Below are 458,218 nucleotides of genomic sequence, written 5' to 3'. Positions count from 1 at the left end.
TCCAGATAGGGGTCGACCTTCAGCGTCGCCTCATTGCTGTAGATGGTTTCGGTGGCGGACATCGACACGCCGGCCGAATTGAAACCGGCTTCTTCATAAGACTGGCTCTTGCCGTCAAAGTCGGGCAGACCGGTGTAGCTCATCAGATGATCCGGCATCTGATAGGTGAATTGGGATTGTACCGACTTGAACAGGAAGCCCTTCTTCAGTGCTTCGTGCTTGATGAAGTGGATAGGGTGGTTACCCGCGCCGGAATCCACGTTGCGCCCGATCAGGATCGAACCATCGGCAGAGGCATTCTTGCCGACAATGATCGTGGTACAAGCAAAGGTCGAAGCGCAGGACAGACCGATAACGGCCAGGGCAATTTTCTTCAACATCATGACAAATTCGCTCCCAAACGATTGGACGATCAAGCATAATCCCGTCCGGCCGACAATCATTAACAAATAAGCAGATACTTAATTTAAGTCATGAAACTTGAACGAAATGATGGCTGTTCGCGTCTGTCAGTCCTAGAATCGAAGCCCCTGGCGTCTTGCTGAAGCACGATTTGATCGAATCCTGTTCGCGAGACAAAAAAAATGGCGTCCGTGCGGACGCCAGTACAAGAATGAGGAACATCTCTGGGTAGGGTAAGTCCACCGGGAATCACCCTAGCCGAACTAGACAGGAAACCTGGGAGCGAAACGGCGGTTCCTGCGTCATTCAGGCCAGTCAGACGTACCCATGATGCCGGATGCCCCCTGTCCCGACACCTGTCCTTTCAGACAGGCGCCGAACAGCAGGCCAGATTACTTCGAATTGTTCACCATGTATTCGATGGCCGAACGGAACTCGGCATCGCTGCCGGTATAGCCCCCCTTCGGCGGCATGGCATTCAGACCCTTGGTGGCGATCTTCTGCACTTCATCCAGACCCGGCTTCAGACGAACCGCCCAGGCAGCCTTGTCGCCGAACTTCGGTGCACCGGAGACCCCGGCCTGATGACAGGCGATACAAACCGACTCATAGATTTTCTTGCCGGTCACATTCGGATCGATGGCGGCCGTCGCTGCGGCGCCACTGGCATCCGACTTCGGCTCGGCAAACTTGGCACCGCCGGCATTGGCCATATAAGCCACGGCACGGCCCACCTCGTCATCGGTCAGCGTGGTGTTGCCGCCCTTGGCCGGCATGGCATTAAACCCTCCCAGCGCATGCTTCAGCAGGGTGTCATAGCCCTTGGCGATACGCGCCCCCCAGGCCCCGGCATCCCCAAACTTCGGCGAGCCAAGCAAACCAGCGCCGTGACAACTGATACAGACGGCCTGATAAACCTGCTGTCCGCTGCGGCTGCCCGGCTGGCCATCACTGGCCACCGAGTCCCCTACCGGCTTCAGGCGAGCGGCAACGGCCTCATTGGTCATGACCTCGGCGTCCACGTTGAAACCGCTGGTGGCCAACTTGGCCAGCAGAGTGATTGCTACGACAAGGAATACGACGACGCCGACCAGGACTTTGACGATCTGCCCCGTGGCCATTCCGTTTTCATTGCTCATTCGCGCCTCGCCTGAAAAATAATGACATTTAATAATTAGCCGATTATACGAGAAGCATTTCCGCAAGGCAAAACCCCTACTGGACTTGTGGGCGCGCTTTGCGATATGATCCGCCTGCTTCACGATCAGCGCACCCGTAGCTCAGTTGGATAGAGTGTCGGTTTCCGAAGCCGAAGGTCACAGGTTCGATCCCTGTCGGGTGCGCCAGTCACTGCAACGCCACGCCATACCCTCTTTTCCGGCCTCTGCGCCGACACTTCGCCCTCCCCTCACCAACTCACCATCCAGGCCCAAACTGCCAGGCCGTGCCCGCACGTCAGCGATGGGATGAAAGCGAAGAAAAGCCAGGTGCCTGGGAACCAATACAAAAGGGAGAGTCGCCTGAGTGCAGGCGAAAGAAAATCAGTCCGGAGAACCGATGGTCTCGATCACGCGCTTTTGGTGGGTCCGCAGATCGATCACTTGATAAATCTCGACTTTCACCTTGCCGCGATAGAGACGCAGCATGACTTGTGCCGCGGCGCGCGCGGCCTCTACCGTCGGGTAGATCGGGCTCTTGTCATCGATACCGAATGTGTTGGAGATCAATTTCAGACGAAACACTGCAAAAACCTCGCGGCGAAACCACAAAAACAGCAATCATGCCTACAGCATATCAAATGCTGATGATACCAGCGTTATAAAGTATTCTGAATGTCTGGCTGGCACCATTCGGGTAAATGCGTAAGCCACGGGATCCGGGATGTAGAAGCCGTGATTCAGTTTAGGCACTGACGGAGAAAATAGCTGCAGAGACTGAAGTGATTCCCCGCCCGGCGCGGACGAGAAACAAAACGGCGTTGCCAGATCAGGCAACGCCGACGTGCAGAATCAGGGCCGGGCCTGCAAGGCCTCCAGGACATGCCGACTTTCCGGCCCCCAATACCCCAGACGCCCCAGGCATTCCGCCGCCACCAGTGCGGCATCAATCATGAAGCGCTCTTCGATCAGCAGGGACTCAACCTCGGACAGCGACAGCAGCACGTGCTCGGCCACCTCGCCATCCTGATTACAGGGCTGAATTTCCGGCGGCAGCCAGATATCGAAAACATGCAGCCACTCACGATGCAGCCCGCGCTGCACCGGCCTTTCTGCCAGCAGCAGGGAATGTCGCGGCACATCACGCAAGCGCTCGGCCGACAGCCCAGCCTCCTCCCAGCCCTCACGCTCTCTTGCCAGCTCGATCGACTCACCGGCCGCAACCCCGCCGCCGACCATATTATCCATGCGGTTCGGGTCGACCGCCTTGTGCGGGCTGCGTCGTCCCAGCCACATGCGTACTTCGCCATCAGGCATGCGACACAATCCGTTGAGATGTACCGCATGGCTGGTCAGGCCGAGAGGGCGAAAGGCCGCACGTTCCAGCTCGAACAGCGGCGTGCCGTCCGGCAGACAGGCCTGGAAATTTTCGTTGCGCCAGCCATTGAGCCAGCCAGCGGCATGCCAGCGCTCCGCCGCCTCTGCCAGCTGGGCGCTGACGGCCTGGTAGTCGCCCGTCGCCAGACAGACCATGCCCGCCTCCCCGACGGCAAAAAGCGGCGTCGCCTCATTGAGCAATCGCTGGCGCCAGTCGGCATTCACCCAGCCCAGGCGGGTGGCGCCAAAGTACAGAGGGGTAAAAGCGGACAAATCAACCCGCGTCACGCGCGCGAGATAGTCAAGGACACGGTGCAAAGGCATTAGCGCTCCAGACAACCCAAAAATGATCGACAAACCAGCATCTTACGGTGAAGTACCTGACTTTGACTATGTTGAGCGGATTTTATCCGCCAAACCACAATGACGTTGCAGGGTATTACCCATGGCAGCGCACAACATCGCCACCGAGCCCACAAGCCGGAAGCGTTCGCGCGCCCGGGTAATGGCGGTATACACCAGCGCCCGGTCAGGCAGATTGGTCGTGTCCTCCGGCAACACCAGCCAGACCTCGGCAAACTCGGAGCCCTGGCTCTTGTGCACGGTCATGGCATAGACCGTGTCATGCTCCGGCAGCCGCGCCGGCGCCAACTCACGCCAACTGCCATCCGCAGAAGGAAAGGCCACCCGCAACCCTTCCGGCCGCGCGATGGTAAAGCCGATATCACCATTGAACAGCCCGACCCCATAATCATTGCTGCTGATCATGACCGGCCGCCCCGGATACCAGACCTGACCGGGGCTCTTGCGCCCCTCGGCCTCCAGCCGGGCTTCGACCAGCTGATTGATCTGAGCCACCTGGCGTCGCTCGGCGGCCAGTGGCATAAACGCGACAAAGCCTGCCTGTAAAACATCCAGATCCGCCTGCTGATCCAGCGCCTGCCAGTAAGCCGTCCGTCCGGCCTGCAGCCGGTCGACATCCAGCGCCGGCAGACAGCCCAGCACATCCTGCCGTTCATCCAGCAGCAGGGCACTGGCCGCATCGGGCTGATTATCATTGACCAGACGGCTCAGTGCCCCGATCCCCCCGTCAGCCGAAAAACGATGGCTGTGGGTCAACAGCACCACGGCATCGGCCATCGGCGCCGCATCCGTCACCGCCCTGGGCAACTCGGTGGATGGGAAGCCCAATTGAGCCAGCCAATTCAAGGTGTCCTCGCGATAGCCGATATCGCGACACAGCTCGGCCAGCACCGCCCCGGCCTCGACCGAGGCCAACTGATCGCGATCCCCCAGCAGGATGACCCGCGCATGCGGCGGCAAGGCATCGAATGTCCGCGCCATCAAATCCAGATCGATCATCGACGCCTCATCAATCACCAGCACGTCGAGCGGCAAAGTGTGCTCAGCATGATGTCGCGGACGATGCCCTCCCGGCCGCAGACCCAACAGGCGATGCAGGGTCTGGGCACTTTTCGGCAGCCCATCCTTGACGGCCTGTGCCAGCGGCAGACGATCAATGGCCGAGCGGATGGCATCGGACAAACGCGCCGCCGCCTTGCCGGTCGGCGCGGCCAGAGCCATCACCAGCGGGCGGTCGGACAAGACCGCCAGCAGTGCCAGCAGACGGATGACCGTGGTGGTCTTGCCGGTTCCCGGCCCCCCGGATATCACCAGCAGCTGTTGGCGCAGGGCCAGGGCAGCGGCCAGCTTTTGCCGATCAAGGCCCGGGGAGGTCGCAGGAAACAAGGTCGCCAGCCAATGTGCGGCCCGGTCCGGATCGGCGACAGGCAAGCGCGCGGCCCGGGCACGGATGGCCGCCGCCAGCCGGACCTCATCAAACCACTGGCGCGCGAAGTACAAATTGCCGCCGGGCTCCAGGATCAGAGGCACATACTGCCCGGGCGAACCGACCAGCGGACTGGCGGCAAGACGGCGGCGCCCGCCCGGAACGTGAACGGGCAGGCACACATGCCCCTGGCTCTGTGCCTGGATCAGGGCCAGCAACCATTCGGCACACACCTCATCCCATTGCGGGTCCAGTCGGCGGAACAAATCATTCAGGGCAGGATAAAGCGGGGTATCCATAGTGATCCGTCAGTTCTTCAGGCTGGCAGACTGTCGCACCAATTTCGGGGCAAGGCAAGCGCGTCTGCCGACAGAAGACGCCAGCACATTCAGCGTGGAAAACCCTGAAATGACGGCCTGTCGCTTTGGATTTCACAAGCAATGACCACAACAGCAGCGCAAAGCACTGCACTGCAATCAAACTAAGAACCATCCGAAACCAGAGAATGTCCCAAAATGGGTGATTACTTGTCATATATGAGCAATTTTTGGCGTTAACAGCCCTGATTGGCGACATTTTTTGGCAGCAATCCATGCCATAGGCATTTCGGTAGAATATATATTGTATCCAGTGGTTTGACGCTATCGCCGGTCAATGGTCTGATGGTCTGCGAAAAGTCTTACTTGCATACCTGACAGCAATTCCCGAAAGGAGTCCCCGATGAGTCATGCCACTCAAGGCGGCGAGCTCAAACGAGAGCTCAAAAATCGTCATATTCAACTGATTGCGCTGGGCGGCGCGGTCGGTACCGGTCTGTTCCTCGGCTCGGCCAGCGTCCTCAAGGCCGCCGGTCCGTCGATGATTCTCGGCTATGCCATTGCCGGCTTCATCGCCTTCCTGATCATGCGCCAACTGGGAGAAATGATTGCCGAAGAACCGGTCGCCGGCTCCTTCAGCCATTTCGCCTTCAAATACTGGGGGCCGTTTCCGGCCATGGTCGCCGGCTGGACCTACTGGCTGCTGTATGTGCTGGCCGGCATGGCCGAACTGACCGCAGTGGGGGCCTATGTGCAGTACTGGTGGCCGCACGTGCCGACCTGGCTGACTGCCCTGGTCTGCTTCCTTGCCATCAACGGCCTCAATCTGGCGAGCGTCAAGTCTTACGGTGAAACCGAATTCTGGTTTGGCCTGATCAAGATCGTCGCCGTGATCGCCATGATCCTGTTCGGTGGCTACCTGCTGGCGACCGGCAGCGGCGGCCCGCAGGCCGGGGTACATAATCTGTGGAGCCACGGCGGTTTCTTCCCGCATGGCTTTACCGGTCTGTTCATGATGATGGCCCCGATCATGTTCTCCTTCGGCGGTCTGGAGCTGATCGGCATGACGGCAGGCGAAGCGGCCAACCCGCAGAAAGTCATCCCGCGCGCCGTCAACCAGATCATCGTCCGCATCCTGGTGTTCTACATTGGCTCGCTGACCGTCCTGCTGTCCCTCTACCCGTGGAGCGAGGTGGCCAGTGGCGGCAGCCCCTTCGTGATGATCTTCCAGCAGATTGGCGCCGGCGCCACCGCACATGTACTGAACTTCGTGGTCATGACGGCGGCACTGTCGGTCTACAACAGCGGCGTCTATGCCAACAGCCGCATGCTCTACAGCCTGGCCGAACAAGGCAATGCCCCGCGTGCGCTGAAGGATCTCGACCGTCGCGGCGTGCCGGTCAAGGCCACCCTGTTCTCGGCTGCCTGCACCTTCCTCGGCGTGGTACTGAACTATGTCCTGCCGGAAGAGGCCTTCGGCATCCTGATGTCGATGGTGGTCATGACCATCGTCACCAACTGGGCCATGATCAGCCTGGCACACCTCAAGTTCCGCCGCGCCAAGGCCGGCCAGCAACTGGTGTTCCCCTCGATCTGGTTCCCGGCCGCCAATTACCTGTGTCTGGCCTTCATGGTGATGATCCTCGGCATCCTGCTCTTTACGCCGGGTGGCGCCATCTCGGTCTATCTGCTGCCAGTCTGGGTCGGTGTTCTGTGGCTTGGTTTCCGCATGCGCAAGACCGACAGCGCCGCGGAACTGGCCAGCCAGCAGGTTTGAGTTTCTTTACCGCCAGGCGCCATCCGGCCCTGGCGGCACTCGCACAAGGAATCGTCACGTGAGTACCCATCGTCCCCAAACCGAACTGAAACGCGAGCTGAAAAACCGCCATATCCAGCTGATCGCCCTCGGTGGCGCAGTCGGTACCGGCCTGTTTCTCGGCTCGGCCAGCGTGCTCAAGGCCGCCGGCCCGTCGATGATCCTCGGCTATGCCATTGCCGGTTTCATTGCCTTTCTGATCATGCGCCAGCTGGGCGACATGGTGGCCGAAGAGCCGGTCGCCGGCTCATTCAGCCACTTTGCCTATCGCTACTGGGGCAACTTCGCCGGCTTTCTGTCCGGCTGGTCCTACTGGTTGCTGTATGTCCTAGTGAGCATGGCCGAACTGACGGCGGTCGGGGCCTATGTGCAGTTCTGGTGGCCACAATTCCCGACCTGGGCCACCACCCTGCTGTGCTTCGTGGCGATCAACGGCATCAATCTGGCCAGCGTGAAATCCTACGGTGAAACCGAGTTCTGGTTTGCGCTGATCAAGGTGGTCGCCGTGCTGGCCATGATCTGCTTCGGCGGCTATCTGCTGGTTTCCGGCGCCGGCGGCCCGCAGGCCACAGTGCATAACCTCTGGGCAGATGGCGGCTTCTTCCCGCACGGCGGCAGCGGCCTGTTCATGATGATGGCCATCATCATGTTCTCCTTTGGCGGGCTGGAGCTGATCGGCATGACCGCGGCGGAAGCCGACAATCCGCAGAAAGCCATCCCGCGCGCCGTCAATCAGGTGATCGTGCGTATTCTGGTGTTCTACATCGGCTCGCTGACCGTCCTGCTGTCGCTCTACCCGTGGAGCAAGGTCGCCGCAGGTGGCAGCCCCTTCGTGATGATTTTCGAGCAGATCGGCGCCAATGCAACGGCCCAGGTACTGAACTTCGTGGTACTGACCGCGGCACTCTCGGTCTACAACAGCTGTGTCTATGCCACCAGCCGCATGTTGTTCGGCCTGGCCCAGCAAGGCAACGCCCCGCGCGCCTTCCAGCAGACCGACCGTCGCGGCGTACCGGTCAAGGCGACACTGTTCTCGGCTGCCGCCACCTTCGCCTGCGTCATCCTCAACTATGTCCTGCCAGGAGAAGCCCTGGGCATTCTGATGTCGCTGGTGGTGGCCACCCTGGTCATCAACTGGGCAATGATCAGCCTGACCCACCTGAAGTTCCGCCAGGCCAAGCAAGGACAGCAGCGCGTATTCCCGTCCCTGTGGTCGCCATTCTCCAACTATCTGTGTCTGGCCTTCATGCTGATGATTCTCGGCATCCTGCTGATGACCCCGGGCATGGCGATCAGTGCCTATGCCATGCCAGTGTGGATTGCCCTCATGTGGCTGGTCCACCGTCTGCGCAGCCGGGGCGAAAGCGCCACCCTGGCACGCCAGAACAGCTGATCCGACAACAAAAAAAAGCCCGCATGGTCATTCCATGCGGGCTTTTTACTGGCCGGCGCTAGTCGGCGTGCAAGCGGGCTTCCAGCGTTTCGCAGATCGTCTGCAAGATCTTCAGTCGTGCGTAGTACTTATTGTTGGCTTCGACCAGTACCCAGGGAATACGCGTCGTGCTGGTGCGATCCACCATATCGCTCACCGCCAGGCGGTAGTCATCCCACTTGTCGCGATTGCGCCAGTCCTCATCGGTAATCTTGAAGCGCTTGAACCCGGTCTCTTCGCGCGCCTTGAAACGGGTGTACTGCTCCTCCTTGCTGATCGCCAGCCAGAACTTGATGACGATGATGCCGTTCTCGCTCAACTGATGCTCGAAATCATTGATCTCGTAATAGGCCCGCATCCAGTCGGCCTCGCAGGCGAAGCCCTCCACCCGCTCCACCAGCACCCGGCCATACCAGGTCCGGTCAAAAATGCTCACCCGCCCCTTGGCCGGCACATAACGCCAGAAGCGCCACAGCCAGGGCTGGGCGCGCTCCTCTTCCGTCGGCGCAGCAATCGGCACCACATGATAGGTCCGGGCATCCAGCGCCTGGGTGATACGGCGGATGGCGCCGCCCTTGCCGGCGGCATCATTACCTTCAAACGCCAGCACCAGCGCATGCTCGGCAAAGCGCGGATGGCGGGTCAGGTGATACAGCCGCCCCTGCAGCTTGTCGATCTGTGCGCGGTATGCGTCACGCGTGGTCGGCTGATCCAGCACCAGCGCATCCAGAATCAGCTTGTTGTCGATCGGCGCCATCAGCGGCGGCGCATTGGGCTTGCGCTTGTCGCGGGCCGCTTCTTCGGACAGGCGCCCGCGCAGCGCATTCAGAATGGTATTGCCGACCGTCAGGCTGCGGTAATTGGCATCCTCGCCATCGACAATCACCCAGGGCGCATCGGCAGTATTGGTCAGCCGGATCATGTGCTCGGCGTACTTGCGGATCACCTCGTACTGCTCGAAGTGCTCCCAGTCGGTCTTGGTCACCCGCCAGCGGGTGGCCGGGTCCTTCTCCAGCGTCTTGAGGCGTTTCTTCTGCTTCTCGCGCGACAGGTGGAACCAAAACTTGATCACCAGTGCACCGTCCTGCGCCAGCATGTGCTCGAAATGCTGGATCTCCTGGATCTGCAGATCGAAGGCATCCCAGTCACTCTGCCCCTTCACCCGGTCGAACAGCGTGTCCGAATAGTAGGAACCGAAGAACATCCCGAGCCGCCCCTTGCCGGGCAATTCGCGCCAGAAACGCCACATCCACGGACGGGCACGCGCCTCGTCGTTGGGGGCGTCGAAGGCCACGGTGCGGATCAGGCGCGGATCCATCCACTCGTTAATCAGATTCATGGTTTCGCCACGTCCGGCACCATCAAAACCGTGAATCAGGATCAGCACCGGAAAGTCCGGCTTCTCTTTCAGATCATATTGCGCATCCAGCAAGGCCTTGCGCAGCAGCGGTGCCTGCTCTCGGAAGGTTTCCTTGTCGACACGGTGTTCGATTTCGGCTGATTCAAACATCAGGCTCCCCTTGGATAATCAGGCGGCAAACAGGGCATCCAGCGCATCAAGCAGGCCCTCTGCAGGCCGGTCGCACCAGACGCCATGACCTTGCAAATCGACGCCCCTCATATAGAGATAGCGCACACCGGCAAAGCGTGCGGCAAAGTCGATACCGCGGCTGCGTAAATATCTTCGTATGGCAACGCAATAAAACAGGTACTGAAGATAATAGTGCTCGCGTGCAATCGATTGCGCCAGCCGCTCAGCGTGATAATCCGCAAGCTGTGGCCCCAGATCATTCGACTTGTAATCGATCAGATAAAAACGGCCGTCGATTTCGCAGACCAGATCAATAAACCCCTTGAGAAACCCGCGTACCTGACCGAAGTCGAGCGTAGCCGCAGCGGCACGCAGGGCAGGATGCAAACCATGACGGGCATCGCCGAGCAAAGCCTGCAGTGTCTCGGGACGCAGGCGACCGACCGGCAGGGTGAACTCCAGCTCGATCAGGCGCCGCCCAGGCTCAACCTGCGCCAGCGACACCCCCGGATCCAGTGGCGCGGCCAGGGTACGACACACCAGCGCATGCGCTGCTTCGGCATACTCGGCAGTAAAACCATGCGCCAGCACGATCTCGCGCACCTGTTCCAGCGCGGGCGCGGCGAAGTCGATCTGCTCCAGTACCGCATGCAGGCACGTCCCGGCGCGAGCACCGCGCGGGAAGATCAGTTGCGGGCTTTCTGCCTCCAGCCCGAGCTGCAATTCTCCCCGGTCATGATCGGGACGCTCCCGCTCCGCCCCGCCATGGTGCTGCACCAGCCCACTGAAACTGGCCACCCGCCAGGGGGTGTAGATCGGCCGCTCAATACGGGCCGCGTGATAATCCCCTGTCGCCTCGTCCGGGCGGCGCGGCAAGGCGGGCACCAGTTCGACGCCCTGCAGGGCCATGCGTGGAGACTGGCAGGCCGTCCAGCGCTGCAAATCCCCCCATACCTGAGCCCCGCTCAGGGCAGGCAACTGCTCAAGCGCAGTCTCCGCAGACGCATGCAGCAGCCAGGCCAGCGCCGAGGTTTCCATCTGCTGCACCCAGCCCCAACTGATGTACTGCCGGTGTTCGGCCCGGGTCAGCGCCACATAGGCCAATCGCAACTTCTCAGCCAGCAACTCGCGCCGGGCCGCGGCGCGCGTGGCATCGTCCAGCAGCACTTCCGGCGTCAGACGGCTGCCCTGCTCGCCATGACTACGCCAGAACGGCATGTCGCGCCGCTCCAGCGTGCCATCCCACAGGAAGGGACAAAACACCACCGGATACTGCAGGCCCTTGGCACTGTGAACAGTGGCGATCTTGACCAGCGAAGCATCACTTTCCAGCCGCAGCAATGCCGCCTCGCCCCCCTGAGCCTGATGGACCTGCAGCTCGAACCAGTCCAGCAGCGGCAACATGCCCTGCTGGGTGTCGCTGGCGTTTTGCAGCAACTCGATCAGATGCGACAGATTGGTCAGGCGCCGCTCGCCATCCGGCAAGGGCAACAACCGCTCGGCCAGAGAACAGCGGGCAAAGAAGTGGCGCCATGCCGCCATCAGACCGTGCTGCAGCCAGCGCTGATGATCCGCGGCATGCAAGGCCAGCAGGGCCTCCCAGCGACTTTCATCCTGCAGGCAGGCCGCCAGGTCGGCGGCATTGAAACCGACCAGCTCGGTCGCCAGTGCATGGCGCAGGCGCGGCTCATCGGCCGGATGCGCCCAGGCAGACAGCAACACCAGCAACTCGCGTGCCTCATGACTGGCATACACGCTCTGCTGGGTCAGCGCCACGCTGGGAATATTCAGTTCGGCCAGTGCGCTGCGCATCATTTCACCCTGACGATGGGTACTGACCAGCACGGCAATATCCCCGCCGGACAAGGGACGTTCGCCACGCTCACCACACAGCCGGGCACGCCCCTCGGCCGCCAGGGACAACAGGTGGGCGATTTCCGCGGCAGCCCCCTGTGCCGCCTGGGCTGCCGCCTGGGTCTTGCTGGCTCCCTTGGTGGTTTCGCTGAAGTCCAGCCATTGCCACTGGCACGGCGCACGGCCATCGTCGATGACCAGCCGGGTAGCCGGCCCGGCCGCCGCCACAGGCTGATAGCCGATCTCGGACAGCACAAAGGGAGCAGGCCGGGAAAACAGGGCATTGACCGCAGCCACCAGATCGCCCTGCGAACGGCGGTTCACATCCAGCGTGTAGCGGTTGGCCGGCAGGGTATCGTTGCGGGCCTGCAGATAGGCAAAGACATCCGCGCCGCGAAAACTGTAGATCGCCTGCTTCGGATCCCCCACCAGGAACACCGGGCGACCGGCATCGATAAAGCAGTGTTTGAAAATGTGGTACTGCACCGGATCGGTATCCTGAAACTCATCGATCAGTGCCACCCGGAAGCTGCCGGCCAGCTGAGCCGCCAGCGTCGCACCGCGTGCCGGATCGCGCAGCGCGTCATATAAATCCGTCAGCAAATCATCAAAGCTGCGCGTGCGTTCCTCCCGGCGCCGTTGCGCCAATTCCTCGGCCAGCCAGTCAATCAGATCCAGCTTGAGCCGGGTCACCTCCAGCACGGCCGCCTGCTGGTAACGATCCCAGGCGTCCAGCCAGACGCCAATGGCATCGAACGCTGCATGCGAGGGGGGAACATGCCCCTTGTTAGCCGCCTTGGCCAGGGCTGCCGGCGTCAGCTTGTCAAGCAACTTGCGCTCGGCGCTGCCAAGTAGTGGCGGCACACCGTCCACCGCCAGCCAGCGCGTCATCCATTCACTAAGCTGAGCGCGTACGGCAGCACTGTAGCTGCGTCCATTCAGCCCTTCGGCCTGCTGCAGCAAGGCCAGGGCCGCCATGCAAGCCTCGCGCTGCTGCAACAGGGCCTGCCAGCCGGCATCCAGTTCCGCGCGCGCGGTCGCCAGCCCCGAGCCAGGCGGCCGGTCCATGACCAGGTAGGGCTTGGCCAGGTAGGGCCGGATCGCCGCCAGCCAGCGCTCCGGCGACTCGCCGCCATCGGCCAGCAAGCCGGCCAGCAGAGGGTCATGCAGCACATGTCGGCGCCAGAAGTCATCCACCGCTTCCAGTAAGCGCTGGCTGTCATCCTGAATCAGTTCGGCACGAAAGCTCTGGCCGGAGGCAAAGGCGGCATCGGTCAGCGCACGCTGGCAAAACCCGTGAATGGTATAGATCGCCGCGGTATCAAAACCGACAATCGCAGCATTAAGGCGCGACAGGGCCTGCTGGCGGGCGGGTCCGGGCGGATGGCGCTCGGCCATGGCCAGCAGGAAGGGATCCTCACTGTGGCCACCGGCCAGCAAATCAGCCAGGGCGTGCAAGCGGGCGCGCAGACGGCTGCGCAGCTCGGCGGTCGCAGCCTTGGTATAGGTCACCACCAGCAGCTGTTCGATGGCAGGCACCTGACCTTCGGCGTCCGCTTCCAGCAACAGACGCGTGTACAGCGCGGCAATGGTCCAGGTCTTGCCGGTACCGGCCGACGCTTCAATCAGATTGACGCCACTGAGCGGGCAGTCCAGCGCATTGAGCGGATTCATGCCGTCTCCTCCCCGGCCGACATGGCCTGCAACATCGGCAATAGCAACACTTCGGCCAACTGGATGAACAAGGGATCGGCCAAGGGGTCCTGATGTCGGAAAGCCAGTGCCACGGCGGGGTCATCCTTCTGGGCAAATTTGTCTTCAAAGGCCGGCGCCCACTCGCCGAGGGCCCTGACCATCGCCCCGGCAAGATCATCCGGTTTGTCATGGCGATGCCGGGCATAGGCCAGGCTGGTGCGGGCAAAGAACGGCAGCGGCGAGCGTTGGCCGGCCTGCCAGAAGGCCAGCCAGGGGCGCAGCTGTTCGACAGCATCCTCCTGCGGCCCGAGTATCCGGGTACCGTCCACGGCAAACAGCATCGATACCGGCGCCACACCCTGCGGCCGGGCAGCGCACAGCAACAGATGCCCCAGCCACAGATCGAGCAGCTCGGTGGCAAAGGCAGGGCGTGCGCACATCAGCAGCCGCCCCTGTGGCCGCAGGCCGGACAGCGTCCCGACCAGCGTCAGCGCATCGATCTGCAAATTCAGCACCACCGGCGGAAGCGGCGGATCCGCCAGTTCGGGCGGCAAAGCCGCCGCAAAGCGTCGTCCCTGACCAATCTGGCGCGACAGAACCGCCTCTCCCAGTGCCCCGGGTGGCAACCAGCCACTGCCACGTGCCAGCTCGCCGACCCGCGCCAGCGGCCGCCCCTGCATGCTGGCCTCCACCACCCGCTCCACGACCGACTGCGCATACTCCCGTTCCAGCACAAAAGGTTCACGGACCGCCGGCGCCTCCTGCGCCGACGCCACGCGGATGCCAAGACACTCCGACAGCCAGGCCCGGCAGGGCATGCGCCAGAAGCGCAGCCAGGACGCCACCTCCAGCACCGTGGAGGCGGGCACGTCGAGTGGCGCCGCAAAGGGTTGCGGCTGCGCAGGGGGCGCAATCAGGGCCTGGGCAAAGGCCGGCTCGAAGCTGCGCAGGCGCTCATCCCGGCCGTCATAGCAAGTCGGCGAGAAAGGCTGCAGCGGGTGGGCCACACACAGCATCTGCGGCGTCGCCCCCATGGCCAGCAGCGTATCCAGCAGTTCGGATACCAGGGCAGAGGGAGGGAGTGCTTCGTTGCTGCGAGCCGACAAACCGACATAAGACAGGTACAGCGTTTCCCTGGCCGACAGCAGGGCCTCCAGGAACAGATAGCGGTCATCAAAGCGCCGTGATCGGTCTCCACGCCGCGGATGCTGGGCGATCAGGTCAAAACTCACCGGCCGCTCATCGCGCGGATAGGCGCCGTCATTCATCCCGATCAGGCACAGCACACGGAAAGGAATGGAACGCATCGGCACCATGGCGCAGAAGGTCACTCCGCCGGTCAGAAAGCCCCCCGCCGAAGGCTGGCTCAAGCGGCGCGACAGCCAGTCGCGCAGTACCGCCAGGCCAAATGGCCGGGCAAAATCGGCGGCCAGCGCCTCCTGCACCAGGGCGGTCAGTGCTTCGCGCCAGATCTGCAGGGCGTCTTCTTCTGTTTCATCGACCAGCAACAGATCCGCCGCCAAGGCCTGAAGGCGCTGTTGCCAGCCCTCGGCATCCGCAGGCTCGGCACATTGTCGCGCCCAACCATCCAGCGTGTCGTACAGGGCGGAGAAGCGTGCCAGTACCTCGCTGTCGCCACCGCTCGCCAGGGGCAGTGGCAGCAGGTCCTGCCAGAGGGGACTCTCCCTGCCGGCCATGGCGGGCGGCAGAGCACAGCCCAGCAGCAGACGATCCAGCCCCCAGCGCCAGGTAAACAGCGGATCGGCCGGCAAACCCAGCTCGGCCTTGTGATTCGCATCGCGCCCCCAGCGAATGGCAGCCTGCTCGACCCAGCCCTGGATCAGGGGTACATCGGCCGGCGTCAGCCCGAAGCGGCGCAGCAAGGCGGGACAATCCAGCAACGCCATGACCCGATCGGCCGGGAAACGGCTGTCCAGCAAGGTCAGCACCCCCGACAGGGTCGACAGCAGCGGCACATCACGCTCGATACGCCGGTCGGCAATGCTGTAGGGAATCCCCGGGGCATCGGGACGGGCCCCGAACACTGCATCGATATAGGGGGCGTACTGATTGATATCCGGCGTCAGAACGGCGACATCCGCCGGCGTAAGGGTCGGATCGGCAGCAAAACGCGCCAGCAGGCGGTCTTTCAGCACTTCCAGTTCGCGCATGGCGCCATGGGTGGCATGAATCTCGATGGAGTCATCCGCAGCCACGGCCTCGGGCGCCGGCATCTGCAAGGTCAGCATGTCGCGCTGCAGGCGATTGAGCAGACGATTGCCTTGCGGTGCCGCGAATGCCGGCAACGACTCATGCATGCTCTCCGACACCAGATCGAAGAAATCCCGGCCCTGCTTACCCAGCGAAGCCAGCAGCGGATGGTCCGGTGCCACATCCAGCCCCTGACCGCTCAGGCGCAGCTGGCCGCGGGCATCGACAATATTGCCCCAGTACTCCTGACAGGGATTGAGCAGGAACAGGCAGACATCGGTCAGCTCGGCCAGTCGCCGCACCAGTGCCAGATACATCGGCGCCAGACTGGCAATGCCGAACAGGGTGATGCGCTCCGGCAGCATGTCGGATGTCAGCGCGGCCAGAAAGGCATCGCTCATGCGCACCCGGTGCATGCCCGGCACTTCGTCAGCCAGCCGGCGCCACAAAGCCGCCTGCCATGCCTCGTCCGGCCCCAGCCCCTGCAATTCTCCCCGTTCCCAGGCGCGAATCCAGTCCGGACGAAACACCAGGTATTGGTCAAAAATATCGGCCACGCAGCCGGCCAACTCAAACACCGCCCGCTCCCCCCCCTGCAGATAGTGCTGGACCGGAGCAAAGACCGGCTCCTGCAACTGGGGCAGCAAGGCTGTCAGCCGCCAGGTCAGCACCTCTGGCGCAAAGGCAGATTGCTCGGGCAAATCCCCCAGAGCCTGGCGCATCAGACGCCAGGCATAGCCCGCCGGCAGCACGAACTGCAGATGCGCGGCAATGCCGCTGGCGCTGGCTGTCGCCAGCGTCAGCCAGCGCCCCATGCCGCGACTTTGCACCATCACCACCTCGGGTTGAAACGGATCGGACAAAGGCACCGCCTGCACCATCCCGGTAAACAGGGTACCGAGATGCTCCAGACGGTTGGACTGATAGAGATGCAGCATGAGCAAGCGTTCAGGGTGATTTGAATGGCATCAGTTTAGCAGCAGGGCCGGGGTTGGCGGAGAAAGACCCACGTCCCCGGGCGAGCGCTTGATGCAACGCAAAAGCCGGTACGCCCGCCTCTGCTAGGCTTGGGCGGTTTCCCACAAGATCCGTTACTCCCGTCATGACGACCCCTCGCCCTTTGCCGGAACTGGTATGTCCGGCCGGCAGCCTGCCGGCCATGAAAGCCGCTGTCGACCATGGCGCCGATACCGTGTATTTCGGCCTGAAAAATGGCACCAATGCCCGCAATTTTGCCGGCCTCAATTTTGATGACAAAACGGCGCGTGAAGGCATTCGCTATGCCCATGACCGCAAGCGCAAGGTGCTGATGGCCATCAACACCTACGCCCAGGGCGCCGACATCAGCCAATGGAAACGGGCCATTGACGAAGCCGCTTCCCTCGGCGTGGATGCGGTCATCCTGGCCGACCCGGGCCTGATGGATTACGCCGTACGCACCCACCCGGATCTGCGCCTGCACCTGTCAGTACAGGGCTCAGCCACTAATTACGAAGCCATTAATCTGGCGCGCGACCTGTTCGGCATCCGGCGTGCAGTCCTGCCGCGCGTGCTGACACTCGATCAGGTGCGTCAGGTCATCGACAAGACCGATGTAGAAATCGAAGTTTTCGGCTTCGGCAGTCTGTGTGTCATGGTCGAAGGGCGCTGCCTGCTGTCCTCCTATGCCACTGGCGAATCCCCCAATACCCACGGCGTCTGCTCGCCGGCCCGTTTCGTGCGCTGGGAACATGGTCCGGAACACCTGAATGCCAGACTGAACGAGATTCTGATCGACCAGTACGGCAAGACCGACCCGGCCGGCTATCCCACCCTGTGCAAAGGTCGTTTTGACGTCAATGGCGATACTTATTACGCCCTGGAAGAGCCCACCAGCCTCAACGTACTGCCGATGTTGCCCGAACTGATCGACATCGGCGTGGCCGCCATCAAGGTGGAGGGACGCCAGCGCAGCCCGGCCTATGTGGCGCAGGTGACGCGTACACTGCGCGAAGCCCTCGATGCCGCACGCGACAGCCAGCGTTTCAGCGTCAAGCCTGCCTGGCAACAGGCCTTGGGCAAGGTCTCGGAAGGTCATCAGCAAACACTGGGCGCCTATAGCCGCCCGTGGAAGTGAGAAGCACACCGCCATGAACAATCAAGCAATGCAACTGACCCTCGGCCCGATCCTGTTCTTCTGGCCGCGCGATACCGTCATGTCGTTTTATGCCGAAGCGGCACAATGGCCGGTCGATACCATTTATCTGGGTGAAGTCGTGTGCAGCCGCCGCCAGCAACTGCGCTCGGACGACTGGATTGGCCTGGCACAAGACCTGCAGGCTGCCGGCAAGCGCTGTGTGCTGTCCTGCCTGGCCCTGATCGAAAGCGAATCTGATCTCAAACGGGTGCGCAAGCTGGTCGAACAAGGCGACCTGGCCATCGAGGCCAATGACATGGGCGCAGCGCGACTGGCGCACCAGGCCGGACTGCCCTTCGTCGCCGGCCCGCACATGAACATCTACAACGCCGAGACGCTCGCACTCTATCACCGCCTCGGCGCCACCCGCTGGGTACCGCCGGTGGAAATGGACCGTGACACCCTGGCGGCCATTCTGGCCACACAGCCCGAAGTGGAAACCGAGCTGTTTGCCTGGGGCAAGCTGCCGCTGGCCTTGTCTTCGCGCTGCTTCACAGCCCGGCATTACAACCTGAAGAAAGACAGCTGCGAATTCCGCTGTCTGGAACACCCGCAGGGACTGACCCTCGCCACCCGCGAAAGCCAGGACTTCCTGACGATCAATGGCATTCAGACCATGTCTGCCGGTTGTCAGTCGCTCTGGCCGTATCTGGACGATATCCGCAGCATCGGCGTTGATGCCGTGCGACTAAGCCCTCAGGCGGAGGGCTGCGCCGAGCTGGTGACCCATGTGGCTGCCCTGCTGCAAGGCGCCCCCGCCGACACCGCCCTGCTGACGCAAGCGGCATCGCAGGCCGGGGGAATACGTGTCGATGGCTACTGGCGAGGCACCGCCGGGATTGCCCAGCAAGGAGAAGCTCATGCATGTGCCTGATTTCGTCCTGCCCAGCCGACTGGGCAAACTGCTGACCCGGCTGCCGGCCACGCCGCCGGCCTTTGTCCTGGCGGCCGGTCTGAACCAGCTGGTCAAGCGCGGGGTACTGCCCGCCGACATGAGTCTGCTGGCCGGACGCCGCTTTGAGGTCCAGGTACTGGATGCCGGCATCAGCCTGCGCTTTTGTGCCGATGAGCAAGGCTTCAAGGTCGACAAGTCCGGCGAGGCCGCAGATCTGCGCTTTGCTGCCAATGCCGCCGACTTTGCCCGCATGATGCTGCGCGAAGAAGACCCGGACACCTTGTTCTTCAATCGCAAACTGGTGATTGAAGGCGATACCGAGCTGGGACTGATCGTCAAAAACCTGCTCGACAGTGTCGACTGGAGCAGTACCCCGCTCGGCCGCTTCATGGCCGCCTGAGTCTCGGCAGGGCCCTGGCCCTGCCCGGACGGTCAAATCCCCAGACGGTCGCGCCAGCCGTAATACCAGGCCCCCAGTGTCAGCATCGGCACGCGCAACAGGCGTCCTCCCGGGAAGTTGTGATGAGGCAGCGCGGCAAAGGCATCCAGTCGCTGACTTTGCCCCTGTATCGCCTCGGCCAGCAGACACCCAGCCAGATGGGTGTAGGTCACGCCGTGTCCGCTGCACCCCTGTGAGAAATAAAGATTACTGCCCAGGCGACCGGCTTGCGGCAGACGCGACAGGGTCAGCAGGAAATTGCCGGTCCAGCTATAAGCGATGCGCACATCGGACAGATGCGGGAAGGTCTTGCTCAAATTGTGCCGGATCTGTGCCTCAATGCGCGCACTGTCCCTGGCCCCGTAGACCGTGCCGCCACCATACAGCAGGCGCCGGTCCGCACTGAGCCGGAAGTAGTCCAGCATGAAGTTGCAATCCTCCACACAGTGATCGGTGGGCAACAGGCGCGCGGCCTCAGCCGCCGACAAAGGCTCGGTGGCAATGACCTGGGTACCGCAGGGCAGGCTTTTTTCCGCCAGGGCCGGAATCAGATCTCCCAGATAGGCATTGCCGGCCACAATGACAAAGCGGGCCGTCACCTGCCCCCGGGCGGTATGCACGATCGCCGGATCACCCTGCTGCAGTCGCGTCACGGCACTTTGCTCAAAAATCCGCCCACCGAGTGACTCGAACGCCGCCGCCTCGCCCAGCGCCAGATTCAGCGGATGGAGATGCCCACCCCAGTCATCCAGCAGACCGCCGACATAACGCTCACTGCCGATATGCTCGCGAATGCCGTCAGCCTGCAACAAATGCAGTCCGCGATGACCATAGCGCTCCCACAGCGCCTTCTTGGCAGCCAGCTCATCCAGCTGCTTGCTGGTCAGCGCGGCAAAAATATTGCCCGGTTTCAGATCACACTGAATGTTGTAGCGCGCCACCCGCTCGCGAATGATGCGCCCGCCCTCAAAAGCCATCGCTCCCAGTGCCTGGGCCTGGGCCCGGCCATAGCGGCGCTCGATCACATCCAGATCGCGGCTGTAGCTGTTGACGATCTGCCCTCCGTTGCGTCCGGAGGCACCATAACCAACCCGCGCAGCCTCGAGCACAATGACACGGTAACCGGCCTCAGCCAGTGCCAGCCCGGCCGACAGGCCGGTATAGCCTGCCCCAATGATGCAGACATCCGCCTGCTCGCTCCCCTGCAACTCGGCACGAGCAGGTGACGGATTGGCCGAGGCAGCGTAGTAAGAAGCCGGATGGTTGACGGCTGAGCGCATAAGAAGTCCCCTGTGGCGGCGATTAAAATATTATCCTCATGTTTAATATGTTTAACGCATGACACGCCATCTGCCCAGCGGCATCGCCTTCAGAAGGGAAAAGTGAGTACAAAATCTGACAGTGTCAAACAGGAGAAGGGATCAAAAACAAGGGGTCAGGTCTTGTATTTTGCATCCGGATGCAAAATACAAGACCTGACCCCGTCGGTACTGCAGTATCGGAGGTCGGGCGCGCCGCGCCCTCAGTGCCCGCGAATCACAGGTCGACCTGCTGGCGCAGGGCCGAACGCTTGGCCGTCAGGTCCAGTCCGGGCAGATCGGCAATGATGTCCGGATGATCCGCCAGTTTCTCCACGACGAAATCGACAAAGACCCGCGTGCGCGGGGCAATGTGATCGCGGTGCGGGAAACAGATATAGATCGAGCGCTCCAGTGAGACCATGTCGGTCAAAACGGCTTCCAGTTCGCCGGTGCGGATGTAATGCACCACCTCATGACCCGGCAGTTGCGCCACACCCATACCGAGGCGGGCCAGTTCGCATACGGCCTCCATCTCATTCAGGGTATAGGTACCGGTGACTTCCAGCGGGATGCGCTCGCCGGAGCGATCAAACTCCCACTTGAACAGCCGTCCCGACGTCGGGAACTGGAAGTTGATGCAGTCGTGATTGGCGAGATCTTCCGGCTTTTCAGGGCGACCGAATCGCTTCCAGTAGGAAGGCGAGGCTACGACATAGAGCGGCATCTGCGCCAGGTTGCGCGCCACCATGCGCGAGTCAGGCATCATGCCGGTACGTACGCCGACATCGTAACCGTCTTCGACCAGATCGCTGAAGTTATCGTCCAGACCGAAAAACACCTTGATCTTCGGATACAGATCGCAGAACTCTTCCATCAGCGGCAGGATGAAGCGACGGCCAAACGAATTGGGCATGCTGACACGCAGGTGTCCGGCCGGCTCATCACGGCTCGCCTTGAGCTGGTTGATCGCCGAGTCCAGATTGTTGACCGGGCCGCGACATTGCGCATAAAAGCGCCGGCCATCTTCGGTCAGGGTCAGTTGACGCGTGGTGCGGTTAAACAGCCGGACTTCCAGCTCCTGCTCCAGTCGGGCGATGCTCTGACTGATGGCGGCCGGCGACACGCCCAGCTTGCGGGCGGCGTCGGAAAAGCTGCCGTTTTCGGCAGTGGTCATGAAGACCATTAGGGCTTTCAGGGTATCCATAACTCAGCGATGGTCCGTGTTTCAGCAAAGCCCCTGACATGCGACGTCGATCGCATGACATAAGCATTGCCAAAGTCATTATTAAATGTATATTCTTAAAAAAGGTTACACCAATATTTGTAGTTATTAAAGTAAAAAGTTAATAGCAAAAATACGTAGTTTCTGACAATTTTCCCGCATTTTGGCTTGCAACTGCAGGGATGCCAGCGCCCTCGGCATGCATCGGAAATAAATGTCGAAGACATGAAGCTTGCCAGATCTGCTTGCCATATGAATTCAGCCAGTCTCGCTTACCCCACGACGCACCTGCCCGGGCGGCCAGCCCGATCCTGCCTCTGCGGCCAGCAGCCAAGGCAAAGCAATCGTGTTAGCCAAGGCCAAAACTGGTCTAAAAGCCGGGAGAATCATCGTCTTAGGCGACCGATAGACCCTGCGTCCGACAGACGGCTCTGCTATGATTTTTGAACATACTCATTACCAGTGCTTACACCGCCCATGACATCTGTTCATACACTCAATACCAGACCGTTGCCTGCAGATCTGCCGGCTTCCCGGCAATGGATGCTACTGGAGTGGATTCATGCTCTTGGACACATCGAGGAAGAGCAGGGCCTGAAGGATTTCCTCGACCGACTGCAAAGTCAGCTGCCGGCGGAACACATGGTGCTGGCCCTGGGCAGACTGAATGCCCAGCAGCACATGCAGAAAGTCGAAAAACTGATTGATGTCAGCTACCCGCTGGGCTGGCTGGACCATTACATGCAGGAGAACCTCGCCAGCTGCGACCCCATCCTGCACAACCCGATGGGCAGCAATCCGATCTTCTGGCAGGACTCCTTTTCCAGCGCGCGCAGCCCGCTGGCCAAGCGCTTCATCGCCGAAGCCGCCTCGGTCGGTCTTGGCACCGGCGTCACCTTCAGCGCCGCCTCCACCCGGCAGAACATGGCCTGCGTGATCTCGGTGACCGGCGAGGACATTACCCGCGATACCCAGCTGATCGAGATGCTCAACTGCCTGGTGCCCCATCTGCACCAGGCCATGAGCCGAGTCACCGACCTGGCGCCGATGTCTGCCTCGGCGATGCTGCTGTCCAATCGCGAGTACGACATCTTCCACTGGATGAGCCGGGGCAAGACCAACTGGGAAATCGCGACCATCCTGGATATCAGCGAGCGCACGGTCAAATTTCATGTCGCCAACATTATCCGCAAGCTCAATGCCAATAACCGGACACATGCGATTGTGCTGGGGCTGCAGCAGGGGATTCGACCGCCTGTCGCAGCCAACGGATGAACGCCGGCTCGGCGGCCTGCCAGTCGAAATAGGCCGCTTGCGACACCACCCCGCCATCAAGCGGCCGCGCCGGGCCGATGGGCCGGATGGGAAAGCCCAGCCGGTCCAGACGCCGGTAAAATGCCGGCTCGACCACAAAGTACATCCAGCGCACCTGGTGTAGCTCGGCCCAGCGGAACAGACAGTAGTAAAGCAGCATGGCGGCGGGCTCAATGCGCCGGCCCTGCGCATCCGTCTCCACGGCAAAACGGGTAATCTCGGCGCTGGCGGCACCTTTGTGCAGACACCAGCCGTCAGGCAGCAGCGCCGAGAATTCCTTTTCCAGCATGAAAGGCTGATGCCCCGGGGTCATGCGTACCGACCCCACCACCCGTTGCTGGATGAACACGCCGAGATTGTCAGAAAAATCATCGTATTCATCCCGATCCAGACCATCCACCGACAAAGGCACCCAGCGCAGCTGCTCGCGGAAAATCCGGTGCCGGAACCGCAACAACTCGGTTTCCTTGCGCCCGCCACGCACCCGCTCCAGACGAAAACCCTCGCGGGAAGCCAATACGGTCATGCTGTTCATCATGTCCTCTCTCCTGTCGGTGATTGCAGAAAGCCGCACTGTAAGAGAGGGGAAAAAATCTGATAATCTGTCCTTTAGGACAGCCATATACGGGCATCTTTTTCAGAAAAAACACGTTATCATCAAGGATTTAGCCAATACCCTACTTCCTTCCTCTGGAACGAAGCCAAAGGTTCCCTGCCCGCCCGTTTTCCCAACTTCTCCTTGAGATTCATCAATTTGACACGGCAGAAATACCGACGTGCCGGAATTTTCCTGTAAACTAGTGTTTTTGCTCGACACAGGGTCATCCCTATGAAACATGCTTTCCCCCCCCTCGTCATCCGCGGTCGCTCCTTGCTGCCTATCGTTCAGGGCGGCATGGGCGTCGGCATCTCCGCGCAGCGGCTTGCCGGCAGCGTGGCACATGAGGGCGGTGTCGGCACGGTCGCCAGTGTCGACCTGCGCCATCTGCACGAAGACCTGATGGCACGTTCGGCCACGGCCCAGGGCCAGGCCGAACTGGATGCACTGAACCTCATCGCGCTGGATCGCGAGGTCAAAGGCGCGCTGAGCCGCTCGGAAGGTCATGGCATGGTGGCGGTCAACGTCATGAAGGCCGTGGATTCGCACGCCGCCTATGTTCGCCAGGCCTGCGAGTCGGGCGCCCATGCCGTGGTGATGGGGGCCGGTCTGCCGCTGGACCTGCCGGAAATGACAGCCGATCACCCGGACGTCGCCCTGATTCCGATCCTGTCCGAATCGCGCGGCATCAGCATCGTGCTCAAGCGCTGGATGAAAAAGAACTGCCTGCCGGACGCCATCGTGATCGAACATCCGAAACATGCCGGTGGTCACCTGGGCGCGGCCCAGATCCAGGATCTCGGCCAGGAGCGTTTCGATTTCCGCCGTGTACTGGAAGAAACCTTCGAAACCTTCCGTTCACTGGGGCTGGAGCGCGAGAAGATTCCGCTGATCGTTGCCGGTGGCATCAACAGTTTTGACAAGGTACGCACCTTCATCTCCGAACTGGGCGCCACGGCCGTACAGGTCGGCACCGCCTTTGCCGTCACCCGTGAGGGGGATGCGCACGACAACTTCAAGCGCACCCTGGCCGAAGCCCGGCCGGAAGACATCGCCGAGTTCATGAGCGTGGCCGGCCTGCCGGCACGTGGCGTGCTGACGCCGTTCCTGAAGAGCTACCTGAACCGCGAAGCCAAGCTGCAGGCCAATGCCAAGGCCGATCCGCGCCGCTGCACCCAGGGCCTCAACTGCCTGTCGGTATGTGGTTTGCGCGATGGTCTGTCGAAGGTCGGGCAGTTCTGCATCGATCTCAAGCTGGCAGCCGCCTTCCGCGGCGAAGTCAGCAAGGGCCTGTTCTTCCGCGGCTCGGAACCGCTGCCATTCGGTTCCGCCATGCGCAGCGTGCGTGAAACCATCGATTACCTGCTGACCGGCACCATGCCGCAGGAACTGAATTTCAAGCCCGCTGTTTGAGCTTTTCCCGTCTCTGATCAAGCCTCGCTGCTGTCCGGCAGCGGGGCTTTTTGTTAAAGTGCTCTATTACTTCCAACTAATAAAGCCAATCTGGCTATGACAGCATTTACTTCCTGCAATCCGGCCACGGGCGAGGTGGTCTTTACCCGGGCCGCCTGGCCGCACGATCAACTTCCCGGCTGCCTGGCCCGACTGCGCCAGGCGCAGGCCGAATGGGCCCGGCTCGACATCGAGGAGCGTGCCGGGCGCATGATGCGCCTGGCGGATCAATTGATGCAGCACCGCCAGGCACTGGCCGACCTGGTCACCCTGGAGGTCGGCAAGCGCACCGCGGAATGCCTGGCCGAAATCGACAAATCGGAAAAGCTGATTCGCTATTACGCCAGTCTGGCGCCCAGCCTGCTGCAACCGCTGATGATTCCCACCAATGGCAGTCGCAGTGGTGTTGCTTTCGAACCGCTGGGCACCGTCCTGGCAGTGATGCCGTGGAATTATCCGATCTGGCAGGTACTGCGATTTGCCGTGCCGGCACTGATGGCCGGCAACGCCTGTCTGGTCAAACCGGCGCCCGTGGTACCGCAGTCCACCCAGTTGCTGCTGGACTGTGTCCATCAGGCCGGACTGGCCGTACTGGATATTGCCTGGATCGACCATGATCAGGTCGAGCAGGCCATCCGCCTGTCCGATGCGGTCGCCTTCACCGGTTCGACAGCCACCGGCCGACATCTGGCCTCACTGGCCGGCCGACATCTGAAGAAGACCGTCCTGGAGCTGGGCGGCAGCAACCCCTTCATCGTGCTGGCCGATGCCGATGTCGATGCGGCCGCGCGCGAAGCCGTACACTCGCGCTTCCGCGACGCCGGGCAGTCCTGTAATGCCGCCAAGCGCATGATCGTGGTACCCGAGGTGGCCGAACGCTTCATGACCACCTTTGTGGCCGAGGCGGCCGCCCTCCGGGCAGGCGCCCCCACCGACCCGGACACGACACTGTCGCCGCTGACCCGCAGCGATTTACGCGCCGGCCTGCACGCCCAGGTGCTGGATGCGCTGGCCAACGGCGCCACCTTGCGCCTGGGCGGCGAGATGCCGGCGGGGCCCGGCTTCTTCTACCCGGCCACGGTACTCGATCATGTCAATCCGGGCTGCCGGGTCTATCGTGAAGAGGTATTTGGTCCGGTCGCCAGCATTCTGCGCGCACGCGACGAACAGGATGCCGTCCGACTGGCGAATGACACCCCCTTTGGTCTGGGGGCGTCCATCTACAGCAACGATACGGCCCGGGCCTGGGAACTGGCACGTCAGCTGCAGGCGGGTAGTGTCTTCATCAATCGACACACCAGCTCCGACCTGCGTCTGCCGTTTGGTGGCGTCAAGGATTCCGGTTACGGTCGTGAATTGTCCGAATTCGGCCTGTACGAATTCGTCAACGTCAAAACCTATTGGCAAAAGTGAGTCCATGAAGTCATTGCTGTTACTGCTGCTCCTGCCAATCGCCGCCTTTTACGGGGCGATTGCCTTTTTTCCGGCGCTGCTGGCCATACCCTGCGGCCGCTTGCCGCTGTCCATGCTACTGGCACTGGGACTGATCTGGCTGGGTGTGATCGTGAGTCTGCTGTACGTGCGCCAGGCCAACCGGCGTGAGGATCGCACATGAATCTGGCCCAGTTCTGTGTTCTCCTGCTGTTGGTCATCAGCCTGTCGCTGACGCTCTGGGCCTCGCGGCGCACCCATACACGTGCCGAGTTTTATACCGCCGGCGGCCGGATCCGTGCCTGGCAGAATGGCCTCGCGCTGGCCGGCGACTACCTTTCTGCCGCCGCCTTTCTGGGCGCGGCAGGGCTGTTCATGAGCCAGGGCTACGACTCGCTGATCTATGCAGTCGGCACACTGGCCGGCTGGCCGCTGTTGTTGCTGCTGTTTGCGGAAAAACTGCGCGAGCGCGCCCGTTTCACCCTCGGTGATGTGCTGGCCGAGCGCTTTGGCGGCCGGCCGGTGCGAGCCATGGCCGCCTTCAGCACCTTGCTGATCGTGCTGTTCTATCTGGTGGTACAACTGGTCGGTGCCGGCAAGTTGCTCGGTCTGCTGTTCGGCCTGGCCTACCTGCCTGCCGTACTGACCGTGGCGGCCCTGACCATGCTCTATGTTGCACTCGGCGGCATGCTGGCCACTACCTGGGTACAGATCGTCAAAGCCTGCCTGCTGCTGGCCTGCGGGCTCACGCTGGCATTGGGCGTACTGATCAAGAGCGGGTTCAGTACCGACTGGCTGATCACGCAGGCAGAGGCCATCCACCCGGCAGGCCACGGCATCTGGCTGCCCAGCCAGGCTATGCACAACCCGTGGGAAGTCTTGTCGCTCGGTCTCGGGCTGGTACTCGGCCTGCTCGGACTGCCGCATGTGCTGATGCGCTTCTTTACCGTCCCCGATGCCCGCGCCGCACGTGCCTCGGCCTGCTGGGCGACCGCCATCGTCGCCTTGTTCTTTACCCTGAATGTGCTGATCGGCGTTGGCAGCATTGTCTTCGTCAGCAAGACCCCGGCCTTCCTTGATGCGCACGGCAAACTGCTCGGCGGCGGCAATATGGCCGTCTTGCACCTGGCACAGGCGCTGGGCGGTGCTGCGCTGCGTGACGTGGTGGCCGCCGTGGTGTTTGCCACCATCATGGCCGTGGTGGCCGGCCTGACCGTCGCCGGCTCCAGTGCGCTGAGCCACGACATTTACGGCGGCCTGCTGTGTCGCGGCAAACCGGATGAACGGCGTGAATTGCAGGTCTCGCGCGGCTCGGTGCTGCTGCTGGTCCTGTTGGCCGTGCTGCTGTCCTGCGGCTTCCAGAACCAGAACATTGCCATTCTGTTTGGCCTGGCCTTCGGCATGGCGGCCAGCGGCCCGTTCCCGATTCTGCTGTTGACCCTGTTCTGGCCCGGGCTGACGGCCCGCGGCGCGATTGCCGGCGGACTGGTCGGACTGCTCAGCGCCACCCTGCTGATCATTGCCGGCCCGGCAGTCTGGGTCGCAGTACTCGGCCATGCCCGCCCCTTGTTTCCGCTGGCCAGCCCGGCGCTGTGCTCGGTACCGCTGGCCTTCCTGACCGCCTGGCTGGTCTCGCGCCTGCCCGGCACCCCGGAGTGACTGTCTGATGCAAACTGCCGAATTCCTGACTGCGCTGAGCCAATTGATCGGCCCCAGCCATGTCCTGCAAGCCCCGATCGATATCGAGCCATTCTGCCTGGACCTGCGCCAGCGCTATCATGGCCGGCCTCTGGCAGTGGCCTTGCCCGGCAGCCGGCAAGAGGTGGCGGCACTGGTCCGTCTGGCCAGCCAGGCCGGCATCGCCCTGCTGCCGCAAGGGGGCAATACCTCCACCTGCGGCGCCGCCACACCGGATGACAGCGGTCGGACACTGGTAGTGGGGCTGCGCCGGCTGGATCGGGTGATTGAGGTGGACGCCGCCAACAACAGCATGACCCTGGAAGCCGGTGTCACGCTGGCGCGCGCCCAGCAGATCGCCGCCGAAGCTGATCGGCTGTTTCCGCTGTCTCTGGCCAGTGAAGGCAGTTGTCAGATCGGCGGCAATCTGGCGACCAATGCCGGCGGGCTAGCGGTCTTGCGTTACGGCACCATGCGCGATCTGGCACTGGGGCTGGAAGTCGTGTTGCCGGATGGCCGGGTACTCAACCAGCTCTCCGGCCTGCGCAAGGACACCAGCGGTCTGGATCTCAAGCAACTGTTCATCGGCTCGGAAGGCCAGCTGGGTCTGATCACCGCGGCCACGCTCAAAGTTTTCCCCATGCCCCGCGCTCGGGCGACGGCCATGGTGGGCGTCGCCGATGCCCAGACCGCCATCGACTGGCTGGCGGCCTTGCGCGACCGTTTTGCCGACAGGCTGACCACCTTTGAAATGATGTCCGGCGACTGCATGGCGCTGTTGCAGCAGTACCAGGGCGACAAGGTGCCATTCATCGCACCGTGGACCCTGCTGATCGAACTCTCCGACAGCGAGGGGCAGCAGGCGCTGGAAGATCAGCTGGTGCAATGGCTGTCTGAACGGGACATGCTGGATGGGGTAATTGCCCAGAGCGAAACCGAGCGTCTGGCGCTGTGGCAGCTACGTGAAGACATGTCGGAAACCCAGAAACGGCGCGGCCCGAGTATCAAGCATGATATCGGTCTGCCAAGCAGCGCCATTCCGGCCTTTCTGACGCAGTGCGGCGAGGCACTGCAACGCGCTTATCCGGGCTGCAGCATCATGGCATTCGGTCACGCGGGCGATGGCAACCTGCACTACAACGTGTCCTACACCCGGCCAGACAATGCCGAGCTGTTTGCCGACGAAGAAAACGTCAACCGGATTGTCTACGATACGGTATACCGGCTGAACGGCACCCTGGCTGCAGAGCATGGCATCGGGCAGCTGAAAACCCACTGGCTGGAGACTTACAAGGATCCGCTGGCCTTGTCGCTGATGCGCTCGGTCAAGAAGCTGCTGGATCCTGAGAATCGGATGAATCCGGGAAAATGGCTTTCTGACTGAGGTCTGACCTGCCAGCGCCGCAGCGCTCAACCCGGCCATTGGAAGGACCTGCTATGCGCAAGCCCCTCTTGTTGCTGTTTGCCGCTCTGATGGCCTCGGGGGCTGTCGCGGCCGATCTGTCGGTGCGCATGGCCTATGCCGATGTCGCCTCCCCGCCGTATTTCTGGGGCAATGGCAGCCTGATTCCCGAGCATCCCGGCGCAGCCGTCGACCTGATGCGCGAAGCGGCTGCCGCCTGCCACCTCAAGCCGCAGCTGTCGCGCTGGCCGAACAAGCGGCTATTCGCCATGCTGCAGGCGGACCAGATCGACATTTCCTTCATGTATTCCTTTCACGAAGATCGCATGGCGCTGTTCGCCTACCCGATGAGCGGCACGCAACCGGACCGGCGTTATCGCATCACGAGTCTGGTCTACTCGCTCTATGTGCTGCGCAACAGTCCGGTGCAATTCGATGGCCAGCAGATCCTGAACCTGAATAACGGCCTGATCGGCGCCAATACCGGCTGGTCGATTGTCGAAGACTTGCGCAATCGCGGACAAAACGTCGAAGAAGCCCCCACCACCGAAATCAACTTCCGCAAGCTGCAGGCAGGCCGCATCGCCGCCTATGCCACCCAGGACAATGTCGCCGACCATTATCTGAATGCCAGCAAGCTCACCACCTTTGTCAAACTGCAACCTCCGCTTTTACGCAAAGACTACTTTGCCGTCATCAGTCATGGCTGGCTGAAACAGCATCCGCAGGAGTCGAATTGCCTGTGGCAGCAAATCGCCCTGCTGCGGGAACAGCGATTGCCCGCCCTGCTGAACGCAGCGGAACTGTTTTCCCCGTAGGTACGCCAGCCCGGAGAACAGGCATAAAAAAACGGCTCGTGCATGGCACGAGCCGTTGGTTTTTCCTACCGCCGTCGTTACAGCTTGAAGCGGCCGAAGGCATCCTGCATCTGCTTGGCAGCCGCAGACAGGCGCTGCAGCTCTTCGCTGACACTTTGCAGCCGGTCGTCGTTTTCCAGGATGCGACCGTTGATGCTCTCGGTACTCTGGGCAATCAGCGTGGTGGCATTGTGCTGTTCATTGGTCGAGTGGGAAATCTCGCTCATTTTTTCCACCACCACATCCATCGACTGACGGATGCTGCCAATACTGTCGACGGCGACTCGCGTCAATTGCACGCCTTCGTCGACCGAACCGACCGTCTGGTTCATGTCACCCACCGCGCGGCTGGTCTCCTGCCGGATGGCATCCACCATGCTGCTGATACCCAGTGTCGCCTGGGCGGTACGTTCGGCCAGCTTGCGCACTTCGTCGGCCACCACGGCAAAGCCACGGCCCTGCTCACCGGCACGGGCGGCCTCGATGGCGGCATTCAGGGCCAGCAGGTTGGTCTGGTCGGCAATGTCGCGGATCACATTGGTAATGCCGCTGATTTCTTCCGAGCGCTTGTCGAGCGACGCCAGCATGCTCTCCAGCCCGCGCACCGAGGTCACCGTGCTTTCCATGCCGGACGAGAGGCGACTGATGCTCTGCGCACTTTCACCCAGGCGCTGTTCGGTCTGGTTGACCAGCTCGTCGGCCTGGTGTGCACTTTCGGCAATATGCGAAATGCTGACCGTGATCTCTTCCAGTGTCGCGGCATTGGAGGACGACACATCGGACATTTCACGCGAGCTGTTGGCCACGCCGCCCACCAGCTGGCTCACCTGCTGCACACCACCGATCAGGGTGGTAGCATCGTTGCGCAGCGTGCTGAACATGCCTTGCAGACGGGCCACAAACTGGTTGAAGGCATGGGCGGTTTCGGCAATTTCTTCCGCACCGTCCTCAGCCAGACGCAGGGTCAGATCCCCCTCGCCGCGCGACACTTCCACCATGGCGGCTTTCAGCGCCATCAGACCACCGAACATGCGGGCAATCACAAAGCTGGCCACCGGCACCATCAGGATCAGCACCAGCGCCGTCAGGGCAATCAGGGTGTACAGCAAGGTATGCAGCGGCGCCAGCACCTGCGCCTTGTCGACGGCGGCGCAGATATACCAGTCGGTCCCCGGCACCGGCACGGTCTGCCACAGCATCACTTCATTATCAATGGTGGTTTCCTGCACCGGGTCCAGCTTGGAGGCTCGGTCGATTTCATCCGGCGTCAGAGTCGGTGCAATGCTGGTAATCGGCTTCATGGTCAGATCGGGCTTGGGATGGCCGATCAGCTTGCCTGCGCGGTTGATGATGAACATGTAACCGCCGGCACGAATCTTGGCGCTGAGCACGGTATGTACCAGATCCTCGACAAACACGTCACCGGCAACCACGCCGGCAAACTTGCCTCCGGTGGTGAACGGCACGGCAACCGTCATGGTCATCTTTTTGGTCTGGGCATCGACATAGGGCTCGGTCAGGGTGATCCGGTTATTGCTCTTGGTCTGCGAGTACCACGGGCGGTCAGCGGCCTTGTAGTCGGCCGGCGGCTGCCAGTTGTCATTGAAGATCGGCTTGCGGCCATCTTCGAACCCGGCATAGACCCCACCACCGAAATGGCCGCCAGCAGCGGTCTGGGCCAGGAAGGGAATGGCATCCGGGCGATTGACGTTGTTGACCTGGGCAGTGATCAGGCTGACCTTGTCGTCAATCCAGTTCTTGGCCACGGTCTGTTGACCATAGAGCAGCGCATTGAATTCATTGTCGAGATCGGACATGATCTCGCTGCGCATCTGGATATAGCTGATCGATACCAGAATCAGACCGAAAACGGCCAGCATGAACGCATTGAAGACAATGAGCCGGCTTCTCAGTGATTTCAGCATAAAGAGTCTTTCCTCCGGTAGTAGGACGGAAATGCCTGCGGCGACTACCTGCCGGACACACCCGGGTTTGGTTCTAAACCGTTAGAATATCATTTCCAGAACGATTATTAATAAGACATTGATCATATAAAGTTGATTTAGCACGGATCACTGATGCAAAAAAACGGCTCGTGCATGGCACGAGCCGTTGGTTTTTCCTACCGCCGTCGTTACAGCTTGAAGCGGCCGAAGGCATCCTGCATCTGCTTGGCCGCTGCCGCCAGGCGCTGCAGCTCTTCGCTGACACTTTGCAGCCGGTCGTCGTTTTCCAGGATGCGACCGTTGATGCTCTCGGTACTCTGGGCAATCAGCGTGGTGGCATTGTGCTGTTCATTGGTCGAGTGGGCGATTTCACTCATCTTGTCCACCACCACATCCATCGACTGGCGGATGTTGCCAATCCCCTCCACCGCTGCGCGCGTCAGCTGCACGCCGTCGTCCACCGAACTGACCGTCTGGTTCATGTCACCCACCGCGCGGCTGGTCTCCTGCCGGATGGCATCCACCATGCTGCTGATACCCAGTGTCGCCTGGGCGGTACGTTCGGCCAGCTTGCGCACTTCGTCGGCCACCACGGCAAAGCCACGGCCCTGCTCACCGGCACGGGCGGCCTCGATGGCGGCATTCAGGGCCAGCAGGTTGGTCTGGTCGGCAATGTCGCGGATCACATTGGTAATGCCGCTGATTTCTTCCGAGCGCTTGTCGAGCGACGCCAGCATGCTCTCCAGCCCGCGCACCGAGGTCACCGTGCTTTCCATGCCGGACGAGAGGCGACTGATGCTCTGCGCACTTTCACCCAGGCGCTGTTCGGTCTGGTTGACCAGTTCGTCGGCCTGGTGTGCACTTTCGGCAATATGCGAAATGCTGACCGTGATCTCCTCCAGTGTCGCGGCATTGGAGGACGACACATCGGACATTTCTCGCGAACTGGTCGCCACACCGCCCACCAGCTGGCTCACCTGCTGCACACCACCGATCAGGGTGGTAGCATCGTTGCGCAGCGTGCTGAACATGCCTTGCAGACGGGCCACAAACTGGTTGAAGGCATGGGCGGTCTCGGCAATTTCTTCCGCCCCGTCTTCATCCAGACGCAGGGTCAGATCCCCCTCGCCGCGCGAGACCTCAATCATGGCGCTCTTCAGGTGCATCAAGCCACCGAACATGCGGGCAATCACATAGCTGGCCAGAGGCACCATCAATACCAGTACCAGAGCGGTCAGCGCGATCAGGGTATACAGCAGGGTATGCAGCGGCGCCAGCACCTGCGCCTTGTCGACGGCGGCACAGATATACCAGTTGGTACCCGGCACCTGCACCGTCTGCCACAACACGTCTTGTCCGTCGATCTGCGCCGCCTGCACGGAATCCAGTTTGGCGATATTCGCCACGGTTTCCGGCGTCAGATCAGGGGCGATACTCGTCAGAGGCTTCATGGTCAATTCCGTTTTCGGATGACCGATCAGATTGCCGGCACCATTGACGATGAACATGTAGCCCCCGGCGCGGATTTTGGCACTGAGCACCGAGCGCACCAGATCCTCGACAAACACATCACCACCGACCACCCCGGCGAACTGGCCATTGGTGGTAAACGGCACAGCGACCGTCATGGTCATCTTCTTGGTCTGGGCATCGAGATAGGGATCGGTCAGGGTCACCCGGTTATTGCTCTTGGTCTGCGAATACCAGGGACGATCGGCGGCCTTGTAGTCGGCCGGCGGCTGCCAGTTGTCATGAAAAATGGGCTTGCGACCATCCTCGAATCCGGCATAGACCCCGCCGCCAAAGTGACCGCCTGCGGCCGTCTGTGCCAGATACGACACCGCATCCGGCCGATTGACGTTGGTCGCCTGGGCGGTGATCAGACTGACCTTGCCGTCAATCCAGTTCTGCGCCACGGTGCGTTCGCCATACAGCAGCGCGGCAAACTCATTGTTGAGATCATTCATGATCTCGTTGCGCATCTGGGAATAAGCGATGGTGACCAGCACCAGACCGAAAATGGCCAACAGGAACGCATTCAGCACGATCAGGCGGCTTCTGAGTGATTTCAGCATGCAATGCCCCTTGTAACTGGACTATTTAAACAATAATCAAATCATTTTTTATTCTAGAAGCAGTTTCGCCGCCTGAAAGTCAAATTTGATATGCGTCAGACAGACAAAAGCATGCGCAGAAGTAAAAGCCCCCCGCCGCTGTCGCGACGGGGGTCAACACGAGGAAGAAGCATCTTGCGATGCTTCGAGGGGCTAACATCACAACAGCTTCTCAGCCATTGTGAATTCAACAGGACATGAGGTCGCTCACCGCCATGCCCTGCATGAATATTGCAAACAGCATGTAATTTAGTGCAAAAACTCAAGTTTGTCCAACAGTTCGACGGCTCGACAAGATCGCTTATTGTGGCCACTGATAATCGCGCATTTTTTCCCGTAACTTGAGTTTTTGCAGTTTGCCTGTGGCGGTGTGGGGCAATTCGTCGACAAAGATCACGTCATCGGGCGTCCACCATTTGGCCACTTTGCCTTCGTAGAACTGCAGCAGCTCTTCGCGTGTCACCCGGCTGTCCGGTTTGAGCACCACCACCATCACCGGCCGCTCGTCCCACTTGGGGTGAACCACGCCGATGGCAGCCGCTTCGGCAACCGCCGGATGGCCCATGATGATGTTTTCCAGCTCGATCGAACTGATCCACTCGCCGCCGGACTTGATGACATCCTTGGTACGGTCGGTGATGCGCATATAGCCATCGGCATCCAGCTTGGCCACATCCCCGGTATTGAACCAGCCGTCGTCGGTATGACTGGCATCGCGCTCGCGCTTGAAATACTGCGACAACACCCAGGGGCCGCGCACCTGCAGGTTGCCAAACGCCACGCCATCGTGCGGCAGCGGCTGGCCGGCGCCATCCACAATGCGCATCTGCACGCCGAACAACGGCCGTCCCTGCGTCCCCTGGATCCGGCGCAGCCCCGCCACGCCATCGTGGCGATGCTTGAATTTCGGTGTGCTCATGGTGCCGCAGGGCGACATTTCAGTCATGCCCCACAGCTGGCGCAGTTCGACCCCCTGCTCGGCCATGTGCTCGATCATCGAATCCGGTACGGCCGAGCCCCCCACCACAACACGCTTCAGATGATGCAGACGCAGACGATTGGTCTCGCAGTGCTGCAACAGATTCAGCCACACGGTCGGCACGCCGGCAGCCAGATTGACCTCTTCTTCTTCGATCAGCTGATACACACTGACGGCATCCAGCCGCGATCCCGGCAGAACCAGCTTGGCCCCGTTGAGCGCCGCACTATAGGGCAGCCCCCAGCCATTGACGTGGAACATCGGCACGACCGGCAGGATGCAGCTCTGCGCCGACAGGCCGAAGGCATCAGGCAGCGAGCTGGCCAGGGCGTGCAGCACGGTCGAGCGATGGGCATACAGCACCCCCTTGGGGTGACCGGTGGTGCCCGAGGTATAACAGAGGCTGGAAGCGGTTTGTTCGTCAAACTGGGGCCAGTCGAAGCTATCGCTATGGCTACCGACGAGATCTTCATAACACAACAGATTCCCGAGTCGGCTATCTGTTGGCATGTGCTCCCGCCCCCCCAGCAGGATCCAGTGACGCACATGCGGCAGATCAGGTGCCAATTGCTCGACCTGCGGCAGGAAACAGGCATCAAACATCAAAACCCGGTCTTCGGCATGATTGATGATGTAGCTGATCTGATCGGCAAACAGACGGTGATTCACGGTATGGCAGATGGCACCGATACCGGAAATGGCAAAGTACGCCTCAAGATGGCGATAGGTATTCCAGGCCATGGTACCGATGCACTGCCCGGGCTCGACACCCAGTGATTGCAGCGCATTGGCCAATTGACGGGCACGGCGGGCGGTATCGGCCCAGCTGTAGCGATGGATCGTGCCATCGAACAACCGTGACACGATTTCTGCATCGGCATGATTTTGTTCTGCATGCTGCAGCAGGCTGGAGATCAGCAGAGGCTGATCCATCATCTGACCGTATTGCATCTGTCTCCTTCTCCCTGTTGAGGACGCAAAAATGACTGCGTCATTAAATAACCCTAGATTGAATAGAGTCATTACTCAAATGTTTTTTGGGAGAAGCAGCCGTACCGGGAGACTCAGTCGCTGACCGGCTTCTTGGCCAGCATGCGCTGCAAGGTGCGCCGATGCATGTTGAGGGCACGAGCCGTCGCGGAAATATTGCCTTCGTGCTCGGCCAGCACACGCTGCACATGCTCCCAGGTCAGACGACGTACCGACATCGGCCGGGCATTGACCGGCATGGCAGCATCCGGCTCGATCTGCTGAAAAGCCTGCAGGATCTCATCGACCGAGGCCGGCTTGGCAAGGTATTGCACGGCCCCCAGCTTGGTGGCCTCGACGGCAGTGGCGATGCTGGCATAGCCGGTCAGGACCAGCACGGCACTGTCGGGACTGAGGCGTCGCAGCTGCGGCAACAGCTTCAGGCCACTGTCGCCCCCCAGATTGAGGTCCAGGATGATACGTTCGAAGCCACGGGGAAGACATTGCAGCGCCTCGGCCTCACTGGCTGCGCGCTCGACCTGATGGCCGCGGCGCATCAGCGAACGAGCCAGCACGCCGGCAAAGACATCATCGTCATCAATCAGCAGAAAAGTCATGGTGACATCTCTTTCAAGGGCAGGGTGATGTGCGCATGCACACCACCGCTCGCGCGGTTATCCAGGGTCAGGCTGCCCCCCAGTCTGGCAAGCGTGGCATGCGACAACATCACGCCCAGCCCCAGCCCGGCAGGCTTGCCGGACTGCATCTGCCCCAGCCCGGCCGCCCGTAACTGTGCCTCGCTGAGGCAGCCTTCACGATTGACGATATCCACGCTGAGCACCCCCTGGCGGAAAGTGGCGGTGATGTTCACCTGACCGCCACCGGCCTCGGCGGCATTGTTGATCAGGTTAAACAGCGCGGGCCAGAAGGCACTGTCCAGTTCAACCTGCGGATCGCCCTCCCCTGATGGCTGCCACTGCAGGGTGACATCCGGACGCAGGGCACGCCACCCCTCCAGTCGCTCGGTCATGGCGCTGAACAGCGGCAGGATGACGGGACCGGTCCGGGCCTGGGACTTGAGGCGGGTCAGGGCCGCACGACAAACGGCAAGCTGGCTTTTCATCAGTGCCAGCTCATCCACGGGCAGACCGCCGGGGGGCAGGTCATGCCAGTCATCCACCAGCAGCGTCAGGGTGTTGAGCGGTGTCGACAGCGCGTGGGCCGCCATCGCCGCCTGCATGCCGAGTCCGACCAGCTGCTCGTCGCGCAGCTGGCTTTCGCGGGCAATCGCCAGCTCATGTTCGCGATCGGCCAGTTGTCGGGCCAGCCAGGAGATGAAGCCGGTCATCAGCAGGGCAGACAGGGCAAAGGTAAACCACATGCCCAATTGGTGGGCCTGGAAGGCATAGGCGGCATCGGAGTCGGCCAGCGGCCAGGGCAGGTGCCAGACAAACAACACCCCGTAGGCAGTCAGGGCCAGTGCAGAGAGGCACCAGGAGAATACCCCCGGACTAAGCAGGGCGGCGAACAGGACGGGCGGCAGATACAGGGAGGCCAGCGGATTGGCGGCGCCGCCGCTGAAGGCCAGGATTTCACTCAGGGCCACCACATCGGCCAGCAAACCGAAGCGAATCAGCCAGAGCGCAGACACGCCGCGCCGCGCCAGCAGGGGCAACACCGCATTGACCAGTACCAGGGTCAGCATGGCCTGGAGAACCGGGACCCAGGCCAGCTGCACGGGATAACGGGAGACCAGCAGCAGCATCAGGGCACACAGGCCCAGCATCCCCCAGCGCAACAGCCCCAGACGCCGCTGCGCCCGGGCCAGATCGTTGCTTTCGGAGGCAAACAGAGAAGAGGCGATCGGCATGCCCGCTACTCTATCATCCGATGCGCTGTCAGTCAGTCCTGGCGATGCGCACCACCGCCGCGCTCAATCCCCCTTCCGCGCGGTTCGACAGCTGCAATTGCAGCCCATGCAGTTCAGCAATCCGTTCGACGATCGACAGGCCCAGACCACTGCCGGGCTCACTCTGCCCGGGCATGCGCACGAAGCGCTGACGAATTTTGTCCAGCCACGCCGGGTCGATGCCCGGCCCATTGTCCTCGACCACCAGGCGATCCGCCGAGCCGGACAGCCGCACGATGGCCCCGGCCGGGCTATAGCGCAGGGCATTTTCCAGCAGATTGCGCAGCATGAGTGTCAATAAAGTGCTGTCACCCTGCAGTGGCAGCACTTGCTCGGCCGGCACCTGCCAATCCAGCGCGAGCTGGCTGCCGCGTCGCGACAGCAGTGGCGCCAGATCACGCTGCAGGCTGTCGATCAGGCGCGACCAGTCGACGGGTTGGGCCTGGGTCAGGCCCTGCATCGGGTCGAGACGGGAGAGGGCAAGCAACTGATCGACCAGACGAGTAGCCCGCTCGATGCCGATGCCCAGGTTGGTCAGTGCGTGTTGCTGCACGTCGGGATCGTGGGCCAGCTGCGCCACTTCGGTCTGCACCCGCAAGGCCGCCAGGGGGGAACGCAGTTCGTGTGCGGCATCGGCGGTGAAACGCCGTTCATGTTCGATATTCTGTCCGACACGGTCAAACAGCTGATTGAGTGCCTTGATCAGTGGCTGCGCTTCCGCCGGCACCGCCTGACTGAGCGGACTGAGATCATCCGGACGCCGTCCGGCCAGCTCCGCCGCCAGGCGGTTCAAAGGCATCAGCCCGCGCCGCACGGCCAGCACCAGCGCCAGCAGCAGAATGGGCAGGGGCAGGATCCACGCCAGCAACTGACTGCTGACCACCTTGAGCGCCGCCTCGTTGCGGGCACGCAAACGCTGCCCGACCGCCACGACATGCTCGCCATCAGCACTGCGCAGCGCATAGATACGCCAGGGACCATGATGACTGACCCGCAGGAAAAAGCCTCCCTCTCCGGGCGGCAGCTGCCAGTCGGCACCGGCACCATCAGCCCAGATCAGGCGGCCGTCGCGACGCCAGATAGCCTGGGACAACGCATCGGCCTCATCGTCATGACCATGCCGCATACTGCCGTCATCACTTTGCAGCCCGCGTCCACTGGTCAGCAACTGACGAGCCAGCAATTGCAGCTGGGCATCATAGAGCTCATTGATCTCTTCATGGGTCTGATACAGGGCCACCCCGGCCGACAGCAACCACATCAGCGGCGCAATCAACAAGAGGGCCAGCACGATGCGGCGCTGCAGACTGGCCGGCTTCACTCGACATTCCCCAGGGTGTAGCCGATGCCGCGCACCGTACGAATCACATGGCGACCGAGTTTCTTGCGCAGGTGATGGATATGGACTTCGATGGCATTACTTTCCAGATCCTGCTCCCAGCTATAGAGCTTCTCTTCGATCAGCTCGCGGGGCAGCACCCGGCCCTTGTTCAGCATCAGCACCTCGAGAATGGCCATTTCCCGCGCGGTCAACTCCAGGGGCTCACCGTTCAGGTAGGTAGTACGTGCCGCCGGGTCAAAACTGACGGCGCCGTGACTGAGCAACTGGCGGCTCTCGCCGTTGCTGCGCCGGAGCATGGCCCGCAGGCGGGCAGCCACCTCGACAAGCGCAAAGGGCTTGACCAGATAATCGTCAGCGCCGGCATCCAGTCCGGCCACCCGGTCGCTGATGGCATCCCGCGCCGTGAGCACCAGCACCGGCAGGCTGTGGCCCTGACGCCGCCAGCTGGCCAGCACGTCCATGCCATCACAGCCCGGCAAGCCCAGATCCAGCACGGCGGCATCATAGGGCGCGGCATCCATGGCCAGCAGTGCCTCCTTGCCGGAGGTCAGCCAGTCCACGGCAAAGTCGAGCTGACTCAAGCCAGCCTTCAGACCGTCGCCGATCAGGGGATCATCCTCGACTACCAGTATACGCATTGCCCTCTCCTTGGATTCTTACCTGCCCTGCTTGGCATGCTACCCCTTTCGCCCGAAGCTTTCTGCCCGGATTGAAGCAGCCCCGGGTTAACAGACGCTTAAATGGCATCGAAACGACATGGCGGTAAATTCATTTTCCCGTCATCAAATGCTCATTTTTCTGTCATTAGCCATAGGCAGCATGAGCGCGTGACATCTCCCGGAGGCCACCATGCAACGAGAGCAGATCAAGCTGGAAAAGCGCCATTTCCGCAGTATCTGGATCTCCGACGTTCACCTCGGAACAGCGGGCTGCCGGGCAGATCATTTGCTGGATTTCCTGCGCCATCATGAATCGGACACCCTCTATCTGGTGGGAGACATCGTTGACGGCTGGCAACTGCGCAAGTCCTGGTACTGGAAGCAAAGCCACAATGACGTGGTGCAGAAGGTGTTGCGCAAAGCGCGCAAAGGGACACGGGTGATCTACATCCCCGGCAATCATGACGAGATGGCCCGGCAGTTTGCCGGGCTGGATTTTGGCGGCATTGCCATCCGCATGGAGGCCGACCACATCACCGCCGACGGCAAACGGCTGCTGGTGATTCACGGCGACGAATTCGACGGTGTGATTCAGTACGCCAAATGGCTGGCCTATCTCGGCGACAGCCTCTACACCCTCATCCTGCAGCTCAATCGCGGCTACAACTGGTGCCGGATGAAACTGGGCCTGCCCTATTGGTCGCTGTCGCAGTATCTGAAGCACAAGGTGAAAAACGCTGTCAATTTCATCAGCAACTTCGAAAAGATGCTGGCAACGGAAGCCCGTCATCGTGGTTACGATGGCGTCATCTGCGGCCACATTCACCAGCCGGAAGTACGCGACCTGGACGGCACGCTGTATGGCAACAGCGGCGACTGGGTCGAAAGTCTTTCTGCCCTGGTGGAAACAGCCGACGGCACCCTGTCGGTGGTGTACTGGACCCACATCCTGAGCGAATCCTCTGCGCAGGAACCCATCCTTGAGCCTGTACAGGAGAATGTATGCGCATCCTGATCGTCACCGACGCCTGGCGCCCCCAGGTCAATGGCGTGGTTCGCACGCTGACCGAAACGATTCGCGAATTGCAGGGCTTCGGCCACGAAGTCTCGATGATCACCCCGGAAACCTTCACCACCCTGCCCTGCCCGACCTACCCGGACATTCGTCTGTCCCTGTTCCCCTATCGCAAGGTCGCCAGGATGATCGACAGCTTCCAGCCGGATGCCATCCACATTGCCACCGAGGGGCCGCTGGGGCTGGCGGCTCGGCGTCACTGCCTGCGCCATGGCCGGGCCTTCACCACCGCCTATCACACCCGTTTCCCGGAGTACATCCAGGCCCGCACCCGGCTGCCGCTCTCCATCAGCTATGCCTGGATGCGCCGCTTTCACAATGCCTCCAGCGCGGTGATGGCGCCGACTCAATCGATCGTCAATGATCTGAAGGCACGGGGCTTCAACAATGTGGTGTTGTGGAGTCGCGGGGTGGATACCGAGCTGTTCTCCCCCGGCCCGCGCGACCGGCTGGAGGAAAGTCAGCCGCCACGCTTTGTGTATATCGGTCGTGTCGCCGTGGAAAAAAATATCGAGGCTTTTCTCAAGCTCGACCTGCCGGGCAGCAAGTGGGTAGTTGGCGACGGGCCGCTGCTCGCCAGGCTGAAGAAGCATTATCCGGAGGTGCATTTCGCCGGCATTTTCCCGCAGCCGGAACTGGTGCGCTTTTACCGTGCGGCCGATGTATTCGTCTTTCCCAGCCTGACCGACACCTTTGGCCTGGTGCTGCTGGAGGCCATGGCCTGCGGCACCCCGGTGGCCGCCTACCCGGTGGCCGGGCCACTGGATGTGGTCGGCGACAGCGGCGCCGGCGTTCTGGACCAGGACCTGCGTCAAGCTTGCCTGAACGCCCTGGCGCTGGATCGCCAGCATGTGCGTTCGGTCGCCGAGCGTTTCTCCTGGCAGGCCGCAGCACGACAGTTCGAGCATCATCTGCATCCCAACGCCAGCCAGCTCACCCCCGAAGGAGGGCTGTCAGATTCCACCCAGGGCGCACGATAAAAAATCTTGCACCCTGAGAAGGGGGTTCTATACTCCAATCAGGTCATGGCAAGGAGGTAATGAATGCATCTGGGAGAATTTTCGGCTGCAGACCGTTGCTTCTGTGTTGGGATAACACGCCGTTTCATTGACGTTTGAGGCATCGCTGACGATGCAGGTCACCTGGCAGCCGATAGGCCAGATAACGCGAAAAATGCCGAGCAGTCGTAACATGCATCCTGTTTCGGGGAAACCCGTACCAAGCCCGTGATGGGCTCGCGGCTCCAGGGCGCCAAGCCAATGTGGAGCGCCAGCAGTAGCAGTGTGATGTGGTTGTGATGATGTCGCTGCGCAATGCAGCATCGGTCTTTTCATGACGTTGTTGGCGCTTCATTGCATGCGTGGTAGGCATGCAGGACACATGAAGCGGATGAGTGAGCAGTACCGACCCGGGGGCGCGCCAATTTGGTCCGCCCTCGTTCATTTCCATCCGTCATAAATCACCCCTCCCACCCTGCCGTTTTTACTGTCAGGCAATCCAACCAGTCGCCAGCCCACCACAATTCATGTAAAATGCCGTGTTTTCAACTGCTTGCAACCCTTATGGCATGATGGGCATTGCGGTCGCATATACCGCCGTGACACAGCCAACGGTTGCAACTGTTCTATCGCAGCGCTTTATTCGCCGGTAGAATGGCCCGATTCCTAGTTCAATATCAGATTCTGCATATGGCAACCTTGACCTCGGAACGCGTCCTCAGCGTTCACCACTGGAACGACACCCTGTTCAGCTTCACCACCACCCGCGACCCGGGCCTGCGCTTCATCAACGGTCAGTTCGTCATGATCGGTCTGGAGGTCAATGGCCGGCCGCTGATCCGTGCCTACAGCATTGTCAGCGCCAACTGGGAAGAAAACCTCGAGTTTTTCAGCATCAAGGTGCAGGATGGTCCGCTCACCTCGCGCCTGCAGCATCTGAAGGTCAGCGATGAGATCATCGTCAGCGGCAAACCGACCGGCACCCTGGTGCAGGACAACCTGTTGCCGGGCAAGCATTTGTACCTGCTGTCGACCGGTACCGGTCTGGCGCCGTTCATGAGCATCATCAAGGATCCGGAAGTCTACGACCGCTACGAGAAGATCGTGCTGGTGCACGGCGTGCGCTGGGTCAGTGAACTGGCCTACGAGGATTACATCACGCGCGAACTGCCGCAGAACGAATTCTTCGGCGACGTGGTCCGCGACAAGCTGATCTACTACCCGACCGTGACGCGCGAGCCGTTCCGCAACCAGGGTCGTCTGACCGATCTGATCGTCAGTGGCAAGCTGGCAGCCGATATCGGCCTGCCGCAACTGGATCCGGCCAATGACCGCGTTCTGATCTGCGGCAGCCCCAACATGCTGAAAGACAGCTGCCAGATCCTCGACGACATGGGTTTTGTCGAATCGCCGCGCATGGGCGAACCGGGTCACTACGCGATCGAGCGAGCCTTCGTCGAAAAATAAGCATGCCGCCGGGATGAGAAAAAGCAGCCTGACGGCTGCTTTTTTCTTGACGGCGCCAGCATCACGCCTTGTGCGTCACTTCCACAATCTGATACACCCCGCCAAAAACCGTCCGCTTGCGCCAGTCAAAGCGTCCCGCTTCGCGGGCATATTCCTGAATCTCATGCTGCCAGAGGGCCATGGCAAAAGGCTCGAGACAACGATTAACCCAACGCAGCAGCCAGCCGATCGGCTGCCAGGCGGCCGGCCGGTGATAATCGACAAACAGGGCCCGGGCGCCGCGCGGCAACTGATCGAGCATATTGTCCACAATCTCGCGCTTCTTGTTGTCCGGCACTTCGTGCAGCAGGAAAAAACTGACGATCAGGTCATAGTCGGGCTCGCCGCGAAAATCGGCGGCGTCCGCCTGCACCACCCTGGCTTGCGGCATTTGACTCAGCTTGCGCGAGGCATGGGCAATCTGCACCGGCGTCACGTCGGTCAGATCAAAGCCCCCCTGCGGCCCCACCTTGCGCGCTACACGCTGCACCAGATCGCCATAGACATGGGCCACCTGCCAGACCTTCATGCCCGGACGGACCCGGTCCAGATAGGCCTGCATCAGGCGCCGGTCATTGCCAAACAACAGGACCCGCACCACCAGATTACGGTCCAGCCAGGCGGCATGGCGCGGATTGACGTAAGCCCAGTCATAGACTTCCGTCATGTACTGCGGCACATCACGGTAATAGAAGTCGTCGTGCAGCTCGGGGGGATTTTTCGTCATGTCGATCCTGGTTCAATGAGCGTCGTCGAGCGTCAGCCAGACCGGCGCATGGTCCGAGGGACGCTCCCAGCCGCGCGGGGTCTTGTCGATACCGGCATCCCTGGCCCTCTGCGCCAGCGCCTGCCCGTAGAGAATGTGGTCGATACGCAGTCCGAGATTGCGGCGGAACATGGCGGCACGGTAATCCCACCAGCTATAGGCTACCTCCTGCGGGTGGAAATGCCGGAAGGCATCGGTCATGCCCAGCGCGATCAGCGACGCGAAGGCAGCACGCTCCGGTTCAGAGCACAGCACCTTGTCCTGCCAGGCGGCAGGATCATGCACATCGGCATCCGCCGGGGCAATGTTGAAGTCGCCCAGCAAGACGACCCGGCCGGCATGGGCCTGCATTTCACTGGCGACATAACGCTGCAGCGCCGCCAGCCAGGCAAGCTTGTACTGGTATTTGTCCGACTCGACCGACTCGCCATTGACGAAATAGGCGCAGATCACGCGCACCTCACCCACCGTGGCGGCAATGACCCGACTTTGTACGTCCGGATAATCCGGTATGCCGCACACCACCGCCAGCGGCTCATGCGGCAGCCTTGTCAGGATGGCAACGCCGTTATAGGTCTTCTGACCGAACCAGGCGGCACGGTAGCCGGCCGCTTCGATCTCGGCCTGCGGAAAAGCCCCCTGCTCGAGTTTGAGCTCCTGCAGACACAGCACATCCACCGGATTGGCAGCGAGCCATTCCAGGACATGCGGCAAACGGACTTTCAGAGAATTGACGTTCCAGGTGGCAAGCTTCAAGACAACTCCATGTGCAATCGATTGACTCTGGCATGATGCATGAACCAGGCGGGCTGGCTCAAGCAAAATGCCAGACTCAGCCCGACTTCTTGCCCCCCCACCAGACACCGGCCAGTACCGTACCGGCACCGGCAATCTGCAGCACACCCAACGCCTCGCTGAACAGGCCCCAGGCCAGGATGGCAGAGACCACCGGTTGCGTGAGCAACATCAGCGAGGCTGTTGCCGCCGGCAAGCGGTCAAACCCCTTGCCTACCAGTCCCTGGCCGGCACAGTGCACGAGCAGGGCCATCGCCCCCAGCACACTCCAGGCCACCCAGCCATGCGGCCACCAGCTGCCGCCGCGCCACAGCATCAGCGGAATCAGTGTGGCTGTGGCCGCCATGCAGCTGGCCAGCATGACTCGCGGAAAAGCCCCACGGCGCAAGGCCTGCTTGAGCGCCAGGAAATAGGCGGCATACAGCAGCGCGCCGAGCAAGGCGACCAAATGGCCGGCCAGCAGATGACGATCCTGCAGACCCGACAGGCCGCCGCCCTCGCCGAGAATCAGCAGCACCGTACCGATCACCGCCAGCAGCATGCCCACGCCGAGCTGGCGCGAAGGGCGCTCTCCCATGCCCCACCACGCAAACAAGGTGATAAACAGCGGCGCCAGACTATCGACCAGCGAGGCATTGGCGATGCTGATCATGGTCAGCGACTGGTTCCACAGCACCAGATTCAGCGCCAGAAACACCCCGGACAGCCATGCCCACCAACGCGCACACCAGGGGCAATCGAGCGATTCGCCGCTGGTGATGCGCGGAATCAGCAACAGCAGCAACACTGGCTGCGCCAGCAACAAGCGGAAAAAGGCGGCCGCGACCGGCCCAACGTCGGTCAGGCGCACCAGGATGGGCGAAAAGGCGAGGCAGAAGATACCCACGACCAGCTGGAACAGGGCACGGGACGATGGCGCAGGGACCGCAAGGGAAAGCATCACAATGACCGAAAATATAATTGTTTGATTATACAGACTAAATGCTGTCCGGATTTGACCGGAAGCAAGCCTGAACCGCTTGAGAAACGCCGGCGCAAGTGCACTCTGCGCACATTTTCACCACACAAAAATTTGGCCGATTGTATATTAGCCATTTGTAATGATATTTCATTTTTACCTTGTTTTTCATTGACTTGCAGAATCAAAAGGCATGAAATATGTTTTGTATTTTGTGTACAAAACTACTTTTGCATAAAAATCACGGATAGTTGTTGTCAGACAATCCGGCGGTTCATACAATGAAATTGTCTTCGTAACCAGAGAACCATCATGTCTGTTCCCCTTAGATCCCGCGATACCAGCAAGACCCAAAGCTCTACCACTCGTTCTTCGCGTTCCACCCTGGCGCCGATCATGCCGGAGTTCTCGGTTCGCACCCCGTCGTTCAATTCGCGCCCGGATCGTGGCGCACCGCTTCCCACAAACCGTAAAGACTAGCACTGCATCAACGCACCTGCGCGTCCTGGCCAGTGGGTATCGCCGTACTTCATGACGGTTGATCCCTGGCTGCGGACAGCGCGGTGGACGCCCACGCTCCCCCTGCCTGCACGCTGTTGGATCACGTTACCAGCCATGCGCAAAAAAAATGCCCCCGCATGACACGGGGGCGACGGTCTGAGTCCTTGGGAAGACTTTTACGTCCAAGCTCGCTGCTGTTGGTTACACAACAGATAGTTTGAAATTTCTGATCAAGATTAGTTCCCGGTTCTGAGCAAATCTTCCACCATGCCAGAATGACGCAGCAGGGCATCGATCTGCGGATCACGGCCGCGGAACGCCCGGAACGACTCCATCGCCGGGCGGGAGCCGCCTACCGACAGGATTTCACGCCAGAAATGCGCCCCGGTGACCGCATTGGCACCCCCCGCCTCCTCAAAGGCACTGTAGGCATCCGCCGACAGCACTTCGGCCCACTTATAGCTGTAGTAGCCTGCAGCGTAACCCCCGGCAAAGATATGGCTGAAGCTGTTGGGGAAGCGGTTGTAGGCCGGCGGAAAGTTAACCGCCACCTCCTGGCGGACCTGATCCAGCAGGGCCAGCCAGTCCCCCTGGTCGGCATCAAAATCGCTATAGAGCAGCATGTCGAACAGCGAGAACTCGAGTTGTCGCACCGTCTGCATGCCGGACTGGAAGTTGCGTGCGGCCAGCATTTTGTCAAACAGGGCCCGCGGCAGCGGCTCGCCCGTGTCAACATGGGCACTCATCCCGCCCAGCACCTCCCACTCCCAGCAGAAGTTCTCCATGAACTGCGAGGGCAGCTCGACCGCATCCCACTCCACGCCCTTGATGCCCGAGACCGATAACTCATCGACCTCGGTCAGCATATGGTGCAGGCCATGACCAAACTCGTGGAACAGCGTGATCACCTCATCGTGGGTAAACAGGGCAGGCTTGTCGCCGATCGGGCTGCTGAAGTTGCAGGTCAGGAAGGCGACCGGGGTCTGCACGACCCCCGCCTTGACGCAACGCGCCCGGGCATCGTCCATCCAGGCACCCGGCCGCTTGCCTTCGCGGGCATACAGATCAAAGTAGAAGCTGCCGATCACCCGGCCCTGACGCAGGATCTCGTAATAGCGCACCTCCGGATGCCACACCTCGGCCGAGGCCTGACGCACCTCAATGCCAAACAGGGTATTCACCACCCGGAACAGACCGGACAGCACCTTGGGCTCGGGGAAGTACTGCTTCACCTCCTGGTCGGAGAAGGCGTAACGCGCCACGCGCAACTTCTCGGAGACATAGGCCAGGTCCCAGGCTTCCAGGTGATCCATGCCCAGTTCCTCGCGGGCAAAGGCTTCCAGCTCGGCACGATCGCGCAGGGCGAACGGCCGGGCACGCGACGCCAGGTCACGCAGGAAGGCAATCACCTGAGCCGGGCTCTCCGCCATCTTGGTGTAAAGCGACAGTTCGGCGTAATTGGCAAAGCCCAGCAGCTGCGCCTCTTCGCGATTGAGCTGCAGTTTCTCGCGCATCACCGGGGTATTGTCCTGTTCGGCCGGACCGAACTCGGAGGCGCGCTGCACATAGGCATCGTAGAGTGCATGGCGCAAGGCGCCGTCCTCGGCATACTGCATCACCGGCAGATAGCAGGGGAACTGCAAGGTCAGTTTGTAACCGGTCTTGCCCTCCTGGGCAGCCCAGGCCGCCAGCATGGCGCAAACATCCTCGGGCAGGCCGGCCAGCTGGCTGGCATCGTCCAGATAGAGACTGAATCCGTCGGTGGCATCCAGCACGTTCTCTTCAAAGCGGGCCGACAGCTCGGCCAGGCGGCTTTGCACCCCGGCAAAGCGGACCTTGTCGGCATCCGGCAGCTCGGCACCGGACAGCTTGAAGTCACGCAGATTGTTTTCGATGATGCGCTTGCGCGCCGGGTTGTAGGCGGCATAGGCAGGCTGCTCGCACAGTGCCTTGAAGCGGGCATACAGGGCCAGGTTCTGCCCCAGCTCGGTCCAGAACGCCGACAACTGCGGAATATTGGCGTTATACACTTCGCGCAGTGCCGGGGTATTCACCACGGCATTCAGATGGCCGACCACCCCCCAGCAGCGCGACAGGCGTTCGATGACTTCATCAAGCGGCTCGACAAAGTTCTCCCAGGTCGGGGACTGGGCATCAGCGGTCAGACGTGCCACCGTTTCGCGCGCCTCGGCCAGCAGGGCTTCCACGGCGGGCGTCACGTGTTCGGGCTTGATCTCGCCGAAGCGTGGCAGATCGGTGAAATCAAGAAGCGGATTGGCTGTCATTGTTTTGGCATTCCTTTTACCATGATTTGGGTATGATATGCCGCTTGGCACTATCAGCGAATATGAGGACCGAGGCCATGAATCACAATATCCGATCTTACGACGGCATCCGGCCGCAGATTGATCCCAGCAGTCACATTGATCCGGCCGCCGTGGTCATCGGCGATGTCAGCCTCGCGGCGGGCAGCTCGGTCTGGCCCTGCGCGGTGCTGCGCGGTGACGTCAATCACATCCGCATCGGTACCGGCAGCAATATCCAGGATTTCGCCATGCTGCACGTCACCCACAAACGCAGCGATGATCCCGAGGGTGCCCCGCTGATCATTGGCGAGCACGTCACCATCGGCCATCACGTCACGCTGCATGGCTGCACCATCGGTGACGAGGTGCTGATCGGCATCGGCAGCATCGTCCTCGACCGGGCTGTGATTGAAAAACATGTGCTGATCGGCGCCGGCTCACTGGTTCCGCCCGGCAAGCATCTCAAGTCCGGCTATCTCTACCTGGGCAACCCGGTCAAGGCCGTACGCCCGCTCAGCGCCGAAGAGATCGCCTATTTCCGCTACTCGGCGGAGCACTATCAGCGCCTGGCCGCCAAGCATCAGGCCAGCCTGGCTGCCGACCGGACTGAATAATCCTGCAACACAGGCCGGGTAGGCTGACCCGGCCTTCCCTCTCCCTGGCGAACCTCCGATGACACAAGAAGTTGAATACGTCGGTTTTGTGCCGCGAGCCTGCGCCTGGTCTGTCGACAAGCTGCTGGTGCTGGCGCTGACCAGTCTGATGGCCTGGGCCTGGCCGGTCGCCGGGCTGAGCTGGCACGGGCTGCTGGCCTGTGGCAGCGAGCTGGCCTGCTGGCGTCATCAGTTACCCTTGCTGGTCATGGCGGTCGCTCGCTGGTTGTTGCCCGCCGTTCTGACGGTGTTTTTTCTGACCCGCATCCGGGCCACGCCAGGCAAATACCTGCTGCGCGCCGAAGTCGTGGACGCCCGCACCGGCGCCACCCTGACCCAGCGCCAGGCCTGGCTGCGGACCCTGGCCTGCCTCCTGTCCTATCTGACGCTCGGCCTGGGCCACGCCTGGGTGATCATTGACCGGCGCAAACAATCCCTGCATGACAAACTTGCCGGCACGGTGGTCATTCGCCGCCGCCAATGACAAAGCCGCTCACGGTGACCCGGTGAGCGGCCTGATACAGTCAGTCCTTACAGCACGGCCAGCGCAGCGGCATAGTCCGGCTCATTGGCGATTTCGCTCACCAGCTCGGCATGCAGCACGCGGTTATCGGCATCCAGCACCACCACGGCACGGGCACACAGCCCGGCCAGCGGCCCCTGGGCCAGCTTGACACCGTAGTTCTGCAGGAATTCAGGGTGACGGAAGGTCGACAGATTCTTGACGTTTTCCAGCCCCTCGGCACCGCAGAAACGTTGCTGGGCGAACGGCAGGTCGGCCGAAATGCACAGCACCACGGTATCGGCACGATCCGAGGCTTGCTGATTGAACTTGCGCACCGAGGTGGCGCAGGTCGGGGTATCGACACTGGGGAAGATATTGAGGATTTTCTTCTTGCCGGCAAAGGCCGCCAGCGACACATCGGACAGATCAGCCGCCGTCAGCGAGAAATCCGGCGCCGCCTGGCCCTTGGCCGGCAAGGAGCCCGCCACTTCAACCGGGTTTCCCTTCAACGTAACAGTAGACATTGCGCAATCCTTCAGTTTGTTGTGGTGATCTGCTGAAGTTTGCGCCGCCCCCGGCAAAAAGCAACCCCTTATCCAATACGGTTATCGCAAAAAACTATTTCAGCGACTGAACCGTGGCCATGCCCAGCAGCGTCATGAGCAGCGAACCGCTGACATGCAAGGCGATGGCGCCGAAAGCCCACCAGAGTCGCCCCTGTTGCAACAGCGTCGTGGTTTCGGCTGAAAAGGTGGAAAACGTCGTCAGGCCACCGAGAAAGCCGGTGATCACCATCAGCCGCCACTGCGGCGGCAACTCGGGATGGCCGGCAAAGAAAGCGACCGCCACCCCGATCAGATAGCCGCCGAGCAAATTCGCCGCCAGCGTCCCCAGCGGCAAAGTCGGAAACAGGTGATTGAGCTGCAGCCCCAGCCCCCAGCGCAGTAGACACCCGAACGAACCACCCAGCGCGATGGCCAGCATCGAATACCCCATCAGCGCTCTCCTTCGGCGTGCTCGCTGCGACCATCCACCCGGCGGCGGGTCTGCAGGATCGGCGGGGCCCAGACTTCGCCCGGCCGCTTCTTGCGCGTCGCCAGCGTCAGCTCGGACGGCGCAAAAATATTGATATTGTGGGTGTTCGGCGTGGTGATCAGATACTGCGCCTCGGTCGCCTTGAGGAAACCCGCCACCCGGTCGATATTGAAGATATCCAGATGGGCGAAGGGCTCATCGATGAACACGAAGCCGGACGGATTGGCTTCATCCATCATCAGGGCGATCAGCAGGATCAGCGATTTCATCACCTGCTGACCACCGGAGGCCTCGCCGTCATTCATGCCCATCATGCCCTTCTGGTCGAAATTGAAGCGCAAGGCCAGACCAGCCTGTGCCAGCACGGCATCATCATTCTCCAGTTGCGGCAGCTCCACCTCGACGCCGATGCCGGCCAACTCGCCCAGACGTCGGACATTCTGGCCATAGGCCCGCACCGTGGCACGCAGCTTGTTGATATAGGCGGCGCGGGCGTCACCGGTCAGCGCACTGGCACGATCCACTTCCTGCTGACGGCGCTGATGCTCACGTGCCAGCTGTGCCAGGTCGTCAAGCAGCTTGTCCTTGAGCGACAGCACCGTCTCGTCGGTTTCCCAGTCACCACTTTGCAGACGCTCCTGCAGATAGTTGAGCTGATGACGGGCATCGGCGGCACTGTCGTACTCGTCCAGCAGGGCCTCGACCCGTGCGGGCGCCAGCGCCCCATCCGGCAGGCGGGCCGCCCCCTCGCGCAACTCCAGCAGCAGGCGGCGGACCTGACGACGGCTGCCATCGACCTGGCCGCGCAATGCGGCCAGTTGCGCCAGGCCATCCTGCTCGCGCTGGCACACCCGGTCATGCGCCAGACGGGCATCGCTATAGCGCTGGTCGGCGGCCGATTTTTCCTGCTGGGCCTCTGCCAGCTGTCCGCCCAACCTTGCCACGGCCTCCTGCAGGCCGAGCAATTGCTGCGCCAGGGCCGCAAACTCTTCGCTGCGGGCATCCAGGGCGGCAATGGCATCCATGCCGCCGAGATACTCGGCCAGCGCCGCCGCTTCGGCACTCAGCGCCACCAGCCGCTCCTCGTGAGCCAGCACCTGCTGGTTGAGCTGCCGCAGCGACTCGCGCAGCGCCAGCAGACGCGACTGACGCGCCCCCTCGCCAAACGCGTACTCGTGCGGCGCCACACCGATATGCCGTGCGCCGCGCCGCTCGCGGAAATAACCTTCGCGGGTAATCCAGTCGCCGTCGACCTGTTCGGCCGCCGCGACGTTCTCCACCCTGGTCACCTGCCCCAGCTGGCGATACAGCCAGTCCGGCGCCGCCGCCGAAAAACGCAGCACTTCCAGCACACTGCCCGGCCTTGCCTTCGGGGCCTGCTCGCGCTCATGGACCAGGAAGTGACGGTAGCGCAAACGCTCTGCCAGCTGCCAGGCGGCACGCCGGTCTTCTGCCCGCTCCAGCAACACCACATGGCGGTAGGGACGCAGCAGCGCCTCGACCGCGCCCTGCCAGCCGGCATCCAGCACCTCGACAATCTCCGACAGCATGCAATGGCGGATATTGGCTTCATCCAATGCCGCGCGGAACTTCCGCACCTCATCCGGCGCCCGGCCGCGGCCGATCTCCAGCGCCTCGACATGCTGGCTCATCTCGCTGCGCTGCTGCTTCATGGCACGCAGGGCATCCCGCACCGCTTCACTGTCAGCACGCAAGGCCGCCAGTTTCTGCGCCAGGGCGCCGGCATCTTCACCATACTGCTTGCCGGCCAGGGCCTGCAGTCGGTCACGCTCTTTCAACTGCCCCTGCACCGCGGCCACCTCGGCCTTCAGGGCGACAAACTGATCCTGCAGGTGCTGACGCTGCGTTTCAGCCGCCTCGCGGGCTTCGGCAGCGCTTTGCTCGGCCTGCAGCAGCTTCTGTACCAGATCCAGACTGTCGCCGTGCTCCTTCTCCGCCACGCGCAGAGCGCGCAGCTGGCTGCGGTAGCCCTGCCACAGCGAGGCAAAGCCAGCCCGGGCGTCCAGATGGCTCAGCACCGGCAGCGCCTGATCGCGGATCAGCTCGATGCGTTCGGCCAGCTGCCGCCACTCGACATAGCGGTTGGCGCGGGCACGCATGGTTTCCGCGCGGGCCTCCAGCGCCTCCTCCTGACGGGTCAGGGCCTCCAGTTCCAGCTCGGTGGCTTTTTGCTCGTCGCGGGCACGCTGATAGTTGTCCAGCACGTCCTTGTCGCCGAACACCTGAAACACCAGGTCCAGCAGTTGCCGCGGCGAGTACTCGGTCAGCTTGTCGGTATCGCCCTGCTCCAGCGCCAGCACCTCGGCCACCGCCGAGGTCAGACCGGCGACTTCCAGCTGGCGTCGGTATTCCTGCACCCCCAGCCATTGCGCACGCCCTTCGGCCTCCTCCAGTGACACATCGCCCTCGAGGATGGCGTAATGGCGCACCCAGTCGCCACCCTGCTTGCGGATGCGGCACAACAGCGTGACGGTCTCGCTGACGATCGGAAAGAAGGGCGTCGGATAAAGGCCGCCGGACAACCGGCGCGGGTTATCCACCACCCCGCGCAGAAAGGCGAAGGCTTCGCGGTTGTTGCGCACATAGCGTTTGTAGTCGCGCTTGCCGGAACACTTGATCGCCAGCAGGGTACGCATGGCATCCAGCAGGGTGGTCTTGCCCGAGCCGTTGGGCCCGATGATGGTGACAATCTGGGCATCGAGCGGCACAGACAGCCGCTGCCAGAAGTCCCAGTGCACCATTTCTACCGATTTCATTTGGAACATCAGTCGCCCTCCACCGAGTCATCTGCAGCCTGCGGCGTCAGCGCCTGACGGCGACCAAGCACATCGGCCAGCGCCCCTTCGATGATGCGTGGCGCCATCTGGCTGTAATCGATCATCAAATCCAGCATCGGCCCTTCCAGCAGCATGCGATTGCGCCGGATGACAAAGCCCAGGTTGGCCAGACGCCCCAGGTTGGCATTGAAACGGGTCCGTCCGCCCAGCGCCTTGCCGAAGTCGGCATAAAGCGCATCCTCCGACACCCCGGTAGAAACGGTCTCGCCGGTTTCCACCGGCTTCTGCGCACCGAACATATCACTCTGCCCTTCGCGGCCGGCTTCAACCCGGGCAATTTGTCGCTCGCGCTTGGGCAGGATGATCTGTGCCCACAGGATGACCAGCAGGGCCACGCCATCGCGCGGCAAACCCAGATTGTTATTGACCCAACTGTCGCCGGCGCCGAATACCGGTTCGATCATCGGCGGCAGCAAGGCGACCGCAATATGCTCGGCATAGGGGTTCTCGACCAGCCGCAAGCCGACCTCGGCCAGACGGCGATCCAACTCGTTGCGAAAAATGTCATCCAGCAGCGCCCGGCGCGCCAGCGGATCGCTGCGACTCACCACGCGATGCGCCAGCAGGCGCGCAGTCAGGGTTTTAAGTTCGATATCCATGTGATCCAGGGCAGGAATGAAAAGGCGTCAGATGCCCGCGAGGCGGCGGGCAGAGAGGCCGGCCGCTTCATAGAAAGCGCAATTATTTCACAGCTTGCGTGTATCCCGAAATTTCCCCTCCCGGCCGGCCGGCTGCCTGTTGTCGATTCCGCAAAGCCAAAGGGGAAAGACAACAGCTTGGTCCGGTCGACCTGCCTACGATGCATGACATCAACAGAGGCGGATATCTCATGAAAACGACAACGAATCCTTTCGAGCAGATGACCGAGCTGATGCTGCAACTCAAGGCCCAGCTCGCCGAACAAATGGCGCTGACCAGACGCATCAAGGAGGAAATCGGCCTGCTGGAACAACGAGCCCCGGCCGACGCCAAGGCTCGCGACACCCTGGTTCGTCTGGGCTCGCTGATGAAGGAAGAAATTGGCCCCAAGCAGCAGAAGCTGACCGCCCGGGCACAGGCCATGAAGTCCGCCCTTTCGGGCACCGATTCCCCAACGGCGGCCACCAGCGGCAAAAACAAGCCGCGCCGCTCTTTTATTTGACCCACCAGGAGTTATGCCATGCAAGTCACTCCCCCGTATTACAGCGACAGCCAGTTCAATCCTCCCACGACCAACACCGCTGATGTCTCAGCGGCACAGGATACGAAGTATGCGTCGCTGGCCGACCAGATCAATGCCCAGAGCTTCAACCCGGTCATGGCCTTCTATGAAGCCATGAACTCGGTACTGGAATTTGCCGGCCAGATGGTCATCCTGCAATCGCAACTGATCCAGCAACACAATCAGGAAGCCGCCAATACCAAACAGGCCTCGGCCAACCTAGGCGCGACCATCAATGGCATGACTGACGCCAACAGCACGGCTGACCTGCCTTCTGACGTCAAGAACACCTGCGAGCAGTACGATGTTGTCATCACCTGGGACGGCGGCTCGGGCTCCATCGATGACTATCTGAAAGCCATTGGCAAGGAGGATGGCAAGGACCTCGACAAGGAGCAGCTGACCCGCATCCAGTCGGCACTGGACAACACTTCGGACCAGTACAGCAGCCTGTCTTCGCAAGACCAGATGAAGACTCAGCAACAGATGCAGACCTATGCCACGGCCTCCAGCAACATGACCACGGCACTGAACAACGTCAAGACCATGCTCGACGCCATCGTGCGCAACATGGGCGTGTAATGGCGCCAGGCATGCTCTGGCATGCCTGGCCGTTCAAGGAGAGCCGGCATGCCTGATCACTCCCGTGCCGCAGTCTTGCAACATCTGCTGCAAAACGGCGTCACCCTGCAAGCGCTGATGGATATCGACCCAGGCGAGCTGGACCAGTTGTATCTGCATGCCTGCCATGCGTTTGGGCAACAGGACTATGCCAGCGCCTACAAATGGCTGACGCTGCTGACCCGTCTCAGTCATTGGCAATTTGACTATTGGCTGGCACTGGGACAGACCTGCATGCGCCTGGACCGGCTGGAAGAAGCGGTACACAGCTTCAGTCAGGCGGCGCCATTGCGGCTGGACGATCCGCGTCCGCCGGCGCTGAGCGGGGAATGCCTGCTGCGAAGACAGCAGTTTGACGCCGCCGCCGAGGCCTATCAGGCCGCCCTGAGTTGTTGCGCGGACCGCTCGGAACACCGCGCCCTGCGGCAACACATCGAGCAAGCATTGCGCGCTTGCGCCTCGTCCAAGGAGACCTCGACATGACCACGATTGCTTACTTGCCGTCTCTCGGCACCACTGCTCTGCCCAAGAGTGAATCTGCAGACCAGACCGCCCCGATCGGCCAGGAGATCCGGTCGCAGTACTTTGATCCGGTAGAAGACGCCTATCTGGCCCTGGGCGCGGTCCTGGATCAGGCCCTGCCGTCTCAACCATCCCGGCTTGATACGCCCAAGGACGTCGAACCGCCCGCACCACCCGCCGCAACGGGCAAGACAGACAGCCCGGGCTGGCATCAATTACCGCCACCGAAAACCGGTACACGGCTGAGCGATCTGCGCAGTCTGCTGCAAGGGCTGCTGGAGAAAATGCAGGCTCAGGGCAAAGGCACGAAGATCAGTGTCGACGATATTCAGCTCATGCCCGTCGACAAGGTGATGGTGGCCATCTCCTGCAATATGTACGACAACAGTATGGAATTGGCGGCGATTGACATCGATGGCATGAACAAATCCAACGATGTTATCGCCAGCCTGCGCTACAAGCAGTGTGATGATCTGCGTGATCAGATCGACAAGGCGCTGGCCGATCAGAAAAAAGCCAAGAAGGGTGGGATTTTCGGCGCCATCCTGAACTGGATCAATACCGCAGTTCACGCCATTATCGGCGTCGCCAAGATTCTGGTGGGCAATGTTGTCGGCGGGGTTGCGGACCTGGTCACTGCCGGCGCCCTGCTGGTCAAGTCATTGATGAAAACCCTGGCGCTGGTGGACCCCAACCATAAATCCACCTATGACAAGGTCGCCGATATTGCCGGCAAGATTGCGCTCTTTTCTGAATTGTTCAGCCTGGGCAGCGCCATCACCGGCATGGGCGCCGGCACGGGATCCAAACTCATGCAGGGCGATGGCAAGTTCGCCAAGCTGCTACGCGGCATCGACAAGAACATGACATACCTGGAAGCGGCCAAGTTCACGACTTTTGCCGTGACCCCTGCCGCCGAGCAGATCACCAGTGGGGTGATCGATCTCAACAGCGCCAAAACACGTAAACAGATCCAGGATGACATCAACGATTCGATGTTCCTGCAATTTCTGATTTCACAGCTGGACGCCAAGGCCAGAGACCTGCAATCCGAGGCAAGCGATTACATGACAGAAGCGGCCAACAGCATGCGCCGTGGCAATGACAGTCTGAACGTCCTGCACCAAAGCCAACGATTGATCATCAATCCGATCTGAGTATCCGGAGCCCAATTATGAACGTTACCTCATCCACGCTACCCGGCGCAGTCGACAATGTCGACATTCGCCAGGGCGATGTCCCGTCCATTGCGCTGCTGATGCGTGTCGTCATGCAATCGATGATGGAAATTCACAGCATCCTCAAATTGATCGACCAGAACAATCAGGTCACCGCCACCGCCATGGCCAGGTTGAGCTACAACACGCGCAGCGAAGCGGCGCAGAACAATTACCAGGCCGAAATCACCAAGGCCTCCGCCAAAATCGCTACCGGGGTGACCTCGGTGTTTACCGCGCTGCTGCCCGAGAAAAGCCCGCTGGGCAAAATGGTCAACAGCTTCAACCAGATCGCCACCGGCTCGGCCGAACTGAAGGCAGCCGAGTTTGAGCTGGACGGCCAGCAGAATATGGCGGATGCCGAGTTCCAGCGCGGACTGAGTGAGCAATCGGAAAAAAATGCCGAGGGCTCGGCCAATGATGCCCGCCAGGTACTCAGCAATCTGCAGCAGTTCAGCCAGGCGCTGGTGCAGGCCGATGCCAACATCCAGCAAAGCAACAGCATGAAAACCGACTGAGGACCGTGAACATGGATCCTGTCAGCGCCTACCTGCACCGACACGGCCAGCCTGTCCAGCCTGAGTATTTCCTGGGCAGTCACTATCTGCTCGGACAACGTCTGGCGTGCCGGTCATTCCAGCTGACCTACCGACTGGACGGCAACAGGCTGATTCTGTGTGACTTCCGTGCGGTGTCTCACGACGGGCTCGCCGTCCAATCTCTGCGGACGCTGATGCACCGGATCATGGCCGAGGTCGAGGCGGTCCACACGGTCGATGCCATGATTTTTGTCGAAGAGCCCGACCCGCTGCTGGCACAGCAACGTCAGCGGCTGGTGAGGCTCATGCAACAGGAAGGGGCAGAAACCGTCTTGATGGATGGTGCCCCCTGGCTGCGTATCACCTGCAGAAAAGAGGGTCGCGATGATTGATCTCCCTCATTGGCAAGCCGGCCGGATGTCCGCGGCCACACAGCACCGGGTGCGGCAACAGGCTGCGGCGTTGTGTCTGGGCCACACCACGCCGGCGCAGCTCAATGGTCTGGACAGCGCACAGCTCGCCGCGGCCTACGAACGCGGCCATGCAGCCTGGTTGCAGGGCGACCTGGACAGCGCCTGCATGGAGTTTGCCTGGCTGGTGATGCAACAGCCCTTCAACCCCCAATATCACCTGGCGCTGAGCGCCACCCTGCAGGCCAATGCACAAGCCATGCTGGCGCTCTCGTTTTGCCACTACGCCCACGCCCTGCAGCCGGATGACCCACACGCCATCTGGCAGATCGCGACCTGTCTGGCCCAGCTGCATGACCTCGATGCGGCGCGAGCGGCCCTGCAGGATGTGCTCTGCCTGTGCGAAGGCCGGCGCGGCAACGAAGGTTACCCCGAGCTGGCACAGCAAGCCCGGGCCAAACTGCAAACGCTGCATTACTGACAAACTCAGGAGCCTGACCAATGCGTGATCATGCAATCAGGAGCTACGCACCGACACCGCCCCTCGCGGTGATCCCGCCCACGTCCAAGGACGACTTACCCCCCCTGGACTGCCGGCCACCATGCCCCGGCAGTGTCCGGCACACGACCACCACCGACCCGGTACAGCGGGAGCAGGCGCTGGCGCAAGCCACCCGGCGTTCGGAACAGCTGGGGGTCAAAAGAGCCTGGTATGCCGCGCTGGGCAAAGTCGGCTTTGCCGGCATCAGCCTGCTTGGGCTTGGGCTGACCATTGCGGCCAGTGGCGGTATCGCGGCCGCCGTGGTCGGTGGCGTGCTGGCCACCATCATGATCGGGGACGCCTGCTGTGCACTCTACAATTTCCGCCAGACCCGCCGTCAACAGCCCCCGCTGCCGATGGGCAACGATCTTGTGGCCAACGGCATTTACGGCCTGTGTCATGCGCTGGGAACAAAAGATAAAACGGCAATCGAGCTGGGTACGGCCGCTTCGCTGATCTCTCGGGTCAGTTTGATGATCGCTTCCGGCTGCCTGCCTTTCGTTCATCCGGCCAACAGCAGCAGTCAGGCCGTGGCGGTCCTCGGCGGGATCGTGACACCGATACTCTCCGCCGCATCCAGAGGCATGGATATCACCAGCGATATGTTTGCCGCCCTGAAAAGCAAGTCGGACGAACAGCTTGCGGCCTTGCCGGAGGTACCGACAGAGGTCAGCCACCTGTAAGGTGTCGCCACTCAGCCGGGATCCGCCGCGCTGGCGCGGATCCCGCGCACGTAGCAAGCCGCAGCGTGCGACCAGGCAATCAACTGCTGTGCCTGCAGGCTGTCGGCAATCTCGGCGGGCATCGCCTCGTCACCCAGCGTGTCGTCGAGCACCCGCTGCAGCCAGTAGCGTTCGTCGGCGCTCAGTTCGGTCATCAAGAAGGGTTCTCCCGCATCAGGCAGCCAGCAAACGCTGTACGCCAAGGATGAAAGTCACGCGGGCAATCAGCCCGTCCTGCACGTCGTAGATGGCGATGGCCTCCATGGTGCCTGGCCCCTCTGGCAAACGCAGGCTCACTAACTCCTGATCAATCACCGTCTGCCCCTGAACCATACGATTTAACAAACGCGCATGCAGCGTTTCGTCGGTAAATCGCTGGGCATATCGCTCACGCATGGCGGCCTTGCCGGAAAATTGTAGTGTGGACGGGAAGACAAAGACCTGGACCTGCTCGGCGAAGCATGCCAGAAAGGGCTCCAGGTCATGGGCGTTATAGGCGTCAAGTTGGGCCTGGGCGAGAACTTCAGCCTGAGAAAGGGAGGAAGGCATCGGCGGGTATCCGTGCCATGCGGCACGATTTGAAAAGAATAACCGCATTGTGCACCGCATGGGACAACCGTTTCAACCCCGCTTCTGCCGCCGACTCAGGCAACAAAAAACCCGCCGGGCCTCTGGCCAGCGGGTTCCATGATAACGACCGGCGCGCCCCGAAGGCTGGTCTGGCGCCCCGACAGCAATAGAATTAAAAACTTAACATGATGTTTTCTAAGAAAAACGAAAAACAGAATCAGCATTTATATACACATATCTATACACACTTCTACTACACTGAGCCCTGTTTCCATCACATAAAGAACCGTCGCGCCAAGAGACTTGGGCTGCAACCGCTGGATAGAACCACCTAGAGAGTCCCAGCAACCCTCATGGCCGAAACATCAAATGCCAATATGAGAATTTTGCTCATCACATCTCTTTCAAAACAGTATGCCCCATCCCTGTTTACCCCCCCCCCTATCTCATAGGGTGGCCATAAATTCTTACCGCTGGACACATGGTCACAGCTTCACCCTGCTGGCCTTTTGCTCCCCCCCTACCGTAGGTCAAGTAGGCAAACACGACCGCCCAGCCCGCGCCTCATCAGATTTATTATTATGGCCCCCTTGATCACACTGAAATTAGAGAGAAAACGCGCTGCATTCGCCCGCATGCACAACTCCAGGAAAGGACCCGTTGATATTCGGCGTGAGTTGCCATCACGTCTCTGGTTGCCAACCTGCAACAGGTTGCATGTGTCCACACCTCTTTGCACAAAGCAGAACGCTGAATACTGTTTGCAAAGAACTGACGGCGCATTTTCCTTCCCCCTCCAAAAATAGATCGTGACACTAGTGACACAGTGACACCTTTGAATTTAAAGGGGATTTCCGCATAAGCACGTAGTGACTCAACTTGGTGTCACTATGGTGACAGCCAACATCATCCCTTACTTTCGCTCTGGCAATGCGAGCGCTCCCGGCACGGGATACACACCTTGCACAACATCACCATAGTGTTGCCGTGCCCATTGGATCACCACGGATTGGCCGACAGGAGGCAGGGCCATGAACCACACTGCCTTGTTAGCGGACAACTCAACACGCCACAGCCAGCAACGGCCAACCACGACACCTACGCGAGGACGGAAGCGGGTGCAATAGCTGGCGTCATCGCTGCTCGGCATTCCTGCAAGCCAATCGCAGCCCGTGCGCAGCAAGCCCGCACAGCCCAGACACAGCGATGGCAGCGCGGCGGATTGGTCCATGCCGATGCCGCTGATTTCGTCGCCATGATCGGCGCACCAGGGTAACGCCAGCGGGTCAGGCGCGTGCGTTTCTGACTGACCAATTCCGGAAACAGAAACCGCCACGGTTTCGGCGCGGCGGTCTGTTTGCTCTGCCACAGTATAAGTCCGGTTGTCGGACTCATACCGGGCGGGGGGAATGGCCGCGAACCATTCAGCAAGATCAGCCATGCCCTACGCCCTCCCCGTCATCAATGGCCGCCCCACGCTCGAACATGGCCGATGTGACGCAATACACCTTGGCACGCTTGCTCCTGCTGTACTTGGCTTCCGGGGTGGTACGAACTTGCAGCATATGCCCTGCGCCCTTAGTGGTTTCCAGCGCGCCCATCTCGGCCAACAAACGGCATACACGGTTAACGTCGAGGCCAGCACAGACCTCATTACGGAAAGACTCTGGTAACACGTAATACTTGATCAGCCCATTCAATTTGTCCTTCAGTCGATAGCCACATCGACCGATAGTCTTGGGGGCGTGGTCGTCCGGGTCAGGAGTGTGGCCATCGGCATCATGCAAGATTGCCTCATCCGATAGCCGGGTAAACCGCGATTCGCCGTTTTGCTCAAAGAACAACCGGATGCGAGCCTTGATCTCTTCATCTTCCGCGTTGCCCACCGTGCCACGCACCTTTACCCAGTCGGCAAAACAAACCTTGGCTGCATCCCAAGCGATACCCTTGCCCCAGCCGGTTACTCCCCAGGCGCTCGCCAACTCGCCAGCCACCGCCACCAGGGCAAAGCGCGATGCTGCGCGCTGGGCTTGCCCGTGAGCTTCGGGGGGCAACACTTCATCCACAAAGCGAGTCACTTGCGCGCGAACCTCACCGGCAAGATTGGAGCGCTCCGATACCAGCCGTTCAATGAAATTACGTGCCGGGGTGCCATGCTGTTGGCCGCATGCCGCTTTCAAATGATCAGCAAGGGCTTTGCCGCTGGCTTTGTCATGCAAGGTATCGAACAAACCCAGTGATTGACCGGCATCGGCTTGCACCGCCAGCATGCGAATTTCCATCCCGGCTTTCATTTCCTTGCGCGCCTCGGCCATGTGCGCGGCCAGTGTCTTCTCGCCGGAAGACAGGAAAAGCAAACGCCATTCCGCCACGCTTCCCCGGCTTCCGCCCCGGTCATTCGCGCGATTTTTACCCTTGCCATTGCCCAGCATGTACACCGTTTCGCCAATGATGCGCGGGTCGCACTGGTGGATTTCATCCAGTGGGAGCAAGCAATCGGAATAAGCGGCGGCTATGGCCTCGATGGCGTTATCTGTGGCCCGCCAGGTTTGCAGGAAATTTGGCGGCCCGTAGACGCTCGCCGCCACCTGTAACAGCGTGGTCTTGCCTTGCGAGCTATCGCCGTAGAAGTGAAAGCCGCCCGACTCAGCCCCGATTACATCCAGCAGGGGCGCGGCGAATGCCACGGAAACAGCAAACGCAAGGCGGCTATTATCGACACAGTAGCGGGCGATTTGCTGTTGCCAGTCCGTCAGCGTCCCCGCTGCCTGCATGACTTCCCGTTGCTTTGCCGATGCTTGGAATACCAGCGATTCGTTACTGTCACCCAACTGACCGTCAGGAAGCAGAAACACGCCATCGTGCCAGCCCAGGCGACCCACCACCGTGGCACGGTCGCTGCCCTCATAGCGGCCCAGGTATTCAAGCAAGCGCTGGCGCGCCTTCGGACCCGCGCCGATAAGCAGGCCGCGCGATAGCAGGCCCTTGACCACTTCCGCCCCTTCGGCTGCGGCCAACAACTCAGAAGGGATATTCCATTCCTTCACATTGCGGTCAGGATCAGCGAATCGGACCAGCAGCCCCCAGCCCTCGCTATTCTTGTCGCGGGTACGCGCCAAGATTTCCAGCTTTGCACATATCCACAACGGCGCGTCCATGTCTTCCGTCCTGAACCACACGCCGCTATCGGTGACATGAAACGGGCTGCCCGTTCCCTCTGTTTGCGGGCGCTTTGGCGCAGTTTTCTTGGGGCGGCTGGTGCTGGACTTCTCGGCCTTGGCGGGATTCGCCACGCAGGTGGCGCTGGTGCTATTGGGGGCTTCCGCACTGAGCGACACTTGGGCGGCGGTATCCAGCACCAGCCACCGCCCGGACGTGCGCAACAACTCGATATGTTCGGCGGTCCAGCAGCGCGCCAGCGCGTCGGCAGCATCATCGCCAGTATTCCACTCGCCGCCGTCGATCAGCACCGGCTTGCCGCCGTCTTCACCAGGCGCGAACGCCGCGAAGCCGGACAGGTCCACCCGTGCCACCGATGCCGCGCCCACTTTATGTAAGGCGGCCTCAACCGCCTGCGCTGCGTCTGCGCCCGGTTGATCGTTGTCCGGCCAGATCAGGCATTCACGGCCAGCCAAGGGGCTGAAATCGGCCTTACTGACCGCTTCCGCACCATTCATCCAGCAGACGGCGGCATGATCCGGTAACAGCTTGGCGGCTGCATCGGCGGCTTTCTCGCCTTCGCACACCACCACCGGGACGGAGGGACGCACGGCCAGTTGATCGAGGCCATACAGAGGGCGCGGGGTCGGTAGGTTTTTCCAGCGCCATTGCCGTTTGCCGGTCGCATGATCTTGCCATGCGGTCAGCGGCAGGTAATCCTTGCTGCGCCCGTTCTGCCCCGGCTCAAGGCGTGCCACAATCGCAAGAGGACGTCCCTCCGCGTCGCGGTAAGCCCAACGCCCCACGATTTTGCCAGGATGCCCGCGCTTGCTGCGCGGCATCAGCCCTTTCATATTGGCGGGAATCGGCATCAATGGTTGCCAGGTATCAGGCTCGGGCAAGGTGGCGCTCGGCGCTGGCGCTGTAGTGGCCGTAGGCGGTGAAGCCTCGCCGTCCATGATGCCGAACAATTGAGCCAGGTCTTTGCAGGCGTCGCCTTGACCGTACCCTTTCAGATACGCCACCAGGGCAACCACATCGCCGCCTTTGTCGCCGGTTGCGAAGTCGGACCAAACCCCGGTATTGGCGTTGATCGAAAATGAGCCGTACCCATCGTCCGCCCGCTTGGGGTTAATCATCTGGATTTCATGGTGCGCTTGCCGCCAATGCACGCCAGCCCAATCGAGAACGCGGGCCAGGCCATTGAGCGCAGCGGCTTTGACCTCGGGGAAAGGTAAACGCTTATTCGCCATCTTCGTGCCCCTGAACAGCGAGCACCTCGTCGGCCTGCGCCATTGCATGCGACAAGACGCGATACTCGATCAAACCAGCAAATGATCTCATTTCGCTAGACAAGCCGGGGGCCGCCTGCCCGGTTTTCGGGAAGGTTGTTCGTTTCATAAGGGAGTTCCTTAGCTCTTCGGCTGCTTTGCCGGGCCGATTTCCGAAAGGATTGAGGGGATCGCTCGGGCAAACCTTGCCTGCAACTCTTCACCTGGATTTTCGAAGATCAGTTCGCCCACACCGCCCTCAAAGAAAACAATCCGGACTGAACCGATACGCTTAGGCAGATGATTACCGAGATCAACGGGACTGTTATTACTGGACATGGGTGCCATCCTTGCTGCTATCTTCATCTGGCCACATCGCTCGCCCAAGGCTGGACATATAACTCTTCATCAAGCCAACCTCACCCGATGACGCCACACTGAACGAGCCATTCTCATACAGGCAGAAAAGCAGCGACGAGATAACATCAGCGCCAGTGGAGCCGGAGTGCTCTGCACTATTTCCCTGAAGCAATACGCCTTCAAGATTGGCCAATGCTGTTTTAACCTGCTCGTGATCATCTGCTACTTTAAGCAAGATGGCATGAGCGGCACGAATCGTATTGAGCGCCGAGTCCTGCAGCGCATGCGGCATGGCAATAGATTGGTTTTGCAGAGCGTTTTTCATTCGGCGGCCTCCCCAGAAGCAACAAGCTCACTCAACAGCTTGACCTCTAAAGCCATGTCCGATGCGAGCCACAGCACGTTGTCTTGCGCAGCACCATCCATGCTGCGGAATACCTCACCGCCTTCACCTATCAGGCAGGCGAGCAATGCATTTAATTGCCCAGCCCGCCGAGTCAACATATCTGCCGCAGCCGTGTTATACGTCAACATGGTTTGCCCATCAGCTTTATGCATGGAAAGGCCATAAACGAAATGGTGATTCATAGTGCGACACTCCCAAGAATATTGACTAAGGCGGCAGCTGGCAGAGATCCGCTCAGATAGGCTCGATAAGCCAGACGACGAGTTAGCGCAACGGGAATAAGGACGCGGAAGACGCTGATTGCGATACGACAAGGCATGGTGGCTGCCTCCTTAGTGAGATTAACCCCACCACCCAAGACGCCAATCGGGGTGGCAGGCTCATGGCAGGATTGGCGTACCGGCACTAAGGAACCGGCGAACCTTTCGGTTCTCCCACCATGGCCCGCCATAGAAGAAGACGCACCAATGGTGAATAACGGACGCAAAAAAAGCCGCAATAGGCAGCTGTCCGCCTTAGTGTTCGGGACGCCAATCCCGGCCTTGCTATTGAACAAGGCAAATGCAGTATCCACCGGGGAGCAATCAGGGTCAAGCCAAAGGCTGCGAGGGGCTTTTTTATGCAGCATCATTGCACCCGCCGTCACCATTGGCAGCCAACAAATAATCGCGGCGATCTCGAATAGCCTCACTGACATTTGCCAATGCATTAGCCATAGGCACCGCTTGTTGATGCAGATACTTACTGACCTCGCGCAGCACCGCATCAGGAAAAATGGACGATTCGGCCAACTCAATACGTAGGGCCGCATCGCGTAATCCAGCAGCTAAACGTCTCCCAGACTTGGTAATAGTCGTATCTGCAAGCACTAATTGCCCACTGGTCCAATTGGGCGTAACGCCGTTCTGTGCCTCTGCATTCAAGGCAAAAAGCTCATCAAAGTAAGCTGCAATGTGCTTCATTGAGCCCCCACCGCTGGTATGCCCGTGATTCATCATGCAACCTCCCGTGCGACAGAAAGACGTGCAGCAATCCAGTTGTCTACGGATGATGCGCGCCACGCAATGGCCCGGGAGCCCAGGTGCACCGGCAAGGGAAATTCTTTGCTTTTTATCTTGGAGTAAATCCAGCTGCGAGACATGCCGGTTCGGCGCATAACTTCCGGCAACCTAAGCATGCAGTCTGCCTTGGCTATTGACGATTCTTGATGGATGTCCTTTTGCTGCGTGTCGCCTCTGAACTTCTCCAGATCATCGCGCTTGTATACGCATTGACGCCCCACCCTGATGGAGCGCGGGCCTTTGCCTTCGCTAGCCCATTGGTTCAGTGTGTGGACGGACACGCCAAGATACTCGGCGGCTTTCTGGCGGGTAAAACAATCGAGTGAGGTTTGCATTCGCTCTCCTAAAAGGTGTTAGGCCGTTCAATGCGATACGGCACAGCGAATGCTAGATATTGGTCGAGATTGGGATAATTGGCTTTACAGCAATGTGGTGAGGAGCAGCACCTATAGGTGTCTTAGATTTTTTTTAGAACGTAACACCCACAGTTATCCGCATGGGTCAGATTTTTGCACGTTTGCGAATTTCTATAACCCGATCTCTCGATATTTCCTCTCCAAAAACCAGTGAGCACTGAAGGCTCATTGCAGCATGAGAAATTCTAGGAACATCATCCGCCATTGGTCTACGATCAGCGATTGGTAGACCTTTATCAAACAGGGCGATATATCTGGCTGGCAAACTTTCTGGTTGGTACCCATCAATAGTCAATCCGTACTCTCCGTCAGATGCAAACCGTTGAATATGCCAATCTATGCCTTCTACCATGGCCAGCAACATATCAGCCGGACTCGGTAGCTCTTGCCTATTCTCGATCTGATGAATAAGCCACCCCAGGTTATCCCCAGCATATCCATACGTATTGCCAAGTTCCTCTAGGGTCTTGGCTTTACCTTTATCGCCATTATTGTGGAAAACGGCCCTCTGATAGAGACGGGACAATTGCTTGCATTCGGCAGGTAGAATATCGCTGTAGTCGAGCTTAGCGTTTTTGTACTGGTAAAGGCTCACCAGCTTGGACGCCAGCTCACTCGCAAGATCCCTAGCCTCACGAAGATCGCCCTTCACCCGTTGGAAATCATGATGTCGGTCAACAGCAATGAAGTGTGCATACGTATGCACATGCGTCATCAACCAATTTACATAGTCTTCTTCATTGAACTGCCGTAAGCCATCCTCTTCAGACCTTGAGCTTGGCTTTCTATTTAGTAATTTGAACAGTTTTGGAGAATTAGCACCAAAGAGAAGAGGAAATGATGCAGACCACATCCATCCGCCACCACCGTAAATTATTGTGTTTAATTCTCTCCAGATTGCCAAAGGTAAGTAATCAGGCTTACTACCACAAAGAAAATCAAATGGTGATGGAATATCTTTATTTTTCATGTTTTGCGCCGAAATTCTGATCGGACTCCCCAACATTGAGATGTGGCATCTATAACCGTCACTATCTGGCCTGTTTGAAATTAACCGGCACGACATTACTCCCTTCCAAACGGGCAATGTAGTCAGACCACCATTGCATCATGCGACATCGCTCTTCCATGTACTCCGCTCGATTGTATGCCGCCCGGACACGATTGCGCTCAACGTGCGCCAATTGCCGCTCAATCGCGTCAGGATTAAACCCCTCTTCATTCAGGATACTGGATGCGGTAGAGCGGAAGCCATGAACGTCAGCTTTTCCCTTGAACCCCATACGATGCAGTGCACGACGCAGTGTCTCAGGCGACATTGGCCGCATCGGACTATTGCGATTCGGGAAAATATGCTCGCGGCCACCGCTGATGGCCTGAAGCTCTCGCAAGATTGATATAGCTTGGCTAGAGAGTGGAACCAGGTGAGGCGCAGCCGTCTTTCTGGTTTTTTCCGTTAGCTTGCGATGTTCTGGCGGGATCGTCCACAACTGGCCGTCAAAATCAATCTCCTCCCATCTGGCCACGCACATCTCACCCACACGAGTGAATGTATGAAGCATCAAGGCCATCATCAGCTTTGTTTGTCGATTCGACTCCATCGACTCAAGGGCTTGGATAAATTGCGGGAGATCATCCCGCCCAAGCGCCTTACGGTGCTCAACTTGAGGTGTCTTAAGCGCATCAACCAGTGGTGCAGCCGGGTCAGAATCACACCGCCCCGTCAGAATTGCAATTTTGAAGATCGATGAGCACCGCTGCCTCAGACGTTTGCACGTATCCAGATTCCCCGCACGCTCTACCTTGCGGAGCACTTCAAGCAGTTCAAGCGGCTTGATGTCCTTGATTGGCCTAGCACCGATGAATGGAAAGATATGCTGTTCTAAAGACGCCATCACGCGGCCTGCATGCTGAGGACTCCATTCGCCACACTCTTTTGCATGCCATTCCAGGGCAATCGACTTGAATGTATTTGCAGCCGTCAACTTGGCTGTCAGCTTATCGGTCCTTCTCTGCTCTGCAGGATTAACGCCTTGCGCCAATTGCTTACGTGCATCGCCGACCTTGCCTCTCGCATCAGCAAGCCCAACATCAGGGTACTTCCCCAAAGCAAGAACACCGGCCTTCCCATTGAAGCGAAAGCGGTACCGCCACAATCTACCGCCAGATGGCGTCACTTCAAGGAATAGTGAGCCTCCATCCGCAAGAAAATACGACTTACTCTGTGGTTTGGCTTGTTTAATCGCTAGGTCGGTTAGGGGCATGTGCATATCTTCCCTGTGTATATTGTTCGCGCGCCGTCAGGCTAGAGCGTGACTCTAGCCGCGCCCGCCTTTGGCGGACTGAGCCTATGCATTCAGGTGTTTGGGGGTCGATATGCTCCAAAACACCTGCGTCACCATAGTGACAACCCGGCCTGTCACTACCCACCGCCCAAGGAATGTCCATGAAAAACAATGGTGTCACTATGTCACTACGGTCACTACGCACTTTTAAACAGGCAATGACTCGGCATAGACATCTAGCCCGAGAGCCTTCTCGCCCTGACATCTGGGAAGAAATACATACATTTTTCTAACCAGAGTATGAATGGCAAAAGGCACTAGGGACTGTGTGTATAGATTTTATCGGCCATTTCCATCTACGCACAAATCTATACACATATTTTGTGGATTTCTCTGTATTTTGGCGAACACAACAGGACGAGAATGCAACGTCAAACCCTTTGCCTACAAGGGTCAGAAAAACAGTTTTGGACGCTACAGGATGTGTTGGTGGCGCCCCCGACAGGAATCGAACCTGTAACTGCCCCTTAGGAGGGGGCTGTTATATCCATTTAACTACGGAGACGGTCTATCAGGACTGACGGTTGACGGCGTAATCGGCCAGTTCGCGCATGGCGCGGGTGGCGTCGGACGCCGGCAGGCCGGCAATGGCTGCAATGGCCTTTTGCGAGGCTTGCACCGCGGCGGCGCGGGCATAGCCCAACGCGCCGCAGGATTGTACCGCAGCCAGTACCGGCTGGAAATGATCGCGACTGGCGTTGGTAATCGCCTGACGCACACATTCGGATTGTTCCGGCGTGCCATGCTGCATGGTGTAGATCAGCGGCAGGGTCGGCTTGCCTTCAGCCAGATCGTCCCCCAGGCTCTTGCCGATGGTGTCGGCATCACCGCTGTAATCCAGCACGTCATCGATAATCTGGAAGGCACAGCCAAGATAGCGGCCGTAATCGGCCATAGCAGTCTCGGTCTGCAGATCGGCACCGGCAATCAGGGCGCCGACGCGACAGGCCGCCTCGAACAGCTTGGCGGTCTTGAACTCGATCACCTGCAGATAGGAGGCTTCGTCTACCTCGGCGTTACCGATGTTCAGCAACTGCAGCACCTCGCCCTCGGCGATGATGTTGGTGGCTTCGGCCATGACTTCCAGAATGCGCATATTGTGCGTGGTGACCATCATCTGGAAGGCACGGGTATAAAGGAAGTCACCCACCAGCACACTGGCGGCATTGCCGAACAGGGCATTGGCGGTTTCGCGGCCGCGGCGCAGTTCGGACTCATCCACCACATCGTCGTGCAGCAAGGTGGCCGTATGAATGCACTCGACCATGGCCGCCAGTTCGAACAGATGGGCGCCGCGATAGCCACAGGCCTGGCCAGACAGCAGGGTCAGGGCGGGACGCAGCCGCTTGCCGCCGGCAGAGATGATGTATTCGGATACCTGACGGATCAGAACCACATCAGAGTGCAGGCGTGTACGGATGACACGATCGACCGCCAGCATGTCGTCGGCGATCAGGGAGCGGAAAAGCGGGGTCTCGGACACGTTTTTATAGGACCAGTGATTGGGTTATGCCGGGAAATCCGCTCGATTCTAGCAGAAAAGCCGCCCAAGCCGCCATGCCATCAGGATGTCAGGCTAAGCTCATGAAATATTTGACAAGTTTGCAAACTGCCGAATAGAATGACCGGCTTCCCGTCTTTCCGGCGGGAGGATATGAACTTTAGGAGCTATACGAATGTATGCGGTCGTAAAAACTGGCGGCAAACAGTACAAAGTTGCCGTTGGCGAAAAACTCAAAGTAGAACAGATACCTGCAGACATCGACAGCCAAATCGTACTTGAAGAAGTATTGATGGTTGCTGATGGTGATCAGGTCACCGTGGGGACCCCCCGCATTGCTGGTGCAACCGTGACGGCAACCGTCGTGGCACATGGCCGTGGCGAAAAGATCCGCATCTTCAAGATGCGTCGCCGCAAGCACTACCAGAAGCATCAGGGTCATCGTCAGAACTACACCGAAATCCGTATCGACGCGATTGCCAAGTAAGGAGTAAACAGTCATGGCACATAAAAAAGCAGGCGGTAGCTCCCGCAACGGTCGCGATTCCGAATCGAAGCGCCTGGGCGTGAAGGTATACGGCAGCGAACTGATTCCGGCCGGTTCCATCATCGTGCGTCAGCGCGGCACCCGTTTCCACGCTGGTGAAAACGTCGGCTGCGGCAAGGACCACACCCTGTTCGCCAAGGTTGATGGCTACGTGCAGTTCACCGTCAAGGGTGCTCAGCAACGCAAGTACGTCACCGTGGTACCGTACACCGGCGTCGACGCCGAGTAATCGGTGCAACCGGCAGGGGGCCGGCGTGACAGCCCGCAAGGTTGAGCGCTTGAGCCGCCCTGAAAAAGCCCTATCCTTGGTGGTAGGGCTTTTTTCTTAGCGCGGATCAACGATCCGGCGCAGATGGCCGAGGGGCAAGGCGCAATGGCTGTTTTCGGACAGCCATTGCGCCTGACTCCTCGCTCGATACATTCCGGGAGGAATTGAAGATGAAATTTATTGACGAAGCACGCATCGAAGTCGCCGGCGGCAAGGGTGGCAATGGCGCAGCCAGTTTCCGCCGCGAAAAGTACGTACCGTTCGGCGGGCCGGACGGTGGTGACGGCGGCAAGGGCGGCAGCGTCTATGCCGTGGCCGATGAAAACATCAACACCCTGGTCGAGTACCGCTTCGTCAAGCGCTACCAGGCGCAGCACGGCGAGCGGGGACAAAGTTCCGACTGCTACGGCAAGGGCGGCGACGATATCGAACTGCGCATGCCGGTCGGCACCCAGGTGATCGACACCGACACCGAAGAAGTGATCGCCGACCTGACGCAAAACGGCCAGCGCATTCTGCTGGCTCGTGGCGGCAAGGGCGGGCTTGGCAACCTGCACTTCAAGTCCTCGACCAACCGCGCCCCGCGTCAGTGCACCCCGGGTGAAGAAGGCGAAAAGCGCATGCTGCGCCTGGAGCTGAAAGTGCTGGCCGACGTCGGCCTGCTCGGCATGCCGAACGCCGGCAAGTCGACACTGATCCGCTCGGTATCGGCAGCCAAGCCCAAGGTCGCCGACTATCCGTTCACCACCCTGCACCCCAACCTCGGTGTCGTGCGCATGAACGATGCGCAAAGCTTCGTGATCGCTGACATTCCCGGCCTGATCGAAGGGGCGGCAGAAGGCGCCGGCCTGGGCCACCGTTTCCTCAAGCACCTGAGCCGTACCGGTCTGCTGCTGCATGTGGTCGATCTGGCGCCGTTCGATCCGGAAGTCGACCCGGTGCGCGAAGCAAAGGCGATTGTCGAAGAGCTGCGCAAATACGACGAAGAGCTGTACCAGAAGCCCCGCTGGCTGGTGCTCAACAAGCTGGACATGCTGGACGAGGACGAGCGCCGCGAAAGAACCGAAGCCTTCCTGAACGGCTTTGACTGGCCGCGGGATGTTCCGGATGACCGCGACGGCTTCGACATCACGGCTCACCGCGTGTTCTGCATTTCCGCCATCACCGGCGAAGGGACGCGTGAGCTGACCCGCGCCATCATGGACTACCTGGAAGTCGTTCGTGCTGCCGCACGAGAAGCGGCCGAACAGGCACGCCAGGCCGAAGCGGAAGCCAAGGCCCTGGCCAAAGCGCAACGCAGCAGCCTGATCCAGCCGGCGACCAACGTTGACGACAAGACGGCATAACCGGGAAAATCCGGTTTTTCTGATGACCGCAGCGGATTGACCGTGAACTCTCTGGAAGAATTTTTTCAGGCGGGCATCCAGCCCGCCGAGCTGTCCACGGTCGCCCGGCTGACCGGTGCCTGGCCCTATCTGTCGGTTTTCATTACCCTGTTCCGCGGCGGAGACGAAGAGGTGCTGATGCGCCTGCTGGTCCTGCGCGAACTGGGAGCCCAGACCGACACGCCGTTCTGGAGTCCGCAAGAACTGGCACAACGCTTTGCCTATCTGCAGCCGGTCAAGCTCGACACCATCCTCAAACGCCTGCGTGAAGGCGAACTGCTGATCTGGCAGTCCGACACCGGACTGTACCAGCTCTCGGAGGGCGCCCGCGTGGCGCTGGCCGCGCTGTCGACCATGATCGACTTCGCCGGTGACGACGTCGAGCTGGGGTACCTCACCAGCCAGGTCGCCGCAGGCCAGGCCGTCGGCCAGGTTTCTGACGAAGCGCTCAAACATCTGCTGGCCCGCCTGAACGAGCTGTATGCCGAATTCGAGGATGCCCTCGAGTCCCGCTCTGAATTCCGCATTCGTGCCGCCCAGCATCGGCTGGAGGCGGTCTGGCGCTGGGTCGGCAAGTCCACCGAAGTCATCCGCTCACTGACCGCCAGCGAAGACCTCAGCCTCGCCACGCTGAATCAGGCCCAGGCCATTGCCCTGGCCCAAAGCCGCATGCTGGCGCTGGCCGGCACCTTCGAGCGGCGGCTGGCACAACTATCGGCCCAACGTGTTCATCTGGGCACCTCGGGGCTGACCTCGACCGATATCGCCGACTATCTGCGCCACCTGTCCGCCGAGCAATTGGCCACCCTGCTGGCCGAACGGCTGTCCTTCTGCCCCGAACCGGCCTTCCTCTCCGGGGCAGAAATGGCCGATGTCGCCGAGTTTGAACTGCTGGCGCGTGAACGCGCCCGGGCCGAAGAGGCCGTCCTGCCCGGTGCAGCGGCGGCCCCGGCGTCCGAAGGCGTGGAGATCGAGCGCCTGCTGGCGGCCGAGTCGCTGTACGAAGCGCTGGCCGGACTGCGCGAGGCCACACCGCTCAGCGAGGCGGTGCTGGCGGAAACCTATAACGAAACCGCCTACCGCCTGTCGCTGCTGGCCTTGCTCGGCGACCCGGAAACCGGCAAGGAGGGCGACGTCATGGCCGACTTGGCGCGTCTGCCCTTGCGGCTGGTGGATGAAGACGGACAGATCGAGCCGGATCACCCCGAAGTGGCCTCGTTGTCAAACGCCCGCCTGGTACCGCCAGGGCCCTGAGCCGGACTCAGTCGGGCGCCGCCGGCGTCCCCGCCAGGCAGACCGCCCAGCCCTGCTGCCATTGCAGCAGCCCCCCCTGTGCCACCACCCCGCGCGCGCTACTCAGACGCACCAGCGGATTGGCGGCAGACTGCACCGCCATGATCTTTCCGGCTTGCCAGGGCCAGACATCCTGCGCCGCCAGCTGCACCTGCCCCACTTCGACCGCCAGCCAGCCCGCTCTCTCATCGTCCGGCATGGCCGGCACCATCGAATCCACGACCTGCAGTCGATCCGGCGATAACAACTGCACCCGCCCCGGCGAAGCCAGCGGATCGAGCCAGAACACATCCAGTGCCTCGGCCGCAGCCAGCACCGGCAAGGCATCGCCAAGCTGAGCCCCCCCCGGTGGCCAGGCACACCAGCCTATGCCAAGCGGCAAATTCAGCCCGATGTCCGGCGGCGACATGGTACTCAGCCAGCGCATCAGCCACTCCCCCGGCAGCACCTCGATATAGAGCGGCAATCGTCTGCCTGCCGCCTCGAAGCACAAACACCAGCAGGCACTGTCTGGCGCCGGCGCCGCGTCCAGTTGCGCCTCGCGACACAGCGGCAGCGCCAGCGCCTGCCAGACCGGCTCCAGAACCGCCAGTGTCCAGGCGGCCGCCGCGGCCTGCCAGTCTTGCGCCAGCGCCGACAGGTTCGGCACGGGAAGAAGCGGAGACAACCAGTGACACCACTCTGGCTCTGGCACCCAGAAGGCCACCGGCACCCCTTCACAGGAAGCGCGCAACCGCACACCCGGCCCCTGAGCCTGGCGGTAATGGGCATGCTGCAAGCCGTCGCGCCAGGGGGCAGAAGCGCCCTGGCGGCTCAGTGCCAGCAGCCTGGGCAACTCAATCACCGGATTCCCCCGCCACCTGCAACTCGACCGGCACGCCCAACCCCTGTTCGAGTGCCGTGCGCAGCCCATCGCGCTGCTGCCGCAGCCGGCGGCGCAACGCCGGGTCCGGCGAGCTCAGAGACAGACACAGGCGAGGATGACGCCATGCCAGCACCAGTTGCAGTCCCGCCAGCGGGCCATCGCTCACCATACAGCGCAGAGGTTCGGCATCGCTCACCAGCCCCGGCAGCAAGTCATCCGCCGGTCCGGCCGCGCCCCCAGCAAGCATTTCGCGCTGAAAAGCCGCCTGCCGCGCCGTCATGCCGGAGCGGGCCGGCGCCTCGGTCTCGACAGCATGGACGGTCGCCGGCAGCAGCGATGTTCGGTGCCAGTACGCCATCATTCCCTCTCTTTCATCCACAGCAGTTTTTCCAGCTGACGCTGCAACTGTCGCCAGTGTCCTGTTTGCTCCGCCAGCGTCCGCTCAAGGGCGGCCATCTCTGCTTGCAGACGCTGCCGCGTCTGCCGCAGGCCCTGCAAAGTCTGCTGCGTGCTGACGATGCGAGCGCGCAGCCGCGCCAGCGCCCCCTGACTGTAAGTGCCCTGCTCGCCCAGCAAATGCAACAAGACATGGCGCTGCTGACCGATCTCCTGCTGCAGCGCCGCCTGCTGCACCAGCAGGTCCTGCTGACGCTGCTGGGTCTGCGCCATGGCACGCCGCACCCCCTGAGCACGCCGCAGCTTGATGGCTTGCAGCTGGTTCAGCATGCGCCGCTCGCCACCTCATCCAGCATGGCCAGTGTCTCGTCAAATCCGCAATGCAGTGACACCGGCTGACACAGCAAATCCCGAATCGCCTCGCGGCGAGCCACCGCCTCGTCCGCCAGGGCATCCTGACCTGGCTGGTATTCCCCGATGCGCAACAACAACTCGATCTCCTGCCAGGTCGCCAGCCACTGGCGCACCCTGGCCGCCTGCTCGCGCTGCGCTGGCGAGGTCACCAGCGGCATCACCCGGCTGATACTGGCCAGAAGATCAATCGCCGGATAGTGATTGGCTTCGGCCAGCTTGCGCGACAGGACAATGTGCCCATCCAGCAGCGAACGCACCTCCTCGGCCAGCGGATCGGCCCGGTCCTCCATCAGCACGGTATAAAAGGCGCTGATACTGCCCTGAGCCAGACAGCCCGGTCTCTCCAGCAAACGAGGCAGACGCGCATACAGACTGGGGGGATACCCGCCGGCTACCAGCGGCTCCCCTGCCGCCAGCGCCACCTCGCGCACCGCGCGTGCATAGCGCGTCAGCGAGTCCACCAGCAGCAACACCTTCATGCCGGCCTCACGAAATGCCTCGGCCATGGTGGTCGCCGTGGCGGCGGCCTTGATACGCTCCAGTGCAGGGCGATCCGAGGTGGCCACCACCAGCACACTGCGTGCGCGCACAGCCGGGCTCAGGACATGCTGCAAAAACTCGCGCACCTCCCGGCCCCGTTCACCGATCAGTGCCAGCACCACCACGTCCACCTCGGCCCCAGTACTCAACATGCCCAGCAGCGTGCTCTTGCCACAGCCTGGCGGTGCAAAGATTCCCATGCGCTGGCCCTCACCGACGGTCAGCGCCGCATCAATGGCGCGCACCCCGACCGGCAAGGGCCGGGAAATCACCGCACGTTGCAAGGGGGACGGCGGGTCGGCCTCCGCCGCACGCCATGCCTGCGGATGCAGTGGCTGACCATCCAGCGGCTCGCCCAGGGCATCCAGTACCCTGCCGAGCAAGGCTTCGCCGACCGGCACCTGTAATGTCTGGCCGGTGGCCAGCACCCAATCGCCCAGCCCCACACCCAGCGGTTCACAAAACGGCGAGAGCAGCGCCTGCTCGCCACGCAGGGCAATCACCTCGGCCAGATGCCGCTCACCGAAGCGACACAACTCCCCCAGCTTCGCCCCCGGCAATGGCGCCTGCAGACATGCCGCCCCCACCTCGGTCAGGCGCCCCTCGCGCCGGCACGACCACGCCAGCGGCAAGTCCGGCAGCGACAGATGCGACAGCACCGCCTCAATATCCGGTAAACGCATCCACCTCATCCTTTAACTCGATATGGCCCAATACCTGCATCTCCACCTCGTTGCCGATCTCCTGAAACGACAGTACCGGCACATGGCTCAGTTCACGCTCGATCAGTTTGCGTACGAAGCGGCGCACATCAATGGCGGTCACCAGCAGCGTACCGGGCGGGCAGGCAGGCGACAGCGCGGCCCGTATCTGCGCAAGAATGCGTTCGTTCTCTTCAGCCGACAGCGCCGAATACGAGCCAGCGGAGGTCTGACGCACCGACTCGCGCAGTTGCTCTTCGATCTGACTGCCGATGAGCCAGGCCTGAATCACCGCCGTATCCTGGCGATATCGCCCCAGAATGTGGCGGGCCAGCCCGAGCCGGGCATACTCGGCCAGCATCACCGGATCCTTCTCAATCGGCGCCCACTCGACCAGCGCCTGGAAGACCGCGCGCAGATCGCGAATCCCCACCTCTTCCGCCACCAGGCGCCGCAAGACATCGGCCACCCGCACCACCGGCAGATGACGCTGCAGCTCCTTGACCAGCTCCGGATAGCGCTGCTCCATCCGATCCATGAGGAAACGCGCCTCCTGCACGCCAATCAGCTCCGCCCCATGCCGCGACAGCAACCAGCTCAGCAAGCCGGTGATGCGCTCATGGCCCTGCAGCAAGCCAGGCTGCGCGGAGGGGGCATACCAGTGCAGCCGCATCGCGCCATACTGCGGCAAGGGCGTCGTCATCACGGGGTCATCAGGGACATCCTGTTGCCGGGGATCCAGCAAGGCCAGATCCGGCAATGTCAGGCGCAACAGGGACTCCTGAAACAACTGCACATCGATCTCGCCTGGGGCCAGTGTCGCCTCTCCGCGCAACTCAATCTCGGGCAGCGGCAGGCCAGTACGCTCGAACCACCCTTGTGGCAAGGCCTGCAGACGCTGGCGCAGCCCCTCGTCCTGTCCCAGACGGACATCCACCCGCAGCAATAAAGGCACGGCGCCCACCACCAGATGGTCGCTGGCTTCGCCCGTAGCGGCACTGGCGCGATCGGCGACACCGGCGGCCTCGGGCGCGGGCTGACGCGGCACGGAATACGCCACACCGCCGACACCGGCCGCCAGCAGCAGGAAGATCAAGGTCGGGAAACCGGGCAACAGGGAAAACAACACCAGCACCCCGGCGACCAGCCACAAGGCACTGTGATGGCGCGCAATCTGGCCGGACAACTCCACGGCGAGATTGCGGCGTGTCTCTCCCGGCACACGGGTCACGATGATGCCGGCGGCAATCGAAATCAGCAGGGCCGGAATCTGGGCGATCAGCCCATCGCCCACGGACAGAATGGCGTAAGTCGCCGCCGCCTCACCGGCACTCATGCCTTCGCGGAACACCCCGATGGTGATCCCGCCGAGAATATTCACCAGGATCACCACAATCGAAGCAATGGCATCGCCCTTGACGAACTTCATCGCGCCATCCATGGCGCCATACAGCTGGCTCTCCTTCTGCACCTGCGCCCGCAGGCGCCGTGCCTCCGCCGCATCGATGGCACCATTGCGCAAATCACCATCGATGCTCATCTGCTTGCCCGGCATGGCATCGAGAGAAAAGCGGGCGCCCACTTCGGCCACGCGCTCCGACCCCTTGGTAATGACAATGAACTGAACCACGGTAATGATGGCAAACACGATCAGACCGACCGCCAGATTGCCGCCAATGGCGAAATTGCCAAAGGTCTGCACGATCTCGCCGGCATCATGCTGCAACAGAATCAGACGACTGGTACTGATGGTCAGCGCCAGCCGGTACAGCGTGGTGATCAGCAACACAGAAGGGAACGCCGAGAACTCCATCGGCTCACGCAGATACAGCGCCACCATCAGTAGCAGAATCGACAAACCGAGATTGATGGCAATCAACAGATCCACCAGCGGGGTCGGCAAAGGCAGGATCATCATGAATACGGCCAGCAACAGCACCGCGGCCAGGGCCATATCCTGCCGGCCCCTGAGTTGGCTCAGCCAGGCATGCAGCGCCCTCATGCCGACATCCGTATGGCGCGATCCAGCAGACTTTTCATCTGGCGGGCCAGTCCATACCAGGCTTCGGCGCCAGCGCCGGGGGGCATGGTCACGGCCAGCCACAGACTGCCCTGCCCCAGCCAGGCACGCAGGGGCAAACCGGCCGCGGCCTCCGGCGTCAGCAAACTCAGCACATGCCCGAGCATCGTCATCTGCGAGACAGGCGAGACACGACGCGCGCAGCTGATCAGCGCCCGGTCCTGCAACGGCTCGACCTGCAGCCGCTCGCCCTCACTCAGAGACAGGGACAGACACTCGGCCTGCACAATCTGCTGACAGCCCCACAAACGCTGCCAGACTTCCATCTCTCGTTGCCATTGCAGATCCATCTCACACCCAGCTCAGCTCGCGGAGCCTGGATGATGCCGCAGCGACGGCCTCGCTCACATCAGGTACACACCTGATACCCCTGGCGCGGCGCAGCGACAACAATGCCTCACCTGACCGAGAGAAAGCGCCGATGCCGACCATCGCCCTGCCCCCATCTTCCGAGCAATTGATCTTGCTGTTGTCCCTGCTGTCCCTGTTGCCGCTGCTGGTCGTCATGGGCACCTGCTTTCTCAAGCTGGCAGTGGTCTTTTCGCTGCTGCGCAATGCCCTGGGCATCCAGCAAATCCCGCCCAATATGGCGCTGTACGGCCTGGCACTGGTACTGACGCTGTTCATCATGGCGCCGGTCGGACAGGCGGTGCAGCAACGTCTCGCTGCACATCCCGACAAGCAGGGCCTGCGCTGGGAAAGGCTGCAGGACGACACCCTCGACCCCTACCGCCAGTTCCTGCGCAAGTACACCGCGGCAGAACAACTGCGCTATTTTCGCGATGCCACCCGGCGTACCTGGCCAGCCTCTCTGCGGGCGCAGCTCAGCGACGACTCCCTGCTGATCCTGATGCCGGCCTTTGCCGTCAGTCAGTTGATCGAGGCCTTCAAGATCGGCCTGCTGCTGTTTCTGCCCTTCATCGCCATCGATCTGATCGTGTCCAACATCTTGCTGGCCATGGGCATGATGATGGTGTCTCCCATGACGGTATCGATGCCGTTCAAATTACTGATCTTCGTGCTGATTGGCGGCTGGGGAAAGCTACTCGATCAGCTGTTGCTGTCGTATCAGTGATAGCGACCATGGCCCTGTCCCTGATCATTCAGCTGGCACGCGAACTCATGTGGCTGGTGCTGATTCTGTCTCTGCCAGTCATTCTGGTCGCCGCGCTGGTCGGCATGCTGGTCAGCCTGTTTCAGGCACTGACCCAGATTCAGGACCAGACTGTGCCGTTCCTGATCAAGCTGGTGGCGGCCAGCCTGACCCTGGCCATCAGCTACCACTGGATGGGCAATGTTCTGATGCGTTACGCCGATCACTGCCTGTCGCTGATCGGACGCATGAGATGAACATGCCACCACTGACAGCCCTGGTGGCACTGACCCTGCTGGCTGCCATGCGACCGCTGGGCGCCATGCTGCTGGTGCCACTATTCGCCCCCGGCATGCTGGGGGGCAGCCTGATCCGCAACACCCTGGCCCTGATGGCCGCATTCATGTCGCTGCCCTTTTTTTGGGACGTTTCCTTGCCCGATCCGGGGACGCAGCCCCTGGCTTATGCTCTGCTGCTGGCCGGCGAGCTGACCATTGGGCTGTTGCTGGGGTTTGCGGCAGCGCTGCCGTTCTGGGCCCTCGACATGGCCGGCTTCGTGCTCGACACCATGCGCGGTGCATCCATGGCCAGCGTGCTCAACCCCTTGCTGGGCAGCCAGTCCTCGGCGCTCGGCTTCTTGTTCGCCCAGTTGCTGGCCACCGTGTTTCTGGTCAGTGGCGGCTTTCATGCGCTGATCAATGCCTTGCTCGACTCCTATCGGCAGTTGCCGCCGGGGGGCCACTGGCAGTTTGGTCCCGGCTTTCTGCGACTACTCGATACCTCCTGGCAAATGATGTATGCGCTGGCGCTGCGCTTTGCCATGCCGGGCGTGGTCATCATGGTGCTGATCGATCTGGGTCTCGGTCTGATCAACCGCACGGTGCAGCAGCTCAATGTCTTTTCGCTGTCGATGCCGATCAAGAGCCTGGCCGTCCTGTTGATGCTGCTGCTGGCGCTGCAGTACGGCCTGCAACAGGTCGACGACCGGTTTGTCCATTTTGACGCGCCGCTGTTGCAGGGACTGCTCACGTCTCCATGAGCGAAGAAAAGAAGGAAAAACCAACCGCCAAGCGCCTCCGCGACGCGCGCAAGGAGGGGCAAATCGCACGCAGCCAGGATGTCGGTCTGGTGATACAGAGTGGCGTGGTATTGCTATGGCTGATGCTGGAAGGCAAGGCGCTTTACGACGCCCTGGCCGAGGATCTCTGGCTGGTCATCGCGGTCGGGCAGCAAGATCTGGGCGGCGCACTGGCACGCTATCTGCCTCATCTGGGCTGGCTCTGGCTGCGCTTTTGCGGCGGCCTTGCCCTGGTGCTGGTGCTGTGTCTGATCTCGGGCGGCCTGCTGCAGACCGGTTTTCTGTTCGCCCCCAAGGCGCTCAAGCTCTCCGGCCAGCGCATTAACCCGCTGAGCAATGCCAAAAACCTGCTGTCGATGAAAAATCTGATCGAGCTGCTCAAGTCGCTGTGCAAGGTGCTGATTCTCGGGCTGACCTTTGCCTATCTGATTCGCCAATACGGCCCCTCGCTCGCCTACCTGCCCGGCGCCAGTGTTCAGGCCGGCTTGCTGGTCGGCGCCAGACTACTGCTGTGGATGTGGGGCATTCAGCTGGCCACCGGCATGGTATTCGCCATCGCCGACTACGGCTATCAACGCTTCATGTGGCTGAAGCAGTTGCGCATGTCGCACAAGGATCTGCAGCAGGAGTACAAGCACACCGAAGGGGATCCGGAGATCCGGCAGCGCCGCAAGGACCTGCATCAGGAGCTGCTGAGCGGCTCGCTGGCTGGCAAAGTCGCCGCCGCCTCGGTCGTGGTGCGCAACCCGACCCGTCTGGCCGTCTGCCTGCGTTTCGTGCCAGGAGATACACCGCTGCCTCAGATCACGGCGATGGGACGAGATCATCGTGCACGGCATATCCTCCGCCTGGCCGAACGCCATGGCATCCCGGTCGTGGAGCGCGTGCCGCTGGCCCGGGCGCTGTTTGCGGACTGCAAACCTGGCGATTACATCCCGGAATCCCTGTTCGCCGCCGTCGCCGAAGTGTTGCGCTGGCTGATGCAGACCACTGGCTATCCACCCGCCTTACCCCTGGTGACCGACCAGCCCCAGTCGATGCGCCCAGGTACTTAAGGTCGCGGCATTGTGGGCATCCAGCTTGCGCATCAGGTTCAGGCGATGGGTCTCCACGGTCTTGACACTCAACAGCAGCAGTTGGGCAATTTCGCGGTTGCGACGCCCCTCGGCAATCAGCTTGAGCACTTGCCGCTCTCTGGGCGTCAGGCCATGCTCGGCAGGCAGGGAAGCACGACGGGACGACACCGGGGCAATGCTGATCGCCGGATCGACAAAACACTTGCCGGCGAGCAGCTCGGACAATCCTGCCAACAAGACCTTTGGCTGGCTCTGCTTGAGCACATAGCCGGTGGCACCGGCGGCCAGACACCGTTGAATGCGCTGCGACTCGCGGCAGGAAGAGAAAATCAGGATGGGCATGGCTGCCCAGCGACGACGCAAATGCAGGATGACATCCAGACCATCCATGCCGGGCAGACCGAGATCAAGCAGCAACACATCCGGCTGCAGGCGCAGACATTGCTCGTAAACGACCAGCCCGTCCGCCACCACCCCGAGCACTTGCACATGAGGCAGGGCGCGCAATAGCTGGCAGATACCGTCTGCCATCAGGGCATGATCCTCGACGATCAGCAGGCGTATCCCGGGACTCTTCATCCACACCCTCCTTGAGCAGGCATCTCAGCGGATTCTAACCAGCCCTCAACAGGCTACGATTACGACCATTCCTAAACCAGGCTCACGTGCCAGACCTCCCCTTCAGCCATGCTGCGTCCGCCTACATCTCCGCGGCCTGATCACGCAAGACCGACAGAACGCCCTGCAGACGTTCCTTGTGCTCGGCATCCACAAAGCAGTGCCAGGGCAAGGCCTGCACCAGACGGTAAAAGCACTGGCAGAGCGCATAACGCTGCGTCGGCATCCCTTCCGGCAACAGGGGCTCGATCAACGCCGCATCGGGCCAGAGCTGTTCCAGCATCTGCACCAGGGCATACAGCAAGGGCTCACCATCATCCCATCCCGACAGGGCGGCAGCACGCTCATCACACGCGCCGCTCAGGCCGAGGATGCCCAGCAGGCGCTGCAGATCACCGATCACCGCTGCCAGGTGGCTGCCGGCGATCGGTTTGCCGCTGGCCGACAATTCGAAGGACAGCACACGGATCATGGACACAAGCATCGGCCGTCGCTGCGGACGCGGACCGAGATCCGCCAGCCATTGAGACAGACGGGGCCGCTGTTCGCTTGCACGGTGATACAGTCGCCGCAATCCATCACGCCAGGCACTGGTGCGAGGCCCGAGGATCAGCAGGCCAAACAGCGACAAGCTCATCTCTTCGCCGTCCAGCAAGCTGGCCAGCAAAGCCTCCAGACGGGCACGCTGCGCCGGATCCTGACGCGTACGCGCCAGCACCAGCGACAACAACAGCGCCATGCGCACCGGATCCTGCTGCACAAACTGAGCCAGGGCCTGACGGGAGTGCAAGGCAGCCTGCCAGTTGCCCATGTCCTGCAGCGCACTTTCCAGCGTCAGGGCCTCAATGGCCTGAATTTCCAGTATCAGTTTTTGGGCCAGCACCCGCCCCGGCTCTTTGCCGCTGCGCCGGGCGGCCTCGCCACTGCGTTGCGAACCGAGCGCAAAGCCCAGATCCTCAAAGGTTTCCGACAGGGCATCGGTCTGATCCTCCGCCAGCGTCGCCCCCGCCTGTAACCACACCGAATCGCTGGCAACAGCCACCACGCCGGCGGGAAGCGACACCGTCGGCATGGGGGATGGCAAGGACGGCCCGCTCGTGCCACGCAGGCTATCCAGCATGGCGGCCTTCCTCATCACAGCCGGCGAGTTGCTGCAGCAACCAGGTCAGCTGGGCCGGCACATCCAGCGTCACGCGTACCAATCCGTTATCCAGAACCGCCTGACCAGGCTGCAAGCTGACATCTGCCGCGACCCTGAGCAACGGCTCATCAGCCAGCGCGCACCGAATCTGATCGACCTGCTCCGGCGACACACTCAGCAACAGGCGGCCCTGTGCCAGCAAAGCCGGCATCTGTTGATCCAATTGCTGCAACAGCCAGTTCACCTGATCCTGCTGTCCCAGCAGCGCGTGCAGTCCTGCCGCCAACGTCGGTCGCCATCGTGCCAGCAGTTGCCGGGCCACTTGCTGTTCCAGCGCCATTTCCGCCTGCATCCACTGCACGGTCTCGGCCACCGCCGCATCACGGGCTTCCTGCCGCAAAGCGGCACATTCGGCCCGGACTCGTGCCACCGCCTGCTGCTGCCAGCGCTGTTGCCGGACTTCGGCCTCATGCTGCAGCTGTTCGACAGCCTGCTGCAAATCCGTCAGCTGCTGCTGCGCCATGTCGATGGCCCGGACCAGCGAACGTACACTCGCCAGCTCACTGGCGCGCAGCACCCCCTGCGCCGGGCAGGGCAAGGGCACACTCTCCCAGTGCAGCATCAGGGGATTGGCCATCACATCCAACGCACGATCCTCGTCAGCAGCGGTTGCAGGGACTGTCTGGCCGGCAGCATGTCAGGCAACGGCCACAGCAGGCGAAACAGCGACAGAAAAGGCTCGCTGGCCGCCGCGAGACGGCCCGCCCCCAGGCGCTCAGCCACCTCGGCCAGTTCACTTGGCGCCAATGTCGGCATGGCTCGGGTGCCGGGCGGCAACAGCAACTGCAGTCGGGAGAGTTCGTCACCGGTGAACACGCCGGCCAGGGCCTGGCGCCAGGGTTTGCGCAGCAGATAATCAGCACAGCCAAGCGCCTGCAGGCCCAACGCCGTCACACAGCGCTGACGACTGTTGGCCGCACACAGCCTGGACAACAGGACAGCATCCCCCACTTCAGGCGGCGGGCCCTGCTGTGCCAGCAGGTTGCCCAGGCGCTGATCCAGCACCGGTCGCAGCCCGGCATGTTGCTCATAGGCCGTCTGCCAGGCCTGCAGACCCAGGTGATGCCACCATGAGCTGTCCATGCAGGCACCGGGCTGGAACCAGAGCGTCAGATAGAGCGGTTCGGGCAGCATGCTCAACGGCGCTTGCGCCAGAACCACCAGCCCGTGAGGGCCAGTACCACAGACAACACTCCCCCCACGCCGCCCCAGAGCAGCACACGCTCGCGCCAGGCGGGGGGAGGCGGATCGGTCAGAGGCAGGTCGGCCTGCTGCATGACCAGGCTGACCTGCTCCGGGCTCAGCCCCGGAATGCCGTGACTGACCAGAGCGCGCAGCTCAGCCTCGCGTGGCGCGAGGTTGAATGCCGGGCTGTACTGGATGTACACCGCGGCACTGGCCGAGGTCGCCGGTTCTCCCTCTCGCGCCACGCTTTCGGCCACGGAGACGTCAGCACTGATCACACCCTCGATGCGACTGAGCAGATTTTCCATCTCCTGCCCTTTGATGAATCGCAGCTTGGCCGCTTCCTGCTCGGGTGACGACACCAGTTGCCCGGCCGGAAACAGATCGGCAATGCCGACTCGCTGCCGGTGAGGCATTCCGCTTTGCCGCAGCAACTCTTCAGCCTCGACAAAGCGCGAGGGATCGACCCGCAGCAAATAGCCCTCTTTGTCGCGCACCTTCTCAGCGGGAATCTGATGGAATAACAACAGTGCCAACATTCGGTTGGCCTCCACCTCGCCCAGCTGTCCATACAGATCGGCCTTGCAGGCCGTGAGCAGCAGGGTCAGACAGACGACGCCCAGACGCATCTGTCTCATTGCAGGTTGACCAGCTTGTTGATGGCCTGCGTCAGCGCCCCGGCAACTTTGGCCGTCAGATCACTGCCCAGCGTCAGTTGCGTCAACGCACCCTGTGCCTGCAGCATGCCCTCCGGCGAGCCCGGCGCCTCGGCCGACAACAGGGCGGCAAAGCGATCCACGGCTTGTGCCGACGGTGGCGGTGGCAGGGGGCGATCCAGGGCGGAGAGGGGGCGGGCACCCGCCAGAGGTTCGATGGTCATGGCGTTCTCCTTCATCGGTAGCGAGCGGCAACACCGCTCGCAAGGGGGCACAGAGGGCAGGATCCAGCCCGGCGATCAACGATTCGACCTGGCCATACTCACCCTGGCCAAACAACAGGATGGCGCGACAGAGTGCCAAAAGATCTGCATCGTCCAGCCAGTCGGCCAAGGCCTGCTCAATCTGGCGCATTTCGCATCGCATTCCATGCTGTACCGCGGCAAACCCCGCCTCGACAACCAGCTTGCGCAGCAGACCCGTCTCGCCGGGCAGGGGTGCCTGGCTCACAATTTGGCGATGATGCCGGCCATCATGTCCTTGAAGGCCTTCATCACCGAGCTTTCGTAGTTGATCATGGTGCTGTACTGCTGCATGGCATATTGCATCTGCAGCATGGCGGCCGGATTCTCGGTGACATCGCTGGCGGTCACCGCGGCCATCTGGCTGGCCGCCTGTGCCAATTGGGCGTTCAGGCTGGAAACGATGGCATCGATATTCATGCGGCACACCCCATCGGCACGGTGGCGGCCAGGCGGGGCAAGACCGACTGACGCCGGACCGCGCTCGGCGACATCTGGAAGTGGCGCCTGAAACTGTCGGAGAAGTGCGCGTGGTTACAGAAACCGCACTCTACCGCCACATCAATCACCTTTTTGTCTGTGCTTTGCAGCAGATGATGGGCATGCTCCAGACGCTGGACAGTCAGCCATTGTTTGGCCGACTGGCCGAACTTCTCGCGAAAGAGCTGATTAAATTTTCGCAGCGACAAGCCCATCTCATCGGCGTAACGCTGTACCGGCCAGGACTCGAGTCGATGCTGGTGGATGAACTCGAACATATCGCCATCGGCGGCGATGGCACGTTGCAACAGTCCGGCCCATTGCCCCTTGTCCGCCAGCAGACAGTACATGCAGAGGAAATGCAGCATCGCCGTCTTGCTCAGTCCGGCCATCTGGCTGATAGCCCGCTGCATGCCGGCGTCCACGGCCACCGCATGCACCTTGGGCAGCCGCGTGTAACTTTGCGCCGGGGTACGAATCAGGTGACGAATGTCCCGGTAGATCGTCTGCAACTCCAGGGAGGAAAAGACATAGCACTGACATTGGGCACTGACCGTCAGCGCGGTATCCCGGTCAAGCAGCCAGTAAACGTAACCCGGCTGAACCGGCTGACGAAGCGCTTCATGTCGGATAAAGCCACTGTCGTTGGCCAGAATGATATAGACATTGAGCATGTCGGCTCCTTGATGATCTGCATGGGCAACATCATGGCGACATGCCCGGCGCCCCCCTATCGGGTCATCACCTGATTAGCGCGCTGCACCATGGTGACGGGCCCACAAAGCACGAATCACCGACATCGCCGCCTCCAGCGACTGGCAGCGCCGCTGGCAGGCCGCCAGTGCACTGGCGTTCATCCCCTGACGCATCTGGCGCCGGCAGGCCAGCGACGCCCCCTCCAGCAGGCGCAGCCATTCAGCACAAACCCGCCCCGAGACATCCTCGGCCAGCCGTGTCTCCAGCGCAGTCAGGCAAACGGCATCGCACTCAGCCATCGACACGCCAGAACAGCAGGCTGTCACGCCCGAGCAGGGACACCCCATCGGGAAAAATGGCCAGAATCTGCCAGTCGCCCGCCAGTTGACTACCTACTTGCAGCCGCAGGCCGTTACGCATGATCAGGAATGGGGATTCTCGGCTGCCGCCGATGGCGGCCATCTGATCTGACAAGCCCTCGACGTAGGTCGGCGCCTCGGGCGCATCGAGCAAGCGACTGGCGTACAAAGGGGACTGCGGATCGGTCATGGCTTGTCGCAGTCGTTGCCAGCGCGCTGGCGACAGGGCACCGGAAAGTAACCAGCCCTGTGCGCCATGCCGGGCACTCAGGCCATCGAGTTGGCCAAGTTGCTGCAGGGCTGCCACGATGCTCGCCAGCGGAACGCCATCCGGTGGCCGCAATTGCCAGTGAGGCAAGCCCGGTATTTGATCCAGCCCCGCCATGAGACTTGCCAGGGACCCTCCCTGGCGCCAGGGGGCAGCAATCTGCAGAATGCCGTCGGCCGTGATCGTCAGCTGAGCCTGGGCATAGCCATGGTTTTGCAGCAGCGCCCGCACACTGGCCATCCATTCATCCTGGCAGGAGACCTGCCAGCGGTAGCGAACACCGTGCCGTGCCAGTTGCTGCCGCAAACCGGCCAGAGAGCGACTGTCTGTGCACTGCCCGGTAATTTGCAGACTGCCATCCGCCATGGTCTGCCATTGCAGACCTGGCCAGTGCGCACTGGCTTGCTGCAGCCAGCGCAGATCCGATGCCGGCGGCGGCGCGAACAGCAGCCATGCGCTGCCGATGAGCAGTGGCAGCAGACTCAGCCCCAGCCAGAGGGGCCAGTGCGGCCGGGACGCTGCCCGGACCGCTCTGGGCAGCAGCGGCAGGGCTTGTACCGTCTCGCCCTCCGCCGCCAGTACAAAGTGCAGGCCCGCCAGATCAATCAGGCTGCCCAGGGGAAGCAGTCCGGGCGGCTGGGGCAGGCCATTCACCCAGCAAGGAATGGCGTTTGACAGCGCGATGCCTGCCTCATCGATCTGCAAGTGTGCCTGGCACCCGCCCTCCAGGCCCAGGGCAAGATCGGACGCCTCATCGCCCACGGTCAGGGTGCCAATCGCCAGCGGCAGGGTACGACCGGCCAGCGGGCCGCTCAGCAGCAGGAGTTGGTAAGGACAGGCGGGTCGTGGATCCATCTCGGGCTAGACCGCGCGTGGTTCGGCACGGATCAGGAACAGGCGCAGCATGCTGCGTCCGCTGGTCGCCTTGCTGCGGAACAGCCCCCCCAACAGCGGCAGGTCGCCCAGCAGTGGCACCTTGCGCTCCCCCTGCACCGCTTCGTTTTCGACAAAGCCGCCCAACAACAGCGCCTGGCCGGTTTGCAGCGTGGCCTGGGTACTGATCTCGGCATTCTGCACCTGGGGCAGAGACTCGACCTCGCTGACCGGCGGCGCTTGCCGACCGTCCTGGATATTCAACGTCAGCAATACCCTTTCCGGCTGGTCCGGCTCGTGGATCAGCCGCGGTGTCACCCGCATCAACTCGCCGGCAGAGACCGAGGCCAGTTGCGGATTGCTATCGCTGGCCAGCTTGGTATAGAAGGTGATGTTGCGATCCAGTACCGCTTGCACGTTATCCAGCGTCACCACGGACGGTCGGGAAATAATGCGGGCACGCGAACGTGCCGTCAGGGCACTGAGCCGCACCAGGAAGGACTGAGTGTTGGACACCAGGGAGGAGAAGCTGCCCCCCGACAAACCGGTATTGGCATTGAAGGCCACGGCACCGCCGCCGATGGCGGCATTACCCTGCCAGTCGACGCCAAGCTGATCAATATCGGCGGCATCGACATCCAGGATCTCGACCGAGATCTCGATCAGTGTTGGCCGATGATCCAGTTGACGAATCAGATCGCGGTACACGTTCTGGTTTTTGGCCAGGTCACGAACCAGTACGGCATTGCGCTGGCTGTCAGCCGAGAACACTGGCAGGCCGCTGGCTGTCTTCACCGCAGCCCCCCCGGTGCCGGATGCCGGGCTGTGCGTCATGTCGCGCAGCACCGAGACGATGCCCGGCACGAGCACACTCTGGCCACGGAAGCTATAACTGCTGTCCGCCGCACTGGCATAGCGCAGGGGGTAAACCTGCACCACATCCTGACGCTGTGCCTGTTCGGCATACTGGCTATCCAGTTGCTTGGCCATGAGCGTCAGGCGACTCAGGCAGACAGGCACACCCGCGACCTGCAGCGCATTACTCTGATCCAGCAAGGACAACCGGCAAGCCTGCGCATCACTCAGGCCGGCGTCCTTCAGTTGGGCCAGCAACGTGGCCGCCGGCAAGGCTGCCGGGGTCAGCACACTGCGATCCATTTCTTCGGCCTTATAGAGGTAGAGTGCCTGCCCGTCGTAGTAAGGCATGAGCTGATACTGCCGGCTCAGCGTGGACAGGGCCTCGCCGGGATGCGTTTCAGCCAGCCGGCCGCTGAAGCTGTCGCGGATGGCCGGACTGACGACCACGGGCAGGCGATAGTTGGCGCCCAGCTCGCCCAGCACCTCGGCCAGCGGCATCTGCCGACTGGTGAGGAAGAATACCGGTCCTTGCCAGGGAATCGCTTGAGTCCAGGCCTGCGCCGAACATAGCGCGAGCAGAATGCCGAATCGCCTCACAGCCGCCCTCCCCATGTCCGCGAAACCGGCTCGACACGCGAGATACGCCAGGCCAGCAGTTGCACCATGATCTGCTGCTGCTTGAACAGCAGGTCAAATTCAGCCAGCGTCAGCGCCGGGGCAAAACGTCGCCACAGCCAGAGTTTGCCCTCTGCCAGATAGAGCGCGTCATCACAGGCCTCGGGGGTCGCCGCCAGCAGCAGGCAGGCTGCGCGGCACTGACTGGGCGGACGATCCACGCTGATGGCGACCGCCAAGCCATGTGCAAACTGCCGCGCACGCAGACACTGCTCGCCCAGCTGCCCCTGGAGGATCAGGCTGCGGGCTTGCCAGTCCGGTGTCTGCAGTTGTTCCGCCAGCCAGTGAAAGACAGGAAAGGTCGCAGGGACAGGATTCATGGCGGCATGGTGCGCGTACCGGGAACGGCAGACTATCCGGTCTTGACCTGATACCGCGACCCGAACGGCAAACTCGGCGACAGGCGTTATAAAGAAACAAGGAGGCAGGCACTGCCCTGCCTGGCACCGGAACGTAAACAGGCGAGGCCCGTCCGTCGGACTGTCGCCTGCTGGAGGCGATCATGAACACGCAAAGCTGGCAGGATGCCCTGATCGAGGTCATGGCCGGATTCGTCTGGTTGCAATAAAGCGCAGGGACGCTCAGCAGCAAGTCGGTCCGACTTACCTGGCGTCCCTGCTGCGAGTCAGTTGGCAGGTCGCCCGGGAGGCTGGGGGTAACGGCGCCTTTTTGCCGGGTATTTGACGATATAGTAATATGTCCGGCAATTCACATACGGCTTTCGACTTGAGGCCGCCCCTGCTCCCCCTGCTCCAGGTAACGATATGTCCTTTCTGCGCGCTCTTGGTTGGAAAACCCTCCCTGCCGATCTGTATGCCTCCGCATGGCAAAATCACGGCGGCGGGGTGATCACCCATCCCCGGGTACTTGAATTTATCGCGGAAGAAACGGGTTGCCGGCCGGCGTTCTATGGCAAGTGGGACAAGCAGGGCGAACCGCTGGCCGCCATGGCGACCTGGGGCAACTATCTGGCAGGTGATCATGATGCGCAGGTACATTTCGGTATTGATGCACGCTGCGACTTTGGCGTTCCCGAGATCATCCTGCCCCTGTCTGCCGGTTTTCGTGGCGCCATCGGCTTCAAGACCCGCTATCTGTCGCCCTTGAGTGCCCCCCAGGTCAGTAATGCCACACTCAAGCTGAACAAACGCTGGCTTTGTCTGGCCAAAGGACTGGGGCCGGATGGACTGGCCTCCAGCACCTGCAAGCGGCGCCGTACTCAGGCTCGGGTCTGGGAGCGTGATGGTGGCGAAATCCGGCGCATCGATCAGTTCACTCCGGCGGAGCTGGCTGCCGTCTACGCCGATGTGTTCCAGCGTCGCTGGAACAAGCCGCACCACACCCTGGCGACACTGCCGCGCTTTTTCGAGGCACTCTTCCCGCTGATGACCGGCCATGTGGCGCTGATGAATGGTGAGCCGGCCGCCTATCAGCTGTTGCTGACGGCACGGTCGGCGCGCTGTTACGCCGTCGAGTACATCAATGGCGGCTACGACCATCAGTGGGAGCACCTGTCACCGGGCAATGTGGTGACATGGCTCAACCTCTCCGCCTGCTGGCAGCAGAGCCAGGACTGGAAAATCCCCCTGCGCTATTCTTTCGGCCGCAACTATCACCAGTACAAGAAGGATTGGGCGATCGAGACCCATATGGCACGTACCATCAGCTGGTAGTTTGCCGAGAAGGATCCTGACGTCCGATCCCGGCATGAATCGCCGGATTTCCCTGCGTCCACAGCACTTTCTGGGTGATGGCGCGGATCACCCAGTTTGTTCCGTGCTGATCCAGTTCGAACAGGTAAACGCAATGCGTGTCCAGCACCTGACCATCCGGACTCAGGCGTTGTATCAGGGCGGAGACCCTGGCCGTAGCCCCTGTCTGGTTCAGCGTGATCTCATGATTGGCATACAGATGGTGGGTTTTCAGGCCATCCAGCGCCTCGCGCCGCAGGGCGATATAACGTTCGCGGCTGAGGGTTTCGGGCGGTGTACCACGCAAATCGGAATAATCGGTATACAGCGTCTCGGCCAGACATTCGGCCATCTCGTCCCAGGACTTCAAATCAAAGCAGTTGGCAAAACGGTTGAGCTGCTGCTGGATGCACCAGCCTGCACTGGTTTCGTTTGTCATGATTTCTCCTCAGGGGGAAGGGCGTCGGGCAAGCTGCGCACCGGCATGCGGCGGCAGCGGCAGAAACAAGACTGTTGAACACCATGTCAGTACGCCCATGAACAGAAAGGCCAGGGCAAAGTCGCTGCTGACCAGTGCAGCATGGCCACGCCACCAGCCAATGCCTTGCAAGGCGAAGGCGCCGATGGTGACCCCCATGCCCGCAGCCAGTTGCTGCATCACGGCAGACAGACTGGTGGCATGGCTCATGCGCGCCGCGTCGACATCGGCAAAGGCGATGGCGTTCAGGCTGGTGAACTGCAGCGAGCGCAAGCAGCCACCCAGCACAAACACCAGCAGCATCCAGCCATGTGGCGTCTCGGCACGAAACAGCGCATAGGCGGCAATCGACAGCGCCACCAGCATGCTGTTGACGATCAGCACGCGCCGGAATCCGAAGCGTTCGAGCACTTTCATCACAATGGTTTTCATGAAGATGGCACCGATGGCCGTCGAACACGTCAGCATGCCAGAGGCGAAAGGCGTCAGACCAAAGCCCAATTGCAGCATCAGCGGTAGCAGGAACGGGGTGGCGCCGATGCCGACGCGGAACACAAAGCCACCAATGACACTGGCGTGAAATGTGGGCAGGCGAAACAGCGACAGGTCCAGCAGGGGCTTGGCAGTATGCCGGTAATGACGCCAGTAGCCCAGCAGCAAGACGACGCCAAGCACGCTCACCAGCAAGGTGACCGTCCCCGACATCAGATGCTTGCCTTCTGCCGCCATCCCCAGCATCAGCGCGGACAGACCGACACCGCTGAGGAGAAAGCCACGGATATCCAGCGGCGGCAACTGCGCGTCTTTCAGGTTGGCAATGTAGCGACCGCCCAGCACGATGCCGACGATGCCGATCGGGAGATTGATGAAGAAAATCCAGCGCCAGTGGAAGAAGGTACTGATGAAGCCGCCCAGCGGCGGACCGATCACCGGGCCGAGCAAGGCGGGAATGGTCAGATAGCTCAGGGCGCGCACCAGATCTGCCTTGGCGGTACTGCGCACAATCACCAGTCGTCCCACGGGGACCATCATGGCGCCGCCGATCCCCTGCACGAAGCGGGCCAGAACGAAGCCCGACAGGGTGGCGCTGAGGGCACAGCACAGCGATCCCAGCATGAAGACCAGGATGGCCAGTCTGAAGATGCGGCGGGCGCCATGGCGATCGGCCATCCAGCCACTGATCGGGATGAAGACCGCCAGACTGACCAGATAGGATGTCAGCGCCAGCTTGAGCGAGACCGGATCAATCCGCAGGTCGGCGGCAATCGCCGGCAAGGAGGTGGAGATGACCGTGGCATCCATGTTTTCCATGAACAGGGCCGTTGCAACGATCAACGGTGTGATCATGGCAGGCGGAATCTTCAACGGCATAAATTTCAACTAAAGTCATTATATTTACAGAGTTTATCACCGCGACCGGTACACCTGAATATTTCATGACATAAGGCTAAAGCGATACTGATTAATTAATGTAACTTAATAATGTTAGTTTGATTCAGACCAACTTTGCACGGCACTCACCATGCCATGATTCGCCCTGGAGGCCTGTCCATGTCAGGTTTTCGGACTGGATGGCCGTCGCAGGCGCTTCCGTGCTGTCCGCTTTTGGGGGTTCTATGTTTTTATCTGCGCACAAACTGACCAAATATCTGCAACCTTTGTCCACGGCAACGCGCGACGGGGTTGATCTGACCGTCACCCTGGAAGAGCAAGGCAGCCTGGGCTGGATCGGTCGCCTGATCAAGACCTTGTTGACACGCTTCCATAGCGCGCTGGTCAAGATTGCCCGTACCACCATCCAGCTGTCTCAGCAGGCCCCGGAGCTGGCCAAGCTGTCAAAACTGCTGGAAGAACGTGCCCGCGCTCAGCAAGGCAATGCCGAAGAGATTGCGGCGGCCAGCCAGACACTGGCTGAGACGGTCGAAGCCATCTCCCAGAGCGCACGCGAAGCCTCGGCTTTCTCGCGCCAGGTGGCTGAAGCGGCGGCCAGTGCCAATGCCAGTGACCTGCAGAGTCGTAACCAGATCCAGGCTATTGGCGCCAGTACGGCAGCACTGGAAGAACAGATGGCCCTGCTCAAAGCCAGTTCCGCCTCGATTGGTGAAGTGGTTGAGCTGATCAAGAACATTGCCGACCGCACGCGCTTGTTGTCGCTCAATGCCGCGATTGAAGCGGCGCGCGCCGGCGAACAAGGCCGCGGTTTTGCCGTGGTGGCGGACGAGGTGCGCAAGCTGGCAGACCAGACCACCAGCGCCACGCAGAATGTCGAAGCCCTGCTGGCAACGATTCAGGAACAGGTGACGACCTCCAGCGAAACCATGACGGCGATGTCGGTCCAGGTTCACTCGGGGATCGAGGTCTCCCAGCAGGCGGGTGAATCGATTGAGGCTGCCTCGCGGGATATCAACACCCTGATCGGCAGTGTGCAGATGATCGCCGACACCAGCAGTGCGCAGAATGAGAAGGTTCGTGCCATCGCCAACCAGATTGGTGCCGTGGTGGAGAGCTCGCAACTGCAGCTGGAAGGGTCGCGGACGCTGGCGGCCAGCGCCACGCAGATGAGCGAGCAGTGTGATCTGCTGTTGACCGAGGTGGGGGAATTCCGCTTTGCCGGGCATCGCCACATCCGTGAGGGTGTCGAGTCTGCCATCAGGCAATGGGGACTCAGCCGTCTTGAGCGCAGTGATCTGGAAAGCAAGCTGGCCAGCCTGTGCCAGAGTCTGCCGGCACTGGAAATCTGCTATGTAACGGACAAAAGTGGTGTGCAGCTGACGGCAGACGTATCGACGTCGGGACGCGATCCGGGTTCGATTGGGTTCAACTGCAACCAGCGTCGCTGGTTCCAGGAAGCGACCCGTCGTGGCGAGTTGTTCGTGTCGGATATTTACCGCTCAATCCAGACCGGCAATTATGGCTTCACGGTCGCCGCTCCCTTGTTTGACGCCCGTGGCGAGTTGCTGGGCGTGCTCGGTGCCGACGTTCGCTTTGACCATATCATTGATGAGTAAGGACTGACTGCCGGATCAGCTCGGCCAGTTGCCGGGTGGCAGGGCCGCTGCTGGCGGGCTCGGCCATGATCAGATACAGCGGCATGGTGCGCTCGGCACCGTTGGCCAGGGGCAAGGGAAGCAAACGGCCTTGCGCCAGTGGTTCGGCAAGAATCGATTCGGGCAGCCAGGCAAAGGCTAGCCCGGACAGCACGGCAGCCAGCGAGGTCTCTTGCTTGCTGACGGTCCAGCGCTGGCGTGCGCCCAGCCAGCCGGCGTCGCGCGGGGTGTTTTCTCCCGAATCCCGCACCACGACCTGGGTATGGGCGACCAGATCCGCTGCATGCAATTCACGCCCCAGAGCCAGTAGCGGGTGCTCTGGCGCCGCCACCGCCCGGAAGCCGGCATCCAGCAACCAATCCCCGAGAAAGCCGCTCGGCACGCGGGTGGCAATGGCCAGGTCGACCTGGCCGCCATAGAGCGCATCATCCGCCCCGGACATGACGACTTCGTGCAGCTGCAGGCGGGTATCACCACAAAGACTGGCAAACTGCTGCAGGACCCCGAGCAGGATCCCGGCCGGAAACAGCGAATCTACCGCCAACCTCACTTCACTTTCCCAGCCCTGACGCAGCTGTTGCGCACGCATCTCCAGACGCTCCTGTCCCGCCAGCCATTCGCGGGCATCCCGGAGCAAAGTCCGTCCGGCATCCGTCAGTACCATGCGTCGACCTTGCGGCTCCAGCAGGGTGAGTCCCAGTTGTTGTTGCAGGGTGGCGATGCCATGACTGACCGAGGACTGGCTGCGGTGCAGCACACTGGCGGCCTGGGCAAAACCACCGTGATCGACGACCGCCTGCAACATGCGCCATTGGGCGGCGCGGGTCTTGGGTAGATTCATATCGATTTTTTCGATTTATATAGTCGAATAATTGCGCTTTTTTATCGATGAATCAAGATCAATAATCTGTCCTACAAAGCCATCCAACAGGAGAGATCAATGGAAACCATCAATCAGTTGCGTCGAGTGGAAAGCCTGCACCGCGGCATGCCGGTATCGGATGGGGCCGGCGTCAAGCTGCAGCGTGTGCTGACACAGAACCTGCAGCAGCGCCTGGATCCCTTTCTGATGCTGGACGAGTTTGGTTCTGACCAGCCAGGCGACTATATCGCCGGCTTCCCGTCACACCCTCACCGGGGCTTCGAAACGGTCACCTACATGCTGGATGGACGGATGCGCCATCGGGACAATGCTGGCAACGAGGGCGTTCTGGGCCCGGGAGATGTGCAGTGGATGACGGCTGGCCGCGGGGTGGTGCATTCGGAAATGCCGGAACAGGAAGAAGGCCGCATGCGCGGTTTCCAGCTATGGGTAAATTTGCCTGCCAGAGAAAAAATGTGTGACCCGCAGTATCGGGGCATTCAGAACAGCGAGATTCCGCGTCTCTCGCCGGCGCCCGGGGTGATGATCTCGTTGATCGCCGGCGAATATGACGGTCAGCAGGGGGCGATCCGCGGCATCAGCACCCGCCCCCTTTACCTCGATATTCAGTTGGCCGCGGGGGCGACGCTGCATGTCCCTCTGCCCGAGACGCATCATGCTTTTGCCTATGTGTATGAGGGGCAGGTCACCATGGATGAGACCGCTCGCGCGGTGAGCAAGGGAACGCTGGCCGTCCTGACGAATGGCCGTGATCAGCAGGGCGTCCGCCTGCAGGCCGAGACGGAGAGCCGACTCTTGCTGATTGCAGGACAACCACTGCATGAACCGATTGCACAGTGGGGACCGTTCGTGATGAATCGCCGCGAAGAGCTCGAACAAGCTTTCGAAGACTATCATCAGGGCCGGTTCTGAGGATCTTAGACTTGCCTCAGTCGTAGCGGGCGGCTGCAATCAACCGGGAGGTTCCATGCAGGGCATGCTGGAAACGAATCGCCTGGGCAGGTTGCAGTCGCTCGCTGGCCTGTTGCAGCAGCGCCAGCTTTTCAACCAGCGGCAAACCCACCGTGCACAATGCGCCGTTGCTTGCCAGGCCTGCCGCCATGGCCAGGACATGGGTCGGACGGTACTGCTGGCTGCCGCCACAGATGGCGCTGACCAGCCATTGCCAGGCCGTGGCCATCCCTTCTCCGCTAGCCGGTTCTGCCGGCGACTGGGTCTGTGGCATCCCGATGCGGGATAACTCGGTTTCCACCGCGCACAGGGTGCGCTCGATGGTGTGGCCGGACACCATCAAGTGCCAAATCTTGCAGACGACGGCCCAGTATATGGGCTTGACGTAGCAGCACAGGACGATGAGCACCGCCAGGCCACTGCCCAGTTCGCCGACTTGCATCAGTAGTCTTGCATCCATCTGATTCTCCTTACTCACAGTCTGTTGCCATGCTTCCCAGCCTATCGGGCAGATTTGAGGAAACGATGTATGGATTGTGATAAAGGATGACAATCAATTAAATCAGATTAATCTGACAAGCAAAATCAAGATCCTGCAGGGGTTCAGGACAAGCCGTTCATGCGGGCGTATTCCGCCAGGTCCAGCGTTGTCTTGAGGTTAAGCTTGGTCAGAAGACGCATTTTGTAGGTACTGACGGTCTTCGGGCTGATGCAGAGTGCCGAAGCAATTTCCTTGTTTCGACTGCCGCCGGCGATAAAGCGCAAGACGGCCAGTTCGCGCCGGCTCAGTACCGGCACTTCCTGCGCCACCTGCTGGCTGCCCACGGGGAAACAGCGATAGCCGGAACGAACCAGTTGTACCGCGTACAGGATCTCCTGCATCGAACTGGATTTGCTGACATAGCCGCAGGCCCCTTGTTCGGCAGCACGCGTCACATAGATTTTCTCTTCGCGTGAACTGAGAACCAGCACCCGGATTTTCTTGTCAACCAGGCAAACCTGACGGATCAGGCCCAGTCCGTCAAAGGAAGACAGGGCCAGATCGAGAATCACCAGATCCGGCACATGCTGACGCACACATGCCAACGCATCCGCGCCACCGCTTTCTCCGACCACACGACAACGACCATCCTGCTCCAGATAGGTTTTCAGAGCCATCCGGATAGGGGGGTGGTCATCGATCACCACGACTGAACTTATCATCACTACTGCCCCGCATGTGTATTTGGTGCATGCAGGGTACTCAATCAGACGATGCAAATCTTGATGATAGATTCAGGACAAGAAAAAACCCCTCGCGCAGGCGAGGGGTGTGAGTTGGAACAGACAACAGACGGTCAGAACAACTGGTCTTTGACCTTCTCGACGGCATCAGCCGGCGGGGGCGCATCCGGGGTGGCTGCAGGGTCCGCGCCGCCCAGGATGGCAGAGGCATCCGGGGCCACCGGAACGGTGCCGCGATTGTTGATCTTGATGTCCGGATTGGGGGTCTGGAACTCATCGTAGTAATACTCGTCCCCCCCCCGCATACCCGCGCCAGGCTTGACGGTAATGCCCGCCGGCATTGGCAGGTCAACCTCCGGCTCCTTCTTCAGGGCATTGGCCATGTAGTTGATCCAGATCGGCAGCGCGGCGGTACCGCCATAGCCATACCGCCCCAGACTGCGCGGCTGGTCATAGCCGACCCAGGTGGCTGCCACCAGCCCCGGATTGAAGCCGACAAACCAGGCGTCCTTGAAGTCACTGGTGGTACCGGTCTTGCCGGCGATATCACTGCGTCCCAGCACCAGTGCGCGCGTGGCCGTACCGTATCTGATCACATCCTTCATCATATTTGTCATGATGAAGGCATTGCGCGGGTCGATCACCGGGGTGCCGCCCTGACCGGCCACGACAGGCTGGGTCTTGGCCAGCACACGGCCGGTCGAGTCTTCGATGCGATCAATGAAGTAGGCATGGGTGCGGTAACCGCCGTTGGCAAGGGTCGCATAGGCTTCCGCCATCTGCAGCGGCGTCACCGAACCTGCCCCCAGAGCCATCGGCAGGTAGGCCGGATGCTGCTTGGCCGAGAAGCCGAAACGCTGGATGTACTGCTGGGCATAGTCAGTACCGATGGCCTGCAGCAGACGTACCGACACCAGGTTGCGCGACAGCGCCAGGGCATGGTGCATGGTAATCATGCCCATGAATTTGCCGTCATCGTTCTGCGGGGTCCACATCTTGCCCGAGCCATCCTGCGGGTCGAAGCTGAACGGGGCGTCATTGATCATGGTCGATGCCGTCAGACCGCGATCCAGCGCCGCAGAATAGATAAAGGGCTTGAAGGTCGAACCCGGCTGACGCCAGGCCTGGGTCACGTGATTGAAGCTGCGGCGGTTGAAGTCAAAGCCCCCCACCAGCGAACGAATCGCGCCCGTCCGGGTATCCAGAGAGACGAAGGCTCCTTCGATTTCCGGCATCTGGACAATTTCCCAGTAACCCTTTTCATTGGCACGAATGCGAATCACCGCGCCCGGGCGAATCTGTTGCTGCGCCGGCACGCGCGAACCTATCGCTCGGCGGGCGAAGTCGAGCCCTGCCCCATTGATGATGGCAATCTTGCCACCGCGCATGTAGGCACGCACCTCGCCCTGATTGGCGCTCTGCACGATGGCAGGCTGCATGTCCCCGCTGTCGCGGATCTCGGACAGGGCATCATCCAGCGCCATGTCCAGGTCCTCGCCCTGCAGGTTGTTCATGTCGACGAAACTCTCCGGCCCGCGATAGCCATGCTTGCGGTCAAAGTCAATCAGCCCGGCGCGCAGGGCATCATAAGCCCACTGCTGGTGATGACTGTCGATCGTGGTGTAGACCCGGTAACCCTCGGTATAGGCATTCTCGCGGAAGCGGTCATACATGGCCTGGCGCACCATTTCAGCCACATATTGAGCCGGGAAGCCGTTGTTGTCGGTCTGGCCGGCAAACACCAGCTTTTGCGCCATGGCCTGCTGATACTGGGCATCGTTGATGAAGTTCAGCTCTTTCATCCGGCGCAGAACGTACTCCTGACGCAGCTTGGCCCGCTCCGGATTGACGATCGGGTTGTAGGCGGAGGGCGCCTTGGGCAAGCCGGCCAGCATGGCCATTTCTGCAACAGTCAGATCCTGCAGATTTTTCCCATAATAAGCCTGGGCCGCGGCACCGAAGCCGTAGGCACGCTGGCCGAGATAGATCTGGTTAAAGTAAAGCTCAAGGATCTGATCTTTCGACAGCGCATGCTCAATCTTGAAAGCCAGCAGCGCTTCGTTGAATTTCCGCGTGAAGGTCTTCTCGCTGGACAGGAAGAAGTTCTTCGCCACCTGCATGGTGATGGTACTGGCGCCAGAGCGCGCATGGCCGGTCAGCAGGTTGCCAATCGCCGCGCGCATCACACCGGTATAGTCAACCCCGCTGTGCTGGTAAAAGTTCGCATCTTCTGCCGCGAGAAGGGCATTGATCATCTGCTGCGGCACCTCGTGGATGCGCAGAAACGACCGGCGTTCCTCGCCGAATTCCCCGATGAGGACATTGTCCGCCGAGTAAACACGCAGCGGGATCTTCGGCCGGTAGTCGGTCAGCACGTCCAGGCTGGGCAGGCGGGGGTACGTTATGATGATTGCTATCGCCAGGGCCCCGGCTGAAAGCACCACCCCACCCAGAAACAGCCCTGCCAGAATCGCAAATATTCGTTTAAACATGGTTTTCCAGTATTTCGCTGAAACACGGATTATACGACGTGTGACGCCCAGTTGATAAAAACCTGGCTATCCCTGTCTCGGGACATGCCGCGACAGGGAGGATACGGATCTTGTGGCGCCAAAAACTGATGAATCTGACTCGGCCTGCACCTGCGACCATCGCGATCGGGCTGGAATGGCGAACCGAGCGCCTGGCCCTGGTCTCGCTTGAGCGCACGAACGCCGGGGCGCCCCCGGTACTGCATGCCCACGCCTGCCTTTCTCTGCCCACCGACTCGCCGGAAGCCGCCGCCCTTCGACTGCGGGAAACCTGGCAACGCCTGGGCCTCAGCGAAACCCGGGTGGCGGTGTCTGTGCCGATCCCCCCGGCCACCGTGCGGATTGAGACGTCCCCCGCTGCAGCCACACCCGCCATGGGCCGGGTTGAGGCCGAAATGCTCCTGACCGACAACCATGAACAACCCGCCAGGCGGCTTGTCGCCTCCCTGCCCGCCCCCTATCTGACCGGTTTACTCGACACGCTGACACGAGCCGGACTGGAGCCGGTACAGCTACAGATCGACTGCCTGGCCATGCTCACCGCGTGCAGCTACACCCCCTCCTGGCTGCAGGCCGAGTGCCAATCCTGCGCTCTGATCATGATCAATGGACAAACCATTCAGTGGTGGCATCAGGAGCCCGCGACGCCGTTCTCCCACGCCGTGCAACAAGCCGGAAACCCCGACGAATTGCACGAACAACTGGCGCGAGAACTGCCGGACATGTTCTATCTGGCCGGGCCGGCCGCCCAGACACAGCCCTTGCTGGCCTCGCTGCAATCCCGCTGGCCGAAGCAACGCTACTGCAGCAATCCCTTTGCCGGCATACGGCTGGTCAATGAACAAGACCGCCGTCCACTAGCCGCCAACGCCTCGACCCTCTTTGTTGCCTACGGGCTGGCATTGGGTGCTGCCTGATGGCCGGCATGCCCACACCGCCGGCACGTCCATGGGCCAGACTGAATCTGCTGCATCAGCAGCAGGCCGACCGTGCCCTCTGTCGACGCCGCTGGCTGCTCGCCCTGCTGTTGCCTCAGTGTTTCATTCTAGTCGGCTGGCTAATCGTGCAAGGCAGCCGGACCACGCAAATCACCACGACACACGAGGTCACCGCGCCCGCCCAGAGCGATCTCTGGTGGCGCCAGCGCTGGCAGACCGGGCACGACGACGCGCTGCGTCTTCTTGTCCTGCTGGAACACGCCACGCCGTCAGGCGTGGTCCTGAAAGAGGCTTCGCAGCTGAAAGACGAATTTCGCCTGACGGGTCAGGCCAGTCACCCCGGGGTTTTGTCGCACTTCGAGCAGCAGCTGCGGCAGCAAGGTACCTTCAAGCAACGGATTCATCGGGAGGCCTCGGCCGGGGTGGCCCAGGGTCGCCCCGTCAGCGAGTTCTTGCTGGTACTGGCCAGGCCCCCCGTCAACAGACCGGAGAGCACGCCATGAGGGCGCGGCCATGGCCTGCGCCCTGCAGGATGACACGACGCCGGCAATGGCTGTTGATCGGCCTGTTCAATCTGCTCATCGGCATCGTCGAATATAGCTTGCTGCGACACAGCCTGCCTGCCGTCCCGGATCAGCCGCATGCCCTGTCTGCCGCCCCCCCTCCCGCCGTGATGAGCGAGGCGCTGGCGCGCTTGCGGCCGGACTGTGAAATGGCCTTTATCCGCGATGCCGCAAAACGACTGCAAATCACATTGTTGCTGAGCCCGCCGGAGACCATGGGCGATCATCAGGACCGGGTCGAGGCTTCGGCGCGCTTGCTGGCCACCGGGCACTTCCATCCATTGCAGGCGCTGTTGGCCGAGATCAGTCAGCACCCAGCCGCCCTGCTTGTCGACGAGCTACAGCTGACCCGGGCAAGCCAGGGTCGGCTGGATCTTCAGGCGCGTGTTCGCTGCCTGCAACCCGGCACCATGGAGGAAGCTGCCTGATGCGCAAACTGCTTTGCTACGGACTGCTATGCGGATCGATAACCAGTCAGGCTGATCCGGCCCTTCGGACTCCGTTTGACCCGCAGCGCCTGAGTACCGGCAAGGGCGTGGCCGGCCTGCCCAGCATGGATGCAGACCGATTTGACCTGTCACAGCTCAAGCTGGCGGGCACGCTGGTTCGTGGCAGCAAACGTCTGGCGCTGCTGCAGGATCAGCATCAACAGGTATACACCGTCCGGGTGGGTTCCTTGCTGGGCCATGGCCACTGGCAAGTCACCCTGATCGGCGAGTCGCACATCGCCCTGAAGCCGGTCGGCGAGGCGACGCCTTCAAGCCGTGGAGAGCGTTATCTGCATATGGAGACCCCATGAAAACAATTTGGCATGTCGGCTGGCTGACTGTTTTATGTCTGGGCGGGGCGGTACTGCCGGTCTGCGCTCAGGAAGAGCAAGGCAAGATCACGCTGAACTTCCAGAATCTGGATGTACGGGCAGCCCTCTACGCCCTGGCGGATGAGGCAGGCAAGGACATGATCGTCGGAGACGCTGTAAAAGGACAGATCAGCATCAAACTGCAGGACGTCCCCTGGGAGCAGGCTCTGTCACTGATTCTGCAGGCACGGGGACTGGAGCAGCAGCGTATCGGCAAGGTCCGCTATATCTCCGCCAGAGATGAATTGCTGGGGCAGGAAAAGCAACGCTACGAAGCAGGCCAGCAACGCAAGATGCTGATCGCGCCGCAGATGCAGGCCTTCGCTTTGCGCCATCGCCAGGCGGAGGAAATGCGCAAGATTCTGGAACAGGGGCGTTTGCTCAGCGAGAAGGGCAGCATGCTGGTCGACCCGCACAGCAATACGCTGTTTGTGCATGACACGCCGGAGAATGGTCAGAAAATTCAGCAACTCCTCGAATTGACCGACACGCCGCGTCAACAGGTGATGATTGAAGCCAAGATCGTCGAGGCCAATGACCACTTCAGCCGTGAGCTGGGCAGCAAACTCAACTTTGCTCGACTGCCGACCCGAACATCCCAGGCCTCAAGTCACGACAAAGGCAACGGACGACCTCGCCCGGGTTTGTGGCAACCCTATTCCCCAGATTCACGCAGCCTGCCCTCAGGGGTAGATCTGCCCGTCGCCACCTCGTTCGGCTCGATTGCCGCCCTGTTCAAAGCCAGTGCCGGCACCTTGATCAGCCTGGAACTGCAGGCCATGCAGGCGGAGGGACAGGGCAAGCTGGTCTCGACCCCCCGGCTGCTGACCGCCGATCGGCATGAAGCCACCATCGAGGAAGGCAACGAAATGCCGGTGCCGCGCATGTCATCGCGCGGAACCACTGCGGTCGACTTCAAGAAAACCGCCCTGAGCCTGAAAGTCAAACCCACCATTGCGACCGATGGCCAGAGTCTCTGGCTGGAGATCGAGATCAACAAAGACTCACCAAACTACCGCCAGGTTAATCTGACGCCGTCCATCGATACCAAGCGCATCCGGACTGCCGTTCAGGTCGAGAATGGCGGCACCGTGGTACTGGGCGGGATTTATGTGGACGAGCAACACGCGATGAACAGCCAGGTCCCCTGGCTGGGTGACATTCCCTTGCTGGGATGGCTGTTTCGCCACAATACCAAAAAGCACTCGCGGCGCGAGCTGCTGGTCTTCATCACGCCGCAGATTGTCTCGCAAAGTTGAGCCTGCAGTCCTCTCGCCCCTTCTAGCCTGAAAGCCCAAAGACAGATTGTCCTACCATCAGATAGAATGGATGACATGGGAACATTGGCAGGCAACTTTTTTCTGGTCGGGCTCATGGGCGCCGGCAAAACCACCGTCGGGCGTGCGCTGGCACGCAAGGCGGAGAAAACCTTTTATGATTCCGATCAGGAGATCGAAGCCCGGACCGGCGTGCGCGTCGCCACCATCTTCGATATCGAAGGCGAGCCACGCTTCCGCGAACGGGAGGCCTGCGTCATTGCCGATCTGGTCAAGCTCGACAATATTGTCCTAGCAACCGGAGGCGGCGCGGTACTGAAAGAGCAGAACCGCAGGCTGCTGGCGCAGCATGGCACCGTAATTTATCTGCGGGCCAATATCGATGACCTGCTGACCCGTACCCAGCTGGATCGCAATCGCCCGCTGCTGCGAACTGCCGACCCCCGTGCCAGGCTGGCCAGCCTGTTCGAGGAGCGAGATCCGCTCTACCGGGAGATCGCCGACCTGGTTATCGACACCACCCAACAGAACGTCAACACGCTGGTCGGCCATCTGGAAGAGCAGCTTCTCGCCCTGACCGGAAAACACTGACATGATCACGCTCGACCTGACGCTGCCGGATACCCGCTACCCGATCCATATCGGAGAAGGCTTGCTGGCGCAGGCCGACCTGCTGCTGCCCCACATTGCGGGCAATCAGGTCGCCGTCGTCACCAACCAGACCGTTGCGCCGCTGTATCTCGCCAGGCTGAGCGCGGTCCTGACTCAGCATGGCATCCGGGTCATCCCGGTGATTCTGCCGGATGGCGAGGATCACAAGAACTGGCAGACCCTCAATCTGATTTTCGACGTACTGCTCGCTGAACGCTGCGAACGCAGCACCACCCTGATTGCCCTGGGCGGCGGGGTCATCGGGGACATGACCGGCTTTGCGGCCGCCTGCTACCAGCGCGGCGCCCCCTTCATCCAGATCCCCACCACCCTGCTGGCCCAGGTCGACTCCTCGGTCGGCGGCAAAACCGCCATCAACCATCCTCAAGGCAAGAACATGATCGGGGCGTTCTACCAACCCCGCGCGGTCATTGCCGACATGAGCCTGCTGGCCACCCTGCCCGATCGCGAGTTCAACGCCGGTCTGGCCGAAGTCATCAAGTACGGTCTGCTCGGCGATGCCACATTCTTTGACTGGCTGGAAACCCATATCGATGCCCTGCGCTCGCGCGATGCCGCGACACTGCAGGAAGCCGTGCGCCGCTGCTGCGAAATGAAAGCGCAGATAGTGGGCCAGGACGAAAAGGAAAACGGCATCCGTGCCCTGCTCAATCTCGGACACACCTTTGGCCATGCCATTGAAGCCGGCCTCGGCTTTGGTGTCTGGCTGCATGGCGAAGCCGTGGCCGCCGGGATGGTCCTGGCCGCAGCCGCCTCGCAGGCGCAGGGCTGGCTGTCAACCAGCGACCTTGCGCGTATCCGGGCACTGATCCAATCCGCCGGACTGCCCACCCGGGCGCCGGATCTGGGCTTCGAACAGTGGATGTCGCTGATGAGCCACGACAAGAAGGTCAGTCAGGGGCAGATCCGGTTTGTATTGTTGCAACAGATCGGCCAGGCTGTTATCGAAAAAAACTTGTCTGACAAGATCTTGCGAACGATTCTCTCCGCACCGGAACTGCTCGAACCAACCAGCGCCTGACGATTCTCCAGCCCGGTAGCCGGTCCCGCGCCGGCTATGGCGCCATTCCAATGGCAAGCCCGGGCAAGCGGTCCATTCTACTCACCCGGCATTTGTGCGCCTGGCCCTGTCCACCCCTTCGTCACACCTCCAATATCCCAAACGCATAATCCACAGCGTGCCGCTAAGGATTTCTACGGATTGCTTGTTAAAAACGTTCGTCCGAATAATCGAGCACAAAACAAAACAAAGCACGAGGGATTAGCATGATGTTGCTTACAGCAATGGCCAGCAGTCTGGGGTGCATGTTGGCCTACTACGGTATTCGCAAGCTCTGGAGAACTGTCCGTTACACCAAGCCGCGCCATCGGGGCATCGACCCGGTGGGAGAAGCCGAAGTGTTTCTCGCTTACGGCAGAACCAAGGAAGCCGTGCGCGTTTTGCGTGATGCGCTGCGCGACGAACCGGACAATCTCGCCGCCAAGGTCACCTTGTTGCGTGCCTACTCCACCGACGGCAATGTACGCGCCTACAGCTCGCTGGCCTGTGATGTCCAGGAGTCGCTGCGCGGTCAGGCTGTCTGGAGCACCATCCAGCGCAACGGCCGTGACATGGATCCTGGCAATCCGCTGTTCAATGCCTGAAGAACACTTGACGTCAGTAGCACCCGACACCGGCCAAGGCCGGTGTTTCTTTATGCAAAGCTCCCCAGCAAGGCACTGAATACGATAGAATCTGCGTCATTTCAATATCAGCAAAAATGACTTTTCTGCCCGTCCTGTTGTGCCATTCGGCAGGTCGGCATGATCGGAGAAGCCATTTCCTCCGCCATGACACCCCCCATTTCCCCCCCAGCCCGTATCCTGCTCATCAAACTGCGCCATCACGGCGATGTGTTGCTGTGCACCCCGGTCATCCACGCCCTGCAGGCATCCTATCCCGCAGCAGAGATCGACATGCTGCTGTATGAAGAGACACGGCCGATGGTTCAGCACCATCCCGGCCTGAGCCGGATCTGGGGTCTGGACCGCAGCGTGCGGGGCTGGCGGCGGCTGGCGCACTGGCTCGGCCTGTACCGTCAGCTGGCCAGGCGGCATTACGATCTGATCATCCACCTGTCGGATCAAATGAACGCGGCACTGCTGACCAAAGCCTTGGCACCGGCAAACTCGGTCGGTTTTGACTACCCCAAGCGGCGCAACAAGTATTGGCGCAGCTGTTTTCGCCATCTGGCGCCGCTGGCCGAGTCCGACACCCTGCACACCGTCGAGCAGAACCTGCTGGCATTGCAACCGCTGGCACTGACTGTCAGCGACGAAATGCGTCGCTGCCGCATGAGCTACTCGTCGCAGGACCGGGAACACATCCAGCAGCAATTGGCACGCCTGGGCATCCATGGCACCTATATCGTGGCGCATCCGCCTGCCCGCTGGTTTTTCAAATGCTGGGAGGATGAGCGTTTTGCCAGCGTGATTCAGACCCTGGCCGATGATGGCTGGCCGGTGATTGTCACCGGGGGCCGCTCGGTGCAGGAGCAACAGTTGGTCGACAACATCATGCAGCAAGTGCGCTCACCTCGCGTGCACTCTCTGGCAGGACAATTGTCGCTGAACACCCTGGCGGCCCTGATCGATGGTGCCCGCCTGTTCATCGGCGTGGACTCCGTCCCTATGCATATGGCGGCCGCGCTGCAAACCGACTGTGTCGCCCTGTTCGGCCCTAGCAAGCTCAACGAATGGCATCCCTGGATGAATCGCGCCATCGTGATCAATGCCGCAGATCACGGGCCGTTGCCACACCCGGATGCCATCGACACCTCGACGACACAGCGCTATCTCTCGGCCATTCCGGCCGAGACGGTCCTGAACGCCTGCCAGCGTCTGCTGCGACCGCAAAACGATCATCCGGCATAAACCGCCAGCAGGAATCGCCATGACTCAAAACATTTTGTTCATCATCGACGGACTACCGGGCGGGGGCGCGGAACGCGTGGTCCTGACACTGGCCGGCGAGATGGCACGTCGCGGACAGGATGTCACCATCGCGTCCTTGCGTGATCGTTGCGACTACCCCATTCCCCAGGGTGTTCAACTGCTGGTCATCCAAGATACTTACCGCGGTCCCCTAAAGCGTCAAACCGAGATCCGCCGTCGGGCGGCGCAGCTGGATCAGGCGCTGCGCCGGCATTACGCCGGACGCCAGGTAGACCTGGCCGTGTCCAACCTGCCGAAAACCGACCGCATCGTCGTCGCCTGCCCCTTCCTGAAGAACGCATGGCTTTGCCTGCACTGCGCCATCGAGGCCGGTCAACTTCAAGATAAGCGTGGCCTGAAACGCTGGCTCAAGCATCGCCAACTGATTCGCACCTACTCGGGACGAAAATTGATCACGGTTTGCCAGGCTCTGCAGCAGGACGTACTGAAATGCGGGATTCGGCCGGCCAAGATGGCGGCCATCTACAATCCGTTTGATCTGGAGGACATCCGCAGACAGGCGGCAGAGGATCCGCTGCAGATGGCAGCCCCCTTCCTGCTGCACGTCGGGCGCATGAACAGTCAAAAGCGCCATGATCGCTTGCTGGAGGCTTTCAGCCTGAGTGGCTACGAAGGCAGGTTGGTACTACTTGGCCAGGGCGCGGGCATTGAACAGGACGCCTTGCAACAACAGGCTCGCCAGTTGGGCATCGAGGACCAGGTCGTGTTTGCCGGCTTCAGCACGAACCCCTACCGTTACATGCGGGCGGCCCAGGCGCTGGTGCTCAGCTCGGACTATGAGGGATTCGGCAACGTGCTGGTGGAGGCGCTGATCTGCGGCACGCCGGTGGTCAGTACACGCTGCCCCTACGGGCCGGATGAAATCATGACGGGCGACCTGGCCCGGGGACTGAGTGAACTGACGGCCGAATCCCTGGCCGCCGCCATCCGGCGCGTGGTCAGCGCCCCGCCGTCCATCGACCAAGAGGAGCTGCAGCGCTTTACGCTGACCCGTACCGTCGATGCCTATCTCGCACTGGTGGGGCAATAGCGCCTCATTCCCCCTGTTCGTCAGCCACCAGCCGCTGCAGCTGGGCCAGACTCTCGTCCAGGATCAGCAACTGCAAGACCTGCTCGGCCAGAGCCCGATCTCCCTGGCGGTAGGCCTGAGCAAACGCATCGACAGCGCCAGCATCCAGTTGCCCGCCGGTTAATGCGGACAGCCGCCGCCCCAGGCCTTCGAAGCGGGGCGCCAGACTGCCTTGCAGCCAGCCATGCAATGGTGGATTGAAGCCTCGTTTTTTGCGCTGGAAGAAATCCGGCGGCACGGCAGGATGCATGGCGCGCCGGAAAATCAGCTTGGCCGGACGGGTATAGCGCGTTTGAGCCGGCACGGACAGTAAAGTCTGATACAGACGATGATCCAGCAGTGGCGGTCGGCCCTCCAGGCCATGCGCCATGGTGCACAGATCGGACTTGTTAAGGATATAGTCCGGCAGATAGTTGGCAAAATCGATGGCCAGCAACGTTTGCAGGGCATTGTCGGCCTCATCGGCCGCCACCCCGGTCGCTTCGGCCTCGCGCCAGTAACTCAGGCGAGGCAGTGGCCTGCCCCCCTGCAGAAATCGTCGCTGCCCCGGTGTCAGGCCTGAAAAGCGCAGGGAATAGGCTTCTCGCCAGTCCATGGCCATTTCTGTCGCCAGCTTGCCACTCCCTTTGGCCGACAGTTGCGGGCAGACCGGCAATGGCAGTCGCAGATGGCGCCGCCAGCGCGTGCGCAGATGCTTGTTGACCCGCTTGTAGCCAGCCAGCAGCTCATCCCCCCCATCCCCGACCAGCACCACCTTCACGTGCCGTGTGACCTCACGTGCCAGATACCAGGTCGGGAAACTCGAGGGATCGGCGAAGGGCTGATCGAGATCTGCCACAATCCGCGCAAAATCCGCTGCCAGGTCCTGCGGCATGGCCACCGACACATTTTCCAGCCCGAGGCGCTGTGCCGTGTCAGCCGCGTCCCCCGACTCATCCATCCCGGAGCCGGGAAAGGCCGCTGTGAAGGTGCTGAAGCCGGTCAACGACTGGGAGGCCAGACGACTGGCAATGACGGTGGAATCGACCCCGCCGGACAGCAGCACCCCCAGAGGACGGTCGGCCACCGTTCGCATGGCCACCGCCTCATCCAGCACCGACAGCCAGTCACCGGACTCTGCCGTCGGCTGCCAGTAGCGACGCTTGTTCAATTCGCCGGACTTCAGGTCATAGCTCAGGCAATACCCGTTCTCCAGGCGCTGGACATGGCTGAAAATCGTGGCGGGAGAGGGAATGTAGCGATGAGCCAGATAGGCATCGATGGCCTGTGCAGAAAACTGGCGCCTGTCTTTCGGCAGAACGGGCAACACAGCACGGACCAGTGAGCCAAAGGCAAACAGTCCCTCTCCATGGCTGTAGACCAGCGGTTTCTCTCCCATACGGTCACGTGCCAGATGCACCTTGCCCTGACGCAGGTCGAGAATGGCAAAGGCAAACATGCCGCGCAGACGCTGCAGCAGGCCATCCAGCCCCCAGGCCAGATAGGCATTCAGGATGAATTCGGTATCGGAGTGGGTATGGAAGACCGCACCATCAGCTTCCAGTGCCTGCCGATCAGTGTCCCAGTCATAAACTTCGCCGTTATAGCAGATCCACACTTGGCGATCGGCGCTGGCCATGGGCTGGTTGGCAATGGGGCGCGGATCAATGATCGCCAGACGGGCATGCAGCATGGCATGATGCGCCGCCTGATCCGCCGCCAAGGGATGAAAAGCCTGATCCAGCAGCAAGCGGCTGGCGTCATCCGGTCCCCGGCGGGCAAGCTCGGCCAACATGGCATCGGTTACGGAGGGGGCAACGGGAGAGGCAGAAAAGTAACCGGCAATTCCACACATGGCAGGTCGGCACACTCGAATGGGAAAGCGTGAAATTGTAACTGATCGCTCCGGGAGCGTCTGCCTGTCCGACGACATGGGCTCACCAGCAATCGGATTTTTCCGCGCTGATGCGCTATGATCTTCACCACTCGTTTCCCATACCGCGCAAACGCACGACGACTACCAGACAGACTTCCGCACCGTGAACCATTCAGACCCTAGCAGGCCCGCGTTCCTGATCACCATCGATACCGAAGGGGATAACCTTTGGGGTACCGGCCCGTTGAGCACCCGCAATGCCGCCTATCTTGAACGCTTTCAGCTGCTGTGCGAGCAATATGGCTTCAAGCCTTGCTACCTGACCAATTATGAAATGGCCATCGATCCGGTCTATCAGGCCTTTGCCAGAGATGTCATTGCCCGAGGAACGGGCGAGATCGGCATGCACCTGCACGCCTGGAACAGTCCGCCGGCCCACCCGCAAACCGACCATGATGGGGAAGACAAGGCCTACCTGATTGAATATCCGGATGATGTGATGCGCAGCAAGGTCGATACCATGACCAAGTTGCTCGAGGATACCTTCTCCATCAAAATGATCAGCCATCGTGCCGGCCGCTGGGCTTTTGACCGTCGATACGCCGAACTGCTGCTGGAATATGGCTATCAGGTCGACTGCTCGGTCACACCCCATATCGACTGGGGGGGTACGCCAGGCAAGCGTCAGGGACAGGGCGGCACCGACTACCGGCATTTTCCCACTGGAGCCTACTTCATCGACCCGGACGACATTGCCCGCCCAGGCCACTCGGCGCTGCTGGAAATCCCGATGAGTACCCGGCTCAAATATCCGGCATGGTTGCGCGCGACCCGACGCACGCTGGACCGGCTGCGCGGCAAGATCCGACCGGACTCGATCAGCTGGCTGCGACCCAAGCGCGACAACCTGGCCGAGACCCTCTCCCTCACCAACCGCATCCTGGCCGAAGGCAGCGATTACCTTGAATTCATGCTGCACTCTTCAGAATTCATGCCAGGAGGGAGTCCGACCTTTCCGGACGAGGCCAGCATTGAACAATTGTACCGGGATATGGATCAGCTGTTCCGGCACATTGCCAGCCGTTGCCAGGGCATGACCCTGGCCGATTACCATCAGCGTTTCGTGGCAAAATCCGCCAGCAGGCCATAAAACTGTTGCAGATATTGGGCCTGGTCATAACGGGGCAAGGCCGCTTCAACCAGGCAGGCCGCGCTCATGGCCTGGTAGCCTGCCGGCTCTGACGCCAGGGCGGTTACCGCCTCGGCAATCGCCTCAGGCGCCAACATCCGGGTCTCCACCAGCAGATCCTGCTGCGGGTCATACACGCGACGGGCGAAGGCAACACTGGCGCCGGTGAGAGCCTGATAGCCCGATACATCAAGGGTTGGCGTCAGGCAACGACCGGTTTGCCCATCCCGGACCACCTCGGGCAGACCATCGACCATGCAGGCTATCACGGGCACGCCATACGCCATGGACTCGATGCAAACCAGAGGCATGGTTTCATGCATCGAGCTCATCACAAAGAGATCAATCGAACGATAAAACCCGGCCATGTCATCACATAGGCCCAACAGGCGAACATGATCAGCCAGGCCCTCACGGGCAATCAGACGCTCGATCGCACCACGCTCAGGGCCCTCCCCGGCAATGCTGAGCTCGGCGTCCACGCCCTGTTGTCGCAGCAACTTCAACGCCAGCACCACCAGCCCCACCGCCTTGAGCGGAACGAGACGAGCGGCCACACCAAGACGCAACGGCCGGTCCTGCGGCAAACAGCGAACCGGGGCATCCGTCACATGAAGATCGGCGCGCAAAGGGTTCGGGCAGAGATGCACCGGAAAAGAGACGCCATGTTTGAGCTGCAACATGCGCTGCCCTGCCCGCGATACCGCAATGGCGCCATCTACATAGGGCAGAAATCCCTGCAACTGAGCCGGCGCATGCTCATACCAGCTCATGCCATGCTCGTAGTAAATCAGCGGGCATCCCAGATCGGGCGACAAATGAAAGTCAGTAAACTGATTCCATGCCAGAACAACATCCGGCCGGATAGCTCGGATCTGTGCCAGCCGGTTGCGAGCCCGCAGACCCGCCGGACGACGGGGCAACTTGATGCCATGCCAGACTTTGGGCGACACCAGCGTCCTGCTGCAGCGCTCGACAATCGGGCGAAAGCGGGGGGCAAGGTTCAGGCTGTCGGCAATGGTATGGTGTTCCACCTGCCATCCCTCAGGCACCGGGGCCTGAATCAGGCTGGCATACATCGACTCCACCCCGCCGATGCGGTCCAGATCAATGAGATGCGCGATGCGCAAGCGGGTCATGTCGACTCCTGACGACCCGCACGGGCCAGTGCCTGGCGGTAACAGCCCAGCATGCCCTGCATCATGTGATCGAATGACATGTGGGACAGCGCATGCTGATAGGCATTCTCGCGCAAGCGCTCCGCCAGCGCCGGATCCTCGAGCAGGCGACTGACCGCCTGCTGCAAGGCCGCGGCATCACCCGGGGCACACAACAGCCCGGTCTGCTCATGGCGAATCATCTCCGGCAGCCCGCCCACCGTGGTGGCAACCACGTTCTTCTTCATCAGGAAGGCCTGCGCCACCAGACGGGTCTGTGCCTCCGTACCGATGGACGCCACCACCACGATATCCGCCAGTGCCAGCCAGTGCTCGATGTCCGCCTGATAACCCAGGAAACGGATGCGACCACTCTCCAGCGCCGCACCGGCCTCGGCCAGTACCTGCTGCTTGTAACCCCTGGTCTGGCCAGTCGCCTCGCCAAGCTGGATGGCAACCACATCATCACGACAGTCAATGATCTGACGGCAGGCCTGCACGAAAAATAGCTGTCCCTTGTCCGGACGAATCATGCCAACATTGGCCACGACTCGCGCCGCCGGCGCAATCCCGAGCTGAGCACGCAGTGCTGCACCGTCCAGACCAGGGTGGAAACGTTGCTCATCGACACCGGCCACCGCGACATAAACGCGGGCAGAATCGGCGAGACCATCCTGCTGCAACATTTCGCGAATGCGGCCAGCCGTCACCACGATCCCGTGATTGCCGTAACGCCAGACCAGTTTTTTCAGTCCACTGGCGCCAATCGGGTCGGTCACATGCCGGGAACGCACCACCGGCAGGCCGCCAAACCACTTCAGATAGGCACCATACGTACTGTCCCGGTTGCCGTGGCAATCGATCAAATCAATCTGCTGCTCTCGCACAAAGTGGCGCAATGTGCGCAAGGTGGCAGGATTCATCGAGCCACGAATTTCCATCTCCAGCAGCGGCAAACCCCGCTGCCGGGCCTGTGTCAGGATTGCCGATCCCGGGCGCGCGACAATCCAGCAGGGATGTCCGTGCGCATTCAGCCAGACGGCCTGTTCGACAATCCGCAGCTCCTGGCCGCCCCAATCCATCGACGATTCAATATGCGCAATGCGCATGCCAACTCCTGTCTATCCTCGAAAAAAACGGGCGATCCGATCATCGCCCGACGATCCGGCCTCAGAAACGGGGAGAAACCTGCCGGAGCAAAGACCGATATTTCCACCACCGGCTTCGCGGCCGCTCGACCGGATGTTCAAAGCGCTGATCGGACAGGATGGTCCAGGTGAAATTCAGAAACATCCGGCTGTGCCCGTAGCCATGACCGACATGGGCCAATTCACGGCGCTTGCGGCTGTCAGCAGCCGAATTGAACGACAGATCACGAACCAGGCTGTGATAGGAACGCTGACGATCGATATCCGTGCGCTCGATACAGTAGATCCTGCTTGGCAAATAGGTCTGGAAGCTGCCGCGCGCCTTTTGGTACTTCACAAAACGGAAGTCCTCGGCACCATAGTGACCGGCAAACTCTTCATCATAGCCATGACATTCAAAAAACCGGCCACGTGACATGACAAAGAAATTGGAATGCCCCTTGTAGGTTTTGCCCTCGGCATCCCGGCGGCGCATCTTGTAGAGTCGCTTGCCGCACGAGCCGCGCGTCAGCAGCTGCTGCATCGATGCCAGCGGCAACTCATGATCCAGGTCCGTCATCAGTATGGTATCGGCACGTGCATACACCACCCCCAGATTCCGGGCCCCGGCCTGATTCCAGCGAATGTCCTGATCAATGCGAATCCAGGTCAGGTTGAGCGGCAACTCGGGAATCTGATACTTGATCGGCGAACCATCATCAACAATGACAAACTGCACCTGGGCGCGCACCTCTGGCGGATACGCCGCATAACGCTCCAGCAAACGCGTGACCGAGGTAATGTCCTGCTGATTGCAATAAAAATGGGTGATGTAGGCCAGCTTGATATCGGAAAAATCACGCTTGATATTGTGATGCACATCCAGACGTTCGGGATGCAGCAGCGAACCATAGACATGGCCAAGCATCTGCCAGACATCGCCACCGAGCGAGTCCTGCTGCAGGATGACCGGGTTTTGCAAACCCAGATAGCCACTCGCGCCGGAGTGGGCATTGGCCGCCGGATCCAGAAACAGGTTCAGGTCCGTCAACCGGTTATAGATAAAATGATTGATTCGTCCTGCGGCGATCGCCTCCTCCGCCCGAAGATGAGTGGCCAGCAGGGTAGTCGGATGGAAGAAGGCATAGCGTGCCACCTGACGGTGATCCTGCTCGCTGAAAGTCTGGATCAGATCGGGTTCTAACTGTTTGAGCACCTGCCTTACCGCAACGCCGGATTCGGTCCGCACGGCCTGCAAGCCTGCTGCCGTCATTCGCGCATGGTTCGAGGCCCCGGCCAAAATGTGAAATTCATACTGAGGCGCCAAAGGTCCCGACAACAAGTTGATTAACCATTCGATGGCCTGATCTGAAGCTGCCGTGGCAACGAGGGCAATCTTTCGCAAAGAGGGGGCTTTATTCATGACCTGGATTTTCATTAACTTGAGCAATTTTGGCGGATGACTGCTCGTAATCACAAAGCATCAGCAAGAAACCACTGATAAAGAAGAACATCTCCAGCATATGATCACGCCAGATATCGTCAAAGAATCCGCGCATCGTCATCCCCATGACAAAAATCGCCAGGGCCAGCCCGGAAATCATCTTCCTCTGATAAAAATGTCTCAAGCCGTAGCCAATCAGCCAGCCCAGCAACATCAGCCACAGGATGAAACCGGGAATCCCGTTCGACAGGGTAAAGTTGATCATGCCGGAATGACTTTGTGTCGTGGTGGTATACCCATAGTACTTCTCGACGGCACGATGAAAATTCTCGGCATACCAGCCCATACCCAACGGCTCTTTCAGCACCATTTGATAACCGATTTTTTGCCAGGCAATGCGCTCATAGGCAGAGACGTCCACCATATGGCCATTAGCCATCACGGGGTAGGCATGGTGAGCCTTATCGAGCCAGGCAAGGTGATGAGTGGTATCCAGCGCCAGAGGCAAGGTTTGTTTGAAGATCGTCCATCTGGGATCTGTTTTCCAGGAGGTCACCCCAATACCGGCAATCACGGCGACCGCAAGCAAGATAAACAGCGTTGTTTTGCGGCGCCCCCATTGCGAGCCACGCATCAACGAAACCAGGATGGTAATCGACAAAAGATTGGCTACGATCCCCACCGTAGCATTACGCGTCACCAGCCCAAGCTGTGACACCAGCAAAATCAGCAGCACACAACAAAGGCCAATTCTCGAGCCATGAAACAGACTGCGGCCCATGGCAAGTCTTACCGCGATTTCTGCAAACACAAAAACAAGCGCCATGTTGAAATAGACACTCAGCTCAAATCGGGAGTATGCCAAACGGGTAAAACCAAGGGGGAGCAGGCCGGACTGATGCCAAAGCGAAACAAAATCAGCCAATTGAACCAGAGCCAGCAACGTCATGGCCAACAGGATCAACCACAAACACTGCATGCCCCGCTTTGCCTCAATGCGATTTACTGCTAGAACAGGCAGCAAGGTCAGCCCCATAAAACCGGTCTCAAGGGCACGCAGCCATTTGCCATTCAGCTGTTGCAAGAAAACGCTAGTCGAAGGGGAGTGCCAAAGCCCGGTAAGCACAATCCAGCCAGTGAGAACACCAACGAGCAGCAATGGTCTCCTGAATGCCCGCCAGTGAAGGGGCAAGGCATGGCCACGGAACACCAGCCAGGCCTGCAGCAGGAACAAAGGGATGAGTACAAAGTTTCTGTGGAATGGCAATTGCCCGTTGGGAATCGGCCAGATCACCAACAACAACAAGGTCATCAGCAATACCAGCCATGCCTGCGCACGATAGCCATCAGGGGCGCGGTATTGCCCCAGAAAGTCCGGCAACAACCTTGGCAAATAACGCATCAGGTCCGCCCCTGCTCTACACCAGGCTCGGCAAACTGCCGCGAATGCAACATGGCGTATAAACCCTGCCGGGCCATCAGTTGCTGATGGTTCCCCAGCTCCTCAATCTCACCCTGGTGCATGACCACAATCCGGTCGGCATTTTCGATGGTCGACAACCGGTGGGCAATGACGATCGTGGTGCGATCCTTCATCAGGTTTTCCAGCGCGGCCTGCACCAGCCGCTCGGATTGATTGTCGAGCGCCGAGGTCGCCTCATCGAGCACCAGAATCGGCGCATTCTTGATCAGGGCCCGGGCAATCGCCAGACGCTGGCGCTGGCCTCCGGACAACAAGGCACCATTCTCGCCGATCATGCAATCAAAACCACCGGGCAAACTTTCGATGAACTCGAGCGCATTCGCCTGACGGGCGGCCTCGATCACCTGCTCACGGCTAACCTCGCCAAACGCGCCATAGGCGATATTGGCAGCAACCGTATCGTTGAACAGCACCACATCCTGACTCACCATGGCAATCTGCGCTCGCAGGTTATCCAGCCGAATCTCATTCAAATCAACCCCGTCGAGCAGGATCCGCCCGGAACTGGGGGTATAAAAGCGCGGCAACAGGCTGACCAGCGTCGTCTTGCCGCTGCCCGAGGCCCCGACCAGGGCAATGGTCTCCCCGGCCTGCACCTGCAGATCAAAACATCGAATGGCTTCCTTCTCGGCATTCTGATAGCGGAATGCAACCTGTTCGAAGATCAGATTACCCTTTACCTTGTCGAGCTTGCGCGTGCCGTGATCGACTTCCGATGGCTCGTCGAGGAAGGTGAACACGCTTTCTGCCGCCGACAGGCCTCGCTGCAAGGACTGGGAGATATTGGTAATGCGCTTGATCGGGGCAAACATCGCCGACATGCCGGTAATCAGCGCCACAAATGTCCCGGCCGTCAGCTGGCCATGCTGGCCGCGCAACAAGGCAAAATGCACCAACCCGGCAAGGGCCACCGAAATGATCAGCTGGGTCACACTGGTATTCATGGCAGATGCGGCACTTTGCTTGACCTGATTGCGACGGATATCCTGTGCCGCCATGGCAAAACGCTCGGACTCATGCGACTGGCCACCATACACTTTGACCACACGCTGGCAGTCGATGGTTTCACTCAGGACCTGGGTCAGTTGCCCCATCTGGTGCTGACTCAGGCGAGTCAGATTACGCAATCGCTTGCTGATCAGACTGATGCAGATCCCCACGGCCGGGAACACCACGAAACAGATCAGGGTCATGCGCCAATCGTAGTAAAGCAGCATGCCGAGCAGACCGATCACGGTACAACCATCCTTCACCGACACCGTGAGCACATTGAATCCGGCATCCGTCACCTGATTGACGTCATAGGTCACACGCGACATCAGCCGGCCGGAGGTATTATTGTCGAAATAGGCCACCGGCATATTCAGCAACTTATTGAAGACTTCCTGTCTCAAACGTTGTACCAGATGGCCAGTCAGCCAACTGGTGGAATACTCGTTGCCATAACTGCTGATCCCGCGGACCAGGAACAGCAATACGATCAGCGGCGGCAGATAGCGCAGCGCGGCGGGATCCTTGGAGATGAACCCCTCGTCGATCAGGGGCTTCATCAGATTGACAAAGGCCGGCTCGGTCGCGGCGGAAACGGTCATGAACACCAGCGATGCCAGAAAAACCTTCCAGTACTGGCGCAGATAGGTCAGCAAGCGGCGATAGAGCGCCAGATTATTTCTGCGAGGGGTGTCGGTCATTACGTTCAGTTCCGTCATTCTGCAGGGCGCCTGCCCCGCGGTAAATCATCAAGCAACGCGCGATAGTGCGCCAACAAGCGTTCTGCCATGGCAGACAAGTGCAAGGTGGCCACGCTCTCACGAGCCGCCGTACGCATGTCTGGCCAGGCGGCACGCGCCTGCAGCCACTCGCCCACCAGGGCAGACCAGGCCGGCGCATCACGCGCCTCCGCCACCCAGCCATTTTCACCGCGCCGCAACAGCTCGGCTGCACCACAAGTGGGCGTGGTCAGCACCGGCAGTCCACAGGCCAGTGCCTCGACACAGACATTGGGGAAGGGATCATAAAGGGTAGGCAAGACGAACGCATCCGCCATGGCATAGAACGGCCGCACGTCCTGACGTGCGCCACAAAAGCGCACCCGTCCAGCCAGCCCCAGTCGCTCCGCCTCGCGCTGATAGCGCACCAGATGCTTGTCCGTCCCCACCACCACCAGATACACCTCGGGCCAGGCCGCCATCGCAGCCAGCGCCCGTGCCACGCCCTTGCGCTCGAACCCCGAACCGACATACAGCAGCACGGGCGCATCGGCCGGTACCTGCCATTCAGTCCGCATCGCGGCACGAAACTCGGCCGCCAGCCCCGGATGAAAAGCCTCGGTATCCACACCATTGTAAATCACGGCAAAGCGCGCTTCCGGCAAACCGAAGCGCTGCTGAATTTCCAGCTTGATCATCTCGGCATTGCAGATCACCAGCTTCAGCCTGGGGTCCAGAAACATCTGACGTTCGGCCCGGCAGACATAATGGTGATAAGGGTTCAGCTTGAGCGCCAGACGGCGCCAGAACCCCATGGTACTGCGCCGCAACTCAAGCCAGCGCGCATGCACGCCATCTCCGGCCCGGTAAATATCGCAACCTGGAATGCGCTCATGCGACTGCACCAGATCAAAGCCCTCATGGCGCCAGAGACGGCGAGCCGCGCGGGCAAATCCCCAGTCACGCCAGACATTTCCCAGATAAAAAGGCGCGACTGTCAGGGCACGAATCCCGTCGATGCGCTCCCACTTGCGCGCCAGCAACGACACCTCCAGCCCGCTGCTGCGACGCAATACTTCCAGCGCACGGCTGACAAAACGTTCGGCACCACCCGCCGGATTATAGCGCTGGCGTACGATAGCCAAACGAATGCGCCCCCGGAGCTCGACGGGGGCGTTGGACACAGAAGGATCAGTCAATTCAGTTGGTTCAGACAATTGGCTCTCAGCCGATCGAATCGGCATTCAGCTGCTGTAAAAGATCCGCAATTCTATCAGGGTCTTCGGTTCGAAGCATGCGACTTGTCAATTGGGCGATCTTGTCCAGATGCGTATTGAGTACCTGCTGCTTCACTGCCAGCACATTGGCCGGATGCATGGAAAATTTACGCAACCCCATGCCGAGCAACAGACGCGTCAGACGCGGATCACCCGCCATCTCGCCGCACACCGACACCGGCACGCCGCCCCGGGTGCCGACCTTGATGGTATGCAGAATGAGCTGCAGCACGGCCGGATGCACCGGATCATACAAATGGCTGACGGCATCATCGTTGCGATCAATCGCAAGGGTGTACTGAATCAGGTCGTTGGTCCCGATGGACAGAAAATCGATGTGCTTGAGGAAGCTGCTCACCACCAGCGCTGCCGATGGAATTTCAATCATGGCGCCGAATTCGACCGACTCGGCGTAGGGTTGTCCCTCTTCCCGCAACTCCTCGCGCGCGTAATCGACCTGCGCCAGGGCCTGTCGCAGCTCCTGCAGGGAATTGACCATCGGAAACATCACGCGCAACTTGCCGTGCACCGAGGCACGCAGCAGGGCGCGCAACTGCACGCGGAACATCAGCGGCTCGGCCAGACACAGACGGATGCCGGTCAGGCCCAGCGCGGGGTTCTCGGCCACGCCATGATTCAGCCAGCGCGGACTCTTGTCGGCTCCCAGATCCATGGTGCGGATGGTGACCGGCAGATCTTTCATCTGCTCCAGGACCGTGCGGTACGCTTCATACTGTTCGTCTTCCGACGGCAGACTGTCGCGCCCGAGAAACAGAAACTCGCTGCGAAACAAACCGACACCGGCGGCGGCACAGGCACGCACATCCTCGATATCCTGCGGCCCTTCGATATTGGCCAGCAGATCAATCGGCGTCCCGTCCTCGGTCTGGGCACTGGCCTTGCGGATCGACGACAGCTTGCGGCGGGCATCGCGCCAGGCACGCAAACGGCGGCGATACTGTGCCAGCACGATCTCGTCGGGATTGATGATCACCACACCCTGCTGACCATCCACGATCACCAGTTCATCTTCGCGGATCAGTTCACGCGAATGATGCAGAGCGATCACCGAGGGCAGGTCAAGACTGCGGCCGAGAATGGCCGTATGGGAAGTGGCGCCGCCGACATCCGTGATGAAGGCGGCAAATTCGGACTCCTTGAAGTACACCATGTCGGCCGGGGAAAGGTCATGCGCCACCAGAATGGCGTCTTCGACCAGATCCCCCGCGGCCGGCAACTGCGGATCCGTGCCGTCCAGATTCTTGAAAATCCGCTCGATCACCTGCAGCACATCATGCTTGCGCTCACGCAGATAATCTTCTTCGATGGCTTCGAACTGCTCGACCAGCATGTCGCTTTGCAGTTTCAGTGCCCATTCTGCATTGCACTTTTGCGCAGAAATGATCTCGCGCGGCTCGCGCGAGATGGTGACATCGCCCAACAACATGATGTGCAGGGACAGGAAGGCCCCCAGCTCGGCCGGCGCATTTTCGGGGATGGTGCCCCACAGCATTTCCAGCTCTTTGCGCGTGGCCCGGATCGCCTCGTCGAAACGGGCGATCTCCGCCGGAACCTCGTCTTCATCCAGCGAATAGTGGGCAACATCGTCCATGCTGCGCGATATCAGGTGGGCCCGGCCGATCGCCACGCCGCCACCAATCGCCACTCCGTGCAGGATGATGCTCATTGACCCGACCCTCCCGAGAATGCGTCCGAAACTATTCCGACTCGTCGAACCGGTTGTTGATCAAGCCCACCAGCGCCGCCAGCGCCGCCTCTTCATCACTGCCGTTAACCTCGAGCTCAACCGTACTGCCCTTGGCCGCGGCCAGCATCATCACGCCCATGATGCTTTTCCCGTTGACACGGCGATTGTTGCGGGAAATGAAAATCTCGCTCTGGAAGCGGCTGGCCAGCTGGGTAAATTTGCTGGAGGCGCGCGCATGCAGACCAAGCTTATTGATGATTTCGACCTCGGATTTAACCATTCCCCTCCCCCGGAATAATGTACACCACCCCTTCCAGACCGCCGGTCACCGCCTTGCTGACCACGACGTCCAGCGGCTGCTGACTGTAGCTCACCGCCCGGACCAGCATGGGCAGGTTGACCCCCGCGACCGCCTCCACCTTGCCGGCATGGATCAAACGGCTGGCAATGTTCGAGGGCGTGCCGCCCAGCATGTCGGACAACACCAGCACGCCGGAACCATCGTCCAGCGACTGAACCAGTGTGCGCGCCACAGCCAGTTTGACGTCAGGGTCATCAGACTTGTCGACCGACAGCGTCTTCAGGTTTTCCCAGGTACGCCCCAGGATGTGATAGGCATCCTCGGCCAGAACCTCACCGAGATTGCCGTGTGTTATCAGTAATATGCCAACCATAATATGTCGTGAGTCGATCAGTCAGGATGCATCCGGCAAACCGTTTCAGAAAGTTTCCCGGGAACTATCGCCGATTGTAGCAGGGTCGGGGGCTTGCCGGGGATCGAACCAGCCCAGTTTGCCCGCCAGTTGTACAACTTCGCCGACAATGATCAGCGAAGGCGAACGAATGTCCAGCGCGGCAATCTTCTCCGGCAAAGCCGACAAGGTCGAAACCACGACCCGCTGATCCAGCGTGGTCGCCCGCTCCACCACCGCCACCGGGCACGCCGGCGAGCGGCCATGGCGAATGAACGCCTGGCACAGCGCCTCGGCTGTCGACACCCCCATGTAGACCACCACCGTCTGCCCCGGACGACTCAACATCGGCCAGTCAAGATCGATACTGCCATCCTGCCGGTGCCCGGTAACAAACGTCACCGATTGCGCATAGTCACGGTGGGTCAGCGGGATCCCCGCATAACTGGCGGCCCCGCTCGCCGCGGTCACCCCCGGTACCACCTCAAAAGCAATGCCATGCTGCGCCAGCGTTTCAATCTCTTCGCCGCCCCGGCCAAAGATGAAAGGGTCACCCCCCTTCAAACGCAGCACCCGCTTGCCCTGTTGCGCCAGACGAACCATCAGCAGGTTGATTTCCTCCTGACTCAGCGTGTGATTGGCACGGGTTTTACCAACGAAGATGCGCTCGGCATCGCGTCGCACCCAGTTGAGCAGCGCCTCTGCAACCAGCTTGTCGTAGAGCACCACATCCGCCTGCTGCATCAGATGCAAGGCACGGAACGTCAGCAAATCCGGGTTGCCAGGGCCGGCCCCCACCAGATACACCGCCCCTCTGGGCACCCCCTCGGCATTGGCCAGCCGCTGCGCCATCAGACTGTCCGCCCGCTCCAGATTGCCGGCCACCAGATCTTCGGCAATCGGCCCCTGCAGCACCGACTCCCAGAAAGCACGCCGAGCATCCCCGTCCGGAATCCGCTCGGCAACCCGCTGGCGCATGGCACGGGCGAACTGCGCCACCCGACCCCAGCCTGCCGGAATCAGGCTTTCCAGCCGTTCACGCAACATGCGCGCCAGCACCGGTGCACCGCCGCCGGTTGACAGGGCAATCACCAGCGGCGAGCGATCAATGATCGATGGCGTGATACAGGCCGAATGCTCGATGTCATCGACCACATTGACCCAGATATCCGCGGCCTCGGCGGCGGCCGCCACCGCGACATCCACTGCGGGCACACCGGTTGCCGCAATGACCAGACGCATGCCGGTCAGATGGGACGGGGAAAAGACGGTAGCCAGATGATGCACAGCGGCCTGCCCGGCCAGCGCCGACAACCCCTGGATCAGCGTTGGCGCCACCACGGTGACCTTTGCGCCGGCCTGCAGCAAAAGCCGCACCTTGCGCAAAGCGACTTCGCCACCACCGACGACCAGACAGGGGCGGGCCTGCAGCTTGAGAAAAAGCGGGAAATAGTCCATGACATCAAGCGCAGAGGAATTGAATAACTTACCACTTTAAATGTTGCACAAATACGACGCACGCTCTTTTTAATCCGGCGCACCTTACTATCGGAAATAGTAGACTGTGCCGATGGACGACTAACGACAGACCGGAGTCTGGAGTGACCGAACCAAGTTTCGTCAGCCCCCTGGCTGACGACCCCCTGGCCCCCCCCATGGCCCTCACCATCGGTGAGAGCGGCTTTCGCGCCATCATCGAAAATGCCTCCGATATCATTGCCCGTTTCAACCCGCTGCGGCAGTGCACTTACATCAATCACCGCATCAGCCACTATCTCGGCTGCCACCGGGATGCCCTGATCGGCCTGACCCTGAAGGACGAGCGACTCCCTGCCACGCTGGCCATTCCGTTACAGCAGGCCATCGGCAGGGCGCTGGCGCTGGGCCGGGAACAGCATCTCGAACTGCATGCCACCCTCGGCGGCGCACCGCGGGTCTTCGACACACGCTGCTTCCCCGAGCTGAACAGCGATCAGCAGGTCACCTCGATCCTGTGCATGGCCCGCGACATTACCGAGGCCAGCCAGGCAAAACGATTGCTGACCGAGGAAAATGCCGTTCTGGAGATGATTGCCGACAGCCGGCAAGTCAATCAGATCATGTACAGCATCTGCCGCATGATCGAGTCGCAGCTGCCACGATGCATGGGCGCAATCATGACGCTGGATGAAGGGGGACACACGTTGTCACTGGCGGCCGGTCCATCGCTGCCCCCCGCCTACGCCGAACAACTGGAAAAACTGCCCATCGGGCCGGAGGTCGCGGCCTGTGGCGCCGCGGCGTTCTGGAAACGCAGCATCATTGTCAATGATCTGACACAGAGCCCGCTGTGGGAGTCGCTGGGGCCTCTCGCCTGCCAGCTCGGACTTCGGGCCTGCTGGTCCACACCGATCTTTACCGCCGACCACCAATTGCTGGGCACACTCGCCATCTATTATCAGGAAGCGCGCAGCCCGTCTCCCGTCGAATTGCGACTGATTTATCGCTGTTCGCACATCGCCGCCATCGCCCTGCAGCGCAACCTGCACGAAGCCCAGCTCTATCGGCTGGCCACCCAGGATGGTCTGACACAGTTATTCAACCGACGCCACTTTATTGATTCGGCGGAACGCCACCTGAACCAGGCCAGACGCTACCAGCGCCAGGTCGCGGTCATGATGATGGATCTGGATCATTTCAAGGCGATCAATGACCATTACGGCCACGCCGTCGGCGATCGGGTTCTGAGCGTCTTCAGCCGGCTATGCCTGCGCTCGCTGCGCACCTCCGACATTGTCGGTCGTCTCGGCGGGGAAGAATTTGCGGCGCTGCTGCCGGACACCACGCTGGAAGATGCCAGGATCATTGCCGAAAGACTGCGTCAGCACGTGGCCCAGGCCGAGCTGGCCCATGAGGGCCGGGCCATTCGCTTCCATGTCAGCATCGGCATTGCACTGATGAATGAACAGGATAATCTGGACAGCATGCTGGCCAGAGCCGACCGGCTGCTCTACCAGGCCAAGGCACTCGGACGCAACCGGATCTGCATCCCGCAAGAGGCCGTCGACGGCAGCGACCAACAGGGGGAGCTGCCACTCGGACTGGCCTGACTCAGCCCCCCTGGCCGATCTGAACCTGCGGCAGACTCTCGGCAAACTGCGCCACACTGACACCATCCAGACGATGCAGCAGCGGGTCCATCAGGCCGTCGAAGCTGCGCTCCAGCACATCCTCGCGCCGGCGATGCCCCCCCGGATAGACAAAGACCTGCACCAGGTCCGCCATGGTGATCGTCGCCAGCGCGCGCATCAGGACCCAGCGCCGATCACTGCCCTGCTGGACCCAGCCTCGCAAGGCCAGCTGATCCAGAATCCAGCCCAGCTCGTCATAACCCACCGGCACTTCGCGACGCAAGTCGGCAGGCGACAGCGCCAGACCCTGCTCATGCGCCCGCTGCAAGACCAGCAATAGCTGCAAGGCATCGAGCAGACGCCGGCGCGGATTAAGCCGACGACGCCAGGCCGCGCCCTGCCAGTAGGACAGGGCACAGGTGAACACGGCACCGATCAGCACCACCAGCCACATGCAATACACCCACAACAGGACAATCGGAATACTGGCAAAGGCGCCATACACCAGCTTGTAGGACGCAATCGAATCGATGTAGAAGCCGAAGCACAGCTTGGCCACCTCCAGCAACAGTGCTGTCAGCAGCGCGCCGCCATAGGCATGGTTGGCTGGGACATGGCGGTTGGGCACCACCCGATACAACAGCGACAGGGCCATGGTCGTCAGACCGATGGCACCGACCGACTGAATCAGATCGGCCAGCAACGGTGCAGAGTGTTTGAGATGCGAGGCACGCAGCAGGTTGTGCCACAGCAACAGGCCGCCGCCCAGCACCACTGGCCCCAGGGTCAGCATGCCCCAGTACACCACGGTCTGCTGCAGCCAGTGCCGGGAACGCACGACCCCCCAGATAGCATTGAAAGTTCGCTCAATCGTTGCCATCAGCATCAGCGATGTCACCGCCAGCATCAGGATGCCCACAGCCGTCAGTTTTTCCGCATTATCGGCAAACTGACGCATGTAAACAGTCAGAATCTTGCCGGCGAATTCCGGCATCAAGGTCGTCAGCAACATCACCTTGAAGCGCGTACTGTAATCCGCAAACATCGGCAGCGCCGAAATCACGATCAGCGCAATGGTCAGCAGCGGCACCAGGGCCAGCATGGTAGTAAAGGTCAGGCTGCCGGCCACCTGCATCAGGCGGTTGTCCCCCATGCGGCGCAGCAGAAAACGGCCGAAGCTGGCCCAGTGTGTTCTGGCGAGAGAATTCATTTTCATGCGCGCACCTTACTGATAAAGCCCTCTGTCAACAAGTCAGCATTTGTTAAGGGTCCTGTGAATCCGCGTATTTCCCGACAGAAATCGCCTGTACGGCAAGCCCTTCATATTTTCTGAATGTCGTTGTGATGGGATAATATAAAATTCGCGTTTACATCACTAAAAAACCCATGCAGGATATTCTCGTTCTGTATTACAGCCAGTATGGCGCGACACGCGCACTGGCGCAGCAGATTGCACGAGGGGTGGAGTCGGTTCCCGGTTGCCGGGCACGACTACGCACGGTCCCCAGGGTCTCGACCGTTTGCGAAGCCAGCGAACCATCGGTGCCTGACAGCGGCGCGCCCTATGTTGAGCTGGCAGACCTCAACGAATGCATCGGTCTGGCGCTGGGCAGTCCGACACGCTTCGGCAATATGGCGGCTGCCCTGAAGTATTTCCTGGATGGCAGCAGTGGCGAATGGCTGCGTGGCGCCCTGGCCGGCAAGCCGGCCTGCGTGTTCACCAGTTCGGCATCCATGCATGGCGGACAGGAAAGTACCTTGCTGTCGATGGTGCTGCCATTGATGCACCATGGCATGGTTTGGGTCGGTTTGCCCTTTACCCACGCCGAGCTCAGCCAGACCACCAGTGGCGGCACCCCGTATGGCGCCACCCATGTATCTGGCATTAAAAATGACGCAGCATTGACAGAAGAAGAAAAAATCCTTGCTTTGGCGCAAGGAAAACGACTGGCGGGCATTGCACTGAAACTCGCTGGCGAGTAACACTTTCGTACATTTGAGATTGAACAGGCTTCATGGCAACCCACCGGCACCGCAAGGCGGTCACGGCGGGATTTTTTGCATTTTCCGGAGATGATCTATGCGCACAATCACCGTTGCAGCCACCCAGATGGCGTGCACGCCCGACAGCTCGACTAACCTGGCCAATGCCGAGGCCATGGTCCGTCAGGCGGCGAGTCAAGGGGCTCAAATCATTCTGCTGCAAGAGTTGTTTGAGACTCTGTACTTCTGCATCGATCAGGAAGCACGCTACAACAATCTGGCACAACCGCTGCAAGGTCACAGCTGGCTGCCCCGCTTCCAGGCGCTGGCACGCGAACTGGACGTGGTATTGCCCGTCAGCTTCTTCGAGCGCGCCGGTCAGACCCAATTCAACTCGGTCGCCATCATCGATGCCGACGGCAGCCTGCTCGGCGTGTACCGCAAAATGCACATCCCGGACGGCCCCGGCTACACCGAAAAATACTACTTCTCGCCGGGCGACACCGGCTTCCCGGTATGGCAAACCCGCTACGCGCGCATCGGTCTGGGGGTCTGCTGGGACCAGTGGTTCCCGGAAACCGCGCGTGCCTTCGCCCTCGGCGGTGCTGAAATCCTGCTGTTCCCGACGGCCATCGGCACCGAGCCGCACGACAACAGCCTGCAATCGGCCGACCACTGGCAAATGGTGCAACGTGGCCACGCCGCGGCCAACCTGATCCCGGTCATCGCCTCCAACCGTATCGGCATGGAGCACGGCAAGTACTGGGCCAACACCTTCCATGGCCGTTCCTTCATTGCCGGTCCGGAAGGCGAACTGATCGCTGAAGCCTCGGCCGACCAGCAGGAAATCCTGACCGCCTCGTTCGACCTGGCCGCCCTGGCTGCCAAGCGCCGCGCCTGGGGTGTATTCCGCGACCGTCGTCCGGAATACTACGGTGCCCTGACCACGCTGGATGGCAAGGACCCGGTCACCGGCAAGATCGGCCCGCGCTAAGCCACTCTCCGGTACCGATACGATAAAACGCCCTGCATGCAGGGCGTTTTTCATGGACTCAGCAAGAAGACTGCCGGGCCAGCCACTGTCGTCCGTACAGCAGGGTCTGGGCGAGTGAGGCGCCGGCCTCGGCAAACAGATGGGCGACATCACCCTCCTCACTGCCGCGCAGCACTTTCTCCAGGGCCAGCGAACAGCGGCCGAAATCCTGCGCACCCAGCGTCCCCAGCGAACCACGCAGAGTATGCAGAATGCGTCCGGCATCCGGCAGCCGCCCCTGTTGCCACGCCTGCTGCGCCTCGTCGAATTGCGCCTCGGCACTGGCCAGTGTCTGACTGATCAGCCCATGCAAGGACTGGCGATACACCGGATTATCCTGTCCCACCGACAACAAGGTCTGCAGATCAAACACAGGTAAGGTCTGCGGCACTGGCGCAGAAGACAGGTCCTGCTGCGCGGCCAAAGGCAAATACCTGGCAAGACAGGTCAGCAGGTTACCGGCATGGATCGGTTTGGCCACGAAGTCGTTCATGCCGGCCGCACGGCAGGCTTGCTGTTCATCGGCCGTCACACCGGCACTCATGGCAATCACCGGCAGCGTCAGGCGCAGCAACTCGCGGATCTGGCGCGTCGCTGACAAACCGTCCAGCACCGGCATCTGCACATCCATCAGCACCAGATGAAAACGCGCGGCATCCTGCTGCAACAAGGCCAGCGCCTGCTGGCCGTGATCGGCCACCTCCAGCGTGGCACCGGCCTGCTCCAGCATGCCGCGCGCCACCAACTGGTTGAGCGGATTATCTTCGACCAACAACAGATGCCTGCCCAACAACGGGCGGGGTGCATCGCCCTGCACGGTCTCTGCCGCGACCCCCTGCAGGGCGTCGAGCAGACTGCCGCCCGTCACCGGTTTAATCAACACGGCATCGGCCAGCTGTCCGAGCTCGCGCTGGCGCAGCGCTTCATGATCAAAGGCGCCGACCATCAGCATCAGTCGCGTCGGCACACCAGACAACAGTTGCCGTAAACGCTGGATGGCCGCCAGCGCATCCGGATCATCCTGGCGGGCATCGACCAGAACCAGTGCATAGGCAGGACGGGCTACCCGACACTTGGCCATGGCCTCGGTCAGTGTGCCGGCGGCATCGACCTCGCCCCCCCAGGCGCGCAAGGTCTGGCAGAGATACTCGCGGCCGGTCGGATGCTCGTCCACCACCAGCATGCGCCCGGCAGGCATGGCAGAAACTGGCGCCCCGGACGAAGGCAGATGAAAAGGCAGGCTGACGCAAAATTCACTGCCCGCATCCGGCTGACTCCTGACCTCGATGTGCCCCCCCATCAACCCGACCAGGCGCTTGCAAATCGCCAGCCCCAGCCCGGTGCCACCATAGCGTCGCGTGGTCGAGGCATCCCCCTGACTGAATTCGGCGAACAGACGGGACTGCTGTGCCAGGCTCATGCCGGTGCCGGTATCGCGCACCCGGAAAATCAGCCAGGCCTCATGCGGGGTTTTGCCCACCAGCCCGACGAAGAGCGAGACCTCTCCCCTTTCGGTGAACTTGATGGCATTGCCAGTCAGGTTGACCAGCACCTGCTGCAGTCGCAAGGCATCACCATGCAGCCACAACGGCACCCCTGGCTCGATCCCGATGGCCAGATCCAGCGTCTTCGGTCCGGCATTGACCGTCATGATCGACGCCACCGCGCTGAGCACCTCTTCCAGGGCAAAGTCCTGCGGCGCCAGCTCCATGCGACCCGCCTCGATTTTGGAAAAATCCAGGATGTCATTGATGATGCCCAGCAACGATTCGCCTGAATTACGAATCATCTCCAGATACTGCTTCTGTCCGGCATCAAGACGGGTATTGGCCAGCAGTTGAGTCATGCCGAGGATGGCATTGAGCGGTGTGCGGATCTCATGGCTCATATTGGCCACGAACTCGCTCTTGGCCTTGCTGGCCGTCTCGGCCAGCTCCTTGGCCAGCCGCATCAGTTCGCGGGTATTGCTCTGCTCGGAAATGTCGCGCGCAATGCACACCAGTCCCGGCCCGCCCTCCAGCGCCATCGGCGCAAACTTCAGCTCCAGCGGAAAGGTACTGCCATCGGCCTGGCGCCCCTGCCCTTCGAACGCCGAACCAGCCACCCCGGCAAACGACTCGGACAGATCGACCTGCTGCGAAAGATCCGGCCGATTCACCCGCGGAGAGGCCAGCAGCGTCAGAAAAGACTGCCCCAGCAGATCCTTGCCGAGCGTACCGAACATGCGTTCACCCGCCGCATTCAGGCTGAGGATACGACCGTCGCTGGACATGGTCAGCACGGCATCGAGCAGATTGTTCAGCACTGCATTGAGACGGGTCTCGCTGCGCTGCAGACGGCGCAGCGCATCCTCTTCGGCCATGACCACCAGCTCACGGCTGGCCAGGGCGCCCAAGTCGCGCAGCACGGCCGCCTCCCCCTGACTCAGGGTGCGAGGGCGAGTATCGAGAAGACACAGGGTGCCAACCCGGAAGCCATGATGAGCGACAAGGGGACAACCTGCATAGAACCGGAGATGGGGAAAACCGCTGACCAGCGGGTTGTCGGCAAAACGCGGATCCCGGAAGGCATCCTCCACCACGAAGACATCGTCCTGGAGGATGGCATGGCCACAAAAGGAAATGTCACGGGGGATCTGGCAGGTCTCTATCCCCTGCCTGGACTTGAACCACAGCCGGTCGCTGTCGACGAGTGAAACCAGCGCCATCTCCACCTGGAAATGCTGCTGTGCCAGACGGGTGATGCAATCGAAGCGCTCTTCCTGCGCGGTGTCCAGCAGGCTGAGGGCATGCAGCTCGATCAACCGCTCCGCATCATCGAAAGGAATATCCGGCGCTTGCATGAGGCTCCCTGCCACGGCGCGACGCGGCCGGTACAGCCACGTCCTGAGCTCTCTTTATAGGCAGCGCCAGAGGTAATATCGAGCGTCAGGCCAGCTGTGCCGCCTGCAGAATGGCTTCGACCTGCTCGGTCGAGGTTTCTTCGCGCGCATACTCATCGGTGCCGGCAGCCCCCATGGCCAGACCGTCCTTGCGGTACTGCATGGCGCTGGCCAGCGGCAAGCGCGCCGAAGCATGGAATTCCCGGCAACCGGTCAGGCGCATCAGGCCGGCCACATTATCTGCCCGCACCCCGCTGCCCGGCATCACGATCAGGCGCTCGCCGGCGGCAATACGCAGATCACGCAGCAGCTCGCCGCCCAGAAACGCCGTTGCCGCCTGCCCCGAGGTCAACAGGCGCCGACATCCGGTACTGATCACCTGCTCCAGTGCCTGCAGCGGATCACGCGTCAGGTCAAAAGCACGGTGAAACGTCACCGGCAAAGGTGCCGCCAGCGCGACCAGCTCGGACACCAGGGGCACATCGACCTCGCCGTCGGCGGTCAGGGCGCCCAGCACGATGCCATCTACCCCAAGCCGCTTGCATTGCTCGATGTCACGCCGCATCACTTCGATTTCTGCCGCATCGTAGAGAAAATCCCCGCCACGCGGGCGGATCATGACGTTCAGGCCGATCGTCAACTGCTCACGCGCCAGGGAAAGCGTACCGTAAGACGGCGTGGTCCCCCCTTCATTCAGGTTGTCGCACAACTCTACCCGCGATGCGCCCCCGGCCTGAGCGGCCAGGCAGGAATACAGCGATCCGGCACACACTTCCAGCACAATCGATTCAGCAGACATCGTTCACTCCCGATTCAGTTGCTCTCCCGCCAGGGCGCGACGCGCGGCAGCATCAGCATGCCCGGCAGCGCCAGCAGAAAGCACAGCAGAAAAAACGGCATCCAGCCCGTTGCGTCGACCAGATAGCCGGTCGCCGCATTGGCCAGGGTGCGCGGCACAGCAGCCAGACTGGTAAACAGGGCAAACTGGGTGGCCGTATAGGCCGGATCGGTGCAACGGGCGATATAGGCCACAAAGGCCGCCGTACCGAGCCCGACCCCCAGCGCTTCAAAGCCGATCACGCCGGCCAGTTTCCAGAGCTCCGGCGAGCCGACATGGCTGAAGTGGCCATACGAGGCCAGCAAGGCAAACCCCAGGATCGACAGCCACTGCACCACACCAAATACCCAGAGCGCGCGGTTGATGCCCAGCTTGAGCATCCACACCCCGCCGATCAGACCACCAATGACGCTCGGCCACAAGCCGGCATTCTTCGCCACCAGTCCGATCTCCGACTTGCTGAAGCCCATGTCGAGATAGAAAGGTGTTGCCAGCGAGGTCGCCATGCTGTCGCCCAGCTTGTAGAGAAAAATGAACAGCAAGATGGTCAGCGCCGAACGCCAGCCGGCGCGATGGATAAACTCCTGAAACGGCTCGACGACCGCTGCACGCAGGGTTTTCGGCATACCGTGCACCAGCGCCGGCTCCTGAGCCCAGAAGGACAGGAACATGCCGGGCAACATGAACAGGGCCGTGATCCAGAACACACTCTGCCAGGGCAGGTGATCGGCCAGTACCAGGGCCAGCGAACCGGGAATCAGGCTGGCCAGCCGATAAGCATTGATGTGAATGGTATTGCCCAGCCCCAGCTCGCGATTGCTGAGAATTTCACGCCGGAAGGCATCCAGCACGATGTCCTGACTGGCAGAAAAGAACGACACGATCAGGGCCAGCGCCGCAATCGCCCACAGCTGTCCGTGCGGGTCAAAGAAGCCGAAAGCACCAATACTGGCCAGAAGCAGCAACTGACTGAGCAGCATCCAGCCACGGCGGCGCCCCAGGAAAGGCGGTACAAAGCGATCCAGCAGCGGCGACCAGAGAAACTTCCAGGTAAACGGCAGCTGGATCAGGGCAAACAGGCCGATGGCCTTCAGGTTGACGCCATCGCTGCGCAACCACGCCGGCACCAGATTGATCAGCACATACAGGGGCAAGCCGGAAGAAAACCCGGTCAGCACGCAAGTCAGCATCGGGCGCGAAAAGATGTCGCGCCGCAAGCTGACGGTTTCAGTTTCGGAGTGCACCAACACGTCCTTCAAACGGGCTACAAGCCTATGCGATAGAACGCCAGACTGCCCAACAGGTTAGGAAGAAAACGGACACGTCGCTGGCCATCCATGACCACCCGCTCCAGAATGCGGATCTGGTGCTTGGCACAGAGGCTCTCGAAATCGCCCAGCATGCACCAGTGAATGTTCGGCGTGTCATACCACTGAAACGGGATGGTATCAGACACCGGCATATGTCCCATGAAGATCTGCCAGCGGTTCTGCCAATAACCGAAGTTGGGAAAGGTCACGATCGCCTCGCGCCCGACCCGCAGCATTTCACACAAAATCTCTTCGGTATGATGCATGGCCTGGATGGTCTGCGACAGGATCACCAGATCGAAACTGCCATCGGCAAAATCTGCCAGACCGGTTTCCAGATCCCCCTGCATGGCGGATACCCCGGCCGAGACGCAGCGCACCACATTTTCGACATCAATTTCCACTCCATAGCCACGCACCTGCTTGTGCTGTTGCAGCCAGGACAACAAGGCCCCGTCTCCGCACCCCAGATCCAGCACCCGCGCACCGGGCCGCACCCAGTCGGCGATCAGTTGCAAATCAGGACGCAAGGTTTCATTCCCGCTCATCTTCATGCCCCCACCTCCGTCGCCACCCGATCAAGATAACTGTGCATCAGCCGCACATAGGGCGGATCGAGCATCAGAAACGCATCATGACCATGCGTCGACTCGATCTCGCCATAGGCCACCGGCCGGTCGGCAGCGACCAGAGCCCGCACCAGTTCACGCGAACGCAAGGGCGAAAAACGCCAGTCGGAGGTAAAGCTGGCAATCAGGAAGCCGGCTTTGGCTTGCCGCAAGGCGGCCACCAGATCATCGCCGTACGCCTTGGCCGGATCAAAATAATCCAGCGCCTTGGTCATCAGCAGATAGGTGTTGGCATCAAACAGATCCGAAAACTTGTCCCCCTGATAGCGCAGATAGGACTCGATCTCGAACTCGACCTCATAGCCGAAGCGGAACTCTCCGGAACGCAACATGCGGCCGAATTTGGCCCCCATGCCATCATCGGACAGATAGGTAATATGCCCGAGCATGCGCGCCAGTCGCAGACCACGCCGCGGCACCACGCCGTGGGCATAGAAATCTCCGCCGTGGAATTCCGGATCGGTCAGGATGGCCTGGCGGGCGACATCGTTGAAAGCAATATTTTGCGCCGACAACTTGGGGGCAGAGGCGATCACCAGCGCATGCCCGACCCGCTCGGGGAAATCGATGCTCCACTGCAACGCCTGCATGCCGCCCAGACTGCCGCCAATCACCGCCGCCCAGCGATCAATCCCCAGACGATCCGCCAGCCGCGCCTGAGCCCGCACCCAATCCGGCACCGTCATCAGCGGAAAGCCAGAGCCCCAGGGCCGACCGGTCTGCGGATTCTGGCTCAACGGTCCGGTGCTGCCATGACACCCACCGAGATTGTTGACCCCGACGACAAAAAACCGTCGGGTATCGATCGGCTTGCCCGGCCCGACCATATTGTCCCACCAGCCCGTGGACTTTTCTTCGCCGGCATAGTGACCGGCGACATGGTGGTGCCCGGACAGGGCATGGCAAATCAAGACCGCGTTACTTTTGGCGGCATTGAGCTCGCCATAGGTCTCGTACATGAGCTGATAGGCCGGCAGCGTGGCGCCGCAGGCCAGATCCAGCGGGGTAGCAAACTCTGCACATTGTGCAGAAACAATGCCGACTGATTGTTCAGTATTGGACATGAATACACAGGCCCTCTGTTTGGTTATTGTCGGCGTCAAGGCATATTCCAAAAGAGTTTATAACGATATGAGCGACTTGCGCGAGCGTTGTCCGACACCGATAATCGCACCTCATTGCCTTGGTGCCCCTCATGCTTGGACGACTCTTCAACCTGCTGCTGCTCGCCGGTCTGGCCACCGTGCTGCTGCGCGCCCTGTTGAGTCCGGCTCAGCGCCAGGCGCTTCATCAGCTGTTCCGCACCATTGCCTGGGCACTGCTGGCCAGCTCGGCCATCCTGGTCGTGCTCAGCCTGACGCGTATCATCACCCCCTGACTGGTTGTGCCATGGATATCTCCCGTTTTGTGCATACTTTCGGCCAATACCTGAAAACCCGCTTCGGCGAACGGGTCCACAAACTGTCGCTGGCGGGAGACTTCACCTGCCCCAACCGCGATGGCACCCTGGGCAAGGGAGGCTGCACCTTCTGCAATGTCCGCAGTTTCGGACGGGCGGCCGATCAACTGTCGATCAGCGAGCAAATCGGGCGCGAAAAAGAGAAAACCGATCGCGCACGACGCTATCTGGCCTATTTTCAGGCCTATACCAGCACCTATGCCGAAGTGGAAACCCTGCGCCGCTCGTATGAAGAAGCACTCGCCCAGGCGGACATTGTCGGTCTGTGTGTCGGCACCCGCCCGGACTGTGTGCCGGATGCCGTCCTCGATCTGCTGGCCGGCTATCGGGAGCAAGGGCTGGAAGTCTGGCTGGAGCTGGGCCTGCAAAGTGCCCATGACCAGACGCTGGCCGCCATCAACCGTGGCCATGGCATGGCCGCCTATCGCGATGCCGTCGCGCGCAGTCACGCGCGCGGCCTGAATCTGTGTACCCACCTGATCGTGGGTCTGCCGGGGGAAACCCCGGCGATGATGCACGATACGCTGCAGCAGGTGCTGGCGCTCGGGGTGGAAGGTCTCAAGCTGCATCCGCTGATGGTGGTCAAGGGCAGCCGCATGGCAGCGCAATACCGTCGCGAAGAGATTGCGCCATTGCCGCTGGCCGAATATGCCGACCTGGCGGCTGACCTGATCCGTCACACGCCGCCGCAGGTGGTCTATCACCGGGTCTCGGCCACGGCACAGTTTCCGACGCTGATCGCGCCGGAGTGGTGTGCGCCGCGCTGGTCGGGCATGCAGGCCATTGCCGATCGCCTGGCCCGCCTGGGACCACAAGGCAGTGCCATCGGCCAGCCCTGGTCGGCCTCTGGGCAACAAAGCTGATCGGCAGACGCACCTTTCATCAGGCTCCATCATGTCTGCGCGACATTACCGGATTAGTCTGCTTGCTTTTTCACCGGAGCCATTTCATGTTGCCTGCCATCACGCTGTTGCTCGCCACCAGCCTCCCCTCAGCCATGCCGTCCGGCATGCGCCCTTTTCATGACCTGTCGATCGGCTTCTGCATGGCAGAACAGGCCAGACTTGACCCACAAGCCAGTCAAGAGACGCTGATGCAGCGATGTCTGACGAGCAAGACCATTCAAGCCGGCTGAAATCTGCTGGCGCGTCTTTTTTTTCCGGACTAGTGTCAGATTGGCGGGTTTCGCCCGACCAATGCCAAGCCCCTTCAATCCGGCCGACTCGGGAGACCCACATGCTGATCCGCCAGCCAGATGACATTGCACCGTCCGACATCACACCACAGCAGCTGTATCTGGACCGGCGCAAATTCATGCTGGCCGGTGCCGCCGGGATGTTGATGACCAGCAGTGCCTTCGCAGCCCTGTCGTTCAAGAAAGGTCCGAGTTTGCTGGCCGGCAACGACAAACCCAACAGCCTGCGGGAAATCACCCAGTACAACAATTACTACGAGTTCGGCAGCAGCAAGACCGACCCGGCCGAGCACGCCGGCGTGCTCAAGACCCGCCCCTGGAGTGTGCTGGTTGATGGTGCCGTGGAGAAACCTCGGACCTTTGCCATCGAGGAATTGCTGCGTCTGCCACTGGAGGAGCGGATCTACCGTCATCGCTGTGTCGAGGGCTGGTCGATGGTGATTCCCTGGATCGGTTTCCCACTGTCGGCATTGCTCAAGCAGATGAAACTGACCTCGCGGGCACGCTACGTGGCTTTCGAAACCCTGAACCGGCCTTCGGAAATGCCCGGCATGGCAGAAGGTCTGCTCACCTGGCCCTATCGGGAAGGACTACGCATTGACGAGGCCATGCATCCCCTCACCCTGCTGGCGGTCGGCCTCTACGGCCAGGTGCTGCCCAATCAGAATGGCGCACCGATCCGCCTGGTGGTGCCATGGAAGTATGGCTTCAAAAGCATCAAGGCCATTGTGCGCATCCATCTGACCGACACCCAGCCACAAACCAGCTGGCATCAGGCCGCGCCGAGCGAGTACGGCTTCTACTCCAACGTCAATCCAACGGTGGATCATCCGCGCTGGAGTCAGGCCAATGAACGGCGCATCGGTGAATTTCTGCGCCGCCCGACGCTGATGTTCAACGGTTATGGTGCCCAGGTGGCTTCGCTCTATCAGGGCATGGACCTGCGGAAAAACTTCTGATCACAGCGTATGCAGATGACTGTCAACAAGCGCTCCCCGATCCCCTTGCTGAAGGGACTACTCTTCGTCCTGGCCCTGCTGCCGCTGCTGGCCGGCATCTGGCAGGTCGGGCTTGGCGATCCGGTTGATCCCGTAGCCTTCATGACCCATGCCAGCGGCGACTGGGCGCTGAGAATGCTGCTGCTGACGCTGGCCATCACCCCGCTGCGCCGTCTGGGAGCCCCGGGCGGGTTGCTGCGCTTTCGCCGCATGTTGGGCTTGTTTGCCTTCTTCTATGCCATGCTGCATTTTTCGGTATATCTGGTCTTCGACAAGTTCTTCGACGTCCAGGCCATCGCCGGCGACATCTACAAACGCCCCTTCATCACCGTGGGTTTCGCCGCGCTGGTCCTGATGCTGCCGCTGGCCATCACCTCCACCGATGGCTGGATCCGGCGGCTGAAACGGCGCTGGGGCATGCTGCACCGGCTGGTCTATGCCGTGGCGATACTGGGGGTGACACACTACTGGTGGCTGGTGAAGCGCGATATTCGCCTGCCGCTGATGTACGCCGCCATCCTGGCAGGTCTACTCGGGCTGCGTGTTCTGTGGTCAGCGAGCCGGCGCTGGCAAGGGAAGGTTTCTGACGTAAAATAGCCCGGTTTCTTCAGCCAGAGCCCATCATGAGCAAAGCCCCGGTCACGCAGGCCATCCGCATGTTGCGCGAGCACAAGGTCGAATACAGCGAGCATTTGTACAAATACGAAGATCGCGGCGGCACCGAAGTGTCCGCGCGCGAGCTGGGTGTCGACGAGCATTGCGTCATCAAGACGCTGGTTATGGAAGATGAACAGCACAAACCGCTGATCGTGCTGATGCACGGCGACCGGGAGGTCGGCACCGGCATGCTGGCTCGACAGATCGGGGTCAAAAAGGTCAGTCCCTGCGAGCCAAAGACGGCCGACAGGCACAGCGGCTACCAGGTGGGCGGCACCAGCCCGTTTGGCACCCGACATGCCATGCCGGTCTATATGGAAGCCGGCATCGCCGAGCTGCCGCGCATCTATATCAACGGCGGCAAGCGCGGCTTTCTGATCGGCATGCATCCGGCAGACCTGCAGCGGGTGCTGCAGCCGACCCTGGTCCACGTCGCGGCCTGAGCGCACCGCGCGCGCTCATTGCCACATCAGCCACCAGGCAGCATCAATCCAGCCCAGAGCCGGCAGCAGCGGCAGCACGGCGACGAAAGCCCGGCCCTGCCAGCGGCCCAGAATGCGCCAGGCCAGCTGCAGACACCACAGATTGGCCAGACCCAGCAAGGCGAAACGCAGGGGCATGACCCACCACAGCGCGACCCCTTCGACCTTGAGCAGGGTGACGGTCAGCGCCGACAGGCCGAGAAACACGCTACAGCCGGCCAGGGGAATCAGGCTCTGGGCCAGATGGTGCAGACGCGATGTCTGCCACGGTCCTGCCAGCCGCACGGACAGCGCCAGCAGCCCGCCGAGCACGGTACCATACAGCAGGGCCACACCGGCGATATAGCCGATCAGAACCCCGCCATCCAGCCAGGTAAAGCTGTCGTTGACCTCCGGATAGTGCGTCAACAGCCACCAGGGTGCCGAATCCTCCAGCGCCCAGAGCCATTGGTGCTGTGCCAGCCAGTCCGCCAGCCAGAGTTTGATGGCCACAAAGACATCGCTGTTGGTCCACTGAAACGCCCCCATCGCAATGCCGAGCATACCGTACAGGATCAGGGCGGTTTGCCAGCCACTGCTGTCCTTGTCAGCCAGCGCCACCACCTCATGGCCCCAGGGACGGGTAGACAGTGCAATCGCTTCGCGATGGCCGCTGCAACGCCCGCACATATGGCAACCACTGGCGCCCTGCATGTGACGCAGCGGCATCAGCGGCGCACAGTCGACCGACTTGAGCGGGATCACGCCGGAAGTTTTCCAGGCATGTTCATCGACGCGATAGTGCCAGGGGGCCAGTTTGGCCAGCAGGGAAAATACGCCGTTGACCGGACAGAGATGCCGGCACCAGGCCCGCTTGCCGCGGGTATATACCAGGCCAATCGCCACGGCAGCCACCGTCGAGCCACCCAGCACCAGCAGCACCGCCTTGGGATATTGATAGACACTGACCATCTGGCCATATACGGTGGTCATGGCAAAGGCAACAAACGGCCAGCCCCCCCAGCGCATCCAGCGCGGAATGGGGCGACCCAGACCATGTTTCGCGGCCAGCTCGCTCAGCGCCCCTTCGGGACAAAGCACGCCACACCACAAACGGCCGAACAACACCATACTCAGCAGAACGAAAGGCCACCAGATGCCCCAGAACACAAACTGGGCAAATACGGTGAGATGGCTGAACATGCGCGCACTGTCGGTTGGCAGCGGCAGACAGGCGGGTACGATGATCAGAAAGCCATAGACCAGCACCACGCCCCATTGCAGCCAGCGAATCAGCTGCGCATGATCGCGCAGCCAGTCGCCGGCCTTTCGTATCCAGAGCTGCCGACTCATGCGCGACGCCACAGGCGCTGGCGCATCAGCCCCCAGACAGCCAGCCAGAACAGGCCATACCCCAGCAGACTGGTCAGGGCCGGATGGGCACGATAACCGGTCAGTGCCGCCAGTACGCCCCCCAGGGCACTGCTGTCGTCGAGCAGACGGGAACTATCCCAGACCGGGTCCATCAAGGCCGGCAGCCAGTCGAGGGAAATCATCTTTTCCACACCACTGACAAACAGGGCGCCAGCCAGCAACAGCAGCATGACTTCGGTAATGCGGAAAAACACCCGCCAGGACAGCACACGGCTGCCCAGTTGCAGCACGGCGTACATGGCCAGCGCCAGCAGGAAACCGGCCATGCCCGCCAGCACCAGGTTCAGCAGGGTGGCATGATCCGCGGCGGACAGGGTGCCATAGAGAAACACCACCGTTTCACTCCCCTCGCGCCCGACGGCCAGTGCAGCGAGCGTCAGCACGCCCCACCAGTTTTGCTGTTCCGCCTGCGCCGACAACCCTTGCTCGATATCGCGCTTCAAGGTTCGGCCATGGCGCCGCATCCACAGCACCATCTGGACAATCAGCACCGACGCCAGCATGACCATGGCCAGCTGAAACAACTCCTGCTTATCGGCAAATACCTCGCTGGCGGCAAACAGACCAAAGGCCAGCAGAGCGGCCAGAGCCAGCCCGGCGAGCACCCCGCCCCAAAGAAACACCCGGCCGCGAGCGGCAGCCGGATTGCTGCGCAACCAGGCATTCAGAATGCCGACAACCAGCATGGCCTCGATACTCTCGCGCCAGACAATGAACAGAACCTGTCCCATGATTGCTCTCCTGCTACTTCGCCACGATCACACCCTGCGCGGCAGGATGAAACTCATCGTAGAAGCGGTACTCGCCCGGCGACAGCGACTGAAACACCACGAAGCTCTCGGCGCCCGGTGCCAGCACCTTTTCCTTGCGCAACTGCAGGCTTTCGAATTCCGCCGGACTCTTGCCCTTGTTGATCACTTCGATCTTGAAGCGGGTATTGGCCGGTACCACGATACGGTTGACAGACAGCTTGCCGTCGTTCAACTCCAGCCGGAACGTCGGCAGATCCGCCGCCGGGGCGGCCAGCGGCAACGCCGCCAGCAGCAGGGCCATGCAGAGTTTCTTGATCATCGCACCCTCCCGGTTGACCACGATTTCAGTAGCCACCCTTCTTGCCAATGCCGGCATAGGTGAAGCTGTAATTTACTTCGAACGGCTTGAACCACGGCGCCACGCCGGTTTCCTTGTCGGTATGACGGCCGAAATGACTGGCATGATCGGCATTCGGCGCGGAGATGATGTACTTCAGCTTGTACTGGCCCGGGCCCATCAGCTTGACGTTGTCGCCATAGTGCGGGCCATCATTGGCCACCATGGGCATGAAATCACCCTTGATGGTCTTGCCGCCCACCTTGGTCAGTTCGTAACGGATGTTCAGATAAGGCACCCACTCGCCTTCGCCAAAGCCGTTCGGATTGCCCTTGGTGGCATGAATATCGGCCTCCAGATGGACATCCGACTTCTCTGCCGCCAGCATCATGCCTTCCGGCTCCATCTTGACGGGCTGCAGGTACACCGCGCCGATCTCCATGTGATTGACGACTTGCGGCTTGCCCACCGGGTACTCCTTGGCCAGCACCGGCAGAGACAGGGACAGCACGGACAGGGCAGCAACGGCGCGCAGGGTATGAGACATGGTGACTCCGATCAGAAATGAAGGGTAAACGATAATGGTTATGAGAATCATTCTCACACAGATAATCACCTGTCGCAATCATCTTCGTCGTCACTTAGCCATGTCAGCCTGTCAGAAACCCCCGCCCGGCAAGGCGTTCGGGCCGAAAAAATACTTGCAGGCACTTGTTCAGCAGGATGCGGGTGATATGCTATTGATTCGAATGAACTGAAGGACACCCCGTCAGGCCGACCATGATCCGCTTCTATCACAATCCACGCTGCTCCAAGTCCCGCGAGGCGCTGCAGCTGCTGCAAGAAAAGCATGTCGAGCTGGAGATCATCGACTACCTCAAACATCCGCTGCAGGAAGCCGAGCTGGCACAGCTGCTCTCCCTGCTGGAAATGGATGCCCGCGCACTGCTGCGTCGCAAGGAACCCGAGTATGCCGAACTGCATCTGGATGACGTCACACTGGAAAGCAAACACCTGATCCGGGTCATGATCGAGCATCCGCGCCTGATGGAGCGGCCGATCGCGGCAAGCGAAACCCGCGCGGTCATTGGACGGCCACCGGAAAATGTCCTGACGCTGTTATCGGCTTGAATCGACCACGCCAAAGGCATTTACCAAGCAAAGCTAATAGTCACTTGACGAATAGTAACTATAGTGACTATTATCCTGCTTATGAAAAGTTCATTCCAGCAAGTTGAGCAAGCCATCGATGCCGTCGGTCAACGACTGCCCGGCGCCTCCTCGCGTCAGGAGGTTTTGCTCAATCGTTTGTTCTGCCACGTTACGGCCCGGCTTTCCGGTCACCTCAACGAGGCCCTGCGCCCCTATGGCATCAACGATACGATCTGGATTGCACTGATAGCGCTGTACTCCCGTCCCAGCCAGATGCTCTACCCGTCGGAAATCAGCGATGCATTGGATTTTTCCCGCACCAATGCCACCCGTGTTTCGGACGAGATGGTGCGCCACGGCTGGGTCGAACGAGAAGTCTGCGCCGAAGATCGCCGCAAGGTTCGCCTGAAGCTGACGGCGGCTGGCGAACAGTTTGTCGAGAGCATGATCCCGGTCACCCGTCATCACATGCAGTCGCAATGGCAAGACTTCAGCCAGGACGAAAAGGATCAGCTCGAAACCTTGATGCGAAAGCTGTTATCCAGCCTCGGCGGATAATGCATTTTGCATTTACTCTAATAGTAACCATGGTTATTATCATGAGACTAATTATTAGAAAACCAATGGAGACCCAACGGTGAATCGACACCCATGGCAGCAGGGGCTTAGCCTGCTGGTTCTGACCTCGATGCTGAGCGGCTGCGCCAGCTTCGGGCCGGAACACACACCGTCCACCACCCTGACGACACAGCAATTGGCCTTGTCGCAAGAACCCGGCCAGGGTCCGCAAGCGGGTTGGTGGCATGATTTGCACGATGCCCGGCTGGACCAACTGATTGAACAGGCGCTGGCTCAGTCGCCATCCATGAAGCTGGCCGCCGATCGTCTGGGCGAAGCCCGTGCTGCGGTTGGCCTGAGCGAGAGTACGCTCGGCCCGCAAGTTGACGCACATGCATCGCGTGACCGTCAGCTCTACTCGGCCAACGGCCTGTTCCCGCCACCGGTAGGCGGCAGCTACTTCAACGCCTACACGCTGTCGCTCAATGCCGCCTGGGAGCTGGACTTCTGGGGCAAAAACCGCGCCCGCACCAATGCAGCACTCGGCCAGGCCCGTGCAGCGGCCTATGAAATGCAGCAGGCACAGCTGACCCTGACCAATGCGGTCATCGGTCAATACACTGCCCTGCAACGCGAGTTCGACCAGCTGCGCATCAACCGCGCCCGTCTGCAACTGGCCCAGACCCGACTGCAACTGATGCGTGCCCGCGTCAATGCCGGTCTGATGAGTGCCGACAACCTGCACATGGTTGAGCAAAGCATGGCCGGCCTGCAGGCTCAGAATGCCGGGATTTCCGCCGAGATCCAGCGCACGCGCCATGCCCTGGCCGCGCTGACCGGTCAGGGCCCGACGGCGCTGGATCAGTTCACGCCGACCGAGCTGGGCAACACCCCGGCCATGAACGAGGCACGACTGACCACCGATCTGCTGGGCCGCCGCCCCGACATCGCCAGCCAGCGCGAAACCGTCACCTCAATGGAAGAAAACGTCAAAGTTGCCGAGCGTCAGTTCTACCCGGACATCAGCATCAGCGGTCTGATTGGTCTGAACTCGCTGGAATACAGCACGCTGTTCGAGCGCAGCTCGAAAATCGTCGACTTCCAGCCGGCCATCTCGCTGCCGATCTTCCACTCCGGCCAGCTGCGCGCCAATCTGCGCATCGAACAATCGCGCTATGACCAGGCTGTTGACCGCTACAACCAGACTGTACTCAATGGTCTGAAGGATGCGGCTGATGCCTTGACCAATGCCAAACAGGCCAACGCACAACTGGCGGATGCCCAGCGAGGTTTCAGCGCCAGCCGCAAACTGGCGGCCGCCATGCAGCTGCGCATGAACGCCGGCATGGCCGGCAAGCTGGAAGTACTCGACAGTCAGGACAACCTGCTGGTACAGGAAGGGACGCATCTGGAAGCGCAAGCCGCCGCCAGACTGGCCTGGGCCAACCTGAACACCGCCATGGGCGGCGGCATGACCGCCTCCCCCGCTACCCGCTAAGGATTGAATCAAGATGGATGCACAACAGAAAAAAGCCCAGAGTCGCAAGCGTAACCTGATCATCGCCAGCGGTGTGTTTGCCGCCGTCGCCATTGTCTATGGCGTGTACTGGGGCACCGTATTGCGCTTTGAAGAAAGTACCGATGACGCGTACGTCTCCGGCCACATGATGCAATTGACACCGGAAATCGGTGGCACTGTCGTCAAGATCAGCAGCGAAGATACCGACCGTGTCGAGGCCGGCCAGACCGTGGTTCAGCTGGATGTCAATGATGCCCAGATCAACTTCGACAAGGCGCGTCAGGCCTTCATCCAGGCGGTACGTGAGACACGCCAGCTGATGACCAGCTCGCGCCAGCTCGAAGCACAGATCGCCGCTCGCAAAACCGATCTGGCCCGCGCTCAGGAAGACCTGAAGCGCCGCCAGATGCTGGCCGGCACCGAGGCCATCTCCCAGGAAGAACTGTCGCATGCCCGTGACGCTGTCGCCGCTGCCCAGGCCGCCCTGGATGCCAGCATCGAACAACATCAAGGCACCAACGACCTGCTGGGCAATGACCGTATCGAACAGCAACCGCGCGTTCAGGCCGCCGCCAATACCCTGCGCGAAGCCTGGCTGGCGCTGCACCGCACCCAGGTGAAGGCACCGGTGGCCGGTTTCATCGCCCGCCGCAATGTACAACTGGGTCAGCGTGTTGCCGCCGGCTCGCCGCTGATGGCCATCGTGCCGCTGGAAAATGTCTGGGTCGATGCCAACTTCAAGGAAGTGCAGCTGGACAAAATCCGCATCGGGCAACAGGTGGAACTGACCTCTGACCTGTATGGCAGCCGCTTCACCTATCACGGCAAGGTGGCCGGCCTGTCGGCCGGTACCGGTAGCGCCTTCTCCCTGTTGCCGGCACAGAACGCCACCGGCAACTGGATCAAGGTGGTACAGCGTGTTCCGGTGCGTATTGCCCTGGACCCGAAGGAACTGCGCGAGCATCCGCTGCGTGTCGGCCTGTCGATGAACGTCGAAGTCTCGACACGCGATCAGTCTGGCCCGGTCCTGCCGGAAACGCCGGCGACCACCTCGCCGCAGGAAACCCGCGTCCTGACCCCGGATCTCAAGCAGGCTGATGCGCTGATCAAGCAACTGCTTGCAGCCAACGCCCAGTAAGGAACGGCAATGCCGAACCCACCACTGCACGGTGCGCGCCTGTTCTGGATTACGCTGGCCATGTCGCTGGCCACATTCATGCAGGTGCTGGACACCACGATTGCCAACGTGGCACTGCCGACCATTTCCGGCAACCTCGGCGCGGCGACCTCCCAGGGAACCTGGGTAATCACCTCATTCGGGGTGGCCAACGCCATCTCGATCCCGCTGACCGGCTGGCTGGCCAAGCGCTTCGGCGAGGTCAAGCTGTTCCTGGCCTCGACCATGCTGTTCGTGATCGCCTCCTGGCTGTGCGGCATTTCCGTCAGCCTGAACATGCTGATCTTCTTCCGCGTGCTGCAAGGCGCGGTGGCAGGGCCGATGATTCCGCTGTCACAAAGCCTGCTGCTGGCCTGCTACCCCAACGAGAAGAAGGGCATGGCGCTTGCACTGTGGTCCATGACCGTCATCGTGGCACCGATCTTCGGCCCGATTCTCGGCGGCGTGATCAGCGACAACTGGCACTGGGGATGGATCTTCTTCATCAACATTCCGGTCGGCGCCTTTGCCATCTGGGTATCGTGGAAACAGCTGCATGACCGGGAAACCCCGACCATCAACCTGCCCATCGACCGTGTCGGCCTGATGCTGCTGGCGGTTGGTGTGGGCAGCCTGCAGGTGATGCTGGATCAGGGCAAGGAACTGGACTGGTTCAACTCCACCGAGATCGTGATTCTCGCCGTGGTCGCCGTGGTGGCACTGACCTTCCTGGTGATCTGGGAGCTGACCGATGATCATCCGATTGTCGATCTGTCGCTGTTCAAGTCACGCAACTTCACGGTGGGCGTGACCGGCGTCTCGGTGGGCTACCTGATCTACTTCGGCACCATCGTGCTGCTGCCGCTGGTACTGCAGACCCAGCTGGGCTACACCGCCACCTGGGCCGGCCTCGCCGCCGCCCCGATCGGCATCCTGCCGGTGATCCTGTCGCCCGTGATCGGCAAAAACGCCCATCGCGTCGACATGCGGGCCCTGGTGACACTGAGCTTCCTGGTCTATGCAGGCTGCTTCTTCTGGCGCAGTACTTTCGCCCCCAACATGGACTTCGGCTACGTGGTATGGCCACAGTTTGTCCAGGGGATTGGCGTGGCCTGCTTCTTCATGCCGCTGACCACCATTTCGCTGGCGGGATTGAGACCAGACCAGATTGCCAGCGCATCCAGCCTGTCCAACTTCATGCGCGTACTGGCCGGCAGTATTGGCGCCTCGATCACCACCACCATGTGGGATCGTCGCGAGGCCACCCACCACGAGATTCTCACCCAGCACATCAGCGTGTTTGACCAGACCGCCAACCAGTGGTTTGGCTGGCTGGGCAATCTCGGGCTTTCCAGCCAGCAGCAGGCGGCCATGACGGCACAGGAAATCACCCGGCAAGGCTATCTGCTCGGCTCGAATGAAGTGTTCTGGTTCTCCGGCTGGCTGTTCATTGCACTGACGGTGGTGGTGTGGTTTGCCAAACCGCCGTTCAAGCCCGGCAGTGCTGACAGCAGCGGCGCACATTGATTGATTGAGTCATCGACCATCGAGAGAGAGATGACTACCTTCGGCAGGGGTTTTCCCCTGCCGCTTTTTTTTATCCGGCCAGGACGATGGCCTGCTGCCACTGCGCCAGATTGCCTTGCAACAGCCGCAAACGCCCATCGGCCAGCAAGCAGCTGACTCGCCACAAACAAAATGTATCCGACCGGCCGGTTTCAGCCATGGCCTGGCCGAGCAGCCGCGGCAAGGGCCGGGCAGCGGCACCGGCCAGGGAGACCAGGTAGTCGTCATGACAGCTCAGCGGGCGCTCCTGCAGACTCCCCGCCAGCCAGTCACGCACACCCCGGCCAGCCTCCCGCCACTCCCCCCACTCACGAGCGCGCACCTGGCGCTCTTCGGCGGCAATCAGACGGCGCCGAGTCGGTAGTGCCGCCCAGCCCGCATCCTCCAGCATGGCTAGCGCCAGCGGTTCGACCCCCGTTTCGCCGACACAGACCTCGCTGACAGGCACCGGCGAGGCCTGCAGCCAATGATGCACGCGGAGATTCATGAGCCATTCGCTGGCATGCGTGCCATGCCAGATCACCACCTCTCCGGCCCCATGCGCCAGCGCAGACAGCCGCTGGCCATCGCGTTGCAGCTCGCACTGCCAATCGATGTCCAGCGGCGATACGGCAAACAGGTTTTGCCAGAAGGCCACCCGCGCTTGCGGCGATGACTGATCGATGTCGGCCAGCGGCCCGATGGCCAGATCATCTACCAGGGCCAACACCCGCTCTTCTCCTACCAGGGCCCGGACCCGCAGCTCGGCGTCCCCGGCCGGGCAGACATGACAGATTCCACGCATGTTGCGCACGCTCCACTTGATATTGAAAATCAGCATACAGCCAGCCCCCCTGGATGCCATCAGCGCATTCCGGAAACACTCAGCGCGGCTGACAGTCCTCTGACTGAGCCCCCGCCACCGGCCGGCAGACCACAATCAACCCATCCTGATCCATCGCCAGAAACTCATCCCCCAGCCAGAAGTAGCGAGGACGGGCAATCAGGCGATAGCGCCCGGGAATCTCTTCCTGCCGGGCCCCGAAATCCAGATAGTAATAGCGCAAATGTCGCTCGGGCAGCCGTGCCCAGGTCGATCCCTCCCGCGCAAGACCATAGCGTTGATGACGAACATACAACTGCTCCAGATAACGAGCGCTCTGCATCATCGCCAGCCGCGCTTCTGCCTGCCCGACACGAATCACCTGCGCACGCCAGACCCCCATGGCGGAGCCGGCCAACACCAGCATCAAGGCAAGCACCAGCAGCAACTCCACCAGGCTCATGCCGCGCTGATGCCCATGGCACACCATCACAGACGGCGCCAGCTCAACCGCTCGCCGGCCCCCTGTGCCACATAGTAGCTCTGCAGTGTGGTGCTGCTGCGGCTGTTGTGCCCCCAGGCGCGTACCGTGATGCGGAACAGGCCGCCGCGAAACTCTGCATCGAGCAACTCGACCAGGTAGCAGGGCGAGGGGCGGATCGGCCCGATACGCGGGTCGGCAGGACAATACGACGTCTCCTGCCGCGTGCCGGCGAACCAGACCGGTAACGAGACAGAGCGGCATGCCTGCCGGTTGCAAGGGGCCAGAAAGGGCTGCCCCTGTCCCAACAGCCGGGGATGGGTGAGAGAGGGATGGCGACGTTGCCATGCCGGCTGAAGTGTCGTGCCCGGTTGCGCCGGCAGGCACAGCCCCTTGCGCCATTCAAGCGCACTCGTCGCAAACTGGCACCCCTCCCGAAACCAGCCCTGATAGCCGGGCAACCTTGCCAGACCATGTACCTGCTGCTCGGCCACCTGCAGGCCATACTCGGCCAGATACAGACTTTGCAGCCAATGCCGCTGCTGGTTGATCTGACGCCCTTCGTCGAGCAGCAGCCGCTGCACACTGCCCAACAGCAGCAATCCGGCCAGCATCAGCACCATCACCAGCAACATCGCCATACCGCGCTGCCGCGACGCCACAACCAAAGGCCAGACGGGCTGACTGGCATCAGCCGGCAAAAGTTTCAGTTGCCACATGTTCTGATCCTGCCGGAACGAGAAGCCGCGCAGGGGCAGCAGTGGCTGCTGCTCATCCCGCCACAGCATGCCGTCCCGCAGGCGATAGCGCCGCTCCACCAGCGGCATCAGCATCAGAGATGGCACGTGATGCCCCCCCGAACCGCTCAGCGGCACGCGCCGCCCCGGCAGCAAAGCCAGCCGCACCAGCAGCCCCCGGGTCTGCACGCTGAAATCCCGTCCTTCCTGCAAGCGATCCAGCCGGGTACAACTGGCCAACAGCAGGGTGGGCAAGCCACCAGCGGGAACATGCTGCTCATTGAGCATGAGGTGCTGCAGCTGACCACTTTCGTGATCCACTTCAAGATGCCAGATCGGCCAGGCCGGCCCGCCCCAGGCAAGAGACAATTCGTCACCCGTCTGCCCGGGAGGGGCCATTTGCCAACAGCCTGCCTGGCCATGCTGCTGCAGATCCTGAGCTAATTCAGCCAGCAGAATGCGCATCGCCTGATGCTCGGCCACCGGTTGCTGCAGTTGACGGACCGCTTGTCGCACGCTCTGGTAGCGGGTCAGCGCCAGCATGATGCAGCTGCTGCCGAGCAGCATGGCCAGCAGCAGCGCCGGCAGGCTAAACCCGCGCATCATGGCATCGGCACCGGCAGCAGCCATCTGGCCGAAAACGGAATGTGCTGCGGCACCTTCTGCTGATGCGGTCTGGGCGATGGACGCAAGGTAGCAAACCCCAGGTCGAGATGCGCGGCCCCATCGCCGCCACCCCGGTGCTTCATGACTTCCGCATAAAACTCAACACAATCCGGAGACCATGCCGGTGCCAGCGGCCGCTTGCCCTGACTGGAGAAATCTGTCCTTGTCGCCTGCAGCAGGCGCTCGGCCACATTGTGTGCACACCAATGCACACGAGTCAGCCGCGCATGATCGGCCATCGCATGGCGCGTCTGCTGCAGCACCGGTCCGGCAGCGGTGAGCCCCACAGCCAGCGCCCACATGGCCAATATACTGTCGAGCAAGGCCATCCCCTGATCTCGTCTCATCGGCTGCTACCTCGCGCAAGACTGGCCGGGAAGCCATTGCGGCAACCCCAGCCCGCTCGTCACCATGATCATCTGGGAGCCTGCGCTGCGCGGGTCACTCAGCTGCAGGCAGGGCTGCCCGCCCTGATAGCGGCCTGTCGGCTGCACGCTCACCATCTGTTGATGCCCGCTGAGCCGGATACCCGCCAATACCTGCCCGTCCCGCAGATCCTCCCTGGCATCGTATTGCCCCAGCAGTGCAGGTCGCTGCCTGTCCAGACTGCCCGCCGACGGCCAGTCCGCAAACACCAGCAGTCCATCACGCAGGGTTTCCGCTTCCCCCTCTGCCCCATGCTGAGCGCGGCAGCTGTTGAGCCGGCTGTTGCGGCGCATCAGCAAGGCACAGACATGCACCGGCTGGTTGCTGTAGAGCGCCTCGCTGCGCGCCAGCCCCAACACACTCCAGACATGCAGCGCACTGGCCTCCAGCCTGACCTGCCCGGACAACCGCGCCAGAACCTGCCCCGCCATCGCATACATGGCCGACATCAAAGCCATGACCAGCAACATCTCGATCAGGGTCACCCCGCGACAATACCTCGCCATCACACGCTCCCGACAATGCACTCCGGCACGAGGCTACGACAGGCGACACGGCGCCCGACAGGGAAGTCACGCCAGACATGCGCTCGACAACCGCCGGAACAGGACTCAGCGTTTTCTCTATCAGAAATGCTTATTCCGTTGATTCCACTATTTCAAACACCTGTTTCGAGAAAAACATGCTGTTTTGTCGCAAAAGCGCAACGAGTGAACACCGGTCAGACAGCCACATCAGAGATCGCTAAACCATTTGCCCCGTAACTTGTGCTGCATCAACAGCTGTCTGATTTGTCTGTGTTCAGATCGTGTCTGACGTTGGTATTACCGCATTGCACAAATCTGCCAGACAACAACACGCACCGATGCCCTTGTAATAACACCAATCATTTGGCATCGCCCGCGGCGAACAATCCACTGAACCCATCCGCCAAAGTACGGAGTTGGCAGGGATTTCTGTTGCTTTTTTGTTACGCGACAGTTAAAACCTTTCGTCTTGCCGTCACCGCACCCCAGAGTGCGGGTCGGCGAATTTTTTTAGCTAATCGCCAGCCGTCGCCCTCACAGCGTCCTGCTGATGAAAAACAATACCTGCCCACAGGGACAAGACAACCCGATGGACAGGACGGCTGGCTGACCAGGGACAGATGCAATGAGTTTGATGCGCAAGAAAAATGTGCAGGACATGCTGGACTTCAGTAAAACCACCCAGGCCCTGAAAAAGGAACTGGGGGTCTTCGACCTGACCATGCTGGGGATCGGTGCCATCATCGGCACCGGTATTTTCGTGCTGACCGGTACCGGCGCCCTGATCGCCGGCCCGGGCCTGATGTTGTCCTTCGTGATCGGCGCCCTGGCCTGTGGTTTCGCCGCCCTGTGCTATGCCGAATTCGCCTCGATGCTGCCGGTCTCCGGCTCCACCTATACCTATGCCTACGCCACACTGGGTGAGCTGGTAGCCTGGATCATCGGCTGGGACCTGCTGCTGGAATACCTGCTGGCCTCAGCCACCGTCACGGTCGGCTGGTCAGGCTATTTCCAGAACCTGATCGCCGGCTTCGGCCTGCACCTGCCGGATGCGCTGACCGGGGCCTATGGCGCCCGGCCCGGCGTACACAGCCTGTTCAACCTGCCGGCCTTCGTGATTGCCATGGCGGTGACCGCCCTGCTGGCCTTCGGGATCAAGGAGTCCAAGCGTGTCAACAACATCATGGTGGTCATCAAGGTCTCCGTGGTGTTGCTGTTCATTGCCCTTGGCGTCTGGCACGTCAAGCCGGTCAACTGGCAGCCGATGCTGCCCTATGGTCTGAACGGCGTGTTCCACGGTGCCGCCGTGGTGTTCTTCAGCTTCCTTGGCTTCGACGCCGTGACCTGTGCCGCCGAAGAGGTCAAGAACCCGGAGCGTGATCTGCCGCGTGCCGTGATCCTGTCGCTGGGCATCTGCTCCATCCTTTATGTGATCGTCGCTGCCATCATGACCGGCATCGTGCACTACCCGGACTTCGCCGGCATCGACCACCCGGTTTCCAAGGCACTGGAAGTGGCAGGGCTGAACTGGGTCGCCGGTCTGGTGAATATCGGCGCCATCCTGGGCATGACCACCGTCATCCTGGTGATGACCTACGGCCAGACCCGCATCACCTTCGCCATGTCGCGTGACGGCCTGCTGCCCAAAGTGTTCTCCGAGGTGCATCCGAAGCATCGCACCCCCTACCGCGCCACCTGGATCATCGGCACCATCATCGCCATCCTCGGCGCGCTGGTCCCGCTGGGCACCCTGGCCGAACTGGCCAATATCGGCACCCTGGCCGCCTTCTCGCTGATTTCCATCGCCGTGATCATCCTGCGCAAGCGAGAGCCCGATCTGCCACGCAAGTTCCATTGCCCGGGCGTGCCCTACATCCCGGTCCTGGCCATCGTGTTCTGCGTGTTCCTGATGGTGCAACTGGCCAGCCTGACCTGGCTTTGCTTCGTGGTCTGGCTGCTGATCGGTCTGGTGGTGTACTTCGGCTATGCCCGCAGCCGCTCGCTGCTGGCACAGCAAGGCGCCGGCGCCTGACCTGTCCTTCGCTGCCATCAAAAAAGCCACCGATTTCATCATCGGTGGCTTTTTGGTTTCCGCCCTGCCTCAGTGCGCCGCTTCCCAGTTGGGCCCGACCCCGACCTCCGCCAGCAAGGGCACCGACAGATCGGCCGCCGCCGCCATCAGTTGCGGCAACTTCTCGCACACCAGCGCCTGCTCGCTTTCCGGCACCTCCAGCACCAGTTCATCATGCACCTGCATGACCAGGCGCGTGGACAGCCCGTCCTGCCTGAGCCAGTTCTGCACGGCAATCATCGCCAGCTTGATCAGATCGGCGGCACTGCCCTGCATCGGCGCATTGATCGCCGCGCGCTCCGCCCCGCTGCGCCGTCCCGGATTGCTCGAACGGATATCCGGCAAATACAGCCGTCGCCCGAAGACCGTCTCGACATAGCCCTGCTGCTTGGCCTGCTCGCGGGTACGCTGCATATACTCCGCCACCCGCGGATACTGCATGAAATAGCGATCGATGAACTGCTGTGCGGCGCTGCGTTCGATCTCCAGCTGACTGGCCAGCCCAAAGGCGCTCATGCCGTAAATCAGCCCGAAGTTGATGCTCTTTGCGTAACGGCGCTGTTCGCTGCTGACCTGATCCAGCGCCACACCGAATACCTGGGCGGCCGTGGCGCGGTGAATGTCCTCGCCATCGGCAAAGGCCTTGAGCATGCCCTCGTCGCCGGAGACATGCGCCATGATGCGCAACTCGATCTGCGAATAGTCGGCACTGACAATCACATGCCCCGGGGGCGCAATGAAGGCCTCGCGCACGCGCCGCCCTTCCGCCGAACGAATCGGGATGTTCTGCAGATTGGGATCCGAACTGGCCAGCCGCCCGGTGACCGCCACCGCCTGCGCATAGGTGGTATGCACCCGGCCGGTATCGGCGCGGATCAACTGCGGCAGCTTATCGGTATAGGTCGACTTCAGCTTGGCCAGACCACGGTATTCCAGCAGACACTTGGGCAGCGGATGATCCAGCGCCAGCGTTTCCAGCACCGACTCATCGGTCGAAAAACCGCCGGAAGGCGTCTTGCGCACCCCCTTGGTGCTGATGCCGAGCTTGCCGAACAGGATTTCCTGCAGCTGCTTGGGGGAATTCAGATTGAAGGGCTGGCCCGCCAGCGCATAAGCCTGGCTCTCCAGCTCAAGCATGCGGCTGCCGAACTGATGACTCAGCTCAGCCAGCTTCTGCCGGTCGATCAGCACCCCGGTACGCTCCATGTCGAACAGCACCTCGGCCACCGGCAACTCGATGCGGCGATAGACATCAGCCTGACGGCTGTCCATCAGCGGCTTGAGCGCCGCGTCCAGCCGCAGGGTGATATCGGCATCCTCTGCCGCATAGCGGGTGGCGGTCTCCAGATCGACTTCATCGAAGCCGATCTGCTTGGCACCCTTGCCGCAGATGTCCTCGTAATGGATGGTCTGCTCGCCCAGATGGCGCTCGGCCAGATCATCCATATTGTGCGTCAGATGGCTCTCGATGACGTAAGAAGCCAGCATGGTGTCATCCACAACGCCGGCCAGCCGGATGCCGTGATTCAGAAACACATGACGGTCGTACTTGAGGTTTTGCCCCAGCTTCTTCTTGCCGGCATCCTCCAGCCAGGGCTTGAGCCTGGCCAGCGTGGCATCGCGATCCAGCTGTTGCGCCACCCCGGCGGCGCGGTGCGCCAGCGGCAGATAGGCCGCTTCCCCCGGAGTCACGGCAAAACTGATGCCGACAATGCGGGCAGACAGCTGGTCCAGGCTGGTGGTCTCGGTATCCAGCGACACCACTTCGGCCTGTTGCAATGTCAGCAGCCAGGCATCCAGTTCGTCCTGGGTCAGGATGGTGTGGTAATGACGTTCGAGCGGCGCGGCGGGACGCGGGACCACGACCGGAGCCGGGTCGTCCGGACTGCCGAACAGGTCCGCGGTTTCCTGCAGCGTGGCCTGTGGCACCGGGGCCGGCGTCTCCGCCTGGCCCTCGATCTCGCGCAACCAGCTGTTGAAACCGAAGCGGCGGAACAACTCGGCCAGCGCCGGCTTGTTCGGCTGCCCGTGCAACAAGCCATCCAGCCCGGCGGGCAAGTCCGTCTGCAGATCAACATCGCACTTGATGGTGATCAGCTCACGCGACAACGGCAGATGCGGCAGGGCCTCACGCAACTTGTCGCCGACCACGCCGCCGATCTCGTCCGCATGCGCCACCACCCCGTCGAGCGTGCCATAAGCCTGCAGCCATTTCAGTGCCGTCTTCGGGCCGCACTTCTCCACGCCCGGCACATTATCGACCTTGTCGCCGATCAGCGTCAGATAGTCGATGATGCGCTCCGGCGGCACGCCAAACTTCTCCTGCACCCCGGGGATATCCAGCTTCTCGTTGGTCATGGTATTGACCAGCGTGACCAGCGGGGTCACCAGTTGCGCGATGTCCTTGTCGCCAGTCGAGATCACCACCCGCATGCCGGCCGCCTCGGCCTGACGGGCCAGCGTACCGATCACATCGTCCGCCTCCACCCCGGGCACCACCAGCATCGGCCAGCCCGCCGCACGCACTACCTCGTGCACCGCCGCCACTTGCGCGGCAAGATCTTCGGGCATAGAAGGCCGATTGGCCTTATAGTCGGGGTACATGTCGTCGCGGAAGGTCTTGCCTTTTGCGTCAAATATGCACGCGCTATAATCGAACTCGACTTCTTTTTCCAGGCGTCGCAGCATATTGACCATGCCGTAGATCGCCCCTGTCGGCAGCCCCTCCCTCGAACGCAAATCGGGCATCGCGTGAAAGGCGCGGTACAGATAAGAAGAGCCGTCAATCAATAACAATGTTTTCATAAAGGCAACGAAAATGAGTTTGTCCGACAAGTTACCGCAAGCGAGTGACCGTTACGCCATGATGCAGCGATTCCGCTCACGCGAAGCCTGGCATGTATTGAAAATATTGTCGGAGTTTGTCGAGTCGGCAGAGGAACTGCAAGGGATTACCCCCGCCGTCAGTATCTTTGGCAGTGCACGCACCCCGCGCGACCATCCGTACTACAAAAAGACCGAAGAAGTCGCCCGTCTGTTGTCGGATGCCGGGTTCTCGGTATTGTCCGGCGGCGGCCCGGGCATCATGGAAGCCGCCAACAAGGGAGCATTTTATGGCAAAAGCCCCTCGGTCGGCTTGAACATCGTCTTGCCGCATGAACAAAAACCCAACGAATACCAGGATCTCGGCCTGCGCTTCAATCACTTCTTCTCGCGCAAGGTCATGTTCGTCAAGCACGCCATTGCCTATGTGGTCATGCCCGGCGGCTTCGGCACGCTGGATGAAACCTTCGAGGCGCTGACCCTGGTGCAGACCGGCAAGAGCCGGCGCATCCCCATCATCCTGTGCTGCAGCGAGTTCTGGCAGGGGCTGATCGACTGGGTCAAGGATCGCATGGTGAGCGAAAAAATGATCAATCCGGAAGACCTGGATCTGATCCAGCTGATCGACGACCCGGAAACCATTGTCGAGACCATTTTCAAACATTACGAAACCCGCGGTTTCGAAGCGCTGCCGGAAGAGCGCGAACAGTTGCTCAATCTGTAAAACCAATCTGGATGATCAAGATGAAAAACAAGCTGTTGCTGCTGCCCCTGCTGCTGATGCCCGTGCTGGCTCACGCCGCCGACACCCCTGCCCCGACCCCGCCCACCGTCAGCCAGGCGTCGAAAAGCGATGCGCCGCCGCCCCCGCAGGTCGGCGATGATCAAAGCGCCCAGCCTGAGCCGGAAATCACCATCATCCAGCGCGGCCAGGACAAGATCGAAGAGTACCGCCTCAATGGCAAGCTCTATATGGTGAAGGTCACCCCGTCGATCGGGGTGCCCTACTATCTGGTGGACGAAGACGGCAGCGGCAATCTGCGCCAGGTCGACCCCAACCGCCGCATCATCATCCCGCGCTGGGTTCTGTTCCGCTTCTGACGGGGGTTGCATGTCGGTTTTTACCGTTGTAGAGGAAGCGGCGCTGCGTGACTGGCTCGGACAATACAATCTGCAGCTGGTCTCGTTCGAGGGCATCGCCGCCGGCGTCACCAACACCAATTACTTCGTGCATACCACGCACGGCCGCTACGTCCTGACCCTGTTTGAAACCCTCAAACTGGCGGAACTGCCGTTCTACCTGGAGCTGATGAGCCACCTGGCCCGTCATGGCGTCGCCTGCCCGGCACCGCTGCTGGACCAGCAAGACCGGCTGACCTCGATGCTGGCCGGCAAGCCGGCCTGCCTGGTCACCTGTCTGAACGGCCGGGACGTCGAGGCGCCCAGTGCCGTCCAGTGCCGGGCGGTCGGTGACATGCTGGCCAGCCAGCACCGTGCCGCCGCCACCTTCAAACTGCAGATGGACAACCCGCGCGGACCGGCCTGGTGGCAACGCACCGCCGACACCCTCTACCCGCTGATGGCTCCTGCCGACGCCGAGCTGCTGCGCGACGAAATCGCCCGACAGGCCGGGCTGCGCCAGAGTCCGCTGCCGCGTGGCGTGATTCATGCCGACCTGTTCAAGGACAACGTCCTCATGGATGGTGACCGCATTGCCGGCTTCATCGACTTCTACTACGCCTGCAATGATGTGCTCATCTACGATGTCGCCATCGCCGTCAACGACTGGGCTCGCCTGCCCGACGGCAGCATCGATGCCGGACTGGCGCGAGCCTTCCTGCAGGGCTATCAGAGCGTGCGTCCCTTCAGCGCAGCCGAAAGCAGCGCCTGGCCGCTGATGCTGCGCGCGGCAGCACTGCGCTTCTGGGTCTCACGCCTGCTGGACCTGCACCACCCCATGCCCGGCAGCCTGACCTACACCAAGGACCCCGACGTTTTCCGCCAGCTGCTGCTGGCCCATCGCCAACGCACGGACTTCTGGCTCTGAACGGCGGCCTCCGTCTGCGGAGGCCGTCCGGACTACGCCAATTGCGCCAGAAACTGCGACATGCCGCGCGTCATCACCTTGTCGCGATGCATGACCCGATACAGCTTGCGTGTCAGGACAGGCAGAGGCAGAGCCACCAGTTCGCCCCGCGCCAGCTCGCCGGCCACCACCCTGCGCGGCAGACAGCTCACCCCCAGCCCCGCCGCCACCGAATGCTTGATCGCCTCCGAATCCCCCAGCTCCATCGCCACCGCAAACGTGCCCAACTGCGGCAACAGCAGACGCTCCACCTCCTGCCGGGTGCCCGAACCGGGCTCGCGCAAAATCCACTCTGCCTGCGCCAGGGTCTGCCAGTCCGGCATGGCCACAGCAAACGGATGCTGCGGCCCCACCACCACCAGTAACTCATCGTCACGCCAGACCTGCACCAGCAGCTCCGGGTGATGGCATGGTCCCTCAATCAGCCCGACATCCACCTGGAACGCCGCCACCGCAGCCACGATCTCGTCCGTATTGCCGACCATCAGTTCCAGCCGTACCGCCGGATGCTCGCGGCGAAAGGTCGCAATCTGTTGCGGCAGCAGATAATTCGCAATCGTGGTACTGGCCCCCAGACGCAAATGCGCCGCCGTCCCGGAAAACAGGGTCTGGGCCTCATGCCCCAGATCCAGAATGGCGCGAGCCCGCGGCAACAGCAACCTGCCATGCTCATTGGCCACCAGACGACGTCCGACCCGATCAAACAACACCGTCCCCAGCGCCGACTCCAGCGAAGACAACGACTGACTCGCCGCCGACTGGGTCATCGCCAGTCTTTCTGCCGCCCGCGTCACCGTCAGCGACTCACAGATAGCGACAAACACCTCCAGCTCACGCAAGCTCAAACGCAGTGACATAGTAATTTTATTAATCAGTTTAAGTAATTTTATTCGTTTTACTGATTTAACGACGTCAAGTAAAGTCCAATCCATATAAGCATCAGGACTATCGTTATGATTAACAAGAATATGACCCCCGGCCTGGCACTGATCCTGCTGCTGGCAGGGGCCTCGCTGTATCTGGCCAGCCAGCCCTTCTTCAGCCATCTGGGCCTGTCGGCACTGACCCTGGCCATTGTCGGCGGCATGCTGCTCGGCAATACCCTGTATCCGAAACTGGCCGACCACAGCCATCACGGCGTCACCTTCGGCAAGCAGCAATTGCTGCGGCTGGGCATCATTCTCTATGGCTGTCGCCTGACCCTGCAGGACATTGCCAATGTCGGCACCAGCGGCCTGCTGATCGACCTGCTGGTGCTGAGCAGCACCTTTGCCCTGGCGATCTGGCTGGGCACCCGGCTGTTCGGGCTGGACAAGAAAAGCGCCATCCTGATTGGGGCCGGCAGTTCCATCTGCGGTGCCGCTGCCGTCCTGGCCACCGAACCAGTGGTACGCGGCAGCGCCGAAAAAGTGGCCGTCGCGGTCGCCACCGTCGTGGTGTTCGGCACCGCTTCGATGTTCCTCTACCCCCTGCTCTACCCGCTGGCACTGCAATGGTTCGGCAGCAATGCCCACAACTTTGGCGTCTACACCGGCTCGACCATCCACGAAGTCGCTCAGGTCGTCGCCGCCGCCCGTGCCGCCTCGCCGGATGCCGAAAGCGCCGCCGTCATCGTCAAGATGATCCGCGTCATGCTGCTGGCCCCCTTCCTGATCGGCCTGTCGGCCTGGATGGCCCGCAGTGAAAGCGCACAGGGTCACAGCGGCAAGATCACCATTCCCTGGTTCGCGGTGCTGTTCGTCGTCATGACGGCGCTGCACTCGCTGCCGCAATTCCCGCGCCAGTTCGATCACGCCATCCTGTTCATCGACAACCTGCTGCTGGCCATGGCCATGGCCGCCCTCGGCCTGACCACCCATGTCTCCGCCATGCGCCGCGCCGGGGTCAAGCCGCTGCTGTTGGCTGGCGTCCTGTTTGTCTATCTGATTGCCGGTGGCGCCCTGATCAATATCGGCATCACCCGACTACTGGGTTAAGCCGCAGGCAGAGACTGGCCAAGGGAGCGCCGGTGCGTTATTTTATTCATTTGAAATAAATTTCATGCACGGAAAACCCAATATGCTCAGTATCCGACCATTGCTGACGACCGATCAGAACCGCCTCTGGGATTGGCTGCATGTCGCCCTGTGGGACCCGCCCCCGGCGCCGCTGCGCCCGCGCGAAGTCCTCGAACTTCCGGGCGTCCGCCTCTACGCCGAAGGCTGGGGCCGAGCAGGGGACATCGGTGTCGTCGGCGAACTGCCCGGCGAAACTGAACCCGTCGGCGCCTGCTGGATGCGCCTGGTGCCCGACCGACAGGGCCTGGCCTATGTCGCCGACGACGTCCCGCAACTGGGCATCGCCCTGCTGCCGGCCCATCAGCACCGCGGCTACGGCCAGTCATTGATGCTGGCAGCACTGCAAAGCGCGCGCGAGCAAGGCATTCGTCAGGTTGCCCTGACCGTCCACCCGGAAAACCCGGCCATTCGCCTCTACACCCGCTGCGGCTTCAGCCAGCGCGACATCCGTGCCCGCGGCTACTGGCTGATGGTGGCCGACCTGTAGGCGACGCACAAAACAAAGCCGCCAGTCACAGGACTGGCGGCGGGTACGGACAGCCCGGCTCAACTCAACAACACTTGCCCGGCCCGCGACCGGCGAGCCGGCGCTCGGCACAACGGCGCACGAACTCGCCGCGGCTCAGCGGCGGCTGGCGGCTACCGGCCTGATGGCGCCGCGCCAGATAGGCCTCATAGTCCGGCACGCCCACCATCAGCCGCGCCATCTGACAAAGCCAGGTCCAGGCATGACGCCAGCGCTCAGCCACCGGAAGCCTCCTGACGATACACCGCCGGGGTCTCCCGTGCCGTCGGCCATTTCACCGCCAGCGACTGACGCGCCACCCGCAGGGCAAACAGCGCCATCGACAGCACCACCAGCACAAACAGGGCGGTCAACGTGGCATCGACATAGTCATTGAAAACCACCCGCTGCATCTCGGCCAGCGACTTGGCCGGCGCCAGCACCTTGCCCTGTGCCAGCGCCGCCGAAAACTTGTCGGCATGCGCCAGGAAGCTGATCTTGGGATTGGCACTGAACAACTTCTGCCAGCCCGCCGTCAGCGTCACTGCCAGCAACACCGCGGTCGGCAGCAAGGCGACCCAGGCAAAACGTGCCCGCCCCATCTTGATCAGCACCACACTGGCCAGAATCAGCGCAATCCCCGCCAGCATCTGATTGGCAATCCCGAACAACGGCCACAGGGTATTGATACCGCCCAGCGGGTCAATCACCCCCTGATACAGGAAATAGCCCCAGAAGCTGACTGCCAGCCCGGTGGCCACCAGATTGGCCAGCCACGACTCGGTATTGGCCATCGGGGCATACACCAGGCCGCCAAGATCCTGAATCATGAAACGCGTCACCCGCGTACCGGCATCCACCGTGGTCAGAATGAACAGCGCCTCGAACAGAATGGCAAAGTGATACCAGAACGCCATCATCGCCTGTCCGCCCAGTACCCGCGACAGAATATGGGCCATCCCCACCGCCAGCGTCGGCGCCCCGCCGGCGCGCGACAAAATGGTCGTTTCACCGACATCGTGCGCCATCTGGCTCAGGGCATCCGGCGTCACCACAAAGCCCCAGGCGGATATCGCCTGCGCCGCCTCGGCCGCACTGTGACCGATCAGCGCCGCCGGACTGTTCATGGCGAAATACACCGCCGGGTCCAGCACGCAGGCGGCAATCAGCGCCATGATCGCCACCAGGCTCTCCATCAGCATGGCACCATAGCCCACCAGACGAATCTGCGATTCATTTTCCAGCAACTTCGGCGTGGTGCCGGAAGCAATCAGCGAATGGAAGCCCGATACCGCACCGCAGGCAATCGTGATGAACAGGAAGGGAAACAGGCTGCCGGCGAATACCGGGCCGGTGCCATCGACAAAACGGGTGACCGCCGGCATCTGCAGCTGCGGCGCCACCAGCAGAATACCGATGGCCAGACCAATGATGGTGCCCAGCTTGAGGAAGGTCGACAGATAATCGCGCGGCGCCAGCAACAGCCATACCGGCAGCACCGAGGCCACGAAGCCGTAGCCGATCATCCACCAGGCCAGCGTGGTGCCCTTCAGGGTAAACAGCGGCCCCAGCGTCGGGTCCTGGGCCACATGGCCGCCGAACCAGATGGCCAGCAACAGCAGCAGCAGACCGACCAGCGACACCTCACCGATCCGGCCCGGACGGACAAAGCGCGAGTAAAGCCCCATCAACAGGGCAATCGGGATGGTGGCTGCAATGGTGAAGGTGCCCCAGGGGCTGTTAGTCAGCGCCTTGACCACCACCAGCGCCAGCACCGCCAGCAGGATCACCATGATCATCAGAATGCCGAAAGAGGCGATGATGCCCGGCACCGGACCCAGCTCCTGGCGAATCATGTCGCCCAGCGACTTGCCATCGCGCCGTACTGACAGGAACAGGATCAGCATGTCCTGCACCGCACCGGCCAGCATCACCCCGATCAGAATCCACAGCGTACCGGGCAGAAACCCCATCTGAGCCGCCAGCACCGGCCCCACCAGCGGGCCGGCTCCGGCAATGGCCGCGAAGTGGTGGCCGAACACGACCCACTGATTGGTCGGCACATAATCCAGCCCGTCATTGTGACGCTCGGCCGGCGTCATGCGATTGGGTTCAAGTTGCAATACGCGCTGGGCGATAAATCGGCTATAGAAACGGTAGGCAATGGCATAGACCGACAGTGCCGCCACCACCAGCCAGACAGCGCTGACCGGCTCTCCGCGCTGCAAGGCCAGCGTGGCAAAGGCCATCGCGCCCACCAGCGCGACAATCAGCCAGAGCACTTTTTCTTTGTAACGTGGCATCATGATAGTTTCCCTGTAATTATTGTGAACGAGACCATGAAACGGCGTGATTGAGAATTGTTTTTATCGCCCCATTGTTCATCGCGTTCACTTTAATGACAAGTGCAAAGCAGCCAAAACAACCCACCAAGAGCAGCGCCATGAGTGAACACGTATATCTGGTCGAAGACGATGCCCGACTGGCAGAACTGATTGCCGCCTTCCTCGGCAAAAACGGCTACCGGGTCAGCACCTGTGGCAAAGGTGACGAGGCCGAGGCCGCGATCATGGAAGTCCAGCCCGATCTGGTGATCCTCGACCTGATGCTGCCCGGCAAAGGCGGTTTTGAAATCTGCCGCGACCTGCGCCCCTACTATGCCGGCCGCATTCTGATGATGACTGCCCGCAACGACGAGATTGATGAAATTCTTGGTCTGGAACTGGGCGCCGACGACTACCTCGCCAAGCCGGTCGAACCGCGCAAGCTGCTGGCGCGGGTGCGGGCCCTGCTGCGCCGCGCCGACACCGGCAAATCCGGCACCCGGATGGATCAGCTGTCCTTCGGCCAGTTCAGCATCAACCGCGGCACTCGTTCTGCCCGGCTGGGCACTCAGCATCTCGAACTGACCACCGCTGAATTCGACCTGCTGTGGATGCTGGCCAGTCATGCCGGCAGCATTCTGTCGCGCGATGACATCCTCGGCCAGCTGCGCGGCATCGGCTTTGATGGCAACGACCGCTCCATCGATGCCCGCATCTCGCGCCTGCGAAAAAAACTGCTGGATGACCCGATGGCGCCGACACGCATCAAGACCGTGCGCGGCAAAGGCTACCTGTTCTCCAAGAGCGACTGGGAGCTGGCATGAAGCACTTTCTGCGCGGACTGCTGCATCCGTCGCTGGCCACCTTGTTCTTCCGCTATTACCTGAGCACCCTGCTGGCCCTGGTGCTGATCATCAGCACCGTCGGCGTGGTCATCGACCAGCTCTACAGCGGCGTTGACGAAGACAACGCCCGCAGCTTCATGCGCGGCACCGTCCAGATGGTGCAGCGCGAGCTGCTCGATCAGCCCGAACAGGACTGGCCCGGCACGCTGTCCAGACTGAGCCACGGCTTCAGCTACAAGATGGTGCTGACCGACCTCCGGCATCTGCAGGACGTCGACGACGGACTGCGCCAGGACCTGCAGCGCGGCGTCATGCGCTTTGACCAGGACAGCAACCTGCTGTACGCACGAGTCGGCAACAGCCAGCAAATCCTGGTCTTCGGTCCGCTGAACTTTGCCGTGCCCGACAGCGACTCGCTGCTGACCGACGGCACCCACGCCAAGGCGCTGTGGTGGAGCCTCACCGGACTGGGCTTCGGCCTGTTGGTCTTCGTCTTCCTCCGCCCGCTGTGGAACGACCTGGTCGAAATCCGCGGCACGGCCGAACGGCTGGCGGCCGGCGAACTGACCGCCCGCGCCCCCAGGGCCAAAACCTGGCTGCTGACACCGCTCTCCGCCGGTCTCAACAGCATGGCCGAACGCCTGGAAGGTCAGATGAACGCCCACCAGGCACTCAGCCACGCCGTATCGCATGAACTGCGCACCCCCATCGCCCGCCTGCGCTTCGGCCTCACCATGCTGGAAGAGGCCGACAATGACAGCGAGCGTGCAAAGTACCGGGAGGGCATGGAGCACGACATGCAGGAGCTGGACGACCTGGTCAATGCCAGCATGAGCTATGCCCAGCTCGACCAGGGGCAGATCATTCTGCAACGCGAGCATACCGAACTGGCCGAATGGTTCGGCGACCTGCTGGGCCTGGTGCGTCCCCTGGTACCGGAAGGCGTGACGATGACCCTGGATTGCCCACAGACCGAGGCCGAGTTCGACCGCAAACTGATGTACATTGCCACCCGCAACTTGCTGGTCAACGCCGTACGCTTTGCCAACAGCTGCATCCGGCTCAGCATCAGCAAACAGGATGGCTGGCTGAGCGTCACCGTCGACGATGACGGCCCCGGCATCCCGCTGGCCGAACGCGAGCGGGTCTTCGACCCCTTCCACCGCCTGAACAATGAACGCGAGCCCCACAGCGGCAATTACGGACTTGGTCTGTCCTTCGTGCGTCTGATCGCCGGACAGCATGGGGGCAGCGTCTTCGTCACAGACAGCCCGCAGGGCGGTGCACGCTTCGTCCTCAACATCCCCGAGCACGGCCAGCAGGAAGACACCCTGTAGAGCCGAGCCCCCGCTCGGGGTAAAATGACACCTTCATCACCGTAGCAAGGAACCGCCATGCCCAGCCCGCACACCGACCAGGTCAAAACCTATCTGCTCGACCTGCAGAACAGGATTTGCCAGGCACTGGAACAAGCCGATGGCGGCGCCCGTTTTGAGCGCGACAGCTGGCAACGCGCCGAAGGCGGCGGCGGAGAAAGCCGGGTCCTCAGCCAGGGCAAGGTCTTCGAGCAGGCCGGGGTCAATTTCTCCCACGTGGCCGGCAACAAGCTGCCGCCTTCGGCGACCGCTCACCGCCCCGAACTGGTCGGCTGTCGCTTCCAGGCCATGGGCGTGTCGCTGGTCATCCATCCGCACAACCCCTATGTCCCCACCAGCCACGCCAACGTGCGCTTCTTCATCGCCGAACGCGACGATGCCGAGCCGGTCTGGTGGTTTGGCGGCGGCTTCGACCTGACCCCCTACTACGGCTTCGAAGAAGACGCCGTGCACTGGCATACCGTCGCGCGTGACCTGTGCCAGCCCTTCGGCAGCGAGGTCTACCCGGCCTACAAGAAATGGTGCGATGACTACTTCTATCTGAAACACCGCCAGGAAGCGCGCGGCATCGGTGGCCTGTTCTTCGACGACCTGAACGAAGGCGGCTTCGAGCGCTGCTTTGCCCTGATGCAGGCCGTCGGCAATGGTTATCTCGATGCCTACCTGCCGATCGTCGAGCGACGCAAGCGCACCCCGTGGAGCGAACGCGAACGCCAGTTCCAGCTTTACCGTCGCGGCCGCTACGTCGAATTCAACCTGGTCTGGGACCGGGGCACCCTGTTCGGCCTGCAAAGCGGCGGGCGCACTGAATCCATCCTGATGTCCATGCCGCCGCTGGTACGCTGGGAATACGGCTACCAGCCCGAACCGGGCTCGCCCGAAGCGGCGCTTTACCAGCACTTCCTGCCAGTGCGCGACTGGGTGTAAGCCACCCACTGACCGATCTTTCGGCCCGGCGCCTGCCGGGCCACCATACCGCCCACGCCGGCCCTACCCGTTTGACAAGCACCTAGCCGTTTTTACCCGTTACGGCAATCCCTCCAATGGCCACCCCGCCACGCTGAACCGGCCTCCTGGCACTCGGTCGGAGCTACTCCGACCCAGCCCATGGAGTGCCGTACATGAATTGGCGATCTGTCCTTCTCCTGTCTGCCAGCCTCTGCCTGAGCCTCGGCAACGCCCAGGCCCAACCGGCCCCCTCGCTCGCCCCCCTGCATGAGATCTTCGCCGCCCACGACCAGCGTATCACCGAGCAGCACAGCAACTGGCAGGCGGCCTACCAGCACGCACTGACCCTGGCCAAATCCGCACAGCCGGAACGCGCACTGCCCGCCTTCGAAAACCTGCTCGATGCCCTCGCCCCCCAGGAGATCCCGTTTTCACGCGTCTATGCACGCTACTTCACCCTGGCCGAGCAGCGCCATGCCCGCCCCCGCAGCGTCCCCTTCCTGCAGCAACTGAGCCAACGCTACCCCAACCCGTGGGTGCTGGGTGCCTGGCGAGAAACCCAGGCCACCGTCGTAACCCGCGAACAGGCCAGCGCATTGCTCAACCGGCTGCGAGCCATGCCTGAAGCCCCGGCGCTCGCTGCCGATATGGAAATGCTCTACATGCTGCTCTGGGCCAATGGCACACCGGGCGAAGCCGGTGCCATCCTGCATCAGGCCGAAACCCTGATGAACACACTGCCACCAGGCACCGACCCGGGCGGTATCCTGGCCCTGGCGCAATGGCGTTATCGCCAACCCGATACGATCGTGGCCGGCGACCCCACTCAGTGGCATGCCCCGCTGCTCCAGGCACTGGAGTCCAGCGAGCGCAGCACCATCGTCAGCGCCTTCAGCCACTACCTGGCAACCCTGCTTGCCGCCGGCCAGCTCGCCGAGGGCGAACGCTGGGCACAGTCACGTCTGGCCGCCGGCGACCAACGTCCGGCCATGCGCATGATCGCCGACATCCTGACCACCCTGAACCGCCACCACAGCGAGTATCAGCAGGCCATCGCGCAGATGAGCACCCTGCGCCAGCAGGCACCTGACAGCCTGCTGCTGGCAATCAACGAAAGCTCACTGCGCTATTCACAGATTGATCAGGGCTATCAGCAGGCCGACCAGGTCCTTGAGGCATTCGGCCGGCGCCTGCCCCATGACGAGCGTGTGCAACGAGGCGTGCGTTTTCACCGCGACATGCTGGCCAGTTGGGCGGAAGGCAGCCACCGGCGCGTCAAACGCGACTTACCGACACTGGGCACCGTTCATGTCATCGGCACGCGCTCCTCGGGCTTCAGTAGTAGCGGAGTCATTCATGAGGGCGCCGCCAGCCCGGGCCGCAGCCGCTATGAGAAGCAACGTCTGGAGATGGAGCAGAAAGGCTGCCAGGGACAGGGGGTGGCGGCAGCCCGCGCCGAGCCAGTGGCGGGGATGCTGCCGAAGGTGATTAGCAAGCTGCCCAAGGCAAAGTCTGGCGTGCCCCCCTCTTCGCTACTTGATGCGAATGGAAAACTACCACCGGGTATAGGTGGGGTAGGAACACCCATTCCCATGCCACCATCAGTCAATCCAAATGTAACAGCTGAAGCATTTGCCAAGGCTGCATTCAATGGTCAGACACCGATTTCCGTTACTCAGATCAAAGGTGGTAATTCTTGGGTAGCAAAATTACCAGATGGCACTGTTGTAACCTATAGAGTTGCAGGGGATGCGTCTGGCAAGACTAATTTGTCAACAGCGACAGTAGAGATTAACAGCCCATCGATGCGTGCAGCGAATAATGGCGAAATTCCAAAATTCAAATTCCCAGGAATGTGACATGTACAAATTAGACATGAGCCAAGCGATTCAAAAGCAATTAATTTTTGCAGTACTGGATGATTTTTGCCCCAATGGAGCACTTTCCAATTTTTTTGGCGGGCAATATGGTAACAACCAAGAAAAATGGGCGTTGGCCGTCATAGATTTTATATATAACGCCATGGGTTTAGATTTGATAGCACCAATGCAATGCTTGCATGAATTTGAAAAGCTCAGCACCGATGAAGTGAGGGCACTTTTAGTTAGAAGTAGAGCAGGACCTAACCTTGAAAAGGATGAAGATCTTGCTTGGGATATATTGTATCTATGTGGCACAGAAAAGCTAAGATTGGCCGCTGAAAAATTTGATCTTTCCCACTGGGAAGCATTGAACCAACCTGTCAATGAGCAATTTTTTGATTACATAAACACTTCAACCTAAAGCGGCCCCTTGCATCATGACGTTTACTGACATCATGGTGCAGGAGTGACGGCAAAACAATGATACTTATCCAGCAAAACATGCAGAATATTGGATAGAATAACAACCAAAGAGGTATACATGGAAACAGTTATTAAATTTAATACTCTCCATTGCGCAAATCTAATAAGAGCTGACATAAATAAAACAATCAACCTCACACAAAATAGCAATAAAGAAATTCTTCAAGGAAAAAAATGGATCTATGCCACGCTAGATGACAAACAGATACTTGGCCAAGATGCAATCAACTTATCGACCGCAATGAATAATGCAAATTGTCATCAGGCTCATTACGGCTGGGCATTGGACTTTCTCAACAAAAGTGATTTTGAAATCAATACCTTCAGCTCAAACCAAGAATCCATCGAGGAAATTCAACATCCCGAATCAAGACTAGACCACATGGACAGTGTCATTTTCGGGGACCACCCGTTAAGGTTTTGCATTATTCGACCGGACTCATTCGACAAATTACTCTATGTAGTCGGAGAGGAAAACTTCGTCCGTCAATGCTGCAAAGAAACAGGTTGGAAAATATATCGTTAAATATCCACTGGCAGTTTATTGCCAATTATATTGAGCCAAGAACCCAGAGGGAGGCTGAATTCACATGTGCTTGTCGATCACCATCCCTCTGCATTTCGCCGAACAAAAAACCCGCCTGAGTTGGGCGGCCCTGCTCTGCGGCTACCAGCGAGCCTTACTGACCTGGCGTGACCTGGTCGAAGCGGCCAAAATCCAGCAGCACACTGGCGACCCTGTGATCTTGTCATTAGCCAAGGTGGATAAGAATCATGTCTGGCAAGTGTCCGAACTCGCAACTCAGCTGGCGCAACGGGAAACCAGACAAGAAAGCGAGATTAAAAAACAATGGCTATTCCTCAGTCTGGCCTGGGTCTATGAAAACAGGTTGACCGACCCGGACCCTCTCGGCACGGTAGAGACCATCTATGCTGACTTTGATTACCCACAGGAAATGGCGTCTTTTGTCCGCTACATGCCTGTCACTGGCGGATATTTGCCCAACAATCACTCTCCGGCACAGAATCATCAGCGCATGATGGACAACTGGCAACGCTTCCTGACTCATGCTCAGTCCGAATGGATGCATACGACATCAGGAAAGGCGTTATGAAATGAAAGTGAGATGCATAGCCTCTGAGCTGAACGCCGCGCAAAGGCTCGAACTCAGCCTGGCAGAAAATAGCAATCGATACTACTTAGAGGTCGATTCAGTTCACACCGTGTTAGGTATGAGCTGGAACTTATCGCCCCCGATAGGCGTCATGCTGCTTTTACCTACTGAACTATATATTTTACCCGTACCTCAATGCCTTTTTGAGATCATTGACGCCCGCCCATCTCGTCACTGGATTTTCCGCCAAGCCAGCACGACAGGAATAGAGTGCAAGCCAATTGAGTTTTATACCGAAGGCTTTGCCGAGCGCGTCAGTGATTTTGAGCCCGCGGATTGCGAAATATATCGCGAGATATGCATTCGGCTAGAGCATGAATTTGATTAACACTGGTTATATTTGACACATAAAGGGCATAGCCATAGGTCTTGTCTCAGCGATTTACCCCCCTGACCGAGAAGCTCAGTCAGCAGAACGACGCAGGACGGGGGAGTCCAATCGCAGGGCATACGCCTGATAGGCCTATTCCAATCATTGAGCGATTGATTGCAGAACATGGAGGAAGAGCAAGCGACTGGCGTAAAGTAAGTAGCCCAAGCTACACAGCCAAAGATGGCACACAATTCGAGATTCATGCTTACTGGAATCAAGTCACAAAGCAATTAGTTGAACCTAAGAGCATGATCATTCGGACACCTTAAAATGAAAGTTCTCTGCAAAACAACAACACTAACTCCTGAACAAAAGGCGGTCACCGGGCTGGACTGGCCTCAGGAATGGTATCAACTTGAACCTGGTAAGATTTACACGGTTTTTGCTATTTCCTATAACACCAACCAACCTGGTGGCGTATTTATTGACGTTCCTGGTTCAGAATACATACTGAATGCACCAATCTGCTTATTTGAAGTGATAGACGACAGACCTTCTCGCTATTGGATTGCCAGAAAATACGGAGAGCACAATATTTACATCTGGCCCAAAGAGTTATTTATTGAGTTCTTTCACGATTACTTAACTGACCTGGAACCGGAGTATATGGCCATTTATCAAGCGTTGAGGGTAAAGTTAGAACACGAGTTCGACTAAAACTGGCTGCCACTTCAACAGGGAGCTTGACCCTATGGGCCATGCCTCCTTTTTTACACTCGCCATTTCCCCCGTCACAGCTCATCTATGCGCCCTGACGGGAGGGATGGAGACGCCGACAGGAAAGGCATCATGAAATGAAAGTCAGATGCATCGCCTCAGAACTCACCCCAAAACAGAAACAAGAACTTGGTCTGGCCAACAGCACACATCAGTATTACCAAGAGGTTGGTACGGTTCATACCGTATTAGGCATGAGCTGGCATCTATCCCCGCCCTTTGGGGTGATGCTGCAGCTGCCACACCGGTACTACATCCTGCCTATACCCATGTGCCTGTTTGAGATCATTGATCCCCGACCATCACGCCACTGGATCATCCAGCAAGCAGGTACAACAGGGATAGAATGCCAGCCCATTGAATTTTATGCTGCCAGTTTTGCCGAGCGCGTCAGTGATTTTGAGCCTGAAGCTTGCGAGATCTATCACGAGGTCTGCTTTCGGCTTGAGCATGAATTCGATTAAGAATCGCGATATTTCATGCAAAAGGGACAGCGCCATGGGTGCTTGGACTCTAAAGCTACGTGCTACTCAATACCGGGGGGACGTCGGGGCAGGCGAAATTAATCGGTAGATTCAACCTTCTTCGATTGGCATGCAGACCGCTTCATGCTTCAATGTGGCGGTCTGTTTTTTGTGTGGACAAAACATGCTTAAGCACATTAAAACAATAATATTTAAAATAGTTAGATCCCCTTGTTTTCCTGGTATAGCATTAATTACTTTATTTGACATTATTATTTTGATGTGCATTACCCGCTTTTTGTAACAAGATTACAGACTAAGCAAATCAGCGCTTGCTTCACTACGCCCTTGATTACCCACAAACAATCGAGTCTTTATCCCGCGACCTGTCGGCAAATGGCGGGTAGCAACCCAACGATCACTTAGCGGTACAGAATCATCAGCGCATGATGGACAACTGGCAACGCTTCCTGACTCATGCTCAGTCCGAATGGATGCATACGCCATCAGGAAAGGCATCCTGAAAAAAAAGGCGAATGCCAGGCGTCAACGCCGATGCCTGAGCAAATAGCGACAAAAGGGTGCATGCCCCACAGGCCATGCACCCTTTTCTTCATTTCACCCATCGCGGCACACTTCGCGAGCACCGCGGCGGACGATCAGAACCGTTACAGCTTCAGCGCAGCAATCGCTTCGTGGGCGGCATGCAGCGCGGTGGCGCGCTTGTCTTCGCCCATGTTGACCGCTTCGGCGCGCACGATCTGCACGTCGGCGCTGCCGAGGAAGCCCATCACGGTACGCAGGTAATCTTCCTGGAAGTCCATCAGCTGACCTTGCTCATTGGTGTAGACACCACCGCGCGAGGAGGCGATCAGTACCTTCTTGTTCACAGCCAGACCCACCGGACCGTTTTCGGTGTACTTGAAGGTACGGCCCACGGCAGAGATGCGGTCAATCCAGCTCTTCAGTTGCGAAGGAATCGAGAAGTTGTACATCGGCGCAGCAATCACCACCACATCGGCAGCCAGGAACTCATCGATCAGGCTGTCGGTCAGCGCACGTTCGGCACGCTGGGTCGGGGTCCAGTCGGATTCGGGGGCAAAGGCAGCACCAAAGATTTCACCCGACAAGTGAGCGATCGGCTGAGCCACCACATCGCGGTAGGCCACGCTGGCTTGCGGATGACGGGCACGAACAGCGGCCACCATGGCGGCGCTCAGTTCACGCGACACCGACTTGTCACCGAGGATGCTGGCATCGATATGCAGGATTTTCATGATGGGTTTCCTTCACAAGTTGTTTGTATGGCTGAATCGTATATTGCTGGGACAATCATGAATAGATAGCTAAAATCAGATTCATTGTTCCAAAAACAGGACAATCTACATGCAAGACCTGAATGATCTGTTTTACTTTGCCAAAGTGGTCGAACACGGCGGCTTCATGGCCGCCGGCCGCGCCCTGGGCATTCCCAAGTCGCGACTTTCACGGCGCATTGCCGAACTGGAAGAACGCCTGGGCACCCGACTGCTGCATCGCACCACCCGTCACCTGGCGCTGACCGAGATTGGCAGTCAGTACTACCAGCACTGCCAGGCGGTGCTGGCCGAAGCCGAAGCCGCAGAAGAAACCATCGCCCGTGTGCAGGCCGAGCCGCGCGGACTGTTGCGCATCAGCTGTCCGGAACTGCTGGCAAAAACCCTGCTGGCCCCCATCCTGCCACGCTTTCTGGCCGCCCATCCCCAGGTACGCATTCAGCTGGAAGCCACCAACCGCCGCGTCGATCTGATCGAAGAAGGCATTGATCTGGCACTGCGCGTGCGCAATGTGATCGAAGACAGCGCCAATCAGGTTGCTCGCCCCCTGAGTACCAGCCGCATGCTGATGGTTGCCAGCCCGGCCTTGCTGGCAGAGCTGGGCACCCCGCGCATGCCGGGCGAGCTGCTGCGCTACCCCTGCCTGACCATGAGCCGTCCGGATGGCCGAGGCCTGTGGGTGCTGCTGGATGGTGATGGTCATGAAGTCCGGCTGCAGATCGATGCCCCGCGCCTGATGACCGACGATCTGGTGGTCCTGGCCGAAGCGGCGGCTCAGGGGGTCGGCGTCGCCCTGCTGCCCAGCCTGGTCTGCCAGCCCTATCTGCAGGACGGACGGCTGCAGGCGCTGCTGCCGGATTGCCAGTCGCCCTGGGGCATCCTGCATCTGGTCTACCCCTCAAGGCGCGGGCTGATCCCCGCCCTGCGGTTGCTGATCGACTTCCTGCTGAACGAAACGCCAGGCCAGAGCCAGGGCTTCTATCAGGCACGGGTGATCCGGGAATAGCACTGGAAGGGGCCTCGGGCAGGCGGTATAGTCAGCGGATAACCATACGAATACCTGACAACTACATTGGAGAATTCCCTTGTTTGAACACGTCGAATCCTACCCTGGCGATCCGATTCTCGGCCTGCTGCAGGCCTTCCTGAAGGATGAACGCAGCGACAAGGTCAATCTGGGCATCGGCCTCTACTACGATGAGGAAGGCCGCCTGCCACGTCTGGCCGCCGTCAGTGCCGTCGAGGCCAAACTGCAGCAAAATCCGACGCCCTGCAGCTATCTGCCGATGGAAGGCGCCGCCAATTACCGCCAGGCTCTGCAGCCGCTGCTGTTTGGCCCGAATGCGCCATTCGCCCGGATCGCCACCATCCAGACCCTGGGTGGCTCCGGCGCGCTGAAGATCGGCGCCGACTTCCTCAAGCGCACCTTCCCCGAAGCCGGCGTCTGGGTCAGCGACCCGACCTGGGACAACCATGTGGCCGTGTTTGAAGGCGCCGGTTTCAAGGTTGGTCGTTACCCCTACTTCGACGCCCAGGGCAGCCGGGTCAAGTTCGAGGCCATGCTCGACTGCCTGGCCAGTCTGCCGGCACACAGCATCGTGCTGCTGCACCCCTGCTGCCACAACCCGACCGGCACTGACCTGAGCCCGGCCCAGTGGGACCAGGTGATCGATCTGCTGCTTGAGCACGAACTGGTCCCCTTCCTCGACATCGCCTATCAGGGCTTTGGTGACGGGCTGGAAGAAGACGCCTATGCCATTCGTACTCTGCTGGCGCGTGGTGCCTCCTTCCTGGTGGCCAACTCTTTCTCCAAGATCTTCTCGCTCTATGGCGAGCGCTGTGGCGGTCTGTCGGTGGTCTGCGCCAGCGAAGAAGAAGCCCGCCGGGTGCTGGGCCAGTTGCAGGCCACGGTACGGCGCAACTACTCCAGCCCGCCGACCCATGGCAGCCAGCTGATCGCCGGCGTGCTGAGCGATACCGGCTTGCGTGCACAGTGGGAAAACGAGCTGGCCGGCATGCGCGGCCGCATCAAGGCCATGCGCCAGGTGCTGTTCGATGTGCTGAGTCGCGAGCTGCCCGGTCATGACTTCCAGTATCTGCTGACGCAGAAAGGCATGTTCAGCTACACCGGCCTGACACCGCCACAGATCGAGCGCCTGCGCGAAAAGCATGCAGTCTACCTGGTCGGTTCCGGCCGCATGTGCGTCGCTGGACTGAATCGCGGCAACGCCGAGCGCGTGGCCCAGGCCTTTGCCGAAGTGATCCAGTCTGTCTGAACGACCGACATACAAAAGCCCTGCAGCTTGCTGCAGGGCTTTGTTATTTCGGAGGCGGCTGAGCGCCAAACGCCTCACTTTCCGTCAGGATTTTTGCATGATCGTTCTGATGGAAAGGCCATGGGCAAGTCCTATCACAAACAACTTCCCACGCCTTTACGGGAAAGGCAGTCATCTGCCACGAACTGGCGACGCGTCACACTGCCGGACGGTTCCAGTTGCTTCACCCCCAGACCCGAGCCGCCGCCATCACGACTGAGCAGACTGACCCCGCATGGGTTCTGGCTGCTGCTATTGCTGATCATCCTGTTGCAGTCACTGATTCCGGACTGAAACAGCTCAGTCTGCCAGCTCACGCTTGCGCAGCTTGAGCGTCAGTGTCATCTCCCCTTCCCCGTCTGCACTGGAATGAATGTTTTTCAGCGTGATACCGGCCGGCAGCAACAAGCTGATGCCATGGCCGACGCCGTACTTCGACAGCGTCCGCTCCAGCCGCTTGGCCATGCCCTGCGCCGGCAGGGCATCGTGATCATCCCGCACAAAGCCGCAGGACTCGGCCGCCGCATCAAAGGCATGCGCCGCCTGCTCGCGCGGCACGAACTTGCCGGCCACAGCCATCACCTGCCCCGGCGATACCGTCTGGCTCTCTTCGCACAACTCCAGGCACGCCTCGCGGAATTCCGCCTGCTGCACCGGATCTTCGATATCACTGCTGATCTGCTGCACGGCGGTGGCCACCATGCGGCTCTTGGACACCGCATCCGGCACGCGCATGGCCTTGAGAAAATCATCCAGCCAGAACTTGGTCTGCTGCCCCTGGCGATCGATGGCGTAGACGATCGGCCCGTGCTCCAGTATCAGCGCCCCCTTGTCGATCAGCCGCGGGTTGATGCCGCTGGCGTGGCGGATATCGAACACATCCCCCGACTCGACCACACTGAGAAAATCCTCGCGGATCTCGGCCTTGAACACCCCCAGACCACGCACATTGCGCTCACCGTCCGACAGCCCGTCGAACAGGATGACGAACAAGTCACCGGCGCTGATGTTGGGGTGGGTCGAGCGGGCATACAGGTGGCGCGCAATGCGCTGCGACACCTCGAGAAAATCCAGCTCGCCATGAAAGAACTGGCGCGAGTAGTGATAAATCTCGTTCAGCTTGAGATCGGTTTCGTGAAAGAACTGGTACTTCTTCTTGTCCGAGACGATGCCCTTGAGATAGCCATTGAGCAACAGTCCCGAGACCGCCTCATCCACGGCCGGCGTGCGGTCGGACAACTGCAGCACCTCACCGCGCGACTGGTTGCCTACCCGGTGTACCGCCAGACACTGCACATTTGCCTGTTCGATCAACATGCTGCTTGCTCCCTGCCAGAAATCGATGCCGGATTATTCCTGCCGGGCGAGCGCTTGGCAACTGCCATTCCTCAGCGGATCAGTTGCTGCAACTGGGCCGCATCGTTGTCGGTGCGAATCTGGATCCACACCGGCAGATGATCGGACAGCTCGCGGGTATAGCGCGCCTTGCTCATCGGGCCGAAGTGCGCCGGATCAAACAGCTCGTTGATGAACGCGTCGCCCAGATGAAAATCCAGCACCCCGCCCCGGTCGGCAAAACTGTCCGGATACACCGCGGAGGGGTATTGCAGGATCTGGTCATAACGCTTGTCGCGCGCCAGATTGCTGCCGAAGCCATCGCCAATCATCGCCTGCGGCACCTGCAGACCGTAGCGGGTCAGCGCGGCAAACAGCGGACTGTCGCGCGAGGGAATGTTGAAGTCGCCCAGCACGATCAGGTCCTCGTCGACCGACTGCTCCGAGCGGCGAAAATCGTCAAGCCACTGCGCCAGCATGGACAGCTCGCCCAGGCGGTCTGCCTCGTGCTCGCCCCAGCGGATATGCACCGCCATCACCACGAAATCGAAATTGCCGGAACGAAACGAGGCCAGATAGGGCAGGCGCCACCACATCCCCTCAGCCAGGACATATTCGCGGCCCCGGCGCTGGCGCGGCGGAATCGCCACCGCAGCCAGGCCATTGAAGGTGACGGCACGCCGGTCATAGACAAAGGCAAAACGCTCGCCATTACCGCCCGGATCCGGCACCACGCCTGAATAGACCACACGCCAGTCCGGACCGAGGATGGCCAGTACCCGCTGCAGATCCGACAGGTCCTCTTTCAACTCGATCAGCGAAATCAGATCGAACTGCCCCATGATTTCGGCCAGATAGTGAATGGCAGCCTCGCTGCGCGCTCGCTGGCCAAACTCGCGGATATTCCAGGTAGCCAGATTGAGGGTTTCATCAATACGCGAGGACGGAATCGCCGCCGCCGCAATGCGCTGCTTCAGACAACATAAACCACGGGCCAGTACCGGATCGACCTTGCCATGCTGCATGGGCTGCTCCTGGAGAGAGAATCAGCCCGACAGACTAGACAGGGAGGGCGCAGTACAACAGGGCGCGCGGCAACCTCCATCCACATCTGCTGTATGGGCATTCGGTGCTACCATGACGACATGAGCTACCCCCAATGGAAGACCCCATCGTCGGCATGATCGCTTATCAACTCACCGAGATCCTGCTGCTGATGCAGCAGATGTGCGTCTATCTGGTCATTGCCTACCTGATGAGCAAGACCCCCCTGTTCGCGCCACTGGCGGCCGGCACCTTCCGCCTGCCCTACAAGGTGGTGTGCTACCTGGTGTTCTCCGCCTTCTGCATCATGGGCACCTACTTCGGCTTTCACATCAACGATTCGATTGCCAACACCCGCGCCACCGGCGCCGTACTGGGCGGCATCATGGGCGGACCGCTGGTCGGCTTTGCCGTCGGCCTGACCGGCGGCATCCACCGCTACACCCTCGGCGGCTTCTCGGCCTTTGCCTGCATGGTCTCCACCGTCGCCGAAGGCCTGCTGGGCGGGATGGTGCACAGCTATCTGAACCGGCGCGGCCAGCGCGAGCGCCTGTTTAACCCGCTGGTGGTGGCCGGTACCGCCTTCTGCGCCGAAATCATGCAGATGCTGATCATCCTGCTGCTGGCCCATCCCTTTGCCGCCGCCCTCGACCTGGTCAAGCACATCGCCCTGCCCATGACCATTGCCAACTCGCTGGGTGCCGGCATGTTCATGCGCATTTTGCTCGACCGCCGGGTGATCATCGAAAAATACTCCAGCAGCTTCTCCAGCAAGGCACTGAAGATCGCCGCGCGCGCCGAGGGCGTGCTGCGCCAGGGCTTCAATGCCGAAAACAGCCTGCGGGTGGCACGCATCATCTACGAAGAACTGGGCGTCGGCGCTGTGGCCATCACCGACCGCGACAAGCTGCTGGCCTTCATCGGCATCGGCGACGACCACCACCTGACCGGCCAGCCCATCACCTCACCGCATACCCACCGCGCCATCAGCGAAAACCGCGTGGTGTTTGCCGACGGCGCGGAAACCCCCTACCAGTGCTCGATCTCGCCACACTGCCGGCTGGGCTCCACCCTGGTGATTCCGTTGCGGGGCGAGAGCGATCGCGTCATCGGCACGATCAAGCTGTATGAGCCCAAGAACAAACTGATCTCGGCGATCAACCTGACTCTGGGCGAAGGCATCGCCCGCCTGCTGTCGACCCAGATCCTGGCCGGTCGCTTCGATGCCCAGCACCAGCTGCTGGCGCAGACCGAACTCAAGCTGCTGCATGCCCAGGTCAACCCACACTTCCTGTTCAACGCCCTCAACACCCTGTCGGCAGTGATCCGGCGCGACCCGGAGCAGGCGCGGCAACTGGTCCAGCACCTGTCGACCTTCTTCCGCAAAAACCTCAAGCGTCAGACCGAGGAAGTGACGCTGGCCGACGAAATCGAGCACGTCAATGCCTACCTGAAAATCCAGCAGGCCCGTTTTGCCGACAAGCTGCAGGTAGTCTTTGTCTTCGAACCGGACACACTCAACAGCCTGCTGCCGGCCTTCTCGCTGCAGCCGATTGTCGAGAATGCCGTCAAGCACGGCACCGCCCAGCTGCTGGGTCAGGGGCGAATCGAAATCGGCTCGGCCCTGCAGGACGACGGCCTGCTGATCTGGGTCGAGGACAACGCCGGCCTGTACAAACCCAGCATCAGCAAGGACGGTCTGGGCATGAACCTGGTCGACCGGCGTATCAAGGCGCGCTTTGGCGAACGTTACGGGCTGTCGGTACAGTGCGAGCCAGACCGCACCACCCGTGTGGATATTCACTTGCCCTTGCAGAGGGAGGCTGTGGCATGAACGTGCTGATCGTGGACGATGAACCGCTGGCGCGCGAGGAACTGCGCCTGCTGCTGGACCAGGCGCCAGACATCACGGTCATGGGCGAGTGCAGCAACGCCATCGAGGCCATTGCCGCCATTCACCGCCTCAAGCCGGATGTGGTGTTCCTCGACATCCAGATGCCGCGCATCAGCGGGCTGGAGATGCTGGCCATGCTCGACCCGGAGCACATGCCGCACATCGTGTTCCTCACCGCCTACGATGAGTACGCCCTGAAAGCCTTCGAGGAAAATGCCTTCGACTACCTGCTCAAGCCGGCCGAACCGGCGCGACTGGCCAAGACCCTTGAACGACTGCGGCGCGAGCAAGGCTCGCACCAGCCGCTCAACCTGCTGACCCCGGGACAAACCCTGAGCTATGTCCCCTGCCAGGGGGCCGGCAAGATCCTGCTGCTCAAGCTGCCGGACATCGAATACGTCGGCTCGCGCGTCAGCGGGGTGTTCGTGGTCGACCATGCCGGCCAGGAGCACTTTACCGAACTGACCCTGCGCACACTGGAAGAGAAATCGCCGCTGGTGCGCTGTCACCGCCAGTATCTGGTCAACCTGGATGCCGTCGCGGAAATCCGCCTGGGCGAGGCCGGGGCAGCGGATATTCTGGCGCGCAACGGCCATCTGGTCCCGGTCAGCCGCCGCTATCTCAAGCCGCTCAAGCAGCGCGTCGGCATCGCCGACTGAAACCGCTTGGCTGCCGAATCCGACCGCTCAGCCCCGGGCGATGACCGCTTGGTCAGGAACTGCTTGAGCTGGATTTTGATCGTCTTACAGTGACCCCTGAGATCATCCAGGGAGACCGATCATGAATCACGCGATTACCTTCGTCATCGCGACCCTCTGCATCCTTGCCATCTGCTACCGTTTCTACGGTGTGTTCTTCACGCGCAAGGTGCTGGGTTGTGAAAACAATCAAGCCACGCCGTCCCATCTGCTGGAAGACGGCAAGAACTATGTCCCGACCAAGAAGTGGGTCAACTTCGGCCAGCACTTCGCGGCCATCGCCGCTGCCGGCCCGCTGGTCGGCCCGGTCCTGGCCGCCCAGTTCGGCTACCTGCCGGGCTTCCTCTGGCTGCTGATCGGCGCCGTCATCGGCGGGGCCGTGCACGACACCGTGGTGCTGTTTGCCTCGATGAAGCATCAGGGCAAGTCGCTGTCGGAAGTGGCCAAGAGCGAACTCGGCCCGGTGGCCGGCTGGTGCACCGGTCTGGCCATGCTGTTCATCATCACCATTACCATGGCCGGTCTGTCGATGGTGGTGGTCCACGCGCTGGAACGTAATGCCTGGGGCACCTTTGCGGTGTTCATGACCATTCCGATCGCCATCTGCCTCGGCCTGTACGAGAAGTTCTTCGGCAGCAGCAAGATCGCCACCTATGTCGGCATCGCTGCCATCCTGGCCTGTGTGCTGATCGGCCCGCATATTCAGGGGACGCTGCTGGGTGACTGGCTGACGCTGCATGCCCAGACCGTGTCGCTGGCCCTGCCGATCTACGCCTTCTTCGCCACCGCCCTGCCGGTGTGGATGCTGCTGACCCCGCGCGGCTACCTGTCGAGCTTCATGAAGATCGGTGTTTTCGGCGCCCTGGTGGTGGGGGTGGTGTTCATCAACCCGACCATCCAGTTCCCGGCCCTGACCCAGTTCATCCACGGTGGTGGCCCGGTGATCAGCGGTCCGGTCTGGCCGTTCATCTCGATCACCATCGCCTGCGGTGCCATCTCGGGTTTCCACGCCTTCATCGGCTCCGGTACCACCCCCAAGCTGGTGGATAACTGGAAGGACCTGCTGCCGGTCGGCTTTGGCGCCATGCTGGCCGAATGCGTCGTCGGTGTGATGGCCCTGATCGCCGCCACGTCGCTGCACCCGGCCGACTACTTCGCCATCAACGCCACCCCGGCTGCCTTCTCGCACCTGGGCATGCAAGTGGTTGACCTGCCGCGCCTGAGCCAGGAAATCGGCCTGGATCTGACCGGCCGTACCGGTGGTGCAGTCACGCTGGCCGTCGGCATGTCGTCGATCTTCACCAGCATTCCGTGGTTCTCCAAGCTGGCCTCGTACTTCTTCCAGTTCGTGGTGATGTTCGAAGCGGTATTCATCCTGACCGCGGTCGACTCCGGTACCCGTGTAGCGCGTTATCTGATTCAGGACTTCGGCGGCGATTTCTACGCCCCGCTGAAGAAGATTGACTGGATGCCCGGTGCCATCGGCGCCAGCGTGCTGGCCTGCGCCCTGTGGGGCTATCTGCTGATGTCGGGTGACATCAACTCGGTATGGGCACTGTTCGGGGTATCAAACCAGCTGATGGCCTCGATCGGCCTGATCATCGGTGCCACCATCATCCTGCGTCTGTCGCACAACCGCGGCTACATGCTGACCTGCCTGGTCCCGCTGGCCTACCTGTACGTCACGGTCAACTACGCCGGCTACTGGATGATCAGCCATGTGTATCTGAACCCGGCCGCCAAGGGCTACAGCGTGTTCAACGCCACCATCTCGGCCATCATGCTGGCGCTGGGTGTGGTGATCCTGATCTCGGCACTGGGCAAGTGGAAGCAACTGCTGGCCCGTGATCCGAAGGTGGTTCGTCTGCAACAGCAAGAGGCCGCTGCCCGCGCCTGAGGCGAATCAACCACTCGCGTTCAACGCCACGGGGGCCGGTGTTCTACCGGCCCCCGTTTTTTCGCGATGTGTGCGGCGATGGCAGGAGGAGGTCAATCGCTGCCGCCCAGATTCAGGACGCGCTGATCATGACGCCAGTTGTCGTTATCCCCGCGCCCGGTCTGGCCGCTGTGGCTGATCTGGGCGGCGTTGGCCAATCCAGCCCTGCCAGCCTGAGCAAGCTTTGCAACATGCCCACCGCTTGGCGGAGTGCAAGATTAAACAGGTATTTGATCGTCAGGAGAAATGAATGGCGGCATCGCTGAAGGTTTGCGTACGGCCGCGCTTGCCGAGCAGGCTACCGTGCCAGCTCATGTCGCGGTCCAGCCAGATCATCAATGAATCGCGCGCTTTGAGCGCTGCGTTGTAGGCTTTCCAGTTGGTGGTTTTGTACTTTGGCGGGGTGGGCTGGCTCATGCCGTCATTCTACTCCGCCGACTCGGGCCCTGATTTGTGCAACAAAGCCGTTACAAGCAACCCCTCCGGGGACCTTGCGGCCCCCGGCCTCCGAGAACAGTGGTTAATCCAGCGAGAGAATCGTACAACCCGCCACCTGCCGTGCCCGCGCTGCACTGGGCAGATACAGCCATGACGACTGACCGTCGATCGCCTCGACCGCCCAGGCCAGGCGGCTATCGACAATCAGACGGCACAGGCCCTGCTCGGGCAGGCTGTCACGCGGGGGGCAAAGCCGGGAAACCAGCTGCAACAACTGCAGATCGCGTTGCTGACGACTTGGTGGATAGACCAGGGGTGAATTACCATCATACGCAGCCATACAGACTCCTTGTCAGTGTGTGTGGTTAGCGGGCCCGGGGGTGCTTCCGACACCCAAGGGCCCGCGCCCGTTACGGCGAACGCCGCAGACAGCACACTACCCAAGCCCCCGACAGACAAGCAAGCAAGCGCGGTCAGCCCCCCCCCCTCCCTCACCCCAGATTGCGCCACACCACATACAGCACCGTCCCCGCCGCAATGCTCAGCAAGGGATGCTTCCAGCGGTACTGCACCACCATCACCAGCGCCGCCGAGACGATTTCCGCCCAGGGGCCGGATTGCGGGTTGTCGTGGGCGCTGCCGTGCAGGGTATGCAGCACCAGCAGGGTCATGATGGCCGGCGGCAGGAAGCGGCCGAGGCGGTCGATCTCCGGGTAACGGCGCAGCAGTGGTGCGGCGACAAAGGGCAAGGCGCGCAGGGCAAAGGTCACCAGCCCCATGGCGAGAATGGCGGGAACAGCGTAGCTCGGGTCGATCATGCGGCACTCCTGCGGGTGGCGAGTTCGGCTTGCACGACGGCGGCCAGCAGGCACAGGCCGATAGCCACGGCCAGTGCCTGTGCCGGCAGCCACCACTGCGCCAGGGCATAACTGGCGACGGCACAGAGGATGGGCAGCGGTTGACGGGTCGAGCGCCATTGCTCGATGGCCAGCATGGCAAACAGCGCGGCCACAGTGAAGTCCAGCCCCTTGAGGCTGATCTGCGCCCGGGCTCCGATCAGTGCGCCCAGGGTGGCACCCAGCACCCACCAGCCATGGTTGAGCAGGGCGATGCCAACCAGTTTGCGATCGGCGGTGCGGGCCGGCAGGCTGGTCAGTACCGAGTAGGTCTCGTCGGTCAGCGCCCAGGCCAGATAGGCGCGAGCCGCACGTCCGCGCGGCATGTGGTCCAGCAGCGACAGGCCGTAGAAGAGGTGGCGCAGATTGATCACCAGGGTGGCAAAGGCCAGGGTGCTGATCGGCACGCCGGCGGCCAGCAGGGGGATGGCCATGTACTGGGCCGCACCGGCAAACACCAGCACGCTGGCCAGGGTGGCCAGCCACCAGGCGGCACCGGCTTTGACGAACAGGAAGCCATACACCATGCCGAGGGGGACATAGCCCATGGCGATGGGGATCGAGAGGGTGAAGGCGCCCAGCGACGGGCCGGGTGAAGCGGCATCAGGTAGCGACATATCAGGCCTGGCGATCGAGAATGATAATCGACTATACCAATGGTCTGATGTGTCAACAAAGCAAAACCCCGAGCTTTGGCCCGGGGTTTTGTGGGGGCTGACTCAAACGGCAGCCGGTTCGCGTACAGGCTGGATCGGGATGATCATCTCGTCCGGCACCAGCTGGCGGGCCAGGCCACCGCAGGAGGTTTCGCGGTATTTCGAGTTCATGTCCTTGCCGGTTTCGTACATGGCGGCAATCACCTTGTCGAGCGAGACCTTGGGACGGCTGGAGCGATGCAGGGCCATGCGCGCAGCATTGATGGCCTTGACGGCGGCAATGGCATTGCGTTCGACGCAGGGGATCTGCACCTGACCGCCGACCGGGTCGCAGGTCAGGCCCAGGTTGTGCTCCATGGCGATTTCTGCCGCCATGCCGACCTGTTCCGGGCTGCCGCCCATCAGTTCAGTCAGACCGGCGGCGGCCATCGAGCAGGCCACGCCGATTTCGCCCTGGCAGCCGACTTCGGCGCCGGAGATGGAGGCGTTGAGCTTGAACAGGCAGCCGATGGCGCCGGAGGAGAGGAAGTAGCGCAGGGCACTGTCTTCATCCAGCGGGGTGATGAAGCGGTTGTAGTAGGCCAGCACGGCCGGCACCACCCCGCAGGCGCCGTTGGTCGGCGCGGTCACCACGCGGCCGCCGGCCGCGTTTTCTTCGGCCATGGCCATGGCGTACATATTGACCCAGTCGAGCACGCTCATCGGGTCGTTGGCCAGATTGAGGTTGCTGCCCAGCATGCGGTACAGCGACGGGGCACGACGCGGGATATGCATCGGGCCGGGCATATTGCCTTCGGTGCGCATGCCGCGCTCCATGCTGCTTTCCATCACTTGCCAGACATGGCGGAAGTGCGCACGCAGCTCGGCCTCGCTGTGCACGGCCAGTTCGTTTTCCATCACCAGGGCGGCAATCGACAGGCCGCTGGCATTGCACATGTCGATCATTTCCTGGGCGTTGTGGAAGTGGTGCGGCACCTGGATGCTGCTGCACAGGCTCTGGTTGAAGTGCTCGGCCTCGACGATGAAGCCGCCGCCGATAGAGTAGTAGGTCTTGGACAGGACCTTGCTGTCACCGGCAAAGGCATGGATCTGCATGCCGTTTTCGTGCAGCGGCAGATTGTCGGGGATGAAGTCGAGCGCAAAGTTGACACGGCGTTGTTCCGGGCCGAGCAGCATCGAGCCGGTGCGACCGACTTCGGCCACCACGCGCGGGATGCTGTCGATGTCGACGTTTTCCGGCAGGCTGCCGGTCAGACCCATGATGATGGCGCTGTCGGTGCAGTGCCCCTTGCCGGTCAGTGCCAGCGAGCCATGGCATTCGACATGCAGTCGGGTGATGTCGGCGAAGCGTCCGGTGGCACGCAATGCCGCCAGAAATTCGAAGCCGGCTTTCATCGGGCCAACCGTATGAGAGCTGGAGGGGCCGACGCCAATCTTGTAGATGTCTACCATGCTGAACATGATGCGGATCCTTTAATGACTCGCCGGCCCCCGTCCGGCTGGACGGGGCTGCCGGACTCAGACAAACAGTTTGTAAAAAATAGCCGAGATGGCGATCAGTCCGATCACCACCACAAAAACGTTACTGGGCTGGCCGGCGTAACGGCGCATGGCCGGTACCTTGTGGATGGCGTACATCGGCATCAGGAACAGCAGCAGGGCAATCACCGGGCCGCCCAGGGTCTCGATCATGCCGAGTATGCTGGGGTTGAAGGTCGCCACGGCCCAGCAGGTGATGATCATGAAGATGGCGGTGTAACGATCGAGCCGGGCCGGTGACACCGTCTTGCCACGCTGACGCAGGGCCTTGAGCATCAGGCCGTTCATGCCCTCCTTGGCGCCGAGATAATGGCCGAGGAAGGACTTGCTGATGGCAATCATGGCGATCAGCGGGGCCATCCAGGCGATCATCGGATTCTGGAAGTGGTTGGCCAGGTAGGACAGGATGGAAATATTCTGTTCCTTGGCCATCATCAGGTCGGCCGGGGTCAGGCTGAAGACGCAGCTGAACACGAACAGCATGACCGACAGCACCATCAGCAGGTGGGCGCGCAGCAGGGTGCGGTTGGCGGCGGCATCCGGGTTGTCGGGGTGCAGGCGTTTCTGGTCGACGGCGAAGGACGAGATGATCGGCGAGTGGTTGAAGGAGAACACCATCACCGGGATCACCAGCCACAGGGTGTGCCAGAAGCTGCCATGGCCGAGGGCATCGCCCAGGCTGCCGGACTGGGTGATGACGGCAGTGCTCCAGTTCGGGATCAGATAGAGGGCCAGCAGCATCAGCGCGCAGACAAAGGGGTAGACCAGGATGCTCATGGCCTTGACGATGAAGGCGCCCCCCAGGCGCACGACCGACATCAGGCCGAGGATCAGTGCCAGCGAGAACACGGCGCGGGTGGCCAGGCCGCTGCCGACATCGATGCCCAGCTGGTGGTTGAGGAAGGACAGTACGGTATTGGTGATGGCCACACTGTAGACCAGCAGGATCGGGTAGATGGCGAAGAAGTACAGCAGGGTGATCAGCTTGCCGGCGGTCAGGCCGAAGTGTTCTTCCACCACTTCGGTGATGTCGCCGTCGCGGGTCGAGCCGGACAGCACGAAGCGGCTCAGGCCGCGGTGGGCGAAATAGGTCAGTGGCAGGGCCAGCAGGCACATGAAGAGCAATGGCCACAAGCCGCCGATGCCGGCATTGATGGGCAGAAACAGGGTGCCGGCACCAATGGCGGTGCCGTACAGGCCCAGCATCCAAGTGGTGTCATGGCGTGTCCATGCGCCAGCGGCGCGTCGGGACCGGGCGGGGGTCAGCGTCTGTGTTGTCGTACGGGACATGCTTGTCCTCTCCTGAGCGAAGTCACTCCCTGTCACAGCCCTGCCGCGGAATCTTCGCTCCTGTCGGTCAGAATGGCTGCCGTGCCTTATCGCTGATTGTCCCGGTGCATGGGGAAATCTTTACTTCAAAGCTTGGCGTCATTCTAGCCAGTACGTTCACAAACGAATGCAATTATCAAAGTGTCTTTTGACGGTTATCAAACTATAAAAGTGCTGCAAGCGCAGCAAAAAACACTATATAAATTCGCAACTTGTAGAGTATGACCCTATGTTCATGACGCATAGTTTGTCGTGGCATGTTGTATTCGCGCCGCCGTCAAAGTTCGAAATCGAATAAAAACGAAATATCCCTCGCCTTACAAAGCCGAAATCGGCGAGAATTTGGCCATGGCGGGTTGTCGCATTGCACAATTTCCTGTCGCGTTTTTGCACGATACATCGCCCCCGGAGGACGAATCGAACATGGCGCCTTTTCTGGTGTCCGTTCCGATGGATCGATATCACCAAAAGCGACATAAACCCTGTCATTTCAATATGTTCATGCCTGGCCGACCCGGCCAGCACAAACGAAAATCCGTGTTCGGATCTCACAAGAAATGCCACACGCTTGGCATTTGCTTGACCCAAATCAAACACAATGTTCGTTTTCGAATTTATATTGAGTTCGTAAGATGACATTTTGTTTCGAAATCGAAATTGGAGGCGGTAATGGAAGCCCTGACTCGCAACGCGATTGACGCCGACCCCTGGCACAGTTTTGTCTCTGGCAACTGGCAGACTTCGGTCGACGTACGTAACTTCATTCAACTCAACTACACCCCGTATGAAGGCAATGCCGATTTCCTGGCTCCGGCCACCGAGCGCACCAAGGCGCTGTGGGACAAGCTGGGTGAGTTGCTGAAGGAAGAACGTGCACGCGGCGTGCTGGATGTTTCGGCTGACCGCGCCTCCAGCATCACGGCACATGACGCTGGCTACATTGACCAGCAAAGCGAACTGATCGTCGGTCTGCAGACCGATGCCCCGCTCAAGCGCGCCATCATGCCGAACGGCGGTCTGCGCATGGTCGAAAACGGTCTGGAAGCTTTCGGCTTCCATCTCGACCCGATCATCAAGGACATCTGGACTCACCATCGCAAGAGCCACAACCAGGGGGTGTTTGATGTCTACACCCCGGAAATCATGGCTTGCCGCAAGTCGGGCGTGATCACCGGTCTGCCGGATGCCTATGGCCGCGGCCGTATCATCGGCGACTATCGCCGTGTTGCCCTGTACGGCATCGACTTCCTGAAGTCGGATCGTCAGCGCCTGTTCAAGGAACTGAACGACGCCGTCTTCAATGACGACATCCTGCGTCAGCGCGAAGAGCTGTCGGAACAATTCCGCGCCCTGGAAGAGCTGAAGGAAATGGCCGCCAAGTACGGCTATGACATCGGCCGCCCGGCTGCCAATGCCCGCGAAGCCATCCAGTGGGTGTATTTCGCCTACCTGGCTGCCGTCAAGGAGCAAAACGGTGCCGCCATGTCGTTCGGCCGCGTGTCGACCTTCCTCGACGTTTACATCCAGCGTGACCTGGAAGCCGGTGTCCTCACCGAACAGCAAGCGCAGGAAATGATCGATGATCTGGTGATCAAGCTGCGTATCGTGCGCTTCCTGCGTACCCCGGAATACGATCAACTGTTCTCCGGCGATCCGACCTGGGTGACCGAAAGTATCGGCGGCATGGGCGAAGATGGCCGTCCGCTGGTCTCGAAGAGCAGCTTCCGTTTCCTGAACACCCTGTACAACCTGGGCCCGGCACCGGAGCCGAACCTGACCGTGCTGTGGTCGACCGAGCTGCCGCAAGGCTTCAAGGACTTCTGCTCCAAGGTCTCGATCGACACCAGCTCGATCCAGTACGAAAACGACGATCTGATGCGCCCGCACTGGGGTGATGACTACGGTATCGCCTGCTGCGTGTCGGCCATGCGTATCGGCAAGCAGATGCAGTTCTTCGGTGCCCGTGCCAACCTGGCCAAGGCCATGCTGTACGCCATCAACGGTGGGGTGGACGAGAAGTCCGGCGCCGTGGTTGCCCGCGGTTTCGAACCGATCAAGGGCGATGTGCTGACCTATGAAGAACTGATGCCGAAGTTCGACCTGATGATGGACTGGCTGGCCGCCACCTACGTCAAGGCGCTGAACTGCATTCATTACATGCACGACAAGTACGCTTACGAGCGTATCGAGATGGCGCTGCATGACCGCGACATCCTGCGCACCATGGCCTGCGGTATCGCCGGTCTGTCGGTGGCTGCCGACTCGATCTCGGCCGTGAAGCATGCCAAGGTTCACATCATCCGCAACGAAGATGGCCTGGCCGTCGATTACAAGATCGAAGGCGAGTATCCGGCCTACGGCAACAACGATGACCGTGCGGACAGCATCGCGGTATGGCTGACCGAAACCTTCATGAACAAGATCAAGGCGCAACCGTACTTCTATCGCAATGCCATGCCGACCCAGTCGGTACTGACCATCACCTCCAACGTGGTGTATGGCAAGAAGACCGGTAACACCCCGTGCGGCCGCCGCGCCGGCGAACCGTTTGCGCCGGGTGCCAACCCGATGAACGGTCGTGACGTGAAGGGCTTTGTGGCGGCAGGTGCTTCGGTGGCCAAGCTGCCGTACGAAGCTGCGCTGGACGGCATCAGCTGGACCGCTTCGGCAACCCCGGATGCACTGGGTCACACGGCAGAAGAACGCATTGCCAACATGTCGAACTGCCTGGACGGCTTCACCGCTGCCGGTGGCTTCCATGTGAACGTGAACGTGTTCAAGCGTGAAACCCTGCTCGACGCGATGGAACATCCGGAGCTGTATCCGCAGCTGACCATCCGCGTGTCCGGCTATGCGGTGAACTTCATCAAGCTGACGCGCGAGCAGCAGCTGGATGTGATCAACCGCACTTTCCACGCCAAGATGTAATATTGTTGTAGATGGCCGGGGCTTCCTGCCCCGGCTTTTTGTCATAGACGTCTGTTTCGGAAGCTGTCATGAGTACATCCTCCCCAACGCCGCCCATCGGCTATTTGCATTCGACCGAAAGCGGTGCCGGTGTCGATGGACCGGGCATGCGCTTCGTCTTCTTTACCTCCGGCTGTCAGTTCCGCTGCCTGTATTGCCATAATCCCGACACCTGGAAGCTGCATCATGGGCGCCAGGTCACGGTGGAGCAGGCTCTGGCGGAAGTGGCACCGTATGCCAAATTCCTCAAGTTCGCCGGCGGCGTGACGGTTTCCGGTGGCGAGCCACTGATGCAGGCCGAGTTCGTCGGCGCCCTGTTCACGGCCATCAAGCAGCAGTTCGGTCTGCACACGGCACTGGATACCCAGGGCTTCCTGCACGAGAACATCGATGATGCCTGGCTGGAAAATGTCGATCTGGTCATGCTCGACATCAAGCACAGCGACCCGGAGCGCTATCAGGCGCTGACCGGCCAGCCGCTGCAGCCGACCCTGGATTTTGCCCGCCGCCTGCAGCGCCTGGGCAAGAAGATGTGGATCCGCTATGTGCTGGTGCCCGGCCTGACCGATGGCGACGCCGATATCGAGCGTCTGGCGCGCTTTGTCGCCGATCTGGGGCCGACGGTCGAGCGCGTTGAAGTGCTGCCGTTCCACCAGTTGGGCATGGACAAATGGGCGCAGCTCGGCATGAACTATGAACTGAAAGATACACCGGTACCGACGGCCGAGCAGATCGCCAGGGCCCGGGCACTGTTTGCAGCTCAGGGACTGAAAGTCACCTGAGCCCTGTTGATTCCACTCTGATCACCCAACTCAACGCTTCGTAGGTACCTAAAAATGACGACGGCTACTCCACTGATTCTGGTCATCAACTGCGGCAGCTCCTCGCTGAAGTTTGCCCTGCAACCGGTCGGCTCGACCGATCCGATCCTGTCCGGCCTGGCCGAATGCCTGGGGTTGGAAGATTCGCGCATCATCATCAAGGGCGAAGAAGGCAAGTCGACGCAAAGCCTGAATGGCGGTCGTCATGCCGAAGCCATGGAAGTGCTGACCCGCTACCTGGCGGAACGTGATCTGCTGTCCAAGGTGGCCGCGATCGGCCACCGCATCGTGCATGGCGGCGAGCGCTTCACCGCTTCGGCGCTGGTCACCGAAGAAGTGCTGGCCGGGATCGAGGAATGCTGTGAACTGGCTCCGCTGCATAACCCGGGTCACCTGGTCGGTATCCGCGCGGCCCAGAAGGCCTTCCCGCAACTGAAGCAGGTGGTGGTGTTCGATACCGCCTTCCATCAGACCATGCAGCCGGCGGTCTATCGCTACGCCGTCGCCAAGCGCTTCTACACCGACTATCACGTGCGCCGCTACGGCATGCACGGCACCAGCTGCCGCTATGTGACCGGTGAAACCATCCGCGTGCTGGATCTGGATCCGGCCGAACACGGCATCATCATCTGCCACCTGGGCAATGGCGCCTCGGCCACCGCGGTGCGCAACGGCCAGTGTGTCGACACCACCATGGGTATGACCCCGCTGGAAGGCCTGATCATGGGCACCCGTTCCGGTGACATCGACCCGGCTGCCGTCACCTACATCGCCCGCCGCGAAAACCTGGATCTCGACGGCATCGATACGCTGCTGAACAAGCAGAGTGGCCTGCTGGGCATTTCCGGTGTGTCGAGCGACTGTCGCGCGCTGGAAGAAGCGGCTGCGGCAGGTAACGCAGACGCCATCCTGGCGCTGGACATGTTCGCGCATCGCCTGGCCCGTCTGGTCGGTGGTCTGGCCACCTCGCTGCAGCGTCTGGATGCCCTGGTCTTCACCGGCGGGATCGGCGAGAACTCTTCGCTGCTGCGTGCCAAGACCCTGGCTCACCTGAGCATCTTCGGCTTCAAGATCGACGAAGCCGCCAATGAAGCCGCCATCCGTGGCAAGGCCGGGGTGATCACCGCGGCCGGCAGCCCGGTCGCCGTGGTGGTCAACACCAATGAAGAGTGCATGATCGCGCGCGATACCGCCGAACTGGCCGGCATCCACGCCTGATCAACGTCTGCACAGACAAAAAAGCCGGAAGCATTTGCTTCCGGCTTTTTCTTTGGCGAGGTGTCAGCGCAGGCTCTGCAAGCGGCGGCGCTGCTGGCCGTCGGCAGCAAAATTGTCAGGTGCCAGCCAGGCTTCCAGTGCGGCGCGGACGGCCGGCCATTCGTGGTCCAGCAGGCTGAACCAGGCGGTATCGCGATTGAGGCCCCAATTGACCCGAGCCTGGCGGAAGGTCCCTTCGTAGGTGAAGCCCAGTCGTTCGGCCGCCCGCATTGAGGCGGCGTTGAGCTGATTGCACTTCCATTCGTAGCGGCGGTACCCCCAGGCAAAGGCCTGGCGCATCATCAGATACATGGCCTCGGTGGCGATCGGCTGTCGCTTCATCTGTGGCGAAAAGTGCAGCCAGCCGACTTCGATAGAGCCATCAGGCGGGTTGATGCGCAGATAGGATGCGGTACCGACCACCTGGTTGCTGGCCTGCTCAATGATGGCAAAACGCAGCGGGTCCTGGCTTTGTTCACAGCCCTGCAACCATTGATCCCATTCGGCATCGCTCTGTGGCGGCGGGGTCAGATAGGCCCAGCCGGCAAGATCCGGCGCCAGGGCGGCACGCAGTCCGGCACCATGCTGCGCCACGCGGAAGGGTTCGAGCCGGCATAACCGGCCCGACAGGGTAAGCCGCTCGGGTGACTGTGCCCCCTGCCAGCCGGGGACTTCTTCGCCCAGCGGGCGCCCCAGATCGTCGTAGCGCATGCTCAACCCTCGCAACCGCATTGAACCTGACGGCCAGGGGTGGCGGTGGTGGCATAACCATCCCGCTTCCACCAGTCGATGCCGCCCTGCAGTTCCTTGACCCGGAATCCCAGCTCAGCCAGTTTGAGGGCGGTACGGGTGGAGCCATTGCAACCGATGCCATCGCAGAAGGCGACCAGCAGATGGTCGCGCGGCAGTTGGGCGGTGGTTTCGGCGCTGATGCGGCGATGGGGCAGGTTGAGGGCGCCCGGGATGCTTTCGCGGGCAAAGGCCTCGGGCGAGCGGCCATCGATCAGCAACAACGGTTCGCCGCGCTGCAGGGATTCGAACACATCCCAGCTGTCGGTCTCGTAAGCCAGCTTGGCCTGGTAAAAAGCGATTTGCGTCATCATGGTTTTCTCCCGATAGATTGTCAGCCAGTTCTCCATGTAGTCATGATATAAATCTGTACAGGTTCTGTAGAAGAGCCACCATGACATTGCCGGAGGGAGCCACTTTGCAGTCTGCCTGGATCAGTGAGGCGCTGGCCACCGTGCTGCAGCGCCAGAGCAAGGAGGGGCTGGCACGTCAATTGGCACGCTGGCTGCGACAATGGATCAGCGAGGGCAAGCTGACGGCCGACAGCCGTTTGCCGGCCAGCCGTGATCTGGCGCGCAGTCTGCAACTCGGTCGCAATACGGTGCTGGATGCTTATGAGCAGCTGCTGGCCGAGGGCTATCTGGAAACGCGTCATGGCGCCGGCACGTTTGTCAGTTCGCTGTTCCAGGCCCCTGCCCTGGCGCCCCGCCCTGCCAGCCATCATCCCGGCCTGTCGGCCCGCGGGCAGTCGCTGGCGGCGCTGACGCTGCGCGAGGATGACTATCAGGGTGCGTTTGTGCCCTGCATCCCGGAGATGCGGGCGTTTCCACACCGGCAATGGCAGCAGTTGCTGGCACGCCACCAGCGGCTGACCCCCTTGCAGGATCTGAACTATCAGGCCGGCGGCGGTCTGCTGGCGCTGCGACGTGCCCTGGCCGACTATCTGCAAATGTCACGCGCGGTGCACTGCTCCCCGGAGCAGATTCTGATCACCCATGGCACGCAGCATTCGCTGTCATTGTGTGCGCTGCTGCTGGCCAGTCCCGGCGAGGTGGTCTGGCTGGAGGAGCCTGGCTACCAGGGGGCGCGGGCGGCTTTCGAGATGGCGGGTCTGAGCAGTGTGGCCGCGCCGGTCGATGCGCACGGGCTCAATCCGCAGCAGATTGACGACCCGCGTGCTCCGCGCCTGATCTATACCACACCGTCATATCAGTATCCCTGCGGGGTCACCATGCCGCTGGCGCGGCGGTTGAGCCTGCTGGCCCATGCCCAGCAGCACGGCGCCTGGGTCATCGAGGATGACTATGACAGTGAGTTTCGTTATAGCTCAGCACCGCTGCCGGCGCTGCAGGGACTGGCCAGTGACCAGCGGGTGATCTATCTCGGCACGCTGAGCAAGGTGATGTATCCGGGTCTGCGGACCGGCTATCTGGTGGTGCCGCCCGGGCTGGTCGATGCCTTTCGCGCCGCCAATACCCGGCTGTGTCCGGAAGGCCACTACCCGCTGCAGGGCGCACTGGCCGAATTTATCGACAGTGGTCTGTTCGCCCGGCACATCCGCCGCATGCGCGAGCTTTATCAGGAGCGCCAGCTGGTGCTGCGCCGGGCGGTGGCGGAAACGGTCGCCAGTGAGTGGCAATGGTCGTCCGGTCATGCCGGCATGCATTTGCTGGCCACCCTGCCGGCCGGACTGGACGAGGCGGCGCTGTGTCGTCAGGCCGCGGCACAGGGAATCTGGCTGGCCGGGCTGGGCCGGCACTATCGCGGCACGCCGCCTGCCCCGGGGCTGGTGATTGGCTATGCCGGGGTGGCCGAGCAGGCTATTCGCCGTGGCGTCAGCGTGATTGACCGTCTGGCGCGCGGGTCTTAAATCATCAGGAGACAAGATGGACCCCATAGAACTGGTCACCGAGCGCCTGGTCATGCGGCAGATCAGCCTGCAGGACCGGGATTTTTATCTGCGGATCAACCGCCTGCCGCAGGTCATGCACTATATCGATGCCGTGCGTGATGATGCGGAGTGCGATCGGCGCCTGGCGGAGCGGGTGCCGCTCTGGCAACCGTCTTGCGGACAATGGCTGACGCTGGTGGTACGCCTGCGCGACAGCGGCGAGCCGATCGGCCTGCATGGCTTCCGGCTGGAGTTCGCGCCGCAGGGTCCGGCCGAGCTGGGCTATATGTTCATGCCGGACAGCCAGGGCCAGGGGCTGGCGCGGGAGGCCACGCGCCGGGTGGTGCAGTTTGCCTTCGACGACTGTGGCGTCCACAAGGTATCGGCCACGGTCACCGGCGGCAATCAGGCCTCGGCGCGTTTGCTGGAAAAGCTGGGTTTCCGGCTGGAAGGCCGGCTGCGGGCGCAATTCCGGCTGCACGATCAGTGGTATGACGATCTGAAGTACGGGCTGCTGGCCGACGAGCGGCAGCCCTGAACGGTCGGATCAGCCGGCGTTGAGGGTAAAGCGGGTGCTCAGGCGGATGCTGCCGCCGAGCATCAGGCAGACATGGCACTGCCGCTGCAGTGCCGCCGCCAGCACCTGGCTGACCAGCGCCTCGTCCACCCCCTGCGCGCGGATGTCGAAGACCAGTTCGATGTCGGTGTAGATCCTTGGCTCGGCCTCGCGCAGGGTTTCGTGCGTGGTCAGCTGACAGGACTCGACCTGCCCGCCCGCCTCGCGCAAGCCGTTGACCAGATCGGTGCTGCAGCAGGCCCCCAGGGCCATCACCAGCAGTTCGGTGGGACAGGGGGCGCCATGGGCGTCGGCATCGATCAGCACGGCGTGGCCATGGCGGTCACGGGCCAGAAAGGTGTTGTCCTGCAGATGGGTGACGCTGGCCATGCCTCATTCCTCTCCCAGGGCAAAGCGCTTCAGGCCATCCCCGGCCATGCGGTAGCGGACCCATTCATCCTGTGGTGCGGCACCGATGGATTGGTAAAAGCGGATCGCCGGTTCGTTCCAGTCCAGCACACTCCACTCGAAACGCCCGCACCGCTGCGACACGGCCAGTTGCGCCAGATAGCGCAGCACTTGCTTGCCGGCGCCATTGCCGCGGTGGGCGGGCGAGATGTACAGATCTTCCAGATACAGCCCCTTGCGTCCCAGCCAGGTGGAGTAGCTGTAGAAGTAGACGGCAAAGCCGATGTGGATACCGTCCGACTCGACGATCAGCGCATGGGCCGGACCATCGTGGGCGAACAGCGTGCGTTCGATGTCGGCCTGGGTGGCCACGACTTCATGTTCGGCTTTTTCGTAGATGGCCAGTTCGCGGATGAAACCGAGAATCAGGGCGGCGTCTTCGATGTGCGCCGGGCGGATGTTCAGGGACATGCGGCCTCCGGAGAATGAGTGTGATCACCCAGTCATATTACATCAGCATCGTTCAGGATTTGCTGTCGCGCGGCAATCCGTCCCAGGGTTGCGGGTCTTGCAACCATTTCTGCATCAGTTGCCAGGAGCGGGCATAGCCGTTGTGCGGCAGTTTGCAATCGCTGCAATCCTTGCGACCGACACCCTGACGGTCATGGTAGATGCGGAAGGGGCCGGGACATTGCAGGTTGACCAGCGGACAGTAGCAGAACAGGCAGTTGAACTCCTGCTTCACGCCCTGGTGGCAGGGCAGGTATTCGCACTGTTGATGGGTAAAGCCCATGTAATAGGTGGTGCTGTGGGGCGACACAGGATGGGACATGAGGCACGGCTTTCAAGGGGTCATGGGCGGATTCTAACGCCGTGCTGACGGCGCTGGCGCCGTGATGCGCCCTGCATTTGATCTGGATCGCCTGCCGCTGTCTCCGGGGTGGGAACCTGATCCATTTCTACATGATTCCAAGGTCATTTCGAGCTATAAATTGGTATGAATTAACGATAGTGAACGAGCATGCAAACTGTCATCGACGCCCTGAATCCGTCGACGCTGCAGCAAGCGCTGTGGCGTATCAGCTATGCGCCGGTTGGGGCTGATTATCTGCGCACGGTGGTGCCATGGCTGGCGCAGACGCTGCAGGCGCAGCGGGTGATGGTGACGCGCGCCATCGATCAACCGGTGACGCGGGTACGGGTGGTGGCGGCCAGTCCGGCCAATGGCGACAGTTTTCTGCTGGCCGGGCGTCCCTGCGAGCTGGTCTATCGCGGTCAGCCGCTGGCGCTGGTCAGCGGTCTAGCCGCGTCCTTCCCTCAGGGCCAGGTCGAGGGGTGCGACAGCTATCATGGTTTTCCGCTGCTGAATGCCGAGGGTCTGTGCGACGGGCATCTGTTCCTCGGTTTTGCCGGCGCCACTGCGCTGCCCGACTGGCTGCAAACCCTGCTGACCGAGCTGTGTGTGCGTCTGGGGGCAGAGTTGCGGCACATGCAGCAGGAAAACCGTCTGCAAGCCGCCGAACATCAGCTGGCGCTGCATAATCGGGTATTGCATCTGGCCAGCGCCAATACACCGCTGGTGACGGTGCTGGATACGCTGCTGCAGGGGATTGAGGCCGAGCATCCCGGGGTGATGTGCTCGATCATGGCGCCGGATCGCCAGGGGAAGCATCTGCATCTGCTCTCGGCCCCCAGTCTGCCGGCCGGCTATCTGGCCGCCATCGAGGGGGTGGCGATCGGACCGGGGGTCGGCTCTTGCGGCAGTGCCGCCTACTCACACCAGCGGGTGATCGCCAGCGATCTCTCGCAGCATCCTTACTGGGTCAATTTTCGTGAGCTGGCGGTGCAATATGCGCTCGGCAGTTGCTGGTCGCAGCCGATTCTGAGCGGCGAGCGCCTGCTGGGGGCCTTTGCCATTTATCACCCTCATCCCTGCGTGCCTGGGCAAGAAGACTTTGCCATGATCGACCGCGTCAGCGATCTCACCGGCCAGTTGCTGCTGCACCACGAGACGATGGAGGCGCTGCGGCTGAAGAGTGAGCACTACCAGATGCTGTTGCGGCATGGTGCCGACGGCACGGTGGTGCTGGACCGGCAGGGCAATTTTCTGGAAGTCAGCGACGGTTTTCTCAAGCAGATCGGGGCCAGCAGCAGTGAGGCGATTCAGGGTACGCGCATCTGGGACTGGTCGGCCAATCTGGATCAGTCGAAGGTGCTCAAACTGCTGCAGAATCACCGTGAACAGCCGCTGATCCTGCAAACCACCATGCGCCATGTCGACGGCTCACTGTGGGATGCCGAAATCACCACCACGGCGGTGCAGATTGATGGTCAGTCGCTGATCTGGGCCTCGGCACGCGACGTGACGGAACGCAAGAAACTGGAGGCCGCGTTGTTGCGCGAGGCCCGGCTCGACAGCCTGACCGGCATCGCCAACCGGGGCAATTTCCTGCAGGCGCTGGAAAAGGAGGTTGCCCGCGCGCGGCGTTATCCACAGCCTTTGTCGGTGCTGATGCTGGATCTGGATCATTTCAAGGCCATCAATGACCGCTATGGTCATTCGACGGGCGACGATGTGCTGCGCACGCTGTGCCGCGAATCGGCGCCGCTGTTGCGCAAGGAAGACCTGATGGGGCGACTGGGCGGGGAGGAGTTTGCCATTCTGTTGCCGCACACCCCGCTGGCCGAGGCGGGAGAGGTCGCACAGCGTCTGCTGGCGCGCATTCTCGACATGGCGGTCCCGGTGCCGGAATACCAGGAACGCATTCATTTTTCCTGCTCGATCGGGGTGGCCACACTTACGGCGGAAGACCGCCGCTTCGATACCCTGCTGTCACGTGCCGACAAGGCGCTGTATCAGGCCAAGGAGGCCGGTCGGGCCAGGGTCGCTCTGGGCTGATTGGCCACCGTTCTCCCTGCTTGCAGTTCGTCATAAACCATGACAATCTGTTTAAACAATTAAACAGACAGGGACCATCGCATGAAACAGACCAAAGACATCATTGTGTTCCAGCGGCATGCTGTTGCTGAAGAGTCATTCACCGCGGCAGATGATCGTCGCATCGAAGGGGCCTGCCAGCAACAAGTCGCCCATCACTATTCGGATCCGAGTGGTCAGTTTCATGCCGGCATCTGGCGCGGCGGGCTGGGCAGCTGGCGCGTCAAATACTCGGAGCATGAGTTCTGCACCCTGCTGGAAGGGCATGTCCGCCTGACCGATCATCTGGGGCACAGTATCGAACTGCATGCCGGTGACCACTTCGTGATTCCGGCAGGTTTTGAAGGGGTCTGGCAGGTGTTGCAGCCCGCCTGCAAAACTTATGCAGTGTTCGAAAGTTCAAATAAATAAATTATCTTCCCAATAAATCCATATAGCATTTCCTTGCCCTCGCAGGCATGATGGCTTGTTCTATGATGAAGTGAAGAACGAATCGGGAGCTCATTCATGCGGTCTGCGGTGCGTGCTCTTCTCTGCTCGTGGCTGTGGCTGGGGACCTGCCTGCCGGCGGGTGCCGGCACGGCCATTCGGGTGGCCTTCGGCGAGTCGCTTGAGCCTTATGTGATGGTGGACAGCAATAATGGCATCGAGGTGGATATCATCCGTGCCGCGTTTGCCGCCCGGGGCATTGCGGTCACGCCGCAGTATCTGTCTCAGCCCAGGCTGCCCAGTGCGCTGGAGCAAAGCGAGATCGAGGCAGTCGCCACGCTGGGACGCCAGTCTGGCGTGCATGCCTTTTTCTCCAATACCTATGTCGCTTACGAGGATGTGGCCATCGCGCTGAAGCAGCGTCAGCTGAAGCTGGCACAGATCCATGATCTGGAAGGACTGAATATCCTGGCATTTCCCAATGCCACCCATTATCTGGGCAGCGAGTTCCGTGCCCTGGCCTGGCGCAATCCGCACTATGCCGAGACCGCCGATCAGATCAACCAGAACCGCCTGCTCTATCGCGGCGCCATCGATGTGGTGGTGAGCGACCGGCGCATTTTTCAGTGGATGGATCGCAAACAGGCGCTGCAATTTCACGAAAAACCGCAACCGGTCGACATCTTCCATTTGTTCCCGCCCACCACGTATCAGCTGGCCTGTCGCAGCCAGTCACTGTGCGAGACCTTCAATCAGGGGCTGAAGATCATTCAGGGCAATGGCGAGTACGAGCGCATTCTGAACAATTACCGCTAGGGACCCGCTGAACAAGTGATTCACCCTGCGTTTGAAGGCAAAAGGCCTGGCTGCAAGGCGGGCATGGGAGCATGACGCTGCCGGATACGCGCGGCCAGCCAGGTCATCAGGCGCTGCGCGGCTTCCTGACGGCCCTCGCCCTGATGGATGGCGCTGTGCCAGTAGTGCGCCACATCGGCATCGGGTCCGAGGGTATCGAGGAAACGTCCCAGCGGGCAGCGATTGAGATGCTGCGGCGGATGGCAGCCTTCGCTGTGCATCACTAACCACAGATACGCCAGGGCGCCCATTTCGGACTGGATCTGGCCATGCTGCACCGGGAGCACGAAGTGCTGCTGCCAGCGCAGCAGTTCCTCGGCCGGCATCGGTCTGGCCAGGGCATAGCCCTGGCCGTAGTGTGCGCCGAGCAGGGCCGCCGCCTCCACCATGGTCTCGTCTTCCAGCCCTTCGACCACCACCTCGCAGTCGAAATCGCGTCCCATCTGGATGATGGCGCCGAGCAGACTCAGGGTCTGAACCGGATTATCCTGCGCACGTGCCAGCAGCGCCTGATCGCTCTTGATGGTCCGGAACAGCAAGGCGGACAAGCGTTGCAGACTGCTGTAGCCGGAGCCCAGATCGTCCATGGCCAGATGCACACCAAGCTCGTTGAGCCGGGCAATGGCCTGGTTCTGACTGGCGAAGTCGATGCTCTGGTTCTCCAGCAACTCCAGGTGCAGACGCTCCGGCGCAATGCCGTAGCGGTTCAGCGCCTCTTCTACCCAGGCGACGCAGGCCGGATCCAGCAGGGTGTGTGGCGGCAGGTTGACGGTCACCTCCAGCGTCAGGCCCTGCGCCTCCCAGTTCACCAGCCAGTACAGTGCCTGATCCAGCCCCAGGCGGAACAGGCGATCAAACTCGACATTGCTCAGCAAGGGCAGGAAGACGCCGGGGGCCACCAGGGAGCCGTCCGGCATGCGCAGCCGTGCCAGCGCCTCAACCTTGCGCAGTTTGCCGCTGCGCAGGCAGACGATCGGCTGCATGAACATTTCCAGTCCGCCGGCAAACAGTTGTTCGCGGTAGCGGCGGGCGGCGGTTTCTTCGATGCCGGCGGCCTGGCCGACCGGGCTGAAGCGTTGCCAGATGGTGCACAGGCGTTGTTGCAGACCGGCGGCAAACTGTTGCATCGAGCGCGACTCGAACTGATTGGGCATGCGGCCCTGGATCGCCAGCACATGGGCCGCATCACCGCTACCATCGCGAATCGGGATCACCACCATGCTGCGAATCGGGACGCGGTCCAGTACCGGGTGCCAGGTGGCGGTGCGCGGGTCGCGGCCATAGACGGCACAGGTTTCCGGGTTGCCACTGCGCCAGGCCAGCGGAATCACGCCACGACCCGCCTGCTCGCGCGTATCGAAGACCGGCTGCATGCCCGGCGTGGCCAGAATCTCACGGATGGGCTCGGCCATGTCGCCGGCACTGGCTTCGACCTGGAAAATCCCCTGTGCATTGGGACGCAGCAGCTGGCAGGCCAGCACACCCGGCAACTGGCCGATGGCCTCCAGCTCGCTGTGCCAGGCTTCGACCGGCTGCACGTCCTCCGGCGGCAGGGGGCGGGACAGCAGGACCTGGTAGGCATCCTGTACGGACTGCGCGCCTTCCAGCTCGGCCTGCAGATCGTCCTGCATCCGGGCATCGGCGGCCAGGAGCACCCGGTAGCGTTCGCGCGCCGACAACAGACTGCGATTGAGTTGTTCGCCCAGCTTCTGGCGGAACAGTGCCCGGCTTTGCGTCAGCAGGGTGCTGGAGACCCCGACCAGGGCATGGACGCCGCCGATCTGCTGGCCGCGCTGGATGATCCCTTCGCGGGTGGTATCGGGTGCCAGCAGGTAGCGGCAATGCTGCGCCTGAGCCTGACGCAGATGCTGCAACATGCTCTCGTCCAGGCTGGTGAGGATATCCGCAATCGGCAGTCCGGCATGTCCCTGGCGGAAAAAGGCGGCGGAGAATTCGTGGATGACCTGTTCAAGGGGGGCATGCAGGCGCTGCAGCAAGACGGCTGCCTCAGCGCCATAAGGGTCAAACACCTGGTCCACCATGGCAGCATCGCTGACCTCGCCGGCCTGGCACCACCAGCGGCTGCGCTCATGCTTGTGCAGCTTGGCCTGATACATGGCGACATCGGCCTGGCGCATCAGCAGATCCGGGTCCAGGGCATCGCGCGGGAACACCGCCAGCCCCATGCTCATTCCCACCGAGGCCAGTTGTCCCGGCATGACCTCGAAGCCCTGCTCTACCCCCTGATGCAGCCGTTCGCAGACGCGCTGCAGTTGTTGCTGCAGTTGCTGCTCGTCCAGGCCCTCGATGACCAGCAGGAACTCGTCCCCGCCCAGGCGGGCCAGCATGTCGGCACTGCGCAAGGCCTTTTTCAGGCGTTGTGACAGTTCTTGCAGCAAGCGGTCACCGGCCTCGTGCCCCCAGGTGTCGTTGACTGGTTTGAAATCATCCAGGTCGATCATGCCGACGGCGACCAGAGTGCCCTGGCGCCGGGCCAGGGCGATGGCATGTTCCAGATGCTGTTCCAGTGCATAACGGTTGGGCAGTCCGGTCAGGGCATCGTGACGTGCGCGGTGGGCCTCTTCGCGCTGCATCAGGCTCAGGCGCTGCTTGAGGTCCATTTCGTCCAGACCATGACCGAGCAGGGCGGCAACAAATTGGCACAGTTCGATGGTTTGCTCGTCAAAGACGTCGCGCTGCGGCGAGACAAACATCAGTACCGCCCAGCACTGGCCGGCGCGCCAGACCGGCGCTGCCAGTGCGGCATGCCATCCGTGGCGCTGGTTGAATTCACGCCAGGGGGCCAGCAGCGGGTCATCCAGGTGATCGTTGTTCACCACCAGCTGTGCACTGCGCCAGGCGCGCAGGACCAGCGGGCAACCCTGTTGCGGCATCAGCGGCAATTCGACCTGTGGCAGCTCCACGGTGCCGCAGCCGGCGCTGGCCAGAACCTCGAAGCGGCCATCGATATTGGGACGCCCCACCCAGACGGCATGGAACTGTGTCCCATCGATCAGTTTTTCACAGGTGCGCAGCAGCATTTCGCTGGCGCTGCGCGCCTGCAGCACGACGTCGCCTTCACTCATCAGGGCGCGGTAGAGGTGTTGCAGGCTGATGATGCGGTGGCGTTGCCAGATTTCGTGCAGGCCATGGCCGATGCTGCTGGCCAGCGCCTGCAGCACATGCTGGCTGTCGTGATCGAAGACGTCTTCGTACTGGCAATAGACGGTCAGGACAGCACTGGGCTCGCCCTGGACCAGGATCGGCAGGGCGGCAAAGGCGCCGAAGCGGTGGCGCTGGGCCATGGCCAGCCAGGGCGATTGCAGTTCGGGATGATGGTAGCGGGCGGCGAATACCGGACGGGCCTCGCGCCAGGCGATGCCGGTCGGGCCATTGCCACCGATGACACCGGCCAGGGCAGAAATATGCACATTGGCCAGATAGTCGACCTGCCCTTCTGCCGCCAGCACGCTGAAGCGACCGTTATCCGGGTCAGGACGACCGATCCAGGCCAGCATCATGCCGCCCTGACTGACCCCTGCCTGGCAGACGGCGGCAAACAGCGCCTGCTCACTGTCGCACAGGCTGCCCTGGCGGTTGATCTCGGCCAGCCAGGCATTGAACTGCACCAGGGTCTGCATGCGCCGCGCCTGTTGTTCGCGCCGGGTGACATCCTCGATGGTCCAGACCGACCACTCGTCGCTGCTCCCCTGCAAACGCACGCCGGTCACATCGCACAGCAGGACGTCGCCGTCGCAACGGGCATAGCGCACGCCATGCAGACTGACCCGCCCGTCTCGCTGCATCTGGTGATAGGCCTCGCCAACGCGGCGATATTCATGCTCATCCGGGTAAATGGCGCGCACGGACTGGCCGACCAGTTGCGGCAGCGTGTAGCCGAGCATGCGCGCGCAGTTGGCATTGCTGCGTTCGATGATACGGGAGCGGACCAGGGCGATGCCGACGCGCGTGTTGTCCAGCAGGGCCTGCTGCAGCAGACGGGCATCCAGCCGGTCCAGCCCCATGCCCAGGTCGGCAGCAAACTGGCTCATCGCCTGCCGGATGGCGGCATCGTCGCCCAGCGCTTCATGTGGGTGGAACAGCCCCAGGATGGCCCAGGGCTGACCATTTTTGTGAATGGGCAAGGCGACGCCGGCGCGGATGCCCTGTTGCAGGGCCTGGCGCTGCCAGGGGGCGAGTGGCCGCAGCGCGGCCAGACTGGCCAGCAACACCATGTCGCCGCGCTGCCAGGCCTGCCGGGTGGGTGACTCGTCCTGCTCACCACCGGTCAGCACGTCCAGGCAGGTCAGATCGCCGCTGGCGGCCAGGATGCGAAAGTCGCCGTCCGCATTCGGCTGGGCAATGAAGGCCAGCTGCAAGCCGCCGATGCGGACTGCGCTGTCGACGATCTGGGCCAGCAAAGCCGGCTCATCCTCGCCGTGCAGCAGCAGTTGGCTGATCGCAGCACGCATGGCGTGAAAATCGGCCCAGTGCACCAGACGGCGCGTGGCGCGGCCCGCCAGGCGCAGTCGTTCCAGCCAATGCGACCACCGCCGTTGCCACCGACTTGCGGCGGAGCTTCCCTCCGTGACTGCGCGACCTTTCACCGCCACCCTTTCACCATGCCACCTCTTATTAGGCCATTGTCATGGTGAATGATAAGCGATTTTGGCATTTACGGATAATGTCTCCAAAGACTGTCGTCGGACTGCCAGCTTGCCTGTCTCCGTCACACGGGCGACGTGTTTGTTTGCTATTCTTTATGCAACTCTCATACACCCCCTTCGCGACCGCAGCCAGACGATGGACGGGGAGGTGGTTTGCTCGCTGATCTGGAGTCATGTCTTGGTTTTCTTGCTTGCCGTGACCAGCCTGCTGTTGCTGCTGGTCCTTGGTCTGGTCCTCCCGGGCGGGCTGCGCGCGCGCCGTTGGCTGGAGGCCCTGCCGGATGCCGTGCTGGTGGTAGACGCGCACGGCATCATCCGCCATGCCAACGCCCGCTGCCGCTTTTTGCATCCGGATGCGCCGGCAGGTTTGATCGGCACCCCCATCCTGCAATGGCTGCCACAGGGCAATATTCTGCAAGCCCCGGTTTGGCGTGCGCTGATGCTGGCGCAAGACTCCTGCGCCAGCGGCAGTCTGGGACAGCATGACTGGCAGGCCGCGGCGGATCAGCTCCTGCCGCTGGTGATCACGGCCAGTGCCCTGCCGCAGCAGCACGCGGTGCTGCTGGTGCTGCGGCGTCCTCAGGATCAGTTCCCCGATCACCCGCAGTACTATCTGGCCGCCAAGCTGCTGCAGAGTGCGGAAAGTGACGCCGGCATCGGCTCCTGGGTGTTGCACAGCGAGAGCGGGCGGCTGGAGTGGAGCCAGGCGGTGCACGATATTTTCGGTACGGACCCGCGTGATTTCGTGCCGACCGAAGAAGGGTATTTCCGCTGTGTGCACCCGGAGGACCGCCAGCGGGTACGCGAGGATCTGAACCGGCTGATGCAGGGGGGCCAGCCGTTTGATATCGAGTATCGCATCGTGCGGCCGGACGGGCAGGTTCGCCATTTGCTGGAGCGCAATCATATTCACCAGCTGGCCAATGGCCAGATCGATCATCTGTGGGGCACGGTGATCGACATGACCGAGCACAAGCAGCTGAAGACGCAGCTGCAGTTGTCGCAGCTGGCGGTGGAGCACAGTTCGGAAGGGATTGCCATTGCCGATGCCGATATGCAGTGGCTGTATGTCAATCCGGCGCTGGCGGGCATGTGCGAGCAGCTGCCGGGGATGGCGCCGCATTTTTTGTTGCCCGGGGTCGATCGCGCCCTGAGTGCCGGTGATCTGCAGGCCATGCTGGCCGACGGACAGGACTGGCAGGGGGAGCTGCGAATCTGGCGGCCGGACCGCCCGCCCCTGCCGGTGCTGGTTTCGGTCACGCGGCTGGCCGCCAATGACAGTGGCGCCCATTCGGTGTGGGTGCTGACGGATATCAGCCGCATCAAGGAGGCCGAGCGCAAGCTACGCATGCTGGCGTTCTTCGACGGACTGACCGGCCTGGCCAACCGGACCTTGTTTGCCGAGCAGTTGCAGCGGCAGCTGCAGACCGGCACAGGGCTGGCGCTGGCTTTCATCGATCTGAATGGCTTCAAGCAGATCAATGATGCCCTGGGCCATGAGGCTGGTGATCTGGTGCTGTGCGAAGTGGCTCAGCAGCTGCAGTCGGTGTGCCAGCCCGGGGATCTGGTGGCGCGCTGGGGCGGTGACGAGTTTGCCTTGCTGCTGACACACGGCGCGACACTGGCGGAATTGCAGCCGCAGTTGCATGCGCTGCGCCACCGTATCCATCTTGTGCGTCAGGCCGGGACGCGTACGCTGACGGTCAATGCCAGCATCGGCGTGGCCTTTTATTCCGACCGGACGGCCGGCAGCGAGCAGCTGGTTCAGCGGGCGGATCAGGCGATGTATCAGGCCAAGGCACAGGGCGGCGCAGCGCTCTGGTTGCAGGATGAAGACGGACTGCGCCCGCTGCCGCAACGGCCGTGACACTGCTCGGACCATATCTTGTGTCTTTTGCGCTGCATCACCCCATTTTCTTGTTGCATTTCGCAGCGCAGCGACTAGAACTAGTGTAGTTCGGTCTCAGCCACCCCAGATGTGGTTTGGAGGAAGTCATGGAAAGGCGCTTGAGCCAGTCGGATATCGCAGCGCTGCGGCAGCTGCAGCACAACCCGCTCGATTTCAAGGCGTTCAGTCATCCGGCCCTGTGTGCCAGTCAGTTCATCGAATCCAATGGCTGTGGCGGCTGTCGGGTCAGCGCCTTCGGCGCACGTTTTCTTGCCTGGCTGGATCGTCGCTACCAGGTATTGTGCGATCTGGGCAGCGGTCTTTGAGCCTGTCTCCGGCCATGCAGGTCTGGCGCCATGATCTATCATCCACCTGGCGCCCTGTCCGAGCCGAGTTCCAGCATGAACGTCCTGCGTGAGTTGTTGTTTACCGATATTGAACCGGAAGACCGCATTGATATTCTGGCGGCCTACTGTCGCACCCGCTTTGATGTTTACAAGGCGATGATCACCGTCATCCATGCCGAACAGCAGTGGGTGAAGCGCCACCGCGAGCTGGTGGAGATCTTTATTCCGGAGACCTTCAGCTTCTGCCATCAGACCCTGGCCGACGGCAATGTGTTTGAAGTCCCGGATACCCTGCAGGACCCCCGCTTCAGCGATCACACCCTGGTATGCCAGGAGCCCAGGGTGCGCTACTACATCGGCACGCCGCTGGCGCTTCAGCCAGACAAGCCGTTCGGCACGCTCTGCCTGCTGGACTTCAAGCCCAAGCACTTGTCCTGGGAGGACAAGGTACATTTGCGCAAGGTGGCGCGCCTGATGGCGGAAGACATGCTGCAAAGCCGTCTGGTGCCGCCCGAGGTGGCCGGCACCGGCTGACGCCTCAGCCCCACAGCGGGGTGGTGGTCACGGCATGATGCAGGGCCAGCAGACCGAGTACGACGAAGATGGCCGCAGCCAGCAAGTGTACTTTCCGGGTCGGCAGACGCTCGGCAAACCGGCTGCCCAGATAGATGACCGGGACATTGGCCAGCATCATGCCGATGGTGGTGCCGGCCACCACGCTGAAGTAATCCTGATAGCGTGCCGCCAGGGCGATGGTCACCACCTGGGTCTTGTCGCCCATTTCTGCCAGGAAGAACACCACGACCGTGGTGGCAAACACCCCCATGGCGCGCTTGGGCAGGCTGACTTCGTCCTCGTCCAGTTTGTCGGGAATCAGGATCCAGCCCGACATCAGCACGAACGATGCCACAATGAGCCAGTTGAGGATTTTGGGATTCAGCAGATCGGCCAGCAAGGCGCCGACGCCGCCGGCACAGGCGTGATTGACCAGGGTGGCCACCAGGACACCCAGCATGATGGGCAGGGGTTTGCGATAACGCGCGGCCAGGATCAGCGACAGCAACTGGGTTTTGTCACCCACTTCTGCCAGGGCCACCAGACTGGTCGAAACAAGAAAAGATTGCAGCATAAAAAAATCCGGGCCGGCAAACAGACAATGATCGCATGCTCACCCCGGCCTGACGGCGGCGATGCGATCAAAGGTCTTGCCAAATCCCGGATCACTTGCACCATGCCGCATGCGGCAAGTCTGTTGATGCAAGTCCCTCTCGCTGACGGAGGGCGGCTACTCCCCAATGACGAGCGTCATATTATCAGCTAATCGTTTATTTTGCATCGCTATTTCTGCGGACATCACACCAGCTGCGAAGACAGCACCGGCAACTGGATCAGGCCATGAGCCTGGATCAGTCGCTGCGCATGCTCGGCCTGCCGCTCGGCTTCGGTTTTCAGTTGGTCAGCATGGTGATCCGGACTCAGCAGGGGCATCAGGTCAACGTGCAGGTGGCCTGGTTTCTCCCGTGTGGTATCGCTGACTTTCTGTGCCGCCAGATAGGTTTGCTGCCGGGTGCGCTGGCTGGCGGCTTTTTCGACGGTCGCATAGGCCAGCTGTGCCTTGTGGTAGCCGAAGGCAGTACGGGTGCTGGCGCTGTCCTGAATCTGGTTATAGACGTAGTCGCCATGCTTGAAATCGAGCGGCACCCCGGGCACGGCAGTATGGAAGCTGGCGCTGAGCTGCGTCTGCTGGTTTTGCACCACCTGACGTTCGGCCGGGTTTTTGTCATCGACCTCGGTCTGTTGCGAGGCCTGGTAGGAGAAGGTCTGCCACTCGTCCATGCGCCTGGCGTTGGGCTGGACCGGGGTGGCGTTGATCGCCAGGGAAAAGTCGGCGAGACCGCTCAACAGGGCGTGATCGTCTTCATTCAGCGTCGAGGGGTGGCGGGTCTCGGTTGCCTGGCTGTCCTGATGATTGAGCTGGGTGAAGCCGACCTTCAGCCAGTTGATCAGTTCTTCATCGGCATGGCCGCGCTGACCGGCCTGATCGAACTGCTGCAGATAGTGATCGACGGTCGCTGCCTGCTGCGACTGGCTGCCCCACAGGCGCAGGTCCCGGGTGTTGACGTTGAGCTGCACCTTGCCGGCGGTACCCTCGATCGTCAGGCTGCGGGTCTGTTGATCGACATGGAAGCTGTAGCGCGTATGGGCGGTGCCGGAGGGTTTCAGATCCGCCTGAAAGTCCACCGCGCTGAGCAGCTGGCTGTCGTACTGCAGCAACCCGGTCATCGCCAGCCTTGGCGGCTCTTCCGACAGACCATCCAGCGCTTGCTGAAAGCCTTGCGCCAGCCCGGCCAGTGCCTCGCGCTCCTGATCACTGATGGCATTGTGGCTGACGATTTCCACCCCAAGCCGGTCATTCTGCTGGCTGAGGGTCACCATCACCTCGCCGCCGCCAACGGTTTTGACATGCAGACTGCCTTGCCGGGTGAACAGGGCCGTACTCTCGACCGGCAAGGGCACCGCCAGACGGATGCTCTGGGCATCATTGCTGGTGTCATTGCCCAGCCGCTGCATCACGGCTGCGCCCAGCCCCTGGAAGCGGCCTTTCTGCGAGCTCAGGCGGAAGTTCTGCGCCAGCAGGGCGGACAGGGCATCGTGCTCATCTCGCTGCCAGACGACGGCGGGCAAGGTCGGGCTGAGCGAGGGCGTGTAAGTCACCACATCCGGATCGGCGACCGCCCCCAGCGTCACCACGGTCGAGGGAGAATCACTGCTGCCGGATGCGCTGGCCGGCGCGACATAGGACGACGGCCAGGAGGCGGTGGCAGGAGGGGTACTCAGGGGCGAAACAATCGTCATATCGAAATTTTAATTTGAATTACTTATGCATAATATCGACCGGAATGGCAATTTGTTGAGGGGCGGCCTGCACCAGCCCACGGCTTGGCGCAGCGCAAGGTTGAACAGGCATTTGGTTGTCAGGCAGAACGGAATGGCGACATCACTGAAGGTCTGCCTACGGCCACGCTGACCTGGCGGACTGCCGGGCCAGTTCATGTCACGGTCCGGCCAGATCATCTGGCCAACCGTGCGCTTTGAGCGCTGCGTTGTCGGCTTTCCAGTTCGTGGTCTTGTCCTTTGGCGAGACGGGCTTGCTCATGCCATCATCCTGCCCCGTCTGCCCGGGCCGTGATTTGTGCAACGAAGCCATTTGAAACAGCAACCCTGATCATTTTCCGCTCGGCGATATTTTATCCCCCTGATTTTTGACAGCGCCCCATCAGGAACGAATATAAATAGCCATGGTCAATATTCCGTTATTTAATCAGACAGTTTTACTTTTTGTTTATTCAAATTGACCACGAATAAAATATTACCATGACAAACAAACAGCGCACGATAATAATCGGCACTCTTATTTTTATCGGCATGGGATATTACTGGTTCTATCACAGTGATGGTTATCGCTGGCAAGCGGAGCCCCCCAGCCGTTATCTGCCGCAGAAAAACAAACAGGAGCCCTCTTATCTCGCCTATCAGAAGGCCACCATGCCAGACCTGGTACCCGGTACCCACGACCTGGGCAAGGCGCAATATGAAGGCACGCCGCAATGGCAATCACCGCGTGACTTGCTGGGTGTTGCCGTGCCCGGTGGGGCGGGCCGGCTGGAGATCGTCGAGTATCTGCGCTTTCAGGAGCAAGACTCGGAGCGCTTTGACCAGGGCGCGCTGGTTTTCCGCTTCGAAACGCAGGGCCATCAGCCTGTGCAGGTACTGGCCATTCAGCCGCTGCGCTATGACCCCACCCTCAACCGCGTCATCCCGCAAGGGCGCCCATTGCCAGCGGTGGTGTCCCCCCCTGGCGGCAAGGTGAGCTATGAAGATCAGACACTGTATGGTCCGATCTCGCTGTTCAGCTTCAACAAAACCGGCACCACCACGCGGGGCTACCAACGCAGCGATACCGGCCTGGTCGCCTTGAGTCTGCGCAATCAGCGCTTGCTGCTGGCGCAGCACTTCATCAGTTCACTGATGCCGCCGGATGGGCCATGCAAGACCGGACAGCCATCTCCCTGCCGCCAGATCAACACCCGAATGCAAGTCTCTGCCACCGATGGTGATGCAAGCACGGCAGGCATGCCCTCCATCACCCTGACCAGTACCCTGCAAAGCCAGCAGGGCCAGCAACAGCATGCGGTGCGACTCATCTACAACCCGGCACGTCATCGCTACCTGTCGGCCACAGGTGCCGATATCGATCAGATCGACGCGCTGTCCCCAGCCAGGACCGATGCGTTTCTCGCGGCGCTGGTCCCCTGATCTGCAAAAACAAAGGCTCAGGAGAAGTGACGCTCCTGAGCGTATCCGTCATGACAGGCATTGTCCGGCGGATGACTTGAGTCTCGTTGCGCTACCCCGGGTATCGGCCAGGACTCCTTCCTTGCGCAGCGCGCTGAGCCCCTGCGACGCACCCTGCACTGCCACTGAGCACTCTCTGAGCGCCATGCTTGATTCGATCAGCCAAACCTCCAGCCTCAATACCTTCCCCATACACCTGCGCCAACGCCTCTTCGCTGATAACCCGCATTTGATGGCAAATCACTTGTTTCATGTTTATCTCCTTAATGTGGATAAAAACAAAATGAAGTTAACAAGAATATGCACCCATCCATCACCGAGTGCTCAGCCATGAAAGCGGGCAACCTGCTTTGTTCCTCCCCTGGCGTGGCAGTTTTTTTTGATTTCATCAATTAAATTTCAATTAAAAATAAAACCACTCAATACGGCAACGAACGAAAGGGCGCTTGACATAATCTGCCCACCTTGGAGTATGGACAGCCATTCAAGCAAAAATCACCAAATACATATAAATATTTAATTTCCGCAAATTCGGATTTTTATTGGATAAAACATGAAAATTACCCACCCAGGTGCAGGGTCATCACCTGCGCAGTCCTCATGCTGTGCAGCCTGGCTTACGCCTGGGCCTACTCCCTGTACGGCCTGGCATGGAGCATGCGATAAACCACCGGTCTATCGCGATCAGCAGAACATTCAGGACCCGGGCGGACGCAGGGACAAGCGGGCGATTTCGTCCGATGCCTTGAAAACCGCCGACATCCCCTCGCTGATTGCCGGTTTCAGCAGGCTGGCGGATCAACTGGATGTGGGTACGCCCTCCTGGCAAAACCGCCATGATCTGTTTGGTGTCGCGGCGCCCGCGCAGCCGGGGCCTCTGCATGTCCTGTATGACCGGCGATTCAGCTCGGCGGATGGCCGTTTCTGTCGCGGCATGGCACTGTTCCGGGTCGAGACCCTGAATGACCGGCCGGACCTGCTTTCCGGCGATCGCGACCTCGCGCAAATTGAAGGACTGTTTCCGGCCTCGGCCGATGCCTTTCTGGCTTCCCTGCCGGTTCGCCATGCCTGAGATTGCCAACAAAATGCCCGGGCAGCGTATGCTGCCCGGGCATCATCCCCAGCCGTTGCGCCAGACAGGGGGTTAGTCGTCGTCGTCCCCGCCCGGCGCCGAGTAGTCACTCTCGCCATCCCCACCATAGCCGCCCGCATTGTGGCCGGAGCCGTAGCCCTGGTGCACGTTGTAGGCACCCGCCACGCAGTTGGGGCTGCGACGCAGACGGTGTTGAACCCCCTGCGATGCCGCCAAACCACCAGACACCTGCCGCAAGGCATCGTCGGAGATAAACCGCATTTGCTTGCATGTCACTTGTTTCATGTTCTGCTCCTTCACAAGGTTAAGCTCAGGCAGCATGCTGCGCTGAGAGACAGGCATTCAGTACTGCTGGAATGCCTGCTGATAGGAGAGACAGCCGGCAGACTTGGTTCAGCGCACAGGGTGGGGATTATTCCGGTTTAAGGCACGGAAAAAGACACGGCGCGGGTCCCGTACCGATTGGCTAAATCATGGCAATCGACCAGTGCTTGCACCTTTCTTCATGACGATCACCTGCACTTGCCGCCACGCATGATCGGCGATTGACTATGCAGCCCATCCATCGCACGGCCTGCGTCCAAATCAGGCAGACATTGCCGCTGTTTGCACGCGGTGGTGCAGTGATCGACCATGCCTGAGGATCTTTCCCTGTCGGGTATGGCACAAGGAGATCAACTTGCCACGATTCCACTGCCATGATCAGAAAAAACGGGCTGCGGCACTGGCCCTTCGCTTCGAAGCCTTGCTCGCTTGCGGCGCAGAGCGGGAAATTATCGCCATACTGCGCGATGAGGCCCGGGCGCATCCCGGTCCGCCACCAGGCAGCCAGTTGCTGCAGGACGTTTTCTTCATCTGGATTGGCTGTCTGCCGCCCGCCGCCCTGGCCTATATCGACGTCTGGAAGGAAGCCCTGCAGGGCAAGGGCAGCGTGCGTATTTATTACGACAGCCATTTTTTGCTGTTCAACCACTACCGCCGGCTGTTCCATGCGCTCTATCCGCTGCGTACCGATACGCCGGCAGCGGAGTGGATTCAATACCAGGATCACTTCAAGCGCCTGATCGATGCCGGAATGATGCAGGGGAAGACCTTTGATCAGGCGCTGATCGGTGCCTGCGCCCAACTGGCGCCGCGCGAATCCGCCAGGCTGCAGGCGGATCTGCTCTTGTCGCAACAACGCCTGGCAGCGCTGCAGTGTCAGTATGTGCTGCGGGATATCCGCCAGGAGCGCGGTTTGTTTTTCGAGCCGTTCTTTGCGCGGATTTATCATCAGGAGCTCTGTCTGCGCGCCAATGCGGCAGCGGCGGCTGACATCCTGCGGCTGTTGCTGCTCTACCGGCATGGCGGCGTGTATGTCGACGTGGACACCCTGCCCTCGCTGGACGGCGTCTTCGGCCCCCTGTCGGATCAGGCCAACGGCAACATTCAGTCGATTGTCCGGGCCGAACTGTTCCTGCAACGGCGTCAGTCGCTCAGGCCGGCAGGCCCTGCTGCCCCGGACGCGGATGACTGCTATCGGCAAGCCCTGCAGGCGCAGGCACCGCATCTGCTGGCCAGCCTGCACCACCTGGCCGGGCGCTGGGATGGCACCCCCCTGCCCGCCCCCCGCATCCATGCCCGTGAGCATCTGCTGGCCATGGCCGCCATGGCCTCCTGCGGGCAGTTCAACAACAATCTGCTGGCGGCCCTGCCCGGCTCGAGACTGGTGCGCATCCTGCTGCGCGAGATCAAGCGGCGCTATCGCTTTCTGTTCCGTTATCGACTGGAGCACGGGCCACAGCCGGATCTGCCGGCACACCATTATCTGGCGCGGTTGCGTGACTATCGTTACGACGCCTTGCAGGAGCAGGATCATGTCACCCTGTTCCTGACCGGCCCGGTCATGATGCTGGAGGTGCTGCTGGGCATGGCTTACAGCGTGCTGGATCTGGATCAGCGGGTCAGCCCGCTGGCGCTGTCTTATGTACTGCGGCTGGACAGCCTGGGGATTGCCTGCACCGAACAGACCGCCTATACCCCGGAGCACATGCGTTCATCGTGGATGTGACCGGCGCCGGGCGGCGCAACAAAAAAGGACTGCCTGTGAACAGACCCCAAAGGTTGGATGGGTGTCCAACCTTTGGGGTCTGTTCATCGGGGTCCCTTTTTGATGACTGTCTGGCGCTTACTCCACCGTCACGCTCTTGGCCAGGTTACGCGGCTTGTCGACGTCGGTGCCGCGCGCCAGGGCCACGTGGTAGGCGAGCATCTGGACCGGAATGGCATGCACCACCGGGGACAGCACGCCGACGTGACGCGGGGTGCGGATGACGTGGACGCCTTCGGATTCGCTGAAGTGACTGTCGAGGTCGGCAAACACGAACAGCTCACCACCGCGGGCACGCACTTCCTGCATATTGGATTTGACCTTTTCCAGCAAGGTGTCGTTGGGGGCGATCACCACCACTGGCATGTTCTGGTCGACCAGGGCCAGCGGGCCGTGCTTGAGCTCGCCGGCCGGGTAGGCCTCGGCATGGATGTAGGAGATTTCCTTGAGCTTGAGCGCGCCTTCAAGGGCGATCGGGTAGTGCAGGCCGCGGCCGAGGAACAGGGCGTCGTTCTTGGGCGCGAAGCGCTCGGACCATGCCTTGATCTGCGGTTCGAGGTTGAGGGCATGCTGCACACTGCCCGGCAGGTGGCGCAGGTCTTCCAGATAGGCAGCTTCGGCGGCGGCATCGACGCGACCGCGCTGTTTGCCCAGGGTCACGGCCAGGGTGAACAGGGCGACCAGCTGGGTGGTGAAGGCCTTGGTCGAGGCGACGCCGATTTCGGCGCCGGCACGGGTATAGAACACCAGATCGGAGGAACGGGGAATGGCGCTTTCCTGCACGTTGCAGATCGACAGGGCATGGCGGGCGCCCAGCTGCTTGGCGTACTTGAGCGCTTCCATGGTGTCGAGGGTTTCGCCGGATTGCGAGATGGTGACCACCAGGTGGTTAGGGTGGCACCAGGCTTCGCGGTAGCGGTATTCGCTGGCGATTTCGACGTCGCACAGGATGCCGGCAATGCTTTCGATCCAGTATTTGGCGGTCAGGCCGGCGTAGTAGCTGGTGCCGCAGGCGAGAATTTTGACGCCTTCAAGCTGGCCGAGGATGCTGGCGGCGTGTTCGCCGAACAGTGCCGGACTGAAGCCGGTTTCCAGCACGGCTTCAATGGTATCGGACAGGGCCTTGGGCTGTTCGTGGATTTCCTTCTGCATGAAGTGGCTGTAGGGGCCAAGCTCCAGCGAGGACAGCGAAACGTCGGAGACGTGGATCTTGCGTTCGACCGGCTGACCGGCAGCATCGATGACCTTGACGCTGTGGCGGGTCAGGTGGGCCAGATCGCCGTCTTCCATGAAGATCACGCGCCGGGTGGCGGACAGGATGGCAGAGACATCGGAGGCGATGTAGTTTTGGCCTTCGCCCAGGCCGATCAGCAGCGGGCAGCCCATGCGCGCGCACACCAGTTCGTCCGGCTGCGCCAGCGAGATCACGCCGATGGCGTAGGCGCCGATCAGTTCGCGCACTGCCAGCTGCACGGCATCGAACAGATTGCCGGTCTGTTGCAGGGTGTGGTGCACCAGGTGGGCAATGACTTCGGTGTCGGTCTGCGACTCAAAGACATAACCCAGGGCCTTGAGGCGTTCGCGCTGAGCTTCGTGGTTTTCGATGATGCCGTTATGGACCACGGCGATCTGGCCATGCGACACATGCGGGTGAGCATTGGGTTCGGTCACGCCGCCATGCGTCGCCCAGCGGGTGTGGCCAATGCCCAGAAAACCTTGCAGTTGCTGTTCGGCCGCGGCATTTTCCATTTCGGCCACGCGGCCGACCCGGCGCACGCGCTCGATGGCACCGTTGCTCAGCACGGCGATGCCGGCCGAGTCGTAGCCGCGGTATTCCAGGCGCTTCAGCCCTTCAACCAGCAGGGGCACAACGTTATGGTCGGCGATGGCGCCTACGATTCCACACATGTCTTTTTATCCTTGCTCAAACAGTCCTTCGCTGTCGAAGGCGCGATTATCCGTGATTCAGCTTTTCTTTTTCGGGCGCTGCCAGCCGGGGATGGTGACCTGACGGGCACGGGCCACGGTCAGTTCACCAGCCGGGGCGGTCTTGGTGATCACCGAGCCGGCGCCGACGGTGGCGCCCTGCTCCAGGGTGACCGGCGCGACCATCAGGGTACCGGAGCCGACGAAGACGTTGTCTTCAACCACGGTACGGAATTTGTCTACGCCATTGTAGTTGACGGTCACGCAGCCGGCGCCGACGTTAACCTTGCTGCCGATGCTGGCGTCGCCGATATAGGTCAGATGGTTGACCTTGCTGCCAAGGCCAATGTGGCTCTTTTTGACCTCGACAAAGTTGCCGATGTGAACCTGATCGGCCAGTTCGGCACCCGGGCGCAGGCGGGCGTAGGGGCCGATCTTGCAGTCGGCACCGACCACGGCGTCTTCCAGCACGCTGAAGGGGGCAATCTGGGTGCCGGCGGCGACGGTGACGTTCTTCAGCACACAGTGCGAACCGATGCGAACGTTGTCACCCAGGGTCACCTGGCCTTCGAACACACAGTTGACGTCGATGGTGACATCCATGCCGTGCTGCAGCTCGCCGCGAATGTCGATGCGTGCCGGGTCGAGCAGGGTGACGCCGGCCTGCATCAGGGCCAGGGCGCGGTTGCCCTGGTAGATGCGTTCCAGTTCGGCCAGCTGGACCTTGTTGTTGACGCCGGAGGCTTCGTAGGAGTGCGGTACCACCGCACTGCCGACTTTCAGACCATCGCCGTGGGCCATGCCGAGCACATCGGTCAGGTAGTACTCGCCCTGGGCATTCTGGTTGCCGAGACGGCCGAGCCAGCCGGCCAGGCAGCGGTTGGGCAGGGCCAGGATGCCGGTGTTGATTTCGTTGATCTCGCGCTGGGCCGGGTTGCAGTCCTTGTCTTCGACAATGGCAACCGGGCTGCCGTCCTGGTCGCGCACAATGCGGCCATAGCCGGCCGGGTTGGCGACGATGTCGGTCAGGACCGCCATGCTGTCGCCGGCGGCGCTGAGCAGGTCGTGCAGGGTTTCCGGTCGGGTCAGCGGCACGTCGCCGTACAGCACGAGTGTGGTGCCTTCGTCCGGCAGTGCGGGCAGGGCCATCTTGAGGGCGTGGCCGGTGCCGAGTTGTTCTGTCTGCTCAACCCAGAGGATGTCGCTGTCGGTGATGCGGGCGCGCACCTGGTCGCCGCCGTGGCCATACACCACGACCAGACGCTCGGGATTGAGGGCGCGCGCGGTGCGGATAACATGGGCCAGCATCGGTTCGCCGGCAATCGGGTGCAGGACTTTGGGCAGGGTGGAATACATGCGCTTGCCTTTGCCGGCAGCGAGAATCACGACGCTTGGACGTTGCATAGGATTGTTCAGAGTAAAAAATAGGAAAAGGCTGCCCCCTGAGGGACAGCCTACTATACACGAATCGTGCTTTTCCTTTTAGACCTCTGTCAGACAGTGGTCTTAATGGTGACGCTTGCGAAGGTAGTCCAGCGCCTTGAGCTCGGCGATGGCCGTCGCCAGCGCGGCGTGAGCACGCGCGGTCGACTGGTCGTCGCTGGCTTTCTTCAGCGCATCTTCGGCGTTGCGCTTGGCCTCATTGGCGCGCGCTTCGTCGAGGTCTTCGCCACGGATGGCGGTATCTGCCAGGACCGTAACGATTTCCGGCTGCACTTCCATGACGCCACCGGAGACCGCCACCAGGACTTCTTCCTTGCTGCCCGGTACGGTCAGGCGAAGAATGCCTGGCCGGATGGTGGTCAGCAGCGGAATGTGGCGCGGGTACACACCGATTTCACCCTCTTGTGCCGGCGCGACCAGAAATTCGGCCTCACCGGAAAAGATGAGCTGTTCGGAGCTGACCACTTCTACCTGCATCTTGGACATGAGCCCTCTCCTTAGTTAAGGGTCTTGGCTCTTTCAACCGCCTCTTCAATGGAACCCAGCATGTAGAATGCCTGTTCCGGAAGATGGTCGTACTCGCCGGCGAGAATAGCCTTGAAGCCCTTGATGGTGTCCTTGAGGGACACGTACTTGCCCGGGGAGCCGGTGAACACTTCGGCCACGTGGAACGGCTGCGACAGGAAGCGCTGGATCTTACGGGCGCGAGCCACGATCAGCTTGTCTTCCGGCGACAGTTCGTCCATGCCCAGAATCGCGATGATGTCACGCAGTTCCTTGTAGCGTTGCAGGGTGGACTGCACGCCGCGGGCAACGGTGTAGTGCTCTTCGCCGACAACCAGCGGATCCAGCTGGCGCGAGGTGGAGTCGAGCGGATCGACGGCCGGATAGATACCCAGCGAGGCGATGTCACGCGACAGCACCACGGTAGCGTCCAGGTGGGCGAAGGTGGTGGCCGGGGACGGGTCGGTCAAGTCATCGGCAGGCACGTAAACGGCCTGGATGGAGGTGATCGAGCCGGTACGGGTCGAGGTAATACGCTCTTGCAGTCGACCCATTTCTTCGGCCAGCGTCGGCTGGTAGCCCACGGCGGACGGCATACGACCCAGCAGGGCGGAAACTTCGGTACCGGCCAGGGTGTAGCGATAAATGTTGTCGATGAACAGCAGTACGTCACGGCCCTTGCCGGAAGCGTCCTTCTGGTCGCGGAAGTACTCGGCCATGGTCAGGCCGGTCAGGGCGACGCGCAGACGGTTGCCCGGCGGCTCGTTCATCTGACCGTACACCATCGCTACCTTGTCGAGGACGTTGGAGTCCTTCATTTCGTGGTAGAAGTCGTTGCCCTCACGGGTACGCTCACCCACGCCGGCAAACACGGACAGACCCGAGTGTGCCTTGGCGATGTTGTTGATCAGTTCCATCATGTTGACGGTCTTGCCCACACCGGCACCGCCAAACAGACCGACCTTACCGCCCTTGGCGAACGGGCACAGCAGGTCAATCACCTTGATGCCGGTTTCCAGCAGTTCGGTCGAGCTCGACAGTTCGTCGAACTTCGGTGCGGACTGGTGAATGGCGCGGGTTTCTTCGGAAGCAACCGGACCGGCTTCGTCAACCGGGTTGCCCAGTACGTCCATGATGCGGCCCAGGGTGGCATTGCCAACCGGTACGGTGATGGCCGCGCCGGTGTTGGTTACTGCCAGTCCACGCTTCAGACCGTCGGAGCTGCCCATGGCGATGGTACGCACGACGCCGTCACCCAGCTGTTGCTGGACTTCCAGGGTCAGGTCGTGGTCTACCAGCTTCAGGGCATCATAAACCTTTGGCATGGCGTCGCGCGGAAACTCCACGTCGACGACGGCGCCAATGATTTGTACGATTTTGCCTTGGCTCATTATCGGTTCCTAAACTTATAAACTGTTACGGCGCGCGCGTCAGACCGCGGCGGCACCGGCCACGATTTCGGACAGTTCGGTGGTAATCGCTGCCTGGCGCGACTTGTTGTACACAAGGCGCAGTTGCTTGATGGCGTTACCCGCGTTGTCGGTAGCGGCCTTCATCGCGACCATGCGCGCGGCCTGCTCTGATGCCATGTTCTCGGCCAGAGCCTGGTAAACCACCGATTCCAGGTAACGACGCACCAGCACTTCCAGTACTGCGAGTGCATCCGGTTCGTAGAGGTAATCCCACGACGGACCGCTTTCCACCACCATCTGCTTCGGCTTGACCGGGACCAGCTGCTCGTCCACCGGCTCCTGCTTCATGGTGTTGATGAACTTGGAGTACACCACGTGGATGACATCCAGTTCGCCTGCCGCATATTTCTCGAACAGCACACGCAGGGGACCGATCAGGTGTTCCATCTTCGGCACGTCACCCAGCTGGGTGGCGCTGGCCGCGATGTTCAGACCTGCACGCTGGCAAGCTGCCAGACCTTTCTGTCCCAGGCAGCACACGTCTACCTCGATGCCCTCGTCGGTCAACGACTTCACCTGGGCGAAGAATCGCTTCAGGGTGTTGACGTTCAGGCCGCCGCACAGGCCCTTGTCGGAGGTGATCAGGATCACCCCGGCACGCTTGACCGGGCGCTGCACCAGCATCGGGTGCAGCACGTCGGTCATGTTGGCCATGGCCAGGTGGCCCATGACGGTGCGCACCTTTTCGGCGTAAGGACGGGCAGTGCGCATGCGTTCCTGCGTCTTGCGCATCTTGGAGGTCGACACCATCTGCATCGCGCGAGTGATCTTCTGCGTGTTTTGCACGCTGCGGATCTTGGTGAGAATCTCTTTGCCGACTGCCATATCCTGAACCTTTCGTATGTCTCGTTAGTGTGAGTCAGTCAAAAGGTCAGTTATAGCTGAAGCCGGCTTTGAAGGATTCCATCGCCTTGACCAGAACCTGTTCCTGCTCGCCGGTCAGTTCACCGGTGCGGTCCACTGCGGCCAGCAGGTCGCCATGGTTGGCGCGTACGTCTGCCAGGAACGCGGCTTCGAATTCCAGTGCCTTCTTGACCGGCACATCTTCGTAGTAGCCCTTGTTCACGGCCCACAGGGTCAGCGCCATTTCGGCGGTCGACAGGGTGGCGTACTGGTTCTGCTTCATCAGTTCGGTGACGATTTCACCATGCAGCAGCTGCTTGCGGGTGGCCTCGTCCAGGTCGGAAGCAAACTGCGAGAACGCAGCCAGTTCGCGATACTGGGCCAGGGCCAGACGGATACCGCCGCCGAGCTTCTTGATGACCTTGGTCTGGGCCGCACCACCGACGCGAGATACCGAGATACCGGCGTTGATGGCCGGACGGATACCTGCGTTGAAGAGGTCGGTTTCCAGGAAGATCTGGCCGTCGGTAATCGAAATCACGTTGGTCGGTACGAACGCGGAAACGTCGCCGGCCTGGGTTTCGATGATCGGCAGCGCGGTCAGCGAGCCGGTCTTGCCGGTCACGGCACCGTTGGTGCGCTTGGCCACGTCGTCTTCGTTGATGCGCGAAGCACGTTCCAGCAGGCGGGAGTGCAAATAGAACACGTCGCCAGGGTAGGCTTCACGGCCCGGCGGGCGGCGCAGCAGCAGCGAGATCTGACGATAGGCAACGGCCTGCTTGGACAGGTCGTCGTATACGATCAGCGCATCTTCGCCGCGGTCGCGGAAGTATTCGCCCATGGTGCAGCCGGAGTACGGTGCAATGTATTGCAGGGCAGCGGCTTCGGAAGCGGTCGCGGCCACCACGATGGTGTGGGCCAGTGCGCCGTGTTCTTCCAGCTTGCGTACCACGTTGGCGATCGAGGAGGCCTTCTGGCCGATCGCCACGTAGATGCAGACTACGCCGGTACCTTTCTGGTTGATGATGGCGTCCAGGGCCACGGCGGTCTTGCCGGTCTGGCGGTCACCAATGATCAGCTCACGCTGACCACGGCCAACCGGTACCATCGAGTCGATGGCCTTCAGGCCGGTCTGCATCGGCTGCGACACGGACTGACGGGCAATCACGCCCGGGGCAATCTTTTCGATCGGCGAGAATTCGCTGGCGCCGATCGGGCCCTTGCCGTCAATCGGCTGGCCCAGGGCGTTCACGACACGACCGATCAGTTCGCGACCTACCGGGACTTCCAGGATGCGGCCGGTACACTTGACTTCGTCGCCTTCGGAGATGTGCTCGTATTCGCCCAGAATTACGGCGCCTACGGAGTCACGCTCCAGGTTCATGGCGAGGCCAAAGGTGTTGCCCGGGAACTCGAGCATTTCGCCCTGCATCACGTCCGCCAGGCCGTGGATCCGGACGATACCGTCGGTCACGGAGATGACCGTACCCAGGGTACGGGTCTCTGCGCCAACCGACAGATTCTGGATCTTGGCTTTGATCAGATCGCTGATCTCAGAGGGGTTCAACTGCATGATCTCTCCTAATTCTTGAGGCTTGCCGCCAGGGCGTACAGTTTGCCGCGGACCGACGCGTCAATGACGTCGTCGCCGACCAGGACACGGGCACCACCGATCAGTTCGGGCTCGACCTTGACGTCGAGGCGCACGGTCTTGCCGTAACGCTTCGACAGGCTGGCCACCAGATCGGATGCCTGGGCATCGGTCAGCGGGAAGGCGGTCTGTACACGGGCTTCGATGGCGCCTTCGGCTTCGGCCTTGAGCGCTTCGTACTGTCTGGCAATTTCCGGCAGCAGCATGAGCCGGCTGTTCTCGATGAGCGTTTCGACGAAGCGCTTCACGCTGTCGTCGGCACGGTCACCCAGCACACCCAGGAACAATGCCTCAACCTCTTGTGCGGTATGTTTCGGGTTGGTGACCACGTTGGCCACGTCCGGGTTGTTCACCATGGCAGCCAGCCACTGCAGCGCCTCGAGCCATGCGTCAAGGCGCTTCTGCTCGCTGGCCAGGCTGAATACCGCTTCGGCGTAGGGCCTTGCGACGGTAATGAGTTCTGCCATGAGTGTATTAAAACTCCGCTTTGATGGAGGCAAGCAGATCGGCGTGCTTGGCCGGATCGATCTCGCGACGCAGGATCTGCTGCGCGCCTGCCACGGCCAGTTCGGCCACTTGCAGTCGCAGTGTTTCCTTGGTACGCATCACTTCCTGATCAATCTCGGTCTTGGCATCGGCCACGATGCGGGCGCTTTCGGCGCGGGCCGCATCGGCAGCTTCATCGACGATCTGGTGCGCGCGCTTTTCAGCAGCGTGCAGGATCTCGGTTGCCTGCTGACGAGCTTTCTTCAGCTCATCGGCGACGCGCTTTTCGGCGGCTTCCAGATCCTGCTTGCCACGCTCGGCGGCAGACAAACCGTCGGCGATGCGCTTGGCGCGGGCATCCATCATGTTGGTAAGCGGAGGCCAAACAAACTTCATGGTGAACCATACCAAGACGGCGAACGTCAGCGCCTGACCCAGTAATGTGATGTTAAATTCCACCCTGTTTTCCTCCAGTCGAGTATCTACAACAACCGTTTTTCAGACCGATCAGGCGGCGTGCTTCAGGGCAGCCAGGGCAGCGGACAGGAACGGGTTGTTGAAGGTGTACAGCAGGGCCACACCGACACCGATCATCGATACCGCGTCAAGCAGACCAGCGATAATGAACAGCTTGGTTTGCAGAACCGGGATCATTTCCGGTTGACGTGCGGAAGACTCCAGGAATTTGCCGCCCAGAATGGCGAAGCCGATGGCGGTACCGAGGGCGCCCAGGCCAATGATCAGGGCAGCTGCCAGAGCGGTCATCGACTGAATCTGAGAAACGAATGCTTCCATTTAATTCTCCTAGAACTTTTAAAACACGTATGGTTGGGAAAAATTTTTAAAGCTGTACGACTAAAATCAGTGGCTTTCGACTGCCAGGCTCAGATACACGACAGTCAGCATCATGAACACGAACGCCTGCAGCGTAATGATCAGGATGTGGAAGATGACCCACGGGCCCCCCAGAGCCCATTGGCACCACCACGGCAGGAGCGCGATCAGGATGAAGATCAGTTCGCCGGCGTACATGTTGCCGAACAACCGCAACGACAGCGAAATCGGCTTGGCCAGCAGTTCGATCAACTGGAAGATAAAGTTGATCGGGGCCAGGATGATGGTGCCCAGGGCACCGGAGGCATGGAACGGCGCAGTCAGCAGTTCCTTGCCGTAGCCGCCCAGACCCTTGTGCTTGATGGAAAACGCAAAGATCAGGAACAGCACCGACAACGACATGGCGAAGGTGGCGTTGACGTCAGCCGACGGCACCACGCGGAAGTAGACATGCTCGGGCTCGAGACCGAAGCCGTAGTGACCAATCGCCTGAGCGATCATCGGCACCAGGTCGACCGGCAGCATGTCCATCAGGTTCATCAGGAAGATCCAGCAGAAGATGGTCAGCGCCAGCGGGGCGACCAGCTTGCTCTTGGCATGAAACACGTCCTTGACCTGCGTGTCGATCATCTCGATCAGCGATTCGACAAACAGTTGCAGACGGCCCGGATTCTCCATTTTGGCATTGCGTGCCACCATGGCCATGATGATGGCGAAGACGAAGCCGAGGAACAGGGAAACGGAGAAGGTATCGATGTGGACGCTCGAGAACCCTTCAGCGGAATTCCAGAACGTCAAATGGTGCTTGATATACTCAGATGCGTTGCTTGCCATTGCGCTTTTCTCTGTTTATTTAATTAGAAGCCCGAACCAATAGCCGGATACCGCAGCAAGGTATCCGCAGAACAAGCCGGCTACGGATAAATTCTTGTAAAACACCAGCACGCTGCCGAACATGACGACAGTCAGCATGAACTTGACTGCCTCGCCGCGGAAATGCGCGCGCATCAGAATGCTGGGCGCCACGCGACGTCTGGAATAGGCAATCCGGCTGTAAACCCAGGCCGGAATCAACGCCGACAATCCCCCCAGCAACGTTGACACCATGACCCCGATGCGCATCCCCCCAAGGATGGCACTGACCGCCACGGCGGCCAGGATCAGCCGGACCTGCAGGCTTAGCACCCGCCCTACTTCTGGATTATTCATGTCCGATTTTGCGAAAAATCGCACGATTATAGGCTTGGCATGAAACATCAGTCAACCAAGCGGCCGCTCGAAACTGCTTGTAATAAAACTTCATTCCATTGATTTTACTTGCAGTTTTTCTAATATCCCTTCCAAAGCCGCCAGAGAAGAATATTCAATTGTAATTTTGCCCTTTCCGCCCTTTCCGTGGCGGATGTCCACCCCGGCGCCCAGATGCTCGGCCAGCTGTTCGCACAGCCGCTTGACATCCGGGTCCTGCGGCGGCCGAACCGCCGCCGGACGGTCGTCCTGCTGGGCACGGCGCTCGACTTCGCGCACCGACAAGCCTTGCCGCACCGTCTCTTCCGCCAGCTTCAGCTGCCGCGGCAAGGGCAAGGTGAGCAAGGCACGGGCGTGCCCCATCTCCAGCTTGCCTTCATGCAAAAGGGATTGAATCACCTCGGGCAGCGACAACAAGCGCAACAGATTGGACACGGCGCTACGCGAACGTCCTAAGGCCTGGGCTGCCGTTTCGTGGCTCATGCCAAATTCATTAATCAGCCGCTGGATGCCCTGCGCCTCTTCAATTGCATCCAACTCCTGACGCTGGATATTTTCGATCAGCGCCATCGCCAGCGCGGCTTCGTCCGGCACGGTCTTGATCACCGCCGGCACTTCAGCCAGACCGGCAATGCGCGCGGCACGCCAGCGGCGCTCACCGGCAATCAGCTCATACTCGCCAAAGCCAATTTCACGCACCACCACCGGCTGGATGACACCCTGCGAACGGATGGATTCCGCCAGATCATTCAGCGCTTCTTCATTCATGCGCGTGCGCGGCTGATACTTGCCCGGGCGGATCAGATCGATGGCGAGCGTCTGCAGGCGATCTTCCGCCGTTTCGGCAACGGAAAGCAGCGCATCGAGGCCGCGTCCGAGTCCTTTGAGTTTGACCATGATGTTTTAGTGGGTCGCTTGTGCGGGTTCAGATTCAAGACGGGTGAGCAATTCACCCGCCAACGTTAAATAGGCCTGGGCGCCGCGGGCATTGCGGTCATAGACCAGACCGGGCAGGCCGTGACTGGGCGCCTCGGCCAGCCGGATATTGCGCGGGATGACCGTCTCGAACACCTTGTTGCGGAAATGCTGGGCCAGCTGGTCGGCCACCTGTTGCGACAGATTGCTGCGCGCATCGAACATGGTGCGCAGCAGACCGAGAATTTCGATGCGCGGATTGACCGCGGCACGCACCTTGCGCAGCGTGCCGACCAGATCGGACAGGCCTTCGAGCGCGTAATACTCGCAGACCATCGGAATCAGCACCGAATCGGCGGCCACCAGGCCATTGAGCGTCAGCAGGTTCAGGGACGGCGGACAGTCGATGAGAATGTAGTCGTACAGATCGTCCACCTGCGCCAGCGCATTCTTCAGCCGCTGCTCGCGCGCCAGCTCCTGCACCAGCTCGATCTCGGCACCGGCCAGATCGCGGTTGGCCGGCAACACATCGTAGCCGCCCTCACGGGCGTGCTGGCGCACGTCGCGGGCATCGGCATGGCCGAGCAGCACATGGTAGACACTGTGATTGAGATTCTGCTTGGCGATGCCGCTACCCATGGTGGCATTGCCCTGCGGATCGAGGTCGACGATCAGCACCCGGCGTCCGAGTTCTGCCAAGCTGGCCGCCAGGTTGACCACCGTGGTGGTCTTGCCGACGCCGCCCTTTTGATTGGCGACCGCGATGATGCGGCTGTTCATTGCTTCACCATTCTCACCAGATGGCGCTCGGCATCCAGGCCGGGCACGCTGACCGGCACCACTTCGCTGACCGTGATGTCGGCAGGCAATTGGGCGATCTCCTCATACGGGTAGACCCCCTTCATCGCCACGAACTGGCCGTCTTCTGCCAGCAAATGGCGTGTCAGCTTGACGAATTCGCCCAGCTCGGCGAAAGCCCGGCTGGTGATGCGGTCGAACTTCTGCTCCGGCTGGAACAGCTCGACGCGCTCGGTGACGACTTCGACATTGGGCAGTTTCAACTCGATTGCCGCCTGACGCAAGAAAGTCGTCTTTTTGTGGTTGGCGTCCAACACCACCACCTGCAGATCCGGCCGGGCAATCGCCGCCGGAATACCGGGCATGCCGCCGCCCGAGCCGACGTCCAGCAGACGGGTTCCGCCCTGCAGATGCGGCACCAGCGTCAGGCTGTCGAGCAGGTGATAACTCACCATGCGCGCGGTTTCGCGCACGGCGGTCAGGTTATAGGTCTGGTTCCATTTGGCCAGCAGCGCCAGATAGGCATCGAGCGAGGCCAGTTGGCGCGCGCTCAGTTCAAGCCCGATATGCTCCAGCCCCAGAGACAGTTCGCTGATTGTATTTATTTTGGTCACCCCTCGTGATCACGAGTCATCAGTATGGCGCAGGCAAACCAGGCCCTGCGCCGGGAACAACGGCTGAATCACCGTCATTCAGGCTGTTTTTTTGCTGTCGGCAAAGCCACGCTTCAGATGCACCATCAACAAGGCCACGGCGGCCGGGGTGACCCCCTGGATGCGCGAGGCCTGGCCAAGCGTTTCCGGCCGCTGGCTGTTGAGCTTCTGCTGAACTTCCTTCGACAGCCCCGACACCAGCGCATAATCCAGCTCGGCCGGCAGACGCACCTGGTCCAGATTATCGCGCCGCGCCAGCTCATCGTTCTGCCGATCGATATAGCCTTGATATTTGACCTGAATTTCCACCTGCTCGGCAACCACATCGTCATCGACACCGCCCCCGGCCTCCGGCAGCGTCATCAAGGCGGCATACGTCACGTCCGGCCGCTTGAGCAAATCCTGCAGGTTGTACTCGCGCTCGATCGGCCGGCCGAGCAAGGCCGTCAACACGGCCTGATCACTGCGCGCCGGATGCACCCAGGTCGCCTTCAGGCGTGCCTTCTCGGCCTCGACCGCATCACGCTTGCGGCAGAAAGCCTCCCACTGCGCATCCCCCACCAGGCCAAAACGACGGCCGGCTTCGGTCAGACGCAGGTCAGCATTGTCCTCGCGCAGCTGCAGACGGAATTCCGCGCGGCTGGTGAACATGCGATATGGCTCGCTGACCCCCTTGGTGATCAGATCATCCACCAGCACACCGAGATAGGCCTCATCACGGCGCGGACACCAGCCCTCCTGCCCGCTGGCCAGTAGCGCCGCATTCATGCCGGCGAACAGCCCCTGCGCGGCCGCTTCTTCATAACCGGTGGTGCCATTGATCTGCCCGGCGAAGAACAGACCCTGAATCGCCTTGGTCTCGAAGGTGGACTTCAGCCCGCGCGGATCGAAGTAGTCATATTCGATGGCGTAGCCCGGGCGCAGGATGTGGGCATTCTCCATGCCCGGGATGCTGCGCACCGCGGCCAGCTGGATATCGAACGGCAGACTGGTCGAAATGCCGTTCGGATAGTATTCGTGGGTATCGAGCCCTTCCGGCTCGAGGAAGATCTGGTGGCTGTCCTTGTCGGCGAAGCGGTTGATCTTGTCTTCAATCGACGGACAATAGCGCGGCCCGACCCCCTCAATCACCCCGGTAAACATCGGGCTGCGATCAAAACCGGAGCGGATGATCTCGTGGGTCTGCAAGGTGGTGTGGGTAATCCAGCACGGCAGCTGACGCGGGTGCATGGCGCGGTTGCCGCGCACCGAGAACACCGGCTCGGGCGTATCGCCCGGCTGTTCTTCCATGCGGGAAAAATCGATGCTGCGGCCATCGATACGCGGCGGGGTACCGGTCTTGAGACGGCCAACCGGCAGGCTGAGCTCGCGCAGCTTTTCGCCCAGCACCGAGGCCGCCTGGTCACCGGCACGGCCACCGGTGTAATTGGACAGGCCAACATGGATCTTGCCGGCGAGGAAAGTGCCGGCGGTCAGCACTACGGTACTGCCGTGGAACTCGACACCAATCGCGGTTTTCACCCCGATGACACGTTCCCCGGCCAGCAGCAGGTCATCCACCGGCTGCTGGAACAACATCAGATTGGGCTGGTTCTCCAGCATGTGACGGATGGCGGCCTTGTACAGCACGCGATCGGCCTGGGCACGGGTGGCGCGCACCGCCGGCCCCTTGGAGGCGTTCAGGGTGCGGAACTGGATGCCGCCCATGTCGGTGGCCAGCGCCATGGCACCGCCCAGCGCATCGACCTCGCGCACCAGATGCCCCTTGCCAATGCCGCCGATGGACGGATTGCACGACATCTGGCCCAGCGATTCGATATTGTGGCTCAACAGCAAGGTCTGGCGCCCCATGCGCGCCGCGGCAAGGGCTGCCTCGGTGCCGGCATGGCCGCCGCCCACCACAATCACGTCAAAGCGCGTCGGATAAATCATGGCCTGCTCACGGAATTCAACTAAAACGTATTATTTTACGTCAAAATCCGTCCGATTTTAAGCTTTTGATTTTACAACAGACCGACCGCGTCCAGTCCGGACGCGGTTTTACGGCGAGGCAGGTGCTGGTGCAACCACCTGACGCGCGGCAAACACCCACTCCTGATAGCTGCTTTTCTGCCTGAAGCCCTCGTGGTCACTATCAAAGCCATCCTGTTTGAATGGCGTCAGTGTCGACTGGCTGAAGACAGCGGTAATCCCGTCACCGGGGCCACGCTGCAGCCCCCACTCACCGGACCCGGTCATCGGGTCGGGCGACAACCGGCGCAGATAATGGCGGACCTTCAGCCCGTCACTGTCATCGTCCACCAGCTGCGCCAGTCGGGTGGGGTAAAGCCCCTGATGATCGGCGGCATAGCGACCAAGCGCATCGGCGATGGCATCACCGGTCTCCAGCAGGGACTGCTCATGCTCGCGCTGGATCTCGGCCGACAGATCATGCACGCGATACTGCAGCATCATCCCCAGCACCATCAGCGCCACCAGCAGCCCCAGCAGCACGTAGCCGCGCTGAGCCTTACCAGCTGGCATAACTGGACCCGTCCAGCGCCTTGCCCGGCGCACTGCTGTGCACATCACGAATGCCGCCCTGCTCGTCATTGTCCAGCTTCCAGTCATCGGTATGTCCCGTCAGCGGATCGCTCGGCAAGCTCCGCAGATAACGATGCTCGACCAGCGCCTGCAGCGTGTCCGCCGGCTTGCCCAGATCAGCGCGATACTGCTCCAGCGCATCGCGCATTGCCTGCAGATTGTTGCGCAGCACCGTCTCGCGCGCCCGCTGCTGCTCGTTGATATAACGCGGCGTCACCAGTGTCGTGAGCAAGGCAATGATGCTCAGCACCACCAGCAACTCGATCAGGGTAAAGCCGCGCATGAAGCGCCGGGATCTCATCACTACCACTCCTTGTACGGCACACCGTTAAAACCGGTGCGTTCACTCTTGCTGCTGACATCAAACACATCGTGACCATCGGGCTGATAGGGACGAATCTGCCATTGCTCCTCGGCAGCACATGTCGGGCAATCACTCATCGGATCCTGTGGAATCCGCCGCAGAAAATAGAGCTTGCGGCCATCGACCCGCTTCTTGTCCACCACCCCGTCAACCAGCACCTGCAGCGAAGGCGGATAACCGCTGTCATCGGCCTGATGCTCGATCTGCCCCTGGTCCACGGCCTTCTTGTAGTCGTCGATGGCCTGACGCATCGCATGCAGCGCATCACGCAGCTCGCGTTCCTGCCGGCGCTGTGTGGCCTGGGCCAGCATCGGCATGGCCGCACTGGCCAGCAGCCCCAGCAACGCCACCGTCACCACCACCTCAATCAGGGTAAAACCGCGCTGACGCGTCATCGCTTGTCGTCCGGCGGCGTCACCGGCATCGGTCCGCGGAAGAAAGGCATTGGCGCGGGGCCGTCACCGGCCACGCTCTCAGGCGGGGGCGGGGGCGGCGGATCATTGCGACGGGGGGCGCTGACACCCGGCGTATCATCCGTAACGCTGGCGCCATTGGCTCTGACCGACACCTGTCCGGCATTTTCTCCCAGCTGCAGCGGATCGCCGATCCGGTTCTCAGGCCCGATACTGAAACGGGTCAGTGCAGCCGGCGGCGGCGAGAACTGGCGCACAATGTGCGGCGTAATCAGCAGCACGATCTGCGAATTCAGATCATTGCTGTCATGACTGCCGAACAGGCTCTTGAGCAGCGGAATTTCGCTCAGGAAAGGCAGACCGACATCCTTGACCGAGTCATCCCGCTTGATCAGACCGCCCAGCACCTGCGTGACATTGTCGCGGGTCGACAGCACCGTCGAGGCCGAACGGTTCCCCAGGCGATAGACCATGGTGCCGTCCGACATGGTGGTCGGCTGGCCGATCACATCACTGACTTCCAGCGACACATTCACGCTGACCTCCTGGCCGAGACTGATACTCGGTTCAACGTTCAGCGTCAGGCCCACATCCTGATACGACACCGAACTGCTGCTGCCGGCGGTGGTCAGGGTCGAGGTCACGATCGGCAGCTTCTCGCCGATCTTGATCGTCGCCTTCTGATGGTTCTTCACCCGAATCTTCGGATTGGCCAGGGTATGCACCTTGTCATTGGTTTCACTCAGATTGATGCCCCCCACCACACCATTGCTGCCCATGCTGACACCGATGCCGCTGCCATTGAGGTGACGCAGCTTCTCGATGGTGGTCTGGCCGCTCAGCGAGGTACTGCCATCGGTGCCGCTATTGGCAAATCCGATACCCACCGAGCCCGGATAGTTGATGCCCAGATTGCGCGCCAGCGTGTCGCTCACTTCCAGCACCTCCACATCCAGCGTCACCTCCGACTGCGGCAGATCCAGCGATTGCACCATGCGGTCCGCCGCGGCCAACACGGAAGGTACATCGCGCAGCACCACCGCATTGAGCCGCTCGTCGATGGCAATATCCCGCGGCTTAAGCACTTGCTTGAGCGTATTGAGTACCTGCTTGGGATCGGCATTGGACAGGTAATAGGTGCGGACACCCAGATCCTGATATTCGCGTTCCTTCTCCGGTCGAGACGGATAAATCAGCAAGGTATTGCTGTTGAGCAGCTTTTTGCTCAGCTTGCTGGTCGCCAGCAACAGATTGATGGCATCCCAGGCCGTGCTCTTCTGCGTGGTAATCGTGGCGCGCAGCCCCGGCGAGACATCACTGTCAAAAATGAAATTCAACCCCGTCATGCGGCTGATGGCATCAAACACGGTATTCAGGCTCTGGTTACGAAACGACAAACTGACCGGTTTTTTCAGCGCCGCCGGGACATTGCTGCTAAGTTGCCCCTGCCCTGCAGTACGCATCAGCGACTCGCGAAAATCCAGTGCCTCCTGCCAGGTCGGCTCTTCAGCCAGAATCTTGCCCAGCCAGTCGAGCGCCGCCCCCGGATCCTGTGCCGCCAGGCTGCGCGCCTGCGCCATCCATTGCTGGTGCAGCTGCCGATTGTCGATGGCCTTCAGCCCCTGCTCGGCCCGATAACTGGCCGGGTCATGCTGCAATACCGAGCGATAGCCCTGACCGGCCGCAGTCATATCACCGGCAGCCAGCGCCTTGTCTGCCAGAGCCAGTTTCTGCGCGTCATACTGCGCCAACAGACGCTCGTGTTCCGCCCGCAACTGCATATTGTCTGGTTCGGCCTTCATGGTCTGCTCAATCCGAGTCAGCGCCCCCTCCAGATCGCCCTCCTGGTAGAGGGTTTTGCTGGCCATCAAAGCCCGGTCAACCGAACAGCCGGCCAACAACAGGCTCAGCATCATCACGCTGACCATCCCCTGACGAGTCGGGAAAGGCGGTTTGTTCATCTGCTTCATGGCATCCACTCCAAGAATTTGTGTTTGCCATCCGACAAACGGGTGAATTCGATCTTTCCTGCGGCCACCTGCTCCAGTCGGTACTGGCCGGCCAATATCGTTCCAGGCCGACTCACCGCCGGGTCACGACAGCTCTGGCAAACCGCCACGGTCTTGCCTCCGGACTGCAGGAACACCACCAGGGCATCGGCGGCAGCGGCACTGGTCTCACGATTCTGCCAGGTGCCCCCCACCTCAAAGGGCAGCGGCGGATCCGGCACCTCCTGGCGCATCGCCGGAGCGGGCACGACAGCCTGCTGTGCCGCCGCCCCCTGAGGCGCGGCAAACAAATCTACGGCAGGAGCAGAAGCCAGCGGCGGCAAGGTTGCAGCCCGCTTTTGACCCGTCCCGCCCCCCGATCTCGCTATCGGCGACACCGGTTCGTTACCCAAGCCAGGCCACCATTGGCTGGCTGCCGCCAGCAACAGCGATATCGCGCCCAGCCACTTCAATCCGCGGTGCATGTATCTGCTCCCATATCCAGTTTCACCGAGGCCCTGATCGCCCCACTGTGACCATCGTCACGCGTCAGGGTCAGATGGCGGATCTGTGCACAGGGCAGCGCCTGCAAAGCCAGCAGCGTCTGACGCAGCGGCAGATAACCGTTGCTCAGGCCGATATCCACCGTACGATCATTGCCGATGCGAATTTGCATCCCCGCCAGATCCGGCTGATCCAGCAGCGCCATCAGCCGGGCATGACGTGCCTCCAGCGACACCTGCCTGCGCGCCAGGGCCGCCCGGTCACGCGCTTCGGCCGCCAGCAACTGCCGTAACTGGCTATCCACCCTGGCCTGCTGTTGCTGCCACTGCTGCTGTTGCACTTGCAGCAGCCGGGCCACCCCCAGGGCCGACAAAGACAGCAACAGGCACAGCAACAGCGCCGGCCAGCGCGCCAGGCGGCAATACAGCCAGCCATGGCGCATATTCCCTTTCCACCCGCTCATATCGCCACCTCCAGCCGGATTTCCAGGCGAGCCGGATCTCCCGGCGTGGTAATCAGCGACTGTTGACTCAACATGCTTACGTGCAGCCCCTGCTTGCGCAGGGTATTAATCCAGTCCATCACCTCTGCCAGCGTGGCGCTGCGCAGCGTCAGCTGCATCTTGCGACTGCCGCTGTCCGATTCCAGCCGCAACAGGCTCAGCCCCCCCGGCCAGCTTTGCTCCAGCCGAAGCACCAGCCACAAAGCCGGATCCATGGCATCCCGCGCCGGGACCGCCACCCGGCTGTCCCGGTTCACCCTGCTTTGCAACCGCGCCTGACTGTCGGCCAGGTCCTGTTGCGCCTGCTGCCATGACTGCAGCAGCGGCGTCAGACAGGCATAACTGAGCAACACCGGCAGCACCAGCCAGGGCCAGCGCCTGCGGGTCGGCAAAAAAGAAAAACCACTCATGACTCACTCCAGACAAAAGGCTGGCTGGCCGTATCATCCAGACTGAACCAGCGCGGCAGAACCAGAGGAATCGACAGTTCGGCCAGCCGATCCAGCACAGCCTGCCGCGCCAATCCGGCCTCCACGCGCAATATGCCCCCCTGCTGCCACTGCCCCTGCTCATGCAACAACCACTGCAACACATCGCCATCCCGCAGCAACAAGGTCTGCGTCACCTGCCGGGGGGGGCGATGCCGCTGGGCCAGCAAAGGCCACACCGGCCGGACAGACAGCAAGGACAACCGCTGCAACAGCGCTCGCCACACCTGCCAATGGGCCAGCCGCACCCCACAAGCCAGCGTATTGCGCCCGGCGGGCTGCCATTGCCAACAGGCCAGCCAATCCTCCGGCTCACCACCAAAATGCCGTGACAGCCACTGACGCGCATAACCCTGCCAGTCACCCGGTTGATGCAGCCCGTCAAGCCAGGGCAAACACACCGTGGGTGCCAGCGAGCCGCCCAGCCGCAAGGAAACGCGCCCGCGCGCGCCATCCAGCAGCTCGGCCAGCGCCGCCTCGGGCGTCCCGACAAACGACTGCATCTGCCACGCTGCCAGCGGATGGGGCCGCTGCCAGCAACGCGCTTGCGTGCCATCCAGCCACATCCGGTACTCAGCCAAGGTCAAGGACACGGGACACCTCCTCCAGCGTGGTCAGCCCCTGCGACACCGCCATCAGCGCATCCAGCCGCATCGGCCGGTACAGCCCGGGGGTACAACGCGCCATCAACTCACTCGGGCTCAGACCCTGCGCCAGCGCCGTACGCAGCGGCATATCCAGCGCCAGCGTTTCCAGCAGCGCCATACGCCCCTTGTAGCCCGTACCCTGACAAGCCTCGCAACCGACCGGCTGGCGACAGCCGGCACCCGCCCACTCGGCATCGACCGGCCCCAGACGGGCCTGCCATTCGGTAGACAACACCGCCGGCTGCGCACACTGTCCGCACAGGCGCCGCACCAGGCGCTGTGCCAGCACACCATTGAGTGCCTCGGACAGGCTGTGCGACTCGACGGCAAAGAAACGGAAACGTTCGATCACACTGAACACGCCATTAGCGTGGATCGACGACAACACCCGGTGCCCGGTCAGCGCCGACTGAATGGCAATCGAGGCGGTTTCACCGTCACGGATCTCCCCGACCAGAATGGTGTCCGGGTCATGACGCATCACGGCGCGCAAACCGCGGGCAAAAGTCAGACCCTTGCGTTCGTTGACCGGAATCTGCATGGCCCCGGCCAGTTGATACTCCACCGGGTCTTCAATGGTGATGATCTTTTCATCCTGCTGATTGAGCTCACCCAGGGCGGCATACAGCGTGGTGGTCTTGCCCGAACCGGTCGGCCCGGTAATCAGCGTCATGCCATGCGGCCGAGCCGTCAGCATGCGCAGCGCAGCCGCAGAATCCTGGCTGACACCCAGCTGCGCCAGCGTCAGGCGATCCGCCATCTGGCTGGTATCCAGCAGACGCAGTACCGCGTCCTCCCCCCAGATACTGGGGATGATCGACACCCGGATATCCAGACTGCTGCCTTCGATCCGGGTACTGAAACGCCCGTCCTGCGGCACGCGGCGTTCGCCGATGTCCAGGCCGGATAAAATTTTCAGGCGCGAAATGGCCTGGGAGGCCAGCTCCTGCCCCTGGATCTGACCGGCATGCTGCAGCAAACCGTCAATGCGGTAACGAATCAACAAGCCTTGCTGTTGCGACTCGATATGCACATCACTGGCACCGGTCTTGAGGGCATCAAACAACGTGGAGTCGATCAGCCGGATCACCGGATTACTCTCGCGATCCAACCCCTGGCGAGAAATTTCCAGCACGCTGGTCTCGCCCTCCTCGCCGTGCTGCCCCCAATTCACGTCCTGCAGCGTACGCGCCTGCTCACCGGCCTGCGCCAGCACCGTCTCGACCAGCCCCGGCTCAGTGGCCGCCAACTGCCAGCTCACCGGCTGGACCGCCGCCCACTGGCGTGCCGGCACATCGCGCGGTTCGGCCAGCACTAGCAGCAGCTCGCCCTCCAGCACCAGCGGCAACAGTCTGCGCTGCCATGCCTCGGCCAGCGGCAGCAGGTCAAAACGCCACTCGGCCTGTTCGACCTGAGTGGCCGCCAGCCAGCACAAACCCAGCATGGCTGCCTGTTGTTGTTGCGACGGCTTCATCAGCCCAGTCCTCCCGCAAGATCAAAAATCGGCAAATACAGCATCACCACCAATCCGCCCACCATCACCCCGACAATCAACATCACCAGCGGCCCCAGCACCTTGGCCGCCAACTCGTGTACCCGCGCCAGCTGCTCATCATGAAAGCGCACGATGTGCTCACACATGGTGCCGATCTCGCCGGTATGCTCACCGACCCGCAACAGATGCTCGGCCACCGGCGTCGTCATGCCATGCTGTACCAGCGCATCCGACAAGGCCGCGCCGCCCGACAGCGCCTGACTCACTCGCTTCAGCACCTGCTGCCGGGTATCGCCCAACAAGGTACCGGCCAACTGCAGGGCCTGCGGGATCGGCATCCCGCCCTGCAACACCAGCCCGAAGGCACTGTAAAACCGGGTCAGCTCGAACAACGTCAGAAAGGTTTGCAGCCGAGGCAGACGTGTCAGCAGGCCGAGCCAGCCGCCCCGCCCCTGACGACTGAACACTGACCAGCCCAGCCCCCCACCACCCCCGCAATGGCCAGCCGGATCACCGTGCCATGCAGCGAGAGCAACTGCGCCCAGTCCAGCATCAGACGCGTGGTCAGCGGCATGGGGCCGCGCAGCGAAGACAACAGCGAGGCAAATCCCGGGATCACCAACAACAGCATGAACAGCACCACCGCCATGCCGACCAGCAGCACAATCGACGGATACATCAGCGCGCTGAGCAACTGACGCCGCAGCTGATCCACCCGTCCCTGATAGTCAATGAAGCGACGCAGCGCCGAGGCCAGTTGGCCGGTCTGCTCGCTGGCCCCCACAACGGCGACCAGCAGCTCGGGGAAAATCGCCGGCGCCTCCGCCATCGCCTGAGACAGCGTGCGCCCCTCGCGCAAACGCTGACAGATCTGCCCCAGCGCCGAACGCACCCCGGGCTGATCTGCCTTCTGCCACAGCACCCCCAGCGCCTCGGCACTGGTCAGCCCCGCCTCCAGCAATGCCGCCAGCTCGCGGCAGAACAACCACAAGGGAAAGACCTGACGACGAGACCGACCGGACTGTCGCCGGGCCGTCGGCTGAACCGTCGGCGCATTGAGCACCACCACCCCGGCCGCATTGAGATGGCGCCGTGCACTGGCCAGATCATCGGCCTGCACCGTGCGCCTGACGGCGGTGCCATCCTGCAACACGGTAAATTCGAAGGAAGGCATGCGATCACCCTGCCAAAGACTGCTGATAGGTCTGCCAGACCTTTTGCGCATAGCGGTTGCGCAAACTGTCGCGATCCGGTGCCGTGCCAGCGTTATAGGCACCGACTGCGCGCCAGTTGTAACCGTAATGCTGGATCATGCCTGCCAGAATCCAGCTGCCGGCCATGACCGCCGCACACGGGTTCTCCATCAGCTCGCGCTCGGTGTAGCCATACTTCTTCAACTCAGCCAGATGGCGACTGTTAACCTGCATCAGGCCGATATCCACACTGCCGTCACGATTGCGGTTGACCGCACGCGGATTGAAACCCGACTCGACCTTGGCTATCGCCCACAGCAGACGCGGGTCAATCTGGTAGCGGCTACCCGCCTCTTTCCAGCACCAGGCCAGGCTTGGCTGGCTCGCCAGTCCCAACCCCAGTGCCAGCAACAGCCAGGTCAATGCCCGTCTCATTTAAAACCCCTGAACCAGGTCGGCGGCTTCCCCGCTGCCACCCGGCTTGCCATCGCTCCCCAGCGAGGCCACCTCCACCTCGCTGGACTGGCCCGGATTGCGCCAGATGTACGGATGTCCCCAAGGATCAGCCGGAATCGCTTCCTGCAAATACGGCCCCATCCAGCCACTCACGCCGGTCGGTGCCACCTGCAGCGCCTGCAAACCCTGATCGGCATCCGGGTAGGCACCGGTATCCAGGCGGTAGCGCACCAGCGCATCCTGCAAGGTCTTCATCTGACTCTGTGCGGTACGCACACGGGCATTACTGACCTGCTGGAACAGGCGCGGGCCAATCACACTGGTCAACAGCGCGATGATCAGAATCACCACCAACAGTTCCAGCAAAGAAAAGCCCGCTTGCAGGCGGGGCATTTGACGGGGCAGCTTGTGTTTCATCCTATCCTCTTGATAACGGCGATCACCGCGATGCCGGACATGCCTGCGGCCAGCGGCACACGGACAGGACAAAACTGGGGGCATTCGGGTGATGATGGCCGGCGCCAGGCACCGACACGGTTGATTGGGTGTATTGCCGCGCAGCAAACAGCGCTGCGGGCATGCATGACAAGATAACGATCAGCGCCAACCTGCTGAATCAGAGGAATCCGAACCGTCAGAACGCAAGAAAAACGCCGTCAGATGACTGACGGCGTTCGACAAAAAACTTACATCCGCTTCCAGACGGCGGACTGACCCGGGATATCGCCCTTGGTCCACCACTGGTTCTGATAGGAGGCACCGTTATAGCTCACCTCGGTCCCCGGCGTGTCATAGGTCTTGTCGGCAGACCAGCTGAGATCTGCAGCCGGAGCCTGACCACCGATCTGCTTCCAAACCGCCGACTGACCCGGAATATCACCCTTGGTCCACCACTGGTTCTGATAGATTGCGCCGTTGTAGCTCACCTCAGTGCCCGCGGTGTCATAAGTCTTGTCGGCCGACCAGTTGCTGTCGCCAGCAGGCGCCTGACCACCGGTACGCTGCCAGACGTCAGCCACACCCGGCTGATCGCCCTGATTGGCCCACCACTTGGCTTGCCAGGTGGCATTCTGATACTCGACCGTAGCACCCGCGTTGTAGTGATCCTGACCGGCACACCACACCGGCAGACCGCTGGCACCGATCACATCGCCGCAGGGACTGACCGGTGCGGAAGTGCCACCCTGATCACCACTCTGGCCACTGCCCTGATTGCCACCCGGGTTTTGATCCTGACCATGGGTCGGTACGATCGGCTGATCGCAGCCCGACTGGCAACCCTCACCATTGTTCAGCCCGTGCGCCTTGATGCGCGCAAACAGCCAGCCATTGTCATCCTGCGATGGCTTGAGACCGGCCACCCCGGTCGTGTTACCCCCCCCCCACAGCACCGAGAACACATTGGCCTGACGCAGCAGATCCAGGTGATCATGGCTCAGGCTATTGGGGTCGTTGGCCAGATCCGCCTGCAGATAAGCCTGCACCGTGGTTGCCGAAGAGCCATAGATGCCAGCCGGCATGGCCTGATCATTGATATAGTTGGCGACATTGCTCAGACCAGCCGCCAGTTGCGGGTTGCCGAGAATGAAGTCCGGCTCGGTCGAGCCATGATCGTAGCGCTGATCGACATCACCGGCAGTCTGCAGGTGCCCGCCCGGAATCTGCCACAACATCACCGGCAACTTGCCCAGGCCAGAAGCGACACCGCTGACATAGTTCATATACACACCCATGTCACGGGCGTTGTACAGATAACCATTACTCACCCCCAAGCCTGCCATCTCCGAATCAAAGACATCGCGCTCCCACTTGTCGAAAGCGATGTATTGCGGATCACGATCCTTGTTGCCGGTTACCAGCTTCATGCTTTGCAGGAAGGACACCTCGCCGCTGATGTGCGGGGCAATGATGGATGGCTGCGAAGTCGCCTGGTGAACCCAGCCGTGACCGGTCGGATCGCCAGCCCAGACATTGTCCTGCCAGCCAAAAGTAATGTGCGGTCCGAACTGGTGCATCAACCAGTTAATCGACTGAACGTACTCCGGGAAACTCTGGTGCTCACCCAGCAAATCCGCCGGAATCGCGACGTCCAGATTCAGCGCCTGCAGCGCCTTGGTCAGCTCACCCTTGACATCAATCGGCGTATTGAGCGGCACCGGGCAGTAGTACTGAGCACACTGCTTGTGCAATTCACCGAGAAAATCCGGATTGAGCAAGACCGTGGCCGGTACCGGATGGGCGGTGTCACGATAGCCCTCGAGCTGCTGCAGCAAGCTGATCAGATTCTGGTAGTGAATGGTGAGCGTACCATTGGAGATATCACGCTTGAGACTGTCATCCCCCGAACTGCCATCAACGGTATAAAACACAAAAGTCGGCATCGCCGGCGCCTGCATGCGGTCAGACAGGGTGCGAACTTCATTCATGATGTTGTCGACCTTCTGGTCGTGGCGGATCACCACATCATGGTCACCCGCACCATCCTGTCCGGCATAGGTAAAGAAGCCGAACACCGGCCTGACCGACAGCGCCGCCGACTCCTGCCCGCCGTTTACCACAGTACCCATGGCAATCTGACTGGTCGGCCAGCCCGGAGGCGCCGAGATGGCATGAGCAGCCTGTGCCGCCAGGGCAGCGCAGCAGGCCAGAGCCAAAACACTTTTCTTGAGATTCATACTGATCCTTTCGGTGTGATCATGAAGTGGCGATACCGGTCTCTCACAAAAGCCACCGGCGCAATCCCGTGGCCCCCACCTTACTGACCCGGGCTATCACGCCGAATCAGGGCAGTCCGAATCCGCCACTGTCATCCGAAAGTCACGTGAACTACATACAAACTTCAAACACGCTGCTTAGCATGGGTTCCACGAGAAGCCACTGGAGCCAATGGAGCCAACCATGCAACTGAATCAGAACCTCGCCCCCCGTCGTGAAAGCAAACTGGCCCTGCGCCTGGCGCAAGGCGCCGAAGACCTGCGTCGCGTACAGAAGCTGCGTTTCGATGTGTTTGCCGGAGAAATGGGTGCCCAACTGGCTTCGGCCGATCTGGGACTCGACTGCGATGAATACGATGACTACTGCGAACACCTGATCGTCGAAGATCAGGCCAGCGGCATGGTGGTCGGCACCTATCGCATGCTGACACCGCAAGCCGCCGCCCGCGCCCCCAGCCTGTACTCGGAACATGAATTCAACATCGCCCGGCTCGAGCATCTGCGCCCCAGCCTGATCGAAGTCGGCCGCTCCTGCGTGCACAAAGACTTCCGCACCGGCGGCGTCATCACCCTGCTGTGGGCCGGCCTGGCCGACTATGTCCGCAAGCATGGCTGCGAATACCTGGCCGGCTGCGCCAGCGTCAGCCTGGCTGATGGCGGCCACCAGGCCGTCAGCCTGTACCGCCAACTGGAAGGCAGCCACCTGGCACCGGCCGAATGGCGCGTCTTCCCGCTGCTGCCACTGCCGCTTGACCGCGTACTCGACGACGCCGCCCCGGCACCGATGCCGGCCCTGATCAAGGGCTACCTGCGCGCCGGCGCCTTCGTCTGCGGCGAACCCGCCTGGGACCCGGACTTCAACTGCGCCGACTTCTTCATGCTGCTGTCGATGAACCGCCTCAGCAAACGCTACGACAAACACTTCGGCAGCAAGTAATCCAAAGCCGGGGTCAGGTCTTGTTTTTTGCAGCAAAATGAAAGACCTGACCCCGGCTCTCTTCTATAATGCGGCGATGCACTACTCCTTCGAGCCCATCGGGCTGATCCGCGCCCCCTATAAAGAGAAATTCGGCATTCCGCGCCAGAGTTCGCTGGCCCCTTCCGCCCGCTCCGAACTGGTGCTGCTGCCCCCCTACGATCACCCCGACTGCGTACGCGGCCTGCACGCCTTTTCGCATCTCTGGCTGCAGTTCGTTTTTCACGAAACGGCTGCCCGTGGCTGGACACCGCTGATCCGGCCGCCGCGCCTGGGCGGCAATGCCCGCGTCGGTGTCTTCGCCAGCCGCTCTACCCATCGCCCGAACCCGATCGGCCTGTCGCTGGTCGAACTGGCCGGCATCGAATGCGACCAGGGCGTGCGCCTGCAGCTGCGCGGCGCCGACTTGCTGGACGGCACTCCCATTCTGGATATCAAGCCCTACATCCCCTTCGTCGAATCACGCCCGGACGCACGCAGCGGTTTCGTCGATGGTCCGCCGCCGCAACTCCCCGTCAGCTGGCATGAACAGGCCCTCGCCGACCTGGCCAGCCACAGCGACTTGCCGGCGGATTTTCGCCAACTGGTGAACGAGGTACTGGCGCAGGATCCGCGCCCGGCCTATCAGGATGACCCGATGCGGGTATATGGCGTACGCCTTTGCCAGGTCGACGTACGCTTCCGTGTCGCCCTCGGACAGGTCGAGGTACTTGAAATTCAGGCCCTGACCCAGAACTAACCCTTTATGCCAGTGTCTCATGGCATGCTGACATCTCACTTAGGAAACCTAAGATATGAATTCTCGTGCGAAGACGATCATTCTCGCCTTCTCCGTGGTCTCGCTGCTGCTGTCGCCGCTAGCTGAAGCCGCCCGGATGGGCAAGGGCCGCAGCGCCGGCATGCGCCGTGCTGCACCGACACAAACCTACCAGAAACCCGCCCAGCCGGCGGCACCGCAACAGCAGGTGCCGGCTCAGGCGCCGGCCCAGCCGCAGAAGAAGGGCGTCGGGGTCGGAACCGCCGTGGCCGCCGGGGTGGCCGGTGCTGCCGCCGGTTACATGATCGGCTCGGCCACCAACAACCAGGCGCATGCCGCCGCCCCGGCCACCGCTTCGGCGCCGAGCGCCGCGCCAGCCCCGGCAGAAGCCCCGCAACAGCCGGGCACCCCGTGGATGCTGATTCTGGCACTGGGCGCCGTCTTCCTGGCCGGCCTGATCTGGTTCCGTCGCCGCATGGCCAGCCCGGAACATGCGCCGCAAGCCATGCGTCCGCAGGCACCGCCGCCGAGCATGCCGAACGACAACCGCTTCGACCCGATCCCGGCCATCGGCTCCGGCTTCCCGCAACAAGGCGCCGCCCCCTCGGCAGGCCCGGCCGTGCCGAGCCGACTGCCGGATGGCACCGAAACCCCGTACTTCCTGCGTCAGGTCAAGGCCACCTTCCTGCACCTGCAGAGCCTGAACACGCCAGACTCGCTGGACGAAGTGCGCCGTTACATGACACCGGAGCTGTTCGAAGAGCTGCGCCACGACATCGCCAACAACCCGATGACCGCCGACTTCACCGACCTGGATTGCCAACTGGTCGAAGCCAGCGAAGAAAATGGCCGCTACATCGCCAGCGTGCGCTACTTCGGCCTGGTGAGCGAAGAAGTCAACGCGGCCCCAGTACCGTTCTCGGAAACCTGGCACTTCATCAAGGATGCCGGTACCTCCGGCAAATGGATGGTGGCCGGCATTCAGCAAAACTAAGCAGCGGCACACACAGACAAAACACCGCCCCGGCAACCGGGCGGTGTTTTTTTATCGGGGTCAGGTCTTTCATTTTGCATCCGGATGCAAAATGAAAGACCTGACCCCGTCCTTGCTTACAGGCTGGAATGAGCCTTGCTTGCTGAAGCGGCAAAGGATATGTTTCAGCGAGGGCTGCCATCAGACAGCCCCGAGTCGTTTTTCGGGAGATTTCGCATGTCACAGGCGCCGACAGAACACGCCGGGCTGGCACTCAGCAGCCACTACCAACCGATTTACAGCCTGGCACACCGGCGCAGTGTCGGCATCGAGGCGCTACTGCGCGGCAAGCATGCCGGCCGGCCGGTGATGCCGGCCCAGGCCTTCGAACTGATGGACAGCCCGGAAGCCTGTCACCAGCTCGACCTGGCCATGCTGCGTACCCATGCCGCCAATGTGCCGCCTCTGACCGACCCGCTGTGGTTGTTCCTCAATGTGCACCCGGCGTCGCTGATGAATCTGGCGCGCGCCGAAGCCGTTGCCGAGGCCATCACCGCCAACGGGCTGGCGCCGCAAAGCGTGGTGCTGGAAGTGCAGGAACATACCCTGGGGGGCGACGACATGCTGCAGCAATGCATCCGCCGCCTGCGCAAGCAGGGCTTTCTGATCGCCATCGATGACTTCGGGGTCGGCCATTCCCACCTGGACCGCATCTGCGAAATGGAACCCGATCTGGTCAAGTTCGACCGCCATCTGCTGCGCAGCGCAGCCAGCAATCCGCGCATCCGCAACCTGGTGTGCAGGCTGGTGCATCTGATGCACGAATCTGGTGCACTGGTCATCCAGGAAGGCATCGAAAACGACAGCGATGTGCTGGTGGCCCTGGAGTCCGGCTGCGATCTGGTGCAAGGCGACTACGTCGCCCGCCCCGGCCTCAAGCCGGAACACGACGACCTGATCACGCCACGCATCGATGCCCGCTGGGACGAACTGATGGTACGTGATCTGCTCAAGCGCAAGATCACCCGCCGCCAGCTGGAACTGGCACGCCAGTCCTTCGTGCAAAGTGCCATCCTGCTGATGCAGAACACCCCATTCGACGAGGCGGCACGGCCGATGCTGTCCATGCCCAACGTACTGCGCTGCTTCCTGCTCGACAGCGAGGGACGCCAGCTCGGGCGTAACCTCAACACTAAACAGGCCGCCTCACAAAGCACCAACCCGAAATTTGCCCCGCTGGCCGATACCACCGGCGCCGTCTGGTCTCGCCGTGCCTATTTCCAGCACGCCATTGATCAGCCCGGCGTGCTGTACATGAGCGAGCCTTATCTGTCGATGACGGACACACGCACCTGTGTCACCTTGTCGATGGCGATTGAAATCGATGAATCGATGCACGTGCTGTGCACCGACATGCTGGCACCGTCATCCGGCTACGAACCCGGATGACGGCAGAGAGAAAATACCCGGCGGCGCCTACTGCGCTGCCGGCGTCGCGCCGGCAGGCGCCGGCACGGCATTCAGGTACTCGAACAGTGTCACCACCTTCTGCACACCGGCAGTCTGGCTGACCACCGCCGCGGCCGCGTCGCCTTCGGCACGGGTCACCAGACCCAGCATGTACACCACACCGCGTTCTGTCACCAGCTTGATCGCCTGCGAAGAATAATTGCCCTCGCCACTGATCAGACGACTGCGCACCTTGGTGGTGATCCAGGTATCGTTATTGCGCTGACCAAAGGTCGACGGCTCGGCCACCACGGTGTAGTTCTCCACCCGCTTGACCCCCGGCAACGCACGCACCAGCATCTCGACCTTCGTGCGCTCATCGTCCGAGGCCACTTCACCGGTCATCAGTGCCGTACGGTTGAAACTGTTGACGTTCACATGCGCCTTGGGGAATTTCTGCCCCAGCTGCGACGTCGCCTTCAGCTCGATCGACTGGTCATCCACATAGGCGCCACTGGTGCGACGATCGGTCGCCACCATGGCGGTACCCGCCACCCCTCCGGCCACCAGCGGCAGACAACCGCTGAGCGAGGTGCCCAGCGCCGACGCCAGCAACAGACTCAGCAAGGTCCGCTTACTCATCACTCCGCTCCCAGCAGCATGTAATCCACCACATCACACATCGCGTGGATCAACAGAATATGGACTTCCTGAATGCGGCAGGTACGCATCACCGGCACATTCAGCAGGATATCGTCCGGCGACAGCAGCTCGCCGATCTTGCCGCCATCGCGGCCGGTCAGGGCAATCACCGACATGCCGCGCTCGTGCGCCGCACCGATGGCCTCGATCACGTTGGCCGAATTGCCCGACGTCGAGATGGCCAGCAGGATATCGTTGGCATGCCCCAGGGCACGGACCTGCTTGGAGAACACCATGTCGAAGTCGTAGTCGTTACCGATGGCCGTCAGGGCCGAGGTATCCGTGGCCAGCGAAATCGCCGGCAGCCCCATGCGCTCCTTCTCGAAACGCCCCACCATCTCGGCGGCGAAATGCTGCGCGTCGGCCGCCGATCCGCCATTGCCGCAGGACAGGATCTTGCCCTCGGCCATGAAGCACTGCATCATGCGTTCGGCCGCGGCCGCCACCTGAGGGGCCAACACCGCCATGGCTTCCTGCTTGGCGGTAATGCTATCCAGAAAGTGTCCGTTGACACGTTCGATCAGATCCATGTGATTCCTTCTTGCGTGCACTCACGCCAAAAAATTCTTTATCCAGTTCAGCCTGCCGTCCGCGGCGGACAGCACGGCATCGAAACGACAAGGGACATTCCACAATCCCTTGAGCTGCATATAACGCTGCGCCGCGTGCTGCAGACGCGCCAGCTTGCCCGGGGTCAGACTCTCGGCGGCGCCACCGAACTGCTGGCTGCTGCGATGCCGGACCTCGACAAATACCCAGACACCGGCATCGGTCATCACCAGATCCAGCTCGCCGCCACGACAGCGCCAATTACGCTCTACCAATACCAGCCCGTGACGCAACAACCAGGACAGCGCCCGGTTCTCGGCATCCCGGCCGATCGGGTTCATTGCCCGTTATTATCCGGCATCATGATCGCCATCGGTAATACACGTCCGAACTGGTGATCACTGCCCAGTTGCAAATCACCGGTCACACCGGACAACTTCAGCGTGGCCGGGGTGTTCTTGCCGGCAGCCAGCAACAGCGCCAGGCGGTAAGCATCAATCCCCAGGGCATACAGCCGTTCGGTCTGCATGGTCAGTGCCGCCGACGGACGCGGATAACGCTTGACCTGCTCCTGCTCCGGCATCAGGAACCAGGGCATGTCGATAAAGCGGATGCCGGCCAGCGAGGCATCCGGCTTGCGGGTATTCAGCTGCGACGTCGCATAGACCGACAGATTGGACGGCAACGCGGCTTTCAGCGCCGAGGCTTCCGGCGGCGTCATGGCAATGAACACCGCATCGGCCTGCGCCAGGCTCTCGGTCATGGGCGCCGAAAACGGCCAGTCGAGCTGAGCCGGTGCGGCACCGGTCCGCTTCTGCCACTCATCCACAAACGCCTGGGCCAGCCGATGCGACAAGGGATCGGCCGTACTGACCACCAGCGGCTTGCTGCGCCCGTCATCGCGCATCACGCTCACCATCTGCCGCGCCTCGCCTTCCACCACCAGCGACAGGCCATACAACCGCGGCGCCACCTTCAGCCCGGCATCAAAACCGTTCAGAGCCAGCGTCGGCACCGTCACCTGGCTGGCGATACGGGCAATCCCCGGCCGGGTCAGCGGGCCAACCACCACCCGGACACCAGACTGCACCAGGGCGCGATACCGCGCCGACAAGTCGTCCGACTGCTCATCGACAAACACCAGCTCCGCCTGACCATCGGTCGCCGCAGCAGCATTCATGCCGGCCTGCACCACCTGGGCCGCCTCGCCAAACGTCGCCGACCCGGTCGGCAGCAATACCCCGATCTTCAGCGGGGCCCGCGCGGCCGGCGCGGGGGATTTGGCGGCAGGCGCTGCCGGTACGGCCGGCGCTGCCGGTACGGCCGGCGCGACAGGAGCCGCCGCCGGGGCCGCCGGCGCGGCCGGCAAGACCGTCGTCCGGACCGGGGACGCCGGTGCAGACAGGGGAACACTCAAGGGTTTGAGCGGCGCAGCATTGCTTTGGATGATATAGTCGGGAACTTGCGCATGGGCGACGCCCAGCCATGCTGCCAGTGCACCAACCATCAGTGGAGCCAGTTTTTGCATACTTCGTTCGCTCGCTTGATTGAGTCTTCCGGGGATTCTTTCCTACCCGGCACATTATATGTTCTGGCCACGCCCATTGGAAATCTGGCCGATATCAGCGCCCGCGGCATCGCCGCGCTGACGGCCGCCGATGTCGTGTGTGCCGAAGACACCCGGGTCACCGGCCAGCTGCTGAAAGCCTACGGCCTGCACGCCCCGCGTCTGGTCAGCCTGCGCGAACACAATGAGCGCGCCATGGCCGAGCAGGTCATCGGCTGGCTGCGCGAAGGCCTGAAAGTCGTCCAGGTCTCCGATGCCGGCACCCCGGCCATCTCCGACCCCGGCGCACGCCTGGTCGAAGCCGTGCGTGGCGCCGGACTGCCGGTCTGCCCGCTGCCCGGCGCCAGTGCCGTCATCACCGCCCTGTCGGCCAGCGGCCTGACCACACCGTCCTTCCTGTTCCATGGCTTCCTGCCGCCCAAGTCGGGCGAGCGACGCCGCACCCTGGCCCAGTGGCGAGAGGCAAGCTACAGCGTCGTCTGCTACGAAGCACCGCACCGCATCATCGACACCCTGCAGGATATCGTCGCCGAACTGGGTACCGAACGCCGCCTGTTCCTGGCGCGTGAACTGACCAAGACCTTCGAAACCCTGCGCACCCTGCCGGCCGGCGACATGCTGGCCTTTGTCCAGAGCGACAGCAACCAGCAGCGTGGCGAGTTTGTACTGATCATTGATGCCGCTGCGGCAGAAGAAGCTGAAGACGGCCTGGCGCCCGAAGTACGGCACACCCTGCAGATCCTCGCGGCCGAACTGCCGACCAAACAGGCCGCCGCCCTGGCCGCCCAACTGACCGGCGCCAACAAAAAAACCCTGTATGACTACGCACTTAGCCTAAAAACAGACCGCCACTGACCTACCATCCCGACGCGCCAACCGGCGCGTTTTTTATTGCCTAGCCCCACCCTCCGGCCACCGCGCCCGCCCCTTCGCCCCCCGTGCCCGCACGTTTCCAATAACCCACTACAGTAGTGTGGTATTCGGCGTGTATTTTTACAACACAAACGCCTTTGTAAAAAAATATGTCGTTTTTTTGAAACACACAATAATTTACAAATTCTTTACATTTCAAATAATTACCCAGTTTGCTGCAACGCAGCGAAAAAAGTGCTTTCTGATCAAGGTCATATTTCAGACTGTAGTTTTACAACAACAAACTGGCTGCCACTTAAGATGCCCTCACCCACCACAGGGAGGTGGAGACGGCCGCCGCGCGGTACACCCCGAACGCGGCGGCCCCGACTCTAACAAGGGAATCGCAATGAAACTGAACAAGATCACTCTGGCTGTACTGGCCACTGCTACCCTCGGCGCCTCGGCGGTTGCCATGGCGGACGACGGCGTTACCGTTTTCGGCGACATGCGCGTCGGCGTCGTCAACTTCAACGGCAATGCCAACAAAGCCTGGGGCTACTCCGCCAAGGAAAACGTCTCCTCGACCAATATCGCCGGTCGCGGCAACCTGAACTTCAAGGGCACCGAAAACCTGGGCAATGGCCTGAGCGCCATCTGGCTGCTGTCCAACCGCTTCTCGCCGACCGGCAATCAGGTGGATGACCAGAGCGGCTCCCGCCCGGGCACCCTGGCCTCCAACGACACCTATGTCGGCCTGAAGAGCAACACCCTGGGTACCCTGGTGATGGGTACCAACTACGGCAACTTCCAGGATGGTCTGTACGACAACACCTACGTGGTTGGCCCGGATCAGATTCAGGGCTGGTTCGGCAAGGTCGGCGACAAGAACATGATTCGCTACGATCTGCCCTCCTTCGGTAACTTCAATAGCTCCATTCAATACGCCACCAGCGAAAACGCCGGCGCCGCAACCGGCACCAAGGCCGCTCAACACGCGACCAGCCTCAATGTCAGCTACGACAATGGCTTCTGGGGTGTGTCCGGGGCCTATAACATTGCCAACAACCAGCAAACCAGCAGCCAGATGGCCTGGGCCACCAACGGCACCGACGTCGGCACGCTGGCACAAAGCCACCTGACCGCCATGATCAAGCCGGCAGATGCCCTGCAACTGGCCGTCGAATGGCAACACAACAACCTGAACGGCAACACCGTCAACAGCACCGCACTGTATGCGTACTACACCCTGGGCGCTGCCCAGCTGGGCATGCAGTACGGCGTACAGTCCTACAGCGGCCACACCCCGACAGATCTGAAGAAGGGCAAGTTCATTGATGCCTTCGTGCACTACGGCCTGAGCAAGACCACCACGGCCTTCATCGAAGTCATGAACAGCCGCGATGGCGCCCTGTCCTATGCCAACGGCCAGACCAGCGGCAGCCGCGTCATGACCGACATCGGTCTGATGAAGAGCTTCTGATCGGCCACGGGCGCCGACCTCCTGACCGCTGCTCCCCGGCAGGAGGTCGCCCGCCCGCTGATGCGTTTTACCCGGTGTTCATCACCGGCATTCCTTTCACTGAGCGCTGAGCAAGCTGCGCCGCCAGGGGCCATCCTGGCGGCATCTTTTTTTCTCCGGCCACCGCAGCGGAAAAAAGCCAATCGCAGCACAATGATTTACAAGCGGCCCGTGTTTCGTTAAGATTGCCGACTCTTGCCCAGGTGGCGAAATTGGTAGACGCAGGGGACTCAAAATCCCCCGCCGCAAGGTGTGCCGGTTCGAGTCCGGCCCTGGGCACCAGCAAGAACACAGAAACCCGCACAAGCATTGGCTCTGCGGGTTTTTTGTTGTCTATTTTGAGCCGGCACGACATCCCCGGGGCGCTTCACCCCCCGGCCTGCAGATGAATGCCCTACGCCACCATCAACACCGTACAACCCGCCAATTGCCGCATTGATGCATTGCATTGATGCATTGCATTGATGCATTGCCTTCGGCGAATGCATCCTACGTGAATGCATCCTACGTGAATGCGCCTTACGTGAATGCACCGTGCATGAGGTGCTTTCTTGCGCTATCTCCAGCTCCCTCCCGGCAAAATGTCCGACAATACCGTCAGCCCCCTCGCCCAGGTGCCTCACCGCCGATTGTGACCGTGCCATGACAGCGCTCGGGACAAATGTCCCGAAAACATTTGATATTTTACTCAAATGTCGATTTATTCCTTGGTGGTGCTACCCAGTTGTCCTTTATGCAAAAACCGGAACTTGTATCATTGCAGGGAGAAAGAAAGTGGGATTCATGGCCAGAAATATTGACCAGGTCATCTCGGTCATCGAGCAGGAAAAAGGCATCTACCAGTTGCTGAAAGGCTGCCCCTACGAAGTCCTGAAAGAGTTCGTCGTGGTACGCAGCCGCAAGGGGGAGTTCCTGCTGAATCAGGGTCAGGTCTACGACAGTCTTTATATTGTTGTCAGCGGCCTGGTACGGATTTACGTCATGACCGAAAACGGCCGCAAGTACACCCTGGCCATTTACCAGCAGGGCAACTACATCGGCGAGCACGAAATCTTCGATCAGCGCCCCTACAGCTGCTTCGTCGAGGCGATTTCCGATGTCGTGCTGCTGAGATTGCGTCGCGAGCCCTTTTTACGCTGGCTGAATCTGGACCGGCACCTGAGCGAATCATTCACGCGCAGCCTGTGCAACCAGATCTACATGCTGAGCGAAAAAGCCGGTGCCGACACGCTGTACCCGCTGCGCCAGCGCATCTGCCAGTTTCTGCTGGCCGCTGCGGCCAGGGCGGACCGGGTCAACCTCGATCGGGAGGAACTGGCTGAGCTGATGGGTGTGGCCACACGCAGCATCAACCGGATCCTGAAGAGCCTGCGCGAAGAAGGACTGATCGCCATCGAAGGTCATCAAGTGATCTTCCGCGACGTCAGCGCGCTGCAACATGAATCAGAAAAGAAAACCTACGACTTTTATGAAAGAAAGTGAGGCCACCATGTCGGACACGAAACAGCCACATATCCGCTGCGGGCGCGAAGACGCCGCCCCCTATGCCATCCTGCCGGGCGACCCCCAGCGGGTCGAGCGGGTCAAGGCGTTTCTCGACAACCCGGTGGACATCGCCTTTAACCGCGAATACAAAAGCTGCCGCGGGACTTACAAAGGCGTACCGGTGATGGTCGTCTCCACCGGCATCGGCGGCGCCTCGGCCGGCATCGCCGTCGAAGAACTGCGCCAGATCGGCGTGCATACCCTGATCCGCATCGGCAGCTGTGGTGCCCTGCAGCCCGACATGCGCCTGGGCGACCTGGTGATTGCCTGCGGCGCCGTGCGCGATGACGGTGCCTCGCGTGCCTATATCAGCGACAACTTCCCCGCCGTCCCCGACACCACGCTGCTGCAAGCCATGCTCGACAGCGCCCGCCGCCAGGGCTTCACCAGCCACTGCGGCCTGATCCACAGCCACGACAGCTTCTACACCGACCACGAAGACCGCTCGCGCGAACACTGGCGCCAGCACGGCGTCCTGGCCGCCGACATGGAAACCTCGGCCCTGCTGGTCATCGCGCGTCTGCGCGGCCTGCGCGCCGCCTCCATCCTGAACGTGGTAGTCGAACAACAAGACAATATCGAGGCCGGCATCAACGACTATGTCGATGGCGAAGGCCGCACCGCCCAGGGCGAACGCAATGAAATCCTCACCACGCTGGAGGCCATTGCCAGCCTGGCGGCACACTGAGCAACGACCGTCCGTGCCTGGCACGGGCAAGCCACACACACAGGAGACCTCGAATGAAAAACAGCATGTGGAGCCTCAAACTCTCAACATCCGCGCTGGTACTGATCCCGGCAGCGGTCGGCATCAACTACATCGGCAAACTGTTTGCCGGCCTGCTTAAACTGCCACTCTGGCTGGACGCCATCGGCACCGTACTGGCCGCCATGCTGGCCGGCCCGGTGGTCGGCGCCATCTGCGGCGCCATCAATAACATCATCTATGGCCTGACCATGGATCCGATCTCGTTCATCTACGCCCTCACCAGCATCGGTATCGGTCTGGCCGTCGGCGTCATGGCCCACAAGGGACGCATCAAGAACATCGGCAGCACCATCGTCGTCGGCCTGGTCGCCGCCGTGGTCGCCACCGTGATCTCCACCCCGATCAACATTGCCTTCTGGGGCGGCCAGACCGGCAACGTCTGGGGCGACCTGGTCTATGCCTCGATGGTGGCCCATCACTTCCCGGTATGGATGGCCTCTGCGGTGGATGAATTCATCGTCGACGTACCGGACAAGATCGCCACGGTGATGGTGGCCTACGGGATCTTCAAGGGTCTGCCGCAAAAACTGACCATCCTGTTCCGTCACGACAGCCAGACCGAAAAGCTCTAACTAGCCCGGGGGGCGACTATCTTGAAAGCACTCAGCCTTTACCAGGACCACGGGACCTTCGTCCACAAGGTAGATTCGATCACCAAGCTGATCTACATCCTGGCGGCCATCCTGATCCCGGCGATCCTGCCGGGCTTCCGTCCCGGACTGGTCATGCTGGCCATCAGCCTGCTGCTCCTGCTGCAGGCCCGCGTCATGCGCAAGGTCATCCCGCTCATCGGCTTCAGCATGCTGGTGCTGATCTCGGTGGTCATCATCCAGGGGATGTTCCACTCGGAGAACCGCGAACTGCAATTCACCTTCGCCGGCATGCACTTCTACCGCGAAGGCCTGCTGTTCTCGGCCGCCATCTGTATCCGGGTAGTCAACATCCTGTGCGCCTTTGCCATCCTGGTACTGACCACGCGCCCCTCCGACCTGATCGAATCCCTGGTACGGCAAGGTCTGTCGCCCCACCTCGGCTATGTCCTGTCCTCCGTGCTGCAAATCATCCCGCAGATGACCGCCACCATGGAGACCATCACCGATGCCCAACGCTCGCGCGGCATGGAAACCGAAGGCAGCCTGCTGGTCCGCATCAAGGCCTTCCTGCCGCTGATCGGCCCGGTGGTCATGAACTCGCTGATCAGCACGCGCGAACGCTCGCTGGCCCTGGAAGTCCGGGCCTTCAGCTCGCGGGCGCAAAAAACCTTTCTCAATGAAGAACAGCGCAGCGGCGTCGACCGCCTGCTGAAGATCGGACTGGTGCTCGCCATGCTGGCCGCCATCGTCTGGAGGGTGATGGCATGAAAAAAATCGTGGTCGAAGGCCTGAAATACCGCTACCCGCTGACCCAGGAGCTGGCCCTCAACGACATCTCGTTCGAGATCAACAAGGGCGAGTTCATCGGCATCGTCGGCCGCAACCTCGCCGGCAAATCCACCCTGTGCCAGGCACTGACCGGCCTGGTGCCGCACTTCTACAAGGGCGCCTATGGCGGCAGCGTCACCGTCGACGGCCTCAAGGTCGAAGACACCGAGATCAGCGAACTGGCGCGCAAGGTCGGTCTGGTCTTCCAGAACCCCTTCACCCAGGTCAGCGGCTCGAAAATGACCGTCTACGAGGAACTGGCCTTCGGCCTGGAAAACCTCGGCGTGCCACGCGAAGCCATGCCGGAACGCATTGACAATGCCATGGCCCTGCTGGGCATCACGCGCTTCGGCAAACGCAACCCCTTCGACCTGTCCGGCGGCCAGATGCAACGCATGGCCATTGCCAGCATCATCGCCATGGAACCGGACATCATCATTCTGGACGAACCGACCTCGCAGCTCGACCCGCAAGGCTCGGAAGAAGTGTTCCAGGCCATCCAGGCCCTCAGCCGCCGCGGCATGACCGTGCTGATGGTCGAACACAAGATGGAAAAAATCGCCCGCTACTCCGACCGCGTCATGCTGCTCGACCAGGGCCGCCTGATCGACTTCGACACCCCGGAGCGCGTGTTCTCGCGCGACGATCTGGCCGACTATGGCATTGCCGCGCCGGTCTTTGCCCAGATCTGCCGCGGACTGGGCCTGCGCCACCCGCAGACCGGGCTCTACCCCATGACCCTGGACGACGCCTACGAGCAAGTGGTGAACCTGCATGAATAAGATCGAAATCCGCAACCTGGTGTTTCACTACACCGCCGGCGAAAACATCCTCAACGACATCACGCTGAGCTTCGACCAGCGCTCCACGGCCATCATCGGCCAGAACGGCGCCGGCAAGACCACCTTCGTCAAACTACTCAAGGGCCTGCTCAAACCAGTGAGCGGCGACGTGCTGATCAACGGCATCAACACCCGCGAAGCCACCGTGGCCGGCCTGGCGCGCCACATCGGCCTGGTGTTCCAGAACCCCAACGACCAGATCTTCAAAAACAAGGTCATCGACGAAGTCATGTTCGGCCCGCTCAACATCGGCCAGAGCCCGCAGGAAGCCCGCGACAGCGCCGAACGCGCCCTGCAGCTGGTCGGCCTCGAAGACAAGGTCGCCGACAACCCCTACGACCTCAGCCTGTCCGAGCGCAAACTGATCAGCATCGCCTCGATCGTGGCCATGAACACCGACATCATCATCTTCGATGAACCGACCATCGCCCAGGACCATGCCGGCAAGGAACGCATCAAGGCCATCATTCGCCAGCTGGTCGCCCAGGGCAAACTGGTACTCACCATCATCCACGACATGGACTTCGTGGCCGAAACCTTCGAGCGCACCCTGGTCTTCGCCCAGGGCAAAGTCCTGCTCGACGGCACCACCCGCGAAGTGTACGGCCAGGACACCATCCTGCAGCAGTCCCACCTCGAACCACCGCATGTCACCCAGCTCTCCACCCGCATGGGCCTGCCGGGCACCATCCTGACCGTCGACGAATTCGTCCAGACGAAACAGGCGCGATAACCCGCCAACAAAAACCGGGGTCAGGTCTTGCTTTTTGCATTGAACGCAAAAAGCAAGACCTGACCCCGGTTTCGATGGTGTGTCGCTCAGTCCTGGCAGGGCGGAATCAGCACGAAGCTGCGATAGTGATCCACCGTCAGGTAACGCCGCGGCTCTCCTTCGGCATAGATCAGACGCTTGGCGCCGCGCTGACCCAGATGCAGATAGTCCAGATCAGCCACTTGCCAGGACACCTCCCGGGGCAGCAGGCCGGCAGAATTCCTGAAGCCATATCCCCCCAGCATCCTGCCGCGCAAGGTACTGAACCCACCCTCCCAGAGTACAGGGCCGTCTTGCCAGCCATACACCTCCCGGGCAGCCTGCTTGCTCAGATAGCGCTTGGGCAGCACCCCGCGGGTTCGAAGCGAATTCAGCACCTCGGCCAGCTGATCCGTCTTCACCACCGGCGTTGACAGCGAAGCGTTCAGTGTCTCCACCACCTGCTGGCAGCGCTCCGCCCAGGCACCGGAAATCAGGCACAGCGACAGCAGCAAGCTGGCCACAAAACGATAGACATGAGTCATGATCCCTTCTCCTTTCTATGCTTCCAGAAACAGGCTGCGTTCAGCATGGCGACGGCGCGTCAGCCCGGGCAACACCTTGCCGCCTGCCTTGTCCCACACCATGAACTGCTCGGCAGCATGCGGCACATTGCCGACATTCAGATAACGCAACAGCGTCGACTGTCGCAGCCTGCCGGCGCCCAGATTGAACACAAAAGACACCAGCGCATCGAACTGCGACTGCGTCAGGCCGCCATAACGCACCAGCTGACGCACCGCACGCTCCGCCGAGCGCAAATCGGCACGCAGCAGACTGTCCGCTTCGCCCCTCGACAGCGGACGATCAAACCGCTCGCTCTGGCCAATCAGATGGCCATAACCGATGGTCCACAAACCGACCGCATCGCGATATTTGCTCAGGCGCAGCCCCTCAAACTGCTTGATCAGGCCGATCCCGGCCGCGCCCGTTCTTTCCGGCAGCTTCATGCGCCCTCTCCTTTCGCTGCCAGCGCCTGCGGCAAGACGCGGTTGGTGTACTCATCCACCAGTCGCATCATCCCCTCGGGAGGCTGTTGCGCCACGAACTCAATCTCGATATTCATGAAACGAGAATCGCGCACACCGGCCTCCTGCGGCGAAATCGGCGCCATCGAAACCCGGAACTGACTGGTGCGATCCTGCCCGGCCCCCTCCTCTGCCGGCAGACTGTCCACCGCATCGGTGCGCACCGCCAGATTCACCTTCATGCGCTCCATCGCCATGCCTCTGGGCGACATCAAGGTCACCAGCGGCACCGTCATCTCGTGCTGCTCATCCAGCACCAACTGAACCGTCTTGGCACTGAGCGAGCCATCGTCCTCAACATCAAAAAACTGATCCAGCAACCGCATATACTGATGAGCAACCATCTGATTGGCTGCCGCAGCGGCATTCAACAACCCCCGGGTAATTTCCTGCAGACCGACGGCAGACTCGGCGGACGGACTCTCCGGACCCTGGCGTGCTGGCGGTGTGGACGGCGGCTCGGCGCCGCCGCCCGACGAAGCCTCACCGCGCTTTCTGGAAAATGGCCACATAGACTTTCTCCCCAATGAAAGGACCGCCGCCTGCGCGGCAGTACCCCGCGCCCCCCGGGACGGGCCACCGTTCCGGGGGGGCGTCACTTAGCCGACCTTCTTCTTCTGCTCGGCTTCTTTCACGCCGACCAGACCACTTTGCGGGGTGTCCGGCAGGGGCTTGGGCTTGCTCGCGTCCTGAGACGGCGCCAGCACCGGCTTGGTCGCAGCATCGGTGAGGAAGTCAATGACACGGCTCAGGGCTTCCGGCATCGGCTGACGCTTGACCAGCGTGTGAATCGAGTACTTGGCGCGGGTATCGGTCTTGCGCGTCTGCTCCGACTTGTGCGACACACGCCCCTTGATCGACACACTGAACGGACCCCAGCCAATACGGGCCTCCAGCGAAGCCTCGGCATCGGTCGTCGAACTGGACGCCTCGCTCTGCGAGATTTCCAGCTCGAAATCAATCGTGCCTTCCTCGATACAAATGATCGGGTGCACCACCGCCGCCATCAGCGGGATACGCATGGTTTTCTGCAGAATCCCCTTGGCATTGCCCTCCGAATCAACGATGGTCTCGTCGTAATCGAATTGCACGGCGACTGCCTTGCCCTCCTGGATACACACCGTCAGCAGAAAATCTGCATAGGCTTTGCTGGCCTGCACCTGCGCCGTGATCATCGCCTGCAGCGGGCCCCCGATCATTTTGTCCAGCGGCAAAGCATTCAACACCGAGCCGATAAAATTCGGATCCATGGTACGTTCTCCTTAACAAGTGATTAAAAGCGCGAGAACCATCTCGCCCTATCAAGCTAAATCGCTTGCCAACACGGACCCATGCACCCTTCGGATGACCAGCCTGCGCCTTACGACTCATACGACAAGTCATAATTCATTCGTCATATGTATTAATGACTGAGCATTGCTCCAATATCAAAACCCTTAAAACAACCCATTCATCATAATTATTGGAGCCACATCATGAAGGTATTGGCGCTGGACAGCACCCCGCTTTATCTGACCGGACTCATACACAGCATGGCCATCCTGGCCCCAGAACTCAGCATCACCCCCATCCAGCAAGCAGAAGCCATCACCGAGACCCACGCCTCCCCATCGGTCATCCTGCTGGATGAAGACTTCGACCAGGCCCCTTGCCAGCACTGGATCGAACGCCTGCAACAGCAATACCCCGGCTGCCCGATCCTGATCACAGTGCACAAAGCCAACATGGAAGACGCCATCCGCCTGCTGCGCCACGGCGCCGCCGGCATCGCCCCGAAAAAAATGATGCCGGAACGCCTGTACCAGGCGATCCGGCATGTCCACAGCGGCCTGGCCTTCATCCCCATGGAACTGGCCACCCCAGGCGAACCGGACATCACCGGCCATCCCCGCAGCCAGCCCCCGGTCCACTCACGACTCACCTTGCGACAATCACAAATCCTGGCCCTACTGGCCCAGGGCGCGTCCAACAAACAGATCTGTCGTCAGCTCTCACTGGCAGAGGGCACCGTCAAGAATCACCTCTATGCCATCTTCCGCCTGCTCGGCGTACACAACCGCACCGAAGCTGCCGTCCTGGTGGAGCGACTGCAGGCATGAGCCACCGACAACCCCGGCCCTTCTTCCCCTGACGGCGGCCCCATCCATCAGACACATCGATTCAGGACAAGGCATGCGCCAGGCTGACAAGGCAACACACGTTGCCCATCAACCAGTCAAGGAGAAACAACATGAATCACGACCAATTCTTGATGATCGCCGCACAGGAAGAGCACCAGATGGTGAATGCGGTGGGACAAGGCGCCCAATGGGAAATCATCGCCCACTGGTTCCTCTGCAACAGTCTCAGCCAGCAAGGCTGCCAGGTCATCCGGGAATTCAACTATCAGGCGGTGGCCGGACAACGCACGGACATTGCCTTCCTGCATGGCAACAACCTGTACTACGTCGAGACCAAAGTCGAATCGGCCACCAATGCCGGTATCTTTGCCGGCCGCAGCTTCAACCAGGCTTTCCAGGAGGACTACAACAAACTCTACGACCTGAATCTGAGCACCCGCGCCGCAGAAATGAACCGGCAACCGGGCAAGAAATGGATCCTGTTCATTGCCTACTCGGACTTCGGCAAGAACAACCTCTATAGCTCATACAAATTCATGAGCTTTTACCAACACCCGCATCTGCCCCACCAACCGCCCCCCATGCTGTTTGCCCTGGCTGAGGTCGACTAATCCGTCAACAGCAAAAAACCGGGGTCAGGTCTTTCAAATTGCGTTCAATGCAAAATGAAAGACCTGACCCCGGTTCTGACTGTGAGTCGCTCAGGCCTCGACGATAACGTGCTGAGCTTCGAAACCGTTGGCCTGCAGCGCAGATTCCACTTCCTGCGGCGATTCGAGGCCGGCGATGCGAATGATTTCATGGCCGTCGGCGCCCAGAATCTTGCCACTCCACAACCCGCTGCTCGTCTGGAAAATTTGCAATGTTTTCATGATGGTCCGTGTCCTGAAGTAATAATCATCGAGACCAGCATGCCACGCCCGACCCGCCCTGACCATGCACCCCGGGCCGGCCGAAAAGACCGGCAAAAAACCCGAAATGCATGAATGCAGCCGGGTAACAGGCCGCAAGACATCAGGCTGACAACCCGGGAAACGCCCATGGAATATTGCAGCGCAACAAACCGGGCAAAGCCTCATGAGTACTGATTGTCCAGCCTGAACTTCGCCTCAGCGCCGGCCTGCGGGCCGGGTGCCAATACCTGGGGTCGGCGCCTGCGCTAATACAGCCCGCCCGCCGTGGCACAGGCACCCAAAACATCCATCACAAAGTGCTGATATATACAAAACCATGTCGCAGCCTATGTGGCAAGCACGTCAGTCGCCGCGCGCTTTCAGGCCGGTCAATGACTCAGGGACTGCGCGATCAGTGCCGCCAGACCCGCCGGCTGCTCCCAGGCCATCGAATGCCCCGCCTGTGGCAACACCACACTCGCCACCCCATGCGCCGGCAACCAGTCCAGATCGGCATCCGGCAGCGACAGCTCACCAAAAATCACCGTGCGCGGCATGGGCAACTGCAACAGCAGCGTCCGCCAGGAGGGCTCGACCCCGGCCACCAGCGAGCAGGCCGAACGATGCACCGCCAGCGGCGACGAATGCCGCAGCGACGCCGCCCAGGTCCCGGCCCCGCCAGTCGCCGCCGCCCGCACCATCACCTCATGGCCGCGCGCCACATACTCGGCCTCCGAATACTCGGCAATCGCCCGGCTGAACATCCCGCCGCCAGCGTCGAAATTCGGCTCACTTAACACCAGATGCCGCACCTGCGCCGGCAACAGACTCGCCAACTCGATCGCCACCGCGCCGCCCATGCTGTGGCCATACACATCCAGCGCTTCCAGCCCGAGCGACGTCACCAGCGCCGCCAGCGCCCGGGCATGATCCGTCGTACGGTAAGCCAGCCCTGCCGGGGCATCACTGAAGCCCGAACCAGGCAGATCGGGCAAAAGACGACGCCGGTCCGCCAGCACCGCCTGTGCCGCCACCTGCGGATAATCACAGGAGGCCGCACAGCCCAGGCCATGCACAAACAACAAGGGCCGGCCTGCGCCGGGCAAATCGTGATAGCGCAACGTGCATTGCGCCGCTTCCCACCGGAATGTCTTCATCTCACTGCCGTCCTGATTCCGCCTGCTCCAGAAAAGCCAGCAACTCTGCCAGCCGCTTGTTCAAACCCGCCTGACTGCGCGCACTCAACCCCGCCAGCAGGGCATGCTCATTGGCCACATGCGCCTCGACCGCCCGGTCAATCAGCGCCAGCCCCGCGGCACTGAGCCGCACCAGCGTACTGCGCGCATCCTCACTGCTCGCCTCGCGCACAACCCAGCCCTTGCCCTCCAGCACCTTCAGCCGGTGCGTCATGGTGCCCGAGGTCACCATCAGCGAAGAAAACAAAGCCGTCGGCGCCAGACTGTAAGGCGCCCCGCTGCGCCGCAAGGTCGCCAGCACATCAAACTCCCAGCCAGACAGGCCGAAACGCTCGAACACCGGCTCCAGCCGCTGCGACACCAGCGCAGCACAGCGTCCCAACCGCCCGATCATCCCCATCGGACTGACATCCAGATCCGGCCGCTCCTGGCCCCACTGCGCCAGAATCCGGTCCACCGCATCCCCCTGCCCTGTCACATCCATGCCGCACCTTTATCTTGAATTCAAGATTAATTTGCCTTGAATTCAAGACAACTGTTATCTTGAATTCAAGCTATGCCGACACGATTATAAGCCGAAGCAAAGGGATTGCCCATGCACCACACCGACCACACGCCCCGCTGGGCTGACGTCTGGCTCACCGCCCTGCCGCCCGTCATCTGGGGCACCACCTACATCGTCACCAGCCAACTGCTGCCGCCAGACCGGCCATTCACCGCCGCCCTGCTGCGCGTCCTGCCCGCCGGCCTGCTGCTGATCCTCGCCACCGGCTGGCGCCCCGCCCCCGGACACTGGCTCCGCCTGCTCATCCTGTCGGCGCTGAATATCGGTGCCTTCCAGCCCCTGCTGTTCATCGCCGCCTATCGCCTGCCCGGCGGCCTGGCCGCCGTGGTCGGCGCCTGCCAGCCCTTGCTGGTCATGGCTCTGATCTGGCAATGCGAACGACGCCCCCCCAGCCGCCTGGCCCTCGGCGCCAGCGTGCTCGGCGTACTCGGCATGGCGGCCCTGCTACTCTCCCCCGGCTCACACTGGGATGGCCCCGGCATGCTGGCCGCGGCAGCCGGCGCCCTGCTCATGGCCTGCGGCACCTACCTGACCCGCCGCTGGGCACTGCCCGCCCCGGTCAGCGCCCTGACCGGCTGGCAGCTGCTGCTCGGCGGCCTGATGCTGACCCCGCTGGTACTGCACTACGACCCGCCCCTGCCGACACTGAGCAGCCTGCAAATCGCCGCCTACCTCTACCTGTCGAGCATCGGCGCCCTGCTCGCCTACTGGCTGTGGTTCCGCGGCATCACCCGATTGTCGCCGGTCGCCGTCAGCTCGCTCGGCCTGCTCAGCCCGCTGACCGCCGTCCTCCTCGGCTGGGTACTGCTGGGCCAGGCGCTGTCGCCACAGTCACTGCTCGGCATGCTGACCGTGCTCGGCAGCGTACTGGTCGTCCAGCGCAGCATGATCGCCCCCGCGGCACCCCGCTGAAGCCGCTGCCCGGCCTCGATGACCGCACCCCGCCTGTCAGGATTGTCTGATATCCCGCCCCGGCCGCCCGCCCCCGCGAACTTCCCCCTGCCGCCAGCCTCTAGCCCCCACGCCGACCGCTTGCCACTCCCTGAGCAAGCGGCGCCGGCGCCATGCTGAAAAGGAAATCGTCCATGCAAAAAACCCTGTTACTGTGCCTGCTGGCCAGCAGTGCCGCCGCCTATGCCCAACGCAGCGAAAGCTGCCCCGACAGCCATCGCATCACCGTACGGGGCGCGACCTACACCGCCCCCACCGCCGGCAGCGGCGAATGGCTGGGCATCGCCGCCCCGGGCATTTCCGGCGCCATCCAGACCTTCGAATCGGCCACCTTCTACCCCGATGATGCCGACGCCGCGCGGCCGACAGGCAAATTCGGCAAGTGCAGCTACCGCACCGCCAACGGCCCCGTCGACCTGCGCTACAAACCCCAGGACACCGAACCCACGGTCATGCTGACCGACCTCAACGACTGGCAGGCACAACAAGGACCGTTCGGCCTGCGCTACTTCGAATGCCGCACCCCGCTCGCCAGCCAGTGCCGCTTCACCCTGAGCCAGCCAGCCGGCCGATAACCGCAACACCACCGGGGGTCAGGTCTTGTATTTTGCATTGCCACGCAAAATACAAGACCTGACCCCCGGTTTCCAGGAATGCTCTATACATAAAAAGACCTGTACGCATGTGCAGCGTCATGGTGACAACGTGCAGATCAACCCTGGCCCAACGCGCCCACATCACGAGAACAATACATGTGGCCCTTCAAAACCAAGACCAATACCGTTGAAACCCTTGCCCCGGGCACGGAAGCGCCAGAGAGCGGCAGCGTGCGCGCCAGCTCCTTCATGGGCACGCTGCACGACATGGGCGTCAGCCTGGCGCATGTCTGCCACAACCTCACCCTCCTGAAACAAGACTCCGACCAGGTGGCGCAGCAATCCAACACCATCTCCGACGAGTCGCTGGCCATTCACCAGTTGGTCAGCCAGGTCGCACAGAGCGCCCAGACCGCCACCGATGCCGCCGAGCGCACGCGCAGCCGCGCCGCCTCCGGCGTCGAGGCACTCAGCCAGGTAGTGACGCGCATGGGGGGCATGGCGCAGCAGACCCGCCAGTCGGAAGACATGCTCAAGGCGCTGGCCGACCAGGTGCGCGCCGTGCTCACCGCCTCGGCCACCATCCAGCAGATCGCCAACCAGACCAACCTGCTGGCCCTCAACGCCGCCATCGAGGCCGCGCGCGCCGGCGAGGCCGGACGCGGCTTTGCCGTGGTCGCCGATGAAGTACGCAAACTGGCCACCCTGGCCGGCGACTCCTCCGCCACCATCACCCGCATCATCGAAAACGTACAGCAGCAGACCATCGCCTCGGTCGAAAACATCGAGGCCCTGGCGCAGGAAGCCAACCAGGTCTCCGGTGTGGCGGAAACCATCGGCGGCCAGCTGTCGACCATTCTCAGCGACGCCATCGACACCTCCGCCCAGGTCTCGGCCATGGCCAGCGGCGCCAGCTCGGCGGCCGAATCCGCCAGCCGCATCGCCAGCCTGGCCCAGGACAACTATGCCCAGATGGGCCGCTTCCAGACCGAGCTCGGCCATGCCGTCACCCTGTGCGACACCCCCGGGGAAAAAGCCTTCAAGCTGATGGTCGACTACGACATGGACGTCAACCATACCCACTACTACCGTGCCGCCCGTGCCACCGCCGACCAGGTCGAGGCCACGCTCAACCAGGCGGTCAAGGACGGCCGCATCAGCCTGCAGGATCTGTTCTCCGACCACTACGAGCCCATCCCCGACACCTGGCCGCAAAAATACCACTCGCGCTTCGACCGCCTGACCGACGAACTGCTGCCGCCGATCCAGGAAGCCTTCCTCACGGCCCACCCCGAAGCCGCCTACGCCATCGCCACCGACCAGCGCGGCTATGTGCCGACCCACAACCGCCGCTACAGCGCCCCACTGACCGGCAACCGCGACAAAGACCTGCAGGCCAACCGCAGCAAACGAATCTTCAACGACCGCACCGGCTCACGCTGCGGCAAACACGAACAGACCGTGCTGATCCAGACCTACAAACGCGATACCGGCGAAGTGATGCACGACCTGTCGGTGCCGATCATGATCCAGGGACGCCACTGGGGCGGCTTCCGCATCGGCTACCCGACCGAAGAAGGCGAACAGGACGATGCCCACGGCAAAGTCGAGCTGTTCTGACGGGATGAAAATAACAAGCAAATATTTAATCAGGAATTAATATCAATAAACAATAGAACAAATAGATAGAACACTCAGGCTTCCACCAAGGACCCCCGTGATGACCGCCCGCTCCCGCACCCCCCGGCGCTTTCTGATCGTTCGCTGCCTGCTGGCCACCCTGCTGATCGGCCTGCTCTCCCTGCTGGTGAGCTGGCTGCTGCAGCGCGACTACCAGGAGCGCCGCGCCACGGAAGAACAGGCCATCATCGCCGAGCGCCTCGACCGCGACCTGACCGCCAAGCAAACCCAGCTGGAAGGCATGTTCAATGCCATGTACCAGAACGCCCGCACCATCTCGCTGCTGCCCAGCGTGCGCGCCATCAGCGGAGAAAACCGCCAGGGCGACCAGAAAAACGCCGTCGAGCTGGGACGATTCTCCGCGGATGGCTTCTACACCGTGCAGCAGATCTTCAACAACCTGGCCAGCAACACCCATGTATCGGAAGTCTATGCCGTACTGAACGGACTGGATGGCAAGAAGGGCCAGGTGCCCTTCTTCATGTTCGATACCCTGCGCATGGACCCGAGCAAAAAAGAAGCCGAGGCCGCCAGCGAGGCCAAGGACCCGGACAAGCCGGAAGAACTGGAAGATTTCGAATACGCCTACTTCCCGCAGCAGATCGCCCTGATCCGCCAGCATTACCCGCGCTTTGACTTCAAGACCCCGGACGACATTCCGGCCTTCGCCTCCCCCCTGATGCGCACCTGCGACAACGAGCAGTACTACTCAATCAAAAACTGCAGCGTGCTGGATGCCAACGGCTTCCTGTATTCCGTGCCCTTCTACCATGCCGGAGACCAGACCCTCAGTGGCGTCATCTCGGTGATCTCGCGCAGCAATCTGTACGAAGCCGCCCTGGTCGGCGTCCCCTACCTGATCCTCACCGACAAAGACCGCGCAGCCGCCCGTCAGGCCGGGCTGAGCATGCCGCAGCAACTATCCCCCTTTGCCCTGGTCAATGCCGCCTACAACATCCGCATCTACGACCGGCGCAACCCGGAAATGGGCCAGCTGCTGAAACACCCCGAGACCGCCGGCCCGCACCTGTACACCCGCACGCTCAACATCCACAGCGACAGCCCCTGGGTACTCTACTACTACCTGTCGCCCGCCCTGCTCGACAGCCTGCTTGCGCCCATCCACGCCGCCTATCAGACCCGGCTGTGGCAGGCTGCCGGCCTGATGCTGCTGCTCTACCTGGGCCTGCTGCTGTTCTTCTACCGCCAATACCGCGCCTATCTGGAACTGCTCGACCTGCGCGCCGTCGAGCGCACCATCCTGCGGGCAGCCGAACAACGCGACTTCACCCTGCGGGTCGAATCCCGCGGCCAGAGCAAGGCCGAACGCACCATCCGCGCCCTGAACCAGCTGTTCGACGTCCTGCAACACAAACTGCAAGACCTGTCCGCCGACCTGCAGCCCGTGACCAGCGCCGCCGAACAGATGCAACACTCCGCCACCCAGCTGCAAGCCTCGGCCGAACACGGCAGCCAGACCGCGCAGCACATGCGCAGCGAACTGGCGCTCATCGCCCAGAACATCGCCACCATTGCCGAACGCGCCCGCCAGGCCAGCGAACTGACCCGCCAGTCCTCCGACATCGCCGACACCAGCGACAGCGTGATCCACCAGACCGTCAGCGAAATCCGCATGATCTCGGCCATGGTCAGCACCGCCGCCGAACGCATCACCCAACTGCAGCGCTCAACCGACGCCATTTCCGGCATGGTCGGCGTCATCAATGAACTGGCCCAGCAAACCAATCTACTGGCCCTGAATGCCGCCATCGAAGCCGCACGCGCCGGCGAGGCCGGACGCGGCTTTGCCGTGGTGGCGGACGAAGTCCGCAAACTCGCCGACCGCACCGCCCAGTCGACGAACGAAATCGATGGCGTGATCAGCGACATCCAGCAAAACTCGCGCATCGTGGCCGACGCCATGCGCGATATGGTGAGCAGTGTGGAACAAGGCGTGGAACACGTGGCCGATGCCGGCAATGCCGTAGCACGGATCCGCGACAGCGCCGCCGAAGTGCTGGCGGTCGTGGCCGAAATCGATCAGGCAATTGCCGAACAAACCGCCCACAGCAACGAAGTGGCCGACGAAGTGGCCACCATTGCCGAAAGCGCCGAACAAACCGCCCGCACCGCCGTCGACAGCGCCGCCTCCGCCGCCAGACTCAGCACACAGGCAGAAAAGATGCGCGGCAACCTGGCGCTGTTCAAGGTGGCAGACGAGTAAGTAAAAAACAGTGAATCAGCCAATTGGCATTCCGCCAGCGCCCATCTATACATCATATGCAGCGTCGGCAAAATTTGACCACGACATCGGCGCACGCAAGACCAACGGGGACCTCTCATGACCATTTCCAAAAAACTGCTCATCACCCTGAGCCTGGCGATGCTGGCCCTGATCGCCGTCGGCAGCTTCGGCCTGTGGAATCTCAGCCAGTCGCAGTCGCGCTTAGAGTATGTGATGGACAACACCTTTCCCAGCCTGCATGACATCAACCAGGCCAAAGATGCCCTGACCAGCATCCGTGTGTCGATCCGCAATATGCTGCTGGTGCCGACCCAGGCCGAGAAAGACAAGAACATCGCCGCCTTCGACGCCGCCAACAAAAAATTTGACGATGCCATCGCCGATTACCAGGCCAACCACCTTTCCAACGATACCGACCGCCAGCTGCTCGAGGCCGTCAAGAGCGCCATGGCCGCCTACCGCCCCATCGTGCAAAGCATCATTGACGCCGAACGCGCCGGCCAGCACGACAAGGCCGTCGCCACACTCAACAATGCCAGCCAGGTCGCCGCAGCGATGAGCAAGGCACTGGATGATCACTACAAATTCAACACAGACAACGCAGCCAGGCTGGCCAGCGACAACCAGGACGCCTACTCCCTCGCGCGCCTGCTGTCCCTGCTCAGCATCGGCCTGGCCCTGTTGGTGGTCGGCTTCCTCTCCGCCACCATCTACCGAGCCATCAGCCAGGGCTTTGCCCAGCTCAGCCACAACCTGACCCAGGTCAGCGAAACCCTCGACTTCCGCATCCGCGCCGAGGTCAAGAGCCAGGATGAAGTCGGACAGGCCAACCGCGCCTTCAACCAGCTGCTGGACAAGCTGCAGAACAGCGTGCGCACCCTGCTGGACGTCGCCAAAGACGTCGGCACCGCCTCGCGGCAACTGATGGAAACCTCGACCCAGGTCTCCGCCGCCGCCACCGCGCAGAGCGAAGCCTCCGCCAATATGGCCGCCACCATCGAAGAAATGACCGTCAGCATCAACCACGTCGCCGCCCAGGCACAAGAAACCCGCGAAGGCGCCGAACATGCCCGCACCCTGGTCGACAACGGCTCGCGCACCATCCACCAGACCATCACCGACATCCACCAGATCTCCAGCGTGGTCAAAGAATCGGTCGACAGCATTCGCCAGCTGGAAGCCGACAGCGCACAAGTCGGCTCGGTCATCGGCACCATCCGCGACATTGCCGACCAGACCAACCTGCTGGCCCTGAATGCCGCCATCGAAGCCGCACGCGCCGGCGAACAAGGCCGCGGCTTTGCCGTGGTGGCCGACGAAGTCCGCAAACTGGCCGAACGCACCGCCCGCGCCACCCTGGACATCTCCACCACCATCAGCTCGATGATCGACAAATCCAAGCAGGCCACCAGCCAGATGGAAACCGCCGGCGGCCTGGTCGACACCGGCGTGGCGCGCGCCGACGAAGCCAACAGCGCCATCGGCCATATCGGCGAGAACGTCAACAACGCCTCCGGCAGCATCAGCGAAATCTCGGCGGCCATTCAGCAACAGGGCATTGCCAGCAACAACATCGCCATGCGCGTAGAACAAACCGCGCAAATGGCCGAACAATCCAGCGCCGCCGCCAGCCAGACCGCCGACAGCGCCCGGCAACTGGATGCCCTGGTACAACGCCAGAACCAGACCCTCGCCGCCTTCAAGGTCTGAGCCACCCCTCCCCGACGGGGTCCACCGACGGGGTCGCTCCACCGACGGGGTCAGGTCTTGTATTTTGCATCCTGATGCAAAATACAAGACCTGACCCCGTTGTTACGCGTTTGGCCGAAGCTGCCGCTTGATAAGCGTCAAATACCCCAAGATAAAAGCCATTGACCGATATTTCTTGCCTCGGCCACACTCCTTGCATAGCCTGAAAGAAGCGCATGGCCCTGCCCCTGCGCCCCGTGGATGCCGACCCTTGAACCTCAACAAACGCAGACTCTTCATCCTGCTGGCGGATGACAGCCGGGCCCAGTGCGAAACACTGACCACCCTGCTGGAACAAGCCGGTCATGACGTGCACTACGTGCACTCAGGCGAAGAGGCCATTGCCTTCTGCAAACGCTACCGCCCCGACCTGATCCTGATGGACCTGGTCATGCCGGGCATCGGCGGCATCGCCGCGCTCAGCCACCTGCGCGACAGCACCACCCGCTACTGGATCCCGGTGCTGCTGATGGGCGAGGCGCGCAGCCCGCAAATCATCCTCGAGGGCTACCACGCCGGCGCCGACGACTTTCTGGTCAAACCCATCCAGCCCGCCCTGCTGCTGGCCAAAGTCAACGTCTTTGCCCGCATCATCCGCGCCTACCCGCAGATCAACGCCGACTCAAAGCGGCTGGCCGACTACTTCGACGAAAACGAATCCGAACAAACCCTGGCCGCCGAACTGATCCAGCGCCTGTCGGCCCACGACCCGCTGCAGGCCTCCCGCCTGCAGCAATACCACTGCAGCCAGAGCCGCTTCTGCCGCGACGTCGTCAGCCTGCGCCACACCCGGCATGGCGATGAATACCTGCTGCTGGCCGACTTCCAGCAAGACGGCCTGTCCACCGCCATCTGCGCCTACAGCCTGATCGAAGGCTTCCACCAGCTGATCAACCAGCAGCTCGAACCGGAACAACTGCTGCAGCGACTCAACCAGCACTACATCGAACGCTTCGGCCATACCCGCCCGGTGCGCTTCCTGCTGTGCCACATCCAGCCCGCCCAACACACCCTGACCCTGTGGAACGGCGACATGGACGTGGTATTGCTGGTCGGCCAGGACGGCCGGCAACGCCACAGCCTCGCCAGCAACAGCGAACGCCTGGGCAGTGGCAGCCACCCGCTGCTGCACAGCAGCACCTACCACGGCTGGCACCACGGCGACCGGCTGATCGTCCTGACCGTCACCCGGCAAGGCCCGATGCCGGAGCGCGACGCCCTGCTGAACGACCTGGCCAAACTGGCCAGCGACGGCCCGATGGATGCCTTCCACACCCGCTTCGCCGCCAGCGCCCGCTCACGCAACGCCTGCCAGGACCTGCGCTTCACCCTCACCCTGTGCGAACTGCACACCAGCGAGACCCCCGCCCGGCAAGGCAGCCCGGTACACTGAACACCGCACGTCACACCACCCCTGATCTCGGTCAAACCTGCTGCACAGCCGCCCTGCCCAACCCTGCCACCGGACTACCGGGACAGCAGGAAGCTGTGATATGTTTTTGGCATAAAACATAAATAAACACCATCACAGGGAAAAACATGGGCATGCTCAGACAACTCTATGACTGGGTAGAACGCACCTTCTGGCACAGCCTGGGCCGCAAACTCGGCAGTTTTCTGCTCATCAGCCTGCTGCAGCTCTGCCTGCTGATCTACCTCTACCTGCAACTCGACAGCATCCGCCAGGTCCTGCAAAGCGGCAGCGCCAGCGCCGCCACCCAACAAAGCATGGCCGGCTCACTCAGCACCCTGCTGTGGTGGAGCGCCGGCTTCTGGCTGTTCTCGCTCATCGCCATCGTGTTCCAGATCTGGTACCTGCGCTTCCTCATCGTGCGGCCACTGCGCATGATCATCCGCATCTTCGACGACATCGGCGCCGGCCAGGGCGACCTGTCGCAAGACATCCCGGCCATCACCCACGACGAAATCCGCCAGCTCTCCGAGTCCTATAACCGCTTCGTCACCAAAATGCGCGAAATCATCAGCCAGGTACGGCTGATGAGCATCCGCCTGGCCGTCGACACCGCCCGCACCGGGCGCAACGTCCAAACCACCACCCGACTGGCCCACCAGCAGGAGCAAAGTGCCACCCAGGTCCACCAGATCAGCGACAGCTCCACCCGGGGCATTGACGACCTGAGCCAGCACGCCCACGGCATCTCCAGCACCACCCAGTCCAATCTGCAACTGGCCAGAGCCTCCTTCGACGAACTCAACCAGGTCTCGGCACGCATCAGTCACATCAGCGAACAGGTCAGCCACTTCCACCTCACCGTCGAAGACCTGAGCACCCGCTCCGCCAGCATCAAATCCATCGTTGACCTGATCAAAGACATCTCCGACCAGACCAACCTGCTGGCGCTCAACGCCGCCATCGAAGCCGCGCGCGCCGGCGAACAAGGCCGCGGCTTTGCCGTGGTGGCCGACGAAGTGCGCAAACTGGCCGAACGCGTCAAATCCGCCTCCAACGAAATCTCCGGCAACATCGACAACATGCTGCAACTGGTCGCCAACACCGAAGTCGAGACCGACGACATCCGCCACGGCACCGTCGAAGCCCGCGAGGTGGTCGGCCGCGCCTCGCAACAGTTCTCGCACATGATCGGCGACTTCCAGCAAACCGCCGACAGCCTGGACAATATGGTACAAACCCTCGACCAGCTGGCCGGCGCCAACCGCCAGATCAACGGCGAAGTCGCACGCATCCACAGCCTGGGACAAGAAGTCCGCGAACGCCTGGTCGAGACCGAACAAGTCGCCAGCTCGCTGGCCAGTGACACCGAGTCGGTACAGGAACTGGTCTCGCGCTTTGTGGTGGGCGAAGGCCCCTTCGACGACATGGTCAACCGCGCCAAAAAAGCCCGTGACGAGGTCCAAACCTACCTGAACCAGTGCCTGGCCCAGGGCATCCAGGTCTTCGACCAGCAATACCGCCCCATCCCCGGCAGCCAGCCGGCCAAATTCCACACCGCCTACGACCAGCACGTGGAACAGACCCTGCGCGCCAGCTACGACGCCTGCGTACGCGACACCCCGGCCGTCATCTACTGCGGCCTGCTCGACCAAAACGGCTACGCCCCCACCTATATGAGCGACGCCTGCCAGCCACAAACCGGCAACCTGGAACACGACCTGAAATACAGCCGCGACAAACGCCGCTACGACGACCCGGTCAGCCTCAAGGCGGCACGCAACACCGCCCCCTTCCTGCTGCAAACCTTCTGCCGCGACACCGGCGAAGTGGTCTCGGAAATCGTCCTGCCGGTCAGCGTCGGCCAGCGCCACTGGGGCGGCATGCGTATTGGCTTTGACCCGGTGAAGCTCCTGAACTAGCCGACGCAGATAACCCTGCTGACAGACGGGTTGCAAGCACCGCCCAGGCTGGCTATATCTGGCAGAAACCCCGCCGGAGAAGCGCCCATGACCCTGACTGACGAAGCCAAAGCCTGGTACTTCCGCATCTGCGATGGCCACCTCGCCCCGCACGAAGACCCGCCCGCGCATATCATCGCCGCCCTGACCCCACCCGGGGCAGAACTCATCGCCAAAGGCCTGCACTGGCACGAATCCACCCTGTCGGTCATGCAGGGCTACCGCCAGCGCCTGGCCTCACAGCCCGACTAAGCCCCACAAACACGGGGTCAGGTCTTGTATTTTGCGTCCTGATGCAAAATACAAGACCTGACCCCGTTCGTATGACTGTTGTCACCATTGATGGCCGTGTTTTGCCAACACGGCTGTCATACACATTGCCACACGCTTTGCCGCCATCGCACACAAGCGGGCAATGACTTTGCGTCATAAAGCCATCAGACGAATCCTGACTGATGAGCGAGGTGACACCATGACACGCTTTGCCCGCCCCTGCCTGGCCCTGCTGAGCCTGCTGCTGACCGGCCCGGCGCTGGCCGCCCATGTCGACATCGGCATCGGCCTGGGCTACTACCCCCGCTACCACTACTGGCACCACCCGGTCTACGTTGCCCCGCCGGTCTATGTCGCGCCGCCGGTGTACTACTACCCGCCGCCCACCGTGGTGGTGCCGGTGACCCCACCGGCCTATGTGCAGCAACAGCCCGTGGCCAATACCCAGCCCGCCGCCAGCAACACGCCCAGCTGGTACTACTGCGCCAAGCCCAGGGGCTACTACCCCTATGTGCCGCGCTGCACCGTGCCCTGGCAAACCGTCCCCGCTACCCCGCCGCAAGGAGTCGGCACCCCATGAAAACCGCCCTCATCACCCTCGCTCTGATCCCGCTGGCACTGAGCCTGAGCGCCTGCGCCACCTACCCGGAAGGCCCCTCGGTCATGGCCCTGCCCGGCCAGGGCAAAACCTTTGACCAGTTCCAGGCCGACGACCTGAACTGCCGCCAGTACGCGCAATACCAGAACCACGGCAGCCAGGCGCAGCAAAACGCCACCGACAGCGCCCTGACCAGCGCCGCCGTCGGCACGCTGATTGGCGCGGCCGCCGGGGCACTGATCGGCGGCAACCACCAGGGCGCCGGGGTCGGTGCCGGCATCGGCCTGCTGGGCGGTACCCTGGCCGGCAGCGGCGCCGGCGAACAGTCCGGCCACGTCACCCAGCACCGCTACGACCAGGCTTATACCCAGTGCATGTATGCCAAAGGCGAGAAAGTGCCGATTTACGGCCACTTTGAAAGCGCCCAGCACAGCCAGCCGCCGCGGGCGATGACCCCGCCACCGCCGCCGGGGTGGTGAGGGGGGGCTGAAGGGGGTCAGGTCTTTCGTTTTGCGCTGCGTGCAAAATGAAAGACCTGACCCCCTTTCTCTCTTTCTAGCCAATATCTTGGTCAGACACAGTGTTGTCCATCTCATCCGCGCAGGCTTGCAACTGCTGCCCTACCATCCGAAGTGCCTGGAAGAACAGCTCACTCACACTACCGTTCCCCTCTATCAACACGTCTACGCCTGCGTCATCCAAGCTCACCTCATCCATCATCACTCTCCCAAAGAAACGCCTCAGTCCAACAGACGCCGGCAAATCTCGCCGTACGCCAGCCGGGACAAAAACGGCAACGCAGCCTGCGCTGCCGGTGACAAATCCAGCGCCGCCAGCCGGATGCCCTCCAGTTGCAACACCCGGCGCAATTCGATCAGCGGCATCCGGTCCAGACCCCGCTCAGCCAGCAACTGCGTCAAACGGGCCAACTCGGTCAGCCGTCCCTGCACCGAGACGGGCGCAGACTCAGACAAACAGCAGATTTCAGACATATCCATGATTCAACCAAGAAGGGACCAAAGTCGTGCTTTGAGCGCAGACAGCGGATCGGCGCGGCGACTTTGCATCCCCTCATGACCACAGCGCGGACAACGCCGCACCCAGGGTGGCAGGCACAACACATCACCCTGCGGCGCAAAACTGCGCCGCCAGTGGCACTGTGGACACTGATAGGTACGAGGACGCGGGGGAATCGGCATGCTCATCTCCGAGGAACAGCGCCTCAGCGCTTGAAAATCAGATACAGCAACAGCGGCCCACCCACCCAGGGTAAGCCGATGGCCAACAGGATAGCGGCAACGAACAGCAGGGCTTTGCGCGGCAACTGTCCCGCCACAGAAAAGGCCAGTGCGATCAGCACCACGCCAGCGATGATGAACGGCATATCGTGATGACTTCGGTGTTTATCTTCGGGAAACATCCATCAGGTCCTGGCCATGACATGCCGCAAGTATGCAAGGTGGGTGCGACAAGATCTGTCGTCACTTGGCCATGATCAACATTTGCGAAATCTCTAAAGCGTTTGCAACAAACATCTGATATGTTTATGCGAATCAAATACCGTGAAAAAGTATTTATGCCTACGAACAGGAAGCACATGTCCGCTAAGCATGACTTGACACCAACTCATTGTGGTCGACGACCTGATGCGACAAAGGATGTCGCACTGCCGAAGTAGCCTTAAAAGCAAGTGAGAGATTAAAAACCCCCTATGTCCGCCTCCTCCCAAGAGCGCATCCTGCGCATGCAGGCCATCGAACAATTGCTCCCCAGTGACCGCCAAGGCAAGGTACAGGGCCTGAGCGTGGCGCAAATCGAAGCGCGACTGGCCAATGCTCCCGGCATGAAAGTACTGAGTCGTCGCAGCCTGCAGCGCGATCTGAAGGAAATGGCCGAAGAAGGCCGGGTGTGTGTACTGGAGAGCAAAGATGGCACCCCGCGCTACCAGCGCATCGAAGAACCACTGGAATTTGACGCCGAAGTCTGGGACTACCTGGTGCTGCAACTCAAGCAGGAACTGAGCGGCATGGTGTCGGCCAGCCAGCTCAGCCAAGTACTGCGCAAGCTGCAACTGCGCGACGATGGCACCGCACTGGACGAACACAAGTTGCGCATTCTGCCGGACTCGCTGCGCCTGCAGCCTGCCCAGTTCAGCTTTGATGTACTCGGCTGCGTTCTGCGCGCCCTGGCCAGCGGTAAGGCCCTCAAGGTGACCTACCGCGACCGGACCGACAAAGTCACAACCCCGGTCCTGCACCCGCTGGGCATGATCCAGCGCGGGCCGCGCATCTATTTGTACGCCATGAAAAATGACGAGCACGGCGACCGCATGTATGCCGTGGATCGCATTTGTAGCGCCGAATGCCTGCCCATTGCCGCGCGCAGCAACCCGGACTTCGACCTGGGACTACACATCGAACAAGGCCGTGCCGACTTCGCCAACGGCGAAATGATCCAACTCAAGCTGGAAGTGCGTGGCTACATCGAACAACTGGTCTACGACTGTCCGCTGAACGGCAGCCAGCAACTGACTGCCCTGGAAGAGCGAGATGGCTCACTGCTGACGGTAGAGATTCCGTCCAGCGGGCAGCTACTGCGCTGGATTCTGGCGGGTGGCGAGAATGTTACGGTGCTCGAGCCTGCTAAATTGCGCGAAGTGGTTGTTGAGCAGGTGGCACGGATGAGAAATGTGTATTGCGGTACCCCCCTTACAACCACCGTCACTCTGGCAGGAGGCATCAAGAGTGAGGACACGGCTGAAATCGTGGAGATCGATCGTCTTTAGATATCATCGTCGGGCCAACAAAATCCCAAGCATATGAATTCAATCACAAATTTTGCGAAAAGCACACAGGGATCAAGATAAATTTTCCGGCGAAATGAACATACCATCCAGCCGGATTTATGTTGCATCAAAGAGACGCAACAGCAGCTTGTTTATGTTTTGCGAATATGTATAGTATTTCGATAAGTAGCGTTTTGTCCCCAACGACAGGGACACTTTCTTAAATGAATTGAGTGGTGAGGATATTTCCATGCGGAAATCAGTGATCTTGGCATTGAGTCTAATTAGCTTTTCTCATCTGGCATCTGCGGATAATGGCTCACCGGGCGCCAAAGCATTGTTTTATGGCATGAACGATATGCCACAATTGGCAACGACCGAGAAAACCAGCCTGCCAACCACTCAAACAGTCAGTCCGACCACACAGAATGCGCAAAAGGTCGCTCAACACAGCGCCCAAGCCGCACCTCATAAAGTTATCAGCAAACACCACAAACCGACCAATCTCGGCATCAAATCCTGGATTGAAGTCGTTGATGACAATGGGCACGTTCAACAGATTCAAACGCCATCCCACACATTCAAATCTGGCGATGCCGTACGTCTTGGCATTCAAACCAATATGACCGGATATTTGTATGTTGTGAACGCCGGCAGCTCGGGCAATATGCATCTGCTATATCCGGTTGATGGTAGGCCTGCAAAAGTAAAAGCAGGCGTCTCTTATACCGTTCCAGGCAAGGGATTGATTCGTTTTGACTCGACACCGGGCAATGAAGAGGTTCTGATTCTCGTGTCGCCGCAGCCCCTGGCGGATATGCCACAAGCAAAACCTTTCAATCCAAGTACAGCCAGTGCAGAAACCTGGAACAAAGTTGCATTGAATACCGGCAGCAAAGATCTTTTCTATGAAGATACCTCGAATCCGGTCAAACCTGCTGTCTACTCGGTCAGCTCTGTGCCCGTTTCCATGACGGCAAAGGCAGTTACCCTCAGACTAACCTTGTCACACCAATAAAATGAACAAGTCCTTCCTGCAATTGACAGTGGTAGTGAGTGCGGTTTCGTTTCTGACGTCCTGCGCATATAACCCGGTCACTGGTAAACCGGCGTTCGACAACTTTCAACAATGTATGGCAGCCAATACCGTTGGCGCTGTATTGGGTGGGGTAGCGATCGGTACATTGTTAAATGCAGGAGGGGCAAACCAGCAAGTAGCGACAGGTGCCGGAGTAGCCGCTGCAGCCGGCGGCATCTGGCTGGCCTGGCGGAATTGTGCGGCAGTCTACAAAACCACAACCACCAGCGACCTTCACCCACAGACCTCCGTCCCGGCCTCAAACAGCCTGAATATCAGCGCGTTCAGCGTGAACAACATCAAGCAGGGAGAGGAGCTGGTCTACCGATTTACCTATCGGGTCAACACCACTGATTCAAGTCATCCAGACATTAATTTGACTGAATCAATCATGATGGAAATTCCCCGGACGACAACCGTAGCAAACAACCACAGCGTCTATGCCGACGAACATGGTCAGCCACTCATTGTGGACGGGAAAATGCTGTTCGTAGGACAAAAAAACATCCCTGTGAACCGGCTGTCCTATCAGCAAATGCCACCTGTTACCTCGAACGACTACGTCAGGGCAGGTAGTGCGACCCTGACCAACAAAATGCCAATGCCCAACGACATCCCCAAAGGTCCCTATCGCATGACCCTGGCGCTGGATGGCATGGGCCTCCATAGCGAGAAGACTGCCGGGTTTTATATTCGCTAACCTTCTGAATACTCAATGGTCATGGAAATGGCACGATTCTCACGTTTTTTTTGCTTACTGCTGATCTTCTGGATAACAACTTGCCGTGCTGCAGGAATCAGCACGGAAGACCTCAATGACATCCGGGCGGCATTCCAGACTCAAGGTCTGACACAAGCCACTGTCGGACTAGACGATCTTGGACGCGTTATTCTGAAAGGTCACTATGAAGACCGAAGGGAAGTCCAGAAAGCATTTTCGATCGCCCAGAGCATCGTTGGCGTCAGCCATGTCGCCCCCACCACACCAGAAGACATTCACTACCGGATCGACCCTGAGCAATGGAAACAGCTCATGGAACGAGCCCTCTATCTCTCACATACCCCTGGCGCCATCCCAGGTCGGGCACCCGCACAGAAATATGGGCTAGTCATTGGCGTGCAACGCTTCGCCAATAGCAAAGTCCCCCAACTGACTTACCCTGCCAAGGATGCTCAGGATTTTGCCAACTATCTGGTTGCAACACGCGGAGGGCATTTCACCAGGGCGAACGTCCAGTTAATGCTCAATGAACAGGCCACACTGCGCAACATAGATACGGCATTGACCCAACTGGAACGCAAGGTTCACCCGGGAGACACTGTCGTAGTCTTTATCAGCTCTCATGGCGCCCCCCCCAATGATCAGGGCAATATGAACGTAATCACCTACGACACCGTAATCACCCCTCGCGAGCAAATCTTTTATACCTCACTCTCAGACACCCGAATCCAGAGCTTCATCTCGGCAATGAAGGGAGTGCAGCTGCTGTTCATCCTCGACACCTGCTACAGCGGTGCAGCCTTCAGCAAACTACCTGGCTTTATGGCCAGTGGAGCCAAGGATCTGTTCGTCGAAGAGGAACAGACAGCCACAGCAAGTCCCAGCCTGTCCAATCTCCAGTATCTGGGTAAACAACATACGACTGTCGATGCCAACGCTAGCAAAGACCTGACCCTCTTACTGACAGCCAGCAGTGCCGCAGAAAAATCATGGGAATCCAATCAACTTCAGAACGGTGTGTTTACTCACTACCTGATTGAAGGCTTGCAACAGACCGGAGAGGTCAATGCAGCATTTCAATACGCCCGTCCCAAAGTCGAAAAACAGGTCGAACAGGAAAAAAGCGCAACCCAGACACCACAGATCCTGGCACTGCCCCAACAGCAATCTTTGTACCTGAACAATTAAATCGTTTCTAGAGAGAGCTTTATGAGCGCTGATTTCGTACAAACTCGCAACCACATGATCATTGGTTTAGGCGGGACAGGTGGGAATATCTTGCGAGAGTTGCGCAAGGCTATTGCCAGTGATCGCAACCCTGACCAAACCGTGAAGTTCGAATTTCTCTATGTCGACTCTGACCCACATGCGATGAGCAACAAAGCGCATGGATGGCGTATTGCAGGGCAGGACCTTCATCTGGACGACAGTCAGAAATTGCTCATTGAAGGTGCTCGCATCGATAAAATGCTGGATCAGCTCGACAGCTTCCCCAACATTGCGCCATGGCTGAAACCGATTGATGTCTTCAGGTCTCTGGCAAAAACCAATATCGATTCGGCACAAGGCGGGCAGCGACGTAAATTTGGTCGCATGTTGATCGCCAGCAAAGGCCGCGACTTAATGGCCAAGATCCAGGGCAGAGTCAAGGTACTGACCGACTCGGCCAGAGATGCTCGAGTGACCTTCCACATTTGCTGCGGCCTGGCCGGTGGTACTGGTAGTGGCGCAGTCGTTGATGTGGTCGCACAACTGCGGCATATGCTGTCAGAACAGGGAAAAGACCCCAAAGACTATCGCATTCTGATTTACGCCTTGCTGCCGGAAGCTCAACCAAAGCCCGGTTGGGATAGCGGCAACTATCATGCCAACGGTTATGCTGCATTGGCAGAATTGAACGCACTCAATGTCGGGAGCTTCAACCCGGTAGACATTGTCAATGATGGGCAACCACTCAAACTGGTCGATCCTGTTTTCAATGGCTGCTACGTTTTTACCAATGAAAACGAAAGCCATCACATTGTTGATGTCAGCGAAACGCTACCCAACATTGTGGCCGACTTTATTTACCAAAAGACCCTGGGTACGCACTGGACAGGGCTCTTCAAGTCAGAGAACTCTGAAAATGGAGACAAGGCAAATGAAACTGCGCCTGAAGACTCCCATATTGCGCAACGCTCAAAGCGATTCCTGGCATTCGGCATCAAACGGTTGGTTGTCCCAGAAGAAGAAATCCAAGAATTCCTGACGTTCAACTTTGCCCGCAGCGCAACCTTGCAACTGATGTACAACAACTGGGCAGATGGCCTTGGCTATCTGGATGAACCGCGCGCCGTCGACCTTTACTCTGAAGTACGCAAACCAGAGAACCTGGCGCACTGGATGCTCTCTGACGAGCATCTGACCCTCTCTCGTGGCATTTTGCCCGATGATGCCAACAACGTGCGATGGAAACCCATCAATGACTTCTGGAACACGGTCATCACCACAGCCAAAACCAGCGTACAGGAAGAAGAAAAATACAAAGAGCGGCTATTCGATGAGTTGAAACTCCGCTGCGAGCGCGTATTTGATGAGGGATACCGTGCAGCTGGCGGGGTGAAACGATTCTATGAAACCAAGCAAAAGGCCAAAGTCGACATTGCCCGTCATATTTGTCGAAACCTTGAGCAGGGGCTATTCCAGGAGTGGAAATCTGGCTCCCGTTCAATCAGTGAAGTTCATCGGTTATTGACCATTCTGACCGAACTGCTGCAAGAGAAATACCGCTTTGCAGGCGAGAACCAACTCAAGTGCCAGGCCAAATCCGAAGAAACCTACGCTCAGATTGACCGGGCAGTCCAGGAATGGAACAAGCAATGGGCCCTGACCAAAATGGTACGCAACTGGAGCACACTGCTGACCGAAGTTTCGGGACCGATGGAGCAGTACTACAGCCTGCGTACGCTGGCAGAAGCCTGGGGCTTTGCCAAAAAGCTCCTGGAAGAGCTCATTTCTCAAGTCACCAACCTGTGTATTGAAGTGGACAGGCTACGCGCCACCTTCAATGCTGCCGTCGAAGACTTCCAACAGCAGTCTGCATCCCGTTGTCGAGCGGACAGTGACGACAACGAATACAAGCAGCGCGTCTACAACCGTGATGATGTTCTAGACCTGAATAAGCGATTCTTGACCAATGAAGCTCGCCAACGCGAGCATGCCCAGGCCGTCCGTAATGAAATTCTCACTCGGCTTGGCAGCGAAGGCAGTGGATTCACCGACATGGTGCAACGCCTTGATCGCCAGGATCTGACTGACCTGCTGGAACGCGTATCAGACAACTCGGTTCAACTGGCTCATGAGTCCATGGGTAATGAACAGCGCCGCGTACTCGGTGTCAACATTGTCCAAAAACTGTACGAAGAACTCGGCAGTGATGACAAAGTCAATGACTTCGCCCGGGATGTCCTGGCCCAGGCCAATGTCTATATGAGCTTTGACCGGATTGAAGAAGATCGTCGCGGACCTGGCATCGACAACGAAGCCAAACACCTGAAGGTCGCTGCGCTATTCTTGCCAGAATGCAAAGAACGCCCGGAGTTTGCCGATCGCCTGGTCCAGGCCTTCCACGCCCAAAGCCAAATTGAAAACATGACCGTCATACGCGAAGGCGTTCGCCCCAACGAACTGACCGTCCTGCGAGTCGACAATCTCTTCCCACTACGCTTCATCAAGCCGCTGGAAATGCTGCACAAGCGCTACGAAAGCCGCAAAGCCAGTTCCGATACCAATAGCGTGCTGTTACATCTTGAGGGTGAAGAGGTCCTGCAACCCCTGTTCGTCCCCAGCGGGCAAGAACTGGCCGCCCAGAAATTGCCGGATCTGATGCTGGCCCATGCCATGCACTTTATTCTGGACAGGAAAAGTGTCAGCACCGGGAAGACAGAGACCGTACTACAGTACCTTGATGCCGATGGACTCGCTGAAGAGCTCCCCCTGCAAATCAGCCACTTCTTGGAAGTCGCCAACATCACCGATCAAAAGGCACTGGGTCTGGTCAGCAAACTGGTGACTGCTGAACTGAAAAAAACCAACCATGAGGATCTGCGCCGCGAATGGCTCGCCAAGGTGATTGCACTCATCAATCAAGTCAAAGATTGGGTGGGGGGCGATTTACAGGATGAGCGTTACAAAGCATTCCGTGCAGCCCTGCCGGCCATCAAGCAACGGCTTGGACGGGAGCAGCCGGCATAAAGGACAGCCATGATCTTTTGGCATCTGTTTTTACATACTTGGTAGTGATCCATGACAGCTTACAAATGTACAAATTACGGCTCTTGCGACAAAGCCGACCAGCGACTGCCGATTGAGCCAGGCATGAGCGCCGACCCGGTCTGCCCGGAGTGTGGAGCCCCCCTTCACGCATCGGGCACATCGACTACTGACGGGCAAACCCTCCCTAAGCCAGGCAACAAGAACATCGTGCTCATCACGGCCCTCAGCGTGATCGTAGTTGGCATTTGTTCATTCGGTGGTTACCTGGCATATGAGAAATTTTCTCATGTCGCCCCCAAGCCGGTCCCGGTTGCCACGACCAAACCAGCCAAGGCAGTGGTTGAAGCCCTCAAGCCGGCCCTGACCATCAAAACCGTGTATTCAGACGCCGAAATCAAGGCAGGTTTTGCCAAGGCCGAGCAAGAACAGCAACAAGGCAACAGTACGTTGGCTGCACAAGATCTGAACCTGACCAAAGCCAAAGTGGCCGTAAATGAGTTCGCCCTGGCCTTACAGCAGGGGGATATGAGCTCGGCGAAGGCGCATCTGGACGATGCACTGAAATTCAACCCCAAAGATAGTCTCGCCTGGTACAACATGGCTGCATTATCAGCACGAGATGGCGATGCGGCTGCAGCAATCAAGTATTTGCAGAGTGCTGTAGCCAATGGCTTCACGCGTGTCGACATGCTTGCCAAAGACCCTGATTTTGATAAGGTACGCAGCAACAACGATTTCCAGGCCTTTGTGAAGCAAATGCCGCAATAACCCTTTAACGTGACAAACCAAGGCCCGCACAGCCCAGGCTGATGCGGGTTTTTTCACGCGTCTTCCACGCAAAAAGCAGTTCTGTTCCAATCCATACAGCACCAGCTCAAGCACCGCGCGACGCATATTGACGCGTCATCATGGTGAAATATGACATGCTCACCGCCAAGGATCCCCCATGCACGACATCCTCTGCCCACACTGCGGCAAAGCCTTCAAAATTGACGAAGCCGGCTACGCCGACATCCTGCAACAAGTGCGCGATGCCGCCTTCGAACAGCAACTGCACGAACGACTGGAACTGGCCGAGCGCGACAAGCAGAGCGCCGTCGAGCTCGCGCGCAGCCAGCTGGCAGCCGAACTGCAAAAGACCGCCGCCGACAAAGAAGCTGAAATCCTGGCCCTGCAAGCCAAAATCGACGCCAGCGAAGTCACCCGCCAGCTGGCCGTCAACGAAGCCCTGAGCGCCAGCGAAAAACAGCGCGACGAACTGGCACACCAGCTGGCCCAGGTCCGACAGGAACAACAGGCCGCTGCCGCCCTGGCCGCCGCTCAGCTGCAGGCCGCCCTGCAACAAACCGCCGCAGAGAAAGAAAGCCAGATCCAGCAACTCAAGGCGCAGCTGGAAGCTAACCAGATGAGCCAGCAGTTGGCCATCAACCAGGCCGTCAGCGCCATCGAAAAAGAACGCGACCAGCTGCAAAACGGGCTGGCCCGCGCCGAACTGGAAAAACAGCTGGCCGAGCAATCGCTCAAAGACAAATACGAAACCCAGATCAAAGACCGCGACGACGCCATCGAGCGCCTGCGCGACATGAAAGCGCGGCTCTCCACCAAAATGGTGGGCGAAACCCTGGAACAGCACTGCGAAACCGAATTCAACCGCATCCGCGCCACCGCCTTTCCGCGTGCCTACTTCGAAAAAGACAACGACGCGCGCAGCGGCAGCAAGGGCGACTTCATCTTCCGCGATCATGACGAAAACGGCACCGAAATCGTGTCCATCATGTTCGAAATGAAGAACGAAAGCGACTTCACCGCCACCAAGAGCAAGAACGAAGACTTTTTGAAAGAACTCGACAAAGACCGTCAGGAAAAAGGCTGCGAATACGCCGTGCTGGTTTCGCTGCTGGAACCCGACAGCGAGCTCTACAACACCGGCATCGTCGACGTCTTCCACCGCTACCCCAAGATGTACGTCGTGCGGCCGCAGTTCTTTATCCCCATCATCACCCTGCTGCGCAACGCCGCCATGAACTCGCTGCAATACAAAACCGAACTGGCGCTGGTCAAGGCACAGAACATCGACATCACCCGCTTTGAAGACGAGCTGGATACCTTCAAGAGCGCCTTCGCCAAAAACTACGACCTGGCCTCGCGCCGCTTCCAGACCGCCATCGACGAAATCGACAAATCCATCGACCACCTGCAAAAAACCAAAGAAGCCCTGCTCGGCACCGACCGCAACCTGCGGCTGGCCAACGACAAGGCACAGGACGTCACCATCAAGAAACTGACCCGGGGCAACCCGACCATGGCGGCCAAGTTTGCCGAGCTGAAGACGCGAGAGGAGTGAGGGGGCGCAGCCAGCTGTTATCATGGCCCGGTCACTTTTGGCTGAGACAGGGACTACCCCGGGGCGAAAGACAGTCCGGGGGGGCTCGACTGGACAAGATGAACAAAACCCCGCACAGCCTTGCACTGTGCGGGGTTTTTAACGCCTGGGGACGCGCCATCCGGCAGTAGTCATGACAGGCAAACTAGCTGGATTGCCGCTCAACACCCAGCAACCCCACCTTGAGCGACATCCCCCCAAAACTGATCACCGCCGCGAGGACAAAAGTACCCAAGACGCCGAACGACAGCGTACTTTTCTCGATAAAAAGCACAAACAGGCTAACATACAGCCCGACCTGCGAACGCCGGTCCTGATGCCACCAATAACCGACACTGGCCGCCGCGCCAGCCACTTTATAGACGGTGACAGGGCTTGTCGCGGTGTGAGGGACAACTACCCCCGCCCAGACCAATCCGCCAGCGACAGCGATACCTGCACCGGAACCGCCGCCAGCGCCACACCATGCAGACGGAACTGCTCGGCAAACACCGCCTTCGCCCGGCTCACCACACACTGCTGTACCAGCCGCACATCACGTTCACCATACGGCTTCGACTGGCCGCACAGCACCAGCAACACCTCCAGCCAGAGCACCCCCTCGGCCAGCCCGGCGGGATCCAGCGCAAAAAACAGCAAAGTCGTCTTGCAGCCAAACAATGTCTGCAATAACAGCTGATGCTGAAACGCCTCGCCAATCTCCCGAAACGCCGACGCCAGCCCGTCCTCATCCAGCGCACTCAGACACACCGACAACTGAGACATGATCTACCCTCCCGAATCGCACCCCACCTGAACCTGCACCGACCGCACCGCCGCCAGCACCCCCACCGGCAGCGACACCGCCAGACGATGCCGCTCCTCCTGATCCGCCACCCACAGCGGATCATTGCCCGTTCCCGGCCGCAGCACCCCACGCCCCCAGCGCCCGACACTGACCGGATTCGGTCCGAACAAATGCGTGACCACCGACAAACACTGCCGCGCCAGCACCGCCTGCCCGCCATCGCGCCACACCAGCGCCAGCCCCAGCTGCTGCTGCGACAAACGCCCGCGGATCTGCTGCAGCAGCGACACCTCACGCAGCGCATAACGCTGCACATACCAGCCGCGTACCACCGCCACCCCACCGCTTGGCAGCGGCGGCAACCAGGCAAAATCCTCCTCCAGCCGCGACAACAGCGCCGACAACTGCGCCAGCCAGTCCCCGTCCAGCGACAACCCCACCGTCAGTGACAAACTGGCAGGCAGCAGACTGTCATCCGGCAAGCCCAAAGCCACCGCCCGCACCGACACCCCCGCCGAGGGCTGGTCGATCAAGGCAGACAACAAGGCATGCGCCCCGGCCAACTGCTGCGCCCGCCCCACCAGCGCCCCCGCCGCCGCCTTGCCACTGACCGCCAGCCCGTCATCCGATGGCTGGGCAAACGTCAGCAAAGGTTGCTGTGACACCGTCGCCCGTACCCGGCACCGCACCAGCCCCTCTGCGGACTCACAACCCAGCACCTGATAATCACGCACCACACCACTGGCATACTGCGACTCACGCTGCGCCACCACACGCCCCTTCGCCGCCTGCTGCTCGCTCACCAGCCACACCCCGGCCGCCTGGCGGATCGCCGCGGCCAGCGCCAGCTGCACCGCTGCGTCCTCCTGCTGCGCCTGCCCACTGGCCAGCACACTGACATCCGCCCAGCCCCGGCAACACCACAGCACCAGCAGCAGCCCCCCCCGCCAGCTCACGGCGCCCCCGCCAGATCCTGTTGCAACCCCGTCGCCGCCGACAGACTCTGACGATCCACCCGCACCGTCACCACCGCCTGACGATTGGCCACATCCAGCTGCGACCCTGCCAGCACCGTACCGCGCAACATCGCCCGCGACGACTGCACCAGACGCTCGCTCAACCGCCTGGCGATCCCCGCCGACACCGACGATGGCGAGGCCTCCTCATCGACAGCCCCGTCAGCCGGTGCTTGCGGCTGCTGAGACTGCAGCGTCTGACTCAGCACCGTCACACTGCGCCTGGATGCCACCTCCACCTGCAGAAACTCGGCAATCTGCCGGCGAGCCTTCATCTCCGCCACCGTCAGCGCCTCCTCCCCCGCGCCGGGCAGGGCACTCAGCATCGGCACCGTCGCCGTCGAACTGACACTGAGCCAGCGCCCCTGCGCATCAAACACCAGCTTCAGCCGACCGCCGGCAAACCCGGCTTCCAGCGGTGCCGACGGTGTGGCCACCGCCAACGGACCGGACGGACCCGCCGCACACCCGGCCAGCAAGCACAGCAGACACCCTGCCATCCACCACGCTTTCATGGTGCCCTCCTTACCCGTAATGACGCACATACTGACGCCAGCGATGCAGCCCGCCCCCGGCAAACAATTGCTCCTCCAGCGCCGCAGCCGGCAACATAAACTGCGCTGCCAGCGTCTCCACCACCAGGCAGTACCGCTCATAATTTCCGGCCTGATTGCCCCGTGACACCGACACCGCCCCGGGCTGGCGCAGCAGACGCACCACCTCGGTCCCACAAAGCAAATTCACCGAGCGGCTGGTCCACTGATCCATGATCAGACACCCCTTGTCCGCGGCGCAGAAGTGCATCAGCTTGGTAAAAAAAGCCGGCCCCAGCCCCGGCACCCGCGCCTCGGCAAACTGCGCAAACAGCCCCTCACGCGACGGACAGCCCGGCGAACGCATCCCCCGAATCAGCGGCAGCCACAGATCACGCCGCGCCCAGGCCAGACGGGCATTACTGATACGCATGCCCCCCCAGGCACACACCGCCAAAAAACACACCTCATCCGGCGTCGACGGATCGGTACACAGCCCCAGCAAACTATCGCGCGTCATGATGGTGGCCGGCAGACGCGCCAGCAGCACCTCATCCGCCACCACATGCACCGCCCAATCACGCGGCGCCTTGCCCGGCCAACTGACCGGATCGTGCAGAAACGCAGCAAAACGCTCGATGTGGGCACCGACAACATCAGGAATCAGATCAACAAAAGACATGGCAAAGCTCCTCTCATGAGTCATCAAGCCAGCGTGCCGATTGCCGCGCTGGGGTTCATGCGAGTAAGCTTAAGCATCACATGCGAATTCACTATTCGCATGCAAAACAACAAGGGGACACCATGGGGCAGTACCCGGCAGACCGGACCAACCAACTCGCCGCGCAATTGCGGGAAGACCGCAAAACCCACCTTTATGCACTGCTGAAAGGCTACCCGGAAGGCCGCACCGCCCGCGAGCTGACCGCACAGGTGCGAGACTGTGCAGCATTCTGCGCCCTGTCGGAAAACAGCTGCCTTCGCACCGTACAGGCACTACTGCAGCAAATGAGCGACCCGGACGAGCAGGATGACGGGATATTGAACCTGGCCATCACCAATCCGGGGCAGAAACCGCTGCGCTATGCCTGGCGCAGCGATCCGGACAAACCGTATTTCGCCAAAATATGGCGACAAGAAGCCGGCCCGCTCATCCGCCAGCGACTGCCCCATGTCAACACCCAGGACGACCTGCAGGCACTCATCCGCGACCTGACCTCCCTGGATGGTCAGCTTGCGTTGAATGAAAACAGGGTAGCCATCACGCCGAGCGACCTGCGCCTCACCCCCCCCAAAATCGATGGCGATGTGCTGTACAAGGTGCTGCAAGCCGTGGCAGAACGCTGCAAAATTCAGATCACCTACAAAAGCAGCACAGCCAAACCCTCAACGCCGATTCTGTCGCCACTGGCCGTACTGCAACGCGGCCCCATCGTTTATCTCATCACCCATTACGACCGGGAAGAGAACCACAAAGCCAAAGGCAGCAGGCCGGACGACACTCACGTCGTCTATGCCCTGCACCGCATGAGCAACGTGCAGCTACTGCAGGCACCCGCACGCGTCATCAAGCCCTTTAGCTTCGAACGGGCACTGCAAACCGGGGAGCTGGATTTTGCCAAAGCGCCGACGCCGATCAAGCTGGTTTTCCTGGCCCAAACAGGCAGCCAGGCCCATACCCTGCTGGATGCCAGCCGCCTGAACCAAACCCATGTCGTTGATGAGTGCATCGAGAAAAAGGATGGCAAGAACTACTACCGCCACAGCGCCGAAGTCTTGCAGACCAACACCCTGATTGCCGGCCTGCTCAGCTTCGGCCCACAGATCGAAGTGCTGGAACCGGCGTCATTGCGCCAGATAATGGCGGAGAAAGTAGCGGAGATGTCCGCGATGTATGGCGTGGAGAACAAGCAGAAGGCCGCGACCAAACCCCAGAAAGGGCGGTCACGGCCTGATGAGGCGGGTTAGCGGCGCAGGCGGAGCCCGTTACATTTGCGACCGGTATCCGGGCAGATCAGCTCATCTTCATAATCAAAGCGGCCGGTTACCATCAACGCCTCCAACACCTCATTATCCGCCTGCTTGGTATCTTTGTTTTTCGCATACTGGCGTAACCAGTAATCCAGCGAGTGCGGCTTGGTATGCGCGGCCAGCGCGCAAACCTGTTGCCCCTGAATGATGTAATCGCGACCGGATGCCTTGATCTGGGCGATCAGGTCGTTCAAGCGGAACGATCCGCCATAGGTCAGCGCAATCACCTCGCTCTGGCTAGTCAGACTGTCCATGGCACGACGGCACTCTATCTCGGCACTCGCAAACAGCAACATTTCCAGATCATGCAACTGATAACCCGGCAGATGCGGCAAACACGCCTGCAAGGTATCAAGATAGGTTTGATAACAATCCTGACTGCGCATACTTTGCCAACCCCGAGACACCAATTGCTCACGCTTGAAAACTGACATCAGGGTAAAACCACATTGCTTGGCCACATTGCCTGTCACATTGTTACGGCCAGGCACATAGTGGAACGCCAGGCCCGCCGTCACCCCGCGATTAATCTGCAACGCATTCAGACAAGCGGCCACCCTGGCGTCGTAGATGGCATAGCGATCGGGAGCAACAATCGAGAGAATCTTTGAAAAACTGGCAATCCCTTTCAGCGACAGCTCAGGCTGCGCTTTATCGGCCTCCTGCACATAACGGGCCAGGGTTTCCGGCTGATTGGCTCGCACGCCACCCCATTTGATCACCACATCAACCGCCAACTCCAGCTTTCTGGCGGAGTCCGCACGAAGCCAGGCTTGATGGAAAAAGCGCTTGAGGGCGACGTTGGGCTCATAGCCTTGTTTCCCGGCATCGGGAAAACCTGGCAGATCATCCGGGATTGTCCAGACATAACGCTCTTTCAGTCGCGGCAACGCTTGCTGGAAATAATCGATGAACGTCGACAGATGGGAAGATCGCATATCCATGATGTTGGCTGTAGTCTGGGATAAGAATGGTGTCAGAGCACTATACTTCTTTGTCATGAACGTGCCATGTCGCTGGTCAACTTTCTGGCTGATCTTAGGGATGAGATCATGTGCTCGTAGGGTTGCGATGGATGCACGCTCTTGTCTCCCTCTCCAAATAACAAACCACATCGACCGTCCACTGGGCCCGCCCTCCCCTCATCCTATTCGACGTAAGTCAACACCCGCAATTATGCCATTCGTGTACAGTTACAAAAAACTGCCAGTTTTAATAGATACCACCACAGGTACTCAGTAGGCAGGCGAAAAAGACCAACACGAGCGGATGACACTGTGCACGAACTACTCGATGTATTCGAGAATTATCTCGACACCAAGCGCCTTACAGAAGGGTTGGCTACCAAGATTGCAGGGGCAAAAGATCAACAGCGCTTGCTCCATGACCTTCCCCTGCTATTTCGACAGTTTCTTGGCAAACGTGCCGAAGACTTCACCGTCAAGGGTTCGATCGGATCAGGCAATATGCCGCGAGTTCCGTGGGTGGGTGTTTTTCGCACCGCCATCACCGACTCCGCAGAGAATGGCTACTACATCGTCTTACTGTTTTCGGAAGACATGCAGTCTTGCTACCTCAGCTTGAACCAAGGGTTTACCGCATTTACTGAGCAATACGCCCCCAAGCTCGCAACGCTCAAAATCAGTGAGACAGCCCAACGCGCCATCGCCAATCTGACACTCCGACCAAGAGAAATCCCCGGACAGATTGTTTTGGCCACCAAAGGCAGGCTGGGCAAGGGGTATCAGCAAGGCGCCATTGTCAGCTATCGCTACGAGGCCAACGCCTTACCCACGCAAGACCAATTTCGGCAAGACTTTGAACACTTGCTGCAACACTACGACACCTTATTCCAGTTGGTGGGCAAGTCATTGCAGACACTCTCACCGGTAACCGAAAGTCAGTACCAGCAGAGTGTGCTCGAGCAATTGGGCGAAACCCAAGAAGTTGCCGAGCCGGTGGGTGGTGTGGACATTCCAAACAAAACCAACAACCAGAAACAAGCCAACCCATACCCACGCAACCCTAAATACGCCGTCAAAGCGCTCAAGGCCGCCAACTTCCAGTGCGAGCTAGACCCCAGCCACCATACCTTCCTGTCTAGTGCAAAGGGAAAACCTTACATCGAAGCGCACCACCTGATCCCCATGGCCGAACAGAGCCATTTTGAAAAATCGCTCGATGTCAGCGCCAACATCATTGCACTCTGCCCGACCTGCCATCGCTTCTTACACCATGGCCGTAATGCGGATAAAAAACCGGCGCTTAAGCACTTGTTGGCTCAGCGGCAGGAACGGTTGAAGTTGATGGCGTTGGAAATTGATCTGGGGGCGTTGGTGAAGTGCTATAGCAGGGATTTGCTGGGGGAGGAGGAGTAGACCTGCTCCCGGATCACAGAATCCCAGACTCGCTCGCCTATGAAACCATTGAAGGATCCCACGAAAATCGGTACCTCATTTGGCTGATGACTTTGGCGACCAACGTTGTTGGCGAGTGATATCATCAACGCCAACATTAGACCCATCATCTTGGCGTGAACGTCAGGGTGCGCAGCAAAGCAAACGAAACCGCTATGGCCCTCAAAAAATCCGATCTTTATTCCTCACTTTGGGCATCGTGCGATGCCCTACGCGGCGGCATGGATGCCAGCCAGTACAAGGACTATGTCCTGTTCATGCTGTTCATCAAATACATCAGCGACAAATACGCTGACTCCGACGATTTCGCCCCGCCGGTGGTGATCCCCAAGGGCGCCAGCTTCCAGGACATGGTAGCGCTCAAGGGCAAGCCCGATATTGGCGACAAAATCAACACCCAGATCATCCAGCCGCTGATCGACGCCAACAGCCGCCTCGCGCGCAGCGACTTCCCCGACTTCAACGACCCGAACAAGCTCGGCGAAGGCAAGGAGATGGTGGAGCGCCTTTCCACCCTGGTTGCCATCTTCCAAAAGCCTGAACTGGACTTCTCGAAGAACCGCGCTGAGCACGACGACATCCTCGGCGACGCCTACGAATACCTGATGCGCCACTTCGCCCAGGATTCGGGCAAGAGCAAGGGCCAGTTCTACACCCCGTCCGAAGTCAGCCGTGTGCTGGCCAAGGTGCTGGGCATCGCGCCGGACAACACCACGGCCAAGACTACCGCCTACGACCCCACCTGCGGCTCCGGCTCGCTGCTGCTCAAAGTCGCGGCTGAGGCTGGCAAGCACATCACGCTGGAAGGGCAGGAGAAGGACGTCACCACCGCTGGCTTGGCGCGGATGAACATGATCCTGCACGACTTCCCGACTGCCAACGTGCTCAGTGGCAATACCCTCACCAGCCCGAAGTTCAAGGACGGCGAGCAACTGCGCACTTACGACTATGTGGTGGCCAACCCGCCGTTTTCCGACAAGGAGTGGAGCACCGGCCTGACCTTGGGCGAGAGCAGTGCCGGCGATGCCTATCAGCGCTTTACTTGGGGTGTGCCGCCCGCCAAGCAGGGCGATTACGCTTACCTGCTGCACATCATCCGCAGCATGAAATCCAGCGGCAAAGCCGCCTGCATCCTGCCGCACGGCGTGCTGTTCCGCGGCAACGCCGAGGCAGTGATCCGCAAGGCGCTGGTGCAGTCCGGCATCCTCAAGGGCATCATCGGCTTGCCGGCCAACCTGTTCTACGGCACCGGCATCCCGGCCTGCATCCTGGTGCTGGACAAGGAAAATGCCGCCGCCCGCAAAGGCATCATGCTGATTGACGCCAGCCGTGGCTTCATCAAGGACGGCAACAAGAACCGCCTGCGCGAGCAAGACATCCACAAGATCGTCGATACCTTCAACAAGGGCGAGACCGTACCCGGCTATGCGCGCCTAGTGCCGCTCGATGAAATCGCCTCAGACAAGAACGACTACAACCTCAACCTGCCGCGCTATATCGACAGCAGCGAGGCCGAAGACATTCAGGACATCGACGCCCACCTGAACGGCGGCATCCCCGACCGGGACCTGTTTGGCGCAGGCACCGCGCTGGCCGCCTACTGGCAGGTGCTGCCCGGCCTGCGCGCCACGCTTTTCAGCTCGCTGCGCCCAGGCTATAGCCAGCTTGCGCTGCCGCTGGCCGAGGTCAAGTCCGCCATCCTCGGCCACGCCGAATTTGCCGCCTTCAACACGCAAGCCCATCGGCGCTTCGACGCCTGGAAGGCGCGCCAGCTGCCACTGATGCAGGGCCTGAAACCCGGCGACCATCCCAAGGCCTTCATCGAACAACTGGCAGAAGACCTGCTGGCCAGCTTCAAGCCGCTGCCGCTGATCGATGGCTACGATGTCTACCAGCACCTGATGGACTACTGGGTGGAAACGATGCAGGACGACGTATACCTGATCTCTGCCGATGGCTGGGTGGCTAAGCCGGAGCGGATCATCGAGACCGACAAGAAGGGCAAGCAGAAGGACAAGGGCTGGACCTGCGACCTGATCCCGAAGCCCTACATCGTCGCCCGCTACTATGCCGCCGAACAGGCCAAGCTCGACGCCCAACAGGCCGAGCTGGAGGCCGCCAGCAGCCAGCTGGCCGAACTGGAAGAGGAGCACAGCGGCGAGGATATGGCGTTCTCCGGCTTCGACAAGATCAATGCCGCCGAGGTGAAGAGCCGCATCAAGGAAATCGGCTTGGATGCCGACGCCAAGGACGAACTGGCGGTGCTCAAGGCTTGGCTCAAGCTCAGCGAACAGGAAAGCACGCTGAAGAAAACCGTCAAGGCGCTCGACGCCCAGCTCGACCAGCTCGCGCACGACCACTACGCCAAGCTCTCGGTGGATGAAATCAAGACACTGGTGATCGAGGACAAGTGGCTGGTGCGCCTGGCCGCCGATCTGCAAACCGAACTCGACCGCGTGGGCCAGACCCTGACCCGGCGCATCCGCGAGCTGGCCGAACGCTACGCTACACCGCTACCGCAGCTGGTCGAGGACGTGGCCGCGTTGTCGGCCAAGGTGGACGAGCACCTCAAGCGCATGGGGGGGATATGGAACTGAGGCCTGGATTTAAGCAGACTGAAGTCGGAGCTTTCCCCGAGGGTTGGGAAATCACAGAGCTAGGTAAACTATTTTCATTCAAGAATGGTGTGAATGCGGAAAAGCACGCCTATGGCGCAGGCATTCGCTTCATCAATGTTCTTGAAGCAATTAGCTATTCCCACCTGCGGGGTGAGGAAGTTACTGGACGGGTAACGCTCCCAGACTCCGTCGTCGATACATATGCTGTTAAGCACGGAGATGTGCTGTTCAATCGAACATCAGAAACTGATTCCGAGTTGGCGCTAGCTGCGACGTATATTGGAGTTGAGAAAGTTGTTTTCGGCGGTTTCGTAATTCGTGGTCGCCCACTCGGAAAGCAACTTGATCCATTCTATTGCGGGTACGCGCTTCGTGCCCCAGTGTTGAGGTCCCAAATTATCCAAATGGGACAAGGTGCAGTCCGTGCCAACATTGGACAGGAATCTCTGAGTAGGGTTCTGGCTCCCGTTCCTCCTTTGGCAGAACAACGCGCCATCGCCACCGCACTGTCCGATGTTGACGCACTGATCGCTGGGTTGGAAAAGCTGATTGCCAAGAAGCGAGACCTCAAGCAAGCCGCGATGCAGCAGTTGCTCACCGGCCAAACCCGTCTGCCGGGGTTCAGTGGGGCGTGGGAGGTGAAGACGCTTGGTTCGGTCCTCCAGTTCCAGGTGGGCTTCCCATTTGGTTCTGAACATTTCAACGATAAGAGTCAGGGCCTACGTCTTGTGAAGAATCGAGATCTGAAGGCTGACGATCAGATCGTCTACTACTCAGGAAGATACGAGTCCTCATACTTAGTGAATGATGGCGACGTACTTATCGGAATGGACGGCGACTTTATGCCGTGTAAATGGAAACAAGGCCAGGCGCTGCTGAACCAGCGAGTTGGCAGGTTGCGTGCTCTCGCCGGGATTGACCTGATCTTTGCTTACTACTTCTTGATGGCACCACTGAAGGATATCGAGGCGGAGACATCCGCTACAACGGTGAAGCACCTTTCTCATGGTGATATCGAAGGTATCGTCGGGGCGCTGCCGCCTGTAGCCGAACAAACCGCCATCGCCACCGTCCTCTCCGACATGGACGTCGAACTGGCGGCGCTCGAATCCCGCCTCGCCAAAACTCGCGCCCTCAAGCAGGGCATGATGCAGGAACTGCTGACCGGCAGGACTCGGCTGGTATGAGCGCGCTCACACCCAGTGCGGCACTGCTGACCGAGCTCAAGCAATTGATCGACGGGGCGCGTCAGCGCGCAGTGGCCGCTGTCAACGCCGAGCTGACGACCTTGCTGTATTGGCAGGTCGGGCAGCACATTCGCCAGGATATTTTGGTGAGCTGCGCGCTGGACTAGGCGTTCCAAAGGCAGAAAATAGTGTTAGGGCAAAAGCCGTGAGACAGCCAATAAATAACTCAACCTGGAGGACGCGCCTTGAGCGCCATCACACCTCACTATCGTAGCGTGCAGCAGCTGTTGCAGAGCCAGTCTTTCTCGATTGACGAGTACCAACGCGAGTACAAGTGGGAAAAAGAGAACATTGACGAGCTGCTGTCCGACTTGCAAGCCAAGTTCTTCAGCCACTACAAGTCTGGCGATGAGACATCCCAAGTGAGTGGCTATGGCGAGTATTTTCTGGGCTCGATCATCGTCAGCAAGCGCAATGGCAAGAACTATCTGATCGACGGGCAGCAGCGGGTGACTTCGCTGACCCTGCTACTGATTTGCCTGTACCGCCGTGCCAAGGACAAGGGCTTGCCGGTGATCCAGACCGTGGCCCCGCTGATTTTCAGCGACAACCTCGGCCAGCCAAAATTCAATCTCGACATTCCGGAGCGGCTGCCGGTGATCAAGGCGCTGTTTGAAGGTCTTTCCTTCAACCCCGATGGCAAGGATGAGTCTATCCAGACCATGTACGCCCGCTACCAGGACATCGAGGGCAACGACTTGCTGGAGGATCTGGGCGAGGCGTTGCTGCACTTCATCTATTGGTTGATGACCAGAGTGGGGCTGATCGAGATCGCGACCGACAATGACAGCTACGCCTACGCGATCTTCGAGACCATGAACGACCGAGGCAAGCCGCTCAGCCCTGTCGATATGCTCAAGGCGTACTTGCTGGCGCCGATCGAAGACTCTCAGTCGCGTCAGCTAGCCAATCAAACCTGGAAGCAACAGGTACTAGCGCTGATCTCTTGGGCTGGCATCCATGAACCAGAGCGTGATGCGAATTGCATCAAGGCTTGGTTGCGGGCTCAGTATGCGGAAACCACCCGCGAGCGCAAGGCTGGCGCCACCGACAAGGACTGGGAGTTGATTGGGACAGCCTTCCATCGCTGGGTGCGCGACCACAGCGAACAGTTGGGTTTGGGTAAAGCCGAAGCGAATCAGAAGCTGATTTGCGAGAGCTTCCCCTTCTTTGCCAAGGCGTATCGCCGTATTCTGGCGGCAAGCAAGCACTACACCACTGGCTTGGAGGCGATCTACTACAATGCCCATAACGATTTCACATGGCAGAGTACGGTACTGCTTGCTCCGCTGATCGAAACCGATGATGACGAGACGGTACGCCGCAAGTTGGCGGTGACGGCTACCTATCTGGACATCTGGCTGATGCGTCGCGTAGTGAACTACATCCGGGTAGGCTACTCCAGCGTTTCTTATGCGATGTGGTTGTTATGCCGGGATATTCGCCGCAAGTCTTTGCCTGAGCTGGTGGCCATCCTTAGCGAAAAGCTGGCTAATGACGACGTCACTTTCGCGGGTAGCCCTACAAAAGGGCGCATCGGCATTCAAGGCCTAGGCCTTAATCAATTTAGCCGCCGCTATATTTACCACTTACTGGCAAGGTTGACCGCTGCGACCGAGGCAGGATCCGGCGGGATGGATTCGTTCGACAAGCTGGTGGATCGAAGTGCTAAGAACCCTTTTGATATAGAGCATATCTGGGCCGACGATTTTGCTGTGGTAAACACCTTATTTGCCACCGAGCAAGAGTTTCAGGAGTGGCGTAACCATGTGGCATCGCTGTTGTTGCTGCCTGCTGATGTCAACCGCAGCCTGCAAGACAAGCCGTTTGTGCAGAAGCGCCCTCATTATGTGAAGCAGAATTTCTACGCCGCCAGTCTTGATGAGAGCGCCTACATCCATCAACCCCAGTTCAAGCAGTTCGCCGAGAAGTATAAGCTACCCTTTCAAGCCTTCGCGGAGTTTACCAAAGCCGAACAGCTTGCGCGGCGTGAGCTCGTAGCAAGCTTGGTCGATATGATTTGGTCCCCGAGCCGCCTACAGGAGGCTGCAGCATGAGCCATTCACTGCGTCCAGAACGGGTAACCCAAAACCGTGTCATCAAGCTCGTTACCACGAAGGTAGCCGAAGGCGGCCTTGGGTATGACTATCTGGGTGACTGGAGCAAGCGCGAGGGCAACCGCTGTATCGAGGTGGAACGCTTACGCGCCAATCTGAAGAAGAGAGGCTACTCTGATGCCCACATCTCACAGGCGCTGCAGAAGCTGCTGGCGGCCAGCGATGTGACCGGCGTGACGCTGTACCAGGCCAATCTGCGCACCTACCAGTTGCTGCGCTACGGCGTGCCGGTACAGGTGGCGGCAGGCGTGGCGCACGAAACGGTGCATCTGATTGACTGGGAACGCCCGGAGGGCAACGTTTTTGGCCTGGCCGAAGAGGTGACGCTGAAGGGCGGCCACGAGCGGCGCCCGGACATCGTGCTCTACCTTAACGGCATCGCGGTGGTGGTGTTGGAGCTCAAACGCAGCTCGGTCGAGGTCGCTGACGGTATCCGTCAACTGATCACCAATCAGGAAGCCATCTTCAATCAGGGCTTTTTCAGCACGGTGCAACTGGTGCTGGCTGGGAGCGACTCGCAAGGGCTGCGCTACGGCACCGCCGGCACACCGGAGCAGTATTTCGTCGAATGGAAGCATCATCATCAGGGTGAGGTGGTGGCCGGTAGCCTGCTGGACGAGCCGCTGGCGCAGATGTGCGACAAAGCCCGTCTGCTGGACCTGATGCGCAATTTCGTCGTGTTCGATGCCGGCCAGAAGAAGGTGCCGCGCCTGCATCAGTACGAGGGCGTGAAGGCCGCGCAAGAGCGTGTCAAGAAACGCGAAGGCGGCGTGATCTGGCACACCCAGGGCAGCGGCAAGAGCATCCTGATGGTGCTGATCGCCAAGTGGCTGCTGGAGCATGACCCGGAGGCGCGCATCCTGGTCATCACCGACCGTGACGAGCTGGACAAGCAGATCGAGGGGGTGATGAAGAATGCCGGGGTGATCGGCGAGAACGCGCCATCTCCACGCATTACCTCGCGACGCGAGCTGATCGAGAAACTCGGGGCCTCCGCACCGCGCTTGCTCTGTGCGCTGATCCACAAGTTCGATTCCACTGACCTGAAGGGGGAGCCTCCGCCTATCCACGGGCGTTTCTATGTGTTCGTGGACGAGTGCCACCGTACACAAGGTGGTGACATGAACAAGCAGATGAAGCGCTGGCTGTCGTCGGCCGTGTTCATCGGTTTCACCGGCACGCCCTTGCTGCGCAAGGACAAGCAGACCACGCGCGAAGTATTCGGCACCTATATCCACACCTACAAGTTTGACCAAGCCGTGGCCGACAAGGTGGTGCTGGACCTGAAGTACGAGGCACGCGATGTGCCACAGCAACTCACCAACAAGAAGGCGGTGGATGACTGGTTCGAGACCAAGACCAAGGGTCTGAACAACTACCAGAAGTCCATCCTGCGCAAACGCTGGGCGACGATGGAAGAGCTGATGAGCGCCGGCGAGCGCAAGCAGCGCATCATCGCCGACATCATCCACGACTTCGGCGTGAAGCCGAGGCTGAATAATAACCGCGGCACGGCCATCCTGGTGGCGGCGTCGATCTACGACGCTTGCCACTACTACCGGCTGTTCCAGAACACCGGCTTTGGCGATTACTGCGGGATCATTACCTCCTACGAGCCCAACCCGACCGCAATCTCGAAAGAGCCGCACAACAGCGACGAGCGCTATAAGTTCGACACCTACAGCAAGCACGTGCTGGCCAGCGGCCAGACCACTAAGCAGTACGAGGACGAGACCAAGCGCCGCTTCATCGAGGAACCGGCTAACTTGAAGCTGCTGATCGTGGTGAGCAAGCTGTTGACCGGTTTCGATGCGCCGAGCTGCACCTACATTTACCTCGACAACGAGCTGCGCGATCACAACCTGTTCCAGGCCATCTGCCGCACCAACCGTCTGGATGGCGACGACAAGGACTACGGCCATATCGTCGATTACAAGGAGCTGTTCCAAAACGTGCAGAACGCGATCGCGGTCTACACCTCGGACGAGCTGGACATCGACGAAGCCGATGGTTCGGACGGCAATGTGATCCTCAAGGACTGGCTGAAAGAGGGCAAGGAACAACTCGATGCCGCTCGCGAAGCGCTGCGTTACCTGTGCGAGCCTGTGGCCTCACCCAAAGAGATCGAGCAGTACCTGCACTACTTCTGTGGCGATGCCGGCAACCCGGAAGCGTTGAACGAAACCGAGCCTTTGCGCATCACTTTCTACAAAGCGGTGGCGAGCTTTGTGCGCGCCTATGCCGACCTGGTGCAGAACCTGACCGAGGCTGGTTATTCGCAAGCCGAAGCAGAAGCATTGCAGAAGGAAACCGAGTTTTTCAGTGAAGTGCGCGCAGCCGTCAAGAAGCATTCTGGCGAGGAACTGGACGTCAAGCCCTATGAAGCCGACATGCGGCACCTCATCAATACCTACATCCAGGCCGACCCTTCTGATACGTTGGGCAACCTGACCTCGCTGTCGCTTACCGAACTGATCATCGAGACCGGCATTCACGATGCCATCGCCAAGAAGCTCAACGAAAAAGGCAAGCTTTCTCGCAATGCGATTGCTGAAGCGATCATCAACAACGTCCGTAAGACCATCATCCGCGACCAACTGACCGACCCGAAATTCTATGAGGAAATGTCCAAACTGCTGGAGGACCTGATCCAGCAAAAACGTGATGAAACTGAGTCTTACGAACAGTTCTTGCTGAATGCCGAAGCATTGGCGAAAAAGCTGGCCAAAGGGCAGCCTGACGCGGGCGTGCCTGCCGCCCTGCATGGCAATCGCGAGGCCACGGTGTTGTACAACAACTTGGCGGACATCCTCGCGAATGCGGTCGATCCGTTGGTGGTGGCTAAGCCGGCCTCGGAGTATGGTGATGAGCGCCTGCAGCTGGCCTTAGCATTGGATAGCGCTATCAAGGAAGAGGCCCCGGCAGGCTGGAAGGGTGATGAGGTCAAGGAGCGGGTAGTGCAGAACATTATCCACAAGACCCTTGGCAAGGGGCGTGACGCTACGCTCGCGGTGTTCGAAATCGTCACGAACCAGCCGGGTTACTGATGAGCGAGCAGATCCAGCTAGGCGATATCACGATCCTGATGGTGTGCAAAGCCGTCAAGAACGTGCATCTGACCGTGCACCCTCCTGATGGCCGCATCACGCTGGTGGCGCCCATTGGCACGCGGCTGGAAGTGGCCCGTGCCTACGCAATCTCCAAGCTCGCTTGGATTCGCCAGCAGCAGGCAACGCTGCGCGAGCAGGCACGCGAAACGCCGCGGCAGTTTGTCGAGCGAGAGAGTCACTACCTGTGGGGGCGTCGTCATCTGATGCGAGTGATCGAGGTCGAGGTCAAGCCGTCTGTGAAGCTGGACCACAAGCGGATCACCTTGAGCGTGCGCCCTGGCAGTGATGCTGCCAAGCGCGCCGAGGTCATGCATGAATGGCATAAGTCCCTACTTCATGCCGTGGTGCCTGCTCTCATCGCGAAATGGCAGCCCAAGCTTGGGGTGACGGTGTCTGGCTACTTCCTGCAGCGCATGAAGACCAAATGGGGTAGCTGTAACCACAAGGCAGGACATATTCGGCTCAACACCGAACTCGTGAAAAAGCCGAAGGACCTACTGGAGTACGTGATCGTCCATGAAATGGCGCACTTGCTAGAACCCACGCACAGTGACCGCTTTGTGGCGATTTTGGACGAGCATTACCCGACATGGCGGGAGGCTCGGGCGGAGCTTAACGAATTGCCGTTGGCTGCGGAAGTGTGGCGCGAGTGATTAATGGTTTCGCGCTAGTGACCTGCTCCCGGATTTTACACGACGTCCTTCTCCCCTAAACCCGCCACAACCTGCAGCGATTCACCACCTTGCCAGAATTTTTGGCCAGTTCTCCACAAGATTAAAGTCGGACGAATACCTTTCCTGAACAGCGGAACGGAAGCGCGATAGCCGGCAGCGTACAGGTCGACCAAGTGCCACCCGTGCTCAATCCCAACCTCCCCATCCCCCCGGGGGGCTTAACACCCCCCGGCCTCCAGTTGAATGTCCTACTCAGCCATCAACACCGTGCAACCCGCCAATTGCCGCATGGGTATCGCCTGCGGCAGATACAGCCAGCTCTGGCCGTTGACCCTGGCCAAGGACCAGTCGAGCCGACCATCGACGATCAGGCGGCATAGCCCCGGCTGGGACAGCGCTTCACGTGGTGGGCACAGCTCCGAGACCAGCTCAAACAGTGGCAACAAGGGCGGATGCGGTAGACGGCGATTTGTGAAGTGGGACAGGGGTGAATTAACATGCTTGGCAGCCATACTGACTCCTTCGACGAGTTGGTTTGGTTAGCGGGTCCGTCGGTGCGCTAACACCTTCGGGCCCGCGCCTTTTTCACGGCATCATTGCCGCGTCACATACCCTAGCGAAAGCGATGACAGATCCGCAAGTTTGCGCGGTCATCCTTCTGCGGTGCATTGATGCATTGCATCGGTGCATTGGATCGGCGCATTGCCTTCGGCGAATGCACCCTACGTAGGGCGCACTCTTCAAGTGCGCCGTCCTCATTGCATCGGCGTATGAAGCCCCCCATGTTCCCGATGTTTCCAGGCTCGGGAATGCGGTGTACCCGACTGAAACCCTTGCCAGACAAGGCTGTTCCCACCATTCCCGTCGTTCCCGCCCTGTTTGAGCAAGTAAGTAGATAGGGATAGGAGAGGGTTGATTTGATCTGTGATGTAGGTAATTAGTATTTGTATGTATGCTATTATATATTTATATGTATTTGTCATCCTTAAACATCTCTCCCGTAGCATTCCACGTGATCACTGTATCTATTCCCCTCTTTGCCATAAAAAGGGCGGGAACGACGGGAATCACGGGAACCCCCTTATCTGGCAAGGCTTTGCTGGCTTCAGAGCGGTTCCCACTCCTGTTAAAGGCGGGAACCGAACTGACTTCAGCTCGTACTTAGTCCCACACTTTCGGTGTGAGCACATAGAGGTTCACCGGAAACTCACCAAGCCCCGGACAGCGCACTTTCAAGGTGAAACGATCCGGCTGTGAGGTCTTCAACCACTCGCGTTCTGCCATGGCCCGGATCACGGGCTGGGCCGGAAACCCCTTGCACAACTCCTTGCGCATCGCCTCGGGGAAGACGTAGTACCAGGTGCCGTCCTCCTGCTCGCGGCGGAAGCCGACGCGTTGCAGGGTGCGTAGTGGCAGCGGTTCGTCGCCCTCTTCCGGCCAGGGGCTGAAGCGGCTTTCACCGTGCGCTTCCAGAAAGGCCCGCACCTGCCGCAGGCCATCGAGGATATCGCTGTCGCCCTGACCCCCACGCCCTTGCAGCCACAAGGCAAACATCTGGCTGGCGCATTGCTCGGCGGCGCCTGTCGGCCAGCCGGTCAGCTGCCAGTGGCTGGCCAGTTCCCCGGCGCAGGCCACCAGCGCGAACTGACGGGCGACACGCTGGCTCTGCCCTTGTCCCTGGCACTGGCTGCCCAGATGGCGGCTGATCAGGCGTTCACTGAGCTGGTTCAGCAGCGGTTCCACCCGTGCCGGTTCGGCGGCCAGCTGGCGCACCAGGGCACGGCCGACCAGGCCGTGGTGGCTGCGTACCCCTTGCTGCAGCAGGCGCAGGGTGTGGGCGCTGTCCGGCTGGCCGACGCAGTGGTCGAAGACCCCGTGGCCCTGCCCGGCATCGGCCGGCAGGTCGATCAGCCGCACTTCCTGACCACTGCGTCGTGCCTGGCCGATGGTCTGCAGGTGGTCGGCCAGACTCAGCTCGCCCGCCGACAGCAGCAAGACACGCCAGCGCTGCTGGTTGCGCAGGCTGCCGTCGCGCTCGGCACGCGCCTTGCCCTGGCCGTTGGCGATCAGGTAGGCGGCTTCGCTGGCCTGATACGGGGCCAGTTGCGACAGCTCGTCCAGAATCAGCAGCAGGTCGTGGTGCTGGGCGCACAGGCCCTCCAGCCCGTTGCTGGTGCTGCGCCACTGGTGGCGATAGTGGCGCGGATGTCCCCAGACACTGGCGGCGGCCTCCAGCAGGCCGGTTTTGCCGATGCTGGAGCCTCCGAGCAGGTGGAAGCCACTGGTGTCCTGCCGCCAGCGCAGCAGTGGCGCGGCCAGCGCGATGGACAGCACCAGCATCAGCCGGCTATTGCCGAGTGCCAGCGCGGCCACCTGTTGGCGCCAGCCCTCCAGGTCGCCGGCGCTGGCCAGCCGCTGCGGGTCCGCCGGACTGTTCTGTCCCCACAGCAGATCTTCCTGCGGTTCGCCGATCACCTCGTCCGGCAGCACAAAGCACTCGCCATGCCAGCCAAGCCGGTTGGTGATGCGTGCCAGACGCGTGCAGGGGGTGCGCATGATGTAGCTGGCCAGGCGCTCGCGGCTCAGGCGTCCCGGCTCGATATCCAGCCCGCCGCGCGCCAGCTCGCGTACCAGCTCCTGGCCATCGCTGCAGGCCAGCTCTGCCGGCATGGCCCAGCGGTGCAACTGGCCTTCGGCGTCCTGCCAGGTCAGCAGCCGGCCCCATTGGCTGCCGCTGTCATCCCGGGTGCGCGCCAGGATGTAGAGCGGGGCGCAGAGCCAATAGGCCGGTTTTTGCGGGGAAGGCTGCCAGTACAGGCCGGGTGGCTGACCTTCGGTTTGCAGCACAAAGCCCTCGGCCGGTTCGGCGCATGGCGCCGTTGCCTGCGGCGGCGCGTCCGCGGGCGGGTCGCTCGGGGCACCGTCCCCCGCGGACAAAGGCAACAGCCAGATCTTCGGTGCCAGCTGCTGCTGCAGTGCCGCCAGCCCCTGCTGGCGATGCAGGTCGTTGAAGTCGCTCAGCGCCGGGTCGGCGTCCGGGCCGAAATCCGGCAGCAGCACATAGCCGCGCGCGCCGAGCTGCGCCCCCGCCTTGCGCGCGGCCTGCTGGCCGGTACCACTGGCGTCGCGGTCACCGCAAACAAACACCGGCGGGCCGTCTTGGGCCAGCTGGCGTGCCACGGTTTCCAGGTTGTGGGCGTTGAAGGCCACGCATACCGGCAGCTTGCTGGCCTGGTGCAGGCTGCAGGCGGTGGCCCAGCCCTCGCACAGCAGCCAGGCGCTGGCGTCTTCCGCCTGCCCCAGCCACAGCGAGGTTCCGCGTACCTGCCCGCCGGTCAGAAAGCGCTTCTGGCCATCCGGACCGATCAGCTGCAGGTTGACCAGCCGGTTGTCGCTGTACATGGGCAACAGCAGCAGCTGGCGCAGTTGCCGCGCGCCATAGGGAATCATGCGGTGCGACTGCAGATAGCCGTGGCGGGCTTCGACCAGCCGGCTGCGCGACCACAGCGTCTGCGCCTTGTCGGCGGCAGCGGCCTGCTGGCGCTGGCGCAGTTCGCGGTCGGCCAGCAGGGCGGCGTGGCGTTCGCTGGCCAGCTGCGCCAGATCCGGCGCTTTGCCGGCGGTCTCGCTGTGCTGGCGCCAGTCAAAGCCCGCTGCCCTGGCGGCACCGAGCAGGCTGGCGACCGTGACGCCGCCGCCGGGGCGGAAGCTTTTCCAGCTGTCTCGAGCCGCCCGTGCCTGGTAGTTGGGCGCCTGCTGGCTCCACTGGTCCCAGAGGTCGAAGCCGGCATCGCCGAGGGCGGATTTGAGCGCCATGCCCATGGTGATCCACTGGTCGCGCGGTCGCGGGTCGAGGGTGTAGAGGGCCTGGCGCAAGAGTTGGGGGGACGGGGTTTTCATGACTGGGCGGCCCTCTGCTGGTGGCGTTTGTCCAGCCAGGCCCAGACTTGCTCTGCCTGCCAGGTGCTGCGACGCAGACCGAGCGACACCGGGGCAGGGAATTGGCCCTTGCAGATCATGCGCCACAGCGTGGTGCGGGAGAACGGCAGTAAGGCCGGGATGCCACGGCGCGGGCAGCCAATCAGCTGATACAGGCGCAGGAAACCGGTGCGCGGCGGCAACCCGGTATGAATGGTGCGGGATGGCTTCATGCATTCACTCCTTGTCGGTAGAAAATGGCGAAAGGACTTGCCTGATGCGCCTGAATAGGCAAGCGATCGCCGAGTGAATTCCCGCTTGATGCAAATTTACAACATATCCCACACTGTTCCCCGACGTTTCACACTGTTTCCTTCCGTTTCACTGATGATCGCTGGCGCAAATTCCGCGCCGCGCGGGTTTCCGGATGCCGGGATGTTGCCCCTATCCTGCTCAGGCGACGTCGCAGTCTTCATTCACTTTGGAAAGGAAACCAACATGAGTAACGCAAACATTTCTGTCTTCGATCGTCTGAGGCAGGCGCAGGGAAACGCCCACGACCTCATCAGCATGGTGCTGATGCTCAAGCCGGATGGGGTCATGCGCATCGCCCGCCGGGCAGACATGTACCTGACGCTGATTCGCTCGGCGCTGGCACGGCAGGGCGGCAATCTGGAGGTGAAGATCCGCTTTGCCGATGGCGAACAGGACGTGCCTGCCTTCGCGACCCTGGCCGCTGCCGCTGCGGCCGATGGTGGCGTTGGCCAGGGCACTGGCCCAGCCCTGTCCCCTGGCCTCTAGGCCTGATGGTCTAGGCGCACCCCCGCGTCGACCGGCGCGGGGGTGTTTTCCAAGACGCAACAACGCGCAAAGACCGCCCAAGGACGGGGTCAGGTCTTGTATTTTGCACGCAGCGCAAAATACAAGACCTGACCCCGTCCGGAGACTGACCCCGTCCGGAGGCCGGACTGCCCCAAAGGAAACCCATGTTCACCCCCCACCATCGTTGCTACTACGCCCACGAACTCACCCTGCGCGCCGGTGGCCTGCGGCCTGCGCCGCCGGCACCATCGATCGGCTGGCAGTCGCATCAGCTGGCCGCCGCGGGGTGGGCGCTGCACGGCGCGCGGCCCGAGGGGGCGGTGCTGGCGGATGAGGTTGGCCTGGGCAAGTCGATTCAGGCCGGGCTGGTGCTGGCGCAGGGCTGGGCCGAGCGGCAGCGGCGTCTGCTGGTGCTGTGTCCGGCGGGTTTGCGGGCGCAGTGGCAGGCGGTGTTGCGTGAGCGCCTGGCCTTGCCGGCCATGGTGCTGACGCGCGCGCAGTGGCCGCCGGATACCCCCTTGCCGGGGGTGGGGCAGCAGGTGCTGATTCTGTCGTATGGCTTTGCCTGGCGCAGGCGGCACGCCCTGCAGGCGGTGCCCTGGGACTGGGTGGTGCTGGACGAGGCGCACAAGCTGCGTGCGGCGCAGCGCGACGGGCCGGGGCTGGCGGCGGATCTGCGCCGGGCCTTGCAGGGGCGGCGCAAGTTGCTGCTGACCGCCACGCCGCTGCAGAACCAGTTGATGGAATTGTTTGGCGTCAGCTGCCTGCTGTCGCCGTACTGGCTGGGGCCGGAGGCGGATTTCCGCCGGCAGTTTCTGGATCAGCCCGGCACACTGCCGGCCCTGCGCCAGCGCTGGCAGCAGGCGGCGACCCGCACGCTGCGCTGCAGCCTGCCAGCCGCACTGACCGCCCCGCCGCGCCGGGTGCTCACACAATGCGTGGCGGCCAGTGCGGCGGAGCGGGCCTTGTACCAATCGCTGTCGCACTTCATCGCCCAGGCCTCGCCAGCATTGCTGCCCGCGCGTGGCCGCGGCTTGCTCGGCCTGCTGCTGAAGAAGCGGCTGGCCTCCAGCCCGGCGGCCTTGCTGGCGACCCTGCAGCGCCTGCAGCAACGGCTGCGCCAGCCAAACGCCGCCGTTGACGGATTTTGGCAGCAGATGTGGGCACAACAGGGGGACGAGACGCTGGGGCAGGTGCCGACCGATGCGCCACCGCCCGCGCTGTGTCGTGCCGACCGCAGCGCGCTGGCGCGGCTGATGGCTCAGGCACAGTCGCTGGGTGAGGACAGCAAGCTACAGGCGCTGTTGCACTGCCTGGCACAGGGGCTGGCGCGCCTGCGCGCGCTGGGGGCGCCCGACAAGGCGGTGCTGTTCACCGAATCCACCCGCACGCAGGCCTGTCTGGCCCGGCAACTGCAGCAGCACGGCTATGCCGGCCGGGTGATCTGCGTGAATGGCCAGAGCGGCAGCGCCCGGCCCGCCTTGCTGGAACGCTTTCGCCAGCAGGGGCAGCTGCTGATCGCCACCGAAGCCGTCGCCGAAGGGGTGAACCTGCAGTGCTGCGCGCTGGTGGTGAACGTCGACCTGCCGTGGAACCCGCAACGGCTGGAGCAACGCATCGGCCGCTGCCAGCGCTTTGGCCAGCCCTTCGAGGTGGTGGTGTTGAATCTGCTCAGCCCGCACAACCAGGCCGAACGCCGGCTGCTGAGCCTGCTGCAACAAAAGAGCCGCCTGTTCGACACCCTGTTCGGTACCTCGGAAGGGGTGCTGGGCCAGATCGCCCCAGTCGGGCAGCTGGACCACGCCTGGCCGGCGCTGCTGGCCAGCTGTCGCAGCCGGGACCAGATCGAGGCCGAACAGGCACTCCTCCCCGCGGTCAGCGCTGCCGAGGCCGACGCCCTGCTGGCCCCGTTTGACCAGTGCGTCCGCGACCAGCTGCAAGCCCCGCCCGGACTTCGCTGGCCCAGCGACAGCGAGCGAAAGTGGCAGGCGCTGCGCGCCTGGCGCCCCGGCCTGAATGATGAGGCGCTGCTGACCGCCGCCTGTGCGCTGCGCCTGGCGGCGGCCTATGTGCTGCTCGATCACCGCGGCGACGGCGTGCGCCACAGCGAACTGCGCCGGCTGCGCGGCCAGTCCGGCTGGCTGCGCCTCGACCGCCTGCTGCTGGACGACACACTGCGCGACTTGCTGTTCAGCGGCTGCCTCGATGACGGCAGCTGGCTGGACGACACACAATGCCGCGCGCTGTGGCAAGTCCCGGCCCGCTTCAGCGCCCCCCTGCCCGAAGCCCGGCCTCCGCAGGCGCTGGCCAGGGCGGCGGCACGGCAAACCCAGGACTGGCAGGCAGCGCGACAGGCGCAGGACACGCAATGGTTTGCGACAGAACGCCAGGCGCTGGCGCAGTGGGTGACGCAGCAGGTAGCCCCGGCGGAAGCGCGGCTGCGCCGACTGCAGACGGAACGGCGACGATTGCAGCGGGCGGAACGGGATTGTAGAGAAGCGGCAGAACAGGTGCGGTTGCAGCAGGCGATGCTGACGCTGGCAGATTCGGTGCGTGAGGCGCAGCAGGGGCTGGCGGGGTTGGAGGAAGCGCAGGCAGCACGTCGTGCGGCACTGTTAGCGGACTGGCAGCCAAGGCAACGGCGGGCGGTGCGGTGTGAGGGGCTGTGGGTGGTTAGGTGGCGGGTGGGGTGACTGCTCGGCACCTCTGTGGCGCACGAGTAGGGCGCACTCTTCATGTGCGCCGATGTGCGTGTGTGCTCTTGGTGGTGGAGGTGGCTCTTCGGGCGGAGCGGACGTTCGCGAGGGCGGTTCGCTAAGCCTGCTCTGATACAAAAACCGGACACTCACTCCTCTGTTGGGAGAATGTCCGGTTTTATCTTTTGCCAATGGCCGGATTCGACCCAATGCGGAAGTGGCCCACTAGAAAAGCAGACGTTCAGGAGCATGGAGCTAAACCGGTACATCACTTACCCGGAGCAGCATGTTAGCTTTTGTGATGCGCGTAGATTAATACATCATGCCACATGTATTTCTGCGATAGCGAGGCCTTGCTCGAAATCATTATACATGCCGGATTTTTCCATGATCTGTCCAAGTCTGTATTGTTCGATCGTTATAGACAAATCGGTGCGTGACTTTGGCATAGGTAGTGTGTAGCGGAATCCATCGCAGCAAATCATCGGAAAATCAAAAATTCTTTGATTGTCGTAATATATGGCAAAATTAATCATCTGGGCTTTGTGGTCCGGAAAATTTTTAACCCAAGGCTCATTAAAATCTCTAGGCTCGCCTCTTGAGTCGAATTGTAAAATTCTTAGTTTGTGATCTGGCATGAATACAAACTCCATCAGATGGTCATCATATTCCCAGTCATCTTTGCTAGATTCAGCAACAATTGACTTTATGTAGTTCCTGCTATCATGGGGCGAACTGCCAGATATTTCATACAAACAGTCCAATATCGAACGAAATGTTATCTCATCAATTGACACGGATTTTGGAATTGAGATGTGACTCTTTGCGACACTTTTTGATGCAATATTCATCGAAGTTAGGTCGCTGATGTTTTTTTCTATTATCTTGTCCTCTGTGCCAAATAACACAAATGATTTGCATGGCTTGCCTTTCGCAATTTCAGCCCATGCCTGTCTAATCAATGCAAGTTTTTTGGATTTATACTTAAGTTCACGCGAGGTTTTGCTTGGTGATACCCATCCGAGATACGAACCCCACAATGCGGGGGCTAACAGTATGTGTCCGCGTATTTTGCGATTCCAAGTGTCTGATCTGCTATACAATTCAGTCAATGCCCCCAGCGTTAATACGGACCCCAAGCTGTGAGTAACAAAATAAATTGACTGGTATTTTGTTGCCAGAGATTCCAAAAAAGTGATGTACTCGTCTGACAGGTCTTGAATTGACTTGCTCATCGGGTTAATGACACTGGTTCTGTATGAATATACCAAAATGTCTTTATTTCGGGAGAATGCACTCCCCATAATCATCATTGGAAGACTTCCCCATGTGCCTTCAATATCACCACCAAGCCCGTGCGTGAAAATAATGCATGATGTTGCTATCGACTTTGGCCATTGATAGATGATTCCCGCATCAAATGATAACTTCTCCCTTTCATATGTCGAATACATTTAGACTCTCGCGTAGGTATTTGATATTGGTTTTGATTTTGGTTTTTGTTTTAAAACATAAAAATTAACATTGGCAGTCCAGATTACATCTGGGCACATGCAAAATAGCGCATGGCACTGCCAATACATAAAACGCTCTAACAATCGTCAACCACTTAGATAGCGCCAATGATCGCTCCGGTGGGATTAACTGGAGACTACTTCTGGCCGCTAACAGCCATATCACGAGACCATCGAGCCTGTTTTCAATCTAATACAGCTGCTGCGACCGTTTAATCGCATTAGCTAGTTCCCATGCTTTTTTACGGAGCACAGTTAACCTTTCATTCAGCTCAACGTACCCAGGGTTCCATTCAAAGGCACCATCTTTGTAGCTTTGACCAAGAACGACATCGTTTAATGAGCCGATGCCACCGTATGCGGAAAGACAATACTCGATGCCCGAGTAATCTGAGTTGAGTAAACGCACTCTTGCTTTCCGCATCCAGCTACCCCAGTGAGCGTTTCTGTCGCTTTCGTGAACGGAGGCGAGTTCATCCAACACGTTGATTAGCTCTTGAGTATTTTGGCCCAATTTATAAGTACCTGGCAGTTATTTGGACAGAGCGCTGTTGCAGCTATCTTCCCGGTGAGCGACTGCTTTGTGGAAGAGTTATTCACTGACCGCTCCTAACCGACAGCCAACACACATACCATCCAGTGCCAACGTCCACCCCGACCTAGATCTCATCAGCTAATAAATTTCAACACCAAAAGGTAGCATTCTGACCAAAGCAGATATCATGACATTGTCTCTGGCTTCTGTTTTTACGGGCAACCTGCATTTTAAAACTCAAGGTGCACCCCAAATGATTCCACGCAATTCAAATTTAGATAAATCACCCGCATAATAAGCCATTGACTGCCTGACTTGCACACCCGATAGTCCAGGGTTATTTTGCCTTATAACCCCATAATCCCTGTTGTACTCAGCGCCAGACCAGTTCAAATTTCTATTTGAAAGCTTAAAATTCCCAATGTATTCAATGACACCTTCATGCACATAAAACTTGTAAACAGGCGCTTTAGTTGTAATGAAATATGGATTCAAAATATTGGGGAGCAAATAATACTCACCGGCTGGCAGGGTTAGCGCTCTAACATTACCGTGGAAACCTGAAAAATCAGACTTATCGAACGGAGAGTCAATAACGATGGTCACTCCGTCATATTTCTTTCGATTACTGCCATTCACCAGAGACAGGGACGTGCACATTGCCGCACTTGTTTTTTGTGATTCCGTTGAGAATACAACGACACCCTTCCCTTTCGTGATTGCGTCTATGTTGATTTTCGCCGCTGGCACCGTTGCACATCCAGAAAATAAAATTGGACTTGCTAACAGTACAAATACAGCCAAGAATTTTTTCATGTTGTGTGTTGCGCTTTAAACGCAGCCAATAATGAGGTGATTAGATCCGACATCTCAAACTGCACTTTCTTCCACTGCACCCTCAACCGTGGCGCATTGCCTTCGGCGAATGCACCCTACGCGAGACCTCCCCTACAACCGATTCAGCACCTTATGCAGCCCCACGACCACCGCCATCCGTTAGCTCCCTTGCGATACAGCACACGATGGAAGCCTGCCGGATTCAGCAATCGATCAGTTAACACGGATCTGCTTCTTTATGTGTCCCACTTCCCCATTATCCTTTTTAAAGAAATAGCTTAATTGAAATGGCGATTTCTTGTGATTTCCCTGGCCAAGAGATGGCAAATCGCGAAAGATTTCTAATTCTTCAGACTTAAGTGGGTTATTCGAGAAATCAAACAGAACAAGGATAGATTTTCCATCGTACTTCAACAATTTCTTTATTTCAGACTCATTCGTAATACAACCCAATTTATACGAAGAGCAACCTGGTGTTCTGACAGCAAATTCGACAGCCACATTGTCGATAATAAAATCCAGCCTACCTTTTCCTGTTAATGCTCCAGGTAAGGTTGCTTGTGCTTCTGGCTCGATAGATTTGCCGAAATATCCAAGAAGAAATGTTCTCACCAGCGGAAGTAAGTTTCTTTCTCCCCAATATTCAAGCTGGAGAGATTTTGAGAATGATTGATCGCACAACGAACCGAACAGCAGTTCGAATGCCTCTTGTGTTTTGGTAAGCGTAATGGCCATATTGGTAGTCGTTAATGTTTGACGTAAAAAACTGCCTCAGCAGCAAAGCCAAGAGGGAGATCGGCTAGCGCAGTTTGTAGACATCCCCTCTCGTCGGAGGGGTCAGAGTGGACGCTGCGCGTCGCTACCCTTTGTGCGGTTAGCTTGAGAGCGCCCAGCCTCAAGCCACTGAGCAGGGAGACACCCCACAGACGCTCATCGCTCCGGCTCCAGCAATCGGGGTAGTGATTGGAATGACTGTAGGAAAACAAATGGCTGCGCCAGGTGGCGTCTTCGGCGGGCGGGGTGTGGGCCGTGCTATCCATGTGTTGGCTCTGTGGGCGAAGGTGTGGGCAACGTGGCCGACACGCATATTATCTTTATATGATTTTACAGATCATACATGACTAATGAATTTTGCACATCTGTCTGAATGCGGATGGGGTAGTGGCAAGCCGCAGGGTGCGGGATCAGCCGGCAGGTGGTCGCCGTCTGGTGGTGTGGGGAAAGGCTTGTCTGACCTGTTTTTGCATCCCTCCGCGCTGGTCTGGCGGTCTGTTTGGTGAGGGGGAAGACGCGGGGTTTGGGCTGGATGGGTGTGCCCTGCCTGGCGGTCAGGGTTTGAGCTTGAGCAAGCTTGTTGCCAAATGACTTGGCAACATCAATTCCATTTGTCATGATCCGTGGCGGCTGGCCGTCGGGCCGGTTTTTCTATTCTATAAGCGATCACAACCATGAAATTGCACCCTTTGTGTTTTTCTCTGGCGCTGTCCTTGCTGGCGTTGCATGCTCAGGCGGCTTCGAGCGCAGCTTGTCTGAAGCCGGATGCCCTGCAATCGCAGATGACGCCTGTTGAGCTGTTCCCGGCGGCTGCGGCCTGCATTCAGGATAATGATCTGCCGTCTGCGGTGATGCTGGTCGGGCTGGGCAGTGCTTATGCCAGCTATGACAGTCAGCGTGTCAGTGACCCGACGGCGACGTCAGCCGGCAACGTGGTGCAACGTGCCGCGATGAATACCCTGTCCTCGGAGCAGAAGCAGCAGCTGGGGATGGCGGTGGTGGGCACGATGCGTGATCAGGATAAGCGCACGGCGCTGTGCCAGTCGCTACAGCGGATTGGTGCGCCGACTTACACGCCGACTTACATGATCAATCATGGCCAAGTCGCCATGAGCCAGGCGTTGACCCATAGCACCTCGACGGACTCTGGCCTGAAGCCGGATTTTGATGGTGGCCGTACCTGGGCCATGGTGTTGCAGAACTATATGCACTGTCCGGCCAACTAAGGGCGGCCCATCCCCTCCGGGGGGCTTAACACCCCCCGGCCTCCAGTTGAATGCCCTACTCCGCCAGCAACACCGTGCAACCCGCCAATTGCCGCATGGGCACCGCTCGCGGCAGATACAGCCAGCTGTGGCCATTGACCCTGGCCAATGACCAGTCGAGCCGGCCATCGACGATCAGGCGGCACATGCCGGGTTCGGCCAGCGCTTCACGCGGCGGGCACAGCTCGGAAACCAGCTCAAACAGCGGCATGAACGTTGGTTGGTGAGAACGGCGATTTGTGAAGTGGGACAGGGGTGAATTACCATGCTTGGCAGCCATACTGACTCCTTACTCGAGTTGGTTTGGTTAGCGGGCTCGGGGGTGTTCCAGCACCCCCGGGCCCGCGCCTTTTCACGGCACACGTGCCGCGTCACATACCCTAGCGAAAGCGATGACAGATCGGCAAGTTTGCGCGGTCAGACAGCATGGCGTGTCTTGCGGGACAACAAGGGGCGGCGCGATGTGGGCAGCACGTGGTGGACGGCGCAATTCAAGATTGCGCCCTACCGTAGGACACGTCCACGTAGTACACGTCCACGTAGGACACATTCGCGTAGGGTGCATTCGCCGAAGGCAATGCGCCAATGCAATGCGCCGATGCAATGCGCCGATGCAATGCGCCAATGCAATGCACCGATGCAATGCACCGATGCAATGCGCCAATGCAATGCGCCAATGCAATGCGCCAATGCAACGCGCCAATGCAATGCGCCGATGTCATTTCCAACCGGGTTTATTGCAGGTGCGGTTGCAAATCCTGTGGGCTCAGCCCGCTGTAACGCAATACGGTTGCCAGGTCTAACCCGTCTTTCAGCATGGCCAGTGCCATCTCCAGACGGGTTTCGTTCCGACCCTTCTCCATCCCTTGCTGCATCCCCAGCTCCATCCCTTCCAGTCTCAATTCATCTGCAGCCGTCATGATGTCTCTCTCCTGTTGAGGTGCTTCCTGCACCAGGGTTTGCACAATGTCTTTCGCCAGCCCACCCTTGCTCAGACTCAGCAGGTATTTCAACAACGCCTGCAGCTGATCGTGGGTATGCCACCCCTGCCTGAGCAACTGCCCGAGCTGTCTGACCAGCATCAGCTTGTCGCGCTGGCGGCTGTGTTTCTGCACCAGCTCCAGCAGCGCCATGCGGCGGTGCCGGAGGATGGTGTCGTCGTCGATGACGGTGACATCGATCAACGGAAACGGTTGTTGATAGAGTGCGGTGGCGGTCTCAGGTTCCGCAAACAGGTCAAGCCATCGGGTACTGAAGGGATAGGGGCTACGGCGACCGTGGTAGAACAACATGGGGATGACCAGTGGCAACTGGTGATGTCGCTGATCCAGGTGCTGCTGCATGGCGGCCAGGCTGTACCGCATCAGGCGAAACGCCATCCAGCGGTCAGGCGTCGACTGGTGTTCGATCAGCGCGTAGACATAGCCTGCCTGCCCGGCGGTCTGCAGGGCATAGAGCACGTCACAGCAATGGCTGCGCAGGCCTGGCTCGACGAAGCTGCCGGGGGCGAGCCGCAGGCTGTCGAGATCGCACAGCCGCTGCAGGTTGGGCGGCAGATGAAAGCGCAGAAAGTCGCGGGCGGTGTCCGGGTCGTGCAGAAACTGTTTGAACAACAAGTCGTGCGGCGTGGGAGAGGTCATGCCGTCGCGTCCCTGTGTGATGACTGAAACCGACAACGCTAAGGGCGGTGCAGCGGGTTTGGGAAGCTGGCGTGGTGGGTGACGCGGGTCCAGTGCGGTGGAAACCGGGGGCAGGGCTTTGCGGTGACAGGGTACTGATCATGACAGGACATCCCGCACAGGTGTCCCGTTTGCCCTCCCCGCTCCACGCCGAATGATGCCGCAGGCTGCAGGGGGTACCGTCGTCCACGGCGTCCCCTGCATTTGCGGATGGGTTGTCGGGGGTTAATGTGGCGCGGCGTTCAGGCTCTCGCCACTGAGTGCCTCATCCAGCGCTCTCGGTCTGATCACCAGGATCTTGGTCACCGGATCATAGTGGGCGGTATACCAGCCGGCATCGATGGTGTTGGTCACGATGCGTTCTGCGCCATTGGCCTGGGTCAGCTTCAGGGTGAATTTGCTGGTATTGGCCGGCAAGGTGAAGACGTGCTGGTCGGCCCAGAGAATCTCGCCCTGTGCCGCCGGATCGTCCACCTCGGTATGCACCGGGCACAAATCCTTCCAGTTCACCGTCACGCCCAGACTCCCTCTGCCGTCTTTAATGAATCCGACGCAGTGGCCATTGTTGCGCACGGTGCCGTAAACCTGGAATCCGGTCGCGGACAGGTTGTCGACTCCGCCATAGCTGGACTGGCTGGAGTGGCCTTCCTGAACCAGCACGGAGCTGACATCCACCTGGCACCCCGCCCCGGGTGAATAGGTCCATCTCACCGCACGATCACCCTCGCAATGCCCATTCTGATGGCTGTTGGTGGCGGTTCTGGCGACGATGTTGGTGCTGTCGATCTGTCGTGTCACGGACAGGGTGTAGCGCCCGAGTACCGGGTCGATGGCACGGACCGCGACTTGATAGGTGTAGCGCTTTTTGAAGAGGGCCAGGTTGCGCTTGATCAGTGTCAGTTGGCCCTGCGCCCAGCCATCACTGGCGGCTTTGAACACGTCGGACGGGCAGGAGAAGTGCGCGTTCATTTCTGTGCCGCTGCGCAGTTGGCAGCTGACTTTGTCAAAGGTGAGACTGGCTTCGCTGCTGTTGAGCAGCGATCCGGCGAGTTCCAGTTCGAAACTGCCGCTGCCCTTGAGGATGTAGGCGGGACGGACATGGAAGAGGAACGGGCGTTTGGAGACCCCGGGTACGCGCGACAGTTCAGCACCGGCATCTTTAATGGCCATGTCCAGTTTGTCGAGGTTCTGCGCCAGTTCTCGCTGTGCCGCGGAGGTCGCTGCCGACAGGTTGGCAATGGCATTGGTCTGTGTCTGGTTCAGATCTTTGAAGGTTTTGCCTTCCAGCTCGCTGGCCATGTTATTGAGATTCTGCAGTAGTAACTGGGCGTCGGATGCCACGCGAAAGCTCACGGCGGTGCCAGCCGATTGGGCTTCGGAGATGATGGTCTGCAATTTGGCCTTGATGTCATCCAGAATCGGGCTGACTGCCGCGGAAGCGCCGAAGGCGATGGCCGGACTCACGGCGTCTTTTGCCCAGACGGGGCAAACTGAGGTACCGAGTGTCAGCACGGTGATCAATACTGCACGCATCCAAAGTGAAGCCATTTGCATGGAATTTCTCCTGGCGTTAAGTTTTTGATCTGCTTTAAGAAAATCAACGGTTTCTGTTCGTTATATGAACTTGCTATACGTAATATTCACAGGTAATACAAGTTTTTTCTGATAGCTGTTTCGCCAGACCGTTAAAAATCCTCAGCCTTGTTCATGCCATGCGCCGGGCTGGGGATGGGCACATCATTCGGGCAGGCCAGAAGGTTGGAGAGACGCATTCTGCGTCCGCCATTTGAAGCGGAACGGGATTGACTTGCCCCTCTGCGCGAGGTGTCTTGCTCAGCGCAGGGGATCAGGTTGGCGCAGTTGGGTAAGCAGGAAGTCGACGAATGCCTACGTGGAGGCGGCCCTGCGCCGTCTTCATCGTGTGGTGCATTGCATTGGTGCATTGCATTGATGCATTGCCTTCGGCGAATGCATCCTACGTAGGGCGCAATCTTCCATTGCGCCGTCAACCTTCGGTGCATTGCCTCCGGCGAATGCACCCTACGCGAATGCACCCTACGTGGATGCACCCTACGTGGATGCACCCTACGTGGATGCACCCTACGTGGATGCACCCTACGTGGATGCACCCTACGTGGAGGCACCCTACGTGGAGGCCAGGCCGGTCATGGCGCCAGCATCTTGCCGTAGCGTTCGGCCAGCGGCTTCATCAGTTCATCCTGCCGGCGCTCATAGACAGCCACATAGCCGCTGGACTTGGTACCGAAGTAGGCATCCTGGCTCACAATGCCGTTCATGATCAGCCGCGTCCACCTGGGTTCTTCGGCCTGGACCACGGCTTGCAGATCCTCGAGGTCGCCATAATGCATCATGTAGGCGCCGATCAGGATCTTGACCAGCGCGCTGGCTCTGGTGGGCGGGCTCATCTCCCGGCTCAGCTGGAGCTCTGCCGCTTCGTATTCGGTCCAGAATGCGGCCGGGCGTTCTACATGCGCCGCGGCATAGGCGGCTTTTTGTTTCTCGATGAAGGCATGGGCCTCATCGCGCAGGGCCTGCTCGGACTTATTGAAGACTTCGCTGGAAAATGGCTCGTAGGTATCAAGAAACTCGCTGACCAGCTGTTTTTTCTTTTCCTGGTAGGCGGGGTCAAACAGCCATTTCGCGCCATCCGGTCGGATGGCTTGCAGCAATGCTTGATCCGGAAAGCCTTGCAGAGAGCAGAGCAAGGCCACATCGGACGAGTTATCGGAAATAGGTCCCAGGCTCAGCACTCGCTCGGCGGTACCATGTGCGGGGACGGTGCCGGAGGCCTCGTCGTTGATCGGCTGCCAGGCGCGCGGGGTGTCGTCGAGTTTGATGCGCTCGGCACGCACCCAGTCACCGCCTTTGTCCCGATGCAGCATGGCACGGATCTCTGCCGGCAGGGCCTTGAGGATGTCTTGTTGCGAGCCTTTGAGGACGAAGCCCCAGGTCCAGTAGCGGCCATCCCAGCCCAGATTGTTGTAGTGGTCATAGTAGGACTGGATGGTCAGGCCATTGATCTGGATCGGTCGGGAGAATGCCAGCTGGTTGCTTTTGTCTTCCAGTGCCTTGGGGTTGGCGACTTTGAAGTTGGCGAAGCCCGGCTGGGTGTCGAGCGGCCCCAGGCTGGCCAGATCCGGGGTGTTGGCCAGTTGGGTAAAGAAGCTGCTGTCACAGTGGGCAAAGGTACGCAGCAGGTCGGCCGTCAGGGTGGCGTCGGCCTGGGCGCCGCCGCTCAGCATCAACAGTCCGAGCAGGCCAATCAGCGGTTTGGTCAAGCGATGCAGTGGTTTTTGCATGGTCGTTTTCTTCAGCGCAAGGTGGCAATGAGGGAAGGCTTGCAGGCTGGGTTAATGAAATACATTAGCCTTAACTGATTGTCACACAGACCGCGGAAGGCTGTCGAAAATAAGGGCGGGATGGTCGCTCAGAACGGGGTCAGGTCTTGTATTTTGCATCAAGACGCAAAATACAAGACCTGACCCCGTTGTTTTGCCTATTGGCGGATTTGTTCGATGCTGGCGGTGGCGCCGCCGCAGACGATGATCAGCAGGTGTTGGTAGGGTTGCAGGGCCGGGTGGTTTTGGTAGGCGACGGCGAGGCTGGCGCCGCAGGCGGGTTCGACCAGCAGGCGGTGGTCGTCGAGGAATTGCCGGCAAGCGCTGAGGGCGCTGTCATCGCTGACGACCAGGCTCTGGATGGGGTGGGTTTGGGTGTATTGCCAGGCCCGGTCGCAGACGCGTTTGGCGCCCAGTGAGGTGGCGATGCCGCTGATTTGTTCCAGGGCGATGTGTTCGCCGGCCTGGAGGGCGGCATGCAAGCTGGCGGTGCCTTCGGTTTCGACGGCCAGTACGGGGATGTCATGCCAGCCGTTGCGCTGCAGGCCTTCGATGACGCCACACAGGAGTCCGCCACCGCCAACCGACAGCACGATGGCATCGGGGCGCAGGCCGCTTTGTGCGACTTCATCGATCATCGTGGCATGGCCTTGCCACAGCAGCGGGTCGTCGAAGGGGTGCAGGAAGGCGTCGTGTTCGCCGAGCAGGGATTGGGCGTGTTCGTTGGCTTCTTGCCAGGAGGCGCCATGCACGATGACTTGGGCGTTTTCCTGGCGCAGTAGTTGTTTGGCGCGTTCGCTGGTGGTTTGCGGTACCACGACGGTGACGGGGACGCCCAGTTGCCGTCCGGCATAGGCGACAGCCAGGCCGGCATTGCCGCCGGAGGAGGAGATAAAGCGTTGTGCACCACGGGCACGGTAGGTTTGGCAGGCGTGGCCGATGCCGCGCAGTTTGAACGAGCCCGGGGGTTGCAGGGCTTCGAGTTTGAGCCAGACCGTGCGTCCGGCGGCTTCGCTCAAGGGGCGTGATGCGTAGTGCGGGGTGGCGATGTGCAGCGGCATGGGGGTGCTCCGTGGTGCGGGGTGGTAGGCCTGGACTTCGATTTCGACATCCAGGTCGAAGGCCAGTCGGCTGCTGACGACGGATCTGGCCGGCAATCCCCGGGGAAAGTAGTGGCGGTAGGCCTGGTTGAAGGCAGCGAAGTGTTGCATGTCGGAGAGCCAGACGCTGACTTTGACCACGGCATCCAGGTCGGTCCCGCAATGCTGCAGGGTGCGCTGGATGGCTTGCATGATGTGGTGGGTCTGGCTGGCCACGTCGCCCGGCAGGGGTTCGCCGCGGTCGTTTATGGCGACCTGGCCGGAGAGAAACAGAAAATCCCCCGCTGCCACGGCACGGGCAAAGGGGAACGGCAGCTCGCTGGGATAGCGCTGGATATCGGTTGCCGGCATGTCGGTCCTTCCTTGTAGGGCGCAATCTTCTATTGCGCCGTCATCCGGTATTGCTTCGGTGCATTGCATTGGCGCATTGCCTCCGGCGAATGCACCCTACGCGAATGCACCCTACATGGATGCGCCCGACGTGAATGCACCGTTGGCGGATGTGCCGTTGGCGGCGGCACGGGCAATCCGTAGGGCGCAATCATCAATTGCGCCGTCATCCGGTATTGCTTCGGTGCATTGCTTCGGTGCATTGCCTCCGGCGAATGCACCCTACATGAATGCGCCCTACGTGAATGCTCCGTTGGCGGATGTGCCGTTGGCGACGGCACGGGCAATCCGTAGGGCGCAATCTTCAATTGCGCCGTCATCCGGTATTGCTGCGGTGCATTGCTTCGGTGCATTGCATTGGCGCATTGCATTGGCGCATTGCCTCCGGCGAATGCACCCTACGCGAATGCACCCTACGCGAATGCACCCTACGCGAATGCGCCCTACGCGAATGCACCCTACGTGAATGCGCCCTACGTGAATGCACCGTTGGCGGATGTGCCGTTGGCGGCGGCATTACTCTGGGCGGCGGATGGCTTCCAGATAGTTGTAGATGGTGTAGCGCGTGACGCCGAGGGCGGCGGCGGCTTTTTCGATGCCGCCTTTGACGATGAACAGGCCGCGCTCCTGCATTTGCCGGACGGCAGCCAGCTTGGCTTGTTTGTTCATCGGTCGGCCGCTGCCGCAGGCTTCGCCCAGTGCGCTCTGGATGATGTCGTTCATCATCAGCGCCATATCGGCCGGTTCGTCGGTGCTTGGTTCTGCCTGCGGGGCATCGCCCAGCAGTTGGGCCAGGCAGGCCTGGGCGGTGCGGATGCCGCTGAGGTCGGCGTTGATGCACAGGCTGGCAAAGGGCTGGCCCTGGGCGTCACGGTAGACGGCGGTGGCGCTGCGCAGGGTTTTGCCGTTGGCGCCGGTGGTGTCATAGGCCGGGGTAACGACGGGCTGGCCGGGTGCCTGCGGGTCGGGGGCTTGCTGTACTGCGGCGAAGCCCTGGTCATGGTGCAGGCCTGCCAGCACCGGACTGCCGATGCGGCGGCCTGTGACGTGGCCGTTGACGATGGCGACGACCGATTTTTCCGGTTGGCTCAGGTCGTGCAGTACCAGCTCGGTATGCTTGCCCACGACGCTGCCCATGGCTTGCAGTGCGGCTTTCAGTACGCTGAAGACCAGTTGCCGTTCGGCCTGGGTTTCCTGCTTGGGCTCACTCACAAGGCATCCTGTTCTGCGTTGCTCGACATGCTGTCCAGCATATCAACCATTTGTTGATATTTCAACATTGTGTTGATTTTTGTCGGGCCGGGTGTGGGGCAAAGGTGTCGTGCAGCAATCAGTCTGCGCGGGGGCTCAGCGGGCCATCGACCTGGATCCGCACGGTGAGGACGGTGAATCCGCCGCTGGGGGCTTCGCTGTCAGGTGTCGGAACCGGCGGCGGCAGGCGCGGACCGGCAGGTATTGCCGTCATTTGCAGCCAGCGCTCCAGGCCGCTCATCTGCAGTCCTTTGCTGAGCAATGCGCGGACGATGGTGCGCAAGGGGGAGATCTGGCCGAGGTCGTAACGGGCGTAGACCTCGCGCGGGATGGTGCGTTGGGTCTGGCTGGCAAAGCGATTGAGGTTGGGTTGCCGAGTGCAGTACTGGATCAGGTCGCGGACCAGGTGGTCCCAGTCGGTCGCCGCGCCCGGGGGGTTCAGGGGGTGTCCGGCATAGTGGGTGGGCAGGCCGAGTCCGGTCATGGCCAGGATGGCTTCGGCCAGATGCAGCATCGGTCCTTGCCCGGCATGCAGTTGGCTGGGCCAGAGGAGCTGGTAGGGCAAGGTGCGGGGCAGTTTGCCAAGCGGGATCAACAGGTAGCGGGCATAGGGTTTGAGTCCGGGGGTTTGTGGTGTGGCGCCGAGATCGTATTGCGCGTGTGCCGGGTTGATCGGGGCGGCGGTGCTGCCGCTGTCTCTGGTCACGCGCAAGGGGGCGCAGCAGGCCTCCAGCAGGTTGCGTTCTTTCAGAGTGGAGGTGTCATGGGGCGGATCCAGGGCATCGGGCCGTTGGCAGCATTTGGCCTGCAATAGCGCGGCGCGTTCGCTGATGGTGGTTTGTTGTTGGTTGACGACCTGCACCAGCAGCAACAAGTCGGCCAGTTCGACGCTGACGGTGTGGGGTGCCGGGCTGCCCGGCAGCTGATAGTGGCTGTGTGCCTGAGGGTATTGGTCTATCCACTGTGAGCTGACGGTGACGTGGCCGTTGCGGCATTGTTTCGCCACATGGCTGGCCAGCCAGCGTGCCAGGTAGTTGATACGGCGTTGCGAGTGCATGTCGCTCAGATGCCAGCGTTCGACCTGGCGGGTGCCGATCCTGTGGCGCTCTCGTTCGACGTATTCCCACAGTCGCCAGCCATAGAGGGTGTGTCGGGCAATATTTTTCATCATGGTTGATGTGGCTTTCTGCTGTGTCTCCCCTGCCCTGTCTTACCCGGCCAGACTTTGCAGGGCGGCGCTCAGTTGTTGCAGTCCGGGCTGGTCTCGGCGTGCTTCGGGGATGACCAGGTAGTAGTGCTGGTCGCGGGTGGCGAGGGTGGCAAAGGGCATGACGAGTTCGCCGCGGGCAAGGGCTTCTTGCGACAGGCGAGGGTCGCCGAGGGCGATGCCGTAGCCAAGGGCAGCGGCGCTGGTGGCGCTGTCGAGGCTGTCGAAGATCAGGCTTTGTCCGGGCAGTGTGCCGCTGCCGAATTGCTGCCACCAGGTTTGCCATTCATGGTGGTCGGCGTCGGCGTGGATCAGGCAGTGTGGCTGCAGGTCGGCGGGTTGTTTCAGGTCGCGCGCCAGGTCGGGGCTGCACATTGGGGTGAGGTGTTCGGCGAACAGGCGCTGGGCGTGCAGGCCAGGCCACGGGCCGTGGCCGCGTACGATCATGGCGTCGGGTTCGCGCTGGCTGAAGTCGGGCTGGTCGTGCACGGAGGTCGTGATGTCAAGGCGGAGACCGGGCAGTTGTTGTTGCAGGCTGGCCTGGCGCGGCAGGAACCAGCGCAGGGCCAGGGTGGAGGGTAAACGCAGGCGCAGGGTTTCTGGTTGCTGGCGGCTGAGTACGGCAAAGGCGGCCAGTTCGCTCAGGGCGCGTTGTGCCAGTGGCAGGAGGGCTTCACCATCGGCGGTCAGGTGCATGCCTTCGGGGCTGCGGGTAAACAGGCTGCGCTGGTAGTGCTGTTCCAGTTGCTGGATTTGCCGGCTGACGGCGCCCTGGGTGCGGTAGAGCTGGCTGGCGGCGCGTGACAGGCTGCCGAGCCGGGCCACGGCGAGGAAGGCTTGCAGGCTCATCGTCGAGGGCATGGGCTTGAGCAGTTCGCCAAGGGGGTATGCAGGGTCTGCATGGCCCCCTTGTGTTTTTTTCGATTTCGCGGGCATGGCGGCTTGGCTAGGCTGGGGCTTTCGGTTGAACAAGGAGTCTGTCTATGTCTGCACTCGATCCGGCCCGGCTTGCCGGGGTACTGAAAGACTACCTGCGCGAGCTGGCTCTCGGCAATGTCGACGCGGTGCTGGCGTTGTTTGCGCCACAGGCGCGGATTTACTCACCGCTGCTGGGCTGGGTGAGTCCGGCGCCGTTTTATCGTCAGTTGGCGGCGGCCTCGGGCAATAGCCGTATCACGCTGCGGGATATTGGTCTGAGTGTGCAGGGGGCACCGCGCGCCATGGCTTATTTTCGTTATGACTGGGTGTTGAAGGATGGCTGTGAGGTCAGTTTTGATTGTGTGGATGTGTTTGATTTCGACCCGGACGGGCTGATCGGGCAGATGGTGATCGTGTATGACACGTACCCGATCCGGGGGGATCTGGGGGATCGCTTTCAGCTGGCCGGGGAGGCTTGAGGCGGGATGGGGGCATTGGCATGGGTGCATGCATTGGCGCATTGCATCGGTGCATTGCATCGGTGCATTGCATCGGTGCATTGCATCGGTGCATTGCCTTCGGCGAATGCACCCTACGCGAATGCACCCTACGCGAATGCACCCTACGATTGTAGGGCGCAATCGTTCATTGCGCCGTTCGCCGTCGGGGCATGGCATGGGTCTTCAGGCGTGCTTGAGTTTGCCGTAGTGGTTGTCGCCATCGCTGCCTGGTGCCAGCAGGATGTATAGAAACACCAGCCCGCCGACATAGGGGATCAGGTTCAGGACAACGTGCCAGCCGGATCGATCCAGATCATGCCAGCGTCGGACATGCAGGCTGAGGGAGGCCAGGATGGAGGGTACCGCCACCAGGGTCATGAGTCCCCACACCAGGGTGTCACTGCCAGCCAGGTGCCCAAGCGCGAAGATGATGCCGTACATCAGCAGGTTGAATGCGGCCAGACCGAGCAGGCGGATGAGCAGCTGTCCCCGGTTTAATCTGCCCTGGAAGGTAAACAGCAGGGTGGATAGCCGCTTGGGCTTGGTAAGAGGGTTAGTGTTGTCCATGGGTTGATACATCTTGTTCTCCGAGTGAAGGTGGGGGTGAGGTGCTGTCGGCGCTCTTGGCTGGCGCATAATTCATTTGACATATTACCAGTAAACCACCCATCACACCTCATCGGAGAACGGCGCAATCGTTCATTGCGCCGTTCGCCGTCGGGGCATGGCATGGGCGCATTGCCTTCGGCGAATGCACCATCGGCGCATTGCATCGGCGATGGCACCATCGGTGCATTGCCGGAGGCGAATGCACCCTACTAGAACGTGTAATTCACCGCGGTATACAGCGATCGGGCCGGTCCTGGCACGCCGACGCCCCAGGGGATGCCGTTGATGCTCATGGTTCTACCCTGGCCGGTGTAGGTGCCGCCGAGCGGTTGGGTATAGAAGTGGTTGAGCAGGTTGTCGATGCCCATGTCCAGGGTGAGGTGGTGCCACTGGTAGCGGGTATGCAGGTTGAGCAGGCCATAGCCCGGGGTCTGGATTTCATTGCGCACGGCCGAGACATTGCGTTTGGCGCTCACCACTTGCCATTCCAGTGTGTTTTGCCAGCCGGCCAGGCGCTGTTCGAGGCTGAACAGGCCGTTGAACGGCATGATGTTGTACAGGTTGTCGCCAGTGCTCAGGTTTTTGCCACGGGTGTAGTCGAGCTTGCCGTTCAGACGCCACTGGCCGTAGGCCGCATGGTCGGCCAGGGTCAGTTCGGCGCTGAGGTCCATGCCGTAGAGTTCGGCATTCTGGTTGATGTATTGCAGGGTGATGAACTGGTTGGTGCTGGTGCTGCTGATGCGGCGGGCGTCGATGTAGTTTTCGACGTAGCTGTAGAACGGGGCCAGGCGCAGTTGCCAGCGGCGTTGTTCAGCGTCATGCCAGTTGGCGGTGAAGCCGAGGTTGTGGGCCACTTCGGGTTTGAGGTTGAGGTTGCCGACGTAGCCGTTACCATCGCCGACGAAGTTGTTCATCACCGCCGCCATGGCAAAGCTTGACCAGGTGTAGCGCTCGTACAGGTTGGGGGAACGGGTCTTGCGGGCATAGGCCAGTTCGTAGTTGGCACGGTTGTCGGGCTGGTAGCGCAGCGCGGCGGACAGGTCGATGTTGCGGTCGATCTGTTGGTGCGGCTGAGTGTTGAAGGCGTTGGCATGGCCGATATAGGCAATGCCGGTATTGTAGCCTTGCACGTTGCCGGCATTGCTGTTGACGGTGCTGTAGCGCAGGCCAAGGTCGCTCTGCCAGGCGGGGTTGAACTGGTGTTGCCACTGGGCAAAGGCATCGAGACGGTTGCGCTGGCCGTTGTTGATGTTCCAGAAGGTGTTCGGGGACATCCCGCCGGTCCCGGAGGGCGGCCACCAGTCGTCCAGACGGTAGTGCTGCCATTCGCCGCCGAGTTTGACGGTGTCGGCGAGGCCGACCGGCAGGCTGGCCTGCAGGTTGAGGCCCTGGGTATGGCTGGCAGTTTCCATCGGCATGCCGGGGGCGCTGCCATATTGATATTGCTTGTCGTCGCCGAACTGCATGCTGTGGCGCACGTACTGGTTGTACAGCCGGGCGTCCAGCTCACCCCAGTCGTATTGCTGTTGCAGGTGCAGGACGAATTGCTCGGCATGGTTGTTGGTCATGTCCATGCGCTGGTTGGGGAAGCCTTCGTAGGGGCTGTGCTGGCTGCTGATGGTCAGGTCCCACTGGCTGCGTGCCTGGTGGCCGGCCAGGGTCAGCGACTGGTTGGTGACCTGGTAGGCGGAGGAACCAACGGTGTCGCCGTTAAGCCAGTTTTGTCCGCTGGCAGCCGGGCCGGCGGCCTTGAAGTTGCGCGCGGCGATGTAGTTGTCGGCGCGGGCGGTGCTACCGCTATAACCCAGGCTGAGGTGGTCGTTGGCGACCTGGGCGCTGGCATGGCTGCCGTAGCCGTTGCCGTTGCTCTGCCACCAGGCGCCGAGCTCACCCTGGCTGACGGTGGCGCTGCTGTCGGAGAACAGCGGGGCGACCGGGTTCATGACGATGACGCCGCCGATGTTGTCGCCGCCCAGGCTGACCGGTGCGGTGGACGGGTAGGCGGTGGCGTTGCTGACCTGGTGCGGGTCCACGTAGGACAGCGGCGAGTTCATGTGGTTGGGGCAGGAGGCGTTCAGGGCCACGCCGTTGTGCTGTACCTGCAGGCGGTCGTCGGCCAGGCCGTGTTGGACTGGCAGGGCGGAGAAGCCGCCGGCAGGGTGCAGGCTGATGCCGGGCAGATCGCGCAGCAGCTGGCTGGCGTCCGGGCTCTGTGCCTGGTGCTGGTTGAGTTTGTCGGCTTTGACTGTCTGGCCTTGCTGGTCAATGGCGCTGTCTTCGACGTGCACGGTGGGCAGGGTGGTGCTGTCGGCCGCCCAGCTGCCGCTCTGGGTCAGGCAGGCCAGCGCCAGGCTGACGGCCAGGGGTAATGGTTTTGTTGTTGTCATTCACTCTCTCCACATCGTTGGGCCTCGGGCCCTTGTTATTGGCAGCGCTCAGGGGCGCTGCAGGGAAAACTGCACGGGCACCATGACCTCGTCGTCGACGGGTTGGCCATGGCGGCGTGCCGGAAAAAATTGCCAGTCGTGTACGGCCGCCAGGGCGGCGTTGTCGAGCCGGGGAAAGCCGCTGCTGCGGGCGAGTTCGACCTGCAGGGCCTGGCCGTTGCGGCTGACGCGCACGCGCAGCAGGACGGTGCCCTGCTCGCGGTGGCTGCGTGACCACAGTGGGTAGGGAGGCTGGGCCAGCATGCGGTAGGCCGGGGGCTGGTCGTCGGCCGGGTCGGCAGGGCTGGCTGCCGGGGCGCTCGGCGCGGTGGCGGCGGGCGCGGGGGATGCGCGGTTGGCCTCGGCGCTGGCGCGCCGTACCGGGGTGACGCTGACGGCAGGGGGATGTGCGCTGTGCCGGGCGGGTCGGGCCGGCGGGGTGGCGGCACGGGACCGGGGCGGCGGCGGGCTGGGCGCGACGGTTTGCGGCCGGGCCGGGGTTTGCAGGCGGATGCTCAGCGGCGCGCTGCTGACGCTGCCCTGCCCGCCTGTGGCATGCGGCCGGCTCAGGGTGGCGATCAGCAGCAAGTGCAGCAGTGCTGACAGCAGAAGGAGGTAGTGCAAGCGCCGGCCTGGGGGGGATGGCCAGGCCACGGCTTGTAAGGTGTTGGGCCTGCCCATGCGATATTCATTATTGTTACGCGTCAGGCAGGGAAATTAGAACAAATACATATTTTGTGGAATGTGACAAATTGTCGCGCTGTGTGTGCAGATGTGTCGGCGCGAGAACGGGGTCCGAGAACGGGGTCAGGTCTTGTATTTTGCGTCGGGATGCAAAATACAAGACCTGACCCCGTTCTACCGTTCTAGGCGCCGCGTGTGGCGACGCCCTCTCAGGGTTTGGTTTTGTTCAGGGTGCGCAGTTTGGCGGCGTATTCGTCGTCGTCGAGGACGCCTTCGTCGTGCAGGGCTTCCAGGGCTTGTCGGGCGGCCTGCAGGTCGGGTTTGTTGCCGCTGCCGATGTCGGGGGGAAGTGGCAGCTGGATAAGGCGAGTGGGGGCGAGGATGGTCTGCCAGCCGCTGGCCGCCGGGTTTTCGACCCAGGTCAGGATGGCTACCGGCATGGTGGCGGGTTGTTGTCGGGTGTCGCAGGGGCCGGCACGCAGGACGGCCCAGCCGGTTTGATCGAGGTGTCGGGCGGCGGCGTTGATCAGTACCGGGTGTTGTCGGGCGTAGGCCGGGTCGAGGGCGGCGGCAATCTGGCGGGTGAAGGTTTGGTCGTTCTGGCCGGTGCCGCGCCCGCGCAGGCTGTCTTCGTTGCTGAGCTGGCGGGCGCTGTACAGCATTTGCCGGTAGGCGAGGTCGAGGGTGCTTTCGTCGTAGCTGACGCCTTCGGTGGCCGGGTTGTATCTCAGGTTGTCACTAACGGTACCGACAAACCGGTCGAAGGACTGGTTGACGGCCTGGTCGACGCTCATGCTGGCGCAGCCGCCGAGCAGCAGGCAGGCCATGAGGATGGCCGCGGGGCGGCAGCGCCGGCGCATTAGTAGCTCTCCAGTAATTGCTTCTTCTTTTGTTCGTATTCTTTCTTGGTCAGGACGCCGCTCTTGTAGAGTTCGTACAGGCTCTTGAGTTTGTCGGCATTGCTGCTGGTCTTGCCCGCCGGGGCGGCAACGGCATTGTCCTGCACGCCATGCTGGCTCTTGTAGGTGATATTGAAAACCGTGGCCATGGGGTACCACTTTTCGCCGCGCCAGCCGATGCTGCCGATGAACAGGATCGGCACTTCGTAGCCGGCATAGCCTTTGCCATCGACGTTGTAGCCGGCGCGGGTGATGACCCAGCCGTTGTTGGCGGCAAACAGCCGGGCGGCGGCCAGCGTGCCACCGTTGGCCTGGGCATAGTCGGCGGCGACGTAGCGGTCGGTGGTGTTGATGTAGTTCTCGGGATAGGCAACGGTCATGGGGCCCCAGATCCCCATCAGGCCGGTTTCGTTGCTGACGGCATTCAGGTAGCTGTTGTAGTAGGCCTGTATCTGGTTGATGTCGTAGTGGATGGCATTGGAGTACGGGTCGTATTTGACCGAGTTCTGCACGTTTTTCAGCAGGATCTGGTAGTTGCGTGTCACGGAGGCGTCAAACGACTCTTCATCCTGGGTGGTGGCACAGCCCGTCAGTCCGGCCAGCAGGCCGAACAGGCAAAGCAGTTTCATCAAGCGCAGCATGGTGCTCTGTCGCATGGCTTGCTCCTGTGTGGTGGACAGTTCAAGGCTAGCAGAGCGCCTCTGTCGGGCTTTGATTTACGGCAATACATATCATCTTGTTTTTATTCGTCTGCACTGCCCTGGCGGGCCGCAATGGTATATACATGAATCCTGCGATTGTTTTGGTGATGATGTCATGAATTTTTGGCTGCGGTGCGGGCTGATGTGCTGCCTGCTGTCGGGTCTGCCCGTGCTGGCCGCGGAGCGGCTGACGCTGGCGACAGAAACTTATCCGCCTTACAACATGCTGGATGACAAGGGTCAGGTCAGCGGGGTGTCGACCGAGATCGTGCGCCAGTTGCTGCAATCCGCTGGCATCGATTTCAGTGTGGGGCTGTATCCCTGGTCACGCGCGATTCTGATGGCGCGGATTCAGCCGAATACCTGTGTGTATTCGATGTCGCGCACGCCGGAGCGCGAGGCACTGTACAAGTGGGTCGGTCCGCTGGTTTATAACGACTGGGTGTTGTTTGCCATCAAGCAGTCCAGCCACCCTACCCTGACGGATGCGCTGCGCAATTCGCGCATTGGCAGTTACAAGGGCGATGCGATTGTCGACTGGCTGACCGAACGCGGTTTCAATGTGGATGTGGCCAATAGTGATGATCTGAACCCGCGCAAGCTGATGCTGGAGCGGATCGATTTCTGGGCTACCGGCAAGCTGATCGGCCAGTACTGGTTGCGCCGGCAGGGCTTGCAGGACCGGATTGAGCCGGTGCTGACCTTCAACCGGACCGAGATGTATCTGGCCTGCCAGAAGGACATGCCGGATGCACTGATTGCCGATCTGAACCAGCGGCTGCAGGCGATGTACAAGCGCGGCGCGGTGCGGCGGATTTACGACGCCTACGGCTATAAACCTTGAGTGATCCGATGCGGGGTCAGGTCTTTCATGTTGCGTCTTGATGCAAAATGAAAGACCTGACCCCGTTATGCGTTATGCGCCGGTTGCCTGGCTCAGGGCGTAGCGGGGGAAGTCTTTGCCGCAGCCGCTTTGGCTTTTGCCGCCGCTTTTGCTTGTTCTTCTGCGGCTTCCTGGGCTTCTTCCCGGGCATCCGCTTCTTCTTCGGCCTTGATTTCCGCCTGCCTTTCCTCAATGGATTGAATCTTGATGCAATGCCAATTCACCGGGAATAACCGTAGGGAGGTCACGACAACGGGCTTGACCGTTCCATCCGGCAAGACTTGTTGCACACTGGTGCGACAAACCGGCGGCGGGATGAGGTCGTTGGTCAGATGACCGATCATGGGATTGGAGACTTCGCTGGACACGCGATAGGTGGCTCCCTCTTCCGGGGTGAACTTGAGCAGATTCCGGCAGTATTTCTTGTCGTCGGTCAGCACCGGGAGCAAGTTCACGAATTCCTGCTCGAAGGTCAGTACGACAGGCTCTCCCGGCCGGACTCTGACAGCGCCCTGCACGGCGGTGCGGCCAACATAGCAGCCATCTTCGTTCAGGTTATTGATGTACTGGCCGTCCATGGTCTGCAGCGTAGCGGCCTTTTCCCCTTCGCGAGGGAAATGGTATTGCGTTCCCACGGACTGGCAGCCCGATACCAGCAAAACGGCCGTCAGCAAGACGACATGACGGATGCAGCTCACGCGGCCTGGCAATGCGTTCATTTCTACTCTCTCCCATTTAATCGCCCCCACACCGACCTCGGGATGGGGATATCCAGTGATCTCTCGGTTCAATGGCGGGTTCTGGCCAAATATTGGTCCAGCACATCGGTCGGATGACGGGCGCTGAGCATGGCCCGGGCCAACTGCTGGGCCGCGGTTTTTTGCTTTCGACTTAGTTTTTTGCCGCCCACTCTCTCCAGCAACATATTCAATCCAACGTTGCCATCGATATCCCGGTCCGCCTCCGGGACTTGCAGGGCTACCATCGCCATGGCATTGAGAAGGATCATGTCCGGCTTATAGGTTTGGTCGGCATAGTCGATCGCCAGATAGATCACTGCCCCGCGAAATCCCTGATTAAGCGCCTTGCGCAACCATGCCACGGCCTGATCCCTGTCCTTACGAATACCTGTTTCCTGCCAAAGCATTTGGCCGAGTGAGGCTTCGGCCTGGGCAAAGTCTTGTAGCGCGGCCTGCTGGATCCAGTAGGCAGCCAGCACATTGTCCTGAACGCCACAGAGGCCATCCAGATAGAAACTCCCCAGGACATACTGCACAATCGGGATGCCTTGACGCGCACCTTGCAGCAAAGACTGCAGCCCACGGGCCTGATCCTGCTTGATGCCGGCCAGTCCAAGGCAATACATGCTGCCAAGATTGACCAGGACCTCCTGATTACCCTGTGCCAGCGACTTGTTCAGCCAATTGAGCGCCAATTCCCCATCGGCGGGAACGCCTCTGCCGTAGAGGTAGATTCGGCCCAGATTCATTTCCGCCTGCGGTTGTTGTCTGGCGGCAGCGCGTTCAAACCACTTCCGTGCCTGTTCGAAATCCACCTTGCCTCCGTTACCATTCAGGTAGTAGGCGCCGATATCGTTTTCAGCCAGTGCAACCCCCTGGTCAGCCGCCTTGCGCAACCACAGCATGCCTTGCTCAGGGTCAGGCGGCACCAGGCCGCCGCCATAGAGGTAAAGACTGCCTATGGCATATTGCGCTTCGGCGAGACCTTGCTCGGCAGCATCCTGAATCATTGCGATCCCCTGAGGCGGGTCTTGCTGCACTTCAATGCCCTTGGCCAGCATCTGCCCCAGCACGAACTCGGCACGCGGCTCATGCTGTGCAGCAGCAAGGCGGAACCACTGTATCGCCTGTGCGAGATCCTTGGGTACACCACGGCCCTGCTGGTACAGGTAGCCCAGATTGTTCTGGGCCGTGGCGTTCCCCTGGGCGGCGGCGAGGCGAAACCACTGCAAGGCCTGCGCATCATCGACCGCCATGCCATTGCCATTAAGTGCCATGACTCCCAGATTGATCTGGGCCTCGGCATTGCCCTGCTCGGCAGCCTGGCGATACAGCTTGATGGCCCGCGGCATATCCACGGTCATGTTGATGCCATGCTCCAGAAGATAGGCAAGCTCGTACCGGGCTCTGGCATTCCCCTGACTCGCGGCCTTCTCCAGCCAGTAGGCGCCTTGGGCCGGGTTGTGTCCGAGGTCAACAGCTAAGTAGTAGTGCAATGCCAGTTGCAGCTGGGCATCGCTGTCACCTTGATCGGCCTGTTGCTGCAGGACGGCCAGCTTATCGAATGATGGTGCTCGGATGTCGGCACAGGCTGGCTGGCCCAGCAGCAGGCTGCAAAGTAGCAGCAGGCAAGTCGCGGATTTCATGGTGCTTTTCGCAGTCGTGACACTGGGGCCATGGTGGCGCCATGCGTCAAATGATCTCAGGGGGTAACTTCCATATTCATGTAATTGTTGACCTGCTCGCGGCCCAAATCGTCTTGTCCGTCCAGAGGCAGGAAGAGGCCGAGGGTTGGTAGACCGGCATAATGTCGCTGCCCGCCACTGGCCGTTTTGCAACTGAGAGGGAAGGCCTTGGCTTTGAGTACGGCGAGGTTGCTCATGGCGATCAGCTTGGCCTCGAAGCGTGCCCCCACCTCACAATCGAGTCGGGATGAGGCGCTTTCACCTGTCAGATCGGGATGTTGAATCATGTTGCCATCGATTTGCAGCCGGGCGCCGAGTTTGAAGTGCTCCGGCCACTGTAGCTGCAGCTGATCGAGCAGCAGCACGCTTTGTGCCAAACGACCACCGATGACGTGTGACTTGAGATCAACCAGCCCGGCAAGGCTGGTTTTGATTGTGACACCCGCCTTACCCTGCTCGTCTTCGATCCGCAGCAGGCCATGCTCGGGCCGAATGGTCAGTATATGTAACGATTCTCCCTGCATGACATAGAGCGTGATGCTGTGAAATCGTGCTTGCCAGTCCGGTGTCGTTTGCAGCCAGTGGGCCACGATTTCGCTGGTCGCCGAGGGCAAGGGGGTGCTCTCTGCCTCGGCCGCATCGAGGATATGCGGGTATTGGATGGGGGTCAGATCCGGACGATGGCTGGCGAGCAGCGCCGCCGTGACATTGCCTCGCAGCTCACAGCGGACATCCACCAGCCCGATTTCTGAACCAGGACGGATGACCAGTTGGCGCTCTATATGCTGCAGGCCGGGCGGTTCGTCCATTGGCACGGGGAAATAGCGCCAGTCAACCCCCTCACCCTTGATCTCGGTGCGCCGAATCTCCAGCCCGTCGTTGACTAGCTGCTCAGTGTGATCGATGAGAGGCTGCAGGTGTGCAAAAACGATCCCTAGAGCGCCCTCCAACTCGAAACCCCATGCATACACACGCCCCTGGGTGCCCATGTCTGCATTGGAGGTGGTATAGCGCCTGACCGGTACGCCGCCAATGCTGAGCGCATGCTGGTAGACAAGCTCGCTGGAGCCCTCTGGGTGGCCGTTACTGGCCTGCAACCACATCTGACCATTGCGGCTGTCGGTCGGCAGTGCACTGTCGGGGTTGAGGGCCTGAATCACTTCGGGCTGGAAAGCGGTGCTGTCGCAGCGGCTCCAGAGGGTAAAGGCCTGGTCGGGGGTCAGGGCGCTGGCGCTGGAGGCCAGACAGGCCAGGCAGGCGCTGATGGCCAACACGGGCCATCGGCACAGCGCTTGCACGTCAAACATGTCATTGTCCTTGCTGAGCGGGGCAAGTAAATGGCACCGCCGTGCAGCGCCATCTATTTCAATATAAAATTTTCGACTTATTTTAAACTTTTTTTATATTACAGACAAAGCATAATGAATGACAATTACATGCAAACATCGTCTCACAATGCCTCTGCCGGTACGACGTGCAGGGGCTTGGGGGTGGCGCTGGTGGCGCTCCAGGCGGCGTTGAAGTGGTCGATGACTTGTTCGCCTGTCAGGGTGAAGGCACTGAGTGTGGTGTGGGCATCGCTGATGACGTGGACTTCGTAGCCGCGTGATACGGCGTTGCGCAGGGTGCTGTCGATGCAGAAGTCGGTGGCGCAGCCGCCGATCCACAGTTGGCGGACGCCATGCTGTTCAAGCAATGCTGCCAGGCCGGTGTCGCAGAAGCTGTCGCCATAGGTCTTGCCGAGGTAATGGTCTCCCGCCTGCTGGACCAGACCGGGGTGCAGTTGCCAGGCGTCGCTGCCGCGTTCCAGGCCGGGTTCTTCGTGCTGGATGAAGATGACCGGGTAGCCGCGCTGGCGGGCTTTGGCGCTGGCGAGGTTGAGTTTGTCGAGCACCTGGTCGAGGCGCGCGGCGCGCGGCTCGGCGTCGACCACGCCGTTCTGGACGTCAATGATGAGCAAGGCGGTATCGGGCATGGGGCTTGGCTTTCTTCATGGGCTGGGAGGTGGGACGGGCATCAGGCTGCCCGTCCCCGGGCTTCATGCTGTTACAGCGTGCCGTTGCTCACGTACTCGACGTCGTTGACGATGTTGTTCTCGTCAAAGGTGACAATCAGCAGCTTTTGATACTGTTTGAGGCTGAAGACCGTGCCACTGACCTGGACGTAGTGGTAGATGGCCGCATTGCCGGTCTTGAGTTTGATCAGCGGGTACAGCGCCTGGCCACTCGGTTTGCCGAGCAGGGCGGTGACTTGATCTCGGGTGGTCTTGCCCTTCTGAATGGCGCTGACTTTGCTGTCGTCAAAGTCGGTGGCATCTTCGGCAAACGAGCTGATGAATTCTTCACCCACCAACACATCCTGGAAGGTCGAGAAGGTCATCGAGCGCGCCGGAATGACACCGGGCCGATGCCCGGTACCGCCGGAGACGGCATAGGCATACTGTGCCATCTGGACTTTCTGCTCATTCTTGAGGATTTCGCCGGTTTGGCGCGGGCTGCCCATGACACGGGTGACATCCGCCATGGTGGACTTGCCCAGGGCCAGGTCGGCCGTGCCGGGACGCTTGAAGTCGGTACCGGCACAGCCGGTCAGGAGTGCCAACAGGAAAGCACTTGCTACGAAGCCAGTCATCTTCATTTTTTAGTCACTTTATCTCTATCTAGGATCAATCCCGGCGCTGACACCACTCGGGTATCGACGCGGCATGACATTATAATTTACAAATACATGCATTGTGACGGATTGTGTCTGATTGATTGCGATAGGTTAAGTGCGTTGGGTACTGAGCCGTTCCGGCATGTCGGCCTGAAGAGGAATCAGCCGCGGCTGGCGCTCGTGGATGGCAGCCACTCCGCCCAGGGCAGGCTCGGTGACGACGTAGACGATGGCGTGCTGATCTCCGTTACTACGGGTCTGGATGGGGTTGTCGAGCAGGATCAGGGCGCCCTGGATGGCCAGCTGGCCGTCGATGGCAAACCAGTGTTCGGCGCGCTTGTTGTCGCGCTCCATGAAGGCACTGCAGGGGATTTTGACCGGGCGCGGTTTGAGGCGGGTCCATTTGCCGGCCAGCAGACTTTCGCGCCGGGCGCAGGCGCCGGCCGGCACGCCCCTGATGTCGGCGCCGTGCGGCAGGCCCCACTGGACCCAGAGGAGGCTGCCGTCGCGGCGCAGTACCGGCAGGCGCGGGCTGTCTTTGTAGTAGTAACGTTGCTGGTCGTATTCGATGGCGGCACACATGGCTGGATTATGGCATATGTGCCGTTTTTTGACGGGTCAGGCGCGTTCGGGAGCGGGGTTGTAGCGCATGGCGGTCTTGGGTTGCAGCGTGGGCAGCAGCAGGCCGAGCAGCGGGCAGGTCATGAAGGTGGTGACCAGGGCCATGACCACCATCATGGCGAAGATGGTGGGGGTCAGGATGCCGATGTCGTAGCCGATGTTGAGCACCACCAGTTCCATCAGGCCACGGGTGTTCATCAGTACGCCCAGTGCCCAGGACTGGCGCCACCGGACACCGGTCCAGTGGGCGGCGAGTGCGGCACCGAGGACTTTGCCGACGGTGGCGACCAGGATGATGCCGCCGCAGACCAGCCAGGCATGCCAACTGTCGAGCAGGCCGATTTCGGCGCGGATGCCGGTGTAGGCGAAGAAGATCGGCAGCAGCACCACGGCGGTGAGGTCTTCGATTTTGGCGCTCAGGCTGGTCTGGAAGGTGAGTTCGTGCGGCATGATGACGCCGGCGAGGAAGGCGCCGAACAGGGCGTGGATGCCGATGACTTCGGCCAGCAGGGCCGAGCCGAGGCCGACGCAGAAGACGAAGGCGAGCTGGGCGCTGGTGAAGGTGCCGCTCTGGGTGGCGGGCCACAGCAGGCGGTGAGCCAGGGGCCGGATCAGTTTGATCATCAGCACGACGTACAGGGTCGAGGCCAGCAGGACGATGACGGCGTGGTGCAGGCTGCCGGCCTTGACGATGCCCAGCACGCCGGCGAGCAGGCACCAGGCGGTCACGTCATCGACGGCGGCGCAGGCAACGGACAGGGTGCCGACCGGCGTGCCGCTCAGTCCCTTGTCGTGGATGATGCGCGCCAGTACCGGGAAGGCGGTGATGCTCATGGCGATGCCGATGAACAGGGCAAAGGACGAGAAGGCCACATGGCGCGGACCATAGTCGCGATAGAGCCAGAACGACAGCAGGGTGCCGAGCAGGAAGGGCAGCAGGATGCTGGCGTGGGAGACGACGATGGCGGTGCCGGCGCGCTGGCGCAGGCTGGACAGGCGCAGGTCGAGGCCGACCACGAACATGAAGAAGATCAGGCCGATCTGGCTGAAGAAGTACAGCTGCGGCATGGCGCTTTCGGGAAACACGAAGTGAAAGCCCTGCGGCCAGAGTTGGGCAAAAACCGATTTGCCGAGCAGGATGCCGGCGAGCATTTCGCCGATGACCGGCGGCTGGCCGATGGCTCGCAGGCCAAAGGCGCACAGACGGGAGAAGGTCAGGATGATCAGGATCTGCATCAGCAGGCCGACCAGTGGCAGGGTGGCGTTGTGGCCGAGTGTGCCTTGCAGGGAGGCCAGCCAGTCGTCGGACTCGTTGGCGGCCTGGCTGAGCCAGACGGGGGTGCCTTGCGGGCCCTGACTGAGGATCCACAACAGCAGGCTGACAGACAGCACCAGCACGGTGCCATAACCCAGTACATGCCAAAAAACTCTTTTCATACAGCGCCCTCCGACGTTCAATGCGGGCTTCTCCCTGCGCTCGTCGCGGATGGTAGCACCGCCCTACCCTGCTGGCATGAGGGTTAAAGCAATCTGACCCCCTTTCGATCAATTGAGTCGCGATTCTGAATGCCCCGGCGCACAGAACGGGGTCAGGTCTTGTATTTTGCATCGAAACGCAAAATACAAGACCTGACCCCGTGCGGAGGGTGTTGCGAAGCGCGCACAACATGCTGATTTTTTATCGTTTGACGTGTTTTCCGCCCGGCGGGATCATGGCGCCCTGGATTCAGGTGCCCTGTGTTCCTTTCGGAACGGGGTGAAACGGGAAGCCGGTGCCGCTGCTGTTGCAGCCATGCCGGCGCAGCCCCCGCTGCTGTAGGCCTGACGACGCGATCACCATGCCACTGGATGTTGTCTGTCCGGGAAGGCCGGTCGCCGAGGTGGAAGGCAAGCCAGAAGACCGGCCTGATTCCTGGGTGCTCTGCCCCCTGTCTGGGAGTGCGGAGGTCCCGCGAGATCCGTCCCCGGGGTGGGGAGTGGTGCTCTGCCTGCAGCCGTGTGTCGGCCTGCCTGTCTGCGCCTTGTCTGCTCTGTCCCCGTGGAGGTGTTCTCGCCTGGTTCGGCGCGGTGTGTCCGTGGCCGCTTGTCTCCCCGGTGGGGGGAAACACCCTTGTGAGCATAGCTATCATGAAGCAACAGCAATCTTATCTGGTCGCGACGATCGGTTCGAAAACCCGTTATGGGGGCGAGGTGGTGACGGCCACTTCGGAGATGGAGTTGATTGCCCGGGTGGGCGATACGGTGCGTTATCCGGATGGTTCGGAGACGGTGATCATTTCGGGTGCCGGCAGTCTGTTGCTGCTGGCCGGTCGGCCGGCGGCGATTGTCGGCAGTGCGCTGGCCAATGGCGATTACATTATTTCCAGTCCGCAGTCTTGTTGTGCAGTGATGCCGTCGGACAAGTCGGTGGCGGGGTTCCTGGATCCGGATTATCTGCCGGGCAAGGTGGCCTGAGTCGCTGCTGCGAGAGAACGGGGTCAGGTCTTGTATTTTGCATCGGGATGCAAAATACAAGACCTGACCCCGTTCTGTTCGATGTGCATTTTGCGCCGGGATGCAAAATACAAGACCTGCCCCCGTTCGATGAAAAAGCCGTTCATCGTCAGATGAACGGCTTTTTTCGGGATGGCAGGCGACGCAGGGCGCCGCCTGTTCTGCTTGTGGGCTTACTTGCCGCCCAGTTCTGCCTTGGCTTCCGGCATCGGCAGCTTGCCTTGGGCAACATGGCGTTCGTAGCGAGCGACCATGAACCAGCCGATCAGTGCGAAGACCACCACACCGATGATGGACATCATGCCTTCTTTCATGTTGGCACCGACGTCTTCACCCAGGTAGGCGTGATACAGCGGGGAGGCCACGGTGAACAGGTTGGCGAAGCCGATGGTCAGCATGGCGCACCAGGCCATGAAGATGCCCGAACCGTTGGAACGGAAGATGCGGATCGGCTTTTCTACAGCATCGTTACGCAGGTAGTGAATGTAAGCGTAGATGATGAAGATCACCGGTACGGTCATGGTCACGTTGGTCAGGGTCACCAGGTTCTGGATCAGGTCGGCCACGGCGTCACCACCGAAGGTACCCAGGGCGATCAGCACGATCACCAGACCCAGTTGCCAGCGCAGTGCCACGGTCGGCATGCCGTTCTGGTTTTCCTTGCTCCAGCTGGCCGGGAAGATGCCTTGCGGCACGCCTTCGATCATTTGCTTCAGCGGGGCGTAGATCAGCACGAAGAAGGCACCGGTCAGGGCGCAGAACATCGACACGCCGGTGTAGGCGGCGAAGACGTTACCCATGGTGTTGCAGGTGCTGGCGGCAGCGCCCAGGCTGCTGGCCAGGGTCGCGCCCAGGGTGTACATGAAGTAGTACACGGCGTTACCGGCGTAGAACAGGCCGGTACCACCCTGGCTGGTCTTCATGACGTCATGCAGGACTTGCGGCGAGTTGCGGTCGATGAACCAGGTCGCAGCGAAGATACCGAAGCAGTAGACGAAGATGCCGACGCCGGCGCCGATCAGCAGACCGCGCTTGACGTTGCGTTCCGGGTTTTCCAGTTTGTCGACCAGACCACCGACGGCTTCCACGCCACCGTAGGCGAAGATGGCGTACACGGCGAAGCCGAACAGGCCAACCAGACCGGTGATGCCATCACCAGCGTACTTGGAGAATTTCGGTACGGTGGTCATGTCAGCCCAGCTGTAGGAGCTGGCCGGATGGAAGCCGTGGGCTGCCAGGATGATGAAGGCACAAACCAGCAGGATCACGTTCAGCGACATCACGGCGATACCACCGATGGAGGCCAGTTTGGCCAGCTTGGTGACGCCGAGGGTGATCAGGTAGGTGACGAACGAGATCACGATCATACCGATCACGCCCATGCCGATCGGGCCAAGGGCTTCCTTGACCAGGCTGGTGGCGTGGCTGAAGCCGCCATCAATGAACGGCGACATGGCATAGGACAACGGAATCGTGATCATCGAGGCCACGTTCATCATCCATACCACGTAGGAGAACCACCACATGAAGATGGTGATGAAGCCGAGTTTGCGGCCGAAGCTGCCGCCAACGCTCTTCTCGATCCACGAGAAGATACCGCCCTTTTCGCTCTTGAAGCTGGCACCCATCTCGGCACAGATGATGGAGTACGGCAGGAAGAACGAGAAGCCGGTGAATACATAGAACAGAATCGAGGATTGACCCATGTAGAAAATACCGCGCGATACGTTGGAGAAACCAAGTACCGAGGTAAAGAACATGAGGACGAATCCAACCAATGTAATTTTATGAGCTGGAGTCTTTGCTGACACGATACATCTCCCTGAGTGGATTTCGAGCGCGTTCCGTTTGCTGCTTATCCGGCGGAACAGTTCGAAACCGGTTCTAACTACGAGCTATTGCCTTGTGGGCAATGACGCCTGATCTGCCTTGGCATCGCCTGCCGGACCGCAGGCCGGCGCCCCTTTCGGGTCCAGAGACTGTGACATCTCTGGCAGGTCAATCAGGCGTTTCAGGTGTAGTACACGGCCATCCAGGTCTGGCAAAGATCAGCGATATGACAGACAACCATCCACGAACTGCCTGTCAGACCCGCCAACCCCTGTTTTTATTGTTCGTCCTGGAGGCTCGCGCACATTATGCTCATGCACAAAATGACAAGACGTTGTCGTTTATCAAAAAAACCACTATTTGACATGTCATCTCATACATATGCTGCGTTAATGCACCAGGAGGGCATGATTTCTGTTTATCGGGTATAAGCTGGCAATCTATCCGCAATCTTTTCAGAGTGCGCTAGTTCGCTGAATTCGCGATAAATATCATCTTGTCCTGTCTGGCTGAGCACTGATTTCCCGCCTGAATGACGGGCAGGCACGCGCCGCACCCGGCGTGGGGTGCAAAGCCTGTGTTACGGAACATTACCTCTTGCTGATATGACAGACAGCTGGCATGGCCGGCTGCAATGTGACGGCGGATCGGACAGTCCCGGACAGCCGGTTTCTGTGTCGATCCTGCCGACGTCAGAGGATGGCACTGCAGAATGCACATCGCCCGATGCGGGGCGACAACACTGCTGGCAAACAACCGCAAAAACAACGCCTTGCACAAATCAGTCTGATAAAGCCCCTGACGGCGCTTCACCAGGGCGGCAATTCTAGCACTACGCGTCTGATTTCTAAAGACAAATTAACAATTTAACCCGATCGGGCGCCGACCCGCGTGGCATGGGCGCCGGCAAAGCCGCTGGCGACGGCACGTCATGCCTATGGCATTGATTACTTGGACGACATGGCAACAAGGGGCTATGATCTTTGTCTTGTTCAATCAGGGTGACGGCAATGGAGCGGTGGTGGCTATGGCAAGCGGGGCTATGGGGACTGGTGTTGGCACTGGCCTGGCTGAGCATGCTGGCCATGCGTCGGGCGATACGTCCGACGCAGGAGCAGTCGCAACGCTGGCTGAAGCTGTCGAGCCTGCACACCAGCCACGGCCGGCATGAGCGCACCTTGCAGCGCTGGTCGCGCATCGTCAAACATTCGCACTCCGCGTTCTGGACGCATGTCAGTCAGCGGCATGAGCCACGGCAGTAGCGCCGGGTTCAGAAGTCGCCGCGCACACTCAGACTGACCAGATCCCGTTTGCTGCCATAGAGCACGATATTCGCGTCATCACGGATATGGCTGTAGCTGACGGTGGAGGAAAAATGCTTGTTCCATGGCCAGCTCAGACTGGCGGTGTAGTTCCAGATGCTTTCTGACCGGGTCACCAGGAAGGCCGGGTCTTTCTGCCGATAGTCATCGCTTTCGTGGGTCAGTGTCAGGGCGCTCTCCAGCCCCGCCAGCCATTTCACATTGAGGGCACCGGACAGAATCACCATGCGGCGCCCGCCACCGGCACGATTGTTCACGCCATCATCCTCGCCGCGGTAAGCGGCGACGCTCCAGTTGACCTGCGGTGTCCATCCCTGTTTCCAGGCCAGTCCGGCCAGTGCAACGTTACTATCGTAATTGCGCATGCTGCGATCGGCATAACGGGTACTGGTGTACTGCGAGGTCAGGCTGAGCAAGGCGCTGCGGCCGACCGGCTGACGCCATTCGAGGATGCCGCCCTCGCTGCGCAGATAGTCGCGGCCCGCCATTTGTTGTTGCTCGCCTTGCAGCATGCCCAGCAGCAAGCCACTGCCTACCCGGCGTGATACGCCGCTCTGCAGGTTGTAGAAAGTGCGGTCGAACTGGCGCAGCGGTTCGTAGTGGCGTGTCTTGACGCGCGGCAGCAGATAGAAGGTCCAGTCGTCATTCAGCGCCCCGGTGAGGGCACCGCCCAGCTCCAGGTCGGCGTAGCTGCTGGCCGAGGCGCGGGCATCCGGGTCAAGTTTGATCGGCAGGGGCGAGAAGCCGGGGGCCACGATCGACAGTTGGTCGGTGGCGGAGTTGACGTTGGAGTCCCAGCCGATTTCCTGGCGCACGGTGTAGGACAGCGACCAGGGGTGGCGGATCTTGTCGAGTGCGGCCTGCAGGGTGTCGATCTTGCGCTGGGCGACGGGCGGGGGTTGTAGCGCACGTGCGTGCTGCAGGGCGGTATCGGCACGCAGGGTATCGCCGGTCTGGAGGTAGGCATCGGCCAGATCGAGCCAGGCGGCGCCGCTGTTCGGGTTGGCCGCTGCGGCACGCTCCAGGACCCAGGAGGCTTCGGCAGGGTACCCGCTGACCAGCAGAGAAAAGCCGAGCAGGTGGTCAAAACGTCCGCGACCGGCGCAGCCCGTTTCTGCCGGCTGCAGCACGGCCAAAGCGGCGGCGGCATCGCCGCGGTTGAGCGCCAGCTGGCCCGCCTGCGCCGCATTCGCGCACTCGTCGGCAGCCCGGGCAATCAGCGGAAAGACGCTACCGCACAGGGCAAACAGTGTCAGGGTTTTTTTAATATCCCCACCCCGGAGACGGACTCATTCTGATTAGTCTGCAAGCCATAGTGGCTGATCATGCCACCGGCCTGGGGGCCGATCAAGACGCCCGCCGCCGAGCCGTTGCTGATGGTCGGGCTCTGGCAACCGGTGCAGCTGCCGTTCAGCGCGATGCCGCTGCTCTGGAAGGTTTGCAGCGATACCGCCGCGCCACTGTTGGCGTCCCAGATCCGGCCCTGGCCATCGGTCACATTGATGGCGTAGTGGTCAATGGTCGGGTTGGCACCAAAGGTGACGTTGGCGGTCAGGCTGTTGATTTGTCCGCCCATCTTGCCGTTCTCATCCACCGGCCCCGGCATGCCGGGAACCATGGTGTAGCTGCCGGTCTGTCCGCTCATGGCGGTGATGGCTGAGCCGGGCGTTGCCCCGCCGGGCGCAAAAGCAAACTGGTGCAGGTCGGCATATTGCCAGTCGCCATTGGCATCGCTGGCGCCGCCACCGAAGTAGACGCCCCAGTAAATTTTGGCGCCGTCCGTTGTGGTATAGATCTGGTACTGCACCGGCTGTTGGGTATCGTCATCGACAAAAAACAGCAGCGATCCATCATTCTGCACCACATACAGGGGCAGTCCGGAGCGCGGATCGACGCCGATCTGCCAGCTGTTGTCTTCGTCGACCTGCAGATGGCCGCGCTGGATCTGGCCATCGGCCACGGTCACGCCGACATAGGCCGAATTGGCCGGACTGTCTTGCGGCTCGACCGACAGGTCAAGGACAACGCTGTTGCTGACGATGCGGTTGGGCAAGGCCGTCGACAGCGGGTCGGTGGGTGTGGTGACGCCGCTGCCAGCGGCATTGTCGCTGCTGCCCTCGCTGGTCTTGGCCGGGGCCAGGCCGCGCAGCGGCAGGTTGCGCAACACTTCCGGCAGCACTTCGATGGTCTTCGGCGCGCCCTGGTCAAGCGGGGCAAAACCGGACTGGGTGGGTTCGATGCGCACGCTGCCCGCCGGGTTGAGCAGGGTGGTGCCGCCACTGATCACATGGTCGTAGGTGCCGGGGGCCACGCTGCTGAAGCGGCCGACGGCGGCCGGTACCTGGAACAGCTCGTGGTCGGTGCCGCGGATGTGGACCTCGGCGCTCGGCGTCCGGATCAGGTAGTTCTGCTTGTTGAGATGGCCGATGTCACCGGTCATGGCACGCATGCCCCCCTGCTCCAGGGTCATGGCCAGGCGTTCGCTGCCGTCGATTTTCTCCGGCAGGTTGAAGGTATTGATATGCAGTTTCGAACCGGAATACAGCATCACCGAGCCCTGATCGGCCATGCGGATCTGCAGCAGCCCGTCATTTTCCGCGGTCATGATGGCATCGCCTTCGCACACGGCATCGCCGCGTGTCAGCTCGCGTGCCGGCAGGCCCGGTTGCTGTGCCAGCACCTTGCCATGGCGATACAGGATGTAGCCGGCCAGCCTGGGCTGAGCCGCGATCGGGGCGGTTTGCAGCCCGGTGCCGCCGAGGCCGCCCCAGCCCTCGTGAGCGGCGGGCTGGTTGTCCGCTGTGCTGGTGGCCGGCTTGGCTGATTGCGGCTGAATGCCGGTGCCGCCCAGGCCGCCCCAGCCTTCGTGGTCCGGCAGCAGGTTTTTCGCGACGGTGCGCTGGCCCGGCGTGGCGGGCTGCTGGATGCCGGTGCCGCCCAGGCCGCCCCAGCCGTTTTTCGGTTCGGGCTGGGCCGTGGCGGTTTGCACACCGGTGCCGCCCATGCCTCCCCAGGGGGTCGGGGGTGGTGTCTGGCCGGGCGGGGTCGGCAGTGGTGCCACTTGCTGGCCATGCGCGTCGAAGCGACAAACGGCAGCGGCCCAACCCGTCAGCGGGGTCAGGCTCAGGGCGGCGAGCAGCAGGAGCTCAGGCCGAAGGCGGATTCGCAGCAGGCTTGTCTTCGGCATGATAGAAGTAGGCACCAAAATGCATGCGTTGTGGCGGGGTGCTGTCTGCACCGGCTGGCTGGCTGTGGTTTTGCATGACCATTTCCTGTGCCATGCGGTTGATTTCCAGCAGGGCATCCATGCTCATCTGCTCTGCCCGCTGCTTCAGTTGCTGAACCTGTTCGGGACTCAGGCCGTGGTAGAACACGCAGCGGTCCATATAGGGGGCCTGCTGGCCTTCGAGGTTGCTGACCACGGCCGCCAGGTGGTCATGGATGTTGCGGCCGAAGAAATCCATTTTTTCTTCCAGCGTCGGCGATTGCAGCAAGGCCTCGACGTTCAGGTGCACCCTATCGTCCTGATCGATCTGCACCAGACCGACGCGCTGCCATTCGTCAAGGAACACTCTGGCGCGCACATCCTTGCTGATGTCGTAGACCATGCCCTCAAAGGTCGGCGCTTCGTGCGTGGTGGCCTGGCGCGGCAATGGGCGCGGCCGGCCCTGGGCATCGAGGAAGCGCGTTTCACCGGTCCACTTGGCCAGTAACTGGGCCTGCAGCGAGACATGGCTGTGCTTGGTCAGGTTGAGCGGGGCATCGTCGGTTTCCCGCAGGCGTTTGACATCCTTGCGGTGCACGCCGGTCAGAATGCTGATGCGGCTGTCGGTCTGGGGTTTGCCGGGCAGGGCAAAATCGCGTTCGGCGACATCGACATAGACGCGCTTGAGCAGCTCTGCCAGCGAGGGATAGGCCATGCCATGGTTGAGCAGCAGACGCACCAAGGGCTCCAGCAGATAGCGGAGCGCTTGCAGCATTTTGGCGGGCGGGCTGGCACTGGTATTCATGGCAAACCATCTGGATCTATTACAACTGATAGCGTAGCATGAATAGGTAACCATGCCCATAAAAAATGGGTAAATTTCCCACGCCGCAGCATTTCAGCCACATTCCCTATGTCCCCTGCCCTGCTGATCGATAGCCACTGCCATCTGGACGATGTGGTGTTTGACGCGCGTCGCGACCAGGTGGTGCAAGCCGCGCTGACGGCCGGGGTCGGTCAGATTGTCGTCCCGGCGGTGTCCAGCCGGTTGTTCGAAGCCACGCTGGCCATGCGTCAGCGCTATGGCTGCCTGATTGCGCTGGGTTTGCACCCGATGTACTGCCGTGAACATCTGGATGATCATCTGGCGCAGCTTGAAGCGCAGCTGCAACGGCATCGGCCGGTGGCGGTGGGCGAGATCGGTCTGGACCACTGGTTGCCGGACCAGGATCTGCCGCGGCAGGAGGCGCTGTTCATCGAGCAGCTCAAGTTGGCGCGTCGCTATGATTTGCCGGTGATTCTGCATGTGCGCAAGGCACAGGATCGGGTGCTGAAGTACCTGCGGCAGTATGCGGTGGGTGGCGGTATTGCCCATGCCTTCAATGGCAGTCAGCAGCAGGCCGAGGCTTTTGTCGCGCTGGGCTTCAAGCTGGGTTTCGGCGGGGCCATGACTTATCAGGGGTCGCAACGCATTCGCCGGCTGGCCGCCACCCTGCCGGCTGACTGTCTGGTGCTGGAGACGGATGCGCCGGATATTCGTCCGGCCTGGGCGCAGGATCAGCCCAATGAGCCGGCCAATCTGGCGCGCTTTGCCGCCGAGCTGGCGTCGCTGCGCGCAGCGACGCCTGAGGAGATGGCGCGGCAGACCAGCGCGAATGTGCAGCAGGCGCTGCGGCTGACTCCCGCCAGCCTGGGGGGGCTGCATTGCCCCGCGCAGATTTCATCTTGTCCGGCAGATAAATAGTCTATGCTGGATTCTATGATATCTAAATAATCATACCCTGCGATCCCACATCATCATGCCATTCGTTCAATTGACCCCCCAGGGTGACGTCGAGGCACTTTTCCTGAAAAAGGGCAGTGATCGCCCCTATCTGCCACTGAGTGACATCCGGGTGCTGCATTTTCTGCAAGCGTCCGATCCGGAGCTGACGGCAGCTTTGCTCAATGCCTCGGATGATGCCCACCGCATGCTGTTGTCCAGCCTGATCGACCTGCTGGTGCGCAACAAGACCCTGTCGGGCAAGACGGTGGTGACCGATCATGGTCAGTTGATTCCGCACAAGCAGCTGGATGAGCTGATCGAGACGGTGGAGACCAGCGAGGACGAGGCGCTGTTGACGCTGACGGAGTCAGACCGCAACACGGTGCGCATTATTGAAGACGTGATTGATGTGCTGATCGCCCTGGACGTGATTTCTCTGCGCGACCTGCCACCGGGTGCCCAGCATCTGCTGGCGGTACGCCGCGCCCTGCGGGCCTATTTGTCGGATCACGACGGCGATCTGGATTAGGCGCTGCCTGCCGGTTATTGTCGGCTGCGGATAAAACCGATCACCGCGACGAAGAACAGCACGCTCAGGGCGGTCTCGCCCCAGGCCAGCTGCTGTGACAAGCCGTGATCGGCCCAGCCGCGCATGATGCCTTCGGTGAAAAACAGCAGGATGAACATGCTGGACCACTGGAAGGTGTAGAGCCGCCCGCGCAGGATGCCGAACAGCGGCGCCAGCAGCAGCACTGCCTTGAGCGCCAGCATCGAGCCGCCCGGCCGCAGCGGCGCCAGCCACAGTTCCCACCCCAGCGACAGCAGGATCAGGGCAATCAGCGTGCCGATGGCCAGCCAGTGCCAGAGCCGGCGCATCAGCTGGCGCTCCGGGCGCGCTGACGTTCCATCAGTTGCGCGGCGATGATGCCCACTTCATAGAGCAGCCACAGGGGAACGGCCAGCATGGTCTGCGACAGCACATCCGGCGGGGTGACGATGGCGGCCACCACGAAGGCGCCGACGATGACGTAGGGCCGCGCGGTACGCAGCTTGTCGATGGTCAGCACGCCGATGCGCACCAGCAGCACCACGACCACCGGCACTTCGAAGGCCGCGCCGAACGAGACGAACATGCCCAGCACGAAGGACAGGTATTTGTCGATATCGGTCATCATCGACACGCCACTGGGGGTGACGGCGGCCATGAAGGTAAACACCAGCGGGAACACCAGGAAGTAGGCGAAGGCCATGCCGAGGCAGAACAGCAGCACGCTGGACACGACCAGCGGCAGGATCAGTCTTTTTTCATGGCTGTACAGGCCGGGGGCCACGAAGGCCCAGATCTGGTACAGGGTATTGGGCAGCGAGATCAGCAGCGCCACCAGCATGGTGACCTTCATCGGCACGAAGAAGGGGGCGGTGACTTCGATGGCAATCATGTTGCTGCCGGCCGGCAGGTGTTGCAGCAGGGGTCTGGCCAGCAGGTGGTAGATGGCCCCGGACCAGTGGAACAGGCCGAGGAAGACCAGGAAGAAGCCGATCAGGGCACGCACCAGTCGGGTGCGCAGTTCCAGCAGGTGGGTCAGCAGCGGTTGTTCGGTCATCGGGGAGGTTCTTGCCGGGCTGGCGTCGGGGTCAGTTCGGCAAACAGGTCAAGCTGGTTGTCATCAACGGGGGGGCGCTCAGGCTCGTTCTGTGCGGCGGGCGGCTCGCCGGCCGGCACCGGGGTCGGTACGACCACGCTGGCCGCAGACATCGGCGTCAGATCATCAGCCGGCGGCGCGACGATCTCCGCTTTGGCGGCCTCAAGGGCTTCGACGGTTTCCTGGCGGGCCTGATGGATGGTCTGGCTGACCTCGTTGACCTCGGCCGTCAGCTGTTCCTTGAAGGCATAGGCCGTGTTCTGCACTTCCTGTTTCAGCGACACCAGGGTGGACAGCTCGGTGTGCTCGCCGATGTCGGCCTTGACGCTGGCGACAAAGCGCTGGGCGCGCGCCACCAGCGCCCCCAGGGTGCGGGCCACGGCCGGCAGGCGCTCGGGACCGAGCACCACCAGCGCCACCACGGAGGTCAGCAGGATTTCACCAAAACTGAAGTCGAACACGGTATCCCCAGCAGCTTATTTCTTGTCGGCTTCGCCTTCGATGACGCGCCCGGTCTTCTCGGCATCGGCGGCAGCCTGCTTCTCGGCCTCGCCCTTCATGCCCTCTTTGAAGCCGCGTACCGCGCCACCCAGATCCTTGCCGATATTCGGCAGCTTCTTGGTGCCGAACACCAGCACCACAATCAGCAAAACGATCAGCCAGTGAAAAATGCTAAAAGAACCCATGTCAGTTTCCTTGCGACTTGTGACCAAAGACATGTACGTGCAGGTGGAATACTTCCTGCCCGCCGCCACGTCCGGTATTGATACCGGTCTTGAAACCGGCTGACAGACCCTGTTCGGCCGCGAGTTTCGGCGCGAGCAGCAGAATCTTGCCCAGCACCTCCTGGTGTTCGGGCTGGCAATGCGCCAGCGATTCGACGTGGCGCTTGGGGATGATCATGAAATGCACCGGGGCGATCGGCCGGATATCGTGGAAGGCGACCACGTCGTCGTCTTCGTAGAGTTTGTTGGCCGGAATCTCTCCAGCAGCGATCTTGCAGAAGATGCAATCAGTCATCAGCCTTCTCCGGGGCAATCAGGGATGGGAATCAGGGTTGCTGCGGCCGCGAAGCCTTTTCGTCCAGGCCGGAAATGCCTTCGCGACGGTGCAGCTCCATCAGGATGTCTTCGGGACGCAGGCCGTGAAAGGCCAGCAGCACCATGGTGTGGAACCACAGGTCGGCGACTTCGCGCACGATATGCAGCTTGTCGCCATCTTTCGAGGCCAGCAGGGTTTCGGCGGCCTCTTCAGCGACCTTTTTCAGAATGGCGTCTTCACCCTTGTGAAACAGCGATGCCACGTAGGAAGTTTGCGAACTGGCCTCGCGTCGCGCTTCCAGCGTATCGGCAATCGACTTCAACACTTCGGTATTGATCATGTCATTCCTTGTGCGGCACGGCCGGCCGGGTGCCGGCGACAGCGCCCATTCTAACGCTGCCGGCCATCGGCTCGCCATCCGTTTTATGTGTTGCGGGTATAAATCGCCGCCGGATCCTTGAGGATCGGGTCGACCACCTGCCAGGCGCCATCGGCAAATCGGCGGTAGAAACAGCTCTCACGTCCGGTATGGCAGGCAATACCGCCATCTTGCCGGATCTGCATGACAATCACGTCACCATCGCAATCCAGGCGCAGTTCGCTGACGTGCTGCACATGGCCGGACTCCTCGCCTTTTTGCCACTGGCGCCGGCGCGAGCGGCTGTAGTAGTGCGCCAGACCGGTCTCGGCCGTCAGCTGCAGGGCTTCGCGGTCCATCCAGGCCATCATCAGGATGCGCCCGCTCTGTTCATCCTGGGCGATGGCCGGCACCAGGCCGGCCTCGTCCCATTTCACTTCATCCAGCCACATGGGGGTTCCCGTCACAGGCGGACCTCGATGCCGGCGGCCTGCATGGCCAGCTTGGCATCGCGTACCGTGTATTCACCGAAATGGAAGATGCTGGCGGCCAGCACGGCATCGGCATGCCCCTCGCTGACGCCCTCGACCAGATGCTGCAGATTGCCGACGCCACCGGAGGCGATCACCGGAATCGATACCGCGTCGGAAACCGCGCGGGTCAGCGGCAGGTTGAAGCCGACCCGGGTGCCGTCGCGATCCATGCTGGTGAGCAGGATTTCGCCGGCGCCGAGCTGCTGCATTTTCAGCGCCCACTCGACCGCATCCAGCCCGGTCGGGGTGCGACCGCCATGGGTAAACACCTCCCAGCGGTCGTTGTCCGGTCCGGTGGCCTTGGCATCAATGGCGACCACGATGCACTGCGAACCGAAACGGCCGGCGGCTTCTTCCACCAGCCCGGGGTTGGTGACGGCGGTGGTATTGATGCTGACCTTGTCGGCACCGACATTGAGCAGGCGGCGGATGTCCGCTACCTGGCGCACGCCGCCGCCCACGGTCAGCGGAATGAAGACCTGATCGGCCACCGACTCGATCACGTGCAGAATCAGGTCACGCTGGTCCGAGCTGGCGGTGATGTCGAGGAAGGTCAGTTCGTCGGCGCCCTGTTCGTTGTAGCGACGGGCGATCTCGACCGGGTCGCCGGCATCGCGCAGGCCGACGAAGTTGACCCCCTTGACCACGCGGCCGGCGGTGACGTCGAGGCAGGGAATGATGCGCTTGGCCAGTGCCATGTCAGGCTTCCTGGTCGGACAGTTCGTCCGCCAGCGCCTGGGCTTCGGCAAACGGCAGGCTGCCTTCGTAGATGGCGCGGCCGGTGATGGCGCCTTCGATGCCCTCACCTTCTACCGCTACCAGCTGGCGCACATCATCCAGGTTGGTCAGGCCACCGGAAGCGATTACCGGCACACGCAGTGCCTGGGCCAGCTTGACCGTGGCGTCGATATTCACCCCGGTGAGCATGCCGTCGCGGCCGATATCGGTGTAGATCACCGACACCACGCCATAGTCCTCGAAACGCTTGGCCAGCTCGATCACGTTGTGGCTGGTGATCTTGGCCCAGCCGTCGATCGCCACCATGCCGTCCTTGGCATCCAGGCCGACAATCACCTGGTCGGGAAAGGCATCGCAGGCATCGCGCAGGAAGCCGGGCGTCTTGACCGCGGCGGTGCCGATGATCACGTATTGCAGGCCCATGTCGAGGTACTTTTCGATGGTATCCAGATCGCGGATGCCACCGCCCAACTGCACCGGCATGTCGGAACCAACTTCGGCCAGGATGTCGCGAATCACCGCCAGGTTCTTCGGCTTGCCGGCAAACGCACCATTCAGATCCACCAGATGCAGGCGCCGGGCCCCCTGGTCACGCCAATGGACGGCGACTTCGACCGGGTCTTCGGAAAACACCGTGGCCTGATCCATCAGGCCCTGCTTGAGGCGGACACACTGACCATCCTTGAGGTCAATTGCGGGTATGAGCAGCATGGTAAGTCTTGATTTCGTTAGGGTTGAACAGTGCCATCCCAGGCCAGGAAATTCTTCATCAGCTGAAGCCCGGCGGCATGACTCTTCTCGGTGTGAAACTGCGTGGCAAAAATGTTCTCGCGGCCGACGATGCAGGAAAAGCGCCCCGGGTACTCACTCTCGGCCAGGGTCAGCGCCGGATCCTGCGGCGCGAAATGGTAGCTGTGGACGAAATAGAAGCGCTCGCCATCGGCAATGCCGGCAAACAACGGGTGCGGCTGGCACTGGAACACCCGGTTCCAGCCCATGTGCGGCACCTTGAGGCGATCGCCGTGCGCATCGGTCTGGCCGGCGGCAAAGCGCCTGACCGTGCCGGGGAACAGCCCCAGCCCCGGGGTATCGCCCTCTTCGCTTGAGTCGAACAGCAGCTGGGCGCCGACGCAAATGCCGAAAAACGGCTTGTTGCGCGTGGCCTCCAGCACGGCCTCGGCCAGACCGTGGGCGCGCAGTTCGCGCATGCAGTCCGGCATGGCGCCCTGACCGGGGAACACCACCTTGTCGGCTTTCAGCACGGCGTGCGGATCGGCAGTCAGTTGAATGCGGGCGCGGCCATCGTTGACCGCCTCGATCGATTTCACCACCGAATGCAGGTTGCCCATGCCATAGTCGATTACGGCGACATTGATCATGCTGTCAGCGTCCCCTTGGTCGAGGGCGTGATGCCGGCCATGCGCTCGTCGGCTTCACAGGCCATGCGCAGCGCACGGCCAAAAGCCTTGAAGATGGTTTCCGCCTGGTGGTGAGCATTGACGCCACGCAGGTTGTCGATGTGCAGCGTCACCATGGCGTGGTTGACGAAGCCATGGAAAAACTCGGCAAACAGGTCGACATCGAACTGGCCGATGGCGGCGCGGGTATAGCTGACTTCGTAAGTCAGACCGGGACGACCGGACAGGTCGATCACCACGCGCGACAGCGCCTCGTCCAGCGGCACATAGGCATGGCCATAGCGGCGGATGCCCTTCTTGTCGCCGATGGCGCGGGCAAAGGCCTGCCCCAGGGTGATGCCGATATCCTCGACGGTGTGGTGGGCGTCGATGTGCAGATCGCCTTCGGCATGGATGCTCAGGTCGATCAGGCCGTGGCGTGCGATCTGGTCCAGCATGTGATCGAGAAACGGCACGCCGGTCTGGAGTTCGGCCTGGCCGGTGCCATCCAGATCGAGCGTCACGGTGATCCGGGTTTCCAGGGTATTGCGGGTAACGGTAGCGGTTCGCATGATTTATTCGAAGTAGGCTGTCAGGGCGGCCAGGACCGCGTCGTTTTCCTCGGGCGCACCAATGGTGATGCGCAGACATTGCGCCAGCAGCGGATGGCTGCCGTGCAGATTCTTCACCAGCAGGCCGGCCTGCTTGAGAAAACCATGCAGCTCGTCGGCATCGGCCACGCGCACGGTAATGAAATTGGCCTGACTGTCGAAGGCCTGCAGGCCGGCAAAATGGGCGAGCCGCTCGGCCATGCGGGCACGCTCGCGGCGCAGGTCACGGGCCTGACCGTCAAACACTTCGCGATGTGCCAGCAGGAAGCGCGCGGTTTCCTGGGTCAGCACATTGACGTTATACGGTGGCCGCACCTTGTTGATGGCCTCGATCCAGGCCGGCGTCGAGGCGGCATAGCCCAGGCGGATGCCGGCCAGACCGATCTTCGACAGGGTGCGCATTACCAGCAGGTGCTCCAGCTTGCCGGCCAGCGCCATGAACGAGTCGTCGGCAAAGGCCTGATAGGCCTCGTCCAGCACCACCAGCCCGGTGGCGGCCTCCAGGATGCGCTCGATGTCGGCACGGGCAAAACGGTTGCCGGTCGGGTTGTTGGGGTAGGAAATGAAGATCACCGCCGGCTGGTGCTGGCGGATGGCGTCCAGGGTGCGCGGCAGGTCGAGCGAGAAATCCTCGTTGAGCGGGATGCCGACATAGCCGACCCGGGAAAACTGCGCATTGAGCCGGTACATGACGAAGGACGGCTCGAAGGCCATCAGGCAGGCACCGGGGCGCGCCAGCGCCTGGCAGATCAGGGTGATGATTTCGTCCGACCCATTGCCGAGCAGCACTTCCGCCTCGGGGGGAATCCCGAAGGCCTCGGCCAGCTGCGCCTTGAGACCGCTGCCGGAGGGGTCCGGGTAGCGGTTGATCAGCACGTCCGACAGGCGACGACCCAGCTCGTTACGCAACGCCTCCGGCAGACGGAAAGGATTCTCCATGGCATCCAGCTTGATGTAGCCGGCGGCGTCGGCCACATGGTAGGCCGGCATGTCGAGAATTTCCGGTCGGATCAGGTGTTCGGCGGAACGTTTCATGTCTTGGCTCATACCCGTACGGGCGAAGGCTTATCTGCCTGATTATATGTCATAAAACCATTATGCGTCGGCGGACGGCATGCGCAGTTCGGCGGCCCGGGCATGGGCGGTCAGGCCCTCGCCATGGGCCAGGGTCGAGGCAATCGGCCCCAGACGCGCGGCGCCGGACGCGGAAACGCGGATCAGGCTGCTGCGCTTCTGGAAGTCATACACCCCCAGCGGACTGGCAAAACGGGCGGTACGCGAGGTCGGCAACACGTGGTTCGGCCCGGCGCAATAGTCGCCCAGACTCTCCGAGGTGAAGCGGCCGAGGAAAATCGCCCCGGCATGGCGCAACTGCGGCAGCCAGGCTTCCGGATCGGCCACTGACAGCTCCAGGTGTTCCGGCGCAATGCGGTTGGCGATCTCGCAGGCTTCAGCCAGATCGCGCACCTTGATCAGTGCGCCACGGCCGGACAGCGATGCCTCGATGATGTCGCGCCGCGGCATGTCGGCCATCAGCCGCGCCATGCTGGCCTCGACCCGGGCAATGAATTCGGCCGAGGGCGTCAGCAGGATGGCCTGGGCAATTTCGTCGTGCTCGGCCTGGCTGAACAGATCCATGGCAATCCAGTCCGGATCGGTTTCCCCGTCGCAAATCACCAGGATTTCCGACGGACCGGCGACCATGTCGATGCCGACCACGCCGAACACCCGTCGCTTGGCGGCCGCGACCCAGGCATTGCCCGGACCGGTGATTTTGTCCACCTGCGGCACGGTTTCGGTGCCATAGGCCAGCGCCGCCACCGCCTGGGCGCCACCCACGGTAAACACCCGGTCGACACCGGCGATATAGGCCGCCGCCAGCACCAGGTCATTGCGTTCCCCGCCCGGCGTCGGCACCACCATGATGATTTCGCCCACGCCGGCTACCTTGGCCGGCATGGCATTCATCAGCACCGAGCTGGGATAGGCCGCCTTGCCGCCCGGCACGTAGATGCCGACCCGGTCCAGCGGCGTGACCTGCTGGCCGAGCAGCGTGCCGTCCTCTTCCTCGTAGGACCAGGACGACTGGCGCTGATGTTCGTGATAGCGGCGCACGCGTGCGGCCGCGGCCTCCAGCGCCTCGCGCTGTGCCTGCGGCAGGCGGGCATGCGCTGCCGCCAGCTGTTCGCGGCTGAGGGTCAGATCCGCCATCGACTGCGCCGACAGCCGGTCGAAGCGATTGGTGTATTCGATCACCGCCGCATCGCCACGGCGCTGCACCTCGGCGCAGATCGCCGCCACCCCCTGATCTACCGCCGGATCCTGCGCGGTTTCAAAGGCCAGCAGGGCCGCCAGACGTTCGGCAAAGTCTTGTCGGGAAGTATCCAGATGCAACATGGCCATCATTCCTGCTTGCCGGCAGTCGCCGCGGCAAAAGCGTCCAGCACCGGCTGGATGGTGTCGTATTTGAGTTTGAGCGCCGCCTGGTTGACCACCAGGCGCGAGCTGATATCCAGAATGTGTTCGACCGCCGACAGATGGTTGGCCTTGAGCGTGTTGCCGGTGGACACCAGATCGACGATGGCGTCGGCCAGACCGACCAGCGGTGCCAGCTCCATTGAGCCGTAAAGTTTGATGATGTCGACGTGCACGCCCTTGCGGGCAAAATGCTCACGGGCGATTTTCGGATATTTGGTGGCGACTTTCAGGCGTGCACCATGTTTCACCGCTTCGTCATAATCAAAACCGTCCCGCACTGCCACCATCATGCGGCAGCGGGCGATGTTCAGATCCAGCGGCTGGTACAGGCCGGCCCCCCCATGTTCGATCAGCACGTCGCGTCCGGCAATGCCCAGATCGGCCGCGCCATATTGCACATAGGTCGGGACGTCGGAAGCGCGCACGATCACCAGGCGCACATCCGCATGGTTGGTGCCGATGATCAGCTTGCGCGAGGCTTCGGGGTCTTCCGCCGGGGTAATGCCGGCAGCCGCCAGCAGAGGCAGGGTCTCTTCGAAAATACGCCCTTTGGACAGGGCAATGGTCAGCGTCATGATGAATGTTGTCTGTCAGGCCAGTTGCCAAAGATTAATTCAAATTCAGATGCTTGGGGGAATGCAGATCCGCCGGACACATGAATGGAGTTATTCAGACAGAATAACCGAAAAGCCGGCGGCGGGAAATTACTGCTTTGTCGGGGTGCGGCGGTCAGCGCATCATCGCGCGACGTTCGCGCTCGAGCTGGCCGACGTAACGCTGGATCAGGTTTTCCATCTGGGTCGGCAGACCGACGAAATTACAGCCCACGCGCAGGGCGTCCTGGCCGTTGCGCATCTGCAGGGGCAGACGATGGCGCACTTCCAGCACGCAGTTGAGCCGCCCGAAAGGCTTGAGATCCAGATGGCAGTCGAGGTACTGGGTGCCGATGTCAAAACCGGCCATGGTCAGATCCGGCAGCCACAGCGCCATGCCGCCCAGGCTGATGTCAAACACCGCCAGTTCGACCGGGGCGCCGGGGAAATCATTGATGGTACAGATCAGCGGATTGCCGACCGGGGTGCGGATGCGGAAGAACTCGCGCCGCTGCAACTTGATGACCTGCTCCGGCAGCGACACTTCGAAGGCCGGCTTGCCCTCGTAGCTGATCTGGTGCACCTGACCGGTGATGAACTGGGTCTTGACGCCGTCGGGCGAGCAGACAAACACATTGCGCTCGCTGGCCAGCAACTGCTTGTTGGTGGCTTCGTCGCTGCCCCAGTCGAAGATCATGGTCTGCTTCTTGGTATCGACTTCCAGCAGACGGGTAAGGATGAAGGTTTTGCCCTTGTTCGAGAACACGGTCACCATGAAACCGCTCTTGGCAATGGCCTTGAGGTGATGAACGATTTCAACCTGCGAAGCAAGCGTGTACTTGGCCAGATCGAGGGTCTGGCCGGCACCTGAAACGCTGGGCTGGTTTTCTTGACTCACAGTGCAAACCTTCAATGAATATTGTATCTAGCTATAAGACGATTCTAGCGTAACAGTTGCTGAATATCATGCACCACATCGGCAACCGGTGTGCCATAAGGCTCGTAAACCCGCACCTGCCCGCTGGCATCCAGCAGATAGGATCCGGCACTGTGATCGACTGAATAACCCCCACCGGGCGTCGGGACTTTCTGCGCCACCACCTTGTAGGCTTTCATGACATCGGCAACCTGGGCCGGCGTGCCGGTCAGACCGACAAAAGTCGGGTTGAAATGCGGCACATAGCCTGCCAGTACGGCCTGTGTATCCCGCTCGGGATCGACGGAAACAAAGATCACTTGCAGTTTATCGCCATCTTTGCCGAGTTTTTTATACACATTGGCATATTCTAGCAGGGTTGTCGGACAGACATCGGGACAATGTGTGTAGCCGAAAAACAGCGCCACCACCTTGCCCTGGAATTCGGACAGGCGGCGCGGCTTGCCTTGCTGATCCGTCAGCGAGAAATCGCCACCCACCTGGGTTCCGGTCAGATCGGAGCCTTTGAGATCAAGCTTGATCGGCTTTTGACAGGCGGCCAGCCCGACGAGCAGGACCAGCAGCAGCAAACGACGTAACAGGGGCATCAGCACACAACCATCAGACAGTCATCCACCAGCAACAGTGTCGCGCACAGCGCGACACGCGAGCGCATCAGGATACTCACGATGCAGGACAGCGGCAAGAAAAACCCTGCCCTTTGTGCGGGGTCTGGCCGGCAAGGCAGCAATTTTGGACAGGCTTGTGGGCACGGGATGCCGCATAGTGCGGACGGTGAACCCCGGAGAAAAAATGAACGACCGACTGCAGGCCTACCAGACGCGTTTCAACAAGGTCCTCGACTACATCGACCAGCACCTGGACGAACCGCTGAGCGTGGGGCAGCTGTGCCAGATCGCCCATTTCTCCAAATTTCACTTTCACCGGCAGTTTGCCGACTACCTCGGCATCAATGTGGCGCGCTACATCCTGCTGCGCCGCCTGAAGCAGGCTTCCTATCGCCTGGTGTTCGCACCACAGGAAAAGGTGATCGATATTGCCCTGCATGCCGGATTTGAAACGCCGGAATCCTTTGCCCGTGCCTTTCGCCAGACTTTTGGCCAGTCACCGTCCGAATTCAGGAAGGCCCCCGACTGGGCGCACTGGCACGAGGTTTACCGCTTCCGCCTGCCAGAAAGGAACCACCCCGTGAAAGTCGATATTGTCGATTTCGCCCGCACGCCGATTGCCGTCAAGGCGCATCGCGGTCCGACCGAGCAACTGAATCATGCCGTGGCCAGCTTTATCGAATGGCGCAAACAGTCAGGCCTGTCGCCCAAGGATGACTGCCGTACCTTCGGCATTGCCTACGACAATCCCGATACCACCGAGCCCAGTCAGTTTCGTTTCGATATCGCCGGCGAAATCCGCCAGACGGTGCCGGCCAACCCGCAGGGCGTGATCGAAAAAGTCATCCCGGGCGGACGCTGCGCCCGGGTGCGCCATCTCGGTGCGCATGAGCGCATCGGCGAAAGCATCTATCCGCTGTATCGCGACTGGTTGCCGGCCAGCGGGGAAGAACTGCGCGACTTTCCGCTGTTCTTCCACTACGTCAACCTGCTGCCGGATACCCCGGAGGCCGCCCTGATCACCGACATCTACCTGCCGCTGGCCTGAGCGAGGCGTCGCCAGCCCGCCTGCCACCGGATACACTGACAGCTCCCCGCCAAGGAAAACCATCATGCCTCATTCCGCCCGCCCAGATACCCTGACCATCCAGGATCTCCCCACCTGTGGAGAGATCCTCCAGGCGCTGAGCGACTTGCTCACCGACAGCGTGGCAGGCGGCGCCTCGGTCGGCTTCATCGCCCCGCTGGACAGGCAAGTGGCGCTGGACTACTGGCGCGGCGTCGATCAGCGGCTGCGCAGCCAGGATGGTCGTCTGCTGGTGGCGCGGCAGGCCGGTGACATTGTCGGCAGTGTGCAAATCGGTCTGTGCAAAAAGCAGAACGGCCAGCACCGCGGGGAAATCGAGAAACTGATGGTCAAAACCGACTGCCGCTCGACCGGTATCGGCACACAACTGATGGCCGCAGCCGAAGCCCAGGCCAGAGCACTCGGCCTGCGGCTGCTGGTGCTGGACACACGGCAAGGGGATGTCTCGGAAGCGCTCTATGCCAAATGCGGTTTTACCCGTGCGGGCGTCATCCCCGGCTTTGCCCTGAGCTCAAACGGCCAGTACAACGGCACCGCCATTTACTACAAAACCCTGTAAACCGCCGACACACACAAAAGGGGTCAGGTCTTTCATTTTGCGTCAGGATGCAAAATGAAAGACCTGACCCCGTTCTGGTTGCAAGCAACCCCTCCGGGGACCTTGCGGCCCCCGGCCTCCGAGAACAGTGGTTAATCCAGCGAGAGAATCGTACAACCCGCCACCTGCCGTGCCCGCGCTGCACTGGGCAGATACAGCCATGACGACTGGCCGTCGATCGCCTCGACCGCCCAGGCCAGGCGGCTATCGACAATCAGACGGCACAGGCCCTGCTCGGGCAGGCTGTCACGCGGGGGGCAAAGCCGGGAAACCAGCTGCAACAACTGCAGATCGCGTTGCTGACGACTTGGTGGATAGACCAGGGGTGAATTACCATCATACGCAGCCATACAAACTCCTTGCGTGAGTGTGTGTGGTTAGCGGGCCCGGGGGTGTGCTAGCACCCAAGGGCCCGCGCCCGTTACGGCAAACGCCGCAGACAGCACACTACTCAATGCCCCGACAGATACACAAGCCAGAACGGCCAGACAAGCTCACACCACTCAGACACTGCCAGCCTTTTCCACCACCAGAATCCTCGCCTCGCCACGGGGATGAGCCACATGCTCGCAGCCGATGCCGGCATAGAACACATCACCTGCCAGCAAGGTCACGACCCGCTCTTCACCCTCTTCGCGATAGTGCATGTCGACGATGCCATCCAGCACGGCAAAGACTTCTTCACCATCATTGACATGCCACTTGTAAGGTTGGTCTGTCCAGTGCAGGCGCGTGGTGATCCCGCCCATGTTGGCAATTTCTTCGGCGCCCCAGGGCCGGCTGGCCGTGAACGTCTTACTGCGAATGATGCGCATGACTCTCTCTTTCGTGCCGTTGTCGAGCGCCGTCGACTCTGTCAGACGGTCTTGCCCGCTACCATCAGAAAGACCGGGAAGCTTGTCTGTCCCGGCCCGGTTCCCTTGTTCATCACGAAGACCGTGGTGAAACGGACGGTCTCAAACCCGACCTGCTTTGCCCGTTCGGCCAGCTGGCTTCGATCGAATCCCTTGTGGCCGCTGAAATCCGGTCCGTGAAACGAGCCGTCCTCGGCATCGAGGTCGGCCACGCACAAATAGCCGGGCTGTTTCAGCATGGTATACATCTGCTGCAGCACCTTATCGGTGTCCTCGATGTGGTGCAGGGTCATGGCGGTAAAAATCAGATCGACACTCGCTGGCGGCAAGGCCGGCTGACCCGCCTCTACCAGGCAGACGTGCATGTCCTGCCGGCCGCTGGCCTGGATCTTGTCCTGCAGTACGGCCAGCATGCCCGGCGAGGTGTCGGCCAGGCTGAGCGGCCCCAGGTCGTCCTTCAGGGCGAAGCCGAGCAGGCCGGTACCGCAGCCGAACTCCAGCGCGGACATCCGGGTGTTCAGGGGGACCTGCTCGCGAATGGACTGGGCAACGGCGTTGGCTCGCGCCACTTTGACCGGGTCGTCGTCCCAGGTTTTGGCTTTGTCATCGAAAGACAGCGCGTTTGACGGGCACATGGATCGATTCCTCAAGGGGTCAGCGAAACGACGGGGTCAGGTCTTGTATTTTGCGTCCTGATGCAAAATACAAGACCTGACCCCGTCGTTTCACGTCGTTTCATCGTTTATTCCGGGGCGTAGGGTAGTTCGAGCAGACGCGGCGCGGGCAGTTGCTGGTCCAGGGTGGCCAGGTTTTCGGCATAGGCCGCCATGTCCGGCACCACTCGGTTGGCCACCCAGCCGGCCAGGGTCAGGCCACTGGCCTGAATGGCCTGGGCGGTGAGCAGGGCATGGTTGATGCAGCCAAGGCGCATGCCCACCACCAGAATGACCGGCAGTTGCAGGGCGCGGGCCAGATCGGCCATGAATAGCTGGTCGGTCAGGGGGGCGTACCAGCCGCCGGCCCCTTCCACGGCCATGCGCTCGTACTGGGCCGCCAGCCGCTGGTAGTGTGCGACGATGGTCGGCAGGCTGATCTCGACGCCAGCCTGACGCGCGGCCAGATGCGGCGAGATGGGCGGCAGGAAACGATAGGGGTTCATCAGGTCGAGGTCGGTCTGGCCGGTCGCGGCGCTCAGCCGGCTGACGTCGTCGTTGAGCCAGCGCCCGTCCGCCGCCACCTCGCAGCCGGAGGCCACCGGCTTCATGGCACCGACGTGCAGGCCCTGACTTTGCCAAAGCTGAATCAATTTGACGGTAGAATAGGTCTTGCCAACTTCAGTATCGGTGCCGGTAATGAAATACCCTTGGGTCATAGTGCCGCCTCATGCTGGAACCAAAGTGCGTTGTTATGACTCATTATCGGCTGTACCGCAAGTCGGCCACCCCTGCCCTGAATGAAGACGATGAAACCGGAAGACCTGATCAACAACCTGCATAGCCTGAATGGCCCGGCCCTGTGGAGCACGCTGGCGATCCTGCTGATCGCGCTGTGTGCCAACCTGCTGTATTACCGCACCCTGCAGCGCACCATGCGGGTGATTGACCCGTCGCGCCGTCCTTTCCCGCCAATCACGGTCTGGGCATCTCTGCTGCCGCTGGTCGGCATTCTGTGGTTCATGGTGTACATCATCATGCTGTCGCTCGGGCTGCAAAAAGAGCTGCGTGCGCGCAATCTGCCGGGCAATGGTGCCTTTGGCGTGACGATGGGCACCGTCACCTTGTTCCTGTTGTTTCTGGTGCCGGGTTATCAGCTGTACGTGGTGTTTCCGGCCATGATCCTGTGGGCCATTCACTGGCATCGCATGGCGATGTATCGCAAGCTGCTGGCCGACCCGGTCTATCTGTTGGTCGACTGAGGGGCAGGAAGCGGCTCAGATGGTGCGCGGCTGACGCGCCGTGGTCCGGCGCAGGGCGAGATGCATGGCGTAGAAGATGGCGATGCCGATCACGCCGCCCGCCACCACATTGAGCAGGCGCGAGCTTTCCAGCAGCAGGCTGCCGCCGAACAGGGTGATGATCAGCGAGTGGCCTGCACAGCGGGCGGCAAAGGCCGGGCGGTATTCGCGGAAGGCAACGATGGTGACCAGGGTCAGCAGGCCGGCCAGATTGATCCAGAAACTGCTGTGCGGCACGATGAACAGCCCGAGCACGATGCCGCTCGGCACGCCGACCAGTGCCCCGAACACCCGGTCGCGGATCTTTTTCGAGGTGCTGTGCAGCTCGCCGGTGATGACGCTGGCGGCTGACCAGATAAACCACTGCCCTTGCGGAATGGCATGACGCTCGAACAGCCAGGCACACAGCCCGACGGCCAGTGCAGCGGCCAGTGCCGGCAGGGTGGCGTCGATGCCATTACCCAGTTTTCTTTCCAGATGATGCCAGCGGCCAAGGTGGCGCCACAGCGACACGCCGGGCTGTCGTGTCAGGCTGCGGTGCAACAGGCTGAGCAGCAATACCGGCAGCAACCCCCAGGCCAGATAGGGAACCCAGTGCACGGCCTGGGCCCAGCGACCGTTGCCTTGCCAGTGCCCGCCATTTTCGATGGCGCTATACAGCACGGGGATGAAGGTCCAGGTACCGAAGCTGCGCAATACACGATCCCAGCCGGTCAGGCCGAGCAGGAAGATGCCCAGGCCGGCGCACAGTGCGACAAACAGCCAGGGGTGCGGAATGGCCAGAAACAGTGCCAGAAAGCCGCCGATCATGGCCAGGCCGTGTACCAGTACCAGCAGCGGGCCGGAGTGGGTCTCGCGATAGACGATCAGCGCCGAGATGGTGACGACGGAAGCCTGTTGCCAGCCTTCGTCATGGCAGTATTCGGCCAGCAGGAAGAACGGCAGCAGGCACAAGATGGCGGCCAGTATGGAGGTGCCGCGAAACACCTTGTCGAGGCGTTGCGTCACGGGAGCAATCAGGGACGACACGGATAACCTTCGGATTGTGCGATTGTTAGCAATACCTAATATAGCCAGCTTTGTGCTGGCATGCTCTGATCCAGAACAACTCAGGACGGTAATGGCCGATCTGGCGCCAGCGGTTTTCTCCTGTCAAAGCAAATGGCTAGTTCAGCCTCTCAGGCGCACGACACTCGCCCAGAGACCTGTGCCATTCGCACACCATCCAGCTTGAACGCACTGGCATTACCCATACGGCATGGTCTACTGTCTTTATTTAGCCATGAGTCTGCGCATGTCAGCGACTGCCTTCTCGGACAGCACCGGCCAGCAAGCCGCCGCCGAAGCTGAAGCCCGGTTGTTTTTCTATTGCCAGAAGGCAGTGGACCAGGCGCAGGACGAATGCAAACCGCCGACCTTGTGGGTCGGCGGTTTTGCCTGACGCGCGATAACGCGCAGGCATGAAGGGTCGGTCTTGTGGACCTGGGATTTCTCGGCACCCCGCCGACAACGGGACGGGAGCGACAGGGTGCGGGAAGGTGGCAATTATTGCTGGGGGTTGAGCCAGTTCTCCTTGCCGTGGATTTTGTTGAGGGCCGACAGATAGGCCTTGGCCGAGGCGACGATGATGTCGGTGTCGGCACCCTGGCCGTTGACGATGGTACCGTCGCGCGCCAGACGCACGGTGACTTCACCCTGCGACTCGGTGCCCTTGGTGATGGCGTTGACCGAGTACAGCTGCAGTTCGGTACCGCTGTTGACCACCGATTCGATGGCCTTGAAGGCGGCATCGACCGGGCCGGAACCGCTGCTGACGGCGCGCTTTTCTTCGCCGCCTTCGGCAAAGACGATTTCGGCGCGCGGCTCTTCGCCGGTTTCGGTGCTGACCTTGAGCGAGACGAACTTGAAGTCTTCGCGCTCGACGGCGCCGATGCCGTCGGACAACAGGGCGTACAGGTCTTCGTCGAATACTTCGCGCTTCTTGTCGGCCAGATCCTTGAAGCGGGCGAAGGCGGCGTTGAGGGCCTCTTCGCTGCCCGGCTCGATGCCGAGTTCAGCCAGTTTGGTCTTGAAGGCGTTGCGGCCGGACAACTTGCCGAGCGTCAGGCGGTTGGCGCTCCAGCCAACGCTTTCGGCCGACATGATTTCGTAGGTTTCGCGGTGCTTGAGTACGCCGTCCTGGTGGATGCCGGATTCGTGGGCAAAGGCATTGGCGCCGACGATGGCCTTGTTCGGCTGTACCGGGTAGCCGGTGATGGTGGACACCAGCTTGGAGGTCGGCACGATCTGGCTGCTGTCGATGGCGGTTTGCAGGCCGAACAGGTCGCTGCGGGTTTTGACCGCCATGACCACTTCTTCCAGGCTGGCATTGCCGGCGCGCTCGCCCAGGCCGTTGATGGTGCACTCGACCTGACGGGCACCCGCTTCGACCGCGGCCAGCGAGTTGGCCACGGCCATGCCGAGGTCGTTGTGGCAGTGGGTGGACCACACCACCTTGTCGGCGCCGGGGACGCGCTCGATCAGGGTGTGCATGCGCTGGTACCACAGCGAGGGGATGGAGTAGCCGACGGTATCGGGTACGTTGATGGTGCGGGCACCGGCCTGGATCACCGCATCAAAGATGCGGACCAGGAAGTCCATGTCGGAGCGCACGGCGTCTTCGGCGGAGAACTCGACATCGTCGGTGTAGTTGCGCGCCTGTTTGACTGCCCGGACCGCGGCCTCGACCACCTGGTCGGGGCTCATGCGCAGCTTTTTCTCCATGTGGATCGGGCTGGTGGCGATGAAGGTGTGGATGCGGCCGCGGTTGGCCGGGCGAATGGCCTCGCCGGCGGCGCGCACGTCATTGTCGTTGGCGCGTGCCAGCGAACAGACGGTCGAATCGCGCACCTGCTCGGCGATGGCGTGGATGGCCTGGGCATCGCCCGGACTGGCGGCGGCAAAGCCGGCCTCGATCACGTCCACCCCGAGCCGCTCCAGCTGGCGCGCGATGCGGATTTTTTCCTCGCGGGTCATGGAAGCGCCCGGGCTTTGTTCGCCGTCGCGCAAGGTGGTGTCGAAAATGATCAGACGATCGCCCATCTTGTGGTTTCTCCCTGTTGCAGCCGACACCGGCGAGACAGCCAGATAGTCGTTGTAATTAAAGGTTCTGCCTTGATTGGCCGCCCATTGCGCCAGCTTGTTGAGCTGGGCGAGCGGCAGGCTGCCACGCTCTCTCCATTTGTAGATTGCAGCACGGGAAACCGGCTCATCGGGAAAGGTTCGGCTCAGGGCTTCGGCCAGGGGGCCGGGTCCACCAAAATCTTCGATCAGTCGCTCGATGTCCAATTGCATGTTTCACTCCGCTGCTTATGTGACTTCAGACTGCCGTTTATCCGACATTACGTCAAATGTTGCTCTGCATGATGGCTAATTTTCTGTGGTAAATTCTGTCACACCGCCCAATATTGGACATATAGTCCAATTCTTAATCCTGGCGCTGCGTATAAAACCCCATTGACATAGCCGCGCTTCTCCCGCAGGCTAAATGCATGGAACCCGTCCGCGCCCAACTGTCCTCTGTCCTCGCCCTGGCCTGCTCGTCAAGCCAGGCGATGTCGCGCGTACTGGCCACCACCACCGAGACCCCCACCACGGCTACCTGAGACGTTGTGGAGGTAGCCAAATGGCTGCCTCCCGACCGGTGATGACCTGCGGCGAGTCAGCCGAACATCACTGACAAGGAGTCGATCATGGTTGTCCCCGCCCCTGCCGTTTCCCCTGTTGCCGCCGTCGAGGCGAGCGAACTCGATGCCCGCGACCACCGACTGCTCGGCCAGCAGCTGGATCTGTTTCATCTGCAGCCGCAGGCCCCCGGCGCGGTGTTCTGGCACCCGCGAGGCTGGACGCTGTTCAATTTGTTGATCGATCACTTGCGCCGACATCAGCAGGCGGCCGGCTATGTCGAGGTCAATACGCCGGATCTGATGGATCTGGCGCTGTGGCAGCAGTCGGGCCACTGGGACAATTTCCGCCAGCACATGTTTACCAGCCTGACGCAGGACGAGCGGCAGATGGCACTCAAGCCGATGAGCTGTCCGGGGGCGGTGCAGCTGTTTGCCCACGGGCTGAAGAGCTGGCGTGATCTGCCGCTGCGCATGGCCGAATTCGGCAAGGTGCATCGCTACGAGCCGTCTGGTGCGCTGATGGGGCTGAAACGCCTGCGCCATTTCACCCAGGATGACGCGCATATTTTCTGCACGCTGGCGCAGATGGATGGCGAGTGTCAGGCGATGATCCAGCTGTTGCTGGCGGTGTATCGGGATTTTGGCTTTGATCAGGTCAGGATCAGGCTGTCGACGCGACCGGCACAGCGCATGGGCAGCGATGCGCTGTGGGACCGTCTGGAGGCAGCCCTGTCCGGCACGCTGCAGGCGCTGGGCGTGGCTTACGAGATGAATCCGGGTGAAGGCGCGTTTTACGGGCCCAAGCTGGAATTCGTGCTGACGGATGCCATCGGGCGCGACTGGCAATGCGGGACGCTGCAGGTGGATTTGATCCTGCCGGAACGGTTTGATCTGGGTTATATCGATGCCCAGGGCGAGCGGGTGCGGCCGGTGATGCTGCATCGTGCGGTGTTCGGCTCGCTGGAGCGCTTCATGGCCGTGTTGCTGGAGCATCATGACGGCACGCTGCCTGGCTGGCTGGCGCCGCTGCAGGCGGTGCTGCTGCCGATCAGCGCCCGGCATGCCGGGCATGCAGCCGGGGTACTGGCCTTGTTGCAGCAACAGGGTCTGCGGGTGGCGCTGGATGCGCGCGCTCAGACCATCGCCCTGCGGGTTCGCGAACACAGTCTGCAACGTATTCCGCTGATGCTGGTGATCGGCGATCAGGAGGTGGCGGACGGCACGCTGGCGGTGCGCTCGTGCCGCGGCGAGCGGCTTGGCGCTCATGCCCCGGCGGCGATTGTCGAATGGTTACGGGCGCACTGACGCAAAAAAAGCCGCCGGCATGGTGCCGGCGGCTTTTCGTGTGAATGGCCGTACTCAGGTGTGCTGTTCGCGCTGGCGACGCAGGCGGCGCAGGGCGGCACCGACATAGCCGGACAGGCCGTAGCAGACGAAGAAGCCGAACAGGACCAGCGGCGGCGAGGCGACCAGCAGCAGGATGACCAGCACCAGCACCATCAGGGCGAAGAAAGGCACTTTGCGGCGCAGGTGGATTTCCTTGAAGCTCCAGAAGCGCACGTTGCTGACCATGGACAGGCCGGCAAAGGCGGTGAAGCCGAGCGTCAGCCAGTCGAGGTATGGCAGGGTGTCGTAGCCGTAGGACAGGCAGATCCACACCAGTCCGGCGACCAGCGCGGCGGCGGCCGGGCTGGGCAGGCCGATGAACCAGCGCTTGTCGACCACACCGATCATGGTGTTGAAGCGCGCCAGGCGCAGGGCAGCGGAGGCGCAGTAGATGAAGGCGATCATCCAGCCGACCTTGCCCAGACCGCGCAGTTGCCACTCGTAGGCCACCAGGGCCGGGGCCACGCCGAAGCTGACCATGTCTGACAGGCTGTCAAACTCGGCGCCGAAGGCGCTCTGGCTGTGGGTCAGGCGTGCCACGCGGCCATCCATGCCATCCAGGATCATGGCGAGGAAGATGGCCACCGCCGCATACTCGTAGTTGTGGTTCATGGCCTGCACGATGGCATAGAAGCCGGAGAACAGCGCCGCGAGGGTAAACGAGTTGGGCAGCAGGTAGATGCCCTGGCGGCGCAGCGAACGCTTTTCGCGTCCGCCAGGCAGCATGTCCGGAATGGTCATGGCAGCGTCCGATCAGGCCAGCTTGGCCAGAATGGTGCAGGTGGCCGACACCTTGTCGCCGATGGCGACACAGGGGGTGGCGCTCAGCGGCAGGTAGACGTCGACACGCGAGCCGAAGCGGATGAAGCCATAGCGCTGGCCGCGCTTGAGCTGGTCACCGGCACGGGTGTAGCACAGGATGCGACGGGCCACCAGGCCGGCGATCTGCACGAAGGTGATCTCGGTGCCCTGCGGGGTTTTCAGCAGCACGGCGTTGCGCTCGTTTTCCAGCGAGGCCTTGGCCAGCGCGGCATTGAGGAAGGAGCCCGAGTGGTATTCGACCTTCTCCACCGTGCCATCGACCGGGCTGCGGTTGGAGTGCACGTTGAACACGTTCATGAACACGCTGATTTTCAGCGCTTCCTGGTTGCGGTACGGGTCGATGGCCTTCTCGACCACCACGATGCGGCCGTCGGCCGGCGACAGCACGGCCTGCGGATCGGCCGGCACTTCGCGGGCCGGATCGCGGAAGAACTGCAGCACGAACAGGGCGATGATCCACAGCGGCAGCGACCACCAGCCAATCGTCGGGGTCAGGACGGCGGCGACAAGCACCGAGCCGATCAGGAAAGGCCAGCCTTCGCGAGCAATCAGGGGGTGTGGGTAATGCGCGGACATCGAGTCTCCAGTATTCAATGGGGCCAGGGCCCGAAAACAATCGAAGGATTATAACGCCGAGCGCGGCGCTGCGGGGAAAACCGCACAGGTCACGCCGGGGTGGTCTGCCGACAGGATCAACAATGAAAATTCCCCCGCGCCGCACGGCGCGAGGGAACGGGGTCAGGCCGCGACGATCAGTTCTTGCTTTGATCGACCAGCTTGTTCTTGGCGATCCACGGCATCATTTCGCGCAGCTTGCTGCCGACCTGTTCGATCGGGTGGGCGGCATTCAGGCGACGACGCGCGGTCATGGACGGGTAGTTGGTCTTGCCTTCCAGGATGAACATCTTGGCGTATTCGCCGGTCTGGATGCGCTTGAGGGCGTTGCGCATGGCGTCCTTGGTGGCCTCGGTGACCACTTCCGGACCGGTGACGTATTCACCGTACTCGGCGTTGTTGGAGACCGAGTAGTTCATGTTGGCAATGCCGCCTTCGTACATCAGGTCGACGATCAGCTTGAGTTCGTGCAGGCACTCGAAGTAGGCCATTTCCGGGGCATAACCGGCTTCGACCAGGGTCTCGAAACCGGCCTTGACCAGCTCGACCGCGCCACCACAGAGGACGGCCTGTTCGCCGAACAGGTCGGTTTCGGTTTCTTCGCGGAACGAGGTTTCGATCACGCCGCCCTTGGTACCGCCGTTGGCGGCCGCATAGGACAGGGCGACGTCACGGGCCTTGCCGGACTGGTCCTGGTAGACGGCGATCAGGCTCGGTACGCCGCCACCCTTGACGTACTCGGAGCGCACGGTATGGCCCGGGCCTTTCGGCGCGACCATGATCACGTCCAGGTCGGCGCGCGGCACGATCTGGTTGTAGTGCACGTTGAAGCCGTGGGCGAAGGCCAGGGCTGCGCCCTTCTTCAGGTTCGGCTCGATGTCCTTGTAGTAGACGTCCGGCTGCGACTCGTCCGGCAGCAGGATCATGATCACGTCGGCCTTCTTCACTGCCTCGGCGACTTCCTTGACCTTGTGGCCGGCCGCTTCGGCCTTTTTCCACGAGGCGCCATCCTTGCGCAGGCCGACCACGACGTCGACGCCGGAGTCCTTCAGGTTTTGCGCGTGGGCATGGCCTTGCGAGCCATAACCGATGATGGCGACTTTCTTGCCCTTGATGATCGAGAGATCTGCGTCTTTATCGTAGAAAACTTTCATTTTCGATGTCCTTGGTTTTTATTGGTGTGCCCTGACTGCAGCCACTTCAGATTTTCAAAATACGCTCACCACGGCCGATGCCGGAAGCACCGGTGCGAACCGTTTCCAGGATCACTGCACGGTCGACGGCCTCGATAAAGGCATTCAGTTTTTCACTGGTGCCGGTCAGCTCGATGGTGTAGGTCTTGTCGGTCACGTCGATGATGCGGCCGCGGAAGATATCCGCCATGCGCTTCATCTCCTCGCGTTCCTTGCCGGTGGAACGCACCTTGATGAGCATCATTTCGCGCTCGATATGGTCCGATTCGTTGAGGTCGATCACCTTGACCACTTCGATCAGCTTGTTGAGCTGCTTGGTGATCTGTTCGATCACGTCTTCCGAGCCGTGCGTGACGATGGTCATGCGCGACAGGGTCGGGTCTTCGGTGGTGGCGACCGTCAGCGAGTCGATGTTGTAGGCCCGGGCAGAAAACAGCCCGACCACGCGGGACAGTGCGCCCGCTTCATTCTCTAGCAAGATGGAAAGAATATGTCGCATGGTGCCGCCTCAACACATATTGCCGTAGTCACGATTGTTCTCGAACGGGACGTTCTGCACGTCGCGCATGTGCGGCGGCAGATCCATCTGGTTCAGGCCCCTGCCGTTCTGCACCATCGGGAACACGTTTTCCGACTGGTCGGTGATGATGTCGAGGAACACCAGCCGTTCTTTCATGGCGAAGGCTTCGCGCAGCGCCGGTTCGACATCGCCAGGGTGCTCGACGCGCATACCGACATGGCCATAGGCCTCGGCCAGTTTGACGAAGTCCGGCAGCGCATCCATATAGGTTTCGGAGTAGCGGTTGCCGTAGAACATCTCCTGCCATTGCCGCACCATGCCCAGGTAGCGGTTGTTGAGGTTCACCACCTTGACCGGGATGTGGTACTGCTTGCAGGTCGACAGTTCCTGGATGTTCATCTGGATCGAGGCGTCGCCGGTGACACAGGCCACGGTGGCATACGGGTTGGCCAGCTGGGCGCCCATGGCGGCCGGCAGACCGAAGCCCATGGTGCCGAGGCCCCCGGAGTTGATCCAGCGGCGCGGCTGGTCGAAGTGGTAGTACTGTGCCGCCCACATCTGGTGCTGGCCGACATCGGAGGTGATGAAGGCTTCGCCGCCGGTGACCTCGTACAGCTTCTGCATGACGAATTGCGGCTTGATGAGGGTGTCGGACAGGGCGTACTTCAGACACTCGTGGCTGCGCCAGCTCTCCAGTTGCTTCCACCAGGCCTGCAGGGCGGTGGCATCGAGTGCCAGCCCGCTCTGGCGGATCTGGTCGAGCATGTCGCGCAGCACCAGCTTGACGTCGCCGACGATGGGGATATCCACCTTGACGCGCTTGGCGATCGACGACGGGTCGACGTCGATATGGATGATTTTCTTTGGCTGGGCCAGGAACTGCGATGGCACGCTGATCACCCGGTCGTCGAATCGTGCACCGACGGCGATCAGCACATCACAGTACTGCATGGCCATGTTGGCTTCGTAGGTGCCGTGCATGCCGAGCATGCCGAGGCACTGGCGATCGCTGCCGGGATAGGCGCCGAGGCCCATCAGGGTATTGGTACACGGCAGGCCGAGCGACTGCACCAGCTCGCGCACTTCGGCTGCGGCATTGCCCTGCACCGCGCCTCCGCCGATGTAGATCAGCGGACGCTGGGCGCTGGCCAGCAGGTTGACGGCTTTCTTGATCTGGCCGCTGTGGCCGCGGGTCACCGGCACATAGGAGCGGATGCTCATGCTCTGCGGATAGCTGAAGTCGCCGAGCTGCTGGGTGACGTCCTTGGGGATATCCACCACCACCGGGCCGGGCCGGCCGGACTTGGCCAGGTAAAAGGCCTTCTTGATGGTTTCGGCCAGTTCGGCAATGTCCTTGACCAGGAAATTGTGCTTCACGCATGGCCGGGTAATGCCGACCATGTCGACCTCCTGGAAGGCATCCAGGCCAATGGCCGGGGTGGCCACCTGTCCTGACAACACCACCAGGGGAATGGAATCCATATAAGCCGTGGCAATACCGGTAATGGCGTTGGTCGCGCCAGGGCCGGAAGTTACCAGGGCCACACCCACCTTCTCGCTGGAACGGGAATAGGCATCTGCTGCATGCACTGCTGCCTGTTCGTGCCTGACCAGCACATGCCGGAAATGATTCTGCTTGAAGATGGCATCATATATTTCAATCACCGCGCCGCCGGGGTAGCCGAAAACAAACTCGACTCCTTCTTCCTGCAGGCATCGGACTACAATCTCCGCGCCCGTGATCTGCATTTTCGCCTCTGTAATCTGTTTTTTGTCCCGTTGTTATGTCACTTTGGACATTCTGTATAAAGAATATTCCGCAGTTGTCGTAAGACCTTATCTTATCTGCCAGTCAGCGGCAAGCAATTTTGTGCAGTCGCAAAAACGGCTAAGCCACGGTAAATTCAAGCATTTTTGCGGTGCTGTTTTTGCGTACTCAGCTCTGTTAAGATGCTGTGTTGGCATTATTTATGCACTTCAGAATGGCCACTCCCCCTTCCACGCCTCACCCGGTTGCAAACGTCGTGCTGCGCGCCTGGCAACAGGCGATTTTGGCACTGGACGATGTGCGGGCCGGACAAGACGTGGTTCAGCAGACGCTTGATGACTGGCAGATGTTCTATGATGACGCCATCAAAGATACGTCTGATCCGGTATTTCAGCGTTTATTGCAGCGCAATATCCATCGGACAAAATTTCGCCTGGCGATGAGTCATCTGTTGCCGGATCTGCTGGCCAGGCTGATTCCGCCGCGTGTGGAACCGCTGACGCCCGGTCCGCTGGAAACCTTGCAGCTGCCGACCGATGCCGGTCCCTGGTATGAATTGCCGGAAGGTCGGGCATTGCTGCGCGAAGTGTTGCGGTTGCTGCCGTCGTCGCAGCGTCAGGCGTTCTGGCTGCTGTCCGTGGAGCGCCTGCCGCTCAGGCTGGCGGCACGGGCCCTGGCTCGCAGCCGCTACGGGGTGCGCAAGGATGCGGCGCGCGCCACGGCGATGCTGGCGACGATTCTGGCGCTGAAGGACGCGGTGGCGGAAACGGACGAGCGCCAGCAGGTGGTCGGGCAGGCATTGCAGGCGCTGGCAGGCTGGCAGGCCGAGTTGGCGACACAGGCCGGACCGGTGCTGACCGCGCCGGCGCCAGGCCGGCGCAAGCTGCCTCGCTGGCGTCTGCTGCCGCTGCGTCACCCGCTGGCGACCCGTCTGGCCGGTCTGGCGTTGCTGGGCAGTCTGGCGCTGGGGGGAGTCTGGCTGCAGCAGTGGCGCAGTGCCAGTGATCCGGCAGAACTGGATGTGCAGATCCTGTCCGGTGAGGTGCCGCTGGGCATCTTGCTGGATCCGCATTTTGCGGAGGCCAGCCATGATTAAGCGTTCTCTGCTGCTGGTCTGGCTGCTCTGGGCCGGCCTCTGTGGCGCCCAGCCGGTATCGCCGCAATGGAGTGAGCTGACCGCCCACCAGCAGACGGTACTGGCACCGGTCAGCAGTGACTGGAACCGTTTTGCCCCGGCGCACAAGCAGCGTCTGCTGGCCATGGTGCCGGCATATGACCGCCTGTCGCCCGCCGCGCAGCAGCGGCTGCAGCGGCGACTCAAGAGCTGGGCGGAACTGCCCGAAGAACAACAGGCGCTGGCGCGTCTGAACTGGCTGAGCCTGCAGGCCATGACGCCGGCACAACGTGCTGATGTCCTGGCGAAACTGCAGGCGACAGCGGCCCCCGGCGCCAGCGCTCCCTGATACAGGATGCAACATGACCGACCAGACTGATCGCCCCGGCCTGAAACGACTGCTGGCCTGCCTGCTGTATGAATGCCTGCTGATGACGGCCTTGTTGCTGACCACTTCGGCGTTGTTCACCGTGCCGATGGTCAAGCTGGGTCAGCCAGCCTGGTTGCGGGTGCTGGAACAATTGACGTTGCTGGCGGTGCTGTTTGCCTACTTTGGTTTGTCCTGGGTGCGCGGCGGGCAGACGGTGGCAATGAAAGCCTGGCGTCTGCAGGTGACGCGGGCGGATGGCGAGGCCCTCGGCTGGCGGCTGGCGATTTTCCGCTTTGCCGTGGCGCTGATTTTGATTGTCGGGGTGCCGATCGCGGCCTATCTCGGTATGGGCGGCGGCAATCCGCATACGGCGCGGCTGGCCTTGCTGTGGTGTGCGGTGCCGTTTGTCTGGCGCTGGTTCGACCCGCAGGGACAGACGCTGCATGACCGCCTGTGCGGCACGCGGCTGCGGGTCAAGCCGCGCCGCGCGAAACCCGGCGCCTGAGTCTCAGCCGGCCTGCCACACCGGCTGGCCGGCAACCCAGGTGGCGCTGACTGCCCGGTCATCACCCAGCGTCATCAGAATGAACAATGCCTCCTGCAGATCGCGGGCGTGGCTCATGCGGAAGTCGATGAAGGGGGTCGGCTTGCGGTTGAGCACCACCAGGTCTGCCTCCTTCCCTGCTTCCAGTGAACCGAGCCGATGGCCGAGGCCGAGGGCTTCGGCGCCACCGCGCGTGGCCAGATAGAAGGCCTGCGGTGCCGTGAGCGGATAGCCGTTGAGCTGGGCGGCCTGGTAGGCGGCCCCCATGGTACGCAGCATGGAAAAGCTGGTACCGGCGCCGAGGTCGCTGGCCAGACCGACGGCCACCGGGCGCTCGCGCCGCTTGGCTTCGCGAATGTTGAAACAGCCGGAGCCGAGGAAAAAGTTGGAGGTGGGGCAATGCGCCAGCGCACTGCCGCTTTCCGCCAGCATGGCGTATTCGTCTTCGGCCAGATGGATGCCGTGGCCATAGATGGCGCGCGGTCGCAGCAGGCCGTAGCGGCGATAGACATCGGTATAGCTGCTGCACTCGGGGAACAGTTCGCGCATCCAGGCGACTTCGGCCAGGTTTTCCGACAGGTGGGACTGGATGGCGACGTCAGGGTATTCGGCGGCCAGCGCCCCCAGGGCTTCCAGCTGCGCCGGGCTGGAGGTCGGCGCGAATCGCGGGGTGATCACATACTCGGCGCGGCCTCGTCCATGCCAGCGCTCGATCAGGGCCCTGGAGTGGTCATAGGCGCGCTGCGGGCAATCGAGCAGCTCGGCCGGCGCATTGCGGTCCATGCAGACCTTGCCGGCCAGCAGGCGTACGTTGCGGCGCGCGGCCGCCTCGAACAAAGCATCGACGGACTGCGGGTGCACGGTACAGAACACGCTGCTCGTGGTGACGCCATTTCTCAATTGCTCGTCGAGGAACAGTTCGGCCACGCCGCGGGCGTAGTCGGGGTCGGCGAAGCGTTGTTCGGTGCAGAAGGTGTAGCGGTGCAGCCAGTCGATCAGTTGCTCGCCGAAGGCGGCGACCATCTCGATCTGGGCGTAGTGCACATGGGTGTCGATGAAGCCCGGCAGGATCAGGGCATCCGGGTAGTGGGTGACGACCACCGAGGGGTCCAGCGCCGGCAGCAGTCTGTCGGCCTGGTCGTGCGCCACGATCAGACCGTCTTCCATCAGGACCAGCCCGTCCTGGCAATAGCGCATGGCCTGCTCGGCATCATGCAGGAACGGATCGGCGACGAAGGTCAGGGTCGCGCCACGGATTGCCGTTTTCATCGAACTCCCCAAATCTGGCGGTGATGCAGCGATTATATATCTTCAGATGAAGATATTTCATTAGCTGTGCATGTTACCCTTATCTCCACTCATTTCCAATCACTTGTGAACTCCACTGCCATGCTCGACCACGCAGATCAAATCGACCGCATCGTTGCCCTGTGGCGAAGTGTCCGCCCGGATCTCGACCCCTCCTCGACGGAAGTCATCGGCCGCATTGTGCGGATGGAATATTTCATTACCCGGCGGGTCTTGCAGGATCTGGCACGCTACTCGATCAACGTCGGTGAATTCGACGTCCTGGCCGCGCTGCGCCGCCAGGGAGAGCCTTACCAGCTGTCGCCCAACCAGATGCAGGAGATGGTGCTGATCTCCTCCGGCGCCCTGACCAATCGCATCAATCGGCTGGAAAGTGCCGGGCTGGTGAAGCGTACGCCGGATCAGGATGACCGCCGTGGTGTGAATGTCTCGCTGACCGAAAAGGGCTTCAAGATCATTGAGGAGGCAGCCGGTCATCATCTGGCGGCCGAGGCGGAGCTGGTGGAGATCCTGTCACCGGAAGAGCGTACCCAGCTGGCCGGTCTGCTGAAAAAACTGCTGTCGACCCAGGAAGACTAAGCCGCAGCGAGCCAGAAAAAAAGCCCCGATCCGGGGCTTTTTTCTTGATATGGTGTGATTTTCACCACACTTTGCCATACCGGCGTTTGATCCGCGTCAGTGAGTCATCGCGGCACGCAGGTGGGCGACGATCTGCGCCAGCTCGATGCTGGTGGCGCTGTCGTCACGACGGGCCTGGTACTCGACCTTGCCTTCCTTCAGGCCGCGCTCGCCGATCACCACGCGGTGCGGGATGCCCAGCAGTTCGGAGTCGGCCAGCAGCACGCCCGGACGTTCGTCGCGGTCGTCGAGCAGCACGTCGATGCCCAGGGCGGCCAGTTCGTCATGCAGCTTGTCGGCAGCTTCGCGCACCAGTTCGCTGCGGCCATAGCCCATCGGCACGATGACCACGTTGAACGGTGCCATGGCGTCGGACCAGATGATGCCGCGCTCGTCGAAGTTCTGCTCAATGGCCGCGCCGACGATACGGGTGATGCCAATACCGTAGCAGCCCATTTCCATCACTTTGAGCTTGCCGTCACGGTCGAGGAAGTTGCACCCCATCGGTTCGGCATACTTGGTGCGCAGCTGGAAGATGTGGCCGACTTCGATGCCGCGGCACAGTTGCAGTGTGCCCTTGCCGCACGGCGACGGGTCGCCTTCGACCACGTTGCGCAGATCGGCGACTTCCGGCTCGGCACAGTCGCGGCCAAAGTTGACGCCGGTGAGGTGCTCGTCATCACGGTTGGCACCGGTGATCATGTCGGCCATGGCGGCCACGGTACGGTCGGCGATGACGCGTCCCTTGAAGCCGACCGGACCCAGCGAGCCGGGTTCGGCACCGAAGGCGTCGCGGATGGCGGCCGGACTGGCCATGGTCAGCGGCTTCTTGATGCCGGCAATCTTTTCGGCCTTGATCTCGTTGAGTTCGTGGTCACCGCGTACCAGCATCAGTACCGGCTCGCCTTCGGCGCCTTCCACCACCACGGCCTTGACGGTCTGGCGGATGTCGACCTTGAGGAAGTCGACCAGCTGGGCGATGGTCTTGATGGCCGGGGTGCTGACCGACTGCATGGCCGCGCCGGCAGCCGGACGCGGGGTAGCCGGGGCCAGGGCCTCTGCCAGCTCGATGTTGGCGGCGTAGTCAGAGTCCGGGCAGAAGGCGATCAGGTCTTCGCCGGAATCGGCCAGTACCTGGAACTCGTGCGAGCCGGTTCCGCCGATCGAGCCGGTGTCGGCGGCCACGGCGCGCGACTTCAGGCCCAGGCGGCGGAAGATGTTGCTGTAGGCCTGGTACATGGTGTTGTAGGTTTCGACCAGGCTGTCGAAATCGGTATGGAAGGAATAGGCATCCTTCATGATGAATTCGCGCGAGCGCATGACGCCGAAACGCGGACGCACTTCGTCGCGGAACTTGGTCTGGATCTGGTAGAAGTTTTTCGGCAGCTGTTTGTAGCTGTTGATTTCCTTGCGCACGATGTCGGTGATGACTTCCTCGTGGGTCGGACCGAAGCAGAAATCACGCTCGTGGCGGTCCTTCATGCGCAGCAGTTCCTTGCCATAGAACTCCCAGCGGCCGGACTCCTGCCACAGTTCGGCCGGCTGCACGTTGTTCATCAGCAGTTCGATGGAACCGGCGCGGTTCATTTCCTCACGCACAATGTTTTCGACCTTGCGCAATACCCGCAGGCCCATCGGCATCCAGGAGTACAGACCGGAAGCCAGGCGCTTGATCAGGCCGGCACGCAACATGAGTTTGTGGCTGGGAAGTTCGGCTTCGGCCGGGGCTTCCTTGAGGGTGGAAATGAAAAACTGCGCAGCACGCATGGAGAACGTCCTTGAAAATTCGGCAAAATATAGTCGATTGTACCGTTTTGCCGCGCCGGTTGGAACCTCGGCCCCAGGCTGTTTCGCGCCGGCAGTGTCGCCTATGACTGACAAAATGCGCTATACCAACAACGGGATTTCCGGTTTATTTTTGCCGTGAAGGAGTCGCTTCAGGTAAGCTGCGCGCATGCCAAATGCTTCTGCAGTCCTGACTTGGGCCTGTCTGCACACGATCTGCGCCGTCGGCCAACCCCGTCAATCACTGAAAAATCACACTCATCATCAACATGCAGCAACATCATAAAAACAGCATGGCGGCCACGACGCTGGGCGCCATCGGCGTGGTATACGGTGACATCGGTACCAGCCCGCTTTATACCCTGAGCGTCTGCTTTTCGATCACCAGTCTGGCGCCGACTCATGCCAATACGCTGGGTATTCTGTCGCTGATCTTCTGGGCCATCCTGCTGGTGGTCACCATCAAGTATGTGGCCTTCATTCTGCGTGCCGACAACAATGGCGAAGGCGGCATCATGGTGCTGATGGCGCTGGCGCGGCGTTATCTGAACGGCAATGCCAAGAAGCGCATCGTGGTGCTCGGCCTGTTCGGCGCGGCGCTGTTCTATGGCGATGCCATCATCACGCCGGCGGTATCGGTGTTGTCGGCCAGTGAGGGCCTGAAGGTGCTGAGTCCGGCGATGGCGGAGTTCGTGCTGCCGATGGCGGTGGCGGTGCTGATCGGCCTGTTCCTGCTGCAGCGCTTCGGCACGGCCAGTGTCGGCCGCCTGTTCGGCCCGGTGATGGTGGTGTGGTTCCTGGTGATCGGTCTGCTCGGCCTGCACAGCATCGTGCAAAGTCCGCAGGTTCTGGCGGCGGTCAACCCCTGGTATGGGCTGCAATTCCTGCTGACGCACGGTTACGGGGCCTTCCTGACGCTGGGCGCGGTGGTGCTGGCGCTGACCGGTGGCGAGGCGCTGTATGCCGACATGGGCCACTTCGGCCGCAAGCCGATCCAGCATGCCTGGTTCTGCCTGGTGCTGCCGGCGCTGGTGCTGAATTATTTCGGCCAGGGCGCCCTGCTGCTGCGTCATGCCGAAGCCGTGGCCAATCCGTTCTTCATTCTGGCGCCGAAGTGGGCCCTGCTGCCGCTGATCATCCTGGCCACCATGGCGACGGTGATTGCTTCGCAGGCGGTGATTTCCGGCGCCTACTCGCTGACACGTCAGGCGATCCAGCTGGGCTACTGCCCGCGCATGACCATTCTGCATACTTCGGCGCGCGAGATCGGCCAGATCTATCTGCCGTTCGTCACCTGGGCGCTGCTGGTGGCAGTGCTGGTGGTCACGGTGTCGTTCGGCTCCTCCGAGAGCCTGGCGGCGGCCTACGGCATTGCCGTGACCGGCACCATGGTGATCACGACCCTGCTGTTCTTCGTGGTGGCACGGGTGAACTGGCGCTGGCCGCTGCCGCTGGCGCTGGGTATTACCGGGGTGTTCATGGTGCTGGACTTCACCTTCTTCAGTGCCAACCTGCTCAAGCTGCTGCATGGCGGCTGGCTGCCACTGACGATCGGCCTGATCGTGTTCCTGGTGATGAATACCTGGAAGCTCGGGCGCGAGCTGCTGTTCCAGCGCATTCAGGAGCATGCCCTGCCGCTGGAAGAATTCATTGAGAACATCGAACACTATCCGCCGACCCGGGTGCAGGGCACGGCGGTGTTCCTGACCGGGACCACCCATGGTGTGCCGCATGCCCTGCTGCACAATCTCAAGCACAACAAGGTGCTGCATGAGCGTGTGGTGCTGATGACCATCAGCACCGAGGACATTCCCTATGTCACCAACCGGGTGGAAATCAGCCAGCTGTCGAACAGTTTCTGGCGCGTGGTGGCGCATTACGGCTTCATGGAGACCCCGGATATCGACGATATTGTCGAGGCCGGCAAGAAGCACCATCTCGAGTTCGACCTGATGGACACCTCGTTCTTCCTGTCGCGCGAGACGCTGATTTCGACCGATCGTCCGGGCATGCCACGCTGGCGCGAAAAGCTGTTCCTGTGGATGAGCAAGAATGCCTTGCGCGCCACCGATTTCTTCCAGATTCCGACCAACCGCGTGGTCGAGCTGGGGGCACAGATCGAGCTGTAAGCCTCTGCGCTGTATTGCAGAAGGCCTGTGCACACCATGCACAGGCCTTTTTTCATGCCTGTTGCGCGCCGATGGGCAAGCTGGCCCGGAGGCGCGACCAGTCGAAGTATGGGCCGGGATCGGTCTTGCGGCCCGGGGCGATGTCGGCGTGCCCAGTGACGGCCTTGAGGGGCAGGCAGGTGAACAACAGGCTGGCCAGCTCGCTCAGGCAGGCGTATTGCGCCTCGGTGAACGGTTCGAAGTCCGAGCCTTCCAGTTCGATGCCCAGCGAGAAGTCATTGCAGCCTTCCCTGCCCTGCCAGCTGGAGACGCCGGCATGCCAGGCGCGCGACTGTACCGGCACGAACTGCAGCAGCTGGCCATCGCGACGGATAAAGAAGTGGGCCGAGACTTTCAGGTGAGCAATGTCGGCATAGTAGGGGTGGGCCTGCGGGTCGAGGGTGTTGGTGAACAGTTGCTCCACGCCCGGTCCGCCGTACTGGTTGGGCGGCAGGCTGATGTTGTGGATCACCAGCAGTTCGATGGCCGTGCCCGCCGGCCGGTCATTGCAGTTGGGCGAAACGATGTGGCGGGCGGGTTCGACCCAGCCCCCGGCGTTGAGGGACAGCATGCTTGATCACCGTGCTTGGAGGAATTTGCCTATTTTAAGGCAGTTGCCCCGATCTGCTCGTGCTATTCTGAACATCCCAAATAAATACACCCGGCTTGAGCAAGATCGAATGACGGTCATGCCGATAGCTGCATACTGCTGCATACCAAACGCATTGCTGGAGAAAGAATCATGCCGACCCTCGAGAGTCTGACCCACCCGGCGCCATCCTTTGACCAACCGCTGGACATGCTGCTGGCCTGTCATGACCAGATCCGCCGTTTCTGTGATTTGCTGGACAAGCTGGTACCGCATATCAGCGAGCATGGCGTGGATGACGCCGCGCGTTCCACCATCGAATCCATCGTGCGCTATTTCGATGTGGCCGGACCCTCGCACCATGCGGATGAAGAGGACGAGCTGTTTCCGATTCTCGAGGCACGCGTGCCGTCGGCGCCGCCCAAGCTGGAGCAGCTGAGCGCCGAGCACGGCTATCTGCATTCGCGCTGGAATGCCATCCGCGATGATCTGCTGGCATTGAAGAATGGCGATATCTCGGTGATCAGCCGCATCGAGATCGAGGAGTTCGTGCGCCAGTACCGCATGCATGCCGCGATTGAGGAAGCCTGGCTGATTCCGACCGCCGACAAGGTGATGACCGAAGAGGAAAAGCGTGAAGCCGGCAAGCATATGGCCGCCAAACGCACGCCGTCGCTGTAGTCCCGCGCGCCGGTCAACAAAAAAGCCGCCTGTCCGGGCGGCTTTTGTTTTGCGGTGACGCGCGCGGCCGTCTCAGGCCGTCAGTTCCATCAGGGCATTGAAGGAGTCGACGAACATCTTCAGGCCATCTTGCTGCAGCTTTTCACCCACGGCATCCAGGTCGATGCCGGCGGCCATGATGCCGGCCAGCACTTCGCGGGCCGCTTCCGGTTCCTGACGCAGCGTCGCGGCGGCTTCGCCATGGTCGCGGAACTTGTCCAGCGTGGCATCCGGCACGGTGTTGATGGTTTCGGCACCGATCAGGCTTTCAACATACAGCACATCGGAGTAAGCCGGGTTCTTGGTGCCGGTCGAGGCCCACAGCAGGTATTGCGGACGGCCCCCGGCACGCGCCAGCTCGGCGAACTCGGCGCCGTGGAAGCGTTCGGTATAGCGCGCATAGGCGGCCTTGGACAGGGCGATGGCACCCTTGCCCTGCAGGGCCGGCGGCAGTTGCGGGTCAAGCAGCGAATCGACGCGCGACAGGAAGAAGCTGGCCACGGCCTTGACGTGTGCCAGTGCATGGCCATCGCCATGGCGCGCGCTCAGGCCGGCGATGTAGGCATCCCACACGGCTTCGACCTGCTTGAGGCTGAACAGCAGGGTGATGTTGACGTTGATGCCTTCGCGGATCAGGACGCCGAAGGCTTCGATCCCGGCCGGGGTGGCCGGAATCTTGATCATCAGGTTGGGACGGCCGACCGATTGCCACAGGTCGCGGGCCGACTGCAGGGTACCTTCCACGTCGTTGGCCAGCAGGGGCGAAACCTCCAGGCTGACGTAGCCGTCGTCACGCTCGCTTTGCTGGTACACCGGCAACATCATGTCGCAGGCGGTGCGCACATCGGGAATCACCAGTTCTTCGTATGTTTTTTCCGCGCCCATGCCACGTGCCTTGAGGGCAACCAGATCGTCGCGGTAGCGCGGATCGGTGCTGATGGCCTTGTGGAAAATGGTCGGATTGGAGGTCACGCCAGCAATGCCGTCCTGTTTGATCAGGCGCGCCAGTTCACCGGAAAAAAGCAGTTCGCGGGAGAGGTTGTCGAGCCAGATACGCTGGCCAAATGGGCGGATGGCTTGCAAACGATTCATGGTGTGATCCGATAAAGCGAGGGGAAAACTGCATCGTAGCGCCAGACGGCGCGCAAGCCAAGTATTTATAAATGAAACGATGTGCTTGTCAGGCCTGGTTGACCGCGTTGTCAGGCGCTGCCGGTTCGGCCATCCGCTCACGGCCGAATGCCACGCTGAAGGTGCTGCCCATATCGGGTTCGCTGTGAATGTCCAGCTTGGCATGATGGCGTGCCACGACGTGCTTGACGATGGCCAGGCCCAGCCCGGTGCCGCCGTTGCCGCGCGAGCGGCCGCGGTCAACCCGGTAGAAGCGCTCGGTCAGGCGCGGGATGTGCTCGCGGGGAATGCCGATGCCGGTGTCGGAGACGCTGAACACCACTCTCTCGGCTTCTTCGCGCCAGCACAGCGAGATGCGGCCGCCTTCCGGGGTGTAGCGAATGGCATTGGACACCAGATTGCTGAAGGCAGAGTGCAGTTCACGGCTGCTGCCCCACAGCCACAGGCCGGTCTGCTTTTGCAGGCTGACTTCGTGGCGGCCCTGGGACAGGCCTTCGGCTTCCACCATCAGCGTCTCCAGCATCTGGTTCATATCGACCTTTTCCGAGGTCAGCGGCGCCGGGCTGTTCTCCAGTCGCGACAGGGTCAGCAGGTCTTCCACCAGGGTCTGCATGCGGCGCGACTGTTCCATCATCATTGGCAGGAACTGGCGCAGGGCGGCCGGATTGTCTTCCGGCATGTCGCTGAGGGTTTCCAGAAAGCCGCCGATCACGGTCAGCGGGGTGCGCAGCTCGTGCGAGACATTGGCAACGAAATCGCGGTGCACGGTATGCACCATCTCCAGCTGGGTGATGTCGCGGGACAGCATCAGCTTGCGGGTGGAGTCGAACGGCACCAGCTGGATGGTCAGCACGATCTCGCGCGGTTGCGAATACTTGAGGACCAGCGGCTGGCTGAAGTTGTCGGCCTTCATGTAGGCATGAAACGACGGCTGGCGGATCAGGTTGAGCAGCAGGTTGCCGACATCGCGCTGGCGGTCGAGACCGAAATGCTCGACAGCCGTGGGATTCATCCATTCGATGCGATCATTTTCATCCAGCACGATCACGCCGTCCGGCATGGCTTCGCCGGCATTGATGAAACGTTCGAGGACATGGGTCAGCTTGCGCTTGCTCTGATCCTGGGTGCGCACCTGGCGGTAGAGTGTCATGAAGACGGTGTGCCAGGCACCCAGGCCATCCGGCACGCGGGCGGCAATCGGGTTTTTCAGCCAGCGCAGCAGGAGCGCGACGTGGAACAGGTGAAAGCCCAGCATGCCGCCCAGGCAGATCGCCAGGGCAATCAGGCCATCCTGCGGCCCGGAAAACAGCCAGAAACCGACACTGACCAGCACGATACAGGCCAGCCACCCCAACACCCGCTGCAGAAATTCGCGCAAAACCGCCTCACTGAAACCTTACCGCTGTGTGGAAAAACGATAGCCCGTGCCGCGCACGGTCTGGATCAGATGATCATGCCGGGTTGCCTCCAGCGCACTGCGCAGGCGACGGATATGCACATCCACCGTGCGCTCCTCGACAAACACATGATCGCCCCAGACATGATCCAGCAATTGGGCACGGGAGTGAACCCGCTCGGCATGGGTCATGAAGAAATGCAGCAGACGGAACTCGGTCGGTCCCAGATCAATGGGCTGCTCGTTGCCGGTCACGCGGTGGGTGATCGGGTCGAGACGCAGGCCCTGCACTTCGACGGCATCATCGGTCATCTGCGGGGCACGACGGCGCAGCACGGCCTTGATGCGCGCCAGCAATTCGCGTGGCGAGAAGGGCTTGGTGATGTAGTCGTCGGCGCCGGCCTCCAGGCCGGAGATCTTGTCCTGTTCATCGGAACGGGCCGTCAGCATGATGATCGGTACGCTGCGGGTGCGTTCGTCGCTGCGCAATTTGCGGGCGACTTCGATTCCCGAGGCACCAGGCAGCATCCAGTCGAGCAAGACCAGATCCGGCAGAGCATTCCTGACCAGGGTAATCGCCGCTTCAGCCGTGCTGGCACGCAGCACGTGATGCCCGGCCTGAGTCAGGTTGAAAGCGATCAGCTCCTGAATTGCCGGTTCGTCTTCGACCAGCAGAATATTTGCCGCCATTGAGGTCCATCCTTGTTAAGCAATTGTGGCAAGGATAAAAACTAAAAATTGCAGAAATATGACAAGTATTCGGGTTTTCGGTGCCTATTGCTAGTTATTTGTCATTGAGACCGAATACGCCACGTCTGGCAGCAAAAAAAGGCAAAAAAAACGAGCCTGTCAAGGAAACAGGCTCGGATAAAGGGTCGCCGTCAACATTACAAGACAATGACTTGTGACCAGGGACAAAGAGATCACCAGGACAGTTGCGGGAAAAAAGTCATAACGGGACAGGACAGTTTTCTGCAACAGATCCGGTAGCGGAGCAAAGCACCGCTGAAGGCCCGTATTCTACGGCTGCCCCGGTGAGAGATTAATGGGGTTCCCCTGATAATAATGGGGCAATTATTTCGAATGCTCGTTTATAATCAGGTTTTACCTTCGATTCGAAGCCATGGACAAGTTTGACAAGAAAATCCTCACTGCGCTGCACGAAAACGCACGCATCAGCTACGCCGAACTGGCGCGGCGGGTCAACCTGTCCGCGCCCGCCGTGGCGGATCGGGTGGAAAAACTCGAGCATGCCGGCGTGATCACCGGCTATCACGCGCGCATCAATCCAGCCAAGATCGGCTATCCGATCCAGTGCCTGATCGAACTGACGGTGAAGCATCAGGACTACTACATCGTGATGGAACAGCTGGCGACGCTGCCGGAAATCCTCGAATGCTTTTCGGTCACCGGTACCAGCGGGCTGCTGCTCAAGGTGGCGGTACGTTCCATGCCGGACCTGCAGGCCCTGATCGCGCGGCTGATGCAGTACGGCGATACCAAGACCTCGATCGTGATTGATGTGCCGGTGCCGCTGCGCATGCCGGATGTGGTGGAGACCGAGTAACAGCAAAAAAACCGGGCACCCTGAGGTGCCCGGTTGCGGGGGAGTGGATCAGAGGTCGTCCCTTATCTGATCATTTGTGACCCAGCGCGGCCAGTGCCTGCTCGGCATCTCCGGCCAGGACCACGTGCAGCAAGGTACTGGAGAACGGCACCACTTCTACCGCGCCCAATCCCTTCAGTGCCGTCTCATCGATGCGACCGCTGTCCGCCACTTCGATGCGCAGGCGGGTACCGGCCACCTGCTCGACATTGAAAACGTTGCTTTCGCCGCCCAATGCTGCCGTCCAGCGGGCGCGATCAAAATTTGGCGTACTCGCAGCCGCTGCCGGAGCACTGGCCGACTGACGCAGCACCTGACGAATTTCATCGGCAATCAGGTCGGCTTCCGGCCCGATGACCACCTGCACACTGCCCGGTGCCGGGCGAATCAGACCACGCGAGCCCAGCGCCTTGAGGGCGGCCTCATCCAGCGCCTGACCATCGGCGACTTCCAGACGCAGACGGGTGGTGCAGGCATCGACCGACTTCAGGTTGGCGGCGCCGCCCAGCGCGGCAATATAGCCACGTGCACGGTCGCTGCCGCTGGTTTGTGCCACCGGGACAACCGGGGCATCTTCTTCACGCCCCATGGTCATCAGGTTGAATTTGCGGATGGCAAAGGTGAACACCACGTAGTAGACCACGAAGTACACCGCACCCACCGGCAGCATCAGCAGCGGGTTCTCACCCTTGCCGCTGGACAGCAGGTAGTCGAACAGACCGGCCGAGAAGGTGAAGCCGAGACGGATGTGCAGCAGGTGGGTAATCACCAGCGACAGACCGGTCAGGACGGCATGTACGGCATACAGGGCCGGCGCCAGGAACATGAAACCGAATTCCACCGGCTCGGTAACGCCGGTCAGGAAGGAGGTCAGGGCCATCGACAGCAGCAGACCGGCCACGGCCTTTTTGTTCTCGGTCTTGGCGCAACGGTACATGGCCAGGCAGGCAGCCGGCAGACCGAACATCATCACCGGGAAGAAACCGGTCATGAAGGCGCCGGCGGTCGGGTCACCGGCAAAGAAGCGGTTCAGGTCGCCGGTGGCGATCTTGCCGGCGGCGGCCGGGAAGCTGCCGAAGACAAACCACACCAGCGAGTTGAGGATGTGATGCAGCCCGGTGACGATCAGCAGACGGTTCAGCACGCCATAGACGAACAGGCCGATGCTGCCGGCGTTGATCAGCCAGTGGCCGATGGCATCAATCCCGCCCTGGATCGGCGGCCAGATGACGCTGAATACCAGACCGAGCACCACGCTGGTCAGACCGGTGACGATCGGCACGAAGCGCTTGCCGCCGAAGAAGGCCAGGTAAGGCGGCAGCTTGATGTCCTTGTAGCGGTTGTACAGGCCACCGGCAATCAGACCCATGATGATGCCCGAGAGCACGCCCATATTGATCTTGTCATCCAGCGCCTTGAGGACGGCGGTGATGATCAGATAGCCGACCACCCCAGCCAGACCGGCGGTCCCGTTGTTTTCCTTGGCAAACCCGACTGCCACGCCAATGGCGAAGATCAGCGCGAGGTTGTCAAAGATGGCCCCCCCGGCAGATGCCAGCCAGGCAATGTTCAACAAGTCCGGCTGACCGAGACGCAGGAGCAAACCCGCGACCGGCAGCACGGCAATCGGCAGCATGAGGGCACGCCCCAGCTGCTGAATGCCAGCGAATTTATTCATCGACATCACACTCTCTCCTGTGTTGAGAAGCCGCCTACACTTGCGGCCAGATTTCGCGCGCACGCGCGCGGACTTGCGCTGCCGAGGTGAGTTGCAGCAGGGGCTGCACTTCACGCCGGCACATCTCCAGATCCAGGGCACGTACCCTGGCCTTGAGTTCAGGTACCAGCCCCGGGCTGACCGACAGTTCGGTCACGCCGAGGCCCAGCAATACCGGGGCGGCCTCCAGATCGGAAGCCATGGCACCGCACACGCCGACCCAGCGGCCATGTCTGGCGGCGCCGGCGGTGGTCTGGGCGATCAGGCGCAACAGCGCCGGATGCATGTGGTCGAGACCGGCAGCCAGATCTGGATTGCAGCGATCACGCGCCAGGGTGTATTGCGTCAGGTCGTTGGTGCCGATGGACAGGAAATCGGCATGTTCGGCCAGCTGGTCGGCCAGCATGGCGGCCGAGGGGACTTCGATCATCACCCCGAGTTGCGGCAACTCGCTCACCCCCAGCTCGGCAGCCAGTTCCGCCAGCCGGATCTTGACGCGCAGCAGATCATCGACATCGGCCACCATGGGCAGCAGGATGCGCAACTTGCTGGCCGGCCGGGTGGCCAGCAGGGCCGCCAGCTGGTCGTCGAGCAGCGCCGGACGGGCAAAGCCGCTGCGGATGCCGCGCAGTCCCAGCGCCGGATTGTCTTCATGTGGCAGGGTCAGATACGGCACTTCCTTGTCGCCGCCGACGTCGATGGTGCGCATGATGGCGCTGCGACCCTGTAATGCATCCAGCACCGCCTGATAGGCCGCATGCTGTTCTTCGCGGGTCGGTGCCGCCTCGCGCTCGATGAACAGAAATTCGCTGCGCAGCAGGCCGACGCTGTCGGCACCGCAGCGCACGGCTTCGCGGGCATCGCGTTCATTGGCAATATTCGCCGCCACCTCGACCGGGTGACCGTCACGGGTTTGTGCCGGCTGCGACGCTGCCTCACGGACCTTGGCCAGCATGGCGCGCCGCTCATCGATCTGGGCGCGGGCAGCCTGCAGGCTGGCGCTGTCCGGCTTCGGGTCGAGCACGCAGGCCGTGGCATCCAGCAGCACTTCGCGGCCATTTGCAATTTCCAGCACGGCCGGACCCGCGGCCACCATGGCCGGGACACCGCGCGCGCGCACCAGAATGGCCACATGCGAGGTGGCACCACCGCGAGCCAGGACGACGCCGGCCAGGGCATCGGCCGGCAGGGTGGCCAGATCAGAGGGCGTCAGGTCATCGGCGATCAGGATGGACTGCGGCGGCACGCTGGGCTTGTCGGCGGTTTCACCGCTGAGGGCCAGCAGAACGCGGCGCTCCAGATCTTTCAGATCATTGGCACGTTCAGCCAGCAGGGGGTTGTTCATGGCGGACAGCATCTGGCGCTGAGCCCGAGCGGCGTCGCGGAACGCCACGCCGGCACTCTGGCCCTGCCCCACGCTGCGTTCGGCGGCACCGATCAGCTCCGGGTCGTCCAGCAAGGCCAGGTGGGCATCGAAGATGGCCTGCAGGGCCTTGTCGCCGCGCTTCAGGGCAGCATGCATCTGCGCCATGATTTCGCTGCGCACGGTGGCCAGCGCCCTGGCCAGGGCGCGGTATTCGTCGGCCAGCAGGCCGGGCTGTTCTTCGACCCATGGCTCGGCAGCGGCAAACTGCACCACCGGACCAATGGCCAGGCCCGGGGCCGCCAGCACGCCGCCGATCTTGCCATCGGCCAGCATGGCCGGGGCGGCGGCGGAAGCCGGGGCGGCCTCTGCCTGGGCACTGGGGCTGTGCGCCTGCAATGCCTCAATCACCGCGGCCAGGGCCTCGGCTGCCTGTTCGCCGCTGGCGAGCACCTGTACCTGATCGCCCTTGCCGATGCCCAGGCCCATCAGGGCCACCACGCTGCGGGCATTGGCCTCCTGGCCATTGAAGCGCAGGCTGACACGCGCATTGAATGCCTTGGCCGCGGCCTGGATCATGGCTGCCGGACGGGCATGGATGCCATCACCATGACCGACCAGCGCCTGGCCTTGCAGGGTCTGGTCGTCACGCGCGACGGTCGGCTCGGCGGCGGCCATGCCCAGCGGCACGATACGCATGAACATCGACTGCCCGGCACTGAGCTCGCCGTCGGCACGCGCGGCTGGCTCGAAGGCATCGCTGTTGGCAATCACCACCACCGTCACCAGCGACGGGGCTTTGCCGCGGATGAAGTCGAAGTCGGCTTCGATCAGCGGCTGGCCACAGCGGATGCTGTCACCCTGCGCCACCAGCGGCTTGAACCCCTGGCCTTGCAGACTGACGGTGTCGATGCCGATATGCATCAGGATCTCGGCGCCGTTACTTGCCCTCAGGGTCAGGGCATGACCGGTGCGCGCGATCTGCGACACCACGCCGTCACAGGGTGCCAGCAGGGTGCTGCTGGCCGGGTCGATGGCCAGGCCGTCGCCCATCATGCGGCCGGCAAAGACCGGGTCCGGCACCTGGTCGAGGGAGAGCGCCTTGCCGGAGAGCGGCGCCTTGAGTTCGAGCGCTTGGATCATGATGTTTTCCTGTCTTGACTGCACGCGACCGTCAGACGGTACGCGTCACTTTCGAAAGATGGCGCGGCTGGTCGGGGTTCAAGCCGCGAGCCTCCGACAACCGGGCTGCCATCAGGTAAAAGCTCTGGATCGCCAGCAGCGGGTCCAGGACCTCGTCATCGGCGGTGGCCAGCGTCAGCTGTCGTTCTGCCACGTCTTGCGGCGCGGCCAGCAATACATTGGCACCACGCTCACGCATTTCGCCAGCCAGGGCGATCAGACCGGCCTGCTCCGGGCTGCGCGGCGCATAGACCAGCAGCGGGTAGCCTTCGTCGATCAGTGCCATCGGGCCATGCTTGATTTCGGCACTGCTGAAGGCTTCTGCCTGCAGGGCGCAGGTTTCCTTGAACTTCAGCGCCGACTCCAGTGCCACGGCAAACCCGAGGCCGCGCCCCACCACCATAATGCGGTCGGCGGGCGCCAGCACGTCGATGGCGGCGGACCAGTCCTGACGGCAGGCATCGCCAAGTCGTTCCGGCAGGGTTTCCAGGGCCGCCAGCAGATTGACATCTCCCTGCCAGTGCCCCACCAGACGCGCCACAGCCGACAGCGAGGTGATGTAGCTCTTGGTGGCGGCGACGCTTTTTTCCGGGCCGGCGCACAGGGGAACGACCCATTCGCAGCAGTCGGCCAGCGGTGACTCATGCTGGTTGACCAGGGCGACGGTGATGGCCCCGGCTCGCCCGAGCGCGCTCATGGTTTCCACCAGGTCCGGACTCTGGCCGGATTGCGACAAGCCGACGGCCAGCGCGCCTTTGACGTGCAGCGGGGCATGGTGCAGCGTGACCAGCGACATCGGCAGCGAGACCACCGGCACCCCCTGGCGCTGCATGGCCAGGTAGGCAAAGTAGTTGGCGGCATGGTCAGAACTGCCGCGCGCCACGGTCAGCGCCAGTTGCGGCGGCTGCTGCACCAGCAGGCGGCCGAGCATGGCCAGGCGTTCGTCGGCATACATGTGCTGCGCAGCAACCGCTTCGGCGGCGCTCTGCGCTTCTTCAAGCATCAGCGAGGACAAGGGACTCTCCTTCAACATAAACCCGGGTCAGATTGAGATCGGCATCCAATACATTCAGGTCGGCCCAGCAATCACGGGCCAGGCGTCCGCGGTCACTCACGCCGAGGTAATCGGCGGGGTTACGCGACAGACGGTGCGAGGCATCCGCCAGTTCCAGACCGATGGACACCAGATTGCGCAGCGCCTGATCCATGGTCAGCGTGCTGCCGGCCAGGGTGCCGTCGGCCAGGCGAACACCGCCCAGGCACTTGGTCACGGTATGCGAACCGAGACGGTACTGGCCGTCGGGCATGCCGGCGGCAGCCGTGGAATCGGTCACGCAGAACAGGTGCGGGATGGCACGGATGGCTGCATGCATGGCCCCTGGATGGATGTGCAGCAGGTCGGGAATCAGCTCGGCGTATTCGGCATGAGCCAGCGCGGCGCCGACCATGCCGGGTTCGCGGTGATGCAGGCCGGTCATGGCGTTGAACAGATGGGTAAAGCCACTGGCACCATGCGCCAGCGCAGCCACGCCGTCTTCATAGCTGCCCAGGGTGTGGCCAAGCTGAACGCGCACGCCGCGCGCCTTGAGGGCAGCGATGATGTCCAGGTGCCCGGGGATTTCCGGGGCGATGGTGACCAGACGAATCGGGGCAATCTGGTTGAAGGCGTCGAACTGGGTCAGGGCGGCATGACAGGTATTGTCAGGCTGGGCGCCCAGCTTGCCGCGGTTGATATACGGGCCTTCGAGGTGCACGCCGAGCACGCGGGCGGCGCCGCTCGGGCGGGTGTGACAGGCAGCGGCCAGCGCTTCGAGCGCGTGGCGGATATCGGCCTCCGGCGCGGTCATGGTGGTAGCCAGCAGCGAGGTGGTGCCATGGCGGGCATGCAGCCGAGCCAGCGTGGTCACGGCATCGCCGCCCTGCATGGTGTCGGCACCACCGCCGCCATGGACGTGGGTATCGATGAAGCCGGGCAGGATGGTCGGGGCATCGGCAGCGACCGGACCGGCTTCGATATGACGGATTTTTTCATCAAAGGTCAGGGTGCCGGACACCCAGCCTTCCGGGGTCAGGATGCGACCACTGAGTTGTTGCAGCTTGCTCATCGCTTCAGCTCCGCGACAAAGTCGTAGTAATCATTGCGGCAGTAGGTATCGGTCAGCTCGATGGCGTTGTTGGCGGCGTCATAGCCGATACGCGACATCATCAGCATGGCTTCTCCGACAGGAATGCCGGCCAGGGCGGCCAGCTCCGGGGTGGCATTGATGGCCCGCACGTGTTGCAGGGCGCGCACCACCGAGTGGCCGTGGCTGTCGAGATAGGCATAGAGTGAGCTTTCGACTTGCAGCGGATCCGGCAGGCAGCTGGCAGGCAGGGTACTGATTTCGATCGCCATCACCACGCCGTCGGCCAGGCGTTTGCGCTTGAGTCGGCTGACTTCGGCATTGGGTGACAACCCGAGCTTGATGATCTCTTCCGAAGACGGCGTGGTTCTGACCCGCATCAGCCATTGTGATTCCGGCTTGAAACCCTTGGCCTTGAGGACTTCGGTAAAGCCGTTCAGGCGCGACAGGGGTTGTTCCAGCTTGGGTGTGATGAAGGTACCGGAACCGTGGCGGCGACTGATCAGACCCTGGTCCAGCAGGATATCCAGCGCCTTGCGCGCGGTGACACGGGAAATGGCAAGTGCCTCGCACAGGGTCCGCTCCGAGGGCAGGGCCTCGTCGGCCTGCCACCAGCCGGCATTGATGGCCTCGGCCAGCTTGCGAGCCAGTTGCAGATACAGCGGGGTGTTGTCCGATTCGTCCAACTGCAGGGCCGTCCAGCGACTATCCATTTCCGCGTTCCGTCTGTTTGGTGTCACCGAAAATTAATACCACTTAAATACCACGTCAATACCAATTTTTTAAAACATTGCGCCAGAACAACTTGCTGCATGGCAGCAAAAGCCTTCATATTAAACAGTTGATGCTGAATGAGTGGCAGATAGACAAGCAAAAAGTGGTATTAGAGTCGTACGCAAACGTTTGCGTCAGCACAGACCGCGCGATGCAGATCGCAAACGCCAGGCAGAGGGGACAAGGACAAAAAAACCAACAGGCCGACCCGGCATGGGTCGGCCTGTTGGTTGCAGGGGACAGGTGGTTAACGCCGCCAGGCCAGCATGACCACGGCCGAGACGATCACCGCCATGCCGGCAACCTCCATGCCACCGACCTGCTCATTCAGCAGGCCCATGCCGAGCAGCACGGCGATCACCGGGTTGACGTAGGCATAGCTGGTGGCCAGCGACGGCCGCACATGGGCCAACAGATAGATATAGGCGCTGTAGGCGATGATCGAGCCGAAGACGGCCAGATAGAGCATGGCCAGCCAGCCGGCCAGCGGCGGCATGGTTTGCAGATGCTCGCCGGTGAGCGCACTGGCCAGCAGCAGTTGCAGGCCGGCGCACAGCATCATCATGGCACTGGCCATCATGCCCTTGGGCTGGGTCACCCGCTTGTTGAGCGCCGATCCGAGCGCCCAGCCGATACAGGCCAGGATCAGCAACACGGCCCCAAAGGGACTGGCGGCCAGGTTGGCTCCAAAGTTGAGCAGCACGATGCCGCAGAAACCCAGCAGCAGAGCCAGCCATTCGCGCAGCTGGGTCGGCTGTCCCAGCAGGCGGGCAAACAGGGTGGTAAACAGTGGTACGGTGGCCACCATCAGTGCCGCCACACCGGAGGAGACGCGGGTTTCGGCCATGGTCACCAGGCCATTGCCGATCGCCGGCATCAGAAACCCCAACAGCGCTGCACCGGCCAGCTCTCGCCGGTTCGGGTTGGGGGCGCCGCGCCAGCGCAGCCAACCGTACATCAGCAGTCCTGCCAGCAAAAAGCGTACGCCGGCCATCATGAAGGGGGGCCAGGATTGAACGCCGACGCGAATGGCGAAATAGGTCGAGCCCCAGATGATATACAGCGCCAGCAGGGACAGCAGGACGGGCAGACGGTTGGAGGAAGTCATCAGATCAGCCAGAAGGGTTGGCTGATCATTCTATTGGTTGATAATCATTCAGGACAAGGAGATTCTTGCCGGGGTGCCCGGGTCCGGGCACCCCGATGGGCTGTCAGCGCGTAGCCTGACGCTGCAGGATGTTGGAAAACTCTTCCATATAGGCATCGAAGCGGGTGGCCAGACGATCGACATCGGTGGCGAAGCGGTTGTAGGCCACCACGGCAGGAATGGCTGCAAACAGACCGATGGCCGTGGCTACCAGGGCTTCGGCAATCCCCGGGGCGACGGTCGCCAGAGTGGCCTGGCCGGTGTTACCCAGACCGATGAAGGCGTGCATGATGCCCCAGACGGTGCCGAACAGGCCGACGTAGGGGCTGACCGAACCGACGGTGGCCAGGAAGGAATTGTGCCGATCCAGGGTATCGAGTTCACGCTGAGCGGCGGCACGCATGGCGCGGCGCGAGCCATCCATGATGTCGGACAGTTCGGTGCCGCTGCGGCCGCGCAGCTTGAGGAACTCGGCAAACCCAGCCTGGAAGATGCGCTCCATGCCGCTGCGGTGCTGACGGCGCGAGGCGTCTTCGAACAGTCGGCTCAGATCGGTGCCGCTCCAGAACTGGCGCTCGAATTCGTCGCTGTCGCGACGTGCGCTCTTCAGCACAAAGGTTTTATTGAAAATCAGTGTCCAGGACAGAATGGAGGTCAGGACCAGGCCAGCCATCACCAGCTGGACCACCAGACTGGCATTCAGGATCAGGGAGATAAACGAAATCGGTTGCACAGGGTTTCCTTGACGAGGTTGCCGCGTGCGCGAAGGCACGGTACAGCCTGGCATCATTTCATGAAGAATGTGTATTGACCAGTATTATGCCACCCAAGTTCCATGGCCGAGCAGATGGATTGTAACGCGATGTGTCGCCCCCGACATCGCGACTCAGGGGGCCAGATAAGCATGGGCGATGCGGCTCATGCTGCCGTCCTGCTGCATGCCCTGCAGCACGCTGTTGAGCTGGAAGATGAGCTGGTTGTCGACATGCGGGTTGCAGGCCAGATACATGAAGGCGGTATTGAACACCAGCACCGGTCTGAGCTGTGGCAGTTTTTCTTTTTTGGTCAGGTAGTTGCCGAGGTACTTGCCGGTCGCCCAGAAGTCGATGCGCCCGGCCATCAGTTTGCGGGCGTTGAGGTCATCGGTCGGCGTGAGTTCAACGTTGAAGCCGCGGGCAATCAGGTATTGCGCCACGGCATCGCCGTTGTAGCCGCCTATCTTGTAGCGCCGCACGCTTTCCAGATCCAGGCCGACTTTCGGGCTGGACGGGCCGGCATACAGCACCCAGGGGTTCTCCAGCAGAGGACCGACCCATTTGAACTGGTGTTCGCGGTTGTCGGTGCGGGTGGTGGAGTACACGCAGGTATTGTTCTCCAGAATGGTGGTGTTGAAGGCGCGGATCCAGGGTTGCAGCTGAATGGTGTACGGCCGTTTGGCGCGCTGGAACAGCTCGCGCACGATGTCGGTGGACAGTCCGCCGACCTGGCCGTTGGGCAGGGCCATATTGAACGGGGGGTAGTCCTCGGTCAGCAGACGCAGCCCGCCGGCGCGGGCTGCGCCCACGGCCAGCGCAGGCAGCATCAGGCAGAACAGACAGCGCAGCAGCACGGGCTTCATCGCGTCTCCCCCTCCGGGTCACTCATTCAAATAGCGCTTGTGCAGCTGATCGTAAAAACCGTCATGCTGCATGGTGGTCAGGATGTCGTTCAAACGGTGAATGGTGGTATCCGGCACATTCTGGTTGCAGGCCAGATAGAGGAACACATTGTTGAAGCTCAGCAGCAGCTTGATCTGCCCGAGCTTCTGCTGGTTGATCAGGTAGGTGCCGCGCGGCTTGCTGGTGGCCCAGAAGTCGATGCGGCCGGCCACCAGCTTGCGCAGGTTGAGGTCGTCGGTCGGGGTCAGTTCGACATTGAAGCCCAGCCCGATCAGGTACTGTGATTCGGCATCGCCGCTATACCCGCCAATCGTAAAGCGCCGCGCATCCTCGAGGGCAAAGATGCCCTTCGGGCTGGCCGGGCCGCCATACAATGCCCAGGTGTTTTCCACCAGCGGGCCGACCCATTTGAACTGGTGTTCCCGGTTGTCGGTGCGGGTGGTGGAGTAGACGCAGGTATTGTTTTCCAGGATGGCGGTGTTGAAGGCGCGGATCCAGGGTTCAAGTTCGATCTGATAGGGAATTTTGGCGCGTTTGAACAGTTCGCGTACCACCTCGGTCGACATGCCGCCGACCTGGCCACCGCTGGTCATCATATTGAACGGTGGATATTGCTCAGTCAGCAGATGCATGGTCGGCGTCTGTGCCCAGCTCAACGATGCGGTCGTCAAACCGAGACAGCAGGCCCATTTCCGCAGCAGGGTGCCCATGTTTGCCCGCCTTATTCTGGTGGATCTTGGGTTTAATATAGTCAAGCACCTGAGGTGCATGAAGGAATTGGGCACGACGGCGCGCGCCGGGGTCAACGCGGCAGTCCGCCCGGCGCTATTTTAAGGGCGCAAAACAAAGCCGACGCTGACTTGCGTCAGGTCGGCTGTCGGCGCGCCAGGCGACTTAATGGCGCCGGTGCAGGGCGCGGGCACCGATATCACGCCGCAGCTGGGCGCCGGAGAAGTGAATCTGATCGACCAGGGCATAGGCGCGCGACTGCGCCATACGCACACTGTCGCCCAGCCCGACCACGCACAGCACGCGCCCGCCATGGGTCAGCACCCTGCCCTGCTCGTCCAGGGTGCTGCCGGCATGGAACACGATGCCGTCTTCGCTCTCGGCAGGCAGGCCGTCGATCAGGTCGCCCTTGCGCGGCGCATCCGGGTAGCCGGCGGCCGCCATCACCACCCCCAGGGCCACACGGCGATCCCATTCGGCCTCGACCTTGTCCAGGGTACCGCGCACGCCATGTTCCAGCAGGATGGTCAGGTCGGTCTTGAGGCGCGCCATGATCGGCTGGGTTTCCGGATCGCCCAGCCGGCAGTTGAATTCGATGGTGTAGGGGTTGCCCTTGGCGTCGATCATCAGACCGGCATAGAGAAAGCCGGTATAGGGATGACCTTCGGCCTTCATGCCGCGTACGGTCGGCATGATGATTTCACGCATCACGCGGGCATGAACCTCGGGGGTCACCACCGGTGCCGGGCTATAGGCGCCCATGCCGCCGGTGTTGGGGCCCTGATCGTTGTCGAGCAGTCGCTTGTGGTCCTGACTGGTGGCCAGCGGCAGCACATGCTCGCCATCCACCATGACAATGAAGCTGGCCTCTTCGCCCTGCAGGAAGTCTTCGATCACCACACGGGCACCGGCATCCCCCATGCGATTGTCCAGCAGCATCATGTCGATGGCCTGATGGGCTTCGTCGAGGGTCATGGCGACCACCACGCCCTTGCCGGCAGCCAGACCGTCGGCCTTGATGACGATGGGCGCGCCGCGTCCGTCGACATAGGCACGGGCGGCAGCGGCATCGGTAAAGGTCTGATACGCCGCCGTCGGAATGCGGTGGCGCTGCATGAAAGCTTTGGCAAAGTCCTTGGAGCTTTCCAGCTGGGCAGCAAAGCGTGTCGGGCCGAAAATCTTCAGCCCGGCATCGCGGAAGGCGTCGACCACGCCGGCGGCCAGCGGGGCTTCGGGACCGACCACGGTCAGTTCGACTTTCTCGCTTTTGGCAAAGGCGACCAATTCGTCGATGCCGGTGATCGGGACATTGGTCAGATCCGGATTGAGGGCCGTGCCGGCATTGCCCGGCGCGACGAAGACCTTGGAGACGCGCCGCGACTTGGCAATGCGCCACGCCATGGCGTGCTCACGACCACCGTTACCGATAACCATCACTTTCATGCTGTGTTCCTTGCTCGAATCGGGTCAGTCAGCGGGAGGGCGACCGTACGCCACTCCCGATGACAATATGATAACGCGGTCGACTGGTGCAAGAACATGTCGTCACCAGTCATTTGCGCCAGCTCAGTGGCGGAAGTGCCGAACGCCGGTCAGAACCATGGCGATGTCATGCTCATCGGCTGCCGCGATGACCTCTTCGTCGCGCATCGAGCCACCCGGCTGGATGATGGCGCGGATACCCTGTTCGGCAATGACGTCCACGCCGTCACGGAACGGGAAGAAGGCATCCGAAGCGGCTGCGGCGCCGATCAGGGAGAGCCCGGCATCCTGGGCCTTGCGTGCCGCGATGCGGGTGGAGTCGACGCGGCTCATCTGGCCGGCACCGATCCCGGCAGTCTGCTGGCCACGGGCAAACACGATGGCATTGGACTTGACGAATTTTGCCACGCGCCAGGCAAACAGCAGATCGGCTTTTTCCTGTTCGCTCGGCTGGCGACGGGTCACCAGGCGCCATTCGGCCGGCAGCACATTGCGTACGTCCGGGGTCTGCACCAGCAGGCCACCGCCGACACGCTTGAGCTCAAAGCGGTTGGCGCCTTCCTGCAGCGGCACTTCCAGCACGCGCACATTCTTCTTGGCGGCGATCAGCGCCCGGGCTTCGGCGGTGAAGGACGGGGCAATCAGTACTTCGAGGAACTGCCCGGTCACCGCCTCGGTGGTTTCGGCATCGACTTCGCGGTTGAAGGCGATGATACCGCCGAAGGCCGAGGTGCTGTCGGTGGCAAAGGCCAGACGATAGGCAGACAGCGGGGTATCTGCCACGGCGACGCCGCAGGGGTTGGCATGCTTGACGATGACGCAGGCCGGCTGGTCGAAGGTCTTGACCGCCTCCCAGGCAGCGTCGGCATCACCGATGTTGTTGTAGGACAGCTCCTTGCCCTGCAACTGGCGATAGTGGGCAATCGAACCGGCGGCCGGATCCAGGTCGCGGTAGAAGGCGGCAGACTGGTGCGGGTTTTCGCCGTAGCGCATGTCCTGCACTTTGACGAACTGCATGTTCAGGCGGTTGGGGAACAGCGAGCGCTCGAGCACACCGGTGGGTTCGGCATCGACCAGCGCGGTCAGGTAATTGGAGATGGCGCCATCGTAGGCGGCGGTGTGCGTGAAGGCCTTTTTGGCCAGCGCGAAGCGGGTCTGACGCGACAGCTTGCCCTGCCCTGCCTGCAGCTCGTCGATCAGCGCCGGGTAGTCGGCCGCGTCGGTCACCACGGCGACGTGTGCCCAGTTCTTGGCGGCGGAACGCACCATGGTCGGCCCGCCGATGTCGATGTTCTCGATGGCGTCTTCCAGCGTGCAATCACTCTTGGCAATGGTGGCTTCGAACGGGTAGAGATTGACGCAGACCAGATCGATGTTGCCGATGCCGTACTCGGTCATCTTGGCGACATGCTCCGGCAAGTCGCGGCGGCCGAGAATGCCGCCATGCACCTTGGGATGCAGGGTCTTGACCCGGCCGTCCAGCATTTCGGGGAACCCGGTGTAGTCGGAGACCTCGGTCACGGCGATGCCGGCCTCTGCCAGCAGTTTGGCGGTGCCGCCGGTCGACAGGATCTGCACACCTTGTGCATGCAATGCGCGGGCGAATGCCACAATGCCGCTCTTGTCGGAAACACTGATCAATGCACGTTCGATTTTGCTCATGATGTTTTGCGCCAAATGAGTAAGGACGGGACAAACAAAAGGCCGCCCTGTCGGGCGGCCTTTTTATCTTCAGATCAAATCATAGGATTTCATCTTCTTGCGCAGCGTGTTGCGGTTCAATCCCAGCAACTCCGCTGCCCTGGTCTGGTTTCCCTGCGTGTGTATCAGTACAACTTCCAGCAGGGGCTTTTCCACACAAGCCAACACCATATCGTAGATGGCAGACGGCGTTTCGCCGTCCAGGTCCTGGAAATAGCGTTCCATGGCCTGGCGCACCGATTGCGAAATATGGTCATTGTCCTGGATGGTTTGCGTCTTCATCGACTTTTGCTCTTGTTGGTTTCAATCCTGCCCGGGCAGGGAATGTTCTTGGTATACCAGTCGTTCCGAGTCGGCGGCCAGGCCGGCAAAATAGGCGGCGACACAGGCATGTTGCTCGGACGTGCTTTCCAGTTGATACATGGCCTCGCGAAACGCATTGGCCCCCCGCAACCCGCGCGTGGTCCAGGCGATGTGCTTGCGGGCGATGCGACAGCCCGAGTATTCGCCGTAGAACCCGTAGAGATCGTCGAGGTGCGCCAGCAGGATGTCGCGGATCTCCCCGACCCTGGGGGCCGGCAACAGCTCGCCATGCGCCAGGTAGTGCAGGATTTCGCGGAAGATCCACGGGCGTCCCTGTGCCGCACGGCCGATCATGATGGCATCGGCACCGGTCTCTTCCAGCACCCGGCGGGCCTTCTGCGGCGAGTCGATGTCACCGTTGGCAATCACCGGGATCGAGACGGCCTCCTTGACCTGGCGGATGGTGTCGTACTCGGCCTCGCCGTGGTACATGTCTTCCCGGGTGCGGCCATGCATGGCCAGCGCGGCAATGCCGCAATCCTCTGCCAGGCGGGCAATGCGCAGGGCATTGCGCTGGTCGCGCGACCAGCCGGTGCGCGTCTTGAGCGTCACCGGCACATCGACGGCCCGCACCACGCTGTCGAGAATGCGTCCGACCAGCGCCTCGTCGCGCAACAGGGCCGAGCCGGCCGCCACATTGCACACCTTCTTGGCCGGGCAACCCATGTTGATATCGATGATCTGGGCGCCATGGGCCACATTCAGGCGAGCCGCTTCGGCCATCTGCGCCGGGTCGGAGCCGGCAATCTGCACCGAAATCGGTTCTGCCTCGCCGCTGTGGTCGGCACGACGCAGGGTCTTGGTCGTGGTCCACAGGGCCTTGTTGGCTGTAATCATTTCCGACACCGCCAGCGCCGCCCCCATCTTTTTGCAAAGCATGCGGAAAGGACGATCGGTCACGCCCGCCATGGGCGCGACAATCAGGCGGTTTTTTAACCGGTAAGGTCCTATAAGCATGTTTTACAAAGGTATTACGGCTGAAGGGCGGCCATTGTAATGCTTTTTTACATTGTGGTAAAAAACATTTTGCTTATTTTTTGGGCAGCATCGATAGCGGAAAGAAATCGCATGTGGAGACATGCGTGTGCCAGGTCGGCACGGAGGGTGGGAAGTCAGCCGATAAGCCGGGTTCTGTCGTTGGACAGTCATTCATCTAGGCCTGCCGTTACCAGCAGGCTCAAGCAACCTACCCGGGCGCAACGCGAGCCACGTTGGCGCGCCCCTATTTGGTCTTGCTCCGGATGGGGTTTAGCCTGCCGTCCGTGTTGCCACGTCCGCGGTGCGCTCTTACCGCACCTTTTCACCCTTGCCTGATCCCCGAAGGGCCATCGGCGGTTCAGCTCTCTGTTCCACTTTCCATCGCCTCACGGCGTCCGGCCGTTAGCCGGCATCCTGCTCTGCGGAGCCCGGACTTTCCTCCCCGTCCGCTGCAAGCAGCGAACGCGACGACTGTCTGTCTGACTTCCCGCGGCGGATTCTACAGCAAGCCGGGGGTCTGGTCGATGGCAGCTCCATACAACAGCAGGGTTTGCCATGCCGCAAGGCTCAGGCAAATACCTTATCCTCCCCTGCCGATCCCGCTATACTGACCCCTCGCCTCAGGGGGAGGGCATGGAGCTCACACAAAACAGACTATCGCGCTTGCAGCTGATCGGTTCCTTGCTGATCGTGTTTCTGCTCGCGGTCAGCATGTCGGCCTATTTCATCTTTTCCCACTGGCGCGATTTCTCCAATCGCCAGGCATCGCTGTCTGCCCAGTCGACCGAACGTGCCCGCGATCATCTGAAAGCCACCAGCGAACAGACTGTGCTGATGCTGGGGGCGCTGCGCGAGCACGCCAGCCAGTCGCTCAAGCATCGGCTGCGCGAGCAGGTGGATCAGGCCTGGACGATCGCCCAGACCACCTGGCAACGCGAGCATCACCGCAAGAGCAAGGCCGTCATCGCCCGGGAAATCACCGATATTCTCAGTCCGCTGCGTTTCTACCACGGCCAGGACTATTTCTTCATTTTTGGCCTGGACGGCAAGGTGCGCATGCATCCCGATCCGCGTGTGCTGCACGACAAGGATCCGCTGACGCTGACCGACGATGCCGGCCGATACGTGATCCGCGACCTGGTGGAAACGGCCAAGAGTCCGGACGGTGCCGGCTACCGTTACTACCGCTGGTCCGAGCCCGGCCAGAGCGAGATGCTGGACAAGGTCGGCTATGTGCGCCGTTTTGCGCCGCTAGACTGGGCCATCGGCAGCAGCGAGTTTGTGGCCGGCTCCGACGACAGCCTGCAGCGGCGCGGCCTGCAATTGCTGGAACAGTTGCAGCTGGCGCGACGCGACAATTTCATCGTCCTGGACCGCAACGGCATTCTGCTGATGTTCCCGCAGGATCCCTCGCAGGTCGGCAAGCATTTCCTGTCCCTGCCGGCACCGAGCCGCGCCCTGGTCGTCGATCTGATGGGGCTGAATCCGACCGGGGGCTTCCTGTCGTGCATGTTCCGTGGCCAGCATGCACTGGCCTATGGCCGCAAGCTGCCGGGCTGGGGCTGGACGCTGGTGAACGTGCTGCCGACGCAGACCATGATCAACCGTGACCTGGCCGCCGATCGTGACTTGCAGGACGCCCTGCATCAGCGCATCAGCGCCACCCTGCTGATGACGGCGCTGGCGCTGGGTCTGGCCGGTTTCTTTTCCTGGATGTTCGCCAACTGGATGAACGCCCTGTTCGCCCGTTATCGGCGTGACTTGTGGAGCAGTCATCACGAGTTGAAAGAGCGCTCGCGCGAATTGCTGCTGTCGCGCTTCATGATGGACAACGCCTCGCAGATCGTCTGTCTGATGGATCAGCACGCCCGGCTGGCCTATCAGAACGATATGGCACGGCAGATTCTGGGCGATGATCCGCAGATCCGCGATCAGCGGCTGGCGGCGTTGTTCCGCCATACCGAGCTGCCCTTGCCGCAGACCTATGCGGTCTTGCTGCCGGAGGATGTGCCGCAGCGGATTTTCGAGGTCACGCTGCATGAGATGGTCTATGAGGGTGAGCGTTACCGCTCGGTGACCGCCCATGACATCACCGAGCGCATGCAGGCGGAAGATGCCCTGCGTCTGGCCGCCAAGGTATTCGAAACCAGTGCCGAAGCCATCCTGATCGCCAACAGCCAGAACCGCATCCTGAAGGTGAACGATGCCTTCCTGAGCAGCACCGGCTACAGCGAGGACGAGGTCATCGGCCAGACGCCGTCCATCCTGGCCTCGGGACGGCACTCGCGTCAGTTCTATGACGAGATGTGGAAGTATCTGCGCGAGCACGGCAAGTGGTCGGGCGAGATCTGGAACCGGCGCAAGAATGGCGAGATTTTCCCGGAGTGGCTGACGATCAGCGTGCTGCACGATGAGCGCGGCAAGATCAGCCATTATGTGGCGCTGTTCACCGACATGACGGAAAGCAAGCGCCAGGAAGCCGAGATGCGCTACATGGCGGAGTACGATCCGCTGACCGATCTGCCCAATCGTGCCCTGATCAATGACCGCATGCAGCAGGCGATTGCCGAGGCACAGTCGCAGGGCAGCGAGCTGGCGGTTCTGTTTATCGACCTGGACCATTTCAAGCGCGTCAACGATTCGCTCGGCCATGCGCTGGGGGACGAGTTGCTCAGGCAGGCGGCACAGCGTCTGGGACAGACAGTACGCGACATCGACAGCCTGGGACGCAGTGGCGGGGACGAGTTTGTCCTGATCCTGACGCAACTGAAGCGCCATGAAGAGGCCGCGCAGGTGGCAGAGCGCATGCTGGCGGCGCTGTCCGAGCCGTTCACGCTGGGGGAGCACGCCGTGCAGGTCTCGGCCAGCATCGGGATCAGTCTGTACCCGAAGGATGGGCGTGATATCCAGGGGCTGATGATGAGTGCCGACCTGGCGCTCTACCACGCCAAGGCCAGCGGCCGCGACATTTTCCGCTTCTATTCCAGCCAGATGAACAGCCAGTTCAATGAAAGGCTGATGCTGGAGTCGCGCCTGCGCGATGCTTTGGATCAGCAACATCTGGATCTGGTGTACCAGCCGCTGTTTGCCATGGACGGACAGACTTTGATCGGCTGCGAGGCCCTGCTGCGCTGGCACCATCCGGAGATCGGCTTCATCGCCCCGGAGCGCTTCATCCCGGTCGCAGAAGAAACCGGCATGATCATCGAGATCGGCGCCATGGTGCTGGACCGGGTCTGTGCGCAAATTGCCGCCTGGCAACAGCAGGGGCTGTCGGTCCTGCCGGTCACGGTGAATGTGTCGGCCAGCGAGCTGGCGCGCCCGGATTACGAAGAAACCTTGCGCGCGGCACTGGCCAAGCACAAGCTGGCCGGCGACAGGCTGATGCTGGACATGAACGAAGATGCCCTGATGAGCAATCCGGCACGGGCGATGAATGCGCTGGACCGCATCCGTGCCCTGGGCGTCGGCCTGTCGATCGACAACTTCGGCATCGGCTACTCCAGCCCGGTGCACCTCAAGCGCTTCGCGCCGGCCATGATCAAGATCGACCGCACCTTCATCAGCGGCTTGCCGGACAATCGCGAGAACGCCTCGATCGTCTCGGCCATCATCCATCTGGCTCATGCGCTGGACATTCCGACCCTGGCCCAGGGCATCGAAACCGAGGCACAGCGCCTGTGTCTGTTGCGCATGGGCAGCAGCGGTTTTCAGGGCTTTCTGGCCGGCGCACCGCAGTCCGCCGACAGCATGGGACAGCGCTGGCAGCCCGCCGGCAACGCCTCAGTCGAATCGTAGGGTGTAACGCGATTCCGCCGAGGCGTTATTGCCCAGGCGCAGCAGCAGCGACCATTTGCCGCTCAGCTGATACATGAGTTTCAGCGCCTGTTGCGAGCTGGTCAGACCGTATTCGTAGCCGAGGTAGAACGTCCGGCTCAGCTGTTTGCCGACGGTCAGTACCTGCTCGGCCGGGCTGACCGTCCCGTTGAGCAGGGTCTTGCTCTCCTTGCGGGTCAATCCCAGATCATCGAACAAACCCACCTTGTCGTTCAGGCTGCCGGCTGCCAGCTGACTGGCCGCCAGCGCCAGGAAGTTACTGTCCTGAGTGCTGTCGTCCGCCGCCCGTCCCAACACCAGCCAGGATAGTTTGTCGCGGTCGGTCATGGCGTCATCGGCGATCAGTTGCAGACGCGGCTGCGACACCGAGCCCAGCACTTCGACACCGGCACCGACCGGCGACATGCGGCGCCGGGCACGCACGTTCAGGTTGGGATTGTCCAGCGGACCGACGAAGGTAATGGTGCCGGCATCGATGTCCAGCTCCTGGCCATAGGCCTTGTAACGCCCCTTGACCACATTCACCTGCCCGCGCGCCGACGGCGCCATGCCCTGCTGGGCACTGACCTTCACCTGGCCGGACAGCTCGACATTCAGACCGGGGCCACTGAAGGCAAAGTGGTTGCCCAGATCCAGCAGCAACTCGACCGATACCGGCAGACTGGCCAGCGCCGACTGCGGCACGGGCCGGCCAATCACCATCACGTCATCGGACAGTGCCGGGGTGCCGGCCTTGGGCAAGTCCAGCCGGCCCTGATCGGCATGGACCCGGCCGGTGAGGGCAATGCGCTTGTCGTTGACACTCAGATTGGCGTTGCCGCTGACAACCAGCACACGGTCCGGGCGATCGAAGACGCTGAATTGGCGGATCTCGACTCGCACCGCCGCATCCGGGCGCATGCTCGTGCCGTCGCTGTCATTGAGACGCAACTGGCCGCTGGCCTTGGCCTCGCCCTGGCCGGAGACAAAGCGCAGCTGGTCCAGCCACAGGGTATGCCCCTCCAGCCGCGCCGCCAGGGTACCACCGGCCAGCCGCAGGCCGGTGCGTCGATCACGCAGCAACAGTTCACGCCCCTGGATCGGCCCTCTGGCCTGCGGATTGCCCAACGGGCCGCTCAGCGCCAGATCGGCACTCAGACTGCCGCCGGTTTCGGCCAGGTCGGACAAGGCAGCCAGGGAAGCCAGATGCGGCAGATCCAGTTTCAGACTGGCCGACAGGGGGGTGGCTGCATTCAGACGCCATGGCGCGGCACTCAGCTTGCCCCGCAGCTGCAGCTGCCCGACACCAGCCGCCAGCAACACGTCCACGGCAGTTTGGTCACGCGACCAGTCTATTCTGGCCCGGGTCTGGCCCAGGGCCAGGGCATAAGCCCGATTGCCGGCATCCAGCGTCATGTCGCCTGACTGGCGTTCAATGCTCAGGCTGCCATGGCCATCCGGCTGCAATGCCCAACTGCCCCCCACCACCAGGTCATGGCTGCCGGGCAGATCGAGCCAGGGCTTCAGCGCTGCCAGAGCCAGACCATCGAGTCGGCCATGGCTGCTGAGGCTGCCATCGCGCTGGCGAGTCAGACCGGCAAAACTGATCTGCGCACCGGCCAGACTGAAACGCGTCGCGCCCAGTTCGAGGATGCCCGGCGCCATATGGATGGACAGAGGGCTGAGCAGCTGCAGGGCAGGCTGCCCGCTGATGCGCAGCGATTGCAGGTTGCCGCGCCAGTCAGGCTGGCTGGCCGCCAGCCCGCCCTCCAGCGCCGCCTGGGCCTGGTACGCCTGGTTACCCAGCGCCAGGCGGGCATCCATCACCAGACGATGTCGCGCACGGTTGCCGTCGCTGTTCAGTCGCAGTTGATCAATGCGCCAGTGATTGCCACTGACTTGCTCCGCCAGTGCCTTGAGCCGGAACACCCCGCTCCCGCCGGCCTGCAGATTGCCGTTGACGGCCAGATTTTGTGCCGTAAGCAGACCGGGCAGACGGATCTGGTGTGCGCTCAGGTCGAGGGCCACCAGTGGCTGTGCCGGCGTCCCGCTCAGGGTGACTTGCCCCTGGGCGCTGCCGGACAGGCCAAAGCCGATTCGTGCCAGGACCGGTGCCTGAATCTTTGCCTGCAGCTGATCGCCGGCAGCACCCCAGGCACCCTGTGCCTGCAGGGTATTGCCCGCCAGGTTCAGGTCGGCGGCAAGATTGCGGATCTGGTGCCCGGCCAGCGAGAAACGCACATGACCTCCCACCGGGGCGCCATCCAGCTTGCTCGGTGCGATATCGAACAGCAGGTCGGCGGCCAGAGGCTGGTCGGCCCGGCCCGAGGCACTGAGGCTGGCATTGAGGTCGCCGCGAGGCCAGGCATCGGCCACGGCATGGGGATCGCCATGTTGCAGTTTGCCGTTGAGCTTGAAGCGACGGTTGGCATCCAGTTGCCCCTGCAGGGTGAGTTCGCCGCTGCCGGCGCTGAGTACGCCGCGCTGTAACTGCCATTGCCAGGGGCGCGCAGGACCATAGCTCAGGGTGCTTTGCAGCTGGAGCGCCAATTGGCGGCCTTTGAGGCCGGCACGTAATTGCCAGTCACCGATCTGGCCGTTGAGGCTGGCCGCACCGCTGATGGCATCGGCGGGAATGGCGGCGTGCAGCGCGTGCGGATCCAGATCTTGCAGACGCAGATTGAGATGCAGGCGATCTTTGTGGATCTGGCCGTCCAGCAGTAGTCGGCCAGCGCCCAGCGTGGCCTGCAGTTGCCGGACCTGAATGCTGTCGGGGTCGAGCAGAAAATCGGCCTGAACCTGATCCAGCGGCAGACGGCCCTGACTGGCGGCACCGGCCATGCGGTTAGTCAGTTGCAGTCTGCCCCGGGCATGGCCCTGACCGGCAGGCTGGACTGACAGGGCCATATCGAGGACGGCGCGGGGCCAGTGGGCATTGATGGCTTGCGGATCGACGCCGACGGTATGCAGCTCAAGCTGTTGCACCCGCTGTGATGGCTGACTGGCAAAGGGATCGAAGCGGCCGCTGAGGTCGACGACGACCGGGCTGGCGCGCACTTGCCCGCGCAGCAGCAATTGCCGCAGATTGCCGCTCAGCGTCAGATCGCTGCTGCCCGGCCCCGCGGCTCCCTGCAATCGCCCGCTCAGCGCAAACGGCGCCTGGTCGGCCAGCGAGAGCTGGCCGTGCAGCGCGCCCTGTGGCAGGCGCAGCCGGGCCAGGGTCAACTGATGCCGCCCGTGTTGGTATCGATAGCGGGCATTGAGGTCATACAGTGACCAATCGCCCGGGGAAAGGCTCAGGCCATCGAGGTGAATGTTGGCCAGTTCGACTTGCAGCGGCAGCGACAGCTTGCCCGGCAGGCTTGGCCAGGGTGACGGCGGGGCCGAGGGGTTGGCGGTGTAATGCACCAGCCCCAGGCTCAATGTCTGCACACTCAGTTGCCCCTGCCACAGCCTGGCGGGCTGCCAGTCGAGGCGCAGGTGGTCAATGGTCAGGGTCATGGCGGCGTCGCGCCATTGCACATCCTGCAGACTGAAACCTTGCCACAGGGTGCCGCTGGCCGTGGCGACCTGCAGCTGCCCGCCGCTGAGTCGGACCATGCTCTGGCACAACTGTCTGAAGCCGCGCTCGGTCGCGGTGAACCAATAGCCGGCCAACAGCAGCAGGCAAGGCAGCAGCAGAAGCCACCATCCGGCATGTCGGGTGCGGCGCGGCGCAGCAGTGGCGGGCGCGGGGGGAGGCGTGGTGTTCGGCTCGTGCGGCATCAGAAAGCGAGTCCCAGGCTCATGTTCCAGCTGATGGTTTTCGACCCCTGTGGCCGCGCCATATCGAAAGACAGCGGCGCCACCGGGCTGAACCAGCGCACACCGATGCCATAACTGCGCTTCAGACTGAAGCTCGACCACGACTCCGAGACATTGCCGGCATCACTGAACACGGCCAGGGAAAAATCCTTGTAGACCGGCACCTGGTACTCGACCGTACCGGTGACCATGACCGCCCCGCCAACGACGGCATTGTTGGCGCCGGGCAGGCCCAGGCTCTGGTATTCATAACCGCGCACGCTGTTGATGCCGCCGGCGCGGAATAGTTGCGAGCTCGGTACCTTGCTGCTGTCGCTGGCCCAGACCCGGCCAAGCTCCAGCCGGCCGAGAAAGGTCCCCCAGCTGGGGGCCGAGGGCGTCCAGTACTGGACAGCCCGTCCATACACGCGCAAATAGTTGGTGCTGGAAAGCCAATTACCCAGGGTACCGGACACCATGCCGTCGAGCAGATAGCCGCTGCGCGGGCGCAGGAGATTGTCGACATCACGCCGGGTCAGGCCGATCGAGGGCAACAGGGCCCGGTTGACCTGATTGTCTTCGTTGACAGCATGCTGCGCTTCACGAATGAAGTTCAGACCGACACGCCACTCGTCGTTGGCACGGGTATGCACACGCCAGGCACCGACCTCCTGGGACTGGGTAATCAGGTTCTGGATGTTGGTCTGCTTCAGCGCGGCGGTGACGGTATGGACATAGCCGTCGGCAGTGCGTGGCAGCGTCATGCCGAAATTGAGCGACTGCTGGCTCTGGTCCCAGCTGAGGACCGAAGAACCGCTCAGGCCGGTGCCGAACAGGTTGTTGTGGTCGAGGCCCACGCGGGTACCTGGGCCGACATCGGTATTGTAGGTCAGGCCGAGTTCGAGTTTCTTCAGCGGGAACTCCACCAGATCGACCACAATCGGTGCCCTGCCCTCGTCCGAAACACGCTGCAGATCGGCACTGACCACGGCGGCGGAAAACTGGCTGCTGTGCTGCAGCGCCGCCTGGTAATCGAGCAACACCTGCAGGCGATAGGGGTCACCGGGCCGGAAGTCGGCCAGCTTGTGCACCAGCGAGGCCGGATAACGCTTCAGGCCGCGAATCTGCAAGTCGCCGAAGCGGATGCTCGGACCGCTGTCGATGACCAGCTTCATGTGCGCCGTATGGCTGGATGGATCGATGTCGACCTGGCTGCTGGCAGCGATACGGGCCAGTGGGTAACGGTCGGCGGTGATGCCTTGCAAGGTCACGGCCTTGGCGGCATCCCAGTCGGCCTGACGAAAGCGGTTGCCGACGACGGTCGGCCATTGAGCCAGCAGCGCGGCCCGCCTGGCCGCAACATCACTGTCCTGCCGGATGGGACCGTCCAGCTCAATGTCAATCTGGCCGATCAGTACCGGCTTGCCCGGGTCGACGCTGACCTGAATGCGTCGTGGCGTCCCCCCTTCGTCACGCACCGTAACCTGCGCATCAAAATAGCCCTCGGTTTCCAGCAGTTTGCGCGCAGCGTCCGGAGTCGTCCGCAGTAGCACCTCAAGATCGCTGTCACTGACCGGGGCGTCCTGTGGCTCGGTGATCAACGGCAGGTGTTCGGTCAACAAAGGGGTCAGCGCGGACGGCGCATCCACGCGCACGCTGTAATCGACCGCCAGGCAGGGCGATGACAGGGCGAGCAGCAGGCAGATGGCCGGGAGAAGGGGGAAACGCCTCATGCGCACATGTTAGCCAAAGCCGGCCAGCGAGGCGAGCGTCATTCAGGAATCTTCGCAGAAAAGGCGGCAGGAGGGCAGGCGCAGGGCTGGCCTGCTGACTGTCCTCCTGGCCGGGCTTACTTCTTGCGCTGTGGCGGCAGGTCGGTGCAGACCCCGCCAAACACTTCGGCCGACATGCCGATCGACTCACCCAGGGTCGGGTGCGGGTGGATGGTCTTGCCGATGTCTTCCGGATCGCAGCCCATTTCGATCGCCAGGCAGATTTCACCGATCATGTCGCCGGCGTGGGCACCGACGATCCCGCCACCGATGATGCGGTGGCTCTCGGCGTCAAACAGCAGCTTGGTGAAGCCTTCTTCCTGGCCGTTGGCGATGGCGCGACCGGAGGCGGCCCAGGGGAAGACCGATTTGCCGACGGCGATGCCTTCCTTCTTGGCTTCTTCTTCGGTCATGCCCACCCAGGCCACTTCCGGGTTGGTGTAGGCCACGCCCGGAATCACGCGGGCATCGAAGAAGGCCTTGTGGCCGGCAATGACTTCGGCAGCAACGTGTGCCTCGTGCACCGCCTTGTGGGCCAGCATCGGCTGGCCGACCAGGTCGCCGATGGCGAAGATGTGCGGCACATTGGTGCGCATTTGCTTGTCGACCGGAATGAAACCGCGCTCGGTGACGATCACGCCGGCGTTTTCCGCGCCGATCAGCTTGCCGTTCGGCGCGCGGCCAGCAGCCACCAGCACCTTGTCGTAGCGTTGCGGTTCCTTCGGTGCGTTTTCACCTTCGAAGGTGACCCAGATGCCGTCTTCACGGGCATCGACCGCCACGGTCCTGGTCTTGAGCATGATGTTGTCGAAGCGATGGGTGTTGAGCTTCTGCCAGACGCGGACCAGATCGCGGTCTGCCCCCTGCATCAGGCCATCCATCATTTCGACCACATCCAGCCGGGTGCCGAGCGAGGAATACACGGTGCCCATTTCCAGGCCGATGATGCCGCCGCCGATGATCAGCATTTTTTGCGGAATGTCGGCCAGTTGCAGGGCGCCGGTGGAGTCGATGATGCGCGGGTCCTGCGGGATGAACGGCAGGTTCACCACGCGCGAGCCGGCCGCGATGATGGCATGCTTGAAGCGCACGACCTGCTTCTCGCCGGTGGTGGCCTTGCCTTCGCCCGCGGTCAGTTCGACCGAAATGTGGTGCGGATCGACGAAGGTGCCGATACCGCGCACGATCTCGACCTTGCGGGCCTTGGCCATGCCGGCCAGGCCACCGGTCAGTTTGCCGATGACCTTTTCCTTGAAGCCGCGCAGGGCATCAATGTCGATTTCCGGCTTGCTGAACTTGATGCCGTTGGCCGCCAGCTCCATGACTTCGTCCATCAGCTCGGCGTTGTGCAGCAGGGCCTTGGACGGGATGCAGCCCACGTTGAGGCAGACACCGCCCAGGGTGGCAAAGCGCTCGACGATGACGGTCTTGAGGCCGAGGTCGGCGGAGCGGAAGGCGGCGGAATAGCCGCCGGGGCCACCGCCCAGTACCAGGACATCGCACTCGATGTCGGCACCGCCGCTGTGGCTTTGGGCCACCGGGGCTTCGCTCGGGGTTTCGCCGGTGTGGGTATGCGCCGAAGCGACCCCTCCCTGCTCGGCGACTTCCAGCCGGGCAATGACATCCCCTTCGGATACCTTGCTGCCGACCTGCACCAGCAGTTCCTTGATGACGCCGGCTTCGGCTGCCGGCACGTCCATGGTGGCCTTGTCGGTTTCCAGGGTCAGCAGGGCGTCTTCCACCGCGATGGTGTCGCCGGCCTTGACGAAGATTTCAATCACATCGACGCCGCTGTGGCCGCCGATGTCCGGGATTTTCAGTTCAACGATTTTGCTCATGGATTCTTCCACTTACAGCATCAGGCGGCGGATGTCCGCCAGCGCCTGGCCAAGGTAACTGGTAAAGCGGGCCGCAGAGGCACCGTCGATCACGCGGTGATCGTAGGACAGCGACAACGGCAGCATCTGGCGCGGTGCGAATTCCTTGCCGTTCCAGACCGGCTTGATGGCCGCCTTGGAGACACCGAGGATCGCCACTTCCGGCGCGTTGATAATCGGGGTGAAGGCTGTGCCGCCGATGCCCCCCAGGCTGGAAATGCTGAAGCAGCCGCCTTGCATGTCGTTCGGGGTCAGCTTGCCTTCGCGTGCCTTCTTCGCCAGCGCGGCCGACTCCTGCGCCAGTTCGATCAGGGTCTTCTTGTCGGCGTCGCGGATCACCGGCACCACCAGACCGTTTGGCGTATCGGCGGCAAAGCCGATGTGGAAGTACTGCTTGAGGACCAGGTTGTCACCGTCCAGGCTGGCATTGAACTCGGGGTACTTCTTGAGAGCGGCCACGCAGGCCTTGATCAGGAAGGCCAGCGGGGTCAGCTTGACGCCGTCGGCCTTGAGTTCTTCGCCCATGCTCTTGCGGAAGGCTTCCATCTCGGTGATGTCGGCTTCGTCAAACTGGGTGACGTGCGGAATCATGACCCAGTTGCGCGCCAGGTTGGCGCCGGAGATCTTCTTGATGCGCGACAGCGGCTGGCTGTCGACCGGGCCGAACTTGGCAAAGTCGACCTTCGGCCACGGCAGCAGGTCGAGACCGGCACCGCCACCCTGGGTCGACGCGGCGACCGGAGCGCTGGCCGCGCCGGACATGACGCTCTTGACGTAGGCCTTGATGTCTTCTTCGACGATGCGTCCCTTGCGACCCGAGCCCTGGACCTTGCTCAGGTCAACGCCGAGCTGGCGCGCCAGGCGACGGGCGGACGGACCGGCGTGCGCCTGATCGACGTGACTGCTGTCGGGCAGGCTGACGGCAGCGACCGGCGCGGCAACGGGGGCCGCCACCGGGGCCGGCGACGGCGCAGGTGCCGGGACGGGTGCCGGCGCAGCAGTCGGCGCCGGAGCAGCTTCGGCGGCCGGGGCGGCTGCGACGGCGGCATCACTGGCTTCGATGCGGGCGATGACGTCGCCTTCGGACACCTTGCTGCCGACCTTGATCAGGACTTCCTTGATCACGCCGGCATGGCTGGCCGGAACTTCCATGGTGGCCTTGTCGGTTTCCAGGGTGAGCAGCGAGTCGTCGATGGCGACCTGCTGGCCCGGCTGAATGAAGACTTCGATGACATCAACGCCGCTGTGGCCGCCGATATCCGGTACTTTCAGTTCGATCAAATTGCTCATGTTGTCTGGTTCCACTGTGGGCGCCGGGTCAGACCCGGCGCCGGATGTCTTCGAAAGGGCTTAGACGGTCCACGGTGCCGGCTTGTCGGCATCGATGCCGTAGCGGGCGATGGCCTCGGCCACCCGGGCACGCTCGATCTTGCCTTCTTGCGCCAGGGCATTGAGGGCCGCCACGGCGACGTGGTAGCGGTCCACTTCGAAGAACTTGCGCAGTTGCTGGCGCGAATCGGAACGGCCGAAGCCGTCGGTGCCCAGCACGGTGTAGCGACCCGGGACATAGGCGCGGATCTGCTCTGCGTAGTTGCGGATATAGTCGGTTGCGGCGATCACCGGACCGCTGCGGCCGGTCAGCTGTGCCGTCACGTAAGGCACGCGGGCCTCGGCGGTCGGGTGCAGCAGGTTCCAGCGCTCGGCGGCCATGCCGTCGCGACGCAGCAGGTTGAACGAGGTGGCGCTCCAGATGTCGGCGCCGATGCCGAAGTCGTTGCGCAGCAGGTCGGCCGCGGCAATCACTTCGCGCAGGATGGTGCCGGAGCCCATCAGTTGCACCTTGACCTGGGATTCACCACCGTCGCGCAGCAGGTACATGCCCTTGAGGATGCCGTCTTCGGCACCGATCGGCATTTCCGGATGCGCGTAGTTTTCGTTCATCAGGGTGATGTAGTAGAAGACGTCTTCCTGTTCCACGTACATGCGGCGCAGGCCATCCTGCAGGATCACCGCCAGTTCGTAGGCGAAGGTCGGGTCGTAGCTGATGCAGTTGGGGATCAGGCCGGCCTGGATGTGGCTGTGGCCGTCTTCGTGCTGCAGGCCCTCACCGTTCAGCGTGGTACGGCCAGCGGTACCGCCGAGCATGAAGCCGCGGGCACGCATGTCGCCTGCCGCCCAGGCCAGATCGCCGATGCGCTGGAAGCCGAACATCGAGTAGTAGATGTAGAACGGAATCATCGGGATGCCGTTGTTGGCGTAGCTGGTCGCCGCGGCGATCCAGGACGACATGGCGCCCGGCTCGTTGATGCCTTCCTGCAGGATCTGACCGTCTTTCGATTCCTTGTAGAACATCAGCTGGTCGTGGTCCTGCGGCACGTAGTTCTGGCCGATGGAGGACCAGATGCCGTACTGGCGGAACATGCCTTCCATGCCGAAGGTACGCGATTCGTCCGGCACGATCGGCACGATCTGCTTGCCGATGCCCTTGTCCTTGAGCAGGGAGCCCAGCATGCGCACGAAGGCCATGGTGGTGGAGAATTCGCGCTCGCCGGAGTCTTTCAGCATGGCGTCGAACAGGTGCAGGCCCGGTACCGCCAGCGGTGCCTTCACCGGCTTGCGCTGCGGCAGGTAGCCGCCCAGTGCGGCGCGGCGCTCATGCAGGTAACGCATTTCCGGGCTGTCTTCGGCCGGCTTGTAATACGGTACGCTCGGCAGGTCTTCATCGGAGACCGGGATGCCGAGGCGGTCGCGCAGGCGACGCAGGGACTCCAGGTCCATCTTCTTGGCCTGGTGAGCGGTGTTCTGGGCTTCGCCGGAAGCCCCCATGCCATAACCCTTGATGGTCTTGGCCAGAATGACGGTCGGACGGCCGCCGGCATTGGTGGTGGCTTCGTGGTAGGCGGCATAGACCTTGTGCGGATCGTGGCCGCCGCGGTTCAGGCTCCAGATCTCGTCATCGGACATGTTCGCCACCATGGCGCGCAGTTCCGGGTATTTGCCGAAGAAGTGTTCGCGCACGTAGGCGCCGTCCTTGGACTTGAAGGTCTGGTAGTCGCCGTCGACGCACTCGTCCATGCGCTTTTTCAGCAGGCCCTTGGTGTCCATGGCCAGCAGCGGATCCCAGCGGCTGCCCCAGATGACTTTCTGCACGTTCCAGCCGGCACCGCGGAACTCGCCTTCGAGCTCCTGGATGATCTTGCCGTTGCCGCGCACCGGACCGTCCAGGCGCTGCAGGTTGCAGTTGATGACGAAGATCAGGTTGTCCAGACCTTCGCGGGCAGCCAGGCTGATGGCGCCGAGCGATTCCGGTTCGTCCATTTCACCATCGCCGCAGAAACACCAGACCTTGCGACCCGGCGTACGGGCCAGCCCGCGGCTTTCCAGGTACTTGAGGAAACGGGCCTGATAGATGGCCATCAACGGGCCAAGACCCATCGAGACGGTCGGGAACTGCCAGAAGTCCGGCTGCAGCCACGGGTGCGGGTAGGAGGACAGGCCCTTGCCGTCGACTTCCTGGCGGAAGTTGTCGAGGTCGGTTTCGCTCAGGCGGCCTTCCATGAAGGCACGGGCGTAGATGCCAGGGGCAATGTGCCCCTGGAAGTAAACCAGATCGCCTTCCTGTTCGTCGTTGTGGGCGCGCCAGAAGTGGTTCAGGCCGACATCGTACAGGGTGGCGGAGGACTGGAAGCTGGCGATGTGGCCACCCAGTTCCAGGTCTTTCTTGCCGGCACGCAGGATCATGGCCATGGCGTTCCAGCGATTGATCGAGCAGATGCGGTTTTCCAGCTCGTGATTGCCGGGGGATTTGGCTTCGCGGCCAACCGGGATGCTGTTCTGATAGCCGGTGGTCAGGTGGAACGGCAGGTGGCCGCCGCGTTCGCGGGTGCGCTCAACCATGCTCTCCAGCAGGAAGTGGGCACGCTCGGGACCTTCGGCGTTCAGAACGGATTCAAGCGATTGCAGCCATTCCTGGGTTTCCAACGGATCAATGTCTTGCGGCAAGCTTTCAGCCATTTCTACATCCTCATCATTTGTAGTCGGCCTGGTGCCGACCTGGTTCTTCGCGTAAGGCAAATGTTCAATTGTGAACATTTTCTTCTGTTTGCAGTGATCTTTTGTTCGTTTTTATATTTATTTTTCGTTTTGGAAAAAAACGTAAGCGTAGGACTGAGTTTAAAACGAATGATGTTCGTTTTGGAATAGCTTTTTTGGGTTTCCGCGCCAACCCGATAGCATTTCTGCAATTGCCGCGCCGCAGCATGTTGCATTTCTGCTATTGCCCGCCGCCCCCTTGCGCGGTGCCATCCCGTTTGCGGTCGGCGAGGATTTTTTCCAGTTCCCGGGTGCGGGCCTCAATGGATGAACGCAGATAAAAGTCGTCACCCGGGGCCTGGCTTGCCAGGCGGAATTGCTCCATTGCGGGCTCATACTGTTGTTCATAGTAGAGTGCGTTGCCCAATGCTGCGTGATATCGCAGTTTGTCGCTTTCGGTGTAGAGCCGGGACTGCAGCCGGAACAGCACGGGGTCGGTCGGGGTGTTGAGCTGCATGGCGCGAATGGCCTGCAGCGCCGCGGTGCGCTGACCGGTCTGAATCATCAGATCGATCTGTGCTTCGCCCAGGGTCCGGTTATCGGGGAAGCGGGCCAGGCCGCTGCGGTAGGCCGCGAGTGCGGCATTCCAGTCTTTGCTGCTGCGCGCGATCGAGGCCTCGAGACTGAAGAACATCGGACGCTCCGGCAACAACTGTCTGGCTCTGGCCAGCGCCTTGCCGGCAGCGGCTGCATCATGCTGTCCCAGCCTTGCCAGGGCCAGCCCATACCACTGCGCGCCCTCGTTGAGATACTGCCGGTTGGCCAGTGCGGTCTGATAAAACTTGACCGCCTCGGCCGGGGCGAGAATCTGGTTGCGGATTTTTTCACGCACCAGCAGATAGTCGGTGCTGCTGACCCGCATGCGCACCGGCGCATCCTGTGCCCGGTTTTGTGCCTCGCTGATCCGTTCCACGGTGACCGGGTGGGTGCGCAGGAAGGCATAGGCATCGCCGCCATTGAGATGTTCGGATTGCTGCAGACGCTGGAAGAAGGCGGGCATGTCGCGCACATCGAAACCTGCCGCGCTCAGATACTGCATGCCAACCCGATCTGCCTCGCGCTCAAAATCACGCGAGAAGGACAGCTGGTTGGCCAGGGTCAGGCCGATACCGGCGTTCAGCGTACCGAATACCGCGTCCGAGCTGTGCGCCCGGGATGCCAGGGCCGCGGCAACCAGGGTCGCGAGCAGCGTCAGTTGGTTCGGCAGGGTATTGGCCTGCATGCGGGCCATGTGATGCTGGGTCACGTGGGCCATTTCATGGCCGATCACCGAAGCCAGCTCGCCTTCGCTTTGTGTGGCGAGAATCAGTCCCTTGTTGACGCCGATGTAGCCGCCCGGCATCGCAAAGGCATTGATACCGCTGTCGTTGACGACGAAGAAGGTGAAGTGCAGCCCGCTGCCGATCGCGCCGGCGGCCAGTCGGCCACCCAGGGCGTTGATGTAATCGTTAAGCTCGAGATCGTCACTGATGGCGTCCTGCTGCCGCAGCGCCTGCATGGCGCTGCGGCCGATTTGCACCTCATCGGCAAGGGACATGGAGGCCTGGGAAATGTCGCCGAGATCAGGCAGATCGGCGTCGGCACGTCCGGCCGACAGCAGCAGGCTCAGGGAAAGGGTAGTGAGCAGGAGCTTTTTCTTCATGCAGCTATGATATTCCGCATCACGACCATCATGCACGCAAATCGGTTAGAAGATATTGCCTGCATTCAGATGCCTTCAGAGGCTGGTCGCCAGCTCCTTGCGATCGGCCAGTTCGTGCCGGCGGATCGACTCGGTGCAGTAGAGTGACTGCAGGGTCGACAGCATGGACATCGCCTCGCGGCTGGCCACGCTGTAGAAGATCCATTTGCCGTCACGCCGGGTGGCCACCAGACCTTCGTTGCGCAGAACACCCAGTTGTTGCGACAGGGTGGGTTGCCGGATGCCGGTCAGTCTCTCCAGTTCGGAAACGGCCTTTTCGCCCGAAACCAGCTGGCACAGCAACATCAGGCGATCTTCGTTGGCCAGGCTCTTCAGCAGCGCGGCTGCCTTGCTGGCGTTTTTCTTCAGTTCAGACAAATCCATGACATTATTCCTTCGAGCCAGTGCATGTAATGAGGAGGATGTTGTTATTGGTTTGACCACGGGTACGGCATCTGCCAGTGATGATTCCTCTTTGAAATCAATGGCCGACCTTAGGTAATGACAAAAGCGTAGCGAATGAGTTCACACAATCTTGCCGAACTGACCGAACGGACTGGACCCGGACCAGCCCGTTTCGGCCTCGCCGTGGCAAGCGTAGCCTTGCGACGGTTCTCGCGTTACTATCAGCGCAATCGAAACCCGCCGTATCGGACACTGGCCAGAAGCCGGTGCCGGTCAACGGCCAGCAAGGAGTACCGCGATGAGCGTGCTGGGCACCATGCTCGAACACAATCGGACATTCGTAGACAATCGTGAATACGAACAGTTCAAAACGGACAAGTTTCCCGACAAGAACCTGCTGGTTCTTGCCTGCATGGACGCTCGACTGGTTGAGTTGTTGCCCAAGGCCATGGGCCTGAAGAATGGCGATGCGAAGCTGATCAAGAACGCCGGCGCACTGGTAACGCACCCCTGGGGTTCCGTCATGCGCAGCATCGTCGTGGCCATCTATCAGCTCCGGGTCGACGAGATCTGCGTGGTGGCTCACATGGACTGTGGCATGAATGCCATCGATCCCGAACAGGTGCTCGATGCGGCGGTTTCCCGCGGCGTCAGCACGGCGACCATCGATACCCTGCGCGCGGCCGGCATTGATCTGGACAACTGGCTGCAGGGCTTTACCAACGTCGAGGACAGCGTACGCCATACCGTCAGCGTCATTCGCCAGCATCCGCTGGTACCGCATGATATCCCCGTGCACGGGCTGGTCATTCACCCCGAAACCGGTCTGCTCAAGCTGGTCGTGGACGGCAGGTCCACACAGGACGCCTGATCGTGCCCAATCCGGTTGTCGGTGTCTTTGGCGGCACATTCGATCCTTTTCATACCGCACATCTGCGCATGGCCAGCGCGTTTCGCCATGAGGCCGGGCTGACACGGCTCAGGCTGGTGCCTGCCGGTGATCCGTATCATCGGGCCGGCACGGTGGCCAGTGCCGCCGACCGCCTGGCGATGGTCCGGCTGGGCATTGCCGGCGAACCGGATACCGAAGTGGACGAGCGGGAGCTGAATCGTCAGGGTCCGTCGTTTACGGTTGATACCCTGGCGGAAATCCGACAGGAAATCGGCCCGGATGTGCCATTGTGGTTCCTGATCGGTGGCGATTCGCTGTTGCAGCTCGAGCGCTGGCACCGCTGGCAATCGCTGTTTTCCCTGGCCCACCTGGCCGTAGCCATGCGTCCCGGCGCCAGTACGGCGTCGCTGCCCCCGGCGATTGCGGCACAATGGCAGCGCCGCTTGACATCGTCAGCCCAAAACACGGCCGCCTCTGGTACAATCCTGCGCCTTGCGCTGCCGCCGCTTGACTTGTCGGCCAGCGCCGTGCGCGATGCGCTGGACAAGGGGCTGGACATATCACATCTGGTACCACCGGCCGTCGCCTCCTATATTCATAATCACGGGCTCTATCGACAGTCGTCAGGTCAGGGCACGGGATCTCACCCATAACGACAGATGCATCCCTGATGATGCATCCAGCCTTACCGGAAGGGACTCATGGAAATCTCTGAAATCGTAAAAGTGGCAGTCGATGCCCTGGAAGACATCAAGGGCAAGGACATTATCGAGCTGGATACGCGCGATCTGACCTCGCTGTTCCAGCACCTGATTGTTTGTACCGGCGACTCCAACCGCCAGGTCAAGGCGCTGGCCAACAACGTCTGCGTCAAGCTCAAGGAAGCCGGTGCCGACATCATCGGGACCGAGGGTGAAGAGTTCGGCGAGTGGGTGCTGGTGGATGCCGGCGACGTAGTGATTCACGTCATGCTGCCTGCGGTGCGCGATTACTACGATATCGAAGCGCTCTGGGGCGGAGAAAAGCCGTCTTTCGTTCCGGCCGGCGCCAAGCCGTGGAAAGTGGTCTGAGTCGCTGATGCCGTCTTCTCTAGCCGGCTGACAGGAAGTCAATGCGGATTACCATTCTTGCCGTTGGCACGAAAATGCCACGCTGGGTCGATGACGCCTTCGGAGACTATGCCAAGCGATTCGGGCGCGATATCAGCCTGGAGCTGAAGGAAATCAAGCCGGAGAAACGCGGCGGTGGTGTCACGGCGGAAAAGGGCATCGCAGCAGAACATGCGCGCCTGATGGCGGCGATACCGCCGCGCGCAACGCTGGTCGTGCTGGATGAGCGGGGCCGCAACTGGACCACGGTTCAGTTGGCCAACCAGATGCAGCAATGGCTGCAGGATGGTCAGGATCTGTGCTTCGTGATCGGCGGCGCAGACGGCTTGTCTGCCGAGCTGAAGCAGAAGGCCGACACCTTGCTTCAACTTTCGGCACTGACCATGCCGCACGGCATGGTGCGGGTGCTGCTGGTCGAACAGCTCTACCGTGCGGTGAGCATTCTCAACAATCACCCCTACCACCGCGAATAGCCACTGCCTGCAGGCGGCTGGCCCTTAGGCCGGCCGCTCTGGTCACCTCCCCCACGGCCCGTTAGCATCCCAGAATTTATCTCGTCTGGCGGCTGACATGTGGCGTCTTCCCTATCTCCTTGCCTTGCTGCTGGTGCCTGCGTGGCCCACTGAGGCCGGCGCTGCCGAACGCCAGGGTCGTATGGCCCCCCCCGCTTTACTCCAGCTGATTTCTCAAACCGCCATGCATTTTGGTCTTGATCCGGATTTGCTGCACGCATTGATCAGGGTGGAATCGGGCTACGACCCGCGGGCACGCTCGGCCAAGGGAGCGATCGGGCTGATGCAGCTGATCCCCGCCACCGGCAGTCGTTTTGGTGCCACGGTGCTGGAGGACCCGGTGCAGAACCTGCAGGCAGGCAGTCGCTACCTGGTCTGGCTGTTGCAACGATTTGACGGCAATCTGCCCCTTGCGCTGGCCGCCTATAACGCCGGGGAAGGGGCGGTGCTGCGCTACGGCAACCGCATCCCCCCCTATCCGGAAACGGCACAGTATGTTGCCCGGGTCCTGCGTCACTATCGTGCTACCGCCGGCTTGCTGCCCCCGGCGCAGCGCGGGGTGCTGATTCTGCGTGATGAGGGTTTGCCCATCCGGGAAACCTGGTGAACCCTACAATTGGATACCGAGCATCTCGCCCAGCGGGTCGGCAATGTCACGGTAGATGGCATTGTGATCGTACACCCCCAGCAGCCCCGGGAAGGACTGCGGGGATTGAAAGATCTGTCGTGCCTTGCGCGAGCTCAGTTTGTGCATGCGCAGTATCCGTCCGTCCCAATGCACGACCCGTGGCTCGCCGGCATCCAGCAAGATTTCCAGCAACTGGTGGATGCTCTCCATCAGCACCACCTTGCTGCGCACACGGTTTAAGCCATTTCCTACACTTGCCATCGCTCAGCCTCCTGGTCCGGGAAGATTCTTTCTAAACAATATATAAATAATAATTGTTTTACTTTAAATCTAATGGTTGCCAGTCTAGGGAGAGTCTGAATTTATCGCAAGCGAAGTTATCTATTTGTCATTTTATGGAATGGAAATAAAAAAAGCCCGATGCTATCGGGCTTAAATGGTGTCCATGACCGACGGACGGCGTCTCAGGTCATGCATTCACAGGGCCAGCTGATGGGCCAGGACTTTCAAGGTTGACCAGGGTTCACCCTGCTCGACCCCCTTGATCTGACGATCCACGCAGGCACAGGTTTCCAGCGCCTGCATCAGGCGTCGGGCACCGATGCGCCGCAAGGCCGGTTCGGCCAGCTTTTGCTTGTTGCCCCACAGACGCAGCTCGCGGCCAAGGTCACGGACATTGCGACCATCCTTGAGTCCCTGGCGCAGGCGCAGCAACATGCGCACATCTTCGGCAAACGACCAAAGTACCAATACCGGCGCCTCGCCCTCGGCTTCCAGGCCCTCGAGCATGCGTGTCGCCCGCGGCGCATCGCCCTCCATCCAGGACTCGGACAGGTGGAACACATCGAAACGGGCCACATTGGCCACCGCTGCACGCAGCATCTCCAGCGTCAGCTCACCGGCCGGATACAGCAGGGCCAGCTTGTCGACTTCCTGGCGGGCCGCCAGCAGATTGCCCTCGACCCGGTCGACAAAGAAGGCCAGTGCCTCGGCATTGAGCGTCTGCCCCTGCGCCTTGAGGCGTCGGCTGACCCAGCCCGGCAGGGCCTGCCGATCCACCAGACTGGCCTGCAGCACGGTGGCGGCCTTCTCCAGCGCCTGGAACCACTTGCTTTGCTGCTGCTGGCGATCCATCTTCGGCAGCAACACCAGCGTCACGGTATCCTGCGGCAAGTTGGCCGCCAGCATGCTCAGCGCCTCGGCCCCCTCACTGCCGGGCTTGCCGCCCGGAATCCGGATTTCCAGCACCTTGAGCGAGGCAAACAGAGACACGCTGCTCATGGCATCGCGCAGCACCGACCAGTCGAAACCGGCCTCGACCGTCAACACCTCGCGCTCCAGATAACCTTGCTGGCGGGCGGCCTGCCGGATCTGATCGGCCGCCTCCAGCGCCACCAGCGCCTCTTCGCCGTGGATCAGATAGAGCGGCGCCAGCCCACGCGACAGGCTGGCTGGCAAGGCCTCAGTGCTGAGTGACGGCATCACTGGCCCTGGCAGCCGGCGCCACTGCGTCGGCTTCGGACGCCGCTTCGCGCAACAGACGGGTATTGGACAGGCGATACACCATCAATTGCGCCACGTTGCGCGCCATATCGTCCCAGAGCAGGGTTTCTTCCTGATCCTTGCCCAGCACGGCCGAGTCGGTATAGGTCATGGTACGGCTCTGGTTCAGCACAATATCCGGACCGATCTGCCGGCCATTGATCCACACCTGCGCCGTGACCACATAGCTCAGGCGATATTCGCTGGCCTGACCACTCCGGTCGATCGAGGACAGATCCTTGTTGGTCTTCTCGCTGAGGATGCGCAAGACGCCATCAGCCGTCGCCGCCTGATCCATGACCTGGATGTTCGGGTAAGACTTCATGGCGAGCAACAGTGGCGCCGCCAGCCTCGAACCTGCACCCACATCGATATAGAGCCGGCTGAACGGGAATTGTCGCTGGGTACCATCCGCCAGACCGCGCAGATGGAAGCCGCAGGCGGCCAGCAGGCCAAGCAGGAACAGCATGGACAGTGTCGAGAATAAACGGGTCATGACATGCCTTTGTAAGAACGGGGCAGCCGGAACGCTGCCCCGGTGTGGATTACACGACGATATTGACCAGTCGGCCCGGAACGACAATCACCTTGCGCGCCGGCTTGCCTTCCATGAACTTCTGCACATTGGCATTGGCCAGTGCGGCCTGCTGAATGGTCGCCTGATCAGCATCGGCGGCCACCACGACACTGCCACGCAGCTTGCCGTTCACCTGCACCATCAGCTCCAGCTGGCTCTTGACAAGGGCACTCTCATCAACCTTGGGCCAGCCTTGTTCCAGCAGGCGGCTGCCCGGAACCAGTTCGGCCCAAAGCGTTTCGGTGATGTGCGGCACGATCGGCGACAGCAGGATCACCGCTGCCTCCAGCACCTCTTGCGCCACGGCGCGGCCGACATCGCTGCCGGTATCCGTCTTGTCATGGGTGTTGAGCAACTCCATGACCGCCGCAATGGCGGTATTGAACTGCTGGCGGCGGCCATAATCGTCGGTCACCTTCTGGATGGTGCCATGCAGCTTGAAGCGCAGCTCCTTCAGACCATCGCTCAGCTCACCGCCCTGATAGCGGGTCACCACGCCCTGGCTGACATGCTCGTACACCGTCTTCCACAAACGGCGCAGGAAGCGATGTGCCCCTTCGACGCCGGCATCCGACCACTCCAGCGACTGATCCGGCGGCGCGGCAAACATCATGAACAGGCGCGCGGTATCGGCACCGAACTTCTCGATCAGGTCTTGCGGGTCGACCCCGTTGTTCTTCGACTTGGACATCTTCTCGATGCCGCCGATCTGCACCGGCTGGCCGTCGACGCGATGGGTCGCCTTGACGATCTTGCCCTTGGCATCGCGCTCGATCACCACGTCATTCGGCGCAATCCAGTCCTTGTGGCCACCTTCGACGTCACGGAAGAAGGTTTCGCACACCACCATGCCCTGGGTCAGCAGGCTGGCGAACGGCTCGTCGGTCGACACCAGACCTTCGTCACGCATCAGCTTGTGGAAGAAACGGGCATACAGCAGGTGCAGGATGGCGTGCTCGATACCGCCAATGTACTGATCCACCGACAGCCAGTAATCCGCGGCCTTCTTGTCGACCATGGCCTCACTGCAATTGGGCGAGGCATAGCGCGCGTAGTACCAGCTGGACTCGACAAAGGTGTCCATGGTATCGGTTTCGCGCCGTGCGGCCGCCCCGCAGCTCGGGCAGGTGGTTTCGTAGAATTCGGGCATCTTGGCCAGCGGCGAACCGGCGCCATCCGGGACCACATTCTCCGGCAGGACCACCGGCAGCTGATCTTCCGGGACCGGCACGTCGCCGCAATGCGGGCAGTGCACCACCGGAATCGGGCAACCCCAGTAACGCTGGCGGCTGATGCCCCAGTCGCGCAGGCGGTACTGGGTACGCGGCGCACCCAGCCCCCTGGCCTGCAGCACCCCGGCCATGCGGTCGAAGGCACCCTGATAATCCAGACCGTCGAACTCGCCGGAGTTGAACAGGATGCCCTGCTCGGTATAGGCAGCGGTCAGCGGTTCGGCCAGCGACGAACCATCGGCGGGGCGAATCACGCTCTTCATCGGCAGCTGGTACTTGGCGGCAAACTCGAAGTCACGTTCGTCATGCGCCGGCACGGCCATCACCGCACCTTCGCCATAGCCCCACAGCACATAGTTGCCGACCCAGACCGGCACATCGGCGCCGGTGAACGGATGCTTGACGGTCAGACCGGTGGGCATGCCCTTCTTTTCCTGGGTAGCCAGATCGGCCTCCGAGACACCGCCCTTCTTGCACTCGGCAATGAAGGCGCTCAGTTCGGCATTGCCGGCAGCCGCCCGGGTAGCCAGCGGATGCTCCGCCGCCACGGCGACATAGGTCACCCCCATCAGGGTGTCCGGACGGGTGGTATATACCTTCAGCACGTCACCGGAACCATCGCCATAGGGGAAACCCACTTCCATGCCGCGGCTCTTGCCGATCCAGTTGCGCTGCATGGTCTTGACCTGCTCCGGCCAGCCTTCCAGCTTGTCGAGATCATTCAGCAGCTCTTCGGCGTACTGGGTGATCTTGAAGTAATACATCGGGATCTCGCGCTTCTCGACCAGCGCCCCCGAACGCCAGCCGCGGCCGTCGATCACCTGTTCGTTGGCCAGCACGGTCTGGTCGACCGGGTCCCAGTTGACCACGCCGGCCTTCTTGTAGATCACCCCCTTCTTGAACAGGCGGGTAAACAGCCATTGTTCCCAGCGGTAGTAATCCGGCTTGCAGGTCGCGAGCTCGCGCTCCCAGTCGATCGCCAGACCGAGGCTCTTGAGCTGGTTCTTCATGTAGTCGATGTTGGAGTAGGTCCAGCCGGCCGGCGCCACCTTGTTCTTCATGGCGGCGTTTTCCGCCGGCAGGCCGAAGGCATCCCAGCCCATCGGCTGCAGCACGTTGAAGCCATTGAGGCGCTTGAAGCGCGACAGGACGTCACCGATGGTGTAGTTGCGCACATGGCCCATGTGCAGCTTGCCCGACGGATAGGGGAACATCGACAGGCAGTAGTATTTCTCGCGCGATGCGTCTTCGACGGCCTGGAAAACCTTGTTCTTGGCCCAGTATTCTTGTGCCGAGGTTTCAACCTCGTGCGATGTGTAATGTTCTTGCATGGTGATCCCGGGAAATATGCTTTGCCTGAAAGTCGATCCGACGATTATAGCCGGGCAAAGGTAAATGGCAGAAGCCGACCGCGAGGATTTGTCCCCCGCGCGTGGTCAAAAAGGGAAAAAACCCGTGAATTCAGACTGATCCGCGCCCCAGAAACAGCTTGAAGCGTTCCAGGCGATCCATCAGCGCCGCCAGCACCGCCGGCTCCCACATCGAATGACCCGCCGCCTCGACCAGACACAGCTCGGCCTTGGGCCAGGCTGCCGCCAGCGCATAAGCCCCCTCCGGCGGACAGATCACATCGTAGCGCCCCTGGACGATACAGGCCGGCAAATGGGCGATCCGCCCGATCTCCCGCAGCAACTGATCCGGCTGCAGGAACAGCTGATGGGCAAAGTAATGCGCCTCAAGCCGTGCCAGCGGCAGCGACAGATAGGGGCTGGCGGCACGCTCAATGGCATCGGCGCGCGGCAACAGCGAGACACAGTGTGCCTCCCAGCCTCCCCATGCCTGACAGACCGGCAGATAGACACTCGGATCGTCGCTGCTGAGGCGGCGATAGTAGGCCTGCAGCAGATCGCCTCGCTCCTCGGGAGGAATCGGTGCCAGGAATTGCGCCCAGGCCTCGGGGAAAAACCGTCCCATGCCATGCATGAACCAGTCGACATCCCGCTCGCGCCCCAGAAAAATGCCGCGCAGGATCAGGCCGCCCACCCGTTCCGGATGGGCCTCGGCATAGGCCAGTGCCAGCGTGCTGCCCCAGGAGCCGCCAAACACCAGCCAGCGCTCGATCCCCAGGTGCTCGCGCAGCCGTTCGATATCCGCCACCAGCAGATCCGTGCGATTGGCGCGCAATTCGCCGCGAGGCACCGAGCGGCCACTGCCGCGCTGGTCGAACAGCACCGCGCGGTAGAACCCCGGGTCGAACAACTGGCGACACATCGGCGCACAGCCGTCCCCCGGCCCGCCATGCAGGTACAGCACCGGAAAACCATCCGGACGACCACACTGCTCCCAGTACATCTGGTGCAACTCGTCCAGGCGCAGCATGCCGCTTTCGTAGGGGGCGATGGCAGGATAAAGCATGGAGAACGATTTCCCGATCAGGGCTGAAGGTCAGCCTGCATTGTGCGGGAGTTGGCGGTGACAGCGCAAACGTTTGTCATGGCCGGGCCAAAGCGGAAAATCCCGGCTTCGGTCACCAGCCAGTCGAGGCGGATGTCCCAGGCCTCGCGCGGGACGCGCGCCACGCGCTGACAGTCAAACGCCACCCCGACCAGCAAGGGGCGCTGCCGACCGGCAGCGTGCAGGGTGGTATCGTAAAAGCCACCGCCCTGCCCCAGCCGATAGCCATCCTGATCGACCGCCAGCAGCGGCACAAACAGCACGTCCAGCCGCTCGGCGCGCAGCACCGGGCCGGCATATTCGGTAATCGGATAGCGCGGGTGGCGATACCAGCGGTCGTCCGGGCCAAGGCGCGAGAACCACAGACGGCGCCCCTTGTCGGGGATCACCGGCAGATACACTGTGGCGCCGCGCTGCAGGGCACGGCCGAGCAGGGCTTCGATATCCAGCTCCGAGCCAGAAGCCAGATAGCCGCCAATCCGCTTGCCCCGCCGCAGGAAACGCGCCGCCAGCCGGGCGATCTGCTGCTCGGCGCGCCGCCGCTGCGACGGCGGCAGGGCCATGCGTGCGCGACGCACAGCACGACGCAGGGCCAGTTTGTCATCGGGCAGCGTGGTGATTGGGGGGGGAGTCATCTGGGGGACCATCATCCGCATGGGGTGGGACGATCGGAAGAGAGGCCCCCGCGAGTGCCGTTCGGGCTAAATTCGCTTGAACCCTGTTTCCAGGGGGTCGCCTGCCTCACACATCGGGCGCATCCTCGAGGGACGCGGCGCGCCAGTGCTACTTACTGCTGGCAACCAAAGCGAACGCATTGGTTCAAAGGAATTGTTGAGCCGTCACAAACACCGCAGGGGGTAACCGGTAAATCTGTTAAAGCGGCAATCACTCAAACAGTGACTGCTGGCTTTCTTGCAAGGCGGTTTCAGCTGCCTCGCTCATATTGCGTATTCTACGTTGAAAGGCCGCCATCTCCAAGCCTTCCCCCACTTTTGTTTTTAGCAAGTCGTGGGCAATATTCAATGCCGCCATGATGGCAATTTTGTCGGCATCAACAATTTTACCCTGGCCGCGGATGGCTTCGATCTTTTCTTCCAGCAGATGCACTGCTTCCAGCAGCGTATCGCGTTCTTCGGCGGAAGTCCCGATGGTGAAATGCCGCCCGAGCAGCGACACATCCACTTGCACGATTTCGCTCATGCGTCCTCCTCGGTGCCCGGCAAACGCTCGATCAGCGTGGCCACACGCTGACGGGTTTCTTCCAGGCGGAAATGCAGATCGGCATTTTCCTTCAGCGCCTGTGCCAGTGCTTCGGACAGACGGGTGTTCTGCACCCCCATCTCACCGATGCGCGCAATCAGCGACGCGACCCGGGTTTCCAGTGATTCAAGTTCTTTGTCCATGGCGGCGAGCATAGCCAAGCCTCAGCGAGGCGTCAAACCGATCACCTGACGCGCATGGTCAAGCGTGGCGCAAATGGCCTCAGCCCCCAGCGCCAGACGCGGGCCGGGCCGACTGGCCAGATCGACATTCACCGCATAGCGCGTGCCCTGTGCCACCGCCGGAATCGCCTTCCAGCCATCCCAGATCGCCAGCTCCTGCGTACTGGCGGCCAGCATCACCTGCGGCCGTCCGGCAATCACCGCCTCGCGGCTCACCTGCGGCGCCGGCGCGGCCAGCCCGGCAAACAGATTGCGCCCGCCACACAGCTGCAGCACCGCGCCGACATAGCTGGCATTGCTGACGGTAAACAGCGGCGACTGACTCATCTGATAAAACACCGTCACCGGCGGCCGGCCCTGGTAACGCTGCCGCACGGCGGCAATGCGCGCCCGATAGGCGGCAGCCGCCTGATCGGCCACCGCCGGCGTACCGCTAAGTCGGCCGAGGGACTGCAGCTCGCGCGCCACATCGTCCAGCGCCAGCGGATGGCTGACAAACACCGCCACTCCCTGGGCACGCAAACGCTGCAACAGCTGCGGCGCACTGCCATCCTTCCAGGCCACCACCAGATCCGGCCGCTGGCGCAGAATCGCCTCCAGGCTGACGCCCATCAGATCCCCCACCTGCGGCAGCTGTTTCGCCGCCGGCGGGTAATCGCTGAACGCCACCGTCGCCACCATGCGCGAACCGCCCCCGGCGGCATACACCAGCTCGGTGGTGGACGGCGCCAGCGTAATGATGCGCCGGGCAGGCTGCGCCAGCGTCACCGGCGTGCCGGTGCCGTCGCGCACGCTGACCTGGGCGTGGGTATTCCATGACGCCACCACCCCTACCAGGGCCAGGGTCAACCGGACAGAAAATCGATTCGTTTGCATAGTCGGCATGATAGACCGCCCGCTGGGATGGCGGGCGGTGGGCGGGGGTTCGAACTTAGAAGTTAACGGTCAGCGTCGCCTGATAGGTACGCGGGTCTGAGGGATAAAGACCATACCCGGTAGCCATGCCCGTGCTTGGGTCAAGGATCACAGCACCATAGGTTGCATAGTGTCTATCCAGTAGGTTATTGATGCTGAAGGAGCCGCTCAAATTGCGCGAGAACTTCTGCGTCAATTTGGTGTTCACCACAGTATAGGCAGGTAGCTGGTTTGGATATTGATTCACCTGATCATTGTCCATATATTGCTTGCCTACGTACTGAGCATCCACATTCAGCCGAGTATTCTCTCTTATTGACCAAGATATCCCAAGGTTGGCCATTACCTGAGGGACCATTGGAATAGACCGTCCTACAAGGCTGCTCCCGCTGTAACTACCCTCTTTAAATGTGGCTTTTTGCCAAGTTAGGTTGCCATGCAGATCAAGTACCTGCATAAGCCGCGTTTGCCCCTCTACTTCAAGCCCCTGGTGACGTGTCTTAGGCAAATTCACATTTGCCCCGTAATTTAATGTAATGGCATTCGGAATATAAGCAATCTCATTAGTCACATCAGAGCGGAATATATCAATTCGAACACGACTATCGCGGTTAACCCACTCTGCACCAAGCTGCTGATCGTGAGACAGTTGAGGTTGGAGGGCAACAACATTGTTGTTATTGACTAGCTCATCGGAGTTTGGCAGGCGGAAGCTCTGGGCATGATTCGCAAAAAGACTCCAGTCTGACCCTAATGCCTGCCTCATACCCAACTGCCATGCATGCAGCTCCAGATCTGTGGTCGAACCAAAGGTTGCATAAGTATTGGTGTTATGAACAAGATCATCTACACGTTGGACGCGACCACCGATGGTGATACGCGCGCCAGACCAAAGACCTAACTCTGCTTCAGAAAACAGTGCCTGATGTCGTTGCTTGGAAGATGTCGAGCTGAGATAGGGAAATGCATTTGGCAGATTATTAGAGTTATCCGTAGCATTCCCGAACATCCAGTCGGTACCGATTGTGACACGATTATCCACAGCAAAAGGCAGGACATAACGTAGGCTGCCACTATCTTCAGTCAGCAACCGTTGGTCCGACCACCAACTAGTTGTATGAGAAAAGCTATTCGGCCCATAAGTCGAATCCGTACGTTTATCACGTGAGGCCAATTGGAAATAGAGACGGCCAAGACCTATGGCTTGATCACCCTGCACGCCAACCTCATTATTTTTAACAAAGCCATTGTCATACAACTTATTCGAGATAGTCGGATTAGTATTAAACTGATTCACGCCGTTTGCTGGCTGCACATACACAGGACCTGGTAGTCGCTCACTATCGCTACTAGAGCGGACATACAGGCGCACTTTGCCATCGTCGAGCTTCCAATTTAGCCCCAAACCACCTGCGTCCCTGCGTTCATCATTGTTAAGGCGATAATGGTCAGTTTTCAAAGACTGGCCATAACCGTCCAGGCTGAAGCGTACCCCTGCCAAATTGAAATGGGCATCTGTTTGACGTGTGTTAAAACTGCCAAACATCTGAGTCAGACTCACCGATGACTTCTCTGGATAACCTGCGGTGGTGATGATATTTATCACCCCCCCAGTTGCACCACTCCCATACTGAACGGCGCCACTGCCACGCACAACTTCGATACGCTCAATACTGGCTAAAGGAATATAGCTCAGGTCAGGGGCGGCAAGATCATTGGTATTCTGTTTCACGCCATCGACCAAAATCTGCGTATTGCTGATACCGCCTATGCCAAATCCATGCAAATCAACCTGAGAGGAGGTTCCACCCATATTAATTACATTGATCCCGGCAGCAGAGGACAGCACTTCCTGCACCGTGCGGGCACTGCTGTTGGCGATATCCTGCGCGGTAATCACGCTGACGCTGACCGGTGCCACGCCGCGGGCTTGCGGTACACCACTGGCGGTCACAACCACGTCACCACCATTGAATTCGGGAAGATCATCGGCCAGGGCAGCGCCGGCAAAGCAAAGCGCGACCAGGGCGACACCGTGTCTGAGTTGGAACATGTTCTCTGTCATCCGTAAAAACATTTTTATTGCGGCACGCCAAGGACAACAGCACGACAGAATGACACCGGCAGGCATACAGGCTGTGTGATCGCTTCCCCGCGATACGCCAAGCATTGTGGGGTGTGCATCCACTCACACCCTGGCCAGGCCGGTCTCCGGGCTTGGTCACTGGCTTCGCGCCTTCCCGCCCGAGGGCAGTGGCTGGTTGCGAAGCCCTGGCGTAGGGACACGCCGGACCTTACCGTTGCGGGGGCAGCGCCGGTCTTGCACCGGCTTCCCGTTTCACTCGCCTGGCCGACTGGCTGGCAAGCACCTGACGGCGGCATTATACCCGTTTGTGGTTGCCAGAAAACTTGACTTGGAATAAGGTCATAAGCCTTTGTCAAACCTGACAGATCTGCCATGAACCCCTATACGCTGACGCTGCTGCGTCACGGCGACATCGACCACCAGAACCTGCTGACCGGCCAGCGCGAGGCAGCGCTGACCGAAGCAGGCAGTGCCATGATGGACCGCAGCTGGCAACAAATCGCCGCCCTGGCACCGGTCTCCTGCATGGCCACCTCACCACTCAATCGTTGCCGCGAATTCGCCGTCCGGCGCGCGCTGGCCGCCTCGGTTCCCCTCAAGGTGGATGAGCGCTTTTCCGAACAGGATCTGGGGGAATGGGAAGGCGTGCCGCTGAGCGTGCTGGGCGAACTGACACCGAATTGGGAGGCGCAATGGCGCCAGGGCGAACTGACGCCACCCGGCGGCGAATCGCCGGAAGCCTTCCATACCCGCGTGCTCAGCGGCTTTTCTGCCTGGATCGCCGCCTCGCGCGGCTGTCACCGCGTGCTGGTGACCCATGCACCGGTGATTACCATCCTGCTGGCGGAATTACTGGAAATGGAACGGAGTGTGGCACGGCTGATCACGGTTCAGCCCGGCGGCTTCGTGCAATTGTCGATTCTGCAGGATCATCCGGCCTATCTGATGCGACTGGACGCGCCATTGGGCGGCGGAGCGGCATGAAAAAGGGGCGGATCGCTCCGCCCCTGCTGATCACCTGATCGCCTATCGTCCGCAGGCGACGGTCTTGAGGGCAATGCCCGGCGTCAGGCGCTGTTGCAGCGCACCGAGCGCCTTGAACTGGCTGTCGCTCAGATCGCTGAAATCCAGACGGGTCAGCTGGGTTTTGCCCCGAGCCTGGATCTCGGCCTTCGGGTAGCCGGCCTTCTTCAGTTTGTCGACCAGTGCCTGTGCCCCCTCCTGCTTGCCGAACAGGCCCAGCGACAACGCCCCCCTGAAGTCGCCTTCGTTCTGCACCACGTAGTTGTCGAATCCCTTTTGCGCCAACTCACCGGACAGCTTGCTGCTGGACAGCTTGGCCGGGATGTAGACCCAGTAGCGCAGATTACCGCCTGTCGCGCTGCTATCGTCGACCTGCTGGCTGTGCATTTGCGCCGCCTTGAGACGCAGCGTCGGCAAGCCGCCCTTCACGCGATCCAGCAGCGCCTGGCTCAGCCCACCCCACTGGGCGCACTGGCGGGCCACCGGCTCGCCGGCATGGGCGGCCGGCACCGAGGCAACCTTGGCTTTGTCGTGTGCGGCGGGCTTGTCATTTTGGACGGGTGCCTTGGCAGCAGGCTTGTCACCCTTGGGCGACACGGCGGACTTGGCAGTCGGCGCCGAGGCCACCGGGGCCGATGCGGCCTTGCCGAGCGGCGAAGTGACCGTCTGGGTCAGGGTCAGGGGTGCCGAGGCCACGAAGGGCGCCGAGGCGGCCATGGCTGCCGACGCCTGCGGCAGCCAGCCGGCCGGCAATACCTTCAGTTGCTCGGGTGAGACTTCATGGCTGTGGATATCCACGGGATCGTGCTGGCGCAGCAAGGCCACCACGCCGACAAACAGATTCAATGCCACGACCAGGCCCAGAAACCACTTCATGTCTTGTCCGCCACTTCTAATAAACCGGTAAGTACCAGATTATCCACGATCTCACAGGGGCTTGCGAGCAGCGGGGCGATTTTGCCGGCATCCCCGCCACTGAGCAGCAACGGCGCCAGCGGACGACCGGTATGCTGCGCCAGCCGCAGCCGCAGCCGCCCGATGGCGCCGGCCATGGCATCCAGTGCCCCGCTGGCCAGCGCATCGGCTGTCTGTTGCGGAAAATCGCACCATTGCCCGGCGGGCTGATCCAGCCGCGCAGTGTTCTTTGCCAGTGCATCCAGCATCAGACGATAGCCCGGCATGATCAGGCCGCCAAGGTAGTCCCCCTCGGCGGTGAGCGCCTCGACGGTCAGCGCGGTGCCGGCACTGGCCACCACCACATCGCCCTGCACCAGACGGCGGGCCGCCAGCACCGCCAGCCAGCGATCCACCCCCATCTGGCGCGGATCGACATAATGATTGCGTACCCCGGCGGTGACCACGGCTGTCTCGACCCACTGCAGCGGACACGGCAGTTGCTGTTCGATGCGATGACAAACTTCGGGCTGCACCACGGCGGCACCATAGGCGCGGGCCAGCGAAAAGGACGCCAGCTGCGCCGACAGGGTTTCAATGGCCTGATGCTCCAGCGCCCCCTGTGCCAGACATTGCTCGCCCTGATACACCGCCCACTTGATGCGGGTATTGCCGGCATCGATCAGCAAAATCATGTCGCACTCCGCAAGCTGACTTCCCCGACATGAAACACCTGCCGACCCTGCGGGGTATCCACCAGCAGGGCGCCATTGCCAGCCACCCCGCGCGCCACGCCTTCAATCGGCTGGCCATGCGAGAAGCTCAGCCGGACCGGCTTGTCCTGATGGGTGGACAGTGCCATCCATTCCGATGCCAGCGGCTCGAAACCATGTTGGTTGAAGGCGCAAAGCACCTGATGCAACTCGTTGAGCAGCAGGGCCAGCAAATGATTGCGGCTGATGCGGATGCCACACTCGCGCAGACCAGCCACGGCCTGATCCACTCCCTGCGGAGCTTGCAGGTTGATGCCGATGCCAATGACCACGGCGGCCGGCCCAAGGGCATCGCCCGACAGCTCGATGAGGATCCCGGCCATCTTGCGGCCATCCAGCAGCACATCATTCGGCCACTTCAGCTCAACCGGGGCTCCCAGGGCACGCAGCACACGCGCCAGCGCGAGGCCGATGGCCAGGGACAGGCCAGCCAGCTCGGCCAGGCCACGGTCAAAGCGCCACAGCAGCGAGAACATCAGACAGTCCCCCAGCCGGGCATGCCAGGCGCGACCGAGGCGGCCACGACCCGCGCTTTGCAGCTCGGCAGCCAGCACTAGTCCGTGCAGGCCATCGCTGTTTGCGCGGTTCATCAACTGGGTATTGGTCGAATCCACCTGATCGGCGACGGCGAGCGTCCAGGTTTCCGCACAGTCTGCAGACAACTCGGCACGCACGGTCGCGACATCCAGCCAGTCGAACGGCTCGACCAGACGGTAGCCCTGACCGCGTACGCTGAAGACCGGCAACTGAAACTCGGTCTGGATGGTATGCACAGCTTGCCAGATCAGCGTGCGCGAGCAGCCCAGCTGCTGCGCGATGGCTTCGCCGGAATGAAATTTGCCATCCGACAGCGCACGCAGCACGGCAAACGGCCAATCAGCCATGACCCGGCTCCGAAGCGCGGATCTTTTGCAGTGTGGCCGTCGTCGAGGTAGCGAAAAGGAAGGGGATTGAATGCACCTCACCGCCACGGGCCAGGGTTTCTGCCGAACCGACAATCTTGTCGATCGGCCAGTCCCCTCCCTTGACCAGGATCTCGGGCTTGATCAGCTCGATCAGGGCCGCCGGGGTATCGTCGTCAAACCAGGTCACCAGCGACACGCACTCCAAAGAGGCAATCACTGCCGCACGGTTTTCCAGCGGATTGATCGGCCGATCGGCACCTTTGCCCAGACGACGGACCGAGGCATCGGTATTGAGCGCCACGATCAGTCCCTGACCGAGGCTGCGGGCCTGGGCCAGATAGGTCACATGACCGCGATGGATGATGTCGAAGGCGCCGTTGGTAAAGACCAGGGGGCGGGGTAAGCCGGACAAACGGCCAGGCAGTTCGTCCGGGGCACACAGTTTTTGCTCAAACAGCGGGGTTGGGTACGACATTTGGCTCCTTCAGACTCGCCGTCAATTCTTTGCGGTACCGATTCAAGGATTGAATCGTTTCAATCGGCCGCTCAAACAGATTAGACAAGTTGCGAAGGATACCACCCACCACGCGTGCTTCCCAAGTTTCATCAAAGTGAATCTGACTCGACAACCAGGCTTCCAGCCATGCCGGGTCGGGCAGACGCGACTGGACGGTGTCGTTCGGGAACAGACTCTGATTGACGTGCAGATTGGTCGGATGCAGCGGTTTGTTGGAACGGGAAGAAGAAGCCATCAGCAGACCGATCTTGGCAAAGGCAGCACGGGCCTCATTGCCACAGCGCTCAATGGCCTTTTTCATGTACTTGAGATAGGCACCGCCATGACGTGCCTCATCCTGCGACAGGGTCTTGTAGATGTGCTTGATGACCGGCTCCTGATGCCAGTCGGCGGCACAGCGATACCACTGCGTCAGGCGTACCTCACCACAGAAGTGCAGCATCAGGGTTTCCAGCTGCGGGGCCGGATCGAACTCAAAGCGGACAGCGTGCAGTTCTTCTTCGCTCGGCAGCAGATCCGGGCGGAAACGACGCAGATACTCCATCAGCACCAGGGCATGCTTCTGCTCTTCATAGAACCAGATGGACATGAAGGCGGAAAAATCGGAATCGTTGCGGTTGTCGCGCAGGAACATCTCCGTGGCCGGCAAGGCCGCCCATTCGGTGATGGCATTCATCTTGATGGTCTTGGCCTGCTCTTCGGACAGTTTGCCAGCGTCAAATTCATCCCAGGGAATGTCCTGCGCCATATTCCAGCGCGCCTTTTCCAGCTGGGCAAACAGTTCGGGATACAACATGGCCTCTCCTCTACGGATCTCTGAGGCGTCGATTGTAGGACAGGAAGCGCCCTGACGAAAGCATTCTTTTGACTTGCATCAAATCTATCTGATTTTGATGAGGAATTTGGGAGGAACGGCAAGCCAGAAATTCTGACAAACAAAATGACTTGAGGCTGAAGCAAGGGGCACGATGGCCACAAAGCAAAAAGCCCAGACCTGGTGGTCTGGGCTTTGCATGGGGAGTCTGGCAGTGTCCTACTTTCACACGGCGAATGCCGCACTATCATCGGCGCTAAGGCGTTTCACGGTCCTGTTCGGGATGGGAAGGCGTGGGACCACCTCGCTATGGCCGCCAGACATAAACTGTCTACAAACTGCAGAAGCCGTTTGGTTTGAATTCGTATGTATCGGGCACAAAGCCCATCAAATGATAGGATCAAGCCTCACGAGCCATTAGTATCGGTTAGCTTCACGCCTCACAGCGCTTCCACACCCGACCTATCAACGTCCTGGTCTCGAACGACTCTTCAGGAGGGTCTAGCCCTCAGGGAAGTCTCATCTTCAGGCGAGTTTCCCGCTTAGATGCTTTCAGCGGTTATCTCTTCCGAACTTAGCTACCCGGCGATGCCACTGGCGTGACAACCGGTACACCAGAGGTTCGTCCACTCCGGTCCTCTCGTACTAGGAGCAGCCCCCGTCAAACTTCCAACGCCCACTGCAGATAGGGACCAAACTGTCTCACGACGTTTTGAACCCAGCTCGCGTACCACTTTAAATGGCGAACAGCCATACCCTTGGGACCGGCTACAGCCCCAGGATGTGATGAGCCGACATCGAGGTGCCAAACTCCGCCGTCGATGTGAACTCTTGGGCGGAATCAGCCTGTTATCCCCGGAGTACCTTTTATCCGTTGAGCGATGGCCCTTCCATTCAGAACCACCGGATCACTATGTCCTGCTTTCGCACCTGCTCGACTTGTCGGTCTCGCAGTTAAGCCACCTTTTGCCATTGCACTATCAGCACGATTTCCGACCGTACCTAGGTGACCTTCGAACTCCTCCGTTACACTTTGGGAGGAGACCGCCCCAGTCAAACTGCCTACCATGCACTGTCCCCGATCCGGATCACGGACCTAGGTTAGAACCTCAAACACACCAGGGTGGTATTTCAAGGACGGCTCCACGCAAACTAGCGTTCACGCTTCATAGCCTCCCACCTATCCTACACAAGTCTGTTCAAAGTCCCATGCAAAGCTACAGTAAAGGTTCACGGGGTCTTTCCGTCTAGCAGCGGGTAGATTGCATCTTCACAAACATTTCAACTTCGCTGAGTCTCAGGAGGAGACAGTGTGGCCATCGTTACGCCATTCGTGCGGGTCGGAACTTACCCGACAAGGAATTTCGCTACCTTAGGACCGTTATAGTTACGGCCGCCGTTTACCGGGGCTTCGATCAAGAGCTTGCACCCCATCACTTAACCTTCCGGCACCGGGCAGGCGTCACACCGTATACGTCCACTTTCGTGTTGGCACAGTGCTGTGTTTTTGATAAACAGTCGCAGCCACCGATTCTCTGCGACCTCTCAAAGCTTCGGACGCGAAGTCCTACACCCTAAGAGGCATACCTTCTCCCGAAGTTACGGTATCAATTTGCCGAGTTCCTTCTCCTGAGTTCTCTCAAGCACCTTAGAATTTTCTTCCTGCCCACCTGTGTCGGTTTGCGGTACGGTTCTCATACAGCTGAAGCTTAGAGGCTTTTCCTGGAAGCAGGGTATCAGTCACTTCAGGTCCGTAGACCCTCGTTATCACTTCTCGGCGTTAACGAACACGTGGATTTGCCTGCGTGTCCCGCCTACCAGCTTGAACCAACTATTCCAACAGTTGGCTGACCTAACCTTCTCCGTCCCCCCATCGCACTGTATGAAAGTACTGGAATGTTAACCAGTTTCCCATCGACTACGCATTTCTGCCTCGCCTTAGGGGCCGACTCACCCTACGCCGATGAACGTTGCGTAGGAAACCTTGGGCTTTCGGTGAGCGGGCTTTTCACCCGCTTTATCGCTACTCATGTCAGCATTCGCACTTCTGATATCTCCAGCATGCCTTTCGACACACCTTCACAGACCTACAGAACGCTCCCCTACCACTTGCACTCGCGTGCAAATCCGCAGCTTCGGTTATCAGTTTGAGCCCCGTTACATCTTCCGCGCAGGACGACTCGACCAGTGAGCTATTACGCTTTCTTTAAATGATGGCTGCTTCTAAGCCAACATCCTGGCTGTCTGGGCCTTCCCACTTCGTTTACCACTTAACTGATCATTTGGGACCTTAGCTGGCGGTCTGGGTTGTTTCCCTCTTGACGATGGACGTTAGCACCCACCGTCTGTCTCCCATGCTCGCACTTTCCGGTATTCAGAGTTTGCCATGGGTTGGTAAGTCGCAATGACCCCCTAGCCATAACAGTGCTTTACCCCCGGAAGTGATACATGAGGCACTACCTAAATAGTTTTCGGGGAGAACCAGCTATCTCCGAGTTTGTTTAGCCTTTCACCCCTATCCACAGCTCATCCCCTAATTTTGCAACATTAGTGGGTTCGGACCTCCAGTGCGTGTTACCGCACCTTCATCCTGGCCATGGATAGATCACTCGGTTTCGGGTCTACGCCCAGCAACTGAAGCGCCCTATTCGGACTCGCTTTCGCTACGCCTCCCCTATTCGGTTAAGCTCGCTACTGAACGTAAGTCGCTGACCCATTATACAAAAGGTACGCAGTCACCCCTTGCGAGGCTCCCACTGTTTGTATGCATCCGGTTTCAGGTTCTATTTCACTCCCCTCCCGGGGTTCTTTTCGCCTTTCCCTCACGGTACTGGTTCACTATCGGTCGATCATGAGTATTTAGCCTTGGAGGATGGTCCCCCATCTTCAGACAGGATTTCTCGTGTCCCGCCCTACTTGTCGTACGCTCAGTGCCACCATTCAGTTTTCGTGTACGGGGCTATCACCCACTATGGCGAGCCTTTCCAGACTCTTCCACTAACTCAACGGCTAAAACGTACAGGCTCTTCCATTTTCGCTCACCACTACTCACGGAATCTCGGTTGATTTCTTTTCCTGCGGGTACTTAGATGTTTCAGTTCTCCGCGTTCGCTCTACCCACCCTATGTGTTCAGGTGGGAGTGACCCCTAAGGGCCGGGTTTCCCCATTCGGACATCGCGGGATCAAAGCTCTATTGCCAGCTCCCCCGCGCTTTTCGCAGGCTTACACGTCCTTCATCGCCTATGATCGCCAAGGCATCCACCAGATGCACTTACTCGCTTGACCCTATCATTTCAAGGGCCTTGCGCACTCGCCTTGCCGGTACCTCTACCGGCAAAACGTCGATACATACAATTACCCAAAGTTGAATCCAAACGAGGATGAAACCATCCTGGCTCAGAATCAATTTTGTATTCGGCTTCTTCAGTTTGTTAAAGATCAGTGCGCTAAACAATTAACGCCAATCACAAGGCTCTGCTTGAAAGCCTTCTGATTGTCATTAAGAGTGGGGTGGTGGAGGCAGACGGGATCGAACCGACGACATCCAGCTTGCAAAGCTGGCGCTCTCCCAACTGAGCTATGCCCCCATTTGAACGGTCACATGCAGGATTGGTGGGTCTGGTTGGACTCGAACCAACGACCCCCGCCTTATCAAGACGGTGCTCTAACCGGCTGAGCTACAAACCCCCAGATAGTCATTGCATGCGACTTTGCGCTTTGAACAACCGATAGGCTGTGAGTACCAGGATCGACTTTCTCTAGAAAGGAGGTGATCCAGCCGCAGGTTCCCCTACGGCTACCTTGTTACGACTTCACCCCAGTCATGAAGCATACCGTGGTAAGCGGCCTCCTTGCGGTTAGCCTACCCACTTCTGGTATCCCCCACTCCCATGGTGTGACGGGCGGTGTGTACAAGACCCGGGAACGTATTCACCGCAGCATGCTGATCTGCGATTACTAGCGATTCCGACTTCACGCACTCGAGTTGCAGAGTGCGATCCGGACTACGATCGGTTTTTTGAGATTGGCTCCACCTCGCGGCTTCGCGACCCTCTGTACCGACCATTGTATGACGTGTGAAGCCCTGCTCATAAGGGCCATGAGGACTTGACGTCATCCCCACCTTCCTCCGGTTTGTCACCGGCAGTCTCATTAGAGTGCCCAACTTAATGATGGCAACTAATGACAAGGGTTGCGCTCGTTGCGGGACTTAACCCAACATCTCACGACACGAGCTGACGACAGCCATGCAGCACCTGTGTTACCGCTCCCTTTCGGGCACACCCAAATCTCTTCGGGCTTCGGTACATGTCAAGAGCAGGTAAGGTTTTTCGCGTTGCATCGAATTAATCCACATCATCCACCGCTTGTGCGGGTCCCCGTCAATTCCTTTGAGTTTTAACCTTGCGGCCGTACTCCCCAGGCGGTCAACTTCTCGCGTTAGCTACGCTACCAAGGATTCAAACCCCCAACAGCTAGTTGACATCGTTTAGGGCGTGGACTACCAGGGTATCTAATCCTGTTTGCTCCCCACGCTTTCGTGCATGAGCGTCAGTGTCATCCCAGGGGGCTGCCTTCGCCATCGGTATTCCTCCACATCTCTACGCATTTCACTGCTACACGTGGAATTCTACCCCCCTCTGACGCACTCTAGCCTTGCAGTCTCCAATGCCGTTCCCAGGTTGAGCCCGGGGCTTTCACATCAGACTTGCAAAACCGCCTGCGCACGCTTTACGCCCAGTAATTCCGATTAACGCTTGCACCCTACGTATTACCGCGGCTGCTGGCACGTAGTTAGCCGGTGCTTATTCTTCAGGTACTCTCATCCCCGCTCATTATTCACAAGCAGGATTTGCTCCCTGACAAAAGTCCTTTACAACCCGAAGGCCTTCTTCAGACACGCGGCATGGCTGGATCAGGGTTGCCCCCATTGTCCAAAATTCCCCACTGCTGCCTCCCGTAGGAGTCTGGGCCGTGTCTCAGTCCCAGTGTGGCGGATCATCCTCTCAGACCCGCTACTGATCGTCGCCTTGGTGGGCCTTTACCCCACCAACTAGCTAATCAGACGTCGGCCGCTCGAATAACGCGAGGCCCAAAGGTCCCCCGCTTTCCTCCTCAGAGCGTATGCGGTATTAGCACAACTTTCGCTGCGTTATCCCCCATTACTCGGCACGTTCCGACGCATTACTCACCCGTTCGCCACTCGCCACCAGGAGCAAGCTCCCGTGCTGCCGTTCGACTTGCATGTGTAAAGCATGCCGCCAGCGTTCAATCTGAGCCAGGATCAAACTCTTCAGTTCAATCTCTATGCTTTTCGTACTATCTGGCACGCAAGGACTTCAAAAGAACCCCGTAAGGTTTTTTTCTGTCTCTTGCAGTGCAAGTGTCGGTCTCTCCCGGCACTCACACCTATCGGTTGTTCGTTTTGTTAAAGAGCGGTGCTGCGTTGTTGCTGCAGCGAAGAAGGCGAACTATACGCGTCGAAATCATACTCGTCAACACCGACATTACAAAAAAGCCGCTGAATTTCAGCATATGTCAGATAAGCCACTGTTTTGATGATTGATTCAGGCTTCTCTTACTGAAACGCCTTGCGCCGAACGGCCTGCAAACCTGGCTTTCTGGCTGGGCGAACATAAAAAAACCGCCTGAAAAGGCGGTTTTTCGGACCCCCGGCCGCAGTCAGCTGCGATAGTCAGCATTGATGCGTACGTAATCATAAGAGAAGTCACAGGTCCATACCCTGGCTGCGGCGGCACCGCGATTGAGGCGAACCCTGACGGTGAACTCCGGCTGATTCAACACCGCCTGCCCCTGCTCTTCCCGGTAGTCCGGGTGACGTCCGCCCTGACTGGCCACAAGGACATCATCCAGATAGAGCTCGAGCCGATCGACATCCAGATCCTGGACACCGGCGTAGCCAATGGCACACAGCAGACGCCCGAGATTGGGGTCCGAAGCAAAGAACGCCGTCTTCACCAGCGGGGAGCGTGCAATGGCATAAGCCACGGTCTTGCACTCGGCGACGCTGCGCCCCCCCTCCACCTCGACGGTGACGAACTTGGTCGCACCCTCGCCGTCGCGGACGATGGCCTGTGCCAGCTCGGTGGCCAGATCAAGCAGCGCGGCCCTGAGCAACTGATAATCCTGCGAGTCGGTCGAGTCAATCAGCGGCGCAGCGCTCTTGCCGGTGGAGATCAGAATGAAACTGTCATTGGTCGACGTATCGCCATCGACGGAAATACAGTTAAAGGAGGGATCACAGATTTCCTTGACCAGTTGATCCAGTACCGGACGGGTCACGGCGGCATCCGTTGCCACAAAGCCCAGCATGGTCGCCATATTGGGGTGAATCATGCCGGCGCCCTTGGCGATACCGGTCATCGACACCGGCTGACCGCCCAGTGTCAGGCTGCGGCTGCCGGCCTTGGGCATGGTATCGGTGGTCATGATGGCGCGGGCTGCCTCGGACCAGCTGGCGGGCTGGCGCTTCGGCAAGGCCTGAATGATGCGCTCGGAGGGCAGTGGCTCGAGAATCACGCCGGTCGAGAACGGCAGCACCTGCTCGACCTGACAGCCCATGTCGTCGGCCAGCGCCTGGCAGATGGCGCGGGCACGCTGGCGGCCGTCTTCGCCAGTGCCGGCATTGGCATTACCGGTATTGATGACCAAAGCGCGGATTTGCACACCGGCATCCAGATGCTGCTTGCACAATTGCACCGGCGCAGCACAGAAACGATTCTGGGTAAAGACACCTGCCACGGTGTTGCCCTTGTCGATCTGCATGACCAGCACATCGCGCCGGTCGGGATATTTGACACCGGCCTCGGCCACACGCAGATCGAGCCCCGCGATCGGCAGCAGAGTGTTGTCATCCAGAGACTTCAAATTGACGGCCATTACTAAGTTCTCCCTTTGCCAATGGGCAGACTGGTCATCGATCGGATCCGACATGCCGTCTGCCTGTTTTTTATTCATCGCCTGACGATGCATCCCCGATTTGTCGCATCAGGTTGAGCAGATTGTCGCCATAGCGTGCCAGCTTGAGTTCGCCGACACCGTAGACCCGTGCCAGCTGGCTGCGGTTCTGCGGTTTTTCTTCCACCAACTGGCGCAATGTGCGGTCGGAAAAGACAGCATATGCCGGGACATTATGCTCGTCAGCCACTTCTTTGCGCCAGCGGCGCAATGCCTGCCAGAGACGTTCTTCGCGCTCGGTACGCAACCAGCGATCGGTCTGGCTGCGGCTGCTGCGCTCCTTGTCGGCCAGCGGACGCAGGCGGATCGGCGTCTGGCCCTTGAGCAAAGGGCGGCAAGCCTCGGTCAACACCAGCGACTGACCGCGCACCACGTCGACCTGCAGGATCTTGCGCGCCACCAGCTGACGGATCACCGAACGCCAGGCGCGCTGATTGAGCTCCTTGCCGATGCCGAAGGTAGAGAGCTGCTCGTGACCGGCGGCGCTGATGGCCGGGCTGCTGCGCCCGAGCAGGACATCGACCACATGGCCGGCGTGGTAGCGCTGGCCGACACGATAGATGCAGGACAGCAGTTTCTGTACGGCCACGGTGGCATCGAAGGTGACAGGCGGGGCCAGACAGTTGTCGCAATGGCCGCAGGGCTCGATGGCCTCGCCAAAGTGCGCGAGGATCTGCTGACGGCGGCAGCTGGCGGTTTCGCAGATCCCCAGCATGGCATCGAGCTTGGTCAGTTCGACCTGTTTCTGAGCCTCGGCCATCTCGGACTCCTGAATCATGCGTCCCAGCTGCACCATGTCGTTGAGGCCGTAACACAACCAGCTGGTCGCCGGCAGGCCGTCGCGCCCGGCACGACCAGACTCCTGATAGAAGCTTTCCGGGCTCTTCGGCATGTCGATATGCGCGACAAAGCGGACATCGGGCTTATCGATGCCCATGCCGAAGGCGACGGTGGCCACCATCACCACGGCATCATCCCGCAGAAAGGCGCGCTGGTTGGCTTCGCGCACGTCGTGACCCAGACCGGCATGGTAGGGCAAAGCGTGGATCCCGTTCTCCACCAGCCAGGCGGCGGTCTCTTCCACGCGCTTGCGCGACAGGCAGTAGACGATGCCGGAGACTCCGGGAAACTCGTTTTCGATGAAGCTCAGCAGCTGCTTTTTGGCATTGTGCTTTTCGACCACCTGATAGAACAGATTGGGTCGATCAAAACTGGACAGGAAAACCGGGCTGTCCTGCAGACCGAGATAGTGCTGGATATCCGCCCGGGTCGGCAGATCGGCCGTGGCGGTCAGCGCCAGTCGCGGCACGGCGGGGAAGCGCTGGGCCAGCAGACCGAGCTGCTGGTATTCCGGGCGGAAATCATGTCCCCAGTGACTGACGCAATGCGCCTCGTCAATCGCAAACAGCGCCAACTCGAGGGTAGAGAGAAAATCCAGAAAGCGCGGCATCAGCAACCGTTCCGGCGCCACATACAGCAGATCCAGCGTTCCGGCGCGCGCCTGGCGGGCAATATCGCGTGCCTCTTCGCTGCCGGTGGCCGAATTCAGGCAGGCTGCCGCCACCCCGACCTCGGTCAGTGCAGCAACCTGATCCTGCATCAGGGCAATCAGCGGCGACACGACAATGCCGACCCCGGGTCGCATCAATGCCGGAATCTGATAGCACAGGGACTTGCCGCCACCCGTCGGCATCAGCACCAGCGCATGCCCGCCCGCGGCGACATGCGCCACGATGTCGGCCTGCTGCCCGCGGAAGGACGGGTAGCCGAAAATATTCTGGAGAAGGGTGTTGGCGTCCTGCATCTGGCGGTCGTTTCTGGAGAAGGACGACATTGTACGGGAAACGCTGCATCACGGGGCGCCGCCGCGGCAGGCAAAAAAAAGGCCATCCCGTGTAGAGGATGGCCGACAAGATTTGGAGACAATGTGAAACGAGGAAAAACGCTCTCGTACGGAATTGACCTTCAAGCCACAGGAAAAGTTCCAGTCGTGCGGAAAGAATTCTCGCGGGTTGGCCACAGACAGTGGCTGTGCGACACTGGCCGCGATTCATCAGGAGAATGCCTCATGCGTACCCGTATGCTTTTCATGGCCGTGCTGAGCGGCCTGCTGGCCGGCTGTGCCACCCAGCCGCTCGCGCCGTCCCGCACCGGTCATGCCCCGGCGCAAAGTACCGTTGTCCCCAGTGCCGACTGGGAAAATCTTGGGGTGTCGCCCAATGGCAACATCCTGCATGAGGTCGACAAGCTGTCGATCGTGCGCCAGGGCAGACTGGTCACCTTCCGCGAACGCCGAACCATTTTCGATGTGCGCAAGGAGAACTTCCAGAACACCCCGAGTCACAAAGTCGCCATCAATACATGGCAAATTGACTGTGAAGCAAACACTTATCGTCTGCTGAGCATGAATTTGTTTGATGAAACTGGCAGGCAGGTGACCAGTGTCACCTATAATGACACACAGATAAAACCAATGCCGGTGGTACCGAATTCCGCCAGTGCCCAACAGTTGCAGTTCGTGTGCCAGAACGGGGCCGCCAACTGAGGCGCCAAATCGATACCAGCCGACATGCATCAAGGGGGAAGCATGGCTGCAATCAGGCGGGTGGTATTCAATCAGAAAGGCGGGGTCGGCAAGTCCACCATCACGGTGAACCTGGCCGCCACCGCTGCCAGGCAGGGCAGGCAGGTACTGGTGATCGATCTGGATCCCCAGGGCAACAGCAGTCATTATCTGATGGGGACGCCGGTCGGCGAGCGCCATCTTGGCGGACTGTTCGATCAGTACCTCAACATCACGCTGTTCGGCAAGCCGGTCGACGACTTTATCGAAACCACGCCGTTTGACGGTCTGTCCCTGCTGGCCTCCCACCCCAGCCTGAGCGACATGATGGGCAAGCTGGACGCGCGGCACAAAATCTACAAGCTGCGCGAAACGCTGGATACCCTCGACGCCGCTCAGCGCTTTGATGAAGTCTGGATCGACACCCCGCCGGCGTTGAACTTTTATACCCTGTCGGCACTGATCGCCGCGCAGCGCTGCCTGATTCCCTTCGACTGCGACAGCTTCTCGCGCCAGGCGCTATATGGCCTGCTCACCAGTGTGACCGAGATCCAGGCCGACCATAATCCGCAACTGGCCATTGAAGGCATTGTCGTCAACCAGTTCCAGCCACGCGCCAGCCTGCCGGCGCGGCAAGTGGCCGAGCTGCGGGCCGAGGGACTGCCGATTCTCGACACCCCGCTTTCGGCCTCGGTGCGCATTCGCGAGTCTCATGAAGCCTGCCGGCCGATGCCCTTTCTGGATCAACGGCACAAACTCACGCGCGAATTCGACCAGCTCTATCGTCAGCTAAGCCAGGCGGATTGACGGAGCCGCGATGAACGAACTGCGGCGGCCCGGAATGATCGTGATAGCCGGCCTGTTGGCCATCGTCCTGCTGCTGACGGAATTCTGGCTGCTGCAGAATGCGGCGCAGCGCCGGGAAGCCGAGCGCAGTGCACTGTGGGGTACCTACAGCCTCAACTCACTGGCCAACCGTTTCAATGCCGCCCTCGACTACGCCAACATCCTGGCCCAGCCGGACAATAGCGAACCCGCCGGCTTCACGCTCGATACGCTGGGCCGGGTCAGTTCGCGCATCTTCCACCCCAACAGCCCTTTCAATGGCGCCGCCTTGCTGGCCAAGGTCTCCACCAGCCAGCGCAGCGCCTTTGAAAGCAGTATCAACAGCCCGATCCAGGTCCTGCAAAATCACCATCTGAGCCCCAGTCCGAAAAAGTCCGAGTACTTCCCGGTCATCGGCTACCTGCCTGACGATGCCAATGGCCTGCCACGCGGTCTGGATCTGGGCACCCTGCCCGGCTGGGAGCCCATGCTCAACCGGGCTCAAAACACCGGCATCCCGGCCCTGCTGGCCGTCAGCGGCAAAGACGGCACGCCAAACCGCATCGACATCGTGGTGGCCCTGCCGAAACGAACGCACTTCCTGCTGTTCAACCTGGATCTCGAGCGCTTTCTCGACCTGCCTCTGCCCAATGGCGACAGTTTCCAGAACCATCTGCGGCTGCTGATCTGGACCAAGCTCAACAACCAGCAACCCATGCTGCTGCTGGACTCCAATCCGGACCAGCCTCGTCCGGAAGGCGCGCCGAACGCCAGCCTGACCAGCAATATCGGCGGCATGACGCTGCAGTTCGGCACCTATCGGCTGTCCCAGCCGGACAGCAAGATCCTGGATGAGAGCGACAGAAATCTGCTATTACTCACCACCATTGGATTGCTGTTGTTTATTGCGCAAGTGCTCTGGCTGTCACGCAGCAACAAGCGCTTCCAGGTCCAGCTGACGGAACAGAACCTGCAGCTGGCACAAAACAACCAGTTGCTGCGCCAGCAGATCAGCGAACGTATTGCTTCCGAACAGGCGCGCACCGAAAGCGAAATGCGCCAGCGCGCCATTTTGCAGGCCAGCTCCGACGCCATCGTCCTGGTCGATCGCAGTGGCACCATCACCAATACCAACCCGGCCGCGGCCCGTCTGATCGGCCAGACAGCCGAGTCGCTGCCCGGCCTGACCATCGGCTCGCTGTTCCCGGAGCTGTACGACAGCAGCAAGCAGAATTTCACCGCCATCGCCGCCAACTTCGAAGGCATGCCATTCGAAGCACAGTTGATCCGCAACGACACCAGCAAGCTGCCGGTCGAGCTGTCGCTCAGCCAGGTCACCCTGCCGGATGACCAGTTCTATCTGCTGGTCTGCCGCGACATCAGTGTGCGCAAGGAACAGGAAGCCGCACTGATCCGGCTGAAAAACAGCCTGGCCGAGCAGGTGGAGATGCAGAGCCGGCAGTTGGCCGCCCTGCTGGAAGCCAGCCCGCTGGCCATGGCCTATATCGTCGACCGCCATCTCAAGAAGGTGAACCATGCATTCCTCGAACTGTTCGATTGCGAGGAAAGCCGTGCCATCAACTACACCACACGGCAGTTCTACCAGAGCGACGAACAATACGACCGCACCGGCCGGCTGCTCTACCACCTGCTCAACGAAGGCAAGGTGGTGACCACCGAGCTGCAGCTGCAGACCGGGCGCGGCAAACTGATCTGGGTCCGGCTGCACGGCAAGGCACTCAACCCTGCCGTCCCCGGCCTGGGCACTATCTGGGTCTATCAGGACTTTTCCGCCGAACGCGCCGCCGAAGACGCCCTGCGTGCCGCCAAGGAACTGGCCGAAGAAACCAGCCGCACCAAGACCGAGTTTCTCGCCAATATGTCGCACGAACTGCGTACGCCCATGCATGCCATTCTCGGCTTTGCCGAAATGGGCCAAAGCCGTGCGGACCAGAGCGGGCAGGAAAAAATCCAGCAATACTTCAAGCGCATCCTGTCGAGCGGCAATCGTCTGCTGTCCCTGCTCAACGACCTGCTGGATCTGGCCAAAATGGAAGTTGGCCGCATGGAGTACAACCTGCAGGAAGACGACCTGCCACGCCATCTGCGCGATGTCTGCGATGAACTGACCGGCATGGCCGAAGGAACCGGCATCCACATCGAGCTCGATGCCGACCCGCAACCACTGCTCGCCACCTTCGACAGCGTGCGTATCGGTCAGGTACTGCGCAATCTGCTGACCAATGCCATCAAGTTCAGCCCGCCGGACAGCACGATCAAGGTCGAGGCCCGTCTGCTGCCCGGAGCCGGCTTCCCGCTGGCGCAGGTGCGCGTCATCGACCAGGGGCCGGGCATCCCGCCCTCCGAACTGGAATCGATCTTCGACAAATTCATCCAGAGCAGCTCGACCAAGACCGGGGCCGGCGGTACCGGACTTGGCCTGGCCATCTGCCGCGAAATCATTCATGCCCACCAGGGCGAAATACGCGCTGACAACGCCGCGGAAGGCGGAGCGATCTTCAGCTTCACCTTCCCGCAGCGCCCGCGTCACCCTCTTTAGGACAGGAGCATCGCCATGGCCCATACCCTGCTGCTGGTCGACGACGAACCCTTCAACCTGGAATTGATGAGCGAACTGCTGGAAGACGCCGGCTATCAGATCCGCACCGCGGAGAGCGGAGAAGCGGCCTGGCAGCTGCTGGAGCAAGAGGGAGAAAGCTATTCCACCGTGCTGCTGGACAAAATGATGCCCGGCATCGACGGCTTCGAGGTCCTGCGCCGCATCAAGGGCAACCCCAAGCTGGAGTTCCTGCCGGTCATCATGCAAACCGCCGTCGGCGCAGCCGCCAGCGTGCAGGAAGGTCTGTCGCAAGGCGCCTTCTACTATCTGACCAAGCCGTTTTCCCGCGAAATGCTGCTGGCGGTGATCGAGGCTGCCGTCAGCCACTGGGACCGCCATGCCTACTTCCGGGAGCTGGCCAATCAGCAGGCGGAGGCACTGGGCTATCTGAGTCAGGCACGCTTCGCGTTCCGTACCCATCAGGAAGCGCAGTGGGTCACCGCACTGCTGGCACGCGCCTGCCCGCATCCCGAACGCGTGGCGACCGGGCTGTTCGAACTGCTGGTCAACGCGATCGAACATGGCAACCTGCGACTGAGCTACAGCGAAAAGACCCGGCTGCAGGCCGAAGGACAATGGGAAGCCGAATTGAGTCGGCGGCTCGCTGATCCGCAACTCGGACAGCATCAGGTACAGCTGGACTATCACCGTAGTGCGGACACCATCCGCTTCACCATCACCGACCAGGGCGACGGTTTTGACTGGGAGCACTTCCTCGACACCGAGGCCATTTCCTATCTGGAAAGCCATGGCCGCGGCATCCTGATCGCCCGCAAACTGTCCTTTGACCGCGTGCGCTATCAGGGCAACGGCAGTTGTGTCACCGCCGAGATTGCCCTGCAACGACCGGCGGGCCCGAGCGCCAGTGACGGGGCGCCTGCTGACGCCAGCCACTGACGACCGGTCGGGGGCCAAACAGCAGCGTCAGGGCACCGAGCTCATCGGTGCGCAGCACCTGAACGCCGGCTGACTGATACCTGGCCAGCACCGTGGGATGGGGATGCCCATAGCGGTTGCGCCAGCCGACGCTCATCACTGCCCAGCGCGGGGCCACCGCCTGCAGGAAGGCCATGGAGGACGAGGTTTTGCTGCCGTGATGCGGCACAATCAATACCGTACTGGCCAGCATGGCTCGCTGCCGGGTCAGCAGTTGCGTCTCGACAGACTGCGGGATATCGCCGGTCAGCAACAAGCTCCCGTGCCGCGTCACCACCCTCAGCACACAACTGTGCGGATTATTGCCGTCCTCGTGCCAGTCCGCCGTCGGCCACAACACCTCAAAGCGCACGCCATCCCATTGCCAGCGCCGCCCTGGACGACACAGGGCAAACCCCTGACCCAGCCCCTGCGCACTGGCGGCCTGCCCCAGCCAGAGTTGCTGCACCGGCATGTTCGCCAACAGGGCCGGCGCGGCGCCATCATGATCGGCGTCATGATGCGACAGCATCAGGGCATCCAGCCGGCGCACCCCGCTACCACGCAGATTGGCGACCAGCACCGCCTCACTGGCCGCCACACCGGTGTCGTACAACAGATCGTGGCGTGCCGTCTGCAACCAGACCGCCAGCCCTTGCCCCACATCCAGCACCGTCGCACGCAGTTGACCGGCAGCCGGCCGTGCCGGCACATGGCACAACAGGGGAATCAGCAGCAGCGAGCCCAGCAGCCGGGCAGCCCACCCCAGCGGGGCGATCAGCCACAAGGCCCCAAGCCCGCCCGCCAGCAGTTGCGGCCAGGAAGGCGCCGCCACCCACCAGACCGGCACCGCGGCACACCAGCCCATCACCAGGTAGAACACCCGGCACAACCAGGCACACAACCACAGCAGCGCATCCAGCGGGATGGCTGCCGCCAGCAGGCACAAGGGCGACACCAGCAGGGAGATCCAAGGGATGGCAAAACCATTGGCCAGAGGCGAGACCAGTGGCAAAGCCGAGAAAAACCCGACCAGCGGCACCACCGACATCACGGTCGCCGCCCATTGCGCAGCCAGCATGGCCTGCCATTTACCCGGCGGCTGACGCCTTCCCAGCGTGACCGTCATCAGTGCCGCCACCAGACCGAATGACAGCCACAAACCGGGGAAATACACCGCAAACGGATCCAGCAACAACACAGCGGCCAGCGCCAGCCACCAGATATGCATCGGCGTCAGGGCACGGCGCCAGCACAGCAACAGACAGGCCACCGCCAACATGAAGAAAGTGCGTCGGGTCGGTACCGACCAGCCGGCCAGCAGCGAATAGGCACCGGCCGCCAACAGCCCGCCCAGCGCAACCCACAGACGCGGGGTACGTCCCGGCCAGGGCCATCGACGCAATCCCTGGCGCACAAGCCAGGCCGCCAGCCCCGCCACCATGCCGACATGCAAGCCGGAAATCGACACAATGTGCGTCACCCCGGTGCGGGCAAACAACGTCCAATCTTCCCGCGCGATCTCCTGTTGCACGCCGACTGTCAGGGCCGTGACCAGCGCCGCCTCGCGCGGCTGCCCGGCCAGCACCCGGGCTGTTCTTTGCGCCACCCGGGCGCGCAGCCGGTCGACCCTGGCCTGCCAATCGTCCGCATCGGGCAGACGCTGCGGCCTGCCGACCACGCGGGCGCTGACCAGCATTCCCTGCGCCCAAAGCCAGGCCTCCGCATCAAAACCATGCCCATTGGCCGTGGCGTGATAGGGCTGCAAACGCAGACGCACCCGCCAGCGGCTGCCCGCCGGCCAGGGCTGGCCACGCCCCAGTTGCAGGCGCACGCGCACCGCCTGCCGCCGCGGCCAATCCGCCTGAGGCGCCAGCTCGGCCAGCACGCGATGGCCGAAAGTGGAGGCCACCGGCAGATCCCGCACCGTCACCACCCGTTCCACCACCTGACCATCCAGCGCACCCGGCAAACGTTCCGCCAGTCGCTGCCCGGCCTGCCATACCCCCCAGGCCAGCCCCAGGCCAATGCCCAGCAAGCCGGCACAGCCACGACGCCACCAAAGCGGCCCGCTTCGCAGCAGGGGCCACAGCAGGCAGGACGTCAGCAACCAGCGCCAGTCCGGCAACTCGGCCAGCCAGACACACAGGGTGACACCACAGACAAATCCGATCAGCGCGCTCATGGTGTCATGGTAGGGAACGGCGTCAGGACGACGAGCGGACAAGTGCCGCGACGCCACACGGCATGTACTGATTTACGGTGCAGGGATCACTGAGTTGCCGCAATGGTTGCCTGTCCCGACTGCATGTCGTATCGTGCCTGCGCCGATGACTCCTTCAAGACAGCCCATGCCTGCCACTCCTCTGTATTGCGCCGACAACGCGCGCCGCGAGCGCGCCGCCCAGCTGGCCGAACGCTATGCCCTGCCTCTGGTACGCCAGCGGCCGGACAGCGGCTACTGGCTGGAGCTGGATTTCGAACGGCTGTCGCTTGTTACCACCGGCAAACATGGCGCGGTGTATGCCGAGTTCGTCGAGGGGGCTGCGCGCCACCGGCGCGAACAGGGAGGGGGCCGTGGCCAGCCGGTGGCCAAGGCCATCGGTCTGAAAGGCCATCAGGGTGAAATGCGGGTGGTGGATGCGACGGCGGGATTGGGGCGCGATGCCTTCGTGCTGGCCAGCCTGGGCTGCCAGGTCACCCTGATCGAGCGCTCGCCGGTAGCCGCCGCCCTGCTGGACGACGCGCTGGAGCGTGCCGCCCGCGCGGCCGACATTCAGGACATCGCGGCACGCATGACCCTGGTGCACGCCGACGCCATTCACTGGCTGACCACCCTGGCCGAAGCGCAGCGTCCGCACGTGGTGTATGTCGACCCGATGTTCCCCGATACCGGCAAAAGCGCCGCCGCCAAGAAAGACATGCAGGCCTTCCAGCATGTCATCGGTGACGATCTGGACAGTGCCGCGCTGCTGCAGGCCGCCGTGGGTGCGGCGCTCAACCGCGTGGTGGTCAAGCGGCCGCGACTGGGTGTGGGCATCGAAGGCCTGGCGCCCTCGGCGCAGATGGAAGGCAAAAGCACCCGCTTCGACATCTATTCGATCAAGGCCCTGATCAGTGCCGGCAAGCTGCCGGCACCGGGTGAAGACTCAGAAGCGTAGCGACATGCAGCTGACACCGCCGTCGATCTTGCGGAACTCCGAGGTGTCGACCTCGATCACCTGATAGCCCAGCGCCTTGACCTTGGCCAGGGTCACCGGATAGCCGGCCGGCATGATGACCCGGTCATTGACCCAGATGCTGTTGGCGGCATAAGCCTCGTGCAGCGGAATCTCCACCACATTGTATTGCTGGAATTCCGGCTTGCTGACGAACTCGCCGGCGGCCAGCAGATTGCCGTGTTCCAGATAGGACAAACCGGTCTTCAGGTGCAGCACCTCTTCCAGTCGTACCACCGAACCGGTCATGCCGTACTTTTCCAGCAGGGCAATCATCTGTCTTGCCCCCTCGGGGTTGGTGCGCGCCGAATGGCCGATGTAGAAATGGCTGCCGACCATCATGATGTCGCCGGCCTCCACCGTGCCCGGTGCCTCGATCCTTTCCACCCGGTCGTAGAAGCGGCCGATGGTATCCGCCAGCAGGGCGGTTTCACCACGGCGCGACTCGGCGCCGGTACGGTTGAGGATGGCGCAGTGCGGGGTGCACAATACCGGATCTTCGACAAATACCGAGTCGGGATAATCATCTGCCGGGGGCAGGATGGTCACATCCACATCGCACTGCCGCAAGGCCTGGATATAGGCATCGTGCTGGGCCAGGGCGCGCTGGTAATCGGGTTTGCCCAGATCACTCGAGGTCAGGCCATCGATCAGGGCACGACATGGGGTACGAACAATCACATGCTGAAACATCCGGAACCTCCCTATGGATAGACTGCGGCAAGACCCCCATCATGCCAGAGACCACACCTTGCAGGGTTTGATCTGACAAGGCCCGGCGCCGGCTTGCGTACAATCGGTCGGCTTTTCAGTTAAGCTATTTGCATTCTTCATTCGCCTTATCGACAGGAAAGACCTCACGTGAATCCTCTGCTGAAGCGTCTGCAACCCTACCCGTTCCAGCGGCTGCGCGCCCTGCTGGCCGGTGTCGTGCCGGCTGCCGGCAAAACCCCGATCAATCTGTCCATCGGCGAACCGAAACACCCGACACCCGCCGTGCTGTGCGATGCCCTCACCGGGGCGCTGGACGGTCTGGCGGCCTACCCGCCGACGCTGGGCGAACCGGCACTGCGCCAGGCCTGTGGCCGCTGGCTGCAAAGACGCTATGGCATCGAGGCCGACACCGAGCGCGAGATCCTGCCGGTCAATGGCAGCCGCGAGGCGCTGTTCGCCTTTGTTCAGGCCATGATCGACCCGAGCGGCGAACAGACTCCGGTGGTGATTTCGCCCAATCCCTTCTATCAGATTTATGAAGGGGCGGCCCTGCTGGCCGGTGCCGAACCCTGGTATGTGAACTGCACGGCGGCCAATGATTTCCAGCCGGACTGGGCATCGGTCCCCGAGTCAGTCTGGCAGCGCACCCAGGTGGTCTTCGTCTGCAGCCCGGGCAATCCGACGGGAGCGGTGATGTCGCTGGAAGACTGGCGTCAGCTGTTCGCGCTCTCCGACCGGCACGGTTTCGTGATTGCCTCGGATGAATGCTATTCGGAAATCCACTTCGGTCAGCCGCCGCTCGGCGGTCTGCAGGCCGCCCGCCAGCTGGGGCGCGATTTCAGCCGCATCGTGATGTTTACCAGCCTGTCCAAGCGCTCCAATGCGCCCGGCCTGCGTTCCGGTTTTGTGGCCGGCGATGCCTCGCTGCTGGAAGCCTTCCTGCTGTATCGCACCTATCATGGCAGCGCCATGAGCCCGACCATCCAGCGCGCCAGCATCGCCGCCTGGGATGACGAGGCACACGTCGAAGCCAACCGCGCCGCCTATCAGGCCAAGTTCGATGCGGTGGTTCCCCTGCTGGCTGACTGCCTCGGTGCCCGGCTGCCGGACGCATCATTCTATCTGTGGCTCAAGGTGCCGGGGGGCGATGACCAGGCCTTTACCCGCCGCCTGCTGGCCGAGGAAAACATCACGGTACTGCCAGGCTCCTTCCTGGCACGCGACGCCCATGGCAGCAACCCGGGTCAGGGCTATATCCGCATCGCCCTGGTCGCACCGCTGTCAGAATGCGTGGAAGCCGCCGAACGTATCCGGTATCTTGTCAGTCATTCATCACGGAATTGAATCAATGAATCCACCCATTCCCATGCAAGGACATCATATGCATCCGATCCAGGCTCTGATCGAAGAATCTTTCGAACGTCGCGCCGATATCACCCCGACCACGGTCAGCCCGGAACTCAAGGCAGCCATCGACCAGGTCATCAGCGAGCTGGACAGCGGACGACTGCGCGTGGCGGAGAAAATCGACGGCCAGTGGGTCACGCACCAGTGGGTCAAGAAGGCCGTGCTGCTGTCGTTCCGCATCCGCGAGAACCAGGTCACCGATGATGGTGTGACCCGCTACTACGACAAGGTGGCGACCAAGTTCGGCGACTGGAACGAAAAGCAGTTCCGCGAAGGCGGTTTCCGCGTGGTACCGAATGCGATGGTGCGCAAGGGCTCCTTCATCGCCAGGAACGCCGTGCTGATGCCGTCGTACGTGAATATCGGCGCCTATGTGGATGAAGGCACCATGGTCGATACCTGGTCCACCGTCGGTTCCTGCGCCCAGATCGGCAAGAATGTCCACCTGTCCGGCGGTGTCGGCATCGGCGGGGTGCTGGAGCCCCTTCAGGCCAATCCGACCATCATCGAAGACAACTGCTTCATCGGTGCGCGTTCAGAAATCGTCGAAGGGGTGATCGTCGAAGAGGGCTCGGTCATTTCCATGGGGGTCTACATCGGCCAGTCCACCCGCATCTATGATCGCGAAACCGGTGAAATCCACTACGGCCGCGTGCCGGCCGGCTCGGTGGTCGTCTCCGGCAATCTGCCCTCGAAGGATGGTACCTACAGCCTTTACTGCGCGGTCATCGTCAAGAAAGTGGACGCCAAGACCCGTGCCAAGACCAGCATCAACGACCTGCTGCGCGGCATTTGAGTCCGTCCCGGGCGCACCGGCACCAGCCGGTGCGCTTCACACACCTTTGTCATTGAATTTGCCGAAGATTTGGCTTATTTGGTGCAACTCTATAAACTTGCAATTGATGCACAGCAATAATTCACCTTTGTTCACTTTCAAATAACATCGGGTTATCCGTGTCTTCTGATTTTTTTATTGAGCTCAGAAACGTCAGTTTTGCCTATGGCAGACGACCGATTCTGAAGAATATCAATTTGCGCATCCCGCGCGGACAGCTCGTCGCCATCATGGGCGGCAGCGGCAGCGGCAAGACCACGCTGCTGCGACTGATCTCCGGTCAGTATCGTCCGCAGCATGGCGAAGTGCTGGTTGATGGCAAGGACGTGGCGAAGATGGGGCACGCAGAACTGTTTGCCCATCGTCGCCGCATGGGCATGCTGTTTCAATTCGGCGCCCTGTTCACCGACTTGTCGGTCTTCGACAACGTCGCCTTCCCGCTGCGCGAGCATACCGACCTGCCGGAAAGCATGATCCGTGATCTGGTGGTCATGAAGCTCAACGCTGTCGGTCTGCGCGGCACCCAGAATCTCATGCCGTCCGAACTGTCCGGCGGCATGGCGCGCCGGGTCGCGCTGGCCCGCGCCATTGCGCTCGACCCGGCCCTGATGCTCTATGACGAGCCCTTCACCGGTCTGGATCCGATTTCGCTCGGCGTCATTGCGCTGCTGATCAAGAAGCTCAATGACGCACTGGGCACCAGTGCCATCATGGTGACGCACGACGTACACAAATCCCTCGATATCGTCGACCACGTGTATTTCGTCGCCAATGGCGAAATCATTGCCGAAGGCACGCCGGATCAGGTGCGGGCAGCCGAATCCCCCTGGGTCCACCAGTTCGTGCACGGCGAGGCCGACGGCCCGGTACATTTTGCCTATCCGGCCGGCAGCGAGCTGATGGCCGACCTCGATCTGCAGGGAGGCACGCATGCCTGAGTTTCTGACCTCTCCCTTGCGCAAGCTGGGTCACAGCACCATCAACGGCATCTGGCGTCTGGGTTATGCCAGCCGCTTCCTGGTCGCCATCCTGATGTACTCGGGCCAGAGCCTGCTGCGCTTCTCCCTGGTGATTCGCGAGGTGTATTTCGCCGGCGTGCTGTCACTGATCATCATCATCGTGTCCGGGCTGTTCGTCGGCATGGTGCTGGGGCTGCAAGGCTACAACACGCTGTCGCGCTTCGGCTCGGCCGATGCCCTCGGCGCGCTGGTCGCCCTGTCCCTGCTGCGCGAGCTTGGCCCGGTGCTGGCCGCCCTGCTGTTCGCCAGCCGCTCCGGTTCGGCCATGACGGCGGAAATCGGCCTGATGAAAACCACCGAGCAACTCGATGCCATGAGTGTCATGGCCGTCAATCCGGTGGCACGGGTAGTGGCACCCCGCTTCTGGGCCGGGGTGATCTCCATGCCGGTCCTGGCGGCCTTGTTCAATGTCATGGGGATTTTCGGCGGCTATCTGGTCGGGGTGGTAATGATCGGCCTGGACCAGGGAACCTACTGGTCCCAGATGAATAACTCCGTCGATCTCCACTATGACGTCATCAACGGGCTGATCAAGAGCCTGGTCTTCGGTATCGCCGTCACACTGATCGCTGTTTTCGAGGGTTACGATGCCACGCCGACCGCGGCGGGTGTCTCCGCCGCCACCACCCGCACGGTGGTGACCTCGGCACTGGTGATCCTGGCACTCGATTTTGTGCTGACAGCCTTCATGTTTTAGGAAGAAAAACCAATGAAACGCTCTACTATTGATCTGTGGGTCGGCTTGTTTGTCGCCATCGGCATTGCCTGCATCACCTTCCTGTCGCTCAAGGTGGCCAACCTGACCCCGCAAAGCGCCGACAGCACCTATGTACTGACGGCCGATTTCGACAATATCGGCGGACTGAAAATCAAGGCGCCGGTGAAGTCCTCCGGGGTAGTGGTTGGTCGTGTG

The 458,218-nt window shown here is 61.1% G+C and carries 433 protein-coding genes, 5 tRNA genes, 3 rRNA genes, 2 other RNA genes, 3 pseudogenes and 3 riboswitches (2 of these 449 running past the window's edge); of the genes and pseudogenes, 176 read left to right on the top strand and 270 right to left on the bottom strand.

Annotation, left to right across the window (positions count from 1 at the left end; all coding sequences use genetic code 11):
* Positions 1–383, bottom strand: the beginning of a protein-coding gene (locus tag AACH39_RS14100; RefSeq protein ID WP_215778490.1) for a C69 family dipeptidase. Its footprint begins 1,084 nt before the window's first position; only the first 383 of its 1,467 coding nucleotides appear in the window; the start codon lies at positions 381–383; the stop codon falls past the left edge of the window.
* 411 nt (positions 384–794) lie between these two features.
* Positions 795–1,541 (bottom strand): c-type cytochrome, encoded by a 747-nt coding sequence (locus AACH39_RS14095; protein ID WP_215778492.1) that lies wholly within the window; start codon positions 1,539–1,541, stop codon positions 795–797.
* 130 nt (positions 1,542–1,671) lie between these two features.
* On the opposite strand from AACH39_RS14095, the gene AACH39_RS14090 reads away from it, so the two are divergent.
* Positions 1,672–1,748: transfer RNA gene (locus AACH39_RS14090), tRNA-Arg, on the top strand.
* Between the two features lie 195 nt (positions 1,749–1,943).
* Here the strand turns inward: AACH39_RS14090 and AACH39_RS14085 are convergent.
* The 3 genes from AACH39_RS14085 to recD form a co-directional block, all read right to left on the bottom strand.
* Positions 1,944–2,144, bottom strand: coding sequence for a hypothetical protein (locus tag AACH39_RS14085; RefSeq protein ID WP_215778494.1), 201 nt, complete (start codon positions 2,142–2,144; stop codon positions 1,944–1,946).
* A gap of 267 nt (positions 2,145–2,411) precedes the next feature.
* The gene (locus AACH39_RS14080) at positions 2,412–3,260 is read right to left on the bottom strand and encodes a DUF4743 domain-containing protein (protein ID WP_215778497.1); all 849 of its coding nucleotides are present in this window, start codon (positions 3,258–3,260) and stop codon (positions 2,412–2,414) included.
* Between the two features lie 66 nt (positions 3,261–3,326).
* On the bottom strand, positions 3,327–5,024 hold the full coding sequence (gene recD / locus AACH39_RS14075) for an exodeoxyribonuclease V subunit alpha (RefSeq protein WP_215778499.1): 1,698 nt from the start codon (positions 5,022–5,024) through the stop codon (positions 3,327–3,329).
* Positions 5,025–5,445: 421 nt separating this feature from the next.
* Here recD and AACH39_RS14070 point away from each other — a divergent pair, with 421 nt between their 5' ends.
* Positions 5,446–6,819, top strand: a complete 1,374-nt coding sequence (locus AACH39_RS14070; RefSeq protein ID WP_215778501.1) for an amino acid permease — start codon at positions 5,446–5,448, stop codon at positions 6,817–6,819.
* 58 nt (positions 6,820–6,877) lie between these two features.
* The gene (locus tag AACH39_RS14065) at positions 6,878–8,251 is read left to right on the top strand and encodes an amino acid permease (protein WP_338620440.1); all 1,374 of its coding nucleotides are present in this window, start codon (positions 6,878–6,880) and stop codon (positions 8,249–8,251) included.
* A gap of 58 nt (positions 8,252–8,309) precedes the next feature.
* On the opposite strand, the gene pap is transcribed toward AACH39_RS14065, so the two are convergent.
* Genes pap through recC form a run of 3 tightly spaced genes read right to left on the bottom strand, consistent with a single transcriptional unit; the run spans position 8,310 to position 16,519 of the window.
* Positions 8,310–9,800 carry a polyphosphate:AMP phosphotransferase gene (gene pap, locus AACH39_RS14060; RefSeq protein WP_215778503.1) on the bottom strand — a complete coding sequence of 497 codons (1,491 nt, stop codon included), beginning with the start codon at positions 9,798–9,800 and terminating at the stop codon, positions 8,310–8,312.
* Positions 9,801–9,818: 18 nt separating this feature from the next.
* Positions 9,819–13,349, bottom strand: coding sequence for an exodeoxyribonuclease V subunit beta (gene recB / locus AACH39_RS14055; protein WP_338620439.1), 3,531 nt, complete (start codon positions 13,347–13,349; stop codon positions 9,819–9,821).
* The gene (gene recC / locus AACH39_RS14050) at positions 13,346–16,519 is read right to left on the bottom strand and encodes an exodeoxyribonuclease V subunit gamma (RefSeq protein ID WP_215778507.1); all 3,174 of its coding nucleotides are present in this window, start codon (positions 16,517–16,519) and stop codon (positions 13,346–13,348) included. Before recC ends, recB begins: the two co-directional genes overlap by 4 nt.
* 164 nt (positions 16,520–16,683) lie before the next feature.
* Between recC and AACH39_RS14045 the strand changes: the two genes are divergently transcribed.
* From AACH39_RS14045 to AACH39_RS14035, 3 genes are read left to right on the top strand one after another with little or no spacing between them, the layout of a single operon-like run.
* Positions 16,684–17,697, top strand: a complete 1,014-nt coding sequence (locus tag AACH39_RS14045; protein WP_215778509.1) for a peptidase U32 family protein — start codon at positions 16,684–16,686, stop codon at positions 17,695–17,697.
* A 13-nt stretch (positions 17,698–17,710) separates the two neighbouring features.
* Positions 17,711–18,631, top strand: coding sequence for a U32 family peptidase (locus AACH39_RS14040; RefSeq protein ID WP_215778511.1), 921 nt, complete (start codon positions 17,711–17,713; stop codon positions 18,629–18,631).
* Positions 18,618–19,052: an SCP2 sterol-binding domain-containing protein gene (locus AACH39_RS14035; protein ID WP_215778513.1), complete on the top strand. Its 435-nt coding sequence runs from the start codon at positions 18,618–18,620 to the stop codon at positions 19,050–19,052. Before AACH39_RS14040 ends, AACH39_RS14035 begins: the two co-directional genes overlap by 14 nt.
* Positions 19,053–19,084: 32 nt before the next feature.
* On the opposite strand, the gene AACH39_RS14030 is transcribed toward AACH39_RS14035, so the two are convergent.
* Positions 19,085–20,371 (bottom strand): FAD-binding oxidoreductase, encoded by a 1,287-nt coding sequence (locus AACH39_RS14030; RefSeq protein ID WP_215778517.1) that lies wholly within the window; start codon positions 20,369–20,371, stop codon positions 19,085–19,087.
* A 256-nt stretch (positions 20,372–20,627) separates the two neighbouring features.
* Complete coding sequence (locus AACH39_RS14025) at positions 20,628–21,596, bottom strand: LysR family transcriptional regulator (RefSeq protein WP_215778519.1); 969 nt, start codon at positions 21,594–21,596, stop codon at positions 20,628–20,630.
* Positions 21,597–22,091: 495 nt separating this feature from the next.
* On the opposite strand from AACH39_RS14025, the gene AACH39_RS14020 reads away from it, so the two are divergent.
* Entirely contained in the window at positions 22,092–22,889 is a 798-nt protein-coding gene (locus AACH39_RS14020; protein WP_215778521.1) for a LuxR family transcriptional regulator, read from the top strand.
* Here the strand turns inward: AACH39_RS14020 and AACH39_RS14015 are convergent.
* A complete protein-coding gene (locus AACH39_RS14015) occupies positions 22,810–23,466 on the bottom strand; it encodes an acyl-homoserine-lactone synthase (RefSeq protein WP_338620438.1) in 657 nt (218 codons plus the stop codon). The two genes, AACH39_RS14020 and AACH39_RS14015, sit on opposite strands and share 80 nt — an antisense overlap.
* A gap of 291 nt (positions 23,467–23,757) precedes the next feature.
* Between AACH39_RS14015 and AACH39_RS14010 the strand changes: the two genes are divergently transcribed.
* The 6 genes from AACH39_RS14010 (at position 23,758) to AACH39_RS13985 (ending at position 30,306) form a co-directional block, all read left to right on the top strand.
* Positions 23,758–24,939: a nitronate monooxygenase family protein gene (locus tag AACH39_RS14010; RefSeq protein WP_215778526.1), complete on the top strand. Its 1,182-nt coding sequence runs from the start codon at positions 23,758–23,760 to the stop codon at positions 24,937–24,939.
* A gap of 96 nt (positions 24,940–25,035) precedes the next feature.
* On the top strand, positions 25,036–26,391 hold the full coding sequence (locus AACH39_RS14005; RefSeq protein ID WP_338620437.1) for an aldehyde dehydrogenase family protein: 1,356 nt from the start codon (positions 25,036–25,038) through the stop codon (positions 26,389–26,391).
* 4 nt (positions 26,392–26,395) lie between these two features.
* Entirely contained in the window at positions 26,396–26,593 is a 198-nt protein-coding gene (locus AACH39_RS14000; RefSeq protein WP_215778530.1) for a DUF485 domain-containing protein, read from the top strand.
* The gene (locus AACH39_RS13995; protein WP_215778532.1) at positions 26,590–28,068 is read left to right on the top strand and encodes a sodium/solute symporter; all 1,479 of its coding nucleotides are present in this window, start codon (positions 26,590–26,592) and stop codon (positions 28,066–28,068) included. Before AACH39_RS14000 ends, AACH39_RS13995 begins: the two co-directional genes overlap by 4 nt.
* Before the next feature lie 7 nt (positions 28,069–28,075).
* Positions 28,076–29,470, top strand: coding sequence for an FAD-binding oxidoreductase (locus AACH39_RS13990; protein ID WP_215778535.1), 1,395 nt, complete (start codon positions 28,076–28,078; stop codon positions 29,468–29,470).
* Between the two features lie 53 nt (positions 29,471–29,523).
* Positions 29,524–30,306, top strand: coding sequence for a transporter substrate-binding domain-containing protein (locus AACH39_RS13985; RefSeq protein WP_215778537.1), 783 nt, complete (start codon positions 29,524–29,526; stop codon positions 30,304–30,306).
* Positions 30,307–30,383: 77 nt separating this feature from the next.
* On the opposite strand, the gene AACH39_RS13980 is transcribed toward AACH39_RS13985, so the two are convergent.
* The 7 genes from AACH39_RS13980 to AACH39_RS13950 form a co-directional block, all read right to left on the bottom strand.
* Positions 30,384–32,270, bottom strand: coding sequence for a methyl-accepting chemotaxis protein (locus tag AACH39_RS13980; RefSeq protein ID WP_215778539.1), 1,887 nt, complete (start codon positions 32,268–32,270; stop codon positions 30,384–30,386).
* A 209-nt stretch (positions 32,271–32,479) separates the two neighbouring features.
* Entirely contained in the window at positions 32,480–34,366 is a 1,887-nt protein-coding gene (locus AACH39_RS13975) for a methyl-accepting chemotaxis protein (RefSeq protein WP_215778542.1), read from the bottom strand.
* 340 nt (positions 34,367–34,706) lie between these two features.
* Complete coding sequence (locus AACH39_RS13970; RefSeq protein ID WP_215778544.1) at positions 34,707–36,335, bottom strand: 3-(methylthio)propionyl-CoA ligase; 1,629 nt, start codon at positions 36,333–36,335, stop codon at positions 34,707–34,709.
* Between the two features lie 113 nt (positions 36,336–36,448).
* Positions 36,449–36,970, bottom strand: a complete 522-nt coding sequence (locus tag AACH39_RS13965) for a response regulator (RefSeq protein WP_215778546.1) — start codon at positions 36,968–36,970, stop codon at positions 36,449–36,451.
* A complete protein-coding gene (locus tag AACH39_RS13960) occupies positions 36,967–38,223 on the bottom strand; it encodes an ATP-binding protein (protein WP_215778549.1) in 1,257 nt (418 codons plus the stop codon). Before AACH39_RS13960 ends, AACH39_RS13965 begins: the two co-directional genes overlap by 4 nt.
* Before the next feature lie 28 nt (positions 38,224–38,251).
* Positions 38,252–39,583, bottom strand: a complete 1,332-nt coding sequence (locus AACH39_RS13955) for an ATP-binding protein (protein ID WP_215778551.1) — start codon at positions 39,581–39,583, stop codon at positions 38,252–38,254.
* Positions 39,580–40,242 carry a response regulator gene (locus tag AACH39_RS13950; RefSeq protein WP_215778553.1) on the bottom strand — a complete coding sequence of 221 codons (663 nt, stop codon included), beginning with the start codon at positions 40,240–40,242 and terminating at the stop codon, positions 39,580–39,582. Before AACH39_RS13950 ends, AACH39_RS13955 begins: the two co-directional genes overlap by 4 nt.
* Positions 40,243–40,453: 211 nt before the next feature.
* On the opposite strand from AACH39_RS13950, the gene AACH39_RS13945 reads away from it, so the two are divergent.
* From AACH39_RS13945 to AACH39_RS13935, 3 genes are all read left to right on the top strand, one after another.
* Entirely contained in the window at positions 40,454–41,278 is an 825-nt protein-coding gene (locus AACH39_RS13945) for a UDP-2,3-diacylglucosamine diphosphatase (protein WP_215778555.1), read from the top strand.
* Complete coding sequence (locus AACH39_RS13940; protein WP_215778557.1) at positions 41,266–42,318, top strand: glycosyltransferase family 1 protein; 1,053 nt, start codon at positions 41,266–41,268, stop codon at positions 42,316–42,318. Before AACH39_RS13945 ends, AACH39_RS13940 begins: the two co-directional genes overlap by 13 nt.
* 708 nt (positions 42,319–43,026) lie before the next feature.
* On the top strand, positions 43,027–43,803 hold the full coding sequence (locus AACH39_RS13935; protein ID WP_338620436.1) for a ferredoxin--NADP reductase: 777 nt from the start codon (positions 43,027–43,029) through the stop codon (positions 43,801–43,803).
* A gap of 61 nt (positions 43,804–43,864) precedes the next feature.
* On the opposite strand, the gene rquA is transcribed toward AACH39_RS13935, so the two are convergent.
* From rquA to AACH39_RS13915, 4 genes are all read right to left on the bottom strand, one after another.
* Entirely contained in the window at positions 43,865–44,569 is a 705-nt protein-coding gene (gene rquA, locus AACH39_RS13930) for a rhodoquinone biosynthesis methyltransferase RquA (RefSeq protein WP_215778571.1), read from the bottom strand.
* Between the two features lie 12 nt (positions 44,570–44,581).
* Entirely contained in the window at positions 44,582–45,364 is a 783-nt protein-coding gene (gene xth / locus AACH39_RS13925) for an exodeoxyribonuclease III (RefSeq protein ID WP_215778573.1), read from the bottom strand.
* 76 nt (positions 45,365–45,440) lie between these two features.
* Positions 45,441–46,343 (bottom strand): DMT family transporter, encoded by a 903-nt coding sequence (locus AACH39_RS13920; RefSeq protein ID WP_215778575.1) that lies wholly within the window; start codon positions 46,341–46,343, stop codon positions 45,441–45,443.
* A 755-nt stretch (positions 46,344–47,098) separates the two neighbouring features.
* Positions 47,099–49,147, bottom strand: coding sequence for a M3 family metallopeptidase (locus AACH39_RS13915; protein ID WP_338620435.1), 2,049 nt, complete (start codon positions 49,145–49,147; stop codon positions 47,099–47,101).
* A 77-nt stretch (positions 49,148–49,224) separates the two neighbouring features.
* On the opposite strand from AACH39_RS13915, the gene AACH39_RS13910 reads away from it, so the two are divergent.
* Entirely contained in the window at positions 49,225–49,782 is a 558-nt protein-coding gene (locus AACH39_RS13910; protein WP_215778579.1) for a gamma carbonic anhydrase family protein, read from the top strand.
* A 58-nt stretch (positions 49,783–49,840) separates the two neighbouring features.
* A complete protein-coding gene (locus AACH39_RS13905) occupies positions 49,841–50,305 on the top strand; it encodes an RDD family protein (protein WP_215778581.1) in 465 nt (154 codons plus the stop codon).
* Between the two features lie 47 nt (positions 50,306–50,352).
* On the opposite strand, the gene tpx is transcribed toward AACH39_RS13905, so the two are convergent.
* The 4 genes from tpx to AACH39_RS13885 all read right to left on the bottom strand — a co-directional run bounded on the left by tpx (position 50,353) and on the right by AACH39_RS13885 (position 54,818).
* On the bottom strand, positions 50,353–50,850 hold the full coding sequence (gene tpx, locus AACH39_RS13900) for a thiol peroxidase (protein WP_215778584.1): 498 nt from the start codon (positions 50,848–50,850) through the stop codon (positions 50,353–50,355).
* A 94-nt stretch (positions 50,851–50,944) separates the two neighbouring features.
* Positions 50,945–51,322: a fluoride efflux transporter CrcB gene (gene crcB / locus AACH39_RS13895; protein WP_215778586.1), complete on the bottom strand. Its 378-nt coding sequence runs from the start codon at positions 51,320–51,322 to the stop codon at positions 50,945–50,947.
* Positions 51,322–54,147: an ATP-binding protein gene (locus tag AACH39_RS13890; RefSeq protein ID WP_338620433.1), complete on the bottom strand. Its 2,826-nt coding sequence runs from the start codon at positions 54,145–54,147 to the stop codon at positions 51,322–51,324. The genes crcB and AACH39_RS13890 overlap by 1 nt, the downstream gene beginning before the upstream one ends.
* Entirely contained in the window at positions 54,147–54,818 is a 672-nt protein-coding gene (locus AACH39_RS13885; protein ID WP_338620432.1) for a hypothetical protein, read from the bottom strand. Before AACH39_RS13885 ends, AACH39_RS13890 begins: the two co-directional genes overlap by 1 nt.
* A 230-nt stretch (positions 54,819–55,048) precedes the next feature.
* Between AACH39_RS13885 and AACH39_RS13880 the strand changes: the two genes are divergently transcribed.
* The 8 genes from AACH39_RS13880 to AACH39_RS13845 are packed head-to-tail and all read left to right on the top strand — an operon-like array spanning position 55,049 to position 59,953.
* Complete coding sequence (locus tag AACH39_RS13880) at positions 55,049–55,360, top strand: hypothetical protein (protein WP_215778591.1); 312 nt, start codon at positions 55,049–55,051, stop codon at positions 55,358–55,360.
* Positions 55,361–55,378: 18 nt separating this feature from the next.
* Entirely contained in the window at positions 55,379–56,002 is a 624-nt protein-coding gene (locus AACH39_RS13875) for a hypothetical protein (protein ID WP_338620431.1), read from the top strand.
* 48 nt (positions 56,003–56,050) lie between these two features.
* Positions 56,051–56,524, top strand: a complete 474-nt coding sequence (locus tag AACH39_RS13870) for a hypothetical protein (RefSeq protein ID WP_338620429.1) — start codon at positions 56,051–56,053, stop codon at positions 56,522–56,524.
* Positions 56,434–57,720, top strand: coding sequence for a type III secretion system translocon subunit SctE (sctE, locus tag AACH39_RS13865; protein WP_338620427.1), 1,287 nt, complete (start codon positions 56,434–56,436; stop codon positions 57,718–57,720). The genes AACH39_RS13870 and sctE overlap by 91 nt, the downstream gene beginning before the upstream one ends.
* Positions 57,721–57,737: 17 nt before the next feature.
* Positions 57,738–58,298, top strand: coding sequence for a hypothetical protein (locus AACH39_RS13860; RefSeq protein ID WP_338620425.1), 561 nt, complete (start codon positions 57,738–57,740; stop codon positions 58,296–58,298).
* A gap of 11 nt (positions 58,299–58,309) precedes the next feature.
* Positions 58,310–58,711, top strand: coding sequence for a hypothetical protein (locus AACH39_RS13855; protein WP_215778602.1), 402 nt, complete (start codon positions 58,310–58,312; stop codon positions 58,709–58,711).
* A complete protein-coding gene (locus AACH39_RS13850; RefSeq protein WP_215778604.1) occupies positions 58,704–59,210 on the top strand; it encodes a hypothetical protein in 507 nt (168 codons plus the stop codon). Before AACH39_RS13855 ends, AACH39_RS13850 begins: the two co-directional genes overlap by 8 nt.
* Before the next feature lie 20 nt (positions 59,211–59,230).
* Positions 59,231–59,953 (top strand): hypothetical protein, encoded by a 723-nt coding sequence (locus AACH39_RS13845; RefSeq protein WP_338620424.1) that lies wholly within the window; start codon positions 59,231–59,233, stop codon positions 59,951–59,953.
* An 11-nt stretch (positions 59,954–59,964) separates the two neighbouring features.
* Here the strand turns inward: AACH39_RS13845 and AACH39_RS13840 are convergent, their stop codons facing one another.
* From AACH39_RS13840 to ispB, 14 genes are all read right to left on the bottom strand, one after another.
* Complete coding sequence (locus AACH39_RS13840; protein ID WP_215778609.1) at positions 59,965–60,150, bottom strand: hypothetical protein; 186 nt, start codon at positions 60,148–60,150, stop codon at positions 59,965–59,967.
* Positions 60,151–60,166: 16 nt separating this feature from the next.
* Positions 60,167–60,541, bottom strand: a complete 375-nt coding sequence (locus tag AACH39_RS13835; protein ID WP_215778611.1) for a nuclear transport factor 2 family protein — start codon at positions 60,539–60,541, stop codon at positions 60,167–60,169.
* A 934-nt stretch (positions 60,542–61,475) separates the two neighbouring features.
* The gene (locus AACH39_RS13830; RefSeq protein ID WP_338620423.1) at positions 61,476–62,003 is read right to left on the bottom strand and encodes a hypothetical protein; all 528 of its coding nucleotides are present in this window, start codon (positions 62,001–62,003) and stop codon (positions 61,476–61,478) included.
* Positions 61,996–64,974, bottom strand: a complete 2,979-nt coding sequence (locus tag AACH39_RS13825) for a DUF927 domain-containing protein (protein WP_338620422.1) — start codon at positions 64,972–64,974, stop codon at positions 61,996–61,998. Before AACH39_RS13825 ends, AACH39_RS13830 begins: the two co-directional genes overlap by 8 nt.
* Positions 64,964–65,122, bottom strand: coding sequence for a hypothetical protein (locus AACH39_RS13820; RefSeq protein ID WP_338620420.1), 159 nt, complete (start codon positions 65,120–65,122; stop codon positions 64,964–64,966). The genes AACH39_RS13825 and AACH39_RS13820 overlap by 11 nt, the downstream gene beginning before the upstream one ends.
* An 11-nt stretch (positions 65,123–65,133) precedes the next feature.
* Positions 65,134–65,331 (bottom strand): hypothetical protein, encoded by a 198-nt coding sequence (locus tag AACH39_RS13815; protein ID WP_338620419.1) that lies wholly within the window; start codon positions 65,329–65,331, stop codon positions 65,134–65,136.
* Positions 65,321–65,677 (bottom strand): hypothetical protein, encoded by a 357-nt coding sequence (locus AACH39_RS13810; RefSeq protein WP_338620417.1) that lies wholly within the window; start codon positions 65,675–65,677, stop codon positions 65,321–65,323. Before AACH39_RS13810 ends, AACH39_RS13815 begins: the two co-directional genes overlap by 11 nt.
* Entirely contained in the window at positions 65,674–65,940 is a 267-nt protein-coding gene (locus tag AACH39_RS13805) for a hypothetical protein (protein WP_338620416.1), read from the bottom strand. Before AACH39_RS13805 ends, AACH39_RS13810 begins: the two co-directional genes overlap by 4 nt.
* Positions 65,941–66,375: 435 nt before the next feature.
* Complete coding sequence (locus tag AACH39_RS13800) at positions 66,376–66,756, bottom strand: hypothetical protein (protein WP_338620414.1); 381 nt, start codon at positions 66,754–66,756, stop codon at positions 66,376–66,378.
* Positions 66,753–67,154 (bottom strand): AlpA family phage regulatory protein, encoded by a 402-nt coding sequence (locus AACH39_RS13795; protein WP_338620412.1) that lies wholly within the window; start codon positions 67,152–67,154, stop codon positions 66,753–66,755. Before AACH39_RS13795 ends, AACH39_RS13800 begins: the two co-directional genes overlap by 4 nt.
* Before the next feature lie 166 nt (positions 67,155–67,320).
* Positions 67,321–68,205 (bottom strand): hypothetical protein, encoded by an 885-nt coding sequence (locus AACH39_RS13790; protein ID WP_338620410.1) that lies wholly within the window; start codon positions 68,203–68,205, stop codon positions 67,321–67,323.
* 61 nt (positions 68,206–68,266) lie between these two features.
* Positions 68,267–69,499 carry a tyrosine-type recombinase/integrase gene (locus tag AACH39_RS13785; protein WP_338620409.1) on the bottom strand — a complete coding sequence of 411 codons (1,233 nt, stop codon included), beginning with the start codon at positions 69,497–69,499 and terminating at the stop codon, positions 68,267–68,269.
* A 511-nt stretch (positions 69,500–70,010) separates the two neighbouring features.
* A tRNA-Arg gene (locus AACH39_RS13780) sits at positions 70,011–70,085 on the bottom strand.
* Positions 70,086–70,091: 6 nt separating this feature from the next.
* Complete coding sequence (gene ispB / locus AACH39_RS13775; protein ID WP_256444952.1) at positions 70,092–71,063, bottom strand: octaprenyl diphosphate synthase; 972 nt, start codon at positions 71,061–71,063, stop codon at positions 70,092–70,094.
* A gap of 193 nt (positions 71,064–71,256) precedes the next feature.
* On the opposite strand from ispB, the gene rplU reads away from it, so the two are divergent.
* The 4 genes from rplU to AACH39_RS13755 all read left to right on the top strand — a co-directional run bounded on the left by rplU (position 71,257) and on the right by AACH39_RS13755 (position 74,535).
* Positions 71,257–71,568, top strand: a complete 312-nt coding sequence (rplU, locus tag AACH39_RS13770) for a 50S ribosomal protein L21 (protein WP_133681788.1) — start codon at positions 71,257–71,259, stop codon at positions 71,566–71,568.
* 13 nt (positions 71,569–71,581) lie between these two features.
* Positions 71,582–71,857 (top strand): 50S ribosomal protein L27, encoded by a 276-nt coding sequence (gene rpmA / locus AACH39_RS13765; RefSeq protein WP_215778614.1) that lies wholly within the window; start codon positions 71,582–71,584, stop codon positions 71,855–71,857.
* A 209-nt stretch (positions 71,858–72,066) separates the two neighbouring features.
* On the top strand, positions 72,067–73,242 hold the full coding sequence (gene obgE / locus AACH39_RS13760) for a GTPase ObgE (RefSeq protein ID WP_215778617.1): 1,176 nt from the start codon (positions 72,067–72,069) through the stop codon (positions 73,240–73,242).
* A 42-nt stretch (positions 73,243–73,284) separates the two neighbouring features.
* Positions 73,285–74,535, top strand: coding sequence for a hypothetical protein (locus AACH39_RS13755; protein WP_252346095.1), 1,251 nt, complete (start codon positions 73,285–73,287; stop codon positions 74,533–74,535).
* A gap of 7 nt (positions 74,536–74,542) precedes the next feature.
* Here the strand turns inward: AACH39_RS13755 and AACH39_RS13750 are convergent, their stop codons facing one another.
* From AACH39_RS13750 to AACH39_RS13725, 6 genes are read right to left on the bottom strand one after another with little or no spacing between them, the layout of a single operon-like run.
* Positions 74,543–75,418, bottom strand: coding sequence for a hypothetical protein (locus AACH39_RS13750; protein ID WP_338620404.1), 876 nt, complete (start codon positions 75,416–75,418; stop codon positions 74,543–74,545).
* A complete protein-coding gene (locus AACH39_RS13745; protein WP_338620402.1) occupies positions 75,411–75,800 on the bottom strand; it encodes a hypothetical protein in 390 nt (129 codons plus the stop codon). Before AACH39_RS13745 ends, AACH39_RS13750 begins: the two co-directional genes overlap by 8 nt.
* A complete protein-coding gene (locus AACH39_RS13740) occupies positions 75,797–76,165 on the bottom strand; it encodes a hypothetical protein (protein ID WP_338620401.1) in 369 nt (122 codons plus the stop codon). The genes AACH39_RS13745 and AACH39_RS13740 overlap by 4 nt, the downstream gene beginning before the upstream one ends.
* Positions 76,159–77,472 (bottom strand): FliI/YscN family ATPase, encoded by a 1,314-nt coding sequence (locus tag AACH39_RS13735; protein WP_338620400.1) that lies wholly within the window; start codon positions 77,470–77,472, stop codon positions 76,159–76,161. The genes AACH39_RS13740 and AACH39_RS13735 overlap by 7 nt, the downstream gene beginning before the upstream one ends.
* Positions 77,453–79,492 (bottom strand): type III secretion system export apparatus subunit SctV, encoded by a 2,040-nt coding sequence (gene sctV / locus AACH39_RS13730; RefSeq protein ID WP_338620399.1) that lies wholly within the window; start codon positions 79,490–79,492, stop codon positions 77,453–77,455. Before sctV ends, AACH39_RS13735 begins: the two co-directional genes overlap by 20 nt.
* Positions 79,489–79,860 carry a hypothetical protein gene (locus tag AACH39_RS13725; protein WP_215778633.1) on the bottom strand — a complete coding sequence of 124 codons (372 nt, stop codon included), beginning with the start codon at positions 79,858–79,860 and terminating at the stop codon, positions 79,489–79,491. The genes sctV and AACH39_RS13725 overlap by 4 nt, the downstream gene beginning before the upstream one ends.
* 131 nt (positions 79,861–79,991) lie before the next feature.
* On the opposite strand from AACH39_RS13725, the gene sctR reads away from it, so the two are divergent.
* From sctR to AACH39_RS13705, 4 genes are read left to right on the top strand one after another with little or no spacing between them, the layout of a single operon-like run.
* Complete coding sequence (sctR, locus tag AACH39_RS13720) at positions 79,992–80,645, top strand: type III secretion system export apparatus subunit SctR (RefSeq protein WP_215778636.1); 654 nt, start codon at positions 79,992–79,994, stop codon at positions 80,643–80,645.
* A gap of 8 nt (positions 80,646–80,653) precedes the next feature.
* Positions 80,654–80,920, top strand: coding sequence for a type III secretion system export apparatus subunit SctS (gene sctS / locus AACH39_RS13715; protein ID WP_215778638.1), 267 nt, complete (start codon positions 80,654–80,656; stop codon positions 80,918–80,920).
* 2 nt (positions 80,921–80,922) lie between these two features.
* On the top strand, positions 80,923–81,702 hold the full coding sequence (gene sctT, locus AACH39_RS13710; protein WP_338620397.1) for a type III secretion system export apparatus subunit SctT: 780 nt from the start codon (positions 80,923–80,925) through the stop codon (positions 81,700–81,702).
* Entirely contained in the window at positions 81,699–82,796 is a 1,098-nt protein-coding gene (locus tag AACH39_RS13705; protein ID WP_338620396.1) for an EscU/YscU/HrcU family type III secretion system export apparatus switch protein, read from the top strand. The genes sctT and AACH39_RS13705 overlap by 4 nt, the downstream gene beginning before the upstream one ends.
* On the opposite strand, the gene AACH39_RS13700 is transcribed toward AACH39_RS13705, so the two are convergent.
* The 6 genes from AACH39_RS13700 to sctI form a co-directional block, all read right to left on the bottom strand.
* Positions 82,749–83,396 (bottom strand): two component system response regulator, encoded by a 648-nt coding sequence (locus AACH39_RS13700; protein ID WP_215778645.1) that lies wholly within the window; start codon positions 83,394–83,396, stop codon positions 82,749–82,751. The two genes, AACH39_RS13705 and AACH39_RS13700, sit on opposite strands and share 48 nt — an antisense overlap.
* Positions 83,397–83,517: 121 nt before the next feature.
* Positions 83,518–84,555, bottom strand: coding sequence for an HrpJ domain-containing protein (locus tag AACH39_RS13695; RefSeq protein WP_215778647.1), 1,038 nt, complete (start codon positions 84,553–84,555; stop codon positions 83,518–83,520).
* Complete coding sequence (locus tag AACH39_RS13690; RefSeq protein ID WP_338620393.1) at positions 84,545–85,213, bottom strand: hypothetical protein; 669 nt, start codon at positions 85,211–85,213, stop codon at positions 84,545–84,547. Before AACH39_RS13690 ends, AACH39_RS13695 begins: the two co-directional genes overlap by 11 nt.
* Positions 85,213–85,770, bottom strand: a complete 558-nt coding sequence (locus AACH39_RS13685) for a type III secretion system domain-containing protein (protein ID WP_215778651.1) — start codon at positions 85,768–85,770, stop codon at positions 85,213–85,215. The genes AACH39_RS13690 and AACH39_RS13685 overlap by 1 nt, the downstream gene beginning before the upstream one ends.
* A 2-nt stretch (positions 85,771–85,772) precedes the next feature.
* Positions 85,773–86,450 carry a type III secretion inner membrane ring lipoprotein SctJ gene (gene sctJ, locus AACH39_RS13680; protein WP_338620391.1) on the bottom strand — a complete coding sequence of 226 codons (678 nt, stop codon included), beginning with the start codon at positions 86,448–86,450 and terminating at the stop codon, positions 85,773–85,775.
* 5 nt (positions 86,451–86,455) lie between these two features.
* A complete protein-coding gene (sctI, locus tag AACH39_RS13675; RefSeq protein ID WP_252346097.1) occupies positions 86,456–86,701 on the bottom strand; it encodes a type III secretion system inner rod subunit SctI in 246 nt (81 codons plus the stop codon).
* On the opposite strand from sctI, the gene AACH39_RS13670 reads away from it, so the two are divergent.
* Positions 86,700–87,047, top strand: a complete 348-nt coding sequence (locus tag AACH39_RS13670; RefSeq protein WP_338620389.1) for a hypothetical protein — start codon at positions 86,700–86,702, stop codon at positions 87,045–87,047. The genes sctI and AACH39_RS13670 overlap by 2 nt on opposite strands.
* On the opposite strand, the gene sctF is transcribed toward AACH39_RS13670, so the two are convergent.
* The 6 genes from sctF to AACH39_RS13640 all read right to left on the bottom strand — a co-directional run bounded on the left by sctF (position 86,984) and on the right by AACH39_RS13640 (position 91,308).
* Complete coding sequence (sctF, locus tag AACH39_RS13665) at positions 86,984–87,199, bottom strand: type III secretion system needle filament subunit SctF (protein ID WP_215778661.1); 216 nt, start codon at positions 87,197–87,199, stop codon at positions 86,984–86,986. The two genes, AACH39_RS13670 and sctF, sit on opposite strands and share 64 nt — an antisense overlap.
* Entirely contained in the window at positions 87,196–87,933 is a 738-nt protein-coding gene (locus tag AACH39_RS13660) for an AraC family transcriptional regulator (RefSeq protein WP_215778664.1), read from the bottom strand. Before AACH39_RS13660 ends, sctF begins: the two co-directional genes overlap by 4 nt.
* A 75-nt stretch (positions 87,934–88,008) precedes the next feature.
* Positions 88,009–88,254 carry an EscE/YscE/SsaE family type III secretion system needle protein co-chaperone gene (locus tag AACH39_RS13655; protein WP_338620388.1) on the bottom strand — a complete coding sequence of 82 codons (246 nt, stop codon included), beginning with the start codon at positions 88,252–88,254 and terminating at the stop codon, positions 88,009–88,011.
* Positions 88,247–89,437 carry a type III secretion system inner membrane ring subunit SctD gene (gene sctD / locus AACH39_RS13650; RefSeq protein WP_338620387.1) on the bottom strand — a complete coding sequence of 397 codons (1,191 nt, stop codon included), beginning with the start codon at positions 89,435–89,437 and terminating at the stop codon, positions 88,247–88,249. The genes AACH39_RS13655 and sctD overlap by 8 nt, the downstream gene beginning before the upstream one ends.
* A 6-nt stretch (positions 89,438–89,443) precedes the next feature.
* Positions 89,444–90,910, bottom strand: coding sequence for an EscC/YscC/HrcC family type III secretion system outer membrane ring protein (locus AACH39_RS13645; protein WP_252346099.1), 1,467 nt, complete (start codon positions 90,908–90,910; stop codon positions 89,444–89,446).
* Positions 90,907–91,308, bottom strand: a complete 402-nt coding sequence (locus AACH39_RS13640) for a hypothetical protein (RefSeq protein ID WP_338620385.1) — start codon at positions 91,306–91,308, stop codon at positions 90,907–90,909. Before AACH39_RS13640 ends, AACH39_RS13645 begins: the two co-directional genes overlap by 4 nt.
* Positions 91,309–91,752: 444 nt before the next feature.
* Here AACH39_RS13640 and AACH39_RS13635 point away from each other — a divergent pair, with 444 nt between their 5' ends.
* A complete protein-coding gene (locus AACH39_RS13635) occupies positions 91,753–92,661 on the top strand; it encodes a GNAT family N-acetyltransferase (RefSeq protein WP_338620383.1) in 909 nt (302 codons plus the stop codon).
* Here the strand turns inward: AACH39_RS13635 and AACH39_RS13630 are convergent.
* Positions 92,651–93,118, bottom strand: a complete 468-nt coding sequence (locus AACH39_RS13630; protein ID WP_338620381.1) for a nuclear transport factor 2 family protein — start codon at positions 93,116–93,118, stop codon at positions 92,651–92,653. The genes AACH39_RS13635 and AACH39_RS13630 overlap by 11 nt on opposite strands.
* A gap of 9 nt (positions 93,119–93,127) precedes the next feature.
* Positions 93,128–94,504 carry a DHA2 family efflux MFS transporter permease subunit gene (locus AACH39_RS13625; protein WP_215782736.1) on the bottom strand — a complete coding sequence of 459 codons (1,377 nt, stop codon included), beginning with the start codon at positions 94,502–94,504 and terminating at the stop codon, positions 93,128–93,130.
* A gap of 269 nt (positions 94,505–94,773) precedes the next feature.
* On the opposite strand from AACH39_RS13625, the gene AACH39_RS13620 reads away from it, so the two are divergent.
* Entirely contained in the window at positions 94,774–96,165 is a 1,392-nt protein-coding gene (locus AACH39_RS13620; RefSeq protein WP_215778680.1) for a methyl-accepting chemotaxis protein, read from the top strand.
* On the opposite strand, the gene AACH39_RS13615 is transcribed toward AACH39_RS13620, so the two are convergent.
* On the bottom strand, positions 96,152–97,045 hold the full coding sequence (locus AACH39_RS13615; protein WP_215778682.1) for a LysR family transcriptional regulator: 894 nt from the start codon (positions 97,043–97,045) through the stop codon (positions 96,152–96,154). The two genes, AACH39_RS13620 and AACH39_RS13615, sit on opposite strands and share 14 nt — an antisense overlap.
* A gap of 99 nt (positions 97,046–97,144) precedes the next feature.
* On the opposite strand from AACH39_RS13615, the gene AACH39_RS13610 reads away from it, so the two are divergent.
* Positions 97,145–97,999: a pirin family protein gene (locus AACH39_RS13610; protein ID WP_338620378.1), complete on the top strand. Its 855-nt coding sequence runs from the start codon at positions 97,145–97,147 to the stop codon at positions 97,997–97,999.
* A gap of 16 nt (positions 98,000–98,015) precedes the next feature.
* Here AACH39_RS13610 and AACH39_RS13605 read toward each other — a convergent pair whose 3' ends face one another.
* The 3 genes from AACH39_RS13605 to AACH39_RS13595 form a co-directional block, all read right to left on the bottom strand.
* Positions 98,016–98,498, bottom strand: coding sequence for a hypothetical protein (locus tag AACH39_RS13605; RefSeq protein ID WP_215778686.1), 483 nt, complete (start codon positions 98,496–98,498; stop codon positions 98,016–98,018).
* A 143-nt stretch (positions 98,499–98,641) separates the two neighbouring features.
* Complete coding sequence (locus AACH39_RS13600; RefSeq protein WP_215778689.1) at positions 98,642–99,241, bottom strand: response regulator transcription factor; 600 nt, start codon at positions 99,239–99,241, stop codon at positions 98,642–98,644.
* Positions 99,242–99,375: 134 nt separating this feature from the next.
* Complete coding sequence (locus AACH39_RS13595) at positions 99,376–101,754, bottom strand: penicillin-binding protein 1A (RefSeq protein ID WP_215778691.1); 2,379 nt, start codon at positions 101,752–101,754, stop codon at positions 99,376–99,378.
* Between the two features lie 110 nt (positions 101,755–101,864).
* On the opposite strand from AACH39_RS13595, the gene AACH39_RS13590 reads away from it, so the two are divergent.
* The 10 genes from AACH39_RS13590 (at position 101,865) to AACH39_RS13545 (ending at position 110,126) form a co-directional block, all read left to right on the top strand.
* A complete protein-coding gene (locus AACH39_RS13590) occupies positions 101,865–102,710 on the top strand; it encodes a hypothetical protein (protein WP_338620375.1) in 846 nt (281 codons plus the stop codon).
* An 8-nt stretch (positions 102,711–102,718) separates the two neighbouring features.
* Positions 102,719–103,234: a PilN domain-containing protein gene (locus AACH39_RS13585; protein WP_338620373.1), complete on the top strand. Its 516-nt coding sequence runs from the start codon at positions 102,719–102,721 to the stop codon at positions 103,232–103,234.
* Between the two features lie 29 nt (positions 103,235–103,263).
* Complete coding sequence (locus tag AACH39_RS13580; protein ID WP_338620371.1) at positions 103,264–103,722, top strand: hypothetical protein; 459 nt, start codon at positions 103,264–103,266, stop codon at positions 103,720–103,722.
* Complete coding sequence (locus tag AACH39_RS13575; protein ID WP_338620369.1) at positions 103,722–104,093, top strand: pilus assembly protein PilP; 372 nt, start codon at positions 103,722–103,724, stop codon at positions 104,091–104,093. The genes AACH39_RS13580 and AACH39_RS13575 overlap by 1 nt, the downstream gene beginning before the upstream one ends.
* Positions 104,090–105,412, top strand: coding sequence for a type IV pilus secretin PilQ (gene pilQ, locus AACH39_RS13570; protein ID WP_215778703.1), 1,323 nt, complete (start codon positions 104,090–104,092; stop codon positions 105,410–105,412). The genes AACH39_RS13575 and pilQ overlap by 4 nt, the downstream gene beginning before the upstream one ends.
* A 75-nt stretch (positions 105,413–105,487) precedes the next feature.
* Positions 105,488–106,021 carry a shikimate kinase gene (locus tag AACH39_RS13565; protein ID WP_215778705.1) on the top strand — a complete coding sequence of 178 codons (534 nt, stop codon included), beginning with the start codon at positions 105,488–105,490 and terminating at the stop codon, positions 106,019–106,021.
* A gap of 1 nt (position 106,022) precedes the next feature.
* Positions 106,023–107,123, top strand: a complete 1,101-nt coding sequence (gene aroB, locus AACH39_RS13560) for a 3-dehydroquinate synthase (RefSeq protein WP_215778706.1) — start codon at positions 106,023–106,025, stop codon at positions 107,121–107,123.
* A gap of 245 nt (positions 107,124–107,368) precedes the next feature.
* Positions 107,369–107,746, top strand: a complete 378-nt coding sequence (locus AACH39_RS13555) for a tetratricopeptide repeat protein (RefSeq protein ID WP_252346101.1) — start codon at positions 107,369–107,371, stop codon at positions 107,744–107,746.
* Positions 107,747–107,905: 159 nt separating this feature from the next.
* A complete protein-coding gene (gene rfaQ, locus AACH39_RS13550) occupies positions 107,906–109,015 on the top strand; it encodes a putative lipopolysaccharide heptosyltransferase III (RefSeq protein ID WP_215778707.1) in 1,110 nt (369 codons plus the stop codon).
* A 19-nt stretch (positions 109,016–109,034) separates the two neighbouring features.
* Positions 109,035–110,126, top strand: a complete 1,092-nt coding sequence (locus AACH39_RS13545; protein ID WP_338620368.1) for a glycosyltransferase — start codon at positions 109,035–109,037, stop codon at positions 110,124–110,126.
* Positions 110,127–110,130: 4 nt separating this feature from the next.
* Here AACH39_RS13545 and asnB read toward each other — a convergent pair whose 3' ends face one another.
* The gene (gene asnB / locus AACH39_RS13540; RefSeq protein ID WP_338620366.1) at positions 110,131–111,999 is read right to left on the bottom strand and encodes an asparagine synthase (glutamine-hydrolyzing); all 1,869 of its coding nucleotides are present in this window, start codon (positions 111,997–111,999) and stop codon (positions 110,131–110,133) included.
* 265 nt (positions 112,000–112,264) lie between these two features.
* On the opposite strand from asnB, the gene AACH39_RS13535 reads away from it, so the two are divergent.
* Entirely contained in the window at positions 112,265–113,170 is a 906-nt protein-coding gene (locus tag AACH39_RS13535) for a hypothetical protein (RefSeq protein ID WP_338620364.1), read from the top strand.
* On the opposite strand, the gene AACH39_RS13530 is transcribed toward AACH39_RS13535, so the two are convergent.
* The 10 genes from AACH39_RS13530 to cysG all read right to left on the bottom strand — a co-directional run bounded on the left by AACH39_RS13530 (position 113,134) and on the right by cysG (position 125,264).
* The gene (locus tag AACH39_RS13530; RefSeq protein ID WP_215778711.1) at positions 113,134–114,348 is read right to left on the bottom strand and encodes a glycosyltransferase; all 1,215 of its coding nucleotides are present in this window, start codon (positions 114,346–114,348) and stop codon (positions 113,134–113,136) included. The two genes, AACH39_RS13535 and AACH39_RS13530, sit on opposite strands and share 37 nt — an antisense overlap.
* On the bottom strand, positions 114,345–115,475 hold the full coding sequence (locus AACH39_RS13525) for a glycosyltransferase family 4 protein (protein ID WP_338620361.1): 1,131 nt from the start codon (positions 115,473–115,475) through the stop codon (positions 114,345–114,347). The genes AACH39_RS13530 and AACH39_RS13525 overlap by 4 nt, the downstream gene beginning before the upstream one ends.
* Positions 115,476–115,536: 61 nt before the next feature.
* Positions 115,537–116,709 carry a glycosyltransferase family A protein gene (locus AACH39_RS13520; RefSeq protein ID WP_338620359.1) on the bottom strand — a complete coding sequence of 391 codons (1,173 nt, stop codon included), beginning with the start codon at positions 116,707–116,709 and terminating at the stop codon, positions 115,537–115,539.
* Between the two features lie 199 nt (positions 116,710–116,908).
* Positions 116,909–118,339 carry a hypothetical protein gene (locus AACH39_RS13515; RefSeq protein ID WP_338620357.1) on the bottom strand — a complete coding sequence of 477 codons (1,431 nt, stop codon included), beginning with the start codon at positions 118,337–118,339 and terminating at the stop codon, positions 116,909–116,911.
* Positions 118,339–120,111 (bottom strand): lipid A export permease/ATP-binding protein MsbA, encoded by a 1,773-nt coding sequence (gene msbA / locus AACH39_RS13510; RefSeq protein WP_338620355.1) that lies wholly within the window; start codon positions 120,109–120,111, stop codon positions 118,339–118,341. Before msbA ends, AACH39_RS13515 begins: the two co-directional genes overlap by 1 nt.
* Positions 120,112–120,125: 14 nt before the next feature.
* On the bottom strand, positions 120,126–121,274 hold the full coding sequence (locus AACH39_RS13505; RefSeq protein WP_252346104.1) for a glycosyltransferase family 4 protein: 1,149 nt from the start codon (positions 121,272–121,274) through the stop codon (positions 120,126–120,128).
* 79 nt (positions 121,275–121,353) lie between these two features.
* The gene (ptsP, locus tag AACH39_RS13500; protein ID WP_215778732.1) at positions 121,354–123,093 is read right to left on the bottom strand and encodes a phosphoenolpyruvate--protein phosphotransferase; all 1,740 of its coding nucleotides are present in this window, start codon (positions 123,091–123,093) and stop codon (positions 121,354–121,356) included.
* A gap of 31 nt (positions 123,094–123,124) precedes the next feature.
* Complete coding sequence (locus AACH39_RS13495; RefSeq protein WP_215778734.1) at positions 123,125–123,394, bottom strand: HPr family phosphocarrier protein; 270 nt, start codon at positions 123,392–123,394, stop codon at positions 123,125–123,127.
* Positions 123,387–123,788 carry a PTS fructose transporter subunit IIA gene (locus AACH39_RS13490; RefSeq protein WP_215778737.1) on the bottom strand — a complete coding sequence of 134 codons (402 nt, stop codon included), beginning with the start codon at positions 123,786–123,788 and terminating at the stop codon, positions 123,387–123,389. Before AACH39_RS13490 ends, AACH39_RS13495 begins: the two co-directional genes overlap by 8 nt.
* A gap of 45 nt (positions 123,789–123,833) precedes the next feature.
* A complete protein-coding gene (gene cysG / locus AACH39_RS13485) occupies positions 123,834–125,264 on the bottom strand; it encodes a siroheme synthase CysG (protein ID WP_215778739.1) in 1,431 nt (476 codons plus the stop codon).
* Positions 125,265–125,407: 143 nt separating this feature from the next.
* Here cysG and AACH39_RS13480 point away from each other — a divergent pair, with 143 nt between their 5' ends.
* Positions 125,408–126,895, top strand: coding sequence for a diguanylate cyclase (locus tag AACH39_RS13480; protein WP_338620351.1), 1,488 nt, complete (start codon positions 125,408–125,410; stop codon positions 126,893–126,895).
* Position 126,896: 1 nt separating this feature from the next.
* Here the strand turns inward: AACH39_RS13480 and AACH39_RS13475 are convergent, their stop codons facing one another.
* On the bottom strand, positions 126,897–128,132 hold the full coding sequence (locus AACH39_RS13475; protein ID WP_252346105.1) for a YihY family inner membrane protein: 1,236 nt from the start codon (positions 128,130–128,132) through the stop codon (positions 126,897–126,899).
* Positions 128,133–128,287: 155 nt separating this feature from the next.
* Here AACH39_RS13475 and wrbA point away from each other — a divergent pair, with 155 nt between their 5' ends.
* Positions 128,288–128,899, top strand: coding sequence for an NAD(P)H:quinone oxidoreductase (gene wrbA / locus AACH39_RS13470; protein WP_215782740.1), 612 nt, complete (start codon positions 128,288–128,290; stop codon positions 128,897–128,899).
* A gap of 97 nt (positions 128,900–128,996) precedes the next feature.
* Positions 128,997–129,893 carry an N-carbamoylputrescine amidase gene (gene aguB, locus AACH39_RS13465; protein WP_215778743.1) on the top strand — a complete coding sequence of 299 codons (897 nt, stop codon included), beginning with the start codon at positions 128,997–128,999 and terminating at the stop codon, positions 129,891–129,893.
* A gap of 58 nt (positions 129,894–129,951) precedes the next feature.
* Here aguB and AACH39_RS13460 read toward each other — a convergent pair whose 3' ends face one another.
* From AACH39_RS13460 to AACH39_RS13440, 5 genes are all read right to left on the bottom strand, one after another.
* Positions 129,952–132,774 (bottom strand): response regulator, encoded by a 2,823-nt coding sequence (locus AACH39_RS13460; protein ID WP_338620348.1) that lies wholly within the window; start codon positions 132,772–132,774, stop codon positions 129,952–129,954.
* 85 nt (positions 132,775–132,859) lie between these two features.
* Positions 132,860–133,612 carry a copper homeostasis protein CutC gene (locus tag AACH39_RS13455; protein ID WP_215778747.1) on the bottom strand — a complete coding sequence of 251 codons (753 nt, stop codon included), beginning with the start codon at positions 133,610–133,612 and terminating at the stop codon, positions 132,860–132,862.
* A 14-nt stretch (positions 133,613–133,626) separates the two neighbouring features.
* Positions 133,627–134,841, bottom strand: a complete 1,215-nt coding sequence (locus AACH39_RS13450) for an AmpG family muropeptide MFS transporter (RefSeq protein WP_215782741.1) — start codon at positions 134,839–134,841, stop codon at positions 133,627–133,629.
* Positions 134,842–134,915: 74 nt separating this feature from the next.
* A complete protein-coding gene (gene metW / locus AACH39_RS13445; RefSeq protein WP_215782742.1) occupies positions 134,916–135,509 on the bottom strand; it encodes a methionine biosynthesis protein MetW in 594 nt (197 codons plus the stop codon).
* Between the two features lie 2 nt (positions 135,510–135,511).
* Positions 135,512–136,654 carry a homoserine O-acetyltransferase gene (locus AACH39_RS13440; protein ID WP_215778750.1) on the bottom strand — a complete coding sequence of 381 codons (1,143 nt, stop codon included), beginning with the start codon at positions 136,652–136,654 and terminating at the stop codon, positions 135,512–135,514.
* A gap of 131 nt (positions 136,655–136,785) precedes the next feature.
* Here AACH39_RS13440 and AACH39_RS13435 point away from each other — a divergent pair, with 131 nt between their 5' ends.
* From AACH39_RS13435 to ybaK, 6 genes are all read left to right on the top strand, one after another.
* Positions 136,786–136,968, top strand: a complete 183-nt coding sequence (locus AACH39_RS13435) for a hypothetical protein (protein WP_215778752.1) — start codon at positions 136,786–136,788, stop codon at positions 136,966–136,968.
* A gap of 11 nt (positions 136,969–136,979) precedes the next feature.
* Positions 136,980–137,912 carry a TIGR01212 family radical SAM protein gene (locus tag AACH39_RS13430; RefSeq protein WP_338620346.1) on the top strand — a complete coding sequence of 311 codons (933 nt, stop codon included), beginning with the start codon at positions 136,980–136,982 and terminating at the stop codon, positions 137,910–137,912.
* Between the two features lie 86 nt (positions 137,913–137,998).
* The gene (locus AACH39_RS13425; protein WP_215778757.1) at positions 137,999–138,184 is read left to right on the top strand and encodes a hypothetical protein; all 186 of its coding nucleotides are present in this window, start codon (positions 137,999–138,001) and stop codon (positions 138,182–138,184) included.
* A gap of 101 nt (positions 138,185–138,285) precedes the next feature.
* Positions 138,286–139,203, top strand: a complete 918-nt coding sequence (gene msrP, locus AACH39_RS13420; RefSeq protein ID WP_215778759.1) for a protein-methionine-sulfoxide reductase catalytic subunit MsrP — start codon at positions 138,286–138,288, stop codon at positions 139,201–139,203.
* A gap of 9 nt (positions 139,204–139,212) precedes the next feature.
* Positions 139,213–139,839, top strand: coding sequence for a protein-methionine-sulfoxide reductase heme-binding subunit MsrQ (locus AACH39_RS13415; RefSeq protein ID WP_215778761.1), 627 nt, complete (start codon positions 139,213–139,215; stop codon positions 139,837–139,839).
* 26 nt (positions 139,840–139,865) lie between these two features.
* On the top strand, positions 139,866–140,342 hold the full coding sequence (ybaK, locus tag AACH39_RS13410) for a Cys-tRNA(Pro) deacylase (RefSeq protein ID WP_215778763.1): 477 nt from the start codon (positions 139,866–139,868) through the stop codon (positions 140,340–140,342).
* Positions 140,343–140,357: 15 nt separating this feature from the next.
* Here the strand turns inward: ybaK and AACH39_RS13405 are convergent, their stop codons facing one another.
* The 4 genes from AACH39_RS13405 to AACH39_RS13390 are packed head-to-tail and all read right to left on the bottom strand — an operon-like array spanning position 140,358 to position 143,418.
* Positions 140,358–141,713: a 4Fe-4S binding protein gene (locus AACH39_RS13405; RefSeq protein WP_215778766.1), complete on the bottom strand. Its 1,356-nt coding sequence runs from the start codon at positions 141,711–141,713 to the stop codon at positions 140,358–140,360.
* Complete coding sequence (locus tag AACH39_RS13400) at positions 141,710–142,525, bottom strand: FTR1 family protein (RefSeq protein WP_215778770.1); 816 nt, start codon at positions 142,523–142,525, stop codon at positions 141,710–141,712. The genes AACH39_RS13405 and AACH39_RS13400 overlap by 4 nt, the downstream gene beginning before the upstream one ends.
* 13 nt (positions 142,526–142,538) lie before the next feature.
* A complete protein-coding gene (locus AACH39_RS13395; RefSeq protein ID WP_215778772.1) occupies positions 142,539–142,865 on the bottom strand; it encodes a cupredoxin domain-containing protein in 327 nt (108 codons plus the stop codon).
* Positions 142,866–142,890: 25 nt separating this feature from the next.
* A complete protein-coding gene (locus tag AACH39_RS13390) occupies positions 142,891–143,418 on the bottom strand; it encodes an iron transporter (RefSeq protein WP_338621280.1) in 528 nt (175 codons plus the stop codon).
* A 245-nt stretch (positions 143,419–143,663) separates the two neighbouring features.
* Here AACH39_RS13390 and arsC point away from each other — a divergent pair, with 245 nt between their 5' ends.
* The 5 genes from arsC to AACH39_RS13365 all read left to right on the top strand — a co-directional run bounded on the left by arsC (position 143,664) and on the right by AACH39_RS13365 (position 148,795).
* Entirely contained in the window at positions 143,664–144,014 is a 351-nt protein-coding gene (gene arsC / locus AACH39_RS13385; RefSeq protein ID WP_215778774.1) for an arsenate reductase (glutaredoxin), read from the top strand.
* Between the two features lie 81 nt (positions 144,015–144,095).
* Entirely contained in the window at positions 144,096–144,593 is a 498-nt protein-coding gene (locus tag AACH39_RS13380; RefSeq protein ID WP_215778777.1) for a MarR family transcriptional regulator, read from the top strand.
* Between the two features lie 79 nt (positions 144,594–144,672).
* Positions 144,673–146,091 carry an efflux transporter outer membrane subunit gene (locus AACH39_RS13375; RefSeq protein WP_252346108.1) on the top strand — a complete coding sequence of 473 codons (1,419 nt, stop codon included), beginning with the start codon at positions 144,673–144,675 and terminating at the stop codon, positions 146,089–146,091.
* Between the two features lie 13 nt (positions 146,092–146,104).
* Positions 146,105–147,250, top strand: coding sequence for an HlyD family efflux transporter periplasmic adaptor subunit (locus AACH39_RS13370; protein ID WP_215778779.1), 1,146 nt, complete (start codon positions 146,105–146,107; stop codon positions 147,248–147,250).
* A 9-nt stretch (positions 147,251–147,259) separates the two neighbouring features.
* On the top strand, positions 147,260–148,795 hold the full coding sequence (locus AACH39_RS13365; RefSeq protein WP_338620339.1) for a DHA2 family efflux MFS transporter permease subunit: 1,536 nt from the start codon (positions 147,260–147,262) through the stop codon (positions 148,793–148,795).
* Between the two features lie 70 nt (positions 148,796–148,865).
* Here AACH39_RS13365 and AACH39_RS13360 read toward each other — a convergent pair whose 3' ends face one another.
* The 5 genes from AACH39_RS13360 to AACH39_RS13340 form a co-directional block, all read right to left on the bottom strand.
* On the bottom strand, positions 148,866–149,618 hold the full coding sequence (locus AACH39_RS13360) for a DUF1835 domain-containing protein (protein ID WP_338620338.1): 753 nt from the start codon (positions 149,616–149,618) through the stop codon (positions 148,866–148,868).
* Between the two features lie 79 nt (positions 149,619–149,697).
* Positions 149,698–150,126, bottom strand: coding sequence for a prepilin-type N-terminal cleavage/methylation domain-containing protein (locus AACH39_RS13355; protein WP_252346243.1), 429 nt, complete (start codon positions 150,124–150,126; stop codon positions 149,698–149,700).
* Entirely contained in the window at positions 150,126–151,460 is a 1,335-nt protein-coding gene (locus tag AACH39_RS13350) for a pilus assembly protein (protein WP_215778788.1), read from the bottom strand. The genes AACH39_RS13355 and AACH39_RS13350 overlap by 1 nt, the downstream gene beginning before the upstream one ends.
* Positions 151,457–151,867 (bottom strand): hypothetical protein, encoded by a 411-nt coding sequence (locus AACH39_RS13345; RefSeq protein ID WP_215778790.1) that lies wholly within the window; start codon positions 151,865–151,867, stop codon positions 151,457–151,459. Before AACH39_RS13345 ends, AACH39_RS13350 begins: the two co-directional genes overlap by 4 nt.
* A gap of 6 nt (positions 151,868–151,873) precedes the next feature.
* Positions 151,874–152,452 (bottom strand): prepilin-type N-terminal cleavage/methylation domain-containing protein, encoded by a 579-nt coding sequence (locus AACH39_RS13340; RefSeq protein ID WP_215782745.1) that lies wholly within the window; start codon positions 152,450–152,452, stop codon positions 151,874–151,876.
* 646 nt (positions 152,453–153,098) lie between these two features.
* Here AACH39_RS13340 and AACH39_RS13335 point away from each other — a divergent pair.
* Complete coding sequence (locus AACH39_RS13335; protein ID WP_215778793.1) at positions 153,099–154,505, top strand: amino acid permease; 1,407 nt, start codon at positions 153,099–153,101, stop codon at positions 154,503–154,505.
* A gap of 69 nt (positions 154,506–154,574) precedes the next feature.
* Here the strand turns inward: AACH39_RS13335 and polA are convergent, their stop codons facing one another.
* Positions 154,575–157,349: a DNA polymerase I gene (gene polA / locus AACH39_RS13330; RefSeq protein WP_338620335.1), complete on the bottom strand. Its 2,775-nt coding sequence runs from the start codon at positions 157,347–157,349 to the stop codon at positions 154,575–154,577.
* Positions 157,350–157,362: 13 nt separating this feature from the next.
* On the opposite strand from polA, the gene AACH39_RS13325 reads away from it, so the two are divergent.
* From AACH39_RS13325 to AACH39_RS13315, 3 genes are read left to right on the top strand one after another with little or no spacing between them, the layout of a single operon-like run.
* Positions 157,363–158,091, top strand: a complete 729-nt coding sequence (locus AACH39_RS13325; RefSeq protein ID WP_215778798.1) for a TIGR00730 family Rossman fold protein — start codon at positions 157,363–157,365, stop codon at positions 158,089–158,091.
* 20 nt (positions 158,092–158,111) lie between these two features.
* On the top strand, positions 158,112–158,468 hold the full coding sequence (locus AACH39_RS13320) for a DUF2782 domain-containing protein (RefSeq protein WP_252346109.1): 357 nt from the start codon (positions 158,112–158,114) through the stop codon (positions 158,466–158,468).
* Positions 158,469–158,478: 10 nt separating this feature from the next.
* Positions 158,479–159,414, top strand: coding sequence for a homoserine kinase (locus AACH39_RS13315; protein WP_338620333.1), 936 nt, complete (start codon positions 158,479–158,481; stop codon positions 159,412–159,414).
* Between the two features lie 32 nt (positions 159,415–159,446).
* Here AACH39_RS13315 and AACH39_RS13310 read toward each other — a convergent pair whose 3' ends face one another.
* Positions 159,447–160,310, bottom strand: coding sequence for a LysR family transcriptional regulator (locus AACH39_RS13310; RefSeq protein ID WP_215778805.1), 864 nt, complete (start codon positions 160,308–160,310; stop codon positions 159,447–159,449).
* A 96-nt stretch (positions 160,311–160,406) separates the two neighbouring features.
* Here AACH39_RS13310 and AACH39_RS13305 point away from each other — a divergent pair, with 96 nt between their 5' ends.
* Positions 160,407–161,429 carry a YeiH family putative sulfate export transporter gene (locus AACH39_RS13305; protein ID WP_338620332.1) on the top strand — a complete coding sequence of 341 codons (1,023 nt, stop codon included), beginning with the start codon at positions 160,407–160,409 and terminating at the stop codon, positions 161,427–161,429.
* An 82-nt stretch (positions 161,430–161,511) separates the two neighbouring features.
* The gene (locus AACH39_RS13300) at positions 161,512–161,997 is read left to right on the top strand and encodes a GNAT family N-acetyltransferase (RefSeq protein ID WP_215778809.1); all 486 of its coding nucleotides are present in this window, start codon (positions 161,512–161,514) and stop codon (positions 161,995–161,997) included.
* Positions 161,998–162,061: 64 nt separating this feature from the next.
* Here AACH39_RS13300 and AACH39_RS13295 read toward each other — a convergent pair whose 3' ends face one another.
* A complete protein-coding gene (locus AACH39_RS13295; RefSeq protein ID WP_338620331.1) occupies positions 162,062–162,259 on the bottom strand; it encodes a CstA-like transporter-associated (seleno)protein in 198 nt (65 codons plus the stop codon).
* Positions 162,252–164,318, bottom strand: a complete 2,067-nt coding sequence (locus AACH39_RS13290; protein ID WP_338621279.1) for a carbon starvation CstA family protein — start codon at positions 164,316–164,318, stop codon at positions 162,252–162,254. The genes AACH39_RS13295 and AACH39_RS13290 overlap by 8 nt, the downstream gene beginning before the upstream one ends.
* Positions 164,319–164,458: 140 nt before the next feature.
* Here AACH39_RS13290 and AACH39_RS13285 point away from each other — a divergent pair, with 140 nt between their 5' ends.
* The 10 genes from AACH39_RS13285 to AACH39_RS13240 all read left to right on the top strand — a co-directional run bounded on the left by AACH39_RS13285 (position 164,459) and on the right by AACH39_RS13240 (position 172,582).
* Positions 164,459–165,163: a response regulator gene (locus AACH39_RS13285; RefSeq protein ID WP_215778814.1), complete on the top strand. Its 705-nt coding sequence runs from the start codon at positions 164,459–164,461 to the stop codon at positions 165,161–165,163.
* On the top strand, positions 165,160–166,521 hold the full coding sequence (locus AACH39_RS13280; protein ID WP_338620330.1) for an ATP-binding protein: 1,362 nt from the start codon (positions 165,160–165,162) through the stop codon (positions 166,519–166,521). The genes AACH39_RS13285 and AACH39_RS13280 overlap by 4 nt, the downstream gene beginning before the upstream one ends.
* 57 nt (positions 166,522–166,578) lie before the next feature.
* A complete protein-coding gene (gene hemF / locus AACH39_RS13275; protein WP_215778819.1) occupies positions 166,579–167,487 on the top strand; it encodes an oxygen-dependent coproporphyrinogen oxidase in 909 nt (302 codons plus the stop codon).
* 194 nt (positions 167,488–167,681) lie between these two features.
* Positions 167,682–169,367: a hypothetical protein gene (locus AACH39_RS13270; RefSeq protein ID WP_338620329.1), complete on the top strand. Its 1,686-nt coding sequence runs from the start codon at positions 167,682–167,684 to the stop codon at positions 169,365–169,367.
* Position 169,368: 1 nt separating this feature from the next.
* Positions 169,369–169,791: a hypothetical protein gene (locus AACH39_RS13265; protein ID WP_338620328.1), complete on the top strand. Its 423-nt coding sequence runs from the start codon at positions 169,369–169,371 to the stop codon at positions 169,789–169,791.
* A gap of 120 nt (positions 169,792–169,911) precedes the next feature.
* On the top strand, positions 169,912–170,379 hold the full coding sequence (locus AACH39_RS13260; protein WP_338620327.1) for a hypothetical protein: 468 nt from the start codon (positions 169,912–169,914) through the stop codon (positions 170,377–170,379).
* A gap of 64 nt (positions 170,380–170,443) precedes the next feature.
* A complete protein-coding gene (locus tag AACH39_RS13255; protein WP_338620326.1) occupies positions 170,444–170,968 on the top strand; it encodes a DUF2247 family protein in 525 nt (174 codons plus the stop codon).
* Between the two features lies 1 nt (position 170,969).
* Positions 170,970–171,356: a hypothetical protein gene (locus AACH39_RS13250; RefSeq protein WP_338620324.1), complete on the top strand. Its 387-nt coding sequence runs from the start codon at positions 170,970–170,972 to the stop codon at positions 171,354–171,356.
* 315 nt (positions 171,357–171,671) lie between these two features.
* Complete coding sequence (locus AACH39_RS13245; protein WP_338620322.1) at positions 171,672–172,058, top strand: hypothetical protein; 387 nt, start codon at positions 171,672–171,674, stop codon at positions 172,056–172,058.
* 137 nt (positions 172,059–172,195) lie between these two features.
* Positions 172,196–172,582 (top strand): hypothetical protein, encoded by a 387-nt coding sequence (locus AACH39_RS13240; protein ID WP_215778827.1) that lies wholly within the window; start codon positions 172,196–172,198, stop codon positions 172,580–172,582.
* Between the two features lie 668 nt (positions 172,583–173,250).
* Here the strand turns inward: AACH39_RS13240 and AACH39_RS13235 are convergent.
* A complete protein-coding gene (locus tag AACH39_RS13235) occupies positions 173,251–173,859 on the bottom strand; it encodes an NAD(P)H-dependent oxidoreductase (RefSeq protein ID WP_215778836.1) in 609 nt (202 codons plus the stop codon).
* A 109-nt stretch (positions 173,860–173,968) separates the two neighbouring features.
* Here AACH39_RS13235 and AACH39_RS13230 point away from each other — a divergent pair, with 109 nt between their 5' ends.
* A complete protein-coding gene (locus AACH39_RS13230; RefSeq protein WP_215778838.1) occupies positions 173,969–174,904 on the top strand; it encodes a LysR substrate-binding domain-containing protein in 936 nt (311 codons plus the stop codon).
* A 79-nt stretch (positions 174,905–174,983) separates the two neighbouring features.
* A complete protein-coding gene (locus AACH39_RS13225; RefSeq protein ID WP_338620317.1) occupies positions 174,984–176,174 on the top strand; it encodes an amino acid aminotransferase in 1,191 nt (396 codons plus the stop codon).
* A gap of 339 nt (positions 176,175–176,513) precedes the next feature.
* Here the strand turns inward: AACH39_RS13225 and AACH39_RS13220 are convergent, their stop codons facing one another.
* Both AACH39_RS13220 and AACH39_RS13215 read right to left on the bottom strand, forming a co-directional pair.
* Positions 176,514–177,530 carry a nucleoid-associated protein gene (locus tag AACH39_RS13220; RefSeq protein ID WP_215778844.1) on the bottom strand — a complete coding sequence of 339 codons (1,017 nt, stop codon included), beginning with the start codon at positions 177,528–177,530 and terminating at the stop codon, positions 176,514–176,516.
* Positions 177,531–177,601: 71 nt separating this feature from the next.
* On the bottom strand, positions 177,602–178,573 hold the full coding sequence (locus tag AACH39_RS13215; RefSeq protein WP_215778846.1) for an endonuclease/exonuclease/phosphatase family protein: 972 nt from the start codon (positions 178,571–178,573) through the stop codon (positions 177,602–177,604).
* 134 nt (positions 178,574–178,707) lie between these two features.
* On the opposite strand from AACH39_RS13215, the gene AACH39_RS13210 reads away from it, so the two are divergent.
* The 3 genes from AACH39_RS13210 (at position 178,708) to AACH39_RS13200 (ending at position 183,081) form a co-directional block, all read left to right on the top strand.
* Positions 178,708–180,426: a sensor histidine kinase gene (locus tag AACH39_RS13210; RefSeq protein ID WP_338620313.1), complete on the top strand. Its 1,719-nt coding sequence runs from the start codon at positions 178,708–178,710 to the stop codon at positions 180,424–180,426.
* On the top strand, positions 180,423–181,145 hold the full coding sequence (gene btsR, locus AACH39_RS13205; RefSeq protein WP_338620311.1) for a two-component system response regulator BtsR: 723 nt from the start codon (positions 180,423–180,425) through the stop codon (positions 181,143–181,145). The genes AACH39_RS13210 and btsR overlap by 4 nt, the downstream gene beginning before the upstream one ends.
* A gap of 121 nt (positions 181,146–181,266) precedes the next feature.
* Positions 181,267–183,081 (top strand): carbon starvation protein A, encoded by a 1,815-nt coding sequence (locus AACH39_RS13200; protein WP_338620310.1) that lies wholly within the window; start codon positions 181,267–181,269, stop codon positions 183,079–183,081.
* Between the two features lie 184 nt (positions 183,082–183,265).
* On the opposite strand, the pseudogene AACH39_RS13195 reads toward AACH39_RS13200, so the two are convergent.
* From AACH39_RS13195 to AACH39_RS13170, 6 genes and pseudogenes are all read right to left on the bottom strand, one after another.
* Positions 183,266–183,537: pseudogene (locus tag AACH39_RS13195) on the bottom strand (transposase); the annotation flags it as partial.
* Positions 183,538–183,640: 103 nt separating this feature from the next.
* Complete coding sequence (locus AACH39_RS13190) at positions 183,641–183,898, bottom strand: hypothetical protein (RefSeq protein ID WP_215779199.1); 258 nt, start codon at positions 183,896–183,898, stop codon at positions 183,641–183,643.
* 151 nt (positions 183,899–184,049) lie between these two features.
* On the bottom strand, positions 184,050–184,376 hold the full coding sequence (locus AACH39_RS13185) for an AzlD domain-containing protein (protein ID WP_338620309.1): 327 nt from the start codon (positions 184,374–184,376) through the stop codon (positions 184,050–184,052).
* The gene (locus AACH39_RS13180; RefSeq protein ID WP_338620307.1) at positions 184,373–185,071 is read right to left on the bottom strand and encodes an AzlC family ABC transporter permease; all 699 of its coding nucleotides are present in this window, start codon (positions 185,069–185,071) and stop codon (positions 184,373–184,375) included. The genes AACH39_RS13185 and AACH39_RS13180 overlap by 4 nt, the downstream gene beginning before the upstream one ends.
* Positions 185,072–185,173: 102 nt before the next feature.
* Entirely contained in the window at positions 185,174–186,571 is a 1,398-nt protein-coding gene (locus AACH39_RS13175; protein ID WP_215778860.1) for an L-serine ammonia-lyase, read from the bottom strand.
* A 57-nt stretch (positions 186,572–186,628) separates the two neighbouring features.
* The gene (locus AACH39_RS13170; protein WP_338620305.1) at positions 186,629–187,939 is read right to left on the bottom strand and encodes a serine/threonine transporter; all 1,311 of its coding nucleotides are present in this window, start codon (positions 187,937–187,939) and stop codon (positions 186,629–186,631) included.
* A gap of 708 nt (positions 187,940–188,647) precedes the next feature.
* Between AACH39_RS13170 and pflB the strand changes: the two genes are divergently transcribed.
* The 3 genes from pflB to AACH39_RS13155 all read left to right on the top strand — a co-directional run bounded on the left by pflB (position 188,648) and on the right by AACH39_RS13155 (position 192,984).
* Complete coding sequence (gene pflB, locus AACH39_RS13165; RefSeq protein ID WP_215778864.1) at positions 188,648–190,906, top strand: formate C-acetyltransferase; 2,259 nt, start codon at positions 188,648–188,650, stop codon at positions 190,904–190,906.
* Positions 190,907–190,974: 68 nt separating this feature from the next.
* Positions 190,975–191,727: a pyruvate formate-lyase-activating protein gene (gene pflA, locus AACH39_RS13160; protein WP_215778866.1), complete on the top strand. Its 753-nt coding sequence runs from the start codon at positions 190,975–190,977 to the stop codon at positions 191,725–191,727.
* A 54-nt stretch (positions 191,728–191,781) separates the two neighbouring features.
* Positions 191,782–192,984 (top strand): acetate kinase, encoded by a 1,203-nt coding sequence (locus tag AACH39_RS13155; protein WP_215778868.1) that lies wholly within the window; start codon positions 191,782–191,784, stop codon positions 192,982–192,984.
* 63 nt (positions 192,985–193,047) lie between these two features.
* Here AACH39_RS13155 and AACH39_RS13150 read toward each other — a convergent pair whose 3' ends face one another.
* Both AACH39_RS13150 and AACH39_RS13145 read right to left on the bottom strand, forming a co-directional pair.
* Positions 193,048–193,734, bottom strand: a complete 687-nt coding sequence (locus AACH39_RS13150; protein ID WP_215778870.1) for a GNAT family protein — start codon at positions 193,732–193,734, stop codon at positions 193,048–193,050.
* A 2-nt stretch (positions 193,735–193,736) separates the two neighbouring features.
* Entirely contained in the window at positions 193,737–194,126 is a 390-nt protein-coding gene (locus tag AACH39_RS13145) for a rhodanese-like domain-containing protein (protein ID WP_215778873.1), read from the bottom strand.
* Positions 194,127–194,206: 80 nt separating this feature from the next.
* On the opposite strand from AACH39_RS13145, the gene AACH39_RS13140 reads away from it, so the two are divergent.
* A complete protein-coding gene (locus tag AACH39_RS13140) occupies positions 194,207–195,682 on the top strand; it encodes a PLP-dependent aminotransferase family protein (protein WP_338620302.1) in 1,476 nt (491 codons plus the stop codon).
* A gap of 16 nt (positions 195,683–195,698) precedes the next feature.
* On the top strand, positions 195,699–196,241 hold the full coding sequence (locus AACH39_RS13135) for a GNAT family protein (protein ID WP_338620300.1): 543 nt from the start codon (positions 195,699–195,701) through the stop codon (positions 196,239–196,241).
* Between the two features lie 9 nt (positions 196,242–196,250).
* Here AACH39_RS13135 and AACH39_RS13130 read toward each other — a convergent pair whose 3' ends face one another.
* From AACH39_RS13130 to AACH39_RS13120, 3 genes are read right to left on the bottom strand one after another with little or no spacing between them, the layout of a single operon-like run.
* Positions 196,251–196,649, bottom strand: a complete 399-nt coding sequence (locus AACH39_RS13130) for an OsmC family protein (RefSeq protein ID WP_338620299.1) — start codon at positions 196,647–196,649, stop codon at positions 196,251–196,253.
* Between the two features lie 3 nt (positions 196,650–196,652).
* Positions 196,653–197,138, bottom strand: a complete 486-nt coding sequence (locus AACH39_RS13125; protein ID WP_215778880.1) for a GNAT family N-acetyltransferase — start codon at positions 197,136–197,138, stop codon at positions 196,653–196,655.
* Positions 197,139–197,190: 52 nt separating this feature from the next.
* The gene (locus tag AACH39_RS13120) at positions 197,191–197,499 is read right to left on the bottom strand and encodes a cysteine-rich small domain-containing protein (RefSeq protein ID WP_215778883.1); all 309 of its coding nucleotides are present in this window, start codon (positions 197,497–197,499) and stop codon (positions 197,191–197,193) included.
* A 189-nt stretch (positions 197,500–197,688) separates the two neighbouring features.
* Here AACH39_RS13120 and AACH39_RS13115 point away from each other — a divergent pair, with 189 nt between their 5' ends.
* From AACH39_RS13115 to AACH39_RS13105, 3 genes are all read left to right on the top strand, one after another.
* Positions 197,689–199,566 (top strand): diguanylate cyclase, encoded by a 1,878-nt coding sequence (locus tag AACH39_RS13115; RefSeq protein ID WP_338620297.1) that lies wholly within the window; start codon positions 197,689–197,691, stop codon positions 199,564–199,566.
* 81 nt (positions 199,567–199,647) lie between these two features.
* On the top strand, positions 199,648–200,016 hold the full coding sequence (locus AACH39_RS13110) for a cupin domain-containing protein (RefSeq protein WP_215778887.1): 369 nt from the start codon (positions 199,648–199,650) through the stop codon (positions 200,014–200,016).
* A gap of 96 nt (positions 200,017–200,112) precedes the next feature.
* The gene (locus AACH39_RS13105; protein ID WP_215778891.1) at positions 200,113–200,850 is read left to right on the top strand and encodes a transporter substrate-binding domain-containing protein; all 738 of its coding nucleotides are present in this window, start codon (positions 200,113–200,115) and stop codon (positions 200,848–200,850) included.
* A gap of 20 nt (positions 200,851–200,870) precedes the next feature.
* On the opposite strand, the gene AACH39_RS13100 is transcribed toward AACH39_RS13105, so the two are convergent.
* Positions 200,871–205,361, bottom strand: a complete 4,491-nt coding sequence (locus AACH39_RS13100; protein ID WP_338620295.1) for an EAL domain-containing protein — start codon at positions 205,359–205,361, stop codon at positions 200,871–200,873.
* Positions 205,362–205,734: 373 nt separating this feature from the next.
* Between AACH39_RS13100 and AACH39_RS13095 the strand changes: the two genes are divergently transcribed.
* The 3 genes from AACH39_RS13095 to AACH39_RS13085 all read left to right on the top strand — a co-directional run bounded on the left by AACH39_RS13095 (position 205,735) and on the right by AACH39_RS13085 (position 208,325).
* The gene (locus AACH39_RS13095) at positions 205,735–207,423 is read left to right on the top strand and encodes a GGDEF domain-containing protein (RefSeq protein ID WP_215778904.1); all 1,689 of its coding nucleotides are present in this window, start codon (positions 205,735–205,737) and stop codon (positions 207,421–207,423) included.
* A gap of 128 nt (positions 207,424–207,551) precedes the next feature.
* Positions 207,552–207,770, top strand: coding sequence for a hypothetical protein (locus tag AACH39_RS13090; RefSeq protein WP_215778907.1), 219 nt, complete (start codon positions 207,552–207,554; stop codon positions 207,768–207,770).
* A gap of 30 nt (positions 207,771–207,800) precedes the next feature.
* Positions 207,801–208,325, top strand: coding sequence for a GAF domain-containing protein (locus AACH39_RS13085; protein WP_215778909.1), 525 nt, complete (start codon positions 207,801–207,803; stop codon positions 208,323–208,325).
* Between the two features lie 4 nt (positions 208,326–208,329).
* Here AACH39_RS13085 and AACH39_RS13080 read toward each other — a convergent pair whose 3' ends face one another.
* The 3 genes and pseudogenes from AACH39_RS13080 to AACH39_RS13070 form a co-directional block, all read right to left on the bottom strand.
* Entirely contained in the window at positions 208,330–208,920 is a 591-nt protein-coding gene (locus AACH39_RS13080; protein ID WP_215778911.1) for a TMEM165/GDT1 family protein, read from the bottom strand.
* Between the two features lie 5 nt (positions 208,921–208,925).
* A riboswitch (yybP-ykoY riboswitch) is annotated at positions 208,926–209,097 on the bottom strand.
* Positions 209,098–209,144: 47 nt separating this feature from the next.
* Positions 209,145–210,647, bottom strand: a complete 1,503-nt coding sequence (locus AACH39_RS13075; RefSeq protein WP_338620290.1) for a hypothetical protein — start codon at positions 210,645–210,647, stop codon at positions 209,145–209,147.
* A 75-nt stretch (positions 210,648–210,722) separates the two neighbouring features.
* A pseudogene (locus AACH39_RS13070) lies at positions 210,723–210,948 on the bottom strand (transposase); the annotation flags it as partial.
* A 218-nt stretch (positions 210,949–211,166) separates the two neighbouring features.
* On the opposite strand from AACH39_RS13070, the gene AACH39_RS13065 reads away from it, so the two are divergent.
* Positions 211,167–212,108, top strand: a complete 942-nt coding sequence (locus AACH39_RS13065) for a hypothetical protein (RefSeq protein ID WP_338620288.1) — start codon at positions 211,167–211,169, stop codon at positions 212,106–212,108.
* A gap of 784 nt (positions 212,109–212,892) precedes the next feature.
* Positions 212,893–213,219 carry a hypothetical protein gene (locus AACH39_RS13060; protein ID WP_338620286.1) on the top strand — a complete coding sequence of 109 codons (327 nt, stop codon included), beginning with the start codon at positions 212,893–212,895 and terminating at the stop codon, positions 213,217–213,219.
* A 72-nt stretch (positions 213,220–213,291) separates the two neighbouring features.
* Here the strand turns inward: AACH39_RS13060 and AACH39_RS13055 are convergent, their stop codons facing one another.
* Entirely contained in the window at positions 213,292–213,525 is a 234-nt protein-coding gene (locus AACH39_RS13055; protein WP_338620284.1) for a hypothetical protein, read from the bottom strand.
* A 394-nt stretch (positions 213,526–213,919) separates the two neighbouring features.
* Between AACH39_RS13055 and AACH39_RS13050 the strand changes: the two genes are divergently transcribed.
* On the top strand, positions 213,920–215,290 hold the full coding sequence (locus AACH39_RS13050; protein ID WP_338620282.1) for a TcdA/TcdB catalytic glycosyltransferase domain-containing protein: 1,371 nt from the start codon (positions 213,920–213,922) through the stop codon (positions 215,288–215,290).
* A 117-nt stretch (positions 215,291–215,407) separates the two neighbouring features.
* Here AACH39_RS13050 and glmS read toward each other — a convergent pair whose 3' ends face one another.
* From glmS to AACH39_RS12905, 29 genes are all read right to left on the bottom strand, one after another.
* Entirely contained in the window at positions 215,408–217,237 is a 1,830-nt protein-coding gene (gene glmS / locus AACH39_RS13045) for a glutamine--fructose-6-phosphate transaminase (isomerizing) (RefSeq protein WP_338620280.1), read from the bottom strand.
* Between the two features lie 57 nt (positions 217,238–217,294).
* On the bottom strand, positions 217,295–218,659 hold the full coding sequence (gene glmU / locus AACH39_RS13040) for a bifunctional UDP-N-acetylglucosamine diphosphorylase/glucosamine-1-phosphate N-acetyltransferase GlmU (protein ID WP_338620278.1): 1,365 nt from the start codon (positions 218,657–218,659) through the stop codon (positions 217,295–217,297).
* 102 nt (positions 218,660–218,761) lie between these two features.
* Positions 218,762–219,184: a F0F1 ATP synthase subunit epsilon gene (locus tag AACH39_RS13035; protein WP_215778933.1), complete on the bottom strand. Its 423-nt coding sequence runs from the start codon at positions 219,182–219,184 to the stop codon at positions 218,762–218,764.
* Positions 219,185–219,195: 11 nt separating this feature from the next.
* Complete coding sequence (atpD, locus tag AACH39_RS13030; RefSeq protein WP_215778935.1) at positions 219,196–220,593, bottom strand: F0F1 ATP synthase subunit beta; 1,398 nt, start codon at positions 220,591–220,593, stop codon at positions 219,196–219,198.
* A gap of 39 nt (positions 220,594–220,632) precedes the next feature.
* Positions 220,633–221,499 (bottom strand): F0F1 ATP synthase subunit gamma, encoded by an 867-nt coding sequence (gene atpG / locus AACH39_RS13025; protein WP_215778937.1) that lies wholly within the window; start codon positions 221,497–221,499, stop codon positions 220,633–220,635.
* Positions 221,500–221,545: 46 nt separating this feature from the next.
* Entirely contained in the window at positions 221,546–223,090 is a 1,545-nt protein-coding gene (gene atpA / locus AACH39_RS13020; RefSeq protein WP_215778939.1) for a F0F1 ATP synthase subunit alpha, read from the bottom strand.
* Between the two features lie 8 nt (positions 223,091–223,098).
* Positions 223,099–223,635, bottom strand: coding sequence for a F0F1 ATP synthase subunit delta (locus tag AACH39_RS13015; protein ID WP_215778941.1), 537 nt, complete (start codon positions 223,633–223,635; stop codon positions 223,099–223,101).
* A 7-nt stretch (positions 223,636–223,642) separates the two neighbouring features.
* Positions 223,643–224,113, bottom strand: coding sequence for a F0F1 ATP synthase subunit B (locus AACH39_RS13010; protein ID WP_215778944.1), 471 nt, complete (start codon positions 224,111–224,113; stop codon positions 223,643–223,645).
* A gap of 48 nt (positions 224,114–224,161) precedes the next feature.
* Positions 224,162–224,449 carry a F0F1 ATP synthase subunit C gene (atpE, locus tag AACH39_RS13005; RefSeq protein WP_215778946.1) on the bottom strand — a complete coding sequence of 96 codons (288 nt, stop codon included), beginning with the start codon at positions 224,447–224,449 and terminating at the stop codon, positions 224,162–224,164.
* A gap of 66 nt (positions 224,450–224,515) precedes the next feature.
* Positions 224,516–225,322 (bottom strand): F0F1 ATP synthase subunit A, encoded by an 807-nt coding sequence (gene atpB, locus AACH39_RS13000; RefSeq protein WP_215778949.1) that lies wholly within the window; start codon positions 225,320–225,322, stop codon positions 224,516–224,518.
* Positions 225,323–225,337: 15 nt separating this feature from the next.
* Complete coding sequence (locus AACH39_RS12995; RefSeq protein ID WP_215778951.1) at positions 225,338–225,697, bottom strand: ATP synthase subunit I; 360 nt, start codon at positions 225,695–225,697, stop codon at positions 225,338–225,340.
* 90 nt (positions 225,698–225,787) lie between these two features.
* Entirely contained in the window at positions 225,788–226,633 is an 846-nt protein-coding gene (locus AACH39_RS12990; RefSeq protein WP_215778953.1) for a ParB/RepB/Spo0J family partition protein, read from the bottom strand.
* 6 nt (positions 226,634–226,639) lie between these two features.
* A complete protein-coding gene (locus AACH39_RS12985) occupies positions 226,640–227,431 on the bottom strand; it encodes a ParA family protein (RefSeq protein ID WP_215778956.1) in 792 nt (263 codons plus the stop codon).
* Complete coding sequence (gene rsmG / locus AACH39_RS12980) at positions 227,428–228,054, bottom strand: 16S rRNA (guanine(527)-N(7))-methyltransferase RsmG (RefSeq protein WP_215782750.1); 627 nt, start codon at positions 228,052–228,054, stop codon at positions 227,428–227,430. Before rsmG ends, AACH39_RS12985 begins: the two co-directional genes overlap by 4 nt.
* Positions 228,055–228,141: 87 nt before the next feature.
* A complete protein-coding gene (gene mnmG, locus AACH39_RS12975; RefSeq protein WP_215778958.1) occupies positions 228,142–230,034 on the bottom strand; it encodes a tRNA uridine-5-carboxymethylaminomethyl(34) synthesis enzyme MnmG in 1,893 nt (630 codons plus the stop codon).
* 108 nt (positions 230,035–230,142) lie between these two features.
* Positions 230,143–230,625: a type II secretion system protein gene (locus AACH39_RS12970; RefSeq protein WP_215778960.1), complete on the bottom strand. Its 483-nt coding sequence runs from the start codon at positions 230,623–230,625 to the stop codon at positions 230,143–230,145.
* The gene (locus tag AACH39_RS12965) at positions 230,612–230,986 is read right to left on the bottom strand and encodes a prepilin-type N-terminal cleavage/methylation domain-containing protein (protein WP_252346244.1); all 375 of its coding nucleotides are present in this window, start codon (positions 230,984–230,986) and stop codon (positions 230,612–230,614) included. Before AACH39_RS12965 ends, AACH39_RS12970 begins: the two co-directional genes overlap by 14 nt.
* A 2-nt stretch (positions 230,987–230,988) precedes the next feature.
* A complete protein-coding gene (locus AACH39_RS12960) occupies positions 230,989–231,444 on the bottom strand; it encodes a type II secretion system protein (protein WP_338620273.1) in 456 nt (151 codons plus the stop codon).
* Entirely contained in the window at positions 231,441–233,432 is a 1,992-nt protein-coding gene (locus AACH39_RS12955; protein WP_215778965.1) for a secretin N-terminal domain-containing protein, read from the bottom strand. The genes AACH39_RS12960 and AACH39_RS12955 overlap by 4 nt, the downstream gene beginning before the upstream one ends.
* On the bottom strand, positions 233,429–233,935 hold the full coding sequence (locus AACH39_RS12950) for a hypothetical protein (RefSeq protein WP_338620272.1): 507 nt from the start codon (positions 233,933–233,935) through the stop codon (positions 233,429–233,431). The genes AACH39_RS12955 and AACH39_RS12950 overlap by 4 nt, the downstream gene beginning before the upstream one ends.
* Positions 233,920–234,417, bottom strand: coding sequence for a hypothetical protein (locus AACH39_RS12945; RefSeq protein WP_215778969.1), 498 nt, complete (start codon positions 234,415–234,417; stop codon positions 233,920–233,922). Before AACH39_RS12945 ends, AACH39_RS12950 begins: the two co-directional genes overlap by 16 nt.
* Entirely contained in the window at positions 234,414–234,866 is a 453-nt protein-coding gene (locus AACH39_RS12940) for a hypothetical protein (protein WP_215778972.1), read from the bottom strand. Before AACH39_RS12940 ends, AACH39_RS12945 begins: the two co-directional genes overlap by 4 nt.
* Positions 234,863–235,537 (bottom strand): hypothetical protein, encoded by a 675-nt coding sequence (locus tag AACH39_RS12935; protein WP_215778974.1) that lies wholly within the window; start codon positions 235,535–235,537, stop codon positions 234,863–234,865. The genes AACH39_RS12940 and AACH39_RS12935 overlap by 4 nt, the downstream gene beginning before the upstream one ends.
* On the bottom strand, positions 235,518–237,065 hold the full coding sequence (locus tag AACH39_RS12930; RefSeq protein ID WP_215778977.1) for a GspE/PulE family protein: 1,548 nt from the start codon (positions 237,063–237,065) through the stop codon (positions 235,518–235,520). Before AACH39_RS12930 ends, AACH39_RS12935 begins: the two co-directional genes overlap by 20 nt.
* Positions 237,065–237,553, bottom strand: coding sequence for a type II secretion system F family protein (locus tag AACH39_RS12925; RefSeq protein WP_338620270.1), 489 nt, complete (start codon positions 237,551–237,553; stop codon positions 237,065–237,067). Before AACH39_RS12925 ends, AACH39_RS12930 begins: the two co-directional genes overlap by 1 nt.
* Positions 237,511–238,260 (bottom strand): type II secretion system F family protein, encoded by a 750-nt coding sequence (locus AACH39_RS12920; protein ID WP_338620268.1) that lies wholly within the window; start codon positions 238,258–238,260, stop codon positions 237,511–237,513. Before AACH39_RS12920 ends, AACH39_RS12925 begins: the two co-directional genes overlap by 43 nt.
* 4 nt (positions 238,261–238,264) lie before the next feature.
* Positions 238,265–238,714 carry a lytic transglycosylase domain-containing protein gene (locus tag AACH39_RS12915; protein WP_215778990.1) on the bottom strand — a complete coding sequence of 150 codons (450 nt, stop codon included), beginning with the start codon at positions 238,712–238,714 and terminating at the stop codon, positions 238,265–238,267.
* Positions 238,715–239,152, bottom strand: a complete 438-nt coding sequence (gene gspG / locus AACH39_RS12910; protein WP_215778993.1) for a type II secretion system major pseudopilin GspG — start codon at positions 239,150–239,152, stop codon at positions 238,715–238,717.
* 269 nt (positions 239,153–239,421) lie between these two features.
* Positions 239,422–241,410, bottom strand: coding sequence for a carbohydrate-binding protein (locus AACH39_RS12905; RefSeq protein WP_338620265.1), 1,989 nt, complete (start codon positions 241,408–241,410; stop codon positions 239,422–239,424).
* Positions 241,411–241,633: 223 nt separating this feature from the next.
* On the opposite strand from AACH39_RS12905, the gene AACH39_RS12900 reads away from it, so the two are divergent.
* The 4 genes from AACH39_RS12900 (at position 241,634) to AACH39_RS12885 (ending at position 245,604) form a co-directional block, all read left to right on the top strand.
* Entirely contained in the window at positions 241,634–242,386 is a 753-nt protein-coding gene (locus AACH39_RS12900; RefSeq protein ID WP_215778997.1) for a GNAT family N-acyltransferase, read from the top strand.
* Positions 242,387–242,423: 37 nt separating this feature from the next.
* On the top strand, positions 242,424–243,164 hold the full coding sequence (tsaA, locus tag AACH39_RS12895) for a tRNA (N6-threonylcarbamoyladenosine(37)-N6)-methyltransferase TrmO (RefSeq protein ID WP_252346112.1): 741 nt from the start codon (positions 242,424–242,426) through the stop codon (positions 243,162–243,164).
* Positions 243,165–243,219: 55 nt separating this feature from the next.
* Positions 243,220–244,176, top strand: coding sequence for a Tim44-like domain-containing protein (locus AACH39_RS12890; RefSeq protein WP_215778999.1), 957 nt, complete (start codon positions 243,220–243,222; stop codon positions 244,174–244,176).
* A gap of 216 nt (positions 244,177–244,392) precedes the next feature.
* Positions 244,393–245,604, top strand: a complete 1,212-nt coding sequence (locus AACH39_RS12885; protein ID WP_215779001.1) for an EAL domain-containing protein — start codon at positions 244,393–244,395, stop codon at positions 245,602–245,604.
* A gap of 27 nt (positions 245,605–245,631) precedes the next feature.
* Here the strand turns inward: AACH39_RS12885 and AACH39_RS12880 are convergent, their stop codons facing one another.
* The 4 genes from AACH39_RS12880 to AACH39_RS12865 are packed head-to-tail and all read right to left on the bottom strand — an operon-like array spanning position 245,632 to position 248,383.
* A complete protein-coding gene (locus AACH39_RS12880; protein WP_215779004.1) occupies positions 245,632–246,246 on the bottom strand; it encodes a BON domain-containing protein in 615 nt (204 codons plus the stop codon).
* A complete protein-coding gene (locus AACH39_RS12875) occupies positions 246,246–246,836 on the bottom strand; it encodes a phosphoheptose isomerase (protein ID WP_215779006.1) in 591 nt (196 codons plus the stop codon). Before AACH39_RS12875 ends, AACH39_RS12880 begins: the two co-directional genes overlap by 1 nt.
* Before the next feature lie 21 nt (positions 246,837–246,857).
* Positions 246,858–247,196 carry a YraN family protein gene (locus AACH39_RS12870; RefSeq protein WP_215779009.1) on the bottom strand — a complete coding sequence of 113 codons (339 nt, stop codon included), beginning with the start codon at positions 247,194–247,196 and terminating at the stop codon, positions 246,858–246,860.
* Complete coding sequence (locus tag AACH39_RS12865) at positions 247,193–248,383, bottom strand: penicillin-binding protein activator (RefSeq protein ID WP_338620260.1); 1,191 nt, start codon at positions 248,381–248,383, stop codon at positions 247,193–247,195. The genes AACH39_RS12870 and AACH39_RS12865 overlap by 4 nt, the downstream gene beginning before the upstream one ends.
* Here AACH39_RS12865 and rsmI point away from each other — a divergent pair.
* From rsmI to AACH39_RS12820, 9 genes are all read left to right on the top strand, one after another.
* A complete protein-coding gene (rsmI, locus tag AACH39_RS12860; protein WP_338620259.1) occupies positions 248,378–249,277 on the top strand; it encodes a 16S rRNA (cytidine(1402)-2'-O)-methyltransferase in 900 nt (299 codons plus the stop codon). The two genes, AACH39_RS12865 and rsmI, sit on opposite strands and share 6 nt — an antisense overlap.
* A 406-nt stretch (positions 249,278–249,683) precedes the next feature.
* On the top strand, positions 249,684–250,757 hold the full coding sequence (locus tag AACH39_RS12855) for a porin (RefSeq protein ID WP_338620258.1): 1,074 nt from the start codon (positions 249,684–249,686) through the stop codon (positions 250,755–250,757).
* 236 nt (positions 250,758–250,993) lie between these two features.
* Positions 250,994–251,078: transfer RNA gene (locus tag AACH39_RS12850), tRNA-Leu, on the top strand.
* Between the two features lie 501 nt (positions 251,079–251,579).
* Positions 251,580–252,278 (top strand): Crp/Fnr family transcriptional regulator, encoded by a 699-nt coding sequence (locus tag AACH39_RS12845; protein ID WP_215779035.1) that lies wholly within the window; start codon positions 251,580–251,582, stop codon positions 252,276–252,278.
* 7 nt (positions 252,279–252,285) lie between these two features.
* Positions 252,286–253,029 (top strand): nucleoside phosphorylase, encoded by a 744-nt coding sequence (locus AACH39_RS12840; RefSeq protein ID WP_215779037.1) that lies wholly within the window; start codon positions 252,286–252,288, stop codon positions 253,027–253,029.
* A gap of 53 nt (positions 253,030–253,082) precedes the next feature.
* Positions 253,083–253,682, top strand: a complete 600-nt coding sequence (locus tag AACH39_RS12835; RefSeq protein ID WP_215779039.1) for an ECF transporter S component — start codon at positions 253,083–253,085, stop codon at positions 253,680–253,682.
* Between the two features lie 21 nt (positions 253,683–253,703).
* Positions 253,704–254,471 carry an energy-coupling factor transporter transmembrane component T gene (locus AACH39_RS12830; RefSeq protein WP_338620257.1) on the top strand — a complete coding sequence of 256 codons (768 nt, stop codon included), beginning with the start codon at positions 253,704–253,706 and terminating at the stop codon, positions 254,469–254,471.
* Positions 254,468–255,313, top strand: coding sequence for an ABC transporter ATP-binding protein (locus AACH39_RS12825; RefSeq protein ID WP_215779043.1), 846 nt, complete (start codon positions 254,468–254,470; stop codon positions 255,311–255,313). The genes AACH39_RS12830 and AACH39_RS12825 overlap by 4 nt, the downstream gene beginning before the upstream one ends.
* Positions 255,306–256,106: an ABC transporter ATP-binding protein gene (locus tag AACH39_RS12820; protein ID WP_215779045.1), complete on the top strand. Its 801-nt coding sequence runs from the start codon at positions 255,306–255,308 to the stop codon at positions 256,104–256,106. The genes AACH39_RS12825 and AACH39_RS12820 overlap by 8 nt, the downstream gene beginning before the upstream one ends.
* Positions 256,107–256,192: 86 nt before the next feature.
* Here AACH39_RS12820 and AACH39_RS12815 read toward each other — a convergent pair whose 3' ends face one another.
* The 4 genes from AACH39_RS12815 to AACH39_RS12800 form a co-directional block, all read right to left on the bottom strand.
* Complete coding sequence (locus AACH39_RS12815; protein ID WP_215779050.1) at positions 256,193–256,669, bottom strand: ribonuclease domain-containing protein; 477 nt, start codon at positions 256,667–256,669, stop codon at positions 256,193–256,195.
* A gap of 15 nt (positions 256,670–256,684) precedes the next feature.
* The gene (locus tag AACH39_RS12810; protein WP_215779052.1) at positions 256,685–257,134 is read right to left on the bottom strand and encodes a lysozyme; all 450 of its coding nucleotides are present in this window, start codon (positions 257,132–257,134) and stop codon (positions 256,685–256,687) included.
* Positions 257,131–257,724, bottom strand: a complete 594-nt coding sequence (locus AACH39_RS12805; protein WP_215779055.1) for a DUF2589 domain-containing protein — start codon at positions 257,722–257,724, stop codon at positions 257,131–257,133. Before AACH39_RS12805 ends, AACH39_RS12810 begins: the two co-directional genes overlap by 4 nt.
* Positions 257,725–257,811: 87 nt before the next feature.
* Positions 257,812–258,462, bottom strand: coding sequence for a DUF2589 domain-containing protein (locus tag AACH39_RS12800; protein WP_215779058.1), 651 nt, complete (start codon positions 258,460–258,462; stop codon positions 257,812–257,814).
* 225 nt (positions 258,463–258,687) lie between these two features.
* On the opposite strand from AACH39_RS12800, the gene AACH39_RS12795 reads away from it, so the two are divergent.
* Complete coding sequence (locus AACH39_RS12795) at positions 258,688–259,311, top strand: response regulator transcription factor (protein ID WP_338620255.1); 624 nt, start codon at positions 258,688–258,690, stop codon at positions 259,309–259,311.
* 131 nt (positions 259,312–259,442) lie between these two features.
* On the top strand, positions 259,443–259,943 hold the full coding sequence (locus tag AACH39_RS12790; protein ID WP_338620253.1) for a hypothetical protein: 501 nt from the start codon (positions 259,443–259,445) through the stop codon (positions 259,941–259,943).
* A 90-nt stretch (positions 259,944–260,033) separates the two neighbouring features.
* On the opposite strand, the gene AACH39_RS12785 is transcribed toward AACH39_RS12790, so the two are convergent.
* The 3 genes from AACH39_RS12785 to AACH39_RS12775 form a co-directional block, all read right to left on the bottom strand.
* Complete coding sequence (locus AACH39_RS12785; protein WP_215779067.1) at positions 260,034–260,204, bottom strand: hypothetical protein; 171 nt, start codon at positions 260,202–260,204, stop codon at positions 260,034–260,036.
* Positions 260,205–260,614: 410 nt separating this feature from the next.
* Positions 260,615–261,382 (bottom strand): alpha/beta hydrolase, encoded by a 768-nt coding sequence (locus tag AACH39_RS12780; protein WP_338620250.1) that lies wholly within the window; start codon positions 261,380–261,382, stop codon positions 260,615–260,617.
* 1 nt (position 261,383) lies between these two features.
* Complete coding sequence (locus tag AACH39_RS12775) at positions 261,384–261,905, bottom strand: MarR family transcriptional regulator (protein WP_338620248.1); 522 nt, start codon at positions 261,903–261,905, stop codon at positions 261,384–261,386.
* Between the two features lie 111 nt (positions 261,906–262,016).
* Between AACH39_RS12775 and AACH39_RS12770 the strand changes: the two genes are divergently transcribed.
* From AACH39_RS12770 to AACH39_RS12725, 10 genes are all read left to right on the top strand, one after another.
* The gene (locus AACH39_RS12770; protein ID WP_338620246.1) at positions 262,017–262,898 is read left to right on the top strand and encodes an EamA family transporter; all 882 of its coding nucleotides are present in this window, start codon (positions 262,017–262,019) and stop codon (positions 262,896–262,898) included.
* 173 nt (positions 262,899–263,071) lie between these two features.
* On the top strand, positions 263,072–263,512 hold the full coding sequence (locus tag AACH39_RS12765; RefSeq protein ID WP_215779081.1) for a DUF3757 domain-containing protein: 441 nt from the start codon (positions 263,072–263,074) through the stop codon (positions 263,510–263,512).
* 177 nt (positions 263,513–263,689) lie between these two features.
* Entirely contained in the window at positions 263,690–265,153 is a 1,464-nt protein-coding gene (locus AACH39_RS12760) for a methyl-accepting chemotaxis protein (RefSeq protein ID WP_338620244.1), read from the top strand.
* Positions 265,154–265,253: 100 nt separating this feature from the next.
* Positions 265,254–267,437 carry a methyl-accepting chemotaxis protein gene (locus AACH39_RS12755; protein WP_338620242.1) on the top strand — a complete coding sequence of 728 codons (2,184 nt, stop codon included), beginning with the start codon at positions 265,254–265,256 and terminating at the stop codon, positions 267,435–267,437.
* Positions 267,438–267,554: 117 nt separating this feature from the next.
* A complete protein-coding gene (locus AACH39_RS12750; RefSeq protein WP_338620241.1) occupies positions 267,555–269,168 on the top strand; it encodes a methyl-accepting chemotaxis protein in 1,614 nt (537 codons plus the stop codon).
* A 250-nt stretch (positions 269,169–269,418) separates the two neighbouring features.
* Positions 269,419–270,600 carry a response regulator gene (locus AACH39_RS12745; protein ID WP_338620240.1) on the top strand — a complete coding sequence of 394 codons (1,182 nt, stop codon included), beginning with the start codon at positions 269,419–269,421 and terminating at the stop codon, positions 270,598–270,600.
* A gap of 152 nt (positions 270,601–270,752) precedes the next feature.
* Complete coding sequence (locus AACH39_RS12740) at positions 270,753–272,540, top strand: methyl-accepting chemotaxis protein (protein ID WP_338620239.1); 1,788 nt, start codon at positions 270,753–270,755, stop codon at positions 272,538–272,540.
* Between the two features lie 87 nt (positions 272,541–272,627).
* Positions 272,628–272,831, top strand: coding sequence for a hypothetical protein (locus tag AACH39_RS12735; RefSeq protein ID WP_338620237.1), 204 nt, complete (start codon positions 272,628–272,630; stop codon positions 272,829–272,831).
* Positions 272,832–273,051: 220 nt separating this feature from the next.
* Positions 273,052–273,432: a hypothetical protein gene (locus AACH39_RS12730; RefSeq protein WP_338620236.1), complete on the top strand. Its 381-nt coding sequence runs from the start codon at positions 273,052–273,054 to the stop codon at positions 273,430–273,432.
* The gene (locus tag AACH39_RS12725; protein ID WP_338620234.1) at positions 273,429–273,929 is read left to right on the top strand and encodes a YMGG-like glycine zipper-containing protein; all 501 of its coding nucleotides are present in this window, start codon (positions 273,429–273,431) and stop codon (positions 273,927–273,929) included. The genes AACH39_RS12730 and AACH39_RS12725 overlap by 4 nt, the downstream gene beginning before the upstream one ends.
* 261 nt (positions 273,930–274,190) lie before the next feature.
* On the opposite strand, the gene AACH39_RS12720 is transcribed toward AACH39_RS12725, so the two are convergent.
* Genes AACH39_RS12720 through AACH39_RS12710 form a run of 3 tightly spaced genes read right to left on the bottom strand, consistent with a single transcriptional unit; the run spans position 274,191 to position 274,870 of the window.
* Positions 274,191–274,448, bottom strand: a complete 258-nt coding sequence (locus AACH39_RS12720) for a hypothetical protein (protein ID WP_338620232.1) — start codon at positions 274,446–274,448, stop codon at positions 274,191–274,193.
* Positions 274,449–274,451: 3 nt separating this feature from the next.
* Positions 274,452–274,649, bottom strand: a complete 198-nt coding sequence (locus AACH39_RS12715) for a hypothetical protein (protein ID WP_338620230.1) — start codon at positions 274,647–274,649, stop codon at positions 274,452–274,454.
* A gap of 23 nt (positions 274,650–274,672) precedes the next feature.
* Positions 274,673–274,870 carry a hypothetical protein gene (locus tag AACH39_RS12710; RefSeq protein ID WP_338620228.1) on the bottom strand — a complete coding sequence of 66 codons (198 nt, stop codon included), beginning with the start codon at positions 274,868–274,870 and terminating at the stop codon, positions 274,673–274,675.
* A 291-nt stretch (positions 274,871–275,161) separates the two neighbouring features.
* Between AACH39_RS12710 and AACH39_RS12705 the strand changes: the two genes are divergently transcribed.
* The 7 genes from AACH39_RS12705 to AACH39_RS12675 all read left to right on the top strand — a co-directional run bounded on the left by AACH39_RS12705 (position 275,162) and on the right by AACH39_RS12675 (position 284,632).
* The gene (locus AACH39_RS12705; RefSeq protein WP_338620226.1) at positions 275,162–276,235 is read left to right on the top strand and encodes a WYL domain-containing protein; all 1,074 of its coding nucleotides are present in this window, start codon (positions 275,162–275,164) and stop codon (positions 276,233–276,235) included.
* 250 nt (positions 276,236–276,485) lie between these two features.
* Positions 276,486–277,253: a DUF4384 domain-containing protein gene (locus AACH39_RS12700; protein WP_338620224.1), complete on the top strand. Its 768-nt coding sequence runs from the start codon at positions 276,486–276,488 to the stop codon at positions 277,251–277,253.
* A gap of 1 nt (position 277,254) precedes the next feature.
* On the top strand, positions 277,255–278,013 hold the full coding sequence (locus tag AACH39_RS12695) for a hypothetical protein (RefSeq protein ID WP_338620223.1): 759 nt from the start codon (positions 277,255–277,257) through the stop codon (positions 278,011–278,013).
* Positions 278,014–278,028: 15 nt separating this feature from the next.
* On the top strand, positions 278,029–279,222 hold the full coding sequence (locus AACH39_RS12690; RefSeq protein WP_338620222.1) for a caspase family protein: 1,194 nt from the start codon (positions 278,029–278,031) through the stop codon (positions 279,220–279,222).
* 21 nt (positions 279,223–279,243) lie between these two features.
* Positions 279,244–282,267: a tubulin-like doman-containing protein gene (locus AACH39_RS12685; RefSeq protein WP_338620221.1), complete on the top strand. Its 3,024-nt coding sequence runs from the start codon at positions 279,244–279,246 to the stop codon at positions 282,265–282,267.
* Between the two features lie 123 nt (positions 282,268–282,390).
* Positions 282,391–283,056, top strand: a complete 666-nt coding sequence (locus tag AACH39_RS12680) for a tetratricopeptide repeat protein (RefSeq protein ID WP_338620219.1) — start codon at positions 282,391–282,393, stop codon at positions 283,054–283,056.
* A 178-nt stretch (positions 283,057–283,234) separates the two neighbouring features.
* The gene (locus tag AACH39_RS12675; protein WP_338620217.1) at positions 283,235–284,632 is read left to right on the top strand and encodes a DUF2130 domain-containing protein; all 1,398 of its coding nucleotides are present in this window, start codon (positions 283,235–283,237) and stop codon (positions 284,630–284,632) included.
* A 435-nt stretch (positions 284,633–285,067) separates the two neighbouring features.
* Here the strand turns inward: AACH39_RS12675 and AACH39_RS12670 are convergent, their stop codons facing one another.
* Genes AACH39_RS12670 through AACH39_RS12655 form a run of 4 tightly spaced genes read right to left on the bottom strand, consistent with a single transcriptional unit; the run spans position 285,068 to position 287,689 of the window.
* A complete protein-coding gene (locus AACH39_RS12670; protein WP_338620215.1) occupies positions 285,068–285,436 on the bottom strand; it encodes a hypothetical protein in 369 nt (122 codons plus the stop codon).
* A gap of 3 nt (positions 285,437–285,439) precedes the next feature.
* Positions 285,440–286,414, bottom strand: coding sequence for a hypothetical protein (locus AACH39_RS12665; RefSeq protein ID WP_338620213.1), 975 nt, complete (start codon positions 286,412–286,414; stop codon positions 285,440–285,442).
* On the bottom strand, positions 286,411–286,989 hold the full coding sequence (locus AACH39_RS12660; protein WP_338620212.1) for a hypothetical protein: 579 nt from the start codon (positions 286,987–286,989) through the stop codon (positions 286,411–286,413). The genes AACH39_RS12665 and AACH39_RS12660 overlap by 4 nt, the downstream gene beginning before the upstream one ends.
* Before the next feature lie 10 nt (positions 286,990–286,999).
* Complete coding sequence (locus AACH39_RS12655; protein ID WP_338620210.1) at positions 287,000–287,689, bottom strand: hypothetical protein; 690 nt, start codon at positions 287,687–287,689, stop codon at positions 287,000–287,002.
* A gap of 80 nt (positions 287,690–287,769) precedes the next feature.
* Here AACH39_RS12655 and AACH39_RS12650 point away from each other — a divergent pair, with 80 nt between their 5' ends.
* A complete protein-coding gene (locus tag AACH39_RS12650) occupies positions 287,770–288,975 on the top strand; it encodes a WYL domain-containing protein (protein WP_338620208.1) in 1,206 nt (401 codons plus the stop codon).
* Here AACH39_RS12650 and AACH39_RS12645 read toward each other — a convergent pair.
* Positions 288,972–290,039 carry a hypothetical protein gene (locus tag AACH39_RS12645; RefSeq protein WP_338620206.1) on the bottom strand — a complete coding sequence of 356 codons (1,068 nt, stop codon included), beginning with the start codon at positions 290,037–290,039 and terminating at the stop codon, positions 288,972–288,974. The two genes, AACH39_RS12650 and AACH39_RS12645, sit on opposite strands and share 4 nt — an antisense overlap.
* Positions 290,040–290,315: 276 nt before the next feature.
* On the opposite strand from AACH39_RS12645, the gene AACH39_RS12640 reads away from it, so the two are divergent.
* The 7 genes from AACH39_RS12640 to AACH39_RS12610 all read left to right on the top strand — a co-directional run bounded on the left by AACH39_RS12640 (position 290,316) and on the right by AACH39_RS12610 (position 301,200).
* Positions 290,316–291,416 carry a DUF3578 domain-containing protein gene (locus AACH39_RS12640; protein ID WP_338620204.1) on the top strand — a complete coding sequence of 367 codons (1,101 nt, stop codon included), beginning with the start codon at positions 290,316–290,318 and terminating at the stop codon, positions 291,414–291,416.
* Between the two features lie 194 nt (positions 291,417–291,610).
* The gene (locus tag AACH39_RS12635) at positions 291,611–294,052 is read left to right on the top strand and encodes an N-6 DNA methylase (protein ID WP_338620203.1); all 2,442 of its coding nucleotides are present in this window, start codon (positions 291,611–291,613) and stop codon (positions 294,050–294,052) included.
* A complete protein-coding gene (locus tag AACH39_RS12630; RefSeq protein ID WP_338620202.1) occupies positions 294,043–295,260 on the top strand; it encodes a restriction endonuclease subunit S in 1,218 nt (405 codons plus the stop codon). Before AACH39_RS12635 ends, AACH39_RS12630 begins: the two co-directional genes overlap by 10 nt.
* Positions 295,257–295,427 carry a hypothetical protein gene (locus AACH39_RS12625; protein ID WP_338620201.1) on the top strand — a complete coding sequence of 57 codons (171 nt, stop codon included), beginning with the start codon at positions 295,257–295,259 and terminating at the stop codon, positions 295,425–295,427. The genes AACH39_RS12630 and AACH39_RS12625 overlap by 4 nt, the downstream gene beginning before the upstream one ends.
* A 78-nt stretch (positions 295,428–295,505) precedes the next feature.
* On the top strand, positions 295,506–297,377 hold the full coding sequence (locus AACH39_RS12620; protein WP_338620199.1) for a DUF262 domain-containing protein: 1,872 nt from the start codon (positions 295,506–295,508) through the stop codon (positions 297,375–297,377).
* Positions 297,374–300,484: a type I restriction endonuclease subunit R gene (locus AACH39_RS12615; protein ID WP_338620197.1), complete on the top strand. Its 3,111-nt coding sequence runs from the start codon at positions 297,374–297,376 to the stop codon at positions 300,482–300,484. The genes AACH39_RS12620 and AACH39_RS12615 overlap by 4 nt, the downstream gene beginning before the upstream one ends.
* Entirely contained in the window at positions 300,484–301,200 is a 717-nt protein-coding gene (locus AACH39_RS12610; RefSeq protein WP_338620196.1) for a SprT family zinc-dependent metalloprotease, read from the top strand. Before AACH39_RS12615 ends, AACH39_RS12610 begins: the two co-directional genes overlap by 1 nt.
* A 269-nt stretch (positions 301,201–301,469) precedes the next feature.
* On the opposite strand, the gene AACH39_RS12605 is transcribed toward AACH39_RS12610, so the two are convergent.
* The 3 genes from AACH39_RS12605 to AACH39_RS12595 form a co-directional block, all read right to left on the bottom strand.
* A complete protein-coding gene (locus AACH39_RS12605) occupies positions 301,470–301,733 on the bottom strand; it encodes a hypothetical protein (protein ID WP_338620195.1) in 264 nt (87 codons plus the stop codon).
* Positions 301,734–302,382: 649 nt separating this feature from the next.
* Positions 302,383–305,121, bottom strand: coding sequence for a DUF927 domain-containing protein (locus AACH39_RS12600; protein WP_338620194.1), 2,739 nt, complete (start codon positions 305,119–305,121; stop codon positions 302,383–302,385).
* Positions 305,118–305,372, bottom strand: a complete 255-nt coding sequence (locus AACH39_RS12595) for an AlpA family phage regulatory protein (RefSeq protein WP_338620193.1) — start codon at positions 305,370–305,372, stop codon at positions 305,118–305,120. Before AACH39_RS12595 ends, AACH39_RS12600 begins: the two co-directional genes overlap by 4 nt.
* A 265-nt stretch (positions 305,373–305,637) precedes the next feature.
* Between AACH39_RS12595 and AACH39_RS12590 the strand changes: the two genes are divergently transcribed.
* Together AACH39_RS12590 and AACH39_RS12585 are read left to right on the top strand one after the other, a co-directional pair.
* Positions 305,638–305,940, top strand: coding sequence for a hypothetical protein (locus AACH39_RS12590; protein ID WP_338620192.1), 303 nt, complete (start codon positions 305,638–305,640; stop codon positions 305,938–305,940).
* Between the two features lie 185 nt (positions 305,941–306,125).
* Entirely contained in the window at positions 306,126–308,654 is a 2,529-nt protein-coding gene (locus tag AACH39_RS12585) for an SNF2-related protein (protein WP_338620191.1), read from the top strand.
* Positions 308,655–308,977: 323 nt separating this feature from the next.
* Here the strand turns inward: AACH39_RS12585 and AACH39_RS12580 are convergent, their stop codons facing one another.
* The 3 genes from AACH39_RS12580 to AACH39_RS12570 form a co-directional block, all read right to left on the bottom strand.
* Positions 308,978–310,111: an alpha/beta hydrolase gene (locus AACH39_RS12580; protein ID WP_338620190.1), complete on the bottom strand. Its 1,134-nt coding sequence runs from the start codon at positions 310,109–310,111 to the stop codon at positions 308,978–308,980.
* Positions 310,112–310,943: 832 nt separating this feature from the next.
* Complete coding sequence (locus tag AACH39_RS12575; protein ID WP_338620189.1) at positions 310,944–311,522, bottom strand: hypothetical protein; 579 nt, start codon at positions 311,520–311,522, stop codon at positions 310,944–310,946.
* Positions 311,523–311,756: 234 nt separating this feature from the next.
* Positions 311,757–312,278: a hypothetical protein gene (locus AACH39_RS12570; RefSeq protein WP_338620188.1), complete on the bottom strand. Its 522-nt coding sequence runs from the start codon at positions 312,276–312,278 to the stop codon at positions 311,757–311,759.
* A gap of 713 nt (positions 312,279–312,991) precedes the next feature.
* On the opposite strand from AACH39_RS12570, the gene AACH39_RS12565 reads away from it, so the two are divergent.
* Positions 312,992–313,543: a hypothetical protein gene (locus AACH39_RS12565; RefSeq protein ID WP_338620187.1), complete on the top strand. Its 552-nt coding sequence runs from the start codon at positions 312,992–312,994 to the stop codon at positions 313,541–313,543.
* A gap of 55 nt (positions 313,544–313,598) precedes the next feature.
* On the opposite strand, the gene AACH39_RS12560 is transcribed toward AACH39_RS12565, so the two are convergent.
* From AACH39_RS12560 to AACH39_RS12525, 8 genes are all read right to left on the bottom strand, one after another.
* On the bottom strand, positions 313,599–313,862 hold the full coding sequence (locus tag AACH39_RS12560; protein ID WP_338620186.1) for a hypothetical protein: 264 nt from the start codon (positions 313,860–313,862) through the stop codon (positions 313,599–313,601).
* Positions 313,863–314,316: 454 nt separating this feature from the next.
* Positions 314,317–315,222, bottom strand: coding sequence for an Rpn family recombination-promoting nuclease/putative transposase (locus AACH39_RS12555; RefSeq protein WP_338620185.1), 906 nt, complete (start codon positions 315,220–315,222; stop codon positions 314,317–314,319).
* Positions 315,223–315,486: 264 nt separating this feature from the next.
* Positions 315,487–316,725 carry a hypothetical protein gene (locus tag AACH39_RS12550; RefSeq protein WP_338620183.1) on the bottom strand — a complete coding sequence of 413 codons (1,239 nt, stop codon included), beginning with the start codon at positions 316,723–316,725 and terminating at the stop codon, positions 315,487–315,489.
* A gap of 701 nt (positions 316,726–317,426) precedes the next feature.
* The gene (locus tag AACH39_RS12545) at positions 317,427–318,581 is read right to left on the bottom strand and encodes a hypothetical protein (protein WP_338620181.1); all 1,155 of its coding nucleotides are present in this window, start codon (positions 318,579–318,581) and stop codon (positions 317,427–317,429) included.
* A gap of 197 nt (positions 318,582–318,778) precedes the next feature.
* Positions 318,779–320,071: a pyridoxal-phosphate dependent enzyme gene (locus AACH39_RS12540; protein ID WP_338620179.1), complete on the bottom strand. Its 1,293-nt coding sequence runs from the start codon at positions 320,069–320,071 to the stop codon at positions 318,779–318,781.
* A gap of 555 nt (positions 320,072–320,626) precedes the next feature.
* Positions 320,627–321,322, bottom strand: a complete 696-nt coding sequence (locus AACH39_RS12535; RefSeq protein ID WP_338620178.1) for a PAS domain-containing protein — start codon at positions 321,320–321,322, stop codon at positions 320,627–320,629.
* Between the two features lie 118 nt (positions 321,323–321,440).
* Entirely contained in the window at positions 321,441–322,532 is a 1,092-nt protein-coding gene (locus tag AACH39_RS12530; protein ID WP_338620176.1) for a hypothetical protein, read from the bottom strand.
* A gap of 39 nt (positions 322,533–322,571) precedes the next feature.
* Entirely contained in the window at positions 322,572–323,429 is an 858-nt protein-coding gene (locus tag AACH39_RS12525) for a LysR substrate-binding domain-containing protein (protein WP_338620174.1), read from the bottom strand.
* 122 nt (positions 323,430–323,551) lie between these two features.
* On the opposite strand from AACH39_RS12525, the gene AACH39_RS12520 reads away from it, so the two are divergent.
* Positions 323,552–323,965, top strand: a complete 414-nt coding sequence (locus tag AACH39_RS12520; protein WP_215779135.1) for a nuclear transport factor 2 family protein — start codon at positions 323,552–323,554, stop codon at positions 323,963–323,965.
* Positions 323,966–324,169: 204 nt separating this feature from the next.
* Here the strand turns inward: AACH39_RS12520 and AACH39_RS12515 are convergent, their stop codons facing one another.
* From AACH39_RS12515 to AACH39_RS12495, 5 genes are all read right to left on the bottom strand, one after another.
* Positions 324,170–324,565 (bottom strand): DUF805 domain-containing protein, encoded by a 396-nt coding sequence (locus tag AACH39_RS12515; protein WP_215779138.1) that lies wholly within the window; start codon positions 324,563–324,565, stop codon positions 324,170–324,172.
* Between the two features lie 239 nt (positions 324,566–324,804).
* Positions 324,805–326,982 (bottom strand): TonB-dependent receptor, encoded by a 2,178-nt coding sequence (locus AACH39_RS12510; protein WP_338620172.1) that lies wholly within the window; start codon positions 326,980–326,982, stop codon positions 324,805–324,807.
* Between the two features lie 48 nt (positions 326,983–327,030).
* Positions 327,031–327,645: an energy transducer TonB gene (locus AACH39_RS12505; RefSeq protein ID WP_338620171.1), complete on the bottom strand. Its 615-nt coding sequence runs from the start codon at positions 327,643–327,645 to the stop codon at positions 327,031–327,033.
* Positions 327,646–327,914: 269 nt separating this feature from the next.
* Complete coding sequence (locus tag AACH39_RS12500; RefSeq protein WP_338620170.1) at positions 327,915–328,565, bottom strand: hypothetical protein; 651 nt, start codon at positions 328,563–328,565, stop codon at positions 327,915–327,917.
* The gene (locus tag AACH39_RS12495) at positions 328,565–329,260 is read right to left on the bottom strand and encodes an SHOCT domain-containing protein (RefSeq protein ID WP_215779146.1); all 696 of its coding nucleotides are present in this window, start codon (positions 329,258–329,260) and stop codon (positions 328,565–328,567) included. Before AACH39_RS12495 ends, AACH39_RS12500 begins: the two co-directional genes overlap by 1 nt.
* Positions 329,261–329,420: 160 nt before the next feature.
* On the opposite strand from AACH39_RS12495, the gene AACH39_RS12490 reads away from it, so the two are divergent.
* On the top strand, positions 329,421–330,149 hold the full coding sequence (locus AACH39_RS12490) for a transporter substrate-binding domain-containing protein (protein ID WP_338620168.1): 729 nt from the start codon (positions 329,421–329,423) through the stop codon (positions 330,147–330,149).
* Between the two features lie 92 nt (positions 330,150–330,241).
* On the opposite strand, the gene AACH39_RS12485 is transcribed toward AACH39_RS12490, so the two are convergent.
* From AACH39_RS12485 to AACH39_RS12455, 7 genes are all read right to left on the bottom strand, one after another.
* The gene (locus AACH39_RS12485; RefSeq protein WP_338620167.1) at positions 330,242–330,907 is read right to left on the bottom strand and encodes a hypothetical protein; all 666 of its coding nucleotides are present in this window, start codon (positions 330,905–330,907) and stop codon (positions 330,242–330,244) included.
* Positions 330,908–330,975: 68 nt separating this feature from the next.
* On the bottom strand, positions 330,976–332,574 hold the full coding sequence (locus tag AACH39_RS12480; RefSeq protein WP_338620166.1) for a tetratricopeptide repeat protein: 1,599 nt from the start codon (positions 332,572–332,574) through the stop codon (positions 330,976–330,978).
* Positions 332,575–332,630: 56 nt separating this feature from the next.
* Positions 332,631–333,920 carry a hypothetical protein gene (locus tag AACH39_RS12475; RefSeq protein ID WP_338620165.1) on the bottom strand — a complete coding sequence of 430 codons (1,290 nt, stop codon included), beginning with the start codon at positions 333,918–333,920 and terminating at the stop codon, positions 332,631–332,633.
* 143 nt (positions 333,921–334,063) lie between these two features.
* Positions 334,064–334,588, bottom strand: a complete 525-nt coding sequence (locus tag AACH39_RS12470) for a cysteine hydrolase family protein (RefSeq protein WP_338620164.1) — start codon at positions 334,586–334,588, stop codon at positions 334,064–334,066.
* Between the two features lie 71 nt (positions 334,589–334,659).
* Positions 334,660–335,244, bottom strand: a complete 585-nt coding sequence (gene bamE / locus AACH39_RS12465) for an outer membrane protein assembly factor BamE (protein WP_338620162.1) — start codon at positions 335,242–335,244, stop codon at positions 334,660–334,662.
* Between the two features lie 135 nt (positions 335,245–335,379).
* Entirely contained in the window at positions 335,380–335,850 is a 471-nt protein-coding gene (locus AACH39_RS12460; RefSeq protein ID WP_338620160.1) for a hypothetical protein, read from the bottom strand.
* Between the two features lie 36 nt (positions 335,851–335,886).
* Positions 335,887–337,326, bottom strand: a complete 1,440-nt coding sequence (locus tag AACH39_RS12455) for a cation:proton antiporter (RefSeq protein WP_215779151.1) — start codon at positions 337,324–337,326, stop codon at positions 335,887–335,889.
* Positions 337,327–337,600: 274 nt separating this feature from the next.
* Positions 337,601–337,813: riboswitch (cobalamin riboswitch) on the top strand.
* A 203-nt stretch (positions 337,814–338,016) separates the two neighbouring features.
* Here AACH39_RS12455 and AACH39_RS12450 point away from each other — a divergent pair.
* Positions 338,017–338,343: a PAAR domain-containing protein gene (locus tag AACH39_RS12450; protein ID WP_215779152.1), complete on the top strand. Its 327-nt coding sequence runs from the start codon at positions 338,017–338,019 to the stop codon at positions 338,341–338,343.
* A 212-nt stretch (positions 338,344–338,555) separates the two neighbouring features.
* Here the strand turns inward: AACH39_RS12450 and yjeM are convergent, their stop codons facing one another.
* Complete coding sequence (yjeM, locus tag AACH39_RS12445; protein WP_256444954.1) at positions 338,556–340,193, bottom strand: glutamate/gamma-aminobutyrate family transporter YjeM; 1,638 nt, start codon at positions 340,191–340,193, stop codon at positions 338,556–338,558.
* Between the two features lie 1,029 nt (positions 340,194–341,222).
* Between yjeM and AACH39_RS12440 the strand changes: the two genes are divergently transcribed.
* A complete protein-coding gene (locus AACH39_RS12440) occupies positions 341,223–341,474 on the top strand; it encodes a hypothetical protein (protein ID WP_215779154.1) in 252 nt (83 codons plus the stop codon).
* An 8-nt stretch (positions 341,475–341,482) separates the two neighbouring features.
* On the opposite strand, the gene AACH39_RS12435 is transcribed toward AACH39_RS12440, so the two are convergent.
* The 3 genes from AACH39_RS12435 to AACH39_RS12425 all read right to left on the bottom strand — a co-directional run bounded on the left by AACH39_RS12435 (position 341,483) and on the right by AACH39_RS12425 (position 345,544).
* The gene (locus AACH39_RS12435) at positions 341,483–342,664 is read right to left on the bottom strand and encodes a tetratricopeptide repeat protein (protein WP_338620157.1); all 1,182 of its coding nucleotides are present in this window, start codon (positions 342,662–342,664) and stop codon (positions 341,483–341,485) included.
* Positions 342,665–342,786: 122 nt separating this feature from the next.
* Positions 342,787–344,721: a hypothetical protein gene (locus AACH39_RS12430; protein ID WP_338620155.1), complete on the bottom strand. Its 1,935-nt coding sequence runs from the start codon at positions 344,719–344,721 to the stop codon at positions 342,787–342,789.
* Entirely contained in the window at positions 344,681–345,544 is an 864-nt protein-coding gene (locus tag AACH39_RS12425) for a DUF6502 family protein (RefSeq protein WP_338620153.1), read from the bottom strand. The genes AACH39_RS12430 and AACH39_RS12425 overlap by 41 nt, the downstream gene beginning before the upstream one ends.
* Before the next feature lie 108 nt (positions 345,545–345,652).
* Here AACH39_RS12425 and AACH39_RS12420 point away from each other — a divergent pair, with 108 nt between their 5' ends.
* Together AACH39_RS12420 and AACH39_RS12415 are read left to right on the top strand one after the other, a co-directional pair.
* Positions 345,653–346,483: a TatD family hydrolase gene (locus AACH39_RS12420; RefSeq protein ID WP_338620152.1), complete on the top strand. Its 831-nt coding sequence runs from the start codon at positions 345,653–345,655 to the stop codon at positions 346,481–346,483.
* Between the two features lie 55 nt (positions 346,484–346,538).
* A complete protein-coding gene (locus AACH39_RS12415; protein ID WP_215779159.1) occupies positions 346,539–347,033 on the top strand; it encodes a hypothetical protein in 495 nt (164 codons plus the stop codon).
* 14 nt (positions 347,034–347,047) lie between these two features.
* On the opposite strand, the gene AACH39_RS12410 is transcribed toward AACH39_RS12415, so the two are convergent.
* From AACH39_RS12410 to AACH39_RS12335, 16 genes are all read right to left on the bottom strand, one after another.
* Positions 347,048–347,380 carry a DUF2069 domain-containing protein gene (locus AACH39_RS12410; RefSeq protein ID WP_215779160.1) on the bottom strand — a complete coding sequence of 111 codons (333 nt, stop codon included), beginning with the start codon at positions 347,378–347,380 and terminating at the stop codon, positions 347,048–347,050.
* On the bottom strand, positions 347,380–348,108 hold the full coding sequence (tatC, locus tag AACH39_RS12405; RefSeq protein WP_215779163.1) for a twin-arginine translocase subunit TatC: 729 nt from the start codon (positions 348,106–348,108) through the stop codon (positions 347,380–347,382). Before tatC ends, AACH39_RS12410 begins: the two co-directional genes overlap by 1 nt.
* The gene (locus AACH39_RS12400; RefSeq protein ID WP_338620151.1) at positions 348,105–348,608 is read right to left on the bottom strand and encodes a twin-arginine translocase TatA/TatE family subunit; all 504 of its coding nucleotides are present in this window, start codon (positions 348,606–348,608) and stop codon (positions 348,105–348,107) included. Before AACH39_RS12400 ends, tatC begins: the two co-directional genes overlap by 4 nt.
* Before the next feature lie 15 nt (positions 348,609–348,623).
* Positions 348,624–348,833: a Sec-independent protein translocase subunit TatA gene (gene tatA, locus AACH39_RS12395; protein WP_215779168.1), complete on the bottom strand. Its 210-nt coding sequence runs from the start codon at positions 348,831–348,833 to the stop codon at positions 348,624–348,626.
* Between the two features lies 1 nt (position 348,834).
* Positions 348,835–349,167 carry a histidine triad nucleotide-binding protein gene (locus tag AACH39_RS12390; RefSeq protein WP_215779170.1) on the bottom strand — a complete coding sequence of 111 codons (333 nt, stop codon included), beginning with the start codon at positions 349,165–349,167 and terminating at the stop codon, positions 348,835–348,837.
* A gap of 31 nt (positions 349,168–349,198) precedes the next feature.
* Positions 349,199–349,528, bottom strand: a complete 330-nt coding sequence (locus AACH39_RS12385; protein ID WP_252346117.1) for a phosphoribosyl-ATP diphosphatase — start codon at positions 349,526–349,528, stop codon at positions 349,199–349,201.
* 83 nt (positions 349,529–349,611) lie between these two features.
* Positions 349,612–349,998, bottom strand: a complete 387-nt coding sequence (gene hisI / locus AACH39_RS12380; protein WP_215779172.1) for a phosphoribosyl-AMP cyclohydrolase — start codon at positions 349,996–349,998, stop codon at positions 349,612–349,614.
* 11 nt (positions 349,999–350,009) lie between these two features.
* Entirely contained in the window at positions 350,010–350,777 is a 768-nt protein-coding gene (hisF, locus tag AACH39_RS12375) for an imidazole glycerol phosphate synthase subunit HisF (protein ID WP_215779174.1), read from the bottom strand.
* 1 nt (position 350,778) lies between these two features.
* Positions 350,779–351,528: a 1-(5-phosphoribosyl)-5-[(5-phosphoribosylamino)methylideneamino]imidazole-4-carboxamide isomerase gene (hisA, locus tag AACH39_RS12370; RefSeq protein WP_215779176.1), complete on the bottom strand. Its 750-nt coding sequence runs from the start codon at positions 351,526–351,528 to the stop codon at positions 350,779–350,781.
* A gap of 17 nt (positions 351,529–351,545) precedes the next feature.
* A complete protein-coding gene (hisH, locus tag AACH39_RS12365) occupies positions 351,546–352,193 on the bottom strand; it encodes an imidazole glycerol phosphate synthase subunit HisH (protein WP_215782756.1) in 648 nt (215 codons plus the stop codon).
* A complete protein-coding gene (hisB, locus tag AACH39_RS12360; protein ID WP_338620148.1) occupies positions 352,193–352,786 on the bottom strand; it encodes an imidazoleglycerol-phosphate dehydratase HisB in 594 nt (197 codons plus the stop codon). Before hisB ends, hisH begins: the two co-directional genes overlap by 1 nt.
* 3 nt (positions 352,787–352,789) lie before the next feature.
* Positions 352,790–353,860 (bottom strand): histidinol-phosphate transaminase, encoded by a 1,071-nt coding sequence (gene hisC / locus AACH39_RS12355; protein WP_215779182.1) that lies wholly within the window; start codon positions 353,858–353,860, stop codon positions 352,790–352,792.
* Positions 353,861–353,920: 60 nt separating this feature from the next.
* Positions 353,921–355,222 (bottom strand): histidinol dehydrogenase, encoded by a 1,302-nt coding sequence (gene hisD / locus AACH39_RS12350; RefSeq protein ID WP_338620147.1) that lies wholly within the window; start codon positions 355,220–355,222, stop codon positions 353,921–353,923.
* A gap of 5 nt (positions 355,223–355,227) precedes the next feature.
* Positions 355,228–355,878, bottom strand: coding sequence for an ATP phosphoribosyltransferase (gene hisG / locus AACH39_RS12345; protein WP_338620145.1), 651 nt, complete (start codon positions 355,876–355,878; stop codon positions 355,228–355,230).
* A gap of 154 nt (positions 355,879–356,032) precedes the next feature.
* Positions 356,033–356,794 (bottom strand): flagellar brake protein, encoded by a 762-nt coding sequence (locus tag AACH39_RS12340; RefSeq protein WP_215779190.1) that lies wholly within the window; start codon positions 356,792–356,794, stop codon positions 356,033–356,035.
* 44 nt (positions 356,795–356,838) lie between these two features.
* Positions 356,839–357,420: an SCO family protein gene (locus AACH39_RS12335; RefSeq protein ID WP_215779192.1), complete on the bottom strand. Its 582-nt coding sequence runs from the start codon at positions 357,418–357,420 to the stop codon at positions 356,839–356,841.
* Positions 357,421–357,625: 205 nt separating this feature from the next.
* Here AACH39_RS12335 and AACH39_RS12330 point away from each other — a divergent pair, with 205 nt between their 5' ends.
* On the top strand, positions 357,626–358,489 hold the full coding sequence (locus AACH39_RS12330; RefSeq protein WP_215779194.1) for an AraC family transcriptional regulator: 864 nt from the start codon (positions 357,626–357,628) through the stop codon (positions 358,487–358,489).
* Positions 358,490–358,553: 64 nt separating this feature from the next.
* Positions 358,554–359,087 (top strand): GNAT family N-acetyltransferase, encoded by a 534-nt coding sequence (locus tag AACH39_RS12325; RefSeq protein WP_338620144.1) that lies wholly within the window; start codon positions 358,554–358,556, stop codon positions 359,085–359,087.
* 131 nt (positions 359,088–359,218) lie between these two features.
* Here AACH39_RS12325 and AACH39_RS12320 read toward each other — a convergent pair whose 3' ends face one another.
* The 4 genes from AACH39_RS12320 to bioD all read right to left on the bottom strand — a co-directional run bounded on the left by AACH39_RS12320 (position 359,219) and on the right by bioD (position 361,352).
* Complete coding sequence (locus AACH39_RS12320) at positions 359,219–359,476, bottom strand: hypothetical protein (RefSeq protein ID WP_215779199.1); 258 nt, start codon at positions 359,474–359,476, stop codon at positions 359,219–359,221.
* A gap of 153 nt (positions 359,477–359,629) precedes the next feature.
* Positions 359,630–359,941 (bottom strand): cupin, encoded by a 312-nt coding sequence (locus AACH39_RS12315; protein WP_215779201.1) that lies wholly within the window; start codon positions 359,939–359,941, stop codon positions 359,630–359,632.
* A gap of 41 nt (positions 359,942–359,982) precedes the next feature.
* A complete protein-coding gene (locus AACH39_RS12310; RefSeq protein WP_338620143.1) occupies positions 359,983–360,615 on the bottom strand; it encodes a class I SAM-dependent methyltransferase in 633 nt (210 codons plus the stop codon).
* Positions 360,616–360,722: 107 nt separating this feature from the next.
* Complete coding sequence (gene bioD, locus AACH39_RS12305) at positions 360,723–361,352, bottom strand: dethiobiotin synthase (protein WP_215779208.1); 630 nt, start codon at positions 361,350–361,352, stop codon at positions 360,723–360,725.
* A 90-nt stretch (positions 361,353–361,442) separates the two neighbouring features.
* On the opposite strand from bioD, the gene AACH39_RS12300 reads away from it, so the two are divergent.
* Positions 361,443–361,895, top strand: a complete 453-nt coding sequence (locus AACH39_RS12300) for a hypothetical protein (protein WP_215779210.1) — start codon at positions 361,443–361,445, stop codon at positions 361,893–361,895.
* A 15-nt stretch (positions 361,896–361,910) separates the two neighbouring features.
* On the opposite strand, the gene AACH39_RS12295 is transcribed toward AACH39_RS12300, so the two are convergent.
* Positions 361,911–362,963 carry an FUSC family protein gene (locus AACH39_RS12295; RefSeq protein ID WP_338620142.1) on the bottom strand — a complete coding sequence of 351 codons (1,053 nt, stop codon included), beginning with the start codon at positions 362,961–362,963 and terminating at the stop codon, positions 361,911–361,913.
* 265 nt (positions 362,964–363,228) lie between these two features.
* On the opposite strand from AACH39_RS12295, the gene AACH39_RS12290 reads away from it, so the two are divergent.
* A complete protein-coding gene (locus AACH39_RS12290; RefSeq protein WP_338620141.1) occupies positions 363,229–363,375 on the top strand; it encodes a hypothetical protein in 147 nt (48 codons plus the stop codon).
* Between the two features lie 104 nt (positions 363,376–363,479).
* Here the strand turns inward: AACH39_RS12290 and AACH39_RS12285 are convergent, their stop codons facing one another.
* Positions 363,480–365,267: a 2-isopropylmalate synthase gene (locus AACH39_RS12285; RefSeq protein WP_215779217.1), complete on the bottom strand. Its 1,788-nt coding sequence runs from the start codon at positions 365,265–365,267 to the stop codon at positions 363,480–363,482.
* A 398-nt stretch (positions 365,268–365,665) separates the two neighbouring features.
* On the opposite strand from AACH39_RS12285, the gene thrS reads away from it, so the two are divergent.
* Complete coding sequence (thrS, locus tag AACH39_RS12280; protein ID WP_215779219.1) at positions 365,666–366,904, top strand: threonine--tRNA ligase; 1,239 nt, start codon at positions 365,666–365,668, stop codon at positions 366,902–366,904.
* A gap of 54 nt (positions 366,905–366,958) precedes the next feature.
* Here the strand turns inward: thrS and pssA are convergent, their stop codons facing one another.
* From pssA to ilvB, 5 genes and pseudogenes are all read right to left on the bottom strand, one after another.
* Positions 366,959–367,711 (bottom strand): CDP-diacylglycerol--serine O-phosphatidyltransferase, encoded by a 753-nt coding sequence (gene pssA, locus AACH39_RS12275; RefSeq protein ID WP_215782757.1) that lies wholly within the window; start codon positions 367,709–367,711, stop codon positions 366,959–366,961.
* Between the two features lie 33 nt (positions 367,712–367,744).
* A pseudogene (locus AACH39_RS12270) lies at positions 367,745–368,383 on the bottom strand (phosphatidylserine decarboxylase); the annotation flags it as partial.
* Positions 368,384–368,559: 176 nt separating this feature from the next.
* Positions 368,560–369,576, bottom strand: a complete 1,017-nt coding sequence (gene ilvC, locus AACH39_RS12265; protein ID WP_215779224.1) for a ketol-acid reductoisomerase — start codon at positions 369,574–369,576, stop codon at positions 368,560–368,562.
* Between the two features lie 46 nt (positions 369,577–369,622).
* The gene (ilvN, locus tag AACH39_RS12260) at positions 369,623–370,114 is read right to left on the bottom strand and encodes an acetolactate synthase small subunit (RefSeq protein WP_215779231.1); all 492 of its coding nucleotides are present in this window, start codon (positions 370,112–370,114) and stop codon (positions 369,623–369,625) included.
* 9 nt (positions 370,115–370,123) lie between these two features.
* Complete coding sequence (gene ilvB, locus AACH39_RS12255; protein ID WP_215779232.1) at positions 370,124–371,884, bottom strand: biosynthetic-type acetolactate synthase large subunit; 1,761 nt, start codon at positions 371,882–371,884, stop codon at positions 370,124–370,126.
* 233 nt (positions 371,885–372,117) lie between these two features.
* Between ilvB and AACH39_RS12250 the strand changes: the two genes are divergently transcribed.
* From AACH39_RS12250 to AACH39_RS12240, 3 genes are read left to right on the top strand one after another with little or no spacing between them, the layout of a single operon-like run.
* Positions 372,118–372,999 (top strand): hypothetical protein, encoded by an 882-nt coding sequence (locus AACH39_RS12250; protein WP_338620139.1) that lies wholly within the window; start codon positions 372,118–372,120, stop codon positions 372,997–372,999.
* On the top strand, positions 372,992–373,366 hold the full coding sequence (locus AACH39_RS12245; protein WP_215779235.1) for a DUF3106 domain-containing protein: 375 nt from the start codon (positions 372,992–372,994) through the stop codon (positions 373,364–373,366). Before AACH39_RS12250 ends, AACH39_RS12245 begins: the two co-directional genes overlap by 8 nt.
* A 13-nt stretch (positions 373,367–373,379) precedes the next feature.
* Positions 373,380–373,892 carry an RDD family protein gene (locus tag AACH39_RS12240; protein WP_338620136.1) on the top strand — a complete coding sequence of 171 codons (513 nt, stop codon included), beginning with the start codon at positions 373,380–373,382 and terminating at the stop codon, positions 373,890–373,892.
* Positions 373,893–373,895: 3 nt separating this feature from the next.
* Here AACH39_RS12240 and guaD read toward each other — a convergent pair whose 3' ends face one another.
* Positions 373,896–375,200: a guanine deaminase gene (guaD, locus tag AACH39_RS12235; protein ID WP_338620134.1), complete on the bottom strand. Its 1,305-nt coding sequence runs from the start codon at positions 375,198–375,200 to the stop codon at positions 373,896–373,898.
* Positions 375,201–375,320: 120 nt separating this feature from the next.
* Here guaD and AACH39_RS12230 point away from each other — a divergent pair, with 120 nt between their 5' ends.
* Positions 375,321–375,818 (top strand): MarR family transcriptional regulator, encoded by a 498-nt coding sequence (locus AACH39_RS12230; RefSeq protein WP_215779242.1) that lies wholly within the window; start codon positions 375,321–375,323, stop codon positions 375,816–375,818.
* A 96-nt stretch (positions 375,819–375,914) separates the two neighbouring features.
* On the opposite strand, the gene AACH39_RS12225 is transcribed toward AACH39_RS12230, so the two are convergent.
* On the bottom strand, positions 375,915–377,624 hold the full coding sequence (locus AACH39_RS12225; protein ID WP_215779245.1) for a proline--tRNA ligase: 1,710 nt from the start codon (positions 377,622–377,624) through the stop codon (positions 375,915–375,917).
* Positions 377,625–377,911: 287 nt separating this feature from the next.
* Between AACH39_RS12225 and AACH39_RS12220 the strand changes: the two genes are divergently transcribed.
* The gene (locus AACH39_RS12220; protein WP_215779248.1) at positions 377,912–379,771 is read left to right on the top strand and encodes a potassium transporter Kup; all 1,860 of its coding nucleotides are present in this window, start codon (positions 377,912–377,914) and stop codon (positions 379,769–379,771) included.
* Between the two features lie 52 nt (positions 379,772–379,823).
* Here AACH39_RS12220 and ampD read toward each other — a convergent pair whose 3' ends face one another.
* Positions 379,824–380,381: a 1,6-anhydro-N-acetylmuramyl-L-alanine amidase AmpD gene (gene ampD / locus AACH39_RS12215; RefSeq protein WP_215779250.1), complete on the bottom strand. Its 558-nt coding sequence runs from the start codon at positions 380,379–380,381 to the stop codon at positions 379,824–379,826.
* A 171-nt stretch (positions 380,382–380,552) separates the two neighbouring features.
* Between ampD and AACH39_RS12210 the strand changes: the two genes are divergently transcribed.
* Positions 380,553–381,080, top strand: a complete 528-nt coding sequence (locus AACH39_RS12210) for a hemerythrin domain-containing protein (protein ID WP_215779252.1) — start codon at positions 380,553–380,555, stop codon at positions 381,078–381,080.
* Positions 381,081–381,152: 72 nt separating this feature from the next.
* On the opposite strand, the gene tal is transcribed toward AACH39_RS12210, so the two are convergent.
* The 3 genes from tal to phoB all read right to left on the bottom strand — a co-directional run bounded on the left by tal (position 381,153) and on the right by phoB (position 384,336).
* Complete coding sequence (tal, locus tag AACH39_RS12205; protein WP_215779254.1) at positions 381,153–382,211, bottom strand: transaldolase; 1,059 nt, start codon at positions 382,209–382,211, stop codon at positions 381,153–381,155.
* 88 nt (positions 382,212–382,299) lie between these two features.
* Positions 382,300–383,628: a phosphate regulon sensor histidine kinase PhoR gene (gene phoR / locus AACH39_RS12200; protein ID WP_215779256.1), complete on the bottom strand. Its 1,329-nt coding sequence runs from the start codon at positions 383,626–383,628 to the stop codon at positions 382,300–382,302.
* An 18-nt stretch (positions 383,629–383,646) separates the two neighbouring features.
* A complete protein-coding gene (gene phoB / locus AACH39_RS12195; protein ID WP_215779259.1) occupies positions 383,647–384,336 on the bottom strand; it encodes a phosphate regulon transcriptional regulator PhoB in 690 nt (229 codons plus the stop codon).
* A gap of 433 nt (positions 384,337–384,769) precedes the next feature.
* On the opposite strand from phoB, the gene AACH39_RS12190 reads away from it, so the two are divergent.
* The gene (locus AACH39_RS12190; protein WP_215779261.1) at positions 384,770–385,213 is read left to right on the top strand and encodes an Lrp/AsnC family transcriptional regulator; all 444 of its coding nucleotides are present in this window, start codon (positions 384,770–384,772) and stop codon (positions 385,211–385,213) included.
* Between the two features lie 70 nt (positions 385,214–385,283).
* On the opposite strand, the gene nagE is transcribed toward AACH39_RS12190, so the two are convergent.
* The 14 genes from nagE to rnpB all read right to left on the bottom strand — a co-directional run bounded on the left by nagE (position 385,284) and on the right by rnpB (position 400,956).
* On the bottom strand, positions 385,284–386,936 hold the full coding sequence (gene nagE, locus AACH39_RS12185; protein WP_252346118.1) for an N-acetylglucosamine-specific PTS transporter subunit IIBC: 1,653 nt from the start codon (positions 386,934–386,936) through the stop codon (positions 385,284–385,286).
* Between the two features lie 28 nt (positions 386,937–386,964).
* Positions 386,965–389,475, bottom strand: a complete 2,511-nt coding sequence (gene ptsP, locus AACH39_RS12180; protein WP_215779264.1) for a phosphoenolpyruvate--protein phosphotransferase — start codon at positions 389,473–389,475, stop codon at positions 386,965–386,967.
* Positions 389,476–389,506: 31 nt separating this feature from the next.
* Positions 389,507–390,529, bottom strand: coding sequence for an SIS domain-containing protein (locus AACH39_RS12175; protein WP_252346119.1), 1,023 nt, complete (start codon positions 390,527–390,529; stop codon positions 389,507–389,509).
* On the bottom strand, positions 390,510–391,619 hold the full coding sequence (gene nagA / locus AACH39_RS12170) for an N-acetylglucosamine-6-phosphate deacetylase (RefSeq protein ID WP_215779266.1): 1,110 nt from the start codon (positions 391,617–391,619) through the stop codon (positions 390,510–390,512). The genes AACH39_RS12175 and nagA overlap by 20 nt, the downstream gene beginning before the upstream one ends.
* The gene (locus tag AACH39_RS12165; protein WP_215779269.1) at positions 391,616–392,350 is read right to left on the bottom strand and encodes a GntR family transcriptional regulator; all 735 of its coding nucleotides are present in this window, start codon (positions 392,348–392,350) and stop codon (positions 391,616–391,618) included. The genes nagA and AACH39_RS12165 overlap by 4 nt, the downstream gene beginning before the upstream one ends.
* 308 nt (positions 392,351–392,658) lie before the next feature.
* Complete coding sequence (yedA, locus tag AACH39_RS12160; RefSeq protein ID WP_215779270.1) at positions 392,659–393,519, bottom strand: drug/metabolite exporter YedA; 861 nt, start codon at positions 393,517–393,519, stop codon at positions 392,659–392,661.
* Between the two features lie 103 nt (positions 393,520–393,622).
* Complete coding sequence (gene tolQ, locus AACH39_RS12155; protein ID WP_252346120.1) at positions 393,623–394,291, bottom strand: protein TolQ; 669 nt, start codon at positions 394,289–394,291, stop codon at positions 393,623–393,625.
* Positions 394,292–394,444: 153 nt separating this feature from the next.
* A complete protein-coding gene (locus AACH39_RS12150; RefSeq protein ID WP_338620127.1) occupies positions 394,445–395,176 on the bottom strand; it encodes a transporter substrate-binding domain-containing protein in 732 nt (243 codons plus the stop codon).
* Positions 395,177–395,194: 18 nt separating this feature from the next.
* Positions 395,195–395,848, bottom strand: coding sequence for a transporter substrate-binding domain-containing protein (locus AACH39_RS12145; protein ID WP_215779277.1), 654 nt, complete (start codon positions 395,846–395,848; stop codon positions 395,195–395,197).
* 262 nt (positions 395,849–396,110) lie between these two features.
* Positions 396,111–397,388, bottom strand: coding sequence for a phosphoribosylamine--glycine ligase (gene purD, locus AACH39_RS12140; RefSeq protein ID WP_215779280.1), 1,278 nt, complete (start codon positions 397,386–397,388; stop codon positions 396,111–396,113).
* A 123-nt stretch (positions 397,389–397,511) separates the two neighbouring features.
* Positions 397,512–399,089 carry a bifunctional phosphoribosylaminoimidazolecarboxamide formyltransferase/IMP cyclohydrolase gene (gene purH / locus AACH39_RS12135; RefSeq protein ID WP_215779283.1) on the bottom strand — a complete coding sequence of 526 codons (1,578 nt, stop codon included), beginning with the start codon at positions 399,087–399,089 and terminating at the stop codon, positions 397,512–397,514.
* Positions 399,090–399,158: 69 nt separating this feature from the next.
* Positions 399,159–399,410 carry a DNA-binding transcriptional regulator Fis gene (fis, locus tag AACH39_RS12130; protein ID WP_305798421.1) on the bottom strand — a complete coding sequence of 84 codons (252 nt, stop codon included), beginning with the start codon at positions 399,408–399,410 and terminating at the stop codon, positions 399,159–399,161.
* Positions 399,411–399,431: 21 nt separating this feature from the next.
* Positions 399,432–400,448 (bottom strand): tRNA dihydrouridine synthase DusB, encoded by a 1,017-nt coding sequence (gene dusB, locus AACH39_RS12125; protein WP_338620123.1) that lies wholly within the window; start codon positions 400,446–400,448, stop codon positions 399,432–399,434.
* 147 nt (positions 400,449–400,595) lie between these two features.
* An RNA gene (gene rnpB / locus AACH39_RS12120) (RNase P RNA component class A) lies at positions 400,596–400,956 on the bottom strand.
* A 146-nt stretch (positions 400,957–401,102) separates the two neighbouring features.
* Between rnpB and AACH39_RS12115 the strand changes: the two genes are divergently transcribed.
* Positions 401,103–404,267 carry an EAL domain-containing protein gene (locus AACH39_RS12115; RefSeq protein ID WP_215779288.1) on the top strand — a complete coding sequence of 1,055 codons (3,165 nt, stop codon included), beginning with the start codon at positions 401,103–401,105 and terminating at the stop codon, positions 404,265–404,267.
* Here AACH39_RS12115 and AACH39_RS12110 read toward each other — a convergent pair.
* The 7 genes from AACH39_RS12110 to AACH39_RS12080 all read right to left on the bottom strand — a co-directional run bounded on the left by AACH39_RS12110 (position 404,253) and on the right by AACH39_RS12080 (position 417,874).
* Positions 404,253–408,050, bottom strand: coding sequence for a translocation/assembly module TamB domain-containing protein (locus AACH39_RS12110; protein ID WP_338620122.1), 3,798 nt, complete (start codon positions 408,048–408,050; stop codon positions 404,253–404,255). The genes AACH39_RS12115 and AACH39_RS12110 overlap by 15 nt on opposite strands.
* A complete protein-coding gene (locus AACH39_RS12105) occupies positions 408,050–409,801 on the bottom strand; it encodes an autotransporter assembly complex family protein (RefSeq protein ID WP_215779293.1) in 1,752 nt (583 codons plus the stop codon). Before AACH39_RS12105 ends, AACH39_RS12110 begins: the two co-directional genes overlap by 1 nt.
* Before the next feature lie 116 nt (positions 409,802–409,917).
* Positions 409,918–411,678 (bottom strand): dihydrolipoyl dehydrogenase, encoded by a 1,761-nt coding sequence (gene lpdA, locus AACH39_RS12100; protein WP_215779296.1) that lies wholly within the window; start codon positions 411,676–411,678, stop codon positions 409,918–409,920.
* Between the two features lie 12 nt (positions 411,679–411,690).
* Complete coding sequence (gene aceF, locus AACH39_RS12095) at positions 411,691–413,007, bottom strand: dihydrolipoyllysine-residue acetyltransferase (RefSeq protein ID WP_338620120.1); 1,317 nt, start codon at positions 413,005–413,007, stop codon at positions 411,691–411,693.
* 60 nt (positions 413,008–413,067) lie between these two features.
* Positions 413,068–415,731, bottom strand: coding sequence for a pyruvate dehydrogenase (acetyl-transferring), homodimeric type (gene aceE, locus AACH39_RS12090; protein ID WP_215779300.1), 2,664 nt, complete (start codon positions 415,729–415,731; stop codon positions 413,068–413,070).
* A gap of 259 nt (positions 415,732–415,990) precedes the next feature.
* Entirely contained in the window at positions 415,991–417,451 is a 1,461-nt protein-coding gene (locus tag AACH39_RS12085) for a M48 family metalloprotease (RefSeq protein WP_215779303.1), read from the bottom strand.
* Positions 417,452–417,526: 75 nt separating this feature from the next.
* Complete coding sequence (locus AACH39_RS12080; protein ID WP_338620117.1) at positions 417,527–417,874, bottom strand: metalloregulator ArsR/SmtB family transcription factor; 348 nt, start codon at positions 417,872–417,874, stop codon at positions 417,527–417,529.
* Between the two features lie 319 nt (positions 417,875–418,193).
* On the opposite strand from AACH39_RS12080, the gene AACH39_RS12075 reads away from it, so the two are divergent.
* The 5 genes from AACH39_RS12075 to AACH39_RS12055 all read left to right on the top strand — a co-directional run bounded on the left by AACH39_RS12075 (position 418,194) and on the right by AACH39_RS12055 (position 421,015).
* A complete protein-coding gene (locus AACH39_RS12075) occupies positions 418,194–418,766 on the top strand; it encodes a carbonic anhydrase (protein WP_215779308.1) in 573 nt (190 codons plus the stop codon).
* Between the two features lie 2 nt (positions 418,767–418,768).
* Entirely contained in the window at positions 418,769–419,440 is a 672-nt protein-coding gene (nadD, locus tag AACH39_RS12070; protein WP_252346121.1) for a nicotinate-nucleotide adenylyltransferase, read from the top strand.
* Between the two features lie 48 nt (positions 419,441–419,488).
* On the top strand, positions 419,489–419,857 hold the full coding sequence (gene rsfS, locus AACH39_RS12065) for a ribosome silencing factor (protein ID WP_215779310.1): 369 nt from the start codon (positions 419,489–419,491) through the stop codon (positions 419,855–419,857).
* Positions 419,858–419,898: 41 nt separating this feature from the next.
* Positions 419,899–420,369, top strand: coding sequence for a 23S rRNA (pseudouridine(1915)-N(3))-methyltransferase RlmH (rlmH, locus tag AACH39_RS12060; protein WP_215779312.1), 471 nt, complete (start codon positions 419,899–419,901; stop codon positions 420,367–420,369).
* A 97-nt stretch (positions 420,370–420,466) separates the two neighbouring features.
* Positions 420,467–421,015: a lytic transglycosylase domain-containing protein gene (locus tag AACH39_RS12055; RefSeq protein WP_338620115.1), complete on the top strand. Its 549-nt coding sequence runs from the start codon at positions 420,467–420,469 to the stop codon at positions 421,013–421,015.
* 3 nt (positions 421,016–421,018) lie between these two features.
* Here the strand turns inward: AACH39_RS12055 and AACH39_RS12050 are convergent, their stop codons facing one another.
* From AACH39_RS12050 to AACH39_RS12000, 11 genes are all read right to left on the bottom strand, one after another.
* Complete coding sequence (locus AACH39_RS12050; RefSeq protein WP_252346122.1) at positions 421,019–421,297, bottom strand: hypothetical protein; 279 nt, start codon at positions 421,295–421,297, stop codon at positions 421,019–421,021.
* Positions 421,298–421,513: 216 nt separating this feature from the next.
* Complete coding sequence (holA, locus tag AACH39_RS12045) at positions 421,514–422,518, bottom strand: DNA polymerase III subunit delta (protein WP_338620114.1); 1,005 nt, start codon at positions 422,516–422,518, stop codon at positions 421,514–421,516.
* Entirely contained in the window at positions 422,499–423,074 is a 576-nt protein-coding gene (gene lptE, locus AACH39_RS12040; RefSeq protein ID WP_338620113.1) for an LPS assembly lipoprotein LptE, read from the bottom strand. Before lptE ends, holA begins: the two co-directional genes overlap by 20 nt.
* Before the next feature lie 49 nt (positions 423,075–423,123).
* Positions 423,124–425,718, bottom strand: coding sequence for a leucine--tRNA ligase (gene leuS, locus AACH39_RS12035; RefSeq protein WP_215779322.1), 2,595 nt, complete (start codon positions 425,716–425,718; stop codon positions 423,124–423,126).
* A gap of 130 nt (positions 425,719–425,848) precedes the next feature.
* Positions 425,849–426,802, bottom strand: coding sequence for a prolyl aminopeptidase (pip, locus tag AACH39_RS12030; protein WP_215779325.1), 954 nt, complete (start codon positions 426,800–426,802; stop codon positions 425,849–425,851).
* Positions 426,803–426,819: 17 nt separating this feature from the next.
* A complete protein-coding gene (locus AACH39_RS12025; protein ID WP_215779327.1) occupies positions 426,820–427,476 on the bottom strand; it encodes a 5-formyltetrahydrofolate cyclo-ligase in 657 nt (218 codons plus the stop codon).
* 41 nt (positions 427,477–427,517) lie between these two features.
* Positions 427,518–427,701, bottom strand: a non-coding RNA gene (gene ssrS / locus AACH39_RS12020) — 6S RNA.
* Between the two features lie 25 nt (positions 427,702–427,726).
* Positions 427,727–428,041 carry a cell division protein ZapA gene (locus AACH39_RS12015; RefSeq protein WP_215779329.1) on the bottom strand — a complete coding sequence of 105 codons (315 nt, stop codon included), beginning with the start codon at positions 428,039–428,041 and terminating at the stop codon, positions 427,727–427,729.
* Positions 428,038–428,244, bottom strand: a complete 207-nt coding sequence (locus AACH39_RS12010; protein WP_215779331.1) for a hypothetical protein — start codon at positions 428,242–428,244, stop codon at positions 428,038–428,040. Before AACH39_RS12010 ends, AACH39_RS12015 begins: the two co-directional genes overlap by 4 nt.
* 21 nt (positions 428,245–428,265) lie before the next feature.
* The gene (locus AACH39_RS12005) at positions 428,266–429,159 is read right to left on the bottom strand and encodes a cobalamin-binding protein (protein WP_338620112.1); all 894 of its coding nucleotides are present in this window, start codon (positions 429,157–429,159) and stop codon (positions 428,266–428,268) included.
* Between the two features lie 55 nt (positions 429,160–429,214).
* Entirely contained in the window at positions 429,215–431,275 is a 2,061-nt protein-coding gene (locus AACH39_RS12000; RefSeq protein ID WP_338620111.1) for a TonB-dependent receptor, read from the bottom strand.
* A 107-nt stretch (positions 431,276–431,382) separates the two neighbouring features.
* Positions 431,383–431,586: riboswitch (cobalamin riboswitch) on the bottom strand.
* 70 nt (positions 431,587–431,656) lie between these two features.
* Here AACH39_RS12000 and AACH39_RS11995 point away from each other — a divergent pair.
* Positions 431,657–432,268: a histidine phosphatase family protein gene (locus AACH39_RS11995; protein ID WP_338620109.1), complete on the top strand. Its 612-nt coding sequence runs from the start codon at positions 431,657–431,659 to the stop codon at positions 432,266–432,268.
* 42 nt (positions 432,269–432,310) lie between these two features.
* Here the strand turns inward: AACH39_RS11995 and AACH39_RS11990 are convergent, their stop codons facing one another.
* From AACH39_RS11990 to recQ, 12 genes are all read right to left on the bottom strand, one after another.
* The gene (locus AACH39_RS11990; protein WP_338620107.1) at positions 432,311–433,183 is read right to left on the bottom strand and encodes an SPOR domain-containing protein; all 873 of its coding nucleotides are present in this window, start codon (positions 433,181–433,183) and stop codon (positions 432,311–432,313) included.
* On the bottom strand, positions 433,180–433,896 hold the full coding sequence (locus AACH39_RS11985) for a type III pantothenate kinase (RefSeq protein ID WP_215779343.1): 717 nt from the start codon (positions 433,894–433,896) through the stop codon (positions 433,180–433,182). The genes AACH39_RS11990 and AACH39_RS11985 overlap by 4 nt, the downstream gene beginning before the upstream one ends.
* Entirely contained in the window at positions 433,893–434,858 is a 966-nt protein-coding gene (locus AACH39_RS11980) for a biotin--[acetyl-CoA-carboxylase] ligase (RefSeq protein WP_215779345.1), read from the bottom strand. Before AACH39_RS11980 ends, AACH39_RS11985 begins: the two co-directional genes overlap by 4 nt.
* Entirely contained in the window at positions 434,851–435,354 is a 504-nt protein-coding gene (locus tag AACH39_RS11975) for an adenylyltransferase/cytidyltransferase family protein (protein WP_215779348.1), read from the bottom strand. Before AACH39_RS11975 ends, AACH39_RS11980 begins: the two co-directional genes overlap by 8 nt.
* A complete protein-coding gene (locus AACH39_RS11970) occupies positions 435,329–436,192 on the bottom strand; it encodes a ferritin-like domain-containing protein (protein WP_215779350.1) in 864 nt (287 codons plus the stop codon). The genes AACH39_RS11975 and AACH39_RS11970 overlap by 26 nt, the downstream gene beginning before the upstream one ends.
* 224 nt (positions 436,193–436,416) lie before the next feature.
* A 5S ribosomal RNA gene (gene rrf / locus AACH39_RS11965) occupies positions 436,417–436,531 on the bottom strand.
* Between the two features lie 75 nt (positions 436,532–436,606).
* A 23S ribosomal RNA gene (locus tag AACH39_RS11960) occupies positions 436,607–439,496 on the bottom strand.
* A 226-nt stretch (positions 439,497–439,722) separates the two neighbouring features.
* Positions 439,723–439,798: transfer RNA gene (locus AACH39_RS11955), tRNA-Ala, on the bottom strand.
* Positions 439,799–439,821: 23 nt separating this feature from the next.
* A tRNA-Ile gene (locus tag AACH39_RS11950) sits at positions 439,822–439,898 on the bottom strand.
* Positions 439,899–439,973: 75 nt separating this feature from the next.
* Positions 439,974–441,511: ribosomal RNA gene (locus AACH39_RS11945) — 16S ribosomal RNA — on the bottom strand.
* The 16S, 23S and 5S rRNA genes sit together here with 2 tRNA genes alongside, the layout of an rRNA operon.
* A gap of 382 nt (positions 441,512–441,893) precedes the next feature.
* On the bottom strand, positions 441,894–443,111 hold the full coding sequence (gene argJ, locus AACH39_RS11940; protein ID WP_338620102.1) for a bifunctional glutamate N-acetyltransferase/amino-acid acetyltransferase ArgJ: 1,218 nt from the start codon (positions 443,109–443,111) through the stop codon (positions 441,894–441,896).
* A 70-nt stretch (positions 443,112–443,181) separates the two neighbouring features.
* Positions 443,182–444,993, bottom strand: a complete 1,812-nt coding sequence (recQ, locus tag AACH39_RS11935; RefSeq protein WP_215779354.1) for a DNA helicase RecQ — start codon at positions 444,991–444,993, stop codon at positions 443,182–443,184.
* A gap of 264 nt (positions 444,994–445,257) precedes the next feature.
* Between recQ and AACH39_RS11930 the strand changes: the two genes are divergently transcribed.
* The 4 genes from AACH39_RS11930 to AACH39_RS11915 are packed head-to-tail and all read left to right on the top strand — an operon-like array spanning position 445,258 to position 450,094.
* On the top strand, positions 445,258–445,734 hold the full coding sequence (locus AACH39_RS11930; RefSeq protein WP_338620099.1) for a surface-adhesin E family protein: 477 nt from the start codon (positions 445,258–445,260) through the stop codon (positions 445,732–445,734).
* A 42-nt stretch (positions 445,735–445,776) separates the two neighbouring features.
* Positions 445,777–446,559, top strand: a complete 783-nt coding sequence (locus AACH39_RS11925) for a ParA family protein (protein ID WP_215779358.1) — start codon at positions 445,777–445,779, stop codon at positions 446,557–446,559.
* 10 nt (positions 446,560–446,569) lie between these two features.
* Complete coding sequence (locus AACH39_RS11920) at positions 446,570–449,137, top strand: ATP-binding protein (RefSeq protein WP_215779360.1); 2,568 nt, start codon at positions 446,570–446,572, stop codon at positions 449,135–449,137.
* Positions 449,138–449,152: 15 nt separating this feature from the next.
* Complete coding sequence (locus AACH39_RS11915) at positions 449,153–450,094, top strand: response regulator (protein ID WP_215779362.1); 942 nt, start codon at positions 449,153–449,155, stop codon at positions 450,092–450,094.
* Here the strand turns inward: AACH39_RS11915 and AACH39_RS11910 are convergent.
* Complete coding sequence (locus AACH39_RS11910; protein ID WP_338620097.1) at positions 450,018–452,297, bottom strand: DNA internalization-related competence protein ComEC/Rec2; 2,280 nt, start codon at positions 452,295–452,297, stop codon at positions 450,018–450,020. The two genes, AACH39_RS11915 and AACH39_RS11910, sit on opposite strands and share 77 nt — an antisense overlap.
* A 166-nt stretch (positions 452,298–452,463) precedes the next feature.
* Between AACH39_RS11910 and AACH39_RS11905 the strand changes: the two genes are divergently transcribed.
* Positions 452,464–453,273, top strand: a complete 810-nt coding sequence (locus AACH39_RS11905) for a class I SAM-dependent methyltransferase (RefSeq protein WP_338620095.1) — start codon at positions 452,464–452,466, stop codon at positions 453,271–453,273.
* Here the strand turns inward: AACH39_RS11905 and ddaH are convergent.
* Positions 453,262–454,023, bottom strand: coding sequence for a dimethylargininase (gene ddaH / locus AACH39_RS11900; RefSeq protein ID WP_215779370.1), 762 nt, complete (start codon positions 454,021–454,023; stop codon positions 453,262–453,264). The genes AACH39_RS11905 and ddaH overlap by 12 nt on opposite strands.
* A 168-nt stretch (positions 454,024–454,191) precedes the next feature.
* Between ddaH and dapC the strand changes: the two genes are divergently transcribed.
* The 5 genes from dapC to mlaD form a co-directional block, all read left to right on the top strand.
* On the top strand, positions 454,192–455,388 hold the full coding sequence (gene dapC / locus AACH39_RS11895; RefSeq protein WP_215779372.1) for a succinyldiaminopimelate transaminase: 1,197 nt from the start codon (positions 454,192–454,194) through the stop codon (positions 455,386–455,388).
* 37 nt (positions 455,389–455,425) lie between these two features.
* Complete coding sequence (gene dapD / locus AACH39_RS11890) at positions 455,426–456,247, top strand: 2,3,4,5-tetrahydropyridine-2,6-dicarboxylate N-succinyltransferase (RefSeq protein WP_215779375.1); 822 nt, start codon at positions 455,426–455,428, stop codon at positions 456,245–456,247.
* Positions 456,248–456,405: 158 nt separating this feature from the next.
* Positions 456,406–457,224 (top strand): ABC transporter ATP-binding protein, encoded by an 819-nt coding sequence (locus AACH39_RS11885; RefSeq protein ID WP_215779377.1) that lies wholly within the window; start codon positions 456,406–456,408, stop codon positions 457,222–457,224.
* Positions 457,217–458,002, top strand: a complete 786-nt coding sequence (gene mlaE / locus AACH39_RS11880) for a lipid asymmetry maintenance ABC transporter permease subunit MlaE (RefSeq protein WP_215779379.1) — start codon at positions 457,217–457,219, stop codon at positions 458,000–458,002. The genes AACH39_RS11885 and mlaE overlap by 8 nt, the downstream gene beginning before the upstream one ends.
* Positions 458,003–458,014: 12 nt before the next feature.
* Positions 458,015–458,218, top strand: partial view of an outer membrane lipid asymmetry maintenance protein MlaD gene (gene mlaD, locus AACH39_RS11875; RefSeq protein ID WP_215779381.1) — the 5' portion only. The gene runs 291 nt beyond the window's last position; only the first 204 of its 495 coding nucleotides appear in the window; the start codon lies at positions 458,015–458,017; its stop codon lies beyond the right edge, outside the window.

The sequence above is a fragment of the Paludibacterium flexuosum genome (genome assembly GCF_037076605.1).
In the GTDB taxonomy this organism is placed as follows: domain Bacteria; phylum Pseudomonadota; class Gammaproteobacteria; order Burkholderiales; family Chromobacteriaceae; genus Paludibacterium.
This window is presented reverse-complemented; position numbering and strand designations above follow the sequence as displayed.

Excerpts from the sequence above, each read along its gene's own strand:
- AACH39_RS12475 (WP_338620165.1), bottom strand. The coding sequence starts at position 333,920 with ATGTTTGACGTGCAAGCGCTGTGCCGATGGCCCGTGTTGGCCATCAGC.
- AACH39_RS13125 (WP_215778880.1), bottom strand. The coding sequence starts at position 197,138 with ATGTCCCTGAACATCCGCCCGGCGCACATCGAAGACGCCGCCCTGATT.
- AACH39_RS13800 (WP_338620414.1), bottom strand. The coding sequence starts at position 66,756 with ATGATGAATCACGGGCATACCAGCGGTGGGGGCTCAATGAAGCACATT.
- AACH39_RS12165 (WP_215779269.1), bottom strand. The coding sequence starts at position 392,350 with ATGGATAGTCGCTGGACGGCCCTGCAGTTGGACGAATCGGACAACACC.
- AACH39_RS13660 (WP_215778664.1), bottom strand. The coding sequence starts at position 87,933 with ATGCTCAATGTCTATATCATTCTGGCCAACGACAGTGGCTTTATCCGA.
- AACH39_RS13315 (WP_338620333.1), top strand. The coding sequence starts at position 158,479 with ATGTCGGTTTTTACCGTTGTAGAGGAAGCGGCGCTGCGTGACTGGCTC.
- AACH39_RS11975 (WP_215779348.1), bottom strand. The coding sequence starts at position 435,354 with ATGTCGTACCCAACCCCGCTGTTTGAGCAAAAACTGTGTGCCCCGGAC.
- AACH39_RS13795 (WP_338620412.1), bottom strand. The coding sequence starts at position 67,154 with ATGCAAACCTCACTCGATTGTTTTACCCGCCAGAAAGCCGCCGAGTAT.
- AACH39_RS14015 (WP_338620438.1), bottom strand. The coding sequence starts at position 23,466 with ATGATGAACAGCATGACCGTATTGGCTTCCCGCGAGGGTTTTCGTCTG.
- AACH39_RS13975 (WP_215778542.1), bottom strand. The coding sequence starts at position 34,366 with ATGCTGAAATCACTCAGAAGCCGCCTGATCGTGCTGAATGCGTTCCTG.
- AACH39_RS13935 (WP_338620436.1), top strand. The coding sequence starts at position 43,027 with ATGGCAACCTTGACCTCGGAACGCGTCCTCAGCGTTCACCACTGGAAC.
- rsfS (WP_215779310.1), top strand. The coding sequence starts at position 419,489 with ATGGAAATCTCTGAAATCGTAAAAGTGGCAGTCGATGCCCTGGAAGAC.
- recB (WP_338620439.1), bottom strand. The coding sequence starts at position 13,349 with ATGAATCCGCTCAATGCGCTGGACTGCCCGCTCAGTGGCGTCAATCTG.
- AACH39_RS13235 (WP_215778836.1), bottom strand. The coding sequence starts at position 173,859 with ATGAAAATCCTGCATATCGATGCCAGCATCCTCGGTGACAAGTCGGTG.
- AACH39_RS13785 (WP_338620409.1), bottom strand. The coding sequence starts at position 69,499 with ATGCCCCTAACCGACCTAGCGATTAAACAAGCCAAACCACAGAGTAAG.
- crcB (WP_215778586.1), bottom strand. The coding sequence starts at position 51,322 with ATGGGGTATTCGATGCTGGCCATCGCGCTGGGTGGTTCGTTCGGGTGT.
- AACH39_RS13615 (WP_215778682.1), bottom strand. The coding sequence starts at position 97,045 with ATGAATCTACCCAAGACCCGCGCCGCCCAATGGCGCATGTTGCAGGCG.
- AACH39_RS11920 (WP_215779360.1), top strand. The coding sequence starts at position 446,570 with ATGAACGAACTGCGGCGGCCCGGAATGATCGTGATAGCCGGCCTGTTG.
- AACH39_RS12645 (WP_338620206.1), bottom strand. The coding sequence starts at position 290,039 with ATGACAAAGAAGTATAGTGCTCTGACACCATTCTTATCCCAGACTACA.
- AACH39_RS13130 (WP_338620299.1), bottom strand. The coding sequence starts at position 196,649 with ATGGCCAGCGTCACCCATCTGCAGGACAACACCTTTCTGGCCCGTGAC.
- AACH39_RS12110 (WP_338620122.1), bottom strand. The coding sequence starts at position 408,050 with ATGCCGCACGAGCCGAACACCACGCCTCCCCCCGCGCCCGCCACTGCT.
- AACH39_RS12410 (WP_215779160.1), bottom strand. The coding sequence starts at position 347,380 with ATGCGCCGGCTCTGGCACTGGCTGGCCATCGGCACGCTGATTGCCCTG.
- AACH39_RS13490 (WP_215778737.1), bottom strand. The coding sequence starts at position 123,788 with ATGGTTGGCATATTACTGATAACACACGGCAATCTCGGTGAGGTTCTG.
- AACH39_RS14080 (WP_215778497.1), bottom strand. The coding sequence starts at position 3,260 with ATGCCTTTGCACCGTGTCCTTGACTATCTCGCGCGCGTGACGCGGGTT.
- AACH39_RS12820 (WP_215779045.1), top strand. The coding sequence starts at position 255,306 with ATGAATAAGATCGAAATCCGCAACCTGGTGTTTCACTACACCGCCGGC.
- fis (WP_305798421.1), bottom strand. The coding sequence starts at position 399,410 with ATGAAGACGCAAACCATCCAGGACAATGACCATATTTCGCAATCGGTG.
- AACH39_RS13945 (WP_215778555.1), top strand. The coding sequence starts at position 40,454 with ATGCAACGAGAGCAGATCAAGCTGGAAAAGCGCCATTTCCGCAGTATC.
- pssA (WP_215782757.1), bottom strand. The coding sequence starts at position 367,711 with ATGCTGCCTGGCGGACGCGAAAAGCGTTCGCTGCGCCGCCAGGGCATC.
- AACH39_RS12425 (WP_338620153.1), bottom strand. The coding sequence starts at position 345,544 with ATGAATACCAGTGCCAGCCCGCCCGCCAAAATGCTGCAAGCGCTCCGC.
- AACH39_RS12625 (WP_338620201.1), top strand. The coding sequence starts at position 295,257 with ATGAGCGCGCTCACACCCAGTGCGGCACTGCTGACCGAGCTCAAGCAA.
- ampD (WP_215779250.1), bottom strand. The coding sequence starts at position 380,381 with ATGCTGTCCCTCAACGCCGGGGGCTGGGTCGAACCCGCCCGCCACATC.
- AACH39_RS13115 (WP_338620297.1), top strand. The coding sequence starts at position 197,689 with ATGCAAACTGTCATCGACGCCCTGAATCCGTCGACGCTGCAGCAAGCG.
- AACH39_RS13355 (WP_252346243.1), bottom strand. The coding sequence starts at position 150,126 with ATGGTGTGCCATGGGCATCAGCGCGGCATGAGCCTGGTGGAGTTGCTG.
- AACH39_RS13395 (WP_215778772.1), bottom strand. The coding sequence starts at position 142,865 with ATGATCAAGAAACTCTGCATGGCCCTGCTGCTGGCGGCGTTGCCGCTG.
- AACH39_RS13920 (WP_215778575.1), bottom strand. The coding sequence starts at position 46,343 with ATGCTTTCCCTTGCGGTCCCTGCGCCATCGTCCCGTGCCCTGTTCCAG.
- AACH39_RS12615 (WP_338620197.1), top strand. The coding sequence starts at position 297,374 with ATGAGCCATTCACTGCGTCCAGAACGGGTAACCCAAAACCGTGTCATC.
- sctT (WP_338620397.1), top strand. The coding sequence starts at position 80,923 with ATGCCACCACTGACAGCCCTGGTGGCACTGACCCTGCTGGCTGCCATG.
- AACH39_RS12785 (WP_215779067.1), bottom strand. The coding sequence starts at position 260,204 with ATGAAAACATTGCAAATTTTCCAGACGAGCAGCGGGTTGTGGAGTGGC.
- AACH39_RS13250 (WP_338620324.1), top strand. The coding sequence starts at position 170,970 with ATGAAAGTGAGATGCATAGCCTCTGAGCTGAACGCCGCGCAAAGGCTC.
- AACH39_RS13150 (WP_215778870.1), bottom strand. The coding sequence starts at position 193,734 with ATGCGCTACGACGATCTGGGGCGCCCGCTGGGCGAAGAAGTCCCCGGC.
- AACH39_RS12955 (WP_215778965.1), bottom strand. The coding sequence starts at position 233,432 with ATGAAGCAGATGAACAAACCGCCTTTCCCGACTCGTCAGGGGATGGTC.
- AACH39_RS12930 (WP_215778977.1), bottom strand. The coding sequence starts at position 237,065 with ATGAAGCCGTCGCAACAACAACAGGCAGCCATGCTGGGTTTGTGCTGG.
- AACH39_RS13620 (WP_215778680.1), top strand. The coding sequence starts at position 94,774 with ATGTTTTTATCTGCGCACAAACTGACCAAATATCTGCAACCTTTGTCC.
- recC (WP_215778507.1), bottom strand. The coding sequence starts at position 16,519 with ATGCTGCATCTCTATCAGTCCAACCGTCTGGAGCATCTCGGTACCCTG.
- AACH39_RS12470 (WP_338620164.1), bottom strand. The coding sequence starts at position 334,588 with ATGCCCGATACCGCCTTGCTCATCATTGACGTCCAGAACGGCGTGGTC.
- AACH39_RS12290 (WP_338620141.1), top strand. The coding sequence starts at position 363,229 with ATGTCAGCGACTGCCTTCTCGGACAGCACCGGCCAGCAAGCCGCCGCC.
- aroB (WP_215778706.1), top strand. The coding sequence starts at position 106,023 with ATGATCACGCTCGACCTGACGCTGCCGGATACCCGCTACCCGATCCAT.
- glmS (WP_338620280.1), bottom strand. The coding sequence starts at position 217,237 with ATGTGTGGAATCGTAGGCGCCATCGCCGACCATAACGTTGTGCCCCTG.
- AACH39_RS13995 (WP_215778532.1), top strand. The coding sequence starts at position 26,590 with ATGAATCTGGCCCAGTTCTGTGTTCTCCTGCTGTTGGTCATCAGCCTG.
- phoB (WP_215779259.1), bottom strand. The coding sequence starts at position 384,336 with ATGGCGGCAAATATTCTGCTGGTCGAAGACGAACCGGCAATTCAGGAG.
- AACH39_RS12490 (WP_338620168.1), top strand. The coding sequence starts at position 329,421 with ATGAATTTTTGGCTGCGGTGCGGGCTGATGTGCTGCCTGCTGTCGGGT.
- AACH39_RS13910 (WP_215778579.1), top strand. The coding sequence starts at position 49,225 with ATGAATCACAATATCCGATCTTACGACGGCATCCGGCCGCAGATTGAT.
- AACH39_RS12840 (WP_215779037.1), top strand. The coding sequence starts at position 252,286 with ATGTCGGACACGAAACAGCCACATATCCGCTGCGGGCGCGAAGACGCC.
- AACH39_RS13140 (WP_338620302.1), top strand. The coding sequence starts at position 194,207 with ATGACATTGCCGGAGGGAGCCACTTTGCAGTCTGCCTGGATCAGTGAG.
- AACH39_RS12250 (WP_338620139.1), top strand. The coding sequence starts at position 372,118 with ATGGCCACTCCCCCTTCCACGCCTCACCCGGTTGCAAACGTCGTGCTG.
- AACH39_RS13080 (WP_215778911.1), bottom strand. The coding sequence starts at position 208,920 with ATGCTGCAATCTTTTCTTGTTTCGACCAGTCTGGTGGCCCTGGCAGAA.
- AACH39_RS13585 (WP_338620373.1), top strand. The coding sequence starts at position 102,719 with ATGCCCACACCGCCGGCACGTCCATGGGCCAGACTGAATCTGCTGCAT.
- AACH39_RS12565 (WP_338620187.1), top strand. The coding sequence starts at position 312,992 with ATGAAATTGCACCCTTTGTGTTTTTCTCTGGCGCTGTCCTTGCTGGCG.
- AACH39_RS12075 (WP_215779308.1), top strand. The coding sequence starts at position 418,194 with ATGAGCGTGCTGGGCACCATGCTCGAACACAATCGGACATTCGTAGAC.
- AACH39_RS12000 (WP_338620111.1), bottom strand. The coding sequence starts at position 431,275 with ATGTTTTTACGGATGACAGAGAACATGTTCCAACTCAGACACGGTGTC.
- AACH39_RS12560 (WP_338620186.1), bottom strand. The coding sequence starts at position 313,862 with ATGGCTGCCAAGCATGGTAATTCACCCCTGTCCCACTTCACAAATCGC.
- AACH39_RS13555 (WP_252346101.1), top strand. The coding sequence starts at position 107,369 with ATGATGTTGCTTACAGCAATGGCCAGCAGTCTGGGGTGCATGTTGGCC.
- argJ (WP_338620102.1), bottom strand. The coding sequence starts at position 443,111 with ATGGCCGTCAATTTGAAGTCTCTGGATGACAACACTCTGCTGCCGATC.
- AACH39_RS12680 (WP_338620219.1), top strand. The coding sequence starts at position 282,391 with ATGAGCGCCGACCCGGTCTGCCCGGAGTGTGGAGCCCCCCTTCACGCA.
- pflA (WP_215778866.1), top strand. The coding sequence starts at position 190,975 with ATGAGTACATCCTCCCCAACGCCGCCCATCGGCTATTTGCATTCGACC.
- hisD (WP_338620147.1), bottom strand. The coding sequence starts at position 355,222 with ATGTTGCATCTGGATACTTCCCGACAAGACTTTGCCGAACGTCTGGCG.
- AACH39_RS13915 (WP_338620435.1), bottom strand. The coding sequence starts at position 49,147 with ATGACAGCCAATCCGCTTCTTGATTTCACCGATCTGCCACGCTTCGGC.
- AACH39_RS13610 (WP_338620378.1), top strand. The coding sequence starts at position 97,145 with ATGGAAACCATCAATCAGTTGCGTCGAGTGGAAAGCCTGCACCGCGGC.
- AACH39_RS13635 (WP_338620383.1), top strand. The coding sequence starts at position 91,753 with ATGTCCTTTCTGCGCGCTCTTGGTTGGAAAACCCTCCCTGCCGATCTG.
- sctD (WP_338620387.1), bottom strand. The coding sequence starts at position 89,437 with ATGGATCCACGACCCGCCTGTCCTTACCAACTCCTGCTGCTGAGCGGC.
- ilvN (WP_215779231.1), bottom strand. The coding sequence starts at position 370,114 with ATGCGACATATTCTTTCCATCTTGCTAGAGAATGAAGCGGGCGCACTG.
- cysG (WP_215778739.1), bottom strand. The coding sequence starts at position 125,264 with ATGGACTATTTCCCGCTTTTTCTCAAGCTGCAGGCCCGCCCCTGTCTG.
- AACH39_RS13460 (WP_338620348.1), bottom strand. The coding sequence starts at position 132,774 with ATGCAAGCGCCGGATATTCCTTTCGATGATGCGGAGCGGTTGATCGAG.
- atpA (WP_215778939.1), bottom strand. The coding sequence starts at position 223,090 with ATGCAGTTGAACCCCTCTGAGATCAGCGATCTGATCAAAGCCAAGATC.
- AACH39_RS12145 (WP_215779277.1), bottom strand. The coding sequence starts at position 395,848 with ATGCATCTGCTGACTGAGCAATATCCACCGTTCAATATGATGACCAGC.
- AACH39_RS12085 (WP_215779303.1), bottom strand. The coding sequence starts at position 417,451 with ATGAAGAAAAAGCTCCTGCTCACTACCCTTTCCCTGAGCCTGCTGCTG.
- AACH39_RS13220 (WP_215778844.1), bottom strand. The coding sequence starts at position 177,530 with ATGTTGATCGAACAGGCAAATGTGCAGTGTCTGGCGGTACACCGGGTA.
- AACH39_RS12965 (WP_252346244.1), bottom strand. The coding sequence starts at position 230,986 with ATGAGATCCCGGCGCTTCATGCGCGGCTTTACCCTGATCGAGTTGCTG.
- AACH39_RS11930 (WP_338620099.1), top strand. The coding sequence starts at position 445,258 with ATGCGTACCCGTATGCTTTTCATGGCCGTGCTGAGCGGCCTGCTGGCC.
- AACH39_RS12585 (WP_338620191.1), top strand. The coding sequence starts at position 306,126 with ATGTTCACCCCCCACCATCGTTGCTACTACGCCCACGAACTCACCCTG.
- AACH39_RS13305 (WP_338620332.1), top strand. The coding sequence starts at position 160,407 with ATGATTAACAAGAATATGACCCCCGGCCTGGCACTGATCCTGCTGCTG.
- AACH39_RS12880 (WP_215779004.1), bottom strand. The coding sequence starts at position 246,246 with ATGAGTAAGCGGACCTTGCTGAGTCTGTTGCTGGCGTCGGCGCTGGGC.
- AACH39_RS13580 (WP_338620371.1), top strand. The coding sequence starts at position 103,264 with ATGACACGACGCCGGCAATGGCTGTTGATCGGCCTGTTCAATCTGCTC.
- AACH39_RS13435 (WP_215778752.1), top strand. The coding sequence starts at position 136,786 with ATGCTTGGACGACTCTTCAACCTGCTGCTGCTCGCCGGTCTGGCCACC.
- AACH39_RS13495 (WP_215778734.1), bottom strand. The coding sequence starts at position 123,394 with ATGGTTAAATCCGAGGTCGAAATCATCAATAAGCTTGGTCTGCATGCG.
- AACH39_RS13565 (WP_215778705.1), top strand. The coding sequence starts at position 105,488 with ATGGGAACATTGGCAGGCAACTTTTTTCTGGTCGGGCTCATGGGCGCC.
- AACH39_RS12690 (WP_338620222.1), top strand. The coding sequence starts at position 278,029 with ATGGTCATGGAAATGGCACGATTCTCACGTTTTTTTTGCTTACTGCTG.
- AACH39_RS12545 (WP_338620181.1), bottom strand. The coding sequence starts at position 318,581 with ATGCAAAAACCACTGCATCGCTTGACCAAACCGCTGATTGGCCTGCTC.
- AACH39_RS12555 (WP_338620185.1), bottom strand. The coding sequence starts at position 315,222 with ATGACCTCTCCCACGCCGCACGACTTGTTGTTCAAACAGTTTCTGCAC.
- atpB (WP_215778949.1), bottom strand. The coding sequence starts at position 225,322 with ATGGCAAGCAACGCATCTGAGTATATCAAGCACCATTTGACGTTCTGG.
- AACH39_RS13595 (WP_215778691.1), bottom strand. The coding sequence starts at position 101,754 with ATGTTTAAACGAATATTTGCGATTCTGGCAGGGCTGTTTCTGGGTGGG.
- AACH39_RS12655 (WP_338620210.1), bottom strand. The coding sequence starts at position 287,689 with ATGTCTTTTGTTGATCTGATTCCTGATGTTGTCGGTGCCCACATCGAG.
- AACH39_RS13815 (WP_338620419.1), bottom strand. The coding sequence starts at position 65,331 with ATGTCCAGTAATAACAGTCCCGTTGATCTCGGTAATCATCTGCCTAAG.
- AACH39_RS12685 (WP_338620221.1), top strand. The coding sequence starts at position 279,244 with ATGAGCGCTGATTTCGTACAAACTCGCAACCACATGATCATTGGTTTA.
- AACH39_RS14005 (WP_338620437.1), top strand. The coding sequence starts at position 25,036 with ATGACAGCATTTACTTCCTGCAATCCGGCCACGGGCGAGGTGGTCTTT.
- AACH39_RS13830 (WP_338620423.1), bottom strand. The coding sequence starts at position 62,003 with ATGGCTGATCTTGCTGAATGGTTCGCGGCCATTCCCCCCGCCCGGTAT.
- AACH39_RS14010 (WP_215778526.1), top strand. The coding sequence starts at position 23,758 with ATGAAACATGCTTTCCCCCCCCTCGTCATCCGCGGTCGCTCCTTGCTG.
- msbA (WP_338620355.1), bottom strand. The coding sequence starts at position 120,111 with ATGACCGACACCCCTCGCAGAAATAATCTGGCGCTCTATCGCCGCTTG.
- AACH39_RS12050 (WP_252346122.1), bottom strand. The coding sequence starts at position 421,297 with ATGGCAAGTGTAGGAAATGGCTTAAACCGTGTGCGCAGCAAGGTGGTG.
- AACH39_RS13015 (WP_215778941.1), bottom strand. The coding sequence starts at position 223,635 with ATGGCAGAACTCATTACCGTCGCAAGGCCCTACGCCGAAGCGGTATTC.
- hisC (WP_215779182.1), bottom strand. The coding sequence starts at position 353,860 with ATGAAACGTTCCGCCGAACACCTGATCCGACCGGAAATTCTCGACATG.
- AACH39_RS12190 (WP_215779261.1), top strand. The coding sequence starts at position 384,770 with ATGGACAAGTTTGACAAGAAAATCCTCACTGCGCTGCACGAAAACGCA.
- AACH39_RS12740 (WP_338620239.1), top strand. The coding sequence starts at position 270,753 with ATGCTCAGACAACTCTATGACTGGGTAGAACGCACCTTCTGGCACAGC.
- AACH39_RS12440 (WP_215779154.1), top strand. The coding sequence starts at position 341,223 with ATGGAGCGGTGGTGGCTATGGCAAGCGGGGCTATGGGGACTGGTGTTG.
- AACH39_RS13790 (WP_338620410.1), bottom strand. The coding sequence starts at position 68,205 with ATGAAAAATAAAGATATTCCATCACCATTTGATTTTCTTTGTGGTAGT.
- AACH39_RS13745 (WP_338620402.1), bottom strand. The coding sequence starts at position 75,800 with ATGATGGCGTACTGGCACCGAACATCGCTGCTGCCGGCGACCGTCCAT.
- arsC (WP_215778774.1), top strand. The coding sequence starts at position 143,664 with ATGATCCGCTTCTATCACAATCCACGCTGCTCCAAGTCCCGCGAGGCG.
- AACH39_RS13685 (WP_215778651.1), bottom strand. The coding sequence starts at position 85,770 with ATGCTGCCCGAACCGCTCTATCTGACGCTCTGGTTCCAGCCCGGTGCC.
- AACH39_RS12210 (WP_215779252.1), top strand. The coding sequence starts at position 380,553 with ATGCCGACCCTCGAGAGTCTGACCCACCCGGCGCCATCCTTTGACCAA.
- AACH39_RS12500 (WP_338620170.1), bottom strand. The coding sequence starts at position 328,565 with ATGCGCCGGCGCTGCCGCCCCGCGGCCATCCTCATGGCCTGCCTGCTG.
- AACH39_RS13300 (WP_215778809.1), top strand. The coding sequence starts at position 161,512 with ATGCTCAGTATCCGACCATTGCTGACGACCGATCAGAACCGCCTCTGG.
- AACH39_RS13875 (WP_338620431.1), top strand. The coding sequence starts at position 55,379 with ATGCAAGTCACTCCCCCGTATTACAGCGACAGCCAGTTCAATCCTCCC.
- ptsP (WP_215778732.1), bottom strand. The coding sequence starts at position 123,093 with ATGAGCATCATCCTGCACGGAGTGGCGATTGGTGGCGGCGTGGCGATC.
- AACH39_RS12715 (WP_338620230.1), bottom strand. The coding sequence starts at position 274,649 with ATGCCGATTCCCCCGCGTCCTCGTACCTATCAGTGTCCACAGTGCCAC.
- AACH39_RS12015 (WP_215779329.1), bottom strand. The coding sequence starts at position 428,041 with ATGAGCGAAATCGTGCAAGTGGATGTGTCGCTGCTCGGGCGGCATTTC.
- gspG (WP_215778993.1), bottom strand. The coding sequence starts at position 239,152 with ATGAAACACAAGCTGCCCCGTCAAATGCCCCGCCTGCAAGCGGGCTTT.
- thrS (WP_215779219.1), top strand. The coding sequence starts at position 365,666 with ATGGTTGTCCCCGCCCCTGCCGTTTCCCCTGTTGCCGCCGTCGAGGCG.
- lpdA (WP_215779296.1), bottom strand. The coding sequence starts at position 411,678 with ATGAGCAAAATCGTTGAACTGAAAATCCCGGACATCGGCGGCCACAGC.
- AACH39_RS12995 (WP_215778951.1), bottom strand. The coding sequence starts at position 225,697 with ATGAATAATCCAGAAGTAGGGCGGGTGCTAAGCCTGCAGGTCCGGCTG.
- AACH39_RS13425 (WP_215778757.1), top strand. The coding sequence starts at position 137,999 with ATGTTGCCTGCCATCACGCTGTTGCTCGCCACCAGCCTCCCCTCAGCC.
- AACH39_RS13055 (WP_338620284.1), bottom strand. The coding sequence starts at position 213,525 with ATGAAACAAGTGACATGCAAGCAAATGCGGTTTATCTCCGACGATGCC.
- AACH39_RS12695 (WP_338620223.1), top strand. The coding sequence starts at position 277,255 with ATGAACAAGTCCTTCCTGCAATTGACAGTGGTAGTGAGTGCGGTTTCG.
- dapD (WP_215779375.1), top strand. The coding sequence starts at position 455,426 with ATGCATCCGATCCAGGCTCTGATCGAAGAATCTTTCGAACGTCGCGCC.
- AACH39_RS12485 (WP_338620167.1), bottom strand. The coding sequence starts at position 330,907 with ATGAACGCATTGCCAGGCCGCGTGAGCTGCATCCGTCATGTCGTCTTG.
- rlmH (WP_215779312.1), top strand. The coding sequence starts at position 419,899 with ATGCGGATTACCATTCTTGCCGTTGGCACGAAAATGCCACGCTGGGTC.
- AACH39_RS13835 (WP_215778611.1), bottom strand. The coding sequence starts at position 60,541 with ATGCCTTCCTCCCTTTCTCAGGCTGAAGTTCTCGCCCAGGCCCAACTT.
- AACH39_RS13880 (WP_215778591.1), top strand. The coding sequence starts at position 55,049 with ATGAAAACGACAACGAATCCTTTCGAGCAGATGACCGAGCTGATGCTG.
- AACH39_RS12225 (WP_215779245.1), bottom strand. The coding sequence starts at position 377,624 with ATGCGTGCTGCGCAGTTTTTCATTTCCACCCTCAAGGAAGCCCCGGCC.
- pap (WP_215778503.1), bottom strand. The coding sequence starts at position 9,800 with ATGTTTGAATCAGCCGAAATCGAACACCGTGTCGACAAGGAAACCTTC.
- AACH39_RS13625 (WP_215782736.1), bottom strand. The coding sequence starts at position 94,504 with ATGATCACACCGTTGATCGTTGCAACGGCCCTGTTCATGGAAAACATG.
- AACH39_RS13260 (WP_338620327.1), top strand. The coding sequence starts at position 169,912 with ATGGAAACAGTTATTAAATTTAATACTCTCCATTGCGCAAATCTAATA.
- AACH39_RS13545 (WP_338620368.1), top strand. The coding sequence starts at position 109,035 with ATGACTCAAAACATTTTGTTCATCATCGACGGACTACCGGGCGGGGGC.
- AACH39_RS11980 (WP_215779345.1), bottom strand. The coding sequence starts at position 434,858 with ATGGCTGATTGGCCGTTTGCCGTGCTGCGTGCGCTGTCGGATGGCAAA.
- AACH39_RS13980 (WP_215778539.1), bottom strand. The coding sequence starts at position 32,270 with ATGCTGAAATCACTGAGAAGCCGGCTCATTGTCTTCAATGCGTTCATG.
- AACH39_RS13380 (WP_215778777.1), top strand. The coding sequence starts at position 144,096 with ATGAAAAGTTCATTCCAGCAAGTTGAGCAAGCCATCGATGCCGTCGGT.
- AACH39_RS12540 (WP_338620179.1), bottom strand. The coding sequence starts at position 320,071 with ATGCCGGCAACCGATATCCAGCGCTATCCCAGCGAGCTGCCGTTCCCC.
- AACH39_RS12430 (WP_338620155.1), bottom strand. The coding sequence starts at position 344,721 with ATGCCGAAGACAAGCCTGCTGCGAATCCGCCTTCGGCCTGAGCTCCTG.
- tatA (WP_215779168.1), bottom strand. The coding sequence starts at position 348,833 with ATGGGTTCTTTTAGCATTTTTCACTGGCTGATCGTTTTGCTGATTGTG.
- AACH39_RS12630 (WP_338620202.1), top strand. The coding sequence starts at position 294,043 with ATGGAACTGAGGCCTGGATTTAAGCAGACTGAAGTCGGAGCTTTCCCC.
- sctF (WP_215778661.1), bottom strand. The coding sequence starts at position 87,199 with ATGAATATCGATGCCATCGTTTCCAGCCTGAACGCCCAATTGGCACAG.
- AACH39_RS13255 (WP_338620326.1), top strand. The coding sequence starts at position 170,444 with ATGTGCTTGTCGATCACCATCCCTCTGCATTTCGCCGAACAAAAAACC.
- AACH39_RS13135 (WP_338620300.1), top strand. The coding sequence starts at position 195,699 with ATGGACCCCATAGAACTGGTCACCGAGCGCCTGGTCATGCGGCAGATC.
- AACH39_RS12455 (WP_215779151.1), bottom strand. The coding sequence starts at position 337,326 with ATGAAAAGAGTTTTTTGGCATGTACTGGGTTATGGCACCGTGCTGGTG.
- AACH39_RS13700 (WP_215778645.1), bottom strand. The coding sequence starts at position 83,396 with ATGAAGAGTCCCGGGATACGCCTGCTGATCGTCGAGGATCATGCCCTG.
- AACH39_RS13475 (WP_252346105.1), bottom strand. The coding sequence starts at position 128,132 with ATGAAAATGAATTCTCTCGCCAGAACACACTGGGCCAGCTTCGGCCGT.
- AACH39_RS12230 (WP_215779242.1), top strand. The coding sequence starts at position 375,321 with ATGCTCGACCACGCAGATCAAATCGACCGCATCGTTGCCCTGTGGCGA.
- AACH39_RS13190 (WP_215779199.1), bottom strand. The coding sequence starts at position 183,898 with ATGGCTGCGTATGATGGTAATTCACCCCTGGTCTATCCACCAAGTCGT.
- AACH39_RS13870 (WP_338620429.1), top strand. The coding sequence starts at position 56,051 with ATGCCTGATCACTCCCGTGCCGCAGTCTTGCAACATCTGCTGCAAAAC.
- AACH39_RS12325 (WP_338620144.1), top strand. The coding sequence starts at position 358,554 with ATGCCTCATTCCGCCCGCCCAGATACCCTGACCATCCAGGATCTCCCC.
- ilvB (WP_215779232.1), bottom strand. The coding sequence starts at position 371,884 with ATGCAGATCACGGGCGCGGAGATTGTAGTCCGATGCCTGCAGGAAGAA.
- AACH39_RS12990 (WP_215778953.1), bottom strand. The coding sequence starts at position 226,633 with ATGGTCAAACTCAAAGGACTCGGACGCGGCCTCGATGCGCTGCTTTCC.
- AACH39_RS13740 (WP_338620401.1), bottom strand. The coding sequence starts at position 76,165 with ATGCTGAACCAGCTGCAAGCCATCAAGCTGCGGCGTGCTCAGGGGGTG.
- rpmA (WP_215778614.1), top strand. The coding sequence starts at position 71,582 with ATGGCACATAAAAAAGCAGGCGGTAGCTCCCGCAACGGTCGCGATTCC.
- hisF (WP_215779174.1), bottom strand. The coding sequence starts at position 350,777 with ATGGCACTGGCCAAGCGCATCATTCCCTGCCTCGACGTCACCGCCGGC.
- AACH39_RS12570 (WP_338620188.1), bottom strand. The coding sequence starts at position 312,278 with ATGGCCATTACGCTTACCAAAACACAAGAGGCATTCGAACTGCTGTTC.
- AACH39_RS13440 (WP_215778750.1), bottom strand. The coding sequence starts at position 136,654 with ATGTCCAATACTGAACAATCAGTCGGCATTGTTTCTGCACAATGTGCA.
- AACH39_RS13960 (WP_215778549.1), bottom strand. The coding sequence starts at position 38,223 with ATGCCGATCGCCTCTTCTCTGTTTGCCTCCGAAAGCAACGATCTGGCC.
- AACH39_RS12950 (WP_338620272.1), bottom strand. The coding sequence starts at position 233,935 with ATGCACCGCGGATTGAAGTGGCTGGGCGCGATATCGCTGTTGCTGGCG.
- AACH39_RS12635 (WP_338620203.1), top strand. The coding sequence starts at position 291,611 with ATGGCCCTCAAAAAATCCGATCTTTATTCCTCACTTTGGGCATCGTGC.
- AACH39_RS12920 (WP_338620268.1), bottom strand. The coding sequence starts at position 238,260 with ATGCCTTCCTTCGAATTTACCGTGTTGCAGGATGGCACCGCCGTCAGG.
- AACH39_RS12915 (WP_215778990.1), bottom strand. The coding sequence starts at position 238,714 with ATGAGACGGGCATTGACCTGGCTGTTGCTGGCACTGGGGTTGGGACTG.
- AACH39_RS11985 (WP_215779343.1), bottom strand. The coding sequence starts at position 433,896 with ATGATTTTGCTGATCGATGCCGGCAATACCCGCATCAAGTGGGCGGTG.
- AACH39_RS13415 (WP_215778761.1), top strand. The coding sequence starts at position 139,213 with ATGCAGATGACTGTCAACAAGCGCTCCCCGATCCCCTTGCTGAAGGGA.
- AACH39_RS13215 (WP_215778846.1), bottom strand. The coding sequence starts at position 178,573 with ATGCAGCATGGCAAGGTCGATCCGGTACTGGCCCGTGGTTTATGTTGT.
- AACH39_RS13120 (WP_215778883.1), bottom strand. The coding sequence starts at position 197,499 with ATGTCCCATCCTGTGTCGCCCCACAGCACCACCTATTACATGGGCTTT.
- AACH39_RS13370 (WP_215778779.1), top strand. The coding sequence starts at position 146,105 with ATGGATGCACAACAGAAAAAAGCCCAGAGTCGCAAGCGTAACCTGATC.
- AACH39_RS12575 (WP_338620189.1), bottom strand. The coding sequence starts at position 311,522 with ATGAAAAAATTCTTGGCTGTATTTGTACTGTTAGCAAGTCCAATTTTA.
- AACH39_RS13320 (WP_252346109.1), top strand. The coding sequence starts at position 158,112 with ATGAAAAACAAGCTGTTGCTGCTGCCCCTGCTGCTGATGCCCGTGCTG.
- tal (WP_215779254.1), bottom strand. The coding sequence starts at position 382,211 with ATGAATCGTTTGCAAGCCATCCGCCCATTTGGCCAGCGTATCTGGCTC.
- AACH39_RS12010 (WP_215779331.1), bottom strand. The coding sequence starts at position 428,244 with ATGGACAAAGAACTTGAATCACTGGAAACCCGGGTCGCGTCGCTGATT.
- AACH39_RS12580 (WP_338620190.1), bottom strand. The coding sequence starts at position 310,111 with ATGTATTCGACATATGAAAGGGAGAAGTTATCATTTGATGCGGGAATC.
- AACH39_RS12725 (WP_338620234.1), top strand. The coding sequence starts at position 273,429 with ATGAAAACCGCCCTCATCACCCTCGCTCTGATCCCGCTGGCACTGAGC.
- bioD (WP_215779208.1), bottom strand. The coding sequence starts at position 361,352 with ATGACCCAAGGGTATTTCATTACCGGCACCGATACTGAAGTTGGCAAG.
- AACH39_RS13690 (WP_338620393.1), bottom strand. The coding sequence starts at position 85,213 with ATGGCCAATCCCCTGATGCTGCACTGGGAGAGTGTGCCCTTGCCCTGC.
- yedA (WP_215779270.1), bottom strand. The coding sequence starts at position 393,519 with ATGACTTCCTCCAACCGTCTGCCCGTCCTGCTGTCCCTGCTGGCGCTG.
- AACH39_RS12610 (WP_338620196.1), top strand. The coding sequence starts at position 300,484 with ATGAGCGAGCAGATCCAGCTAGGCGATATCACGATCCTGATGGTGTGC.
- rplU (WP_133681788.1), top strand. The coding sequence starts at position 71,257 with ATGTATGCGGTCGTAAAAACTGGCGGCAAACAGTACAAAGTTGCCGTT.
- AACH39_RS13575 (WP_338620369.1), top strand. The coding sequence starts at position 103,722 with ATGCGCAAACTGCTTTGCTACGGACTGCTATGCGGATCGATAACCAGT.
- AACH39_RS12795 (WP_338620255.1), top strand. The coding sequence starts at position 258,688 with ATGAAGGTATTGGCGCTGGACAGCACCCCGCTTTATCTGACCGGACTC.
- recQ (WP_215779354.1), bottom strand. The coding sequence starts at position 444,993 with ATGCAGGACGCCAACACCCTTCTCCAGAATATTTTCGGCTACCCGTCC.
- AACH39_RS13405 (WP_215778766.1), bottom strand. The coding sequence starts at position 141,713 with ATGAGTCGGCAGCTCTGGATACGAAAGGCCGGCGACTGGCTGCGCGAT.
- AACH39_RS12460 (WP_338620160.1), bottom strand. The coding sequence starts at position 335,850 with ATGTGTGCCGCCATCGAATACGACCAGCAACGTTACTACTACAAAGAC.
- sctR (WP_215778636.1), top strand. The coding sequence starts at position 79,992 with ATGCCGACCATCGCCCTGCCCCCATCTTCCGAGCAATTGATCTTGCTG.
- AACH39_RS12735 (WP_338620237.1), top strand. The coding sequence starts at position 272,628 with ATGACCCTGACTGACGAAGCCAAAGCCTGGTACTTCCGCATCTGCGAT.
- AACH39_RS13810 (WP_338620417.1), bottom strand. The coding sequence starts at position 65,677 with ATGAAAAACGCTCTGCAAAACCAATCTATTGCCATGCCGCATGCGCTG.
- AACH39_RS13155 (WP_215778868.1), top strand. The coding sequence starts at position 191,782 with ATGACGACGGCTACTCCACTGATTCTGGTCATCAACTGCGGCAGCTCC.
- AACH39_RS12530 (WP_338620176.1), bottom strand. The coding sequence starts at position 322,532 with ATGATGAAAAATATTGCCCGACACACCCTCTATGGCTGGCGACTGTGG.
- AACH39_RS12670 (WP_338620215.1), bottom strand. The coding sequence starts at position 285,436 with ATGTCTCAGTTGTCGGTGTGTCTGAGTGCGCTGGATGAGGACGGGCTG.
- aceE (WP_215779300.1), bottom strand. The coding sequence starts at position 415,731 with ATGGCTGAAAGCTTGCCGCAAGACATTGATCCGTTGGAAACCCAGGAA.
- metW (WP_215782742.1), bottom strand. The coding sequence starts at position 135,509 with ATGAGCGGGAATGAAACCTTGCGTCCTGATTTGCAACTGATCGCCGAC.
- AACH39_RS12845 (WP_215779035.1), top strand. The coding sequence starts at position 251,580 with ATGGCCAGAAATATTGACCAGGTCATCTCGGTCATCGAGCAGGAAAAA.
- AACH39_RS12805 (WP_215779055.1), bottom strand. The coding sequence starts at position 257,724 with ATGTGGCCATTTTCCAGAAAGCGCGGTGAGGCTTCGTCGGGCGGCGGC.
- AACH39_RS12730 (WP_338620236.1), top strand. The coding sequence starts at position 273,052 with ATGACACGCTTTGCCCGCCCCTGCCTGGCCCTGCTGAGCCTGCTGCTG.
- btsR (WP_338620311.1), top strand. The coding sequence starts at position 180,423 with ATGAACGTGCTGATCGTGGACGATGAACCGCTGGCGCGCGAGGAACTG.
- AACH39_RS12650 (WP_338620208.1), top strand. The coding sequence starts at position 287,770 with ATGCGAATTCACTATTCGCATGCAAAACAACAAGGGGACACCATGGGG.
- AACH39_RS12590 (WP_338620192.1), top strand. The coding sequence starts at position 305,638 with ATGAGTAACGCAAACATTTCTGTCTTCGATCGTCTGAGGCAGGCGCAG.
- atpD (WP_215778935.1), bottom strand. The coding sequence starts at position 220,593 with ATGAGCCAAGGCAAAATCGTACAAATCATTGGCGCCGTCGTCGACGTG.
- AACH39_RS13110 (WP_215778887.1), top strand. The coding sequence starts at position 199,648 with ATGAAACAGACCAAAGACATCATTGTGTTCCAGCGGCATGCTGTTGCT.
- AACH39_RS12240 (WP_338620136.1), top strand. The coding sequence starts at position 373,380 with ATGACCGACCAGACTGATCGCCCCGGCCTGAAACGACTGCTGGCCTGC.
- AACH39_RS12245 (WP_215779235.1), top strand. The coding sequence starts at position 372,992 with ATGATTAAGCGTTCTCTGCTGCTGGTCTGGCTGCTCTGGGCCGGCCTC.
- leuS (WP_215779322.1), bottom strand. The coding sequence starts at position 425,718 with ATGCAAGAACATTACACATCGCACGAGGTTGAAACCTCGGCACAAGAA.
- AACH39_RS12900 (WP_215778997.1), top strand. The coding sequence starts at position 241,634 with ATGCAACTGAATCAGAACCTCGCCCCCCGTCGTGAAAGCAAACTGGCC.
- AACH39_RS12525 (WP_338620174.1), bottom strand. The coding sequence starts at position 323,429 with ATGCCCTCGACGATGAGCCTGCAAGCCTTCCTCGCCGTGGCCCGGCTC.
- AACH39_RS14030 (WP_215778517.1), bottom strand. The coding sequence starts at position 20,371 with ATGCGCTCAGCCGTCAACCATCCGGCTTCTTACTACGCTGCCTCGGCC.
- AACH39_RS12335 (WP_215779192.1), bottom strand. The coding sequence starts at position 357,420 with ATGCCCCTGTTACGTCGTTTGCTGCTGCTGGTCCTGCTCGTCGGGCTG.
- AACH39_RS13820 (WP_338620420.1), bottom strand. The coding sequence starts at position 65,122 with ATGAAACGAACAACCTTCCCGAAAACCGGGCAGGCGGCCCCCGGCTTG.
- AACH39_RS12770 (WP_338620246.1), top strand. The coding sequence starts at position 262,017 with ATGCACCACACCGACCACACGCCCCGCTGGGCTGACGTCTGGCTCACC.
- AACH39_RS12115 (WP_215779288.1), top strand. The coding sequence starts at position 401,103 with ATGGAGCTCACACAAAACAGACTATCGCGCTTGCAGCTGATCGGTTCC.
- sctI (WP_252346097.1), bottom strand. The coding sequence starts at position 86,701 with ATGACCATCGAACCTCTGGCGGGTGCCCGCCCCCTCTCCGCCCTGGAT.
- hisA (WP_215779176.1), bottom strand. The coding sequence starts at position 351,528 with ATGCTGCTCATACCCGCAATTGACCTCAAGGATGGTCAGTGTGTCCGC.
- sctJ (WP_338620391.1), bottom strand. The coding sequence starts at position 86,450 with ATGCGTCTGGGCGTCGTCTGTCTGACCCTGCTGCTCACGGCCTGCAAG.
- AACH39_RS13735 (WP_338620400.1), bottom strand. The coding sequence starts at position 77,472 with ATGCGTTTACCGGATATTGAGGCGGTGCTGTCGCATCTGTCGCTGCCG.
- AACH39_RS12605 (WP_338620195.1), bottom strand. The coding sequence starts at position 301,733 with ATGGCTGCCAAGCATGTTAATTCACCCCTGTCCCACTTCACAAATCGC.
- AACH39_RS13145 (WP_215778873.1), bottom strand. The coding sequence starts at position 194,126 with ATGATGACGCAAATCGCTTTTTACCAGGCCAAGCTGGCTTACGAGACC.
- purH (WP_215779283.1), bottom strand. The coding sequence starts at position 399,089 with ATGAGCAAAATCGAACGTGCATTGATCAGTGTTTCCGACAAGAGCGGC.
- AACH39_RS12790 (WP_338620253.1), top strand. The coding sequence starts at position 259,443 with ATGAATCACGACCAATTCTTGATGATCGCCGCACAGGAAGAGCACCAG.
- AACH39_RS13035 (WP_215778933.1), bottom strand. The coding sequence starts at position 219,184 with ATGTCCAAGATGCAGGTAGAAGTGGTCAGCTCCGAACAGCTCATCTTT.
- AACH39_RS12760 (WP_338620244.1), top strand. The coding sequence starts at position 263,690 with ATGTGGCCCTTCAAAACCAAGACCAATACCGTTGAAACCCTTGCCCCG.
- AACH39_RS12885 (WP_215779001.1), top strand. The coding sequence starts at position 244,393 with ATGTCACAGGCGCCGACAGAACACGCCGGGCTGGCACTCAGCAGCCAC.
- mnmG (WP_215778958.1), bottom strand. The coding sequence starts at position 230,034 with ATGATTTATCCGACGCGCTTTGACGTGATTGTGGTGGGCGGCGGCCAT.
- AACH39_RS12330 (WP_215779194.1), top strand. The coding sequence starts at position 357,626 with ATGAACGACCGACTGCAGGCCTACCAGACGCGTTTCAACAAGGTCCTC.
- AACH39_RS11995 (WP_338620109.1), top strand. The coding sequence starts at position 431,657 with ATGAACCCCTATACGCTGACGCTGCTGCGTCACGGCGACATCGACCAC.
- AACH39_RS12705 (WP_338620226.1), top strand. The coding sequence starts at position 275,162 with ATGTCCGCCTCCTCCCAAGAGCGCATCCTGCGCATGCAGGCCATCGAA.
- AACH39_RS11970 (WP_215779350.1), bottom strand. The coding sequence starts at position 436,192 with ATGTTGTATCCCGAACTGTTTGCCCAGCTGGAAAAGGCGCGCTGGAAT.
- AACH39_RS13605 (WP_215778686.1), bottom strand. The coding sequence starts at position 98,498 with ATGGATGCAAGACTACTGATGCAAGTCGGCGAACTGGGCAGTGGCCTG.
- AACH39_RS12875 (WP_215779006.1), bottom strand. The coding sequence starts at position 246,836 with ATGGATCTGATCGAACGTGTCAACGGACACTTTCTGGATAGCATTACC.
- ptsP (WP_215779264.1), bottom strand. The coding sequence starts at position 389,475 with ATGATCCAAGCGCTCGAACTCAAGGCGCCGCTCTCCGGCAAGGCGCTC.
- AACH39_RS11990 (WP_338620107.1), bottom strand. The coding sequence starts at position 433,183 with ATGAAGTGGTTTCTGGGCCTGGTCGTGGCATTGAATCTGTTTGTCGGC.
- AACH39_RS12600 (WP_338620194.1), bottom strand. The coding sequence starts at position 305,121 with ATGAAAACCCCGTCCCCCCAACTCTTGCGCCAGGCCCTCTACACCCTC.
- AACH39_RS12825 (WP_215779043.1), top strand. The coding sequence starts at position 254,468 with ATGAAAAAAATCGTGGTCGAAGGCCTGAAATACCGCTACCCGCTGACC.
- AACH39_RS13335 (WP_215778793.1), top strand. The coding sequence starts at position 153,099 with ATGAGTTTGATGCGCAAGAAAAATGTGCAGGACATGCTGGACTTCAGT.
- AACH39_RS12315 (WP_215779201.1), bottom strand. The coding sequence starts at position 359,941 with ATGCGCATCATTCGCAGTAAGACGTTCACGGCCAGCCGGCCCTGGGGC.
- ybaK (WP_215778763.1), top strand. The coding sequence starts at position 139,866 with ATGAGCAAAGCCCCGGTCACGCAGGCCATCCGCATGTTGCGCGAGCAC.
- aceF (WP_338620120.1), bottom strand. The coding sequence starts at position 413,007 with ATGAGCAATTTGATCGAACTGAAAGTACCGGATATCGGCGGCCACAGC.
- AACH39_RS14020 (WP_215778521.1), top strand. The coding sequence starts at position 22,092 with ATGACATCTGTTCATACACTCAATACCAGACCGTTGCCTGCAGATCTG.
- AACH39_RS13365 (WP_338620339.1), top strand. The coding sequence starts at position 147,260 with ATGCCGAACCCACCACTGCACGGTGCGCGCCTGTTCTGGATTACGCTG.
- AACH39_RS12835 (WP_215779039.1), top strand. The coding sequence starts at position 253,083 with ATGAAAAACAGCATGTGGAGCCTCAAACTCTCAACATCCGCGCTGGTA.
- atpG (WP_215778937.1), bottom strand. The coding sequence starts at position 221,499 with ATGGCAGTCGGCAAAGAGATTCTCACCAAGATCCGCAGCGTGCAAAAC.
- atpE (WP_215778946.1), bottom strand. The coding sequence starts at position 224,449 with ATGGAAGCATTCGTTTCTCAGATTCAGTCGATGACCGCTCTGGCAGCT.
- AACH39_RS13290 (WP_338621279.1), bottom strand. The coding sequence starts at position 164,318 with ATGCCACGTTACAAAGAAAAAGTGCTCTGGCTGATTGTCGCGCTGGTG.
- AACH39_RS12510 (WP_338620172.1), bottom strand. The coding sequence starts at position 326,982 with ATGACAACAACAAAACCATTACCCCTGGCCGTCAGCCTGGCGCTGGCC.
- AACH39_RS12810 (WP_215779052.1), bottom strand. The coding sequence starts at position 257,134 with ATGAAGCTGCCGGAAAGAACGGGCGCGGCCGGGATCGGCCTGATCAAG.
- AACH39_RS13670 (WP_338620389.1), top strand. The coding sequence starts at position 86,700 with ATGGCGTTCTCCTTCATCGGTAGCGAGCGGCAACACCGCTCGCAAGGG.
- AACH39_RS12720 (WP_338620232.1), bottom strand. The coding sequence starts at position 274,448 with ATGGATATGTCTGAAATCTGCTGTTTGTCTGAGTCTGCGCCCGTCTCG.
- AACH39_RS13695 (WP_215778647.1), bottom strand. The coding sequence starts at position 84,555 with ATGCTGGATAGCCTGCGTGGCACGAGCGGGCCGTCCTTGCCATCCCCC.
- AACH39_RS12025 (WP_215779327.1), bottom strand. The coding sequence starts at position 427,476 with ATGACTCCCCCCCCAATCACCACGCTGCCCGATGACAAACTGGCCCTG.
- AACH39_RS14040 (WP_215778511.1), top strand. The coding sequence starts at position 17,711 with ATGAACAATCAAGCAATGCAACTGACCCTCGGCCCGATCCTGTTCTTC.
- AACH39_RS13845 (WP_338620424.1), top strand. The coding sequence starts at position 59,231 with ATGCGTGATCATGCAATCAGGAGCTACGCACCGACACCGCCCCTCGCG.
- AACH39_RS13310 (WP_215778805.1), bottom strand. The coding sequence starts at position 160,310 with ATGTCACTGCGTTTGAGCTTGCGTGAGCTGGAGGTGTTTGTCGCTATC.
- AACH39_RS13990 (WP_215778535.1), top strand. The coding sequence starts at position 28,076 with ATGCAAACTGCCGAATTCCTGACTGCGCTGAGCCAATTGATCGGCCCC.
- AACH39_RS12865 (WP_338620260.1), bottom strand. The coding sequence starts at position 248,383 with ATGCAAAAACTGGCTCCACTGATGGTTGGTGCACTGGCAGCATGGCTG.
- AACH39_RS13090 (WP_215778907.1), top strand. The coding sequence starts at position 207,552 with ATGGAAAGGCGCTTGAGCCAGTCGGATATCGCAGCGCTGCGGCAGCTG.
- AACH39_RS13530 (WP_215778711.1), bottom strand. The coding sequence starts at position 114,348 with ATGACCCGCTTGCGCATCGCGCATCTCATTGATCTGGACCGCATCGGC.
- obgE (WP_215778617.1), top strand. The coding sequence starts at position 72,067 with ATGAAATTTATTGACGAAGCACGCATCGAAGTCGCCGGCGGCAAGGGT.
- aguB (WP_215778743.1), top strand. The coding sequence starts at position 128,997 with ATGCGCACAATCACCGTTGCAGCCACCCAGATGGCGTGCACGCCCGAC.
- AACH39_RS13525 (WP_338620361.1), bottom strand. The coding sequence starts at position 115,475 with ATGCGCATTGCGCATATTGAATCGTCGATGGATTGGGGCGGCCAGGAG.
- AACH39_RS14025 (WP_215778519.1), bottom strand. The coding sequence starts at position 21,596 with ATGGATACCCTGAAAGCCCTAATGGTCTTCATGACCACTGCCGAAAAC.
- nagA (WP_215779266.1), bottom strand. The coding sequence starts at position 391,619 with ATGAGCAAGCTGCAACAACTCAGTGGTCGCATCCTGACCCCGGAAGGC.
- AACH39_RS12495 (WP_215779146.1), bottom strand. The coding sequence starts at position 329,260 with ATGCGACAGAGCACCATGCTGCGCTTGATGAAACTGCTTTGCCTGTTC.
- AACH39_RS13725 (WP_215778633.1), bottom strand. The coding sequence starts at position 79,860 with ATGGATCTGCAATGGCAACGAGAGATGGAAGTCTGGCAGCGTTTGTGG.
- AACH39_RS12320 (WP_215779199.1), bottom strand. The coding sequence starts at position 359,476 with ATGGCTGCGTATGATGGTAATTCACCCCTGGTCTATCCACCAAGTCGT.
- dusB (WP_338620123.1), bottom strand. The coding sequence starts at position 400,448 with ATGCTTATAGGACCTTACCGGTTAAAAAACCGCCTGATTGTCGCGCCC.
- AACH39_RS12055 (WP_338620115.1), top strand. The coding sequence starts at position 420,467 with ATGTGGCGTCTTCCCTATCTCCTTGCCTTGCTGCTGGTGCCTGCGTGG.
- AACH39_RS13430 (WP_338620346.1), top strand. The coding sequence starts at position 136,980 with ATGGATATCTCCCGTTTTGTGCATACTTTCGGCCAATACCTGAAAACC.
- AACH39_RS12080 (WP_338620117.1), bottom strand. The coding sequence starts at position 417,874 with ATGGATTTGTCTGAACTGAAGAAAAACGCCAGCAAGGCAGCCGCGCTG.
- AACH39_RS12595 (WP_338620193.1), bottom strand. The coding sequence starts at position 305,372 with ATGAAGCCATCCCGCACCATTCATACCGGGTTGCCGCCGCGCACCGGT.
- hisB (WP_338620148.1), bottom strand. The coding sequence starts at position 352,786 with ATGCGAACCGCTACCGTTACCCGCAATACCCTGGAAACCCGGATCACC.
- AACH39_RS13805 (WP_338620416.1), bottom strand. The coding sequence starts at position 65,940 with ATGAATCACCATTTCGTTTATGGCCTTTCCATGCATAAAGCTGATGGG.
- AACH39_RS11910 (WP_338620097.1), bottom strand. The coding sequence starts at position 452,297 with ATGAGCGCGCTGATCGGATTTGTCTGTGGTGTCACCCTGTGTGTCTGG.
- AACH39_RS12675 (WP_338620217.1), top strand. The coding sequence starts at position 283,235 with ATGCACGACATCCTCTGCCCACACTGCGGCAAAGCCTTCAAAATTGAC.
- AACH39_RS12765 (WP_215779081.1), top strand. The coding sequence starts at position 263,072 with ATGCAAAAAACCCTGTTACTGTGCCTGCTGGCCAGCAGTGCCGCCGCC.
- AACH39_RS13240 (WP_215778827.1), top strand. The coding sequence starts at position 172,196 with ATGAAAGTCAGATGCATCGCCTCAGAACTCACCCCAAAACAGAAACAA.
- hemF (WP_215778819.1), top strand. The coding sequence starts at position 166,579 with ATGCCCAGCCCGCACACCGACCAGGTCAAAACCTATCTGCTCGACCTG.
- AACH39_RS12450 (WP_215779152.1), top strand. The coding sequence starts at position 338,017 with ATGAAGCAACAGCAATCTTATCTGGTCGCGACGATCGGTTCGAAAACC.
- AACH39_RS12780 (WP_338620250.1), bottom strand. The coding sequence starts at position 261,382 with ATGAAGACATTCCGGTGGGAAGCGGCGCAATGCACGTTGCGCTATCAC.
- tpx (WP_215778584.1), bottom strand. The coding sequence starts at position 50,850 with ATGTCTACTGTTACGTTGAAGGGAAACCCGGTTGAAGTGGCGGGCTCC.
- AACH39_RS14045 (WP_215778509.1), top strand. The coding sequence starts at position 16,684 with ATGACGACCCCTCGCCCTTTGCCGGAACTGGTATGTCCGGCCGGCAGC.
- AACH39_RS13270 (WP_338620329.1), top strand. The coding sequence starts at position 167,682 with ATGAATTGGCGATCTGTCCTTCTCCTGTCTGCCAGCCTCTGCCTGAGC.
- pilQ (WP_215778703.1), top strand. The coding sequence starts at position 104,090 with ATGAAAACAATTTGGCATGTCGGCTGGCTGACTGTTTTATGTCTGGGC.
- AACH39_RS11925 (WP_215779358.1), top strand. The coding sequence starts at position 445,777 with ATGGCTGCAATCAGGCGGGTGGTATTCAATCAGAAAGGCGGGGTCGGC.
- AACH39_RS12415 (WP_215779159.1), top strand. The coding sequence starts at position 346,539 with ATGCCATTCGTTCAATTGACCCCCCAGGGTGACGTCGAGGCACTTTTC.
- AACH39_RS12390 (WP_215779170.1), bottom strand. The coding sequence starts at position 349,167 with ATGACTGATTGCATCTTCTGCAAGATCGCTGCTGGAGAGATTCCGGCC.
- AACH39_RS12385 (WP_252346117.1), bottom strand. The coding sequence starts at position 349,528 with ATGATCAATACCGAAGTGTTGAAGTCGATTGCCGATACGCTGGAAGCG.
- AACH39_RS12480 (WP_338620166.1), bottom strand. The coding sequence starts at position 332,574 with ATGAAATCCGCGACTTGCCTGCTGCTACTTTGCAGCCTGCTGCTGGGC.
- AACH39_RS13360 (WP_338620338.1), bottom strand. The coding sequence starts at position 149,618 with ATGCGTGGAATCTGTCATGTCTGCCCGGCCGGGGACGCCGAGCTGCGG.
- AACH39_RS13515 (WP_338620357.1), bottom strand. The coding sequence starts at position 118,339 with ATGCGTTATTTGCCAAGGTTGTTGCCGGACTTTCTGGGGCAATACCGC.
- sctV (WP_338620399.1), bottom strand. The coding sequence starts at position 79,492 with ATGAGGGCGCTGCATGCCTGGCTGAGCCAACTCAGGGGCCGGCAGGAT.
- AACH39_RS13210 (WP_338620313.1), top strand. The coding sequence starts at position 178,708 with ATGGAAGACCCCATCGTCGGCATGATCGCTTATCAACTCACCGAGATC.
- AACH39_RS13965 (WP_215778546.1), bottom strand. The coding sequence starts at position 36,970 with ATGACTTTTCTGCTGATTGATGACGATGATGTCTTTGCCGGCGTGCTG.
- bamE (WP_338620162.1), bottom strand. The coding sequence starts at position 335,244 with ATGACTGGCTTCGTAGCAAGTGCTTTCCTGTTGGCACTCCTGACCGGC.
- holA (WP_338620114.1), bottom strand. The coding sequence starts at position 422,518 with ATGCCGTCACTCAGCACTGAGGCCTTGCCAGCCAGCCTGTCGCGTGGG.
- nagE (WP_252346118.1), bottom strand. The coding sequence starts at position 386,936 with ATGTCGATGAATAAATTCGCTGGCATTCAGCAGCTGGGGCGTGCCCTC.
- AACH39_RS12710 (WP_338620228.1), bottom strand. The coding sequence starts at position 274,870 with ATGTTTCCCGAAGATAAACACCGAAGTCATCACGATATGCCGTTCATC.
- AACH39_RS13085 (WP_215778909.1), top strand. The coding sequence starts at position 207,801 with ATGATCTATCATCCACCTGGCGCCCTGTCCGAGCCGAGTTCCAGCATG.
- guaD (WP_338620134.1), bottom strand. The coding sequence starts at position 375,200 with ATGAAAACGGCAATCCGTGGCGCGACCCTGACCTTCGTCGCCGATCCG.
- lptE (WP_338620113.1), bottom strand. The coding sequence starts at position 423,074 with ATGACCCGTTTATTCTCGACACTGTCCATGCTGTTCCTGCTTGGCCTG.
- AACH39_RS13340 (WP_215782745.1), bottom strand. The coding sequence starts at position 152,452 with ATGGCGAGGTATTGTCGCGGGGTGACCCTGATCGAGATGTTGCTGGTC.
- ddaH (WP_215779370.1), bottom strand. The coding sequence starts at position 454,023 with ATGTTTCAGCATGTGATTGTTCGTACCCCATGTCGTGCCCTGATCGAT.
- AACH39_RS13175 (WP_215778860.1), bottom strand. The coding sequence starts at position 186,571 with ATGTTCAGCATGGTAGACATCTACAAGATTGGCGTCGGCCCCTCCAGC.
- AACH39_RS13345 (WP_215778790.1), bottom strand. The coding sequence starts at position 151,867 with ATGAGACGAGATCAGGGGATGGCCTTGCTCGACAGTATATTGGCCATG.
- AACH39_RS13640 (WP_338620385.1), bottom strand. The coding sequence starts at position 91,308 with ATGAATCCTGTCCCTGCGACCTTTCCTGTCTTTCACTGGCTGGCGGAA.
- AACH39_RS12905 (WP_338620265.1), bottom strand. The coding sequence starts at position 241,410 with ATGAATCTCAAGAAAAGTGTTTTGGCTCTGGCCTGCTGCGCTGCCCTG.
- AACH39_RS12755 (WP_338620242.1), top strand. The coding sequence starts at position 265,254 with ATGACCGCCCGCTCCCGCACCCCCCGGCGCTTTCTGATCGTTCGCTGC.
- AACH39_RS13285 (WP_215778814.1), top strand. The coding sequence starts at position 164,459 with ATGAGTGAACACGTATATCTGGTCGAAGACGATGCCCGACTGGCAGAA.
- AACH39_RS13400 (WP_215778770.1), bottom strand. The coding sequence starts at position 142,525 with ATGGGACAGGTTCTGTTCATTGTCTGGCGCGAGAGTATCGAGGCCATG.
- AACH39_RS13970 (WP_215778544.1), bottom strand. The coding sequence starts at position 36,335 with ATGCAATACGGTCAGATGATGGATCAGCCTCTGCTGATCTCCAGCCTG.
- asnB (WP_338620366.1), bottom strand. The coding sequence starts at position 111,999 with ATGTGTGGAATTGCCGGTTACTTTTCTGCCTCTCCCGTTGCCCCCTCC.
- AACH39_RS12515 (WP_215779138.1), bottom strand. The coding sequence starts at position 324,565 with ATGTATCAACCCATGGACAACACTAACCCTCTTACCAAGCCCAAGCGG.
- AACH39_RS14000 (WP_215778530.1), top strand. The coding sequence starts at position 26,396 with ATGAAGTCATTGCTGTTACTGCTGCTCCTGCCAATCGCCGCCTTTTAC.
- tsaA (WP_252346112.1), top strand. The coding sequence starts at position 242,424 with ATGAAAGACCTGACCCCGGCTCTCTTCTATAATGCGGCGATGCACTAC.
- AACH39_RS12985 (WP_215778956.1), bottom strand. The coding sequence starts at position 227,431 with ATGAACAGCCGCATCATCGCGGTCGCCAATCAAAAGGGCGGCGTCGGC.
- AACH39_RS13245 (WP_338620322.1), top strand. The coding sequence starts at position 171,672 with ATGAAAGTTCTCTGCAAAACAACAACACTAACTCCTGAACAAAAGGCG.
- AACH39_RS13630 (WP_338620381.1), bottom strand. The coding sequence starts at position 93,118 with ATGACAAACGAAACCAGTGCAGGCTGGTGCATCCAGCAGCAGCTCAAC.
- glmU (WP_338620278.1), bottom strand. The coding sequence starts at position 218,659 with ATGCAACGTCCAAGCGTCGTGATTCTCGCTGCCGGCAAAGGCAAGCGC.
- AACH39_RS12520 (WP_215779135.1), top strand. The coding sequence starts at position 323,552 with ATGTCTGCACTCGATCCGGCCCGGCTTGCCGGGGTACTGAAAGACTAC.
- AACH39_RS13655 (WP_338620388.1), bottom strand. The coding sequence starts at position 88,254 with ATGGCTGAGTGCGATGCCGTTTGCCTGACTGCGCTGGAGACACGGCTG.
- AACH39_RS12855 (WP_338620258.1), top strand. The coding sequence starts at position 249,684 with ATGAAACTGAACAAGATCACTCTGGCTGTACTGGCCACTGCTACCCTC.
- AACH39_RS13230 (WP_215778838.1), top strand. The coding sequence starts at position 173,969 with ATGCAAGACCTGAATGATCTGTTTTACTTTGCCAAAGTGGTCGAACAC.
- AACH39_RS13350 (WP_215778788.1), bottom strand. The coding sequence starts at position 151,460 with ATGATGCGCGGGTTTAGCCTGCCGGCGCTGCTGCTGGCCATGCTGCTC.
- AACH39_RS12700 (WP_338620224.1), top strand. The coding sequence starts at position 276,486 with ATGCGGAAATCAGTGATCTTGGCATTGAGTCTAATTAGCTTTTCTCAT.
- AACH39_RS12945 (WP_215778969.1), bottom strand. The coding sequence starts at position 234,417 with ATGAGCGGGTGGAAAGGGAATATGCGCCATGGCTGGCTGTATTGCCGC.
- AACH39_RS12940 (WP_215778972.1), bottom strand. The coding sequence starts at position 234,866 with ATGAGTGGTTTTTCTTTTTTGCCGACCCGCAGGCGCTGGCCCTGGCTG.
- AACH39_RS13705 (WP_338620396.1), top strand. The coding sequence starts at position 81,699 with ATGAGCGAAGAAAAGAAGGAAAAACCAACCGCCAAGCGCCTCCGCGAC.
- AACH39_RS13850 (WP_215778604.1), top strand. The coding sequence starts at position 58,704 with ATGATTGATCTCCCTCATTGGCAAGCCGGCCGGATGTCCGCGGCCACA.
- AACH39_RS13860 (WP_338620425.1), top strand. The coding sequence starts at position 57,738 with ATGAACGTTACCTCATCCACGCTACCCGGCGCAGTCGACAATGTCGAC.
- AACH39_RS13075 (WP_338620290.1), bottom strand. The coding sequence starts at position 210,647 with ATGACGATTGTTTCGCCCCTGAGTACCCCTCCTGCCACCGCCTCCTGG.
- AACH39_RS13600 (WP_215778689.1), bottom strand. The coding sequence starts at position 99,241 with ATGATAAGTTCAGTCGTGGTGATCGATGACCACCCCCCTATCCGGATG.
- AACH39_RS13185 (WP_338620309.1), bottom strand. The coding sequence starts at position 184,376 with ATGATCGACCCGAGCTACGCTGTTCCCGCCATTCTCGCCATGGGGCTG.
- AACH39_RS14095 (WP_215778492.1), bottom strand. The coding sequence starts at position 1,541 with ATGAGCAATGAAAACGGAATGGCCACGGGGCAGATCGTCAAAGTCCTG.
- msrP (WP_215778759.1), top strand. The coding sequence starts at position 138,286 with ATGCTGATCCGCCAGCCAGATGACATTGCACCGTCCGACATCACACCA.
- tatC (WP_215779163.1), bottom strand. The coding sequence starts at position 348,108 with ATGACCGAACAACCGCTGCTGACCCACCTGCTGGAACTGCGCACCCGA.
- AACH39_RS13455 (WP_215778747.1), bottom strand. The coding sequence starts at position 133,612 with ATGTCTGCTGAATCGATTGTGCTGGAAGTGTGTGCCGGATCGCTGTAT.
- AACH39_RS14070 (WP_215778501.1), top strand. The coding sequence starts at position 5,446 with ATGAGTCATGCCACTCAAGGCGGCGAGCTCAAACGAGAGCTCAAAAAT.
- AACH39_RS13825 (WP_338620422.1), bottom strand. The coding sequence starts at position 64,974 with ATGGCGAATAAGCGTTTACCTTTCCCCGAGGTCAAAGCCGCTGCGCTC.
- purD (WP_215779280.1), bottom strand. The coding sequence starts at position 397,388 with ATGAAAGTGATGGTTATCGGTAACGGTGGTCGTGAGCACGCCATGGCG.
- rfaQ (WP_215778707.1), top strand. The coding sequence starts at position 107,906 with ATGATCGGAGAAGCCATTTCCTCCGCCATGACACCCCCCATTTCCCCC.
- AACH39_RS13905 (WP_215778581.1), top strand. The coding sequence starts at position 49,841 with ATGACACAAGAAGTTGAATACGTCGGTTTTGTGCCGCGAGCCTGCGCC.
- AACH39_RS12310 (WP_338620143.1), bottom strand. The coding sequence starts at position 360,615 with ATGTGCCCGTCAAACGCGCTGTCTTTCGATGACAAAGCCAAAACCTGG.
- hisG (WP_338620145.1), bottom strand. The coding sequence starts at position 355,878 with ATGACGCTGACCATTGCCCTGTCCAAAGGGCGTATTTTCGAAGAGACC.
- AACH39_RS13170 (WP_338620305.1), bottom strand. The coding sequence starts at position 187,939 with ATGTCCCGTACGACAACACAGACGCTGACCCCCGCCCGGTCCCGACGC.
- AACH39_RS12420 (WP_338620152.1), top strand. The coding sequence starts at position 345,653 with ATGTCCCCTGCCCTGCTGATCGATAGCCACTGCCATCTGGACGATGTG.
- AACH39_RS12150 (WP_338620127.1), bottom strand. The coding sequence starts at position 395,176 with ATGAAGCCCGTGCTGCTGCGCTGTCTGTTCTGCCTGATGCTGCCTGCG.
- AACH39_RS14035 (WP_215778513.1), top strand. The coding sequence starts at position 18,618 with ATGCATGTGCCTGATTTCGTCCTGCCCAGCCGACTGGGCAAACTGCTG.
- AACH39_RS12005 (WP_338620112.1), bottom strand. The coding sequence starts at position 429,159 with ATGCAAACGAATCGATTTTCTGTCCGGTTGACCCTGGCCCTGGTAGGG.
- AACH39_RS12775 (WP_338620248.1), bottom strand. The coding sequence starts at position 261,905 with ATGGATGTGACAGGGCAGGGGGATGCGGTGGACCGGATTCTGGCGCAG.
- AACH39_RS13855 (WP_215778602.1), top strand. The coding sequence starts at position 58,310 with ATGGATCCTGTCAGCGCCTACCTGCACCGACACGGCCAGCCTGTCCAG.
- AACH39_RS12660 (WP_338620212.1), bottom strand. The coding sequence starts at position 286,989 with ATGAAAGCGTGGTGGATGGCAGGGTGTCTGCTGTGCTTGCTGGCCGGG.
- AACH39_RS12285 (WP_215779217.1), bottom strand. The coding sequence starts at position 365,267 with ATGCAATTGGACATCGAGCGACTGATCGAAGATTTTGGTGGACCCGGC.
- AACH39_RS11915 (WP_215779362.1), top strand. The coding sequence starts at position 449,153 with ATGGCCCATACCCTGCTGCTGGTCGACGACGAACCCTTCAACCTGGAA.
- AACH39_RS13100 (WP_338620295.1), bottom strand. The coding sequence starts at position 205,361 with ATGCGTGCTGCGATCAGCCAACTGCTGCTGCACGGCGAGGATGAGCCG.
- AACH39_RS11905 (WP_338620095.1), top strand. The coding sequence starts at position 452,464 with ATGCCTGCCACTCCTCTGTATTGCGCCGACAACGCGCGCCGCGAGCGC.
- AACH39_RS13890 (WP_338620433.1), bottom strand. The coding sequence starts at position 54,147 with ATGTTCCAAATGAAATCGGTAGAAATGGTGCACTGGGACTTCTGGCAG.
- ilvC (WP_215779224.1), bottom strand. The coding sequence starts at position 369,576 with ATGAAAGTTTTCTACGATAAAGACGCAGATCTCTCGATCATCAAGGGC.
- AACH39_RS13200 (WP_338620310.1), top strand. The coding sequence starts at position 181,267 with ATGAATCACGCGATTACCTTCGTCATCGCGACCCTCTGCATCCTTGCC.
- AACH39_RS13940 (WP_215778557.1), top strand. The coding sequence starts at position 41,266 with ATGCGCATCCTGATCGTCACCGACGCCTGGCGCCCCCAGGTCAATGGC.
- hisI (WP_215779172.1), bottom strand. The coding sequence starts at position 349,998 with ATGTGGCTGGATGAAGTGAAATGGGACGAGGCCGGCCTGGTGCCGGCC.
- recD (WP_215778499.1), bottom strand. The coding sequence starts at position 5,024 with ATGGATACCCCGCTTTATCCTGCCCTGAATGATTTGTTCCGCCGACTG.
- AACH39_RS13450 (WP_215782741.1), bottom strand. The coding sequence starts at position 134,841 with ATGCTGACTTGCGTGCTGACCGGGTTTTCTTCCGGCTTGCCCCTGTAT.
- AACH39_RS13280 (WP_338620330.1), top strand. The coding sequence starts at position 165,160 with ATGAAGCACTTTCTGCGCGGACTGCTGCATCCGTCGCTGGCCACCTTG.
- AACH39_RS13325 (WP_215778798.1), top strand. The coding sequence starts at position 157,363 with ATGAGTTTGTCCGACAAGTTACCGCAAGCGAGTGACCGTTACGCCATG.
- sctS (WP_215778638.1), top strand. The coding sequence starts at position 80,654 with ATGGCCCTGTCCCTGATCATTCAGCTGGCACGCGAACTCATGTGGCTG.
- pip (WP_215779325.1), bottom strand. The coding sequence starts at position 426,802 with ATGCTTTATCCTGCCATCGCCCCCTACGAAAGCGGCATGCTGCGCCTG.
- AACH39_RS13985 (WP_215778537.1), top strand. The coding sequence starts at position 29,524 with ATGCGCAAGCCCCTCTTGTTGCTGTTTGCCGCTCTGATGGCCTCGGGG.
- AACH39_RS13180 (WP_338620307.1), bottom strand. The coding sequence starts at position 185,071 with ATGTCGCTACCTGATGCCGCTTCACCCGGCCCGTCGCTGGGCGCCTTC.
- AACH39_RS12870 (WP_215779009.1), bottom strand. The coding sequence starts at position 247,196 with ATGAACCCGATCGGCCGGGATGCCGAGAACCGGGCGCTGTCCTGGTTG.
- AACH39_RS13065 (WP_338620288.1), top strand. The coding sequence starts at position 211,167 with ATGACAAACAAACAGCGCACGATAATAATCGGCACTCTTATTTTTATC.
- AACH39_RS13950 (WP_215778553.1), bottom strand. The coding sequence starts at position 40,242 with ATGCGTATACTGGTAGTCGAGGATGATCCCCTGATCGGCGACGGTCTG.
- AACH39_RS13105 (WP_215778891.1), top strand. The coding sequence starts at position 200,113 with ATGCGGTCTGCGGTGCGTGCTCTTCTCTGCTCGTGGCTGTGGCTGGGG.
- AACH39_RS12750 (WP_338620241.1), top strand. The coding sequence starts at position 267,555 with ATGACCATTTCCAAAAAACTGCTCATCACCCTGAGCCTGGCGATGCTG.
- AACH39_RS13885 (WP_338620432.1), bottom strand. The coding sequence starts at position 54,818 with ATGGATATCGAACTTAAAACCCTGACTGCGCGCCTGCTGGCGCATCGC.
- AACH39_RS12890 (WP_215778999.1), top strand. The coding sequence starts at position 243,220 with ATGAATTCTCGTGCGAAGACGATCATTCTCGCCTTCTCCGTGGTCTCG.
- AACH39_RS12970 (WP_215778960.1), bottom strand. The coding sequence starts at position 230,625 with ATGCCAGCTGGTAAGGCTCAGCGCGGCTACGTGCTGCTGGGGCTGCTG.
- mlaE (WP_215779379.1), top strand. The coding sequence starts at position 457,217 with ATGCCTGAGTTTCTGACCTCTCCCTTGCGCAAGCTGGGTCACAGCACC.
- AACH39_RS12300 (WP_215779210.1), top strand. The coding sequence starts at position 361,443 with ATGAAACCGGAAGACCTGATCAACAACCTGCATAGCCTGAATGGCCCG.
- pflB (WP_215778864.1), top strand. The coding sequence starts at position 188,648 with ATGGAAGCCCTGACTCGCAACGCGATTGACGCCGACCCCTGGCACAGT.
- AACH39_RS12960 (WP_338620273.1), bottom strand. The coding sequence starts at position 231,444 with ATGACGCGTCAGCGCGGTTTTACCCTGATTGAGGTGGTGGTGACGGTG.
- AACH39_RS13265 (WP_338620328.1), top strand. The coding sequence starts at position 169,369 with ATGTACAAATTAGACATGAGCCAAGCGATTCAAAAGCAATTAATTTTT.
- polA (WP_338620335.1), bottom strand. The coding sequence starts at position 157,349 with ATGAAAACATTGTTATTGATTGACGGCTCTTCTTATCTGTACCGCGCC.
- AACH39_RS12105 (WP_215779293.1), bottom strand. The coding sequence starts at position 409,801 with ATGAGGCGTTTCCCCCTTCTCCCGGCCATCTGCCTGCTGCTCGCCCTG.
- AACH39_RS12220 (WP_215779248.1), top strand. The coding sequence starts at position 377,912 with ATGCAGCAACATCATAAAAACAGCATGGCGGCCACGACGCTGGGCGCC.
- rquA (WP_215778571.1), bottom strand. The coding sequence starts at position 44,569 with ATGACGAAAAATCCCCCCGAGCTGCACGACGACTTCTATTACCGTGAT.
- AACH39_RS12815 (WP_215779050.1), bottom strand. The coding sequence starts at position 256,669 with ATGACTCATGTCTATCGTTTTGTGGCCAGCTTGCTGCTGTCGCTGTGC.
- AACH39_RS12800 (WP_215779058.1), bottom strand. The coding sequence starts at position 258,462 with ATGGATCCGAATTTTATCGGCTCGGTGTTGAATGCTTTGCCGCTGGAC.